This is a genomic window from Rhodococcus sp. ACT016 (genome assembly GCF_050477185.1).
GTDB lineage: Bacteria > Actinomycetota > Actinomycetes > Mycobacteriales > Mycobacteriaceae > Prescottella.
Window position 1 is genome coordinate 112,237 of sequence record NZ_JBEAET010000001.1, and the last position, 455,277, is coordinate 567,513.

418 protein-coding genes, 7 tRNA genes, 6 pseudogenes and 6 riboswitches (2 of these 437 cut by a window edge) are annotated in these 455,277 nt (G+C 68.2%); of the genes and pseudogenes, 205 read left to right on the forward strand and 226 right to left on the reverse strand.

Translation table 11 applies throughout. The features are described from left to right. Positions 1–948, reverse strand: partial view of a 4-aminobutyrate--2-oxoglutarate transaminase gene (gene gabT / locus ACQ5DX_RS00565; protein ID WP_430330757.1) — the 5' portion only. Its footprint begins 414 nt before the window's first position; the window shows 948 of its 1,362 coding nt (coding positions 1–948); its start codon is at positions 946–948; its stop codon lies beyond the left edge, outside the window. Positions 949–1,090: 142 nt separating this feature from the next. Here gabT and ACQ5DX_RS00570 point away from each other — a divergent pair, with 142 nt between their 5' ends. Next, positions 1,091–2,617 carry a PucR family transcriptional regulator gene (locus tag ACQ5DX_RS00570; RefSeq protein ID WP_430330758.1) on the forward strand — a complete coding sequence of 509 codons (1,527 nt, stop codon included), beginning with the start codon at positions 1,091–1,093 and terminating at the stop codon, positions 2,615–2,617. Between the two features lie 44 nt (positions 2,618–2,661). On the opposite strand, the gene ACQ5DX_RS00575 is transcribed toward ACQ5DX_RS00570, so the two are convergent. The 9 genes from ACQ5DX_RS00575 to ACQ5DX_RS00615 all read right to left on the reverse strand — a co-directional run bounded on the left by ACQ5DX_RS00575 (position 2,662) and on the right by ACQ5DX_RS00615 (position 15,330). Next, positions 2,662–5,811, reverse strand: coding sequence for an NAD-glutamate dehydrogenase domain-containing protein (locus tag ACQ5DX_RS00575; protein WP_430330759.1), 3,150 nt, complete (start codon positions 5,809–5,811; stop codon positions 2,662–2,664). Between the two features lie 449 nt (positions 5,812–6,260). Then, the gene (locus ACQ5DX_RS00580; protein WP_430330760.1) at positions 6,261–7,175 is read right to left on the reverse strand and encodes a TauD/TfdA dioxygenase family protein; all 915 of its coding nucleotides are present in this window, start codon (positions 7,173–7,175) and stop codon (positions 6,261–6,263) included. 160 nt (positions 7,176–7,335) lie between these two features. Further along, the gene (locus ACQ5DX_RS00585) at positions 7,336–8,163 is read right to left on the reverse strand and encodes an IclR family transcriptional regulator (protein ID WP_430330761.1); all 828 of its coding nucleotides are present in this window, start codon (positions 8,161–8,163) and stop codon (positions 7,336–7,338) included. Between the two features lie 148 nt (positions 8,164–8,311). Then, entirely contained in the window at positions 8,312–9,916 is a 1,605-nt protein-coding gene (locus tag ACQ5DX_RS00590; protein WP_430330762.1) for an ABC transporter substrate-binding protein, read from the reverse strand. A 136-nt stretch (positions 9,917–10,052) separates the two neighbouring features. Continuing rightward, positions 10,053–11,042: an ABC transporter ATP-binding protein gene (locus ACQ5DX_RS00595; protein ID WP_430330763.1), complete on the reverse strand. Its 990-nt coding sequence runs from the start codon at positions 11,040–11,042 to the stop codon at positions 10,053–10,055. After that, entirely contained in the window at positions 11,042–12,109 is a 1,068-nt protein-coding gene (locus tag ACQ5DX_RS00600; RefSeq protein WP_430330764.1) for an ABC transporter ATP-binding protein, read from the reverse strand. The genes ACQ5DX_RS00595 and ACQ5DX_RS00600 overlap by 1 nt, the downstream gene beginning before the upstream one ends. Continuing rightward, positions 12,106–13,212, reverse strand: coding sequence for an ABC transporter permease (locus ACQ5DX_RS00605; RefSeq protein ID WP_430330765.1), 1,107 nt, complete (start codon positions 13,210–13,212; stop codon positions 12,106–12,108). Before ACQ5DX_RS00605 ends, ACQ5DX_RS00600 begins: the two co-directional genes overlap by 4 nt. Beyond that, the gene (locus tag ACQ5DX_RS00610) at positions 13,205–14,158 is read right to left on the reverse strand and encodes an ABC transporter permease (RefSeq protein ID WP_430330766.1); all 954 of its coding nucleotides are present in this window, start codon (positions 14,156–14,158) and stop codon (positions 13,205–13,207) included. Before ACQ5DX_RS00610 ends, ACQ5DX_RS00605 begins: the two co-directional genes overlap by 8 nt. A 209-nt stretch (positions 14,159–14,367) precedes the next feature. After that, positions 14,368–15,330 carry a TauD/TfdA dioxygenase family protein gene (locus ACQ5DX_RS00615; protein WP_430330767.1) on the reverse strand — a complete coding sequence of 321 codons (963 nt, stop codon included), beginning with the start codon at positions 15,328–15,330 and terminating at the stop codon, positions 14,368–14,370. A 73-nt stretch (positions 15,331–15,403) separates the two neighbouring features. Between ACQ5DX_RS00615 and ACQ5DX_RS00620 the strand changes: the two genes are divergently transcribed. The 3 genes from ACQ5DX_RS00620 (at position 15,404) to ACQ5DX_RS00630 (ending at position 17,195) form a co-directional block, all read left to right on the forward strand. After that, on the forward strand, positions 15,404–15,973 hold the full coding sequence (locus tag ACQ5DX_RS00620) for a helix-turn-helix domain-containing protein (RefSeq protein WP_430330768.1): 570 nt from the start codon (positions 15,404–15,406) through the stop codon (positions 15,971–15,973). Positions 15,974–16,229: 256 nt separating this feature from the next. Next, positions 16,230–16,553 carry a hypothetical protein gene (locus tag ACQ5DX_RS00625; protein WP_430330769.1) on the forward strand — a complete coding sequence of 108 codons (324 nt, stop codon included), beginning with the start codon at positions 16,230–16,232 and terminating at the stop codon, positions 16,551–16,553. Between the two features lie 501 nt (positions 16,554–17,054). Then, positions 17,055–17,195 (forward strand): hypothetical protein, encoded by a 141-nt coding sequence (locus ACQ5DX_RS00630; protein ID WP_430330770.1) that lies wholly within the window; start codon positions 17,055–17,057, stop codon positions 17,193–17,195. Positions 17,196–17,490: 295 nt separating this feature from the next. On the opposite strand, the gene ACQ5DX_RS00635 is transcribed toward ACQ5DX_RS00630, so the two are convergent. Continuing rightward, complete coding sequence (locus ACQ5DX_RS00635; protein ID WP_430330771.1) at positions 17,491–18,012, reverse strand: nucleoside deaminase; 522 nt, start codon at positions 18,010–18,012, stop codon at positions 17,491–17,493. Positions 18,013–18,120: 108 nt separating this feature from the next. On the opposite strand from ACQ5DX_RS00635, the gene cynR reads away from it, so the two are divergent. The 5 genes from cynR (at position 18,121) to ACQ5DX_RS00660 (ending at position 22,611) form a co-directional block, all read left to right on the forward strand. Beyond that, positions 18,121–19,005 carry a transcriptional regulator CynR gene (gene cynR, locus ACQ5DX_RS00640; RefSeq protein ID WP_430330772.1) on the forward strand — a complete coding sequence of 295 codons (885 nt, stop codon included), beginning with the start codon at positions 18,121–18,123 and terminating at the stop codon, positions 19,003–19,005. A 123-nt stretch (positions 19,006–19,128) separates the two neighbouring features. After that, positions 19,129–19,731, forward strand: a complete 603-nt coding sequence (locus tag ACQ5DX_RS00645; RefSeq protein WP_430330773.1) for a carbonic anhydrase — start codon at positions 19,129–19,131, stop codon at positions 19,729–19,731. Positions 19,732–19,796: 65 nt separating this feature from the next. Continuing rightward, positions 19,797–20,267 (forward strand): cyanase, encoded by a 471-nt coding sequence (cynS, locus tag ACQ5DX_RS00650; RefSeq protein WP_430330774.1) that lies wholly within the window; start codon positions 19,797–19,799, stop codon positions 20,265–20,267. A gap of 27 nt (positions 20,268–20,294) precedes the next feature. Continuing rightward, complete coding sequence (locus ACQ5DX_RS00655) at positions 20,295–20,795, forward strand: nucleoside deaminase (protein WP_430330775.1); 501 nt, start codon at positions 20,295–20,297, stop codon at positions 20,793–20,795. A 211-nt stretch (positions 20,796–21,006) separates the two neighbouring features. Continuing rightward, entirely contained in the window at positions 21,007–22,611 is a 1,605-nt protein-coding gene (locus tag ACQ5DX_RS00660; RefSeq protein WP_430330776.1) for a class I adenylate-forming enzyme family protein, read from the forward strand. A gap of 2 nt (positions 22,612–22,613) precedes the next feature. Here ACQ5DX_RS00660 and ACQ5DX_RS00665 read toward each other — a convergent pair whose 3' ends face one another. From ACQ5DX_RS00665 to ACQ5DX_RS00685, 5 genes are read right to left on the reverse strand one after another with little or no spacing between them, the layout of a single operon-like run. Next, the gene (locus tag ACQ5DX_RS00665; RefSeq protein WP_430330777.1) at positions 22,614–23,219 is read right to left on the reverse strand and encodes a 5-oxoprolinase subunit B family protein; all 606 of its coding nucleotides are present in this window, start codon (positions 23,217–23,219) and stop codon (positions 22,614–22,616) included. Beyond that, on the reverse strand, positions 23,219–23,977 hold the full coding sequence (locus tag ACQ5DX_RS00670) for a LamB/YcsF family protein (protein ID WP_430330778.1): 759 nt from the start codon (positions 23,975–23,977) through the stop codon (positions 23,219–23,221). The genes ACQ5DX_RS00665 and ACQ5DX_RS00670 overlap by 1 nt, the downstream gene beginning before the upstream one ends. Before the next feature lie 21 nt (positions 23,978–23,998). After that, entirely contained in the window at positions 23,999–24,898 is a 900-nt protein-coding gene (locus ACQ5DX_RS00675; RefSeq protein ID WP_430330779.1) for a metal ABC transporter permease, read from the reverse strand. Continuing rightward, positions 24,895–25,758 carry a metal ABC transporter ATP-binding protein gene (locus ACQ5DX_RS00680; RefSeq protein WP_430330780.1) on the reverse strand — a complete coding sequence of 288 codons (864 nt, stop codon included), beginning with the start codon at positions 25,756–25,758 and terminating at the stop codon, positions 24,895–24,897. Before ACQ5DX_RS00680 ends, ACQ5DX_RS00675 begins: the two co-directional genes overlap by 4 nt. Beyond that, complete coding sequence (locus ACQ5DX_RS00685) at positions 25,755–26,726, reverse strand: metal ABC transporter solute-binding protein, Zn/Mn family (RefSeq protein WP_430330781.1); 972 nt, start codon at positions 26,724–26,726, stop codon at positions 25,755–25,757. Before ACQ5DX_RS00685 ends, ACQ5DX_RS00680 begins: the two co-directional genes overlap by 4 nt. A 182-nt stretch (positions 26,727–26,908) precedes the next feature. Here ACQ5DX_RS00685 and ACQ5DX_RS00690 point away from each other — a divergent pair, with 182 nt between their 5' ends. After that, entirely contained in the window at positions 26,909–28,000 is a 1,092-nt protein-coding gene (locus ACQ5DX_RS00690) for a LacI family DNA-binding transcriptional regulator (protein ID WP_430330782.1), read from the forward strand. Positions 28,001–28,027: 27 nt separating this feature from the next. On the opposite strand, the gene otsB is transcribed toward ACQ5DX_RS00690, so the two are convergent. Then, positions 28,028–30,589 carry a trehalose-phosphatase gene (gene otsB, locus ACQ5DX_RS00695; RefSeq protein WP_430330783.1) on the reverse strand — a complete coding sequence of 854 codons (2,562 nt, stop codon included), beginning with the start codon at positions 30,587–30,589 and terminating at the stop codon, positions 28,028–28,030. A gap of 68 nt (positions 30,590–30,657) precedes the next feature. Next, positions 30,658–31,296 carry a cholesterol catabolism transcriptional regulator KstR gene (gene kstR, locus ACQ5DX_RS00700; protein WP_430330784.1) on the reverse strand — a complete coding sequence of 213 codons (639 nt, stop codon included), beginning with the start codon at positions 31,294–31,296 and terminating at the stop codon, positions 30,658–30,660. A 93-nt stretch (positions 31,297–31,389) separates the two neighbouring features. Between kstR and ACQ5DX_RS00705 the strand changes: the two genes are divergently transcribed. Next, on the forward strand, positions 31,390–33,591 hold the full coding sequence (locus ACQ5DX_RS00705) for an acyl-CoA dehydrogenase (RefSeq protein ID WP_430330785.1): 2,202 nt from the start codon (positions 31,390–31,392) through the stop codon (positions 33,589–33,591). 75 nt (positions 33,592–33,666) lie between these two features. On the opposite strand, the gene ACQ5DX_RS00710 is transcribed toward ACQ5DX_RS00705, so the two are convergent. Next, a complete protein-coding gene (locus ACQ5DX_RS00710) occupies positions 33,667–34,452 on the reverse strand; it encodes a hypothetical protein (protein WP_430330786.1) in 786 nt (261 codons plus the stop codon). Between the two features lie 84 nt (positions 34,453–34,536). On the opposite strand from ACQ5DX_RS00710, the gene ACQ5DX_RS00715 reads away from it, so the two are divergent. Genes ACQ5DX_RS00715 through ACQ5DX_RS00735 form a run of 5 tightly spaced genes read left to right on the forward strand, consistent with a single transcriptional unit; the run spans position 34,537 to position 39,312 of the window. Beyond that, a complete protein-coding gene (locus tag ACQ5DX_RS00715; protein WP_430330787.1) occupies positions 34,537–35,610 on the forward strand; it encodes an acyl-CoA dehydrogenase family protein in 1,074 nt (357 codons plus the stop codon). Beyond that, the gene (locus ACQ5DX_RS00720) at positions 35,595–36,743 is read left to right on the forward strand and encodes an acyl-CoA dehydrogenase family protein (protein WP_430330788.1); all 1,149 of its coding nucleotides are present in this window, start codon (positions 35,595–35,597) and stop codon (positions 36,741–36,743) included. The genes ACQ5DX_RS00715 and ACQ5DX_RS00720 overlap by 16 nt, the downstream gene beginning before the upstream one ends. Then, the gene (locus ACQ5DX_RS00725; protein ID WP_430330789.1) at positions 36,740–37,735 is read left to right on the forward strand and encodes a bifunctional MaoC family dehydratase N-terminal/OB-fold nucleic acid binding domain-containing protein; all 996 of its coding nucleotides are present in this window, start codon (positions 36,740–36,742) and stop codon (positions 37,733–37,735) included. The genes ACQ5DX_RS00720 and ACQ5DX_RS00725 overlap by 4 nt, the downstream gene beginning before the upstream one ends. Continuing rightward, on the forward strand, positions 37,736–38,146 hold the full coding sequence (locus ACQ5DX_RS00730) for a MaoC family dehydratase (protein WP_430330790.1): 411 nt from the start codon (positions 37,736–37,738) through the stop codon (positions 38,144–38,146). Further along, positions 38,143–39,312, forward strand: coding sequence for a lipid-transfer protein (locus ACQ5DX_RS00735; protein WP_430330791.1), 1,170 nt, complete (start codon positions 38,143–38,145; stop codon positions 39,310–39,312). The genes ACQ5DX_RS00730 and ACQ5DX_RS00735 overlap by 4 nt, the downstream gene beginning before the upstream one ends. Positions 39,313–39,398: 86 nt before the next feature. Here the strand turns inward: ACQ5DX_RS00735 and ACQ5DX_RS00740 are convergent, their stop codons facing one another. After that, positions 39,399–40,178 carry an SDR family NAD(P)-dependent oxidoreductase gene (locus ACQ5DX_RS00740; RefSeq protein WP_430330792.1) on the reverse strand — a complete coding sequence of 260 codons (780 nt, stop codon included), beginning with the start codon at positions 40,176–40,178 and terminating at the stop codon, positions 39,399–39,401. 39 nt (positions 40,179–40,217) lie between these two features. Next, positions 40,218–41,105, reverse strand: a complete 888-nt coding sequence (locus ACQ5DX_RS00745) for an SDR family NAD(P)-dependent oxidoreductase (protein WP_430330793.1) — start codon at positions 41,103–41,105, stop codon at positions 40,218–40,220. A 294-nt stretch (positions 41,106–41,399) separates the two neighbouring features. Between ACQ5DX_RS00745 and ACQ5DX_RS00750 the strand changes: the two genes are divergently transcribed. Next, entirely contained in the window at positions 41,400–42,356 is a 957-nt protein-coding gene (locus ACQ5DX_RS00750) for an alpha/beta hydrolase (RefSeq protein ID WP_430335509.1), read from the forward strand. Between the two features lie 68 nt (positions 42,357–42,424). On the opposite strand, the gene ACQ5DX_RS00755 is transcribed toward ACQ5DX_RS00750, so the two are convergent. After that, positions 42,425–44,767 (reverse strand): arylsulfatase, encoded by a 2,343-nt coding sequence (locus ACQ5DX_RS00755; protein WP_430330794.1) that lies wholly within the window; start codon positions 44,765–44,767, stop codon positions 42,425–42,427. A gap of 86 nt (positions 44,768–44,853) precedes the next feature. On the opposite strand from ACQ5DX_RS00755, the gene ACQ5DX_RS00760 reads away from it, so the two are divergent. Then, positions 44,854–45,486, forward strand: a complete 633-nt coding sequence (locus ACQ5DX_RS00760) for a TetR/AcrR family transcriptional regulator (RefSeq protein ID WP_430330795.1) — start codon at positions 44,854–44,856, stop codon at positions 45,484–45,486. Here the strand turns inward: ACQ5DX_RS00760 and ACQ5DX_RS00765 are convergent. Further along, the gene (locus ACQ5DX_RS00765) at positions 45,429–46,946 is read right to left on the reverse strand and encodes an MFS transporter (protein ID WP_430330796.1); all 1,518 of its coding nucleotides are present in this window, start codon (positions 46,944–46,946) and stop codon (positions 45,429–45,431) included. The genes ACQ5DX_RS00760 and ACQ5DX_RS00765 overlap by 58 nt on opposite strands. A gap of 401 nt (positions 46,947–47,347) precedes the next feature. Here ACQ5DX_RS00765 and ACQ5DX_RS00770 point away from each other — a divergent pair, with 401 nt between their 5' ends. The 6 genes from ACQ5DX_RS00770 (at position 47,348) to ACQ5DX_RS00795 (ending at position 52,758) form a co-directional block, all read left to right on the forward strand. Then, positions 47,348–48,265: a TauD/TfdA dioxygenase family protein gene (locus tag ACQ5DX_RS00770; RefSeq protein ID WP_430330797.1), complete on the forward strand. Its 918-nt coding sequence runs from the start codon at positions 47,348–47,350 to the stop codon at positions 48,263–48,265. 34 nt (positions 48,266–48,299) lie between these two features. Then, the gene (locus ACQ5DX_RS00775) at positions 48,300–49,568 is read left to right on the forward strand and encodes a DUF1214 domain-containing protein (protein WP_430330798.1); all 1,269 of its coding nucleotides are present in this window, start codon (positions 48,300–48,302) and stop codon (positions 49,566–49,568) included. Between the two features lie 32 nt (positions 49,569–49,600). Then, positions 49,601–49,963 carry a YidH family protein gene (locus ACQ5DX_RS00780; RefSeq protein WP_430330799.1) on the forward strand — a complete coding sequence of 121 codons (363 nt, stop codon included), beginning with the start codon at positions 49,601–49,603 and terminating at the stop codon, positions 49,961–49,963. Between the two features lie 2 nt (positions 49,964–49,965). Then, on the forward strand, positions 49,966–50,295 hold the full coding sequence (locus tag ACQ5DX_RS00785; protein ID WP_430330800.1) for a DUF202 domain-containing protein: 330 nt from the start codon (positions 49,966–49,968) through the stop codon (positions 50,293–50,295). 166 nt (positions 50,296–50,461) lie between these two features. Beyond that, positions 50,462–51,298 carry a mycofactocin-coupled SDR family oxidoreductase gene (locus ACQ5DX_RS00790; protein WP_430330801.1) on the forward strand — a complete coding sequence of 279 codons (837 nt, stop codon included), beginning with the start codon at positions 50,462–50,464 and terminating at the stop codon, positions 51,296–51,298. Continuing rightward, on the forward strand, positions 51,295–52,758 hold the full coding sequence (locus ACQ5DX_RS00795) for an MFS transporter (RefSeq protein WP_430330802.1): 1,464 nt from the start codon (positions 51,295–51,297) through the stop codon (positions 52,756–52,758). The genes ACQ5DX_RS00790 and ACQ5DX_RS00795 overlap by 4 nt, the downstream gene beginning before the upstream one ends. A gap of 4 nt (positions 52,759–52,762) precedes the next feature. Here the strand turns inward: ACQ5DX_RS00795 and ACQ5DX_RS00800 are convergent, their stop codons facing one another. The 4 genes from ACQ5DX_RS00800 to kstD all read right to left on the reverse strand — a co-directional run bounded on the left by ACQ5DX_RS00800 (position 52,763) and on the right by kstD (position 57,836). Then, positions 52,763–53,164 (reverse strand): CD225/dispanin family protein, encoded by a 402-nt coding sequence (locus tag ACQ5DX_RS00800; RefSeq protein ID WP_430330803.1) that lies wholly within the window; start codon positions 53,162–53,164, stop codon positions 52,763–52,765. 143 nt (positions 53,165–53,307) lie between these two features. Then, positions 53,308–55,158 (reverse strand): cholesterol oxidase substrate-binding domain-containing protein, encoded by a 1,851-nt coding sequence (locus tag ACQ5DX_RS00805; protein WP_430330804.1) that lies wholly within the window; start codon positions 55,156–55,158, stop codon positions 53,308–53,310. Between the two features lie 102 nt (positions 55,159–55,260). After that, positions 55,261–56,121, reverse strand: coding sequence for a MaoC/PaaZ C-terminal domain-containing protein (locus tag ACQ5DX_RS00810; RefSeq protein ID WP_430330805.1), 861 nt, complete (start codon positions 56,119–56,121; stop codon positions 55,261–55,263). Positions 56,122–56,135: 14 nt separating this feature from the next. Continuing rightward, positions 56,136–57,836 (reverse strand): 3-oxosteroid 1-dehydrogenase, encoded by a 1,701-nt coding sequence (gene kstD / locus ACQ5DX_RS00815; protein WP_430330806.1) that lies wholly within the window; start codon positions 57,834–57,836, stop codon positions 56,136–56,138. Between the two features lie 164 nt (positions 57,837–58,000). Between kstD and ACQ5DX_RS00820 the strand changes: the two genes are divergently transcribed. Together ACQ5DX_RS00820 and dmpG are read left to right on the forward strand one after the other, a co-directional pair. Further along, the gene (locus tag ACQ5DX_RS00820; RefSeq protein ID WP_430330807.1) at positions 58,001–58,903 is read left to right on the forward strand and encodes an acetaldehyde dehydrogenase (acetylating); all 903 of its coding nucleotides are present in this window, start codon (positions 58,001–58,003) and stop codon (positions 58,901–58,903) included. Positions 58,904–58,956: 53 nt separating this feature from the next. Further along, complete coding sequence (dmpG, locus tag ACQ5DX_RS00825) at positions 58,957–59,982, forward strand: 4-hydroxy-2-oxovalerate aldolase (protein ID WP_430335510.1); 1,026 nt, start codon at positions 58,957–58,959, stop codon at positions 59,980–59,982. A gap of 82 nt (positions 59,983–60,064) precedes the next feature. On the opposite strand, the gene ACQ5DX_RS00830 is transcribed toward dmpG, so the two are convergent. Together ACQ5DX_RS00830 and ACQ5DX_RS00835 are read right to left on the reverse strand one after the other, a co-directional pair. Further along, positions 60,065–60,397, reverse strand: a complete 333-nt coding sequence (locus ACQ5DX_RS00830; protein ID WP_430330808.1) for a hypothetical protein — start codon at positions 60,395–60,397, stop codon at positions 60,065–60,067. A gap of 1 nt (position 60,398) precedes the next feature. Next, entirely contained in the window at positions 60,399–61,556 is a 1,158-nt protein-coding gene (locus tag ACQ5DX_RS00835) for a Rieske 2Fe-2S domain-containing protein (protein WP_430330809.1), read from the reverse strand. Between the two features lie 189 nt (positions 61,557–61,745). Here ACQ5DX_RS00835 and hsaA (ACQ5DX_RS00840) point away from each other — a divergent pair, with 189 nt between their 5' ends. The 5 genes from hsaA (ACQ5DX_RS00840) to ACQ5DX_RS00860 all read left to right on the forward strand — a co-directional run bounded on the left by hsaA (ACQ5DX_RS00840) (position 61,746) and on the right by ACQ5DX_RS00860 (position 66,048). Continuing rightward, positions 61,746–62,921 (forward strand): 3-hydroxy-9,10-secoandrosta-1,3,5(10)-triene-9,17-dione monooxygenase oxygenase subunit, encoded by a 1,176-nt coding sequence (gene hsaA / locus ACQ5DX_RS00840; RefSeq protein WP_430330810.1) that lies wholly within the window; start codon positions 61,746–61,748, stop codon positions 62,919–62,921. A 10-nt stretch (positions 62,922–62,931) separates the two neighbouring features. After that, positions 62,932–63,810, forward strand: coding sequence for a 4,5:9,10-diseco-3-hydroxy-5,9,17-trioxoandrosta-1(10),2-diene-4-oate hydrolase (gene hsaD / locus ACQ5DX_RS00845; protein WP_430330811.1), 879 nt, complete (start codon positions 62,932–62,934; stop codon positions 63,808–63,810). After that, a complete protein-coding gene (gene hsaC / locus ACQ5DX_RS00850) occupies positions 63,807–64,706 on the forward strand; it encodes an iron-dependent extradiol dioxygenase HsaC (RefSeq protein ID WP_430330812.1) in 900 nt (299 codons plus the stop codon). Before hsaD ends, hsaC begins: the two co-directional genes overlap by 4 nt. Next, the gene (gene hsaB, locus ACQ5DX_RS00855; RefSeq protein WP_430330813.1) at positions 64,706–65,293 is read left to right on the forward strand and encodes a 3-hydroxy-9,10-secoandrosta-1,3,5(10)-triene-9,17-dione monooxygenase reductase subunit; all 588 of its coding nucleotides are present in this window, start codon (positions 64,706–64,708) and stop codon (positions 65,291–65,293) included. The genes hsaC and hsaB overlap by 1 nt, the downstream gene beginning before the upstream one ends. A gap of 260 nt (positions 65,294–65,553) precedes the next feature. Beyond that, positions 65,554–66,048: an SRPBCC family protein gene (locus ACQ5DX_RS00860; RefSeq protein ID WP_430330814.1), complete on the forward strand. Its 495-nt coding sequence runs from the start codon at positions 65,554–65,556 to the stop codon at positions 66,046–66,048. A 52-nt stretch (positions 66,049–66,100) separates the two neighbouring features. On the opposite strand, the gene ACQ5DX_RS00865 is transcribed toward ACQ5DX_RS00860, so the two are convergent. The 3 genes from ACQ5DX_RS00865 to ACQ5DX_RS00875 all read right to left on the reverse strand — a co-directional run bounded on the left by ACQ5DX_RS00865 (position 66,101) and on the right by ACQ5DX_RS00875 (position 69,870). After that, a complete protein-coding gene (locus ACQ5DX_RS00865) occupies positions 66,101–68,167 on the reverse strand; it encodes a neutral/alkaline ceramidase (RefSeq protein WP_430330815.1) in 2,067 nt (688 codons plus the stop codon). Positions 68,168–68,281: 114 nt separating this feature from the next. Further along, positions 68,282–69,013 carry an acetoacetate decarboxylase family protein gene (locus ACQ5DX_RS00870; RefSeq protein WP_430330816.1) on the reverse strand — a complete coding sequence of 244 codons (732 nt, stop codon included), beginning with the start codon at positions 69,011–69,013 and terminating at the stop codon, positions 68,282–68,284. Then, the gene (locus tag ACQ5DX_RS00875; RefSeq protein WP_430330817.1) at positions 69,010–69,870 is read right to left on the reverse strand and encodes an SDR family oxidoreductase; all 861 of its coding nucleotides are present in this window, start codon (positions 69,868–69,870) and stop codon (positions 69,010–69,012) included. Before ACQ5DX_RS00875 ends, ACQ5DX_RS00870 begins: the two co-directional genes overlap by 4 nt. A gap of 122 nt (positions 69,871–69,992) precedes the next feature. Between ACQ5DX_RS00875 and ACQ5DX_RS00880 the strand changes: the two genes are divergently transcribed. Beyond that, on the forward strand, positions 69,993–71,213 hold the full coding sequence (locus ACQ5DX_RS00880) for a cytochrome P450 (protein ID WP_430330818.1): 1,221 nt from the start codon (positions 69,993–69,995) through the stop codon (positions 71,211–71,213). Here the strand turns inward: ACQ5DX_RS00880 and ACQ5DX_RS00885 are convergent. The 5 genes from ACQ5DX_RS00885 to ACQ5DX_RS00905 all read right to left on the reverse strand — a co-directional run bounded on the left by ACQ5DX_RS00885 (position 71,167) and on the right by ACQ5DX_RS00905 (position 74,380). Continuing rightward, complete coding sequence (locus ACQ5DX_RS00885; RefSeq protein ID WP_430330819.1) at positions 71,167–71,745, reverse strand: hypothetical protein; 579 nt, start codon at positions 71,743–71,745, stop codon at positions 71,167–71,169. The two genes, ACQ5DX_RS00880 and ACQ5DX_RS00885, sit on opposite strands and share 47 nt — an antisense overlap. Before the next feature lie 55 nt (positions 71,746–71,800). Then, a complete protein-coding gene (locus tag ACQ5DX_RS00890; RefSeq protein ID WP_430330820.1) occupies positions 71,801–72,343 on the reverse strand; it encodes a hypothetical protein in 543 nt (180 codons plus the stop codon). Between the two features lie 56 nt (positions 72,344–72,399). After that, on the reverse strand, positions 72,400–72,828 hold the full coding sequence (locus ACQ5DX_RS00895; RefSeq protein ID WP_430330821.1) for a cupin domain-containing protein: 429 nt from the start codon (positions 72,826–72,828) through the stop codon (positions 72,400–72,402). A 129-nt stretch (positions 72,829–72,957) separates the two neighbouring features. Further along, entirely contained in the window at positions 72,958–73,833 is an 876-nt protein-coding gene (locus ACQ5DX_RS00900) for an aldo/keto reductase (RefSeq protein WP_430330822.1), read from the reverse strand. 40 nt (positions 73,834–73,873) lie between these two features. Further along, entirely contained in the window at positions 73,874–74,380 is a 507-nt protein-coding gene (locus ACQ5DX_RS00905; protein WP_430330823.1) for a nuclear transport factor 2 family protein, read from the reverse strand. Between the two features lie 150 nt (positions 74,381–74,530). Between ACQ5DX_RS00905 and ACQ5DX_RS00910 the strand changes: the two genes are divergently transcribed. From ACQ5DX_RS00910 to ACQ5DX_RS00920, 3 genes are all read left to right on the forward strand, one after another. Continuing rightward, positions 74,531–75,304, forward strand: coding sequence for an SDR family NAD(P)-dependent oxidoreductase (locus ACQ5DX_RS00910; RefSeq protein ID WP_430330824.1), 774 nt, complete (start codon positions 74,531–74,533; stop codon positions 75,302–75,304). A 46-nt stretch (positions 75,305–75,350) separates the two neighbouring features. After that, positions 75,351–76,163, forward strand: coding sequence for an HAD family hydrolase (locus tag ACQ5DX_RS00915; protein ID WP_430330825.1), 813 nt, complete (start codon positions 75,351–75,353; stop codon positions 76,161–76,163). A gap of 81 nt (positions 76,164–76,244) precedes the next feature. Continuing rightward, positions 76,245–76,889, forward strand: a complete 645-nt coding sequence (locus ACQ5DX_RS00920) for a ScbR family autoregulator-binding transcription factor (RefSeq protein ID WP_430330826.1) — start codon at positions 76,245–76,247, stop codon at positions 76,887–76,889. A gap of 64 nt (positions 76,890–76,953) precedes the next feature. Here ACQ5DX_RS00920 and ACQ5DX_RS00925 read toward each other — a convergent pair whose 3' ends face one another. Genes ACQ5DX_RS00925 through ACQ5DX_RS00945 form a run of 5 tightly spaced genes read right to left on the reverse strand, consistent with a single transcriptional unit; the run spans position 76,954 to position 82,646 of the window. Next, positions 76,954–78,081, reverse strand: a complete 1,128-nt coding sequence (locus tag ACQ5DX_RS00925) for an acyl-CoA dehydrogenase family protein (protein WP_430330827.1) — start codon at positions 78,079–78,081, stop codon at positions 76,954–76,956. Next, on the reverse strand, positions 78,078–79,073 hold the full coding sequence (locus ACQ5DX_RS00930) for an acyl-CoA dehydrogenase family protein (RefSeq protein WP_430330828.1): 996 nt from the start codon (positions 79,071–79,073) through the stop codon (positions 78,078–78,080). Before ACQ5DX_RS00930 ends, ACQ5DX_RS00925 begins: the two co-directional genes overlap by 4 nt. Further along, positions 79,070–80,209: an acyl-CoA dehydrogenase family protein gene (locus tag ACQ5DX_RS00935; RefSeq protein ID WP_430330829.1), complete on the reverse strand. Its 1,140-nt coding sequence runs from the start codon at positions 80,207–80,209 to the stop codon at positions 79,070–79,072. The genes ACQ5DX_RS00930 and ACQ5DX_RS00935 overlap by 4 nt, the downstream gene beginning before the upstream one ends. After that, positions 80,209–81,072 (reverse strand): enoyl-CoA hydratase, encoded by an 864-nt coding sequence (locus ACQ5DX_RS00940; RefSeq protein ID WP_430330830.1) that lies wholly within the window; start codon positions 81,070–81,072, stop codon positions 80,209–80,211. The genes ACQ5DX_RS00935 and ACQ5DX_RS00940 overlap by 1 nt, the downstream gene beginning before the upstream one ends. Then, positions 81,069–82,646, reverse strand: a complete 1,578-nt coding sequence (locus ACQ5DX_RS00945) for a FadD3 family acyl-CoA ligase (RefSeq protein WP_430335511.1) — start codon at positions 82,644–82,646, stop codon at positions 81,069–81,071. Before ACQ5DX_RS00945 ends, ACQ5DX_RS00940 begins: the two co-directional genes overlap by 4 nt. A gap of 76 nt (positions 82,647–82,722) precedes the next feature. Between ACQ5DX_RS00945 and ACQ5DX_RS00950 the strand changes: the two genes are divergently transcribed. From ACQ5DX_RS00950 to ACQ5DX_RS00965, 4 genes are all read left to right on the forward strand, one after another. Beyond that, positions 82,723–83,934 carry an acyl-CoA dehydrogenase family protein gene (locus tag ACQ5DX_RS00950; protein WP_430330831.1) on the forward strand — a complete coding sequence of 404 codons (1,212 nt, stop codon included), beginning with the start codon at positions 82,723–82,725 and terminating at the stop codon, positions 83,932–83,934. Beyond that, complete coding sequence (locus tag ACQ5DX_RS00955; RefSeq protein ID WP_430330832.1) at positions 83,931–84,740, forward strand: SDR family oxidoreductase; 810 nt, start codon at positions 83,931–83,933, stop codon at positions 84,738–84,740. Before ACQ5DX_RS00950 ends, ACQ5DX_RS00955 begins: the two co-directional genes overlap by 4 nt. Positions 84,741–84,881: 141 nt before the next feature. After that, positions 84,882–85,505, forward strand: a complete 624-nt coding sequence (locus tag ACQ5DX_RS00960) for a TetR/AcrR family transcriptional regulator (RefSeq protein ID WP_430330833.1) — start codon at positions 84,882–84,884, stop codon at positions 85,503–85,505. 20 nt (positions 85,506–85,525) lie between these two features. After that, entirely contained in the window at positions 85,526–86,680 is a 1,155-nt protein-coding gene (locus tag ACQ5DX_RS00965; protein WP_430330834.1) for an acetyl-CoA C-acetyltransferase, read from the forward strand. An 81-nt stretch (positions 86,681–86,761) separates the two neighbouring features. Here ACQ5DX_RS00965 and ACQ5DX_RS00970 read toward each other — a convergent pair whose 3' ends face one another. From ACQ5DX_RS00970 to ACQ5DX_RS00980, 3 genes are all read right to left on the reverse strand, one after another. Next, positions 86,762–87,460: a class I SAM-dependent methyltransferase gene (locus ACQ5DX_RS00970; RefSeq protein WP_430330835.1), complete on the reverse strand. Its 699-nt coding sequence runs from the start codon at positions 87,458–87,460 to the stop codon at positions 86,762–86,764. Positions 87,461–87,559: 99 nt separating this feature from the next. Then, entirely contained in the window at positions 87,560–88,660 is a 1,101-nt protein-coding gene (locus ACQ5DX_RS00975) for an alpha/beta fold hydrolase (RefSeq protein WP_430330836.1), read from the reverse strand. 77 nt (positions 88,661–88,737) lie between these two features. Further along, positions 88,738–90,144, reverse strand: a complete 1,407-nt coding sequence (locus ACQ5DX_RS00980; RefSeq protein WP_430330837.1) for a cytochrome P450 — start codon at positions 90,142–90,144, stop codon at positions 88,738–88,740. A gap of 100 nt (positions 90,145–90,244) precedes the next feature. Here ACQ5DX_RS00980 and ACQ5DX_RS00985 point away from each other — a divergent pair, with 100 nt between their 5' ends. From ACQ5DX_RS00985 to ACQ5DX_RS01005, 5 genes are all read left to right on the forward strand, one after another. Continuing rightward, positions 90,245–90,529, forward strand: a complete 285-nt coding sequence (locus ACQ5DX_RS00985) for a DUF2277 domain-containing protein (RefSeq protein WP_430330838.1) — start codon at positions 90,245–90,247, stop codon at positions 90,527–90,529. Between the two features lie 302 nt (positions 90,530–90,831). After that, the gene (locus ACQ5DX_RS00990) at positions 90,832–91,980 is read left to right on the forward strand and encodes a hypothetical protein (protein ID WP_430330839.1); all 1,149 of its coding nucleotides are present in this window, start codon (positions 90,832–90,834) and stop codon (positions 91,978–91,980) included. A gap of 53 nt (positions 91,981–92,033) precedes the next feature. Next, complete coding sequence (locus tag ACQ5DX_RS00995) at positions 92,034–92,987, forward strand: hypothetical protein (RefSeq protein WP_430330840.1); 954 nt, start codon at positions 92,034–92,036, stop codon at positions 92,985–92,987. Beyond that, entirely contained in the window at positions 92,984–93,757 is a 774-nt protein-coding gene (locus tag ACQ5DX_RS01000) for a hypothetical protein (protein WP_430330841.1), read from the forward strand. The genes ACQ5DX_RS00995 and ACQ5DX_RS01000 overlap by 4 nt, the downstream gene beginning before the upstream one ends. A gap of 99 nt (positions 93,758–93,856) precedes the next feature. Further along, positions 93,857–96,163: an ATP-binding protein gene (locus ACQ5DX_RS01005; protein WP_430330842.1), complete on the forward strand. Its 2,307-nt coding sequence runs from the start codon at positions 93,857–93,859 to the stop codon at positions 96,161–96,163. Between the two features lie 78 nt (positions 96,164–96,241). On the opposite strand, the gene ACQ5DX_RS01010 is transcribed toward ACQ5DX_RS01005, so the two are convergent. Genes ACQ5DX_RS01010 through echA20 form a run of 4 tightly spaced genes read right to left on the reverse strand, consistent with a single transcriptional unit; the run spans position 96,242 to position 99,724 of the window. After that, complete coding sequence (locus ACQ5DX_RS01010) at positions 96,242–97,306, reverse strand: NAD(P)H-dependent flavin oxidoreductase (protein ID WP_430330843.1); 1,065 nt, start codon at positions 97,304–97,306, stop codon at positions 96,242–96,244. After that, positions 97,303–98,052, reverse strand: coding sequence for a CoA-transferase subunit beta (locus tag ACQ5DX_RS01015; RefSeq protein ID WP_430330844.1), 750 nt, complete (start codon positions 98,050–98,052; stop codon positions 97,303–97,305). Before ACQ5DX_RS01015 ends, ACQ5DX_RS01010 begins: the two co-directional genes overlap by 4 nt. After that, positions 98,049–98,939, reverse strand: coding sequence for a CoA transferase subunit A (locus tag ACQ5DX_RS01020; RefSeq protein ID WP_430330845.1), 891 nt, complete (start codon positions 98,937–98,939; stop codon positions 98,049–98,051). The genes ACQ5DX_RS01015 and ACQ5DX_RS01020 overlap by 4 nt, the downstream gene beginning before the upstream one ends. Further along, the gene (gene echA20, locus ACQ5DX_RS01025) at positions 98,939–99,724 is read right to left on the reverse strand and encodes a (7aS)-7a-methyl-1,5-dioxo-2,3,5,6,7,7a-hexahydro-1H-indene-carboxyl-CoA hydrolase (RefSeq protein ID WP_430330846.1); all 786 of its coding nucleotides are present in this window, start codon (positions 99,722–99,724) and stop codon (positions 98,939–98,941) included. The genes ACQ5DX_RS01020 and echA20 overlap by 1 nt, the downstream gene beginning before the upstream one ends. Positions 99,725–99,821: 97 nt before the next feature. On the opposite strand from echA20, the gene ACQ5DX_RS01030 reads away from it, so the two are divergent. Continuing rightward, a complete protein-coding gene (locus ACQ5DX_RS01030; RefSeq protein ID WP_430330847.1) occupies positions 99,822–100,598 on the forward strand; it encodes an SDR family oxidoreductase in 777 nt (258 codons plus the stop codon). Next, positions 100,595–101,509, forward strand: a complete 915-nt coding sequence (locus ACQ5DX_RS01035) for an SDR family oxidoreductase (RefSeq protein ID WP_430330848.1) — start codon at positions 100,595–100,597, stop codon at positions 101,507–101,509. Before ACQ5DX_RS01030 ends, ACQ5DX_RS01035 begins: the two co-directional genes overlap by 4 nt. Before the next feature lie 64 nt (positions 101,510–101,573). Here ACQ5DX_RS01035 and ACQ5DX_RS01040 read toward each other — a convergent pair whose 3' ends face one another. From ACQ5DX_RS01040 to ACQ5DX_RS01050, 3 genes are all read right to left on the reverse strand, one after another. Further along, positions 101,574–102,245 (reverse strand): GNAT family N-acetyltransferase, encoded by a 672-nt coding sequence (locus tag ACQ5DX_RS01040; RefSeq protein ID WP_430330849.1) that lies wholly within the window; start codon positions 102,243–102,245, stop codon positions 101,574–101,576. A gap of 102 nt (positions 102,246–102,347) precedes the next feature. Next, entirely contained in the window at positions 102,348–102,818 is a 471-nt protein-coding gene (locus tag ACQ5DX_RS01045) for a nitroreductase family deazaflavin-dependent oxidoreductase (protein ID WP_430330850.1), read from the reverse strand. A gap of 7 nt (positions 102,819–102,825) precedes the next feature. Continuing rightward, positions 102,826–103,989 carry a steroid 3-ketoacyl-CoA thiolase gene (locus ACQ5DX_RS01050; protein WP_430330851.1) on the reverse strand — a complete coding sequence of 388 codons (1,164 nt, stop codon included), beginning with the start codon at positions 103,987–103,989 and terminating at the stop codon, positions 102,826–102,828. 173 nt (positions 103,990–104,162) lie between these two features. On the opposite strand from ACQ5DX_RS01050, the gene ACQ5DX_RS01055 reads away from it, so the two are divergent. Further along, positions 104,163–105,416: a cytochrome P450 gene (locus tag ACQ5DX_RS01055; protein WP_430330852.1), complete on the forward strand. Its 1,254-nt coding sequence runs from the start codon at positions 104,163–104,165 to the stop codon at positions 105,414–105,416. A gap of 177 nt (positions 105,417–105,593) precedes the next feature. Here ACQ5DX_RS01055 and ACQ5DX_RS01060 read toward each other — a convergent pair whose 3' ends face one another. From ACQ5DX_RS01060 to ACQ5DX_RS01080, 5 genes are read right to left on the reverse strand one after another with little or no spacing between them, the layout of a single operon-like run. After that, positions 105,594–106,013 carry a nuclear transport factor 2 family protein gene (locus ACQ5DX_RS01060; RefSeq protein ID WP_430330853.1) on the reverse strand — a complete coding sequence of 140 codons (420 nt, stop codon included), beginning with the start codon at positions 106,011–106,013 and terminating at the stop codon, positions 105,594–105,596. A gap of 10 nt (positions 106,014–106,023) precedes the next feature. Next, the gene (locus ACQ5DX_RS01065) at positions 106,024–106,887 is read right to left on the reverse strand and encodes a TIGR03619 family F420-dependent LLM class oxidoreductase (protein ID WP_430330854.1); all 864 of its coding nucleotides are present in this window, start codon (positions 106,885–106,887) and stop codon (positions 106,024–106,026) included. 11 nt (positions 106,888–106,898) lie between these two features. Further along, positions 106,899–108,074 carry a thiolase domain-containing protein gene (locus tag ACQ5DX_RS01070; RefSeq protein ID WP_430330855.1) on the reverse strand — a complete coding sequence of 392 codons (1,176 nt, stop codon included), beginning with the start codon at positions 108,072–108,074 and terminating at the stop codon, positions 106,899–106,901. A 1-nt stretch (position 108,075) separates the two neighbouring features. Further along, positions 108,076–109,140 (reverse strand): thiolase domain-containing protein, encoded by a 1,065-nt coding sequence (locus ACQ5DX_RS01075; RefSeq protein ID WP_430330856.1) that lies wholly within the window; start codon positions 109,138–109,140, stop codon positions 108,076–108,078. Positions 109,141–109,153: 13 nt separating this feature from the next. Beyond that, positions 109,154–110,131: a Zn-ribbon domain-containing OB-fold protein gene (locus ACQ5DX_RS01080; RefSeq protein WP_430330857.1), complete on the reverse strand. Its 978-nt coding sequence runs from the start codon at positions 110,129–110,131 to the stop codon at positions 109,154–109,156. Positions 110,132–110,204: 73 nt separating this feature from the next. Between ACQ5DX_RS01080 and ACQ5DX_RS01085 the strand changes: the two genes are divergently transcribed. Further along, complete coding sequence (locus tag ACQ5DX_RS01085) at positions 110,205–111,245, forward strand: LLM class F420-dependent oxidoreductase (protein WP_430330858.1); 1,041 nt, start codon at positions 110,205–110,207, stop codon at positions 111,243–111,245. Positions 111,246–111,320: 75 nt separating this feature from the next. Here the strand turns inward: ACQ5DX_RS01085 and ACQ5DX_RS01090 are convergent, their stop codons facing one another. Both ACQ5DX_RS01090 and ACQ5DX_RS01095 read right to left on the reverse strand, forming a co-directional pair. Next, complete coding sequence (locus ACQ5DX_RS01090) at positions 111,321–112,082, reverse strand: 3-hydroxyacyl-CoA dehydrogenase (RefSeq protein ID WP_430330859.1); 762 nt, start codon at positions 112,080–112,082, stop codon at positions 111,321–111,323. 149 nt (positions 112,083–112,231) lie between these two features. Then, on the reverse strand, positions 112,232–113,053 hold the full coding sequence (locus ACQ5DX_RS01095; protein ID WP_430330860.1) for a crotonase/enoyl-CoA hydratase family protein: 822 nt from the start codon (positions 113,051–113,053) through the stop codon (positions 112,232–112,234). Between the two features lie 79 nt (positions 113,054–113,132). Between ACQ5DX_RS01095 and ACQ5DX_RS01100 the strand changes: the two genes are divergently transcribed. Further along, positions 113,133–114,782: an acyl-CoA synthetase gene (locus ACQ5DX_RS01100; RefSeq protein ID WP_430330861.1), complete on the forward strand. Its 1,650-nt coding sequence runs from the start codon at positions 113,133–113,135 to the stop codon at positions 114,780–114,782. Next, positions 114,782–115,894, forward strand: a complete 1,113-nt coding sequence (locus tag ACQ5DX_RS01105) for an NAD(P)H-dependent flavin oxidoreductase (RefSeq protein WP_430330862.1) — start codon at positions 114,782–114,784, stop codon at positions 115,892–115,894. The genes ACQ5DX_RS01100 and ACQ5DX_RS01105 overlap by 1 nt, the downstream gene beginning before the upstream one ends. Positions 115,895–115,960: 66 nt before the next feature. Here the strand turns inward: ACQ5DX_RS01105 and ACQ5DX_RS01110 are convergent, their stop codons facing one another. From ACQ5DX_RS01110 to ACQ5DX_RS01120, 3 genes are all read right to left on the reverse strand, one after another. Further along, positions 115,961–117,592 carry a long-chain-fatty-acid--CoA ligase gene (locus ACQ5DX_RS01110; protein WP_430330863.1) on the reverse strand — a complete coding sequence of 544 codons (1,632 nt, stop codon included), beginning with the start codon at positions 117,590–117,592 and terminating at the stop codon, positions 115,961–115,963. A 99-nt stretch (positions 117,593–117,691) separates the two neighbouring features. Next, the gene (locus tag ACQ5DX_RS01115) at positions 117,692–118,813 is read right to left on the reverse strand and encodes an acyl-CoA dehydrogenase family protein (RefSeq protein ID WP_430330864.1); all 1,122 of its coding nucleotides are present in this window, start codon (positions 118,811–118,813) and stop codon (positions 117,692–117,694) included. A 15-nt stretch (positions 118,814–118,828) separates the two neighbouring features. Beyond that, a complete protein-coding gene (locus ACQ5DX_RS01120; protein ID WP_430330865.1) occupies positions 118,829–120,010 on the reverse strand; it encodes an acyl-CoA dehydrogenase family protein in 1,182 nt (393 codons plus the stop codon). Positions 120,011–120,291: 281 nt separating this feature from the next. Here ACQ5DX_RS01120 and ACQ5DX_RS01125 point away from each other — a divergent pair, with 281 nt between their 5' ends. The 12 genes from ACQ5DX_RS01125 (at position 120,292) to ACQ5DX_RS01180 (ending at position 132,313) form a co-directional block, all read left to right on the forward strand. Then, positions 120,292–120,480, forward strand: coding sequence for a ferredoxin (locus ACQ5DX_RS01125; RefSeq protein WP_005515523.1), 189 nt, complete (start codon positions 120,292–120,294; stop codon positions 120,478–120,480). A 120-nt stretch (positions 120,481–120,600) separates the two neighbouring features. Beyond that, positions 120,601–121,515 (forward strand): 3-oxoacyl-ACP reductase, encoded by a 915-nt coding sequence (locus ACQ5DX_RS01130; protein WP_430330866.1) that lies wholly within the window; start codon positions 120,601–120,603, stop codon positions 121,513–121,515. A gap of 628 nt (positions 121,516–122,143) precedes the next feature. Continuing rightward, positions 122,144–122,908, forward strand: coding sequence for an MlaE family ABC transporter permease (locus ACQ5DX_RS01135; RefSeq protein ID WP_430330867.1), 765 nt, complete (start codon positions 122,144–122,146; stop codon positions 122,906–122,908). Positions 122,909–122,928: 20 nt separating this feature from the next. Then, entirely contained in the window at positions 122,929–123,780 is an 852-nt protein-coding gene (locus tag ACQ5DX_RS01140) for an MlaE family ABC transporter permease (protein ID WP_430330868.1), read from the forward strand. A gap of 12 nt (positions 123,781–123,792) precedes the next feature. Continuing rightward, entirely contained in the window at positions 123,793–124,968 is a 1,176-nt protein-coding gene (locus tag ACQ5DX_RS01145) for an MCE family protein (RefSeq protein ID WP_430330869.1), read from the forward strand. Then, positions 124,968–126,002, forward strand: coding sequence for an MCE family protein (locus tag ACQ5DX_RS01150; protein ID WP_430330870.1), 1,035 nt, complete (start codon positions 124,968–124,970; stop codon positions 126,000–126,002). Before ACQ5DX_RS01145 ends, ACQ5DX_RS01150 begins: the two co-directional genes overlap by 1 nt. Then, a complete protein-coding gene (locus ACQ5DX_RS01155; RefSeq protein ID WP_430330871.1) occupies positions 125,989–127,038 on the forward strand; it encodes an MCE family protein in 1,050 nt (349 codons plus the stop codon). Before ACQ5DX_RS01150 ends, ACQ5DX_RS01155 begins: the two co-directional genes overlap by 14 nt. Continuing rightward, the gene (locus ACQ5DX_RS01160; protein WP_430330872.1) at positions 127,038–128,333 is read left to right on the forward strand and encodes an MCE family protein; all 1,296 of its coding nucleotides are present in this window, start codon (positions 127,038–127,040) and stop codon (positions 128,331–128,333) included. Before ACQ5DX_RS01155 ends, ACQ5DX_RS01160 begins: the two co-directional genes overlap by 1 nt. After that, positions 128,330–129,553 carry an MCE family protein gene (locus ACQ5DX_RS01165; protein ID WP_430330873.1) on the forward strand — a complete coding sequence of 408 codons (1,224 nt, stop codon included), beginning with the start codon at positions 128,330–128,332 and terminating at the stop codon, positions 129,551–129,553. The genes ACQ5DX_RS01160 and ACQ5DX_RS01165 overlap by 4 nt, the downstream gene beginning before the upstream one ends. Then, positions 129,550–130,968, forward strand: a complete 1,419-nt coding sequence (locus tag ACQ5DX_RS01170) for an MCE family protein (RefSeq protein WP_430330874.1) — start codon at positions 129,550–129,552, stop codon at positions 130,966–130,968. The genes ACQ5DX_RS01165 and ACQ5DX_RS01170 overlap by 4 nt, the downstream gene beginning before the upstream one ends. Then, positions 130,935–131,741, forward strand: a complete 807-nt coding sequence (locus tag ACQ5DX_RS01175) for a hypothetical protein (protein WP_430330875.1) — start codon at positions 130,935–130,937, stop codon at positions 131,739–131,741. The genes ACQ5DX_RS01170 and ACQ5DX_RS01175 overlap by 34 nt, the downstream gene beginning before the upstream one ends. A 32-nt stretch (positions 131,742–131,773) precedes the next feature. Then, positions 131,774–132,313: a h domain protein gene (locus ACQ5DX_RS01180; RefSeq protein ID WP_430330876.1), complete on the forward strand. Its 540-nt coding sequence runs from the start codon at positions 131,774–131,776 to the stop codon at positions 132,311–132,313. An 82-nt stretch (positions 132,314–132,395) separates the two neighbouring features. On the opposite strand, the gene ACQ5DX_RS01185 is transcribed toward ACQ5DX_RS01180, so the two are convergent. Beyond that, a complete protein-coding gene (locus tag ACQ5DX_RS01185) occupies positions 132,396–133,925 on the reverse strand; it encodes an alpha,alpha-trehalose-phosphate synthase (UDP-forming) (RefSeq protein WP_430330877.1) in 1,530 nt (509 codons plus the stop codon). A gap of 31 nt (positions 133,926–133,956) precedes the next feature. Beyond that, a complete protein-coding gene (locus ACQ5DX_RS01190) occupies positions 133,957–134,130 on the reverse strand; it encodes a hypothetical protein (protein ID WP_430330878.1) in 174 nt (57 codons plus the stop codon). A gap of 136 nt (positions 134,131–134,266) precedes the next feature. Between ACQ5DX_RS01190 and ACQ5DX_RS01195 the strand changes: the two genes are divergently transcribed. Next, positions 134,267–135,964: an ABC transporter ATP-binding protein gene (locus ACQ5DX_RS01195; protein ID WP_430330879.1), complete on the forward strand. Its 1,698-nt coding sequence runs from the start codon at positions 134,267–134,269 to the stop codon at positions 135,962–135,964. Next, positions 135,961–137,709 (forward strand): annotated as a pseudogene (locus ACQ5DX_RS01200) (ABC transporter ATP-binding protein); the annotation flags it as partial. The gene ACQ5DX_RS01195 and the pseudogene ACQ5DX_RS01200, both read left to right, overlap by 4 nt. 45 nt (positions 137,710–137,754) lie before the next feature. On the opposite strand, the gene ACQ5DX_RS01205 reads toward ACQ5DX_RS01200, so the two are convergent. The 5 genes from ACQ5DX_RS01205 to ACQ5DX_RS01225 all read right to left on the reverse strand — a co-directional run bounded on the left by ACQ5DX_RS01205 (position 137,755) and on the right by ACQ5DX_RS01225 (position 142,179). Then, on the reverse strand, positions 137,755–138,159 hold the full coding sequence (locus ACQ5DX_RS01205) for a DUF4240 domain-containing protein (RefSeq protein WP_430330880.1): 405 nt from the start codon (positions 138,157–138,159) through the stop codon (positions 137,755–137,757). 65 nt (positions 138,160–138,224) lie between these two features. Next, complete coding sequence (locus tag ACQ5DX_RS01210; protein ID WP_430330881.1) at positions 138,225–138,764, reverse strand: cytochrome C5; 540 nt, start codon at positions 138,762–138,764, stop codon at positions 138,225–138,227. Between the two features lie 31 nt (positions 138,765–138,795). Then, entirely contained in the window at positions 138,796–139,635 is an 840-nt protein-coding gene (locus ACQ5DX_RS01215) for a tyrosine-protein phosphatase (RefSeq protein WP_430330882.1), read from the reverse strand. Positions 139,636–140,019: 384 nt separating this feature from the next. Continuing rightward, on the reverse strand, positions 140,020–141,204 hold the full coding sequence (locus ACQ5DX_RS01220) for a hypothetical protein (protein WP_430330883.1): 1,185 nt from the start codon (positions 141,202–141,204) through the stop codon (positions 140,020–140,022). A gap of 36 nt (positions 141,205–141,240) precedes the next feature. Beyond that, positions 141,241–142,179, reverse strand: coding sequence for a methionyl-tRNA formyltransferase (locus ACQ5DX_RS01225; RefSeq protein WP_430330884.1), 939 nt, complete (start codon positions 142,177–142,179; stop codon positions 141,241–141,243). A gap of 112 nt (positions 142,180–142,291) precedes the next feature. Between ACQ5DX_RS01225 and ACQ5DX_RS01230 the strand changes: the two genes are divergently transcribed. The 4 genes from ACQ5DX_RS01230 to ACQ5DX_RS01245 all read left to right on the forward strand — a co-directional run bounded on the left by ACQ5DX_RS01230 (position 142,292) and on the right by ACQ5DX_RS01245 (position 161,710). Beyond that, a complete protein-coding gene (locus tag ACQ5DX_RS01230; protein ID WP_430330885.1) occupies positions 142,292–143,092 on the forward strand; it encodes an alpha/beta fold hydrolase in 801 nt (266 codons plus the stop codon). 123 nt (positions 143,093–143,215) lie between these two features. After that, complete coding sequence (locus ACQ5DX_RS01235; protein ID WP_430330886.1) at positions 143,216–160,006, forward strand: amino acid adenylation domain-containing protein; 16,791 nt, start codon at positions 143,216–143,218, stop codon at positions 160,004–160,006. Between the two features lie 136 nt (positions 160,007–160,142). Next, the gene (locus ACQ5DX_RS01240) at positions 160,143–161,480 is read left to right on the forward strand and encodes a lysine N(6)-hydroxylase/L-ornithine N(5)-oxygenase family protein (protein WP_430330887.1); all 1,338 of its coding nucleotides are present in this window, start codon (positions 160,143–160,145) and stop codon (positions 161,478–161,480) included. After that, the gene (locus ACQ5DX_RS01245) at positions 161,477–161,710 is read left to right on the forward strand and encodes an MbtH family protein (RefSeq protein WP_127917713.1); all 234 of its coding nucleotides are present in this window, start codon (positions 161,477–161,479) and stop codon (positions 161,708–161,710) included. The genes ACQ5DX_RS01240 and ACQ5DX_RS01245 overlap by 4 nt, the downstream gene beginning before the upstream one ends. Positions 161,711–161,724: 14 nt before the next feature. Here the strand turns inward: ACQ5DX_RS01245 and ACQ5DX_RS01250 are convergent, their stop codons facing one another. Together ACQ5DX_RS01250 and ACQ5DX_RS01255 are read right to left on the reverse strand one after the other, a co-directional pair. Further along, positions 161,725–163,215 (reverse strand): threonine/serine ThrE exporter family protein, encoded by a 1,491-nt coding sequence (locus ACQ5DX_RS01250; protein WP_430335512.1) that lies wholly within the window; start codon positions 163,213–163,215, stop codon positions 161,725–161,727. Continuing rightward, complete coding sequence (locus tag ACQ5DX_RS01255; RefSeq protein WP_430330888.1) at positions 163,196–163,576, reverse strand: nuclear transport factor 2 family protein; 381 nt, start codon at positions 163,574–163,576, stop codon at positions 163,196–163,198. The genes ACQ5DX_RS01250 and ACQ5DX_RS01255 overlap by 20 nt, the downstream gene beginning before the upstream one ends. A gap of 83 nt (positions 163,577–163,659) precedes the next feature. Between ACQ5DX_RS01255 and ACQ5DX_RS01260 the strand changes: the two genes are divergently transcribed. Then, positions 163,660–163,734, forward strand: a tRNA-Thr gene (locus ACQ5DX_RS01260). Positions 163,735–164,018: 284 nt separating this feature from the next. Here ACQ5DX_RS01260 and ACQ5DX_RS01265 read toward each other — a convergent pair. After that, positions 164,019–164,675, reverse strand: coding sequence for a hypothetical protein (locus ACQ5DX_RS01265; protein WP_430330889.1), 657 nt, complete (start codon positions 164,673–164,675; stop codon positions 164,019–164,021). A gap of 497 nt (positions 164,676–165,172) precedes the next feature. Here ACQ5DX_RS01265 and ACQ5DX_RS01270 point away from each other — a divergent pair, with 497 nt between their 5' ends. Further along, on the forward strand, positions 165,173–165,328 hold the full coding sequence (locus ACQ5DX_RS01270) for a hypothetical protein (RefSeq protein WP_430330890.1): 156 nt from the start codon (positions 165,173–165,175) through the stop codon (positions 165,326–165,328). A 3-nt stretch (positions 165,329–165,331) separates the two neighbouring features. On the opposite strand, the gene ACQ5DX_RS01275 is transcribed toward ACQ5DX_RS01270, so the two are convergent. The 5 genes from ACQ5DX_RS01275 to ACQ5DX_RS01295 form a co-directional block, all read right to left on the reverse strand. After that, positions 165,332–165,886 carry a group II truncated hemoglobin gene (locus ACQ5DX_RS01275; RefSeq protein ID WP_430330891.1) on the reverse strand — a complete coding sequence of 185 codons (555 nt, stop codon included), beginning with the start codon at positions 165,884–165,886 and terminating at the stop codon, positions 165,332–165,334. A gap of 214 nt (positions 165,887–166,100) precedes the next feature. Continuing rightward, positions 166,101–166,454, reverse strand: a complete 354-nt coding sequence (locus ACQ5DX_RS01280) for a hypothetical protein (RefSeq protein WP_430330892.1) — start codon at positions 166,452–166,454, stop codon at positions 166,101–166,103. A 1,500-nt stretch (positions 166,455–167,954) separates the two neighbouring features. After that, positions 167,955–168,143, reverse strand: coding sequence for a hypothetical protein (locus ACQ5DX_RS01285; RefSeq protein WP_430330893.1), 189 nt, complete (start codon positions 168,141–168,143; stop codon positions 167,955–167,957). A gap of 13 nt (positions 168,144–168,156) precedes the next feature. Further along, complete coding sequence (locus ACQ5DX_RS01290) at positions 168,157–168,627, reverse strand: hypothetical protein (protein WP_430330894.1); 471 nt, start codon at positions 168,625–168,627, stop codon at positions 168,157–168,159. Positions 168,628–168,793: 166 nt separating this feature from the next. Then, positions 168,794–169,489 carry a helix-turn-helix transcriptional regulator gene (locus tag ACQ5DX_RS01295; RefSeq protein WP_430330895.1) on the reverse strand — a complete coding sequence of 232 codons (696 nt, stop codon included), beginning with the start codon at positions 169,487–169,489 and terminating at the stop codon, positions 168,794–168,796. A gap of 72 nt (positions 169,490–169,561) precedes the next feature. On the opposite strand from ACQ5DX_RS01295, the gene ACQ5DX_RS01300 reads away from it, so the two are divergent. Both ACQ5DX_RS01300 and ACQ5DX_RS01305 read left to right on the forward strand, forming a co-directional pair. After that, on the forward strand, positions 169,562–170,305 hold the full coding sequence (locus ACQ5DX_RS01300; RefSeq protein WP_430330896.1) for an alpha/beta fold hydrolase: 744 nt from the start codon (positions 169,562–169,564) through the stop codon (positions 170,303–170,305). A 64-nt stretch (positions 170,306–170,369) separates the two neighbouring features. Then, a pseudogene (locus ACQ5DX_RS01305) lies at positions 170,370–171,274 on the forward strand (integrase core domain-containing protein). 27 nt (positions 171,275–171,301) lie between these two features. On the opposite strand, the gene ACQ5DX_RS01310 reads toward ACQ5DX_RS01305, so the two are convergent. The 5 genes from ACQ5DX_RS01310 to ACQ5DX_RS01330 form a co-directional block, all read right to left on the reverse strand. Further along, positions 171,302–171,667, reverse strand: coding sequence for a hypothetical protein (locus ACQ5DX_RS01310; protein WP_430330897.1), 366 nt, complete (start codon positions 171,665–171,667; stop codon positions 171,302–171,304). Positions 171,668–172,569: 902 nt separating this feature from the next. Next, complete coding sequence (locus tag ACQ5DX_RS01315) at positions 172,570–172,794, reverse strand: hypothetical protein (RefSeq protein ID WP_430330898.1); 225 nt, start codon at positions 172,792–172,794, stop codon at positions 172,570–172,572. A gap of 216 nt (positions 172,795–173,010) precedes the next feature. Then, the gene (locus ACQ5DX_RS01320) at positions 173,011–173,196 is read right to left on the reverse strand and encodes an enoyl-CoA hydratase (RefSeq protein ID WP_430330899.1); all 186 of its coding nucleotides are present in this window, start codon (positions 173,194–173,196) and stop codon (positions 173,011–173,013) included. Between the two features lie 155 nt (positions 173,197–173,351). After that, complete coding sequence (locus tag ACQ5DX_RS01325) at positions 173,352–173,990, reverse strand: class I SAM-dependent methyltransferase (protein WP_430330900.1); 639 nt, start codon at positions 173,988–173,990, stop codon at positions 173,352–173,354. Positions 173,991–173,992: 2 nt separating this feature from the next. Next, positions 173,993–174,952: an NAD(P)/FAD-dependent oxidoreductase gene (locus ACQ5DX_RS01330; protein WP_430335513.1), complete on the reverse strand. Its 960-nt coding sequence runs from the start codon at positions 174,950–174,952 to the stop codon at positions 173,993–173,995. 102 nt (positions 174,953–175,054) lie between these two features. On the opposite strand from ACQ5DX_RS01330, the gene ACQ5DX_RS01335 reads away from it, so the two are divergent. Next, positions 175,055–175,651: a helix-turn-helix domain-containing protein gene (locus ACQ5DX_RS01335; RefSeq protein ID WP_430330901.1), complete on the forward strand. Its 597-nt coding sequence runs from the start codon at positions 175,055–175,057 to the stop codon at positions 175,649–175,651. 26 nt (positions 175,652–175,677) lie between these two features. On the opposite strand, the gene ACQ5DX_RS01340 is transcribed toward ACQ5DX_RS01335, so the two are convergent. Further along, positions 175,678–175,809, reverse strand: coding sequence for a hypothetical protein (locus ACQ5DX_RS01340; RefSeq protein ID WP_430330902.1), 132 nt, complete (start codon positions 175,807–175,809; stop codon positions 175,678–175,680). Positions 175,810–176,049: 240 nt separating this feature from the next. Here ACQ5DX_RS01340 and ACQ5DX_RS01345 point away from each other — a divergent pair, with 240 nt between their 5' ends. Continuing rightward, positions 176,050–176,772, forward strand: coding sequence for a dienelactone hydrolase family protein (locus tag ACQ5DX_RS01345; RefSeq protein WP_430330903.1), 723 nt, complete (start codon positions 176,050–176,052; stop codon positions 176,770–176,772). Here ACQ5DX_RS01345 and ACQ5DX_RS01350 read toward each other — a convergent pair. The 3 genes from ACQ5DX_RS01350 to ACQ5DX_RS01360 all read right to left on the reverse strand — a co-directional run bounded on the left by ACQ5DX_RS01350 (position 176,752) and on the right by ACQ5DX_RS01360 (position 178,649). Further along, entirely contained in the window at positions 176,752–177,588 is an 837-nt protein-coding gene (locus ACQ5DX_RS01350) for an ABC transporter (protein ID WP_430330904.1), read from the reverse strand. The genes ACQ5DX_RS01345 and ACQ5DX_RS01350 overlap by 21 nt on opposite strands. 59 nt (positions 177,589–177,647) lie before the next feature. Beyond that, positions 177,648–177,962, reverse strand: a complete 315-nt coding sequence (locus ACQ5DX_RS01355) for a DMT family transporter (RefSeq protein WP_430330905.1) — start codon at positions 177,960–177,962, stop codon at positions 177,648–177,650. Between the two features lie 15 nt (positions 177,963–177,977). Then, a riboswitch (guanidine-III (ykkC-III) riboswitch) is annotated at positions 177,978–178,038 on the reverse strand. Between the two features lie 23 nt (positions 178,039–178,061). Continuing rightward, positions 178,062–178,649 (reverse strand): TetR-like C-terminal domain-containing protein, encoded by a 588-nt coding sequence (locus ACQ5DX_RS01360; protein ID WP_430330906.1) that lies wholly within the window; start codon positions 178,647–178,649, stop codon positions 178,062–178,064. A gap of 192 nt (positions 178,650–178,841) precedes the next feature. Here ACQ5DX_RS01360 and ACQ5DX_RS01365 point away from each other — a divergent pair, with 192 nt between their 5' ends. The 6 genes and pseudogenes from ACQ5DX_RS01365 (at position 178,842) to ACQ5DX_RS01390 (ending at position 184,786) form a co-directional block, all read left to right on the forward strand. Next, positions 178,842–180,089 carry an NAD(P)/FAD-dependent oxidoreductase gene (locus ACQ5DX_RS01365; protein WP_430330907.1) on the forward strand — a complete coding sequence of 416 codons (1,248 nt, stop codon included), beginning with the start codon at positions 178,842–178,844 and terminating at the stop codon, positions 180,087–180,089. Between the two features lie 40 nt (positions 180,090–180,129). Next, positions 180,130–180,543 (forward strand): RidA family protein, encoded by a 414-nt coding sequence (locus ACQ5DX_RS01370; RefSeq protein WP_430330908.1) that lies wholly within the window; start codon positions 180,130–180,132, stop codon positions 180,541–180,543. 369 nt (positions 180,544–180,912) lie between these two features. Beyond that, positions 180,913–182,291: pseudogene (locus tag ACQ5DX_RS01375) on the forward strand (MFS transporter). A 113-nt stretch (positions 182,292–182,404) separates the two neighbouring features. After that, entirely contained in the window at positions 182,405–182,542 is a 138-nt protein-coding gene (locus ACQ5DX_RS01380) for a hypothetical protein (protein ID WP_430330909.1), read from the forward strand. A gap of 141 nt (positions 182,543–182,683) precedes the next feature. After that, positions 182,684–183,385, forward strand: a complete 702-nt coding sequence (locus ACQ5DX_RS01385; RefSeq protein WP_430330910.1) for a response regulator transcription factor — start codon at positions 182,684–182,686, stop codon at positions 183,383–183,385. Positions 183,386–183,391: 6 nt separating this feature from the next. Beyond that, complete coding sequence (locus tag ACQ5DX_RS01390) at positions 183,392–184,786, forward strand: sensor histidine kinase (protein ID WP_430330911.1); 1,395 nt, start codon at positions 183,392–183,394, stop codon at positions 184,784–184,786. Between the two features lie 6 nt (positions 184,787–184,792). Here the strand turns inward: ACQ5DX_RS01390 and ACQ5DX_RS01395 are convergent, their stop codons facing one another. Then, a complete protein-coding gene (locus tag ACQ5DX_RS01395; protein WP_430330912.1) occupies positions 184,793–185,218 on the reverse strand; it encodes an HIT family protein in 426 nt (141 codons plus the stop codon). Between the two features lie 182 nt (positions 185,219–185,400). Between ACQ5DX_RS01395 and ACQ5DX_RS01400 the strand changes: the two genes are divergently transcribed. The 8 genes from ACQ5DX_RS01400 to ACQ5DX_RS01435 all read left to right on the forward strand — a co-directional run bounded on the left by ACQ5DX_RS01400 (position 185,401) and on the right by ACQ5DX_RS01435 (position 195,172). Further along, the gene (locus ACQ5DX_RS01400) at positions 185,401–186,060 is read left to right on the forward strand and encodes a YdcF family protein (protein ID WP_430330913.1); all 660 of its coding nucleotides are present in this window, start codon (positions 185,401–185,403) and stop codon (positions 186,058–186,060) included. 129 nt (positions 186,061–186,189) lie between these two features. Then, positions 186,190–187,428, forward strand: coding sequence for a glycosyltransferase (locus tag ACQ5DX_RS01405; RefSeq protein WP_430330914.1), 1,239 nt, complete (start codon positions 186,190–186,192; stop codon positions 187,426–187,428). Beyond that, on the forward strand, positions 187,425–189,584 hold the full coding sequence (locus ACQ5DX_RS01410; RefSeq protein WP_430330915.1) for a glycosyltransferase family 39 protein: 2,160 nt from the start codon (positions 187,425–187,427) through the stop codon (positions 189,582–189,584). Before ACQ5DX_RS01405 ends, ACQ5DX_RS01410 begins: the two co-directional genes overlap by 4 nt. 193 nt (positions 189,585–189,777) lie before the next feature. Then, on the forward strand, positions 189,778–191,031 hold the full coding sequence (gene purD, locus ACQ5DX_RS01415) for a phosphoribosylamine--glycine ligase (protein ID WP_430330916.1): 1,254 nt from the start codon (positions 189,778–189,780) through the stop codon (positions 191,029–191,031). Between the two features lie 111 nt (positions 191,032–191,142). Next, the gene (locus ACQ5DX_RS01420) at positions 191,143–192,309 is read left to right on the forward strand and encodes a pyridoxal phosphate-dependent aminotransferase (RefSeq protein WP_430330917.1); all 1,167 of its coding nucleotides are present in this window, start codon (positions 191,143–191,145) and stop codon (positions 192,307–192,309) included. A 65-nt stretch (positions 192,310–192,374) separates the two neighbouring features. After that, positions 192,375–192,986, forward strand: coding sequence for a TetR/AcrR family transcriptional regulator (locus ACQ5DX_RS01425; protein WP_430330918.1), 612 nt, complete (start codon positions 192,375–192,377; stop codon positions 192,984–192,986). 36 nt (positions 192,987–193,022) lie between these two features. After that, positions 193,023–194,453 carry an adenylosuccinate lyase gene (gene purB / locus ACQ5DX_RS01430; RefSeq protein ID WP_430330919.1) on the forward strand — a complete coding sequence of 477 codons (1,431 nt, stop codon included), beginning with the start codon at positions 193,023–193,025 and terminating at the stop codon, positions 194,451–194,453. Between the two features lie 2 nt (positions 194,454–194,455). Next, on the forward strand, positions 194,456–195,172 hold the full coding sequence (locus tag ACQ5DX_RS01435; RefSeq protein WP_430330920.1) for a dienelactone hydrolase family protein: 717 nt from the start codon (positions 194,456–194,458) through the stop codon (positions 195,170–195,172). Here the strand turns inward: ACQ5DX_RS01435 and ACQ5DX_RS01440 are convergent. Beyond that, positions 195,150–196,670, reverse strand: coding sequence for an MFS transporter (locus ACQ5DX_RS01440; protein ID WP_430330921.1), 1,521 nt, complete (start codon positions 196,668–196,670; stop codon positions 195,150–195,152). The genes ACQ5DX_RS01435 and ACQ5DX_RS01440 overlap by 23 nt on opposite strands. Before the next feature lie 295 nt (positions 196,671–196,965). Beyond that, complete coding sequence (locus ACQ5DX_RS01445; RefSeq protein ID WP_430330922.1) at positions 196,966–197,646, reverse strand: TetR/AcrR family transcriptional regulator; 681 nt, start codon at positions 197,644–197,646, stop codon at positions 196,966–196,968. A gap of 211 nt (positions 197,647–197,857) precedes the next feature. Here ACQ5DX_RS01445 and ACQ5DX_RS01450 point away from each other — a divergent pair, with 211 nt between their 5' ends. Beyond that, entirely contained in the window at positions 197,858–199,021 is a 1,164-nt protein-coding gene (locus tag ACQ5DX_RS01450; RefSeq protein WP_430330923.1) for a saccharopine dehydrogenase family protein, read from the forward strand. Positions 199,022–199,207: 186 nt separating this feature from the next. On the opposite strand, the gene ACQ5DX_RS01455 is transcribed toward ACQ5DX_RS01450, so the two are convergent. Continuing rightward, complete coding sequence (locus tag ACQ5DX_RS01455) at positions 199,208–199,639, reverse strand: MarR family winged helix-turn-helix transcriptional regulator (RefSeq protein ID WP_430330924.1); 432 nt, start codon at positions 199,637–199,639, stop codon at positions 199,208–199,210. A gap of 127 nt (positions 199,640–199,766) precedes the next feature. On the opposite strand from ACQ5DX_RS01455, the gene ACQ5DX_RS01460 reads away from it, so the two are divergent. After that, complete coding sequence (locus ACQ5DX_RS01460; protein ID WP_430330925.1) at positions 199,767–201,677, forward strand: ABC transporter ATP-binding protein; 1,911 nt, start codon at positions 199,767–199,769, stop codon at positions 201,675–201,677. Here the strand turns inward: ACQ5DX_RS01460 and ACQ5DX_RS01465 are convergent. Further along, a pseudogene (locus ACQ5DX_RS01465) lies at positions 201,597–203,006 on the reverse strand (FAD-dependent oxidoreductase); the annotation flags it as partial. The gene ACQ5DX_RS01460 and the pseudogene ACQ5DX_RS01465 overlap by 81 nt on opposite strands. A gap of 86 nt (positions 203,007–203,092) precedes the next feature. After that, complete coding sequence (locus tag ACQ5DX_RS01470; protein ID WP_430330926.1) at positions 203,093–204,391, reverse strand: cytochrome P450; 1,299 nt, start codon at positions 204,389–204,391, stop codon at positions 203,093–203,095. A 248-nt stretch (positions 204,392–204,639) separates the two neighbouring features. On the opposite strand from ACQ5DX_RS01470, the gene ACQ5DX_RS01475 reads away from it, so the two are divergent. From ACQ5DX_RS01475 to ACQ5DX_RS01485, 3 genes are read left to right on the forward strand one after another with little or no spacing between them, the layout of a single operon-like run. Next, entirely contained in the window at positions 204,640–205,194 is a 555-nt protein-coding gene (locus ACQ5DX_RS01475) for a TetR/AcrR family transcriptional regulator (RefSeq protein WP_430330927.1), read from the forward strand. An 11-nt stretch (positions 205,195–205,205) separates the two neighbouring features. Further along, positions 205,206–205,634, forward strand: coding sequence for an HIT family protein (locus tag ACQ5DX_RS01480; protein ID WP_430330928.1), 429 nt, complete (start codon positions 205,206–205,208; stop codon positions 205,632–205,634). Beyond that, positions 205,627–206,643, forward strand: coding sequence for a 1-aminocyclopropane-1-carboxylate deaminase/D-cysteine desulfhydrase (locus tag ACQ5DX_RS01485; protein WP_430330929.1), 1,017 nt, complete (start codon positions 205,627–205,629; stop codon positions 206,641–206,643). Before ACQ5DX_RS01480 ends, ACQ5DX_RS01485 begins: the two co-directional genes overlap by 8 nt. 11 nt (positions 206,644–206,654) lie before the next feature. Here the strand turns inward: ACQ5DX_RS01485 and ACQ5DX_RS01490 are convergent, their stop codons facing one another. The 11 genes from ACQ5DX_RS01490 to ACQ5DX_RS01540 all read right to left on the reverse strand — a co-directional run bounded on the left by ACQ5DX_RS01490 (position 206,655) and on the right by ACQ5DX_RS01540 (position 215,774). Then, positions 206,655–208,013 carry an FAD-binding oxidoreductase gene (locus ACQ5DX_RS01490; RefSeq protein WP_430330930.1) on the reverse strand — a complete coding sequence of 453 codons (1,359 nt, stop codon included), beginning with the start codon at positions 208,011–208,013 and terminating at the stop codon, positions 206,655–206,657. A 13-nt stretch (positions 208,014–208,026) separates the two neighbouring features. Beyond that, on the reverse strand, positions 208,027–208,218 hold the full coding sequence (locus ACQ5DX_RS01495) for a hypothetical protein (RefSeq protein WP_430330931.1): 192 nt from the start codon (positions 208,216–208,218) through the stop codon (positions 208,027–208,029). A 9-nt stretch (positions 208,219–208,227) separates the two neighbouring features. Next, positions 208,228–208,545, reverse strand: a complete 318-nt coding sequence (locus ACQ5DX_RS01500) for a WhiB family transcriptional regulator (RefSeq protein ID WP_430330932.1) — start codon at positions 208,543–208,545, stop codon at positions 208,228–208,230. Positions 208,546–208,649: 104 nt separating this feature from the next. Beyond that, positions 208,650–209,492, reverse strand: coding sequence for a mycofactocin-coupled SDR family oxidoreductase (locus ACQ5DX_RS01505; RefSeq protein ID WP_430330933.1), 843 nt, complete (start codon positions 209,490–209,492; stop codon positions 208,650–208,652). Between the two features lie 29 nt (positions 209,493–209,521). After that, entirely contained in the window at positions 209,522–209,848 is a 327-nt protein-coding gene (locus tag ACQ5DX_RS01510; protein ID WP_430330934.1) for a putative quinol monooxygenase, read from the reverse strand. Positions 209,849–209,998: 150 nt separating this feature from the next. Continuing rightward, positions 209,999–210,499, reverse strand: a complete 501-nt coding sequence (locus ACQ5DX_RS01515; RefSeq protein ID WP_430335514.1) for an Lrp/AsnC family transcriptional regulator — start codon at positions 210,497–210,499, stop codon at positions 209,999–210,001. A gap of 74 nt (positions 210,500–210,573) precedes the next feature. Beyond that, on the reverse strand, positions 210,574–211,623 hold the full coding sequence (locus tag ACQ5DX_RS01520) for an NAD(P)-dependent alcohol dehydrogenase (protein WP_430330935.1): 1,050 nt from the start codon (positions 211,621–211,623) through the stop codon (positions 210,574–210,576). 1 nt (position 211,624) lies between these two features. Next, entirely contained in the window at positions 211,625–213,124 is a 1,500-nt protein-coding gene (locus ACQ5DX_RS01525) for an APC family permease (RefSeq protein ID WP_430330936.1), read from the reverse strand. A 142-nt stretch (positions 213,125–213,266) separates the two neighbouring features. Then, a complete protein-coding gene (locus ACQ5DX_RS01530) occupies positions 213,267–214,451 on the reverse strand; it encodes an NAD(P)/FAD-dependent oxidoreductase (protein WP_430330937.1) in 1,185 nt (394 codons plus the stop codon). Positions 214,452–214,456: 5 nt separating this feature from the next. After that, a complete protein-coding gene (locus tag ACQ5DX_RS01535) occupies positions 214,457–214,651 on the reverse strand; it encodes a ferredoxin (RefSeq protein ID WP_430330938.1) in 195 nt (64 codons plus the stop codon). A 22-nt stretch (positions 214,652–214,673) separates the two neighbouring features. Further along, a complete protein-coding gene (locus ACQ5DX_RS01540; protein ID WP_430330939.1) occupies positions 214,674–215,774 on the reverse strand; it encodes an aromatic ring-hydroxylating oxygenase subunit alpha in 1,101 nt (366 codons plus the stop codon). A gap of 204 nt (positions 215,775–215,978) precedes the next feature. Between ACQ5DX_RS01540 and ACQ5DX_RS01545 the strand changes: the two genes are divergently transcribed. From ACQ5DX_RS01545 to ACQ5DX_RS01555, 3 genes are all read left to right on the forward strand, one after another. After that, positions 215,979–216,350, forward strand: a complete 372-nt coding sequence (locus tag ACQ5DX_RS01545; protein WP_430330940.1) for a DMT family transporter — start codon at positions 215,979–215,981, stop codon at positions 216,348–216,350. Beyond that, positions 216,347–216,676, forward strand: a complete 330-nt coding sequence (locus ACQ5DX_RS01550) for a DMT family transporter (protein WP_430330941.1) — start codon at positions 216,347–216,349, stop codon at positions 216,674–216,676. The genes ACQ5DX_RS01545 and ACQ5DX_RS01550 overlap by 4 nt, the downstream gene beginning before the upstream one ends. Before the next feature lie 170 nt (positions 216,677–216,846). Then, the gene (locus tag ACQ5DX_RS01555) at positions 216,847–217,638 is read left to right on the forward strand and encodes a 3-oxo-5-alpha-steroid 4-dehydrogenase (RefSeq protein WP_430330942.1); all 792 of its coding nucleotides are present in this window, start codon (positions 216,847–216,849) and stop codon (positions 217,636–217,638) included. Positions 217,639–217,652: 14 nt separating this feature from the next. Here the strand turns inward: ACQ5DX_RS01555 and ACQ5DX_RS01560 are convergent, their stop codons facing one another. Then, positions 217,653–218,015 carry a hypothetical protein gene (locus ACQ5DX_RS01560; RefSeq protein ID WP_430330943.1) on the reverse strand — a complete coding sequence of 121 codons (363 nt, stop codon included), beginning with the start codon at positions 218,013–218,015 and terminating at the stop codon, positions 217,653–217,655. Positions 218,016–218,222: 207 nt separating this feature from the next. Here ACQ5DX_RS01560 and ACQ5DX_RS01565 point away from each other — a divergent pair, with 207 nt between their 5' ends. Then, positions 218,223–219,176, forward strand: coding sequence for a helix-turn-helix domain-containing protein (locus ACQ5DX_RS01565; RefSeq protein ID WP_430330944.1), 954 nt, complete (start codon positions 218,223–218,225; stop codon positions 219,174–219,176). 11 nt (positions 219,177–219,187) lie between these two features. On the opposite strand, the gene ACQ5DX_RS01570 is transcribed toward ACQ5DX_RS01565, so the two are convergent. Genes ACQ5DX_RS01570 through ACQ5DX_RS01580 form a run of 3 tightly spaced genes read right to left on the reverse strand, consistent with a single transcriptional unit; the run spans position 219,188 to position 220,664 of the window. Beyond that, entirely contained in the window at positions 219,188–219,475 is a 288-nt protein-coding gene (locus ACQ5DX_RS01570) for a SelT/SelW/SelH family protein (protein ID WP_430330945.1), read from the reverse strand. Further along, a complete protein-coding gene (locus ACQ5DX_RS01575; RefSeq protein WP_430330946.1) occupies positions 219,472–220,104 on the reverse strand; it encodes a TetR/AcrR family transcriptional regulator in 633 nt (210 codons plus the stop codon). The genes ACQ5DX_RS01570 and ACQ5DX_RS01575 overlap by 4 nt, the downstream gene beginning before the upstream one ends. Continuing rightward, positions 220,101–220,664: a TetR/AcrR family transcriptional regulator gene (locus tag ACQ5DX_RS01580; RefSeq protein ID WP_430330947.1), complete on the reverse strand. Its 564-nt coding sequence runs from the start codon at positions 220,662–220,664 to the stop codon at positions 220,101–220,103. Before ACQ5DX_RS01580 ends, ACQ5DX_RS01575 begins: the two co-directional genes overlap by 4 nt. Positions 220,665–221,046: 382 nt before the next feature. Here ACQ5DX_RS01580 and ACQ5DX_RS01585 point away from each other — a divergent pair, with 382 nt between their 5' ends. From ACQ5DX_RS01585 to ACQ5DX_RS01620, 8 genes are all read left to right on the forward strand, one after another. After that, positions 221,047–221,904: an SDR family NAD(P)-dependent oxidoreductase gene (locus ACQ5DX_RS01585; RefSeq protein WP_430330948.1), complete on the forward strand. Its 858-nt coding sequence runs from the start codon at positions 221,047–221,049 to the stop codon at positions 221,902–221,904. A gap of 9 nt (positions 221,905–221,913) precedes the next feature. Continuing rightward, positions 221,914–222,747 (forward strand): mycofactocin-coupled SDR family oxidoreductase, encoded by an 834-nt coding sequence (locus ACQ5DX_RS01590; protein WP_430330949.1) that lies wholly within the window; start codon positions 221,914–221,916, stop codon positions 222,745–222,747. Between the two features lie 58 nt (positions 222,748–222,805). After that, positions 222,806–224,068 carry a PLP-dependent aminotransferase family protein gene (locus ACQ5DX_RS01595; RefSeq protein ID WP_430330950.1) on the forward strand — a complete coding sequence of 421 codons (1,263 nt, stop codon included), beginning with the start codon at positions 222,806–222,808 and terminating at the stop codon, positions 224,066–224,068. Between the two features lie 70 nt (positions 224,069–224,138). Beyond that, complete coding sequence (locus ACQ5DX_RS01600; protein ID WP_430330951.1) at positions 224,139–225,302, forward strand: sugar ABC transporter substrate-binding protein; 1,164 nt, start codon at positions 224,139–224,141, stop codon at positions 225,300–225,302. Between the two features lie 32 nt (positions 225,303–225,334). Beyond that, positions 225,335–226,846 carry a sugar ABC transporter ATP-binding protein gene (locus ACQ5DX_RS01605; protein ID WP_430330952.1) on the forward strand — a complete coding sequence of 504 codons (1,512 nt, stop codon included), beginning with the start codon at positions 225,335–225,337 and terminating at the stop codon, positions 226,844–226,846. After that, positions 226,809–227,840: an ABC transporter permease gene (locus ACQ5DX_RS01610; RefSeq protein WP_430330953.1), complete on the forward strand. Its 1,032-nt coding sequence runs from the start codon at positions 226,809–226,811 to the stop codon at positions 227,838–227,840. Before ACQ5DX_RS01605 ends, ACQ5DX_RS01610 begins: the two co-directional genes overlap by 38 nt. A gap of 33 nt (positions 227,841–227,873) precedes the next feature. Next, the gene (locus tag ACQ5DX_RS01615) at positions 227,874–228,707 is read left to right on the forward strand and encodes a mycofactocin-coupled SDR family oxidoreductase (protein WP_430330954.1); all 834 of its coding nucleotides are present in this window, start codon (positions 227,874–227,876) and stop codon (positions 228,705–228,707) included. Next, positions 228,707–229,123 (forward strand): RidA family protein, encoded by a 417-nt coding sequence (locus tag ACQ5DX_RS01620; protein ID WP_430330955.1) that lies wholly within the window; start codon positions 228,707–228,709, stop codon positions 229,121–229,123. The genes ACQ5DX_RS01615 and ACQ5DX_RS01620 overlap by 1 nt, the downstream gene beginning before the upstream one ends. 34 nt (positions 229,124–229,157) lie before the next feature. Here ACQ5DX_RS01620 and ACQ5DX_RS01625 read toward each other — a convergent pair whose 3' ends face one another. The 5 genes from ACQ5DX_RS01625 to ACQ5DX_RS01645 form a co-directional block, all read right to left on the reverse strand. Further along, positions 229,158–229,901 carry a (2Fe-2S) ferredoxin domain-containing protein gene (locus ACQ5DX_RS01625; protein WP_430330956.1) on the reverse strand — a complete coding sequence of 248 codons (744 nt, stop codon included), beginning with the start codon at positions 229,899–229,901 and terminating at the stop codon, positions 229,158–229,160. Further along, the gene (locus ACQ5DX_RS01630; RefSeq protein WP_430330957.1) at positions 229,898–230,710 is read right to left on the reverse strand and encodes an ABC transporter ATP-binding protein; all 813 of its coding nucleotides are present in this window, start codon (positions 230,708–230,710) and stop codon (positions 229,898–229,900) included. The genes ACQ5DX_RS01625 and ACQ5DX_RS01630 overlap by 4 nt, the downstream gene beginning before the upstream one ends. Further along, entirely contained in the window at positions 230,707–231,765 is a 1,059-nt protein-coding gene (locus tag ACQ5DX_RS01635) for a FecCD family ABC transporter permease (protein WP_430330958.1), read from the reverse strand. Before ACQ5DX_RS01635 ends, ACQ5DX_RS01630 begins: the two co-directional genes overlap by 4 nt. Continuing rightward, positions 231,762–232,721: an ABC transporter substrate-binding protein gene (locus tag ACQ5DX_RS01640; protein WP_430335515.1), complete on the reverse strand. Its 960-nt coding sequence runs from the start codon at positions 232,719–232,721 to the stop codon at positions 231,762–231,764. The genes ACQ5DX_RS01635 and ACQ5DX_RS01640 overlap by 4 nt, the downstream gene beginning before the upstream one ends. Positions 232,722–232,803: 82 nt before the next feature. Next, positions 232,804–232,988: riboswitch (cobalamin riboswitch) on the reverse strand. Positions 232,989–232,999: 11 nt separating this feature from the next. Further along, entirely contained in the window at positions 233,000–234,427 is a 1,428-nt protein-coding gene (locus ACQ5DX_RS01645; RefSeq protein WP_430330959.1) for an MDR family MFS transporter, read from the reverse strand. A gap of 125 nt (positions 234,428–234,552) precedes the next feature. Here ACQ5DX_RS01645 and ACQ5DX_RS01650 point away from each other — a divergent pair, with 125 nt between their 5' ends. After that, positions 234,553–235,437: a phosphoribosylaminoimidazolesuccinocarboxamide synthase gene (locus ACQ5DX_RS01650; RefSeq protein WP_430330960.1), complete on the forward strand. Its 885-nt coding sequence runs from the start codon at positions 234,553–234,555 to the stop codon at positions 235,435–235,437. 1 nt (position 235,438) lies between these two features. Next, positions 235,439–237,556, forward strand: coding sequence for a S9 family peptidase (locus ACQ5DX_RS01655; protein WP_430330961.1), 2,118 nt, complete (start codon positions 235,439–235,441; stop codon positions 237,554–237,556). Positions 237,557–237,611: 55 nt separating this feature from the next. Here the strand turns inward: ACQ5DX_RS01655 and ACQ5DX_RS01660 are convergent. The 3 genes and pseudogenes from ACQ5DX_RS01660 to ACQ5DX_RS01670 all read right to left on the reverse strand — a co-directional run. Beyond that, positions 237,612–237,938 (reverse strand): annotated as a pseudogene (locus tag ACQ5DX_RS01660) (isochorismatase family protein); the annotation flags it as partial. A gap of 54 nt (positions 237,939–237,992) precedes the next feature. Continuing rightward, the gene (locus tag ACQ5DX_RS01665; protein ID WP_430330962.1) at positions 237,993–238,694 is read right to left on the reverse strand and encodes a response regulator; all 702 of its coding nucleotides are present in this window, start codon (positions 238,692–238,694) and stop codon (positions 237,993–237,995) included. Then, complete coding sequence (locus tag ACQ5DX_RS01670) at positions 238,691–240,301, reverse strand: sensor histidine kinase (RefSeq protein ID WP_430330963.1); 1,611 nt, start codon at positions 240,299–240,301, stop codon at positions 238,691–238,693. The genes ACQ5DX_RS01665 and ACQ5DX_RS01670 overlap by 4 nt, the downstream gene beginning before the upstream one ends. 174 nt (positions 240,302–240,475) lie before the next feature. On the opposite strand from ACQ5DX_RS01670, the gene ACQ5DX_RS01675 reads away from it, so the two are divergent. From ACQ5DX_RS01675 to ACQ5DX_RS01685, 3 genes are all read left to right on the forward strand, one after another. Further along, positions 240,476–241,900, forward strand: a complete 1,425-nt coding sequence (locus ACQ5DX_RS01675; RefSeq protein WP_430330964.1) for a cation:dicarboxylate symporter family transporter — start codon at positions 240,476–240,478, stop codon at positions 241,898–241,900. 86 nt (positions 241,901–241,986) lie between these two features. Next, a complete protein-coding gene (locus ACQ5DX_RS01680) occupies positions 241,987–242,481 on the forward strand; it encodes a glutathione peroxidase (RefSeq protein WP_430330965.1) in 495 nt (164 codons plus the stop codon). A 93-nt stretch (positions 242,482–242,574) separates the two neighbouring features. Next, positions 242,575–243,279, forward strand: coding sequence for a DUF2334 domain-containing protein (locus tag ACQ5DX_RS01685; protein WP_430330966.1), 705 nt, complete (start codon positions 242,575–242,577; stop codon positions 243,277–243,279). A gap of 30 nt (positions 243,280–243,309) precedes the next feature. Here ACQ5DX_RS01685 and ACQ5DX_RS01690 read toward each other — a convergent pair whose 3' ends face one another. Next, on the reverse strand, positions 243,310–244,032 hold the full coding sequence (locus tag ACQ5DX_RS01690) for a TetR/AcrR family transcriptional regulator (protein WP_430330967.1): 723 nt from the start codon (positions 244,030–244,032) through the stop codon (positions 243,310–243,312). 83 nt (positions 244,033–244,115) lie between these two features. Between ACQ5DX_RS01690 and ACQ5DX_RS01695 the strand changes: the two genes are divergently transcribed. Then, on the forward strand, positions 244,116–244,493 hold the full coding sequence (locus tag ACQ5DX_RS01695) for a VOC family protein (RefSeq protein WP_430330968.1): 378 nt from the start codon (positions 244,116–244,118) through the stop codon (positions 244,491–244,493). Positions 244,494–244,505: 12 nt separating this feature from the next. Here ACQ5DX_RS01695 and ACQ5DX_RS01700 read toward each other — a convergent pair whose 3' ends face one another. Beyond that, positions 244,506–245,153 (reverse strand): MBL fold metallo-hydrolase, encoded by a 648-nt coding sequence (locus tag ACQ5DX_RS01700; RefSeq protein ID WP_430330969.1) that lies wholly within the window; start codon positions 245,151–245,153, stop codon positions 244,506–244,508. 142 nt (positions 245,154–245,295) lie between these two features. On the opposite strand from ACQ5DX_RS01700, the gene purS reads away from it, so the two are divergent. From purS to ACQ5DX_RS01735, 7 genes are all read left to right on the forward strand, one after another. Next, positions 245,296–245,532: a phosphoribosylformylglycinamidine synthase subunit PurS gene (purS, locus tag ACQ5DX_RS01705; RefSeq protein ID WP_430330970.1), complete on the forward strand. Its 237-nt coding sequence runs from the start codon at positions 245,296–245,298 to the stop codon at positions 245,530–245,532. Further along, positions 245,529–246,206, forward strand: a complete 678-nt coding sequence (gene purQ / locus ACQ5DX_RS01710; RefSeq protein ID WP_430330971.1) for a phosphoribosylformylglycinamidine synthase subunit PurQ — start codon at positions 245,529–245,531, stop codon at positions 246,204–246,206. Before purS ends, purQ begins: the two co-directional genes overlap by 4 nt. Positions 246,207–246,325: 119 nt before the next feature. After that, the gene (locus tag ACQ5DX_RS01715; protein WP_430330972.1) at positions 246,326–247,453 is read left to right on the forward strand and encodes an NAD(P)H-dependent amine dehydrogenase family protein; all 1,128 of its coding nucleotides are present in this window, start codon (positions 246,326–246,328) and stop codon (positions 247,451–247,453) included. After that, positions 247,450–247,938, forward strand: a complete 489-nt coding sequence (locus ACQ5DX_RS01720; RefSeq protein ID WP_430330973.1) for a carboxymuconolactone decarboxylase family protein — start codon at positions 247,450–247,452, stop codon at positions 247,936–247,938. Before ACQ5DX_RS01715 ends, ACQ5DX_RS01720 begins: the two co-directional genes overlap by 4 nt. Before the next feature lie 32 nt (positions 247,939–247,970). Beyond that, complete coding sequence (locus tag ACQ5DX_RS01725; RefSeq protein WP_430330974.1) at positions 247,971–248,321, forward strand: VOC family protein; 351 nt, start codon at positions 247,971–247,973, stop codon at positions 248,319–248,321. A 24-nt stretch (positions 248,322–248,345) separates the two neighbouring features. After that, complete coding sequence (locus ACQ5DX_RS01730; protein ID WP_430330975.1) at positions 248,346–249,638, forward strand: M18 family aminopeptidase; 1,293 nt, start codon at positions 248,346–248,348, stop codon at positions 249,636–249,638. Positions 249,639–249,811: 173 nt separating this feature from the next. Next, positions 249,812–250,531 carry a hypothetical protein gene (locus ACQ5DX_RS01735; RefSeq protein WP_430330976.1) on the forward strand — a complete coding sequence of 240 codons (720 nt, stop codon included), beginning with the start codon at positions 249,812–249,814 and terminating at the stop codon, positions 250,529–250,531. Positions 250,532–250,679: 148 nt separating this feature from the next. Here the strand turns inward: ACQ5DX_RS01735 and ACQ5DX_RS01740 are convergent, their stop codons facing one another. Continuing rightward, on the reverse strand, positions 250,680–252,314 hold the full coding sequence (locus tag ACQ5DX_RS01740; protein WP_430330977.1) for a class I adenylate-forming enzyme family protein: 1,635 nt from the start codon (positions 252,312–252,314) through the stop codon (positions 250,680–250,682). Between the two features lie 120 nt (positions 252,315–252,434). Here ACQ5DX_RS01740 and ACQ5DX_RS01745 point away from each other — a divergent pair, with 120 nt between their 5' ends. Next, positions 252,435–253,277: a TetR family transcriptional regulator gene (locus ACQ5DX_RS01745; RefSeq protein WP_430330978.1), complete on the forward strand. Its 843-nt coding sequence runs from the start codon at positions 252,435–252,437 to the stop codon at positions 253,275–253,277. 21 nt (positions 253,278–253,298) lie between these two features. Here the strand turns inward: ACQ5DX_RS01745 and ACQ5DX_RS01750 are convergent, their stop codons facing one another. The 3 genes from ACQ5DX_RS01750 to ACQ5DX_RS01760 are packed head-to-tail and all read right to left on the reverse strand — an operon-like array spanning position 253,299 to position 256,764. Next, a complete protein-coding gene (locus ACQ5DX_RS01750; RefSeq protein WP_430330979.1) occupies positions 253,299–254,126 on the reverse strand; it encodes an SDR family oxidoreductase in 828 nt (275 codons plus the stop codon). Then, positions 254,126–255,802, reverse strand: a complete 1,677-nt coding sequence (locus ACQ5DX_RS01755; protein WP_430330980.1) for a class I adenylate-forming enzyme family protein — start codon at positions 255,800–255,802, stop codon at positions 254,126–254,128. Before ACQ5DX_RS01755 ends, ACQ5DX_RS01750 begins: the two co-directional genes overlap by 1 nt. After that, positions 255,799–256,764: a cyclase family protein gene (locus ACQ5DX_RS01760; RefSeq protein WP_430330981.1), complete on the reverse strand. Its 966-nt coding sequence runs from the start codon at positions 256,762–256,764 to the stop codon at positions 255,799–255,801. Before ACQ5DX_RS01760 ends, ACQ5DX_RS01755 begins: the two co-directional genes overlap by 4 nt. 183 nt (positions 256,765–256,947) lie before the next feature. Here ACQ5DX_RS01760 and ACQ5DX_RS01765 point away from each other — a divergent pair, with 183 nt between their 5' ends. The 4 genes from ACQ5DX_RS01765 to ACQ5DX_RS01780 all read left to right on the forward strand — a co-directional run bounded on the left by ACQ5DX_RS01765 (position 256,948) and on the right by ACQ5DX_RS01780 (position 262,174). After that, on the forward strand, positions 256,948–257,358 hold the full coding sequence (locus tag ACQ5DX_RS01765; RefSeq protein WP_430330982.1) for a hypothetical protein: 411 nt from the start codon (positions 256,948–256,950) through the stop codon (positions 257,356–257,358). A 77-nt stretch (positions 257,359–257,435) separates the two neighbouring features. Further along, positions 257,436–259,715 (forward strand): phosphoribosylformylglycinamidine synthase subunit PurL, encoded by a 2,280-nt coding sequence (gene purL / locus ACQ5DX_RS01770; RefSeq protein WP_430330983.1) that lies wholly within the window; start codon positions 257,436–257,438, stop codon positions 259,713–259,715. A 3-nt stretch (positions 259,716–259,718) separates the two neighbouring features. Beyond that, a complete protein-coding gene (locus ACQ5DX_RS01775) occupies positions 259,719–261,503 on the forward strand; it encodes an alpha/beta hydrolase (RefSeq protein ID WP_430330984.1) in 1,785 nt (594 codons plus the stop codon). Then, positions 261,500–262,174 carry a CPBP family intramembrane glutamic endopeptidase gene (locus ACQ5DX_RS01780; RefSeq protein ID WP_430330985.1) on the forward strand — a complete coding sequence of 225 codons (675 nt, stop codon included), beginning with the start codon at positions 261,500–261,502 and terminating at the stop codon, positions 262,172–262,174. Before ACQ5DX_RS01775 ends, ACQ5DX_RS01780 begins: the two co-directional genes overlap by 4 nt. A gap of 97 nt (positions 262,175–262,271) precedes the next feature. Here the strand turns inward: ACQ5DX_RS01780 and ACQ5DX_RS01785 are convergent, their stop codons facing one another. The 8 genes from ACQ5DX_RS01785 to ACQ5DX_RS01820 all read right to left on the reverse strand — a co-directional run bounded on the left by ACQ5DX_RS01785 (position 262,272) and on the right by ACQ5DX_RS01820 (position 270,514). Then, complete coding sequence (locus tag ACQ5DX_RS01785; protein ID WP_430330986.1) at positions 262,272–263,435, reverse strand: thiolase family protein; 1,164 nt, start codon at positions 263,433–263,435, stop codon at positions 262,272–262,274. Positions 263,436–263,466: 31 nt separating this feature from the next. Then, positions 263,467–264,243 carry a crotonase/enoyl-CoA hydratase family protein gene (locus ACQ5DX_RS01790; protein WP_430330987.1) on the reverse strand — a complete coding sequence of 259 codons (777 nt, stop codon included), beginning with the start codon at positions 264,241–264,243 and terminating at the stop codon, positions 263,467–263,469. Next, positions 264,240–265,004 carry an SDR family NAD(P)-dependent oxidoreductase gene (locus ACQ5DX_RS01795; protein ID WP_430330988.1) on the reverse strand — a complete coding sequence of 255 codons (765 nt, stop codon included), beginning with the start codon at positions 265,002–265,004 and terminating at the stop codon, positions 264,240–264,242. Before ACQ5DX_RS01795 ends, ACQ5DX_RS01790 begins: the two co-directional genes overlap by 4 nt. 85 nt (positions 265,005–265,089) lie before the next feature. After that, on the reverse strand, positions 265,090–266,238 hold the full coding sequence (locus tag ACQ5DX_RS01800) for an acyl-CoA dehydrogenase family protein (protein ID WP_430330989.1): 1,149 nt from the start codon (positions 266,236–266,238) through the stop codon (positions 265,090–265,092). 45 nt (positions 266,239–266,283) lie between these two features. Beyond that, the gene (locus ACQ5DX_RS01805; RefSeq protein ID WP_430330990.1) at positions 266,284–267,474 is read right to left on the reverse strand and encodes a CaiB/BaiF CoA transferase family protein; all 1,191 of its coding nucleotides are present in this window, start codon (positions 267,472–267,474) and stop codon (positions 266,284–266,286) included. Further along, positions 267,471–268,784, reverse strand: a complete 1,314-nt coding sequence (locus ACQ5DX_RS01810; RefSeq protein WP_430330991.1) for an MFS transporter — start codon at positions 268,782–268,784, stop codon at positions 267,471–267,473. Before ACQ5DX_RS01810 ends, ACQ5DX_RS01805 begins: the two co-directional genes overlap by 4 nt. Before the next feature lie 171 nt (positions 268,785–268,955). Further along, positions 268,956–269,975, reverse strand: coding sequence for a LysR family transcriptional regulator (locus ACQ5DX_RS01815; protein ID WP_430330992.1), 1,020 nt, complete (start codon positions 269,973–269,975; stop codon positions 268,956–268,958). Positions 269,976–270,067: 92 nt separating this feature from the next. Further along, the gene (locus tag ACQ5DX_RS01820) at positions 270,068–270,514 is read right to left on the reverse strand and encodes a PPOX class F420-dependent oxidoreductase (protein WP_430330993.1); all 447 of its coding nucleotides are present in this window, start codon (positions 270,512–270,514) and stop codon (positions 270,068–270,070) included. A gap of 69 nt (positions 270,515–270,583) precedes the next feature. Between ACQ5DX_RS01820 and ACQ5DX_RS01825 the strand changes: the two genes are divergently transcribed. The 3 genes from ACQ5DX_RS01825 to purM all read left to right on the forward strand — a co-directional run bounded on the left by ACQ5DX_RS01825 (position 270,584) and on the right by purM (position 273,892). Next, positions 270,584–270,970 carry a sterol carrier family protein gene (locus ACQ5DX_RS01825; RefSeq protein WP_430330994.1) on the forward strand — a complete coding sequence of 129 codons (387 nt, stop codon included), beginning with the start codon at positions 270,584–270,586 and terminating at the stop codon, positions 270,968–270,970. A 119-nt stretch (positions 270,971–271,089) separates the two neighbouring features. Then, entirely contained in the window at positions 271,090–272,670 is a 1,581-nt protein-coding gene (gene purF, locus ACQ5DX_RS01830) for an amidophosphoribosyltransferase (RefSeq protein WP_430330995.1), read from the forward strand. A 142-nt stretch (positions 272,671–272,812) separates the two neighbouring features. After that, a complete protein-coding gene (gene purM, locus ACQ5DX_RS01835) occupies positions 272,813–273,892 on the forward strand; it encodes a phosphoribosylformylglycinamidine cyclo-ligase (RefSeq protein ID WP_430330996.1) in 1,080 nt (359 codons plus the stop codon). A gap of 184 nt (positions 273,893–274,076) precedes the next feature. Here purM and ACQ5DX_RS01840 read toward each other — a convergent pair whose 3' ends face one another. The 4 genes from ACQ5DX_RS01840 to ACQ5DX_RS01855 all read right to left on the reverse strand — a co-directional run bounded on the left by ACQ5DX_RS01840 (position 274,077) and on the right by ACQ5DX_RS01855 (position 277,205). Further along, positions 274,077–274,292 (reverse strand): DUF3073 domain-containing protein, encoded by a 216-nt coding sequence (locus ACQ5DX_RS01840; RefSeq protein ID WP_420164835.1) that lies wholly within the window; start codon positions 274,290–274,292, stop codon positions 274,077–274,079. Positions 274,293–274,477: 185 nt separating this feature from the next. Next, a complete protein-coding gene (locus ACQ5DX_RS01845; protein WP_430330997.1) occupies positions 274,478–275,431 on the reverse strand; it encodes an asparaginase in 954 nt (317 codons plus the stop codon). Next, a complete protein-coding gene (locus tag ACQ5DX_RS01850; protein ID WP_430330998.1) occupies positions 275,428–276,078 on the reverse strand; it encodes an MOSC domain-containing protein in 651 nt (216 codons plus the stop codon). Before ACQ5DX_RS01850 ends, ACQ5DX_RS01845 begins: the two co-directional genes overlap by 4 nt. Continuing rightward, complete coding sequence (locus ACQ5DX_RS01855) at positions 276,075–277,205, reverse strand: YgfZ/GcvT domain-containing protein (protein WP_430330999.1); 1,131 nt, start codon at positions 277,203–277,205, stop codon at positions 276,075–276,077. Before ACQ5DX_RS01855 ends, ACQ5DX_RS01850 begins: the two co-directional genes overlap by 4 nt. A gap of 88 nt (positions 277,206–277,293) precedes the next feature. Between ACQ5DX_RS01855 and ACQ5DX_RS01860 the strand changes: the two genes are divergently transcribed. From ACQ5DX_RS01860 to ACQ5DX_RS01885, 6 genes are all read left to right on the forward strand, one after another. Then, the gene (locus ACQ5DX_RS01860) at positions 277,294–278,154 is read left to right on the forward strand and encodes an aminodeoxychorismate lyase (protein WP_430331000.1); all 861 of its coding nucleotides are present in this window, start codon (positions 277,294–277,296) and stop codon (positions 278,152–278,154) included. A 156-nt stretch (positions 278,155–278,310) separates the two neighbouring features. Next, positions 278,311–279,819 carry a cytochrome ubiquinol oxidase subunit I gene (locus ACQ5DX_RS01865; RefSeq protein WP_430331001.1) on the forward strand — a complete coding sequence of 503 codons (1,509 nt, stop codon included), beginning with the start codon at positions 278,311–278,313 and terminating at the stop codon, positions 279,817–279,819. A gap of 9 nt (positions 279,820–279,828) precedes the next feature. Then, positions 279,829–280,866 (forward strand): cytochrome d ubiquinol oxidase subunit II, encoded by a 1,038-nt coding sequence (gene cydB / locus ACQ5DX_RS01870; protein WP_430331002.1) that lies wholly within the window; start codon positions 279,829–279,831, stop codon positions 280,864–280,866. Then, positions 280,863–282,599: a thiol reductant ABC exporter subunit CydD gene (gene cydD / locus ACQ5DX_RS01875; protein WP_430331003.1), complete on the forward strand. Its 1,737-nt coding sequence runs from the start codon at positions 280,863–280,865 to the stop codon at positions 282,597–282,599. The genes cydB and cydD overlap by 4 nt, the downstream gene beginning before the upstream one ends. Further along, the gene (gene cydC / locus ACQ5DX_RS01880; protein ID WP_430331004.1) at positions 282,589–284,316 is read left to right on the forward strand and encodes a thiol reductant ABC exporter subunit CydC; all 1,728 of its coding nucleotides are present in this window, start codon (positions 282,589–282,591) and stop codon (positions 284,314–284,316) included. Before cydD ends, cydC begins: the two co-directional genes overlap by 11 nt. 284 nt (positions 284,317–284,600) lie before the next feature. After that, complete coding sequence (locus ACQ5DX_RS01885) at positions 284,601–285,359, forward strand: hypothetical protein (protein ID WP_430331005.1); 759 nt, start codon at positions 284,601–284,603, stop codon at positions 285,357–285,359. A 445-nt stretch (positions 285,360–285,804) separates the two neighbouring features. Here ACQ5DX_RS01885 and ACQ5DX_RS01890 read toward each other — a convergent pair whose 3' ends face one another. Next, on the reverse strand, positions 285,805–286,512 hold the full coding sequence (locus tag ACQ5DX_RS01890; protein WP_430331006.1) for an FABP family protein: 708 nt from the start codon (positions 286,510–286,512) through the stop codon (positions 285,805–285,807). A gap of 259 nt (positions 286,513–286,771) precedes the next feature. Between ACQ5DX_RS01890 and ACQ5DX_RS01895 the strand changes: the two genes are divergently transcribed. Next, complete coding sequence (locus ACQ5DX_RS01895) at positions 286,772–288,082, forward strand: cutinase family protein (protein WP_430331007.1); 1,311 nt, start codon at positions 286,772–286,774, stop codon at positions 288,080–288,082. 60 nt (positions 288,083–288,142) lie between these two features. On the opposite strand, the gene ACQ5DX_RS01900 is transcribed toward ACQ5DX_RS01895, so the two are convergent. The 5 genes from ACQ5DX_RS01900 to ACQ5DX_RS01920 all read right to left on the reverse strand — a co-directional run bounded on the left by ACQ5DX_RS01900 (position 288,143) and on the right by ACQ5DX_RS01920 (position 291,362). Next, positions 288,143–288,448, reverse strand: a complete 306-nt coding sequence (locus tag ACQ5DX_RS01900; RefSeq protein WP_430331008.1) for a DUF1416 domain-containing protein — start codon at positions 288,446–288,448, stop codon at positions 288,143–288,145. A gap of 6 nt (positions 288,449–288,454) precedes the next feature. Next, a complete protein-coding gene (locus ACQ5DX_RS01905; RefSeq protein WP_430331009.1) occupies positions 288,455–289,288 on the reverse strand; it encodes a sulfurtransferase in 834 nt (277 codons plus the stop codon). 93 nt (positions 289,289–289,381) lie between these two features. Next, the gene (locus tag ACQ5DX_RS01910) at positions 289,382–289,855 is read right to left on the reverse strand and encodes a DUF4395 domain-containing protein (protein ID WP_430331010.1); all 474 of its coding nucleotides are present in this window, start codon (positions 289,853–289,855) and stop codon (positions 289,382–289,384) included. Between the two features lie 254 nt (positions 289,856–290,109). After that, positions 290,110–290,583, reverse strand: a complete 474-nt coding sequence (locus ACQ5DX_RS01915) for a thioredoxin family protein (RefSeq protein WP_430331011.1) — start codon at positions 290,581–290,583, stop codon at positions 290,110–290,112. Further along, positions 290,580–291,362, reverse strand: coding sequence for an LmeA family phospholipid-binding protein (locus ACQ5DX_RS01920; RefSeq protein WP_430331012.1), 783 nt, complete (start codon positions 291,360–291,362; stop codon positions 290,580–290,582). The genes ACQ5DX_RS01915 and ACQ5DX_RS01920 overlap by 4 nt, the downstream gene beginning before the upstream one ends. Before the next feature lie 140 nt (positions 291,363–291,502). On the opposite strand from ACQ5DX_RS01920, the gene ACQ5DX_RS01925 reads away from it, so the two are divergent. The 6 genes from ACQ5DX_RS01925 to pstB all read left to right on the forward strand — a co-directional run bounded on the left by ACQ5DX_RS01925 (position 291,503) and on the right by pstB (position 297,404). Further along, on the forward strand, positions 291,503–292,261 hold the full coding sequence (locus tag ACQ5DX_RS01925; protein ID WP_430331013.1) for a winged helix-turn-helix domain-containing protein: 759 nt from the start codon (positions 291,503–291,505) through the stop codon (positions 292,259–292,261). Next, complete coding sequence (mshD, locus tag ACQ5DX_RS01930; protein ID WP_430331014.1) at positions 292,262–293,176, forward strand: mycothiol synthase; 915 nt, start codon at positions 292,262–292,264, stop codon at positions 293,174–293,176. A 209-nt stretch (positions 293,177–293,385) separates the two neighbouring features. Further along, positions 293,386–294,513: a phosphate ABC transporter substrate-binding protein PstS gene (gene pstS, locus ACQ5DX_RS01935; protein ID WP_430331015.1), complete on the forward strand. Its 1,128-nt coding sequence runs from the start codon at positions 293,386–293,388 to the stop codon at positions 294,511–294,513. Positions 294,514–294,570: 57 nt separating this feature from the next. Further along, complete coding sequence (pstC, locus tag ACQ5DX_RS01940; protein WP_430331016.1) at positions 294,571–295,623, forward strand: phosphate ABC transporter permease subunit PstC; 1,053 nt, start codon at positions 294,571–294,573, stop codon at positions 295,621–295,623. Positions 295,624–295,626: 3 nt separating this feature from the next. Continuing rightward, on the forward strand, positions 295,627–296,532 hold the full coding sequence (pstA, locus tag ACQ5DX_RS01945) for a phosphate ABC transporter permease PstA (protein ID WP_430331017.1): 906 nt from the start codon (positions 295,627–295,629) through the stop codon (positions 296,530–296,532). Between the two features lie 95 nt (positions 296,533–296,627). Continuing rightward, positions 296,628–297,404 carry a phosphate ABC transporter ATP-binding protein PstB gene (pstB, locus tag ACQ5DX_RS01950; protein WP_430331018.1) on the forward strand — a complete coding sequence of 259 codons (777 nt, stop codon included), beginning with the start codon at positions 296,628–296,630 and terminating at the stop codon, positions 297,402–297,404. A gap of 46 nt (positions 297,405–297,450) precedes the next feature. Here pstB and ACQ5DX_RS01955 read toward each other — a convergent pair whose 3' ends face one another. Beyond that, positions 297,451–298,452 (reverse strand): endonuclease/exonuclease/phosphatase family protein, encoded by a 1,002-nt coding sequence (locus tag ACQ5DX_RS01955; RefSeq protein WP_430331019.1) that lies wholly within the window; start codon positions 298,450–298,452, stop codon positions 297,451–297,453. A gap of 277 nt (positions 298,453–298,729) precedes the next feature. Here ACQ5DX_RS01955 and ACQ5DX_RS01960 point away from each other — a divergent pair, with 277 nt between their 5' ends. The 3 genes from ACQ5DX_RS01960 (at position 298,730) to ACQ5DX_RS01970 (ending at position 303,501) form a co-directional block, all read left to right on the forward strand. Further along, positions 298,730–299,953, forward strand: a complete 1,224-nt coding sequence (locus ACQ5DX_RS01960) for an ABC transporter substrate-binding protein (RefSeq protein ID WP_430331020.1) — start codon at positions 298,730–298,732, stop codon at positions 299,951–299,953. A 66-nt stretch (positions 299,954–300,019) separates the two neighbouring features. Beyond that, entirely contained in the window at positions 300,020–302,767 is a 2,748-nt protein-coding gene (locus ACQ5DX_RS01965; protein ID WP_430331021.1) for an ABC transporter permease subunit, read from the forward strand. Further along, positions 302,764–303,501, forward strand: a complete 738-nt coding sequence (locus ACQ5DX_RS01970) for an ABC transporter ATP-binding protein (protein WP_430331022.1) — start codon at positions 302,764–302,766, stop codon at positions 303,499–303,501. The genes ACQ5DX_RS01965 and ACQ5DX_RS01970 overlap by 4 nt, the downstream gene beginning before the upstream one ends. Before the next feature lie 45 nt (positions 303,502–303,546). Here ACQ5DX_RS01970 and phoU read toward each other — a convergent pair whose 3' ends face one another. The 6 genes from phoU to ACQ5DX_RS02000 form a co-directional block, all read right to left on the reverse strand. Further along, on the reverse strand, positions 303,547–304,236 hold the full coding sequence (phoU, locus tag ACQ5DX_RS01975; RefSeq protein WP_430331023.1) for a phosphate signaling complex protein PhoU: 690 nt from the start codon (positions 304,234–304,236) through the stop codon (positions 303,547–303,549). A gap of 75 nt (positions 304,237–304,311) precedes the next feature. Further along, a complete protein-coding gene (locus ACQ5DX_RS01980) occupies positions 304,312–306,300 on the reverse strand; it encodes an LCP family protein (protein WP_430331024.1) in 1,989 nt (662 codons plus the stop codon). 137 nt (positions 306,301–306,437) lie between these two features. Beyond that, positions 306,438–307,298, reverse strand: coding sequence for a DUF5996 family protein (locus ACQ5DX_RS01985; protein WP_430335516.1), 861 nt, complete (start codon positions 307,296–307,298; stop codon positions 306,438–306,440). A 158-nt stretch (positions 307,299–307,456) separates the two neighbouring features. Next, positions 307,457–308,599 (reverse strand): tRNA dihydrouridine synthase DusB, encoded by a 1,143-nt coding sequence (gene dusB / locus ACQ5DX_RS01990; protein ID WP_430331025.1) that lies wholly within the window; start codon positions 308,597–308,599, stop codon positions 307,457–307,459. 97 nt (positions 308,600–308,696) lie between these two features. After that, on the reverse strand, positions 308,697–309,650 hold the full coding sequence (locus ACQ5DX_RS01995) for an acyl-ACP desaturase (protein ID WP_430331026.1): 954 nt from the start codon (positions 309,648–309,650) through the stop codon (positions 308,697–308,699). 195 nt (positions 309,651–309,845) lie between these two features. Then, positions 309,846–310,763, reverse strand: coding sequence for a LysR family transcriptional regulator (locus tag ACQ5DX_RS02000; RefSeq protein WP_430331027.1), 918 nt, complete (start codon positions 310,761–310,763; stop codon positions 309,846–309,848). 143 nt (positions 310,764–310,906) lie between these two features. Between ACQ5DX_RS02000 and ACQ5DX_RS02005 the strand changes: the two genes are divergently transcribed. After that, positions 310,907–312,172, forward strand: a complete 1,266-nt coding sequence (locus ACQ5DX_RS02005) for an MFS transporter (protein WP_430331028.1) — start codon at positions 310,907–310,909, stop codon at positions 312,170–312,172. On the opposite strand, the gene ACQ5DX_RS02010 is transcribed toward ACQ5DX_RS02005, so the two are convergent. Continuing rightward, positions 312,092–312,673, reverse strand: coding sequence for a hypothetical protein (locus ACQ5DX_RS02010; RefSeq protein ID WP_430331029.1), 582 nt, complete (start codon positions 312,671–312,673; stop codon positions 312,092–312,094). The genes ACQ5DX_RS02005 and ACQ5DX_RS02010 overlap by 81 nt on opposite strands. An 81-nt stretch (positions 312,674–312,754) precedes the next feature. Here ACQ5DX_RS02010 and ACQ5DX_RS02015 point away from each other — a divergent pair, with 81 nt between their 5' ends. From ACQ5DX_RS02015 to ACQ5DX_RS02030, 4 genes are all read left to right on the forward strand, one after another. Then, the gene (locus ACQ5DX_RS02015) at positions 312,755–313,147 is read left to right on the forward strand and encodes an MmcQ/YjbR family DNA-binding protein (RefSeq protein ID WP_430331030.1); all 393 of its coding nucleotides are present in this window, start codon (positions 312,755–312,757) and stop codon (positions 313,145–313,147) included. 53 nt (positions 313,148–313,200) lie between these two features. Then, complete coding sequence (locus ACQ5DX_RS02020) at positions 313,201–313,743, forward strand: hypothetical protein (RefSeq protein ID WP_430335517.1); 543 nt, start codon at positions 313,201–313,203, stop codon at positions 313,741–313,743. Positions 313,744–314,105: 362 nt separating this feature from the next. Continuing rightward, a tRNA-Lys gene (locus tag ACQ5DX_RS02025) sits at positions 314,106–314,178 on the forward strand. A gap of 283 nt (positions 314,179–314,461) precedes the next feature. Then, on the forward strand, positions 314,462–314,923 hold the full coding sequence (locus tag ACQ5DX_RS02030) for an AraC family transcriptional regulator (protein WP_430331031.1): 462 nt from the start codon (positions 314,462–314,464) through the stop codon (positions 314,921–314,923). Positions 314,924–315,008: 85 nt separating this feature from the next. On the opposite strand, the gene ACQ5DX_RS02035 is transcribed toward ACQ5DX_RS02030, so the two are convergent. Beyond that, the gene (locus tag ACQ5DX_RS02035) at positions 315,009–316,478 is read right to left on the reverse strand and encodes an alkaline phosphatase PhoX (RefSeq protein ID WP_430331032.1); all 1,470 of its coding nucleotides are present in this window, start codon (positions 316,476–316,478) and stop codon (positions 315,009–315,011) included. A gap of 226 nt (positions 316,479–316,704) precedes the next feature. Between ACQ5DX_RS02035 and ACQ5DX_RS02040 the strand changes: the two genes are divergently transcribed. From ACQ5DX_RS02040 to ACQ5DX_RS02070, 7 genes are all read left to right on the forward strand, one after another. Continuing rightward, entirely contained in the window at positions 316,705–317,757 is a 1,053-nt protein-coding gene (locus ACQ5DX_RS02040; RefSeq protein ID WP_430331033.1) for a magnesium transporter CorA family protein, read from the forward strand. A 224-nt stretch (positions 317,758–317,981) separates the two neighbouring features. Next, positions 317,982–318,638 carry a TetR family transcriptional regulator gene (locus ACQ5DX_RS02045; RefSeq protein ID WP_430331034.1) on the forward strand — a complete coding sequence of 219 codons (657 nt, stop codon included), beginning with the start codon at positions 317,982–317,984 and terminating at the stop codon, positions 318,636–318,638. Between the two features lie 112 nt (positions 318,639–318,750). Continuing rightward, positions 318,751–318,823, forward strand: a tRNA-Glu gene (locus ACQ5DX_RS02050). A gap of 48 nt (positions 318,824–318,871) precedes the next feature. Further along, a tRNA-Asp gene (locus tag ACQ5DX_RS02055) sits at positions 318,872–318,945 on the forward strand. 55 nt (positions 318,946–319,000) lie between these two features. Next, positions 319,001–319,077, forward strand: a tRNA-Phe gene (locus tag ACQ5DX_RS02060). Positions 319,078–319,136: 59 nt separating this feature from the next. After that, positions 319,137–319,210, forward strand: a tRNA-Asp gene (locus tag ACQ5DX_RS02065). Positions 319,211–319,265: 55 nt separating this feature from the next. Next, a tRNA-Phe gene (locus ACQ5DX_RS02070) sits at positions 319,266–319,342 on the forward strand. Between the two features lie 76 nt (positions 319,343–319,418). On the opposite strand, the gene ACQ5DX_RS02075 is transcribed toward ACQ5DX_RS02070, so the two are convergent. Then, entirely contained in the window at positions 319,419–320,174 is a 756-nt protein-coding gene (locus tag ACQ5DX_RS02075; RefSeq protein WP_430331035.1) for an IclR family transcriptional regulator, read from the reverse strand. 267 nt (positions 320,175–320,441) lie between these two features. On the opposite strand from ACQ5DX_RS02075, the gene ACQ5DX_RS02080 reads away from it, so the two are divergent. From ACQ5DX_RS02080 to ACQ5DX_RS02095, 4 genes are all read left to right on the forward strand, one after another. Continuing rightward, a complete protein-coding gene (locus ACQ5DX_RS02080) occupies positions 320,442–321,029 on the forward strand; it encodes a TetR family transcriptional regulator (RefSeq protein WP_430335518.1) in 588 nt (195 codons plus the stop codon). 287 nt (positions 321,030–321,316) lie between these two features. Next, complete coding sequence (gene hsaA / locus ACQ5DX_RS02085) at positions 321,317–322,492, forward strand: 3-hydroxy-9,10-secoandrosta-1,3,5(10)-triene-9,17-dione monooxygenase oxygenase subunit (protein WP_430331036.1); 1,176 nt, start codon at positions 321,317–321,319, stop codon at positions 322,490–322,492. Positions 322,493–322,533: 41 nt separating this feature from the next. Then, positions 322,534–324,156 (forward strand): FAD-binding protein, encoded by a 1,623-nt coding sequence (locus tag ACQ5DX_RS02090; RefSeq protein ID WP_430331037.1) that lies wholly within the window; start codon positions 322,534–322,536, stop codon positions 324,154–324,156. Positions 324,157–324,167: 11 nt separating this feature from the next. Beyond that, positions 324,168–324,737: a TetR/AcrR family transcriptional regulator gene (locus tag ACQ5DX_RS02095; protein ID WP_430331038.1), complete on the forward strand. Its 570-nt coding sequence runs from the start codon at positions 324,168–324,170 to the stop codon at positions 324,735–324,737. 18 nt (positions 324,738–324,755) lie between these two features. Here ACQ5DX_RS02095 and ACQ5DX_RS02100 read toward each other — a convergent pair whose 3' ends face one another. Both ACQ5DX_RS02100 and ACQ5DX_RS02105 read right to left on the reverse strand, forming a co-directional pair. Next, entirely contained in the window at positions 324,756–325,532 is a 777-nt protein-coding gene (locus ACQ5DX_RS02100) for an SDR family NAD(P)-dependent oxidoreductase (RefSeq protein WP_430331039.1), read from the reverse strand. 109 nt (positions 325,533–325,641) lie between these two features. Further along, on the reverse strand, positions 325,642–326,535 hold the full coding sequence (locus tag ACQ5DX_RS02105) for an RluA family pseudouridine synthase (protein ID WP_430331040.1): 894 nt from the start codon (positions 326,533–326,535) through the stop codon (positions 325,642–325,644). A gap of 521 nt (positions 326,536–327,056) precedes the next feature. Between ACQ5DX_RS02105 and ACQ5DX_RS02110 the strand changes: the two genes are divergently transcribed. Genes ACQ5DX_RS02110 through ACQ5DX_RS02120 form a run of 3 tightly spaced genes read left to right on the forward strand, consistent with a single transcriptional unit; the run spans position 327,057 to position 329,528 of the window. Beyond that, a complete protein-coding gene (locus ACQ5DX_RS02110; RefSeq protein WP_430331041.1) occupies positions 327,057–328,049 on the forward strand; it encodes an alpha/beta hydrolase in 993 nt (330 codons plus the stop codon). Positions 328,050–328,101: 52 nt separating this feature from the next. After that, the gene (locus ACQ5DX_RS02115; protein WP_430331042.1) at positions 328,102–328,983 is read left to right on the forward strand and encodes an oxidoreductase; all 882 of its coding nucleotides are present in this window, start codon (positions 328,102–328,104) and stop codon (positions 328,981–328,983) included. A gap of 5 nt (positions 328,984–328,988) precedes the next feature. Continuing rightward, positions 328,989–329,528: a VOC family protein gene (locus ACQ5DX_RS02120; protein ID WP_430331043.1), complete on the forward strand. Its 540-nt coding sequence runs from the start codon at positions 328,989–328,991 to the stop codon at positions 329,526–329,528. A 1-nt stretch (position 329,529) separates the two neighbouring features. On the opposite strand, the gene ACQ5DX_RS02125 is transcribed toward ACQ5DX_RS02120, so the two are convergent. Further along, complete coding sequence (locus ACQ5DX_RS02125; RefSeq protein WP_430335519.1) at positions 329,530–330,957, reverse strand: MFS transporter; 1,428 nt, start codon at positions 330,955–330,957, stop codon at positions 329,530–329,532. 256 nt (positions 330,958–331,213) lie between these two features. Between ACQ5DX_RS02125 and ACQ5DX_RS02130 the strand changes: the two genes are divergently transcribed. Beyond that, entirely contained in the window at positions 331,214–333,646 is a 2,433-nt protein-coding gene (locus ACQ5DX_RS02130) for an ATP-dependent Clp protease ATP-binding subunit (protein ID WP_430331044.1), read from the forward strand. 71 nt (positions 333,647–333,717) lie between these two features. On the opposite strand, the gene ACQ5DX_RS02135 is transcribed toward ACQ5DX_RS02130, so the two are convergent. Next, complete coding sequence (locus ACQ5DX_RS02135; protein WP_430331045.1) at positions 333,718–334,299, reverse strand: TetR/AcrR family transcriptional regulator; 582 nt, start codon at positions 334,297–334,299, stop codon at positions 333,718–333,720. A gap of 177 nt (positions 334,300–334,476) precedes the next feature. Between ACQ5DX_RS02135 and ACQ5DX_RS02140 the strand changes: the two genes are divergently transcribed. From ACQ5DX_RS02140 to ACQ5DX_RS02150, 3 genes are all read left to right on the forward strand, one after another. Beyond that, positions 334,477–335,232: an SDR family NAD(P)-dependent oxidoreductase gene (locus ACQ5DX_RS02140; RefSeq protein ID WP_430331046.1), complete on the forward strand. Its 756-nt coding sequence runs from the start codon at positions 334,477–334,479 to the stop codon at positions 335,230–335,232. Between the two features lie 100 nt (positions 335,233–335,332). Next, positions 335,333–335,605, forward strand: a complete 273-nt coding sequence (locus ACQ5DX_RS02145) for a hypothetical protein (protein WP_430331047.1) — start codon at positions 335,333–335,335, stop codon at positions 335,603–335,605. A gap of 87 nt (positions 335,606–335,692) precedes the next feature. After that, a complete protein-coding gene (locus ACQ5DX_RS02150; protein WP_430331048.1) occupies positions 335,693–336,853 on the forward strand; it encodes a Rieske 2Fe-2S domain-containing protein in 1,161 nt (386 codons plus the stop codon). A 140-nt stretch (positions 336,854–336,993) separates the two neighbouring features. On the opposite strand, the gene ACQ5DX_RS02155 is transcribed toward ACQ5DX_RS02150, so the two are convergent. Further along, positions 336,994–337,764 (reverse strand): IclR family transcriptional regulator, encoded by a 771-nt coding sequence (locus ACQ5DX_RS02155; protein ID WP_430331049.1) that lies wholly within the window; start codon positions 337,762–337,764, stop codon positions 336,994–336,996. A 571-nt stretch (positions 337,765–338,335) separates the two neighbouring features. On the opposite strand from ACQ5DX_RS02155, the gene ACQ5DX_RS02160 reads away from it, so the two are divergent. Both ACQ5DX_RS02160 and ACQ5DX_RS02165 read left to right on the forward strand, forming a co-directional pair. Then, complete coding sequence (locus ACQ5DX_RS02160; protein ID WP_430331050.1) at positions 338,336–339,781, forward strand: MFS transporter; 1,446 nt, start codon at positions 338,336–338,338, stop codon at positions 339,779–339,781. 795 nt (positions 339,782–340,576) lie between these two features. Further along, complete coding sequence (locus ACQ5DX_RS02165; protein ID WP_430331051.1) at positions 340,577–341,149, forward strand: histidine phosphatase family protein; 573 nt, start codon at positions 340,577–340,579, stop codon at positions 341,147–341,149. 77 nt (positions 341,150–341,226) lie between these two features. Here ACQ5DX_RS02165 and ACQ5DX_RS02170 read toward each other — a convergent pair whose 3' ends face one another. Then, on the reverse strand, positions 341,227–341,376 hold the full coding sequence (locus ACQ5DX_RS02170; RefSeq protein WP_430331052.1) for a hypothetical protein: 150 nt from the start codon (positions 341,374–341,376) through the stop codon (positions 341,227–341,229). Between the two features lie 286 nt (positions 341,377–341,662). Next, positions 341,663–341,889: riboswitch (cobalamin riboswitch) on the forward strand. 147 nt (positions 341,890–342,036) lie between these two features. On the opposite strand from ACQ5DX_RS02170, the gene glyA reads away from it, so the two are divergent. The 3 genes from glyA (at position 342,037) to ACQ5DX_RS02185 (ending at position 345,430) form a co-directional block, all read left to right on the forward strand. Next, complete coding sequence (gene glyA, locus ACQ5DX_RS02175) at positions 342,037–343,365, forward strand: serine hydroxymethyltransferase (RefSeq protein WP_430331053.1); 1,329 nt, start codon at positions 342,037–342,039, stop codon at positions 343,363–343,365. A 149-nt stretch (positions 343,366–343,514) separates the two neighbouring features. Next, positions 343,515–344,441: a methylenetetrahydrofolate reductase [NAD(P)H] gene (metF, locus tag ACQ5DX_RS02180; RefSeq protein WP_430331054.1), complete on the forward strand. Its 927-nt coding sequence runs from the start codon at positions 343,515–343,517 to the stop codon at positions 344,439–344,441. Between the two features lie 26 nt (positions 344,442–344,467). Continuing rightward, entirely contained in the window at positions 344,468–345,430 is a 963-nt protein-coding gene (locus ACQ5DX_RS02185) for an LLM class flavin-dependent oxidoreductase (protein WP_430331055.1), read from the forward strand. On the opposite strand, the gene ACQ5DX_RS02190 is transcribed toward ACQ5DX_RS02185, so the two are convergent. The 8 genes from ACQ5DX_RS02190 to prpD all read right to left on the reverse strand — a co-directional run bounded on the left by ACQ5DX_RS02190 (position 345,395) and on the right by prpD (position 357,507). Continuing rightward, the gene (locus ACQ5DX_RS02190) at positions 345,395–346,816 is read right to left on the reverse strand and encodes an ABC transporter ATP-binding protein (RefSeq protein ID WP_430331056.1); all 1,422 of its coding nucleotides are present in this window, start codon (positions 346,814–346,816) and stop codon (positions 345,395–345,397) included. The genes ACQ5DX_RS02185 and ACQ5DX_RS02190 overlap by 36 nt on opposite strands. Then, positions 346,813–347,646, reverse strand: a complete 834-nt coding sequence (locus ACQ5DX_RS02195) for an ABC transporter permease (RefSeq protein ID WP_430331057.1) — start codon at positions 347,644–347,646, stop codon at positions 346,813–346,815. The genes ACQ5DX_RS02190 and ACQ5DX_RS02195 overlap by 4 nt, the downstream gene beginning before the upstream one ends. Then, positions 347,646–348,605: an ABC transporter permease gene (locus ACQ5DX_RS02200; protein WP_430331058.1), complete on the reverse strand. Its 960-nt coding sequence runs from the start codon at positions 348,603–348,605 to the stop codon at positions 347,646–347,648. Before ACQ5DX_RS02200 ends, ACQ5DX_RS02195 begins: the two co-directional genes overlap by 1 nt. Then, entirely contained in the window at positions 348,602–350,197 is a 1,596-nt protein-coding gene (locus tag ACQ5DX_RS02205) for an ABC transporter substrate-binding protein (protein ID WP_430331059.1), read from the reverse strand. The genes ACQ5DX_RS02200 and ACQ5DX_RS02205 overlap by 4 nt, the downstream gene beginning before the upstream one ends. Positions 350,198–350,202: 5 nt before the next feature. After that, positions 350,203–350,385: riboswitch (cobalamin riboswitch) on the reverse strand. A gap of 29 nt (positions 350,386–350,414) precedes the next feature. Further along, positions 350,415–353,801, reverse strand: a complete 3,387-nt coding sequence (locus ACQ5DX_RS02210) for a pyruvate carboxylase (protein WP_430331060.1) — start codon at positions 353,799–353,801, stop codon at positions 350,415–350,417. A gap of 169 nt (positions 353,802–353,970) precedes the next feature. Next, positions 353,971–355,092, reverse strand: coding sequence for a bifunctional 2-methylcitrate synthase/citrate synthase (locus ACQ5DX_RS02215; protein WP_430331061.1), 1,122 nt, complete (start codon positions 355,090–355,092; stop codon positions 353,971–353,973). Then, positions 355,089–356,003 (reverse strand): methylisocitrate lyase, encoded by a 915-nt coding sequence (gene prpB, locus ACQ5DX_RS02220; RefSeq protein WP_430331062.1) that lies wholly within the window; start codon positions 356,001–356,003, stop codon positions 355,089–355,091. The genes ACQ5DX_RS02215 and prpB overlap by 4 nt, the downstream gene beginning before the upstream one ends. A 1-nt stretch (position 356,004) precedes the next feature. After that, positions 356,005–357,507, reverse strand: coding sequence for a 2-methylcitrate dehydratase PrpD (gene prpD / locus ACQ5DX_RS02225; protein ID WP_430331063.1), 1,503 nt, complete (start codon positions 357,505–357,507; stop codon positions 356,005–356,007). Between the two features lie 237 nt (positions 357,508–357,744). Between prpD and ACQ5DX_RS02230 the strand changes: the two genes are divergently transcribed. Then, complete coding sequence (locus tag ACQ5DX_RS02230) at positions 357,745–359,169, forward strand: short-chain fatty acyl-CoA regulator family protein (RefSeq protein ID WP_430331064.1); 1,425 nt, start codon at positions 357,745–357,747, stop codon at positions 359,167–359,169. A 73-nt stretch (positions 359,170–359,242) separates the two neighbouring features. On the opposite strand, the gene ACQ5DX_RS02235 is transcribed toward ACQ5DX_RS02230, so the two are convergent. After that, complete coding sequence (locus tag ACQ5DX_RS02235; RefSeq protein ID WP_430331065.1) at positions 359,243–359,440, reverse strand: hypothetical protein; 198 nt, start codon at positions 359,438–359,440, stop codon at positions 359,243–359,245. A gap of 72 nt (positions 359,441–359,512) precedes the next feature. Then, positions 359,513–359,854 (reverse strand): hypothetical protein, encoded by a 342-nt coding sequence (locus ACQ5DX_RS02240; RefSeq protein ID WP_430331066.1) that lies wholly within the window; start codon positions 359,852–359,854, stop codon positions 359,513–359,515. A gap of 374 nt (positions 359,855–360,228) precedes the next feature. Here ACQ5DX_RS02240 and ACQ5DX_RS02245 point away from each other — a divergent pair, with 374 nt between their 5' ends. Beyond that, positions 360,229–361,239, forward strand: a complete 1,011-nt coding sequence (locus ACQ5DX_RS02245) for an NAD(P)-dependent oxidoreductase (protein ID WP_430331067.1) — start codon at positions 360,229–360,231, stop codon at positions 361,237–361,239. 14 nt (positions 361,240–361,253) lie between these two features. On the opposite strand, the gene ACQ5DX_RS02250 is transcribed toward ACQ5DX_RS02245, so the two are convergent. Continuing rightward, a complete protein-coding gene (locus tag ACQ5DX_RS02250) occupies positions 361,254–362,306 on the reverse strand; it encodes a YeiH family protein (RefSeq protein WP_430331068.1) in 1,053 nt (350 codons plus the stop codon). A gap of 101 nt (positions 362,307–362,407) precedes the next feature. Here ACQ5DX_RS02250 and ACQ5DX_RS02255 point away from each other — a divergent pair, with 101 nt between their 5' ends. Next, complete coding sequence (locus tag ACQ5DX_RS02255; RefSeq protein ID WP_430331069.1) at positions 362,408–363,316, forward strand: LysR family transcriptional regulator; 909 nt, start codon at positions 362,408–362,410, stop codon at positions 363,314–363,316. Here ACQ5DX_RS02255 and metE read toward each other — a convergent pair. The 5 genes from metE to ACQ5DX_RS02280 all read right to left on the reverse strand — a co-directional run bounded on the left by metE (position 363,313) and on the right by ACQ5DX_RS02280 (position 371,221). Next, on the reverse strand, positions 363,313–365,574 hold the full coding sequence (metE, locus tag ACQ5DX_RS02260; RefSeq protein WP_430331070.1) for a 5-methyltetrahydropteroyltriglutamate--homocysteine S-methyltransferase: 2,262 nt from the start codon (positions 365,572–365,574) through the stop codon (positions 363,313–363,315). The two genes, ACQ5DX_RS02255 and metE, sit on opposite strands and share 4 nt — an antisense overlap. Before the next feature lie 169 nt (positions 365,575–365,743). Then, positions 365,744–365,892, reverse strand: a riboswitch (cobalamin riboswitch). A 185-nt stretch (positions 365,893–366,077) separates the two neighbouring features. After that, positions 366,078–367,688, reverse strand: a complete 1,611-nt coding sequence (locus tag ACQ5DX_RS02265; RefSeq protein ID WP_430331071.1) for an ABC transporter substrate-binding protein — start codon at positions 367,686–367,688, stop codon at positions 366,078–366,080. 44 nt (positions 367,689–367,732) lie between these two features. Then, on the reverse strand, positions 367,733–368,782 hold the full coding sequence (locus ACQ5DX_RS02270; RefSeq protein WP_430335520.1) for a hypothetical protein: 1,050 nt from the start codon (positions 368,780–368,782) through the stop codon (positions 367,733–367,735). A 47-nt stretch (positions 368,783–368,829) separates the two neighbouring features. Then, the gene (locus tag ACQ5DX_RS02275; protein WP_430331072.1) at positions 368,830–369,975 is read right to left on the reverse strand and encodes a phosphotransferase family protein; all 1,146 of its coding nucleotides are present in this window, start codon (positions 369,973–369,975) and stop codon (positions 368,830–368,832) included. 10 nt (positions 369,976–369,985) lie between these two features. Then, complete coding sequence (locus tag ACQ5DX_RS02280; RefSeq protein ID WP_430331073.1) at positions 369,986–371,221, reverse strand: cytochrome P450; 1,236 nt, start codon at positions 371,219–371,221, stop codon at positions 369,986–369,988. Between the two features lie 165 nt (positions 371,222–371,386). Here ACQ5DX_RS02280 and ACQ5DX_RS02285 point away from each other — a divergent pair, with 165 nt between their 5' ends. After that, positions 371,387–372,025, forward strand: coding sequence for a TetR/AcrR family transcriptional regulator (locus ACQ5DX_RS02285; RefSeq protein WP_430331074.1), 639 nt, complete (start codon positions 371,387–371,389; stop codon positions 372,023–372,025). On the opposite strand, the gene ACQ5DX_RS02290 is transcribed toward ACQ5DX_RS02285, so the two are convergent. Genes ACQ5DX_RS02290 through ACQ5DX_RS02305 form a run of 4 tightly spaced genes read right to left on the reverse strand, consistent with a single transcriptional unit; the run spans position 372,022 to position 375,467 of the window. Next, positions 372,022–372,630, reverse strand: coding sequence for a response regulator (locus tag ACQ5DX_RS02290; RefSeq protein ID WP_430331075.1), 609 nt, complete (start codon positions 372,628–372,630; stop codon positions 372,022–372,024). The genes ACQ5DX_RS02285 and ACQ5DX_RS02290 overlap by 4 nt on opposite strands. After that, entirely contained in the window at positions 372,627–373,739 is a 1,113-nt protein-coding gene (locus ACQ5DX_RS02295) for a sensor histidine kinase (protein ID WP_430331076.1), read from the reverse strand. Before ACQ5DX_RS02295 ends, ACQ5DX_RS02290 begins: the two co-directional genes overlap by 4 nt. Before the next feature lie 10 nt (positions 373,740–373,749). Continuing rightward, positions 373,750–374,526, reverse strand: coding sequence for an ABC transporter permease (locus ACQ5DX_RS02300; RefSeq protein ID WP_430331077.1), 777 nt, complete (start codon positions 374,524–374,526; stop codon positions 373,750–373,752). Beyond that, positions 374,523–375,467: an ABC transporter ATP-binding protein gene (locus ACQ5DX_RS02305; protein WP_430331078.1), complete on the reverse strand. Its 945-nt coding sequence runs from the start codon at positions 375,465–375,467 to the stop codon at positions 374,523–374,525. The genes ACQ5DX_RS02300 and ACQ5DX_RS02305 overlap by 4 nt, the downstream gene beginning before the upstream one ends. Positions 375,468–375,787: 320 nt before the next feature. Here ACQ5DX_RS02305 and ACQ5DX_RS02310 point away from each other — a divergent pair, with 320 nt between their 5' ends. The 3 genes from ACQ5DX_RS02310 (at position 375,788) to ACQ5DX_RS02320 (ending at position 378,518) form a co-directional block, all read left to right on the forward strand. Beyond that, positions 375,788–376,870, forward strand: a complete 1,083-nt coding sequence (locus tag ACQ5DX_RS02310; protein ID WP_430331079.1) for a 3-deoxy-7-phosphoheptulonate synthase — start codon at positions 375,788–375,790, stop codon at positions 376,868–376,870. A 127-nt stretch (positions 376,871–376,997) separates the two neighbouring features. Next, positions 376,998–378,041 carry a zinc-binding dehydrogenase gene (locus ACQ5DX_RS02315; RefSeq protein ID WP_430331080.1) on the forward strand — a complete coding sequence of 348 codons (1,044 nt, stop codon included), beginning with the start codon at positions 376,998–377,000 and terminating at the stop codon, positions 378,039–378,041. 51 nt (positions 378,042–378,092) lie between these two features. Then, entirely contained in the window at positions 378,093–378,518 is a 426-nt protein-coding gene (locus ACQ5DX_RS02320) for a VOC family protein (protein ID WP_430331081.1), read from the forward strand. A gap of 6 nt (positions 378,519–378,524) precedes the next feature. On the opposite strand, the gene ACQ5DX_RS02325 is transcribed toward ACQ5DX_RS02320, so the two are convergent. Beyond that, the gene (locus ACQ5DX_RS02325) at positions 378,525–379,601 is read right to left on the reverse strand and encodes an alpha/beta hydrolase (RefSeq protein WP_430331082.1); all 1,077 of its coding nucleotides are present in this window, start codon (positions 379,599–379,601) and stop codon (positions 378,525–378,527) included. Between the two features lie 180 nt (positions 379,602–379,781). Here ACQ5DX_RS02325 and ACQ5DX_RS02330 point away from each other — a divergent pair, with 180 nt between their 5' ends. Both ACQ5DX_RS02330 and ACQ5DX_RS02335 read left to right on the forward strand, forming a co-directional pair. Beyond that, positions 379,782–380,393, forward strand: a complete 612-nt coding sequence (locus tag ACQ5DX_RS02330) for a TetR/AcrR family transcriptional regulator (RefSeq protein ID WP_430331083.1) — start codon at positions 379,782–379,784, stop codon at positions 380,391–380,393. A gap of 194 nt (positions 380,394–380,587) precedes the next feature. Continuing rightward, on the forward strand, positions 380,588–380,869 hold the full coding sequence (locus ACQ5DX_RS02335) for a WhiB family transcriptional regulator (protein ID WP_430335521.1): 282 nt from the start codon (positions 380,588–380,590) through the stop codon (positions 380,867–380,869). On the opposite strand, the gene ACQ5DX_RS02340 is transcribed toward ACQ5DX_RS02335, so the two are convergent. Next, positions 380,866–381,882, reverse strand: coding sequence for an AraC family transcriptional regulator (locus ACQ5DX_RS02340; protein WP_430331084.1), 1,017 nt, complete (start codon positions 381,880–381,882; stop codon positions 380,866–380,868). The genes ACQ5DX_RS02335 and ACQ5DX_RS02340 overlap by 4 nt on opposite strands. Further along, positions 381,879–383,063, reverse strand: a complete 1,185-nt coding sequence (locus ACQ5DX_RS02345) for a pyridoxal phosphate-dependent aminotransferase (RefSeq protein WP_430331085.1) — start codon at positions 383,061–383,063, stop codon at positions 381,879–381,881. The genes ACQ5DX_RS02340 and ACQ5DX_RS02345 overlap by 4 nt, the downstream gene beginning before the upstream one ends. Positions 383,064–383,186: 123 nt before the next feature. On the opposite strand from ACQ5DX_RS02345, the gene ACQ5DX_RS02350 reads away from it, so the two are divergent. Then, a complete protein-coding gene (locus ACQ5DX_RS02350; RefSeq protein WP_430331086.1) occupies positions 383,187–383,786 on the forward strand; it encodes a carboxymuconolactone decarboxylase family protein in 600 nt (199 codons plus the stop codon). Here the strand turns inward: ACQ5DX_RS02350 and ACQ5DX_RS02355 are convergent. From ACQ5DX_RS02355 to ACQ5DX_RS02365, 3 genes are all read right to left on the reverse strand, one after another. Continuing rightward, positions 383,764–384,681 carry a sigma-70 family RNA polymerase sigma factor gene (locus tag ACQ5DX_RS02355; RefSeq protein ID WP_430331087.1) on the reverse strand — a complete coding sequence of 306 codons (918 nt, stop codon included), beginning with the start codon at positions 384,679–384,681 and terminating at the stop codon, positions 383,764–383,766. The genes ACQ5DX_RS02350 and ACQ5DX_RS02355 overlap by 23 nt on opposite strands. A 54-nt stretch (positions 384,682–384,735) precedes the next feature. After that, complete coding sequence (locus ACQ5DX_RS02360) at positions 384,736–385,503, reverse strand: thioesterase family protein (protein ID WP_430331088.1); 768 nt, start codon at positions 385,501–385,503, stop codon at positions 384,736–384,738. Between the two features lie 185 nt (positions 385,504–385,688). Further along, positions 385,689–386,348: a TetR/AcrR family transcriptional regulator gene (locus ACQ5DX_RS02365; protein ID WP_430331089.1), complete on the reverse strand. Its 660-nt coding sequence runs from the start codon at positions 386,346–386,348 to the stop codon at positions 385,689–385,691. Positions 386,349–386,609: 261 nt separating this feature from the next. On the opposite strand from ACQ5DX_RS02365, the gene ACQ5DX_RS02370 reads away from it, so the two are divergent. Beyond that, positions 386,610–387,866, forward strand: a complete 1,257-nt coding sequence (locus ACQ5DX_RS02370; protein ID WP_430331090.1) for an MCE family protein — start codon at positions 386,610–386,612, stop codon at positions 387,864–387,866. A gap of 351 nt (positions 387,867–388,217) precedes the next feature. Next, the gene (locus ACQ5DX_RS02375; protein WP_430331091.1) at positions 388,218–388,394 is read left to right on the forward strand and encodes a hypothetical protein; all 177 of its coding nucleotides are present in this window, start codon (positions 388,218–388,220) and stop codon (positions 388,392–388,394) included. Positions 388,395–388,433: 39 nt separating this feature from the next. Here ACQ5DX_RS02375 and ACQ5DX_RS02380 read toward each other — a convergent pair whose 3' ends face one another. The 6 genes from ACQ5DX_RS02380 to ACQ5DX_RS02405 form a co-directional block, all read right to left on the reverse strand. Then, positions 388,434–389,102 carry a DUF3239 domain-containing protein gene (locus ACQ5DX_RS02380; protein WP_430331092.1) on the reverse strand — a complete coding sequence of 223 codons (669 nt, stop codon included), beginning with the start codon at positions 389,100–389,102 and terminating at the stop codon, positions 388,434–388,436. 12 nt (positions 389,103–389,114) lie between these two features. Beyond that, entirely contained in the window at positions 389,115–390,773 is a 1,659-nt protein-coding gene (locus ACQ5DX_RS02385) for a DNA repair helicase XPB (RefSeq protein WP_430331093.1), read from the reverse strand. Positions 390,774–390,903: 130 nt separating this feature from the next. Then, positions 390,904–391,065: a hypothetical protein gene (locus tag ACQ5DX_RS02390; RefSeq protein ID WP_430331094.1), complete on the reverse strand. Its 162-nt coding sequence runs from the start codon at positions 391,063–391,065 to the stop codon at positions 390,904–390,906. Then, complete coding sequence (locus ACQ5DX_RS02395) at positions 391,062–391,298, reverse strand: hypothetical protein (RefSeq protein WP_430331095.1); 237 nt, start codon at positions 391,296–391,298, stop codon at positions 391,062–391,064. The genes ACQ5DX_RS02390 and ACQ5DX_RS02395 overlap by 4 nt, the downstream gene beginning before the upstream one ends. Before the next feature lie 11 nt (positions 391,299–391,309). Continuing rightward, positions 391,310–391,435 carry a hypothetical protein gene (locus tag ACQ5DX_RS02400; protein WP_430331096.1) on the reverse strand — a complete coding sequence of 42 codons (126 nt, stop codon included), beginning with the start codon at positions 391,433–391,435 and terminating at the stop codon, positions 391,310–391,312. Between the two features lie 91 nt (positions 391,436–391,526). Continuing rightward, positions 391,527–393,827, reverse strand: a complete 2,301-nt coding sequence (locus ACQ5DX_RS02405; RefSeq protein ID WP_430331097.1) for a helicase-associated domain-containing protein — start codon at positions 393,825–393,827, stop codon at positions 391,527–391,529. 60 nt (positions 393,828–393,887) lie between these two features. Between ACQ5DX_RS02405 and ACQ5DX_RS02410 the strand changes: the two genes are divergently transcribed. Continuing rightward, positions 393,888–394,076: a hypothetical protein gene (locus ACQ5DX_RS02410; protein ID WP_430331098.1), complete on the forward strand. Its 189-nt coding sequence runs from the start codon at positions 393,888–393,890 to the stop codon at positions 394,074–394,076. Between the two features lie 71 nt (positions 394,077–394,147). Here the strand turns inward: ACQ5DX_RS02410 and ACQ5DX_RS02415 are convergent, their stop codons facing one another. The 3 genes from ACQ5DX_RS02415 to ACQ5DX_RS02425 form a co-directional block, all read right to left on the reverse strand. Beyond that, entirely contained in the window at positions 394,148–394,792 is a 645-nt protein-coding gene (locus tag ACQ5DX_RS02415; RefSeq protein WP_430331099.1) for a transglycosylase family protein, read from the reverse strand. 7 nt (positions 394,793–394,799) lie between these two features. Beyond that, positions 394,800–394,951, reverse strand: a riboswitch (cyclic di-AMP (ydaO/yuaA leader). Positions 394,952–395,278: 327 nt separating this feature from the next. Continuing rightward, positions 395,279–395,683, reverse strand: a complete 405-nt coding sequence (locus ACQ5DX_RS02420) for a YccF domain-containing protein (protein ID WP_430331100.1) — start codon at positions 395,681–395,683, stop codon at positions 395,279–395,281. A 14-nt stretch (positions 395,684–395,697) separates the two neighbouring features. Then, complete coding sequence (locus ACQ5DX_RS02425; RefSeq protein ID WP_430331101.1) at positions 395,698–395,937, reverse strand: hypothetical protein; 240 nt, start codon at positions 395,935–395,937, stop codon at positions 395,698–395,700. Positions 395,938–396,051: 114 nt separating this feature from the next. Between ACQ5DX_RS02425 and ACQ5DX_RS02430 the strand changes: the two genes are divergently transcribed. Continuing rightward, entirely contained in the window at positions 396,052–396,681 is a 630-nt protein-coding gene (locus ACQ5DX_RS02430) for a hypothetical protein (protein ID WP_430331102.1), read from the forward strand. 282 nt (positions 396,682–396,963) lie between these two features. On the opposite strand, the gene ACQ5DX_RS02435 is transcribed toward ACQ5DX_RS02430, so the two are convergent. The 8 genes from ACQ5DX_RS02435 to ACQ5DX_RS02470 all read right to left on the reverse strand — a co-directional run bounded on the left by ACQ5DX_RS02435 (position 396,964) and on the right by ACQ5DX_RS02470 (position 404,385). Continuing rightward, complete coding sequence (locus tag ACQ5DX_RS02435) at positions 396,964–397,560, reverse strand: alternate-type signal peptide domain-containing protein (RefSeq protein ID WP_430331103.1); 597 nt, start codon at positions 397,558–397,560, stop codon at positions 396,964–396,966. 88 nt (positions 397,561–397,648) lie between these two features. After that, positions 397,649–399,349 carry a signal peptidase I gene (locus ACQ5DX_RS02440; RefSeq protein WP_430331104.1) on the reverse strand — a complete coding sequence of 567 codons (1,701 nt, stop codon included), beginning with the start codon at positions 399,347–399,349 and terminating at the stop codon, positions 397,649–397,651. Between the two features lie 7 nt (positions 399,350–399,356). Further along, positions 399,357–399,953: a SipW-dependent-type signal peptide-containing protein gene (locus ACQ5DX_RS02445; RefSeq protein WP_430331105.1), complete on the reverse strand. Its 597-nt coding sequence runs from the start codon at positions 399,951–399,953 to the stop codon at positions 399,357–399,359. Positions 399,954–399,966: 13 nt separating this feature from the next. After that, a complete protein-coding gene (locus ACQ5DX_RS02450) occupies positions 399,967–400,605 on the reverse strand; it encodes a signal peptidase I (RefSeq protein WP_430331106.1) in 639 nt (212 codons plus the stop codon). A gap of 1 nt (position 400,606) precedes the next feature. Next, complete coding sequence (locus ACQ5DX_RS02455; protein WP_430331107.1) at positions 400,607–401,152, reverse strand: hypothetical protein; 546 nt, start codon at positions 401,150–401,152, stop codon at positions 400,607–400,609. A gap of 4 nt (positions 401,153–401,156) precedes the next feature. Beyond that, the gene (locus ACQ5DX_RS02460) at positions 401,157–401,678 is read right to left on the reverse strand and encodes an alternate-type signal peptide domain-containing protein (protein ID WP_430331108.1); all 522 of its coding nucleotides are present in this window, start codon (positions 401,676–401,678) and stop codon (positions 401,157–401,159) included. A 290-nt stretch (positions 401,679–401,968) separates the two neighbouring features. After that, positions 401,969–403,612, reverse strand: coding sequence for a thiamine pyrophosphate-binding protein (locus ACQ5DX_RS02465; RefSeq protein WP_430331109.1), 1,644 nt, complete (start codon positions 403,610–403,612; stop codon positions 401,969–401,971). Continuing rightward, complete coding sequence (locus tag ACQ5DX_RS02470) at positions 403,609–404,385, reverse strand: cyclase family protein (RefSeq protein ID WP_430331110.1); 777 nt, start codon at positions 404,383–404,385, stop codon at positions 403,609–403,611. Before ACQ5DX_RS02470 ends, ACQ5DX_RS02465 begins: the two co-directional genes overlap by 4 nt. A gap of 251 nt (positions 404,386–404,636) precedes the next feature. Here ACQ5DX_RS02470 and ACQ5DX_RS02475 point away from each other — a divergent pair, with 251 nt between their 5' ends. Next, a complete protein-coding gene (locus ACQ5DX_RS02475) occupies positions 404,637–405,050 on the forward strand; it encodes a cold-shock protein (RefSeq protein WP_430331111.1) in 414 nt (137 codons plus the stop codon). Positions 405,051–405,127: 77 nt separating this feature from the next. Here ACQ5DX_RS02475 and ACQ5DX_RS02480 read toward each other — a convergent pair whose 3' ends face one another. From ACQ5DX_RS02480 to ACQ5DX_RS02490, 3 genes are all read right to left on the reverse strand, one after another. Then, positions 405,128–405,628, reverse strand: a complete 501-nt coding sequence (locus tag ACQ5DX_RS02480; protein WP_430331112.1) for a DUF2771 family protein — start codon at positions 405,626–405,628, stop codon at positions 405,128–405,130. Between the two features lie 24 nt (positions 405,629–405,652). Continuing rightward, the gene (locus tag ACQ5DX_RS02485) at positions 405,653–407,443 is read right to left on the reverse strand and encodes an MFS transporter (protein ID WP_430331113.1); all 1,791 of its coding nucleotides are present in this window, start codon (positions 407,441–407,443) and stop codon (positions 405,653–405,655) included. A gap of 90 nt (positions 407,444–407,533) precedes the next feature. Further along, a complete protein-coding gene (locus ACQ5DX_RS02490; RefSeq protein WP_430331114.1) occupies positions 407,534–408,352 on the reverse strand; it encodes a glutaminyl-peptide cyclotransferase in 819 nt (272 codons plus the stop codon). Between the two features lie 51 nt (positions 408,353–408,403). Here ACQ5DX_RS02490 and ACQ5DX_RS02495 point away from each other — a divergent pair, with 51 nt between their 5' ends. Genes ACQ5DX_RS02495 through ACQ5DX_RS02505 form a run of 3 tightly spaced genes read left to right on the forward strand, consistent with a single transcriptional unit; the run spans position 408,404 to position 412,604 of the window. Beyond that, positions 408,404–409,291, forward strand: coding sequence for a DUF3027 domain-containing protein (locus tag ACQ5DX_RS02495; RefSeq protein ID WP_430335522.1), 888 nt, complete (start codon positions 408,404–408,406; stop codon positions 409,289–409,291). After that, positions 409,288–412,044 carry a sacsin N-terminal ATP-binding-like domain-containing protein gene (locus ACQ5DX_RS02500; protein WP_430335523.1) on the forward strand — a complete coding sequence of 919 codons (2,757 nt, stop codon included), beginning with the start codon at positions 409,288–409,290 and terminating at the stop codon, positions 412,042–412,044. Before ACQ5DX_RS02495 ends, ACQ5DX_RS02500 begins: the two co-directional genes overlap by 4 nt. A gap of 5 nt (positions 412,045–412,049) precedes the next feature. Then, positions 412,050–412,604: a phosphatase PAP2 family protein gene (locus tag ACQ5DX_RS02505; protein ID WP_430335524.1), complete on the forward strand. Its 555-nt coding sequence runs from the start codon at positions 412,050–412,052 to the stop codon at positions 412,602–412,604. A gap of 45 nt (positions 412,605–412,649) precedes the next feature. Here the strand turns inward: ACQ5DX_RS02505 and ACQ5DX_RS02510 are convergent, their stop codons facing one another. Beyond that, on the reverse strand, positions 412,650–412,898 hold the full coding sequence (locus tag ACQ5DX_RS02510; protein WP_430331115.1) for a DUF2530 domain-containing protein: 249 nt from the start codon (positions 412,896–412,898) through the stop codon (positions 412,650–412,652). An 80-nt stretch (positions 412,899–412,978) separates the two neighbouring features. Here ACQ5DX_RS02510 and ACQ5DX_RS02515 point away from each other — a divergent pair, with 80 nt between their 5' ends. After that, positions 412,979–414,469: an NCS2 family permease gene (locus ACQ5DX_RS02515; RefSeq protein WP_430331116.1), complete on the forward strand. Its 1,491-nt coding sequence runs from the start codon at positions 412,979–412,981 to the stop codon at positions 414,467–414,469. Between the two features lie 35 nt (positions 414,470–414,504). Then, positions 414,505–414,933, forward strand: coding sequence for a MarR family winged helix-turn-helix transcriptional regulator (locus ACQ5DX_RS02520; protein WP_430331117.1), 429 nt, complete (start codon positions 414,505–414,507; stop codon positions 414,931–414,933). 66 nt (positions 414,934–414,999) lie between these two features. On the opposite strand, the gene ACQ5DX_RS02525 is transcribed toward ACQ5DX_RS02520, so the two are convergent. The 3 genes from ACQ5DX_RS02525 to ACQ5DX_RS02535 are packed head-to-tail and all read right to left on the reverse strand — an operon-like array spanning position 415,000 to position 418,782. Further along, the gene (locus ACQ5DX_RS02525) at positions 415,000–416,004 is read right to left on the reverse strand and encodes a winged helix-turn-helix transcriptional regulator (RefSeq protein ID WP_430331118.1); all 1,005 of its coding nucleotides are present in this window, start codon (positions 416,002–416,004) and stop codon (positions 415,000–415,002) included. Positions 416,005–416,012: 8 nt separating this feature from the next. Further along, a complete protein-coding gene (locus ACQ5DX_RS02530) occupies positions 416,013–417,545 on the reverse strand; it encodes a carotenoid oxygenase family protein (RefSeq protein WP_430331119.1) in 1,533 nt (510 codons plus the stop codon). Positions 417,546–417,564: 19 nt separating this feature from the next. Further along, entirely contained in the window at positions 417,565–418,782 is a 1,218-nt protein-coding gene (locus ACQ5DX_RS02535; protein WP_430331120.1) for an acetyl-CoA acetyltransferase, read from the reverse strand. Positions 418,783–418,882: 100 nt separating this feature from the next. On the opposite strand from ACQ5DX_RS02535, the gene ACQ5DX_RS02540 reads away from it, so the two are divergent. After that, positions 418,883–420,073, forward strand: coding sequence for an acetyl-CoA C-acyltransferase (locus tag ACQ5DX_RS02540; protein WP_430331121.1), 1,191 nt, complete (start codon positions 418,883–418,885; stop codon positions 420,071–420,073). A 56-nt stretch (positions 420,074–420,129) separates the two neighbouring features. Then, positions 420,130–421,884 carry a class I adenylate-forming enzyme family protein gene (locus ACQ5DX_RS02545; protein WP_430331122.1) on the forward strand — a complete coding sequence of 585 codons (1,755 nt, stop codon included), beginning with the start codon at positions 420,130–420,132 and terminating at the stop codon, positions 421,882–421,884. 59 nt (positions 421,885–421,943) lie between these two features. Here the strand turns inward: ACQ5DX_RS02545 and ACQ5DX_RS02550 are convergent, their stop codons facing one another. Further along, positions 421,944–422,486 (reverse strand): hypothetical protein, encoded by a 543-nt coding sequence (locus ACQ5DX_RS02550; RefSeq protein ID WP_430331123.1) that lies wholly within the window; start codon positions 422,484–422,486, stop codon positions 421,944–421,946. A 68-nt stretch (positions 422,487–422,554) separates the two neighbouring features. On the opposite strand from ACQ5DX_RS02550, the gene ACQ5DX_RS02555 reads away from it, so the two are divergent. Genes ACQ5DX_RS02555 through ACQ5DX_RS02565 form a run of 3 tightly spaced genes read left to right on the forward strand, consistent with a single transcriptional unit; the run spans position 422,555 to position 424,276 of the window. Then, positions 422,555–423,163 (forward strand): TetR/AcrR family transcriptional regulator, encoded by a 609-nt coding sequence (locus tag ACQ5DX_RS02555; RefSeq protein WP_430331124.1) that lies wholly within the window; start codon positions 422,555–422,557, stop codon positions 423,161–423,163. 31 nt (positions 423,164–423,194) lie between these two features. Beyond that, positions 423,195–424,001 carry a TrmH family RNA methyltransferase gene (locus tag ACQ5DX_RS02560; protein WP_430331125.1) on the forward strand — a complete coding sequence of 269 codons (807 nt, stop codon included), beginning with the start codon at positions 423,195–423,197 and terminating at the stop codon, positions 423,999–424,001. Continuing rightward, positions 423,998–424,276: a DUF2537 domain-containing protein gene (locus ACQ5DX_RS02565; RefSeq protein ID WP_430331126.1), complete on the forward strand. Its 279-nt coding sequence runs from the start codon at positions 423,998–424,000 to the stop codon at positions 424,274–424,276. Before ACQ5DX_RS02560 ends, ACQ5DX_RS02565 begins: the two co-directional genes overlap by 4 nt. A gap of 6 nt (positions 424,277–424,282) precedes the next feature. Here ACQ5DX_RS02565 and ACQ5DX_RS02570 read toward each other — a convergent pair whose 3' ends face one another. The 4 genes from ACQ5DX_RS02570 to ACQ5DX_RS02585 form a co-directional block, all read right to left on the reverse strand. Further along, the gene (locus ACQ5DX_RS02570; protein WP_430331127.1) at positions 424,283–425,059 is read right to left on the reverse strand and encodes a DUF6928 family protein; all 777 of its coding nucleotides are present in this window, start codon (positions 425,057–425,059) and stop codon (positions 424,283–424,285) included. A gap of 5 nt (positions 425,060–425,064) precedes the next feature. Beyond that, the gene (gene sepH / locus ACQ5DX_RS02575) at positions 425,065–425,970 is read right to left on the reverse strand and encodes a septation protein SepH (RefSeq protein ID WP_430331128.1); all 906 of its coding nucleotides are present in this window, start codon (positions 425,968–425,970) and stop codon (positions 425,065–425,067) included. Positions 425,971–426,209: 239 nt separating this feature from the next. After that, the gene (gene serC, locus ACQ5DX_RS02580) at positions 426,210–427,328 is read right to left on the reverse strand and encodes a phosphoserine transaminase (protein WP_430331129.1); all 1,119 of its coding nucleotides are present in this window, start codon (positions 427,326–427,328) and stop codon (positions 426,210–426,212) included. Between the two features lie 58 nt (positions 427,329–427,386). Next, the gene (locus ACQ5DX_RS02585; RefSeq protein ID WP_430331130.1) at positions 427,387–428,514 is read right to left on the reverse strand and encodes a citrate synthase 2; all 1,128 of its coding nucleotides are present in this window, start codon (positions 428,512–428,514) and stop codon (positions 427,387–427,389) included. A 272-nt stretch (positions 428,515–428,786) separates the two neighbouring features. Here ACQ5DX_RS02585 and pdxH point away from each other — a divergent pair, with 272 nt between their 5' ends. From pdxH to ACQ5DX_RS02615, 6 genes and pseudogenes are all read left to right on the forward strand, one after another. Further along, positions 428,787–429,437, forward strand: a complete 651-nt coding sequence (pdxH, locus tag ACQ5DX_RS02590) for a pyridoxamine 5'-phosphate oxidase (RefSeq protein ID WP_430335525.1) — start codon at positions 428,787–428,789, stop codon at positions 429,435–429,437. Beyond that, entirely contained in the window at positions 429,437–430,717 is a 1,281-nt protein-coding gene (locus ACQ5DX_RS02595) for an MFS transporter (protein ID WP_430331131.1), read from the forward strand. The genes pdxH and ACQ5DX_RS02595 overlap by 1 nt, the downstream gene beginning before the upstream one ends. Further along, positions 430,710–431,630, forward strand: coding sequence for a carbohydrate kinase family protein (locus tag ACQ5DX_RS02600; RefSeq protein WP_430331132.1), 921 nt, complete (start codon positions 430,710–430,712; stop codon positions 431,628–431,630). Before ACQ5DX_RS02595 ends, ACQ5DX_RS02600 begins: the two co-directional genes overlap by 8 nt. A gap of 57 nt (positions 431,631–431,687) precedes the next feature. Then, on the forward strand, positions 431,688–432,986 hold the full coding sequence (locus ACQ5DX_RS02605) for a citrate synthase (RefSeq protein ID WP_430331133.1): 1,299 nt from the start codon (positions 431,688–431,690) through the stop codon (positions 432,984–432,986). 39 nt (positions 432,987–433,025) lie between these two features. Next, positions 433,026–433,376, forward strand: a pseudogene (locus tag ACQ5DX_RS02610) (FKBP-type peptidyl-prolyl cis-trans isomerase); the annotation flags it as partial. Next, entirely contained in the window at positions 433,371–433,751 is a 381-nt protein-coding gene (locus ACQ5DX_RS02615; protein WP_430335526.1) for an FKBP-type peptidyl-prolyl cis-trans isomerase, read from the forward strand. The pseudogene ACQ5DX_RS02610 and the gene ACQ5DX_RS02615, both read left to right, overlap by 6 nt. Before the next feature lie 60 nt (positions 433,752–433,811). Here the strand turns inward: ACQ5DX_RS02615 and ACQ5DX_RS02620 are convergent, their stop codons facing one another. From ACQ5DX_RS02620 to ACQ5DX_RS02650, 7 genes are all read right to left on the reverse strand, one after another. Next, positions 433,812–434,204, reverse strand: a complete 393-nt coding sequence (locus ACQ5DX_RS02620) for a nitroreductase family deazaflavin-dependent oxidoreductase (RefSeq protein ID WP_430331134.1) — start codon at positions 434,202–434,204, stop codon at positions 433,812–433,814. A 202-nt stretch (positions 434,205–434,406) separates the two neighbouring features. Beyond that, positions 434,407–435,492, reverse strand: coding sequence for an alpha/beta hydrolase (locus tag ACQ5DX_RS02625; RefSeq protein WP_430331135.1), 1,086 nt, complete (start codon positions 435,490–435,492; stop codon positions 434,407–434,409). Between the two features lie 155 nt (positions 435,493–435,647). After that, positions 435,648–438,038 (reverse strand): flippase-like domain-containing protein, encoded by a 2,391-nt coding sequence (locus tag ACQ5DX_RS02630; RefSeq protein WP_430331136.1) that lies wholly within the window; start codon positions 438,036–438,038, stop codon positions 435,648–435,650. Beyond that, a complete protein-coding gene (locus ACQ5DX_RS02635; RefSeq protein ID WP_430331137.1) occupies positions 438,028–439,335 on the reverse strand; it encodes a sensor histidine kinase in 1,308 nt (435 codons plus the stop codon). Before ACQ5DX_RS02635 ends, ACQ5DX_RS02630 begins: the two co-directional genes overlap by 11 nt. Then, positions 439,332–440,072 (reverse strand): response regulator transcription factor, encoded by a 741-nt coding sequence (locus ACQ5DX_RS02640; protein WP_430335527.1) that lies wholly within the window; start codon positions 440,070–440,072, stop codon positions 439,332–439,334. Before ACQ5DX_RS02640 ends, ACQ5DX_RS02635 begins: the two co-directional genes overlap by 4 nt. After that, positions 440,072–440,533, reverse strand: a complete 462-nt coding sequence (locus ACQ5DX_RS02645) for a MarR family winged helix-turn-helix transcriptional regulator (protein WP_430331138.1) — start codon at positions 440,531–440,533, stop codon at positions 440,072–440,074. Before ACQ5DX_RS02645 ends, ACQ5DX_RS02640 begins: the two co-directional genes overlap by 1 nt. Positions 440,534–440,589: 56 nt before the next feature. Then, positions 440,590–441,429: a fumarylacetoacetate hydrolase family protein gene (locus ACQ5DX_RS02650; protein WP_430331139.1), complete on the reverse strand. Its 840-nt coding sequence runs from the start codon at positions 441,427–441,429 to the stop codon at positions 440,590–440,592. Positions 441,430–441,554: 125 nt separating this feature from the next. Here ACQ5DX_RS02650 and ACQ5DX_RS02655 point away from each other — a divergent pair, with 125 nt between their 5' ends. The 3 genes from ACQ5DX_RS02655 (at position 441,555) to ACQ5DX_RS02665 (ending at position 444,934) form a co-directional block, all read left to right on the forward strand. Next, complete coding sequence (locus ACQ5DX_RS02655; protein WP_430331140.1) at positions 441,555–442,229, forward strand: GntR family transcriptional regulator; 675 nt, start codon at positions 441,555–441,557, stop codon at positions 442,227–442,229. Continuing rightward, positions 442,222–443,553: a cryptochrome/photolyase family protein gene (locus ACQ5DX_RS02660; protein WP_430331141.1), complete on the forward strand. Its 1,332-nt coding sequence runs from the start codon at positions 442,222–442,224 to the stop codon at positions 443,551–443,553. The genes ACQ5DX_RS02655 and ACQ5DX_RS02660 overlap by 8 nt, the downstream gene beginning before the upstream one ends. Positions 443,554–443,719: 166 nt before the next feature. Next, positions 443,720–444,934: an NADH:flavin oxidoreductase gene (locus ACQ5DX_RS02665; RefSeq protein ID WP_430331142.1), complete on the forward strand. Its 1,215-nt coding sequence runs from the start codon at positions 443,720–443,722 to the stop codon at positions 444,932–444,934. 10 nt (positions 444,935–444,944) lie between these two features. On the opposite strand, the gene ACQ5DX_RS02670 is transcribed toward ACQ5DX_RS02665, so the two are convergent. The 5 genes from ACQ5DX_RS02670 to ACQ5DX_RS02690 all read right to left on the reverse strand — a co-directional run bounded on the left by ACQ5DX_RS02670 (position 444,945) and on the right by ACQ5DX_RS02690 (position 450,148). Next, on the reverse strand, positions 444,945–445,757 hold the full coding sequence (locus ACQ5DX_RS02670) for a hypothetical protein (RefSeq protein WP_430331143.1): 813 nt from the start codon (positions 445,755–445,757) through the stop codon (positions 444,945–444,947). Between the two features lie 286 nt (positions 445,758–446,043). Further along, complete coding sequence (locus tag ACQ5DX_RS02675; protein ID WP_430331144.1) at positions 446,044–446,487, reverse strand: hypothetical protein; 444 nt, start codon at positions 446,485–446,487, stop codon at positions 446,044–446,046. Positions 446,488–446,525: 38 nt separating this feature from the next. Next, on the reverse strand, positions 446,526–447,068 hold the full coding sequence (locus ACQ5DX_RS02680) for a DUF2231 domain-containing protein (protein WP_430331145.1): 543 nt from the start codon (positions 447,066–447,068) through the stop codon (positions 446,526–446,528). Positions 447,069–447,329: 261 nt separating this feature from the next. Beyond that, complete coding sequence (locus tag ACQ5DX_RS02685) at positions 447,330–449,243, reverse strand: propionyl-CoA synthetase (protein ID WP_430331146.1); 1,914 nt, start codon at positions 449,241–449,243, stop codon at positions 447,330–447,332. Positions 449,244–449,410: 167 nt separating this feature from the next. Next, the gene (locus ACQ5DX_RS02690; protein WP_430331147.1) at positions 449,411–450,148 is read right to left on the reverse strand and encodes a DNA alkylation repair protein; all 738 of its coding nucleotides are present in this window, start codon (positions 450,146–450,148) and stop codon (positions 449,411–449,413) included. A gap of 41 nt (positions 450,149–450,189) precedes the next feature. On the opposite strand from ACQ5DX_RS02690, the gene ACQ5DX_RS02695 reads away from it, so the two are divergent. Beyond that, a complete protein-coding gene (locus ACQ5DX_RS02695) occupies positions 450,190–450,870 on the forward strand; it encodes a GOLPH3/VPS74 family protein (RefSeq protein WP_430331148.1) in 681 nt (226 codons plus the stop codon). 72 nt (positions 450,871–450,942) lie between these two features. On the opposite strand, the gene ACQ5DX_RS02700 is transcribed toward ACQ5DX_RS02695, so the two are convergent. The 4 genes from ACQ5DX_RS02700 to ACQ5DX_RS02715 all read right to left on the reverse strand — a co-directional run. Further along, positions 450,943–451,989 (reverse strand): beta-propeller fold lactonase family protein, encoded by a 1,047-nt coding sequence (locus ACQ5DX_RS02700; protein WP_430331149.1) that lies wholly within the window; start codon positions 451,987–451,989, stop codon positions 450,943–450,945. A gap of 260 nt (positions 451,990–452,249) precedes the next feature. Continuing rightward, positions 452,250–452,684, reverse strand: coding sequence for a MerR family transcriptional regulator (locus ACQ5DX_RS02705; protein WP_430331150.1), 435 nt, complete (start codon positions 452,682–452,684; stop codon positions 452,250–452,252). A gap of 109 nt (positions 452,685–452,793) precedes the next feature. Continuing rightward, the gene (locus ACQ5DX_RS02710) at positions 452,794–454,302 is read right to left on the reverse strand and encodes a carboxyl transferase domain-containing protein (RefSeq protein WP_430331151.1); all 1,509 of its coding nucleotides are present in this window, start codon (positions 454,300–454,302) and stop codon (positions 452,794–452,796) included. A gap of 76 nt (positions 454,303–454,378) precedes the next feature. Beyond that, a protein-coding gene (locus tag ACQ5DX_RS02715) for an ABC transporter permease (RefSeq protein WP_430331152.1) crosses the window boundary here: on the reverse strand, positions 454,379–455,277 show its 3' portion. It continues 304 nt past the right edge of the window; only the last 899 of its 1,203 coding nucleotides appear in the window; its start codon lies off the right edge, out of view — the gene reads right to left on this strand; it ends in the stop codon at positions 454,379–454,381.

The window sequence follows — 455,277 nt, forward strand, 5'->3', positions numbered from 1 at the left end:
GGAGTGCACCTTGTCGAGCAGGTCGGCGCGCCCGGTGATCGCCGACAGGGGGAGTCCGCCGGCGATGCCCTTTGCCATGGTGATGATGTCCGGCACGACCTGCTCGTGGTCGCACGCGAACCACGCGCCGGTGCGGGCGAAGCCGGTCTGGACCTCGTCCGCGATGAACACGACGCCGTTGGTCTTCGCCCACGTGGCGAGCGTCTGGAGGAAGCCCGGTGCGGGAACGATGAACCCGCCCTCGCCCTGGATCGGTTCGATGATGATCGCGGCGAGCGAGTCGGCGCCGATCTGCTTCTCGATCTGGGTGATCGCGCGCTGTGCTGCCTCCGGGCCGGTCAGTTCGTTGTCGTCGCGGAACGGGTACGACATCGGCATCCGGTACACCTCGGGGGCGAACGGGCCGAAGTGCGCCTTGTACGGCATGGACTTGGCGGTCAGCGCCATCGTCAGGTTGGTGCGGCCGTGGTAGGCGTGGTCGAACGCGACGACGGCGGTGCGCCCGGTCGCCAGTCGCGCGACCTTGATCGCGTTCTCCACAGCCTCGGCGCCGGAGTTGAACAGCACGGTGCGCTTCTCGTGGTCGCCGGGCGTGAGCGCCGAGAGCTCCTCGGCGACCTGCACGTAGCCCTCGTAGGGGGTGACCATGAAGCACGTGTGGGTGAAGCGTCCGGCCTGCTCGCGGACCGCGTCGACGACGGCGGGATTCGACGCGCCCACGCTGGTGACCGCGATGCCCGAGCCCAGGTCGACCAGCGTGTTCCCGTCGACGTCGACGATCACACCGCCGTCGGCGTCGGCGGTGTACACCGGGACGCTGGACCCGACACCGGCCGCGACGCTGGCGCGGCGGCGTTCGGTGAGTGCCCGCGAGTTGGGGCCGGGCAGTTCGGTGACCAGGTTGCGCTTCTGCGGAAGCCTGTAGTCGATATTTTCGCTGGTGTTCATATCGTGGAGGACCCCTGTCGTGAAGATCTGAGTGGTTCTAGTGTGGATCGCCGTGGAGTGCAGAACACCTGCCAGAATGGAGTGGCAAGCTGCACACGATTCGCCATTTCGGACCGCAGTCGGGCCGGGCCAGGAGTTGAGAATGAGCGTGACCGTCCGGTGGGTGCTGGCGCAGCCGGATCTGTTCCTACGTCTGTGCGGAGGTGCGTCCGGACTCGACCGTGACATCGAGTTCGCCATCACGACCGAGCTGTCGGACCCGTCGCCGTGGCTGTCCGGCGGGGAGCTGCTGCTGACGACGGGTCTGGGGGCGCCCTCCGGCGCGGACGGATACGAGGACTATGTGCGCCGTCTGTTCGACGCCGGTGTCGCGGCGGTGGGTTTCGGCGTCGGCCTGACGCACGCGGAGCTGCCCGAGGAGCTGATCGCGGCGGCCGACCGGATCGGCCTTCCCCTCCTGGAGGTTCCGCTGCCCACCCCGTTCGCGGCGGTCACGAAGCGGGTCATGGACAGCCTGGCCGAGCAGCGGTACGACGCGCTCCTGCGCGCGTCGCGAGCGCAGCCCCGAATGACACGTGCCGTGGTGCAGGGCGGCGCTCGCGCGACCGTGCGCGAGCTGGCGGTGGCGACCGGTGCGACGGTCTTGTTGCTCGACCGTCGCGGGCGACTCCTCGAACATCACCCGGCCAAGGTCGACACCGGCACCGTCGCCCAGGTGTCCGATCTGATCGACTCGGTGTCCGAGGCGGCGTCGAGCATTGTCGCCCAGGCGCATTCGGGTCAGTCGATGACGGTGCAGCGAATCGGCCTGGGCAGCAGTCTCCATGGTTGCCTCGCGGTGGTCAGTACCAAGCCGCTCGGTTCGGTCGACCAGGTTCTGCTGGGCCACGCCACTTCGCTGCTGGCACTCGACTTCGAGAAGCCGGTGCGGTTGCGCGCCGCGCAGAACCAGCTGAACTCGCAGATCCTCGGGCTTCTGCTCTCGGAGGAGATCGATCTCGAGCCGGCCCGGGAACAACTCGCTCCGGCCGCGGACGACCGCGGTGCCATCCGCGCTCTCGTCGTGGACTGCGGGTCACCGGACGATGCGGTGGCGGTCGCGGCGTCGATCGAGTCGGCCGAGAACGCGGCGGGCCGGCCGCTCTTCCTGCGTCGGGCCGACGGGCGGGTGACGGTCCTGCTCCGCGGAACCGACGACGTGACGTTCGCGCGGACACTGCTCGCCGGTGCCGGGGAATCCGAGCGGCGTTCCGCCCGCATCGGTCTGAGCGGACCGCTGCCCGTCGAGCGCTTCGCCGAGGCGATCGACCAGGCGCAGTTGGCGGCGTCCGCGGCCGGAGCGGGAGCGGCGCCCCTCGAGTTCGCCGCGCTGACGGGCAGCGCGCTCCTGACCTTCGACGCGACCCGTCAGGTGTTGCGTTCGGTCGCCGAGACCACGATCGCACCGCTCGCCGAGCACGATCGTGATCACGGAACCGACCTGGTCGCCTCGCTCCGTGCGTTCCTCGAGGCGAACGGGCACTGGGAGTCGGCCGCGAACGCCCTTGGCGTGCACCGGCACACGCTCCGTAGCCGGATCGCGAAGATCGAATCCCTGCTCGACTGCAGACTCGGCGTCGCTCGGGTACGTGCGGAACTGCTGCTGGCGATCATCGCCTCCCAGGCGTAGCGCCCGGGGTTCCGGGCGCCACGCCTGGCGGGTTTCCCGTCGACCTACTTCGCGAGCGCGGCGAGGGCGGTGGCCAGTTCCGCACTGATCGTGCCGGCACGTGCCAGGTCGATGTCGCCGTCCGCCTGGGCGTCGACGACGATCCGGTGCAGCCGGGCGAGTGCGGGCTCGTGGCGTGCGCGCCACCGTGCCGGCCGATGCTCGGGGGAGTCGTCGTCCGGGCCGTGCGTCACGACGCGGCCGGCCAGCACGTGCAGTCGTCCCGAGATCTCGTCCCGCAGCGCCGCCGCCGCGAGCGTGTCCCAGTACGACCGGCGCGGCCAGTGCTCCAACCGATCGACGACGCGGAACAAGCCCAGGTCGTCGCCGAGCGTCAGGTAGGCGTCGGCCACCCTGTCGATCGGAACCCCCAGCGCGAGGGAACTGTCCGCGAACGGAAGCGCCTCGGCGAACAGCGGCAGGGAAGTCCCCGCGATCGTGCCGTCGGTGACGCTCGTGGTCGGGTACTTCTCGAGCAGGTGCCGAACCGCGTCGCGGTAACGCTGCACCTCCGCCTGCGGGTCGAGCGGCACCGGCCGGTGCCGCAACAGCCACGAGCAGGCGCGCTCGATGAGGGCCTGCACCGCGTGCAGCGGCCCCCACGAGTCGCGGTCCGCGGGGTCGACGACGGCAACCGCCCGATTCCACATCGCGTCCACGTCGAACAGTTCGGCCACCACCGCATACGCCAGCGCGACCTGTGGAGTACTCACCCCGAGTCGTTCCTCGAGCCGGTAGATCAGCCCCGGCCCGACATGGTTGATCAGCTGGTCCGCGATCTGGGTGGCAATGATCTCGCGGCGCAACCGGTGGGCGCGGATGTGGTCCGGAATCAGGTTGCAGAACGACGGCGGGAAGTAGTCGACCAGAAGGTGCGCGAAGATCGGCTCGTCCGGGACGTCGGAGCCGAGCAGGTCGTCGCGCACCACGTTCTTCGAATGTGCCAGCAGCGTGGCAATTTCGGGCCGAGTCAATCCCAGGCCGGCCTCGGTGCGCAGACGGAGTTCCTGCTTGCTCGGCAGGACCGCGCGACTGCGGTCCAGTCCGCCGACCGTCTCGAGATTGACGATCAGGCGCTCGTGCCGGCCGAGCAACGACACCGCCTGCGACTCGGCAATGCTGATCGCCAATGTCTGGCTCGCGCAGTCGTCGAGGACGGCGTCGGCGACATCGTCGGTGCATGCCGCCAACAGCGCGTTGCGCTCGTTCCGGCTCAGCTCGCCCGCCCCGACAGCGCCGTCCAGGGCGATCTTGAGGTTCACTTCGCGGTCCGACGTGGCCACCCCGGCGGCATTGTCGATGAAGTCCGCGTTGATCCGTCCGCCGCGCACGGCGAACTCGATCCGGGCGCGCTGGGTGAAGCCCAGGTTGCCGCCCTCGCCCACCACGCGGCATCGCATGTCGGCGGCATCGACGCGGACGGCGTCGTTCGCGGGGTCGGCTGCATCCGTGTCGGTTTCGGTCGAGGCCTTGACGTACGTCCCGACCCCGCCGTTCCACAGCAGATCCACCGGGGAGAGGAGGATTGCGCGGATCAGTTCGTTCGGTGGGACCGCCTCGGCGTCGATGCCGAGGCGGGCGCGGACGGCGGGCGACAGTGGCACCTGCTTGGCGGACCGTGGCCAGACACCGCCGCCCTCGGAGATGGCGTCGCGTGGGTAGTCGTCCCAACTCGACCCGGGTGTCTCGAACAGGACGCGTCGCCGCTCGAACGAGGTGTCCGGATCGGGATCGGGATCCAAGAAGATGTGCCGATGGTCGAATGCCGCGACGAGTCCGATGGCGCGGGAGAGCATCATCCCGTTGCCGAACACGTCGCCGGACATGTCGCCGATGCCCACGACGCTGACCGGATCGGACTGGACGTCCACGCCCAGTTCGGCGAAGTGCCTGCGCACCGACAGCCAGGCACCCCGGGCGGTGATGCCCATCGCCTTGTGGTCGTACCCCTGGGAGCCGCCGGAGGCGAACGCATCGCCCAGCCAGTAGCCGTACTCGGCGGCAACCGAATTCGCGACGTCCGAGAACCGTGCCGTGCCCTTGTCGGCCGCGACCACCAGGTAGGCGTCGGCGTCGTCGTAGACGACCGTGTCGGTGGGTGGGACGACGCGACCGTCGACCAGGTTGTCCGTCACGTCCAGCAGTCCGCGGATGAACGCGGAGTAGCCGTCGGCGGGGGCGACATCGCCGAGGAGCACGTACGAGCCCTTTGCTCCGGTCGGAACGATCGGCGAGTTCTTCACGGTCTGGGTGGTCATCAACCCCAGCACCTCGGTGCGGTAGCTCTCGGGCCGATCCGACCAGCGCAACCCGCCGCGCGCGACCGCGCCCGCTCGGACGTGGACGCCCTCCACACCGCCTCCGCGAACGAAGATCTCGCGGTGGGGAACGATCGGGCCGGGCTGCGCCAGCATCGACGGGTCGAGCTTGAACGACGCGTGGTCCTTCACCTGTCCGTCCGTGGTGCGCTGGTACCAGTTGGTGCGCAGCACGGCGGCCACGAAGCCCGTCAGCGCGCGCAGGATCCGATCCTCGTCGAGGGTCGCCGCATCCTCGACGAGCGTGCCCAGTCGAGCCTCCAACTCGGTGATCGTGCGGTCGTGATCGTCGAGCGCCGGGTCGAAGCGGGCGTGGAACAGCGCCACCACACTGTTCGTGAAGGTGTTGTGGCGCAGCAGGGTATCGACGACGAAGGCGTCCGAGAACCCGAGCCCCACCTGCTGCAGGTAGCGGACCATGCAGCGGACCAGGACGACGTCGCGCCAGCCGAGGCCGGCGACCGGGGTGAGCATGCAGAACCGATCGATCTCGAGGCCTTCAGCGGTGACGGTCTCGAACGCGTCGACGAGCAGCGTGGTGGCATGGTCCGTCCAGCCCCGCGCGGGCGGGCTGAAGCGGAATCGATCTGCGGTCGCGGCATCCCCCGACGATCGGGGCGCGGGGACCGGTTCGTGTTCTTCGATGCGCAGGCCGAAGCATTCGAAGTCCCGCGCGACATCGGCCAGCGGCGGTCGGGTGCCCGGCCACACCACGACCGCGTCCATCGCGGCGGCACCGTGGTCGCCGCGGGAGCCGAACTCCATTCGGGGTCGAGGCCGGAAGTCGGCATCGTCGGTGGTCGAGGGGAGCGTCATCGATCCCTTGCTGTTGGTCATCAAACACCTTCGCTGGGCGGCTGTTGGATTCGTCGGATCCGACCGGTCTGAGTGTTCCTTGCCCACTGGGTGTTTCGACTGGACACTTCGGCGCATCCGCCGTGGCGGAAGTGCCGAAATGCACATTGGGCTCGCCCTCCGATCGCGGCTATGCCGGTCGTGGCGGCCGGTCCCGCCGCGTCGGTGTCCCATTTCGTTCCGGGCCGTGTAGAGTCCGCCTCGTCGTCGCGAGACGGAGCCCTTCGGAATGCTTGCACGTGTCGCCTGGGAAGCGGTTCAGACATGGGAGAGGTGCCGCCCCCGCGTCGGGGGAGACGCGAGGGGCGGCGATGCCGAGCCCGCGAAGGGGATCAAGGGTCGGCACAAATATGGACGGCCCTAGTGGGCCGCGCGGTGATGGAATTCGAGCTCGGCAACTACTGCACCGTGCCGGCAGTTTTCGGGACAGCTCAGGCGGGGACGTCGCCGAGGATGGCTACTCGTTCCATGACGCGGCGGTGCGGGAAGTAGTCGCTGGCGGCGTAGTGCTGCGTGGCACGGTTGTCCCAGAACGCGATCGAGTTCGGCTGCCACCGGAATCGACACTGGAAGTCCGGAACCTTGGCCTGGTCGACGAGCTGCCGGAGCAGTGCTGCACCCTCGACCGGGTCGATGTCCGGGATGTGGGTGGTGAACAGGCTGTTGACGAACAGCGTCTTGCGCCCGGTCTCCGGGTGGGTGCGGACGATCGGATGCTCGACCGGCGGGAACATCTCCTGCATCTGCTCGAGCTTCTCGGGACTCATCGCGCGACCGAACGATGGCACGAAGTCATGGACCGCGACCTTCCCCTCGATCCTCTCCTTGATCGCGTCGGGGAGGCAGTCGTAGGCGTTGCCCATGTCGGCCCACAGCGTGTCACCGCCGGCGGGTGGAACTTCGAGTGCGCGCAGGACCGATCCGAGCGGCGGACGCTTCTGCCACGTCACATCGATGTGCCAGATGTTCTCGGTTCCGGGGTTGTCCTCGCCGCGCTCGAAGTGGACCACCTCGGGCACCTCGCCCTGGGGCAGCAGCGGATGGATCTCGAGTTCGCCCCAGTGCCGGGCGAAGTCGCGGTGTTGAGCACCGGTGATCTGCTGGTCCCGGAAGAACACGACCTTCCATTCGAGCAGCGCGCGGCGTAGCTCGTCGATGACCTCGGCGCTCGGATCGCGCAGATCGACGCCGTGGATCTCGACGCCGATGTAGGGGGTTACCGGGCGCAGCTCGAACTGCGTGTACGGACGGGACTCGAATCCGTCAGCGCACCTGCGCATTCCGCGAGGCCCGAACTCGATCGAATGCCCACCGATCTCTACTGTTTGACTGCGGGAAAGCAGCATGGGAAGACTCCTGCCATTTGGGATTTCGTTCTGAACGTGTCGCTGCGGGGCGGTGCCTGTTCGTTCCACTCGGAGGGATATCCGAGCGCGGCCAGCCTGCGACCGCGGCGGTCGGGTGCCGACTTGGATGGATGTGATGACTGAATTGCTCAGCAGTGATTCATGTTTCGTATGACGAATCTCCATTCCAGGGTTGACTAGGCGCGGAGGACAGCGCTTGTGAGACCTGTTTCGCTGCATCGACGACGAGCGGAGCAACGCGCTCCAGCCACACTGTGCGGGCGTCGCCACACAGTGAGATGCCTGCGATCGGACCGGACTGTCCTCGGACCGCTGCGCCGACGCATGCGACGCCGCGAACGGACTCACCGTGGTCGAATGCGAGGCCACGACGCTGGCGGATGCGGTGGAGTTCCTGATGCAGCGTCGAGATGTCGGTGATCGTCTGTTCGGTGCGTCGACCCAATCGACCGTTGTAGAGGTTGTCGACCCGCTCGGGGTCGAGCCACGCGAGCATGGATTTGCCGCCCGCAGTGGAGTGCGCCGGGCGACGTCCGCCGACCATCGACGGCAGGGTCGTTGCGAATCGTCCACCGATCTTGTCGAGATAGACGCTCTCGCTCCCGCTGAGAACCGTGAGGTGGACTACCATGCCTGTCTGCAGGTGCAGCTCGTGCAGCAAAGGGGCTGCTGCGGTGCGGATCTCGTCGTGACTGGCTTCGCCGCTGCCCAGGCCGAGTGCGCGTCGGCCCAGGCAGTACCCAGATCGGGTGTGCTCAACCCAGTTCAGTTGCATGAGCTGATCGAGGATACGGTGCACGGTCGAGCGGGGCAGCTGCGCTCGGCGTGCAACTTCCTCCACGGTGAGCCGCGAGTCACCGTCGTCGAAGGCGTCCAGGATCAAAGTGATCCGTCCGACCATCGACGGTGGCGGTTCGTGGCTCGGGGCCGGGGAAGCGATCAATCCGACAGGGTGTACTGCTGTCATCAACATCTCCAACCAGAATCAGCGCTTCCGACCCGCTGGTTTCGCCGCGCACCGATCTGCGGGCGAGTAGTTGCCAGGTCTCTGCAGGTGACGATCGAAGAGGACGTCCCGAGACGGGTTATCGCAGGTCCTACCTCGTCGCGGAGTACTACGACTTCTTGAATGCCTTGTCGAAGAGGATGATTCCGTCGACGGTCGGGTTGGCCCGGTACACGTTGTCGGACCACGCGACGTAGTTGGTTCCGGCGCCCCACGCGAGGAGCGGCTGGTCGGTGTTGACGAGCTCCTGGATGTCGACGATCGCAGCGCGCTTGGCGGTGTCGTCCGGCGCCGAGAGCACCTTGCTGAGCAACTCGTCCATCTGCGGGCTCTTGTAGCCCAGGATGTTGTTCGCCGAGGTGCTGGACAGCGAGCTGAACAGCCGGATCTCGGGCGCAACGTCCGAGATGCTGGAAGCGCCGTAGCTCATGTCGTAGTTGCGGTCGATGTAGAGCCGCTTGACCATGTCCGTGATGCTGCTGGTGGTCTCGAGCGAGACGTCGAAGCCGATGGCGTTCATCTGGGCCTGGACGGCGAGCGCCAGCTGCTGCGCGTCGGGGTCGTTGACGCCGACGTAGGTGATCTTGCCGTTGTAGCCGTCGGCCTTGGCCTGATCGAGCAGTTCCTTGGCCTTGGCGGCGTCGGGGGTGATGCCGGTGGTGCCGCCGAACCACTCGGACCAGGGCTGGAAGATGTCGGTGCCGGGCATGCCCTCGCCGCGATGCACGCGCTGGTTCAGCACCTCGGGATCGACCGCGTAGGCGATCGCCTGGCGGACACGGGGATCGGCGGCCGGGCGACCGGGTGCCTCGTTGAGCTGGCCGACCATCGACATGCTCGTGGTTTCGATGTAGCCGGGGAACTCTGCCTTGGCGGTGTTCACGGTCTCGGCGTTGCGGAGGTAGATCATGTCGATGCCGTTGGTCTTCAAGGCATCGATCTTGGGCTGTTCGCCGGCGATGGCGACGAACTTCAGTCCGTCGAGGTTCGGGGCGCCGCCCCAGTAGTCGGGGCGAGCCTTCAGCTGGAGTTCCTGCTGCGGCTGCAGGCTGGTCACCGTGAACGGGCCGGCTCCGATCGGGGTGAACTTGTCACCCTGCTGGGAGGCCGGCGCGACGATCATGCCGTGCCCGTAGGCCAGCATGGCGGGGAACGTCCGCCACGGTTGCTTCAGGGTGAAGACGACCGTGGAGGGATCCTGGGCGACCGTGCTCTGGACCATCTGGGTGTAGAGCTGTGAGTTGGCACCGCGACGCTGGTTGTACCGGTTGATGCTCGCCACCACGGCGTCCGCGTCGAGCGGGGAGCCGTCGCTGAACGTCACACCGTCCCGGAGTTTCAGGGTCCACGTCAGGTGATCGGCGCTCTCCTCGAACGACTTTGCCAGCTGCGGCTGGAAGCTTTGGGACTCGGTGTCGTAGCGCATCAGGACGTCGTAGACCGCCGCCAGCTCCGTGCCGCCAGTTGGTCCCGTGGGTTGCGTCACCGCCGGGTCCAGACTGGTGACTGGAGCGTACGACGCGAAGCTCAGCGTCCCGCCCTTGACCGGGGTGCCGCCGTCGCCCTGGTCACCGACAATGCCGTAGGCCGTCGTCGTTGTGCCCGACGACCCGTCCTCGCTGTCGCCTTCGGCACTGGCACAGCCGGCGAGGGCCACGGCGCCAACGGCAACCATCGCCAGCATCCGGCTGACTCTTCTCGAATACTTAATCATGAAGCAACCTCCGTAGTGTCGAACTGATGCCGCGATCGTGGGCCGGTCGCGTGTGGAAGTGAGCACTTTGACGATGCGAGCCCGGCTGTGTCCTGATCGTCGAGTAGACAGATTTGCCGGGGACGCGGTACTTCGGTCAGACGTTGTGGCAAGCCACGAAATACTCGGGGGCGACCTCGCGCAGCAGTGGTTCCTCGGCGGCGCAGCGGTCGGTCGCCAGTGGGCAGCGGGTGCGGAATCGGCAACCGGACGGCGGGTCGAGTGGGGAGGGTAGGTCGCCCTCGATCTGCGGGGTCTCGTCCGCTTCCCCGCGGTGCACGTCGGGGTCGGGGATCGAGGCCAGCAGCAGCCGCGAATACGGGTGCCGGGCTTGGCGTTCCATGTCGTCGCTGGGCGCGATCTCGCACACCTTGCCCAGGTACATCACCATCACCCGGTCGCTGATGTTCTTGACCACCGCCATGTTGTGGGCGATGAAGATCATCGTGAGCTCGAACTCGGTCTTGGTCTGCTCGAGCAGGTTCAGGATCTGGGCCTGCACCGACACGTCGAGACTCGAGACGGGTTCGTCGCAGATGAGGACCTTCGGCTTGAGCATCATCGCCCGCGCGATGCAGACTCGCTGACACTGGCCGCCGGAGAGCTCTCCCGGCAGCCGCTCCCACACCATGTCCGGGTCCAGGCCGACGGCCTGCAGCAACTCCCGCCCCATCTGATCGAGGCGTTCGGTGTTCCGCTGGCCCCACATGCGCGGGCCCTCGGTGACCAGGTGCTTGACCTTGCGTCGCGGATTGAGCGACGAGATCGGGTCCTGCATGATCATCTGCATCTGTGCCCGAATCTTCCGCAGCGCAGACGGACTCAACGTCGTCAGTTCGACACCGTCGATCGCCACGCTGCCCGACTTCGGCGCCGGCAACTGCAGCACGGCCCGCCCGGCGGTGGACTTGCCGCAGCCGGATTCACCGACGATGCCGAGGGTTTCACCGGGCAGCAGGTCGAAGCTGATGTCCGACACAGCATGCACCGTCTGGCCGCGCCCGGCCGGGAACTCGACGACGAGGTTCTCGACCGCGAGCACGGGCCCCTCGTCCCTGCGCAGGTGCGCAACTCCACTTCCGGCCATCAGATGCTCTCCACTTCCAGCTCACGATCATCGGCCCCCGCAGCGACCGGCATTCCGAGGTCGGCGACGCCGTCCAACGGGAAATGGCAGGCCACCTCGTGCGGGTGGCGAGCGCCGACGGTGTCCGCGGACGCCGTCAGGGTCGGCACGACCTCCCGGCACGTGGGCTGCGCATACTTGCAGCGGGACGCGAACGCACACCCCCGCGGTGGCTTCGTCATGTCCGGCAGACCACCGTCGATGGACTCGAGCCGGGTGTGCGGCGGCTGCTCGAGCCGCGGCACCGCCGCCAGCAGCGCCTCGGTATAGGGGTGGCGGGGGCTGGCGAACAGCTGCCGGGTCGGCGCGGTCTCCACGATCCGGCCCGCATACATCACGGCGACCCGATCGGTCTGTCCGGCAACGACTCCGAGGTCGTGGCTGACGAGGATGCCGGCCATGCCCATCTCGGTGCGCAGCGAGTCGAGGAGCTCGAGGATCTGCTTCTGCACCGTCACGTCCAGGGCGGTGGTGGGCTCGTCCGCGATGGTCAGCTTGGGATCGCACGCGAGTGCCATCGCGATCACCACCCGCTGACGCATACCACCGGACAGCTCGTGCGGGTACTGGTCGATCCGCCGCGTCGGCTCCGGGATGCGGACCTTGCGCAGTAGTTCGATCGCGCGTTCGCGGGCCGCGGTCTTGTCCAACCCCAGATGCGCGCGCAGCGATTCGGTGAGGTGGGTGCCGATCCGCTTGAACGGGTTCAGTGCCGACATCGGGTCCTGGAACACCATCGCGATGTCCTTGCCCCACACCTGCTGCTGCTCCTTGCGGGTCAGCGCCTGCATGTCCCGGCCCATGAACCGGATCTCCCCGGTCACCGTGGTGCCGCCACCGCCCGACACCAGACCCATGATCGTCTGTCCCAGAACCGATTTACCGGACCCGGACTCACCGACCAGACCCAGGGTTTCGCCGGCGTCGAGCTCGAGCGACACCTGCTCGACCGCGCGGAGTTGCCCCCGCTTGGTGCGGAACCTCGTGGACACGCCGTCCACCGTCAGGAGTGGATTGTTGCTGCTCACAGTTTCACCTCCCGGGTGCCGCCGGTGCGCTTCTGGGCCTTCTCGCCGACCATGTTGAACGAGAACACCGTCAGGAACAGGAACAGGCCGGGTACCAGCACGATGTACGGGTGCTGCTCGAAGACGTTGCCCTGGCCCTCGGAGATCATGTTTCCCCACGTCGGGGACGGCTGTTGGATACCCAGTCCGAGGAAGCTCAGCGACGCCTCCGCGACGATCATCACCGAGATCATCACCATGCCCAGCGATGCCAGTGGCAGCGCGACGTTGGGCGCGATCTCCCGCAGCATCACCCGCCACTTGGTGGCACCCATAGCCCGTGCGGCAAGGACGAATTCACGTTGCGAGAACACGAGCGTGTTGGCCCTGGCGATGCGGACCATACTGGGTATCGCCAGGATGGCCAGTGCGAGTGAAATGTTGCGGAGGTTCGGCTCGAGCACCGAGGCCAGCGCGATCAGCAGGATCAACGCGGGCACGGCGAGCAGCGAGTTGGTCAGCACGCCGATGACCCGATCGATCTTGCCGCCGAAGTAGCCGGCCAGGATGCCGATCGCGCCACCCACGATCATGCCGATCAGCACGGCCGCCACCGCCACGATCAGCGAGGACCGCGCACCGTAGATCGACCGCGCGAGCATGTCGAGACCGAAGTTGTTGGTGCCCAGCGGGTGCGACGAGAACAGGCTCGGCGACGCGTAGCTCTTCGCGCTGAGGGTTTTCGTGGTGTCCTCGTGCTCGGCCAGCGGCAGCAACGGCGCGAGGATCGCCGCCGCGATCAACACCGTCAACCACACACAGGACAGGATGAACGTCAGGTCGAAATCGGATCCGAACCGCGCCAACCCGATTCGCCGCACACCCATGTAGAGCGCGATCAGGCCGATCAGGAAGATCACGACCCGCGCCCCCATCACCAGCATCGGCGCCAGCCCGATACCGGCCGCGATCACACCCACCACGGTGAGGATCGCGCCCACGCGGTACAGGTTTCGACGCTCGGCCGCATCGGTGGGATCGACAATGGTCTCCGGATCCGACTCGTCCAGCACCCGGCCCGTGATGGCCGGCATCTCGATGTCGTCGGTAGTGGTCTCAGACATGGGCTCGTCGGCTCCTTGGGTCGAGGTATCCGTAGGAGATGTCGATGACACCGTTGGCGACGACGTAGATCACGGCGATCACCAGCACCGCACCCTGCACCATCGGCATGTCACCCTGCTGCGCCGCCCGCACGACCAACGAACCCATCCCCGGCAGCGAGAACAACGTCTCGACGATCACGGTGCTACCGATCATCGAACCGAGCACGATGCCCAGCATCGTGATCAACGAGAACGACGACGGCCGCAACGCATCACTGAACAGCAACCGCCCGTTCGACATGCCCTTCGCCTTCGCGACCAGGATGAAGTTCTCCTTCAGCGTCATCACCAGATCACTGCGCAGGATCCGCGTGAACATCGCCATCTCCAACAAACTGATCGCGATCGCCGGCAGGATCGCGTGATACAGGTTCTGCCCCAAGCTGTCCGAGATCCGCACCCACTGCGAACGCGGGAACCACCCCAGATAGTTGACCATCACCATGATCAGCAGCAGACCCGACAGAAAACTCGGGATCGACAGCACCGCGAACGTGCCCGCCCCGATCGTGCGATCGATCCAACCACCCTGGTGCCGAGCCGAGTACATCGCCAACGGCACCGCGACGACGATCGCGATGAACAAGCCCATCACCGCCAACTGCAGACTCACCGGAAGCGCCGCGCTGATGCTGTCGGTCACCGGCCCCTGCGGCGGAACCATCGAGTTACCCAGATCGCCGTGCAACGCACCCGACAACCAGTGCCAGTACCGCGTCAGGAAGGGATCGTCGAGCCCCATCTCGGCGCGCACCCGCGCATAATCCTCGGGCGCATGCCCCTCACCGAGTATCGCAACCGACGGATCGCCCGGAATGAACGATACGAGGGCGAAAGTGCCGAGACTGACGATGAAGAGCACGACGACCAGCTCGATCAACTTGTCGATCACTGTTCGCGTCATCGCATCATCGCCTCCTTCCTGTATTCGTGAGCGTCCCAATCGAGTTGCGACGAAGGGTGATCAAGGACGCTGAATCGGAAGCAGGCCAGCGATTTCCGAACAGCATGAGCGTGACGTCTTGTGCGTCAAGTCTGTTCCCGGTCAATGCCCATCAGGGCCACCTCATTTGGTCGGGCGCAAGTTTCAGGCCCTGCACCCGACCGTGCGGGTCAGCGTGCCGGGCGAGGTCCGACGATCGAGGCGCGTTCCATGACGCGGGTGTTGGGCCAGTAGTCACTGGCGGCGTAGTGCTGCACCGCGCGGTTGTCCCAGAACGCGATGGTGTCCGGCTCCCACTGAAGCCGCACCTGGTGCTCCGGGGCATCGGCCGCGCGGCACAGCTGGTCGATCAACGCCCGCGCCTCGTCGGTGTCCATGCCGTCGATGCCGTCGACGAACACACGGTTGACGTAGAGGTGCTTGCGGCCGGTGGCCGGGTGGGTGCACACGAGCGGGTGGCGTACGGCAGGGTGCTTGGCGCGCATGTCGGCGAGCTGTTCTTCGGAGAGCATGTGACCGAACGCGCGAGTGAAATCGTGGACCGCGTCGAGAGTCTCGATGTGCGCCTTGGTCTCGGGGTCGAGGCTGGCGTAGGCGGCGTACATGTCTGAGAACAGGGTGTCGCCGCCGAGTGGGGGAACTTCGATTGCGTGCAGAATCGCACCCATCGACGGATGTTCGCGCCAGGTGACGTCGTGGTGCCAGGCGTTCTCGAACCCAGCAACCTGCGCGGTCTTCTCGAACCGCACCAATTCAGGCTCGCTGGTGTTGGACGGAATGAAGGGGTGCACCTCCAGGTCGCCGAAGCGGCGCGCGAACGACACGTGCTGGGCTGGAGTAATCGGCTGGTTGCGGAAGAACAGCACCTTGTACTCGTGCAGCGCCTGCCGTAGTTCGGCGACTACCGGGTCGGGCAGGTGCGTTGTGAGGTCGACACCATCGATCTCCGCGCCGAGGGTAGCGCCGAGTTGGCGGGCCGAGAAGTGCTGCCAGCGCAGCCCGGCCAACCGGTCGCGTTCTGCAGCCAAATGCGTGAAGGGCCCGCTGATTACCGGGTAGCCGGGCAACTGCACCGCCTGTACGCCGATATCGGCAGTCGGATCCCTGTCGACCAGCACCTTTGCATCGGACATCACTTTCCTCCTAGCGCTCGGACGACCGCTGTAGTCGATCGACTACAGCGGAGCGTGGTGGTACTGTAGCCGTGTGACTACACCTTCGGCAAGGAGTGAAAATCGGGGCAGTGCTCCGGCGGGGCGCGACGCTGTCGTGGCGGCAGTCCTCGGCAGTGCGGCGGAGCTCTTCGCTGAACGGGGGCCGACCGCAACCTCGATCCGCGATATAGCCGAGCGTGCCGGCGTCAACCACGGACTCGTGTTTCGCCACTTCGGCGCGAAGGAGAACCTGGTCGGTGCCGTGCTGGACCATCTGGGGATCGCGTCGGCGGACACTGGAGTGCTGACTCGGCAGTCGATTCACGATCCGCAGTTGCGGCTGCACTGGATGGTGCTGGCCAGATGTATTCTCGACGGGTATCCGGTAGGGCAGCTGCAGGAGCGATTTCCAGTGATGTCGCAGCTATTGGATATCGCTCGGGAGCATCACGACGACGACCGTGCTGCAGAGCTGGCGGTGGCGCATCTGGCTGCGTTCGAACTCGGCTGGCAGCTGTTCGGGCCATTCCTGCGAACCGCCTCTGGGCTGCAGGACATCTCGGATGCCGATCTGCATCGAGACATCGACCGGGAATCCCGTCGCATCCTGAATCTCGACTAGCCGTACATACGCGCGGCTTTCGGGCCCCGAGTGCACCTGTCGCACCGGAGACGACGGACGGTGGCCTCCACTGCATCGACCGACCCCTTCCCGACACCAGCGGAGGCCGATACACATGAAAGATCCGGTCGTGCAACCTATTCCGAGTGGGGAAGCAACCAGCGTCGGGTTGTGGATCCGGTACTCGGTCGCAGGCGGGCTGGTGGGCCTGGCGTGGGGCTCGCAGACAGGGCCGCTGTGGGAACATGCTGTTCGGATGGCGGTTCTGTTGCTGGTCGGGCCCGCCGTGGTGCACCTGATCAGAAACCGAGTGAGCACTCGTGGACGCCATGTGAAGCCCAGGTTGTCCATGCCGCGCTTGGCGCTCGCGAAAGCGATTCTGGTCGCGCTGGCGATCGTGCAGACGCTGCTGCTCGAAACGACCGTGCCTGGCACCCGCTACCTGATCGGAGTCGAGATCGCACTCGCGATCGCGATCGCAGGCCCGGCGCTGCACCGACGGATGCTCGTCGGTCCGCCTGCCGCACCGGTCGACACTGCAGACAGTTCACGCCGGTCGAACACGGACAAATCTCGCTGACAAGGGAACTCAGGCGACCTATCGCTTATCGTGCGATTCGCACAGTCAGCCCTCGAATGGGGTGAGGTCGTGTCGAGCGGATGCGGACTGCTGGACATCACGACGAGCCGCATACGGATGTACTGGTATCGCGTCGAGGACCGACGCCAATTCGGATGCCGCCTGGATGAATTCGTGGTCTGTCGACGCGGGCACGCTGAACCTCCGAACCTCGGAAGCTCGGTAGCCGCACTCCAGACCTCCGATCGGCGCTTGCGTTGGTGATGGCCGCGGTGAACCCGGCCCGTGCTCATTGCCGGAGCTGTACCTGGCTCCGCGAGCCGTCAGGCTGACCTGCGTCGGGCGTAGGGACGACGCGTGGTGTGCAACGCGGGTGTCGATCGAGCGGGGCGGCATCTCACTCAACGGGAAACGTAATTTCTGCGTCGTCAGGCCAACGAGCTATCAATGGGACGGCACGAGAGTAGGTGCCACACCACGCTATTCGGCAGGAGGAAATCGATGGGCTCTTCGAATGATGTTCTGGGCACCCTCAAGCTGGTGCAGCCGTTCCTCGGGATTGCGGCTGGGCTTGCGAGTGGTGCCGCCGCGCTGGTTGGACTCACCCTCGTGGTGGCGCCAATGGTCGCCGCTGGGTCCTGATATGTGTGGTCGGTTCCGCTGAAATGCGGAACCGGCCACGGACCGATGCGGTGACAGTGTGCGGGTGGCGACCCAAGGCTCGCTGTTCTGTTGGTCGGCTTCGGTTTCCTACGCTGGATGCGTGCGGAGGTGGCGATGCGTAAGGCAAGCAGTCTGCCGGTACCCGCGATCGCGGCAATGCCGGCGTGCATGATCGCCGGTGCCGGCATCACATTGCTCCTCCTGGAGGTGACTCGAGTCGTACGAGTGTGAGTTCGTCGACTGACACCCGTGCAGAATGCGGCCGGGAGTCGGGTCAGTGGTCGTGCGGACGGTCCGCCGCGGTGGTGTCGGCGCCGTCTCGGGCAGTGCGGTAGCGGCGAAACGGTTCGAGCGCCTCGTCGCCCAGGTGCGGACCCGAGACGGTGACGGCGGCGTCGCTGGAGCCGATCACGTCGGCGCAGCGGAGGGTGAAGCGCGGATGACCACCGATGACAGGGGTGAAATCGGGTTCCGCCGCGGCGAACACGACCCGAGTGATCCCGGCCCACACGATCGCGGCGCTGCACATGGGGCACGGCTCGCCGCTAGCGTAGATCGTCGCGTCGGCCAGATCGGCCGAGCGTCCGGCCTCGATCGCGGCAGTGATGGCCGCGAGTTCGGCATGAGCGGTGACCATCCCGGTGTCGGCGACCGCGTTGCGGCCCTCGGCGATCACCGAGCCGTCGGCGGTCGTGATCACCGCGCCGAACGGGCGATTGCCCCGGAGCCTGGCCTCGTCGGCGAGTGAGATCGCCTGCCGAAGAAAAGTTTCCGCGTTCCGGGCGGTGTCCGTCATGAGTCGGGGTCTCCTGTCTGTGCGGTTCCACCCAGGATGCCGAACGGCGGCGATAGCGTCCAAGACGCGTTTTCCATCGCGGCAATCGATGAGGCCTATTGTGAGTCGATGGAACTACGGCACATCCGGTACCTGCTCGCGGTGGCCGATCACGGGAACTTCACCCGCGCGGCCGAGTCGCTGCACATCTCGCAGCCGACGTTGTCGCAGCAGATCAAGCAACTCGAACGCGCACTGGGAGTGGAGTTGCTCGACCGCTCGGGTCGGACGGTCCGATTGACCGACGCCGGCGAGGCGTACGCGCACCACGCACGGCTGGCGCTGCGGGATCTCGATGCCGGCCGGCGCGCGGTGCACGACGTGCAGGACCTGTCGCGCGGGCACCTGCGGGTGGCGATGACCCCGACATTCACCGCGTACCTCGTGGGCCCGCTCGTCCACCGGTTCCGTTCCGCGCATCCGGACATCACGCTCACCGTTCGGGAGACCACCCAGGATCACATCGAGGCCGACCTGATCGCCGACCGCCTCGACCTCGGTATCGCCTTCGCCGGCACGCACGCCGCAGGAATCGACCACACCCCGCTGTTCACCGAGTCGCTCAGTCTGGTGGTCGGCGAGGGACACCCGTTGGCGGAGACTGCGGGTCCGCTGCCGGTCCGGCGACTCGCTCGCGAACCGCTGGGACTGCTCAGCGGAGACTTCGCGACACGGCTGTACATCGACAGCTACTTCACCGAAAGCGGCGTCGCGCCGCACATCGCGGTCGAGGCCAATTCGATCAGCGCGCTGCTCGAGTTCGCCCGCCGTGGGTCGCTCGCCACCGTTCTTCCCGACGCGATCGCACGCGTGCATTCCGACCTGCATCCGGTCCCGCTGGACCCGCCGCTGCCCGGTCGGACCGTGGAACTGCTGCGGCGCAACACCGCGTACCACTCGGCCGCGGCGCGGGCGTTCGCCGCAGTCCTCAACGAGGTCGCGCAGGAGCACTGACCCTCGTCATTGCTGGGACCAATAGTGATCATGCAATACAAGTATTGGACGCTATAGCTGCTGGTCGTGCACCCTGGATTTCGTCAGGCCAACGAGGCTGACACGCATCGAAGGGAGCGATTCATGCAGGACCTCGACGCGGGCATTGTGCACTTCCACGACACCGTGTTCCCGGCGAAGGCGGGTCTGTTCGCTCGTCTGGCGACGACGCACACCCCCGGCACGCTGTTCATCGGTTGCTCCGACGCGCGAGTGGTGCCCGAGCTGATCACCAGCTGCGAACCGGGCGAGCTGTTCGTCATCCGCACGGCCGGCAACCTGGTTCCCGCCTACACCGCGGACGGCGACGGCGTGGCGGCAAGCATCGAGTACGCGGTCGCGGTACTGGGTGTGCGCCGCATCGTGGTGTGCGGGCACTCGGGCTGCGGGGCGATGACCGCGCTGGCCGAGCGGCACGACCTGAGCGCGATGCCCACAATCGCCGACTGGCTTCGCCACGCCGACGCCGCCGTGGCCCGGTCCGCCGGACCCTCGGGCTCCGTTTCGACACCGGCCCTGGTTCGGGCGAACGTCGTTGCGCAGCAGGCCAACCTGGCGACGCATCCGGCGGTGGCCCGTGCGATGGCGGCCGGCGAGATCACCGTCGAGGGCTGGGTGTTCGACATCGCAACCGGCACGGTCTCGGTGCTCGACGCCTCCGGATCCGACCGAACCGTCGCGGCCTGAATCACTTACGCCCCCAACCTCATGCCGCTGTGGACACGGCGGCGACACGAAAGGAATCACGCATCATGGTGCACGCACAGTTCGATCCCACCGCCCGTCAGGCCCTCGCGGCTGCCGCCGTCGAGGCCAAGACGGCGAAGGACCTCACCTGGCAGGAGATTGCCGACGCGGCCGGTTACGCGCCCGCGTTCGTGACCGCTGCGGTACTCGGTCAGCATGCGCTTCCGGAGCAGGCCGCCACCGCCGTGGCCGACCTGCTCGGACTCGGTGACGACGCGGCGAAACTGCTGCAGACCATTCCGACTCGCGGATCGATCCCGGGTGGGGTCCCGACGGATCCGACGATCTACCGCTTCTACGAAATGCTGCAGGTGTACGGGACCACGCTCAAGGCGCTCGTGCACGAGCAGTTCGGCGACGGCATCATCAGCGCCATCAATTTCAAGCTCGACGTGAAGAAGGTTGCCGACCCCGAGGGCGGCGAGCGCGCGGTGATCACGCTGGACGGCAAGTACCTGCCCACCAAGCCGTTCTGACCGCACAGTCAATTATCGAGGAATGTAATGGATTTCGCACAACACACCATCGAGCTCGCCCGTCGCAACGTCGAGGAGGGCGGGCGACCCTTCGCCACCGTGATCGTCAAGGACGGCGAGATTCTGGCCGAGAGTCCGAACCTGGTTGCCCAGACGAACGACCCCACGGCGCACGCCGAGATCCTCGCGATCCGCGAGGCCTGCACCAAGCTCGGCACCGAGCACCTGAGCGGGGCCACGATCTACATCCTGGCCTTGCCCTGCCCGATGTGTCTGGGTGCGCTCTACTACTGCTCGCCGGACGAGGTTGTCTTCCTGACCACCCGTGAGGCCTACGAGCCGCACTACGTCGACGACCGAAAGTACTTCGAGCTGAACACCTTCTACGACGAGTTCGCCAAGCCCTGGGATCGGCGCCGCCTGCCCATGCGGCACGAGTACCGCGACAACGCGATCGACGTCTACCGCCGGTGGCAGGAACGCAACAACGGCGAGCGGCGGGTCGCCGGCGCACCCACCGCCCACTGAGGCGCAGCCCGGCGCCGTCTCGTTCGACGCGAGCGTCGCGGTTCTGCAGGCGTCGGAAGTGAACACCGGCCCCCAATTAACAAGCATGCATGCTTGCTTTATTTGGGGGCCGGTGACATGCTGGGCCCCGTCTCGAGTGATGCGCATCACGTTTGGGGGCGGCGTCCGCGGACGCCGCCCGGTCCGTTGCTGCAGAAGGAGGGTCATGCCCATGAAGGCCGATCTGTCCGGGGTCGATTCGCTGGAGTTCAACCTGGCGACGCGCGTGAGTGTCGGGGATGTGCTGACCCGGGTCGCGCGGTCGTTCGGCGATCGGGAAGCGATCGTCGACCGTGGCACGTCGATCACGTACGGTCGGCTCGACCGGGCAGCGGAATCGCTGGCCCGAGCCTTCCTCGACGAGGGAATCGAGCGGCAACGGCCGGTCGCGATGCTGATGGTCGACGGATGGCGGCTACTGGCCACGTATTTCGCGTGCGCCAAATCTGCACTGGTCGCGATGCCGGTGAACATCGCACTCACGGCCGAAGACATCGAGTGGATTCTGCGTGACGCCGGCGCCGCGGTAGTCGTCGCCGATGCGCCGTTCGTGCCGCTGCTCGAGTCGGTTCTGCCGCGGCTGGATTCGGTCGAGATGGTCGTGACTGTCGACGCCGAGACGGGTGAGATCGCGGGGCGTGCGGTGGAATCCTGGGCCGCGCTCGCCGAGCGCACGACCGCCGGGCGGGTGGAAGTGGCCCTCGACGACCGGGACATCGTGCAGTGCCTGTACACGTCGGGCACCACGGCGAACCCGAAAGGTGTGGTCACGAGCCATGTCTCGGTCCTGATCGCCGGCATGGCGAACGCGCTGATGCAGGGTTCGTCGTGGGGTAGCCGTCCCGCGACGCTGCTCAACGTGTTACCGCTGTTCCACACGACCGGACTCAACGCCCTCGTCCTCCCGACCCTCATCGCCGGCGGCCGGGTGGTATTGCCCGGGCGCTTCGATCCTGTCGAGATGCTCGACGCGGTCGAACGTCACGGGGTCACCCACGCGATGCTGCTGCCGATCATGTGGAAAGCGCTCGTCGACGTCAACGACCGTGCGCCGCGAGACCTCGGATCGGTCCGACTGTGCATCTACGCGATGGCGCAGATGCCTCAGGACGTTCTGAACCGAGTCGACGCCGCGTTCCCCAACGCCGCAGTGGTTCTCGGGTCCGGGCAGACCGAGGTGGTGCCCGCAACGGTGCTGCAGTGGCCCGAACACCGGCACACGAAGCCCGCCTCTTGGGGCCCGCCGGTCCCCACCGTCGAGGTCGCCATCATGGATCCGGAGGGCACCCTCGTGCCGCCGGGGGAGACGGGGGAGATCGTCTACCGGGGCCCGCACGTGTGCGGCGGCTACTGGAACAACCCCGACGCCAACGCGAAGGCCTTCGCCCACGGGTGGTTCCACAGCGGGGACATCGGCCACATCGACGACGAAGGGGTCGTATGGTTCACCGACCGACTCAAGGACATCATCAAGTCCGGCGGCGAGAACGTCTCCTCGATCGAGGTCGAGCGTGTGGTGGCCAATGTCCCGGGGGTCCTCGAGTGCTCGGCGATCGGAGTCCCGGACGAGCGGTGGGGTGAGGCCGTGTGCGTCGCGGTCGTGCCGGCACCGAATGCGGAGGACGGGCTCGAGGACCGGATCATCGAACACGCCCGCGCGAACCTGGCGGGCTTCCGGGTTCCGAAGCGCGTGGTTCTCGTCGATGCGCTCCCCAAGACCGCGACCGGAAAGACCCGCAAGCACGAACTGCGGTCCGCGGTGCAGCCCCGGGTGTGACGTCAGAGCGCGACGAATCGAACCTCGGTGCCCGGCTGCAGCAGCGCCGGCGGATCACGGTCGACGTCCCACATGCGCTCGGTGGTGGAGCCGATCAGCTGCCAGCCGCCGGGTGAGCGGCGCGGGTAGATCCCCGAGAACTCGCCCGCCAACCCGACGGCGCCGGCGGGAACGCTCGTGCGCGGCGACGACCGGCGGGGGACGTGCAGGCCGGTGTCGCCGCCGACGAGGTACCCGAAGCCGGGGCTGAAACCGACGAAGGCGACGGTCCACGTCCGGCCGGTGTGGGCCGCGACGACACCCTCGACGCCGAGTCCGGTGATCTCGCCGACCTCGGCCAGGTCCGGACCGTCGTAGCGGACCGGTATTTCGACCGGCTCGCTGCCGGACAACTCGTCGACGGTGAGCGGTGCAGTCGACCGCACCCATGCGGCGACACTGTCGGGGCGGGCTCCGCGGAACCGCACGAGGACCGTGCGGGCAGCGGGTACCAGGTCGGTGACAGCGGGGTGCCGCTCGGCGGCGAGACCGCGATAGTGGGCGAGTGTGTCTGCGAGCCCGTCGAATTCGACGAGCAGTGCTCGGTCGCCCATGTCGAGGATGCGCATCACACGAACGGTTTCACGTGGATCTGCTCGTCGTCCAGAAGCTTGCGGATGGCCGTGGCCATCGCGACCGCTGCCGGGGTGTCGCCGTGCACGCAGACGGTCTCGGCCGGCACGGTGATCCGGGTGCCGTCGATCGCATCGATCGTTCCGGTGGTGACCAGTTGCAGTACCCGCGCCGCGACGGTGCCGGGGTCGTGCACGAGGGCGCCCGGTCGGGTGCGCGGGACCAGTGTGCCCTCGGGCGTGTAGCCGCGGTCGGCGAACGCCTCGGGGACGGTGCGCAGTCCGGCCGCGGCGGCCTCTTCGAGGAAGACCGATCCGGGGAGCCCGAGCACCGGCAGCGTCGGGTTCACCGCACGCACCGCCGCCACCACGGCGCGCGCCTGGTCGCGGTGGTGCACGATCGCGTTGTACAGCGCGCCGTGCGGTTTGACGTACGTGACGGACGAACCGGCGGTGCGCGCGAGCGCGTCGAGTGCGCCGATCTGATAGATGACGTCCGCGGTCAGATCGTCCGCGGCGACGTCGATGAAGCGGCGTCCGAACCCGGCGAGGTCGCGGTAGCCGACCTGCGCGCCGATCCGCACGCCGCGCGCGGCCGCGTCACGGCAGGTGCGCAGCAGCGTGGCCGGGTCCCCGGCGTGGAACCCGGCCGCGACGTTCGCACTGGTGACGAGGTCGAGCATCGCCGCGTCGTCGCCGAGGGTCCACGCGCCGAAGCTCTCGCCGAGGTCGCTGTTGAGATCGATCACCGCCACGGGGTCGATCCTAGGCCGCGGTCAGGCGTGGATGTGTTCGCCGGCGGGAACGAAGATGCGGCCGGCGGACCGCCGCCGCGCCGTCCCGATCACGCGGCACACCAGGTAGATCACGAACGAGATCGTGGTGACGAACGTCGACACCGGGACGCCCGGCGCGAGGGAGAGCAGGATGCCGCCGACGGCGGCGACCTCCGCGAACACGATCGCCAGCACCGTCGCCCGCAGCGGGCTCGCGGTGACCTGTGCGGCCGCGGCGGCCGGAGTGATCAGCAGCGCCATCACGAGCAGCGCGCCGACGATCTGGACGCCCATCGCGGCGGTGATGCCGACCAGGACCGCGAACACGATCGACAGGCCCCGTACCGGCACACCGCGGGCCGCGGCCACCTCGGGATCGGTGCTCGCGAACAGCAACGGCCGGTAGATCATGGCCAGGGTGCCGAGCACCACGACAGCGCACAGCAGCAGCAGCGCCAGGCCGGCGTTGCCGGGCGCCACGATCTGACCCACCAGCAGCGAGAAACTGGTGCCCGCGCGGCCGTCGTACGCCCACAGGAACAGCACCGACAGGCCCAGACCGAACGCCATGATCACGCCGATCACCGAATCGCGTTCGCGTGCTTTGGTTCCCAGCAGGCCGAACAGCACCGCCGCGACGACGGATCCGACGACGGCACCGACGCCGACACCGACGCCGATCAGCAGCGCCGCCGACGCGCCGGTCAGCGACAGCTCCGACGTTCCGTGGACCGAGAACGACATCTGCCGGCTCACGATCAGCGGGCCGATCACGCCGGCGAGCAATCCGAGGATCGCGCCGGCGATCAGGGCCTGCTGGACGAAGTCGTACCGCAGCAGATCGGCGGTCGCGGAGAGGTCGAACAGGTGCGACATCGCGTCGGTGAACTTGTTGCTCATACGTGGTCCTCGGTGTGGTGGACGCCCTCGCCGGGGCGTGGGCCGCCGCCGCTGCCGAGCGCGTCGATGGCATCGCCGGTGCCGACGACGACGAGCCGGCCGCGCACGTGCAGCACCTCGACGTCGGTGCGGTACAGCTCGGACAGCACCTCGGAGGTCATGACCTCCTCGGGCGTGCCGATCTTGAACTGGCCGTCCACGAGGTACAGCACGCGGTCGACGAGCGGGAGGATCGGGTTGATCTCGTGGGTCACGAACAGCACCGCGGTGTCGTGCTCGCGGCGGCGCCGATCGATCAGCTCCGAGACCCGGTGCTGGTTCGCGAGGTCGAGGCTGAGCAGCGGTTCGTCGCACAGCAGCACCTTGGGGTCGCCGACAAGCGCCTGCGCGATCCGCAGCCGCTGCTGCTCGCCGCCGGACATCGACCCGATCGGCGCGTCGGCGTAGGCCTGCGCGCCCACCTGGGCGATGGCGGAATCGACGATCGCGCGTCTCTTGGCGCGACCCCGCAGCCCGGTGCCCCAGTGGTGTCCGTCGACGCCGAGGCCGACGAGGTCGCGTCCGCGCAGCGGCAGGCCGTCGTCGAGCGACTTCTGCTGCGGCACGTACCCGACGTGCGCGTTCCCGGCCTTGGCGGGCGTGCCGGCGATCCGGACGGTGCCCGACGTCGGCGCGAGCTGCCCGAGCAGCACCTTGAGCAGCGACGTCTTGCCCGACCCGTTGGGGCCGAGGACGGCGATGAACTCGCCCTGCCGCACGGCCAGGTTCAGGTTCGACCACAGGGTGCGGTCGCCGAAGGACAGGCTGGCGTCGACCAGGTCGATGGCCGGTGGGGCTCCCGCGGTGACGACGGTGGTCATGACGCCGAGTTCAGCGCGTCGGCGAGCGACTGCGCGGTCCGGGTCTGCCATTCGACGAAGTCCATTCCCTCGGGGAGGGTTTCGGTGACCTCGACGACCGGGATACCGGCGTCCTCGGCGGCCTTGCGGATGCTCCTGGTGACCTTGTCCTCGGTCTGTACGTTGTAGACAAGCGTCCGGACCTTCTTGTCCGTGAAGAGTTGTCGGGTCTCGGCGATCGACGCGGGCGACGGGTCGGTGCCGTTCTCGACGGCGTTGGTGAACGCCGGGGGTGTGAGGTCGTTCAGTGACGCGGCCTGGACGAGGTAGTGCGCGATCGGCTCGGTCTGCGCGACAGGGGCGTCGCGATGCGCCGACGCGATCGCGGCCGTCGTCTCCGACGCACCGCGCAGTTGGGTGCGGAAGGCCTCGGCGTTGCGGGTGTAGGTGTCGGCGCCCTCGGGGTCGAGCTTGCCGAGCTGCTCGGCGATGGCGTTGGCCGCGGCGTCGACGGTGGGCATGTCGTACCAGACGTGCTCGTTCACCGACCCGTGATCGTGGCCGTCGTGGTCGTGGGAGTCCGCGGTGTCGCCGGGTGCCCCGGTTCGCGTCTCGTACAGCTCGAACGCGTCGACGGTGGGCTTGGCGCGCAGTGCGGCCGAGGAGTCCAGGACGTCCTCGACGAACTGGTCGTAGCCGCCGCCGTTGAGGATCACGAGCGACGCATCGGTGATCTTCGCGGCGTCGGTGGGGCTGGCCTCGTACGAGTGCGGGTCGGCGGACGGCTCGGCGATGATCGATGTCACCTCGACGCGGTCGCCCGCCACGGCCTGGGCCACGCTGCCCCACACGTTGGTGGAGGCGACGACGCGGATCTGGCCGTCCGCATCGGGCGACCTACCGCATGCGGTCAGCGCCACGGCGGCGAGGGCAACCCCGATGGCCGCCGCGACCGAACGTAAAGCAGAGGACTCGCGGGACGTGCGCACAACTCTCTCCTGATCACGACTTCTATACAGATGGGCCGGATCGGCCCCTAAACGCTATTGGTAACCGTTTCCGTTTACACCTTAGCGGAAGTTTGCAGGTCGCGAACGCGCAGGTCTGGTCTGTTCCCGCCCAGGGGGCGTGCCAGTTCGCCCAGCGGCCCCCGAACCGCTACCGTCCCGTTATGCCAAGGTCTCGTCAGCCACGCCGCCAGGCCACTCTGGCGTCGCTCGCCGCCGAACTCAAGGTTTCGCGGACGACCGTCTCCAACGCCTACAACCGGCCCGACCAGCTGTCGGCCGAATTGCGCGAACGCGTGCTGCTCGCCGCCAAGCGACGCGGCTATCCCGGCCCCGACCCGGTGGCCCGATCGCTGCGCACCCGTCGCGCCGGCGCCGTCGGCCTGCTGCTGACCGAGGCGCTGAGCTACTCGTTCCGTGATCCGGCCGCGATGAGCTTTCTCGCCGGACTCGCCGAGTCGTGTGAGGCGGCGGGGCAGGGGCTGCTCCTCATCCCCGCCGGGCCCGGCCGGGACGAGGTCGAGGCGGCCGCGGTGGTCCAACAGGCCGGTGTCGACGGCTTCGTCGTGTACTCCGTCGCTGACGACGACCCCTACCTCGCCGCGGTGCGCGAGCGGCACCTGCCGACCGTGATCTGCGACCAGCCGCGCGGAATGCCGGGCGCGTCGCTCGTGGGTATCGACGACCGCGGCGCGATGCGCAAGGTCGCGGACTATCTGATCTCGCTGGGGCACAAGGAGATCGGCGTGCTGTGCATGCGGCTCGGTCGGGACCGCGCCGACGGTGTGGTCGAGGGCGAGCGCCTGCACGCACCGAACTTCCATGTCCAGCGCGAGCGCATCGCCGGCGTCCGGGATGCCATGGCGGATGCCAGCCTCGACCCGTCGTCGCTCACCGTCGTCGAACGCTACGAGCACACCGCGCAGGCCGGGCACGCCGCGGCGGCGCAGGCGCTCGCGGCCAATCCGCGCATCACCGCGCTCATGTGCACCACCGACGTTCTGGCACTCGGGGCCCTGGACTGGGCGCGGTGCGAGGGCGTCGACGTCCCGGGCCGACTGTCGATCACCGGCTTCGACGGCGTCGAGGAGGCGTTGCGCGAGGGCCTGACCACGGTGCGTCAGCCCCAGGAGGACAAGGGCCGCCGAGCCGGCGCGCTGCTGATGTCGGGCTCGGATTCCGGTGTCACGACCGTCGAGATGCTCGAGACCGAACTGGTGCGCGGCCACACCGCCGCCTCCCCGCCCGAGCCGTAGCACCGGGGCGGGGCCTCGCTTCCCGTCCTACCGCTTTGCGTCGGCGCTCAGCAGCTGCGCGCAGCGCAGCAGACCGAGGTGGCTGTAGGCCTGTGGGTGATTGCCCAGCGAGCGCTCGGCGACCGGGTCGTACTCCTCAGCCAGCAGACCGGTGGGGCCGGCGGCGCTCACCAGCTGCTTGAACAGTGCCTCGGCGTCGGATCGCTGACCGATCAACAGGTACGCCTCCACCAGCCAGGCGGCGCACAGGTGGAAGCCGCCCTCCGTGCCGGGCAGGCCGTCGTCGTGGTGGTACCGGTACACCGTCGACCCGCTGCGCAACTCGGCCTCCGTCGCGACGACCGTCGCGGCGAACCGCTCGTCCTTCGGATCGATCAACCCGGACAGCCCGATGTGCAGCGTCGCGGCGTCGAGATCGGTGCCGTCGTAGGCGGCCGTGTACGACTCGACGTCCGCGTTCCAGCCCTTCTCGGTCACCTCCTCGGCGATCTCGCTGCGCAGCGCTACCCACTCCGCCCCGGCCTCGCGGCCGAAGTTCTCGGCCAGGGTCAGCGCCCGGTCGATGGTGAGCCAGCCCATCACCTTCGAGTACACGTGGTGACGCGGATTGTCGCGGATCTCCCAGATGCCGTGGTCCGGTTCGCTCCAGCGTCGCTCGACCGCCTCGACCATCGCGGACACGAGTTCCCAGTCGCGGTCGGTGAGTGCGTCCGATCCGGTGATGCCCTTCTTCTGCCGGGCCAGGGCCAGGTTCGAGATCAGGTCGACGATGGGGCCGAACACGTCCAACTGCACCTGCTGGTTCGCGGCGTTGCCGACGCGCACCGGACGGGATCCCGCATATCCGGGCAGCGAATCGATCACGGCCTCCGGCGGCAGGCCGGTGCCGTACAGCGTGTAGAGCGGGTGCAGCCGCTCCGGGCCGTGCAGCGTCTCGAGGACGCGGTGCACCCACTCCAGGTAGTCCTCGGCCTCCCCGAGGGAACCGAGGCTCACCAGTGCCGACGCCGTCAGCGCCGCGTCCCGCAACCAGCAGTAGCGGTAGTCCCAGTTGCGGACGCCGCCGATCTCCTCCGGCAGCGACGTCGTGGCCGCCGCCAGGATCGAGCCGCTCGGCGCGTGGACCAGTCCGCGCAGCGTCAGCGCCGAGCGCTTCATCAGGTCCGGCTTGAGTGGCGGCAGGTCGAGGGTCTTCACCCAGTCTCGCCAGTACGATTCGGCGATCTCCCGACGTTCCGGCTCCGAAATCTGCGAAGGTCCCAGATCCTCGGTGCCGCAACGTAGTTCGAGAACCACCGGACCCTGCGACGGGTCGACGACCGCGAACGCCGTCTGCTGGGTGCCGTCGGTGGTGATGTTCCATCGGACACCGGGGGAGCGCAGCACCATCGGCTCACTCGTGCCGGAGACTCGGAGCCCGTCGGTGTCGGGCTCGAGCTGGACCGGAACCTGACCGAACTCCGGCCGTGGTGCGAAACTGACGACCGCCTTCGCGCGGCCCGTGATGACCCGCGTGAGGTCGGTCCGGCTCGGCTGGACGTCGTGCGGCAGGTAGTCGGTGACGGTGAGGCTGGCCCACCGGGTCTGCACCGTCATGGTGCCGTCGATGTACTGCTGGCTCAGTGGCAGCGCCGCGCGCTGCGGGCCGACGCTGAAGTGGCCGGCCTCGGTGCCGCCGAGGAGGTGCGCGAACACGGCCGCCGAATCCGGTTCCGGATGGCACAGCCACGTCATGTTCGCGTCCGGCGTGATGAGCGCGACGGAGCGCGGACTGGCAAGCATCGTCAACCGCTCGATGGGCGGCGCGTCGGCGCCCGAGAGCCAGGTGCGGCGCTCCTCGAGCAGGAACGCCAACGCGGCCGCGACGTCTTCGGTGGAGTCGACGTGGTACTCGGCGAGCGTGTTGCCCTCGCCGACCTTGATGCCGACGTCGGGGCCCTGGAGGCGGCTGAACGCCTTCTCGTCGGTGACGTCGTCGCCGAAGAAGACCGCGGCGGTGGAGGCCTCTTGATGCCGCAGGATGTCGAGCGCGTTGCCCTTGTCGGTGGCGATGACGGCGAGCTCGATGACGGCCTTGCCCTCGGTGACCTGCACGCCGGTCCACAGCGCGGCCTCGGCGTGCACCGCGGCGAGCGCCTTCGCGCCGACCTCCGGGCTGGCGTTGCGCACGTGCAGCGCCGCGCTCGCCGGCTTGGTCTCGACCGACGTGCCGGGGTGCAGGTCCGCGATCCGGGACAGCTCCGAGGTGACCTCGCGCAGCAGCTTGCGCGCGTTCGCGTCGATCGCATGGATGAATCCGACGTCGAACTCCGAGCCGTGGCTACCGACCAGCTGCACCTCGACCGGTAGTCGCGACAGCGTTGCGAGGTCCTTGAGGGCGCGTCCGGAGATCACCGCCGCGGTCGTCGCCGCGAGTCCGGCGAGGGCACGCAGCGCCCGCACGGACTCGGCGTGCGGATAGGCCTTCTCGGGGTCCGAGACGATGGGCGCCATCGTGCCGTCGTAGTCGGACGCCACCAGCAGACGCGGGGTCCGGGCCACGGTGGACAGGGCCCGGCGGAGTTCGATCGGCAGATCCAGAGCGCTCACAGTTTCAAACCTAAGCGATCAGGGCCGCGCTGGCGCGCCGCGTTTGGTCACGGGGTGCCGACGATGGCTTACACAGGCGTCTTGGATCCGTCACCGAGCAGCAGTTCGACGGTCAGTTCCAGGCGCTTGGCGACATCGGTCGCCGAGGAGCGGCGGGTGAGCCAGGCCACGAGATTCGAGAGCCACACATCGCTGATGACGCGCGCGATCGCGAGTTCTTCCTCGGTGGGGACGCCGTCGGTCATGGCGCGCGCGAACAGCGTGTCCATGAGCTTGCCGACCTGGTCGACCTCCGCCGCCGCCGACGCGTCGGCGAACATGAACGCGCGGGTCATGGCCTCGGTGAGGAGCGGATCGCGCTGCATCGCCTTGGTGATCTGGCCCAGGATCAGCTGCATCCGCTCGAGCGGGCTGTGGCCCGGGGGGATCTTGCCCTTCGACTCGATCCGCTCGAACTCGCGCGCCAGCGCCGACACCAGCAGGTGCACCTTCGACGGGAAGTAGCGGTACAGCGTGCCGACGGCGACGTCCGCACGCTCGGCCACGGCACGCATCTGCACGGCCTCGTAGCCGCCCTTGGATGCGAGCGCGAGGGTGGCGTCGAGGATCCTCTTGCGACGCTCGCGCTGAGCGTTGGAGCTGAGATCGTCGTCGCTGAGGGTCGAGACCGGGCCCCCTGCGGAACGGGATCGAGATGAGGTGGTCATCGACAGTTTCCTTCACGCCTTGACTCTTGACGGCCGAACATATTAGAACACGTTCTAGATGAAAATGTCATCCACGAGAGGCGGGTAGCCGTTGTGACAATCGCCACGACCGACGAACAGAAGGCCGTCCAGGAGTCGATTCAGGCATGGGCCCGCTCGGCGACCCCGGTTGCCATTTTACGTGAGGGACCTGCTGATTTCTGGCGTCAGTCGTGGTCCTCGATGGCCGAACTGGGGCTGTTCGCGGTGGGTGTTCCGGACTCGGTCGGCGGTGTCGGCGGTCAGATCGTCGACCTTGCCGCAATGTTGGAGCAGGCCGCAACCGAACTTGTGGGCGGCCCGATTCTGCCGACCGCGCTCGCCGGCCTGGTGCTGGGACGCAGCGCGGGTGCCACCGCGAAGCAGTGGGCCGGACAGATCGCGGAAGGCGACCTGCCGATCTCCGTCGTGCTCGACGCGGACGCGCTGTCCGCCGTCTCGGACGCCGACGGTGGACTGGTGCTGCGCGGCGACGCGGGCAACGCGCTCGGCGGGGAGCCGGGCGTCGCGGTGCTGGTGCCGGTGCGCGTCGGCGACTCCGCCGCCGACACCGTGTGGTGCCTCGTCGACGGCGACGCCCCGGGACTGACCGTCGAGCCGCTGGACATCCTCGACAAGAGCCGGGGCACCGCGCGCGTGCGCTGCGAGGACGTCGTGGTGTCCGCGGACCGCATCGTCGCCGGGGTCGCACCGGGACTCGTGCGTGACCTCGCGGCGACGCTGGCGGCGGCGGAAGCGGCGGGCGTCGCGGGCTGGAGCCTGCGCGTCGTGGTCGAGTACGCCAAGATCCGCGAGCAGTTCGGGAAGCCGATCGGCTCGTTCCAGGCGATCAAGCACCTGTGCGCGGAGATGCTGTGCCGCGTCGAGCAGGCCCGCGCCGTGGCGTGGGACGCGGCGGTCGCCGCCGAGGACGCGCTGCCGGATCCCGACACCGGACATTCAGGCGACTCGGAGCTCCCCATCGCGGCGGCCGTGGCCGCGGCGGTCGCGCTCGACGCGGCGGTCTCGAATGCCAAGGACTGCATCCAGATCCTCGGCGGCATCGGCTTCACCTGGGAGCACGACGCGCACTTCTACCTGCGTCGCGCGGTCTCGCTCAGGCAGTTCCTCGGCGGCAGCAACATCTGGCGCGCGCGGGTCACCGAGCTGACCCGGTCCGGTGCCCGCCGGCACCTGACGATCGACCTGTCGGAGCTGGATCCGAAGGCCGAGGCGGGGCGGGCCGCGATCCGCGACGAGGTCGCCGCCCTCGCGGCGGTGCCGGAGGCCGAGCGTCGCGTCGCCGTCGCCGAGTCGGGCTACGCGGCCCCGCACTGGCCGCGCCCGTACGGCCGCGGTGCCAGTGCCGCCGAGCAGATCCTGATCGCCGAGGAGATGGCGTCGGCCGGTGTCGACCGTCCGGACCTCGTCATCGGCTGGTGGGCGGTCCCGACCGTCCTCGAACACGGCAGCCCCGAACAGATCGAGCGCTTCGCGCTGCCGACGCTGCGCGGCGAGATCACCTGGTGTCAGCTGTTCAGCGAGCCGGGCGCGGGATCGGACCTGGCATCGCTGCGCACCACCGCCGAGAAGGTCGACGGCGGCTGGAAGCTCAACGGGCAGAAGGTGTGGACGTCGCTCGCCCGCGAGGCCGACTGGGGCATCTGCCTGGCCCGCACCGACAAGGACGCGCCGAAGCACAAGGGCATCACGTACTTCCTGCTCGACATGCGCACGGCCGGGATCCGGATCTCGCCGCTGCGGGAGATCACCGGCGACGCACTGTTCAACGAGGTGTTCCTCGACGACGTGTTCATCCCCGACGAGTGCGTCGTGGGGCAGGTGAACGGCGGCTGGAAGCTCGCCCGCACGACCCTGGCGAACGAGCGCGTCGCGATGAGCGGCGGCTCGTCGCTCGGCAAGGCCGTCGAGGAACTGCTCGAACTGGCGGGTGACCCGGATCCGGTGACCGCCGACCATCTCGGCGCGCTGATCTCCGAGGCGCTCGTCGGGTCGCTGCTCGAGCTGCGCACCACGCTGCGCCAGCTCGACGGCCAGGACCCCGGGCCGGCGTCGAGCGTGCGCAAGCTCGTCGGCGTGCGCAACCGTCAGGGTGTCGCCGAGTTCGCCGTCGAACTCGCCGGCGAGGCCGGTTGGGTCGAGGGTCCGCTCACCCGGGAGTTCCTCAACACCCGCTGCCTGTCGATCGCGGGTGGCACCACGCAGATCCTGCTCACCGTGGCCGCCGAGCACCTGCTGGGGCTGCCGCGCGGCTGACGCCGGCAAACGAGTCGAATCGAGTCGCTCGCCTGAGGAGATCCTCAGGCGAGCGACTCGCTTTCGGTGACCGGGTCAGTGTCGACGCGACGGCGTGAACAGCGCATCGTCGACGGGCTGGTCGACTGCGACGATCTCCACGTCGAGGGCGAGGTGTCCCTGGCATTCGATCCGCACGCACACGCCGGTCTCTTCGTCGAGGCGAACAACGGACGGCGGTCCGGGGTTCCACGCGGCGAGTTCGTGGTCGAACTCGCCGCTGAGCAGCGGGCAGCAGTCGCAACGGGGGTCGTACCGAGGCGTGGGCTGCGCGGTCGCCTGCCACGCCGGGCGCCCGTGGTGCTCGACGATCGTCAGGTCCCGCAGCTCGACGGGCAGGGGCGCCGGGGTGTCGTGGTCGTGGACGGGGTCGGCGAACTCGATCGGGTTGAGCATCGCCACCCAGTGGTAGTTCTCGAAGAATGGCCGGTCGTAGTCGACATCGATCTCGTACGGCACGGTGTCGACCAGTCCGTCGTCGGCGTAGACGGGTTCGATCTGTGAGGGCCAGCGTCCCGGCATCGGCTCCCACCCATTCCCGGAGTTGTACTGCGCGCCCGGAAAGGGTTTCGGGGCGACGGATGCCTCGACGAGTCGGCCGTCCGCGTCCTCGACGCGCAGGCTGCCGGGGCGCCGGATCCAGGCGTGGCGCACCGCCTCGTCGTAGAAGTTCCAGCGGAACTCGAGCGTCCGCCACCGCCATGGCGACGAACGGGCGAGGCGACGAAACCGTTCGGCGGTGAGCGACGACGACATCGGCCGATCCTCGCATCCCGCCCCTGCGGCGTACTCCAACACGACGCGCGAGGGCAAGGTGAACATGTTCTCGATCTTGTAGGACTTTCTTCGTTATCCTGCAGGTGATACAACAGGAACACGTTCTAAATCGTAGGCGGGATCGGCAACGTGGATTTCTCTCTGGATCAGACTCAAGAAACGGTGGCGGAGATCGTCGTGGGCCTGCTGGCCCGCGAGCAAACCGATCCCGCCGACACCGGTGGCTTCAGCCCCGAGCTGTGGCAGGCGCTCGCGAAGGCGGACCTGCTCTCGCTCGCCGTGCCGGAGCGGCTCGGCGGCGACGGGCTGGGGGTGCTCGAGGTGGCGACGATGCTCACCGAGATCGGGCGCGGAGCCGCGCCGGTCCCGGCGCTCGCAACGCTCGGCTTCGGCGTGCTCCCGGTGCTCGCGCTCGGCTCCACCGAGCAGCAGGACGCGCTGCTCGACGGTGTGGCCGCCGGCCGGGTGCTCACTGCGGCACTCGCCGAGCAGGGCGCCGCGTTCCCGGCGCAGCCGTCGACGACCGCGGTCGCGGACGGCGACCACGTCGTGGTGACCGGACACAAGATCGCGGTGCCGTTCGCGGACATCGCGCACCGCATCCTGGTGCCCACCGATGCCGGCGTGGTTCCGGTGGCCCCGGACGCGCCCGGCGTCACGATCACCAAGAGTGCAACTTCCGCTGGGGGACCGGAGTTCTCGGTCCATCTGGACGCGGTCCGCGTCCCGGCCGCCGAAGTCCTCGCCGGTGGGCTCGACGGTGTCGCGACGCTCTACCGGATCGCGCTCGCGAGCATCGGCGCATACGCCGACGGCCTGCTGGCCGGCGCCACCGGACTGGCCGCCGACCACCTCACCACGCGTGAGCAGTTCGGCAAGCCCCTCGCGTCGTTCCAGGCGGTGGCCCAGCAGATCGCCGACGTCTACGTCACGTCCCGGACGCTGCACGTCTCGGCGCTCGCGTCGGCGTGGCGGGTGTCCGAGGGCCTGGACGCCGCGGACGATCTCGACGTGCTGGCGTACTGGATCGCAACCGAGATCCCGGCCGCGATGCGGACACTGCACCACCTGCACGGCGGTATCGGTGTCGACGTCACGTACCCGATGCACCGCTACTTCTCCATTGCCAAAGACCTGGCTCGCCTCGTCGGCGGTGCCTCGTACCGACTCGACCTCGTGGGGGCCCGGTGTTCATCGATCTGACACCCGAGCAGCGTGAGCTGCAGGCGGAACTGCGCCGCTACTTCTCCGGCCTGATCTCCTCGGCCGAAGCCGAGGTCATGCTGACCGAACGGCACGGCCCCACCTACCGCGAGGTCATCCGGCGGATGGGCAAGGACGGCTGGCTCGGCGTCGGCTGGCCGGTCGAGTTCGGCGGCCGTGGATTCGGTGAGATCGAGCAGCAGATCTTCGTCAACGAGGCTGTGCGAGCGGATGTTCCGCTGCCGTCGGTGACGCTGCAGACCGTCGGACCGACGCTGCAGGTATACGGAACCGAGGAGCAGAAGCGCAAGTTCCTGCCCGCGATCCTCGCGGGCGAGGTGCACTTCGCGATCGGCTACTCCGAGCCCGACGCCGGCACCGACCTGGCGGCCCTGCGCACCACGGCCGTCCGCGACGGTGACGAGTACATCGTCAACGGCCAGAAGATCTTCACCACCGGCGGCCACGACGCCGACTACATCTGGCTCGCCGTCCGCACCGGCGACGCCGAGTCGCGGCACCGCGGCATCTCGATCCTGATCGTCGACACCAAGGATCCGGGCTTCACCTGGACCCCGATCATCACGGCCGACGGCGCGCACCACGTCAACGCCACGTACTACACCGACGTCCGCGTGCCCGCGAGCATGCTCGTCGGCGAGGAGAACAAGGGCTGGAAGCTCATCACGACGCAGCTCAACCACGAGCGCGTCATGCTGGGCCCAGCCGGTCGCGTCGCGGGCCTGTACGAGAAGGTCTACGACTGGGCGGCGAGGCGGGACCTGCTGGACCTGCCCGACGTCCGCCGCGGCCTCGGTGAGATCCACGCCACCTACCGCCTCAACGAGTTGCTCAACTGGCAGGTCGCGGCGGCTACCGGTGATGTCGACATCGCCGACGCGTCGGCCACCAAGGTCTTTGCGACCGAACGTATTCAGCGGGTGGGCCGGATCGCGGACGAGATCGTCGGCGCCCACGGCGACCCGGGCGATCCCGAGACCGCCGCGCTCATGCGGTGGCTCGACGTCCAGGTGAAGCGAAACGTGGTCATCACCTTCGGTGGTGGCGTCAACGAGGTCATGCGTGAGCTCATCGCCGTGGCCGGACTGGGATTGCCGAGGGTGCCGCGATGACCGAAAAGGACACGACCGCAGAGATTCTCGCCGGAGCCGAGCAGGTCAAGACCGACGGTCCGAGCAAGCCGCGGGCGGGTCGCGACCCGATCAACATGCCGATGATCCGCAACTGGCTCGAGGCGATCGGCGACGAGAACCCGATCTACGTGGACGAAGACGCCGCGATCGCGGCGGGCCACGGCGGCCTCGTCGCGCCGCCCGCGATGGCGCAGGTGTGGACCATGCGCGGTCTCGGTGCAGTCCGCGAGGAGGACGATCCGCTGGGCCGGATGACCCAGATCCTCGACGACGCCGGCTACACGTCGGTGGTCGCGACCAACTGCGACCAGATCTATCACCGCTACCTGCGCCCCGGGGAAGAGGTGACGATCGAGTCGACCCTCGAGGAGGTCGTCGGCCCCAAGAAGACCGGGCTCGGCGAGGGCTGGTTCTTCACCACCCGCAACTTCTGGAAAGTCGGCGACGAGACCGTCGCCGAGATGATGTTCCGGATCCTCAAGTTCATGCCGCCGGCGAAGACGGAGCAGGCTCCGACCGAAACCGGCTCGGTCCCCGAGGATCTCGATCCGACTCGGATGCTGCGGCCGACGCCGTCGCGGGACACGCAGTTCTTCTGGGACGGTGTGGCCGCGCACGAGCTGCGGATCCAGCAGCGCCCCGACGGCTCGCTGCAACACCCGCCGGTGCCGGCGCTGTGGAAGGACAAGACCGAGACCACCGACTACGTCGTCGCATCCGGTCGCGGCACCGTCTTCAGCTTCGTCGTCCACCACGCCCCCAAGGTTCCCGGCCGGTCGCTGCCGTTCGTGGTGGCACTCGTCGAACTCGAAGAGGGCGTGCGCATGCTCGGCGAGCTGCGCGACATCGACCCGTCCGAGGTCTCGGTGGGCATGCCGGTGGAGGCCCAGTTCCTGGACTTCCCGGGCGATGACGAGACCGGTAACGAGCCCTGGACGCTGTACGCCTGGCGTCCGGTGAAGGAGTCGTAGATGACCAGCGCACTCGACATCTCGGTCGGCGACAAGCTGCCGGGCCTCTCCATCTACGGAGATCCCACGTTCATCGTCTCGACGGCGTTGGCCACCAGGGACTTCCAGGACGTGCACCACGACCGGGACAAGGCGCAGCAGCGCGGGTCGAAGGACATCTTCGTCAACATCCTCACCGATACCGGGCTGGTGCAGCGGTTCGTCACCGACTGGGCCGGACCGCGGGCGCGGATCACCTCGATCAAGCTGCGGCTGGGCGTGCCGTGGTACGCGTACGACACGCTGAACCTGTCCGGTGAGGTCGTCGCCGCCGACGACGGTCTGGTCACCGTCAAGGTGGTCGGCACGGACAGCCTCGGCGACCACATCACCTCCACGGTAACTCTCGTCATGAACGGAGGCGGCGCATGAGCGGGCTGTCCGGCAAGGCCGCGATCGTCGGCATCGGTGCCACCGACTTCTCGAAGGACTCGGGACGCAGCGAACTGCGCCTGGCCGCCGAGGCGGTCCAGGCCGCGCTCGACGACGCAGGTCTGAAGCCGTCGGACGTCGACGGCCTGACGTCGTTCACGATGGACACCAACACCGAAGCGGCCGTTGCCCGTTCGGTGGGGATCCCGAACCTCAAGTTCTTCAGCCGCATCCACTATGGCGGCGGCGCGGCCTGTGCCACCATCCAGCAGGCCGCGATGGCCGTCGCGACGGGTGTCGCCGACGTCGTGGTGGCGTACCGGGCGTTCAACGAGCGCTCGGGTGCCCGGTTCGGTCAGGTCAACGCGGGGCTGGTGCAGCAGGTCAACTCGTCGGGCACCGACAACGCGTTCTCGTACCCGCACGGCCTGGGCACCCCGGCGTCGTTCGTGGCGATGATCGCGCAGCGGTACATGCACGTGTACGGCGCCACCAGTGAGGATTTCGGCCGCGTCGCGGTGGCCGACCGCAAGCACGCCGCCACCAACCCGAAGGCGTTCTTCTACGGCAAGCCGATCACCCTCGAGGACCACCAGAACTCGCGGTACATCGCGGAGCCGTTGCACCTGCTGGACTGCTGCCAGGAGTCCGACGGCGGCATCGCGATCGTCGTGACGTCGCCGGAGCGGGCCAAGGATCTGCCGAACAAGCCGGCGATCATCGCCGCGGCGGCCCAGGGCAGTGGTGCGGACCAGTACATCATGACCAGCTACTACCGCGACGGTCTGACGGGCCTGCCGGAGATGGGTCTGGTCGGCGACCAGCTGTGGGAGCAGTCCGGGCTGCGGCCGTCGGACATGCAGACCGCCGTGCTGTACGACCACTTCACTCCGTACGTGCTGATGCAGCTCGAGGAACTCGGCTTCTGCGGTCGCGGCGAAGCCCGCGACTTCATCGCCGACGGCGCGATCGAGTTGGGTGGCCGACTGCCGATCAACACCCACGGCGGCCAGCTCGGCGAGGCGTACATCCACGGCATGAACGGCATCGCCGAGGGCGTGCGGCAGATCCGCGGCACCTCGGTCAACCAGGTGTCGGGCGTCGAGAACGTGCTCGTGACCGCCGGAACCGGTGTTCCCACTTCGGGGCTGGTACTGACGGCCTAGTGCGCGAGTAACCCGGATCCGTGGGAGCCCTGACCGTTCCGGTCAGGGCTCCCACGGGTTCAGGTAGGTCTGCGGCGCAGCTGTTCTCAGCGGCCTGCGTAGGCGCCGCCATTGAGGTGGATCGTCTGCCCGGTGACGAACTCGCCGGCGTCGGAGCACAACCACGCGCATGCTGCACCGACGTCCTCGCCCGTCCCGATCCGCGCCATGATGTTGTCTGCCCAAAGCGAATCGAGGAGCGGTGAGGACTTGGACTCGATAGGTTCGCGCAGTTTCTCCATCAGCCCGAGGGCGAGGGTGTTGACTGTGATCCCTGCGGGTCCGACCTCTGTGGCGATGTGGCGCACGGCGCCTTCGATGCCGGCCTTGCTCGCACCGTAGAAGGTTCCGCCCAGTCCACGGTGTGCGGCCGATCCCGCACTCGAGGATATTTGAATCACACGTCCCCAGCCCTGATCGACCATTCCGGGAAGCAGGGCGTGCATCATGTTCAGCGACCCGTACAGGTTGACGTCGATGTACGGGCTCCAATCGTGGCGGGGAGTGTCGAGGAACGGCAGCATCTGGCTGCCGGACGGCAACCCCGCGTTGTTGACCAGGATGTCGACCGTGCCGATCTCACGTCGAACGCGCTCCATCGCGGCGACCACATCCTCGTGTGAGGTGATGTCGAATTGGAGGGCTGACGCGGAACCGCCCGCGTCCCTGATCGACGCAGCGCCCGCCTCTGCCCGGTCGAGGACGAGGTCGTTGACGATTACGTGGGCGCCGGTCGCGGCCAGTGTGTGGGCGATACCGAGTCCGGTGTTCCGTCCCCCACCTGTGACGACGGCAGTTCGTTTTCTCGGCGAGTGGTTGGTAGGCATGGTTCCCCTCGGAAGGTCGGCGGCAGTCGATCGAGCGCGTCAGAGCCCGGCGGGCAGAATGTTGGGGTTCGCCCACTCGGGTGGCTGTCGCCTGGGCAACTCCGTCCCCCCGTCCAGTGTCATCACCGGCAGCCCGGTGCTCCACGGGTAGTGGAGACTGAACGCGACATGCCCCGTTCGATCCGCGGCGGGCAGTTGGCACATCGCCAGAACCGTTTCGGCCAGATACTCCACCGGCTCGGTCTCGTAGCCGTCGGGGATGAGCGCGGCGGCTCCGGGCGTCAGGATCGCCGTGGACGGTCCCACGGCGTTGACCGCGATGTCGTCGTCGAGGGTCTCGGCGGCGAGACCTTGCGTGAAGCGGTGCAGCGCCGCCTTCATCGACGCGTACACGACGTCGCCGGAGGTCTTGTTGTACTCACGGAAGGGTCGAATGGGGGCCAGCCCCGTCGACGAACCGATGTTGACGATCCATCCGCACCCCTGTTTGCGCATGTGCGGAATTGCCAGTTGTGACAGCAGGAACGGCACTCGGAGATAGTGGTTGACCGTGCGATCGAAGGTCTCGGCCGTCATCCGTTCGACCGAGGCGTAGTCGGCGAAGCCCGCATTGTTGACCAGAATGTCGAGGTGTCCGGTGCGGTCGACAACCTGAGCGACAAGTCTCGCCAGATCGTGGGGGTCGTCGATATCGGCAGGGACTGCGATCGCGTGCCCACCGGCAGCCTCGATCAGTTCGACGGTCTCGTCGAGACTTCCTGGAACGGTCGATACCCGCCCGGCGCGCATCGACTCGGATTCCTGCCGGGAGCGTGCGGTCACGACGACTGTCGCGCCCTCCGCCGCCAACCGTTGCGCTACCGCGCGGCCGATTCCCCGGCTGCTGCCCGTCACCAGTGCGGTTTTGCCGATCAATTTGTGCGCCATTGTCCTCTGTCCTCCCGAATGATCGGCTGAGATGATTCGATATCGAAATTCCTTGTCCCGCAGTCTTCCTGCCGGATTCTTCGAAATCATCCAGGCCGCCCGCTGAGTGGACGGAGGTCCCGCAGCTCGAGGTTGGGCATCCGAGAAAGTCTCCCGCACGCTGGGACGCCGGTCTTGCGGCGGTGAACGGCCTCCTGCAAGGTCGCGTCGCGACGTATCGGCTCAGCCGGGGGCCCGTGTGGTTGCTGCCGGGCTGGACCGAATCCAGTACGAGAGAGGAACTGTGACGTGGCAATGGATCGCCGAGCTGATTTGCACCCGGACGTGGAGTCGATGCTCGCTGTGCTCGAGGAAGGATTTCCGGACGTCACGAAGTTCCCCGCGGCGGAGCTTCGCGAGATCATCGCCTCTCGGCGGGCACCGCTCGCACACGAGCCCGACATGGAGATCGCTCGCGACATCGTCATCGACGGTCCGGGCGGGGACCTGGCGTTGCGTGTATACGTTCCGCACTCGGAATCGAATGATCCGTTGCCGGTGATCGTGTTCGCTCACGGTGGGGGTTTCGTATTCTGCGATCTGGATTCCCATGACGAGTTCTGCCGCTCGATGGCGGATGCGGTCGACTCCGTGATCGTCTCGGTCGACTACAGGCTGGCGCCGGAGCACCAGGCGCCCGCCGCGATGGAGGACGTCTACGCGGCTCTGCTGTGGACCTCGGACAACGCCGACCAGTACCGCGGAGACCCGGCCCGGATCGCTGTCGCCGGCGACAGCGCCGGTGGGAACCTCGCGGCCACGGTGGCGTTGGCCGCGCGGGACCGGGGCGCTCCGCGGATCGCGGCGCAGATCCTCATCTATCCGGTCATCGACGACGACTTCACGACCGAGTCGTACACGAAGTACGGAGTGGGCTACTACAACACCACTGATGCGATGCGCTGGTACTGGGACCAGTACGCGCCCGGAGACCGGACGAGCGGGTTCGTGGTCCCCACCCGCGCGACTACGCTCACGGGCCTGCCGCCCGCGCTCGTCGTGACAGCCGAACTCGACCCGCCGTGCTCGGCAGGCGAGTACTACGCCGAGCGCCTGGCAGGTGACGGCGTGCCGGTCGTCGCGCACCGCTTCGACGGCCTCTTCCACGGCTTCCTCACCTTCCCCAAGCTGTCGCTCACCGGCCCGGCACGTCTCGAACTGTGGCAGCTGATCAGAGACGTTCTGAAGGTCGCTGAGCCGCCTGCACGTTGAGGTGACGCAGTCGCTTCGACGGCCCCCACTCCGGTAGGTGTGGGGGCCGTCCTGTGCGTGCGGTGCTGCTAGTGCGTCGCCAACGCGACCCGCCGCCGCTCGTCCGCCGTCTCCGGACGGTCGTCGCCCGGCAGATCCACGCGGATGTGGTGCAGGCGTCCGGTGAAGGCGAAGCGGCCCGCGATGTCGTCGCAGACGGGGCTGCCGCGGTTGACGCCGATGTCGAGCTGCTCGTTCATGCTGAAGATCGCACGCGTCGTCTGCTCGATGCGGGCGCTACCCACCTCGACCCCGTCCACGGACAGCCGTGCGGTGCCGCCGAGGCCGATTCCGCCTCCGTCGTAGTCGAATTCGAGGCGCACCTCGCGGGTGTCCGCGGTCAGTTCGACGTCGGGCCGGACGAACGTGAGCCCGCCGCCGCTGAAGTTGTAGCAGAACACCGGCCTGGACTCGGCGACATACAGCGCGAGACCGCCGAAGCGTCCGCCGACGCTCGCCAGCACGCCCTCGCACGGCTTGCCGCCGGTCTCGAGCGACGCCGTTATGGCGTACGACCGGTTGAAGAACGGTGGGGCCGCCTTCTCCGGCAGACCGTTCATGTGCGGGTACAGCGTGATGCCGGTCCGACCGCGCAGCGGGTGCGGCGGACGGTCCTTGGGCGCCGCGTTCCGCGTCACCGTGCGGTCGTCGAGCGGCAGCACCTGGTACCGGGCCGCCTCGACCAGGAACTTCTGCTTGAGCTCCTCGAGCTTCTCCGGGTACTCGGCCGCCAGATCGCGGGCCTGCGACCAGTCGACGCTCGTGTCGTACAGTTCCCACCGATCCTCGTCGAACGTCGGCAGTTTCAGCCCGAACGTCGCCATCAGCCACGGTGCCCGGTGCAGCGTCACCGCCGTCCAGCCGTGGTCGTAGATGCCACGGTTGCCGTAGATCTCGAAGTACTGCGTGGTGTGCCGGTCCGCCGCGTCCGCGTCGGTGAACGTGTAGTTCATCGCCACACCCTCCATCGGCTTCTGTGGCACGCCGTCGACGCTGTCCGGCGCCGGGACGCCGACGGCCTCGAGGATCGTCGGGGTGATGTCCACACAGTGATGCCACTGGTGCCGCAGATTGCCGGCGTCGGTGATTCCCTTGGGCCAGTGTGCGATCAGGCCGTTGCGGGTGCCGCCGTAGTGGGACGCCGCCTGCTTGGTCCACTGGTACGGGGTGTCGAGGGCCATCGCCCATGACGCCGGGTAGTGCGGGTAGCTGGTCGGCGTGCCCAGCTCGTCGAACCTGTCGAGCACCTCGGCGGTGGTCTGCTTGTAGCCGTTGAGTCCGGCGAGGTAGTTGAACGAGCCCTCCATGCCGCCCTCGGCGGACGCGCCGTTGTCGCCCAACATGTACAGCACCAGCGTGTTGTCCAGCGCGCCCAGCTCCTGCAGCCGGTCGACGAGCCGGCCCACCTGGTCGTCGGTGTGCTCGAGGAACGCCGCGTACAGCTCCATCAGGCGGGCGGAGACCTTCTTCTGGTCGTCGTCCAACTCGTCCCAGTGCGGCAGGTCCGGCGCCCACGGCGCGAGTTCGGTCTCCGGCGGGACCACCCCGAGCTGCTTCTGCCGCTCGAGCGTGATCTCCCGCTGGCGGTCCCAGCCGTGGTCGAACTCGCCCCGGTACTTGTCGAGGTAGCTGTCGGGCACCTGCAGCGGCGCGTGGCAGGCACCGAACGGCAGGTAGCAGAACCACGGCTTGTCCGGGTCCATGGTGCCCACCGACTCGATCCACTCCACCGCGCGATCGACCAGGTCCTCGGACATGTGGTAACCCTCTTCGGGCCTGCACGGGGGATCGACGACGGTGAAGTCCCGGTACAGCACCGGCGCGAACTGGTCCGACTCCGCGCCGAGGAAGCCGTAGAAGCGGTCGAAGCCCTCCCGGGTGGGCCAGCGGTCGAACGGCCCGGCCTCGCTGATCTCCCACGTCGGGGTCTGGTGCATCTTGCCGAACGCGCCCGTCGCGTAGCCGTTGCCCTGCAGGATCCGGGCCACCGTCGCCGCCGACTCCGGGCGGGTGCCGTTGTAACCCGGTGCCGCCGTGGCCTGTTCGGCGATCACTCCGAAGCCGACGCTGTGGTGGTTGCGCCCGGTCAGGGTCGCCGCCCGCGTCGGCGAACACAACGCGGTGGTGTGGAAACGCGTGTACTTGACGCCGTCGGCGGCCAGGCGCTCGGCCGTGGGGGTGCGGCACGGGCCGCCGAACGCGGACGGTGCGCCGAAGCCGACGTCGTCGAGCATGACCAGCAGGACGTTGGGGGCGCCGGCCGGGGGCCGCACGGGCTGCGGCCGCGTGAACGGCTCCTTCTGGTTGCGGTAGTCGACCGCGGTGGGGACCGGTGCGTCGGTGCGGACGATGGGAATCGAGTGACGGTTCATGATTCTGCACCTCTCTGGGCAGGGGAACAGGGGAGGGGACCGGTCTTGCCTTGACCCTTAAATCGCTGACTTACTACTCTCTCGGCGTGTCGAACCCTGGAAACGCGAAGACCGCAATGATCGAGGCCGCCGAGCGCATGTTCGCCGAACGCGGCATCGACGGCGTGTCCATGCGCGACGTCGCGGCCGCCGCCGGTCAGAAGAACAACTCGGCCGTGCAGTACCACTTCGGGGGGCGCGACGGCCTCGTGCTCGAGGTCTTCCGGCGCCGCATGAGCGAGATCAATCGCAGCCGCGCGGCGTTCCTCGCGAAGCTGGACGAGGAGGGCCGCGGACACGACGTGCGCGGTCTCGTCGAGGCCGTCGTGGTGCCGCTCGCGGACTACCTCCGGACCTCCGGAACCGACTCCTACTACGCGCAGTTCATTGCTCGCGTCTCCCCGTCGGTCGACATTCTGAACCCCGATCTGTCCGAGGTCACCGAGGCCAGTCGCGAGGTGTCCGGCCGGTTGATGCGGGCCCTCGACCACCTGCCGCGACGCGTTGCGGTGATCCGGGTGGACCTGATGCTGAACATGGCGGTGTCGGCGCTCGCGGTGTTCGAACAGCGGCGCAACAGCGGGAATCCGGTCGTGGACACGGACTTCGACGAGACCGTGCGTCATCTGGTGGACATGTCGGTGGGGGCGCTGGCGGCGCCCGCGTCGGCCGAGGGCTGATCGAGCGTCGACGGTGACTCCAGTCCGCCGGTGGCGGGCTTGCGCCCGTGCTTCATCACGAGTGCGACGGCGATGCCGACGAGTCCGACGGCTCCCGCGTAGAGGAATCCGCGCGTCAGCGCGTCGTCGGCGTACAGCACCGCGTGGGTCTTCGGGTTGACCGTCAGGACGTGATGCGACATCACCACGCCGGTGACCGTCACGGCGATCGCCGAGCACAACTGCATCGTGACGCCCGCGATCGCGGTGCCCACGCCGCTGGCCTCCGCCGGCAGCGCGTCCTGCACCAGGTTGGCGTTGGACGAGTGGAGAAAGCCGACGGCGAAGCCGGCGATCATGCTCAGCACCGCCACCTGCCACTGCAGCGTGAGCAGCCGACTGCCCAGGAACATCACGATGAGGAAGCAGACGCCCGATCCGAGCAGGACCTGGCGCGCTCCGATCTTCTTCGCGAGGAAGCCACCCAGGGGTCCGGCGAACATTGCGGTGATGCCGAGCGGGCACGTCCACAGGGCGTACTGCGTGGCGGAAAGTCCTGCACCGTAGGAGATCCCGGGAATTCCGGACGGAGTCTGCAGGAGCGTCGGCATCAGCATCGAGTGTGCGTTCATCATGTAGGCGAGTCCGGTCACCGCCAGGATCGTCGGGCCGAACTTGGGGCCGAACAGGATCTTCAGGTCGATGAGCGGGTGCGGCGCAACACGCTGCCAGGCAACGAAGGCCGTCAGCATCACGACGCCGAGCGCGAGAAGTCCGAGGGTGCTGGCGGCGGACCAGCCCCAGGAGTTGCCCTTGGTGATTGCCAGGAGCAACACCGCGACACCTGGGCCGAGCAGCACGGTGCCGAGGTAGTCCACCGGGCGATCGGTGCGCACGGAACTCTCGGGGACCACGACCCAGTAGAGGGGGATCAGCACGGTCAGGTAGATCGCCATGAACCAGAAGATGCCGTGGAATCCGAACCCGTCGATCAGCCAGCCGGCGATGAACGGTCCTGCGACCGCCGACATTCCGATGCCGGTCGCGACCATGCCCAGGGCGACCGGGACGAAATCGCGCGGCATGATGTCGCGCACCAGGCTGTACGAGAGCGCGACGATGCCGACGAGCACGCCCTGCATCGCGCGACCCGCAAGCAGAACCGCGAACGACGTGGCCGTCGCGCAGACCGCACTGCCGAGCACGAAGACGACGGCCAGGCCCATGATGACCCGCTTCTTGCCGAGCTTGTCGGAGGCCTTGCCGATGAGCGGCATGAGCGTCGCGCCGGTGAGCGTGACGATCGAGACGACCCAGGCGATGTTCAGGGTCTGGAATGCCGCCGCCATGGACGGCATCGCCGGGTAGACCATCAGGATCTCGAAGGTTGCGATCTCCGAGAAGAAGATGATCACGGCGAGTACCGCGAAGATGCGGGCTCGAGGAACCTTGCCTCGAATCGGGGTGAGGGCGAGCGCCATCGTTGTCCTTTGTGTCGTGGGACGTTCGACGAGGAAGCTGCAGGTGCTGTGCCGCAGCGGGATACGTCGGTGTTGGGGAAGTGCCTGTGAGGCGGCGCGTTCGATGAAAACCGGGGCGGGCGGGAGGTCGCCCCGACGACGAGACGGTAGTCACCATCCCTGGACGGCTGTGACGCGGGTCCCACTCAGTGGAAGCGGTTCCGGTGGCGGAGCGTACCCGCAGTCGCGTCGCCGGGTGTCCAATTGCTCGCACAGCCAGCTGTTTTCAAAAGTTAAGTCAGTGTCTTGACGGTTTAAGTCACTGACTGATACTTTCCCGGGGACGGAGTCGGCGCCGATTGCGACGACGTCGTCGGCGGTGGTGTGTTCGGAGCGGGATCCCTCGAGAGCAGGAGACTTCCATGGCAACGCTGACCAGCAGTAGAACGGTCGAGATCGGTGGGCATTCGATCGAGTTCGGGCCTCGCGGAATGCGCAGGTGCGCAGACGGATTCGAGTCCCGTCCGTACACGCAGTTCGAGCTGCGCCCGGTGACCCCCTACATCGGTGCGGAGATCCACGGCGTCGATCTGCGTGATCCGAGCGCCGAGGTCGTCGACGAGTTGCGCCGCGCGCTGCTCGAATGGAAGGTGGTGTTCTTCCGGGATCAGCGGATCACCGGTGCTCAACACCGCGACTTCGCCCGGCACTGGGGCGAACTCGAGGTCCATCCGTTGCTGCCGCAGGGCGAGGTGCCCGAGGTGGTCCACTTCGAGCGCGGCGAGGACAATCCCGGCACCGAGAACATCTGGCACGTCGACGTGACGTGGCAGAAGCGTCCGCCGCTCGGGTCCGTGCTGCGTGCGCTGGAGGTTCCGCCGGCCGGCGGTGACACCCTGTGGGCCGACATGGGCAACGCCTACGACTGCCTATCCGACGAGGTCAAGGAGAAGATCGAGGGTCGCGTTGCGATTCACGACTTCGTGCCGTCCTTCGGCCGCTCGATGGGTCCCGAGAAGCTCGCGGCGATGAAGGAGCAGTATCCGCCCGTGGAGCACCCGATCGTCCGGATCCATCCGGAGACCGGCCGTCGGACCCTGTTCGTCAACAGCCTGTTCACCACTCACATCCCGGACATGGACCCGGTCGAGGCCGAGCCGCTGCTGCGCCACCTCTTCGACCAGGCCAAGGTTCCCGACTTCCAGTGTCGATTCCGGTGGCAGCCGAACTCGATCGCATTCTGGGACAACCGCGCCACGCAGCACTACGCCGCCAGCGACTACTTTCCGCACCGCCGCGTCATGGAGCGGGTAGCGATCCTCGGTGACATCCCGGCCTGATTCGGCATCGCACATCGAAGGGGATGAGGTATTCATGGTCGAGTTCCACGACGACGACCGTCAGCGGCGAAACGACGCACTCGATGCGTCGTGGCAGAGCCTGTGCGACAACCTGTCTCGGGCATCGAAGGTGGTCTCCGGTGATCCGCGATCCGACGACCCCGCGATGCGGGCGGCCGGCTACCGGTACCTGCTCAACCTCCTCAACGCCGGTCTCGAGCAGGTGGTCTTCAGCGCCGATCCGGACTATCCCGAGGTGGGGCACCTGCAGGACAACACGAAGCGGTACGCCACCGAATCGCCGGACTGCCTGTTCGGACACGCCGTACTGGATCCCGCCGGTACCTATCGGCTCATCGGAACCGGTGGACGAGCCCGCTACATCGGGCTGACGCTCTACGACACTCTGAGCCTGTACGAGAAGACTCGGTCCGAAGGTGATCGGCCGACGGACTTTCGGGCCGCGTTCAAGGCGGCCACCGGGTCGACCCTCGGGGCGATCTCGAATCCTGGCGGAATCACGTTGCAGGACAACGGCGATTTCGAGGTGATAATCAGCGCTAGGCCGCACGAGGGCATTTGGTTGCCGATGCCCGCGAACACGGCGGAGATCATCACTCGTCAGTACTTCTACGACTGGGACGGCGAGGACCCGTATCACGTCTCGATTCAACGGATCGACGTCGACGGTCCCGGCCCGGTCGCGGAACCGGTGACGGTGAGCACGCAGGTCGAGTCCGTCGGACGCTTCGTCGACGGCTTCGCCGAGTACTGGGCAACGATGTACAGCCTGCGCGAGGGCGAGCCCAACACACTGCGGACGCAGCCGACGTCGAGTTCGTCGTACGCGAGCGACGGTGGGCACATCGCATACGGCGGTGGCACTTTCGAGATCGCCCCCGACGAGGCGCTGATCCTCGAGGTGACACCTCCGGAGTGTCACTTCTGGAACATCCACCTGGGTGACTACTGGGGGCAGTCTCTCGACTACACCTACCGGCAGACGTCGCTCAACGGCCACCAGGCGGTGCTCGACGACGACGGCGTGTTCCGGGCGGTCGTCGCGCACCGTGACCCGGGGGTCGCGAACTGGCTCGACACGGCCGGGAACACCTTCACCCGGTGCGTCTACCGCTGGTGGCTCACGACGTCCATCGATCTGCCCACCCCCACCGTGCGTAAGGTGATGTTCGACGACGTACTCGCCGAACTGCCGTCCACCACGACGCGGATCGACGAGTCCGGCCGGCGCGCGGTACTGGCCCGCAGGCGCGCCGCGGTGTTGAAGCGTTACATGAGGTGAAGCGGGCCGACGAGCGAGGAAGGACCGTTTCGGTGACTGTGCGAGGGTGGCGACCGAAAGCGTTTCGCGAAGGCGACGACCCGGACCCGCGCTTCACACTTGCGAACGAGCGGACCTTCCTCGCCTGGGTCCGAACCGGTCTCGGGTTGATCGCGGCCGCCGTCGGTCTCGAGGCATTCGGATCCAGCGTGGTCGATCCCGACCTTCACACCGTGCTCGTGGTGGGCCTGCTCGTCGGTGCGGTTCTGTTGGTCCTCTTCGCGTTCGCGCGGTGGATGGCGGTCGAAGCGGCGATGCGCAAGGGACGGAGCCTCCCGGTGCCCGCCATCGCGGCACTGCTCGCGTGCATGATCGCGGGCGCCGGCGTCACGCTGCTCGTCGTGGTGGTGCGCTGACCGTGGCGGTGCCGGCCCACCGAGATCCGGGTCTGCAACCCGAGCGGACGACCCTCGCGTGGGTGCGCACGGCGGCGAGTCTGGCCGCGGTCGCCCTGCTGTGTCTGCGGTACGTGCCCGGTTCGTCGGTCGTGGTGCAGGTGATCGGGGTGTGGGCGGTCGCGTCGGCATCGGTGGTGGTCGTGACCGCCCGCCGTCGGTACGAACGGGCGAGCGAGGCGTTCGGGGCGGGGCGCGTCGCGTATCCGTTCGCGCTGATGCTCGGTCTGGCGGCCACGGTCGTCGCGCTGGGGGCGACGTCCGCGGTCGTCATTCTCGCCGTCGGTCGGTGACGATCGCGTCGCATTCCCCATCGCACGGGACGACTGTGATTCGGTGGAAGGGTGCGCGTACTTCCCGCTGGCCGGGACTTGTGGCCGGTGTCACAACCCGAGCGGGTAGTGATAGTTCCGGACCCCGTGTGTCTTCACGGTCCCCGATCTCGAGGAGAGCAGCAGCATGGAGGAGTTCGAAGGCAAGGTCGCACTGGTCACCGGCGCAGCCCGGGGACAGGGGCGATCGCACGCCGTTGCATTCGCCGAACGTGGCGCCGACATCGTCATCTGTGACCGGTGCGAGAACAGCGACTCGGTGTTCTACCCGCTCGGCACCGAGGAGGACATGGCCGAGACGGTCCGCCTCGTCGAGGCCACCGGGCGCAAGTGCATCGCCGTCAAGACCGACACCGCGGACCGGGCGGCGATGGACGATCTCGTCAAGCGTGCCGAGTCCGAGTTCGGACGCGTCGACATCGCGGTCGCGAACGCGGGCGTCTCGGTCGCCGCGCCCGTCCAGTCGATGACGACCGCGCAGTGGAACGAGGCGATCAACTCGAACCTCACCGGCGTCTTCAACACGATCGGCGCCGTCTCGCCCGGCATGATCGAGCGCGGCTACGGCCGGATCGTCACGATCTCGTCGATGCTGGGCCGCGCCGGCAACACCAACATGGTCGCGTACGCGGCGTCCAAGTGGGGTGTCATCGGCATGACCAAGAGCGCGGCACTCGACCTCGCCCAGAACGGCATCACCGTCAACGCGATTGCGCCGGGCAACATTTCGACCGGAATGATCCACAACAAGGCGCTCTACTCGATGATGCGCCCCGACCTGGACGAGCCGACGATGGACGACGTCGCCCCGGTCTTCCAGTCCCTGCACGCGCAGCCGGTTCCGTGGCTCGATCCCTTCGAGATCACCCGCGCCGTGCTCTTCTTCGCCGCCGAGGCCAGTGCGCACATCAGTGGCACCGTGCTGCCGATCGACGCAGGTAACGCCGCCCGCGTGACCGGGTGACAGCCGCCCCTCCGCCCGCTCCGCGCACTGCCCGGAGCGGGCTCGTCATCGGCGTCCTGAGCCTGAGCGGAGTCCTCGTCGCGCTCCTGCAGACCCTCGTGGTGCCGGTCCTGCCGGCGTTCGCCGTCGACCTAGGCGTCCCACCCACGAGTGCGTCGTGGCTGGTGACCATCACGTTGCTCACCGGTGCCGTCGGGACGCCGCTCGTCGGCCGCCTCGCCGACATGTTCGGCAAACGCCTGATGATGCTGGTGTGCCTCGGGCTGATGGTGGCGGGTTCGGTGCTCGCCGCCGTCGGGCCGGGATTCGCGACGGTCGTCGCCGGCCGCGGACTACAGGGTTTCGCAATGGCGTTGATGCCCGTCGGGATCAGCATGATGCGCGACGTCCTGCCTCCCGCACGACTCGGCAGCGGCGTCGCGTTGATGAGCGCGACCATCGGCATCGGCAGCGTGCTGGGCATGCCGCTCTCGGGCGTCCTCTACGACCACCTCGGGTGGCAGGCGCTGTTCTGGCTGCCGGCAGGGTTTGCGGTGGCGATGGCGGCGCTGCTGCCGTTCGTGGTGCCGGAGTCGACCACCCGTGCACCGGGGCGGTTCGACTACCGGGGCGCGGTGCTGCTGACCGCCGCGCTGACCGCGGTGCTGCTCGCGATCTCCAAGGGCGGATCGTGGGGATGGGCGAGCGCGCCGACCGTCGGTCTCGCCGTCGCCGCTGCACTCGGTCTGGCGCTGTGGATTCCGTTGGAACTGAGAACACTCCAGCCTCTGGTCGACCTGCGCACGTCGATGCGGCGCCCGGTGCTGGTGTCGAACCTGTCCGCACTGCTGCTCGGATTCGCGATGTTCCTCAGTTCGTACGCCTCCACGCAGGAACTGCAGGTGCCGACGTCGGTCGACCACGGCCTCGGCCTGAGCGCCGCGGCGGCGGGCCTGGTGATGCTGCCGGGCGGCCTGGTCATGATCCTGCTGGCCCCGGTGTCGGCGGCGATGATCCGCGGTTGGGGCGCCCGGGCGACGCTCGGAGTCGGCGCCGGTGCGATCGCCCTCGGATTCGCCGAACGCGGCGTGTTCGGCACCAGCGTGCTCGTCATCGGCGTCAGCGCCTTCGTCGTGTCGATCGGGGTGGCGTTCGCGCTGGCCGCGATGCCGGTGCTCATCACGACGGCGGTACCCCTCGACCAGACCGCGTCGGCGAACAGCGTCAACAGCCTGATCCGGGCCGTCGGAACCTCGGCGGCAAGTGCAGTGGGTGCAGCGGTGCTCGCCGCGTCGACCGTGATGGCCGGCGCCGTCGCGGTGCCGACGCAGATCGGGCTCGACCGACTGTTCTGGCTCGGCGCGGCGGTGGCGACCGTGTCGCTGCTCGTCGTCGCGTGTGTGCCGATCCGGCCCGAACACACAGTGCCGCAGATGGATCCGTCCGTCGAACCGGACGACGACGTGGTCCGCGTGCGCTGAGCCGCTACCAGTCCATCCGGTCGTGGTAGTGGTGCCAGTTGTCGTGGTATCCGCCGTGCGAAATCCACACCGCGGCCATGACGATGTACGCGATCGCGATCAGCACGAGGATGCCGCCGAGGATCCACAGCGACAGCTGGCCGAGCTTGCGAACCCGATCGGACGCGTACTGGGCCCCGGAGTAGTCGCCGCGGGCCCACCGTGGGTACACCTCGAACGCGTTGCTGAAAGCGGCGAACGCGAGCGGCCAGAACGCGACCAGCGCCGCGACAGCCCATCCGGCGTTGCTCGGCGGGGGCGCCGGGACCTGTTGCGGGGCGGCCGGAGGCGGCGGAGGGGGCGGTGCGGGCTCCGACGGGCCGGAAGAAGGCGGGGGAGGAACCGGATCAGGATTCGTCGATGTCATGACAGCACTCCCTCGTTCGCGTCTGTCACCGATCACTGTCGACGGTACGCCCACAAGTAGTGCCGGTGCCGGACATACGACGACGCCGGCGGCGCCTGCGCTTGTTGCGCGGCACCACCGGCGTCGGTGTGGACCTGCCCGGGTTACGGGAGCAGCTGGTCCATGAAGGAGTTGGTGAAGATACGGTGCGGGTCGATCTCGTTGTACCGTGCGTGGGCGGTATCCCAGTTCGGCACGTTCGCGACACCCTCCATGTAGGTGGCCCGCATCTTGTTGGTGACGATGTCGGTGTCGGTGTACGGGTCAGGACCGAACGCCCAGCCCTTCGACCACTCGGGACGGAACGTGGCGGCGTTGTTGTTGAAGTGCCCGCGCATCCACTGCTCCATCTCCTGGTAGAACTCGAACATGCCGGGGGTGCCCGGAACGCCGAGAACGTTCAGCCAGATGGCGACGTCCCAGTCGGGGTGATCGGGACGCGGACGGGTCGCCGCGATGGTCGGCGAGCCGGCCGACTGCACCTTGACGTCCGCGGGCTGATCGAGGCCGCAGCAGCGGATCTCGACCGGGCCGTTCAGCGGGTACTGGCCCTTGGCGCGGTAGTACTCGATGCGGCCGTTGAACCACTGCGTGAAGTCGTGGATGACGGTCGCGATGTTGTCACGGCTGGTGACGACGGCACCGCCACCCTCGGTGAGGCGCAGCGTGGTCGCCTTGATGTAGAACTGGACGTCCTTCGACCAGCCCCAGATGTCACTCGAGTTGGTGGCGGCCAGGCCGAGCTTGGTGATCTCGTACATTGCCGGGCCGAACTGCTGTGCGATCGCCGGGTTCCCGGAGATCATCGCGCCGATCATGTCGGTGATCGGCTCCGGCAGGTTGTCGGAGAACACGTAGTTGTACGGGCCGGTGACCTCGCGAGACTGCGCCGGCTTACCCGAGAGCGAGCCCAGCGAACCCAGCGAGCCGAGGCTTCCGGTCCCGCCCTCCGGCTGATCCGCCGTGACCGTCCACACCTTCATCCACGGCTTGTCGGTGAAGGGGTACCAGATCGCCTCGGCGCGACCGGACTCGGCGACATACTTCTCGAACGTCCGACCCGAGGTGCCCTTCGCCGCGAACAGCTCCTGCCACGGGATGTCGGTGAAGCTCTCGCACCGCATGCGCACGTTCGGGGCGGCCTGCATCGTGACCGAGGTCAGGAAGCAGCGACCCAGGTTGGTGAGCATCGGCAGGATGTCGGGGTCGTTGCGCCGGTAGGTCTTCAGCGCGTACTTGTTCCCGTCCCACACGACGGCGGTGAGCTCGGTGACCAGGTTGCTCAGCGAGCCGAAAGTCGCGCCCGGCAGCGTCTCCTCACCCTCGGCGGGCAGCGCCGCACCGTGGGCGTTGACGGCCAGCGCGCCGCCGATCGACAGCACACCCGGAGCGGGCAGGTTGGCCCAACCCAGGTCGTGCTTCTGCAGCTCGGTGACGATCGCATCGAGGGTCGCACCGACACCCGCCGTGACGGTGGCCGGCGACCCCTGGTTCACCGTGACGCTGTTCAGGTGCGTCATGGTGTCGGCGAGGATCACCTTCTCGACGTTGGAGCCCTTGACGACGGTCAGCGGGGTCCAGCCGTGCATCGCGCCACGGGGACGGATCTTGTAGCCGTGCTCGTCGGCCCAGTTGACCAGGCGCACGACGTCGTCCGCCGTCTTCGGCGAACAGACCCACGTGGCGTCCAGCATGATCTCCTTGGACCAGTTCTGGTACGCCTGCTGGAACAGGGAGATGTCCGACGGGAAGTCCGGCGGCGTAGGCAGCTGGGCGGCCGGACCGAGGGATCCGAGCGAGCCCGAGGACCCTGCGCCGACAGAACCGAGGGAACCGGCCGGCACCGCGAACGCGGGGGTCCAACCGCCGACCACCGCGCCGGCGGCCAGTGCACCGGCGCCGGCGGCGAGGAACCCGCGCCGCGACAGCCGAGGCTGATCGTCGAGTGACGTCATTCGTGTACTCCAAGGGGTGTAGAGGGGGAATGAAAATCGGGTGCAGTTATGCCCGGTCGGGTCGACCTGCAGGTCGACCCGACCGGAAGTTGTAGGCGTTCGCTACGCGACGGTGAGCACGACGTCCGCCAGGGCCGGCGAATCCTCGCGCTCGGGAACCGTTGCCGAGAGCAGCAGCCGGTCGCCCTCGCGCCAGATCCGCGTCCGCAGCGTCTCGCCGGGATATACCACGCCGGCGAACCGGGCACGAAATCCCTTGACACGATCGGCGTCACCGTCGAGAACGGTATCGGTCGCTGCCTTGCACACGATTCCGTATGTGCACAGCCCATGCAGAATAGGCGCCGGGAACCCTGCCGCGGAGGCGAATTCCGGATCCGAATGGAGAGGATTGCGATCTCCGCACATCCGGTAGAGCAGCGCCTGCTGCGGGAGGACGGGCGACAGCACCTCCGCGTCGGGCCGGCGATCGGGGAGGACGACGGAATCCGACGGCCCACGTTCACCCCCGAAACCGCCTTCTCCGCGCGCGAAGATCGACGACCGGGCCGTCCACAGTGGAGACCCGTCGAGTGCGACCGTCGACGACTCCTGCACGATCACCGCGGCCTTGCCCTTGTCCCACACCTCGGCGATCCGGGTGGTGGTCCGCGCCGACCCACTGGCCGGAATCGGCTGGTGCACGGTCACTTCCTGGCTGCCGTGCACGACCTTGGCCAGGTCGATCTCGACACCCGGGAACGACACCCGCGGGGCCTCGGTCGCGTGGATGTTCGCGACCACGGTCGCGAACGTCGGCAGCACCTGCGGCTTGGAGTCGTCGAGGTACCGAAGTTCACGGGGATCGAGCGGGCGAGCTCCCGCCCCGATCCCGAGGTGGTAGAGCTGCACGTCGGAGGGCGTCCAGGAGAACTCCTGGGCGGGGAGCTCGGCTCCGATCGCGATCGACGGATCGATGGGCACTGGTGTGTCTCCTGTCAGTTCGTCACGGATTCCGCACCGGCACGGGCGCGATCGGCGATGTCGAGCACGGCGAGGTACGCGAACGTCATCGCGGGGCCGATGGTCGCGCCGGGGCCGGCGTAGGTGTGGCCCATGACGGGGGAGCTGCAGTTGCCGGCGGCGTAGAGGCCCTCGATCACCGAGCCGTCCTCGCGGAGCGCACGGCCGTCGACGTCGGTGACGATGCCGCCCTTGGTGCCCAGGTCGCCCGGAACCATCTTGATCGCGTAGAACGGCGCCTTGCTGATCTCGGCGAGGCTGGGGTTCTTCAGACGCGGATCGCCGTAGTAGTGGTCGTATCCGCTGTCGCCGCGGCCGAAGTCCTCGTCCTTGCCGTTACGGGCGAAGCCGTTGAACCGCTCCACCGTTTCGGTGAGGGCGTCGACCGGCAGCCCCGTCTTCTCCGCCAGCTCGGCGATGGTGCCGGCCTTGACGATGATTCCCGCCTTGAGCCAGCGGCCAGGGAACGGCGAGCGCGGGGTGATGCCGGCGAAGGTGTACCGGTTGCGGTACCGCTGATCGAGGACCATCCAGGTGGGAGTGTTCTCGCCGGGACCCTCGCCCTGGCCGTACTCGCCGCCGTACATCGTGTGGACGGCCTCGACGTACGGGGCGGCCTCGTTGCCGAAGCGCTTGCCGCGGGTGTTGACCATGATGCAGCCCGGCAGTGTGCGCTCGGACAGTGCGAACCACGGTCCGCCGGTGAGCGGGATCGACGGACCCCACCATGCGTCGTCCATGAAGTCGACTGCGGCGCCGAGCTTCTGGCCGGCGACGATGCCTTCGCCGGTGTTGGCCTTGGCGCCGACGGTCCACTCGGTCCCGATCGGGGCGCGCTGGTACTTCTTGCGCATCTCGTCGTTGTGCTCGAAGCCGCCCGAGCCCAGCACGACGCCGTGGCGGGCGTGGATGATCTGCTCCTCGCCGTCGACGAGCACCTTCACGCCGCGGACGGCGTCACCCTCGGTGTAGAGCTCGGTGAGCGGCGTGTTCAGCAGGATCGGGACACCGGCGTCGCGCAGGCCGATGCGCAGACCGGCCATCAGGGCCTGGCCACGCACGAGCAGGTCCTTGCCGCGGGCCTTCGCGGCCAGGAAGCGCATGCCGACCTTCATCGCGCGCAGCGGCCCGCGGCGGTTGCGCATCAGCAGATTGAGCCAGCGGTAGTCGGCCTGCGTGATGACGAAGTTCTTGGGCGCCTTCACGTAGTCCGGCTCGAGGTTCTTGCGGTCGTCGCCGAGGCGGTTGCCGTCGAACGGGGTCGGTTCGACGGAGCGTCCACCGAGACGTCCACCGGGTGCCTCCGGGTAGTAGTCCGAGTAGTTCGGCACCCACTGCAGTTCCAGCGCACTGTTCTTCAGCACGAACGACAGCATCTCGGGGCCGCGGTCGATGTAGGTGTCGATCTTCTCGGGGGCGACGACGTCGCCGATGATGCTGTGCAGATAGGTGCGGGCCGCGTCGGTGGTGTCGGTGACGCCGTCACGCTGGAGCACCTCGTTGTTCGGGATCCAGACACCTCCGCCCGACCGTGCGGACGAACCGCCGTAGTGGGCTGCCTTCTCGACGACGACCACACTCAGCCCCTGGTGTGCGGCGGTCAGGGCGGCGGTCATGCCGGCAGCACCGCTGCCGACGACGACGATGTCGTATTCCTGCTTGCTCATGTAGAACACGTTATAGAATGGGGTGGCTGCCAGTCCATGCTTTCTGCCAGTAAGTATGGCTGGAGGCATCCGACCGTGGCGTTCACAAACGAACACGCGTTGCAGTCTTCTCGGTGGTGCCTGTGTTCGTCTGTACTCGGCGCGGTGATCCTGCGGTTCGAGTAGGAGTTCACATGACCAAAGCAAGTGTCGCGATCGTGGGTTCCGGCAACATCAGCACGGACCTGCTCTACAAGTTGCAGCGATCCCCGTGGCTCGAGCCGCGGTGGATGATCGGCATCGACCCGGCCAGCGAAGGACTCGCGCGCGCTCGGGGGATGGGGCTCGAGACGTCGGCCGAGGGTGTCGACTGGCTGCTGAGCCGGCCCGACAAGCCCGACATGGTCTTCGAGGCGACATCCGCGTATGTGCACCGCGATTCAGCCCCCAAATACGCGGAGCACGGGATCCGCGCCATCGACCTCACCCCGGCCGCGGTCGGCCCGCCCGTCGTGCCGCCGGCGAATCTCCGCGAGCACCTCGACGCCCCGAACGTCAACATGATCACCTGCGGCGGGCAGGCCACGATCCCGATCGTGTACGCGGTCTCCCGTGTCGTCGACGTGCCCTACGCGGAGATCGTCGCGTCCGTCGCGTCGGTGTCGGCCGGCCCCGGGACGCGCGCGAACATCGACGAGTTCACCAAGACCACCAGTCGCGGTGTCGAGGTGATCGGTGGGGCCCGCCGGGGCAAGGCCATCATCATCCTGAATCCGGCCGACCCGCCGATGATCATGCGCGACACCATCTTCTGTGCCATCCCGGAGGATGCCGACCATGATGCGATCACCGAGTCGATCCACCGGGTGGTCGCCGACATCCAGCAGTACGTGCCCGGCTACCGGTTGCTCAACGAACCGCAATTCAGTGACCCCACGGTCGTGTCGGGCGGGCACGCCACGGTCACCACATTCGTCGAGGTCGAGGGTGCGGGTGACTTCCTGCCTACGTACGCCGGGAACCTCGACATCATGACGGCGGCGGCAACCAAGGTGGGCGAGGAGATCGCCCGGCAGTTTCTGAGCGTGGAGGCGTGAGCGACATGAGCGACAGCGGCGGCAAGACCGCGAACCGGAACGACGACATCCACTTGGACGGCGCGTGGGACATCCGGATCACCGATACCTCGCTCCGGGACGGATCGCACCATAAGCGGCACCAGTTCACCGGGACGGAGGTGCGCGACATCGTCGCTGCCCTCGACGGCGCCGGTGTACCGGTCATCGAGGTCACCCACGGCGACGGTCTCGGCGGCTCGTCGTTCAACTACGGGTTCTCGAAAACCCCCGAGCAGGAACTGATCAGGATCGCCGTCGACACGGCGAAACGGGCGAGGATCGCGTTCCTCATGCTGCCCGGCGTCGGCGTCAAGGAGGACATCGTCGAGGCGCAGGACAACGGCGCGTCGATCTGTCGTATCGCCACACACTGCACCGAGGCGGACGTCTCGATCCAGCACTTCGGGCTCGCCCGCGACCGCGGCCTCGAGACCGTCGGCTTCCTGATGATGGCGCACACCGTCTCGCCCGAGAAACTGGCGGAGCAGGGCCGCATCATGGTGGACGCCGGGTGCCAGTGTGTGTACGTGGTCGACTCGGCGGGAGCGCTCGTGCTCGAGCAGGTCTCCGAGCGGGTGGAGGCGCTGGTCCAGGAACTCGGCAAGGACGCGCAGGTCGGCTTCCACGGGCACGAGAACATGGGTCTGGGCGTCGCGAACTCGATCGCGGCCGTCCGGGCGGGCGCCAAGCAGATCGACGGCAGCACTCGGCGTTTCGGCGCCGGCGCCGGCAACGCGCCGGTGGAGGCGCTCGTCGCCGTGTTCGACAAGATCGGCGTCAAGACCGGAATCGACTTCTTCGCGATCGCCGAGGCCGCGGAGGAGGTCGTGCGTCCCGCGATGCCGGCCGAGTGCCTGCTCGATCGGCAGGCGCTGATGATGGGGTACGCGGGCGTGTACTCGAGCTTCCTCAAGCACGCCGAACGGCAGGCCGAGCGCTACGGCGTCTCCGCCGCGGAGATGCTCGTGCGTGCCGGGAAGCGCAAGCTCGTCGGCGGCCAGGAGGACCAACTGATCGACATCGCGCTCGAACTGCAGCGAGAGGCTGCCACCGGCTAGTCCCGCACCGGCAGCAACGAAGAAGGGGCGCGCATCCCGTCGGATGCGCGCCCCGTCCGGTCGACGATCTACCGGTCACCGACTACGCCTGGGTGTCGCGCACCTCGATGATGCCCTCCATCACGGCGTGGTTGATGCTGTTGAGCAGCCGCGGGCAGGTCTGTCGCGACCCGGTCCCGCCGCCGGATCCGGTGAACTCCGGACACACCTTCGTCGGGTCGTCCAGCCACTGGATGCTGGTGTGCTTGTAGCTGTTCTTGCGAACGAGCACACAGGTTCCGCACGCGCGGCACTGCACCTCGTGGAGCCCCTCCTCGAGGTACGAGTGCAGATCGGCGGCGGTCTGAGCGCGGACGGCCTCGACCCGGGCCGGGCTGTCCGCGTAGCTTGGGGCCTTGGCCCAGGTCGAGGTCATGTCACACCCCCGTCTTGTGCTCGGTGGCAGCCTTCGCTGCTTTTTCTTCGGCCTGGCGGGCCAGGTTCGCGTCGACCTCACGCTGCCAGGCCTCGACGGCCTTGGTCGTGTCGATCTCGAACTCGAACCGCTGGGTGGCCTTCGGGTCGATGTCGGCGACGTCGACGTAGAACTGGTCGTACCAGCGACGCAGCTGGTAGACGGGGCCGTCCTCCTCGCACAGGAGCGGGTTCTCGATCTTGGTCTTGTTCTTCCAGATCGCGACGTCCTGCTCGAAGCCCATCGCCACGCCCTCGGTGAACTTGGTCGCCAGCTTGTCGCTGGTGGCGTCGTCCAGACCCTTGGGCTTCTCCACGCTCACGCCGTACATCAGCATGAACGAGTCCTGCGTGATCGGGTAGTGGCAGTTGATCAGGAGGCTCTCGACCTTGTACCCGCTGTAGTTGTTGTGCAGCCAGTTGACCATGTACGACGGTCCGAAGTACGACGCCTCGGAGTCGAGAACGGATTCGCCGTACTGGGTGCCCATGTTCCCGACGTCGGGCCGGCCGTGGTTCTGCAGGTACTGCGACGCGACATGGCCCTCGAAGACGTTCTTGAAGTACTTCGGGAAACCGAAGTGGACGTAGAAGAAGTGCGCCATGTCGACCACGTTGTCGACGATCTCGCGGCAGTTCGAACCCTCGACGAGGACGCGGTTCCACTTCCAGTCGGTCCACTCGTCGGTGAAGACCTGCGGCAGGTGCGGGATCGTGATGTCGTCCGGCGGCGGGTTACCCTCCGGGTCGTTCCACACGAACAGCTGCTTGTTCTCCTGCAGCGTGATCCACGAGCGGGTGCGCGCAATCGGCGGCACACGGCGGGCGTAGGGGATGTCGGTGCACTTGCCGTTGCCACCCCAACGCCAGTCGTGGAACGGGCAAGCGACCGAGTCGCCCTTGATCTCGCCCTGGCTGAGGTCCCCACCCATGTGTCGGCAGTACGCGTCGAGTACGTGGAGCTTGTTCTGGCTGTCGGCGAAGACGACCAACTTGGTGCCGAACGCTTCGACGGCGTGCGGCTTGCCGTCCAAGAACTCGCTCTCGAGCCCGATGCAGTGCCAACCGCGTGCGTATCGCGTCTGCGGGGCTCCCACATCGATCTCACGAATCTGCGCCATCAGTACCTCACATCCCTTCTAGCTGTTGCTAGAACACGTTATAGAACTTCGCTGGATTCCGCTAGATTTCGCACGCTTGGGATCGGCAACGACTACGGATTACCAGTGGAATTCCCGTTTCCTCGACATGGAAGAGAACGTGTTCTAGTCTCAGGACAAGTGAACATCGATTACAGACGGGAGCGTCCAGTGGGTGACCAGGACAGCCGTGACGTGATGCAGCGGATCGACGCGCTACTGCCGGTGCTGCGTGAGCGCGCGCAGGAGACAGAGGATCTGCGCCGAATCCCCGACGATTCCATCAAGGCGCTGCAGGAGGCGGGTTTCTTCCGTCTGCTCCAGCCGAAGCAGTGGGGCGGCATCGAAGCCGATCCCGTCACCTTCTACACCGCTGTCCGCAACATCGCGAGCGCGTGCGGATCCACCGGCTGGGTCGCCGGCATCCTCGGTGTCCACAACTGGCACCTGGCCCTGTTCGACCAGCAGGCGCAGGAAGACGTGTGGGGCGAGGACACTGATGTGCGGATCTCGTCGTCGTACGCGCCGATGGGCGCCGGTGAGGTCGTCGAGGGCGGTTACAAGGTCAACGGTGCGTGGGCCTGGTCGTCGGGCTGCGACCACGCGTCGTGGGTCGTCGTCGGCGGTCCGGTCATCAAGGACGGACGCCCGGTCGACTTCGGTAGCTTCCTGATTCCGCGCTCGGACTACGAGATCGACGACGTGTGGAACGTGGTGGGCCTGCGTGGCACCGGTAGCAACACCGTCGTCGTCAAGGACGCGTTCGTGCCGCGGCACCGCTTCCTGAGCTTCAAGGCGATGAGCGAGCTGACCGCTCCGGGTCTGCAGCAGAACACCGCTCCGGTCTACAAGATGCCGTGGGGCACTATCCATCCCACCACGATCTCGACCCCGATCGTCGGCATGGCATACGGCGCCTACGACGCGCACGTCGAGCACCAGGGCAAGCGCGTGCGCGCGGCGTACGCCGGCGAGAAGGCCAAGGACGACCCGTTCGCCAAGATCCGCATCGCCCAGGCGTCGAGCGACATCGACGCCGCATGGCGTCAGCTCTCCGGCAACGTCGCCGACGAGTACGCGCATCTGATTGCGGGCGAAGAGATTCCGATGGAGCTGCGCCTGCGCGCGCGTCGTGACCAGGTTCGTGCGACCGGTCGCGCCATCGCGTCGATCGACCTGCTGTTCGAGAACTCGGGCGCCACGGCCCTCGCGAACGGCACCCCGATCCAGCGTTTCTGGCGCGACGCGCACGCCGGCCGCGTGCACGCCGCGAACGACGCCGAGCGCGCCTACGTGATGTTCGGTGGTGCCGAGTTCGGTCTGCCGCTCACCGACACGATGGTCTAGGGGGCGGCACATGACGGCTACCGAAGAACTCACGTACGAGTCGACGTCGCGCTTCGCGCAGGTCCGACCGGACCTCAGGCTGCACTACCACGAGGCTGGTGTCGGCAACGGTCCGACCATCGTGCTGCTGCACGGCGGTGGACCGGGCGCGTCGTCGTGGTCGAACTTCGCCAAGAACATTCCGGTTCTGGCGCAGCAGTTCCACGTGATCGCGGTCGACCAGCCCGGCTACGGGCAGTCCGACAAGCCCACCGAGCACCCGCAGTACTTCCGCCACAGCGCGTCGGCACTGAAGGATCTGCTCGACACCATCGGCATCACCGAACGCGTTCACCTGCTGGGCAATTCGCTCGGCGGCGGTGCGGCGGTGCGGTTCGCGCTGGACTACCCGGACCGGGCCGGCCGGCTCGTGCTCATGGGCCCCGGCGGCCTGAGTGTCAACCTGTTCGCGCCGGACCCCACCGAGGGCGTGCGGAACCTCGGCAAGTTCGCGTACCAGCCGACGCGGGAGAACCTCGAGGCGTTCCTGCGCATCATGGTGTTCGACCAGAAGCTCATCACCGACGAGCTGATCGACGAGCGCTTCGCCGCGGCCAGTTCGCCGGAGTCGCTCGCCGCGGCCAAGGCGATGGGCAAGTCGTTCTCGAGCTCGGAGTTCGAACTCGGCATGCTGTGGCGCGACGCCTACAAGCTGCGTCAGCGGGTGCTGCTGATCTGGGGCCGCGAGGACCGGGTCAACCCGATCGACGGTGCACTGGTGGCGCTCAAGATGATTCCGCGCGTCCAACTGCATGTGTTCGGCGGCTGCGGGCACTGGGCACAGCTCGAGAAGTTCGACGAGTTCAACCGGCTTGCAAGCGACTTCCTGCTCGATGGAGGTAACCGATGAGTATCCGTTCGCTGGCCTACCTGCGCATCGAGGCGACCGACATGGCCGCCTGGCGCGAGTACGGGCTCAAGGTGCTCGGCATGATCGAGGGCAAGGGCGCGAACCCCGAGAATCTGTACCTGCGCATGGACGACTACCCGGCGCGCCTCGTCATCGTTCCCGGTGAGCGCGACGGTCTCTACGCCGCCGGCTGGGAGTGCGCGAACGCCGAAGGCCTGCAGGAGATTCGTGAGCGCCTGGTCAAGGCCGACTGGGAGTTCGAGGAGGGCACCAAGGAGGAGGCGGCCGAGCGCAACGTCGTCGAGTTCATCAAGTGCCGCGACGCCTCCGGATCCCGTCTGGAGATCTTCCACACGATCGCCCTGCAGCACCGCCGCATCGTCAGCCCGTACGGGCACAAGTTCGTCACCGGCGAGCAGGGTCTCGGGCACGTCGTTCTCGCGACCAAGGACGACGAGGCGGACCTCGAGTTCTACCGCGACGTGCTCGGATTCAAGTTGCGCGACTCGATGCGCCTGCCTCCGCAGGTAGTCGGACGCCCGGCGGACGGTGACCCGGCGTGGCTGCGCTTCCTCGGGTGCAACCCGCGGCACCACAGCCTCGCGTTCGCGCCGCTGCCGAACCCGACCGGAATCGTGCACCTCATGGTCGAGGTCGAGAACTCCGACGACGTCGGCCTGTGCCTCGACCGCGCGCTCCGCAAGAACGTGAAGATGTCGGCGACGCTGGGTCGGCACGTCAACGACCTGATGCTGTCTTTCTACATGAAGACCCCGGGCGGGTTCGACGTCGAATTCGGCTGCGAGGGACTCGAGGTCGAGGACGACAAGTGGATCGCGAAGGAGAGCACCGCGGTGAGTTTGTGGGGACACGACTTCACGGTGGGGTTCAAGTAATGTCCGCGCACGAGACGTCCGAGGTGGACACTGGCACGGGGATCGACCCGCGCCAGTTCCGTAACGTCCTCGGACAGTTCTGCACCGGCGTCACGATCATCACGACGATCGACGACGGTGCCCCGGTCGGATTCGCGTGTCAGTCGTTCGCGGCGCTGTCGCTCGAGCCGCCACTCGTGCTGTTCTGCCCCACGAAGGCCTCGCGGTCGTGGGCGGCGATCGAGCGGTCGGGTCGGTTCTGCGTCAACGTCCTCGCCGAGGAACAGCAGGACACCTGTGCGCGGTTCGGCTCTCGCGAGCCGGACAAGTTCGGCGGAATCGACTGGGCACCGTCCCCTTTGGGATCGCCGATCCTGACGGGTTCACTCGCGCACATCGATTGCACGGTCGAGACCGTCCACGACGGCGGCGATCACTTCGTGGTGTTCGGTCGGGTCCACTCGATGAGTGAGATCAAGTCCGAGCGGCCGCTGTTGTTCTACCGCGGCCAGTACACCGCGATCGAACCGGAGAAGACGGTGCCGGCGAAGTGGCGGGACGATCTCGAGGCGTTCCTCACCACGGCCAGCGAGGACACCTGGCTGTAGAAGACCTGCCCCGGGGGAGGGAAAAGGCTGAAGGGTCCCTTCACGCGCTACCAGCGTGTGAAGGGGCCCTTCAACTCTTTGGGCGTCGGCTCGAGCCTTCAATTGTGGACGCGGCCGGGCTACGCTGGTCAGTGGCATGTGTCGGGCCCGCGGCTTCTCAGCGCGCATCGGGCGTGTGGCCGAATCGGTTGCCCGAGTGTCGGGTTGGTGCCCTTTTCTTTCTTCGATCCCGTATCAGGTTGTGGTGGAACGGGAGTGGTGTGGCGCCGCCCTACCTTCCAGCTGAGGATGTGAGATCCATGGCCAAGACAATCCGGACGAACGAGTCCATCGTCATCGAGTGTCCGGTTGCCGAGGTGTTCGCCTATTTCACTGACCCCGAAAACGTTTCCGATTGGGGAAGCAGCATCGACGAGTACAAGATGGTATCGGGATCGCCGGAGGAGGTCGGGTCCCTGGCATCGGTGATCACCAAGGTTGCCGGTGTACGTCTTCAAGCGACCGAGGAAGTCACTGCATACGAGAAGAACAAGCGGATCGGCTTCGAATCCAGGGAGACGCGGATCGGGTACGAGCGTGAACTCGACTTCGACACCGACGGTGACGGGGCCACCAGGGTGACGTACCGACTCGATGCCGAGGGCGGTACCGGGCTGTTCAAGTTCGGTGACACCATCGTCCAGAAGCTGTACGCCCGCGACGTGCGCGGGAACCTCGAGAACGCCAAGACGATTCTCGAGTCGTCGAACGGCTGAAGGGCCCCTTCGCGCGCGGACGGCGCGCGAAGGGACCCTTCAGCTCTCGCGGCTAACGGACCGTGAACTCCGCCGATGTGCCGGTGAGGGCGAACACCTCGCCGTCGGGATTCTTCCAGTTGCCGAAGTGCTGGATCCGGTACGTGCCGGACGGAGTGCCGGCGGGCACGTCCCAGGTGATCCGGGCGATGGACGCATTGAGGCCCTCGCGGCGCCAGCGGTACTTGGTGGCCCAGTCGCCGTCGTCGGCGTGCCGTACCCAACGATCGCCGTCGCGCCGCTGCACCTCGAAATAGGTTCCGCGGCGGTGCAGGTCGTTCTTCGGGTGACCGCTGACGAACTCGACCGCGATCTGTTCGCCGGAGCCGGTGCTGCCCGCCGGCTGGACGACCACGTCGCCGAAGTTGCGTCCGGGTAGTGGTGCGTCGAAGGGGAATTCGCGTCCGAAGCCGGGCTGGAAGCCGGACAGGTCGCGCGGCGCGGGTCCGCGCGGGACGTCGGCGCCGGCCTTCATCGCGGCCGCCAGTGCCGCGAAGCCCTGCTGGTACGCGGGAAGGGTGTTGCGGCCGAACAGCGTCGAACCGCCCTCGTACTGCTGGGCGTCGTACTCCTCGGGCGTGGCGCAGTAGCTCGAGTACGCGTTGGCGTAGCCCTGGAAGATGACGTTCTCGAGGGGCACACCCAGTTCCTCGGCGACGTTGCGCCGGATGCGCAGGCCGGAGACGATGGTGAACTCGGCCGGACCGCCGACGACGTAGATGTCGCCGATGCGGATGATCTGGATCTTGAGCACGTGCGGAACCCAGCCGTCCGGGGGCAGCAGGCCGACGGGCACGAGTACGAGCTTGGGTGCCTGTGCGTCGGCGAGCCACTGCGGTGTGGGGGTGTCGACGCCGCCGAGGGCGTCGATCATCGGGTTGTGCATGCCCTCGGTGAAGAGCTCGATCGCGGGGCCGTCCTCGGTGCTGCCGGCCGCCATTCCGGCGCCGACGCACGCCGGTGCGGTCTGACGCTGCTGCCCGTCCGAGGTGTACTTCCCGTCGACGACCTGGTTTGCCATGTCCAGGTACATGATCCGGCTGTCGACGGTGGTCGACTTCAGTGGCGTCGCCTGCTTGTACGCCTCCCGGGCCGCGGCGACCTGGCGTTCGCCGATGATCCGGGTGTTCTCGAACTCGTCGGCGGTGGGGCCGTGGCCGGGCTGCAGGTCGAGGTTGGGCGACATGTCGCCGGTGTTGGTCTGCGGGAAGCAGGCGACGAATCCGGGCTTGCCGTCGAGGTAGCGCACCCCGGCTACGTCGTGCTCCCAGAAGTACGCGGCGGCACCCTTGTTGTCACCGGAGATCAGGTGGTTCTTGTTGGTGAGCGACGCGCCGTGGGTGGGGAACCAGCCGATGCCGCCGACGTTGTCGCTGCCCTGGCTGATCTTGAGCACCCGCATCGAGGTGTCGATGCCCAGCGGGTAGTAGTCCTTGTCGCGCTGCGGGTTCCGATCGAACGCAACCTGGGAGCGATTGACGCTGGCGTCCTTCAGTTCGCTGCGCCCGTACGAGACGGTGCCCGCTGCGAGGTTCTCGTGTGCCGCGACGATTGCCTCGACCACGCCGTCGACCTCGGCGTCGAACACCTGGGGTTGGAAGCCCAGCGTCGCAAGGCTGTACGCGTAGTCCTGCGACGCGCCGCCGCACGCCGCGTGCGAGTGCACGGCCGTGAGCATCACGTTCTTCTCGGTGTACAGGTTGCCGAACTGAGCGGCGAGTCGGGCGAGGACGGCGTCGTGGACGGCCTGGAATACCATGCAGGTGTCGGCGCACGTGTAGACGACGCGGTTGTCGTCGGCGTCGGCGAAGATGTAGGCGCGCACGCGGGTCCGCTGGTGCAGGCCCTCGGCCCGCTGGTCGAACTGCGAGTAGCCCATCATGCCGTTCTCGGCGACCGGGCCGGTCATGTCCGACAGGCCGACGCCGACGCGGAACCCCTGGTCGGGGGCGGCGCGATAGGCGGGGGTGGAGGCGGAGCGCGGCTGAGCGGAAGCGGTGGAACCGGCTGCGTTGGCTATGGCTGCGAGCGCCGGTGCGGCCGCGGCCCCGGCCAGCACACTGCGTCGACTGATCGTCACGACGTAATCCTTTGCGCGAGGTCGAGAATCGAAGTTGATCAAATGTCCAAGTCTTCAGCACACACCAGTCGGTCTCGATTCGCAAGGGGCGGCGGCGTCGAATTCGTGGACCGATCAGACGCCGGCCGCGTCGCCGAACGTCATCCGCAGTTCGGGGATCGTGGTAGTCATCAGGGCCCGGCGGGGCAGCCCCAGCGAGCGCAACTCGTCGGCGATCGGATGGTTGCCGAGGCGCAGTTCGGCGCCGCCGATCCGGGAGCGGACCCCGGTGGGTTTCATGTCCCACGCGGTGTGGCGGGTGACGCCGTCGAGGTGCGAATACGCCTTGAGGGAGGTGTTGGCACCGCCACCGGGAGTCGGGAGGCCCTGCTTGACGCTGAGTTCCGCGATGAGGCGGCCGTCCTGGCTGACCCTGCCGCGCCGGACCTTGCTGATGTGGTCGGCTTCGAAGTCGGCCAGGATCTTGGGGAAGCCCCAGATGCCGCGACCGGCGGCGAGGGTGAACTCGCCGTCGACGGGGAGTTGGTGGATGAGCGCTCCCGCGGTGCCCTTGGTCAGCGACCGCAGGTCGCCGAGCACCGACCACGGTCCGCGCTCACGGTGGTTGCGGACCATGAAGGTCACGCCGAACTCGTTGTACGGGCCGAGGTCGCCGTCGACGTAGTCGACGAACACCAGTCCGCACAGTCCCCGGCCGGGCCGGTACTGCAGGATCTCGAGCCCGGTGTAGTCGATCAGGCGTTGGGCCGCGGCCGTCGGGACGGAGTACATGGCCATGAAGGCCGACGCGGTCCGGATCTCGACCGGCATGTCGACCTGCTTGCCGAGGATCTGGTGCGACGTCACTGGGACACCACCCCGCGCAGGCCGTCGGCACCGTAGACCTGCTCGAGCATGGACCGGAAGTTCGGCCCTCTGCGGAGCATCTGACCGCCGTCGACGTTGATGACCTGCCCGGTGATCCATGCGGACTGTGGACCGAGGAGGAACGCGGCGAGCCCGGCGATGTCCTCGACCTCGCCGACGCGGCCCAGGGGAGTGCACTCGAGGTAATCGTCGAGGATCGGTCCGCCGTCGGTGATGAGCGCGACCAGGTCGGTGCGGGTGAGCCCGGGGCGGATGCCGTTGACGCGAACGTTGCTGGCGCCCAATTCGTCTGCGGCGAGCTGCACCAGGTGGTCGACGCCGGCCTTCGAGACCCCGTACGCGCCGAACCAACGGTGGGTGTTGCTGGCCGCGATCGAGGAGATCGCGACGATGGAGCCGCCGCCGGCCGCGACGAGGGCCCGCGCGCCGTGCTTGATCGTGAGCATCGTGCCGGTGACGTTGAGATCCACGGTGCGGCGCCACGCGTCGGTGTCGAGTTGCGTGACGGGCGCGATGGTCTCGTTGCCGCCGGCGCACGCGACGACGCCGTCGAGGCGTCCGGTGGTCTCGATCGCCCGGGCGACGGCGCGTTCGACGTCGGACTCGTCGGTGACGTCGGCGGCGACTGTGGTGACCGATCCGCCGGATGCGAACGCGCCCGCGGCGGCGATCTTCTCGGCCGCCGCGGACAGCCTGTCGGCGCTGCGGCCGCAGATCGCGACGTGGGCGCCCTCGGCGACGAGGGTTTGCGCGATACCGAGTCCGATGCCGCTGCCGCCGCCCGTGACCAGGATCGATCTGCCCGCAAACGCTCCGGAGTTCGCATCCGAAGTCATCACGTCTCCCCTCGTGGATCCGATACCCCGCCGATAGTAGGAACAAGTCCTACTATCGGGGAGGGTTTGGGAGATTCTCGAGGCTTTCGGATGTGTTCGGTGCGGACCGAGGAGCATGCGGAATGACGAGTTGGGACGAGACCGATCTGCTCGACGGGCGCTTCTATGCGGGCGCGTTCGGCGACCCGCGCGAGGCGTACGCGTGGATGCGGGCGCAGCGACCGGTGTTCCGGGACCGCAACGGCGTGGCCGGGGCGTCGACGTACGAGGCGGTGATCGCCGCCGAGCGCGACCCCGGAGTGTTCTCCAATGCCGGTGGCATCCGCCCCGAGACCGGCCCGCTGCCGCAGATGATCGACATGGACGATCCGGCGCACCTGCAGCGACGACGCCTCGTCAACACCGGCTTCACCCGCAAGAAGGTGGAGTCGAAGATCGGGCGGATCCGTGAGATCTGCGAGCAGTTGATCGACGTGGTGTGCGCGGAGGGGGAATGCGACTTCGTCGCCGACCTCGCCGCCCCGCTGCCGATGGCCGTGATCGGCGACATGCTCGGCGTGCGCCCCGAGGAGCGGGAGATCTTCCTGCGGTGGTCGGACGATCTGGTGAAGGCGTTGGGCAGCAATGCAACCGAGGAGCAGTTGAAGGCGATGATGGACGCCTACGTCGCGTTCAACGAGTTCACGTTCCGCACCATCGCCGAGCGGCGGAAGAACCCGTCGGACGACCTGATCAGCGTCCTCGTGCACGCTGAGATCGACGGACAGCGCCTCGACGACCAGGAGATCGTCAACGAGTCGCTGCTGATCCTCATCGGTGGCGACGAGACCACCCGACACGTGCTCAGCGGCGGCATGGAACAGCTGATGCGCCACGAGGATCAGCGGGATCGGCTGGTGGCCGAGCCGTCGGGCATTCCGCTCGCAGTCGAGGAGATGCTGCGGTGGGTCTCGCCCATCAAGAACATGGCCCGCACCGTCACCCGCGACACCACGTTCTTCGGCACCGACCTGCGCCAGGGCGAGAAGATGCTGCTGCTGTTCGAGTCGGCGAACTTCGACGAGACGGTGTTCGACGACTCCGAGCGCTTCGACATCGGTCGTTCGCCGAACCCGCACGTGGCCTTCGGCTTCGGTACCCACTTCTGCCTCGGCAACCAGCTCGCGCGATTGGAGGGCGCGATGATGTTCGAGCGACTGCTGGCACGCCTGCCGGACATGACGCTGGCCACGAGTGAGCCGCTGCCGCGGCGGCCGGCGAACTTCGTGTCCGGGCTCGATGAGATGCCCGTGAAGTTCACCGCGGCGGCGCCGCGGGAATCTGGTGGACGATCGTCGTCGTGACCGGCAGCGCGCGGATTGCGGTGATCGCGTCCCACTTGGACTCTCCGCACTCGCCGGTGGGCAGCACAGGACGCATGGCCGACCCCTGCGCGTCGACGAGCCAGACGACCGGCGGAATCGCTTGGTCCACGAGGCAGATCCGTTGGTCGACGCCGTTGATTCGTGTCGTCTTCACCGGATCTGTGGGTAGGGCGTAGCCGGCGAGGACCGCGCTCACGTCACCCTGTCGGTGTTCCTCGACCCATGAGACGGTGTGGTCGTCGGCGACACCGGTACTCCAGTCGCCTTCGCAGGTGACGACGCTGACCGGGACGAAGTCGTCGGGGATCGGCATCGGGTCGGGGACCGGCGGCGCGTCCTGGGGTAGCCCGGAGAACGCGAGGAGGTTGCCGGCCAGGCATGTCGGCTCCACCAGTCCCGGCGTCGTGGGTTGTGGTGCGGGTGCGGCAGTGTCGTCGGCGTCGCCCGACGTGCCGCACCCGGCCGCCAGTCCGAGCGCGATCAACCCCACGATGACTCTCGAAGCCCCCACAACGGGCACCCTACGGAGTGAGTGGCGGGGGTGCGGGCGAACGCCCGATTCGACGTCAGGCGGCGGGAGCCAGGCGCATCGCCGGCAACGGCGGGAGGTTCGCCGGATCGAGACCGAACTGCTCGTCGATGCCCTTGCGGGACTTGGATGCGGACTCGGCGAGCGCTTCGTACAGCGCCGGTCCGTCGAGTCCGCGGGCCCGGTAGCGGTCGGTGATCTGGTCCCACGTCATGTTGGGTTCGGTGCGATCGAGCCCGACGGCCGTCACCCGGTCGGCCATGATCTCGCGGGTGTAGGTCCGCAGCGCGTTGCGCATCTCGAACCCGACGCGGGCGCGCACCTCCACCGGGACGCCGAGTGCCTTCTGGGTCTCGTTGGCGCGGGCGATCTCTCGCTCACCGTAGAGGTAGACGATGCGGGCGTCGCGGGAGTCGAGGGTGCCCGGCAGGTAGACCGGGATTCCGGGGACTTCGATCGCCGACGAGCCGACCACCGAGGGGGCAGGCGCCGACACCGCATCCGCGAACGCGGTGCCCGGCACGAGCAGCGCAAGCATGGTCAGTACCGCGGCGACGGCCGCGCGGCCGAACGACTCCACGTTGTCCTCCCGAATCGACCGACTGTTCGGTCGCAGTCGGTGAGCTGACGGGAAGACTACGCGCAGTCCGGTGCCGGAGCGTCCTCGGACAGCGGGCTACCGGCAGGATTGGAGTACAGCACGTACAGCACCATCGGGCCTGCGTCGATGTTGCGCCCCATATGGACGTAGCCGTGGCCGCTGGGCTCGACGATGGTGCCGCCGGCGTTGTAGACGCCGTCGATCGTGCAGTCCGACTTGTAGTGCGTCAGTGTGCCTTCGGTGACCATGCCGTAGAGCATGCCGTCGTGGAAGTGCCAGCCCGTGGTGCCGCCCGGCGCGATGGTGACCTTGCGGATGACGTAATCGCGGGCGCCGACCGTGGCCTGCGCCAGGATCTCCCCGGTGACGCCCTCGCTCGGCGTCGCCGCGGCGGTCCCCGGCGTCAGCCCGGCCGCGATGGCGACCGCTGTTGCGGCGAGTGCAAGACGGTACCGGCGGCGCATGGTGCTCCCTTCCCGAACCTGTCGAGGTGCGAGATCATAGTGCGCGTGAAGCGGCCGTCGCCGTGGGCTTTTCGCGGGTAGTCACTCGAGCGGGAACACACCGTTCGTGCTGATTCGTCGGTCGGAAGACTATTGCGGCGCGCCGAGATTCATCTCGTCCGGGTGGATGCCGACCCGGACACCGTCGTCGAGCGTGGCTATGTCGGTGAGGTCCTGGTCGGTGAGCGCGAAGTCGAAAACGTCGATGTTCTGCGCGATCCGGTTGTCGTGTACGGACTTCGGGATCACGATCAGGCCGTTCTGCAGGTGCCAGCGGATGAGGACCTGTGCCGGGGACTTGCCGTGTGCTTCGCCGATGCGGGTGATGACGGGATCGTCCAGCAGGGTGTTGGGTTTGGACGCGTCGCCCCAGCCGGAGTTGCTGGTGCCGCCGAGCGGGCTCCACGACTCCACCGCGATGCCGTGCAGCGCCGCGAAGTCGCGGATCGCGTGCTGGGGGAGATGCGGGTGGAGTTCGACCTGGTCGACGGCCGGCAGCATGCCGCCGCGATCGACGAGTTCCTGCAGATGATGCGGCTCGAAGTTGCACACGCCGATCGCCTTGGCGCGCCCGGATTCGGCGATCTTCTCGAGTGCCTCCCACGTACCCAGGCGAGTGTCCCGGTTCTGCAGCGGCCAGTGGATCAGGTACAGGTCGACGTAGTCGAGTCCCAGCCGGGCCAGGCCGGCGTCGAACGCGGCGAGCGCGGGCTCGTAGCCCTGATCGGAGTTCCACAGTTTGGTGGTGACGAAGATGTCCTCACGCGGCACCGACGAGTTCGTGATGCCGCGACCGACACCCTCCTCGTTGCCGTACGCGGCGGCGGTGTCGATGTGGCGGTACCCGGCCTCGTCGAGTGCGAATCGGACGGCGTGCTCGGTCTCGTCGTTGGTGGCCTGCCACACGCCCAGGCCGAGCTGCGGGATGACTGTTCCGGAATTCAGGGCGATCTCTGGAGTGGTCATGGATCCAGGCTAGAAGGGTTGATGTGCCACCGCTGAGTGGTCACGCACCCTTCGCCGGCGGCTGCGACCACATGTGCGACAGGAACTCGAAGCTCGGGACGTCGTCGAGCGAGATCATCGACTCGTAAATCCGCTCGTACGACGTGCCGGTGATCCGCCACCTTCCGTCGTCGTCGCGCAGGTAACGGTCCCGGTAGTAGCCGGCGCCCCGGATCACCCGCCTGGCTTCGGGAACGATGACGGTGTCCTCGAACGCCCACGAACCCTCGGCGGTGGACCCGGCCACCGCGATCTCGGGGTGGTGGGCGAAGTGCACCGACGTGACCGCGGTGCCCAGCGCCTTCCGCATGAATCCGACCAGGGCGTCGCGGCCCTCGAACACCAGCGGGTTGCTCAGTGCGTGGGTCCCGTACTCGGCGACGACATCGGTGGCCAGGGTGTCGGCGAACTCGTCCCACCGCTTGAGGTCCAGGGTTCGGAAGTAGCGGTACTTGAGCTGACGAATGTCTTCGAGATCGCCGAGTTCTTCCAGGGATCGGTCGTCCATTCGCGGAGCATCACACAGCGGGGCGACCGGCGGGACGACTTCTACGGATTTCCTCGGGCCGCGTGGATCCCGCTCTGCGAGAACGCGCCGGTATCCGGCGAACCCTCGGCGCCACCATGGGCGGACGGTCGGCACGGGCGGGAGGACACGATGGATCTCGGTGTGGAGCAGTTCAGGTTGGAGGGCCGTACAGCCCTCGTCACGGGGGCGGGCCGGGGCGTGGGCGCCGGTATCGCACAGGTACTGGCCGCGGCCGGAGCGGCGGTGGTCGTCAACGATCTGCACGTCGATCGCGCCCGGGCCGTGGCGGACGCCATCGTCGACGGCGGGCACGCCGCGGTGGCCTGTCCGTTCGACGTCACCGACACCGACGCCGCGAAGGCGGCCCTCGGCGCCGTGGGCGAGGGGCGCGCGATCGACATCCTTGTCCACAACGCCGGTGTCCCCGACGGCGGTGGTCGCCCCAATCGATTCGTCGACATGCCGCGCGCCGACTGGCAACTGCAGATCGACCTGAACCTGGCCGCGATGATGAGGATGGTCCAGGTCGTGCTCCCGCGTCTGCTCGAGAACGGGTGGGGCCGCATCATTCAGATCTCCTCTGGGGCGTCGTCCCGAGGACTTCCGATCGGTGTCGCCGCATACGGCGCCGCCAAGGCGGGATCGGAGGCACTGGTGCGACACCTCGGTGTCGAGTGCGGCCCGCACGGCGTGACCGCGAACGCGTTGGCCTTGGGGCTGATGGAGGGCCTCGGTCGTGCCGACGACCCCAAGGTGGAGAAGATGATTCGGCAGGTGCCGATCGGCCGGCTCGGCCGGGGTACCGACGTCGGGGCGGCGATCGTGTGGCTCTGCAGTGAAGCGGGTGGATTGGTGAACGGGCAGGTGATCCACCTCAACGGTGGGACGGTGTTCGGTCGCTGACCAGGCTGCGGAAGGGGTACGGGGCTGGAGCTGGGATCATCGACAGGTGACGCGAATCAGACTTGTGGCCTCCGACCTCGACGGGACCCTGCTGCGGTCCGACCGGACCGTCGCACCGCGCACCGCGCGGGCGATGGCCGCCGCGCGTGACGCCGGGATCGAGGTCGTGTGGGCGACGGCCCGCGCCCGGCACTCGGTGGACACGCTGGCACGGTCGTGCGGGTTCCGTGGCGAGGCGATCTGCGCCAACGGTGCCGTCACCCTGGACCTGGCGGACGGCACTCCCGAGATCACCGGAACCGTCTCGATCGAGGTCGCCGAGGCGCTCGCCGCGATGGAACGTGTCCGCACGCTCGTGCCGGGCGTGGTGTTCGCGAACGTCGGGCCGACGACGTTCGTGGCCGAACCCGAGTACGCGGCGCTGTGCGACTACGCCGACCACCACCGGACGCTGGACGAGATGATCCTCGAGGAGCAGTTGCCGCGGATGGGGGAGCCGATGGTCAAGATCGTCGCCCGGCATCCCGAGGTGCCCAGCCACGAGCTGTACCGACTGGCGGTCGCGGCCGGGATCGACGGCGTCGAGCTGACCCACTCGGGCGCGCCCTACGTCGAGATGGCGGCGTCGGGGGTGTCGAAGGCCAGCGCGCTCGCGCGACTGTGCGCGGCGAGAGGCATTGCGGTCGAGGAGGTCGCGGTGATCGGCGACGCCGTGAACGACATCCCGATGCTGATGTGGGCCGGTACGGCGCTGTGCCCGCAGAACGCGTTGCCGGAGGTCCTCGCGCTGGCCGACCGGGTGCTGCCGAGCAACGACGACGACGGAGTCGCACGGTATCTCGAGGAACTCGTCGCCTGAAGTAGAGACCGTCTCTGGCCCCATTTGCTGTCGTCGGCAATGATGCTTTTCGTCGGAAAATCAAGACGGAGGGTGCGCTGGATGCTCAAGCAGGAGCGGGCGGTGATCACGCGGAACCAGATCGTCAAGGGTGCCGCCGAGATGTTCGACCGCGCGGGTTACGAGCGGGCGAGTCTCGCCGAGATCGTCGATCTGTCCGGAATCACCAAAGGGGCGCTGTACTTCCACTTCAAGTCGAAGGACGACCTGGCGAGCGTCGTCATCGAGGAGCAGCACGCGATCTCGATGACCGCGGTGCAGGCCATCGCCGATAGCGGTGCTCCAGCGCTCGAGCAGCTGGTCATGTTCTGCTACGAGATGGGCCGGCAGATTGTGGAGGATCCGGTCGTGCGGGCGGGCATCCGCCTCACGTTGGAGATGAGTGCCGAAGGGAGCCCCGAGAAGCCGTACGCCGAATGGATCGACAGCTGCGAGCGCGTCGCGCACGCCGCGGTCGAGGAAGGCGATGTGCTCGACACGATCGATCCTGCGGAACTGGGGCGGTTCATCGTCTCGTCCTTCACCGGCCTGCAACTGGTTTCGAACGTGCTCACTGGACGGCAGGATCTGTACGAGCGCATCGACCAGATGCTCAAACTGTTGTTACCCGGGATCGTGCCGCCGCGCCGCCGCCACAAGATCGAGCAGATCCGCGCGGCACGCTGGACACGATCGACCGCTGACTGAACCACCGAGATACGTCGAGGGCCGGCCCGGAGATCCGGGCCGGCCCTCGACGTCGGGGACGAGATCAGGCGGGCAGACCCGCGAGCGTCTCCATCTCCTTGAAGAACTCTTCCGGCTGGCCGAGCAGCTGCGCGCTGCCGTGGGCCCGCTTGAAGAACAGGTGCGCGTCGTGCTCCCACGTGATCGCGATGCCGCCGTGCAGCTGGATCGAGTCACCGGTGACCGCGAGCAGCGCCTCGGAGCAGTACGCCTTCGCGACCGCGGCGTCGGCGGCGGCCGTCGGCAGGCCCTCGCTCAGCGAGTACACGGCCGCGTAGGACGCCGAGCGGGCCGTCTCCACCAGGAAGTACAGGTCGGCCATGCGGTGCTTGAGTGCCTGGAAGCTGCCGATTGCGCGACCGAACTGGACGCGGTCCTTGCTGTAGTCCACGGTCATCTGCAGGCAGCGCTCGGCGGCGCCGACCTGCTCGGCCGACAGCGCGACGATCGCGATGGTGCGGACCTTCTCGAGCGCCGCGGTCGCGTCGTCGGCGGTGAGCCGCACGGCCGGCGCGGAAGCGAACTCCACCAACGACATCGGACGGGTGAGGTCCATCGTCGGCAGCTGACGGCGGGCGACGCCGTCGGCAGACGGGTCGACCTCGAACAGCGCGATAGCACCGTCCACGGAAGCCGCCACGATCAGCACGTCGGCGTGCGCGCCGTCGAGCACGTAGTGCGCGGTGCCCGAGACGGTGTAGCCGGCGGCGTCGTCACCGGCCGCGGTGCAGGCGACCTCGTTGCTGCGCCAGTGGCCCTCGGGGCCCACCCAGCACAGCGCGGCGATGGACGAGCCCTCGGCGATGCCGGGCAGCAGGCGCTCGCACGCCTCGTCGTTGCCCGTTGCCAGGATCGCCTGCGCGGCCAGGACCGCGGAGCCGAACATGGGCGACGGCGTCAGCGCGGCGCCGAGCTCCTCGAGCACCAGATGCTGCTCGACGAGCGTGGCACCGAAACCGCCGAACTCCTCCGGGATCGCCAACGCCGCGACACCGACCTGCTGGCACAGCACGTCCCACAGGCCGCGGTCGAACGCCTCGCCCGACTCGAGCGTCTTGCGCAGCGCGGCCGCATCGGCGCGCTTGGTCAGCAGCTGGGCAACCGTCTTGCGGAGCTCGATCTGCTCCTCCGCGAACACTCCGACCCCACTCACAGCGCGCTCGCAATCCGTGCGCGGTGTGCGGAGGCGGTGCCCCACGCGGACTGCAGTGCCCGCGTCTTGGTCAGCCACAGCGACAGGTCGCACTCGAGGGTGTAACCGATCGCGCCGTGGACCTGCAGTGCCTTGCGCGACGCCACGTAGGCGGCGTTCGCGGCAGCGACCTTGGCGGCGGAAATGCTGCGCGAGACGGTGGCAGAGTCCTCGCGGCCCTCGGCGAGTGAGATCGCCGCGCCGTACACCAGCGGGGTCGCCATCTCGACGGCCACGAGGGCGTCGGACATGTGGTGCTTGACGGCCTGGAAGCTGCCGATGACGCGGCCGAACTGCGAACGGTTCTTGGCGTACTCGGTGGCCGTCTCGATCATCGCGTGGCCGGCACCGATCAGCTGTGCCGAAGCGGCCAGGACAGCGAGGTCGTAGGCCTTCTCCGCGGCCGCGGCGACGTCCGCGCCCTGCGCGAGCGTCTCGACCGACTCGACCTCGAACAGGCGGCGGGCCGGGTCGACCGACTCGAGCTGTGTGGTCGGGCGGACCAGCTCGAGGGTGTCGCCCGAGACCCGCAGGACCGGCTCGGCGACATCGGCGTCGAGCGCGCGCGGCGTGGACGGCTCGAGCACCAGCGACGCGAGGGTGCCCTCGGCGATCGCGGGCAGGAAGCGCTTGGCCAGCTGCTGGTCGTTCAGCGCGGACAGCAGTGCGGGGACGGCCGCGGCCGTTTCCAAGATCGGGCCGGGGACCGCGGCGCGGCCCAGCTCGATGAAGGCGACGGCGAGGTCGGCCGGATGCGCGCCGATGCCGTCGAACTCCTCGGGCACGGCGAGCGCGGTCACGCCGGTCTCGGCGAGCTGCTGCAGCAGGGCCAGACCCGGGGCGGTGTCGTTCTCACCCCACGACCGGACGACGGCCGGGGTGTTGGCGTTGGCGAGCAGGCCGCGGAGGCTCTCCGCGAAATCGCGCTGCTCGGTGGACAGGGAGAATTTCATCGATCCGCCTTCGGGAGTCCGAGCATCCGCTCGGCAACGATGTTGCGCTGAATTTCGTTGGTGCCGGCGTAGATCGGGCCGGACAGCGAGAACAGGTAGCCGTCCTGCCACTTGCCGGCGAGCTCGCCGTCGGCGCCCATCAGATCGAGCGCCGTCTCGTGGATGCGGACGTCGAGCTCGGACCAGAAGATCTTGTTGATCGAGCCCTCGACGCCGAGGGGCACGCCCTCGAGCATGCGGGTGACGGTGCCCCAGGTGTGCAGGCGGTATGCCTCGGCACCGATCCATGCGTCGACCACGCGGTCACGGGCGGCGGTGTCGGTGTCGTCGGCGTTCGTCTTCCACACCTCGATCAGGCGGTTCACCGCGGAGATGAAGCGGCCCGGGCTGCGCAGCGACAGGCCACGCTCGTTGGACGCGGTGCTCATCGCGACGCGCCAGCCGTTGTTGACCTCGCCGACGACGTCGGTGTCCGGGACGAAGACGTCCTCGAAGAAGATCTCGGCGAACCCGGGCTCACCGTCGAGCTGCGGGATCGGGCGCACCGTGACGCCGTCCTGGTTCAGCGGGAACATGAAGTACGTCAGGCCCTTGTGGCGCTGCGCCTCCGGGTCGGTGCGGAACATGCCGAAGCCCCAGTCGGCGTACACCGCGCGCGAGCTCCACGTCTTCTGCCCGTTGAGGATCCAGCCGCCTTCGGTGCGACGCGCGGTCGAGCGGATGCCCGCCAGATCGCTGCCGGCCTCGGGCTCGGACCAGGCCTGGGCCCAGATGTCGTCGGCGCGGGACATGCGCGGCATGATGCGCGCGAGCTGCTCCTCGGTGCCGTGCTCGAAGAGGGTCGGCGCGAAGAGGAAGATGCCGTTCTGGCTGACGCGGCCGGGGGCGCCGGCCTTGTAGTACTCCTCCTCGAAGAGGACCCACTCGATCATCGACGCGTCGCGGCCGCCGAACTCTTCGGGCCACGCGACCGTGGACAGGCGGGCGTCGGCGAGCTTGTGCTCCCACTCGCGGTGGGCCTCGAAACCCTCCGCGGTGTCCATCGACGGCAGCGGCTCCGCCGGGACGTTGGCAGCGAGCCATTCGCGCACTTCCAGCTGGAAGGCGCGGGCCTTCTCATCCAGTTCGAGATCCACTATTTCGCCTTCGCTTTCATACTGTTGACGTCCATTCCACCCAGCGAGTCCCTGCCCACCTCGGCATTGTGTGCGTGGGCAAAGTGGTGCAGGCCGAACACCGAATCCATACCGGCGCGCTGACCCATGAGGTCCTCGCACTGGTTGACAGCCTTCTTGGTGAGCGCCAGACCGAACCGCGGCATCTCCGCGACCCGCGCGGCCAGCGCGAGGGTCTCGGTCTCGAGTTCGGCGCGCGGCACCACCCGGTTGACCATCCCCACCTCGTACGCGCGCTGCGCCGAGAAGCGGTCGCCGGTGAAGAGGATCTCCTTCGCGAACCGCGAGCCCAGCACCCACGGGTGGGCGAAGTACTCGACGCCCGGAATGCCCATCCGGACAACGGGATCCGCGAAGAACGCGTCCTCCGAGGCGACGATCAGGTCGCAGCACCACGCGAGCATCAGCCCGCCGGCGATGCACGCGCCGTGGATCTGGGCGATCATCGGCTTCGGGATCTCGCGCCAGCGGCGGCACATCCCCAGGTACACCTCGGTCTCGCGGGCGAAACGCTGGTCACCGCCCGGCTTGCCGAGGTGGTCCCACCACAGGGCGGCCTTGTTCTCGTAGTGCACGTGATGGTCACGGCCCGGGGTGCCGATGTCGTGGCCGCCGCTGAAGTGCTCGCCGTTGCCGGCCAGCACGATCACCTTCACGTCGTCGTCCTCGACGGCCCGCTCGAACGCGGCGTCGAGGGCGTAGGTCATCACAGAGTTCTGCGCGTTGCGGTAGTCGGGACGATTCAGCGTCACGAACGCAACGTGGTCGCGCACCTCGTAGGTGACGACTTCCCCCTCGTCAGGAACACCGACGGGGACGGTCATGCCTTGCCCTCCCGCAGATCGTTCTTGAGCACCTTGCCCGAGGGGTTGCGCGGCAGCGAGCCGACGATCGTGACCTCGCGCGGGATCTTGAAGTTCGCCAGACGCTCCTTGCAGAAGGCGACCACTTCCTCCTCCGTCACGACGGTGCCCGGCTTCGGCACGACGTACGCGCGGCCGACCTCACCCATCCGCTCGTCGGGGATGCCGATGACGGCGGCCTCGGCCAGGGACTCCATGCGGGCGAGGGCGTTCTCGATCTCCGCGGGGTACACGTTGAAGCCGCCGGAGATGTACATGTCCTTGAGGCGGTCGGTGATGTCGAGGTAGCCGCGCTCGTCGAGCACGCCAACGTCGCCGGTGTGCAGCCAGCCGTCCGCGTCGATCGTCTTCCGCGTCGACTCGGGGTCGTCGAGGTAGCCGAGCATGACGTTCTCGCCGCGCACCAGGATCTCGCCGTGCTCGCCGATCTTGACCTCCATGCCGGGGATCGCGCGGCCGGAGGACGTCGACACCGTGACCGGGTCGTCGTCGGTGCGGCACATCGTCACCACGACCGCCTCGGTCTGGCCGTACGCGGTGATGACGGCGTCGTAGCCCAGTTCGGACTGCAGGCGCTCGACGAGGACGACGGGGACTGCAGCCGCACCGGTGACCGCGACGCGCAGACTCGACGAGTCGAGCCCGTCGCGCTTGGCGTGGTCGAGGATCGACTGGTGGATCGTCGGCGCACCGGGAAGGACGCTGATGCGCTCCTTGGCGATGATGTCGACGACCGCAGGGACGTCGAAGACGGCCATCGGCACGACGGTCGCGCCGTGGAGCAGGCAGACCAGGATGCCGGCCTTGTAGCCGAACGTGTGGAAGAACGGGTTGATGAGCAGTTCGCGGTCGGCGCCGGTGACCTCCGCGCAGTCGGCCCAGGCCGCCGCGATTCCGAGCGACTGCCTTTGCGCGCTCAGCACACCCTTGCTCTTACCCGTCGTGCCCGACGTGAACAGGATGTCGGCGATGTCTTCGGGGGAGACGGCGCGAGCACGCGCGTCGGCCTCCTCCACCGTGACGGACGCGGCCGCCGCGGGGAGCTGATCCCACTCGAGGATCTCGCCACCGGGGAACTCGGTGGTCGGCGCTCCGGACGTCGGATCGTCCGACGGCGTGCGCACCACCAGCTGCAGGCTCGGAAGGCCCTCGGGGCCGGCGGCATCGAGAACCGCGGCGAGGCGATCGGACTTCAGGAAGCGATCCGGCACGACCAGGGCCTTGGCGTGGGTGCGCTCGAGGAGATCGAGGGCCTCGTGGCCGGTGTAGCGGGTGCTGATCGGCACGATGGTGGCGCCCGCGTAATGGATGGCCAACAGCGCTTCGACCCAGTGGTAGGTGTTCGGCGCCCAGACCGCGACACGGTCGCCCGCCTCGATTCCCTTGGCCATCAGCGCGCGAGCACCGGTGCGCACCCGGTCGAGCAGCTCGGTATACGTGATGCGCTCAGACCCGTCCGCAACAGCCTCGTTCGATCCGAATTGCTCAGCGGCGCGCCACAGCGCAGCCGGGGTCGTCCGGGGCTCGGTGGTCACATCAGTGCTCACAATCTCTCCTCAACGAGGCAGAACCTCTATACAAAGCAAGTGCTTGGTAGGGTACCGTATCGCTGTGGACGTTAGCCAGGGTATTGAGACCAGCGAGCAGGCAGCTGCTGACGAGGCCTTTGCGCGGGAAATTCGCGAATGGCTCGAAGAGAACCTCTCCGGGAAGTTTGCCGAGCTGAAGGGCCTGGGCGGGCCGGGGCGTGAACACGAGGCGTTCGAGGAACGCCTCGAGTGGGATCGTCACCTGGCTGCCGCCGGCTGGACCTGCCTCGGATGGCCGAAGGAGTACGGCGGCCGCGAGGCGACGCTGAGCCAGCAGATCATCTTCCATCAGGAGTACGCACGCGCGAATGCGCCTGCGCGCGTGAGCCATATCGGTGAGGAGTTGCTCGGCCCGACGCTCATCGCGTTCGGCACCGAGGAGCAGAAGCAGCGCTTCCTCCCCGGCATCAAGACGGTCACCGAGCTGTGGTGCCAGGGCTACTCCGAGCCGGGCGCCGGCTCCGACCTCGCGAACGTGTCGACCACCGCGCGCCTCGACGGCGACCAGTGGTCGGTCAACGGCCAGAAGGTGTGGACCTCGCTCGCGCACCTGGCCGACTGGTGCTTCGTCGTCGCCCGCACCGAGCCGGGCTCGTCGCGCCACAAGGGCCTGTCGTACCTGCTGGTTCCGATGAACCAGGAGGGTGTCGAGGTCCGCCCGATCATCCAGCTCACCGGCACCTCCGAGTTCAACGAGGTGTTCTTCGACAACGCGCGCACCGACGCCGACCTCGTCGTCGGCGGTGAGGGCAACGGCTGGGGCGTCGCGATGGGCACGCTCACCTTCGAGCGCGGCGTCTCCACCCTGGGCCAGCAGATCGGTTTTGCCCGTGAGCTCGAGTCCATCGTCGAACTGGCCGAGCGCAACGGTGCGGCCGAGGATCCCGCGATCCGCAACAAGATCTCCCGCGCCTGGATGAGCCTGCAGGTCATCCGCGCTCACGCGCTGCGCACGCTCGCGAGCGTCGACGCCAGCGCCAACGGCGGCGAGGCGTCCGTCGCGAAGCTGCTGTGGGCCAACTGGCACCGGGGTCTCGGCGAGCTCGCCATGGAGGTCCAGGGAGCGGCCTCGCTGGTGGGCGTCGAGAACACCGAGCCGGGCGAGGAGTTGAACGACCTACAGCGCCTGTGGCTGTTCACGCGCGCCGACACCATCTACGGCGGATCCAACGAGATCCAGCGCAACATCATCGCCGAGCGTGTGCTCGGCCTTCCCCGAGAGGCACGCCCGTGACCGCCACCATCAAGTCCCCGCTCGCCGTCGCGCCCGAAGAGGTCGCGGGCCACGACCTGCTCAAGGGTAAGAAGGTCGTCGTGACCGCCGCGGCCGGCACCGGCATCGGCTTCTCGACCGCGCGCCGCGCGCTGCTCGAGGGCGCCGACGTCCTGGTCTCGGACTTCCACGAGCGTCGCCTCGGCGAGACCGTCGAGAAGCTGTCGGCCGAGTTCGGTAGCCAGCAGGTCGAGTCGTTCGTGTGCGACGTCTCGAGCACCGAGCAGGTCGACGCGCTGATCGTCGGCGCCGCCGAGAAGCTGGGCCGCATCGACGTCCTGGTCAACAACGCCGGCCTGGGCGGCGAGACCCCGATCGTCGACATGACCGACGAGCAGTGGGACCGCGTCGTCGACATCACGCTGACGAGCACCTTCCGCGCCACCCGCGCCGCGATGCGCTACTTCAAGAGCGTCGAGCACGGCGGCGTCATCGTCAACAACGCCTCCGTCCTGGGCTGGCGTGCGCAGCACTCGCAGTCGCACTACGCGGCGGCCAAGGCCGGCGTCATGGCGCTGACCCGCTGCTCCGCGATCGAGGCCGCCGAGTTCGGTGTCCGCATCAACGCGGTGTCGCCGTCCATCGCCAAGCACCCGTTCCTGGCGAAGGTCACCAGCGACGAGCTGCTCGACAACCTGGCGTCGCGTGAGGCCTACGGCCGCGCCGCCGAGGTGTGGGAGATCGCCTCGGTCATCGCGATGCTCGCGAGCGACTACACCACCTACATGACCGGCGAGATCGTCTCGGTCTCCAGCCAGCGCGCGTAGGTAGCCGACCGTGTCCGTGGCCGAATGTCACATCGGTTCAGTTCAACTGCACCGATGTGACATTCGGCCACCCGGGAAAGCCACCCACTGGACGAAACGCACCGATGCCCTAGCAATCGCTTGGTTGGTAAGATGTCCGGCATGACTCCACCCCGAGACGCCGACGAGTCTTCGAACAAGTCCGGGCGTCGCGCCGAGCTCCTCGAACTCGCCGCGGGCCTGTTCGCCGAACGTGGTCTGCGGGCCACCACCGTGCGCGACATCGCCGACGCGGCGGGCATCCTGTCCGGCAGCCTCTACCACCACTTCGACTCCAAGGAGTCCATGGTGGACGAGATCCTGCGCGGCTTCCAGGACGACCTGTTCGGTCGCTACCGCGAGATCGTCGACGCGGGTATGGGCTCGCGCGAGACCTTCGAAGCCCTCGTGGTCGCGTCGTTCGAGGCGATCGACGCCTCGCACAGCGCGGTCGCGATCTACCAGGACGAGGTCAAGCATCTCGCCTCGAACGAGCGGTTCGCGTACCTTGCCGAGCGTAACCAGGAGTTCCGCGACCTGTGGGTCGGGGTGCTCGAGGCCGGTGTCGCCGACGGCAGCTTCCGCCAAGACCTCGACATCGAACTGGTCTTCCGCTTCATGCGCGACACGGTCTGGGTGGCCGTTCGCTGGTACCGGCCGGGTGGCCCGTTGACCGCCCAGGCCGTCGCCAAGCAGTACCTCTCCATCGTTCTCGACGGGCTCGCCAGCCCCGACTCCCACAAGTAATCCGACCCCAGGAGCTGTCCATGCCCGAGGTTTACATCGTCGACGCCATCCGCACCCCGATCGGCAAGAAGAACGGCGGCCTGGCCCCCGTTCACCCGATCGACCTGGGCGCGCACATCATCAAGGCTCTCGTCGAGCGCACCGGCATCGACCCGGCGAACGTCGACGACGTCGTCTTCGGCTGCGTCGACGCCATCGGCGGCCAGGCCGGCAACATCGCGCGTATGTCGTGGCTGGCCGCGGGCCTGCCGCAGCACGTGCCCGGCGTGACGGTCGACCGCCAGTGCGGTTCGAGCCAGCAGGCGATCCAGTTCGGCGCGCAGGCGATCCTGGCCGGCACGGCGGACCTGATCATCGCCGGCGGCGTCCAGAACATGAGCCAGATCCCGATCTCGGCCGCCATGCTCGTGGGGCAGCAGTACGGCTTCAGCACGCCCACCGCCGAGTCCAAGGGCTGGACCGAGCGCTACGGCGACGAGGAGGTGTCGCAGTTCCGCGGCGCCGAGATGATCGCCGACAAGTGGGACATCAGCCGCGAGGAGCTCGAGAAGTGGGCTCTGCAGAGCCACGAGCGTGCCAAGGCCGCGATCGCCGAGGGTCGCTTCGAGAACGAGATCGTGCCGTTCGGTGACGTCACCACCGACGAGGGCCCGCGCGAGACCAGCCTCGAGAAGATGGCGGGCCTCAACGTGCTGGTCGAGGGTGGCCGCATCACCGCCGCCGTCGCCAGCCAGATCTCCGACGGCTCGAGCGCGCTGCTGCTCGCGTCGGAGGAGGCCGTGAAGAAGTACGGCCTGAAGCCGCGCGCCCGCATCCACCACATGAGCGCCCGTGGCGACGACCCGATCTTCATGCTGAGCGCGCCGATCCCGGCCACCCAGCACGCGCTGGAGAAGACGGGCCTGACCCTCGACGACATCGACCTGGTCGAGATCAACGAGGCCTTCGCGCCCGTCGTGCTGGCGTGGATCAAGGAGCTGGGCGCCGACCCGGCCAAGGTCAACGTCAACGGTGGCGCGATCGCGCTCGGCCACCCGCTGGGTGCGACCGGCACCAAGCTGATGGCGACGCTGCTCAACGAGCTCGAGCGCACCAACGGTCGCTACGGCCTGCTCACCATCTGCGAGGGTGGCGGCACCGCCAACGTCACGATCATCGAGCGCGTCCAGAGCTGACGCTCCCGGAACTGACCGTCGAAGCCCTCCCGATCCTCGATCGGGAGGGCTTCGACGTTTGCGCCGCTGTCGAGGTGTCCGTCAGCTGCGTTTGCGGGCGATGCCGGCGATCTGGGGGTTGACCGGCAGGAAGGGGGAGCGCAGCCGGTAGGCCTCGATGGTCGTCTCGGCGAATCCCGCAGCCTCGATGACTGCCTGCAGGTCCCGCTCGCAGGAGCAACCTTCGAACGTCCAACTCCATGGCCGCCGTGCGGTCCGCTGCAGGCAGCGGAGCGCTGTGCCGTCCGGAGCTGCGACGTGTTCCAGGAAGGCGTAGTGCCCGCCGGGGCGCAGGACGCGGTGGACCTCGGTGAGGACGGCGACGGGGTCGGTCACCGTGCAGAGCACGAGACTGGATATCACCGCGTCCACCGACTCGTCTGTGAGATCGAGTCGTTCGGCGCCGGTGGTGTGCAGTTCGAGATCGATGTGGGCGCGGTCGGCTCGCGCGCGGAGACGATCATGCAAGGCCGGGTTCGGCTCGACGGCGATCAGCCGGGTGCCGGCGCGGAGGTAGCGCAGGTTGGCTCCCACACCGGGCCCCAGCTCGACGACTGTGGCGGGAAGGTTGTCGAACAGAGCTTGTTTGTGCGGCCGCAGCACGTGATCCAGGTACCGGTTGAGTGCGGTGAAGAACAGGGCGTTGAACGGCCCGCGGATCGGGTGGGGCCGAAATGCTTCCGCCGTGGTCGGCGCAGGCTCCTTCGGCTCGAAGGACAACACATCGGGGTTGGTGTCCATCGCTGGCGCTCCTTTCCGGGTTCGCGGTCAGTCGATGTGACTACGAGCCTCCTCGAGTAGCGCACCAACGGATAGGCGGGAATCACCCCTGCCGGTACCTCAATCCGGTACCTCGATGTCGTTTGCCGAGTCGGGCGAGACGCGTCGGCCCCACCAGGCGGCCACCTCGGCGCGGGAGTTGACGCCGAGCCGGAGGCGGATGCGCTCGACGTGCCCCTCGGCCGAGCGCTCCTCGATGCCGAGCCGCTGCGCGATCTGCCGGTTGGTCATGCCCTCGGCGATGAGCGCGGCCACCTGCAGCTGTCGCGGTGTCAACTCGCTGGAGGGCGGCCCCGGCCGCTCCGATGGGGGCGTGGCGGGACCGTCCCCCAGGAATTCCAGGATCGCCCGGACGATGGGGGCAGCGTCGCCCACGAACGGGAAATGGCTGCTGCCAGGCAGTGAGATCAGCCGCGCGCCGGGGATCCTCGCGGCCAGCTCCCGGCCCGCGTGGTAGGGGATCGCCCGGTCTCCGCGGCGGTGCACCACCAGGGTCGGGGCGGCGACTCGGTCGAGTAGATCGATCACGTCGATCTCATAGCACTGTGCGAGCAGGTCGACGGCGAGGAGCGGCGATGCCGCCTCCCGCTGGAGCCGGGCGAAGAGCGCCTTGGTCTCGGCACCACCGTCCGGCAGGAAGATGTCGGCCAGCAGCTCGGACCCCAATCCCCAGTGGGCTCGGATCAAACCCAGCATGGCGGTGCGGGTCTCCGGCGCGGCGATTTGCGAGCCGTCGGCGTAACCGCCGTACAGGATCAGCCGGTCGACCCGCTGCGGGAACCGCGCCGCAAAGGCGACCGACACCGGCGCGCCCAGGGATATACCCAGCAGATCGAAGCACTCCAGGTCCAGGTGATCGGCAAGGGCCTGAAGCAGCACCACATCGTTGTCCAGCCCCTGCGCCCCCGGCCAGGGGTCGGAAAGCCCGAAGCCGGGCCGGTCGTACTGCACCACGGTGCGGACTGCCGACAGCGGAGTGAAGAAGGCGCGGTAGGCCGGGTCCTGCCACAGCAGTTCCAGATGACTGATCCACGCCGCGGGAACCAGTAGCGCTTTCCCTCGTCCCATGCAGGCGTAAGCGATCCGCGCGCCGGTCGGCGCCGTGCAGAAGCGGACCGGGCGGCGCGGCTCGAGTGCCTCCCGCGAGGGCGGTTGGCCCATGTGGGCCTCCAGCCTTTGATGCCTAGTTCAATCCATCATGCCCGAAGAGATGGCAGCGTGGCTTGCCGTGGCGTCGTTCATCCGTGATTGCGCGGTCGTAGCGTCAATGTGTAGCCGTCCGGCATGAGCGTCAACCGCTCCTGGATGCGTAGCTGGTAGTCGGGGTCTGCGGAAAAGTCGTAGCGCCGCAGAATCGTGCCCAGCACCAACAGTGCTTCGTGGATGGCGAATTGCCTTCCGATGCAGGCTCTTTCTCCGGTTCCGAACGGCTTGTAGATGTGCGGAGCCCGCCCGCGGACGTGCTCGGGGGAGAAGCGTTCGGGATCGAAGCGTTCGGGATCGCCACCCCACTCCGGGTCGCGGTGCAGCGCCGGGATGAGCACCAGCATCCAGTCGCCGGCCTGCATCGGGTAACGGCCCGCCAGGACGGTGTCCTCACGAGCCTCTCTCGCGTAGGCGGGCGCCGTCGGCCACAAGCGCAGGGTTTCGTCGAGAACCCGACGGACATAGCGCAGCTTCGCGACCTTCTCGAACGGCGGCACCCCGTCGCCCCACACCTCGTCCACCTCGGCTCGGGCCTTCGCGAGTACCTCCGGGTTCCGGGCGAGGTAGTACAACGCGAACGACAATGCGCCCGAGGTGGTTTCGTGACCCGCGACGAGGAACGTGACCACCTGGTTGCGGATGTTGACCTCGTCCAGGCGATTCGGGTCGTCCTCGCGGGCCGCGCGCAGCATGAGCTCGAGCAGGTCTTCGGGCCCCTCGGCGGCGCTGTCGCGGCGGTGGCGGATCACCTCGTCGACCACCTGCGCCATGTACGCGGTGTCTGCCGCGTTCTGCTGATCGGACTTGCGGTACAAGAACTTCGACACGAGCGGCACTTTGCGGAACGTCCGACGCTGCGCGTGTGTGAGTGCGCGGACCATCGCCTCGACGAACGGGTGAGGCTGGTCCCTCCGGAAGGAGTCGAACGAATAGCTGAAGCCGGTGCGCCCGATCGTCTCGAGGGTCAGCTTCGTCATGTCCGACGACACGTCCACCGGATCCCCGCCGACGTGGGCGTCCCAGTACTCGGTCAGCTCACCGGCCACCTGCACCATGGTGTCGTGGTACGACCGCATCGCCGCCTGCGTGAACGCCGGACGCAGCAGATTGTGGGCCCGGGCCCAGTTCGGTTCCTCGTTGTACGCGGTGAACAGGCCGTCGCCGCCGATGCCGCGCAACTCCGCGATGCCGGGAGCGACATTCTTCGCGAAGCGGGACTCGTCGGACAGCTCCGCGACCATGTCGGCCCCCGAGACGAACACGAACCGGTTGCCGAGGGCCTTGCGCTCGAAGATCGGTCCCAGCTGCCGTCCGAGGCGCATCGAGTCCTGCACCGGCGTGTGCAGCGAGACGCCGAGGACGTGGCCGAGCAGCGGTAGACGTCGGGGTGGGTGGGGAATCGGCGTCGTGGCCGTGGTCAGGTTCTCTACGACGTGCATCGCGCCCCCGCTCTGTCCGGTGTCTGGTACCGAAAGTACGCGGTAACTGGATGTCGGAACAGCCTTTCGCATCGGCGGCCGCGGGATTACCGTTCGACGCATGTGCCGAAACATCACCGAGCTGCGCGGGCTCGAACCGGCAGCCACACCCGAGGAGATCGAGGCCGCCGCCCGCCAGTACGTGCGCAAGGTCAGCGGCATCCAGAAGCTGTCCGACGCCAACCGCGAGGCCTTCGAGAAGGCGGTCGAGGAGGTCACGGCGACCACCGCGGAACTGCTCGCGGCCCTGCCGCCGCGGAAGCAGCCGCCGAAGTCCGTTCCGCCGTTGCGCAGGCCGGAGGTGCGCGCACGGGTGGAGGCGCGGGCCGCGGCAGTCGGCTCCTGACCCCCCACCCACCCCCCGGCCTCGGCGAGGGGGTGCCTGGCTTCAGCCCGCAATCCCGGTATATATTCCCCGGTGCAATAGTCTGACCTGGGGGCATCGGGTCGGCGGGGGAGACCATCGTGATTGGGGCGGCTTTGTTGCCGAGGGGGATTGGCGGGCGTTCGCGTGCCCGAGTGGGGGCGCTTGGTTCGTTCGCCACGGTGTCCCACTCTCCGAAATCTCCGGACACCACTTTCTTCGCACGCCCCTCCCAGGTCGGACCGAACGTCATTTCGTTCCAGGCCTCGAGGGGGATTTCATAGATGGGTAAGCACCACAAGACGCGTGTGGGGGCGGTTGCGCGCGCGGCGATCGTTCCGTCCGCCGCGGCCGCCGTTCTGGTAGCCGCCTCGGGCGCAGCGCAGGCGGCACCGAACCAGCTGCCCTCGCAGGGTGGTGTCACGTCGGCTCCCTCGACGCAGGGCGGCGTGACATCGGCGCCGTCGACGCAGGGTGGCGTCACCTCGGGTCCCGAACAGCCCGAGCCCGTGTACTGGGTGGAGCCGCCGGCGCAGTACCAGAACATCGAGTACCAGCCGCTCGAGAACTACGACTACGACACCAACACCTACAACGCGCCGGACGACTACTACGTCACGCCGCTCCAGGTCCAGGATCTGCACCTGCCCACCTACGTCGAGCCGACTGCGCCGATCATCGCGCCGCGGGAAACCTTGCGCCTCGGCACTTATCACACGCCGCAGCCGAACTGGATCACCGACGGAGACCTCGCTCGCACCAACAACACGTCCGCCGTCGTCGAGGCCGAGGTGTCGACGTTCTGGCGGTCGCTCGGCATCGAGACCACCCGCGCCAACCGGCTCGCGGCGGCGCAGATCGGCATGGGTGCGGCGAACGCGGTCGGAGCAGGCATTGCGGGCGCGCTGATCGGCGGAACGTTCGGCGGTCTCGCAGGCGCGAGCATGTGGGGCGGGACGGAACTGGCGCTTCCCGGCGGAGAGATCATCTTCGTCACCAACGGCGTTGCCGGTACCGCGATCGGTGCTGCCATCGGAGGTGTGGTTGGCGCGGTGCCGGCTGCTGCCCTAGGGGTCATGGCTGGCACCATGGTTGGAGCCGGCGATCTCGGTGAGCCACAGGAGCTCCCGGACGGCGTCCGTGAGTTGTTCAACGACGTCGAAAAGCCGGAGATCAAGGCCTGGACAGAGGAGACCCTCGCGCAGTGGGAGTCCAACCCGGCCGGTGGCGCTGCTGCGTCTGCGGTGCGTGACGCGGTCGCTGCCGCGCCCGGAATCGACCGTCAGGCACGTGATTTCGTCGCATCTCAGCCCGGCGGCGACCAGGCGCTCGAGCAGGTCGACGCGCACCTGGCGTCGTTCTTCAAGGACTCGTCCATCGGTGTCGCGTCGAACATGATCAGCGACGCCGTCGGGACCGGCATCCAGGCATGAGGCAGGGGTGGGGTGGGCCCGGTCGCGGGCCCACCCCACCTGCAGGAGGACACATGGCGACGGACAACCGGATCGAGGATTCGCTGTTCCCGGACGTGACCGAGCACTACGACAGGGAACCGGCGACCGCGGAGTCCGCGCCGCAAGCTCCACCAGGGTCACCTCCCGAGCCGGAGCAGGCGTCGGTTCTGAATCCTGCACCGGTACAGGATGTTCCGGTCGACGCCCCGTCCGCCGACGCCGTGCCCCCCGAAACCGTACCGTCGGTGGATCCGGCTCTGCCTGACGAGTTCGACCAGATGCCGACCTGGTTGGTGGCCCCGGAATCAGCTGCGCCCGAACAAAAGAAACGCGAGAAGCGGGAGAAGAGCGCGAAGGGCGAGAAGCGGAAGAAGCCCGAGAAACAGGAGACACCGGAGAAGCCCGAGAAGCGCGAGACGACGACGCCCGGCGGCAGGAAACCCCTCCTCATCGGCGGTGTCGCGGTCTTGCTCCTCGCGATCGCGTCGGCCGCGACCGCCGTCGTCGTCCGCGGTGGCGATACCGCGACCGAAGGCACTCCGAAACCGGTTGCGGTCGCTTCGCCCTCGACGTCAGTAACGTCCTCGGCCTCCGCGGCGCCGCAACCGTCGGCCCCCGTCCCCGTCTGGTGCGCGGACTCGACCGTGGACGGTCGCAGTGTCGGGCGTGGGCCTGGCAGTACGTCCGACGGCCCCGGCGTCATCCGGGCGTTCGACCACGCCTACTACGTCGAACGCAGCGGTGCCCGCGTCGCCTCGCTGATGGTTGCCCCCAACGCCGTTCCGGAGATCCAGAAGTGGATCGACGAGGTCCCCGTCGGCTCCGACCACTGCGTCACCATCACGTCCACGCCGGACCCGAACGTCTACAACGTCGAACTCGGACTGCGCATGCCCGGCGCCGCGGAAGGCGTCATCCGTCAACGGATCACCGTCGCGCCTTCACCGGCGGGGTTCAAGATCGCGAAGGTGGAGGACACGCAATGAACAATGTGGTGGAGCTTCGCCGGGTGCCGAACGTGCCCGAGCCCGAACGGGTGTCCGCCGCGGTTGTCGCCGGTTCGGGCGGTGCGTCCACCACCACGACGGCCTACGGCCTCGCGACCGCGTTGCGGCTGGGCACGGGCAGGGAGGTCTCGGCCGTCGACGCCACCAGTGACGGCGGAAACCTGCTGTCCCGAACGGGTTTCGAGGGCGTCGACCCGGCAAGATCGATCCGGCAGTTCGAGTCTCGTATGGCGTTGACGTCGGCCGGCGTCGTGGTGGTCGGCGGCAGTGACGGCCGGCCCAGCGATCCCGCGATCGTCGACGAGCTCCTATCGGCCCGGCACAGCGCCCGCATTCACGACGTCGGCACCGCGCTCCGTTCGCCGCGGCTGGCCCCGCTGATCCGGTCGGGGGCGGCGCTGGTCATGGTGGCGCCCGCCCGATCCGAGCCCCTCAGCCGCATGCGCGACGCGCTCACCTGGATCATGTCCACGTACGGTGCGCAGACCCTCGGTGACGCGATCATCGTCGTCTCGCACCAGTTGCCCGACGCCCCGGTCGACCTGGGTCCGATCCGGGATGCGCTGTCGCCCCGCGTCGCCGGGTTCGTCGAAGTCCCGTTCGACCCCACGCTCGCGCAGCCCGGCGTGCTCGACCACCGCAGACTCGCGCCGGCAACCCTCGACGCCTGGGCCGGTGCCCTCGACGTGCTGGGCGGGCTCCTCTCGCGTTCGGAGCCCGGAGCGAACGTCGGCAGCGAGCTCGCCTGATACCGAACGGTCGAAATCGAGATCAGGCGATGAGCGAGGTCAGCCGTGGCGGAAGCGTAGAATTTTCCGGGTAGAGGCGACGGTGCGGGACGGTCCGACATGACGGTCAAGGTGGGAAACCTGCCGTTCGAACTGACCAGTTTCGTCGGTCGACGGTCAGAGGCTTCGGAGGCGCGGCGACTCGTCGCGGAGTCGCGTCTGGTGACACTGGCCGGTCTCGGTGGTGTCGGAAAGACCCGTCTTGCGCTTCGGGTCGCCGAGGAGTCGTACCGGGTGTTCACCGACGGGATCTGGCTCGTCGAACTGGGTGAACTGCAGGACCCGGCACTCCTCGAACAAACGGTGCTCGGGGCACTCGGGATCCAGGACCGGTCGACCCGGTCGCCGCGGCTCATCCTGATCGATTACCTGAGCGACAGTCGAGCCCTGCTGGTGCTGGACAACTGTGAGCATCTGGTGGCCGCCGTCGCGGATCTGACGGTGGAGTTGCTCCGGAACTGTCCGGGGCTGTCGGTGCTGGCCACGAGCCGTGAGCCACTCGGTGTTCCTGGCGAGACCGTGATCCGGGTTCCACCGTTGGCGCTACCCGGCCAACCCGGATCCGCCTTGTCCTCGGCCGAATCTGCGGACGGTGACGCCGTCGCCCTGTTCGAGCAACGTGCCCAGGCCGTGCTGCCCGACTTCCGGGTCACGGAGGAGAACCGGGACGCGGTCGCACAGATCTGTCGACGGTTGGAGGGCTTGCCACTGCCGATCGAATTGGCTGCGGCTCGGCTGCGCGCGATGTCGGTGGACGACGTCCTGCGACGACTGAACGATCGCTTCCAATTGCTCACACGCGGCAGCCGGAACGCTCCGAGCCGGCAACAGACGCTGCGGTACAGCGTCGACTGGAGCTACGACCTGTGCACACCGCAGGAGCAGTGGCTGTGGACATGTCTGACGGTGTTCGCCGGTAGCTTCGAGATGGACGCGGTCGAGGGCGTGCTCGCCGTCGAGTCGGCCCACGGGGATCTGCTGGACCTGGTGACGTCACTCGTCGACAAGTCCATCCTCATCCGCGACGAAGTCGATTCGACGGTCCGGTATCGCATGCTGGACACACTCCGTGACTACGGCCGGGACCAGCTCGACGATCCCGTCGAGCGCGCGGATCTTCAACGCCGACACCGGGACTGGTACGAGGACCTCGTATTGCGCGCGAGATCCGACTGGATCGGCCCCCGACAGGTCGAGTGGACGGGCAGGCTGGATCGCGAGCAGCCGAACCTGCGGGACGCGTTCGAGTTCAGCGTCACGGACCCCGGTTCGGGCGACGCAGCACTGCGCATCGCGAGCGCATTGCACGACTATTTCCTTCTGCGGGGCAGGCTGAGTGAAGGGCGCTACTGGCTGGAGCGGGCCCTCGCGGGGGAGGGCACGTCGCAGGCTGCCCGGGTCGAGGCGATCGTCGCGGGCAGCATGCTGGCCTCCCTGCAGCGGGACATTCCGGCGGCGACAGCGCTCGCGGAGGAAGCCCGTCGGCTGGCCCACGGTCTGTCGGACGCCGACGCGAGCGCATTGGCGGACTACGCCCTCGGCCTCGTCGCGGTCGCGGAAGGCGACATTCCACGTGGTGCCGTAGACCTCGAAAGCGCGATCGCGAGGTTCCGGGACGTCGGCGACGTGGTCCAGCTGGTTCCGGCGCTGTATTGGTTGGGGTGTGCGTGGTACACCGAGGGAGACCTCGAGCACGCATCGGCCGACTACCGAGAGCAGCTGGCGCTTTCCGAACCTCGCGGCGAGATCATGTGGCGTGCCCTGGCGTTGTCGGACTACGGCTCCTCGTTGTGGCGCAGAGGAATTCACGCGAGAGGCATTGCGCTGCTCGAGGACGCTCTCCGCCTGCTCCGCATGCTGGACAATATGTTCGGCTGCGCGTGGTGCTTCGAGGAACTCGCCTGGACGGCCGCCGACCGGGACCCGGAGCTGGCGGCGGTCCTGCTGGGTGCCGCCGACGCGTTGTTCACCGGGACCGGAAGCCCGCTGGAGACCTTCGCGAGCCTGGTCGTGTATCACGATGCCTGCACGCAGACTGCTCGTAAGGCACTCGGCGACAAGGGATTCGACAAGGCATTCGAGCATGGTAGGGCGCTGAACCTCGACGAGGCGATCGCCCGTGCACTCGGAGAACAGTCGTGGGAGGAACCGCCGGCGCCGGTGGCCGAGGATGCCGAGACGCTCACGCGGCGAGAGGTGGAGATCGCCGAACTCGTCGCGACCGGCATGACCAACAAGGCGATCGCCGAGCAGCTCGTGATCTCCCAGCGGACGGTCGAGGGGCACGTCGAGCACATCCGCGAAAAGCTGGGCTTCAGCTCGCGCACCCAGATCGCCACCTGGATCCTGCAACGTGAGGAGTCGTGACCGCCCCGACGAAGGAAGGGACCCGGCCCGCGCTGATGGCACGGGCCGGGTCCCTTCAACAGAGAACCGGGAAGCCGGTCAGGCCTTGAGGTCTCCAAGTGCATCGATGCGCGCCACGGCCTCGGCCATGATGCGGTCGATCAGTTCCTGGCAGCTCGGCAGGTCTTCGATCATGCCGACGACCTGACCGGACGCGAGCACACCGGCCTCGGTGTTGCCCTCGACCAGGCCGGCCTTGAGCAGCATCGGGGTGTTGGCGGCCATGATGATCTGCTGCCACGTGCGATCGCCCGACTTCTTCATGGCGAGCCCGTCCTTGGCGAGGGTGGACCACTTCATGCCCGTCATCGCCTTGAACTTCATGGCATTCTTGGTGGCCGCGACGAGTCCCTTTGCATAGCTGGACTTCTCGAGCGCGTTCACCAGATCGGTGTTGAGCACGCGGTGCGGCATGCCGTCGACCTTCACGGACACCGTGGTGTCGGTGAGGCTGCGCTTGAGGTACTCCTGCTTGACCGAGTCCGGCACCGCCGAATCGCTCGTGAGCAGGAAGCGGGTGCCCATCGCGACACCCGCGGCACCGTACGACAGCGCCGCGGCCAGGCCGCGGCCGTCGAAGAAGCCGCCGCCGGCGACGACCGGGATGTCGACCGCGTCGAGCACGGACGGCAGCAGCAGCGTCGTCGCGACACCGCCGGTGTGGCCACCGCCCTCACCGCCCTGCACGACCACCGCGTCGGCGCCCCACGAGGCCACCTTCACAGCGTGCTTGGCGGCACCGATCGACGGGATCACGACGATCCCGTTGTCCTTGAGCTTGGCGATCAGGTCCTTCTTGGGCGCCAGTGCGAACGAGGCAACCTTCACGCCCTCGCGGATCAGGAGGTCGCAGCGCTTCGAGGCGTCCGACGCGTCGGCGCGCATGTTGACACCGAACGGCTTGCTCGTGAGCTGCTTGGTCTTCTTGATCGCAGCTTCGAGCTCCTCGTACGTCATCGTCGCCGAGGCGAGGATGCCGAGGCCGCCCGCGTTGGCGGTGGCCGCGGTCAGGCGCGGGCCGGAGACCCAGCCCATGCCCGTCTGCACGATCGGATGCTCGACGCCCACCAGCTCGGTGAACGGCGTCTTCAGCACCTGGGTCACAGCGAGACCTCGCGGTCACGCAGGTTCTTCGGGTCGATGACCTCGCGGATCAGGCGCAGCTCCTCGGCGGTGGGCTCACGGGTGATGCCCGCCGAGTCCAGGCCGGCGATCTCGAAGGAGGTGTTGGCCTTGACGTCCTCGGCGGTGACGCCGGGGTGCAGGGTGACCGCGCGCATCGTCTGACCGGGGCCCTGGAAGTCGAAGACACCCAGGTTGGTGACCACCTGGTGGTTCTTCAGGAAGCGGAAAGCCGGGTTCTCCGGGTCGACCTTGTCGTAGCCGACACCGCACACCACATCGACCTTCTCCGCGAACACGCGCGAGGAGTGCTTGCCCACCCAGTAGCTGGTGGCGTGATTGATGGTGTTGCCCGGAGCGCCGCGCAGGCCGAACATCTGGCGGGTCGGCTTGTCCAGCGGGCCGAACGCCGAGAGGTTCTGGTTGCCGAACTTGTCGATCTGGTTCGCGCCCATCACCACGTGGCGTCGGCCGGAGGCGACCACGTCGAACACCTTGGAGAACGGGATGTAGCCCTCGATCGGCGCGCTGGCACCGATGGCCGGGGCGTCGGCCAGGATCAGGGCCTCGCCGTCGGTGATGATCAGGTCAGGCTCGGTGGTGAGCTTGGCCAGGCGCGCGCCGATCAGCGGCAGCGTCGCCATTGGGGAGGCGAAGATCTCGCCGGCGTCGGCGAACAGCTCGGCGCAAGCGACGGCGCAGTACTCCGCGCGGGTTACCTCGGTCATGACTTCTGCTCCTCTGCGAACTTGCGCACGGCTGCCTGGTAGTCGTCCTCGCTGCCGGACAGGTAGGTGTCGGCGAAGGCCTGCCATGCCTCGGGGGTCTTGGCGGACTCGGCGTAGTGGCGCTGGAACTTCTCGTCGCGCTTGTAGCTGCCGGCGAAGGTGAAGTGGGCGCCGTTCGGGGCCTCGGTGACGGTGTCGACCATCGAGCGGTTCAGGATGAGGGCCTGATTCGGGACCGACTTGACGAGCTCCTCGGTCGAGACGATCTTGTCGACACTGAGGATGCGCTGCTCGGCCGCGAGGCAGAACAGGTCGTCGAAGTACGGGTCGACGCCGGTGTAGGCGGCGTTGCCGCGCTCGTCGGCCAGGTCCAGGTGGACCAGGGCGGCGTCGAGCTTCAGCGCGGGCATCGCGATGAGGGTCTCGGTGCGGCCGTCGGCGTCCGGGTACGGCGACGCGACGGTCTTGAGCTCGTCGCCCCACACGGTCTGCGCATCCGAACCGAGGCCGGCGCGGATCGGCATGAACGGCAGGCGCGCGGCGGCAGCCTGCAGGCCGGCCTTGACCATGCCCTCGTCCATCTCGCGGGACTCGATGGTCCCGGCGACGCGGGCCTGCGCGAACCAGGGGTCGTAGAACGGCGCCGAGTCCAGGGACACGAAGCCGTAGTAGGCGCGCTTGACCTTGCCCGCGGAGATCAGCAGGCCGAGGTCCGGGCCGAGGTACCCGACGACGGTCAGGTCCTTGACGTCGCTGCGCAGCAGCGCGCGCACGAGAGCCATCGGCTTGCGCCGCGAGCCCCAGCCGCCGATGCCGATGGTCATCCCGCTCTGGATGCCGGCGACGGCCTCATCCAGTGAGCGGCGCTTGTCGCGCTTCTCAGCCATTACTTGCTGTCTCCCTTGGGTGCGGTGGTGTTCGACTTCGGCTTGCCGGTGGCGACGAACTCGTCGCGGTGCTCGTCGGCGACGCCGGCGAGGTTGAGCTCGAACGTGAAGCCCTGCTCGATCCGGTAGCTGGTGTGCACGTCCTGCACGTCGATGCGGTTGATGGCTTCCTTGGCGCGGCGGATGACCCGGGTGTCCTTGGCGGCGATCTCGCCGGCGATCTTCAGCGCGCATGCGTCGAGCTCGGCGCGGGGGACCACGTCGTACACGGAACCGAAGTGCTTGAGCGTCTGGGCGTCGACGTTCTTGGCCGTGTAGTACAGCGTGCGCATCATGTGCTGCGGGACCAGGCGCGCGAGGTGCGTGGCCGCACCGAGTGCGCCGCGGTCCACCTCGGGCAGGCCGAAGATGGCGTCGTCGGACGCGACGATGACGTCCGCGTTGCCGACCAGGCCGATGCCGCCGCCGACACAGAAGCCGTTGACGGCGACCACGACGGGAACCTCGCAGTCGTAGACCGCGGAGAAGGCCGCTGCGCAGCCGCGGTTGGCGTCGATCAGGGCGCCGTGACCCTCGGTGGCCTGCATCTCCTTGATGTCGACGCCGGCGTTGAAGCCGCGTCCCTCGGCGCGCAGGATCACCACGTGGGTCTCCGGATCCTTGCCCGCCGCGAGGATGGCGTCGGCCAACTCGAACCAGCCCTTGGAGGGGATGGCGTTCACCGGCGGGTAGTCGACGGTGACCGTGGTGATCCCGGCACCGTCCGAGGTCGAAGTGATGCCCATGGCATGTTCCTTACGTCTGTTGACCGAACCAAGCGATTGCTTGGTAAGTTATCACAGACGGGTGCGAATGACCCGTGCCGCTTCAGGGAGGAACAAGGTGGATCTCGGTCTCGAAGGCAAGGTCGTACTGGTGACCGGCGGGGTGCGCGGAATCGGGGCCGGAATCAGCCGGTCCTTCCTGCGTGCGGGGGCGACGGTCGTGACGTGTGCGCGACGTCCGGCCGACGAGCCCATCGAGGTCGACGGGCGCGGAATCGACTTCATCGCATGCGACGTCCGGGACGCCGAGCAGGTGCAGTCGATGGTCGACCAGATCGTCGCGAAGTACGGCTGGCTGGACTCCGTCGTCAACAACGCCGGCGGCGCCCCGTTCGCGATGGCGGCGGACGCGAGCCCCAAGTTCCACTCCAAGATCGTCGAGCTGAACCTGCTCGCGCCCCTGCTGATCTCGCAGATCGCCAACGCGGTCATGCAGAAGCAGGAGGACGGCGGATCGATCGTCATGATCTCCAGCGTCAGCGGCAGCCGACCGTCCCCGGGCACCGCCGCGTACGGCGCGGCGAAGGCCGGCATCGACTCCCTCGCGGCCAGTCTGTCCGTCGAGTGGGCCCCCAAGGTGCGGGTCAACTCGATCGTCGTCGGCCTGGTGCAGACCGAGCTGAGCCATCTGCACTACGGCGACGAGGCCGGTATCGACGCCGTCGGCGCCACCGTCCCGCTGGGTCGGATGGCACGCCCCGAGGACATCGGCAACTGTGCGACATTCCTGGCATCACCGTTGGCGGCCTACGTCAGCGGTTCGACACTTACCGTCCACGGCGGCGGCGAGCGCCCGGCCTTCCTGGCCGCGGCTACTACAGAGGAGAACAAGTGAGCGGTTTGCTTGACGGCCGAGTCGTCATCATCACCGGCGCCGGCCGTGGAATCGGTCGCGCCCACGCGCTGGCCTTCGCGGCTGAGGGTGCCAAGGTCGTCGTCAACGACATCGGTGTCGGCGGCGACGGCTCCAACACTGGCGAGACCCCTGCCGAGCAGGTTGTCGCGGAGATCAAGGCCGCCGGCGGCGAGGCCGTCGTCAACGGCGACGACGTCGCGTCGTGGGAGGGTGCCCAGAACCTGATCCAGACCGCGATCGACACGTTCGGTGGCCTGGACATCCTGGTCAACAACGCGGGCTTCCTGCGTGACCGCATGCTGGTCGGCATGAGCGAGGAAGAGTGGGACGCGGTCATCCGCGTGCACCTCAAGGGCCACTTCGCCCCGCTGCGCCACGCCGCCGCGTACTGGCGTGCCGAGTCCAAGGCCGGACGCCCGGTGGATGCCCGCATCATCAACACCAGCTCGGGCGCGGGCCTGCAGGGCTCCATCGGTCAGGGCAACTACGCCGCCGCCAAGGCCGGCATCGCCGAGATGACCATCCAGGCCGCCGCCGAGCTGAAGAACTACGGCGTCTCCGTCAACGCGATCGCCCCCGCGGCCCGCACCCGCATGACCGTCGGTGCCGGTGGCGCGATGGCCGAGGCGATGGCCGCTCCGGAGGAGGGCTTCGACGCGATGGCGCCGGAGAACATCTCGCCGCTCGTCGTGTGGCTGGGCTCCGCCGAGTCGAAGGACGTCACCGGACGCGTCTTCGAGGTCGAGGGCGGCAAGATCACGGTCGCCGAGGGCTGGCGCCACGGCCCCGCCCAGGACAAGGGTGACCGCTGGGATCCCAAGGAGCTGGGTCCGGTCGTCGCCGACCTGCTGGCCAAGGCCGAGACCCCGACCCCGGTCTACGGCGCGTAAGTCACGCATACCGAGAACGCCCGTGCGCATCGTCCGCACGGGCGTTCTCCGTTTCGAGGTCTTCTTACGCGGGCGTGCGGACGATCAGCACGGTGCCGGGGAAGTAGGCGGCCAGTTCGCTGCGGGCCTGCTTGAGCGCCGCGGTGCCGTAGCCCTGCTTGCGCGACTCGGGGGCCACCCAGATCGCGACGTCCACCTCGTTGCCGGTCAGCTCGCCGAACACGAGTCCGATGCTGCTCGGTTCGTCACCGGTGGTGCACTCGGCGACGAACCAGGCCGCCGACTCGTCGTCGATGCGCTTCAGGCCGTCCTGGCGCTCCTGCTCGACACGGTCCGGGCCCCACGGGCTGCCGGCGTCGTCGAGACGCTCGGCGGAGCGCTTGCGGAACAATTCGGTGTCGGAGTCCGAATCGCTGAACGGGCGCAGGCGAACTCCCGCGCCGGTGCTGTAGGGACGCTGCTCGGGCAGCCACTGGAGGGTCGCGTCGAGATCCTCGAGTTCGGTGCGGATGCGGTCGCGTTCCTTGACCGTGAGACGGTCGAAACGCAGATTCAGCACCGCGTCAGCGCAGAACTCGGTGGTGTCGAGGAGTTCGCGTACGGCCGCGACGGCCGCCTCGCGGTCCTTGCTCTCGACGACGGCGTCCAGGACCTCGTGTCGACGGTCGAGCGCCTTCAGCAGGGCCGAAGCGATCTCGCGCCGGTCGATCACCTGGTCGTGGTTCTTCACTGTCATGTCGCGACATTCCTCCTCGCGAGGCGGTGCGCCCGGCGCCGGTATGCCGGGCATCACCCACCATTATTCCCGCCAGGCGCCCGCGCAGGGGAGTAGCGCGCGCTATTCGCAGATGACGACGGGAATCTCCCGGTCGGTCCACGACTGGTAGTTGTCGAAGTCGGCGTAGAGGTCGACCAGACGCGGCCACAGAGCGGCCCGCTCCTCACCCGTCGCCACGCGTGCCCGCATCTTCCGGACATCGGACCTGATCTGGACGGTCACGTCCGGGTTGGCGCGAATGTTCAGGTACCACATCGGATTCTTGGGCAGCCCGCCCTGCGAGGCGACCAGCACGACGCGGTCGCCGTCCTCGAGGAACAGCAGCGGGCTGATCCGGGGTTGCCCGCTCTTGCGGCCGGTGGTGGTGAGCAGGCAGACGGGAATTCCCCAGGGGAAGGCGCTGCCCACGCGCCACTTGCCACCGAGGCGCCCGCCGGTGGCCCGATACAGCTTCACGTTGATCCTCGACATCCACTTGATGATGTCGACCGTGTACTTCGAATCGAGCCCCGACGGGCGCTGCGTGGTCATCTCCGGATCAGATCCGCTCGATGATGGTGCCGGTGGCCAGCGCACCGCCCGCGCACATCGTGATCAGCGCGGTCGAGCCGTCGCGGCGCTCGAGCTCGTGCAGTGCGGTCGTGATGAGGCGAGAACCGGTGCTGCCCACGGGATGTCCGAGCGCGAGGGCGCCGCCGTTGACGTTGACCTTGTCCATGTCGGGGCCGTGGACCTGAGCCCACGACAGCGCGACGGACGCGAAGGCCTCGTTGACCTCGAACAGGTCCAGGTCGCCGATCTTCATGCCGGCCTTCGCGAGCACCCGCGACGTCGCCTGCACCGGGCCGTCGAGGTGGAACTCGGGCTCGGCGCCGACGAGCGCCTGGCTGACGATGCGGGCGCGCGGCTTCAGGCCCAGCGCGCGGGCGCGGTCCTCGTCCATGAGCATGACGGCGGCGGCACCGTCGGAGATCTGCGACGACGTGCCGGCGGTGTGGGTGCCGCCCTCGAGGACCGGCTTGAGCTTGGCGAGCGACTCGGCGGTGGTGTCGCGCAGGCCCTGGTCGCGGCTGACGACGTTCATCTCCGACGTGGGCTGCTTGTCCTCGCCGATGACCGGCGCGGTGACCGGGACGATCTCGCGGTCGAAGCGGCCCTCCGCCCACGCCTGCTTCGCGCGGGCCTGCGACTGCACGCCGAGCACCTCGAGGTCCTCACGGGTGAGCCCGCGGCGCTTGGCGATGCGCTCGGCGGCCTCGAACTGGTTGGGCAGGTCGATGTCCCACGAGGCGGGGCGACGCGGGCCAGCCTCGGTACCGACGTTGGCGCCCAGTGGCACCTGGCTCATGGCCTCGACACCGCACGCGATGCCGATGTCGATCGCGCCGGTCGCGATCAGGCCCGCGATGAGGTGGTTGGCCTGCTGCGCGGAACCGCACTGGCAGTCGATGGTGGTGGCGCCGACCTGCCACGGCAGGCCCGCCGCGAGCCACGCGGTGCGGGTGACGTTGTTGGACTGGGCGCCGGCCTGCGTGACACACCCGCCGATGACCTGCTCGACCAGAGTCGGATCGATGCCCGCCCGGTCTACGATCCCCTTCTGTGCGGCACCGAGGATCTCGGCCGCGTGCAGGCCGGACAGCCAGCCACCGCGCTTTCCGATCGGGGTACGAACTGCCTCGACGATTACTGGTGTGCCCACGGCGGGCTCCTTTCACTCTCTTCTTCGAAAAGTAGAACAGGTTCGCCCGGTCAGGCAAGGACCGGGAGTGCGGATTTCCGCCTAGTCTTTCGCCGATCGAAGCTCTGTGCTTCAATGCATGTAGAACGTGTTCCACATCACTTCGCGCCTGGTCGCGAGGGCAGGAGACAGCAGTGGCGCAGCCCAACATTCCCGCAGGGTTCGACTTTACGGACCCCGACATCTACGCGCACCGGCTCCCGGTCGAGGAGCTTGCCGAGGTTCGCAAGACGCAACCCGTCTACTGGGTCGAGCAGCCCGACGGTGTCGGCGGGTTCAACGACGGTGGCTATTGGCTGGTCACCCGCCATGAGGACATTCGCGACGTCTCGATGCGCAGCGACGTGTTCTCCACGTGGGAGAACACCGCGATCCCGCGCTTCAACGACGACATGGAGCGTGCGCAGATCGAGCTTCAGCGTTTCGTGCTCCTGAACAAGGACGCACCGGAGCACACCAAGCTGCGCAAGCTCGTCGCCCGCGGCTTTACGCCCCGCGCCATCAACGGGCTCAAGGCGGAACTGAAGTCTCGCGCCGAGTCCATCGTCCAGGCCGCCGCTGCGGAGGGTAGTGGCGACTTCGTCACCCAGGTCGCGGCGGAGCTGCCGCTGCAGGCCATCGCCGAACTCATCGGCGTGCCGCAGGAGGATCGCGGCAAGGTCTTCGAGTGGTCCAACCAGATGACCTCGTACGACGACCCCGAGTTCGCCGACATCGATCCGGCGGCGGCGTCGATGGAGATCCTCGGCTACGCGTACCAGATGGCGGAGGCACGCAAGGCGAACCCGGCCAACGACCTCGTCACCACGCTCATCGAGGCGGACGTCGACGGCGACGTACTCAGCCCGGAGGAGTTCGGCTTCTTCGTGATCGTGCTCGCGGTGGCCGGCAACGAGACCACCCGCAATGCCACCACGCACGGCATGAAGGCGTTCATGGACAACCCCGAGCAGTGGGAGCTGTTCAAGAAGGAACGCCCGAAGACCATGGCCGACGAGGTCATCCGCTGGGCCACCCCGGTCGCTTCCTTCCAGCGCACCGCGCTGCAGGACACCGAGATCGGCGGCGTGCAGATCAAGAAGGGCCAGCGCGTGGTGATGAGCTACGTCTCGGCGAACTTCGACGAGGACGTGTTCGAGAACCCTCACACCTTCGACATCACGCGTGACCCCAACCCGCACCTGTCGTTCGGCGGCACCGGCGCTCACTACTGCCTGGGTGCGAACCTGGCCCGCATGGAGATCGAGCTGATCTTCAACGCGATCGCCGACTTCCTCCCGGACATCACCGAGGCCGGCGACACCCGCCGCCTGCGGTCCGGCTGGCTCAACGGCATCAAGGAATACCAGGTCGACTACAAGACCTCGGGCTGCCCGGTCAAGCACTAGGCTCGAATCGCACACACAGACGCGGTAGCGTCAGCGAGATCCCTCATCCCTCGCTGGCGCTATCGCTTTGTCCGGGCTCGTTCGTGGGGTGCACGGATGCAAGCGAGAGAGCCACGGACGCAACGAAAGTGGGGCGGTCACCGGATTCGGTGACCGCCCCACTCTCGTATGTCGGACTCAGACCTTCTTCAGCGTCTTCATTGCACGCTCGACCTCCCAGAAGGCCCGCAGCGACTGCAGCTTGCCGTCGGCGTTGACGCGGTAGATGAACACACCCTCGGCGTCGACCTGGTTGCCGGCGATGACCGTGCGGATCGTGCCGATGTTGACGTTCTCGTCACCGCACACCAGCGAGTCGTTCACGATGAACTCGAGCGAGTCGGTGTTGGCGATCGTCATGTCGTAGAACTTCGAGATCGCCTCGCGCCCATGGTGACCCTTGCCCTCGGGATCGAAGCCCGACGGGCCCACCGGATCCTCGACCCAGCCGTCCTCGGCGAACAGATCCAGCCACTCCTCCTTGCGCTTTCCGCTCGCGGCGGACTGCGACGCCTTCGCGGCGACGCGTGCCGGGTGCTCGGTGCCTGTTGTCGTCATGCTTCGCTCCCTAGCGGATGTACTTATCGGCGAACTTGCGCAGCGAGTCCTGCTTGGCCTCGAGCGGGGCGTCGAATCCGAGCCCGTCGAAGATCCACGGCACGACGATGTTGTCGGTGATGCCGGCCTCGGCCATCTGGTCGTACCCGTCCTTGCCGAACCGGTCGATGCACACCGCCTGAATCTCGAAAGGTTCGTCAGCTCGGCCATATTCGGCGCGCAGTTCCTGCAGGCGGGCCATCGTGGTGACCAGGTCGTCGAACTTCATCATCGCCGACGTCCAGCCGTCACCGACGCGCGCCGCACGACGCAGCGCGACGTCGGTGTGCCCGCCCACGTAGAACGGCACCGGCTTGCTGGGGGCGGGGCTGATCTGCAGGCGGTCGAAGTCGAAGAACTCGCCGTGGTACTCGACCATGCCGCCGTCGAGCACGAGCTTGATGATCTCGATCATCTCGTCGACACGGGCGCCGCGCTTCTTGTAGGGAACGCCGCACCACTCGAACTCCTCGGGAGCCCAACCGATTCCGACGCCGAACCCGAACCGGTTGCCGGTCAGGTTCGCCACCGAACCCACCTGCCGTGCCAACAGCAGCGGATTACGGGAGCCGAGCTTGAGGACGTTGGTGTAGAAGCCGATGGTGCTCGTGACGGCGCCCATCGCGGCCGCCGCGATCAACGGGTCCACCCACGGCGTCTCGGCATTCCACATGCGCGAGCCGTCGGGGGTGTACGGGTAGTCCGCGGCGGCCGTCTCCATGAAGAACAGGGAGTCGGGCAGCGCGATGTTCGCGAAACCAACCTCCTCTGCGGTCTGTGCCAGGGCGGTCAGTTGGTCCAGCGGGCTCATTGCGATGCCGACTGTGAACTTCATGGGTGAGCCTCCTAGTTGGTCGGACGGTCGGCGCCGACCACCCACATGGCGAAATACTGCGAGCCGCCACCGTACGCGTGGCCGAAGGCCTTGCGGACGCTGTCGACCTGGTGGTCACCGGCACGCTCCATGACCTGCATCGCCGACTCGGCGTAGCGGATCATCCCGGACGCGCCGATCGGGTTGGACGAGAGCACGCCGCCCGACGCGTTGACCGGCAGTCGCCCGCCGATCGCGGTCTCGCCGGCCTCGGTGAACTTCCAGCCCTCGCCCTCCGGCACGAACCCGAGGTTCTCGAGCCACATCGGCTCGAACCACGAGAACGGCACGTAGATCTCGGCCTCGTCGATCTCGGTGAGCGGGTCGCTGATGCCCGCGGCCTTCCACAGCGCGGCCGAGGCGTCCCGGCCGGCCTGCGGGTTGGCGACGTTGCGGCCGGCGTACGACAGCGGCTCGGTGCGCATCGCGGTCGCGTGGATCCACGCAACCTTGCGGCCTCCCGAGACGACTTCCTCTGCCGCGTCCTCGTTGCCGATGACGATCGCGCACGCGCCGTCCGACGACGGGCAGGTCTCGTCGAAACGGATGGGGTCCCACAGCATCTGGGACGCCTGTACCGACTCGACGGTGATGTCGGGCTGCTTGAGGTGCGCGTAGGGGTTCAGTGCACCGTTGCGACGGTCCTTGACGGCCACCAACGCGCCGATGTGATCGGGCGCGCCCGAGCGGCGGATGTACGAGCGCACGTGCGGCGCGAAGAAGCCGCCCGCGCCCGCGCCGACCGGCATCGTGAACGGGACCGGGGAGGACAGGGCCCACATCGCGTTGGACTCGGACTGCTTCTCCCACGACACTGCGAGCACGCGCTTGTGCACGCCGGCCTGCACCAGGCTGGCGGCGACGTTGCCCGTCGAGGCGCCGACCGATCCGGCGGTGTGGACGCGCAGCAGTGGCTTGCCGTGGGCGCCCAGCGCATCCGACATCGCGAGTTCCGGCATCATCGAGCCCTCGAACAGGTCGGGGGCCTTGCCGATGACGATGGCGTCGATGTCGTCCCAGCCGACGTGGGCATCGGCCATCGCGCGGTCGATCGCCTCGCGGACCATGCCGGCCATCGTGACGTCGTGACGCTTGGCGACGTAGTAGGTCTGGCCGGTGCCGAGGACGGCGGCGAGTTGCTTGGCCATATCAGTTGCGTCCTTCCATGACGGCGACCAGGTTCTGCTGCAGCACAGGGCCACTGGTGGCGTGGGCGAGGACGCGCTGCGCGTCGCCGCTCATGATCGAGCGGGCCGCGTGGCCGATGCGCTCGAGACCGCCGGAGAACATCGGGTTGCCGGTGAGGGGGCCACCCGACGGGTTGATCGTGGTGGCATCGGTGAGGCCGATCGCCTCGCGCAGGATGATCTCCTGGTGGGTGAACGGCGCATGCAGTTCGGCGACGTCGATGTTCGACACGTCGCCACCCGTGGCGGCGCGTGCGGCGGCGGCGGTGGACGGGGACGTCGTCAGGTCCCGTGAACCGATGGCGGAGGAGTCGATGCGGTGCTCGATGCCGGTGATCCATGCCGGACGCTCACGCAGCTCGCGGGCACGGTCGCCGCGGGCCAGGATGATCGCGGCCGCGCCGTCGGTGATCGGAGCACAGTCGTGGGCCCGCAGAGGATCCGCGACGTATTCGGACGCCAGCAGCGTCTCGATGTCGACGTCACCGGAGATCTGGGCGTCGGGGTTGGACTTCGCGGCAGCGCGGCTGCGCTGGGCGATCGCCGCCATCTCCTCTGCCGTCCACTTGCCGGCGTCCAGGCCGAGTCGGGCCTGCAGGCCCGCGACCGAGACCGAGTCCGGCCACAACGGGGACACGAGGTACGGATCCATCTGCATCGCGAGGATCTGACGGAGGTTGCCGGCGGACGACTTACCGAAGCCGTACACGAGGGCGGTGTCGACCTCGCCGGTCATGAGCTTGACCCACGCCTCGTACAGCGCCCACGCGGCGTCCATCTCGACGTGCGACTCGTTGATCGGCGGCACGGCGCCGATCGAGTCGATCGCGGAAATGAACGAGAAGGAGCGTCCGGCCAGGTAGTCGGACGATCCGGAGCACCAGAATCCGATGTCGGACTTGGTGATTCCGAGGTCGGAGTACAGCTCCTGGAAACAGGGGACCAGCATCTCGACACCGTTGGTGGTGCCGGTGGTCTCGCGCACATGAGGGGCCTGTGCGAAGCCGACGACTGCAATGTCTGTCATGTTCTCGAGGCTCCTAGAGATGGTGCTTGTAGCTGTCGTAGTCCGCGTCGGGCTCACCGCTCGGGCGGAAATGGGAGATGTTGCGGAGCGAGTACTCCCACTCCTCCTTCGGCCGCCACACGGCCTCGACGCGCATGCCCATCCGGACCTCGGACGCGTCGACGTCGAGGATCAGGTGCAGGAAGGGGATGTCGGCGCCGTCGAGCAGCACGTAGGCCGCGACGTACGGCGGCTTGATCTGCTGGCCCATGAATGGCACGTTGACGATGCAGAACGTGGTGATGGTGCCCTTGTCGGAGACCTCGACCTGTTCCTTGGTGGGGACGCCGTCGGTCGGGTTGGCGCCGCGCGGCGGCACGTACACCTTGCCGTTCGCGTCGGTGCGGCCGCCGATGATCTTGCCCTCCATCAGACCGCGCAGGTAGTACGTTTCCTCGAACGACGCGGTGTGCGTGTAGTGCAGGTCGATCGGGGTGACGATGCCGGTGACCGGATCTCCACCGGAAACGGTTGCCGTGGAATCGGAATCGCTCTCACCGGGCTCGAAGCACGCGATGTCCTGGATGCGTCCGGTGCGCTCGTCGGCCCAACGGACCCGCACCCGCATCCCGGTGCTCATCGCGTCCGGGGAACCGGCGTCGACGGCGTGCAGGATCGAGGTGTCCGCGCCGTCGAGCTTGACCAGTGCCCACGCGAACGGGTGCGTCAGCGGCTGGCCTTCGATGGGCTCGGCCATCCACGACCAGCTGACGACCGTGCCGGTGTCCGCGACGTCCACGAAGTCGGTCATCGGTTCGTGGGTCGCCGGGTCGAATTCCGGTGGGGGAACGTGGACTCGACCGTCGGATCCGCGGGCGCCGATGACCTTTCGGTCACGCAGGCCGGTCACGAATGCGCCGATGGTCGGACCCACCGATCGGGTGTAGTCGAATTTCAGATTAAGAGGTGCTCTCAGTGGCTGCTCGGCCACTCCGCTCTTTCCAGGGGTCACAGAATCGAGTAGAACAGGTTCTTATTACTGTGGCAAGAGTCACTGCGGATATGGGAAAACACGGAGGCACGCAATGAAGCTGGGGTTACAACTCGGGTACTGGGGTGCGCAGCCTCCGTTCAATGCGCAGGAGTTGGTCGACGAGGCCGACGCTTCCGGATTCGACGCCGTCTTCTCCGCGGAGTCGTGGGGCAACGACGCCTTCACGCCGCTCGCCTGGTGGGGTTCGAGCACCGAGCGCATCCGGCTGGGCACGTCGGTGGCGCAGATGTCGGCGCGGACGCCCACGAACTGTGCGATGCACGCGCTGACCCTCGATCACCTGTCCGGCGGACGCGCGATTCTCGGCCTCGGGGTGTCCGGACCGCAGGTCGTCGAGGGCTGGTACGGGCAGCCGTTCCAGAAGCCGCTCGCCCGCACCCGTGAGTACGTCTCGGTGGTGCGCCAGGTTCTCGCCCGCGAGGGTGCGGTACGCAACGACGGCCCGCACTACCCGCTGCCGTACACCGGCCCGGGTTCGATGGGACTCGGGAAGCCGCTCAAGCCGATCACGCATCCGCTGCGTGCCGATCTGCCGATCTGGCTCGGTGCCGAGGGGCCCAAGAACGTCGCGTTGACGGCGGAGATCGCGGACGGCTGGCTCGCGATCTACTACACCCCGCGCCTGGCGCCGATGTACAACGAGTGGCTCGACGAGGGGTTCGCGCGCCCCGGTGCACGACGTAGCCGCGAGGACTTCGAGATCGCCGCCACGTGCCAGGTGGTCGTCACCGACGATCGGCAGGGCGAGATCGACAAGTTGCGCCCGATCACCGCGCTGTACGTCGGCGGCATGGGCGCCGCCGAGATGAACTTCCACGCCCAGGTGTACACGCGAATGGGCTACGGCGAGGAGGTCAAGGAGATCCAGCGGCTGTTCCTGTCCGGTCGCAAGGAGGAGGCCGCCGCGGTCGTTCCGGACCAGATGGTCACGGACACGATGATCATCGGAAACGTCGAGGAAGTTCGCACCCAGGTCAAGCAGTGGGAGGACGCCGGCGTCACGATGCTGCTGGTGACGTGCCGCAGCGTCGAGCACATGCGTCAGCTCGCGGCTGCGGTCGGTACCGCCTGACCACGTCGGACAAGCTGAAGGCACGGCCCGTGACGGAAATCCGTCGCGGGCCGCGCCTTTCGGTGCGCGCTGCGATCAGCGCGGTGCCATGCGGATGGCGCCGTCGAGGCGGATGACCTCGCCGTTGAGCATGGGGTTGGAGACGATGTGGGCGGCGAGGGAGCCGTACTCGGCGGGGTCGCCCAGTCGCGACGGGTGCGGGATCTGCTGGCCGAGTGCGGCCTGGGCGGCCTCGGGCAGTGTGCCGAGGAGTGGAGTCTTGAACAGGCCCGGCGCGATGGTGACGACGCGGATGAGCAGCGACGCGAGGTCGCGTGCGATCGGGAGCGTCATGCCGACGATGCCGCCCTTGGAGGCGGAGTAGGCGGCCTGGCCGATCTGGCCGTCGAACGCGGCCACGGAGGCCGTGTTGACGATGACGCCGCGCTCGCCGTCGATCGGGTCGGTCTTCGCGATCCGCTCGGCCGCCAGGCGAATCACGTTGAACGTGCCGACGAGGTTGACGTTGATGATCTTCGTGAAGTCGGCGAGCGGGAACGCGCCGCTGCGGCCGACGGTCTTGATGGCGTTGCCGATGCCGGCGCAGTTGACGGCGACGCGCAGCGGGCCGAGCGATTCGGCCAGGTCGAGGGCTGCGGTGACCGAGGCCTCGTCGGTGACGTCGGCGGCGGCGAAGCGGACACGGTCACCGAGTTCCTTCGCGATGGCCTCGCCGTTCGACGACGGCAGGTCGAGGATGACCACGCGGGCGCCCTGCTCGTGGAGGGCCTTGACGGTGGCCAGGCCGAGGCCCGAGGCGCCGCCGGTGACGAGGGCAACGCTGTCGTTGACGTTCATGCGGTGTTCCTTCCGGATGTGCTTGTGTTTCAGAGTCGTTCGACGATGGTGGTTCCGGTGGGCTCAACAGGCCCTTCCCGAAAGTACGGAAGGGTCCCTCCATGCGCACGGGGCGCACGAAGGGACCCTTGGAATCCGTCTTGTGGCTGCTACTTGCCGGTGAACTTGGGGGCGCGCTTCTCGGCGAACGAACGGGGGCCCTCCTTGGCGTCGTCGCTCTTGAACACCGCCATCCCGATCTCGGCCTCGAGTGCGAACGCCTCCTCCTCGTGCAGACCCTCGGTGACGCGGATGGTCTTCAGGATCGCCTGCACCGCGATCGGGCCGTTGGCGGCGATCTGCTCGGCGATCTCGAGAGCCTTGTCGAGGGCCTGGCCGTCGGGGACGACGTGGCCGATGAGGCCGAGTTCCTTGGCTTCGGGGGCGGGCACCGTGCGGCCGGTGAGCAGGATCTCCGCGGCGACGGTGTACGGAATCTGGCGCACCAGCCGGACCGCGGATCCGCCGAGCGGGAACAGTCCGAGTCGTGCCTCGGAAACACCGAAGCGGGCGCTCTCGCCGGCGACACGGATGTCGGTGCCCTGGAGGATCTCGGTGCCACCGGCAATGGCGGGACCCTCGACCGCCGCGATGAGCGGCTTGGTGAGGCGGCGGCCCTTGAGGAGCGCGGGCAGTCGGGTCACGTCCATCCCGCCCGAGAACTTGTCACCCGGTGCGTTGCGGTTCATCTCCTTGAGATCCATTCCGGCGCAGAACGTGCCACCGGCGCCCGTGAGGATCGCGACCCGGATGTCGGGATCGGAGTCGATCCGGTCCCAGGCCTCGACCATGATCTCCATCATCTCGCCGGAGAGCGCGTTGCGGGCCTCGGGACGGTTCATCGTCACGATCAGGACGTGGCCGCGCTTCTCGACCAGGCAGTGGGGCGATTTCGCCGAAACGTCTGATTTTCCGGTGGTTTCGGTGGACACTGGGAACTCCCGCGATGTGTGTGAGTTGAGTCTCAGATTGGGTCTTGTCAGCGACAGTAACACGTTCTACTTTGTTGACGTGGCCATTAATATCGCAGACCTTATCGAGCATTCGATCGACCTCAACCCGGATCGCGTCGCACTGGTGGACGCGGAGCGTGAGATCACGTTCGCACAACTGGAGGAGCGGGCCAACCGACTGGCCAACTACCTGCGGGATCAGGGCGTCAAGCCGGGCGACAAGGTGGGCATCTACAGCCGCAACACCATCGAGGCGATCGAGTCGATGGTCGCGGTGTTCAAGGCTCGCGCCATCATGGTCAACGTCAACTTCCGCTATGTCGAGAACGAGTTGCAGTACATCTTCGAAAACTCGGACATGGTCGCGCTGATCCACGAGCGCCGCTACTCGGACAAGGTCGCGGGCGTCCTGCCGAACACCCCGCACGTGAAGACCACCATCGTCGTCGAGGACGGCACGGATCTCGACTACTCGTCGTACGGCGGTGTCGAGTACGAGAAGGCGCTGTCGCAGGGCTCGCCCGAGCGGAACTTCGGTGAGCGCAGCCCCGACGACATCTTCATCCTGTACACCGGCGGCACCACCGGTATGCCCAAGGGCGTCATGTGGCGGCACGAGGACTGGTGGCGTGTGCTCGGCGGCGGCGTCAACTTCGTCACCGGCGAGTACGTCCAGGACGAGTGGGAGATGGCGAAGGTCGGCGCGGCCAATCCGGCGATGGTCCGCTTCCCGATCCCGCCGATGATCCACGGCGGCTCGCAGTCCGCGGTGTTCCACAGCCTCTTCGGCGGCGGCACTCTGGTGATGCACCCCGAGTTCGACGGTCACGCGGTGTGGCAGGTCATCGACCGTCACAAGGTCAACCTCATCTTCATCACCGGTGACGCCATGGCGCGCCCGATGATCGACGCGCTGATTGCCGGCAACCCGGAGACCGGTGAGCCGTACGACCTTTCGTCGCTGTACGTGATCGCCAGCAGTGCGGCACTGTTCTCGCCGACGCTCAAGGAGCAGTTCCTGGACCTGCTGCCCAACCGTCTGCTCACCGACTCCATCGGATCGTCCGAGACCGGATTCGGCGGCCTGGCCACCATCACCAAGGGCTTCGAGCACACCGGTGGCCCGCGCGTGAAGATCGACGCCGCGACCGTCGTCCTCGACGACGAGGGCAACCCGATCGAGCCCGGCTCGGGCAAGGTCGGCATGATCGCGCGCAGCGGTCACATCCCGATCGGGTACTACAAGGACGAAGAGAAGACCAAGGCTACGTTCAAGGTCTTCAACGGAATTCGCTACTCGATCCCGGGCGACTACGCCTCGGTCGAGGAGGACGGCACCGTCACGATGCTCGGCCGCGGTTCGGTCTCGATCAACAGCGGTGGCGAGAAGATCTACCCCGAAGAGGTCGAGGGCGCCATCAAGCTGCACCCCGATGTCTTCGACGTCCTCGTGGTCGGTGTGCCCGACGACCGCTGGGGCAACCGTGTCGCCGCCGTCGTCGCACCGCGTGCCGGCACCCGTCCGAGCCTGACGGACATCGTCGAGGCGGCCCGCAAGGAGATCGCCGGCTACAAGGTGCCGCGCAGCCTGTGGCTGGTCGACGAGATCAAGCGCTCGCCGGCGGGTAAGCCCGACTACAAGTGGGCCACCGCGCAGACCCAGTCCCGCGACGCCGACGACCATCTCACCAACGGCAAGGACTCCTGATGCGCACGGATCTCGCCGAGAAGTTCGGTATCCAGTACCCGATCTTCGGGTTCACGCCGTCGGAGCACGTGGCCGCGGCGATCTCGCGGGCCGGCGGACTCGGCGTGCTCGGGTGCGTCCGGTTCAACGACCCGGACGAGCTCGAGGCCACCCTCACGTGGATGGACGAGAACACCGACGGCAAGCCGTACGGCGTCGACATCGTGATGCCCGCCAAGGTGCCCACCGAGGGTGCTGCCGTCGATCTCGACAAGCTCATCCCGGCCGAGCACCGCGCGTTCGTCAACCGCACGCTCGACGAGCTCGGGGTACCGCCGCTGTCCGACGACGTCGAGCACGCGACCGGTGTCCTGGGATGGCTCCACTCGGTGGCGCGCTCGCACGTCGACGTCGCGCTGAATCACCGGATCGCGTTGATCGCCAACGCCCTCGGATCGCCGCCGAAGGACGTCATCGACCTGGCGCACGAGAAGGGGGTGCCGGTCGCGGCCCTGGCGGGTGCGGTCGAGCATGCGCGCAGCCATGTCGAGAACGGCGTCGACATCGTCATCGCACAGGGCTACGAGGCGGGCGGGCACACCGGTGAGATCGCCTCGATGGTGCTGGTGCCCGAGATCGTGGACGCCATCGGCGATTCCGCGGGTGTCCTGGCCGCGGGTGGTATCGGCAGCGGCCGCCAGGTCGCCGCGGCGCTCGCGCTCGGTGCCTCCGGCGTGTGGATGGGCTCGTACTGGCTCACCACCAGCGAGTACAAGCTCGGCAGCGCGGCCGACGGTCCGTCGTCGATCCAGCGGGCTCTGCTCGGTGCGACGTCGGCCGACACGGTTCGCTCGCGGATCTACTCCGGAAAACCGGCGCGGCTGCTCAAGACCAAGTGGACCGACGCGTGGGCCAAGCCGGACGCGCCCGAGCCGCTTCCGATGCCGCTGCAGAACATCCTCGTCAGCGAGGCGCACCAGCGCATCTCCGCGGGTAACGACCCCGAGGTCGTGGCGATGCCGGTCGGTCAGATCGTGGGTCGGATGAACGAGATTCGCCCGGTCGCCGAGATCATGGCCGAGTTGGTGGCGGAATTCGAGTCCACCGTCTCGCGCCTCGACGGACTGAAGTAGGGCATAGCGAAAGAGCTCGCGCCCGGAACGAATCGTTCCAGGCGCGAGCTCTTTTCGTGTGATCGATCAGGCGTTTGCCGTCTGCCGCTCCAGCGTGAGCGCCAGTTCCGGTGTGAGCCTATGGAACTCGTCCTGGCCGCGTTCGCGCAGCCACACCGGATCGGAGCAGTACCAACGCTCGGCGCTGAGCGTGCGGGTGACGACCTTGAACGTCGCGGTCCGCGGAAACTCGGAGCACACGCGTACCAGCGTCGGCCGCTGCTTCGGTCCGAGGTCGGGCTGCGCGTCGAGGAACTCTGCGAACGCGACCGGGTCGAAGTCGTCCACGTCGTCGGTCGGGATGACCGCTGCCATCACCCGGTCGCCGATCTCGCGGTCCGGAACTCCGTACACGGACACCTGTGCAAAGCCCGGGTAGCGGAGCAGGATGCGCTCGATCGGTGCCGCACCGAGGTTCTCGCCGTCGACGCGCAGCCAGCCCGAGCTACGGCCTGCGAAGTACACGAATCCGTCTGTGTCCCGGTAGGCCTGGTCGCCGCTCCAGTACATGCCGTCGCGCAGGCGTTCGGCGTCGGCTTCGGGATTCTTGTAGTAGCCGGCGAACGCTCCGGCGCCCGCAACGTTGACCATCTCGCCGGTCGCTTCCTCGGCATTGACGAGACGACCGTGGGCGTCGAACTCGGCCGGCGGGCACACGGCGCCGGTCTCCGGGTTACGGATCTCGATGTTGGCCGGGAGCAACCCCAGAGCACCGGCCGGGGCATCGGGGTGCGCCGAGATGGACACGCCGCCCTCGGTCGAGCCGAAGCCGTCGATCACGCGGGTACCGAATCGGCGGGCGAACTCGCGAGCCACCGGCGCCGAGCCCTCGTTGCCGTACATGATCCGCAGCGTGTTGTCGGCGTCGTCGGGCTGCTCCGGCGTGGCCAGGATGAACGACAGCGGCTTACCGACGTAGTTGGCGTAGGTGACGCCATAGCGGCGCACGTCGGGCAGGAAGCCGGAGGCGGAGAACTTGCGCCGCAGGACGATTCCGCACTGCCCGTGCAGTGCCACCGCCCATGCCGCCATCATGGCGTTCGAGTGGAACATCGGCATTGCCATGTACACCACGTCGTCGGGGGAGAGGCCGAATCGCTCGGCCAGCATGACACCGGGTTCGGTGAACTTCCGGTGCGTACAGCGCACCGCCTTCGGGTCCCCACTGGTTCCCGAGGTGAAGATCAGCATCAACAGGTCGTCGAGTTGCGCCGTCTCGGGCACGGCGGGAGTGCCCGCATGCGGCGCCAGAAGATCGGTCCACTCGGGCGAATCGACATTGATCACCCGCACGCCGCCGAGATCGAGCCCGTCGAGCAGATGGGCCTGGGTGTTCTCGGTGAACACGATCTGGCAGTCGGACAGCGCGATGTCCCGTGCGAGCGCGTCCCCGCGGCGAGTGGTGTTGAGTCCGGCGAGGACGGTGCCGGAGAACGCCGCGGCCCCGAGGAGTGACGAGAACTCCGGGATGTTGTCGAACAGCACGCCGAAGTGCCGCGGACGGTCCGAGTCCAGCAGGTCGTTCAGAAGTGCCGCACGGTCGTACATTCCGTGGACGTGGTCCGTCCACGGAATGTACGCGTCTTCGAAACGGATTCCGTGCGTGTCGACGTCGCGAAGCCGCTCGAGCAGTTCGGCGACGGTGGGAGTCACTGTCATACCCCCATCATGGCGGGTGTGATGCCCGTCATGCTTCTTCGTTTCACTGTATGGGACTGCTCGAGCGCGCGCGGCCGGGACTGCTTGTGCCCGAGTCGCTTACGCGGGCGTCGCAGCCAGTTCGGCGCCGAGGCGGCGAAGCTGATCGGTCGCGGAACCCAGCAGGAACTCCTGGCGCTTCGCAGCGAGGAAGTACCGGTGCACGGGGTGATCCTCGTCGAGTCCGACGCCGCCGTGGACGTGTACCACGGTGTGCGCGACCCGGTGACCGGCGTCCGCCGCCCAGAACTTGGCGGTCTCGATCTCACCCTCGATCGGCAGGCCCTCGGCCAGGCGGAAAGCCGCCTGCCACAGCGTCAGTCGAACGCCCTTGACGTCGATGTAGCCGTCGGCCAGGCGCTGCGCCACGGCCTGGAAGCTGCCGATCGGTCGTTCGAACTGGATCCGCTCGCGTGCGTAGTCGGCGGTCATCTTCAGTGCCTGGTCGAGCACGCCGAACTGGAAGGCGCTGGACCCGACGGCTCCGCGGTCGAGGATCCATTCGACGATCTCCCCGCCGCGCTCGATCGAACCGAGCACGCGGTCGGCGCCGACGTGCACATCGGTGAACTCGACGATGCCGGTGCAACCGAAGTCCGTCGTCTGCTGCCGGGTCACCGCGACGCCGGTGTCGCCGGCCTCGACCAGGAACACAGCGGTGCCGTTGTCGGTGGCGGCCGGAACGAGGAACAGGTCCGCGATCGGGGCGCCGTCGACGACGATCTTGGTGCCGCGGATGGTCCACCCGTCCGCGGTCCGCTCGGCCCGGGTGACCGGCGCCGCGGGATTGTCGTTGAGCTCCTCGGCGAGCGCGGCGGCGAGAATCTTCGTACCGGCGCCTGCGGGCGCGGCCCACTCCGAACGCTGTGCGTCCGAGCCGAACTCGGCGATCGCGCCGGTCGCCATGACGATCGACGTCAGGTACGGGACGGGCGCCACGCCGCGGCCCAGCTCGATCAAGATGCTCGCCTGCTCGAGGACGCCGAAACCGTCGCCGCCGACCGACTCGGGCAGCGCCGCGTTCAGCACACCCGAGGTGGCGAGCGCGTCCCACAGCTTGCGATCGAAGCGGTCCTCCGCGGCGTCGAGCTCACGCAGACGCTCGTTCGTCACGATGTCGGAGACGATGCCGTTGGTGAGGCCGGCCAGATCGTTCTGGGCCTCGGTGAGAGTGAAGTCCATGTCGTCGTCCTTCTCTTATCGCTTCGCGGCGGGCTGGCCGAGGGCGGTCATCGCGATGATGTCGCGCTGGACCTCGTTGGTGCCGCCGCCGAAGGTGAGGATCAGTGCGGAGCGGTGCATCCGCTCGAGTCGTCCGCGGAGCTGGACGCCGGCCGAGTTCTGGCGAATCGTGGCGGACGGTCCCAGGATCTCCATGAGCAGGCGGTAGGCCTCGGTGGCGAACTCGGTGCCGAAGACCTTGTTCGCGGACGCGGCCTCGGGGCCCGGCGCGTGGTCCTCCGCGGAGGCGATCTCCCAGTTCATCAGCTTGAGGTACTCGGTCTTGGCGTGCACGCGAGCGAGGTTGATCTGCACCCATTCCTGGTCGATCACCCGGCGGCCGTCGGCCAGCTTGGTGTTCTGCGCCCACTCACGGACTTCCTGCAGGGCCGTCATGATCGGGCCCGCCGACGTGAGGGCGACACGCTCGTGGTTGAGCTGGTTGGTGACGAGCTTCCAGCCGCCGTTCTCCTCGCCCACGAGCGAGCTCTGCGGGACGCGGACGTCCTGGTAGTAGGTGGCGCTGGTGTCGGGGCCGGCCATCGTGTGGACCGGGGTGTACGAGAAGCCCTCGGCCGTGGTCGGCACGATGAGCATGCTGATGCCGCGGTGCTTCCGGGCATTCGGATCGGTGCGGCACGCGAGCCATACATAGTCGGCGTACTGGATGAGGCTGGTCCACATCTTCTGGCCGTTGATGACGTAGTCGTCACCGTCCTTGACCGCGGAGGTGCGCAGCGACGCGAGGTCGGTGCCGGCTCCCGGCTCGGAGTAGCCGATCGAGAAGTGCAGCTCGCCTGCCGAGATCTTGGGCAGGAAGAACGCCTTCTGCTCGGGGGTACCGAAATGCATGATGGTCGGCGCGACCGAGTTGATCGTCAGGAACGGCACCGGAGCGCCCGCGATCGCGGCCTCGTCGGTGAAGATGAGCTGCTCCATCGGGGAGCGCTCCTGGCCGCCGTACTCCTTGGGCCAGCCGAGGGTGAGCCAGCCGTCCTGGCCCATCTGCTGGACGACCTCACGGTAGACGTTGCCCTCGCCGTACTCGCCGGTCGTCGCGGCGAGCGCCTCGCGGCGTTCGGGGGTCATCAATTTCGCGAAGTAGCTTCGCAATTCCTCCCGCAGCTGCTGCTGCTGCGGGGTGTAGGTGATATCCACGTGCGTTTCTCCATTCCGGGACTATCGTCGGCGTCGATTTCGACCGATACGACCCGGATTTCTGGAATGATCGCGGACACTGCTGATCGTGTACGAGGCTGTGACAGCGGCCTTTCCGTGACCGGTGCGGACCGTGCGGTCGGCGCCTACAGGAGGGTTGTCCGAATCATTGCACAGCAGTGAAACGGGTTCTAGTCTTATGGCGAAGTCTCGGTGCGCCACAGCCCGGTGCGTCGGGCTTCGGTCCGGTCTTTCGAACAAACGTGAAATGAGGAACCGTCATGGAGGTAAGGGTCGACAGGGACCGCTGCGAGGCAAACGGTGTCTGCGTCGGAATCGCTCCCGACATCTTCGATCTGGATGACGACGAGGAGTTGATCATCTCGGCCGCCGTTCCTCCGGCCGATCGGGAAGCGGACGTGCGTTCGGCGATCGCGCAGTGCCCGCGCGCCGCGCTCACCGAGCACTAGTAGTCACCCTTGCGGCCAATGTAGAACACGTTCTACATTGGCCGCTGTCGTCGGCAGCCGCGGCGACGAGGCACCGACCGGCGCGAGGCCGGTCGACGTCACGGTTACGGGAGTGCGTACATGAGTGCAGACAGCAGTCGCGAGGTCAGCTTGGAGGGCAAGGTCGGGATCGTGACCGGGTCGGGATCCGGTCTCGGCCGTGCGGAGGCGATCGGTCTCGCGCAGTCGGGGGCTGCCGTGGTCGTCAACGACCTCGCGGTGAACGACGCGGTCGAGTCGACGCTCGACGAGATCCGCACTCTCGGAGGCAAGGTCGAATTCGTCGCGGGTGACGTCGGCGAGCGGTCCACGGCGGACGCCCTCATGGCGGCGGCCCAGGGACTCGGCGGTGTCGACATCGTCGTCAACAACGCCGGCATCGTCCGTGACCGCATGCTGTTCGGCATGTCCGACGAGGAGTGGGACCTGGTCCTCAAGGTGCACCTGCGCGGTCACTTCCTCCTCTCTCGCAATGCCGCCACGTTCTGGCGCGACAAGTCCAAGGCGGATGGTGCTCCGGTTTACGGCCGCCTGATCAATACGTCGTCCGAGGCGGGTCTGCTCGGTCCCGCCGGGCAGCCGAACTACGGCGCCGCAAAAGCCGGCATCACGGCCCTGACGCTGTCGGCGGCGCGCGGCCTGTCTCGCTACGGTGTGCGGGCCAACGCGATCTGCCCGCGGGCGCGGACCTCCATGACGGAGTCCGTGTTCGGCGACGCGCCTACCGGCGAGGTCGATCCGCTGTCGCCCGAGCACGTGGCCGCACTGGTCTCGTACCTGGCATCGCCCGCGGCCGACAACGTCAACGGACAGGTCTTCGTCGTCTACGGCCCGATGGTCGCGCTGATGGCCGCTCCGGTCGTCGAGCAGCGCTTCGATGCGTCCGCCGCGCAGTGGACGCCGTCGGCGCTCGCCGACGAGATGGGCACCTACTTTGACGGGCGCGATCCCGAGCGCATGTTCTCTGCGTCGGAGGCACTGAAGAGCCTCGGCTGACGCCGACGTCTCGACGCCTGTCACAATCGGACCAATCCCGCAATCTGCCTGTGTAACGGCAGATTGCGGGATTTTCGATACATGTAGGACGAAACCCGACGATGATGGGTCGAACGTGCTACGTGTCCGGATTGTGGCGGGGCGACCACGGCTGGCCGCAAATTTCTGTACTGGTGTCTAGAACGCGTTTCAGTTTCCTGTCTTGGAGGCCTGGGTCCCGGCGGTGGCTGGAGGGCGCGTCGGGGTCTGCGGGTGGATACCACCCGCAATCGTGGGTGCCTGCCGGCCGGTCAGGTTCTGTGTCGATCCGCTCTTGTTGATCGTTGTTGAAAATCGCAGTTCAGAAGAGCCTACGAGGCCTCGACCGTGCCTTCGGGCGTGGCACGATCGGCCGCTCCGATCGCGCGATTCGCTGCCCGTCGACGGGCGGCGAGTGGAGCCGGACGCAGCCTTGCGGAGGGGGTGTCGGAGGCAGCGAACAGAAGTCTTTGACAGGTGAACACGTTCTAGTTAATATGACCTGGGTCACAGGCTGTTTGTGCTGTTTGGACGGCCTGGGGGACGCGTTGTGTCGCGCGAGCGGCGCGCGCACGGTGATCAACCATGACGAGTTTGGTGAGGAGGAAACGTGGTCGACCTCCTCGAGGTACCGATGCGGGCCGCCGGCGGCTTCTTCGCGATGTCGGCAGACACCCTCAGGGCTGTCTTCTCGCGCCCGTTCCAGCGGCGTGAATTCATCGATCAGGCGTGGTTCGTTGCTCGGGTGTCGATGATCCCGACCGTGCTCGTCGCGATCCCGTTCACCGTGCTGGTGAGCTTCACGATCAACATCCTGCTGCGGGAGATCGGCGCAGCCGACCTCAGTGGCGCGGGTGCCGCCCTGGGCGCGGTGACGCAGGTCGGACCCATCGTCACGGTGCTCATCGTGGCCGGTGCCGGCGCGACCGCCATTTGCGCCGACCTCGCTGCGCGGACGATCCGCGAGGAGATCGACGCGATGCGCGTGCTCGGCATCAATCCGATCCACCGGCTCGTCGTACCGCGTGTGCTGGCGTCCACCGCCGTCGCGCTACTGCTCAACGGTCTGGTCTGCACCATCGGCATCCTCGGCGGCTTCTTCTTCTCGGTGTACGTGCAGGACGTCAACCCGGGCGCGTTCGTCAACGGCATCACGTTGCTCACCGGCTTCGGCGAGCTGATGATCTCGATGCTCAAGGCCGGTCTGTTCGGCATGATCGCCGGACTGATGGCCTCCTACCTCGGTCTCAACGTCAGGGGCGGTGCCAAGAGCGTCGGCGACGCCGTCAACCAGACCGTCGTCTTCTCCTTCATGGCGCTCTTCGTGGTCAACGTGCTCGTCACCGCCATCGGCATCAAGCTGACGTCCGGGTGAGTGGCAGGGGGGTGAACTAGATGGCTTTGGTCGCATCAGGGCGATTCGTCCGCACACGTCGGCGCGTCGCACGCGCATCACGCTCGATCGACGGCGTCGGTGAGCAGGCACTGTTCTACTGGCGCGCGCTTGTGTGGGCACCGCGTGCGCTCATTCATTACAGGAAAGAAGTGATCCGGCTGATCGCCGAGATCGGCATGGGTACCGGTGCGCTCGCCGTCATCGGTGGCACCGTCGTCATCGTCGGGTTCCTGACGCTGTTCACGGGCGGCGTCATCGCCGTCCAGGGCTACAGTTCGCTCGGCAACATCGGCGTCGAGGCCCTTACGGGATTCTTCGCGGCCTTCATCAACGTGCGCATTGCCGCCCCGGTGATCGCCGGCATCGGTCTGGCCGCCACCATCGGCGCCGGCTCGACCGCACAGCTCGGTGCCATGCGTGTCTCCGAGGAGGTCGACGCGCTCGAGTGCATGGCGATCCCGTCGATCCCTTACCTCGTCTCGACCCGCGTGATGGCGGGCATGATCGCGATCGTTCCGCTGTACTCACTGGCCGTGATCGCGTCGTTCGTGGCCAGCCGGTTCGCGACCGTCGTCATCAACGGGCAGTCTCCGGGTGTCTACGACCACTACTTCTCGACGTTCCTGATACCGACGGACATCCTCTGGTCGTTCGTGCAGGCGATCGTCATGGGTATCGCGGTAATGCTCATCCACACCTACTACGGCTTCAACGCCAGCGGCGGCCCCGTCGGCGTCGGTGTTGCGGTGGGTAACGCGGTCCGCGCCTCGCTCATCGCGGTCGTGACCGTGACCCTGTTGATCTCGCTGGCTATCTACGGCCAGTCCGGCAACTTCAACCTTTCCGGATAGGGCGGGGGAACGATGCCCGAAGCAAGGTGGAAGACGAAACTCGCTGCGGCCGTGATGGTGTTCGGCTTGGTGGCGATCGTCGTCGTGGCGTTGACGATGTTCGTCGGCGGCTTCACGAAGAGTGAGCCGGTGACGATCACTGTTGCGCGCGCAGGCCTCGTCATGGAGCCCGACGCCAAGGTCAAGCTCCGCGGTGTCGAAGTTGGCCGGGTGGCCTCCATCGACGAGGACAACGGTCAGGCGCGGATCGAGCTGAACATGGATCCGTCGCAGATGCACATGATCCCGTCCAACTCGACCGTCGAGATCAAGTCGACCACCGTGTTCGGTGCCAAGTACGTCAACTTCGTTGTGCCCGAGAACCCGTCGCCGAACTCGCTGCAGCCTGGCGCGGAGATCAGCGCCGACAGCGTGACAGTCGAGTTCAATACCCTCTTCCAGCACCTGTCCACGCTCCTGCAGCAGATCGAACCCGAGAAGCTGAACGCGACCCTCGGTGCGATCTCGTCGGCGCTGAACGGACGCGGCGACGAACTCGGCCAGCTGCTCGAGGACACTGACACGTACCTCAAGGCCGTCAATCCGGTGCTGCCGCAGCTACGGCAGGACCTCGACTCGGCCGCGACGGTGACCAACACGTACGCCGACGTCACGCCGGACCTGATGACGTTGCTCGGCAACCTGACCGCGACCAGCGGCAGCATCGTCGACGAGCGTGAGAACCTGCGGATGACGTTGGAGAACGTCACGGCGCTGGCGAACACCGGTAACCAGTTGCTCACCGACAACGAGGCGAACCTGACACGGGCACTCGAGCTCCTGGAGCCCACGACGGCCCTGCTCGCCGGGTACTCCCCGAGCATCTCCTGCCTGATCGTCGGGCTCAACAAGGCCCGTCCCATGGCGGAGCAGATCGAGGGCGGTGGCCAGGCCGGCTTCGCGATGAGCACGAACTTCCTGCCCGGACTCGAGCCGTACACGTACCCGAAGGATCTACCCAAGGTCAACGCCACCGGCGGACCGAACTGTTGGGGTCTGCCCAACTTCGACCCGAAGGTCAACGGCAACGCGCCGTTCGTGGTGGCCGACACCGGAAACGTGCCGTACGTGCCGGCGACAAAGACGGAGTTGAGCGTGCCGACCCTGTTCCAGTGGCTCTACGGCGTGCCGGCGGAGGGGCAGAAGTGATGCGTGCGACCACAGTCAAGTTCCTCGCATTCACCACCGTGATGGTGCTGATCTTCGCCGGTCTGGCGATCGTGTTCAGCCAGGCCCGATTCAGCAGTACCGACGGCTATCGCGCAGAGTTCACCAACGCGTCCGGCTTGAAGTCGGGAGAGAAGGTTCGAATCGCGGGTGTGCCCGTCGGCACGGTCAAGGGCGTCGAGGTCGGTTCCGACAACCTCGCGTACGTCAGCTTCAACGTGGACACGAAGTACCCTCTGCTGCAGAGCACCCGCGCAACCGTCCGCTACGAGAACCTCGTCGGCGACCGGTACCTCGAGCTTCTGGAAGGGGAAGGGTCGGCCGAGCCTCTCCCTGCCGGCAGCACGATTCCCGAATCGCAGACCGCGCCGGCTCTCGACCTGGACCTGCTGCTCGGCGGATTCAAACCGCTGCTCCGTGGGCTGAGTGCGGAACAGGTCAACGACCTGAGTAGTGCTCTGTTGCAGGTGTTCCAGGGGCAGGGCGATACCTTGGTGTCGTTGCTCGGCAGCACCAGCTCGTTCACGTCGACCCTCGCGGACCGGGACAAGCTGATCGGCGACGTCATCAACAACCTGAACACCACGCTGAAGACGATCAACGATAAGGGCGATCAGTTCTCGTCCACCATCGACAATCTCCAGCAGTTGGTCAGCGGACTGGCTCAGGACAAAGACCCGATCGGTGCGTCGATTCCGAAGATCGCCACGGCCACCGACGATCTCACGCATTTGTTGCAGGGCGTGCGCCCGGATCTGCAGTCGACGATTGCCGCAGCAGGCCAGCTTGCGACGAACCTGGACAACGGTCAGGACGACATCAACTGGGTCCTCGAGCGCCTACCGGAGGCTTACCAGAAACTGATCCGAACCGGCTCGTACGGCGCGTTCTTCCAGTTCTACACGTGCTCGGTGAAGTTCAAGTTCTCCGGCCCGGACGGGCAGGAGTTGCGAGTGGACCTGCCGACCACTCCGACACAGACGACGGGGAGGTGCGCGTTCAATGGCCAAGGGTGAGCGGAATCTTGTACGGATCGGCATCATCGGTGTGGCGGTCTCGGCATGCCTCGTCCTTGCCGGCCTGCAGTACGACCGGTTGCCGTTCCTGTTCGGCAACGTCCGTTACGAGGCGTTGTTCGAGGACGCCGGCGGCCTGATGCCGGGCGACTACGTCACCCTCGCGGGCGTGAACGTGGGCAAGGTCGAGAACATCGAACTCGACGGTGCCGATGTGCGGGTCACCTTCTCGGTGGGCGAGGACATCCGCCTCGGCGACAGCACGGGTGCCGATATCAAGACGAACACGATCCTCGGCCGCAAGTCACTGCAGGTGACATCGGAGGGGACCGACGTCATGAAGGTCGGCAGCACGATTCCGTTGGACCGCACCAACTCTCCGTACTCGCTCAACGATGCTCTCGGTGATCTGACGTCCACTGTCGCCGATCTCGACACGAACCAGCTCAACGACTCGCTCAATGCGGTGTCAGAGTCGCTGTCTGGCACTCCGCCCGAGTTGCGCGCGGCGCTCGACGGAGTCACCCGGCTGTCGCGGAGCATCAACTCGCGGGACGAGTCGCTCAAGGATCTGCTGGGCCGGGCCGAGGACGTGACGAAGATCCTCGCGGACCGCAGCGATCAGATCAACGCGCTGATCCTCGACGGCAATCAGCTGCTCGGCGAGCTCGATCGCCGCCGCAACGCGATCAGTGAACTGATCACGAACGTCTCCGCCGTCTCGCAACAGCTCACCGGCCTGGTTCGGGACAACGAGCAGCAGATGAAGCCGACGCTCGACAAGCTGAACTCGGTGGTGGCCAACCTGCAGAACAACAAGGACAACATCGGCAGGGCCCTCGAAGGGCTGGCGCCGTATGCGCGCTCGCTCGGCGAGGCCGTCGGCAGCGGCCCGTTCTTCATGGCGTACGTCGCGAACTTCAGCGTCGGTGCCATGACCCAGACGTTGGTCGACCAGTTGGTGTGGCCCGAGCACGTCCCGCAGGACCTCGCCCAGTTCCCGCCGTTGAAGACCGAGCTCAAGGATCCGAACTGATGAGCGACGAGCAGAAGCAGACGAACCCGAGGAAGCGGTGGATGCTCGTAGGCGGTGCCGTCGTCATTGCCCTCGCTGTCATTGCTGCAGGTGTGGTCTTCCTGTTCCCAGGACTGGGGAAGACCACCATCACCGCCCAGTTCCCGTCCACCACGGGCCTGTACGCCGGCGATGACGTTCGAGTGCTCGGTGTGAAGGTCGGCACGATCCAGAGCATCGACCCGAACGGTGCTGGTGCCACGGTGGTCATGAATGTCGACCGCTCCGTCGACATTCCGGCCGACGCGAAGGCCGTGATCATGGCTCCCAGCCTGGTCGCGGCACGGTTCGTCCAGCTGACCCCGGTGTATACGGGCGGCGACACGATGTCCGACGGCGCCGAGATTCCGTCCGAGCGCACAGCGGTTCCGGTGGAGTGGGACGAGATCAAGACCGAGCTGACGAAGCTGTCGGATGCGCTCGGCCCGCAGGGCGGCGCTGACCAGGGTTCGTTGGGTAACTTCATCGACACCGTCGGTGACAACCTCGACGGCAACGGCGATGCACTACGCAAGACCCTGCGCGAACTGTCGGACACGATGAAGACGTTGTCGGACGGCCGAACCGACCTGTTCGGGACCGTCCGCAACCTGCAGGTGTTCGTCTCCGCATTGTCCGCCAGCAACCAGCAGATCGTGCAGTTCGGCGGTCGACTCCATTCGGTGTCATCGCTACTCGCGGACACCAGCGACGAACTCGGCACGGCTCTGCAGGATCTCGACGTTGCGGTCGGTGACGTGAACCGGTTCGTCACCGAGAACAGCTCGGCGCTCACCGAACAGGTCGGCAGGCTCGCGGACGCGACGTCCGTACTGGTCGACAAGCGTCCGCAGCTCGAGCAGGTGCTCCATGTCGCGCCGACCGCGTTGGCGAACTTCAACAACATCTACAGCCCCAAACAGGGCTCGCTGAACGGTGTGCTCGCCGCGAGTAACGCGAGGAACCCGATCAACATGGTGTGTGGACTGATCGAGGGCCTCGACACCAACGATTCGGACCGATCGGCAGACCTCTGTGCCCAGTTCCTCGGACCGGTCCTGAACTCGATCACCACGAACTACCCGGGTATCCTGACCCGCCCGGCGACCACCCAGAGCGCTACGCCGGACCAGATCGTGTACAGCCCGCCGAGTCTGGCCGGCGAGGTGCCTGCTCGGACGGCACCGCAAACCGTCTCCGCGCCGCTCTTGATGATGCCGAACGTGTCGGTGCCGAAGGACCTCGGGGCGTTGCTCAATCCCGGAGGTGGACGATGATCCAGCGTCGTAAGCGCACCCGAGTGTTGGCTGCGTCCGCCGTTGCCGTGACGCTGTCGCTGACCGTGACCGGCTGCGAGTGGAACGGGCTGAACTCGGTTCCGTTGCCCGGCACCGAGGGCAAGGGTGAGGGCGCCTACACCGTCGAGATCGCGATGCCCAATGTGACTACGCTGTCGCAGAATTCGCCCGTGCGGGTCAACGACGTCACGGTCGGCGCAGTCACCGGTATCGAGGTCGAGGATTGGCATGCCCTCGTGACAGTGTCGCTGAACGGCGACGTGCATCTGCCCGCGAACGCGACCGCGAAGATCGGGCAGACCAGCCTGCTCGGTTCCCAGCATCTCGAACTGGCACCACCAGTCGGGGTGGCCCCAGTGGGCACCCTGAAGGATGGCGACGTGATCCCGCTCGAGCGGGCGGGAGCCTATCCGACCACCGAGCAGACGCTGTCGTCGCTGTCTGTGGTGCTCAACGGCGGCGGTCTGGCCCAGATCAACGACATCACGCGAGAGCTGAACGCTGCCCTCGGTGGACGTGAGGACTCGATCCGAGACCTGCTGCCGCAGCTCGACCAGTTGGTCGGCAGCCTCGACGAGCAACGCGGCGAGATCATCTCCGCGATGGAGGGCATCGACCGGCTCGCCGGAACCGTGAACAAGCAGACCGACACGCTGACCCAGGCGCTGGACAGCATTCCTCCAGCGCTCGAGGTATTGGTGGGGCAGCGCCAGAACCTGACCAATGCCCTGGTGGCGCTGGGCAATTTCAGCGAGACCGCGACCCGGGTGATCAACGAGACCGGCGACGCACTCGAGGCGAATCTGGCCTCACTGTCGCCGCTGTTGGCTCAGCTGGCCAGCACCGGTAACAACCTGACCCAGGTGCTGTCGCTGATGCTGACCTTCCCGTTCACGATGAAATACATGGACCAGGTGTTCCAGGGCGACTATGCGAACCTGAACATGATGATCGACCTGACCAACGAGCGTCTGACCAGCAATTTCATCGACAAGACGGGCCTTGGTCCGACGCTCGGCGGCGTCGAGGGTGCGCTGGGAACCTTGGCCGGCACGGCCGGTCAGGCCCACGATCCGCTCCAGATTCCCGACCCGAAGAAGCCCGACCTGATTCAGCCCGTTCCGAAGCCTGCAACGAGCAATAACGCTCCGCCGCTGCAGATTCCTGGCCTTCCGCAACTAGGAGTGCCGACGCCATGATGCTCTCGAAGTTCGTCCGCGTCCAGTTGGTGATCTTCTCGATCCTGACTGTCATCGGACTGGTCGTGATGGCCACCCAGTACGTGCGTCTGCCCGCGCTGTTCGGAATCGGGCAGTATCGGGTGACCGTGGAGCTACCGTCGACCGGCGGCCTGTACACCAACGCCAACGTCGCGTTCCGTGGCACCAACGTCGGCAAGGTCCAGGACGTCGTCCTCACCGAGAACGGCGTCGACGCGACGCTGTCGATCAGCAAGGACTACGACATCCCTGCGGACGTGGACGCGGCGGTCAAGAGCGTGTCGGCGATCGGTGAGCAGTACGTGGATCTGATCCCGCGCACCGACTCCGCGCCGTATCTCGCGAACGGGGACGTGATCCCGGAGGACCGCACGAGCGTGCCGCAGGACGTCGGCGCGATGCTCGACCAGGCTGACTCGTTGGTCAAGAGCATCTCGAACACCAAGCTGCGTATGGTCGTCGACGAGTCGTTCAAGGCGTTCAACGGTGCCGGCCCGGACCTGCAACGGCTGATCGACTCGGCGCGCCTGTTCATCCAGGAGGCCAACAACAACGTCGACGCCACCAAGACACTCATCGAACAGGCCGAGGGACTCCTCGACACCCAGGTCGTCACGAGTGACGACATTCGTTCCTGGACGAAGGATCTGGTGACGTTCTCGAACCAGTTGCGCGCCAGCGACCCTCAGATTCGCGATCTGCTCGAGAAGTCGCCCGACGCGGCGGCCCAGGCCAACACGCTGTTCCAGCAGCTTCAGCCGACTCTGCCGCTGCTGCTTGCGAACCTCGTGAGCGTCGGCGAGGTCACCACGATCTACCACAAGAGCATCGAGCAGGTGCTGGTGATCTATCCGCCCCTGGTCGCGGGTCTATTGACTACCGCCATGCTCGGGCCGATCGAGGATGGTGCGATTGTGAACTTCGCTCTCCAGGTGAACGATCCGCCGCCGTGCACCACCGGCTTCCTTCCGGCAGACGAGTGGCGCTCGCCCAACGAGACGTCGATTCCGCCCACCCCGTCGGATCTCTTCTGCAAAGTGGCTCAGGACGACCCCACCACCGTTCGAGGCGCGCGCAACTACCCGTGCATGGAGTTCCCGGGCAAGCGGGCAGCCTCTCCCGCGGAGTGCCGTAGCCCTGAGGGTTACGTTCCGCTCGGCAACAACCCGCCCAGTGGGCCGCCGCAGGATCCGTCTGTACCCTCGTACACGACAGCCCCGGCGAGCTTCGACGGGAACGCGAATGTGCCTGCCACAGCGCGTCCCTACGACCCGACGACGGGCAAGTACACCGGCCCCGACGGCAAGTTGTACTCGCAGCCCGGGCTGGCGTCGGGTGGAACACCGAGGGAGGACACGACGTGGCAGACGATGATGACACGTCAGCAGGGCTGACGCTCGACGCGCCGAAGCGTTCGGTTCGTCGGCGGGCCAGCCGCAGTGCCGGGCCGGCGAGCGGGCCGATCCCGTCGAAGCCGGTTGACGATGCCGGCAAGGCGGACTCGCACGACGTGACGCAGACGGTGATAGCGACCGCCGCACCGACACCGACCGCCGCGTCGACGTCGGCGAAGCAACCGTCCGCGGCGGTCGCGACCGCCGAGCCGATTGCGGTGGAGCCGCGGGCGGCCGATCAGCCGCCCGCCGAGTCGGACTCGGCCGCTCCGGATTCGGTTGCACCGCGCGGACGCCGCGGGCTGCTCGCCGTCATCGCGGCGGGGATTGTCGTCGTCGCTCTCGTGGCCACCGGCGGGTGGCTGTTGTACGAGAAGAACGCGGCCAGTGAGCGCGATGCCCAGCGAAATGCCTTCGAGCAGACCGCTCGTCAAACCGTGCTGAACTTGACGACGATCAAGCCGGACACCGCGAAGGAAGACGTGGAAAGGATCCTCGCCGGGGCGAGTGGCGAGTTCAAGTCCGAGTTCGACGGCCGCGAGGACCCCTTCGTCAGTGTGGTGAAGGAGGCCGGTGTGACCACCGTCGGAAAGATCCTCGAGTCGGGGATCGAGAGCGAGAACGGCAACACCGCCAAGGTGCTCGTCGCCGCACGCGCGGACGTCAGTACGCCCGACGGAACACAGAACGGCCCGAGGGATTTCCGCATGCGGGTGACGGTCACCGACGACGGTGGCTCCATGTCGGCGTCGAAGGTGGAGTTCGTGCCGTGACCGAGAATCGTGCTGACAGTGAGGGTCGTGACATGAGCGTCGAAACCGACGCGACGGAGAAGCCGGCACCGACTGCGGCTTCCACGGGTGCACGGCAGACGAAGATGCTCGCCGCAGTCGCCGGTGTGCTGGTGCTCGCGCTGGTGATCGGCGTCGGATGGCTCGGCTGGGGATACCTCCAGGACCGTGCTACGGAACAGGCCCGGACCGACGCGGTGCAGGCGGCGAGCGCGCAGGCGGCCACGATGTTGTCCTACAACTACAACGACGTGGACCAGCAGCTGGCCGCCGCGGCGGACGGCCTGACTGGGGAGTTCAAGGCGGACTACGACAAACTGGTGCAGGAGACCATCGCGCCGGGCGCGAAGGAGAAGAAGCTCACCGTCGAGGCCACCGTGCAGGCCGGGTCGATCGTCTCCGCGACCCCGGACGACGCGGTGGTGCTGCTGTTCGTCAACCAGGTCACGACCAGCGCCGACATGCCGGACGCCGCGACCACCGGCAGCCGGGTACGGATGGAGATGCACAAGGACGGCGATCGCTGGCTGACCGGGCGACTGACTCCCGTGTAGCGGTCGGCGACCGTCGGCTGAGCGACCGAGACGAAATGGGCTCCCGCGCAATGCGGGAGCCCATTTCGTCGTTCGGCTGTGGTTACTCGGCGAACTCGCTGTCGGGCGGCAGGAGTGCCGATCCCGCGACACCCTGCTGGTCGAGCGCGTCGAGGAAGGAGCGGGCCCAGCGGTCGACGTCGTGCGCGAGTACCTGACGGCGCAGGGCGCGCATGTGGCGTCGGCCGTCCTCGCGATCCTGCTCGAGCGCCGCCTCCATCTTGTCCTTGACGTCGTCGAGGTCGTGCGGGTTGCACAGGAAGGCTTGACGGAGTTCGGCTGCCGCGCCGGTGAATTCGCTCAGCAGCAGCGCGCCGCCGAGATCGCTGCGGCAGGCCACGTACTCCTTGGCGACGAGGTTCATGCCGTCGCGCAGCGGAGTCACGAGCATGACGTCGGAGGCGACGAAGAACGCGATCAGTTCGTCTCGTCCGATGGGGCGGTGGATGTAGTGCACCACCGGCCGGCCAACCTCGGCGTACTCGCCGTTGATGCGGCTGACGGTCTGCTCGATGGCGCCGCGCATCTGGACGTAGCTCTCGACGCGCTCCCGGCTCGGGGTGGCCAGCTGGACCATCACGGTGTCGGCGGGATCGACGCGGCCCTCCTCGAGGAGCTCGTAAAGCGCGTCGAGGCGGACGTCGATGCCCTTGGTGTAGTCGAGGCGGTCGACGCCCAGCATGATGCGTTTGGGGTTGCCGAGTTCCTTGCGAATCTGCTTGGCGCGGTCGCGGATCGACTTGCGGCGCGACATCTCGTCGAGCTTGCCGGAGTCGATGGAGATGGGGAACGCGCCGACTCGGACGGTGCGGAACCCGACCTGCACGACACCGAGCTTGGAGCGGACGCCGACGGTGCCGCGGGAGGTCTGCTGTCCGGCGAGGCGGCGGGCGAGGTACATGAAGTTCTGTGCGCCGCCGGGCAGGTGGAAGCCGATGAGGTCGGCGCCAAGGAGCCCCTCGACGATCTCGCGCCGCCACGGCATCTGCATGAACAGCTCGACCGGCGGGAACGGGATGTGCAGGAAGAAGCCGATGGTGAGATCGGGGCGCAGCATCCGCAGCATCTTCGGTACCAGCTGCAGCTGGTAGTCCTGGATCCAGACGGTGGCGCCCTCGGCGGCGGCCTTGGATGTGGCTTCGGCGAATCGACGATTCACCTCGACGTACGCATTCCACCACTCGCGCCGGTACTCCGGCTTGACGATCACGTCGTGGTAGAGCGGCCACAGGGTGGCGTTGGAGAAGCCCTCGTAGTAGTCGGCGACCTCCTGCGCGCTCAGCGGCACGGGGTAGAGGTCGAGGCCGTCCTCGACGATCGGGTCGAGGTCGACGTCGGGGACTCCGGGCCAGCCCACCCATGCGCCCTTGTTGTTGCGCAGGATCGGCTCGAGAGCGGTGACGAGCCCGCCGGGGCTACGCTTCCAGCGGGTCGTGCCGTCCGGCAACTTCTCGAGATCGACAGGTAATCGGTTCGCGACGACGACGAAGTTGGAGCCGGGCTGAAGGGCGGCGTCGGATTCCGCGCCCGCCGCGCCCTCGGAACTCGTCGATGATCCCGAGCGCGCAGCCACGGATCGCCTTACCTTTCCCTGTTGTCGTTCGTCAGTCGAGCTTGGTGGCAGGGCCGATGCCGAGCATCGAGAGCAGCATCCGGCATTCGTCGGCGTCGGTGGCGTACGCGGCGACGACACGCTGAGCCTGCCGGGCGGTCTCGTCGGCTACGGGCTCGAGGTCCTCGTCCGCGATGTCGTTCTCGGTGGTCGTCTTCGCGGCCATCTTGTTCCTTCCAGGCTTGCTCTACTACAGGCGCAGGTAGTTCTTACTGCGACTCTATGAGAACCGCCCCGGTGAGCGCCACTCACCTTCCAGTTAGGGTCTACTTACCTAACTGGATTCGAGGGCTGGAGGATCGATGACCGGTGGTATCGCGGTTCTGCGGCGGACACTCGCACGCAATCGCGCGCGTCTGTTCGCGGGCACCGTCCTGGTGAGCCTGCACCAGGTCGCGGAGACCGCGGTACCGATCGCGATCGGCGTCATCGTCGACCGGGCGATCGAGACCGGCGACGTCACGGCGCTCGTGGTGTGGATGGCGGCGTTGGCCGTTCTGTTCGTGGCGCTGACGTCGTCGTGGCGGATCGGCGCGCGGTTCATCGTGGCCGCGGTCCAGCAGGAGGCGCACCGCCTCCGCGTCGAGGTCGCTGGCCGGATCCTCGATCCGCGCGGCGTCCGCACCGAACTGCGCGCGGGTGAGCTGCTGACGGTCTCGACGTCGGACGCCGACAAGGAGGCATGGATCCTCGACGTCGTGCCGCGGGTCGCCGCCGCGCTGACCGCGATGATCGCGTCGGCGATCGCGCTGCTGTGGATCGACGTCCCGCTTGGCCTGGCGGTGCTGATCGGTACGCCCGTCATGCTCGGGCTCCTGCAACTCGCCGCTCCGCTGATCACCCGTCGGGCGACGGCCCAGCAGGAGACGTCGGCGCGGGCTTCGGGGATGGCGACCGATTTGGTGAGCGGGTTGCGTCCGCTGCGCGGCATCGGCGCGGAGGAGGCGGCGGCACAGCGCTACCGCGACGTCAGCCGCGAGGCGCTCGCCGCGACGATGCGGGCCGCGAAGGCGACGGGCGTGTTCGTCGGGGTGTCGATGACGGTGAGCGCGCTGCTCGCGGTCTCGGTCGCCGGGTTCGCGGGCTGGTTCGCGCTCGACGGCCGGATCTCGGTGGGCGAGCTCATCACGGTCGTGGGTCTGTCGCAGTTCATCGTGGAACCGCTCGGCATGCTCGCGCGGGTCCCGGGCTTCTACGCGAACGCGCGCGCGTCGGCGGACCGGCTCGCGCTCGTGCTCGACGCGGAGCCGCTGTTGCCGGAGGGGACGGCGGCGCCGTCGGGCACGCACGACGTGGAGCTGCGCGCGGTCGCGTACCGGTCGCTCGACGACGTCAGTCTCACCGTGGCGCCGGGCGAGTTGCTGGGGGTCGTCGCCTACCGGCCGGAGGACGCCGAGGCGCTGGCCGAGGCGCTGTCCGGACAGGTGCCGCCCGATCGGTATGGGGGAGAGGTCCGGATCGGCGGGGTCGATGCGGCCGCGCTGGGGCTCACGCACGCGCGTCGCACGGTCCTGGTGGAGCCGCACCACACCGATCTGTTCGCCGGGACCGTCCACTCCAACGTCACCGCCGGTGCCCCCGACGCGGACCATGGGGCGGTGCAACGGGTGCTGACGGCGTCGGCCGCCGTGGACGTCGTCGATGCGCACCCGGCGGGTCTCGACCACGAGGTGACCGACCGCGGGGCGAGCCTGTCCGGCGGGCAGCGTCAGCGCGTCGCGCTCGCCCGCGCGCTGGCCGCGCAGGCACCCGTGATGGTGCTGCACGACCCGACCACGGCCGTCGACGCGGTCACCGAGCACGCGATCGCCGAGGGCATCGCCTCGGCGCGCCACGGTGACGGGCGCGCCCATTCGACCGTGCTCATCACCAGCAGCCCGGCGCTGCTGGCCGCGACGGATCGCGTCGTCGTCCTCGCCGACGGCCGGGTCGTCGCCGAGGGCACCCACGCCGCGCTGTCCGCCGCCGACGCGGCCTACCGGAAGGCGGTGCTGCGATGAGCGCGCCCCAGGAACGCCTGCTTCCCATCGCGTCGGCGTCGGAGAGTTGGCGCTGGCTCGGAAGGGAACTGGGGCAGCGCAAGGGGCTGACCGCGTCGACGCTCGTCGTCGGGACGGTCGCGGCCGCGGCCGCGGTGGTCCCGGTGTACGTCTTCGGGGTGCTCGTCGACCGGGTGCGCGCGGGCGCACCCGCGTCGACGATCGTCGGTGTCGTCGCGGTCATCACGGTCGCCGCGCTCGTCGCCGGCGCGCTGACGGGACTCGGTTCGTACCTCATCGCGCGACTGGGTGAGGGCACGCTCGCCGGGCTGCGCGAGCGGGTGGTGGCGCGGGCGCTGCGGCTGCCGATCCCGACGATCGAACGAGTCGGCAAGGGAGACTTGCTCTCCCGCGTAGGCGACGACGTCTCGGTGATCGGCAAGGCCGTCGCCGACGTCGTTCCGAGCCTGATCTCCGCGCTGTTGCTCGTGGTGCTGAGCATGGCGGCGATGGTCGGCATCGACTGGCGCCTGGGCCTGGCCGGGATGGTCGCGCTGCCGATGTACGCGCTCGCGTTGAAGTGGTACCTGCCGCGGTCGGGCCCGGTGTACGCGCAGGAGCGGGTTGCGATGGGGCGCCGGTCGCAGGCCCTGATCAGCAGCATGCAAGGGGTGCGGACGGTCCGTGCGTACGGACTCGAGGACCGGCACCTCGCCGACATCGACCGGGCGTCGGCGGACGCACGAGGTCTCGCGGTCGGGGTGTTCGGGTTGTTCACGCGGTTCGCCGGACGCGGGAACCGGGCCGAATTCGTCGGTCTCGCCGTGATTCTCGCCGTCGGTTTCGCGCTCGTGGACGCCGACGCGGTGACCGTCGGTCAGACGACCGCCGCCGCGCTGCTGTTCCACCGCCTCTTCAATCCGATCGGCACGCTGCTGTACACGTTCGACGAGGTGCAGTCCGCGGGTGCGAGCCTCGCCCGGTTGGTGGGTGTGCTCGACATCCCCGAGACCGGCGACACCGGCACGCGCCGCGAACCTGCCGACGGGTCGCTCGAGCTGGAGGACCTGCGGCACAGCTACGACGGCGGTCACGAGGTGCTGCACGGCGTGAGCCTGCACCTCGAGCCCGGGGAGCGGGTGGCGCTCGTCGGATCGACGGGCGCCGGCAAGTCGACGCTGGCGGCGCTCACGGCGGGGTCGCTGCCGCCGACGTCCGGGACGGTCCGCATCGGCGGTGTGCCGCTCGCCGAGCTGGGCGCGCACGAGCTGCGCCGGCACGTCGCAATCGTCAGCCAGGAGGTCCACGTGTTCGCCGGACCGCTCGTCGAGGATCTGCGGTTGGCGCGCCCGGATGCCACGGTCGACGAGATCACCTCGGCGCTCGACACGGTCGGCGCGCTGTCGTGGGCGCGGAGCCTCGACCACGGACTCGACACCGTCGTCGGCGAGGGTGGTCACGCGCTGACGGCCGCGCAGGCGCAGGAACTGGCGCTGGCTCGACTCGTCCTGGCGGACCCGACCGTCGCGATCCTCGACGAGGCCACCGCGGAGGCCGGCAGTGCCGGTGCCCGCGAACTCGAGCGGGCCGCGGACGCCGCCACCCGGGGCCGGACAACACTGGTCGTCGCGCACCGGCTCACGCAGGCCGCGGCCACCGATCGGGTCGTAGTGCTCGAGCACGGGCGGATCGTCGAGCAGGGCACGCCCGCCGAGTTGGTCGCCGCGGGTGGGCGCTTCGCCCAGCTGTGGGCGGCGTGGGAGGGGCCGACCACCGGTCACCCGGCTGACCGACCTTCCCGGACATCACATCTAGATCAGGTCCAGCGGCTCCCCGAACCGGTGATGGTAGACCTCGTAAGCGAGCCCGCCGAGGTTGGCGGGATCACCGACGTCGATGTGTGATGGCATCCGGCTCGGGTCCGCCAGAACCGCTTCATATCTCAAGCGCCCCTGGCTGACGACCCAGTGCGCCGCGTCTTCCAAGCCGTCTTCGGACTCGTCGGGCCCGAGATGGGACCGATATGGCTCGTCCTGCAGCTCGGCGGCGAAGTCCAAGAACAGATCTTGGAACTTGTAGACGGCGTCCTTCGGCAGTCGTCCAAGAATTTCACGGAGGTGATCACGGCTCCGTGAGGACTCCTCGATGACGTCCCAGAACCAGTCGACGTCCGGACTCCCGTCGTGACGAACAGCGTCAGCCAAAGCCTCTTCCAATCTTCGACACGAGCGGGCCTACCGGCATCCCGGGATAGACGGAGACCACGCGTGTCGGACATGCCCTAGCGGTCGTCGGCCGAGCTCAGGTGGTCCAGCAGACCGTCGAGCGACTCGAACTCGACGACCTCGACGTCGTCGTCCTTCTCGTCGTCGTCCTTCTCGTCGACGGCGACACCTTCGACGCCGAGATCCTCGTCGAGTTGGACGCGGATCCAGCTGTCGGGGAACTGCTTCGGTGCGGCGAAGGAGAGCAGTACCGCGTCGTGAAAGACGACCACGGACCGGAGGGCCAGGTCATCGCGCAAGTCGGTCGCTTCGCTCACGCTCTGATCGCCGACCGCCTCCTCGATCTCCTCGGCGACCGAATCGACGATCCGCTCCCATCGCGCATCGGTGATCGTGAGCACTCGTTCGACAGCGGCAAGGAGCGCCCTGGTGTCCACGTCGGAGCGGTCGTCGATTTCGGGGTCGACGTTCACGTTGACGTCGGTTCCGGTGGCACGCATCCGAGCGGTTCCGAAGACGAATCCGTCGTCGGCCTGGGGCGCCGTCAGCAGCCCCGTCCGAGCAATCTCGTCCCTGAGTCGGTCGATCGTGTCCATCGGGACTGTGCCCCTCCGCGGTTGATGTGGGTCAGACCAGCAGACGTGTGCGCAGGGTGTCGATGGTCTGCTGGTCGACTCCCAGGCCCTTGCGGACGTAGTTGTCGACGCTACCGTACAGCCGATTTACCTGGGCGAAAGAGGCGTCGAGCCAAGACTTCTCGACGGCCTTGTCGCGGCCGAGATACGTGTTGCTGGCGAGGAAGTCCTGGTACACCGTCTCCTTCGGCACGCCCAGCAGCGTGAGCAGGACAGCGGTGCTCCAGCCGGTGCGGTCCTTGCCGGCGCTGCAGTGGTAGACGGTGGCGCCGGTGGTGTTGTCGGCGATCGCCTCGAGCAGGTCGCGGAACGCGACGTCGGAGCCGCGGTAGGTGACCATGAACGGGTAGCCGATGGACTGGCCGATGTCGGACGACCCGTTCACCGCGGCATCGATCAGTGCGCGGCCCAACGTGATCGGCACGAACTCGTGGAAGGCGATCCCGTGCTCGAGCGAGACGACGTCGGCCACCTGATAGCGGGTACCTGCGGGGATCCGATCCGGATCGTCCTTGCGCTCCCACATGTTCCGCAGGTCCACGTCGAGCGTGACGTTCGCGGCGGTGAGCTTCGCGAGATCGGCATCGGTGAGCGAGCTGAGCTTGTTGGAGCGGTACACCAGCCCGGTGCGGACGTGCTTGCCGTCGGACGTCTCGTAGCCGCCGATGTCGCGGAAGTTCTTCGCCCCCTCGAGACGGATCTCGGGGGTGGCCGTCGTGTCGGTGGCCGGTTCGGCGCTCGCGAGTGGAGCGGCGACCACCGGCGCGACCAGCGCGAGCAGGCCCACGATCATCAGGAGCAGTCGATTGAACGCGGTACGTGTCGATCCCATGGGTCCTCGCGAGTGACGGCGGGTGCGAGCGGCCCGGTGCCGCCGCGGATTCGCAGGGAGGGTAGCCGTTCGCGGGCGGCTGTGTCCGGCGAATGGGCAGGTCGTCGCTATCGGTCGACGTGGACCAACCGGATCCCGGCTGCCGAGAGCAGCGCCGCCGCGGCCAGCCCGACGACGACGCCGAGCGCGGGAAGACCAGCCACGGTGGTCCGAGGTCGGCGGGGTAGAGGCCTTCACCGATGCCGGTGTAGGGGTTCTTCGGATCGCGGGGTTGGTCGCCGACGACGTGGGTGATGGCCGGAGGCCAGATGTGTTCGGCGCCTGCGACGGCCAGACCTGCAAGACCGCCGAGGATCACCAGCGCTGTGGGTCAGGACGCCGGTGTCAGGCATCCGGTATCGCGAACGCGGCGCGGATGCCGGCGAAGAGATCCCCGGTATCGGCGCTGTAGGTCGCCGCGGCGTCCGTGAGTGCGCCCATGGCGGCGTCGAGCGCGTCCGGGTGCTGCGCGCTGAAGATCGCGTTGATCGCGAAGGACGGCCGATGGACAGGTCCCCTGTCGAAGGGGTTGTGCGCGACGTCGTGCGATCGGTCTGCGATCGATGTGTCCCACGTCAGGCTCACGCCACCGGGAAACTCCTCATCGCGTAGGTGAGCGTGTGCGGCTTGCAGGTCGTGGAACGGTTCGGGTAGGTCGTCGCCGAATTCGAGTGCGGTGAGCGCCGGTGCGACCCAATCAAGTCCGGCGAGACCGGCGTACTCGTAGCAGGAGACGACGCACCACCGTGCGAGCCGGCGTAGATCGGCCTCGCTCATGGCGGCGATCGACTCCGCGAGTGCACGGTCCACCCGCGCGATGTCTTTGCCGTGGAAGAAGCGTTGGAGTTCCGGAATCGGTTCGCCGCCCCATGCGTCCCGTTCGGCGGCCTGTGCTTCGATGCGCAGTTCGTCGACGTGGACCGTTCTCGACGGCTCGCCGTCGGCGCCGAAGACCGTGATCCATTGTGGCTCTTCGTGTTCGATCGGGGTGGAGTTCGTCTCGGAGAGCGGCACGTTCTCGGGCACGCCGTAGCCGGGCATGTGCCACTGGGCCGGTGGCCGCAGCGAGCTGCCGTCGTTGGGCCACAGGCGGAATCGCCACTCGTCGCCGGGAGTGGTGGTTCCCGGCCAGCCGTAGTTGACGAACCCCCTGCCGGATACCTCGATCACGTAGTTGCCCTCGGGCACCGGGATCGGGTCGAAATCGGTACCGGGCGGCGAGTCGTAGTACAGCGTGGCGTTCGGCCCGACCCGCAGCGGGGATTCGCTGACCTGCTGCCAGTCGTCGCGGTCGTCGTCGGGGCGCGCGCTCCACACCTCGACCCGGACCGGCATCTCGAAGTTGTTCTGGTGCGGGCACAGGACGACCACGGTGTTGCCGTCGCCGGCGGTCGGATGATCCGCCATCGCCAGTTCGGCGAGTTCGAAGGCATCCTCGAAGTCTCCGAGGCCGCCGTAGATATAGAACTGCCCGTAGTCCATCCCCAGTGTCAACGACTGTGCGCTGACCATTTCCGCCCCTGAAGTCACCGCCCGATCGTGACACGGCGTACCGACAGGTGGCGATCAGCGCCCCAGGTACCCGCCCCCGTGCGGGAAGAACTCCTTGCCCGACATCTCGGTGCCGTCGTCGAGGCGGACACGCTCGATCACCAGGCCCTTGTTCTGCCCGGTGCGGGCGTCGGGACCGGCGACGATGACCATGCCGTCGCCCTCGTGGATGAAGACGCGACCGGGGGTGCCGCCGTAGTTGCCCGTCGACACCGACGACCGCAGCACGCGGATGCGTCGGCCCTTGAACGTGGTGAACGCGTTGGGGTACGGGTCGGACTGGGCGCGCACCAGACGCTCGATCGCGTCGGCCGGCCAGGTCCAGTCGATGCGGCTGTCCTCCGCGGAGCGCTTGTGGAAGAACGTGGCCTGCGTGCGGTCCTGCGGCGTCCAGTCGGTGCGGCCGGACTCGATGAGCGCGAGCGCGTCGAGGGTGATGGGGCCGATCATGTCGACGGTGCGGTGGAACAGGTCGGTGACGGTGTCCTTCGGTCCGACCGGCGTGGAGCGCTGCAGGACGATGTCGCCGGCGTCGAGTTCCTCGTCCATCAGGTGCGCGGTGAGGCCCACCTCCTGCTCGCCGTTGATGAGCGCCCAGATCAGCGGGGAGAAGCCGGTGTACTTGGGCAGCAGCGAGTCGTGGATGTTGAGGGTGCCGTAGCGCGGCGCGGCGAACACGTCGCGCGGCAGCCACGTCCGCCAGTTGTTGGCGACGATGATGTCCGGTTCGGCGGCCTCGAGCGCGGCCTTGAAGTCCTCGTCGGGCCGGTTCGCGATGTGGACGGGAACCCCGTGCTCGGCGGCAAGGTCGGCGACCGAGTCGGCCCACATCTTCTCGTAGGCGTGCTCACTCTTCGGGTGCGTGATGGCGAGCACGACCTCGTGATCCGAATCGAGGACGGACTGCAGGGTACGGTGGCCCCAGGTTTGGTAGCCCAGTGTGGCGACTCTCAACGCGATCCTCCTGGTCGGGTTGTGCCGGAACAGCCGCCACTCGCGACGACCACAGCAAATTAGGTTACCCAACCCTATTCGACGTAGTGAACGCAGCACGAGGAAGGCCGACATGCCCATCGCCACCATCAACGGGATTCCTCTGAACTACCAGGTCAAGGGCGAGGGCGACCTCGTCGTGATGATCATGGGCACGGGAAGCCCGGGCCGCGTGTGGGACCTGCATCAGGTGCCGGCGCTGCAGGCCGCCGGTTACCGGGTGTGCACGTTCGACAATCGCGGCATCGCGCCGTCGGGGGAGAGTGTCGACGGCATCACGATCGAGGACATGGTGGCCGACACCGCGGGGCTGATCGAGCTGCTCGGCGGCCCGGCCCACCTCGTCGGCACGTCGATGGGCGCGCGCGTCGCGCAGGAGTTGGCGCTGGTGCGCCCGGACCTGGTCCGCAAGGCGGTGTTCCTCGCCGGCCATGCCCGCATGGACCAGTTCCAGCGCACTCTCAACGAGGGTGAGCGCGAACTCGGGGAGTCCGGGGTGACCCTGCCCGCGAAGTACCGCGCCGCGGTCACCGCGGTGATGAACCTGTCGCCGGCCACGCTGGCCGACCAGCACGCGGCTCGCGACTGGCTCGACGTCTTCGAGTTCTCCACCGGTAAGGCCTCGCCGGGCGTTCGCGCACAGCTCGCGATGGACCGCGACTTCGACCGGGTTCACGCCTACCGCGGCATCACCCGACCGTGCCTGTCCGTCGGGTTCGCCGACGACCGCATGATCCCGGCCTACCTGTCGAAGGAGGTGGCCGACGTCATCCCGGGTGCCGTCTACCAGGAGATCCCCGACACCGGGCACTACGGCTACCTCGAGCGTCCCGAGGCTGTGAACAAGGTCGTGCTCGACTTCCTGGCCGGCTGACCCGTCACCTCGCGGACGGGGAGGTGACCGGATGACGACGGATCGCTGGGTTAGCCTATCCTAAATTCGGAGAACCCTGCGTCCGTCTCGTGCGGCCGCGTCACGACGGACGATCGGATCTGTATGTCTGCGGACCACTTCCCGGCTGCCCCCACTCATGACGAGTCCGTCGCCGGCCTACCGGTCACCGCGGCGCAGTCCGAGATCCTCGTTGCGCAGCAACTCGATCCGCAGAGCACGGTCTACAACCTGTCCCTCGTCGTCGAGGCCACCGGGCCGATCGACGTGGACCGCGCCGCCCAGGCGATCCGCCGGACGGTGGCCCACGCCGAGGCGCTGCACGTCCGGTTCCGGGTGGATGAGGATCGCACGGTCCGGCAGGTGCCGGCGCCGTCGGACACGTGGACGCTCGACGTGGTCGACGTGCGCGACGCCGCCGATCCGGAGGCCGCCGCGCAGGAGTGGATGGACCGGGACATGGCGACGGTCGTCGACGTCACCGGCGACGACGCCCTCTTCGCGCACGCGCTGCTCCGCCTCGCCGACGACCACACCGTCTGGTACCAGCGCTACCACCACAGCATCATCGACGGCTTCGGGATCTCGCTGATCGTCGCCGACATGGTCGCCCGCTACGACGATCCGAACCTGGAGTCGACGGCGGGGGAGTGGGCGCTGCGCGACCTGGTCGACGCCGATCTCGACTACCGCGGATCGGCCCGCTTCGAATCGGATCGGGACTACTGGCTCGGCGAGATCCTCGACGCGCCCGAGCCGCCGCAGATCTGTGCGGCCGGCGCCGACTCGTCCGCCACCCCTGAGTCGACGACGGTGACGATCGACGGTGCCATCGCGGACGCGCTGTACGCGTTCGCGGCCGCGGCGGGCATCCGTCGCACCCGGCTGCCCATGGCGCTGATCGTCGCCTACCTCCACCGCGTCACGGGGCTGCGGGACCTCACGGTCTCGGTGCCGATGGCGGCCCGGGTCGGGCGCGCGATGCGCCGCACGCCCGGTATGGCGTCGACGATCCTGCCGGTGACGTTCCACGTGGATCCGGCCGCCACCGTCGGCGACCTCGCGCGTGCGATCGACGCCCAACTGGTTGCCACGCTGCGCCACGGCCGTTTCCGCGGCGAGGACCTCGCCCGCGAGGTGCGCGCGATCGACCCCGACCGCCGCGTGTTCGGTCCCGGCATCAACTCGATGATGTTCGAGCACGTGCTCGAGTTCGACGGCAATCCCGCGCACATCCGCGGATCGGTCACCGGGCCGGTCAGCGACCTCGACTTCTCGATCCAGGGCGGCGAGGACGGCGAACCGATCCGGATCGACCTGCGAGCCCCGGCCGGGCAGCGCGAGGAGCTGTTGCGACACGAGGAACGCCTGGCGCACTTCGTGTCCCAGTTCCTGCGGGATCCGATGGCCGCGGTCGGCGAACTGGAGCCGATGACCGAAGAGGAGCGCCACCGGGTCCTGCTCGACTGGAACGACACAGCCGAGCCGCAGCCGTCGCACACCGTCCCGGAACTGTTCGCCGCCGCCGTTCGTCGCGACCCCGACGCCGAGGCGCTCGTGGCCGGTGGTCGTCGGCTGACCTACCGCGAGTTGTCGGAGCGCGTCGCCCAGCTGGCGCACCACCTGCGCGGGCGTGGGCTGGCGCCGGAAGAGGTTGTGGCCGCGGGTCTGCCGCGATCGGCGGAGATGGTCGTCGGACTGCTGGCGGTGCTGTGCGCGGGCGGTGCGTTTGTGCCGCTCGATCCGTCGTGGCCGCAGGAGCGACGAGATTCCGTGCGCGCGGATGCTGGGGCCCGTCTCGTGCTCACCGGTCCGGGCGGGGTGGACGCCGGTGCGGACGCGGTGGACGTCGACCTCGACGCCTGGGCGCACGACGATCAGCCGACGGATCTGCCGGACAGGCGGTTCGACGGTCGGCGCCTCGCCTACGTGATCTTCACGTCCGGGTCCACCGGCCGGCCCAAGGGGGCGATGATCCGTCACGAGGCGATCTGCGCACGCCTGCTGTGGCAGCGCGACCGGATCCTCGGCTTCGGGGCCGACGACGCGTCACTGTTCAAGGCGCCGCTGTCCTTCGACATCTCCGTCAACGAGATCTTGCTGCCGCTGGTGTCGGGAGGCCGCCTGATCGTCACCGAGCCCGGCGGCGAGCGCGATCCGCAGTACCTTCTCGATCTCATTGCGCGCGAACGGGTCACGTTCGTGTACCTGGTGTCGTCGATGCTCGACATCCTGCTCGACCTCGCCCGCGGCACCGACCTGCTGTCGGGTCTGCGGCACGTGTGGTGCGGCGGCGAGGTGCTCACCCCGGACCTGTTCGACCGGTTCCGGCGCCAACTGTCGACGACGCTGTACCACGGGTACGGTCCGGCCGAGGCCACGATCGGCGTCTCGCACGTGATCTACCGCGACGACGCCACCCGCATCGCGACGTCCATCGGCCGCCCCAACCCGAACACCCAGCTGTACGTGCTGGATTCGCAGCTGCGACCGGTGCCCGAGGGTATCGGCGGCGAACTGTACGCGGGCGGCTTCCTGCTGGGCCGCGGCTACGTCGGCGCACCGGGCCTGACGGCGTCGCGCTTCGTCGCGAACCCCTTCGCGGACGACGGGTCCCGCCTGTACCGCACCGGCGACCTGGCGCGCTGGAGCGCCGACGGCACCCTCGACTTCCTCGGCCGCGCCGACAACCAGGTCAAGATCCGCGGCATGCGCCTCGAACTCGAGGACGTCGAGGCGGCGCTCGCATCCAACCCGGATGTGCGGCACAGTGCCGTCCTCGTCCGCAAGACCCCGGCCGGGGCTAATTACCTTGCCGGGTATGTCGTTCCGGACGGCGACCGTGTGCCCTCCGCCGACGGCCTGCGGGCGTGGGCGTCGGACAAACTGCCGGAGTACATGGTGCCGTCGGCGTTCGTCGTGCTCGACGAGTTCCCGCTCACCCCGAACGGCAAGCTGGACCGGCGCGCGCTGCCGGAGCCCGATCGGAGCACCGCGAGCGAGCACGTCGCGCCGCGGACCGACCTCGAGTCGCGGCTGTGCGCATTGATCGCTGGTGTGCTGGGACTCGATCGGGTGGGCGTCACCGACGACTTCTTCGCCCTCGGCGGCGACAGCATCGTCGCGATCCAGCTCGTCAATCAGGCTCGCCGCGAAGGCTTCTCGATCAGTGCGCGCGAGATCTTCCAGCTGCGGACCGCGGGCGCGCTCGCGGCGGCGCTCGACGGGCGGGTGGCCGACGCGGCCGACTCCGACGACGTCGCGGTGGGCGAGGTCGCGGCGACCCCCGTCGTCGCCCGCGTGTGCGCCGCCGGCACCGACGTGCGCACCTTCCATCAGTGGGTGCTGATCCAGACTCCGGCCGGTCTGGACGAGCGGACCGCGACGGCGGCCCTGCAGGCGGTCGTCGACCGGCACGATGCCCTCCGCGGACGGTGGGACCGGGAGACCGGCACGCTCACGGTCTCGGATGCCGGCGCACCGATGACCGTCCACGTGTCGGACCTGCCCGACGGCCACGACATCGACGCCGCCGTGGCCGCCGACCGCGAGGCCGTCGTCGACCTGCTCGATCCCGAGTCCGGAATCATGCTGCAGGCGGCGCTGTTCCGCCCCGCCGACGGACCCGGACGGCTCCTGCTCGTCGCACACCACCTCGTCGTCGACGGCGTGTCGTGGCGGATCCTGCTGGAGGACTTCGCGCGGGCCGCCGCCACGATCCTCGCCGGCGCCGAACCCCTGACCGGCTCGGCCGGTGCCGACCTGCCGCCGGTCGGGACGTCGATGCGCCGGTGGGCGCAACTGCTGGACGAGCGTGCCCGCGCCGGCGCATTCGACGCCGACCTCGGCTACTGGCGCTCGGTCACGGCCCCCGGCACGCTCGAGATCGGCACGCGTGCCCTCGATCCCGACACCGACACGTGGGCCACCGCCGCGACCACGACGGTCGAGACGACGCCCGACGTCGCCGCGCCGCTCCTCACCGATGTGCCCGCCGCCTACCACTCCGGCGTGAGCGACATCCTCGTCACCGCACTGGCGCTCGCACTGCGACGCTGGCGGGGCGGTGACGGCGGTGAGCTCGGCGTGCTGGTGGACCTCGAGGGCCACGGCCGCGAGGAACACCTCGTCCGGCGACTCGGCACCGCGCTCGACCTCTCCCGCACGGTCGGCTGGTTCACCACCGTCTACCCGGTGCGCCTCGACGTTCGGGGCGAGGACGTCCCGTCCGCGCTCAAGTCGGTCAAGGAACAGCTCCGCCGGATCCCGGACACCGGATTCGGTTACGGCGCACTGCGATACCTGAGCGATGCCGGTGACGGGCTCGCGTCGGGCGCCACGCCGCCGGTGCTGTTCAACTACCTCGGCCGTGTCGCATCCGGTGTCGGTGTGGACTGGCTGCCCGTCGCGACCGGCGGCGCCAGCGATCCCGCGATGCCGATCGGACATGCCCTCACCGTCGACGTGATCGCTACCGACGGCCCCGACGGTCCGACGCTGCGCACCACCCTCACCCGGGCCGGGGCGGTGCTGTCGCAGACCGAGGTCGACGAGTTCGCCGCCCACTGGGCCACCGCGCTGAGCGAGATCGCCGCCGCGGCCGCGGACGGCGGCCACACCCCGTCGGACTTCCCACTGGTCTCGGTGGCGCAGGCCGACGTCGACCAGCTCGTGGAGTCGACGCCCGCGCTCGCCGACATCCTGCCGACCACGCCGCTGCAGGACGGTATCTACTTCCACAGCGTCTACGAGCGCGACGGCGTCGCCGACACCGAACCGGACCCCTACGTGGTCCAGCAGGTCGTCGAACTGACCGGTGCGGTGGACGCGGTTGCCCTGCACCGGGCCTTGCAGGGCGTCGTCGACCGCCACGACGTTCTGCGGGCCGCACTGGGACCGCTGTCCGACGGCCGAGTGGTGCAGGTGATCTCGGCGCGGGCGGACGTCCCGATGACCGTGCTCGACCTGTCCGGCGACCCCGAGTGGTCCGCCACCGTCGACCGCTTGCTCGCGGCGGACCGGTTGCGCGGCTTCGACTTCGAACGCCCGCCGCTGGTGCGCTACACGCTGGTGCGGATCGAACCGTCGAAGTTCCTGCTACTGCAGTCGATCCACCACGTCGTCGCCGACGGCTGGTCGGTGCCGGTGATGCTGCGGGAGCTGATGGCGCTCTACAGCCCGGCCGGGACGCCGCTCGCGCTGCCCGCGCCGGCACCGTACCGGAACTACCTGGGGTGGCTCGGGTCCCGCGACCGCGACGCGTCGCTCGAGGTGTGGCGCCAGGCGCTCGCCGGCGCCGACGAGCCGCCCGCGCTGCCCGGTGCCCCGGCCGCGGGCGCGGAGGGCGTCCGCAGCGTGGAGGTCGGGCTGTCGGTGGACGCGACCGAGGCACTGGACCGGCTGGGCCGGGAGCGGGGCCTGACCACCAGCACCCTGGTCCACGGTGCGTGGGGGCTGCTGCTGGCCCGCCTGACCGGGCGCCGGGACGTGCTCTTCGGCTCGACGGTGTCGGGCCGCGGCGGCGACCTGCCCGGCATCGAGACGATGGTCGGACTGTTCATCAACACCGTGCCCGCCCGACTGCGGGTCCGTCCCGACGAGACGGCCGCCGACGTCCTGGCGCGCTGGCAGGCCGGGCAGTCGTCGCTGCTCGACCACCAGTACATCGGCCTCGGCGAGCTGCGGCGCCTGACCGGGCTGCAGGAACTCTTCGAGACGCTCGTCGTGGTGGAAAACTACCCGATCGGGAACACCGCGATCACGGATCCGTCCGGCGCCGTGCGGCTCACGGGCATCCGGTTCGACGAGCACCCGCCGTACCCGCTCACGCTCATCGCGGTGCCCGGCGACCGGCTTCGGTTCGAGGTCAAGTACGACGCCGCCCGCGTCGGTGACGCGACGGCGGCGCAGATGGCCGACGGCCTGCGCGCGCTGCTGACGGTGCTGCCGGAGTCGATCGACCGCCCGGTCGCGGCGCTCGCGCTCGCCGAGAACCCGACGCCGGCCCCGTACGCCGCGTTCCCCGACACGACGGTGACCGCGCTGCTCGACGAGCAGGCCCAACGCACCCCCGACGCCGTCGCGGTGGTCTTCGAGGGCACGTCGCTGACGTACGCGCAGCTGCACGAGCGTGCGAACCGCTTGGCACACATGCTGATCGAGCGTGGCGTCCGCCCGGAGGCGAAGGTGGCCGTCGCGCTGCCGCGGTCGCTCGAGCTGATGGTGGCGTTGCTCGCGGTCGGCAAGGCCGGCGGCGCGTACGTGCCCCTCGACACCGGCTATCCGGCCGAGCGCCTCGAGTACATGCTCGAGGACTCGGCACCGGTGTGCGTGCTGACGGCGGCGGACATGGCGGCGGACCTGCCGCACGGCGTCGCCGAAACGATCCTCGTCGACCGGATCGACCTGGAGGCCTGTCCCGCTGCGCGGCCCGAGGTTGCGCTGTGCCCGGGACACGCGGCGTACGTGATCTACACGTCCGGCTCCACAGGGCGTCCCAAGGGCGTCGTCGTCCCGCACGCCGGCGTGGTGAACCGACTGCTGTGGATGCAGACGTTCCGGCCGATCCTCACGACGGATCGGGTGCTGCAGAAGACGCCGTCGAGCTTCGACGTCTCGGTGCCCGAGTTCTTCGGTCCGCTCGTTGTCGGCGCGACACTCGTGCTCGCGCGTCCGGACGGGCACCGCGACCCCGAGTACCTGGCCGAGCTGATCGTCGCCGAGCAGATCACCCGCGCCCACTTCGTGCCGTCGATGCTCGAACTGTTCCTCGCCGAGCCCAAGGCACGGGCCTGCGACGTCCTGCGGGTGGTCGCGGCGAGCGGCGAGGCATTGCCGCTGCCGGTGGCGCGCCGGTTCGCCGACGTGTTGCCCGGGGCGGTGCTCGACAACCTGTACGGACCCACCGAGGCGTCGGTGGAGGTCAGCTTCGCCGCGTCCGTGCAGGAGCTTCCGGCCTCCGCGGCCGCGGTCCCGATCGGCCTCCCGGTCTCGAACACCGGCCTGTACGTTCTGGATCCGTACCTGCAGCCGGTCACCTGCGGCGGTACGGGGGAGCTGTATCTCGCCGGCTCTCAGCTGGCCCGCGGCTACCTAGGCCGGCCGGCCGTCACCGCCGACCGCTTCGTCGCCGACCCGTTCGGAGCCCCCGGCGAACGCATGTACCGCACCGGTGACGTCGTGCGCCGGAACGCCGACGGCGCGATCGAATACCTGGGCCGCGCCGACGATCAGGTGAAGCTGCGCGGATTCCGTATCGAGCTGGGCGAGATCGAGGCCCAGCTCGCCTCGCACCCCGACGTCGCCCATGCGGCGGCGGTGATCCGGGAGGACATCCCCGGTCACCAGCAGCTCGTCGGCTACCTCGTCGCCGACCCTGGGATCGACACCGAGACGGTCCGTCGCCACCTCGCCCGGTCGCTGCCGGAGTTCATGGTGCCGACCGCGCTGGTCGTGGTCGAGGCGCTGCCGCTGAGCCCGAGCGGCAAGCTCGACCGCCGCGCCCTCCCCGCGCCGGTTGTCGAAACACGCACGAGCACTGCCCTTTCGGCTCCGGCCGGTCGGGCATCCGTGGTGGCCGGCCTGGTCGCCGAGGTGCTCGGCCGCGCCACCGTCGGCGAGGACGACGACTTCTTCGCGCTCGGCGGCGACAGCATCCTCGCGATCCGTCTGGTGAACCTCGCCCGCCGCGAGGGCATCTCCATCACCCCACGCCAGATCTTCGAGCAGCGCACGCCGCGGGCCCTCGCGCGCCTGATCGGTGACGGCGACGCTCCGGACGCCGAGGACGCGCCCACCCGGACACCGGTGGTCACCACCGGCGACGTGCTGCCGATGCCCGTCGTGCACCGCCTCTCGGAGTGGAGCGGGGGCACCGACCGGTTCAACCAGGCGGTCCTGCTGCGTACCCCCGTCGGAGCAACCGTCGAAAACCTCACGGCCGCACTGCAGTCCGTTCTCGACCACCACGACGGCCTGCGTCAGCGCCTGACCCGGCACGCGCCGGGTGTGTGGTCGCTGCACATCGCCGAGCACGGCGCCGTCGCGCCGTCGCTGCGCCGCGTCGACGTCGCCGGCCACGACACCGCGCAGTTGCGCGCGGTGATTGCGACCGAATCATCCGCCGCGGCCGACCGTCTCGACCCGGAAGCGGGCGCGATGGTCGAGGCCGTCTGGTTCGACGCGGGCGACGCCGACCTCGGACGCCTGCTCCTGGTCGCCCATCACCTCGTCGTGGACGGTGTGTCGTGGCGGGTGCTGCTCGAGGACCTGCCGATGTCGTGGGTGGCGGCGCAGTCCGGACAGTCCGCCGCGCTCGACCCCGTCGGTACCTCGCTCGAGGAGTACGCGGAACTCGTCACGGTGCAGGCCCAGCAGCCCGCGAGGCTTCGTGAGCTGGCCGGCTGGACCGAGACCACGGCTCCCGGAGCCGAACTGGTGCCGTCCGCGCAGGGCGATGCCACCATCGGCACCGGATCCAGCCGGACCGTCCGGCTGTCGGTCGCCGACACCGAGGCCGTGCTCACCGCCGTGCCCGCGCTCGCGCACGCCGACGTCACCGATGTTCTGGTGACCGCGCTGCGCATCGCGGTCACCCGCTGGTTCGCCGCGCAGGGCCGTGAGTCGGACCTGCTGATCGACCTCGAGCGGCACGGCCGCGAGGAACTGGCGCCGGGTGTCGACCTGTCCCGCACCGTCGGCTGGTTCACCAACATCACCCCGGTGCGGCTGCCCGGCGGCACCGACGGTCTCGACGCGCTCAAGTCGGTCAAGGAGGCGCTGCGCGCGGCGCCGGATGGCGGCATCGGCTTCGGCATGCTGCGCTACGCCAACGCCCGCACCGCTGGGCTGCTGTCCGCGGGATCGCCCGCACAGGTGCTGTTCAACTACCTGGGCCGGATGCCCGCCGGGCTCGTCGGACCGTGGACCACGGCTACCGAAACAGATTCGCTGGCAACCGATCCCGATATCGACATGGGTGGTCCGTACCGGCTGCTCGTCAACGCGCTGTGCGAGGACACCCCCGACGGCCCGGTGCTCGGTGCCGTGTTCGGGTGGTCAGAGCCGGACCTGTCCGCCGCCGACGCCGAGGCGATCGGTGACGGCTGGGCGGCCGCGCTGCGCGAACTCGTCGCGGTCGCCGAGGGCCACACCGGTCCGGGTGCGTTCACCCCGTCCGACGTGCCGCTGGCGGCGCTCACCCAGGCCGAGATCGACGCCGTCGTCGCGGCCGCACCCGAGGGCGTCGAGACCGTCTGGCCGCTGTCGCCGCTGCAGGAGGGCCTGTACTTCCAGGCCGGCATCGCCGACGGCGCCGACATCTACACCGCCCAGTTCTCGCTGGACTTCGACCGACACCTGGACGTGGAGCGGTTGGCCGCCGCGATCCGCACGCTGCAGCGCCGTAACCCCACGCTGCGCGCCGGATTCGTCAGCGCGGGCCTCACCGCGCCGGTGCAGTTCGTCAGCGCCGGACTCGACGTCCCGATCACGGAGGTCGACCTGCGCGGCCTCGACGACGCGGCGCGCGAGGAACGGGCCGCGCAGTCGATGCTCGAAGACCGGCTCACCCCGTTCGATCTGGCGGCACCGCCGCTGTGGCGGGCGATGGTCCTGCGCCTCGGCGAGGACCGCGACCGCCTGGTGATCAACCGTCAGTTCCTGCTGTGGGACGGCTGGTCCAACGGCCTGGTCGTCAGCCAACTGCTCGCGCTGTACCAGACCGGCGGCGACGACACCGGATTCGTCACGCCCGACGGCGGATTCGACGACTACCTGGCCTGGCTCGCCGACCGCGACGACGAGGCCGCGCGCGCCGTGTGGACGCGGACGCTGTCCGGACTCGCCGAGCCGACGCTGCTCGCGCGCCGCACGGGTGACCCGGCGGGCCTGCCCGCCCGCCGCGACGCGGTGCTGTCGCGGGAACTCGGCGAGCGCCTGCGCGCGCAGGCCGCGCGGGCCGGTGTGACGTTCAACGCGATCCTGAACGCGGCTCTCGGACTGGTGCTCTCGGCGGCGACCGGCCGGGGCGACGTCGTGTTCGGCACCACCGTCGCGGGCCGGCCGCCGGAGGTGCCGGGCATCGACTCCGTGGTCGGCATGTTCCTCAACACCGTGCCGGTGCGGATGGCGCTGCGGCCCGACGAGTCGGTCGCCGATCTCGTGCGGCGCACCCAGGCCGATCGGCTCGAGCTGATGCCGTACGACTACCTCGGACTGGCCGCGATCCAGCGGACGAGCGAGCACCGCGAACTGTTCGACGTGCTCTACGTGCTGCAGAACTTCGTCGACGAGAACCAGGTGTCGGCGCTGCACGCCGCGCACGACATCAGCGGCGGCGACAGCATCGACCACACGCACTACCCGCTCACCGTGGTCGTCACCCCCGGCGCCGAGACCAAGGTGAAGTTCGAGTTCCACCCCGACAAGGTGTCGGCGCCGGACACCGAGCGGATGCTCGCCGGCTTCGTTCGCCTGCTCGAAGGGTTCGCGGACGACGTGGAACTGCCGGTCGGCAGGACCGACGCGCTCGCTCTCGAGGACCGGGTCCGCCTCGATGCGCGCCTGACCGCGACCGCACACCCGGTGCCGGAGCGGACGATCGCCGACCTGTTCGCCGAGACCGCGGGACGGATTCCGGACGCGACCGCGCTGGTGTTCGGTGCCGACACCGTCAGCTACGCCGATCTCGACGCCCTGGTCAACCGGATGGCACGGGTGCTGCTCGCGCACGGCGCCGGCCCGGAGCGGATCGTCGCGCTCGCGCTGCCGCGCTCCGTGGAGACCGTCGTCGCGCTGTTCGCGGTGCTGCGGACCGGCGCCGCGTACCTGCCGCTGGAGCTGGATCACCCGGCGGAGCGCCTGGTCGCGATGCTCGACGACGCGCGCCCGGTCACCATGGTGACCACGACGGCGGTCGCTGAAACCCTCTCGGCGGCAACGGTCGACACGATCGTGATCGATGATCCGGCGGTGCGCGCGCACCTCGACGGCGCCGACGGCGCGGCACTCACCGACGCGGAACTCGGCGGGTTCGCGCCCGGCACTCCGGGACGGATGGATCATCCCGCGTACGTGATCTACACGTCCGGATCCACCGGTCGGCCGAAGGGCGTCGTGACGCCGTACCGCGGTCTGACGAACATGCAGTACAACCACCGCGAGGCGATCTTCGACCCGGTCGTGCGCGGCGAGGGCGGACGCACGCTGCGCATCGCGCACACCGTGTCGTTCGCGTTCGACATGTCGTGGGAGGAACTGCTGTGGCTCGTGGAGGGTCACGAGGTGCACATCTGCGACGAGACCCTGCGCCGTGACGCGCAGGCGCTGGTCGCATACGGCGACGAGCACGAGATCGACGTCGTCAACGTGACTCCCACGTATGCGCGGCACCTCATCGAGGAGGGGTTGCTCGACGACGGGCAGGGACGGCACCGGCCGCCGCTGGTCCTGCTCGGTGGCGAGGCGGTCTCCGATCAGGTGTGGGACGCGTTGCGCGACATCGAGGGGACCTGCGGCTACAACCTGTACGGCCCCACCGAGTACACGATCAACACCCTCGGTGGCGGCACCGCGGACAGCGCGACCCCGACGGTGGGCCGGCCGATCTGGAACACCGTCGCCCACATCCTCGACGGCTGGTTGCGTCCGGTCGCCGACGGCGTGCCGGGCGAGTTGTACATCTCCGGTGTCGGGCTCGCGCGCGGCTACCTCGACCGGTTCGGCCTCACCGCAGAGCGGTTCGTCGCCGACCCGATCGTCGGCGGCGGCGCACGCATGTACCGCACGGGCGACCTCGTCCGGCGCGGTCCGGACGGCAACATCGACTTCCTCGGCCGCACCGACGACCAGGTGAAGATCCGCGGGCACCGCGTCGAGTTGGGCGAGGTTGAATCCGTGCTTGCCGCGCACGACGCGGTGCGGCAGGCCGCGGTGATCGCGGACGCCGGTCCGGGCGGGATCAAGCGGCTGGTGGCCTACGTTGTAGGCGGCGAGCCGCCCGTGAGCACTTTCGGTAGCCAGGAGCTCGCAAAGTACGCACGGGCAGTGTTGCCTGAGTACATGGTTCCGGTCGCGTTCATCGCAGTCGACACACTGCCGATGACGGTCAACGGCAAGCTCGACGTGCGGGCGCTGCCGGCCGCGGAGACGGTACTCGGCCGGGCTACCGGTGAATCCCGTGCGCCGCGGGGCGCTGTGGAGGAGACCCTGTGCCGACTCTTCGGCGAGGTCCTCGAACTGGACGGCGATCTGGGCATCGACGACAACTTCTTCGACCTCGGCGGCCACTCGCTGCTCGCCACCCGGCTGATCAGCCGGGCCCGCGCGGAACTGGCCGCCGACCTGACGATGCGCGACCTGTTCGAGGCGCCCACGGTTGCCGAACTCGCAGAACGAATTGCGGTCCGCGACGGGTCGACGCGACCGGTGCTGGTCGCGGGGGAGCGGCCCGAACACCTGCCGCTCTCGCCGGCGCAGCAGCGGCTGTGGGTGATCCAGCAGATGGAGAAGGGCACCGCCGGCTCGTCGAATGCGTATAACTTCCCGCTGGTGCTGCGCCTGCGCGGCGACCTCGATCCGGACGCGTTCACCGAGGCCCTCGCCGACGTCGTCGCCCGCCACGAGGTGCTGCGCACGGTATTCGGTGAGCACGATGGTGAGGCGATCCAGGTGATCCTGGAGGGCGTGCGGCCCGAGGTGTCCGTCGTGGACGCCGAACCCGGCGAGGCACCGGCACTGGTGGCCGCTGCGGTGGCGCGCCCGTTCGACCTCGCCACCGAGATCCCCGTGCGCGCCACGGTGATCCGGGTGCGCGAGGGGGAGCACGTGCTCGCGCTCGTGCTGCACCACATCGCGACCGACGAGTGGTCGGACCGGCCGTTCCTGCGGGACCTGATGATCGCCTACACCGCGCGCACACAGGGTGCCGCACCCGCGTGGACGCCGTTGCCGGTGCAGTACGCGGACTTCACGCTGTGGCAGCGCGCGCTGCTCGGCGATCCGTCCGACGCGGATGCACTGATCAGCCGCCAGCTCGACTACTGGGCCGGTGTTCTCGACGGCGCGCCGGAGGAACTGGCGCTGCCCGCCGACCGCACCCGCCCCGCGCGGCCCAGCTTCGTCGGCGGCGCAATCGAACTCGACCTCGCCGCCGACACGACCGTGGCGCTGCGGGCGCTGGCCCGCGCGCACGGCGCCAGCATGTTCATGGTGCTGCACGCCGCGTCCGCGACCCTGCTGCAGCGGCTCGGTGCCGGCGACGACCTACCCCTCGGTGCGCCGGTCGCCGGTCGCGCCGAACAGGGACTCGACGAGTTGGTCGGCTTCTTCGTGAACACGGTGGTGCTCCGCACCGACGTGTCGGGCGACCCGACGTTCACGGACCTGCTGGCGCGGGTCAAGGAACTCGACCTCGCGGCGTTCTCGCACGCCGACGTGCCGTTCGAGTCCGTCGTCGAACGCGTGAACCCGGCGCGCACACTGGCCCGGAACCCGCTGTTCCAGGTGATGGTCGGCTACCACAGCCGCACTGCCGAGCCGGCGGCGTCGGCGGACCTGGCGCTCGCGCCGGTGTCGATCGAGGAGCGCACCGCGAAGTTCGACCTGGTGTTCAACTGGACGGAGTTCCTCGACGAGGACCGCGTGCAGTTGCGCCTCGAGTACAGCGCCGACCTGTTCGACCACGACACCGTCCACCGCATGGCCCGGCGCCAGGTGGCGGTCCTCGGGACCGTCGCCGCGGAGCCCGCGACGCGGGTGTCCGAGGTCGAGGTGTTCCTGGCCGGCGAACACGACGCGGTGCTGCGCGAGTTCAACGACACCGCACGCCCGGTCGAGGAGCTGACGCTGCCGCAGGCCTTCGATCGATGGGTCCGTCGGACCCCCGACGCGGTGGCCATCGCGGACCGGGACGGCGAGGCGACGTTCGCGCAGCTCGACGAGCGGTCCCGACGCATCGCGGCCGTCCTGGCCGGACGCGGTGTCGGACCCGAAAGCGTGGTGGGACTCGCGGTTCCGCGGTCGGTGGACATGGTGGCCGCGGTGCTCGGCGTGCTCCGCCTGGGTGCGGCGTACCTGCCGCTCGATCTCACGCATCCGGCCGACCGCATCACGTACATGCTCGCGGATTCCGGTGCCGACGTGCTGCTCTCGACCGCGTCGGAGTCGGCGCGCGTCACGGCCGATCTGACGCGGGTGGTGCTGGACGATCCGGCCGTGCGCGACGAACTCGCGGCTCCGATGCCGGGCGATCTGCCCGCACCGCCACCGGGCCTCGACCACGCGGCCTACGTGATCTACACGTCCGGTTCGACCGGACGACCCAAGGGCGCCGTGCTGCCGCACGAGGGCATCATGAGCCTGGTCGCGACGGCGGAGGACCGGATGAAGCTGACCACCGGGTCGGTGGTCATGCAGTTCGCTTCGGTCGGATTCGACGTGGCGGTGTTCGAGCTGTCGATGGCGCTGTGCACCGGTTCGACGCTGGTGATCATCCCGGAGGAGGCGCGCGTCGCCGGGCCGGAGCTCACCGACTTCATGCATGAGCGCGGTGTCACGCATGCAATCCTGCCGCCGTCGCTCATGGCCGCGCTGCCGCCGGTATGCCTGGTGCCCGAGGGCTGCACGGTCCTCGTCGGCACCGAAACGGTGCCGCCGGACCTGATCGGGCGGTGGGCCGAGCGGCTGAACCTGTTGGCCGCCTACGGCCTCACCGAGGCGACTGTGAACAACACGCTGTGGCAGGCGCAGCCCGGTTGGACGCAGTCGGTGCCGATCGGCATCCCCGACCCCAACGAGCAGGCCTTCGTGCTCGACGACCTGCTGCGTCCGGTGCCGCCGGGTGTCGCGGGCGAGTTGTACATCGCCGGACGCGGTCTCGCCCGCGGCTACCTCGGCCGGCAGGCGCTCACCGCGGGCCGGTTCGTCGCGAATCCGTTCGGCCCGGGCCGCATGTACCGCACCGGCGACCGGGCCCGGTGGCGCGTGGACGGGAACCTCGACTTCCTGGGGCGCGTTGACGACCAGGTGAAGATCCGTGGTTTCCGGATCGAACTCGGCGAGATCATCGCGGCGCTGGCAAGCCACCCGGCGGTCAGCCAGGCCGCGGTGGTCGCCGACCGCGACGGCGGCATCACCCGACTGGTCGGCTACGTGTCGCCCGAGTCGGTCGACGGCTCCGATGCCGTTCAGGCCGTGGACGCCGCTGAGGTTCGCGCGCACGCCGCGCAGAAGCTCCCGGACTACATGGTGCCGACGATGGTGGTCGTGCTGCCCGGCGCGCTGCCGCTCACCCCGAACGGCAAGCTCGACCGCAAGGCGCTGCCCGTGCCGGACTGGGCGACGCTCGCCGGCGACGGCAGCCCCCGCGACGACGTCGAAATCGAACTGTGCGAACTCTTCTCGCAGATCCTGCATCTCCCCGCGGTGGGCATCCACGACGGATTCTTCGACCTCGGCGGACACTCGATGGCGTCGATGAAGCTCGTCGGCCGGGTCCGGGCCGTGTTCGGGTGCGAGATCACCATCCGGGACGTCTTCGACGCGCCCACGGTGGCCGAACTGGCCGAGATCGTCCGCCGCGCCGCCACACCGGCGCGGCCGGCGCTGGTCGCGTCCGGGGCCGCCGATCCCGTGCCGCTGGCGCCGGTGCAGCGACTGCACTGGCTGCGGCACCGCGCCGCGGGCACCTCCGCGCGAGCCGATCACGCACTCGCGCTGCAACTGCGCGAGCGTATCGACGCCGAGGTGCTGGTGCGGGCGCTCGACGACGTCGTCGACCGGCACATCCCGCTGCGGACGGTGTTCGCGCCCGACGGCACCGAGGTATTCGCGTCCGACGGCCCGCGTCCGGGTGTGGACGTGATCGAGGTGGGCGACGACGACCTGCACCGCCGCGCCTACGAACTGGCACAGCTGCGGATCGACCTCACCGGGGAGGCGCCGCTGCGCGTGCACCTGGTGAGCAACGACGCCGGGCGCCAGGTGCTGCTGCTGACCATGCACTACCTCGCGGTGGACGAGTGGTCGGTGGTGGCGCTGCTCGGTGACCTGTTGTCGGCCTACGCATTGCGCGCCGGGGGAGCCGAGCCGCAGTGGGAGCCGCTCGCGGTGGAGTACCCAGACTACGTGCGCTGGCAGCACCAGTTGCTCGGTGATCCGGCCGATCCGTCGAGCCGGCACGCCGTTCAGCTGGCGTACTGGCGGAACAGGCTGTCGGGCATGCCCTTCCGGCTGCATCTCCCCGCCGCGGCGGGGGTGCGCGAGCCGCGCCGCGAGATGGTGCCGATCGAGATCGACGCCGATCTGCACGACGGCATCGACCGGCTTGCGGGCCGCACCGGAACGAGCATGTTCATGGTGCTGCAGGCGGCGTTGGCGACACTGCTGACGAGGAGCGGTGCCGGCAGCGACATCCCGATCGGCTCGCTCGTCGCGGGCCGGACCGAGGACGGTCTCGCGCCGATGATCGGGTGTTTCTTCAACGTCGTGGTGATGCGGACCGATACGAGCGGATCCCCGGAGTTCGAGGAACTGCTCGCTCGCATCCGTGTCTCGAACCTCGAGGCCTTCGACCACCAGGACGTCGGATTCGCCGATGTCGCAGCCGAACTCGATGGTGAGGCGGTCGGCGTCCGGTATCCGCAGGTGATGCTGGTCCACCACGAGCAGGCCCGTTTCGATGCGCTCGAGGGCGTTCTCGACGGCTTCCTGCCGGTGCCGGTCGGGATGCCGTCGGCGGAGTTGACTCTCAGCTTCTACGAGCCGGTGGGGCCGGGCCCGGTCCATGCGCACTTCGAGTTCTCCACCGGTGCGCTCGACCGCGACGCGGTTGTGGGCTGGGCGCGCGAGCTGTCGTCGTTGCTGGCATCGGTCGTCCACGCGGAAGGTACGGACTGAATCGAGTTGCTGTGATGAGTCACACGCGGCCGCTGATATCGGTAGCCTCCCCTAATGAGGGTAGCCTTTGCTACCTTCTGCAACGAAGGATTGCGGAGACCACCAGCGGTCGGGGCGACGAGGACGGACATGAGCGATGAGTGACAGTCAACGAGTCGGCAATGTGGAAACGCTGGACGTGGTCGGGATCGGGTTCGGTCCCTCGAACCTCGCCCTCGCGATCGCGATCGAGGAGCACAACGCGGACTGTCACCCCGATGAGCGGATCGCCGCTCGCTTCTTCGAGAAGCAGTCGGAGTTCGGTTGGCACCGGGGCATGCTCCTCGACGGCGCGACCATGCAGATCGCGTTCCCCAAGGATCTCGTCACGTTCCGCAATCCGCGCAGCGGCTACAGCTTCTTCTCGTACCTGCACGATCGGGGGCGGCTGGTCGACTTCGTGAACCACCAGACGTTCTTCCCCACGCGGGTCGAGTTCCAGGACTACCTGCAGTGGGCGGCTGCCCGCGTCGATGCCGACATCCGGTACGGCACCGCGGTCGCCGCGGTCGAAGGGATCGACGAGGAGGGAGTGGTCGACCGGTTCGCGATCTCGCTGTCCGACGGCACCGTCGTCCATGCCCGAAATGTCGTGGTGGGTGCGGGATTACGGGAGCGGATGCCGGAGTGGGCGACGGCGTCGGCGCGCTGCTTCCACAACCATCAGTTCCTCTTCCGGATCGTGGCGATGCCGGAACCGGTGCACCAGCGGTTCGTCGTCCTCGGCGCCGGTCAGAGCGCGGCCGAGGTGGTGCAGTACCTGCACAGCAACTACCCCGAGGCCGAGGTCCACAGCGTGTTCTCGCGGTTCGGGTTCAGCCCGGCCGACGACAGCCCCTATGCGAACAGGATCTTCGATCCGCACACCGTGGACGAGCTGCACGCCGCACCCACCGCCGAGCGGGAGCGCCTCCTCGAATTGCACCGCGGCACCAACTACTCGGTGGTCGACATCGAGTTGATCAACGCGCTCTACGCCACCGAGTACCAGGAGCGGGTGCAGGGGCAGCGACGACTGTTCATGCGACGCGCGTCCGAGGTCAGCGCGGTGACCGAGACCCCCGACGGCATCGAGGTGTCGGTGCGCAGCACGCTCGACGGCCTCACCGACACCCTCGTCTGCGACGCGCTGGTGCTGGCCACCGGCTTCTCGGCGACGCCACTGCACTCGCTCTTCGGAGAGTCGTTTCCCGGTGTCGCACTGGAGCGTGGCGTCGGCCGCGACTACCGTCTCGACACCGGACCGGGCGTCCGTGCCGGCGTCTACCTGCAGGGCGGAACGGAAAAAACGCACGGTTTGACCGCATCGCTTCTGTCCAACGTCGCGGTGCGCTCGGGGGAGATCCTCAATTCGATTCTCGCTCATCGAAATATCAGTGGGGGCCTTGCTAGGCTGAGCGAAGACAACCCGTACGCGACAAGCGAGGTTAGATGAGCACCAATCCGTTCGACGACGAAGACGGCCGCTTCTACGTGCTGGTCAACGACGAAGACCAGCATTCCCTGTGGCCCACGTTCTCCGAGGTCCCGCAGGGCTGGAGGATCGTTTTCGGCGAGGATTCGCGTCAGGCGTGCGTCGAATACGTCGAGAAGAACTGGACCGACATGCGGCCGAAGAGCCTGCGTGAGGCCATGGAGCAGGATCAGAAGAACGCCGAGAAGTAGTCCGCTCCATTCGGCTACGTGATGTCCCGCGTCACGGAGTCGGAGGCGGAACCGCTCATCACGACACTGCGTCGCCCGAACCTCGGGCGGCGCAGTGTCGTGTTTCGGCGCAACGTCGTATTCCGCCGCCGTGGTGGGCGACGCAGCGTCCGTGCGCCCCATTCCCCGAGTGTGACGCCCGCCGCCAGCGCGCATCCGATACCGAATGCGCCCAGCAGGGCGGTGAGGCCCACGATCACCTCGTCGTTCAACATCGCGTACAGCCCGCGATACAGAGACAGGCCGGGCAGCAGCGGCGTGATGCCGGCCACGGCGACGACGAGCGGCGGGGTCAGCGCCCGTCGTGCCATCAGGCCACCGGCGAAACCGATCACCGTCGCCGCGATCGCCGACGAGATCACCGGGCCGATCCCCATGCTCTGGGCGATCACGAAGAAGAGCAGACCGGCGGCGCCGCCCAGGCCGGCCGCCGTCAGCGCCCGTCGCTCGGCGTAACAGGCGAGCGCGTAGAACATCGACGCCAGCGCGCCCGCGATCACCTTGACCGGAAGCTGCGTGATGTCCGGCGGAGCGGCGTTGCTGATCAGCGGCAGGTCCGCACCGAGCGCGCCCGCGACCCGTAGCGACAGCGCGACGCCGGCGATGATTCCACCGGTCATCATCACGACCTCGAAGAACCGGGCGGACGCGGTGATCGGCGCACCGGTGATCGCGTCCTGCACCGAACCGACCAGCGACAGCCCCGACAGCAGCACCACGACCCCCGCCGCGATGATCAGCGACGGTCTGACCACGACGCCGAGATGATCCTGGACCGTGTACAGCGCCGTCGCCGGCGCGGCTGCGATCAGCCCGCCCATCATCTGCTGGAAGAAGTACGGCAGCCCGAACTGGTTGAGGACCCGGTTGACGCGGTCGATCACCACGGTGGTGAGGAACGCGACGACCGTGATGAACGGCCCAGCACCGAGCAGGACGGCGACCGCGGCGGCCAGGCCGGCCCAGCCGAGCGTCGCGACCCAGCGGTTGTACGGGTGCGGTGCGGAGACGATCGAGTCGAGGGCGGCGTGCGCCTGTGCCGGGGTGATCGCCTCGAGTCGGATCCTGCGGGTGAGACGGTCGGCGGCGGCGAGGCGGGTGAAGTCCATCGACCGGTAGTGCACGATGCGCATCGTGCTCGCCGGAGGGATCAGCGGCCCGCGGTGCGCGGAGACCACGATCGAGTTGTAGGTGACGTCGACGTCACACTGCGCCAACCCGTACGTCGCGGCGACGAACCGGACCTGCGTGGCCGTGTCCACCGCGGAGGTGCCCGACGCCAGCAGCAGGTCGCCGATGCGGACCGCGAGGTCGAGTACCTCGGCGACGCGTGCATCGTCGGTGAGGTCGATCGGCTGCAGCGGTGTAGGGGCCGCCGTGACCGTGTCGACCGTCGCCCGACGGTCCTTGACGAGACTTCCGACCGACGCCGCGAACCGGCGGACGTCAGATGTCGGTGACGAGATCCTTCTCGGTGAGATCGGTGGCCTCCAGTGCGGATTCGAGCGTGTCGTGCCGGAAGACGGCGGTCACCTGATCGTTCACGACGCGGAAGGCGGTGCCCACGGTCCGAGACACGTCCGGCTTGTCCGCCCGGGTGGCCTGCTCCTCGACCACGACGACGCCGTCGTGCATGAACATCCGGCCGGGGACCAGTGTAAGGCCCGACGATTCGGCCCATTCCCGCAGCGCGGTCAGGCCCTGCGCGGCGCCCTCCGAACCTCCCAGTTCGATGTCGTCGCTCGAGACGGCGAGGAGCGTGTCGATGTCGGACGAGTTGAGAGCGTCGTGCCACGCGAGAATCGTGGCGATCTCCGAGATGCGCATGCGACAACGCTAACCAAAACGGGCGGTCGAGGCACGGTTACGCGCACCACCGGTGGGTATGGATATGATGGGCGCGCTCGACTGCCTCCTTAGCTCAGTGGTAGAGCACTCGCCTTGTAAGCGAGCGGTCGTCAGTTCAATCCTGACAGGGGGCTCCACCGAGACAGCTCCTCACCAGCTAGTTGGCCGGTGAGGAGCCTTTTTCGTTGCTCACGAGTTCCCGAAATTGTCACGAGTTGTCACAAGCGACTGCAATCTCGCGCAGCGAGCTTCGTATGTGCCCGGTCCTGTAGGCCTCGCCGAGCGCCAGTCTCTTCTCGGCCTGACGCTTCAGTGCGGACTCGAGCGACTTATTCAGCGCCGGCGTGAGCGGAAGTGTGCGCCGATCTGTCGGTCTTGGGTCCTCCTCGACGACACCATCGACTTCGACCGAGTACACGAACTATGGGGTCGAGAACTCAGCGGCGAAATCGCCCGACCACAACAAGCGACCCTCCCAACGAGGAGTGATGGTCGCGGGCGACATCTCAGGCAGCGTCACGCCATATGCACTACTCACAGTCACCACACCGCCAGGAGGAATCAGTCCACTGCCCTTCCATAAATCCGGCTTGATGCCATTCACGGTGCCGGCAACGGAGATCTCCTCGGCGATAAGGCCTCGCGGACCGTAGTTCAGATACGGAGCCCACCAGTCAGCAGCATCGAACGTCTTCGTGCCAGCGTTGCGAAGCTCGAACTGGATGACAGTGATGGGGCCGTCGTGGTCGAACCGGTTAGTTGAGGTGCCCGTGGTCACGCTGCTGACCGTTGCGGTTAGACCGCCCTCGAAGGTGAGCGTTTCCCGCGGACCCGCTACCGATTGCTTTGGTGCTCGCTCAACCGTTGTCGCCGAATCGGGACTGATCCTCGTCCGAGAGCTGGCTGATGAGTTGGACCCGCCGGAATCGTCACAGGCTCCGAGGATGATGAAGAGCACAGTGATGACGCCAATCGCCGCAAAGATCGACGGCAGCACGTTGTTCTTCTTTTTGGGCGGCTGCGGTGGTGGCCACTGCTGCGGCGGGTAATAGTTCGGCGGTGGCGGCGTGTAGGTCAACGATCTTCCTTATTCCAGCTGGCGGATGCCCCATCTGTCATGCCGGTTCATATCAGACCGGTAGGTCACATTTGTCTGAAATGGCAGAGAGTGTGGCGTTCCCCGCAGCTACGCCTCGCCCGCCTAGCCCCATCGCTGAGATCGCCCGGATACTGAAACGCCAAACGCGCCGGCTTCCGGCTTGTATGGCGTGGCGGCAGGTGTTCGAACTGACGGGTTCGTAGCGTGTGTACAAATCGATGGTGCGCCGAGCTACGAACGCGCACCCAGGTTCTGTCCGAACGGCGATTCACTCGGCGCGCGGACTGCGTCGTCGGCTGGATGGCGTTTGGATGCTCCGACACAGGCGGCCACCGCACCTGCGAATGCAGGACGTGCGGCGAGATCCTGTACGTGCCAGCGCATGACGGGCCGCTCGGCTTCGAGGAGCGCTGGCGACGGATGTAGTGCAGGCTCGATCCGATTCTTTGCCAGTCGAGTTCTCGAGAGGTTCGACAGTGCAGATCGGCGACTGCGTGCATCCGCCCCGAGGGGGATCCCAGTTCACCATCGTCGCCGAGAATGACGACCGGTTCGTGATCGAAGCTGTGGAGGACGCGCTGGACCGCTACGCGTTCCCGATGAAGCCCGAGGACTTGGTCCCCGCTGAGTAACTGTCACTCCGGGTGGGAGAAGTCCGTCAGGAGACGACAGTCCCAGGAGCAGGCCGGCACCTTCAGACCCGCCGGGACGTCCTGAGCGCTGTGCGGATAACGGGTCATCTCAGCGGTGGCCCAGACGAAATAGTCGTGGAGTGTACTGCGCAAGCGCTCGTCGGCATCCAGGCCCGCGTCTTCCGGAGCGCCGTCGAAGCAGGCGATCGCGCGCCGGTTCATCTCCTCGTGTTCCCCGTTACCGCTGTGCATCCGGATCACTGAACTCCCGTCGCCCACCGATTCCGAGTAGAGCCGGGGGCCTCCCAACGACTCCGCCCAGTAGGCCGCCAGCCTGCGGGTGTGCTCGGGATGTACTCCTTTGCGGAAGGCGTGGCCGACCACCTCATCAGTCACTACGCGCCGGTGCCAGGCTTCGGCCAGGGTTAGGAACGCCTCGAATCCTCCGGTGGCCTGGTAGACGGTCTGCGCAGCGGGAACCCTAGGGTTGCCGCCAGGCCGGGGCAAGGATGTACATCCGATCAACGTACTGGTCGGAATCAGTCGGCTGAGGTTCATGTGAACCGATACGTGATGCCGCGCAAGGGCGGTCCGGGCGCGGGTCGCCGAGAAGCCTGGATGCCGCGGCCCCGCCCGGCTGCGCTGGATAGGCGAGGCCGTGGGTGCACCGACTGGGGTGGTGCGAGCGGGACACTACCGGCGAACGACGCCAATGGATCGCCCGAGCAATCGACGAAGCCCCGACCCGGATCTCTTTCCAGGTCAGGGCTTTTCACGTTTCTTTGGTAGCCCTATTGAGGTGTGGCGTGCGCAGGAGTTGGAGTTCCCCCGCGTCTTGCCTGATCAGAGTGAATATCGGGTACTTCTCGCCTGCAGGGCGGCCGAAGATCCTGGCTCGGGCACCCAACTCGGCGTGTCCGCCGATGAGCCAGGCGAAGCACCACTGCCCATTGTCGAGAGCTATGACCACCATCTGCCGCGGGCTGTGTTCCAGGCTGTGTAGGCCCTGCGATATCGGGCGGACGGCAATGACCGATCCGGCCAGCTGCTTCCCATCGATCAACCCGGATCGAACCGACCGGATCGCACCGTCTTCGGCGACGGGCTTCAGGCTGAACCACATCATCGAACGACTCCTGCATTGGGCTGCCTACTAGAGCGCGAACCCGATCCCGCTGTCGCGTGCGGCTACCTCGAATACGGGCATACCACCACGGGACCTGTGCGGCAGCGGCCGAACGCGGACGCCCGATTCCTTGCACTGCGGCCCAACGATCCGAGCAGGGCACCACACGCCATTATCGAGCGAGACGAACGTCTTGCGTTGCCGGCGGACCATCATCGGGTTTACTCCTGAGTTCGCGGGGTTTGACAACCTCAGGATCCCGCCGGGCAAGCACGTAAGCATCCGCTGAACTACCTACTTCAGTACCCATTCCGGGTGGGCTACACGGAGGTGCCAGGCACGCCGACCCATCAACGCCTCTGCCACTACAGGGAGTATCAGCGCGTTACTGCTGGTCAGAAGCGGTTCGACTTCGGGCGCAACCATCTCAGTCACGACAGGCAAATTCGGAACGGCACCGAGGAGGCTCAGCCTGACAGACGGTGCCGCTCGTCCCCCACAACTCCACCGCGCACGATGTGTTTGGCGTTGCGCAGGTCGTCGCTCACGGAGGATGCGTTATCGGTGGGCGCCAACACCGACGCTTCCCGCACCGTTGGCGAGGGTGACACTCACAGATCGTTCGACTACGGAACGCGGAAGCGGCACCGATTGAAACCCGACACGGTGCCGCCCCATTGAAGCCCGCACACGCCGCCCTGCACCGCGACGTCGCGAGCGCGGCCCAAATTCGAAAGCACCGTGCCGCGTGCGTTGTGGCTGGGCCGCAAGGGTGACGCTACTCGCGTCCAATCGTGCCTGGAATAGCGAAAGACCCCGCACCAAGGGGTAGTGCGGGGTCTTCAATGCGCTGTGGCACAGTCGCATATCGACCATATCGGGCCGTATGGATCAACGTGAAGCGGACGAACTTCCAACATGCGAAGACGGCACCACGCGCGGGGTCTAGGGCGCAGTGCCGTCTACGCCCGCAGGCTCCACCAGTAGGCAACATCGGTGTTGCCGCGGACCGCGGCCGTATGCGAATCGCAGCGGCGATGTGGCCGGGCCGCATCTCGAAGACTATGGCGGACAGCGTCAGCGCGGTTGAGAACTGAGGTAACCGTTACCTTCCCTGAACCGCGAGCGCCCCGAGGATCACTCGGGGCGCTCGGGTGGCTCGAAGGACAAGCGAGTCACGAGGCGCAACGTACGCGCGGGGTCCGACAGTCAGCTTCCCGGCCGATGCTGCCCGTACAGGCCCGAGCCGTCGCCATCGAGATCGAGATCGTTCTGCACGTCCGTCCGCGCGGCGATCTCCGCGGCCGCTGCGGAAGCTCAGTGACGACGGGCGCCGGCGATGAGGTCGGCGGCCCTGCCTTGATTCCTCATTCCTCACCGTCCAGGTCCGTACGCGTGCCTCGGCCGGGCCGGTTGGCATACCACGCGTCCATCGTCCCGGGCAGCCACCCGAAGTTGCGGCCGACCTTCGCGTCCGGCTCTGGTAGGTAGCCGCGTCTGTCATAGCTCTTGCTCGTGTCGGGCGCCCGGGCGCTTGAGCTCGTGGCGCAGGATCGCGGCGGCTGTGATCGCCCACGCGGTGCCCCACACCGCGGCGCGCTTCGGTGTGAAATCGTTCGCGAGCAGCGCGGCAGCTAGGTCGGTGAACACGATCAGGACCGCGATGGGCGGGGTCATCAGTCGCTTCATCTGGACTCCTCGGCTACACGGAGAGCGCGATCGCGATGATGACGATGGCAATCACCGCACACGTGGCCACAGTCACCAGAGCCAGGCGCACCTCGGAGGCGCTACTCCACGCCCACAGCCTCCTTGAAGACGGTCCATCGGAGCGCTTGGCTGGCGCGCTCATCGCTGGCGGTTCAGTAGGAGTTGCCGGCGTCTTGTCTGATAGCGCGGCGCGTGCGGCGGGCGGGTTCGCCGCCCTCTTGACGACGTTGTGTGCAACAGACACGCTCACAAGCCCAAGAACTGTCACCACTATGAGGCCTCCCCCAAATGCGGTCGGCGTGCTCGTGTAGCACGTTTCGCTTGCATACGTGCTCAACGGGTTTGAAGTGCAGATCTCCGGGGCGTTCGCAAACTCGAAGAGCTGGACTGCCAGCCCCAAGCCGCAGAGGAGCCATAGCCACGTGAACAGGCCTTTGAAGATCGCTTGCTGGTTGACGGTCATGTCCGAATTCAACAAATCAGAACGGTCGGATAAGTCTGATTTATGCAGGTTGAGCTCTTGGCGCTATCCACCGACTGCCGAAAGTGCCGGTTTCGCGTAAGCCCACTCGGTCCTGAGTGGATCGCGACCGCTAGTTGTACTGACCGGAGACGTTTGATCGAGTGCGTCACTCACCTTGGCCATTCACCGGTCGTGCTGTCGCTGGGGGGATGCCGATCTCGTCAATTTCGTGGCCGGTGCAGGCAATCTTGGTTGCACTGGCGTGCTCGATACGGGACACGAGGAACCACCGCATATCGCTGCGTAGCCTGCACCAGCCGATCAGGTACCAATGGCCGTTCCTGGAGGCGAACATCACCGGTTCTACGTCGCGGGCGGTCTTGTTGCCGTCACGCGAGGTGTAGCGGATACGCACCACCCGCTGCTCGGCCATCGCTTCCTCCAGCGCTGACTTGATCGTGCGCGGAGTAGGAGGCGCGTTGACCCAGACGCGACTGGCCAGCTCATCGGCCTTCGCCCGAGTCCGTGGATCAAGTACGTCCATGATCTTCCGAACGCCCGCCGAGGCGAGATCGGCGTAGGGGGCATCGGGTGCAGCAGAGACTGCCGTGAGCAGCGCCACTGCCTGCGCGGGGGTCAGGCTGACCGGTGGCAGGGTGCTTCGGGCGACTAGCCCGTAGCCGCCGCCGGGGCCCGGACGCGACCAGAGCAGCGCGCCACTGTTCTCGAGCGCGGTGAGGTCTCTCTTGACCGTCCGTACGGACACGCCGAACTCATTTGCCAGTCGCTCAGCAGTGCATCCACGCGGTCCGCTGCGTCGCAGCATCTCGGACAGGGCGTGGAGCCGTTCCGTTCTCTTCACTTCTCATCCCGGCAAAAAATCATGCCAAAATGGTGACATGCCCTTGTCCTGGAGGCTTGAGAGCATCGTGGTGTGACGACAAACGCGAGTAACCCGACCATCATCCTGATCGCCGGCCATTGGCTGGGGGCTTGGGCATGGGACGAGGTGCTGGAACACTTGACCGCTGACGGCTGGCGAACCATCCCGATGACGCTTCCCGGCCTCGATGAGCGGGACCCCGAGCGGGCGTCCAGGACGCTCGATGACCAGGCGACGGCGATCGAGCAGACTATGACCCAGGCTGAGGCCTCCGAGGCCCAGCCGGTAGTCATCGTGGCGCACAGCGGAGCCAATGCGCCGGTAAGCCTTGTGCTCGATCAGCATCCTGAACGCGTCCGCCGAGTGGTGTGGGTCGATAGTGGGCCCGTCGCGTCCGGCAGTGTCTTCGCCCCGGATGCGCCCGAGGATCTGGACGAGTTTCCCCTGCCGCCCTTCGACGCGCTCGGGCAGCAGGCCAGCCTCGAGGGCCTGAGCACTGAGGCTCTCGAGCGCTTTCGAGCCAGGGCCGTTCCGGAACCCGGTCCCGTGCTGCGCCAGCAAGTGAAGCTCACCAACGATGCGCGTCTGGCGGTCCCGACCACTCTGGTGTGCTGCTCGATCCCGAGCGCGCAGATAATGGAGTTGGCCAACGCGGGTCATCCCATGTTCGCCGAGGTGTCAAACCTCGACCATGTTGACCTCATCGACCTCCCGACCGGGCATTGGCCCATGTGGAGCCGCCCCGGCGACCTCGCCCACATCCTCGCCGCAGCAGCGACTTCCCCAGCTAACTGAACCGCAGACAGACCTGAAGAGGGCCAGCCGAAGTGGCTGGCCCTCTTCCATTCCGAAAGATCTCATGACACACCCCCATGGCGCGTTCACGCCAAGACACCGCCTCAAGGTCGCCCGTCTCGTCGTAGAGGAGGGGTGGCCGATCAGCGAGGTCACCGCCCGTTTCCAGGTGTCCTGGCCGACCGTGAAGCGCTGGGTCGATCGCTACCTCGCCGGTGAGCCGATGCACGATCGCTCCTCGCGGCCGAGAACATCGCCGAACAAGACGGGCAAGGCCGTGACGGAGCTTTGTGTGAGCCTGCGATGCGGCTGCGCGAAGGCCCGGTTCAACTCGCGAGCAGGCTGGGCGTCGCCCCGTCTACGGTGCAGCGCATCCTGTGCTCGGCGCGTCTGAATCGGCTGTCCTAGATGGACCGCGCGACCGGCGAGCCAATTCGCCGGTACGAGCACGACCACCCGGGATCGCTCGTCCATGTGGACGTGAAGAAGCTCGGGAACATCTCAGACGGCGGCGGCTGGCGCTACGTCGGCCGCCCCCAAAGCAACCGCAACCGCGCAGCCACCCCTGGCAAGCCGAAGAACAAATGGCGCAACCCGAAGCTCGGGTACGCCTTCGTGCACACAGTTCTCGATGATCACTCCCGGGTGGCATACACCGAGGTCCACGATGATGAGACAGCCGTCACCGCCGTCGCCGTTCTGCGCCGGGCAGTTGAATGGTTCGCCGACCGCGGCGTCACGATCGAGCGGGTTCTGCCGTATCGGCCACAGGCAAATGGAAAGGTGGAGCGCTTTCACCGCACTATGGCCGACGGATGGGTCTACGCCCGCTGCTACACCTCAGAACAAGAGCGGCGGGGAGCGCTTGGGGCGTGGTTGCACCAGTACAACCAGCATCGCCCGCACACGGCGTGCGGCAACCAGCCGCCGTTCTCACGATTGATCAACGTCTCCGGGCAGTACAGCTAGTGCCGATCATCCGATATGGGATCACCGCTAGCGCCGGAACCGGCGCGCGAGAGCGCGCGCACGGTCATCGCGCCGATCCTGCTTCTCCTGGCGGTCATGGCCGCCATCGATGCTGTGCATGGACTGCACGACGATTCTGCGGACAACGAAGAGTGCCGCAATCACCACAAACAGCACCGCCAGCCACATCTGCCGAGTGCTGACAGCGTCGGTGCACATGCGGAGCTCAAGCCCCGGGTCCAAGTTGCGAGTGGTAGCTGCCCCGGGGCCACAGTTGAACGGCCCGGCATGGACGTCGGCGAACAGCAGGAATACAAACACGGCGGAGACGGCGAGCGCTACCGCCAGGATCGACTTGCTGATTGTCTCGTACGCACGCTTCGACGCATTCATGACCGGGATTCAATCAGACCGATCGGTCGATTTATTCCGGGCGATGGTGTCTGCGACAGCAGCGGATAGGGCCAGACCGAGCTTCCGTCCCCTCCCTGGTTTTGCCCACGCTTTGCCCACACTTACGTTGGTCGCCTGCGGAATCCCCAGGAAGTTGTCACACGGTTGTCGCAACTTCCGCATCGCTGGGCTGTCGTTGGCTTCGCCCAGCTTCCTGAAAGACCAGGTCAGCATGTTGCGCTCCGCTGTGCTTCACCTATCTGGGCGCCTTGTAAGCGAGCGGTAGTCAGTTCAATCCTGACAGCGGGCTTCGAATAGAAGACCCTTCACCAGTGGCAATGCTGGTGAAGGGTCTTTTCGTATCATCACTCCGGTCGTGAACCGAGACCGAGAAACCTCTTGCGATCCCGTGTTCGAGGGATCCGCGGCTTCCGCGGAAAGGCGATCGCCGCCACGGCCACGCCACCCGTTGCAACGATGAGAGCCACCATGATCGCAACGGTTGTGAGCATTCCGTCTCGCCCTTCGTGAGGAGATGTCGTGCGTCGGGGCGGGTGCGCCGACCCCCGGTGTAGGGCCGGCGCACCCACGTGGCTTCACGCTGGGGGAAACGAAGCCACGAACGTCACCCAAGGGGGCGGGCGACGTGGAGACGATAGGCATAGCAATCCAGGAAAGTCACTCCTACTGACAGGTACATTCGGCGCGTCGTCGCAGGTCAGAAGGAATTTCAAACAAACACCCGACCATTTGGCCGAGCGGGCGCAACGCTCCGACTAGAAAGACGCACGACAACCGGGCATTGAGGAGGCCTAAGGAAACTGGAATTTCAGAAACGTGCCATCCCAACATGCGGGAAGGAACGGCGCGTCGGAACGCGCCCGGCACCGCTGCCCGGCGAGCTACCGGCGCCCGCCATCGCGGTCGAGGTCGAGCAGGTTCTTACCCTCGGCGCGGGCAGCAACTTGGGCGGCAGCGGCAGATGCGCGGCGACGTCGAGCGCCGAGCAGGTGGCCTCCGGCGACGAGCCCGGCGATCCCCCACGGGGCCGCATCGCTGCCTCGGTGGAATTCGATGCTTCCGAGGACGCCGAAGGTGCCCATCGCAACCAAGGTCCACGCCGTCACAGTGGTGACACCGGTCCGGCTACGTGACCGTCTGTCCTGGACGTGGGGCATCCGTGCCGCCTCCCTTTCGCAACGGAACAACATTACCGTCGCCGCCGTGACGGACGTCGTTCCACTCCTCGCCGGGGCCTGCACGGGGAAGGCCCTCGCCGGCAATACGCAGGCGAGGGCCCTTTTCACATCATTGGCATGCGCCTGGGGAAAGGCGCATTTATTTCACAGGGCGAAACCGTCCCCTGCTTTCGCGTCGGCGATGGTGAACGTCGGGTACTTCTCCCCGGCGCCGCCTTCGAGGAGCTGGACGCGGACGCCGGACCCGCCGTGGCGGCGCCCCACGATCCTGCCGAAGCACCAGTCGCCGCTGTCGAGCGCGATCAGTGTCTTGCGTCCCCGCCGCATCATGAGCCGTTCTCCTCGTGTCGATCCGAACAACTCCAGATTGCCGCGGCTGGGCACGCTTGGGCACCGTCAGAACTACCTGTTCGCCCCGGGGTCACTACCTGTTTTCGGTCGGTGCCGAGCCCTGGGCGCGGGCCCGGCACGAAACCGATCCCGGATCAGCCCGCCCGGTGCGCCCGCACGACCGTGTCGTGGATGGTCACGTCGTGGTCGCCGTGGCGGACGGTGCGCGACGACGCGGCCGCGGTGTCGACTGTCCATTCCTTCGGATCGAGCAGTGCCACAACCTCTTCCGGGGTGAAGAACAGCTCCGGCCGGGGCGGGCGCGGGATGCTGGTCTCCAGGTCCGACGGGTGGTGGCCCACGATCAGCAGCGTGCCGCCCGGGGCGACCAGGTCCGCGAGGTGCCGGAACAGCACCTCCCGCTGGCCGGACGGCAGGTGGACGTACTGCGAGGTCACCAGGTCGTACCCCATCGCGCCCGGATTCCACTCGAGCAGGTCCGCCTGCTGCCACGTGATCCGCTCCGCGATGTCGCTGCCGGCGTCGGCCGCGTGACCGGCGGCGCGCTCGATCGCGACGATGGACAGATCGATCGCGGTCACCGTCCAACCCCGTCCGGCGAGCCAGATGGCGTCGGCGCCCTCACCGCAGCCGACGTCCAGTGCGGTCGTCGTGGTGAGGTCCGAAACCTCGTTCACCAGATTGGGATTCGGGTTTCCGCTCCACAGGCGGTGGCTCGAACGGTAGCGCTCGTTCCAGAACCCCTCGTCGAACACCTCGGTCATATCGGTCATTCTCAGGCTCCCTTCTGCTGCCGTGCTCGAAGCTCGGCGACGGCACGGTTCGTGTCCTCGACGATGAGGTCGTTGTTGAGTGCGGTGGTGGCTAGGGCTGCACCCGCGGCCGCCCCCAGTACCTGTGCCTTGATGTCGGTGACGTTGCCCGCGACCCACACTCCCGGCACCTTCGTCAGTCCGGACCAGTCGGCCGGCACGAACTGTCCGCCGGACATAGGTTCGATTTCGGTCTCGAGGCCCAGCGAGGCCAGCGCGTCGACGCGGGCCACGAAGCGGGGCGCCACCACCAGCGCGGCGCGCTCCACGACCGTGCCGTCCGCGAGCCGAACACCGGTGAGGCGGTCGTCGTCGATCACCAGCGAGTCCACGACGCCCTCGACGACGGGGACACCGCGTGCCTCGAGCTGTTCGAGCTGCTCGGCGGTCGGCTCGGGGCCGGTGTGCCGGAACAGGACGACGTCGTCGGTCCACTGCCGGAACATCAGCGCCTGGTGCACGGACATCGGTCCGGTGGCGAGCACGCCGACCGGTTGGTCGGCGATCTCCCAGCCGTGGCAGTACGGGCAGTGCAGCACGTCGCGTCCCCAGCGTTCCCGAACCCCCGGAACGTCCGGCAGTTCGTCGACCAGGCCGGTGGTGACGAGCAGGCGCCGGGCACGCACCACCCGGTCGCCGGTGATCGTCACCGTGAATCCGTCCTCGACCCGGCGGGCGTCGGCGACCGTGCCCTCGACGATCCGGCCGCCGTAGCGGCGCACCTCGTTGCGCCCGATGCCCGTCAGCTCGGTGGGCGGGACGCCGTCACGGGACAGGAACCCGTGCACCCCGGCGGCCGGGGCGTTGCGCGGGTCACCCGCGTCGATCACCAGCACGCTGCGGCGCGCGCGGGCCAGCATCAGCGCGCCCTCCAGCCCGGCGGCCCCGCCGCCGATCACCACCACGTCGTACTCGTCGGACATCCGATCGCTCACTTCGTCCTCCCTGCTCTCGTCCAGGCCACCACCATGCCGACCTTCGACCAAAACTGGCAAGCAGATTTGCCGAAGTGGCAATCTGTAGGCATGGCAGACGAGATGGATCGGATCCTCGACGCCGTCGGTCCCCGGCTGCGGACCCTCCGGCAGTTGCGGGGAGTGACGCTGGCAGAGCTGTCCACGGACACCGGGATCTCGGTCAGCACGCTCTCGCGGCTCGAATCGGGGCAGCGAAAGCCGAATCTGGAACTGTTGTTGCCCCTGGCCAAGGCGTACGGGGTGCCGCTCGACGAACTGGTCGGGGCGCCGCCGACGGGGGATCCGCGGATCCACATGCGGCCGATCCGGCGAGGCGACCTGACGATCGTGCCGCTGACGCGCCGGCCCGGGGGCATCCAGGCGTACAAGCACGTGATTCCGGGTGGCGTGGAAACCCGGGAACCCGACCCGCGTGTGCACGACGGCTACGAGTGGCTGTACGTGCTCAACGGGCGCCTGCGGTTGGTGCTCGGCGACCAGGACCTGGTGCTGCTACCGGGCGAGGCCGCCGAGTTCGACACCCGCGTCCCGCACTGGTTCGGTGCCGCCGGCGCGGAACCGGTCGAGTTCCTCGGATTGTTCGGCCGCCAGGGCGAGCGCGCACACATCCGAGCACGTCCGGCGGGGGACGAAACGGGCGAGTGAATCGAAAAGAAGGGGAGGTGCCGGCCCTACTTGTCCTGGGGGGCGGCGGGTGCGTCTCCGAACATTGCCGCGATGCGGGACTTGATCTCCTCGGTGGTGATCGATCCGGTGCGGACGCCGCTCGCGGTGGTCTGACGGGGGTTCGAGATGGGGCTCATTCGACTTCTTCCGTGCCTTCCAGGTACGTCGGCTGCCGTCCGGCGTCGTCGACACCGGTGTAACCGGCGGCGCGGCATCCGGGACGGAGCAATCGCGCCAAGGGCCAGGCTAGCGACGCGAAGGACTCGAGGACGTTTCTCGAGGAAGTGGTTACACAACCGGAATCTAAGCACCCGAATAATGGTGCAATCGTTACGATTTCCCGGTCCGATCGGGACCGAGGTCCCTAGTCTCGGGTGATGCCGGTCATCACTGTGCCCGCTCCCGACGGTCCGATCGACGCGGTCCTCGACACCCCGGACGACACAGGAACGGGCCCGTGGCCGGGTGTGGTCGTGGTGCACGACGCGCTCGGCGTCGGCCGCGACATCCGCGACATCACCGCGCGCGTCGCGTCGAACGGGTACCTGGCGCTCACGCCCGATCTGTACGCGCGTGGCGGGCGCACCCGCTGCGTCGTGCGGGTCTTTCGCGAACTGATCGGTGGGCACGGCCGAGCGGTGGACGATCTGCTCGCCGCCCGCGATCTGCTCGCCGCGCGCCCCGACTGCACCGGTCGTGTCGGAGTGGTCGGTTTCTGCATGGGCGGCGGGTTCGCGCTGGTCCTCGCGCCCAAAGGGTTTGCGGCAGCGGCGCCGTTCTACGGTGCGCTGCCGCGCCACGTCGACGACGCACTGCGCGGCGCGTGTCCGATCGTCGGCAGCTACGGGTCACGGGATCCGATGCTGTGGAACGCCGGCCGACGGTTGGACGCCGCGCTGAGCCGGATCGGTGTCGAGCGCGACGTCCGAACGTATCCCGGTGTGGGACACAGCTTTGCGAACCGACTGGTCACCGGCGGGGCGTCGGGCGCCCTGCTGCGGATCGCCGGCATGGGCTTCGACCACGAGACTGCGGAGGACGCGTGGCGTCGGGTGTTCGCGTTCTTCGACGCGCACCTGTCAGGTGGGGCCGAGGGTTAGATCGCCGCCGCGGCCGCCCTTGAGCCAGCGTCCGGGGAGGCGTCCGGCCAGGTCGCCGAGCGGTCCGACGGCCGCGCTGAGGATGCCGACGGTCTCCTGTAGCAGGTCGATGCTCGCGCTCATCCGCTGCAGGTTCGGCGCCAGCGCCGTCAGCGTCTCGGACAGCGCGACGATCTGATCGAGCGGGCCCCCCTGGGCGATGAGTCGCTCGAATGCGCCGTCCTCCGCGAGCAGTGTCTCGAGGATTCCGTTCTCGGCGAGCGCCTTGTCGACGATGCCGTCCTTCTTGGTCAGCCGCTCCACGGCGCCGTCCGCGGCGGTGAGCCGCTCGAGCGGTCCGTCCTCGGCGGTGAGGCGATCGAGCAGGCCGCCCGGCGCGAGCAGTCGCTCGAGGGGGCCGTCCTCCGACAGGATCCGGTCCAGTGGTCCGTTTTCGGCCAGCACCCTGTCGAGAGGGCCACCCGGCGACAGCACCCGCTCGAGTGGTCCACCGGGCTCGAACAGGCGCTCGAGGGTGCCGCCGTCGGAGGTGAGGCGGTCCACGACGCCGCCCGGCGCCAGCAGTCGGTCGAGCGGGCCGCCGGGGCGCAGCGCCTGACCGAGCGGGCGGTCGTCGGACGCGAGCGCCGCGAGCTGCTGCACCAACTGCAGCGGTCCGCGCGGGTTGGCGAGAGTCGCGGCGCTCACGCCGGTCATCGTCGGGCTGGTCAGCGCCATGCGCGTCGTCGCCAACGCCGTCGCGGTGAGCTCGAGCGCCGAATCCGCGATGGTGAGCCCCGCCCGGAGCGGAAACGTGAAGGCTGACACCAGGTTCATTCGTTTACTGTAACCTCCGCCACACAGCCAAACGCGCCGTTCGGTTCGTGGCGTGGACGTCAGTGGAGGGCCCTGAGGCCGATGACGCAGCCGACGATGCCGAGGATCAACAGGATCTTCACGATCGACGCGCTCTCGGTGCCGGTGATCATCGCGTACCCGACCGTCAGTGCCGCGCCGATGCCGACCCACACCGCGTACGACGTGCCGATCGGTAGCGTGCGCATCGCATAGGCGAGTCCGGCCATGCTGAGCACGATGCCGATGCCGAAGATGATCGACGGTCCGAGGCGGGTGAAGCCCTCCGACTTACCGAGGGCGGTGGCCCACACCGCCTCCAGGACGCCGGAGATCACGAGCACTATCCAAGCCATGGTGTTTCAACTCTCCAAACACCGTCTTGTCGCTGGCCGGGTACGGTGTGCTCGTCCGGATGTCTATCGACTGGTACCAGGGTACCGAATTCGGTGCGGTCAGGACGCGGGGTGCGGGCGGGTGGCGGCCAGCACGATTCCGACGACCTGCTCCAATTCTTCGGCGGACGATCGGCGACCGAGCATCATCGGCGCCATGAACAGGGGCGCGGTCAGGGCGTTCACCATAGCCTCCGGTGTGTGGTCCGCGTTGGCATCGCCACGGTCGATCGCGTGCTGCGCCATCTGCTGCCACGCGTCGATCACGGGGCGGTACTGCCCGAGCACGAGTTTGTTGAAATCGGGGTAGCGGTGGCTCGCCATGAGGGCCGCCGAGGCGACTTCGACTGGGCTGGAGGCGTATTCGGCGATCTGTTCGGCGAAAGCGCGGACGTCGGATTCCCACGAACCCGTGTCCGGCGGGGTGACCTGGCGAAAGTGCATCGACAGCGCCTCGACGAGTAGGTCGGTGTGGGTGGGCCACCACCGGTAGATCGTCTTGCGGCTGACGCCGGCGCGAGTGGCGACCTCGACGGTGGTGAAGTCGAGGCGACCTTCGGCGAGGAATCCCAGACACGCCTCGCCGACGGCGACGCGAACCTTCTCGCTCCGACCCCCGGTCCGAACCCGCTCGGGCTTGTCGCTCAACGCCATCTCCTCCTCCGCAACCAAACCTTAACGACACATGCTGTTGACTTAGAGGCGTCGGCGTTGGATGATTTCCGTCACACGCTGCCGAACGCACCGCTCCAGCCTGTCAGAGCCTGGCGGTCGCGTGGCATCGCGCTCGAGCCTTCCGGGTGCCGAACTCTGTCCCGGGTCAGTCGATGAGGAGAATTCATGCAGGACGAAGGTCGTTTCGACGTCATCGTCGTCGGGGCGGGGCCCATCGGTGCCGCCACCGCCCGGCATCTGAGTGAACGCGGCGCCTCGGTGCTGGTCGTCGGACCGGACGAGCCCTCGGGGTTCGCGGACCACGACGGAGTGTGGGCCGGCTACTACGACCAGGGGCGGCTGGCGCACGTCCTCGAGGTTCCGCTGATGACCTCGATGCTGGCGATGAGGTCGATTCGGCGCTTCCCTGACCTGCAGGAACGTACCGGTGTGGAGTTCGCGATTCCGCGGCAATCGCTCACGGTCATGCCCGACGACTCCGAGGGCGGCGGGCTCGCCGACTGGTTCAACCGGGCGCTGCTCGCCGGCAACGCCGCCGATCTCAACGTCGCGGTCGAGCAATTCAGTGCCGAAGAGCTGCGGCGGGAGTATCCCGACCTGGGGTTCGCGCCCGGTCACGTCGGCATCGTGCAGCGGGACGCCTTCATCGTGAATCCGCGCGGGCTGGTGCAGGCCGAGCTGGCCGCCGCCGTCGCGCAGGGCGCCGTGCTGGTCCGCGACGTGGTCGACAGCGTGGAACGGTCCCCTCAGGGGGTCCGAGTCGCCTCCCGCGGGGGCGAAACCTGGCGTGCCGGAAAGGTTGTCGTCGCGACGGGCGCCGCGACCAATGTCGGCGGTCTCCTCTCGAGGCCGCTGGACATGCGCACCTACGGCGCGACGGTCGTCCTCGTCGAGGTCCCGGACCCGTCCGAGTTCGACATTCCGGCCATGATGTACATGAAGGCCTCCGGCGAGGAAGTGACCTTCGGCGGGATCGTCATGTCGCCGCTGCAGTACCCCGACGGCCGGTGGTATCTGAAGTGTTCCGGCCGAAGCCTTCTCGACAACCCGCTGGATTCCGCGGAGGCGATCGCGCGTTGGGTTCGCACGGGAGGCCGGCAGGAGGACATCCGCGAATCGCTCGACCTACTGGCCGAACTCCTTCCCGGAAAGACCCTCGGTCCCGCGCACACCCGCCCCTGCATGGTGTGCGAGACCCCGACGGCGTTGCCCTACATCGATTGGGCGGACGAGCACACGATCGTGGCGGTCGAGGGTGAGCGCGGCGCGATGGCGGCCGACGAAATCGGCAGGCTCGCTGCGGGACTCGTGATCGACGGGGTGTGGACCGACGGGATCCCGCACGCGGCCTTCCAAGCGCGCTGGGCGGAAACGGAAGTCTCGCCCCCGCTGCACTCTGTCGCGACCGCCTGACCTCCGCGTGAACGTCCCACGAGTAGAAACGGATCACCCGATGTTGTGTTCGAACGGCGTCGTCGTCCCCGCAGAGTTGGACCATGTCTACCGGCATTGGCATATCGCTCCCGCCGTTCGGGCAGGGAACTTCATCATCTGCTCCGGTGTGCTCGGCCAGCATCCCGACGGCACCGTTCCGGACGATCCGGCGACACAGTTCACCCTCGCGTTCGAGAACCTCGAGCGCGTCGTCATGGCTGCCGGGGCCGTGCTGGCCCATGTCGTCGAACTGGTCACCTTCCACACGGATCTCGAGGGCGATCTCGGCGCCTTCACGACGGTCAAGGAACGATTCATCCGCGCGCCCTACCCGGCGTGGACCGCGGTGGGAGTGGCCCATCTCGGCGCCGGATCGGCGGTGACGCCGCGCGTCGAGATGAAGGCAACCGCTTATCTCACCGACGCCTCCTGATCCCCGAGCTTCTCGCGCCCCGACAACGCTCCACCATCCCTCTGCGCCCGCGCGCGCCCGTGCGCGGAAAGGGAACGGCGCTGTCCGCCCGTGTGCGGCAGTGCGAATCCAGCGCGCCATTCATGCCTTCGCGATCGGAGCTACACGCGCCGATCGACTTCTGATCGGCAGCACTACCGCTCTGCCCCGCTCGCTCATGCCTCCCCGCACGAGCGATGCCGCATCGATCCCTCGTACAGGTTCCCGACCTGAAAGGCCCCGCATATGGATCTCGCGTCCAACGGTGGCGACACTCTCGTCGCCACGGGAGACCCCGTAGCTTCCGGAACCGGAAGCTGGACACCACGACTGGTGCTCTCGTTCGTCTCCATGGTGCTCGTGCTGGAGATGCTCGCCTGTAGCTATCTGATGATTTCTGTTGCACTGCCGCAGATTTCGTCACACTTTCACACCACACATGGCGTCTGGATGCTCGCGGCGTTCCTGCTGATCGGTGCCGTCGCCTCGCCCCTCCTCGGAAAGCTGGCCGACACGCACGGCAAGCGGAAGATGCTGCTCGCGTGCGTCGTGCTCTCGGCGGTCGGCGCGCTGATCGCGGCCATCGCCCCGACATTTCCGATCCTGTGCTGGGCTGGGCGCTGACCGGGCTCCTCAGCCCCTGCCTGTTCCTGGTGTACGCATTGATCCGCGACGTGTACCCGCCCCGAACGGTGACGATGGCGGTGAGCATCTCCACCACCGGCATGGGCCTGATCGCCGTGCCGTCCCCCTTCTTCACCGGTTGGATCGTCGACAATTTCGGGTTCCGTGGAATCTTCTGGTTCTTCGTCTTCGGCCTGTCGCTGCTGGCCGTGATCATCCGCGTCACCACGGCGGAGTCCCCGATCCGGCTACCGGCGCGGATCGACCTCGTCGGCGCAGCCCTCCTCGGGATCGGGCTCGCCGGGCTGTTGCTCGGCATCAGCTTCGGACCGGACTGGGGATGGGCCGAACCGTCGACGGTGGCCTGTCTGGCCGGCGGGCTGCTGTTCATGCTCGCCTGGTTCGTGTCCGCCCGTATGCTGCGGGATCCCATCATCGACCTCTCGATCCTGTCGCAGCGTCCCGTCGCGCTGACGTCGGTGAGTTCGGGTCTGTGCTGGGCCGCGATCGCCGCGTTCGTCATGTTGCTGCCGATGATGGTCATGACGCCAGGCGATCTCGGTCTCGGATACGGATTCGGGGCCGACGCGGGCGAGTACGCCTGGTTCCACGCGCCCGATGGGGCGATGACCCTGGTGGGCGGATTCATCGTCGGCGCCTTGTGCCCGCGCGTCCGGCCGAAGCTGATGATGGTCACCGGCCTCTCCATCGTCGCAGTCGGGAGCCTGCTCCTCGCGATGACGCACGACTCCAGGGCGGTCGTCATCCTGCTTGCCGCGGTTGTGGGCCTGGGCGGGGGAATTGGCTACGCCGCCACGCCGAACCTGCTTATCGAGGCCGTCCCACCGCAGCTCCTGGCCACAGCGGGCGCCATCTCGTCCACCGCAGGCAACGTGCTTCCCGCAATCCTGCCGGTCCTCGTCTTCGCGATGTTGAACTCACACATCGCGTTTGTCGCCGAAGGCAGCGCGCTGTACTCGAACGCCGGTATCTCTATCGGCTTCGCGATGGTCGCCGGTGCGGCGCTGCTCGGCGCGCTGGCCGCGATCGCAATTCCCCGGTCGATCCGGCAGGCAGACGTGCCGTCTGCGGCCGTGGCCGACTGACCGATTCGTGTGCTCGTCCGTGCGCGCCGCGCGCGGCGAGACACGCTCGCCGTCGACCGACGGGAGCAAACCACTCTGCACCGACGAATGTGCAGACGAACAGGAGGAAGACAATGGGCTTGACAGCTTCGGATCTGCAGTTGATGGGCAACATCGCCACGGTCGTCGGCGCGGCCGCCGGCATCCTGGGCGGAATCGGTGCAGCGGTCGGTCTCGCCGCGTTCTTCGGTGGCGGCGCCATGCTCAGCTGACCATGTCGCGCACGTAGCGCGCCCGGAGGTGCTCTGCCGGTGGACGGGGTCGGCGGAGCACCCCCGTGGCGTCGTGGCATTCACAGGAACTTCCCAGCGAACGCCCAGGAGGGATATAGCTCGGTGGGAGAATCTGGTGGTGTGAACGAAACGCCGCAGGTCCGGGTGCTGATCGTCGACGACGAGCCGACGCTCGTCGAACTGCTGTCGGTCAGTCTCCGGTTCCAAGGATTCGAGGTGGAGACCGCGACGAACGGCGCTGAGGGGCTGGACCGCGCGCGAACCTTCCGGCCCGACGCGCTCATCCTCGACGTCATGATGCCGGGCATGGACGGGTTCGGGATGTTGCGGCGTCTGCGCGCCGACGGAATCGATGCGCCGGTCCTGTTCCTCACGGCTCGGGATGCGCTGGAGGACAAGGTGACCGGCCTGACGATCGGCGCCGACGACTATGTCACCAAGCCGTTCAGTCTCGAGGAGGTGGTCGCGCGGCTGCGGGTGATCCTGCGTCGAGCCGGCCGCGGCAACCAGGACAAGCAGTCGCCGCGTATCAGCTTCGCGGACATCGAACTCGACGACGACACCCGTGAGGTGTGGAAGGCCGGCGATCTGGTCTCGTTGTCGCCCACCGAGTTCACGCTGCTGCGGTACTTCATGGTCAATGCCGGCACCGTGCTCAGCAAGCCGCGAATCCTCGACCACGTGTGGAACTACGACTTCGGCGGTGAGGTCGGCGTGGTCGAGTCGTACGTCTCCTATCTGCGCCGCAAGATCGACACCACCGAGCCGCGTCTGATCCACACCCTGCGGGGTGTGGGCTACGTGATGCGCGAACCGCGGTAGGTGTCCATGCGTCGACTGCGTGCGTTGCCGCTGCGGATCACACTGGTCGCGGCGCTGCTCGTGCTCGCTGCGGCAGGTCTGCTCGCGTCCGGAGTCGCGGTGACCTCCGCGATGGAGCACTCGCTGCTGGACCGGACCGACCGGCAGTTGTTCGATGCCGCTCACGGGTGGGCGAAGCCGCGGGATCCGCACGTCGGGCCGCCGTTGGCCGAGCCCGGCCCCAATCGGCCGCCCAGCCCGTTCTTCGTCCGGACCACCGAACCCGACGGCTCGGTGCGGATGGAGGTCAACGACGAAAGTACCAATGCGGTACCGGAACTCGTCAGCGATCCTGGTCCGGTGACCGTCGGATCGGCCCGCGGTGGCGACATCAGGTGGCGCGAGATGACGGTGTCCAGCCCAGCCGGCACGACGACCGTGGCGATGAAACTCACCGACATCGACGAGACGGTGGACCGACTGGTGGTACTGCAGGTCGGGATCGGCGCGGTGGTCCTCGTCGTTCTCGGAATCGCGGCCACCTTCGTGGTGCGGCGCAGCCTGCGTCCGTTGCGCGAGGTCGAGGAGACCGCCGCGCGCATCGCCGCCGGTGATCTGCACCGACGCGTGCCCGAGTGGGACCAGCGGACGGAGGTCGGCAGGCTGTCGTCGGCACTGAACGGGATGCTCGCGCAGATCCAGTCGGCCTTCTCGTCCACAGCCGCGTCGGAGGAATCGGCCCGGCGGTCGGAGGAACGGATGCGCCGCTTCGTCGCCGATGCCAGTCACGAGCTCCGCACCCCGCTTGCGGCGATTCGAGGGTTCGCCGAGCTGTACCGGCAGGGGGCCGCGACGGACACCGGAATGGTGATGAGTCGCATCGAGGACCAGGCCACGCGCATGGGGTTGCTGGTCGAGGACCTGCTGATGCTCGCGCGGATGGACGCGCAGCGGCCGTTCGAACGGCACCCCGTCGACCTGCTCGGTGTCGCTGCCGATGCCGTCCACGACGCACGGGCGATCGCCCCACACCGGCGGATCAGTCTGGAGTTTCTGCCCGACTCAGGTCCGGCCGAGGTGATGGGCGATGTCGCGCGGCTGCGGCAGGTGGCGGGCAATCTGGTCAACAATGCCCTCCAGCACACCCCCGATGCTGCGAAGGTGACGGTGCGCGTGGGCACGTCGGGCGACGACGCGATCCTCGAGGTGGCCGACGCCGGGCCGGGGCTGAGTGAGGAGGACACGACGCGTGTCTTCGAACGGTTCTACCGTGCCGACGAATCCCGGACGAGGGCGAGCGGCGGGAGTGGACTGGGTCTGTCGATCGTCGCGGCCATCGTCAAGGCGCACGGCGGCGCCGTCACCGTCGACAGCGCACCCGGGAAGGGAGCAACCTTCCGGGTGCTGCTGCCGCGCGGATGAGTCGGGTCAGGCGGGGACGAACTCGTCGTGGCCCAGTTCGCGGAGCGCCGCCTTGATCTTCGCCGCGGCCTCGTCCATGGACTCCGCCGACGGGTTCGGGTCGGCGCCGCTGATGTCGAAGTTGCCCATCGTGTAGGCGGGAAACACGTGCATGTGCAGGTGGGGCACCTCGAGACCGGCGATCAGGAACCCGGCGCGCGGCGCGTCGAACGCCTGCCGGACGGCCTGGGCGATCTTGCGGGAGACCGCGATGCACTTGTCGAACAGTGCACTGTCGACGTCCTGCCACTGGTCGACCTCCTTGCGGGGGACGACGAGCGTGTGACCCTGGGTCACCGGGGCGATGGTGAGGAACGCGACGACGTCCTCGTCCTCCCACACGAAACGTCCGGGCAGGTCTCCGGCGATGATGGCGCTGAACACTGAAGGCATACCGCGAGGATAGGTGGCGCCGGCTGCGGCTGGTACTCCACCCGAGGTGGCGCGGCGCGGAAGCATCGTGACCGTGGAATTCCCGGAACGCGGCGCGAGATCACGGGCGGTGGTCCACACTGATCTGACGATTGCCACATTCGGTCGGGGGACCGTTGCTCGTGTACTCGAGGGGGAGTTGTATGTCCGCGTTCTCGTTACCCCGCCGGATCCTTTTCTCGTCCGTCCTGGCCGCCGCGGCCGTGGGACTGGCGATACCGGGCCAGGCCGCCGCCGAATCCTCGGCCGACCTCGTCGACGCGCTGTCGCCGACGACCCTGGTCAACGGCGTGCTCTCCGTGGTCGGCGGATGCCAGAGCCCGAACCGGGACCAGATCACGACCTGCACGCGGGCCGAGACCCTGACCACCCAGGTTCCGGTGATGTTGGCCCTCAACCCCTTCACCACCAACATCGTCGTGCTCGGTGCCGGCCTGTACCCGGACGGGACCATGCGGCCGCTTCTCGTCTCGCGGCTGCAAGCGGCTCTCCAACTGGCACAGCGCTTTCCGGTCTCCCCGATCATCGTCAGCGGCGGCGTCCCGCAGTCCGGGGTGACGGAGGCGCAGGCGATGCGGGAGTGGCTCGTCGCGAACGGGATCCCACCGATTCGTATCACGGAGGAGAACACGTCGCGGTCGACGGTCGAGAACGCCCACAACACCGACGCGATCCTCGCGCAGCGCGGTGCGGCCGGCGCGGTCGTGGTCACCAGCCCCGACCACCTCCAGCGCGCGATGATCGACTTCCGGGTCGCGGTCGGCGGTCGGATCCCGATCGCCGGTGTCGTCGCGCCGTTCTGACCGCGAAACCGTTCGGATCCAACACTTTCCCCCGTAACCGGACATTTCCGGTGACGGGTGGTCACTCTGACAGGAACCTCACAGCCGGGCTGCAGCCGGTTCGAAGCCGCGCGCCACACGCTGGGGTACATGACGACCGGACCCCAGCCCTCGGTTGACGCTCTGCGGCACGAGACGGTGACCGCTACCCCGGCCCTCGACATCGTCGTGCCCGTGTACAACGAGCAGGCTGCACTCGAGGGATGCGTGCGACGCCTGCGGACCTATCTGTCCGAAGAGGTGCCCTACACCGCGCAGATCACGATCGCGGACAACGCCAGTACCGATCGCACGCTCGACGTCGCGCGGGCGCTCGCCGACGAGTTCGACGACGTCCGCGTGCTTCACCTCGACCAGAAGGGGCGGGGCCGGGCCCTGCGCACCGCCTGGAGTCGCTCGGACGCGCGGGTGCTCGTCTACATGGACGTCGACCTGTCCACGGGACTCGAGGCGCTGATGCCGCTCGTCGCTCCGCTGCTGTCGGGGCATTCGGACATCGCGATCGGGTCGCGGCTGGCTCGCTCGTCCCGTGTGGTGCGGGGACCGAAACGTGAATTCATCTCGCGCAGTTACAACCTGATCCTGCGGGGCGCGCTGCACGCGCACTTCTCCGACGCCCAGTGCGGTTTCAAGGCCGTGCGCGCCGACGTGGCTCGGGCGCTGCTGCCGCTGGTCGAGGACGGCGGGTGGTTCTTCGACACCGAACTGCTGGTGCTCGCCGAACGCGCCGGAATGCGCATCCACGAGGTACCCGTCGACTGGGTCGACGATCCGGACAGCCGGGTCGACATCGTCGCGACCGCCCTCGCCGACCTCCAGGGGGTGGCGCGAGTGGGACGGGCGCTCGCGACCGGTGCGCTGCCGCTCGCGGCGCTGCGGGAGAGTCTCGGCCGGGGCGCGCTGGTCCCCGGGGCGACGCCCGCGATGCTGGGGCAGTTGGTGCGGTTCGCCGTCGTCGGCGTCGCCAGCACCGTCGCGTACGCGCTGCTGTACCTCGCCCTGCAGGGTCCCCTGGGTGCGCAGTGGGCCAACGCCGTCGCGCTGCTGGTCACCGCGGTCGCCAACACCGCGGCCAACCGCGCGTTCACGTTCGGGGTCCGCGGGCGCCGGGACGCGGCCCGGCACCAACTGCAGGGGCTGTTGGTCTTCGGGATCGGGCTCGCCCTCACGAGCGGGTCGCTCGCGGCGCTGCACCGCTTCGCGCCGGGCGTCTCCCCGCATCTCGAACTCGCCGTCCTGGTGATAGCGAATCTTGTTGCCACACTGACCCGTTTCATCGGTCTGCGCTGGGTGTTCCGGCGCGGTGCCACGGAAGGAGCTGCCCGGTGAGCCTCACCATCGATCGCCACGTGGAGGCGCCCCCACCGGCTGCCACCCCATCCCGGAAGCGCGAGTACTGGGCGCTCGCGGCGCTGCTCGTCGGGACCGCCGTCGCGTACCTGTGGAACCTCGGCGCGTCCGGCTGGGCCAACGCCTTCTATTCGGCTGCGGTGCAGGCAGGTTCGGTGTCGTGGAAGGCGTTCTTCTTCGGCTCGTCCGACGCGGCCAACTCGATCACCGTCGACAAGCCGCCGGCGTCGCTGTGGGTGATGGCGTTGTCGGTGCGGGTGTTCGGGCTGAACTCGTGGAGCATCCTGATCCCGCAGGTGCTGATCGGCGTGGCGGCCGTCGCGTTGCTGTGGGCGACGGTGCGGCGGTACTTCGGCCCAGCGGCCGGTCTGCTCGCGGGTCTGGTCCTGGCGTTGACCCCCGTCGCGGCGCTGATGTTCCGATTCAACAATCCGGACGCGCTGTTGGTGCTGCTGATGATCGCCGCGGTGTGGGCGACGCTGCGCGGCGTCGAGGACGGCCGCACCCGGTGGATGGTGCTGACCGGCGTCTTCGTGGGCTTCGGCTTCCTCACCAAACAGTTGCAGGTGATGCTGGTGGTTCCGCCGGTGGCGCTGACGTACCTGCTCGTCGGGCCGCCGAAGCTCGGCAAGCGGATCGTCCAGCTGTTCGCCGCGCTCGCTGCGCTCATCGTCTCCGCCGGCTGGTGGCTGCTCACGGTCGAGCTGTGGCCCGCCGAATCGCGGCCGTGGATCGGCGGATCGCAGAACAACTCGATCCTCGAACTGACATTGGGCTACAACGGGTTCGGCCGACTCAGCGGCAACGAGCGCGGCAGCGTCGTCCCGGGCGGGGGAGGGGCGCGGGGTGGATTCCCGGGCGCCGACGCCATGCCCGGTGGCGCCGCCGGTGGCGCTCCCGACGGCTTCCCCGGCGCCGGCGGCCCCGGCGGGGGCATGTGGGGCAGCACCGGCATCACCCGGCTGTTCGAACCGGCCCAGGGCGGTCAGATCGCGTGGTTGCTGCCGGCCGCCCTGATCCTGGCGGTCGCCGGGATCGTGCTGTGCGGGCGTGCCGCCCGGACCGATCTGCGCCGCGCGTCGTTCGTGGTGTGGGGGCTGTGGCTGCTCGTGACCGGCCTGGTGTTCAGCTTCATGGCGGGAATCTTCCACGCCTACTACACGGTGGCGTTGGCGCCCGCAGTTGCTGCGCTCGTCGGCGCCGGCGCGGTGACCCTGTGGCGCCACCGCGAACTGCTGGGCGTCCGGATCGTTGCGGCCGTGACGATCGCCGCGACGGCACTGACGGCCTGGATGTTGTTGGGCCGCAGCCCCGATTTCGTGCCGTGGCTCCGCTGGGCGGTCGTCGTGGTGGGCGCACTCGCGGCGGTCGCGATGTTCGCATCGACCTCGCTGGGGCGGCGCGGCGCCGTGCCGCTGATCGTGGCGGTGCTGTTCACCGCGCTCGCCGGTCCCACGGCGTACGCCGCCGACACCATCGCGACGGGGCACACCGGTTCGATGCCGTCGGCGGGCCCGCGAGTGGAAGGCGAGATGGGGCGCGGCGGGCCGGGCGGCATGCACGGCCAGTGGGCACCCGGCGACGGGATGCCACAGCCGGGCGGTGCGATGCCGGGCGACGGTGGCACCGCGTCCGGCGGCATGCCGGCGCAGGACGGCCGCGGCGGCCGAACGGGTGCGGCACAGGCCCCGGGTGCGCAGGGCTCCGGCAACCCCGGCAACCAGCCGGGCAGGTTCGGCGGCGCGGCAGACGGCCCCGGTGGTGGCGCCGGCGGCGGGTTGCTGTCCGCCAGCACTCCCGGTGACGAACTGACGGCTCTGCTGCGCACCCGTGCCGACGACTTCACGTGGGCGGCCGCCGCGATCGGCTCGAACACCGCGTCCGGCTATCAGCTCGCGACCGAACGTCCGGTGATGCCGATCGGCGGATTCAACGGCAGCGACCCGTCGCCGACGCTCGAGCAGTTCCAGCAGTACGTCGCAGGCGGGCAGATCCACTACTTCATCGCCGGCGGCATGGGCGGTGGTCGCGGAGGCGAGGGCACCGCGTCGCAGATCTCCGAGTGGGTGCAGGCGAACTTCACCTCCACCACCGTCGACGGGATCACGATCTACGACCTCACCGCCCAGCACTGACCGTGTCGGGGCCGATGCGTCGGCCCCGACACCGGTCTACGGCGGAGACGTGGGCGGGGATCTCCCTCGTGACGCTGTTCGCTCACGACAGCCGACGCCAGGGAAGAAGGCCCGGGGACATCGGTGAACGGTGGGGCGACGGTGTCGGAGGCGGTGGTCGAGGACGCTGACACCGGGCCGTAGGCTGACACCTGTGCGCGTACTCGTGATCGGCTCCGGAGCCCGTGAACATGCCCTTCTGTTGGCCCTCGCCCGTGACCCGGGCGTCGACAAGCTGATGTGTGCCCCCGGCAACGCCGGTATCGCCCGCATCGCCGAGACCCACGCGGTCGACGTCGCGTCGGGTGACGCGGTGGTCGCGCTCGCGCAGTCGGAGGCCGCCGACCTGGTCGTCATCGGCCCCGAGGTGCCGCTGGTGCTCGGTGTCGCCGACGCCGTCCGCGCAGCGGGCATCGCGTGCTTCGGTCCGTCCGCCGAGGCGGCCCGCATCGAGGGCTCCAAGGCGTTCGCAAAGGACGTCATGGCGGCCGCCGGTGTCAGCACCGCGCACAGTGAGGTTGTCGACAACCCGGCGGACCTCGACGCAGCCCTCGACCGCTTCGGCCCCAACTGGGTCGTCAAGGACGACGGACTCGCCGCCGGTAAGGGCGTCGTCGTCACCACCGATCGCAGCGCCGCGCGCGACCACGCCGCCGAGTGCCTCGAGATCGGGCACCCCGTGCTGCTCGAGTCGTTCCTCGACGGCCCCGAGGTGTCGCTGTTCTGCCTGGTCGACGGCGAGACCGTCGTCCCGCTGCTGCCCGCGCAGGACCACAAGCGCGTCGGCGACGGCGACACCGGCCCCAACACCGGTGGCATGGGCGCGTACACGCCGCTGCCGTGGCTGCCGGCGGACGCCGTCACCCAGATCGTCGACGAGGTCGTCAAGCCCGTCGCCGTCGAGATGGCCAAGCGTGGTTGCCCCTTCACCGGTCTGCTGTACGCGGGCCTGGCAATGGGCAAGAACGGTCCGGCTGTCGTCGAGTTCAACTGTCGCTTCGGCGATCCGGAGACGCAGGCCGTTCTGGCGCTACTCGAGAGCCCGCTCGGCGAGGTTCTGAACGCCGCCGCCACCGGCACCCTCGCGTCGATCCCGCCGCTGCAGTGGCGCGACGGCTCGGCGGTCACCGTCGTCCTGGCGGCCGAGAACTATCCGGCCACCCCGCGCTCCGGTGACGTCATCACCGGTTCCGAGGCCGAGGGCGTCCTGCACGCCGGCACCAAGGCCCGCGAGGACGGCGCGATCGTCTCCGCCGGCGGCCGCGTCCTGAGCGTCGTCGGCGTCGGCGCCGACCTCACCGAGGCCCGCGAGGACGCGTATGCGCGTCTGGCCGAGATCAAGCTGCCGGGTGGACACTTCCGCAGCGACATCGGCCTGGCCGCCGTCGAGGGCCGGATCTCGATCTGACCTGCCGCTCCACTCTTCGCGACGCCGCGTCCCCGATCGGGGCGCGGCGTCGCTGTTTCCGGCGCGGCACCGGATTCGGATGGTGGTGTTCTGCGCGCTAACGTCGAAGTCGTGCGTACCGATTCCCAGCGATCCTCCATACCCGCCTTCCACGTCATGGACGTGTGGAAGGCGGCCAACGAGCGGCAGCGCACCCACGGCGACGTTCTGTCCCTCGCGGCCGGTCAGCCGTCCACGCCGGCGCCGGCCCCGGTGCTGCGCACGGCTCGGGAATCGCTGGACAACCACCTGCTCGGCTACACCGAGACGTTCGGCATCGAATCGCTGCGCGAGGCCATCGCCGACTACCACAGCACGCGGTCGGGGATCTCGGTGCACGCCGACGAGGTTGTCGTCACGACGGGATCGTCGGGTGCGTTCACGTTGCTGTTCCTGGCTGCGTTCGACGCCGGTGACACCGTCGTCGTCGCCCGTCCGGGCTACCCCGCCTACCGGAACACGCTAACCGCGCTGGGCTGCAACGTCGTCGAGATCGACTGCGGCCCCGAGACCCGCTTCCAGCCGACCGTCGCGATGCTCGAAGCCATGGACACGCCGCCGGCCGGGCTCATCGTCGCGAGCCCCGCCAATCCCACCGGCACCGTCATCGACCCCGCCGAGCTCGCCGCGCTGGCCCGCTGGTGCGAGGCGCACGACACGCTGCTGATCTCGGACGAGATCTACCACGGCATCGAGTTCGGCGGCGGCCAGGTGACGGCGTGCGCGTGGGAGACGTCGCGGTCGGCCGTCGTGGTCGGATCGGTGTCGAAGTACTTCTCGATGACCGGTTGGCGCATGGGCTGGATGCTGGTGCCCGAGTATCTGCGCCGCGCGCTGCAGCGGCTCGCGTCGAACATGACGGTGTGCCCGCCGGCGATCTCGCAGTACGCGGCCGTCGCGGCGTTCTGCGACGAGTCCCGCGCCGAGCTCGACGGCCACGTCCAGCGCTACGCCGTGAACCGTGAGCTGCTGCTGACCGGCCTGCCGCAGCTGGGCCTGACCGAGCTGGCGCCCGCAGACGGCGCGTTCTACGTCTACGCCGACATCGCGCACCTGACCGACGACTCGACGGCATGGTGCGCGAAGCTGCTCGCCGACACCGGGCTCGCGCTGGCGCCGGGCATCGACTTCGACACCGCCCACGGCGACCACACGGTGCGGCTGTCGTTCGCGGGTTCGACGGCGGAGATCCAGGACGCGCTGGTCCGGCTCGAGCGCTGGCTGCCCACGCCGCGGTAGCCGGGTATGCGCGTTCTTCGGCGAATCCGCCCTGGCACCGGGCTTTCGGCTGGCACGATGGGGGAATGACTTCCGCCGCGACCCCCAAGGGCGAGAGGCGACGGCAGGCTCTGGTCACCGCCGCGGCGGATCTACTGCTCGAGGGCGGGTTCGACGCCGTCCGGCACCGGGCAGTGGCGTCCCGCGCGGGTCTTCCGCTTGCTTCCACCACGTACTACTTCGGGTCGCTCGACGAGCTGGTGGCGCTGGCCGTCGAGCACAACGGCAACCGGGAGCTGGACGCGATGCGCGACCGCATCGACGACGTCAGCCAGCGGCGCCGCGGGGTCGAGGCGACCGTCGACCTGATCGTGGACCTGCTGGTGGGACCGGACGAGGAGGGCGACGGCGGCCGCGAGCGGCTCATCGCCCGGTACGAGCGGTTCGTCGCTTCCGCCCGGCATCCCGAGCTGCGCGACGTCCAGCTGCGGTTGCGTGCCCAGCTCGACGACCTGCTCGTCGAGGTGCTGCGTCGGTCCGGCCGCGCGGTGCGCGAGCAGCAGCTGCGCCGACTGGTCGCCGTCGTCGACGGGGTGGTCGTGGGGGCGCTCAGCGAGGTCGACCCCGATCCGAGGGCCATGGCGCGGGCGATGCTGCTCGACCTGATCGACGACCTGGCGCCGCCGACGATGCGCTGACGAGGGTGTTCGGGTCCGGCCGTAAACTGGGGCCTCGTGAGCCGCATCCCGAATGTCCTTGCCAACCGTTACGCCAGCCCCGAGCTGAAGGCGCTGTGGTCGCCGGAGTACAAGATCGTGCTCGAGCGTCAGCTGTGGTTGGCGGTGCTGCGCGCCCAGATAGAGCTCGGCGCTGGGAACACTGCGGTCCCGTCCGAGGTTCTTTCCGACTACGAGCGGGTCCTCGAGCAGGTCGACCTGGACTCGATCGCCGAGCGGGAGCGGGTCACCCGCCATGACGTGAAGGCCCGCATCGAGGAGTTCAACGCCCTCGCCGGTCACGAGCACGTCCACAAGGGCATGACCAGCCGCGACCTCACTGAGAACGTCGAGCAGCTGCAGGTGCTCCGCTCGCTCGAGCACGTCTACAACCACGGCGTTGCGATCGCCGCCCGCCTGGGCGAGCGGGCCGCCGAATACACCGGCATCGTGATGGCCGGACGGTCCCACAACGTCGCCGCGCAGGCCACGACGCTCGGCAAGCGCTTCGCGTCGGCCGCCGACGAGCTGCTGGTCGCGCTCACCCGCGTGCGTGAGCTCATCGACCGCTACCCGCTGCGCGGCATCAAGGGCCCGATGGGCACCTCGCAGGACATGCTGGACCTGCTCGACGGCGACGCCGTCAAGCTCGAGCAGCTCGAGGCGAAGGTTGCCGAGCACCTCGGCTTCGCACACGTGTTCACCAGCGTCGGCCAGGTGTACCCGCGCTCGCTCGACCACGACGTTCTGTCCGCGCTGGTCCAGGTCGGCGCCGCGTCGTCGTCGATGGCGCACACCATCCGTCTGATGGCCGGCCACGAGCTGGTCACCGAGGGCTTCCAGCCCGGCCAGGTGGGCTCGTCGGCGATGCCGCACAAGATGAACACCCGCTCGTGCGAGCGCGTCAACGGCCTGCAGGTGGTGCTGCGGGGCTACGCGTCGATGGCCGCCGAGCTGGCCGGTGCGCAGTGGAACGAGGGCGACGTGTTCTGCTCGGTCGTCCGCCGCGTCGCGCTGCCCGACGCGTTCTTCGCGATCGACGGTCAGATGGAGACGTTCCTGACGGTGCTCGCCGAGTTCGGCGCCTACCCGGCCGTGATCGAGAACGAGCTGAACCGCTACCTGCCGTTCCTCGCCACCACCAAGGTCCTCATGGCCGCCGTCCGTGCCGGCGTCGGCCGCGAGACCGCGCACGAGGCCATCAAGGAGCACGCCGTCGCCGTCGCGCTCGCGATGCGCGAGGAGGGCAAGGAGCCCGACCTGCTCGACCGCCTCGCCGCCGACGAGCGTCTGCCGCTCGACCGTGCCGCGCTCGACGAGGCCCTCGCCGACCGCACCGCGTTCGTCGGAGCCGCGGGCGCTCAGGTCGACTCGGTGGTCGCCGAGGTGCAGAAGCTCGTCGACGCCAACCCCGACGCCGCTCGCTACACCCCCGGTTCGATTCTGTAGCAATGGGTTTCACAATCGAGGCTCGGACCGTACACGTCGGTGACCTGACCGCGCACCTCGCGCGGCCGGAGGGCGGCAGCGACACCGTCATGCTGTTGCTGCCGATGATCAACGGCATCGACCAGCAGGTGCGGGACTACGCCGCCGACGTCGCCGCGTCCGGAATCACTGCGCTGGTGTGGGATCCGTGGCACGGCCCGAGCCTCGACGACACCTCGAAGGAGCGCCTGTTCGAGCTGATGGGTCAGCTCGACGACGAGGCGTGCCTGTCGGAGATGCGCGCCCTGCTCGCCTACGCGCGCGGTGAACTGGGCGCCCGCCGGGTCGGCGTCATCGGCTGGTGTCTGGGCGGGCGGTTCGCGCTGCTGCTCGGCGCGCGCGACCGCGAACTCGCGAATGTCGTTGCGTACCATCCGTCGATCTGGGATCCGGCGGCGGCGAACCACACGCTCGACGCGGTCGCGCTGGCCCCGGCGATCGCCGCACCGGTGATGGTGCTGCACGCCGGCGCCGACACGATCCTGTCGACCGGAACGTTCGTGGCCTTGCAGGCGGCACTGCAGTCGCGGGAGACCGGCGCGACCATCGTGCACGCGTACCCGGGTGCCGCGCACGGCTTCAGTGCCCGTGCGCGCCACGACGATCCGGTGAACAAGGCGGCATGGGAGATCTCCTGGCCGCAGGTGCTGGCCTTCGCTACGGCGACGCTGGCACTGTAGCGGCGGGAGCACCGGCGCCGGCATCCGCCGCGACTGCCTGCAGGTCCGCCTGCTGCTCGGCCTTGCGAGGCAGCGCCAGGGCGGTGACGATGGCGACCGCGGCTGTTGCGGCAGCGATGAAGAAGCCGATCGTGATGCCGGTGTCCGAGTAGAACGCCTGTCCGTCCAGCACCATCGCGATGTGCGAGTTGAGCACCGAGAACGCGATCACCGGCAGCACCGCGGGCAGGATGTTCTGCGAGACCGACGCGAGTGCGCCCGCGGTCGCCTGCAGCGGTTGCGGAACGGTGGCCAGCAGCAGGTTCGGTGTGCTCGCGTAGCCGAGACCGGTGCCGAGGCCGGCGATCAATCCGAAGACGACGATCGATGCCTTGGAGTCGTGCGACAGCGCCGTTGCGGCTGTGCCGACGGTCATGAGGGCGAGGCCGGTGATCATCGTGACGCGTGGTCCGACGCGACCGACGACCCAGCCGACGACGACACCGCCGAGGACGGTGGCGGCACCGAACGGCGCCTGGAAGAGCGCAAACCCCTCCGCATCGACGCCGAAGCCGTAGCCCAGGCCGAGTTCGGCCGGAGTCATGGCCATGAACGGCAGGATGATGGTGAACACGGCGCTGACGCCGTAAACCAGACCGCTGGTGAGCGTGGTCAGCGCCACCGGGCGGTTGGTCAGCAGGCGCAGATCGATCAGCGGCTGCTCGATTCGGCGAGCCGAGACGATCCACGCCGCCAGCAGCACCGCGCCACCGATGAGGTAGGCGAGGGTGTTGGGTGCGGTCCAGCCCCAATCCGGTCCGAAGCTGACGCCGACGAGCACGCCGCCGATTCCGGTGCCGAGCAGGATCGCGCCGAACACGTCGAGGCGCGAGCGCAGCCGCATGTTCGACTCGCTGGTCGTGAGCAGGATCATCGGGGCGAGCACTGCGAGGCAGATCAGCGTGAACCAGAACATGCTGCGGAACCCGAAGTTGTCGATGAGCCAGCCGGCAAGAAACGGAGCCGGGATCGCGACCAGGCCCATGCCGCTGATGACGACACTGACCGACATCGCGACGGTGCGCTTGGGGAACACGTCACGGATGAGGGTGTAGACGAGGAACAGGCACGGGTTGAGCATGCCGGTGAGGGCACGGCCGACCACCAGGACGCCGAAAGTCGGGGCAATCGCCGAGATGAACGCGCCGACGGCAGCCAGCGCGATACACACCATCAGCAGCTTGCGCTTGCCGTAGGTGTCGGCGAGCTTGCCGATCAGGGGTGAGGCGACGGCGCCGAGCAACAGGAACGCCGTGAGCAGCCACGCGCCCTGCGTGGTCTGGTAGTGCGCCGAGATGTCGGGCAACGCGATCGAGATCAGCATGTAGCTGATCGAGAGGAGTTCGAGCAGGAGGCCCATCGAGAGCAGGGACAGCAGCACTCTGGGGGTCCAGCCGGTATCGGCCGGCTCGTCGGGTCCTGTGGTGCGGGTGTCGAGGGTGGAGTCGGGGGAGTTCATGTGGGGTCCTTCCGGGACGGGTGCGAAACCACGGGAAACGCCTCAGGAACACGTCAGACGATTAAGGGGTGCTGGAATAGCGTGGGGCAAAACAGTATTGGTCTGCGTCGACCAAGCCCCTGTGCCGGCGTCACGCCGGGAATGCGAATGCTATGCCAGCCGATCCGGATGGAAGGCCTGTATCCCGCCCAGCGGGAGATTCTTCCGTGCGCCCCAGCATACGGTCGGCCCAATTTCCGCTCAGGACGACGAAATATGTCTCATTACAACCGATTACGGAGAGGACTTCGGGTGTTCAGTGGTTGGGCGCGGACCCGAAGCGTGCCGCGACTCCGGCGATGAAGGCTTCCAGCGCCGCCGCGAACAGGTCGTACCCGGTGTGGTCGTTCAGTTCGGTGACGAAACGTGCGGCGCGCCGGTGCTCTGCCGCGACCTGCAGGTTCAGGTTCGCACCGACCTGGCGTCGCCACGCCTCCAGGTCGGTCCCCGACTTGAGTTCTTCACCGGGATCGTCGATGGTCAGCGCCGCCATGCCCAGGGTCAGGCCGGCGACGCCGTAAATCACTGTGTAGCCCGAGGATCGGTCGATCCCGGCCTGCTCGAGGCGGTCGAGGACCAGTTCCAGTTGGTGCAGGGACGCGGTGTCCACCCGGCGCCGCGGAGTCGACCAGACACTGATCAGCCAAGGGTGTCGGGCGAATGCCTGCCAGTCGGCGATCGCCATCTCTCGGAGCAGGTCGGGCCAGGTCACGGCGGGATCGCGGGGTAGCGGACTCCGTCCGGTGATGATGTCGACCATCGCAACCATGAGGTCGTCGCGGTCCTCGACGTGCCGGTACGACGACATCGTGGACACGCCCAGTGCCGCTGCCACCCGACGCATGGAAACCGCGTCGATCCCCTCGGCATCGGCAATGGTGATCCCGGCCAGCGCAATCCGCTCGCGGGTCAACGGGACTCTCGTGGCTTCCTTCATGTTCGAAGATTCTTGTCGTTCGGGTAGTGACACCGCGACGCGGCCGTGTGTACAGTGTACGCACGACGATGTGATCGATGCCATAACTGGCTGCCGCACGCCGTGGCCGGGCTCGGTGACGAGCTCGACGATGAGCGAATATCGCAAGTCCCGCAGCCGATTCCGGGACAAGCACCCTTTCGCCCCACGTAGACAGAGGTGCAACACTTCCATGAAACTTGTCATCCTCAGCGCCGGTTCCATCGCAAGCTCCGTGGCGCGGATCCTCGCACCCACCGGAAGCTACGACGAGTTGGTCATCGCCGACATCGACCTCGACAAGGCCAGTGCCGTCGCGAACGAACTCGGTGGAAAGGCCGTGCGGTTCGACGCGACGGATCCGGTCGGCATCAAGTCGGTGATCACCGGAGCCGACGTCGTGTTCAATGCGGTCGGGCCGTTCTACAAGTTCGGCATGCCGATCATCCGCGCCGCGATCGAGTGTGGCGTCAACTACGTCGACGTGTGCGACGAGTACGACGTCGCCGAGCAGCTCGTGCAGGCGACCGACCTGGACGAGGCGGCCCGGGCTGCCGGCGTGACCGTCATGTTCGGTATGGGCTTCGCACCAGGCATCACCAGCCTGATCGGCCGCTGGGCCGTCGAGTCGTTGGATTCGGCGCACAGCGTCGACGTCGCGATGGCGATCCCGTACATGGTCAACATGGGTGCCACGATCAACGAGCACATGCTGCACTCGATGTCGGGAGATGTCCGGCAGTTCATCGATGGCGCCGTGAAAGCTGTTCCGGCATGGGGTGATCCGAAGCCGTTCACGTTCGGGGCCCCGTTCGATGTCACCGCCTACGCCGGCTACATGGGGCACCCCGAGGGCATCACCCTGGGCACCTACGTGCCGGGGCTGCGCAACGCGACCGTGCGCTACACGTGGTTCGAAGAGGCCGGCAACAACCTGTGGAAGCTGTTCCAGGACCTCGGCATCACCAACCCGGACCGACTCGACGGGCTGCCGATGTCGCCTCGTGAGTTCCTCGCCCGTTACATGGCCACCGCGGAGGGCGAGCGTGACCTCGCCGTCGAGTACGGCGGTCAGCCCGGTACGGCCATGCAGATCATCGCGGACGGTGAGATCGGCGGCGAGCCGGCCCGAGCCCTGTTCGAGGCGCAGGTGGTGTACTCCGGCAATGTCGGTTCGGACCCGACGCCACATGCCGCCGCCACCGCGGTGCGCGAGATGCTCGAGGGCCGGATCACCCGCACCGGTGTGGTCTCACCCGAGGCGTGCATCGATCCGGAACCGTTCGTCACCTCGGTGCTCGACGCGACGGGTGTCAAGCTCGTCAAGCGGATCACAACCACCACCACGATCCGCTGACCGCGCCCGCGACTGTTCCGTAAGCGGAGGGAACCCTCGGGCTGATGGCAGCGTCGTATGGGGAGGGGATGTCCGAGGGGTAGTGGGCCGGGCGCGGCTTCGTTTCGGGACACAGCGACGAAGCCGCGCTCGCCCGGTTCCGGGAAGGCGTGGGCGTCCCCGCGGGCCGCCCCAACTCTGGGTCGGTCAGCGGCCGTCGGCGCCGAGCTTGTCGAGGATGCGGTGCAGGTCGGCGCGGTCGTGGGCGTCGAGCGGGGCGAAGAAGTCGGCGGCCTGGGCGTCGCGTGCGGCGGACATCTCCGCGATCAGCTCGCGCCCGGTGTCGGTGAGCTGCACGCACACCGCGCGCCGGTCGGCGCCGTCGGCGACGCGCTCGACCAGGCCGCGCTTCTGCAGCCGGTCGACCACCTCGGTCACCGAGCGGGGTGCGATACGCAGGGCCTTCGCGACGTCGCCGAGCCGGGGGCGGCCGTCGCACTCGCGGTGGATGACGCGCAACGCGCGGAACTCGTGCGGCGACAGCTCCCACGGCTCGAGGGCGGTGAACCAGCGTCGGCGCAGTGCCCGCGAGGAAGACATCACCAGGTCGCGCAGCTGCTCGGCCGATACCTCCGTCATGTGTCGGAGCCTACCTCACTTGACAGTTACCTCATGGTGAGGGAGCCTCAGTAATAGGCTTGCCCCGACATCTGAGAGGGGTGGATACATGACAAGCCCTCATTTCGGTGGACCCGGAGGCGGTCCGATGCGTACCCGAAAGGTCGATCCCGCCGACCGTGCTCAACTCGCCGAGTCGCCCGTGAGCCTGCGCCGGATCGGTGCGCTGTTCGCGCCGTACCGCTGGCAGATCGCCGTGGTCGTGGCGCTCATCGTGGCGTCGTCGACGATCTCCCTGGCCAACCCGTTCCTGGTGCGCGAGGTGATCGACCGGGCGATCCCCGAGCAGAACGTGACGCTGCTCGTGTGGGCGGTGGTCGGCATGCTCGCGATCACCGTCGCCAGTTCGGTGTTCGGCGTGCTCCAGACCTGGATCTCGACCACGGTCGGGCAGCGGATTATGCACAACCTGCGCACCCGGGTCTTCACGCACCTACAGCGCCAGTCACTCGGGTTCTTCACCCGCACCCGCGGCGGCGAGATCCAATCTCGGCTCACCAACGACATCGGCGGCATGCAGTCGGTCGTGACGTCCACGGCCACTTCCATCGCCTCGAATCTGACCACCGTGGTCGGCACCGCAATCGCGATGGCGGTGCTGAGCTGGCGGCTGTCGCTGCTGTCGCTCGTGGTGCTGCCCCCGGCGATCTGGCTCACCCGCAAGGTCGCGCTGATGCGCCGGGCGATCACGTCCCAGCAGCAGCGCGCGCTCGCGGACATGCAGACTCAGATCGAGGAAGGGCTCTCGATCAGCGGAGTGCAACTCGGAAAGACCCTCGGTGCCGGCCCTGCGATGTCGGAGCGATTCGCCGAAACCTCCAGGCACCTGGTCGATCTCGAGGTCAGGTCGCAGCTGTCCGGTCGGTGGCGCATGGCGACGATGAGCATCATCTTCTCGGCCATCCCGGCGCTGCTGTACCTCGCGGCGGGGTTGCCTGCGACCTCTGGCGGCATGACGATCGGCACCCTGGTCGCGTTCACCGGCCTGCAGACCACGCTGTTCCGTCCGCTGATGGGCCTGCTGGACGTCGGCGTATCCGTGACGAGTTCGCTGGCACTGTTCAGTCGGATCTTCGAGTATCTCGACCTGCCCGTGGAAATCGACGACCCCGAGCGTCCGGTCCCGATGCCGCGCGAGAAGGTCTCCGGTGCTGTGGAATTCGAGCGTGTCGGGTTCCGGTACGACGGGGCCGACCGTGACGCGCTGACCGGCGTCGCCATCGACGTGCCGGCCGGGGCGTCGCTCGCGCTGGTCGGCGAAACCGGTTCCGGCAAGACCACTCTCGCGTCGCTGGTGGCCCGCCTGCACGACCCGACGTCGGGTCGGTTGACGATCGACGGCGTGGACCTGCGCGACATCCGTCTCGCGGAGTTGTCCGAACTGGTCGGTGTGGTCTCGCAGGAGACGTACCTGCTGCACGCGACCATCCGGGAGAACCTGCGGCACGCGCGCCCGGAGGCGACCGACGCCGAGATCGAGGCCGCGGCCCGCGCCGCGCAGGTGCACGAGCTGATCGAGTCGCTGCCCGACGGCTACGACACCGTCGTCGGCGCCCGCGGACACCGGTTCTCGGGCGGCGAGAAGCAGCGCATCGCGATTGCGCGAACCCTGTTGCGCGATCCGAGGATTCTGGTGCTCGACGAGGCCACCAGCGCCCTCGACAACGAGACCGAGCGGGCCGTGCAGACCGCGCTCGACGTCGTCAGCCGCGGACGGACCACGATCACGATCGCGCACCGGCTCTCGACGATCCGGGACGCCGATCAGATCGTGGTCCTCGACCACGGGCGGGTCGCCGAGCGCGGCACCCACGAGGAGTTGCGCGCGCTCGGCGGTCGTTACGCCGCGCTACTCGCCCGAGGCGGCGACACCCGCGCGACGGCCGAAGAAGGTGCCGTCGCCGAGCGAGGTGCCGCTGATGTAGCCCCACGAGTGCAGTCCCGACGTCGCGCGTCCGGCCGCGAAGAGCCCGGGGATCGCGTTCCCGTCGAGGTCTAGGACACGGCCGTCGACGGTGGTGCGCAGCCCGCCGATGGTGAAGACCTCGGCGCCGCCACCGCCGGTGCCGCCGTCGCCGTACTCCGGCGGGGCCATGCCGCGCTGGACGTCGATGGCCGCGAACGGGGACTGCAGCGGCCGCAGCCAGCGCGACGACTTGCGGAAGTACGGGTCCTCACCGTGCTCGGCGAACCGGTTGTACTCGCCGACGGTGTTCTGCAGCGCGCCCTCGGGCATCCCGATGTCGCGCTCGAGCTCTTCGAGGGTCTCGGCGACGAAATGCGGCTGCACGCCCCAGCGTTCGTCGACCGGAACCTCCTCGTAGGCCTGCTCGTCGAGGATCACCCACACCTGCAGGTTGTGCTTGAACAGTGCCGCCTGCCCGACCAGTCCGGGGTAGACGTCCTCGTTGATGAAGCGCTGGCCCACGCTGTTGACGATCATGCCGCGCACCATCATTCCCGGTACGAGCGAGATGCCGACCTGGCCCGCGGACATGTGCTTGACGGCCGCGCCGACGGCCTGCGCCATCACGATGCCACGTCCGTCGTCGCCGCCGTCGCTGTTGACGCCCCGGCCGACCAACTGCGGCGCGTGCTGCGCGAGCATCTCCTTGTTGTCGGCGAAGCCGCCGGTCGTGATGATCACGCCGCGCCGGGCGCGGTACGTGACGGTGTCGTTGAAGTTCCGGGCGACGACGCCGACGACACGATCGTCCTCGACGATCAGCCGCAGCGCGGTGGTGTCGGTGTGGATCGCGATGTCAGTCTTGTCGACGGCCTCGCTGAGCACCGCCATGAGCACCTTGCCGCCGAAGCCGTCGGAGGTGACCCGGTGCCCGCGCGGGGCCGGCTCGGCGATCTCGTAGAACGGATAGGCGTTCTCGCCCATCCACATCAGGCCGTCGTCGGTCGGCGGCACCCACGTCGGCGAATCCCACAGCGACGGCTTGAACGGCACCCCATGGTCGACGAGCCACTGGTAGTGCGCGACGCTCTCGCGGCTGTAGAGGCCCACCTTCTCCTGGTCGGCGTCCGGGCCGAGCGCCGCGAGCAGGAACTTCTCCATGTCCTCGGCGGTGTCGGTGAACCCGCACGCCTCCTGGATCGGGGTGCCGCCGCCGAGATACATCTCGCCGCCGGACAGCGCCGACGACCCGCCACCGCCGCTCTGCCGTTCGAGCAGGATCACCTCGGCGCCCGCGGCGTTCGCCTCCAGCGCGGCGGACGCACCGGCGCAGCCGTAGCCGATGACGAGGACATCGGTCTCGTGGTCGTAGGTGGCTATCTCGGCGGCGTCGATCGGGGTGACCGGTACGCGTGCGCTCATCCGGAACTCCTGTCCTCGGGCTTGACCTGATTGTGGTGCTCGTCACAATAGGGTGGACGCCCGGAGGCGGGTAGGTGGTTTTCCGGTCAGCGGGACGGCGGGCGTCGAGTTCCAATTACCCTGGGCCGCTGAAGGTCTCCACTCATGCGCGCCGGTCGGGCCCGTGTCTCGATCCGCAGGGGGAGCGACTGGTGTCGTCGCACGAACAGGCTCGGCACCCACCGCGCGCCGCCGTCCCAGATCGTGAACGATGTCGTGCGCTCGAGCAGCGTCGTGATCGCGGCCTGGGCCTCCATCCGCGCGAGCGCCGATCCCACACAGAAATGCACGCCCTTGCCGAACGCCAGGTGGCCCTTCAGGTTCGGTCGGTCCAGGACGACGGCACCCGGACGGTCGAAGGTCGACGGGTCGCGATTGGCCGCTCCCCACAGCAGCAGGGCGTGGCTGCCGGCGGGGAGGTGCACGCCGCCGAGGGTGGTGTCGGTGACGACGTGCCGGTGATGCCCGCGGAACGGGGACTCGAGCCGGAGCGCCTCGTCGAGGAAGGGGTCGACCAGGGCGGGATCGCGGCGCAACCGGTCCTGCAACTCCGGTCGGGTGGCGAGGATCCGGGCGGCGTTGGCGATGAGGCCGGCCGTCGACTCGCCGCCCGCGCCGACCAACTGCACGAGGACGAGCACCGCGACGTCGTCGGTGAGAGCGCCCTCGTTGCAGGCGTGGGCCAACACGCCCAGCAGGTCGGATTGCGGATCCCGCTTGGCCGCGGCGAATTCGGTGTGGAGGTGGCCGGCCAACTCGGCCGCCGACGCCACGAGTTCGCCGAGCCGGTCCCCGGTCACGATGCCGCCGAGCAGTTCCGTGCTGTCGTACGCCCACGACAACAGTTGTGGGACGTCGTCCTGCTGCAGGCCGACCAGACTCGCGACGAGTGCGAGCGGCAGCCTGTCGGCCATGTCGCCGGCCCACTCGAACGATCCGTCCGGGCGCAGTCCGGCATTCCACAGGTCGTCGACGAGCGTACGGACGGTGGGGCCGAGCGTGCGGATGCGCTTGGTGAGTGCGGCCAGCACGAGCTTGCGGTGCAGCGCGTGTGCCGGGTCGTCGGCGGTGGCGAGGACGTGGACGGCCCGGCCGCCGCCGTCCATGTCGAAGGTGACGGGCGGTCCGTCGGGTTGCTGCACCATGACACCGGTCAGGTTCGACGAGAAGTCTTCCGGCCTCGCCAGCGCCTCCGTCACCAGTGCCCACGACGACACCAGGTGGAAGTCGGTGCCCGGCACCCGGTACACGGGAGCGTGCTCGCGCAGTGCCGCGTAGAGCGGGTACGGGTCGTCGAGATGCGCGGGATCGAAGATGTCGATGCCGTCCAGTGGCGACGCGGTCACGGGCCATCCCTTCGCTGTGGTGAAACGTGTTGCAGTGCCCTCAACCGTTCCTGTCGTCGGCGATGCGTGTCAAGGGTTCGGGACGAGGTGAGAAATGCGGTTTCACCAGGTAATTTCGCGTGTCTCGGCGCCCCGGGCGGCGGCCGTGTCCGTGCAGGTGAGCGCCGAGGTTTCCAGATCGGCGGTGTAGACGGATCGGTATCTCTGTCTCAGAGTGAGACAGAGACGTGGAAGTGATCGGAGGGCGGATGAGCGGAGTGCCGGACGACTGGCTGGCGGGCGGGAGCCGTCGCGCGCTCGCGGTCGAGCGGATCACGGCCGCCGCGACGGAGCTGTTCGTGGAGCGCGGGTTCGACCGGGTGAGCGCGGCCGACGTCGCGGAGCGCGCGGGGTGTTCGCGGGCGACGCTGTACCGCTACGTCGGCGGCAAGCCGGCGTTGGTGTCGGCGGTCGTCTCGGCGGCCGCAGCGGGCGTGGCCGACCGTGTTCGGCGGGCCGTCGACGGGCTCGACGGTGCCGACCGGGTCGTCGAGGCCATCCTCACGGCGGTCGCCGCGGTCCGCGCCGACCCGACGCTGTCCCACTGGTTCGTGCACACCCGCACCGGCGCCGCCGACGAATACCTCGCAGCCTCGCCTGATCTCACCAGGGTCGCAACGGCGCTTGCCGGGATCGATGCCGGCGAAGCGGCGGGGCAGTGGATCGTCCGAGTGGTGCTGGCACTGCTGGCGTGGCCCGCCTCCGACACGGAGGTGGAACGAAACATGGTACGAAGCTACGTCGCGCCGGCGTTTGCCGCATAACATCGTCAATCATGAGTCACTGCGTGTTCTGCGCCATCATCGCGGGTGAGGCCGAGGCGAGCATCGTGTACGACGACGAGCACACGATTGCGTTCATGGACATCCGGCCCTTCACGCCCGGTCACCTGCTGGTGGTGCCCAAGACGCACGCCGCGGACCTGTCCGAGCTCGATCCCGCCGACGGCGGCCGGCTCTTCCAGGTGGGCCAGCAGATGGCCGGTGCGGTGCGGGCGAGCACGGTGGCCGCGGACGGGATCAACTTCTTCCTGGCCGACGGCGTGGCCGCCGGTCAGGAGGTGTTCCACGTGCATCTCCACGTGGTGCCCCGCACGGTCGGTGACGGATTCGGTCTGCGCGGCCGACCCACCACAGCACTACGACCCGACCTCGACTACCTGGCGGGCTCGATCCGCGGACGGCTCGGTGCACACGATGCGTGACGTGACGACGACGCCACCCCATCTGTATCGACGCTTCCCGGAGCTCGCCGACTCGCTTCCGTTCGTCCGCCTCGGGGAATCGCCCACCCCGGTCCGCAAGCTCGAGGGTCTCGGAACCCGAAACCGGATCTGGCTCAAGGACGACAGCGTGTACGGCTCCGGCGGCTGGGGCGGCAACAAGGTACGCAAGCTCGAGTGGATCATCCCGGACGTGATCGCCCGCAAGTCCAAGCGGATCATCACCGTCGGCGGCCTCGGCACCAACTGGGGGCTGGCCACGGCGTTGTACGCCAAGCAGTTCGGTATCGACACCGCCGTCGCCCTGATCGATCAGCCCGTCGACGACCACGTCCGTGCCCAGCTCGGCCGGCTGGAGCGGTCGGGTGCCGCGCTGCACTTCACCCGGAACAAGCTCCGCACCTTCGCGGCGGCACCGTTTCTCATGCTCCGTAACGTCCGTGGTGGTCGGCTGCCGTACTACCTGCCTCCGGGCGGTTCCTCCCCGCTCGGGGCGCTGGGCTACGTCGAGGTGGGCCTCGAGTTGGGCGCACAGGTGGAGTCCGGTGAGATCCCCGAACCCGCGCACGTCGTCGCCGCGCTCGGGTCCGGCGGAACCGTCGCCGGCCTGCTGCTGGGGCTGCGACTGGCGGGGCTGCGCACGGGTGTCGTCGCGGTCGTCGTCAACGACACCCTGCCCCTCGGTCCGCGCGAGATCCGCGACCTGGCCCGTCGCGCCGAGTCGTTGCTGCGTCGACGGGGAGCGAAGTTCGACGACGTCGACCTCGACGCGGCCGAGCTCACCGTGACCCGCGAATACCTCGGCCCCGGATACGGGTACGCCACCGCGGAGGGCCGGGCCGCGCAGCGCGTCGGCACTGAGTACGACGTCCCGCTCGACCCCGTCTACACCGCGAAGGCGTTCGCGGGACTTCTCGAGATCGACGCGAAGTCGCGGGGCGACGACCGGCCCATCGTCATGCTCGACACCTTCGGGCCGCGGCCGGACTGACCGCGGGCGGGTCAGTACCCGCGGCCCGGATTGAGGATTCCTCGCGGATCGAACACCGCCTTGATGCCCGCCATCAGTTCGCGCTGGGTGGCGCCGACCATGTCCTCGAGGTGGCCCACCTTGAGGGAGCCGATTCCGTGTTCCCCCGAGATGGTTCCGCCGAGCGACAGACACGCGGCCACCAGATCGTCGAACGCCGCCCGGGCCCGTGCGACGGCGGCCGGATCCGCGGCGTCGAAGATGACGGTGGGATGGAGGTTTCCGTCGGCGGCGTGGCCGAAGGTTCCGATGAGGACGCCGTGCATCGAGCCGACCCGATCGATCTCGGAGAGCATCCGGGGCAGCAACGGCACGGGGACGGCGAGGTCGTCGAGGAGTGTGCTGCCCTGCCGCTCCAGTGCGGTCAAGGCGAGGCGGCGCGCCTGCATGAACTCGTCGCCCTCCCGAGGGTCGGTCGTCTCGTAGATCTCGGTGGCACCCGCCCGGCGGCAGACGTCCGCGCACTGTGCCGCCTCGCCGCCGGCGTCGCGTCCGTCGCACTGGACGAGCAGGAGCGCGCCCGCACCGACGTCGAGACCCATCCTCGTCATGTGCTCGACGGCGGACACGGTTGTGCGGTCCATGAATTCGAGCAGGCAGGGATCGGCGACCTGCCGGATGTCCAGCACGGCGTCGATGGCCGCGGCGGCGTCGGGGAACATCGCTACCACGGTGGACGCCGAGGAGGGCAGGCTGCGCAGGCGCACGGTCGCCTCCACGATGACGGCCAGCGTGCCTTCGGACCCCACGAGTAGCTGGGTCAGGTTGAGCCCGGCCACGTTCTTGCGTGTGTCGGATCCGGTATGGATGATCCGGCCGTCCGCGAGCACGGCCTTGATGCGGGATACGTGGTCGGCGGTGACTCCGTACTTGGCGCAGCATGTTCCGCCGGCGTTGGTGGCCAGGTTGCCGCCGATCGACGAGATCGCCCGACTGCCGGGATCGGGCACGTACCACAGACCGTGCCTGGCGACCGCGGCCGCGAGGTCGCCGTTGATCACGCCGGGTTCGACCGTGGCCGTGCGTGATTCCGGATCGATATCCAGAACGGTGTTCATGCGCTCGAGGCTCAGCACGATGCACCCGTCGAGGGCATTGGCGCCACCGGCGAGCCCGGTCCCCGCGCCTCGGGTGACGACCGGGACGCCGTTCCGGTTCGCGATCGTCAGGGTCACGACGACGTCGTCGACGGTGCGGGCACGCACGACCGCGAGAGGTTCGCCGTCGGCGGCGAGAAGGCATTGGTCGCGCCGGTACGCCATCATCCGGTCGACATCCGTGACCGCGGCGTCTCCGACGGCCGTGCTCAGTTCGAGGAGTAGTCGGTCCACGAGGTGTTCGGCCCTATCCGTGGCTGCCGGTCATCGAGCGCGGAATCGATGCGCGTCCGAATCGGCGCAGGCAGACCTTGCGCAGGCGCTCGTCGAACTCCTGGAGCGAGATTCCGAAGGTCACGAAGACGTCCTCCCGTGCGGGCCCGCCGTAGGGCTGCCACCGCTGTGCGAACACGATGATCTGGTCGTCGTAGGAGTGCATGGTCTTTCCTTACGGATCGGAGGCCGATGACCGGTGCGTCGTCGCGGACGGACGGCCAGGGGTGAGGCGCTTGCGGCGCTCGGCTTCGGTGAGACCGCCCCACACGCCGAAACGTTCCTCGAATTCGAGTGCGTACGAACGGCACTCGAGCAGCACGGCGCATCCCGCGCAGACGTTCTTCGCGGCCTGCTCCAGTCGGACCCGCTCGCCCCAACTGCGAGTGTGTCGCGGGAAGAACATGTTGGTCGTGGTTGCGCGGCACCGCGCCGAGGCCTGCCACGAGAAGTCGGGCGTGCGCGACGGGGCGGGAGACGGGGGTGTGTTCACGCGCCGGAATGAGGCCTTCCTGGAAGGGAATCGGTCCGCAAGACTGATCCGCGATCGGGATGGGGCGCACCGAGGTTGCCCGGCGATGCGCCCCCACCCGAGCGTCAGATTGCTGCGGATCCGCCGTCCACCGGCAGGTTCACACCGGTGATGAAGCGTGCCTCGTCGGATGCGAGGAACAGCACGGCGTTCGACACGTCCAGCGGTTCGACCCACGGCGCGGGCAGTGCCAGCAGGGTCGACGATGCCTCCGCGAACTCCTCGGCCGTCGGATTCTCGCGGTCCGGGCGGAACAGACGCCACACCGCGTCGTTCTGGATCATGTCGGTGTTGCAGTTGGTGGGGGAGACGACATTGACCCGGATCGAGTGCGGCGCAAGCTCCATCGTCAGCGACTTCATGAGACCGATGACGCCGTGCTTCGAGGTCACGTAGTGCCCGAAGCGTGCGAAGCCCTTGGTACCGGCGTCCGACGAGGTGATCACGACCGTGCCGCCACGCCCGCCCTGGATCAGGTGCGGCACAGCGGCTTTGCACGTGTTGAACACGCCGGTGATATTGACGTCGATGACGTCCGCCCAGTCGCCGACGGGGATGTCCTGGACGTCGTCGCCGAACTGGAAGATGCCGGCGTTCGCGGCGACGATGTCGAGGCGCCCCAGCTCCGCCACCGCCGCGGCGAGTCCGGCCTCGAGCGCGTCGTAGTCCCGAACGTCCGCCTTGTAGGCGACTATGCGACGGCCCTCCGCTTCGACGAGCCGCACGGTCTCGGCGAGATCCTCGGCTGTGGCGGGTGCGTAGAAGTCCGCCGTCCGTCCTACGTCGCCGCAGACGTCGACGGCGATGATGTCGGCGCCCTCCTGCGCGAGCCGGACCGCGTGACTGCGGCCCTGCCCCCGGGCCGCTCCCGTGATGAATGCAACCTTGCCGGCAACCCGACCTGTCATGTCCTGCTCCAATTCTCGTGCTGCGGTGGTCACTGCGCGATTTCCAGCTCGCCCATGCGCGACCATTCGGTTCCGGGAACCTCGGTGTTGATGATTCGGGGGGTCTCGCTCAGCGCCGGACGCATGGAATCGAGGCCACGGCGGAAGTGGTCCGCGGCGACGTGCTCCGCGCCGGCCTCGGCGTCGCGGAAGGCCTCCACGAGCACGTACTCGGACGGGTCGGCGACGCTGCGCGACCACTCGTACCAGAGGTTGCCTGGCTCGGCGCGGGTGGCGTCGGTGAACTCCTTCGTGATCGCGAGCCAGTTGTCCTGATGCTCGGGGAGGACCTTGAACTTGACGACGATGAAGATCATCGGGGTTACCTCGTTCTGATGGTTCGGGTGTGGGACCGGTGCGCGCGCACGGCGGTGCGGACCGGTGTGGAGGTATGGCGAACGGAGCCGAGGTCCGGAAAGGGACCCCGACCTACTCGCGGGTCATGAGGGGAGAGGAACGGCCGATCGTCAGGCCGGCGAGTACTCGTACGAGACCTTGTGCATCTTCAGCTCCATGAAGGTCTCGAACTCGCGCACGCCGCCGATCTCCGGAATCCGCTGGTGCAGTAGATCGTTCAAGTGATCGTTGTCCCGACACACCAGCTGCACATACACATCCGCATGCCCGATGCACGTGGACACGTAGGTGGCTTCTTCCCAGGCGGTCAACTCGGCGACCACGTGATCGTGGTGGCCCGGTTCGACGCGCACGAGCAGGAACGCGAGGACGCGGTAACCGAGTCGGAACGGGTCAGCGATGGCGACGATGTTGAGTACCCCGGATTCCTGCATCCGGCCCGTCCTGATCCGCACGGTGCCTTCCGAGACGCCGAGTTCGCGCGCGATCTGGCGATACGGCATGCGGCCGTCGCCCTGCAGCAGACGCAGGATGCCACGGTCGATGTCGTCGAGGCCCTCGACCGAGATCTCGGATCCGTTCATCGACTCCGCACTCCCCGTGATCGTCATCTTGCGCACCGGATCAGTCTATGTGTTACGCAATCATCATGGTCGGCGACTCGCGTCGACACGTTCCGCAATCCTCACGCGGTCGGCGTGAAGTCCTCGTCGGGAACCAGGACCGCACGTCCCCGCACCCGGCCGTGGTGCAGGTCGTCGAGCGCCTTCCGGAAGTCCGAGAACGGATACTTCACGGTGTGCAGGTGCACGCGGCCGTCGGCGGCGAGGGCCATGAGCTCCACCAGGTCGTTGTAGGTGCCGACCAGGTTGCCGATGAAGTTGATCTCGGTACTGATCACGTCGATCGTCGGGATGTCGAGATTGCCGCCGTAGCCGATCACGTAGTACGAGCCGGCCCGGCGCAGCATCGCCACCCCGGCGGCGATGGCGGTGCCTTCGCCGACGAAGTCCAGTACCGCCTCGGCGCCTGCGCCGTCCGTCAGTTCGAGGACGCGCTCGGCCTCGGTGCCGTCCGCGACCACGGTGACATCGGCCCCGATGTCCGCGGCCAGCTGCAGCGCCGCGGCCGACTGGTCGACGACGACGATCCGGGCCGCGGTCAGGGCCTTCAGCACCTGGATCCCGATGTGACCGAGCCCGCCGGCGCCGATGACGGCGACGGTCTGGCCGGGCCGGAGGATTTCGGCGGCCTTGCGGGCGGCGTGGTACGCGGTCAGCCCGGCATCGGCCAGTGCCGCGACGTCGGCGGGAGCGAGCGACGGGTCGAGCTTGACCACACTCCGGGCGGACGTCCGCAGGTACTCCGCCATGCCGCCCTCGGTGTCGATTCCGGGGAAGTCGGAGGCCGTGCAGTGCACGTCGTCGCCGCTGCGGCAGGCGTGGCACAGACCGCAGGTGGCCAGCGGATGGAGGATGACCTTGTCACCGACCACGACGTTCGTGACCGCGGATCCGATCTCGGTGACCGTACCGGCATTCTCGTGGCCGATCGTGTACGGCAACCGGACCCCACTCTTGTCCTGCCACTGGCCCTCGATGATGTGCAGATCGGTTCGGCACACGCCGGCGCCCTCGACCCGGACGATCACGTCGTGCGGGCCCTGCAGGGTGGGGGTGGGCACCTCGTCGAGCGTCGGCTGCTGGTCGTATTCGTGTACGCGGACTGCCTTCATGTCAGCTCCTGGTCTCGGTGGGTAGTTCGGTGCATTCGGTGGTGACTGTCGCGTCGCCGGTTGCGCCGTGGGAGGGATCCGGAAGCGGATCGGTGGGGTCTGGGTGGTCGTCGTCGCGGACGCGCCACTCGATGGTCGTCCTGTCCTGCACGCGCTGGCGGTAGTACCAGAGCACGCAGGCGAACATGAGAATGCCTATGCCGGTGACGGTTTCGCTGAGTCCGCCGTAGCCGGTGAGGCCGGGGTTGAGGATGCCGACACCGATTGCGAACGTGTTGATCGCGAAGAGGGTGCATGCGATCGCGATCCACGGCCGCGCCAGCCGGATCGGCCTGGGGATGTCGGGACGGTCCCTGCGCAGCAGCACGAAGGCACCTACCGCGAGCGTCACCGCGGTGAGATAGCCGAGGTTGCTCGCCAGCAGGATCGCGATCGGCTCGCCGAGCACGATCAGCACGAAGACGTTGATCAGCATGTCGGTGGTGAGAGCGCGACCGGGCACGCCGTACCTGTTGAGGACGCCGAGCTGTCTGATCGTCCCGCCGGACCGCGAGATCCCGTACAGCGAACGTCCGCCGTCGGCGGTTGCCGTCATCATCGCGATGATGAACGCGGCCATGACCGGCAGCTGTCCGAGCCATGAGTAGCTACCCAGGATCTTGTCGAACGCCAGACCGATGTAGTTCACCGGGTTGGCGCCGATGGTCTCTTCGCCGAGTGCGCCCACGACCACGTAGGGGACCACGAAGTAGATGCCCAGGATCATCGCCGCCGACGCGCGCAGCGCCCGTGAGGTGTCCTTGACGGGATCCTTGTACTCGGCAGCGAAACTCGCGCAGACCTCGGTGCCGTACGTCGTCCATGCCGTGATGTAGAACCAGACGACGATGATCTTCCAGTCGAGCGGCGAACTGGTGCCGGTCCAGGTGATTCGACTCATGTCGAAGTCGACGCCGGAGGACACGAACGGGCCGACGACCAGAACGAGCAGTCCGATGACGAGCAGCGCGCCGGTGACCCGAGCGACGCCGGCTGCGATCTTGACGCCGAAGTAGTTGAGCGCCCAGGCCGTCACGATCGAGCCGATCGCGATCAGGTAGGGAAGGCCGAGTTCGTGGCCGATCGGTAGCCGGACGGCGATGTGATTGTCGGGGAAGAAGGCCTGTTCGACGAGTGTGCCGAGCACGACGCCCTCGACGGAGAGGGACAGGGACCAGCCCATCCAGTACCCGAACGCGGCAATCGCGCCGAGCGGGGCGAAGTGGCGCTTCCAGCCCTCGTAGGCGTAGACGGAGATGCCCCCCGATTTGTTGGGGAACATCGCGGCCATCTCCGCGAAGAGGTGACTCTGGAGGAACGCCAGGGTGCAGGCGACTCCCCAGATCGCGATGGCAGTCCATCCGCCGATCGCGCCGACGGTGTAGCCGAGCGTGAGGAACAGGCCGATCGGCATGTTCAGTGCGAAGACCATTCCGTCACGCCAGGTGAGCGTGCGGACCATGGACTCACTGTGGGCTGCCGCATGGGCAGATGCTTGGCCGCGCTGTGGTGGCCGTGGTGAATCAGCTGAACTCACTGGATTTCCCTCCAGAGTTGCTGTTGCCGTGTCAGTCGGGTCAGGGGGCGGACGCCGCGCCGGGTCCTCAGGCGGTGGCGTCCTGCCATTCGGGAATGCTCCCTAGTTCGGTTCGATCTGCAATCCATTTGCGGCACTTGATCATCAGGCGGGGCTGGCTGACGATGCAGGCGCCGACGAGTCGGTTGTCGCGCGAGTAGAGGGCGGCGAGGTCGTCGGTCGCTCGGGAGAGGAATCGCACGTCGGCGTCACCCGTGGTGTCACCGACGATGTCGATTCGACGCCCGAACTGGTCCGACCACACGTAGCCGGCGGAATCGAGGGTCCGCTTCTCGTCCGCGATGAGGTTGTGAGCCACGATCCTGGCCTGCTCCGTCGCCGATGTCCAGTGTTCGTGGCGGTGCAGAACTCCGGCCGCGTCCGCCCAGCAGGCGGCGTCGCCGACGGCCCACACCCGGTGGCCCGCGCGTCCGGTCGCATCGCAGTGCACGCCGGCCGCGGAGGTGTCCAGGCCGGACCCGTCCAACCATTCGACGTTCGGCACCGCGCCGACGCCGACGACGACGAGATCGCAGTCGATGCCGTGTCCGTCGTCGAGGACGACACGGTCGATCCGGTCGGTTCCTTCGAGGGCCGCCACCGACCGTCCGCAGATGAGGCGGACCCCGCGGTCTCGGGCGAGATCGCCGAGGATCGGCGCGACCGAGGCGCCGAGGTTCCGGGAGAGGGGGATCTCGGCGACCTCGACGACGGTGACGTCGACGCCCGACGTGCGCGCCGATGCCGCGACCTCGAGTCCGATGAACCCGCCACCGATCACGACCAGGTGGCGGCACGACTGCAGTCGGTCCCGCAGGAGGTGGGCGTCGGCGAGGGTGCGCAGGGTGAAGACCCCGTCGGGAGCCTGCGGGAACGGGTTCCGGGGACGGGCGCCGGTCGCGATCACGAGGTCGTCGAACTCGATGTCGCCCAGCGTCGTCCGGAGGGATCCGCGCTGCGGGTCGAGGTGCAATGCCCGCTCGCCGAGGCGGAGTTCGATCCCGTTGTCGGAATACCAGGAGGCGGGGTGGAACGCCAGGCTCTCGGCGGACTCGCCCGCCGTCAGTGCCGACTTGGACAGCGGGGGACGGTCGTAGGGGAGGTCGGCCTCGTCGCCGACAATGGTGATTGCGCCGTCGAATCCCTTGTTGCGCAATCCTTCTGCTGTGCGTACACCGGCGAGGGATGCGCCGGCGATCACGATGCTCGTCATTCGACTCACATCTCCAAGCGGAGCGCTGCGGCCGGACAGGACCGCACGCCCTCCTCGACCTCGGCGAGCGCCTCGGCCGAGACTTCCTGGATCAGAAGCGCGACCTTGCCGTCGTCCCCGAGGTCGAACGCGTCGGGGGAGGTCACCACGCAGTTCGCGTACCCCTGGCACTTGTTCAGATCAACCTTGATTGTGGCCATCTCGAGTCCTTCGAATGTCGGGTCAGGACGACAGCGCGGTCACCGCGGTGCGCATGAAGCTCTGCAGCGGGCTCTCGCTGTCGAGCAGGAGGCGACCGGCGGGCACGCGGCCGGAGTTGTAGCCGATCTGCTGGATGTCGGTGGCGCGCTTGTCCTCGATCAACGTGCGGTCCCACATGTCCAGCCACTCCTTGACCACCAGGGGGTCGGCGCCAGGCTTGGCGTACATGTCCACGAAGGCCCAGCACTTCTCGGGAGAGACCGGCTGGACGCTGCCGACGAATCCGACGTAGTCGTCGAGCGCGAAGAACGACGAGGGGAAGGTGAACGCGAACCGGAAGCCCTTCAGCCCCGTGGGGTCGACGCTGGACGGCAGCCACTTGATGGGCCCCTGGTGCCAGATCGTGTTCGCGTCCGAATCGATCGCGTAGTCGTCGGGATTGGTGTGGTAGGTCTTGCCGAAGCTGGTGTTGTGCAGCGTCGGGCAGTGGTAGCACTCGACGGCGTTCTCCGCCCAGAGCTTCCAGTTGCACTCCATGTCGTACTCGTAGCGCACCTGGAACTCGTACTCGCGCAGATCCGTGTTGATCTCCGCGGCTCGCTCCTGGATGCCCGCGGTCACCGACGACAGCGGGGCGGCGGCGGGGTCGGGGTTCACAAACACCCACTGGTCCCAGCGCTCGACCGCGACGGGCTCGAGCGAGATGGTCGAGCAGTCGAAGTTGGGCTCACGCTGCGAGCGCGGTGCGGTCTTGAGCTGCCCGTCGAGGCCGTAGGTCCAACCGTGGTACGGGCACTGCAGGAGAGGCTTGTTGCCGTTCTCCTCCGCGATCGCGTGCAGTCGGTGCCTGCACACGTTGACGAATCCGCGCAGCTGCCCGTCCTTGCCGTGCGTGACGATGATCGGGACCGAGCCTGCGCGAGTGACGGCGTAGTCGCCGGGCTTCGCCACCGCGGATTCGTGGCAGGCGTACTGCCACGACTTCGCGAAGATCTTCTCCTGTTCGAGTCGATGAATCTCGGGTGCGAAGTAGAAGGGCGCCGGGAGGGTCTCTCCCGCGTCGAGTCGGGCGAGGATCTCGTCGGTCGACGGCAGCTCGTACTTGATCCGAACGTCTTCCATCTGAACCACCACTGGTCACAAGTCCTTTCGCTGTTGTTCAGCCGGGCATGTAATGCAGCTCACAGCCCGTTGCGTAACAGCATGCGGGCTTGGATACGCAAAGTCAACAGAAGGTGCGCGATTGCCTACGCAATGCGTTGCTGCCTTCGGATTCGTATGCGGGATGCGTTCCGCGGATGGCGGAACTCGATGTACTTTGTCGCCATGAGGTGGTGGCTGCTGGTGGGTGCGATCGTGAGCGAGGTCGTTGCGACGTTGTCGCTACGTGCGGCCACCGACCACCCGGCGTGGTACGTGCTGGTGGTGACGGGTTACGTCGCGTCGTTCGGGTTCCTGTCCGCAGTGCTGCGGCGCATGCCCGTCGGTGTTGCGTACGGAATCTGGGGTGCGTGTGGGATCACGATCACCGCGGTCGCGGCCGCGCTGATCTTCGGTGATCCGCTGACCGTCCTGATGGGCATCGGAATCGCCCTCGTCATCGCGGGCGTCCTGGTCGTCGAGTTGGGCGCCCAGGCGGCGGAGAAGTCGCAGGCCGACGTCGATGCCGCTGCGACGGTTCGGGAGTCGGTGCAGTGACCTGGCTTCTGCTCATCGCCGCCATCGCTGTCGAGGTGGCGGGAACCTTGTGCCTCAAGGCTTCCGACGGCGGTCGGCAACGGTGGTGGCTGCTGCCGACCGCGGTCTGCTACGTCGCCGCGTTCGGGCTCATCGCGGTCGTCCTGGGCCGCGGCGTGCCCGTCGGTGTCGTCTACGGGATCTGGGTCGCGTGCGGTGTCGCGCTGACGGCGATCCTGGGCCGGGTGATCTTCCGTGACCCCCTCACCTTGCGGATGGGTCTCGGCATCGCGCTCATCATCGCCGGCGTTCTCGCGATCGAACTCGGCGCCACGTCGGCTGCGTAGTCGAGCGGGCATCTGTTTCGGTCAAGCTCTGCATTGATGGACTGATGTCCAGAAAGCTGTCGACCTCGGCCGTCGCACCGTGGTAGAACATGTTCCAGTTTGCTGCTGGTTCGTGGCAGGTGTGGCCGAGATGGGCGTGCTGTGCCGACCACGCTCACCGAAGGATTTCGATGCATTGGTATACCGGTAACACCGTCTACGACACCGTCCTGACCTGCGCGTTCGCCTTCGCGGCGTTCGTGATCATCGGCGGGTTCTTTGCGCAGAGTTCGTACGGGCGCTTCTCGTCCACCAACCTCGGTTTCAACCTGAACCCGAAGCTCGGCTGGTGGCTCATGGAGATCCCCGCGACCGTCGTGTTCGCGATCTTCTATCTCACCGGCCCGAACCGGTTCGAGCCCACGTCGATGGTGCTGGCCGCGGTCTGGCTGCTGCACTACGCAAACCGGGGCTGGTTCTTCCCGCTGTCGATCCGGCAGGTCCCGGGCAAGCGCAGCACGTTCAACGTCTCCGTCATCGGTATGGGCATGCTGGTGACGTGCATGCACGGCTACCTCAACGGCGCCTTCTTCAGCCACGACTACATGCACCAGTACGACACCGAGTGGCTCACCGACCCGCGGTTCCTCGTCGGCCTGGTGATCTACCTTTGCGGCTTCGCGCTGCTCGTCAGCTCCGAGTCGATCGTCCGCAACCTCCGCGACAAGAACAACCCCGGCGCCACCGAGTACCGCATCCCGATGGGCGGCGGTTTCCGATTCGTCTCCAGCCCTGCATATCTCGGTGAGCTGATCGCCTGGGCCGGGTTCGCGCTGCTGACCTGGTCGCTCGCCGGTGTCGTCATCTTCCTCATCACCGCCGGCAACCTCATCCCGCGGGCGCTGGCGACGCACACGTGGTACCGGGAGAAGTTCGACGAGTATCCGACCGACCGGAAGGCGCTGATCCCCGGCGTGGTCTGAATCGGATCGGTGGCTCAGCGGAGGCGGAAGACCGGCAGGCCGTCCCGGTTCTGGGACGGTTCGGCCGCCACCCGCGTGGCCGGGGCGCACGCGTCGAAGGTGCAACCGGTGATCCACGCGCAGATCCAGGTGCCGCCCTCGAGTTCCACCACGGCAATCACTTCCGGAAACGATTCGTCGACCTGTCGACGGGGTGACGTCGGGAGTGTCGGCCGCGCCGAGACGATCGTTCCGGTGTCGAACGCGTAGGCCTCGACGAGGCGGGAGGCGTCCAGGTCGGGGTGGATCGGGTTGATCGGCGGCAGCAGCCTCCCCCCAGGCGCGTCGTAGCGGCAGTCAAACCCGATACGGCTGTGCGACGTGTGAGTCTCGAGCATCGAACTACTTCCCGTGACGGTCCGTTGTGCTTGCAACAACAATCATGGGGCAGGAACGGCTGCGGGATTTGCTTGTGAGTGCCACGTGGTTGTGTTTGAGTGTCAGAAGCACCTGAACGGCGCAGAACAGACCGGTTGTCTCGTTGTGGTGGAGCGACTCTCGATCTGTGGACACCGACAGCCACCGAGAAGTGTGAAGCAGTAGCGATGGAGGAGAACGAACTCAACCTCCGTCCGCCGACCGACACGCGCAGTGCGTCGGCGGAATCTGCGATCGCTTGGACCGATCTACTGCGCGAATGGTTCGTGTCCGTCGACATCCTGCCCGCCGAGCGCGACTCATGCCGCGGCCAGGTCGAACTGAAGAACCTCGGCCAACTCTCCGCCGCCGAGTTGACAGCCAGTGGACAGTCGGTGCTGCGGACGGGCCGCATGGCTTCAGCCGAGTCGACCCAACTGTTCCATGTCGGCCTGATCACGGAGGGCACTGGACAGTTGACCCAGGACGGTCGGACCTGTCGGCTCACGAAGGGCGACTTCGCGGTGTACGAGACCGCGCGTCCGTTCCGTTGGGATTTCCCGGGGAACTGGAACGTCACGGTGTTCACCTGGAACCGCGACCGTATCGAGTTGGCGGACGGCGAATCCGCGCGGCTCACCGCGCGGACGATGCGCGGCGACTCGGGACTGACCGGTCTCTTGTCGAGAATGCTGTCCGGGGTCGTCGAGCAGGACGTCGACGTCTCCGCGCAGAACGCGATGCGATTCGCCGACGAACTCGCGGCGCTCACCGTCACGGTCGGTCTCGAGCAATGCGCCGGTAATGCGGAGCAGCCGCAACCGGACCAACTGCTGCGGATCCTCGAGTTCATCGAGGACAACCTGTCGGATCCGCAGCTGGGCCCCCAGACCATCGCCTCCGAGTTCTACATCTCGACGCGCACCCTGCACCGCCTGTTCGCGGGCGAAGGTCACACCGTCGCACAGTGGATCCGTGGTCGCCGGCTGGACCGGTGCCGGCAGGCGTTGATCGCGCGTCCGACGGCCACGATCTCGGAGATCATCTCGCGTTTCGGGATCGCCGACCTGGCGGCGTTCAGTCGCGCCTTCACCGCCCGCTACGGCATGAGTCCCACCGCGTTCCGCGCCGTCGCCGCATGACTCCGGTCGGGCTATCCCCGGCGGTCGGCGTGGCCGAGGTCGCGGCCCGGGACGACAGCGTCGCGCACCAGCTTCTTGAGTGTCACGATGTCGGGAAAACCGCCGTCGCGCTTGCGATCCCAGACGAGCTCGTCACCGGCGGTGACCTGGAAGACGCCGCCGGTGCCGGGGATCAGAGCCACCTCGCCGAGGTCGGTGCCGAAGGTGCTGAGCAACTCCTGCGCCATCCACCCCGCCCGCAGCAGCCAGTTGCACTGGGTGCAGTACGTGATGGTGAGGCGGGCGGAGGAGGTTGTCATGAGTCCATGTTCGCAGACGCCGCGGAGTCGCTGATTCCGATCGCGTTCAGCCACAGAGTGGTCAGGTCTTCCGCGGCCTCGCTCAGGTCCGGTGCGTCGCCGAACACGAACCAGATATAGGCGCATCGCTCGGTCATCGCGCCGAGCATGGACGCCGTGGCGTCGATGTCGAGATCCTGGGCAATGAGCCCCTCGTCCTGCCAGCGGGCGAAGGCTCGTCGGGTCCGGCCGTGGTAGTACCGGCGTCTGTCGGTCAGTGCGCGACGGGCCTCCGGGCTGGACAGGGCGGCCTCACCGAGCACCTTCCAGAAGTCGGCGTTGCGTTGAAACGCTTCGAGATACAGGAGGTTGGTCTCCGCGATGCGGGCCCGCGGCTGGTCAGCTCCGCCGACCGGGGAGGACAACTCGCCGTAGACCTCGTCCTCGACCTCGACGATCAGATCCTTGAACAGTTCGTTCTTGTCCGTGAAATAGCGGTAGAACGTGCCCACGGAGACGCCGGCTTCGGTGGTGACATCCGCGACGCGGGTCTGGTGGAAGCCGCGATCAGAGAAGACGCGGCGGGCTGCGCGGAGGAGTGCACGGCGGGTTCGCATGCCTTGGCGGGTCATCGTCGTCTTGTCGCTCACTGTGCCTGGCCTTCGGTGCGAGAGGTGCGGAGCACGCGGCACCACAGGTCGGTGAGCTGGTCCACCGCGGAGTCGATCGCGGGCGTGCCCTCCTCGAGTACGAACCATTGGAAAGCACACTGCTCGGTCGTCGCAACGAGTGCGAGCGCGGCGACGTCGGCCGAGACGTGGGGAGCGACCAGGCCGGCGTCGACCCAGGTGCTGACGGTGTCCCGCACCTGCGCGGTGTAGACCTCTCGGCGTGCAGCGAGCATCCGGCTGATGCCGCGATTGCCGAGAGCCGCCTGCTCGACGCGCCGCCAGAAGGCCGCGTGGCTTCCGAACTGTTCGAGGTAGTGACGCGCATTCGCGCGCACCCATTCGTGGACGCCGTCGTGCGGGGACCACGGCGCGGGCATGATCGCGGCGTCCAGTTCGTCGAGCATTGCCTCGAAGACGAGTTCCTTCGAATCGAAGTACGTGTAGAAGCTTCCCGACGCGACCCCCGCGGCGTCCGTGATGTCGGTGATCCGCGTGTCGAAGAAGCCGCGCTCGATGAAGACGTCGCGAGCAGCCGTCACGATGAGAGTTCTCGTCGGCGTCGATCCTGTGGATTCGGCCGCACGGGAGCTGCGCTTGTTTTCCATTCCCCGCCCTGATTCTGCGCCCCGTATCGGGGCGTCGTCGGTTGCCGGAGCCCGATATTACTCGGCAGTCGCAGACTGGGCGCCGAGCCGGGTCGGGTGGACATGAGCGAGTATTCAGTGCCGATAGGGCCTCCGTTCGCCTGTCTCCAGGATGGGATAGTCCTCGAAGTTCGATGTTTAGCACAGTATTTCGAGGATCTGCGCACGATCCACTCGAATCGATCTGATCGTTGACAAGAGCTACGTCGAGGTGGATAGTCGCCTCACCTGAATGGTTCTTCAATCTGTTGAGTAGCTGGATGTGAGGGCGGTTCAATTGAGAGATCTAGAAGGCTCCATCGCGGTGGTGACGGGCGGCGCCCGCGGCATCGGCGCGGCAATCGCGAAGCGCCTGGCTGCGGCGGGCGCGGATATCGCAATCTGGGATGCGCCCGAGTGGACCGATCCACCACTCGGTTACCCACTGTCGGACCGCGGCGATCTCCGCGAGATCGAAGGCGAGATCCGCGGCCAGGGTCGCCGCGCACATGCAATCGCAGTCGATGTCCGTGATCCGGCGGCGGTCGATGCGGCGGTTGCCGAGACCGTGTCCGAACTGGGTGCGATCGACATCCTCGTGTGTGCCGCGGGGGTCCGAAGTGCGGTGCCGGCGTCCCGAATGACCGACGAGCAGTGGGACTCGGTGGTCGATGTCAATCTGCACGGCACCTATCACTGCGTTCGCTCCGCCCTCGCGCATCTGGAGTCGTCCGGTGCGGGCCGAGTGGTGATCGTGGCTTCCGAGGAAGGCCGGCGGGGCGCCGTAGGTCTGTCCCACTACGCGGCCGCGTCGTGGGGATTGATCGGACTTGCGAAGTCCCTGGCCCTCGAGTCGGCACAGTACGGACTCGCGGTCAACGTCATCACCCCCGGTCCGGTCGATACCGCGATGTCGCGCAGCATCGACTACTGGGCGTTGGTCCAGGCGGGTCGGACCGGTGCCGATCCCGTGGACGACGTGAGTGAAACCTCCGCACGGCGAGCGCTCGAGGCGGCCCACCCGAGTGGGGTCGCATACGTCGGAGTCGAGTCCGTTTGTGATGCAGCAATGTTCGCGATCGGAGCCGAGGGTCTCGACCTGACGGGTTCGGTTCTGGATGTCTCGGCCGGTCTGGCCGCGACGAATACGGCGTGAGGAGTGGTGATGAGGAGCTTCGAAGGACGGGTCGTGGTCGTGACCGGAGCCGGCAAAGGCCAGGGGCGATCGCATGCACTCTCGTTCGCGCAGCAGGGCGCGTCACTCGTGCTGTGCGACCTCGGACGCCAGATCCCGTGTGCGTCTCCGATGTCGACCCCGGAGCAGCTGGCCGAGACCGCGCGCATGGTCGAGTCGGTGGGAGCCCCGTGCATCACGATGCAGGCCGACACGCGTTCGAGTGCCGACATGAACAAGCTGGTCGGAGCTGCCCTCGAGCGGTTCGGAAAGGTCGACGTCTTCGTCGCCAACGCCGGGCTGGCCTCGTTCGGACCGCTCCGGGACATGCCGTATGACGTCTGGCGCGACGTCGTCGACGTCAATCTCACCGGCGTCGCCACCAGTATTCGCGCTGTCGTGCCGCACATGATCGAACGGGGCGCTGGGCGGATCATCGCCACGTCCTCGTCGGTCGCGCGGGAAGGTGGACCGAACAATGCCAACTACGCGGCGTCCAAGTGGGGAGTCATCGGATTCGTCAAGTCGCTGGCGATCGAACTGGCGCCGCACAACATCACGGTCAACGCTTTCTCCCCGATGTCGGTCTCGACGGACATGTGCCACAACCAGTTGACCTACCGGCTGTTCCGGCCCGACCTCTCCGAACCGACGACTGACGATGTGCGCGACGTGTTCGCCGGGCTCAACCCGATGGGGGTCCCGTGGCTCGAGGTGGCCGACGCGAGCGCGGCGGTCCTCTTCCTCGCCTCGGACGACGCGCGATACGTCACCGGCAACGCCTTCGACGTCGCGGCCGGGTGGAACGCCTTCCACGTTGCCTGATCGGCATCCGGATCAATCATCTCCCCAACTTCACTCTCACGACGCAGGAGTTTCTTCGATGACCATCGACCCGACGCATCTCCTTTCGGACCTGGCTCAGGACGGTCCGGCGCTGTTCTTCCCGGACCCACCGGCCGCGGTCACGTTCAATTTCGATCAGGGCATCGCGGCCGAGGAGACATTTCCGATCGAGGACTTCAAACAGATGATGAGCGATGTCCTCGACCGGGACGGCGGCCTCGCACTGGAGTACATCTCGTTCGACTACGACAAGTCGACCGACCAGATCGTCTACCTCCCCTCGTACATCGAGCTGATGCTCGGTCACACGGGACTGCGGGACGAGCTCGCCTCCTGGTTGGGAAGGACGCAGGGCATCACCGGCCTGGGAGCCGACAACTTCATCCTGACCTCCGGATCCGTTCAAGCGATTGCGCTGGCGGTCAACGCGTTCGTCAATCCGGGTGACGGTGTCCTCGTGGAAGCCGCGACCTTCCCGTATGCGATGCGCTTCATGCAGATGCGTGGTGCCGACATTCGCACCGTGGACATCGACCAGCACGGCCTCGTCGTCGAATCGCTGGAAGCGCGACTCGAGGAGTTCCACCGCGACGGCGTGAAACCCAATCTGCTGTATGTCATTCCGACGTTCCAGCTTCCGACGTGCGTCGTGATGCCGGAGGAACGCCGCCGCCGTCTGCTCGAAATCGCGGAGAAGTGGGAACTGATCGTCCTCGAGGATTCCATCTACGCCGACCTTCGTTACAGCGGGGATCCTGTGCCCTCCCTGCGAAGCATGGACACGTCAGGGCTGGTCATCCAGTCTCACGGGTTCTCGAAGGTTCTGGCGCCCGCGTTGCGTCTCGGCTGGATGTGCGCTTCCGAGAAGATGATCCACGCGCTGGCGTCGGTGCGCCAGGATCTCGGTGTCAGCCAGTGGATGTGTCGGATGATGGCCGACTACCTTGCCCAGGGCAAGCTCGATCCGCACATCGAGAGGGCCAATGCGGTCTACCGCCGCAAGCGTGACATCGCGGTGGCCGCAGTTCGCGCGCACTGCGGTGGTCTCGTCGACTTCGAGGTGCCCGACGGTGGCTTCTACCTCTGGCTGCGGATCGACGACTCGGTCGACTGGGACCGAGCTCAGAACGCGGCCGCAATGAGCGGTGTCTTCTGCCGGCCCGGGGAGAAGTTCCTCGGCAAGGAAGCAGGGCAGGGATATCTGCGTCTCGCTTACAGCCATGCCCCGGACCACGAGATCGAGCGCGGAATCAAGGCGCTCGGTGACGCCATCACATCCAACGTCCGGGTGACCACCTAGACCGTAGACAGTCGACGGTCCGCCCGGTGCGCTTCGGGCGCTGTTCGAAAACCGAGAGGAAGGGGATGACATGACGATATCGGCAATTCGTGGATCCGCGCGGCGTCGCCTGTCGAAGGTGGGTCTGGGCTTCATCGGTGCGATCGCCGCGAGTCTCGTGGTGGTCGGCTGCTCCGGCGCCACAGACGATTCCGCGACCGCGGCTGGCACCGATCCGGCGGGGAGCGCGTGGTTGGCGGACGCGGAAAGTGTCGCGCAGGCCGCGACCACGGTGCCTACCGTGATGCGCGCGGCGCAACTCGGGCCGGTGACGCCGCCGGCGAAGCACACGATCTTTTTCGTCGGCTGCGACCAGTCCATCCCGGGTTGCGTTGCGCAGGTGACGGGTGTCCAGGAGGCGGCTGCCGCCCTGGGATACACCGTGAAGATCTGTGATGCGAAGGCCGACGTCGCCTCGTTCCAGAACTGTATGAGCCAGGCGGTCAATGCCAAGCCCGACGTGATCGTCAACAACGCGCGACCCGCCGCGGACGCTGCCGAGGCATATGCGGATGCACATGCCGCCGGAATTCCGGTGATCGGTCAGTTCACCTCGGAGCTGCCGGATCCGGCCAAGGGGAACACCGTCGAGGTCGGCAACGTCTGTCGACAGGAAGGCGAGATGCTCGGCAACTTCATCGTCGCCGAGAGTGGAGGCAAGGCGGACGTCGCGGTGTTCGCCGACACCGTGTACGGGTGCAACGGGCAGCGGGCGGAGGGAATCCAGTCAGCACTCGACAAATGCGACACGTGCAAGTCGACGATCAAGCGGTTCTCCGCCGCCACAGCGCAGACGGACCTGCCTCCGGCACTCCAGGCGACCATCCAGTCGAATCCGAAGCTGAACTGGATCGTGGGGACCCCCGGATTCTCCGGGCTGATGGCATCGGACGCCGTCCGGCAGGCCGGCAGGGCGGACTCCATCTCGGTCGGCACGTTCGACGGCGACGAGCCGTCCCTCGCGCTGGTGCGCAAGGGCGACATCATCAAGGCCGACGTCGCGTCGGGTGTCTACGAGAACGGCTGGACCGTGGTCGATGCGGCGGCGCGCCTCGCAGCCGGCCAGAGCATCCCCGACGGGATCTCCAACCCGACCCAGCTGCTGATGACCGAACAGAGCGTCCCTCAGAGCGGAACCTACGAGGGTGCAACAGGTTTCCGTGAGCAGTTCAAGCAGCTGTGGGGTGTCGCATGAGAGTCGCTGTGATCGACGCGGGTGTGTGAGTGATGACCGCACTCGAACTGTCCGCCATTACCAAGACCTACCCGGGTCAACGTGCGCTCGACGACGTCGACTTCGTGGTCGCCGCCGGGGAGATCCACGCGCTACTGGGGCACAACGGCTCGGGCAAGTCGACCCTCATCAAGGTCATGTCGGGTTACCACACGCCCGACTCGGGATCGGGGAGCTTCTCCGTGGCGGAGAACGCGATCAAGTTCGGTGACGTGGCCGGGATCAGAAACGCTGGAATGAGATTCATCCACCAGGACATCGGGATGATCGAGGGGCTGACGGTCCTCGAGAACCTGAGGCTCGGCGTCGGGAACTACGACGCCCGCCGCCTCGGGCGCATCAGGTGGGGGCGCGAGCGGGAACTGGCTCGGCGCAGCCTCGAGGAACTGGGGCTGGACCACATCGACCTCGACGCCCCGCTCGCGGACCTGTCCGCGGTGGAACGAACCGAGGTGGCGGTCGCCCGTGCACTCGGGGACCAGAGTGCGGTGACGGTTCTCGTCCTGGACGAGGCGACCGCCGCGATGCCCGCGGAACAGGTCGGCAATCTGTTCCGCCTGATTCGACGGCTCGTCGAACGCGGAGTCGGCGTCGTCTACGTGACCCACAGGCTCGAGGAAGTTCTGGAGATCGCAGACCGGGTCACCGTGCTGCGGGACGGCCAGGTGGTGCTGCGGTCGAGAGTCGCCGATCTGACCGGAGCGGAACTCGCGCGAGTCATCGCGGGAACCGAGCTGTCGCCGGTGCGAACTCGCACCGGGGCGAGCAAGAACATCGGCGAGACCCGTCTCGAGTTCGACGACGTCGTCGCGGGCCGGGAACTCAGGGGCGCCAGCTTCACGTTGCGGGCCGGCGAGGTGGTCGGGCTGGCCGGCCTCGCCGGATCCGGTGTGCACGAGGTGGTCCGATTGTTGCAGGGGAGCGTGCCCGTGTCGTCGGGCGAGGTCCGGGTCGAGGGGCGGGTGGTGCTGCGGTTCGGTCCGCGCCCGATGCGTGAGCGCGGGGTCGCGGTTCTGCCCGGAGAGCGACGTCTGAAGGCGATCTTCACGATGTCGGTGTCCGAGAATATGACGATCTCGAGGCTTACCCCGCTCTGGCGGCGCGGGATCCTCAGTCGGCGCGTCGAGACGAGAGAGGTGCTCGACGGGATCGATCGCTTCGACATCCGACCCCGGGACCCCAACCGCCCGATCGAACTCCTCAGTGGTGGCAACGCACAGAAGGTGTTCGTGCTCAGGGGCCTGCGGATCGAGCCGCGCGTGCTCGTTCTCGAGGAGCCCACTCATGGAGTCGACGTCGGAGGATCCGCCGAAATCCTTCGTGTCATAGCCGAATCGGCTGCACGTGACGGTGTTGCGGTTTTGCTCTGCTCGTCGGACACCGACGATCTCGCCGCAGCGTGTGACCGCGTACTCGTATTCCGGGACGGATGCGTCCGAGCCGAGCTACAGGAGGAGGAGATCACCCGTGAAAGAATCGTTGGACTCTGCTACGCCGCATCCTGATCTGACTGCGCCCGACATCGGCACGTCACGTGCCGGCCGTGTTTCCGTCAACTCGCTGGCATCGAAGTGGGCGGGCCCGCTGCTGCTACTCGTGATGATCGTCGGGTTCATGATCGCCTTGCCTGGCGTGTTCCTGACGAGCAGCAACCTCGTCGCGGTGGTGAACAACCAGGCGATAGCCGCGATCGTTGCCCTGGGCCTGCTGTTTCCCCTCGCGGCCGGCGTCTTCGACATCTCGATCGGTGGAGTGATCACGTTGTCGGTCATCTCTTCCGCGTCCATGTTCCAGGCGACCTCCGGCCGGATGCCGGTCGTCGCCGTCATTGTCGTCACGCTGCTGGTCGGGTCCCTCGCGGGCTTCGCCAACGGACTTCTCGTCGTCCGACTCCAGATCGACCCGTTCATCGTGACTCTCGGAACCGGCTCGGTCTTCGTGGGGATCTCCCAGCTCATCGCCAACGGTAAGGCGGTGTCGGAGAACATTCCGACGGAGTTCACCGACCTCGGACGCGGCGAGGTGCTCGGAATACCCAACCCCATCGTGGTCGTCGTAGTCCTGGCAGTCGTCGTCTACTACGTGCTCGAGCACACTCCGCTCGGTCGGATGATCTACGCGACCGGCGCCGGGAGAGAGGCTTCGCGGTTGGCGGGAGTCCCGACGGATCGCATTCTCTACCTCGCGTTCTGGGTCTCGGCCTTCTGTGCTGCGCTCGCAGGCCTGGTCTACACGGCACGCATCGGGACAGGGCAACCTGATGTCGGTGGTCAATACCTCTTGCCCTGTTATGCAGCGGCCTTCCTCGGTTCGACCATGATCAAGCCGGGGCGTTTCAACGTCGCGGGCCTGCTCGTCGGACTCGCGATCATCGCGGTCGGAATCAACGGCCTGCAACTCTGGGGAATCCCGTTCTGGGTGATCTCGACATTCCAGGGCGGAGCACTCGTCCTGGCCGTGGTCCTCACCAAGATCCGCAAGACCTCCAAGTCGGTGTGACTCGGAGGGCGGAACGCAGACAAGGAGAACGCCATGCTCGATCTGGCTGGCAAGGTTGCATTCGTTACGGGAGCCGCACGCGGGCAAGGACGTTCGCATGCGCTCGCCCTCGCGCAAGCAGGCGTGGACGTCGTGGTGACGGACATCTGCGGCGATGTGTCCTCTATCCGATACCCTCTCGCCACCCCCGACGACCTCCAGGAGACCGCCCGTTTGGTCAAGGACCTCGGCCGTGAGTGCCTGCCGTTCGTCGTCGACGTGCGGGACGGCGATGCGCTCGACGCCACCGTCGCCGAAGCGGTGGACCGCCTCGGCTCACTCGATATCTGCATCGCGAACGCGGGCGTTTGTGGGCACGGGAAGTTCTGGGAGATAACAGATTCGATGTGGGACGACATGATCGGCATCGATCTGACCGGGGTGTTCAAAACCCTGCGGGCCGTGACGCCCACGATGGTGGCGCAGGGAAGTGGCCGGATCGTTGCGACTGCGTCGATGGGCGGCCGTATGGGCAACCCCAACCTTGCTCATTACGTCGCCGCGAAATGGGGTGTGATCGGATTGGTCAAAACGCTCGCGCTCGAGGTGGCGTCGTACGGAATCACCGTGAACGCAGTCTGCCCCGCGACAGTGGACACGCAGATGGTGCACAACGATTCGATGTACGAATTGTTCTGTCCCGGAATGGGTTCCCCGAGTCGTGGTGACGTCGAACCGATCTACGCCCAGTTGAGTCCGATGCGTGTTCCCTGGGTCGATCCCCAGGACGTCACGGACGCGGTTCTGTATCTGGTGTCGGAGCGGGCGCGCTACGTCACGGGATCGACCTTGGACGTCTGCACGGGTGCGACGGCAGGAATGCCCTGATGGCAATTCCGGCTGATGCTCAGCGAGCGGTCTACCGCGGATTCAACCCACCGCACCTCACCTTTCCGGGAATGTCGCAGGTCGTGCGATCGGGAGAACTCGTCGTGGTGTCCGGTCAAGTTGCACTCGGCGATGACGGTCACGTGGTCTCGGACGAACCACACGAGCAGGCCGAGCAGTGCTTCGCCAACCTCGAGGCGGCCCTGTGCCTCGCCGGCGCGACCGTGAGCGACGTCGTCAAACTGGTCTGCTATCTCACCGACGCCTCGCACTTCGGCGCCTACAGCTCCGCGCGGGCACGACGATTCGGTGACCTTGCACCCACGGGCACGACGGTCGTCGTGGCAGGCCTGCTGGACCCGGCGATGTTGATGGAAGTGGAGGCGTGGGCGGTGGTGCGGCCGTCCGAGCGATAGCAGACTACGGCTGTGATCGTGAACGGGCCGACGGTCAATGTGCGTGCAGACGCCGCGCCCCGGCCCACTCGACGACCGGCCGGCCCTCGACGAGGTGCTCGTCCACGAACCGCCCGACGCGGTCGGCGCGCAGTTCGGCGTACCAGGTGTTGTCCGGGTACACCGCGACGACCGGTGCCTGCGAGCACGGGAACATGCATCCGGTCTGGGTGACGAGGACGTCGTCGTCACCCAGTCCGCGCGCCTCGAGCGCGGCGTCCAGGGCCGCTGCGGTTTCCGGGCCGCCCCGGGCGGAGCAGCGCGGGCCCCGGCACACCAGCACGTGGCGGGCGAAGCCCGGCACCTCGTCCCAAGCGGGGGAGGTGAGCGGTGCAGTGGTGGTGCGGGCGGGCGCGGTCGGGCCCGTCAGCGCCGCGTCCAGCAGATCGGTGTAGGTCGCGGTGTCGGACAGCGGTGCCGCCAGCCGAACGTCCGGGGCGCCGGTTCCGTACTCGCGCAACCAGTGTCCGATCACACGGCGGAACCACGCGTCGATCTTGCGGTCGAGCACGGTCTGCGCGCTGACCACGACGACCTCGGTTGCGCCGGCGGCGGCCGCCTCGTCGAGGACGACCGCGATCGTCGGTCCGGATCCGCCGAGCACCGCGGTGCGGAAGACGGTGTCCGGGTGGCGCTTCCGCAGCGCGTCGAGTGCGCCGCCGAGTTGGTCGCGGGGGTCGTCACCGCGGTCGGTGGGCGCGGTGAGGATCACCCATCGACCAGATCGGATCGTGTTCATGACAAAGACCTTTCGGCGTCCTCGGCAGCGGCGCTGCACAGCACCACCATCGGACGCCCGGTTCGGGGATGTGGCTGCACGATCGCGTCGAGCCCGTAGACGTCGGCGAGCAGTTGCTCGGTGAGGACGGCCTCGGGTGCGCCCTCGGTGACGACGCGGCCGCGGTGAAGGACCACCAGGTGGTCGCAGTACATCGCCGCCAGGTTCAGGTCGTGCATCGCGGCCACGGTGGTGAGGCCGCGTCGGCGGATCAGGTCGAGGAGCTCGATCGACGCGGAGACGTCGAGGTGGTTGGTGGGCTCGTCGAGCAACAACACGCAGGGACGCTGCGCGAAGGCCCGTGCGAGTTGCGTCTTCTGCTTCTCGCCGCCGGACAGGCTCTGCCACAATCGGTGTCGTAGCTCGGTGATGCCCGCCATGGTGAGGCTCTCAGTGACCACGTCGGCGGTGCCGACGGCGGCCGGGCGGGCCCACCCGCCCCGGTGCGGGATCACCCCGAGTTCGACGATCTGCTCCACCGTCAGTTCCAGTTCGGTGGCCGAATGCTGTTCCACCAGTGCCACGGTCCGCGCGAACTCGCGCCGACGCATCTCCGCGGCGGGCTGGTCGTCGATCACCACGCGCCCACTGTCGGGGCGCGTGAGACGGGCGACCGCCGACAGCAGCGACGTCTTGCCGGAGCCGTTCGGGCCGATCAGCCCGGTGAACCGCCTCGACGGCGCACGGCAGGACACGGCGTCGAGGATCGTGGCGCCGCCCACCGACCAGGTGAGGTCCTCGACGCGGACCTCGGGGGAGTGGTGGCTCATCCGCGGGCTCCTCGGCGCCGGAGCAGCAGCACGAACACCGGCACCCCGACGACCGCGGTGACGATGCTGATCGGCAGCTCGCGACCCGGCATGATGGTGCGCGCCGCGATGTCGGCCCACACCAGCAACACGGCCCCCACGAGCGCGACAACCGGAAGTAGGCGAGCGTGCAACGGGCCGACGAGCATTCGCGCGGCGTGCGGCACCACGAGGCCGACGAATCCGATCACGCCGGCCTGCGCGACGAGGGCCGCGGTGCACAACGACGCCACTCCGTACAGCACCCAGCGGGATCGCTCGACGTGGGTGCCCAGGCTCGTGGCCGCACGCTCGCCGAACGCGAACGAGTCAAGTACCCGGCTGTGCGCGAGCATCACGGCGGTGGTCACCGCCACGACGGCGGCGATCATGACGAGACCGGACCACCGCACCCCCGCGACCGATCCGAGCGTCCACTGCAGGACGCGGTGTGCGGCGTCCCGGTCACCCAGCAGAACCAGCGCCGACGTCACGGCCGCCGCGAACTGGCCGACCGCGATCCCGGCGAGGACGAGACGTCCGGGCATGAGGGTTCCGGAACGGGACGTCGAGATGAGGAACACCAGCAGCAGGCTCGCCAGCGCGGCGAGGAACGCCGCCGCCGACACCGCACTCATGCCGAACAGACCGACCGTCCCGACCCCGGCGGTCAGCGCGAGGACCGCGCCGAGCGACGCGCCGCCCGACATGCCCAGCAGATACGGATCGGCGAGCGCATTGCCGGTCAGGGACTGCAGCACGGCACCGCACAGCGCCAGGCCGGCCCCGACGAGCGCCGCTGCGAGCACCCGCGGCATCCGCAGGTCGACCACGATGTGCGTGGTCAGCAGATCGGTGCCGGGGCCGATGCCGAGCCGTCCGGCGATCGATTCGACCACGGTGCCGATCGACAGGTCGGCCGCACCGATCGCGACGCCGGCCGCGCAGCTCACCACGAGCAGCGCGGCCAGCGCCACCGACCACCCGGTGGCGGTCGTCGCGGCCACCCGGGTGGGAACCCGGGTCGTCACGCTCATCCCCGGCCGCCGCCCAACTGATCATTGACCAGTGCCGCGCCCTCGATCAGGCGCGGGCCCGGGGTGCTCGCCGAGAACGGCACCACGACGAAGGCGTTGTCACGCACGGCCTTCAGATCCTTCAGCGCCGGATCGTTGCGGAGGTACTCCTTCTTGGCCTCGGCCGTGTCCCACGACGCGTCGGCCAGGACGATCACGTCCGGGTTCGCCTTCAGCACCGTCTCCCAGCTGCCGTCGGCCCACGCGCCGTCGAGCCCGGCGAAGACGTTGGTGCCGCCGACCGCGTCGATGATCAGCTGCGGGCCGCCGGCATTGCCTCCGACGTACGGGGTGTCGGTGTTGCTGTCGTACCAGAAGATGCTCTTGCCCTTCGCCAGCGCGGCCGACTCGATGCCGGCGAGCGTCTCGCGCATCTGCGAGACCACACCGTCGGCCTCGGATTCCCGGCCGAACAGGGTGCCGTAGTCGGTGATCTCCGTGGCGATCGAATCCCACGCGACCGGCGGACGCTTCGACTTGTCCTTGCAGCCGAAGGGCGAGACGTAGGTGGCGATGCCGAGTTCGTCGAACGACTCCTGCGAGCCGACGGCCTTCTCGTCGAACGCGCTCGAGTACGACGCGAACACCAGGTCCGGCTTGGTCTCGAGCAGTGCCTCGCGGCTGGGGTAGTCCTTCTCGTCCAGCGCCGGAACCTGCGCGTACGCCGCCTGCCACTGCGGGGCGACGGTGTCGTCGAGGTAGGCCGTACCGACCATCTGGCCCTGTGCACCGATCGACAGCGCCGACTCGGTGGCGCCCTGGTTGAGGGTGACGGCTCGCTCGGCCGGACCGTCGAGCGTGACGGTGCGGCCGCAGTTCTGCAGGGAGATCGACGCGGTGCCGTCCCCGGAATTCGACGACCCGCCACACGCGGTGAGGGTCAGTGCGGCAGCGACGGATAGCGCCGCGGAGGAGATGACTCGGCGAGAAACACGCGAACGAACTCGCGATGAAACAGGGGTGCGCAAAGCAACCCGCCTTCCATGACTCGTGGAAAACGTGCAGGTCTGCGTCACGGCCGGTCTCCTGGCTCGGCAGGGATAGCCGCCGACTACGCCTTCCCGGATGCGGATGCATCCAGTGGCTGGGGTCGAACCCCGAGTAGTCGACGTACCTGCCCACAGTGGCGAGTACCGCGCCGGTTTCCACCGGACTTCCCGTTCGCCGTGACGACAACGTGAGGATAGACGACGGACTACGCCGCGCTGTCCGCCTTGTCCGCTTCCCGGCCGCGCGGCATCAGGGCCGACGACACGGTCAGCAGCACCGCGACACCGACGATGCCGACGAAGACGAGGTGGATCGCCCCGGCGAGGTCGGTCGGATCGGGTTCGGCGGCGTCGCCGACGCGCGCGTTGACGAGCGCGCCGAACACGGCGACGCCGACGGCGCTGCCGATCGAGCGGGCGAACATGTTGGTCGATGTCACGACGCCGCGCTCGCTCCAATCGACACTGGACTGCGCCGCGATGAGCGTCGGGGTGGCGATCAGGCCCATGCCCGAGCCGATCACGAAGCACGTCGCGCCCACCTGCCACACCGGTGAGCTCTCCGCGAGCAGCAACAGCAGCGCCGACCCGGCCAGCACGAGCAGGCTGCCGAGCAGCGCGGTCGAGCGGAACCCGATCCGCAGATAAAGCCGACCCGCCTGCGACGCGGCGATGGGCCAGCCGATCGTGAGCACCGCGAGCGCGAAGCCCGCGACGAGGGCGCCGGTGCCGAGGACACCCTGGACGAACGTCGGGACGTACGACGTCAGGCCCATCAGGATCGCGCCGACCGACAGCGACGCGAGGCTGCTCGCGACGAGCACCCGGCGCGTCAACATGTGCAGCGGCAGGATCGGATCGGCGGCCCGCCGTTCGACGAGGAGGAACCCGAGCAGCAGCAGCGCGCCGACCACGAAGACACCGATTCCGGCGGGGGACGCCCAGGCCCACGCCTGCCCGCCCTCGAGCAGCCCGAGGATCATCAGTGCGGCGCCGCCGGTGAGCAGGACCGCGCCGGCGTAGTCGATCCGTTGCCGCCGGACGGTGGCCTGCTCCGCGAACTTGCGGTGCAGCATCCACGCGGCGAGCGCGCACAGGGGCAGGTTCACCAGGAAGATCCACCGCCACGACAGGTACTCGGAGAACAAGCCGCCGAGGGTCGGGCCCAGCACCGCCGAGACGCCCCACACGCTGGCGATGTAGCCCTGCACCTTGGCGCGCTCGGCGACGGTATAGATGTCGCCGGCGATCGTCAGGCTCATCGGCTGGACCGCGCCGGCGCCCAGGCCCTGGACCGCCCGGAACACGATCAGCGCCGGCATGCTCCACGCGATGCCGCACAGCAGCGATCCGACCGCGAACAGCGCGATGCCCAGCATCATGATCGGCTTGCGCCCGAACGTGTCGGCGAGCTTGCCGTAGATCGGCACCGAGACAGCCTGCGCCAGCAGGTAGATCGAGAACAGCCAGGGGAACTGGGTGAAACCGCCCAGGTCGCCGACGATCGTGAGCACCGCGGTCGCGATGATCGTGCTGTCGAGCGCGACCAGCGACGTGCTGAGCATCAGTGACAACAGGATCGGGCCGCGTTCGGACCGCAGTCCCACCGAATTCGTGACCGTGTCGGTCGTCATCCACCCTCCAGCCGATCGATCGTCGAGTCCGAAACAAAGCTAACGATCTTCGGTGGGGGCGTATTCCCGGCGATCGTGCACGTGCTGTGGGGTGCGCCGATTCGCCGGACCGATAGGGTAGCCACGTGCGTCCTTCACTCGACTCCTACACCCATCTGGCCGGCGGCAAGGTCCGCGATCTCTACACGATCGACGACGAGCACCTGCTGCTGGTCGCGAGTGACCGGATCTCGGCCTACGACCACGTGCTGTCCACCCCGATCCCGGACAAGGGTCGGGTGCTCACCGCGATGAGCGTGTTCTTCTTCGAGAAGCTCGGCGGTAACCACCACCTCGCCGGCGACCCGCTCGACGAGCGCATCCCCGAGGAGGTGCTCGGTCGCGCGCTGGTCGTCCGCAAGCTGAACATGGTGCCGGTCGAGTGCGTGGCCCGCGGCTACCTCACCGGATCCGGGCTGGCGGACTACCAGCGCACCGGCGCGGTGTGCGGCGTCGCGCTGCCGGAGGGGCTCGTCGAGGCCAGCCAGCTGCCCGATCCGATCTTCACCCCGGCCAGCAAGGCGGAGCTCGGCGACCACGACGAGAACATCGACTTCCAGGCCGTCGTCGACAAGGTCGGTCAGGACCTCGCAGTCAAGCTGCGGGACGACACCCTCGACATCTACTTCCGTGCCGCGAGCTTCGCCCGGGAACGCGGAATCATCCTCGCAGACACCAAGTTCGAGTTCGGGCTGGACTCCGAGAACAACCTGGTCCTCGCGGACGAGGTGCTGACGCCGGACTCGTCGCGGTACTGGCCGGCCGACGGCTACGAGCCCGGCAAGGTGCAGCCGAGCTTCGACAAGCAGTTCGTGCGCAACTGGCTCACCAGCCCGGCGTCCGGTTGGGACCGCGCGTCGGACACCCCGCCGCCGCCGCTGCCGCAGGACATCGTGGACGCGACCCGTGCCCGCTACATCGAGGCGTACGAGCGCATCTCGGGCCTGTCGTTCGAGGATTGGGTGGGCTGAGATGAAAGCGCTGACTCCGCCTGTCGCCAAGCGGGTGCCGTTCGAGCGCATCCATCACGGGGAGACGTTCGTCGACCACTACGAGTGGCTGCGGGACAAGGAGGATCCCGAGGTCATCGAGTACCTCGAGGCGGAGAACGCGTACACCGCTCAGCAGCTCGAGCACCTGGATTCGTTGCGCGAGAAGCTCTTCCAGGAGATCAAGACGCGCACGCAGGAAACCGACATGTCGGTGCCGACGCGGCTCGGGGACTGGTGGTACTACTCCCGCACGGTCGAGGGCAAGCAGTACGGGGTCCACTGCCGGTGCCCGATCGCCGGGCCCGACGACTGGACCCCGCCGGAGTTGTCCGCGGACGTCGCGATCGAGGGCGAGCAGGTTCTGCTCGACGGCAACGCGGAGGCCGAGGGACACGAGTTCTTCTCGCTCGGGGCGTTCTCGGTGAGCCGCGACGGGACGCTGCTGGCGTACTCGGTGGACGTGATCGGCGACGAGCGGTACACGATGCGGTTCAAGGACCTCGGCACCGGCGACCTGCTGGTCGACGAGATCCCCAACACCGCGCCCGGCGCGACGTGGGCGATCGACCACCGGCACGTCTTCTACCTGACGGTGGACGAGTCGTGGCGGCCGGACACAGTGTGGCGGCACAAGCTCGGGACCGCCCAGACCGAGGACGTTCAGGTCTTCCACGAGCCCGACGAACGCTACTGGGTGTCGGTCGGGTCCACGCGCAGCGAGAAGTACCTGATGATCTGGCTCGGCTCCAAGGTCACCACCGAGGGCTGGATCCTCGAGTCGGCGGATCCCGAGGGCGACTTCCGGGTGATCCTGCCGCGCCGTGAGGGCGTCGAGTACGCGGCCGAGCACGCCGTGATCGCGGGCCAGGACCGGTTCCTCATCCTGCACAACGACGTCGTCGACGGCGAGAAGGCCGAGAACTTCGTCCTGGCGCAGGCGCCGGTGGCGGATCCGAGCGCGATGGAGATCCTGATCCCGCACCGCCACGACGTGCGGCTCGAGGACATCGACACCTTCGCCGACCACGTGGTGCTCAGCTACCGGCGCGATGTGCTGACGCGGGTGGCGATCTGGCCGCTCACGGCGGACGGGTACGGCGAACTGACCGAGATCGAGTTCGACGAGGAACTGTTCTCGGTGGGCCTCGGATCCAACCCCGAATGGGAGCAGCCCACGCTGCGCATCGGGTACGGATCGTTCATCACGCCGTCGCGGGTCTACGACTACCAACTCGGCACCGGTGAACTGGTGCTGCGCAAGGCGCAACCCGTCCTGGGTGGATTCGACCCCGCCGACTACGAGCAGCATCGCGAGTGGGCGGTGGCCGACGACGGCACCCGCATCCCGCTGTCGGTGGTGCGGCGCAAGGGAATCGGCGGCGACCCGGCACCCACGCTGCTCTACGGGTACGGCTCGTACGAGGCCAGCATGGATCCGGCGTTCTCGGTGGCCCGGCTGTCGCTGCTCGACCGCGGCATGGTGTTCGCGGTCGCGCATGTGCGCGGCGGCGGTGAGATGGGCCGGCACTGGTACGAGAACGGCAAGACGCTCACCAAGAAGAACACCTTCACCGACTTCGTCGCGTGCGCGCGGCATCTGGTCGCCGAGGGCCGTACGACCCCGGAACAGTTGGTCGCCGACGGCGGCAGCGCGGGTGGCCTGTTGATGGGTGCGGTAGCGAACCTCGCGCCCGAACTCTTCGCCGGCATCCTCGCGAACGTGCCGTTCGTCGACCCGCTGACCTCGATCCTGGATCCGTCGCTGCCGCTCACCGTGATCGAGTGGGACGAGTGGGGCAACCCGCTCGAGGATCCGACCGTGTACGAGTACATGCGGTCGTACAGCCCGTACGAGAACGTCGAGGCCAAGAACTACCCGGCGATCCTCGCGATCACGAGCATCAACGACACCCGGGTGCTCTACGTCGAACCCGCGAAATGGGTTGCGGCGCTTCGAGCGACGAAGATCGGTGACTCCCCGCTGCTGCTCAAGACCGAGATGAGCGCCGGCCACGGCGGTGTGAGCGGTCGCTACGAGAAGTGGAAGGAAGTCGCGTTCGAGTACGCGTGGGTCCTGGACACCGCGGGCGCGGCGTAACCATCGAGTGCCGTCAGTGGGGCGGGCGCCGGAAGGTGCCCGCCCCACTCACGTCTCACACCGGAACAGGCATGGCCAGTGCCGACAACACGTGTGCCGTGGGTGCCACCACCGCGCACCTTGCGGCGGCGTAGTCGAGGACCTGCCGGTGCTCGGCCGCCGAGAAGTCGGCCAGCCCGTCCGACACCAGGAACATCTCGACGTCCTGCATGAACCCGTCGAGCGCCGTGGTGAGGCACCCGATGTGGGCGTACACGCCGGTGACGATCAACTGATCTCGCCCGAGGTTCGCGAGGCGCTGTCGCAGATCGGTTCTCGCGAAGGCGCTGTAGCGCCATTTGTTGAGCAACACGTCGCCGGGCTCGGGGGCGAGTTGGGTCACTCGGATGGGGATCCACGATCGTCGAGTTCGCCGGCACGTGCTGACCGGCGGCTCTCACCGCTGGGCGCCTGCCCAGGTGTAGCGCACCTGTGGTCGCCCGGCGCGGCCGTACTCGGTGTGCCGGGCGAGCACGCCGTCGTCGGCGAGCCGCTCGAGGTAGCGCCACGCCGTCACTCGGGACACCCCGACGGCGGCGGCGACCTCGGCGGCCGTCAGCGGGCCGTCGGCGTCCCGCACGCAGACCCCGATCAGGTCTGCTGTCTGTGGGGCAACACCTTTCGGTGTGGTGGCGCGCGCGTCGGCGCTGCGCAGCACCGCCATCGCACGGTCGATGTCGCGTTGACTCGCCGCGGTCCCGCCCGCGGGCAGCGCGGCCCGGAACTCGCGGTAGTGCTCGAGCTTGTCGCGCAGCGCCGCGAACGTGAACGGCTTGAGCAGATACAGCACCACCCCGCGGGTCACCGCCGTCCGCACGACGTCGAGGTCACGGGCCGACGTGACCGCGATGATGTCGGGACTCGGGCGCAGGCCGCCGAGCGCGCCCGCGAGATCGAGCCCGCTCGCGTCGGGCAGGCCGATGTCGAGCAGCACCAGGTCGATCGGTTCCTCCGACGTGGCGGCCTCGGCGACGGCACGCATCGCGTCCTTCGCGGTGTGCGCCACCGCGTGCACCGAGAACCCTTCGATGCGTTCGACATACGAGCGGTGCGCCTCGGCGATCAACGGTTCGTCCTCGACGACCAGCACGCGGATCATCGGTCCCCACCCTCCGTGTCGCCGGTCCGTGGCGACCGCCTGGGTAACGGAATTTCGACCACCAGCATGCCTGCCAGTGACGGCTCGGTGCGCAACCGTCCGCCGTGCCGCGTGACGATCTGCGCGACGAGGGCCAGTCCCAGTCCCCGTTGCCGCGCCGGTCGTCCGTCCACGGGTTTGGTCGAGTATCCGCGGGTGGTCGCCCGCGCGAGGGCGTCCGGATCCATGCCGGGCCCGCTGTCGGCCACCCGGACGACGAGCATCGAATCTTCCTCCACCACGGTCACTTCCACCCACGCGCCCTCGTCCTCGCCGGCCCGGGCGGCGTCGATCGCGTTGTCGACCAGGTTGCCGACCACGGTGACCAGCTCGAGCGGGCTGAGCGCGGTCACCGGGCCGAGCGCGGTGTCCTCGGTGACCGTCAGTTCGACGCCGTGCTGCGCCGCCTCGGTCACCTTGCCCAACAGCAGCGCGGCCAGCGCCGGCTCGTGCACCGCCGCCATCAGACGGTCGATCAGCTGCTGGGAGGTCGCCAGTTCGGCCGTCGTGAAGGCGACCGCCTCGTCGTGGTGGCCCAGTTCGACCATCGTCACGATCGTGTGCAGGCGGTTGGCGTACTCGTGCGCCTGCGCGCGCAGCGACTCCGCGACGCTGCGCGCCGAATCGAGTTCGCCCAGGGCACTCTGCAACTCGGTGTGGTCACGCAACGTCACCACGGTCCCGATCCGCCGCCCCTCCCACAGGACGGGTGCTCGACCGACGACCAGGATCCGGTCGGCCGTCACGTGCACCTCGTCCTGTTCGCCGTCGGCGTCGGGCCCGATGCGCCGCAGCGTCTCGGGCAGCTGGTCCGGCGTGATCGGACCCTCCGGCAGCCACAGCAGCCGGCGGGCCTCGTCGTTGACGACGTCCACGCGGACCCGGCCGTCGCGATCGCGGCCGAACACGATCAGTCCCTCGCCGATCGACCGCAGCACCGCGTCGTGGTGTTCGTAGAGCCGGCGCAGTTGGTCGGGGTCCAGTCCGAGGGTCTGCCGGCGGATCCGTCGGCTCACCAGCGCCGCGCCGACCGCCGCGATCACGACCGCGATCGCGGCGATGCCCAGCAGCGACGGCAACCCCTGCGCGAACTGTTCGCCGACCCGTTCCCGGGTCACGCCCACCGACACCAGACCCACCAATTGCCCGTCCGACTCCACCGGGGTGACCGCGCGGATCGACGGCCCGAGCGATCCCGAGTACGTCTCGGTGAACGTCTCGCCGGCCAGCGCCCGCTCGATGTGGCCCTCGAAGCGCTGCCCGATGAGCGTCGGGTCCGGGTGGGTGTAGCGCGTGCGGTCCGGTGCCATGACGACGATGAAGTCCGTCCCGGTCGCTGCGCGGATGCGCTCGACCTCGGGCTGCAGCACGGCGGTGGGATCGGGCCCACGCAGCGCGGCGACCGTCGAATCCGACAGCGCCAGCGTCTGCGCGATGCTCGTCACCTCGCGTCGTGTCGCGTCGTCGGAGTCCCGGCGCTCGTCGACGACGGCGAACGCCGACACGGCAGCGATGACCAGCGTCAAGACCACCAGCTGCAGTATCAGCAGTTGACGAGCGACGCTCATCGGTGGGCGGGAGGTGCCGCGGGGCACGTCGATCCTCTCGTGAAACTAATGAACACAAACTTCACCGGCGCCTCGTCGGGGACCAGCATTCACAGACGAGTCGGCGTGACCCCGATCACTCGAAGATCAACCGAGCCGGCTCCTCGAGTATCCATCCGATCAAGAGGACACCGCATGAGCACGAGTGCAGCAGGGACGCTGGGGCCGGCGCAACCCGTCGAGAGCAAGAAGACGCGTGACCGCACGCACTGGCTCTACGTCGGCGTCGTCGTCGCCGTCGTGGCCGGTGTGCTCGTCGGGTGGCTCGCGCCCGACGTCGGCAAGTCGCTCGGCGTGCTCGGCACGATGTTCGTGGACCTGATCAAGATGATGATCAGCCCCGTCATCTTCTGCACCATCGTGCTCGGCATCGGCTCGGTGCGCGCGGCCGCGAGCGTGGGCAAGGTCGGCGGACTCGCGCTCGCGTACTTCATCGGCATGTCCACCGTTGCCCTCGGCATCGGTCTGGTCGTCGGTAACCTGCTCAACCCGGGCAGCGGCCTCCACATCACGCCGGACACCGCGAACACCGGTGCGGCACTTGCCGAGAAGGCGCACGCCGCGGGCGGCACCATGGACTTCATCGCGTCGATCATCCCGACGTCGATGCTGTCGTCGCTGACCTCCGGCAGCGTCCTGCAGACCCTGTTCATCGCGCTGCTGGTCGGCTTCGGTCTGCAGGCGATGGGCAAGCAGGGCGAGCCGGTTCTCCGGGGCGTCGGGCACGTGCAGAAGCTCGTGTTCAAGGTCCTGTCGATGATCCTGTGGCTCGCGCCGATCGGTGCGTTCGGCGCGATCGCCAACGTCGTCGGGCAGACCGGTCTGGGCGCCGTCGTCCAGCTGGGCGCGCTCATGCTCGGCTTCTACCTCACGTGCCTGATCTTCGTGTTCGGTGTGCTCGGCAGCATCCTGCGGGCGGTCGCCGGCATCTCGATCTTCAAGCTCGTCCGCTACCTCGCCCGCGAATACCTGCTGATCTTCGCGACGTCGTCGTCCGAGTCGGCCCTGCCGCGGCTCATCGCCAAGATGGAGCACATCGGCGTCGAACGCACCACCGTCGGTGTCGTCGTGCCCACCGGCTACTCGTTCAACCTCGACGGCACCGCGATCTACCTGACGATGGCGTCGATCTTCATCGCCGACGCGATGGGGCAGCCGCTGTCGCTGCCCGAGCAGGCGTCGCTGCTGGTCTTCATGATCATCGCGTCGAAGGGCGCGGCCGGCGTCAGCGGCGCCGGGCTCGCGACCCTCGCGGGCGGCCTGCAGAGCCACCGGCCCGAGCTGCTCGACGGCGTCGGCTTGATCGTCGGCATCGACCGGTTCATGTCCGAGGCGCGTGCGGTCACCAACTTCAGCGGTAACGCCGTCGCGACGCTGCTGGTCGGCACCTGGACCAAGTCCGTGGACAACGAGCGCGTCCGCGCCGTTCTCGCGGGTGAACTCCCGTTCGACGAGTCGACCATGGTCGACGACCAAGAGGCCGAGGCAGCGGACGAGTCCCCGGAGCGCGCGAGGGCGGTGCGCGCGACCACCGCCGGGCGGGAGTTGGTGGACGCCTGATGTTCGTGGGGCGGATGGCTTTTCCGACGCACGGTGCCCGCGCGTGGGACAAGCACGAGTCCGAGGCTTTGGCTAGGTTGGTGCGCATGACGACTCCGCTGCAAGACATCACGATCGACACCCTCGGCGGTGTGCCGACCAGCCTGGGCGAGTACGGCGGCCGCGCCGTCCTCGTGGTGAACGTGGCCTCCAAGTGCGGCCTGACCCCGCAGTACACGGCGCTCGAGAAGCTGGCCTCGGAGTACGCCGAGCGCGGCCTGACCGTCATCGGCATTCCGTGCAATCAGTTCATGGGTCAGGAGCCGGGCACGCCCGAGGAGATCCAGACCTTCTGCTCCACCACGTACGGCGTCACCTTCCCGCTGATGGAGAAGATCGAGGTCAACGGCGAGAACCGGCACCCGCTCTACGCCGAACTCACCAAGATCGCCGACGCAGACGGCGAGGCCGGAGACATCCAGTGGAACTTCGAGAAGTTCCTGATCGCCCCCGACGGAACGGTCGCGAACCGGTTCCGTCCGCGCACCGAACCCGATGCCCCCGAGGTGATCGCGGCCATCGAGGCCGTGCTGCCCCGCTAGGGCACGCATCCGACGGCGCCCGCTCGCATTCCTCCACCGAATGTGTGCACGGGCGCCGTCTGTCGTTCACCTGCGGCTGCAACGCTCGAAGCCATGACCGGACAGGTGATCGTGTCGGTGTCGGGGATCAGGGACGAGACGCGCGACCTCGTCGCCGAGTTCGCCGCGGAGATGGATCGCAGATCCGTCCCGCTGTCGCTGCTCGTCGCACCGCGGCTCAAGGACAAGTACCGACTGGTCTCGGATCAGGCCACACAGGAATGGCTGCGCGAGCGCCGCGATCGCGGCGACGCGATCGTCCTGCACGGCTACGACCAGGCCGCCACCAAACGCCGCCGCGCCGAGTTCGCGGTGCTGCCCGAACACGAGGCCCGGCTGCGACTGCTGGCCGCCGATCGCGTCCTCGAGGATGCGGGCCTGCGGACCCGGCTGTTCGCGGCGCCGCGGTGGATCGCCTCGCCCGGCGCCGTCTCGGTGCTGCCGAGCACCGGGTTCCGACTTCTGGCCGGCATGACCGCGATCCGCGACCTCGCCCACGGGACCAGTGTCCGCAGCCACGTCATCGGACTCGGTGACGGCTTCCGTGCAGAGCCGTGGCGATGCCGCACGATGGTGCTGAACGCGTCCCGCGGAGCCCGGCGCGGGCGTCTGGTGCGGCTGGCGATCTCGGCCAAGCAACTCGGCAAGCCCGGGCCGCGGCAGGCGTTGCTCGACGCCGTCGACCTCACGCTGCACCACGGGGCGGAGCCCGCGGTGTACCGCTGGCCGCTGCGGGAGGGCGTGCGCGAGGTGGCCTGAGCCGCCACGCTTTTCGTCAGGCGGGCGTCTCTAGGTGCGGATGAGGGACTCGAGCGCGTCCAGCACCCGGTTCAGGCCGAAGTCCCACGCGTGTTCGGGGCTGTAGGCCGCATTCATGGCCTCGCCGGCGGCGGCGCCGACGCGCTGCGCGAGGGGGAAACCGTCGCCGAGATATCCGGCCAAACGTTCACTCGCGGTCGTCCAGAGCTCCGCCATGTCGGCGGCGTGGGGGTCGGGGCGGCGTGCCCGCGCAGAGGCGCGGACGAAGTCCGTGACGAACGTGAGTGCGGCATCGCGCTCCACGTCGTCGATGCCCGTCTCGTCGAAGGCGTGCAGTTCGTGGTCGTACTTCGCGATCGTCCCGGGGCCGAAGGCTGCACGCTGGTCGGCCACGTCCAGTAACCACCAATGCTCCGTGCAGAGCGCCATCTCCGCCTCGGCGACCTGCCGGACACGGTCCCGCCAATCGTCACTGGTGTACGCCGCGCGAGTCCGGCCGGCGTGTACCGCGTCGACCATGAGGACCAGCAGATCGTCGCGCGAGCCGACGTGCGTGTACAGCGCCATCGCGGAGATGCCCAGATCGGCGGCAAGCCGCCGTACGGTCACGGCCTCCAAGCCCTCGCGGTCGGCCATCGCGACGGCGGAGTCGACCGCCTGCGTCGTGGTGACCTTCGCGCGGGGCCCGCGGGTGCCGCCCCGTGGGGCGTCGGGATGGTCGCGCCACAGCAGGTCGATCAGTTCGCGAGCCACAACACGCCTCCGAGGGCGGGAACAAACGGAAGATTGCTGTACTTTATACAGTGCATAAGGTTTCTCTCGTCGTGGAGGTTCACATGAAGGTCACTGGTACAGCCCTGTCTCTGAACGTCGCAGACACGCACGCGTCGGCCGAGTTCGCGAAGACCCATTTCGGGTTCACCGAGGCGATGTCGGACGACGGCTTCGTGTCCCTCGCCCATCCGGATGCGGGGATCAACGTGATCTTCCTGCGCACCGGTCTCGGGACGTTCAAGCCGGCCGCCATCGCCGGTCCCGCCGGTCAGGGTCTGCTGATCGCGTTCGTCGTCGAGGACATCGACCGCGAGTTCGCGCGTATCGCGGCCGAGGGGGCCACGGTCGTCACCGCACCCGAGACCGAGCCGTGGGGTGAGCGCTACTGCCAGTTCGTCGACCCCAACGGGATCGTCTGGCAGTTGGTGCAGTGGGTCTGAACCGCGCGTCGGTCAGGACACCTCGACGTCGGACTCCTCGGGAAGGACGCGGAATTCCGTTCCGCCTGGTCCCATTTCGGTGAGGCGTCCGTAGTAGATGCCACGCGCCTCCTTGGCCACCACGGCCTGGTGGATCGGCACCGCGACCCGCGGGTGCACCGCGCGGAGGTAGTCGACGGCCTCGGAGATCTTGAGCCACGGCGCAGCGGCCGGGATCGCGAGGACGTCGACCTTCTGCTCCGGCACGAACAGCGAGTCGCCCGGGTGCATGAGCTTGGCCGGGTTCTGAGCGTCGCCGAGGAGGTAGGCGGTGTTGTCGATCAGCGGGATCTCCGGGTGGATCACCGCATGGGTGCCGCCGGTGCCGGTCACCTGGACCTCGCCGACGTTGAAGACGTCGCCCGGGTACACCGCGGTCCACGCCTCGCCCAGCAGCGCCGACGTCTGCGGGTCGGCGTACAACCCGGCTCCGGGGTTCGCATCGACCAGCGCGGGCAGTCGCTCGGGATCGGCGTGATCGGGATGCTGATGCGTGATCAGGATGGCGTCGAGTCCGGTGATCCCCTCGAATCCGTGGGAGAAATTGCCCGGGTCGAACAGGATCTTTGCGCCGTCGAGTTCCACCAGGACACAGGAATGGCCGAAGTGCGTGAGTCGCATGAGACGAGTATGCGGGATCACATCGGTGGGCGGGGGTGGCGTCGGAGGTTCACTCGGTTCGGGAGCGGACCGGGCTGCCCGGTAAACTCCTGCATGCCCGGTGCGATCCCGGGCGGAAACCAGCCATAGCGAGGAGCAGCACGTGGCCCGTGTCGTTGTCGATGTCATGCCCAAGGCCGAAATTCTCGACCCGCAGGGGCAGGCCATTGTCGGGGCGCTGTCCCGACTCGGTCATGCCGGTGTGTCGGATGTTCGCCAGGGTAAGCGATTCGAGCTCGAGGTCGACGACAGCGTCAGCGACGACGAGCTCGCCACGATCGCCGAGTCGCTTCTGGCGAACACGGTGATCGAGGACTGGAAGGTCACGCGAGTCCAGTGAGTGCGCGTATCGGAGTCATCACGTTCCCGGGCACGCTCGACGACGTCGACGCCGCCCGCGCCGTCCGTCTCGCCGGTGGCGAGGCCGTGAGCCTGTGGCACGGCGACGCCGACCTCAAGGGCGTCGACGCAGTCGTCGTCCCCGGTGGCTTCTCCTACGGCGACTACCTGCGCTGCGGTGCCATCGCGCGCTTCGCGCCGGTCATGGGTGAGGTCGTCAAGGCCGCCGAGGGCGGCATGCCGGTGCTCGGTATCTGCAACGGCTTCCAGGTGCTGTGCGAGGCCGGTCTGCTGCCGGGCGCACTGACCCGCAACGCCGGGCTGCACTTCGTCTGCCGCGACCAGTGGCTGAAGGTCGAGACCAGCTCGACGGCCTGGACGTCGCGCTACGAGGCGGGCGCCGAGATCCTGGTCCCGCTCAAGTCCGGTGAGGGCCGCTACCAGGCCTCCGAGCAGGTGCTCGACGAGCTCGAGGGCGAAGGCCGCGTGGTGTTCCGCTACGCCGGCGACAACCCGAACGGCTCGCAGCGCGGCATCGCCGGCGTCGCGTCGGCCAACGGACGCGTCGTCGGCCTCATGCCGCACCCCGAGCACGCCACCGAGCCGCTCACCGGCCCGAGCGACGACGGACTCGGCATGTTCTACTCCGTCCTCGAGAGCGTCCTGACGGCCTGAGCCGTCGGCGCCCAGCCGAGACCTGAAGGGACCCTCCGGTCGCTGTGAGCGACCGGAGGGTCCCTTCGTCTGCGCGGAACCGCACCTACGGTGCGGGCGTATTCGCTAGCGTGCCGCGCATGATCACCACCGTCGTCTGGGGCACCGGCAACGTCGGGCGTGCGGCGATCCGCGCGGTGCACGCGAACCCCCGCCTCGAACTGTCCGCCGTCGTCGTGCACGACCCCGCGAAGGTCGGCCGGGACGCCGGCGCCCTGGGCGACGTCGGCGCCGACGTCGGGGTCGCCGCGACCGACGACATCGACGCGGTCCTCGTCGCCCGCCCCGACGCGGTCGTCTACGCGGCGTCCGGCGACATCCGGCCCGACGACGCCCTCGCCGACCTGGTGCGGATCCTGCGCACCGGGGCCGTCGTGGTGACGCCGTCGGTGTACGCGCTGTACGACCACCGCAGCGCCCCGCCCGAGATCCGGGATCCGATCGTCGACGCGATCGCGGCCGCGGGCGGCTCGCTCTTCGTGTCCGGCGTCGACCCCGGCTGGGGGAACGACGTGCTGCCGCTCCTGATGAGTGGGCTCGGCTCGACCGTCGACGTGATCCGGTGCCAGGAGATCTTCGACTACTCCACGTACGACCAGCCGGACTCGGTGCGGTACCTGGTCGGAATGGGGCAGCCGATGGACTACGAGCCGCCGATGATCGCGCCGACCGTGCCGACGATGGTGTGGGGCGGGCAGATTCGGCTGATGGCGCGGGCGCTCGGCGTCGACCTCGACGAGATCCGCGAGACCGTGCAGCGACGTCCGCTCGAATCGGACGTCGCGACCGCGACGATGGGCGAGTTCGCCTCCGGGACGCAGGGTGCGCTGCGGTTCGAGGTGCAGGGCATCGTCGGCGGCGTGCCCCGGATCGTCGTCGAACACGTCACCCGCATCCACCCGTCGTGCGCGACGGACTGGCCGACGCCGCCCGACGGCGGTGCCGGGGCGCACCGTGTGATCGTCGAGGGCCGGCCGCGGATCGAGGTCACGGTCGAGGCCACCGACGAGGACGGCAGCCGTGCCGCCGGCGGCAACGCCACAGCCGTCGGACGGCTCGTGGGCGCCATCGACTGGCTCGTCGACGCCGAACCCGGACTGTACGACGCGCTCGACGTCCCGCTGCGTCCCTCGCCGGCACTGGGATTTTCGCCGACAGGCGCCGTCGCGGCGGGCACACTGGGGGAAACCGGAAGGATCCAGCAATGAGAATCGACATCCCCGAGGGCAAGGACCCCGTCGGCTACGTGTGGGGCGAACTGGTGCCCGCCATCGGCATCCCCGCGTCCAAGCTGTCGCTCGCGGTCTACTCGGAGTCCACGCTGGGGCTGCGCGAGTTCGAGGCCGCGCGGTTGCGCATCGCCCAGATCAACGGCTGCATCGTCTGCATGGACTGGCGCACCGAGCGCGACGGCGAGAAGGTCGAGGACGCCTTCTTCGAGTCCGTCGAGAACTGGCGCACCACAGACGCTTTCGACGACCGGACGCGGCTCGCCGCCGAGTACGCCGAGCGGTACGCGCTCGACCACCACAACCTCGACGACGAGTTCTGGGCGCGGATGGCCGAGCACTACAGCCAGCGCGAGATCGTCGAGCTGAGCATGTGCATCGGGTCGTGGATCGCCTCGGGACGCCTCAATCACGTGCTCGGTCTCGATTCCGTGTGCGCGCTGCCCGTGCTGCCGGAACGCTGACGCCTGTCGTACCCCCGCGTTAGCGTCCGGTCATGGCACTCACACTCGGCATGATCACGATCGACTCGACCGACCCGGGCGCACTTGCGAAGTGGTGGTCCGAACAGATGGGCGGCGTCATCGAGCAGGAGAACGAAGGCTGGTTCTACATCGTCGGTATCCCCGGCTGGGGGCAGAAGCTCGGCTTCCAGAAGGTCGCCGACCCGACGCCCGGCAAGAACCGGCAGCACATGGACCTGGTGTCGCCCGATCTCGACGCCGAGGTTCAGCGCCTGGTCGCCGCGGGGGCCGGCGAGGTGCATCGGGAGAACATGGACGGCTTCCGCTGGGTGGTGCTCGCCGATCCGCAGGGCAACCAGTTCTGCGTCTCCGGAGCACACTGAGTTCGGTACTGCATGATTGTCGGTATGCCATCGACTACGCAGGCCGACGCCCAGGGATTGTGTGCTTTCGTCGACGCGTCGCCGTCACCGTTCCACGTGTGCGCGACCGTGGCGGCCGAACTCGCCGAGAACGGATTCACCGAGCTGCGGGAGACCGACGCCTGGCCCGCCGCGCCCGGTCGGTACTACCTGATCCGGGGCGGATCACTGATCGCATGGAGCACCGAGGGGCCGGCGGGGGACGGGCCGGCCGGGCCGTTCAGGATCGTCGGCGGGCACACCGACAGCCCGAACCTGCGCGTCAAGCAGCATCCCGACCTGGTGTCGGCCGGATGGCAGCTCGTCGGCCTCGAGCCGTACGGCGGGGCGTGGCTCAATTCGTGGCTCGACCGTGATCTCGGCATCTCCGGACGGCTCAGCGTCCGGTCCAGTGACGCGGTCGAGGAGGTGCTGGTCCGCGTCGATGAGCCCATCCTGCGGGTGCCGCAGCTGGCGATCCACCTGTCCGAGGACCGCAAGGGCGTCCAACTCGACCCGCAGCGGCACGTCAACGCGGTGTGGGGGAGCGGCGGCGGGCCGCGGTCGTTCATCGGGTTCCTCGCCGGCGAGGCGGGAGTGGACGCGGACGCGGTGCTCGGCTGGGAACTGATGACCCACGACCTGGCGCCGTCCGCGGTGGTCGGTGCGGACTCGTCGCTGGTGAGCGCCCCCCGCCTGGACAACCAGGGCACCTGCTACGCCGGCGTCCGGGCGCTGCTCGCGGCCGTCGCCGACCCCGGCGACTGCACGCCGGTGCTCGCGCTCTTCGATCACGAGGAGGTCGGCAGCATGTCCGACCGCGGCGCCTTCTCGGACCTGCTCAACTCCGTGCTCGAGCGCATCGTCCTGCTGCGCGGCGGCGGACGCGAGGACTTCCTGCGGGCGATGTCGGGTTCGGTGTGCGCGTCCGGCGACATGGCGCACGCGACGCACCCGAACTACCCCGACCGGCACGAGCCCGCCCACCGCATCGAGATCAACGGCGGACCGGTGCTCAAGGTCAACCAGAATCTGCGCTACGCCACCGACGCCAGCGGGACCGCCGAATTCGCGCTCGCCTGCGACCGTGCCGGCGTTCCGCTGCAGCGGTACGTCCATCGCGCCGACCTGCCGTGCGGGACGACGATCGGGCCGATCACCGCGTCACGGACCGGGTTGTCGACGGTCGACGTCGGAGCCCCGCAATTGGCGATGCACTCGGCGCGAGAGCTGATGGGCGCGAAGGATGTCCGAATGTACGCCGATGCGCTCGCAGCCTTCCTGACGCCGGTGCGATAGGCGGGGCGCGAGTTTTTCCCGTTCTCCTGCGGAACTGGACGAAAGTCCAGTAAAAAGAGTCACGGCTGTATTCGTGTCGACTCGGACGGGTCGACCAGGGCGGTGCCTGCGCTGACTGCGGGGATGTTCGGCATATGGCGACGGCCCTTCACGGACCGAATGGAGAACTCTGCATGTCTCGTACTTCCCTGCGCCGCGTTGCGGCCGCAACCGCCTCGGCCGCTCTCGTCGCGGCGGGCATCACGGTCGGACTCGGTGTCGGAGCCGGAACCGCGGCCGCCGCACCCGTCTGCCAGCAGTCGTCGAACACGACCAAGCAGGACTTTTGGACGGTGGGTGTCACGCACACCTACAGCAAGACCGTGAACGTCACGGAGGCAGCCGCCGGTAACGAGGTCACCTACAAGACGGTCGTCGGCACCACCGGCATCGGCAACCCGTACGTCAGCCGCATCACCGACTACCCGCCGGCCGGGTTCGGTGCCCCTGTCGCTGCCAAGTTGACGGCGTACCACCTGCCGCTCGGCCAGGTGTCCGAGCCGGTCACGCCGAACAAGAACGGCGCCGGGTGGGACGTGACCAGCACCGGTTGGTTCGTCAACTCCGGTAATCCGGTCACCCTCGAGATCACTTACAAGGTCCCGGACAACGTCAAGGCTGGTGACCTCGTGACCAGTGGTGGCATCTCCACGGACGGCACCGTCGGTGTCGGCGCCAACTTCCCGAACCTGACGTCCTGCTTCACCGTCCGCGGCAAGAACGCCGGTGAGACGGTCAGTGGCAGCCTCGACGGCGCCGGCCTCGGGTCGGCCGACGGTCAGCTGTCCTCGACCGGATCGATCAGCGACGTCCTCGGCGACACGATCACCCGGATCCTGCAGAACGGCAGCTAGCAAGTCCGCCGAGCGCGCCCGAGTGTGGCGCGTCGGCGCGTGACGACGATGACCTCCGGTTCGATGGTCGTGTCCAGTACACGGCCATCGGCCGGAGGTCGTTTGGTTTACGCGCGAACCTCGATCTCGAAGCCGGCGCGCCGACGGCTCACAGCTGGCTGCGAATCAGCTTGCCCGTGAGGGTTCTCGGCAGCGCGGCCACGAACTGAACCTCGCGGGGGTACTTGAAGGCAGCCATCGAACGACGACCGTGCTCGATGAGATCGAGCTCGCTGACGTCGGCGCCCTCGCGGACGACGACGAAGGCCTTCACCGACTCGCCTCGGTAGTCGTCCGGAATGCACACCACCGCAGCTTCTTTCACGTCGGGATGGTTCAGCAGGACCTCTTCGACCTCACGCGGCCAGATCTTGTATCCCGACGCGTTGATGACGTCGTTCTTGCGGTCCAGGACGTAGAACCAGCCGTCACGGTCCATGAATCCGACGTCGCCGGTCAGAACGGTGTTCGTGTCGGTGTTGCCAACCTCGGTGTTCGGCCAGTATCCGGGGACGACCTGTGGCCCGGTGGTCACGAGTTCGCCCACGTCGCCGGCCGGAACGTCCCGGCCCGCTTCGTCGACCACCCGAACATCCGTGTTGTACACCGGTATTCCCACCGAGAGCACCCCGGTCTCGGGGTCCACCGGTGCTCGTCGGCCGAGTGGTACGGCGTGCGACGGCGAACTCGTCTCGGTCAGGCCGTACATGTTGTGGACGTACTTGCCGAACGCGGATTCGAGTCGAGTCAGAATGGCGGGGGAGACCGGTGCACCGCCCGAGTAGAGCGCGGACAGCGAGCAGAGATCGTCGGCGTCCGCCCCGGCGTCGGCCAGGGCGATGTATGCGGTGATCGCGGCCATCGCGAACGTCGGCCGGTGCTCACGAATGGAGTCGAGCATCGCCTCCGGGTGGAAGCGGTGTGACAGCACCAGCGGCGATCCCAGGAGGAAGCTCACCATCACGTGTCCGACCAGCCCCGAGATGTGGAAAAGCGGCGACAGTCCGAGCACGCGGTCGCCCGGATCCAGTTGCGCCCAGTCCCGGTACACCTGCGCGCTGAAGACGAGGTTGCGATGAGACAGCATGGCGCCCTTCGGAACACCCGTGGTTCCGGAGGTATACATGATCATCGCCAGGTCGTCAGGGGCCGGGCTGTCGGCAATCGTCGGGCGGCCGGTGGGGTCGTGGGCGGCCACCAGCTCGTACAGGTCCGTGGCGCCCATCGGGATCCGGCGGCTCGCGGCGAACAGGCGGGGATCGTTACGACGCTGGCCGTCAAGCGCGGACACGGTGACGACGTTCTCGACGGGGCATTCGCGAAGCCATGCCGCCGCGACGGTCTCGAACACGTCCTCGAGGATGAGCAGCGCCCGGGGGCGGCAGTCGTCGACGAAATGGGCGAACTCCCGTTCCTTGCACATGGGGCTGAGCGCGACGGAAGTGCCGCCCGCTCGCCAGGCCGCGACGACACCGATCAGGAAGGCGGGGTTGTTCTGCGTGCACAGCGCCAGTCGGTCGCCGCGGCCGAATCCCAGTTCCTGGAGGTGGCAGGCGAGGGCGTCGGCCGCCGAGCTCAGTTCGCCGTAGGTGACGGTGCCGTCGAAGTAGTGGATTGCGACTGCCTCCGGCATTCGCTGCACCGCGGCATCGAACATCGCCAACGCGTTGTCGAAGTCGGGCGTGATCGAATCGGGGTGGTCGGCGGGGAAGCTGGCCAGCCACGGCCTCGTCGGGGACGTCATCTACTCACCTCTCTCGATCCCGCGCCGCTGGTCGCCCCGGAGGGCGCTCGGCGAGATGCACTGAACCCTACGACACGCAACATGATCGGACCTGGGGATCCGATCGCTACCATGTTCAGCATGGCTGAACAAGCTGCTGTCGCTGTGGGCCCGAACGTGCGCCGCGAGCGAAACCTCGTGGGCCTGACCCTCCGCGAGCTGGCGACGCGTATCGGGGTGAGCGTGGGAACGATGAGCGCGATCGAGAACGACAAGGTCTCGCCCACGTTGGCGCGCCTCCAGGAGATCGCCGACGAACTCCGCATCCCGGTCAAACAGTTGCTCGACGGGCCGGTCGCTGAGCCGTCGATCGCGGATCCGGTCGCCGGCGCGGTGGGGACGTGGCGTGAGTTCGCGCCGTTGTCGGTCGATCCGGTGTTGGGTTCGGCGATAGACGTGTTCACGGAGACCGGCTACCACGCGGCGACCATGCGCATGATCGCCGACGGTGCCGGCATCAGTGTGGCGGGCGTCTACCACCACTACCGCAGCAAGCAGAGCCTGCTGGTCGCCATCGTGGACATGATCATCGAGGAACTGCGGCTCCGGCTGATCCGGGCCCGTGACGACGGCGGATCGGATCCGGTCGAGCGCTACTCGAACATGGTGGAGGCATTGTCGCTCTACTACGTGGTGCGCAGCGACATAGCGGTGGTCGGCACCAGTGAGACCCGCAGCCTGGAGGAACCCGCGGCGGCGCGTATCGCCGCGGAGCGTCGCGCGCTGCAGGGACTGATGGACGCCGAACTCGACCGGGCGGCCGCTTCGGGTGCAGTGACCCACCCTCGGCCGTATACGACCGCGCGGGCCATCACCACGATGTGCACCGCGTTGCCGCAGTGGTTCGACCCGACCGGGCCGCTCTCCCCGGAGCAGGTTGCGCAGGAGTACGCCGGTCATGCCCGCGCGATGCTCGGCATGTGACCGGCGTACTCCCAGCCCCGGTCAGTCGACAGCGGCGTCGGTGACGCGCCTGTGCCGCTGCATTCCCGAGATCCAACGGTCGATGTCGGCGGCCTTCCGGGCGCGGAAATCTGCCACCTCGGCGTGCGGAAGGACGAGGAACTGATTGCGGGCGACACCGTCGATCGCGTGGCGGGCAACATCTTCCGGCGTCATCACGTCGCCCGCGCGGGTGATCGTGGCGGCCGCCGATCGCATCTGTCGGTCCGCCGATCCGGAGGCGTCGCCGATCATCGCGGTCGCGATGCCCATCGGACATACGCACGTCACCGATACACCCAGGTCGCCGTACGTGACCGCGAGCCACTCGGCGAACCCCACGGTGGCGTGCTTGGTCACCGAGTACGTCGGCGAACCCAACTGGGTCAGCAATCCCGCCGCCGACGCGATGGACACGAACCGACCACCGCCGCGCTGGAGCCACGATGGGACGAGAAGGCGGGCGGCGCGTACGTGGGCCTGTACGTTCACTTCCCACGAGGTGGTCCACTGCTCGTCCGAGGCGTCCAGGCTGAAGCCCTGGAAGACGCCGGCGTTCGCGACGTACAGGTCCACCGGACCGAAGGCCGACTCGGCGAGCGCCACCGATCGTTCGATGTCGTGTGCGTCCGAGGCGTCACCGGCAATCCACCTGACCTGGTCGCCGTGTTCCCGACGCAGCGTCTCGCCGGCCTCCTGCACGCCGCCCTCGTCCCTGTCGGCCAAGACCACGCGGCATCCGCGGCCGAGCAACTCGCGCCCGAGGGCGAACCCGAGGCCGTGGGCAGCGCCGGTCACGATGGCGACCGATCCACTCACTTCGGATCCCATCACTGTGCTCCCGCCGCCGGAATTCCGTTGTCGCGCATCGCTCGACGCAGGATCTTCCCGGTCGCGGTCTTCGGCAGATCGGAGACCACCACGATCGAGCGAGGGTACTTGTATGCCGCCATCCGCTCGCGGCAGAACTCGATCAACTCCTCCTCCGTCGCCGATGTGCCCGGGGCCAGCGACACGAAAGCCTTGACGGTCTCGCCCCGGTACTCGTCGGGGATGCCCACGACCGCGGCCTCCCGGACGGCGGGGTGACCGTACAGCACGTCCTCGACCTCGCGCGGCCACACCTTGTAGCCGGAAGCGTTGATCATGTCCTTCTTGCGGTCGACCAGGTAGAACCAGCCGTCCGCGTCCATGAATCCGACATCGCCGGTGCGCAATTCGCCGCCCGGGATGGACGCGGCGGTCGCCTCCGGATTGTTCCAGTAGCCGGGAGCCACCTGCGGTCCGGACGTGGCGAACTCGCCGACCTGCCCGGCGGGAACCTCATTGCCCTGCTCGTCGAGCACCCGTACGACGGTGTTAAAGACGGGCACGCCGACCGAGAGGGCACCGGACTCGGGATCGACCGGCGCGCGCATCCCAGCGGGCACCGCGTGCGAGGGGGAACTCGTCTCGGTGAGCCCGTAGATGTTGTGGATGTACGTCCCGAACATCGATTCCAGGCGGTCCGCGACCGCCGGCGCCACGGGTGCGCCGCCCGAGTAGACCGCTCGCAGCGACGAGAAGTCGGCCGGACAGGCGCCGTCCGCGCCGGCGAGCGCGATGAAGGCCGTGATCGCGCCGATGGTGAACACCGGGCGATGCTCTCGTATCGAGTCGAGCATGACCTCCGGGTGGAAGCGGTGCGAGAGGACGACCGGAGACGCCGTGAGGAACGCCACCATGATGTGTCCGACCAGTCCGGAGATGTGGAAGAGCGGGGCGATTCCGAGCACCGGATCGCCGTCACGCAGGTAGGCCCAGTCGCGGTACGTCTGGGCGTTGAACGCGAAGTTCGCGTGAGTGTTGATGGCGCCCTTCGGCTTACCGGTCGTCCCCGACGTGTAGGTGAGGATCGCGAGGTCGTCGTCCTGGACGGTCACTGGGTCCGGACGGCGTCCGTCGTGGTCGGCGACGATGGTGTACAGGTCATCGGTGGTCAGGCTCCGTCGGGCCAGTCCACCGAACAGGCGATCGTCGTTGCGTTGCTGCCCGTCGAGCGCCGACGTCGTCACGACCAGTCGGACCGACGTCTCCTCCTGCCCGAGTACGGGTTCCGCCACCGACTCGTACAGGTCGTCGAGGACCAGCAACGCTCGCGCGCCCGAGTCCTGCAGCAGGTAGGTGACCTCGCGTTGCTTGTTCATCGGATTGACGGCGACGCCGGCACCGCCGCACTTCCATGCAGCCAGCAATCCGATCACGAACGCCGGGTTGTTCTGAACGAAGAGCGCCAGGCGGTCGCCGCGGCCGAAGCCGTGACGCTGCAGATGGTTCGCCAGGGCGTCCGACGCGGCATCGAGCTCGCTGTAGGTCACCGACCCGTCGAAGTACTTGATGGCGGGCATGTCCGGGGCACGTCGCACGGCCGATCGGAACATGTCGAGGCCGTCGCGGAACTCCGGGGTGATGTCGGGGCTCAGTCCCTCCGGATAGAGGGACAGCCAGGGGCGGTCGCGATAGGTCACTTGATCACCACCGGGTTCACCGGCGCACCGGTGGCCTGATGGATCTTGAGTGGGGCCGCGACGTAGAAGAACTCGTAGGTTCCGTCCTCGGCGCAGTCGGCGGCGAGCTTCTCGAGATCGCAGATCTCGGTGAAGGCCACGCCCAGGTTGCGCATCAGGGCGTTGTGCAGGACCAGCGCCATCCCGTTGTCGGGGTCGGTGGTCACCTCGTTGGCGATGGTGTCGGTGACGAGGTTGGGAATCTCCTTGTCCTGGAACCACTTGACCAATTCGGGGGAGTAGACCAGGCCCGGCTCGCAGAAATCCGCGTAGAAGGCGTCCCGGTCGCGGAAGAACATCTCGAGATGGTTTGTGCGGATGATGATGATGTCGCGGTTGCGGATCTCGATTCCCTGGCGCTTCGCGCAGGCCTCGAGGTCGTTGTGGTCGAAGGTCTCGCGCTGGCCGAGGTACTCCTTGTCGAAGTGTCGTGCCATGTCGAGCAGAATCGCGCGGCCGACGACACCGCGCTGGGCGATCGGTTCCACGCCGGCCTTGTCCATGCCGCCGACGGTGGTGCGGGCGTCGTAGCCGTTCCAGATCTTGCCGTCGTACCAGACGTGACCGAGGGCGTCGTACTGCGTCGAGCCCTGCAGGAAGGCCTCGATCTTGTCGTCGGCGTAGTGGAGACCGCCCGGGAAGCAGGGGCCCGAACCGCCTTCGTCCCAATCGGATTCGTCGTAGATCATCTCGCGCGTGGCCGGTGAACGACCGGGCCACACCGGATCGCCCTTCGGATCCCCGATCAGTCGCTGGAGTGTGAATACCGACCCTCGTCGGATCAGCGCTGCGCCGGCGATGACCTGCTGGGCGGTCAGGTAGTTGAGGCTTCCGACTTCGTCGTCGGCCCCCCACTTGCCCCAGTTGCTGGGCGATGCATCCAGCAGATTCGTGAGATCTGACAGTTCGATATCGGTGGACATGCGCTTCCCTTCCTCCCAGTGAACTGAACCGAGCGAGCGTTCAGGCGGTTCAGTGAGAGGGTGGCAGGCGAAAGGCTGCGTAGTCAACCCCCACTTGATGATTGGTGTCCGGGGTCCGAGGCTTTTTCAGTCAGGGTGAACAAGGAGTCCTCGTCGCCCCGTGCTCTGGGTTACGTTCCGGTCATGAGGACACTTGCCGCCGCCTCTGCGGTATCGGTGCTGTGCACCGTGCCGGTGTGGCTGTTCGTGGTGCCTCAGTTGGTGAGTTCGGGGATGGTCGAGCCGGGCCCGTTGTTCGAGTTGATGGTGCTGCTACCGACGCCGATCGGGCTGATTGCCGCACTCGTGGGGGCTGTGGCCCGCCTGTGCGCACTCGTGCGCCGAGGCGTCCCGGTGGACGTTGCTCGCCGGATGGTGACGTTCGGACAGATTGCGACGGTGTCACTGGCCGTCGCGATCGCCGTGGCGGCGGGTCTGTTCACGGCGCCGTGGTTCGGTGTCGACGAGATCGAGAGGCGGGACTTTTCCGCCGTGCGCGCGAAACGGGGCCAGGTTAACCGACCGGCGAGCACTGGGTGCACGGCGCGTCGGTGACCCCGGCTAGACTTTGCCCTGGCAGTGCGCCGCCCGCCCTGCCGATTCGATCCCAGAGGGAAGGGACCACACGCCCCGTGTCTCCGCAGGTAGATACCGTCACTCACGCTTCCGCGACTCCCGACGTCGCTCAGCCGTTCAAGGAACTGGGCCTCAAGGACGACGAGTACGCCCGCATCAAGGAGATTCTCGGCCGCCGTCCCACCGACGCCGAGCTCGCGATGTACTCGGTGATGTGGAGCGAGCACTGCTCCTACAAGTCCTCGAAGGTCCACCTCAAGTACTTCGGTGAGACCACGACCGACGAGATGCGCTCCTCGATGCTCGCCGGTATCGGCGAGAACGCGGGCGTCGTCGACATCGGCGACGGCTGGGCGGTCACCTTCAAGGTCGAGTCGCACAACCACCCGTCGTACATCGAGCCCTACCAGGGCGCGGCCACCGGCGTCGGCGGCATCGTCCGCGACATCATGGCGATGGGCGCGCGTCCGATCGCGGTCATGGACCAGCTGCGCTTCGGTGCCGCGGACCACGCCGACACCCGTCGCGTCGTCGACGGCGTCGTGCGCGGCGTCGGCGGCTACGGCAACTCCCTCGGCCTGCCCAACGTCGGCGGCGAGACCGTGTTCGACGCCTCCTACCAGGGCAACCCGCTCGTGAACGCGCTGTGTGCGGGCGCGATGCGCGTCGAGGACCTGCACCTGGCGTTCGCGTCCGGCGCCGGCAACAAGATCATCCTGTTCGGTGCGCGCACCGGCCTCGACGGCATCGGCGGCGTGTCCGTCCTCGCGTCGGAGACCTTCGACGACAGCGCCGGCGGCCGCCCCAAGAAGCTCCCCGCCGTCCAGGTGGGCGACCCGTTCACCGAGAAGGTGCTCATCGAGTGCTGTCTCGACCTGTACCGCGAGAAGCTCGTCGTCGGTATCCAGGACCTCGGCGGCGCCGGTCTGTCCTGCGCCACGTCGGAGCTCGCGGCGGCTGGTGACGGCGGCATGCACATCGACCTCGACCTGGTTCCGACGCGTGCCACCGGCATGACCCCCGCCGAGGTGCTCTCCAGTGAGTCGCAGGAGCGCATGTGCGCGGTCGTCACCCCCGAGAACGTCGACGCGTTCATGGCGGTCTGCAAGAAGTGGGACGTCCTCGCCACCGTGATCGGTGAGGTCACCGACGGCGAGCACCTCGTCATCGACTGGCACGGCGAGACCGTCGTCGACGCCCCGGCCAACACCATCGCGCACGAGGGTCCGGTGTACGAGCGCCCCGTCGCTCGCCCCGACACGCAGGACGCGCTGATCGCGGACACCACCGCGAACCTGAAGCGTCCCGAGAGCGCGGACGAGCTGAAGGCGACGCTGCTGAAGATGATCGCCTCGCCGGCGCTGTGCAGCCGCAAGTGGATCACCGAGCAGTACGACCGCTACGTGCGAGGCAACACCGTGCTGGCGGAAAACGCCGACGGCGGCGTCGTGCGCATCGACGAGGAGACCGGACGCGGCATCGCGCTGGCCACCGACGCATCGGGCCGCTACACGATGCTCGACCCGTACGCCGGTGCGCAGCTGGCGCTGGCCGAGGCGTACCGCAACGTCGCCGTCACCGGCGCCACCCCGAAGGCCGTCTCCAACTGCCTCAACTTCGGTTCGCCCGAGGATCCGGGTGTCATGTGGCAGTTCCAGCAGGCCGTGCGCGGCCTGGCCGACGGCTGCGCGCAGCTCGGCATCCCGGTCACCGGCGGCAACGTCAGCTTCTACAACCAGACGGGCTCCACCGCGATCCTGCCGACGCCGGTCGTCGCCGTCCTCGGCGTGATCGACGACGTGCACCGCCGCATCCCGACCGGTCTCGGCCTCGAGCCCGGCGAGACCCTCATCCTCCTGGGCGAGACCCGCGACGAGTTCGACGGCTCCATCTGGGCCCAGGTCGAGCACGGCCACCTCGGCGGCGTGCCGCCGAAGGTCGACCTCGAGCGTGAGCGCCTGCTCGCCGACATCCTGCTCGCCGGTTCGCGCGACGGCCTGATCTCGGCCGCGCACGACCTGTCCGAGGGTGGCCTGGCGCAGGCCGTCGTCGAGGCCGCACTGGCCGGCGAGACCGGCTGCCGGATCCTGCTCCCGGAGGATGCCGACCCGTTCGTGACGCTGTTCTCCGAGTCGGCCGGGCGTGTGCTGGTCGCGGTGCCGCGCACCGAGGAGACCCGCTTCACCGGCATGTGCACTGCCCGCAACCTGCCGTGGGTGCGGATCGGTGTGGTCGACGAGGGCTCCGACTCCGTCGAGGTCCAGGGCCAGTTCTCGGTCACCATGGCCGATCTGCGCCAGACTTTCGAGGCGACCCTCCCGGCACTGTTCGGGTGATGCGTGACGGACTCGGGGGTCGAACGGAAGGCACTCGCTGAGCTGCGGGACACCCCGCAGCCGGCGACACCTGCCGTCACCCCCGGGTTCGACGTGCGACATCCGCTCGTGGTGTGGGCGTGGGGTCTGCTGCACCTCGACTTCACAGGCATCGCGTTCGGCGCGCTGTTCTTCTGCTGGTCGCTGACGCCGTCGCTGCTGCCGCGCGACTGGCTCTTCCAGGGCCTGATCGGCGGCATCAACGCGGCGATCGGCTACGCGGTCGGCACCGCGATCGGCTGGCTGGTCTGGGAGTTCGGACTCGCCCGCCGATCGTGGTGGCCGCTGCCCGACAAGATCATGCTCGGCCTCAAGGTCGCGGTTCCGGTGCTGTCCATCCTGGCGGCGCTGATCATGCTGACCTACTCGGCAGGCTGGCAGCGGGAACTGTCGGCGCTCATGAACGCCGAGGGCACCACCACCACCGGTTACTTCCGCACGCTCGGCCTGAGCGCCCTGGTCGCCGCCGCGATCATCTCGCTGTGGCGGGTGCTGCGGGACCTCGTCCGGTGGGTGGCGCGCCAACTCAACCGTCTGCTCAAGATCCCTCCACCGGCCGCGTCGGCGGCCGGGCTGGCGGTCGTGCTGGTGCTGGTGTTCATGCTGGTCGACGGCATCCTGCTGCGTGTCGGCTACGCGGCCGTCAACTCGGCCTTCAGTCTCCAGAACAACGAGACCCGCCCCGGCGCCGTGCAGCCGATAATGCCCGAGAAGTCGGGCAGCCCGATGTCTGCGGCACCGTGGGACACCCTCGGCTTCGAGGGCCGCAACTTCGTCTCCGGCGGCATCCACGCAGACGAACTGACCGCCGCCAGCGGCAAGCCGGCGAAGGAACCCATCCGCGTGTATGCGGGCCTGGAGACCGCGGACGACACCGCCGCCCGGATGAACGTCGTGCTCGACGAGCTCGAGCGGACCAAGGCCTTCGAACGCAAAGCGCTCGTGATCATCCCGACCACGGGCACCGGCTGGGTCAACCCCACCGCCGCGCAGGCGATCGAACTCGTCGAGAACGGCGACAGCGCACTGGTTGCCGCGCAGTACTCCTACCTGCCCAGCTGGATCTCGTTCATAGCCGACCGCGGCAAGGCGACGGTCGCCGGCAACGCGTTGATCCACGCCGTGCACGACCGGTGGCTCACCAAACCCGAGGCCACCCGGCCCAAGCTGTACGTGTACGGCGAGAGCCTCGGCACGCAGGCCGGTGAAGGCGCGTTCGACGGCCTCGCCGACATCCGCGAAACCGTCGACGGCGTGCTGTGGGTCGGGCCCCCCAACGCGAACCCGTTGTGGCAGGCACTCACTCAGCGTCGTGACCCCGGCACACCCGAGGTGCAGCCGGTGTACGCCGACGGTCTCGTCGTGCGGTTCGCGGACGACACCGCCTCCATCCCGGGAGGTTCCGGACCGTGGCTCGAACCGCGTGTCCTCTACATCCAGCACCCGTCCGACCCGGTCGTGTGGTGGTCCACCGATCTGATCTTCAAACGGCCCGACTGGCTGTCCGAGCCGCCGGGATTCGATCGGCTTCCGTCGATGAAGTGGTTCCCGTTCGTGACGTTCTGGCAGGTCAGTGCCGACCTCGCGAACGCGGCCGGGGTCCCGGACGGGCACGGCCACAACTACGGCACCACGATCCTCGACGGCTGGGTGGCCGTCACCCAGCCCGACGGCTGGACGCCCGCCGACACCGAACACGCGCGCGCGGTGCTCGAGGCGCTACGCGGCCACGACGGGCCCGAGAAGTGAGACGCGCGCCGGCGGTCACCGCGACGGTGTCGTCGGTGGCGCTTGTGGCGTGGAACAACGCGGTACAGCCCGCGCTCCGACTGTCGTCGCGCGGTCGCGCGACCGCGGGAACTCTGCTGGCGGTCGGTGTGACCGGTGTCGGGTTGGCGAGCGGGCTGCGTCGAGAAGAGCTGGGACTCGCGAACTTCCGGGCGGGATTGGTGTGGGGGAGTGCCGCCGCCGCGGTCCCCGTCGTCGGGTATGCGGTCGCGTCGGCGACGCCGTCGCTGCACCGCAGATTCTCCGTCCCGGACGAGGTGCGCCACGACTTCGCCGAGTGGGTCGCCGCGCACATCCCGTTCGGCACCGTCGTCACCGAGGAGCTGCTGTTCCGCGGGAGTCTCACCGCGCTGACCGACCGAGCCTTCGCACCCGCATCCGCGCGGTCCGTCCGCGCGGCCGCGTTCGGTCTCTGGCACGTGCACCCGGCGCACGTCGCGAACGACTCGGTGCCCGGCACCGTCGCGTTCACGGCCGCCGCGTCACTCGTCTTCGACTGGCTGCGCGCCCGCAGCGGCAGCGTGCTCGCGCCGGCCCTGCTGCACCTGGCCGTCAATGTCGGTGGCGCGCTGCTGCTTCGCCGCATCCAGGTCGCCACCGGCGCCGACGAGGTGCCGCTGCCGCCGGTGTGAGTGCGGCCAGGGAAACAGGGAAACAACCGACGCGGCGGCCCCGCACCGATCAAGTCGGTGCGGGGCCGCCGCGTCGCCCTGACGAACGCGCCCGAAACTACAGGCGACCGCTCAGATTCTCGAAGATCGTGGCGTTCGCCATGCCGCCGCCCTCGCACATCGTCTGCAGGCCGTAGCGGAGTCCGTTGGCGCTCATGTGGTGCAGGAGCGTCGTGGCCAGGCGGGCGCCGGAGCCGCCCAAGGGGTGGCCGATCGCGATGGCACCGCCGTTGACGTTCACCCGGTCCGCCGGTGCTCCGGTCGCCCGCTGCCAGGCGCCGACGACGCTCGCGAACGCCTCGTTGACCTCGAAGGCGTCGATGTCGTCGAGGCGGAGTCCGGCGCGCTGCAGGACCCGCGCCGTGGCGGGGATGGGGCCGGCGAGCATGGTGACCGGGTCGTCGCCGACGACGGTCGCCGTGTGGATGCGCGCCATCGGGCGCAGCCCGAGCGCCCGTGCGCGCTCGCTGGTCATCACCAGCAGCGCCGCGGCGCCGTCCGAGATCTGCGAGGCGTTGCCGGCGGTGACGCGGCCGTCCTCGGCGAACGGTGTCGACAGCTGACCGAGCTTCTCGACGGTCGAGTCCCGCCGGACGCCCTCGTCGGTGGTGAACTTGGTACCGTCGCCGAGGGGGACGGGAACGATCTCGGCGTGGAAGCGTCCCTCGTCGATCGCCTGCGCGGCGCGGCGGTGGGATTCGAGGCTGTACTCGTCCAACCAGGTTCGGCTGAGGTCGTATCGATCGGCGAGGATCTCCGCCCCGCGCCCCTGGTTGAACTCGTGGCCGTCGTAGCGGGTCTTGATCGCATCACTGTTGGGGTCGCCGAGTCCGACGCGGCGCGCGGAGCCCATCGGGATACGGGTCATCGACTCGACACCGCCCGCGACGACGACGTCGTACTGGCCCGCGATCACGCCGGCCGCAGCGAAATGCAGTGCCTGCTGGCTGGATCCGCACTGGCGCTCGATCGTGGTGCCCGGCACCTGCTCCGGCCAGCCCGCGGCAAGCACCGCATTCCGGGCGATGTTGCCGGCCTGCTCACCGACCTGGCCGACACAGCCCCAGATGACGTCGTCGAGGATCTCAGGTGCCAGACCGACCCTTTCGGTCAGTGCGTTCAACACCGTCGCGGACAGGTCGACGGGGTGAACGTCTGCGAGGCTTCCCTTCCGGCGCCCGATCGGCGTACGGACGGCCTCCACCACTACTGCGTCACGCATGGTCTTCTCCTTCTGAAAACAGTCCGGGTGGTCACGACGCAGTCCACACGGGAGTGCGTCGCTCGGCGAACGCGGCGGCGCCTTCGCGGGCGTCGTTCGTGGCGAATATCGGCATCACGATTTCGCGTGTGCGGGTGAATATCTCGTCCGCATTCCAGGACGGGGATTCGTCGATGACGCGCTTGCTGGCGCGGACGGCGAGCGGGCCGTTGGCAGCGATCCGCTCGGCCAACTCGAGTGCAGCCTCGAGCGCGTATCCCTCCCGCGCGAGTTGGTTGACGAGTCCGTGGTGATGCAGTTCCGTCGCCGTCGCGTTCCGTCCGGTCAGCGCCAACTCCAGGGCGATCGCCCGTGGCATGCGTGCCGGTAGTCGGGTGAGACCGCCTGCGGCGGCGACGAGTCCGCGGCGGACCTCGGGGAGCCCGAAGGTCGCTGTCTCCGACGCCACGATCAGGTCTGCGGCGAGGGCGATCTCGAATCCGCCGGCCAGTGCGGGCCCGTCGACCGCGGCGATCAGCGGCTTGCTGGGCGGGGCCTCGGTGAGCCCCGCGAAACCGCGGCCCTCGATCCGGGGGCTCTCGCTGCGCAGGAACGCCTTGAGATCCATCCCGGCGCAGAAATAGCCGCCAGCCCCGGTGATGATCCCGACGCTCAGAGCGGGATCGGCCTCGAGTTGGTCGATCGATGCGGCAATTTCCTGGGACACAGCCTGGTTCACGGCGTTGCGTGCAGCCGGACGATTCAGGGTGATGACGAGGACCGCGCCGCGGCGCTCGGTGTGGACCCCTGACCGGTCGTCGGTGGTCATCGGGGTGCCATCCGGATCGCGCCGTCGAGGCGGATCGTCTCGCCGTTGAGCATCCCGTTCTCGATGATGTGGGCTGCAAGTGAGGCAAATTCGGTCGGCTCGCCGAGTCGCTGCGGATGCGGGACCGATGCCGCCAGTGCCTCGCGGATGTCGTCACGCGCGTTCAGCAGCAGTGGCGTGGCGAACACACCGGGCGCGATGGTGCAGACCCGAATGCCGACGCTCGCGAGGTCGCGTGCGGCGGGGAGGGTCATGCCCACCACGCCGGCCTTGGAGGTTGCGTAGTTGATCTGTCCGATCTGGCCCTCGTAGGCGGCAACCGAGGCGGTCAGGACGCACACACCACGATCGCCGTCGTGGACGTCGTTGGCGGCCATCGTCTCCGCCGCGAAGCGGAGCACGTTGAACGTGCCGATGACGTTGAGGCGAACGACGGACTCGAACGGCTCGAGGTCCGCGGCCTTGCCCTCCTTTGTGAGGATACGCATCGGCCGCCCGCGCCCGGCGCAGTGGATGACGGCCCGCACGGGGCCGCGTTCGGCGGCGGTCGCGAAAGCCGCTGCCACGGCCTCCGAGTCGGTCACGTCGGTCGGCAAGAACCGCGCGGCGGGCCCGAGTGCCTCCGCCTGTTCGGCTCCGGCCGAGTTCGGAAGGTCGAGGAGGGTGACGGTTGCACCGGATTCGACCAGCCTGGCTGCGGTGGCCAGTCCGAGACCCGATGCGCCGCCGGTGACGACGGCGTTGATGTCCTTGATCTGCACGAGATGATCCTTCTGACTGGGGTGAGGGGGGTGCGGTTCCCGGCGGGGGCACGTCCGCCGGGAACCGACGTCGGGGGAAGTGGGGTCAGAGGCCCATCGACTTCGAGATGACGCTCTTCATGACCTCGCTTGTGCCACCGAAGATTCGGGTGACGCGGGCGTCGGCGTACAGGCGGGCGATCGGGTACTCGGTCATGTAGCCGTAGCCGCCGTGCAGCTGCAGGCACTTGTCGATCACCCGGGCCTGCAGTTCGGTGCAGAACAGCTTCACCTTCGCCGCGTCGGCGGGGGTGAGGGTGCCGTTGTCGAGGGCGATCAGTGCCTGGTCGACCATCGACTGGCCGGCCTGCAGATCCGTCGCGCACTCGGCGAGCACGAACTTGGTGTTCTGGAAGTCGGCGAGGGGCTTGCCGAACACCTGGCGCTCGTGGGCGTACTCGACCGCGAGGTTCACGGCGGCGGTGGCGGTCGCCAGGCCGGTGATCGCGATCGACAGCCGCTCCTGCGGCAGGTTGTTCCCGAGCATCCCGAACGCCGCGCCTTCCTCGCCGAGCAGGTTCGACGCCGGCACCCGCACGTTGTCGAACGTCAATTCGGCAGTGTCGGAAGACTTCATGCCGATCTTGTGCAGGTTGCGGCCGCGGATGAAGCCGGGCATGCCGGCCTCGACGACGAGTAGGGACAGCCCCTTGCGGCGGTTCTCCGGGTCCTTGGAGGTGCGCGCCACGACGATCACCAGGTCGGCGTTGATGCCGCCGGTGATGAACGTCTTGTTGCCGTTGAGGATGAAGTCGTCGCCGTCCCGCACCGCGGTGGTGGCGACGCCGGCCAGGTCTGAGCCGATGCCGGGTTCGGTCATAGCGATCGCGCTGACGAGGTTGCCGTCGGCGAAGCCCGGGAACCAGCGCTCGCGCTGCTCCTCGTTCGCGTATTCCAGGAAGTACGGCAGCACGGTGTTCAGGTGCACCTGGAACCCGCCGAGCGAGGCCGCGGCGTAGCCGATCTCCTCGTAGACGACGGTGTTGAACAGGAAGCTGTCGATCCCGCCGCCGCCGTACTCTTCGGGCACCTGCAGGCCGTTGATCCCGATCTCCGCGGTCTTCTTGTAGAAATCGCGGGGAATGAATCCTTCGGCCTCCCAGTCGGGGAGGTTCGGCGTGATCTCCTTGGCGATGAACTGGCGGACCGAGTCGCGGAACGCGTCGTGATCCTCGGTGAAGATGGTGCGCTGCATGATGTTTCCTTCGAACGGAATGAGGGGGAAGAGAGCGGCGAGACGTCAGGACGCGATGCCGACGACACGGTCGGTTGCGAGCGCGCCGATCGTCTCGCGGGAGTAGTCGAGTTCACGCAGGATCTCGGTGGTGTGCTGGCCCAGGGCGGGCGCGCCCGCCGACGACGTCTTCGGGATACTCGCCAGGTGCCAGGGCGTGCCGAGTGCCTTGGCACCGACCCCGTCCGGCTGGGTGACGTCGACGAAGATGCCCGAGGCCTCGACGTCGGGGCTGCGCATCGCCTCCGGGTACGTGTTGATCCGTCCGGCGACGACCCCGTTGGTGGACAGCAGGTCCATCGCCTCGGCACTGGTCATCGTCGCGAACGCGCCGCGCAGTTCGGCCAGCAGAGCGGGCCGATTCTGCACTCGCGCAGGGTTGTCCACGAATCGTGCGTCGTCGGCGAGTTCCGGACGGCCGAGCAAGCCGCACAGTCGGCGGAAGTGGACCTCCGAGTAGGCGGACACCACGATGTTGCCGTCGCTGGTCGGCATGACGTCCGCCGCAGGAGCCACGGTGGGCTGACCGTTGCCCATCCGGATGGGTTCGATGCCCGTGGACAGGTAGGCGCCCCAGTTCGGGGCCTGCATGTGAATCGCGACGTCCAGCAGGGACACCTCGATGGTGTCTCCTTCACCGGTGCGCAGCATCCGGATGTATGCCGCGAGAATTGCCTGGGCGCATACGTATGCCGTTGCGGAATCGACGATTTGGGCCCCGATCTTCTGCGGTTCGCCGGCCGCCTCTCCCGTCACCCACATCAGGCCACTCTCCGCCTGCGCGGCGATGTCGAGTCCGGCTCGGGTGCGGGAGGGGCCGTGCAGGCCGAACCCGCTGACGGTGGCGTACACGAGATGGGGGTGTTCGCTGCGGACCCGTTCGGCGCCGAGGCCGAGCGCGTCCATGACGCCCGGTCGCAGGTTCTGGACGACGATGTCGGCGCGGGCCATCAGTTCGCGGGCGATCCGCTGGCCGCGCGGGTCCTTCAGGTCGAGTGCGATCGCGCGCTTGCCGCGGTTGTAGTTCTGGACCATCGCCTCACCGTGCGGGCCGATGCCGCGCGCGGATTCACCGTGCAGCGGTTCGATCTTGACGACGTCGGCGCCGAGGTCCACGAGTACCTGGGCCGCGGCCGGCGCCGCTATGAACTGTCCGAAGTCGACGACGCGGACACCGTCGAGCGGCTTGTCGATCATGCTGTCTCCTCGGCTCGACGGCGGATGAGGGCGATGTCGCGCTCGGGGTTGACCAGGAAGACCGCGATGATCGCGCCGACGATCATCAGGGCGCCGCTGGACTCGAAGCCGATCGCGTAGCCGGTGATCTTGTCGACCGAGGAGCCGACGGCGAAGCCGAGGACGAGCGGGGCGACCATCCCGGAGATGCTCGCGATCGCCGAGAGGATGCCGAGCACCATGCCGCGCTTCTTCGCCTGGACGACGTCGGCGATCGCCGAGAGCGCCACGCCGAAGGCCGCGGTGTTCAGCGAGAAGGCGAGGGCGATCAGGACCAGCTGCAGTCCGCCCTGCGGGAGCAGGGTGAACCCGGCCATCGCGATTCCGGCGCCGGCGACGAGCGCCGCGCTGAAGTAGCCACGGGCGACCCTGCGGGAGACGCCCCGCGAGATCAGCCGGCCGGAGACCCAGCCCGCGCCGATGGCGCCGACTGCGGCGAGCCCGTACGGCAGCATCATGAGCCGGCCGGTGGTGGCCGTGTCGTAGCCCAGGCCTTCCTGGAGATAGACGGGCAGCCAGGCGATCTTCAACGTGGTGGACCAGTACGAGCTGAACATCAGCACCGCGATGCCGACGACGGTGCCGGTCTTCAGGATCGTCATGTACGGCGCGTCGACCGTCTCGACCACGACCGTGGACACCGGTGCCGCGCCGTCGTCGCCGGCGCTGCGGCCGAGGATCAGCCACGCCACCGCCCACAGGACGCCCATCGCGATGAGCACATAGAACGCTGCGTGCCAGTTCCACTGGGAGATGATCAAGGTGAGCGCAGGCGCCGCGATCAGGGCGCCGATCGAGGCGCCCGCGGAGACGAAACCGCCCGCCATCGCCCGCTTCTCCGGCGGGAACCAGGAGTGCGCGGCGTGGTTGGCCAGTGCGAACGCGGGACCCTCGGCGAACCCGAGGATCACGCGGCAGGCGATGAGGACACCGAAGCTGACCGTGCCGAGAAGCGGGATCATCGTTGCGACCCAGATCAGCATCAGGCCGGCGAGCAGCCAGCGGAGGCTCACCCGCGAGGAGAGCCAGCCGAAGAACAGTGCGCCCGCCGCGAACAGCCAGAAGAAGCTGCTCTGCAAGAGCCCGAACTGCTGCGAGCTCAGCCCGAGATCCTTCTGGATCTGCACGCCCGCGAAGGCGATGACGGACTTGTCCGCATGGTTGATGAGCATGAAGAGAACGAGCAGGCCGACGATGATCCAGGCTCGCCTCATGGTGGTCGACCCTGAGGGTGCGGCCGACGGTGTCGTCGGCAGTGTGGTCTCTGACATGTGGCCCCTTCCGGGGACGATCGGAACGTCTCACCGCGAACGCGAGTTGGGCCGTGCCGGGGGCGGTCACCCCGGAAGGTGGTGGCTGCAACTCGCGATGTGGCATGTGACTTGCTGCACACGATTCAAGGCGTCCGAATCGATTGGGTCAAAGACGAAAAGGCACGGAATCTACTGCAATTTCCTATGGGTCATGGTGCCTCCGCGGAGGGTCTCCACACGCATCACGTCGTCGCTCTCGGCGCGGGCCAACTTCGCGGCTTCGATCAGGGACATCCCCTCCGACATGCGCACGGCGACCGTCCGGGCGAACTCCTCGAAAGATGCTCGGGCGCAAGCGAGGAACTCGATCGCCGCCGGCGTCGTTCGACCTGGTCGGCGGATCACGCCCATCTGCCGGGTCAGTTTCGGCGACAGTTCGCGTACCACGCCGCCGCGCAGCAGCGCGTCGAGTCCGGTGCGCAGCGGGACGATCGACACCCCGCCGCCCGCGAGGACGATCGGCAGCACGGCGCCGCGCTGGCGCACTTCCACCGCGACGTCGGGTTCGACGCCGTTCTCCCGCAGGGACCGCTCGATGAAGTCGCGAGTCGCGGTTCCGCGCTCGCCCATCACGAACGGGACGCGGGAGAGTTGCTCGATGGGAACGCACTCGGGCCACTGCGCGTCGGTTCCCGGCGGGCAAACCAGTACCAGTCGCTGATCGATCAGCGCATCGCCCTCGACGTCTTCGGTGGGGAGTGGGAGCGAGAGGATGCCGAGTTCGCAGGCTCCCGATTTGACGAGTGCCACCACGTCGGCGGTCTCGTCGCGTTCCTCGATGTGGAAACGGACGCCCGGATACAGGCGGCGGAACTTGGCCACCCATACCGACAGCGGGTCCGACGACAGGTCCGAAAGCGACGCGATGTCGATCCGGCCGCCGCGCATGGCGGCCACGTCGCGCACGGCGTCCTCGGCGGCCTTGACGTCGCGCAGAATAGAGCGCGCCGGGCCGACCAGGGCCTCCCCGGCGGGGGAGAGGACCAGTCCGCGGCCGACGCGGTGGAAGAGTTCGGTGTCGAGGTCTTTCTCGAGCTTGCGTACCGCTTGTGACAGCGAGGGCTGCGCGACGCGCAGTCGCTCCGCCGCTCGGGTCACCCCGCCGCAGTCGACGACGGCGAGGAAGTACTCCAACTGGCGCAGGTCCATGCGACGAATGTAGGCCGCTTCGTCTCCGTGTGGCACACGGTCCGTGGTCGTCGTGGATTGGCTTGTCGCGGAGCGTTCTTCGCCGCGGACCGTCAGGGAAGACCGGCTATGCCGTAAGCGCGGTCGGCGCGGACGCGCAGCACCTGGCGTCGCTCCACGACCATCGCGCGTCGGAACTCGTCCCAGTCCTCGTGCTCGCGTCCGGTGGCGGCACGGTAGGTCTCGGCGAGTTCGTCGACGGCCGCGTCGTGCGGATCGGCCGCGACCGCGGACAGTTCGGCGTCGCCCTCGACGACGGCGTAAGTCCAGAAGTCCGGTGCGCTCACGTGCAGGGACACCCGCGGGTCGCGGGCGGCGTTGCGGGTCTTGGCCCGGTCCGCGGTGACCGAGACTCGGGCGGTGCGCGTCTCCGGATCCCATGCGTACAGGACATTCGACAGTTGAGGGCGCCCGTCGCGCTTGAGGGTCGCGAGAATCGCTTTGTTCTGCGATGCAACGACATCGAGAAGCGGGCGCTGGGCGTCGACGTCGGTGCTCATGGCTGGTGCAACCGCGGTGTGCGCGGGCTTGTTCCGATGGTGCGCGACCGGCTCGATAGATTGGCGCGCATGCCTGCCCGTCGCGCCGTCGATCCCGCCGAGCTCCGCAGTGCACTCCTCGTGGTCGGGCCGTGGCTGCGCGGCGAGGTCGAGGACAGGCCCGCCCGCACCGACCTGGCGGCCGCGGTGCGGCTCAGCGCCCGCACCCTCGAGCAGGTCGCTCCCGGTTCGAGTGTCGAGGTGCGGGTGCCGCCGTTCGTCGCGGTGCAGTGCATCGAGGGGCCGCGACACACGCGCGGCACGCCGCCGAACGTCGTCGAGACCGATCCCTTCACCTGGCTGCTGATGGTGACCGGGCTGCTCGGATTCGACGACGCCGTCACCGCCGGTTCGCTCGACGCGTCGGGCAGTCGGGCGGGGGAGATCGGTCACTGGTTGCCGTTGTTGCGGCTGTGAACGGGCTGTGATCCATGTCGCTTCGACGTGATCCAGTGCACCGACCGTCGAAACAGTTCGCATCGGTCGTTAGAATGGGGCACGCCCCCCGCACCGAATCCCCTAAGGGAGCGCCTGCCGTGACTCGTGCCGAATTGTCGGTCAACAGTCGGAACCTCCTCGCTACGACCGCCCCGGACGAGGACGAGAACGAACCTCGCGAAGAGTGTGGCGTCTTCGGCGTCTGGGCGCCGGGCGAGGACGTCGCCAAACTCACGTACTACGGGCTCTACGCCCTCCAGCACCGTGGCCAGGAGGCCGCCGGCATCGCCGTCGCGGACGGCTCGCAGGTGCTGGTCTTCAAGGACCTCGGCCTGGTCAGTCAGGTGTTCGACGAACAGACCCTCGGCGCAATGCCGGGGCACGTCGCCGTCGGCCACTGCCGCTACTCGACCACCGGTTCCACCACGTGGGAGAACGCGCAGCCGATCTTCCGCACCACCGCCGCCGGCACCGGTGTCGCGCTGGGCCACAACGGCAACCTCGTCAACACCGCCGAGCTCGCGCAGCGCGCCCGAGAGGCGGGACTGATCAACGAGAAGCGCCCCGGCGCGGCGACGTCGGACTCCGACATCGTCGGCGCGCTGCTGGCGCACGCCGCCGCCGACAGCACGCTCGAGCAGGCCGCGATGACGCTGCTGCCGACGCTGCGCGGCGCCTTCTGCCTGACGTTCATGGACGAGCACACGCTGTACGCGGCGCGCGATCCGCACGGCATCCGACCGCTGTGCCTGGGCCGGCTCGACCGCGGCTGGGTCGTCGCCAGCGAGACCGCCGCACTCGACATCGTCGGCGCGTCGTTCGTGCGTGAGATCGAGCCCGGCGAGCTGCTCGCGATCGACGCCGACGGCGTCCGGTCGTCCCGCTTCGCGAACCCGGAGCCGAAGGGCTGCGTGTTCGAGTACGTGTACCTGGCGCGCCCCGACAGCGTCATCTCCGGGCGTTCGGTGCACTCGACCCGCGTCGAGATCGGCCGCCGCCTCGCCAAGGAGCACCCCGCCGAGGGCGACCTGGTGATCCCGGTGCCGGAGTCCGGCACCCCTGCCGCGGTGGGTTACGCGCAGGGCTCGGGTATCCCGTACGGCCAGGGTCTGATGAAGAACGCCTACGTCGGCCGCACCTTCATCCAGCCGTCCCAGACGATCCGTCAGCTCGGTATCCGCCTCAAGCTGAACCCGCTCAAGGAAGTCATCCGCGGCAAGCGCCTCGTCGTCGTCGACGACTCGATCGTGCGGGGCAACACGCAGCGCGCCCTGATCCGGATGCTCCGCGAGGCCGGGGCGCTCGAGATCCACGTCCGTATCGCGTCCCCGCCGGTCAAGTGGCCCTGCTTCTACGGCATCGACTTCGCCTCGCCCGCCGAGCTGATCGCGAACGGCGCCGAGGGCAGCGGTGTGAACGACACGTTCGAGGAGATGCTCGAGGGGGTGCGCCGCTCGATCGGTGCCGACTCGCTCGGCTACATCTCGATCGACGGGATGGTCGCCGCCACCGAGCAGCCCCGCTCGCGGCTGTGCGCGGCCTGCTTCGACGGCACCTACCCGATCGCGCTGCCCAACGAGGGCATCGGCAAGAACGTCCTCGAGGGGATGTTGGAGTCCGCCGCGGGCGCCGCGATCAGGCACGACAACGACAACGCCGACGCGCTGTCCCGTCCCTAGTTCGCAGGACGCTACCGGTGTGCTCTGTGCACTCCGGTAGCGTAAGGGCGCAATCGAGGTGATTGCGCGTGTACACGTATGCGCGACGACGGCTGGCGCCGAAGTCGACATTCACCGAAATCAAGGCTGGAGCCAGAAACCGATGACCGAGGACAGTACCCGCACGCAGGGCGCTTCGTACGCCGCCGCCGGAGTGGACATCGAAGCGGGCGACCGGGCAGTCGAGCTGTTCGCCCCGCTGGCGAAGAAGGCCAGCCGCCCCGAGGTCATGGGCGGTCTCGGCGGCTTCGCCGGGCTGTTCTCGCTCAAGGGCGGCTACAAGGAGCCGCTGCTCGCGGCGTCCACCGATGGCGTCGGCACCAAGCTCGCGGTCGCGCAGGCGATGGACAAGCACGACACGGTCGGTCTCGACCTCGTCGCGATGGTGGTCGACGACCTCGTCGTGTGTGGTGCCGAGCCGCTGTTCCTGCAGGACTACATCGCGGTCGGCCGCGTCGTGCCGGAGCGGGTCGCGGAGATCGTCGGCGGCATCGCCGAGGGTTGCATCCAGGCCGGCTGCGCGCTGCTCGGTGGCGAGACGGCCGAGCACCCCGGCGTGATGGCGGACGGCGACTACGACCTGTCTGCGACCGGCGTCGGCGTCGTCGAGGCTGACCAGGTGCTGGGGCCGGACCGGGTCCGTCCGGGCGACGTCGTGATCGGTATGGGCGCGTCGGGTCTGCACTCCAACGGCTACTCGCTGGCCCGCAAGGTGCTGCTCGAGATCGACCGCATGTCGCTCACCGGCCACGTCGACGAGTTCGGCCGCACCCTCGGTGAGGAGCTGCTCGAGCCCACCAAGATCTACGCCAAGGACTGCCTCGCCCTCGCGGCCGAGACCGATGTCCGCACCTTCTGCCACGTCACCGGCGGTGGCCTCGCGAACAACCTCGCGCGCGTGATGCCCAAGGGCCTCGTCGCGGAACTCGACCGTGGCACCTGGAGCCCGGCACCGGTGTTCACGATGATCGCGCAGCGCGGCCGCGTCGAGCGCGCCGAGATGGAGCAGACGTTCAACATGGGCGTCGGCATGGTCGCGATCGTCGCGCCCGAGGACGTGGACCGCGCGCTGGCCGTTCTCACGGCCCGCCACATCGACTGCTGGACGCTCGGCAGCATCAAGAAGGCGTCCGACGCCGACGCTGCTCGCGCCATCCTGCTGGGCGATCACCCGCGCTTCTGACACGCACCCACACGACGTCCCCGGAGCCTCGAGCAGAGGTTCCGGGGACGTCGTGTTTTGGCGGCAGGTTCGAACGCGGACGTGCTCGCCGACTGCTACGGAGAACGCCGAATACCACGAAATGAGGGGGAGCCCTCGGGCTCCCCCTCATCTCGAGGTATGTCAGGTGACGTCAGTACGACAGTCAACGACGCCAGTCGTCGTAGTCGTCCTCGTCCCAGCGCGAGCGAGAATCCTCGTCGGCGCGCTTGTCCGCGATCACTCCGCCGTTGCGGGGCGAGCTCGGTGCTCCGCCGTTCGAGAGCTCTCGTTGCAAGCTGTCGAAATCCGTGGACGGCGAGCTGTACTTGAGCTCCCGTGCAACCTTGGTCTGCTTTGCCTTAGCCCGGCCGCGGCCCATGGCTGACCCCCTCGCGCTTTCGCGGGGCGGCCTGGGGAATTTGGCGGCCCCGCGTGAGTGTTGAATGTTTTCCTGCCCAACACTCTAGCGTGGAAAAGTCGCTTCCGCCTCCAGGTCCCATCTCCCGTGGTGTCTGATTTGTCTCACGGGCCCCTTGAGCTGGTGTGATGCCGAATCTGTGCAGGCTAGAACACACCGGGAACGGCGCGGATGGTGCCGACCCTGGCCCCGCCGCCGAGGACGGGTTGCGAGGCCAACGCGGCGTGATCCTCCGACCACGTCACGCCGAGCCGGTGCAGCAGCGCGGCCGTCAACGGCAGACGCGCCCGCTCGTGCCCGTCGTCGATCTTGAACGCGAACGCGGTGCCGTCGGGAAGGGCGCCGGCATGGACGCCGTCGGCGCCGGCCTTGCACAGCAGTCCCGGCACCGCGGGCATCAGCCGCGCGTCGTCGCGTCCGGTCCCGGAGATCACGTGCGGGTGTGCGCGGATCGCGTCGGCCACGGATCGCTCCGGGGAGCCGGGCGCGGCGGTGACGAGGCGCGAGAACGCGCGCGCCAGGTTGGTGAGCGACACCGGGATGATCGGCAGCCCACAGCCGTCGATGCCGAGTTCGGTCTCCGGCTCGCCGCTGATCTCGGTGACGGTCTCGACAACGATCCGCTGCAGCGGGTGGCGAGGGTCGAGGTACGAGTCGGTGGGCCAGTCGTTGGCCGCGCACGCGGCCAGCATGGCGGCATGCTTGCCCGAACAGTTCATGTAGACCGTGCGCGGGGGCGTGCCGGACACGAGGACCCGCGCCCGGGCCAGCTCGTTCGCGGGCAGATCCGGCGGGCACTGCAGGTACGTCTCGTCGAGCCCCGTGCGTCTGAGGAGCTGCTCGACCAGCTCGACCTGGTCGGCCTCGCCTTCGTGTGACGCCGACGCGATCGCCAGTTCCTCGGTCGAGTGCGGGACGAACCCGCTGCGCAGCAGCGCCACGGCCTGCATCGGCTTGTTCGACGACCGCGGATAGATCGGGGTGTGCACCTCGCCGAGCGAGATCGTGGGCGTGCCGTCCGGCGCCAGCACCACCAGCGATCCCCGGTGCACGCATTCGCGGAACCCCGATCGGACCACCTCGACCAGTTCGACGCTCACGACGGCACCTGCTCTCCCAGACGGTTCAGGAACTTCCGGACGCGGGTCTCGGCCCCGTCCGCGAGATCGGGTTGCTCGGCCAGGAGGGCGCGCAGCCGATCGGGGTCGGCGCCGGCGAACACGTCGCGGACGGTCACCCCGTGCGACGGGACCGACAGGACCTCCACCGGGTCGCCGGCCTGCAGGTGTCCGGGCACCAGCACCCGCAGGTACGTGCCGACGTCGGCGCGCTCGGTGAAGCGCTTGGCCCACTGCGGTTCGCCGCTCCAGTGTGCGAAGGTGCCGCACGGCACCCGGGGTTCGGTGACCTCGAGTTCGGTGGTGCCGATCCGCCAGCGGGTACCGACCACCGCGTCGGTGGTCGCGATCCCAGCCACCCGGAGGTTCTCCCCGAACCAGCCCGCGGGCAGCGCCCGGCCGAGCTCGTCACCCCACCGGTCCGCTTCCTCCGCGGAGTACGCGTAGACGGCCTTGTCGCGGCCGCCGTGGAACTTGGTGTCGCACACGTGGTCGCCGGTGACCCCGCCCGCCTCGACACGCACCGGACCGTCGACGGGCCGCTTGTCGATGGCCGTGCGGGGCGATCGCCTGCTGGGCGCGTCGCGTTCGGCGAACACGACGCACACTGCCTCGACGCGCGCCGTCACCGGCGGCCGCGCAACCGGTCGACGGCTTCCCGACCCGCCTGGACCTCGTCGTGCCGGGGCACGGAGTCCTCGTCGATGGACGCGGCGCAGGGGCCGGCCACGAGCGCGGTGTCCACCGGCACGGTCCGCTTCACGAGCGCGAGCGCGATCGGGCCCCACTCGAAGTGGTCGACGACGGTGCCGAGCCGTCCGACGGCGCGGCCGTCCGCGGTCACCGCCTCACCCACCTCGGGGCGGCCCTCGGCGGAGCCGTCGAGTTGCAGCAGCACCAGGTGCCGCGGCGGCTTGCCGAGGTTGTGCACGCGCGCCACGGTCTCCTGGCCGCGGTAGCAGCCCTTGTCGAGGTGCACGGCGCCGTGCTCGGCCGGGCCGCCGATCCAGCCGGCCTCGTGGGGGATGGTGCGCTCGTCGGTGTCGATGCCGACGCGCGGTCGGTAGGCGGCCACGCGCAGCGCCTCGAACGCCCACGACCCGGCCGGGCGGGCGCCGGCCTCGGTGAGCGTGGCCCACCAGCGGGTCAGGTCGGCGCGCGGCACCAGCAGGTCGAACGAGTCGTCGGTGGGCCACGGCATCCGGCGCAGGAACCCGCCGCCCTCCAGCGACACCGCCTCGTAGACGCCCGGCAGTTCGGTGATCCCGAGGGCCGCGAGCATCGCAGGCGAGTTCGTGTCGGGGCCGATCAGGCTCAGCACGGACATGTCGTTGCCGTCCCGGGGATCGGCCTTGGACCAGAACACCATCTTCTGCAGGAAGCTCAGCAGCTCGGGGCCGCGGTCGGTCTCGGTGTCGATCCACGTGACGCCGTCGACGTCCGTTTGTACCCAGTGGTGTTCGATCCGGCCGTTGATGTCGAGGCTCAGGTTCTCGGCGCTCGTGCGGTCGGCCAGCGCCGCGACGTGCTGGCTGGAGATCGTGTGCAGCCACGTCAGGCGCTCGTCGCCGGCGAGCGCGATCACGAACCGGTGCGAGCGGTCGACGACGGCGACCGCTCGGGTCGCGGCGCGCTGCTCGGCGAAGGGGTCTCCGTAGTGCCAGGCGACGCCGGTGTCGGGTGATCCTTCGGGCGGAGGCACGGCGCCGGGTGTGGAGAGAATTGGGCTGGATGCAACGAACGGGGTGTCGACCACGGTCCCATTGTATGAGCGGCAATCGGGCATGCGTCGCGAAGCGGAGTCGGAACTGCAGGTAGCACCGGGTTTTGGCTATGGTGGGCGCATGGTTGAGCAGGTGCTGGTGACGCTGGACGGGCAGGTGCGCGACGCGGAAACGCCGCTCCTGTACGTGGACGACCTCGCCGTGGTGCGCGGCGACGGCGTGTTCGAGACGTTGCTGGTGCGCGAGGGCAGAGCGTGCAAGGTCGCGCTGCACCTGGATCGGCTGGAGGCGTCGGCGCGGGCTCTCGAGTTGCCGTGGCCCGGACGCGGGATGTGGTCCCGGGCCGTGGACGCCGCGGCCCGGGAGTGGGGCAGCGAGCGCGAGGGGTGGATGCGTCTGGTGCTCAGTCGCGGGCGTGAGGCCGGCGGCCCGCCGACCGCGTTCGTCACGGTGGGGCCGTTGGCCGAGCGAGTGCGGCAGGCCCGACGTGAAGGCGTCTCGGCGATGACCCTGCGCCGCGGATTCTCGGTCGACCTGTCGGCCACCGCGCCGTGGCAACTGTTGGGCGCGAAGACACTGTCGTACGCGACGAACATGGCAGCCCTGCGGCACGCGCAGGCGCGCGGCGCGGACGACGTTGTCTTCACGAGCAGCGAAGGCCGGATCCTGGAGGGGCCGCGCTCGACAGTCGTGATCGCCCGGGGTAAGACGTTGATCACTCCGCCGCGGGACCAGAGCATCCTTCCCGGCACCACTCAGAAGGCTCTGTTCGAGGTGGCGCCGGACAAGGGCTACACGTGCGAGTACGCCCCCTTGTTTCCCTCGGATCTCATTGCCGCGGAAGGTGTTTGGCTGATCTCGAGTGTCACGCTGGCGGCCCGCGTCCACACCTTGGACGGGCTGGCCTTGCCGATCTCGCCCGAGGCCGACGACGTGGCCTCATTGGTCGATCTGGCGGTGGAGACGGTCGGCTGCAGCTGACCCCGGCTAGGTTTGAACCGGATGGTCTACTACATTCCGTAGTAACAAACGGCTGCGGGGACGTTGGCCCCGCAGTAGCTTTGTGAACAGGGATCGAGCGGACGCCCACGTCTCGACCCCGAAGCCTGTCCTACGGGCCGAGTTTTCGGAGTAGCCATGGATGTCTTGGATGTCTCCCGGTGGCAGTTCGGAATCACCACCGTCTACCACTTCATCTTCGTTCCGCTCACGATCGGACTGGCGCCACTGGTCGCGATCATGCAGACCATGTGGGTGGTGACCAAGAAGGACCACTGGTATCGCCTCACCAAGTTCTTCGGCAAGTTCTTCCTCATCAACTTCGCGATCGGTGTCGCGACAGGCATCGTGCAGGAATTCCAGTTCGGCATGAACTGGAGCGAGTACTCCCGCTTCGTCGGTGACGTATTCGGTGCGCCGCTCGCGCTCGAGGGCCTCGTCGCGTTCTTCCTGGAATCGACGTTCCTCGGTCTGTGGATCTTCGGATGGACCCGCCTGCCCAAGGGCGTCCATCTCGCGACCATCTGGCTGGCCGCGATCGGCGTGAATGCGTCGGCGTACTTCATCATCGTCGCCAACTCGTTCATGCAGCATCCGGTGGGCGCGAAGTTCAATCCGGAGACGGGACGAGCCGAGCTCGAGAGCATCTGGGCGCTGCTGAGCAACAACACCGCGATCGCCGCGTACTTCCACGCGGTGGCCGGCGGATTCCTGACCGCGTCGACGTTCGTCGTCGGCATCGCCGGTTGGTGGATGGTGCGCAACATGCGCAAGTCCAAGACCACTGCGCCGGAGGAGGCCGAGACCCTCGTCCGGGACGCGCGTGAAATGTTCCGGCCCGGTGCGCGGCTCGGCATGCTCGTCATGATCATCGCCGGCATCGGCCTGATCTACACCGGTGACGTCCAGGGCAAGCTCATGTTCCAGCAACAGCCCATGAAGATGGCATCGGCGGAGTCGTTGTGCCACACGGAGACCGACCCGGACTTCTCGGTTCTCACGGTCGGCACCCACAACAACTGCGACAGCGTCACCCACGTGATCAAGGTGCCGTACGTGCTGCCGTGGCTCGCGGAGGGCAAGTTCAGCGGGGTGACGCTGCAGGGTGTCGAGGACCTGCAGGCGCAGTACGTCGACAAGTTCGGCCCCGGCAACTACCGTCCCAACCTGTTCGTCACGTACTGGTCCTTCCGCGCGATGATCGGCCTGGCGGCCGGCTCGTTGGCGCTGGCTCTCGCCGGACTGTGGGCCACCCGCGGTGGCCGTGTCCCGGACCAGAAGTGGTTCAAGTGGCTGTGCCTCATCGCGATTCCGACACCATTCCTGGCGAACAGTGCGGGCTGGATCTTCACCGAGATGGGTCGCCAGCCGTGGGTGGTGGCACCGAACCCGACCGGCGTCGACCTGATCCGTCTCACCGTCGACCAGGGCGTGTCGGATCATTCGGCCGGACTCGTCCTGACGTCGCTGATCGTGTTCACGCTGCTGTACGGCGCTCTGGGTGTCGTGTGGTTCTACCTGATCCGCCGGTACGCGATCGAAGGCCCGTCGCCGCACGATCTGCATCCGCCGGTCGAGGGCCCGAAACCGAGGGCCGGTGGTCCGGGCGAACCGGAACCCGAAGAGCAACTGTCGTTCGCGTACTAGGAGACCGTCATGGGACTGCAGGAATTCTGGTTCATCCTCATCGCGGTGCTCTTCACGGGCTACTTCGTGTTGGAGGGCTTCGACTTCGGTGTCGGCATGCTGATGCCGGTGCTCGGCAAGACGGACAACCGTCGTCGTGTTCTCCTCAACACGATCGGGCCGGTCTGGGACGGGAACGAGGTCTGGCTGATCGTCGGTGGCGGCGCATTGTTCGCGGCCTTCCCCGACTGGTACGCAACGCTGTTCTCCGGGTTCTACCTACCGTTGCTGCTCATTCTGGTGGCGCTGATCCTGCGGATCGTCGCGATCGAATGGCGCGGCAAGATCGATGACGACAGGTGGCGCTGGCGGGCCGACCTGGGCATCATGATCGGATCCTGGGTGCCGGCCGTGCTGTGGGGCATCGCGTTCGCAAACATCGTTCGCGGTGTGGCGATCAACGCCGACAAGCAGGTCACGTCGAACTTCTTCGAGTTGCTCAACCCGTACGCGCTGCTCGGCGGCATCACGACCGCGCTCGTGTTCGCCTTGCACGGTGCGGTGTTCATCGCACTGAAGACCGCCGACGACGTCCGCATCGACGCCGCCGACATCGCGAAGAAGCTCGCCATTCCGACCGTGCCCATCGCGGGCGGATTCGTGCTGTGGACCCAGCTGGCCTACGGCAAGGGCTGGACGTGGATCCTGGTGGCAATCGCGGCAATCGCCGTGATCGCGGTGGTGGTCCTCACCCGGGCGGAGCGTGAGGGCTGGGCGTTCGCGTTCACCACGGTCGCGGTGATCGCCACGACGGTGCTGCTGTTCGCGTCGCTGTACCCGAACGTGATGCCGTCGACGACCGATCCCGCGTACAGCCTCACGATCGAGAACGCGTCGTCGAGCCACTACACGCTGACGGTGATGAGTTGGGCGGCAGTGATTCTCACCCCGATCGTGCTGATCTACCAGGGCTGGACGTACTGGGTGTTCCGGAAGCGGATCTCCACCAAGCACATTCCGCCGTCGATCGGTCTGCCGCGCAAGGCCGGATCCTCGAAGGTCGGATGAGTACTGCGACCGATCGCCCCGCCCGAGCGCGACGACGGGCGGGGCGACGAGCAGAACGAGCCGGCGGGCCGGTCGATCCGCGGCTGTGGAAGTACTCGGCGTCGGCGCGCGGATATCTGATCTTCACGGTGGTGCTGTCCGCGGTCAACGTCGCGATGGTGATCGTCTCGGCGGTGCTGATCGGCACGATCCTGGCCGGTGTCATCACCTCGGATCGGCGCAGCATCGCGGACTGGCGGACCGACCTGATGTGGCTGGCGGTGGCGGTGGCGGTGCGCGCGCTCGCGTCGTGGCTGCACGCGCGCTACGCCCACCGGGCTGCCAATCGTGTCGTCTCGGAACTCGAGGTGGAGGTGCTGCAGGCCGCGGTGCGGATGCCGCCGCGGGCGCTCGATCCGCGCCGCGACGAGATCGCGACGGTGCTCACGCGCGGCGTGCGGGCGATCGCGCCCTACCTCACCGGCTACCTGCCCGCGCTGATCCTGGCGGCCACCCTCACGCCCGCGACGTTCGTGGTCATCCTCTTCCAGGACCTGACCGCGGCGATGATCGTCGTGATCACGCTCCCGCTCATCCCGGTGTTCATGATCCTGATCGGGTTGCTCACCAAGGGGAAGTCCGAGCAGACACTTGCCGCGCTCACTCGACTGTCGGCGCAACTGCTCGACCTGATCGCCGGCCTGCCGACGCTACGGGCCCTGGGGCGCGAGCACGGTCCGGCCGCGCGGGTGCGCGAACTCGGTGACGCGCACCGCAAGACCACGATGTCGTCGCTGCGCGTGGCGTTCCTGTCGTCGATGGTGCTCGAGTTGCTCGCGACGCTGTCGGTGGCGCTGATCGCCGTCAGCATCGGCCTGCGCCTCGTGTTCGGCAACATGGAACTCGAGCCCGGCATCGTCGCGCTCATCCTCGCGCCCGAGGTGTACCTGCCGCTGCGGATGGTCGGCACCCAGTTCCACGCCGCCGAGGATGGACTTGCGGCCGCCGGCAAGGCCTTCGGCGTCCTCGACGAGGCACCACGCCGTGAGGTGTCCGGCACCGCGGTGGTCGTGGCGGACGGTGCCGTCGTCGAACTCGCCGGGGTGAGTGTGAGATCCCGGTCCGGGACGGCACCGCACCGGCTCGACGCGCGCTGCGTCCCCGGGGAGGTAACGGTACTCACCGGCGCCAACGGTTCCGGGAAATCGACTGCGTTGCAGACGATCCTGGGCCTGACTTCCCCCGACGAGGGGGCGGTACGGGTGGCCGGGGTCGATGTCGCGGACCTCGAGCCGTCCGGCTGGTGGTCGCAGATCGCGTGGCTCCCGCAGCACCCTGTGATCGTCCCCGGAACCTTGGTGGAGAACCTCGCACTCGTGGGGGACGTCGACGTCGATGCGGACGACGTCCGGCAGGCATGCCGGGCAACCGGATTCGACGCCGTGCTGCAGGAGTTGCCGCGCGGCTGGGACACCGTCGTCGGTGCCGGCGGACTGGGGCTGTCGCTCGGCCAGCGGCAGCGGCTGGCATTAACCCGCGTGCTCGTGTCGCCGCGCCCGGTGCTGCTACTCGACGAGCCGACCGCACACCTCGACGACGACACCGAGCGGACGGTGCTGTCGTCGCTGCGGGACCTCGCCCGGACCGGACGCACGGTCGTCGTGGTCGGGCACCGGCCGAGCGTGCTCGCCGCAGGCGATCGCGTGATCGAGGTCGCGGCCCGTCAGGAAGTCGGTGCGGACCATGAATCGTGATCTGTTGCGGGCGATTCGCCTGCTGGATCTGCAACCGCGCCGCGTGCTGGCCGCGATCGCGGCGGGTGTCGCGACGCTCGGGAGTGCGCTCGCGCTGGCGGCGTTGTCGGCGTGGCTGATCACCCGCGCGTGGCAGATGCCGCCGGTCCTCGACCTGTCTGTCGCGGTGGTCGCGGTGCGCGCCCTCGGCATCTCCCGCGGCGTCTTCCGCTACCTCGAACGCCTCGCGACGCACGACGCCGCGCTGCGCGGCACCACGTCGGCGCGAACGATGATCTACCGGCGTCTCGCCGACGGCGATCCCGCCGCCGCTGCCGGGCTGCGCCGCGGAGACCTGTTGGCGCGCACCGGCGCCGATGTCGATGCGCTCGGTGACGTCGTGGTGCGCGCACTGATCCCGATCGCCGTCTCGGTGATTCTGGCGTTGTCCGCGGTGGTCCTGCTCGGGTTGATCTCACCGGCTGCCGCGGTGGTCCTGGCGGTGGCGCTCGCGGTGTCGGGGGTGCTGGCGCCGTGGCTGTCGGCGCGGGCCGCACACCTGGCCGAGTCGGAGAGTGCCGCGGCGACTGCGCTGTTCAGCGAGACCGCGGTGACCGCGCTCGACCACGCCGCCGAGCTGCGCGTGGCCGGGCGGTTGGACGACGTCCTCGTCGGCGCCGAGAACGCGAACCGGGACGCCGTCCGCGCCACCGACCGGGCCGCGATGCCGGCGGCGTTCGCCGCGGCCGCGACGCCGCTCGCGATCGGGGCGAGCGTCCTGGGGTCGCTGCTGATCGGCATCACCCTCTACGGACCGGACGGCGGGACCCCCGGCGCGATGACGCCGATGTCGCTCGCGATCCTCGTCCTCGTTCCGCTCGCGGCGTTCGAGGCGACAGGGGCGCTGCCCGCGGCGGCCATCGCATTGACCCGGGCCCGGATCGCGTCGGGGCGGATCCTCGCCCTCGTCGACCGGGCGGGGGAGCCGCAGCCCGACGGAACCGAGGTCCCCGCCGGGCCCGGCCGCATCCGGGCGGGGAAGCTCCGGTGTGGCTGGCCAGGCAGTGAACGCGCGACGACGGCGCTCGACCTGGACATCGCGCCGGGTGGTCGCATCGCGGTCGTCGGCGCCAGCGGCGCCGGGAAGACGACGTTGTTGATGACGCTTGCCGGGCTGTTGCCGCCGGTCGCCGGGACCGTGTCGGCCGACGGTGTGCCGATCGACCAGTTCCGGCGGGACGACCTGCGTCGACGGTTCGGGTTCTTTGCCGAGGACGCCCACGTGTTCGACACCTCGGTGCTCGAGAACCTCCGTGTCGCCCGCGGCGACCTCACCGAGGACGCGGCGCTCGAGGTGCTGGCGACGGTGGGACTGGGGGAGTGGGTCTCGCAACTCCCACGCGGGGTGCACACGTCCCTCGGCGGTGGCGCGCGGGCCCTGTCGGGCGGCCAGCGCCGACGGCTGCTGCTGGCGCGTGCCTTGGTGTCGCCGGCGCGGGTGCTCCTGCTGGACGAACCGACCGAGCACATGGACGCCGTCGACGGCGCCGCGATGCTGCGGGCGCTGCTCGACCGGGACTCCACGCTCGTCGACACCGACCGCACGGTGGTGCTGGTAACGCATCAATTGCCGCCGGATACCGGCGCGGATCGGATCGTGACGGTCGGCGGCGAGCGGGGCGCTACGACGGAGTGTGTCAGCGAACGAGTCGAGTTCGACTCGTCGCACCGCGCCTGACCACGAAGAACGGCGCATCCTCTGCAGTGGACGCCGTACTGAAACGCGTTCTACTCAGTGGAGGTCATCGCCCGCCTGCCACCTGGTGTTACACACAATGTTGGCTGGAAATGTAGCGCTACCTGCTGTGCAGTGACTTTGGACGAACGTCCGGAATGGTGGCATCATGTGATTGCATTCACCGAAATGTGCGCGGTATGCGCAGTTTGGCGAGTCGATACTGGAACGTGTTCTACCCGATCCTGATTTCCCCCTCGTCAGGACGAACGAAGGAGATTGGTTACATGTCTCGACCTGTGTCTCGCCGCATCGCGGCCTCCATTGCCGCTGCGGCCGTCGTCGTCGGTGGTGTCGGACTCGGTGCCGGCACGGCCATCGCCGCGCCGGGCTCCATCGGATCCGCGGGCGCCGCCGCCACCACCGGGACTACGCCGCAGCAGGGTACCGAGTACCCGAAGTCGGCGACCGTGTCCTCCGACAACATCCAGTTCACCCGTGAGGTGGTGGGCGACGGAACGGTGGCGCCGGGCCAGAACGTCACCTACCGGACGACCTTCTCCGTCACGAACGGTCTCGACCGGTTCCTCGCGAAGTTTGTCGACGTTCCGCCCGGTGCCGACTTCACCTACGTTGCCGGGAGTGCCAAGGCCCATGGCAAGTCCGTGGACGTGGCTGTCGACGCGCCGACCGGAACCGTCACGATGACCTCGGCGGGCTGGAGGCTGTCGAAGAACACCGGGGATACCGTCGTGTTCGAGGTCACCTACAAGGCGCCGAGCAACCTGACCATCGGAAACGTCTACAACAGCGGCGTCGTCTTCAAGCCCACGACGTGGCTCACCGACCAGAACTTCCCGAACGTCGGTGCTTGGGTCAAGGCTCGCGGCTCCAACGCCGGTGAGGCCGTGACCGGCAGCCTCGACGCGTCGGGCTTCGGCTCGTCCGGCCCGATCTTTTCGGGCTCGGCCGGCTCGGCGATCATCAACGACCCCTCCAGCTTCATCGGCGACATCATCAGCCGCGTCCTCTCGAACGGCAGCTAGTACCACCGAAACGGAGAACCACGGCCGACCGCGAAAACGTGCCGTGAGCTCCCGTTCCGGGGATGGAACAGAGCAGTGAGCCCCGTCCTGGCAGCGTCCAGGGCGGGGCTCACTCGTTCGGTGAGTCATTTCGCGGGAAAAATCCGTTGCCGAGTGTTCGGGCCGGGCGTAGCTTCGTGCTTACACGAGGAAGGAGGTGGTCTGAAGTTGATTGACAGACGGACACGTGAGGTGGCTGTCAGCTAGCCACGACGCTCTCGGAATTCGCGCGAGCGGAGCCCGCGGAACGAGCCATCGGCTCGACCGCGCCGCGGCTGGCGAATCCCAGGCAGCTACCCGACCCCCGAGCCCTCCGGTCACGTCCAGACCGGAACCCTACGAAAACGAAGCCCCCGGGCCTCGTCAGTGGAGGGCCCGGGGGTCGCTGCTGTGTATGGGGTGATTCTCAGCCGATGTAGCGCTGCAAGCGCGCCGAGAAACGCGGCTCGAGGGGGCCGTCGGCGACGACGCGCTCCTCGACGTAGGCCAGATCGCCACCGTCGACGATGCCGTAGAGGCGCTTGGCTCCGCCGATCAGCTCACCGGACTGGCTGCGGATGACGACGTCCGTCCCGAGCTCCCACGACGACTGCGTCAGGGCCTGCCCGTAGAACAGTTCGACGACGCCGGACGCGTGCGTGAGCAGGAGTTCGATGACCTCTTCGTTCGTGCTGCCGGGGATGCCGTCGCCGGCGACGCGCCAGAAGCCGCTCTCGCGCTGATCGGGACCGACATACGCGCCGTCGGCGTCGAGACGCCACGAGCGCGATTCCCACGACAGGTAGTTGCCACCGTCGTGCGAGACGACGATCTGCTGGCCGAACGGGTAATCGCCGGTCTCCGGATCGTGCCCTTCACCCTCGCCGCGCCACACGCCGACGAGCGGCAGCAGCGCGAGCATGCCGGGGTGCAGATCGGGGCCGGAACGCAGATTCGCGGTGTCGTCGGGCAGCGGCAGATCGGGCAGGTTCGCGATGTTGCGACCCGCCGTCTCCTTCGCGCGCTCTTCGGCAGCCGCGACCGCCCGGTCGCCACTGCCTCGGACAACGTTCGATTCGGCGTCGTCAGGCTGAGCAGGCGTCGACTCGGGGCCCGCGTCCGGATCCTGGCTCACGGCTTGTCGGTGACCAGCCGGTACACGACGTACAGCGAGAACCAGGTGATCAGGATGGCGGCAAGGACAAGGAGAACCTCGAAGAAAATGACCACGGCGCCCATCTTAGACCGGACCCCTGGATCGTCCGAAATCGGTGCTTCGCCGGGCGATCTCGACGAATCCCGATCGCCCGCCCGATCGCGGGGTACGGTGCTCCCGAATCACGAACGAATCGCGAACTGTCGCGCCTGCGGGGGTGCGCACGACGGAGGTGTCGATGGGTCGTCGAGTGATGGTGTCCGTCCTCGCAGGGGTGGCTGCGGCAGCGACGCTGTTCGCGTCGGTCGCGCCGTCCGTGGCCGAGAGCCCCGGTTCGTCGGGTTCGGGTTCGTCGGGTTCGGGTTCGCAGCTCGGCCCGGTGAAGAACCCCGACAATTACGGCGACGGCTGCCCCGACGTCCTGGTGGTCGCAGTGTCCGGGGCCACCGACTCGACCGTCGACCGCGACCCGTTCGACGACAAGGATCGGGTGCCGTGGGCCAACTGGCTCTCGAACGTCACCGTTCCGCTCGGCGAGGCCAACCGGGATCAGCCGGGCACCGTCGGCTGGATGTACGTGCCGTACCCGTCGACGTACGGCGTGGGCGTGCTCGAGAACGTGCCGACCTATCAGGATTCGGTCGCCGCCGGCGTGGCGTCGACCAACCGCATCCTCGACGAGAAGAAGACGCAGTGCGGCGCCGCCACCCGGTTCGTCCTGCTGGGGTACAGCGTCGGCGCCGAGGTCACCGAGCGGGTGGCACGCGAACTCGGTCACCGGGACGCCTCGGCGACCGTCACCGCCGACGACATCGCCGGTGTCGCCCTCGTCGGCGACCCCTACCGGCCCGCGGGCACCCCGTCGCTCGGGGAGCCGGGCCCGCGCGGCGGCGGGTTCATGTCGTCGGAGCCGGCCGACTACGGCGCCCTCGAGGGCAAGGTCCTCTACGACTGCCGGCCCTACGACATCGCCTGCGACGCACCGCCGGACATCGCCGTCCTGGAACTCGCGCTCGGAATCCTCGGACAGATGCGATTCACGCTCCTGAACCCGGTGCAGACCTTCGCCGACTTCGGCCGCGTCGTGTCGGACATGTCGGCGCGCGCGATCGCGCACATCGTCACGCGGGAGGACTGGTTCACGTCGGACGAGTCGCTGCTCGACGTGCTGCGGATGGTCGCGGATCAGACCTACCGCGACGACGCGGCGACGGCGGCGGCCACCCCGGAGCGGATCGCGGCGCTCGATGCCTGGGCGCGCGGACCGGGCGCCGACGTCGTGCGCGCGAAACTGGCCGCCGAGGGTGCGGGGTTCGTCGAGGACAACCGTGGAGTCGTCGACCTGATCCTGGAGCCGTACATCTTCCTGGGCGTGGTTCAGCACCTGCTGTACTGGCTCCCCGGCCCGGCCCCGTTGCTCGGGGACAGCGAGAAGCTCGTCGACTGGATCGGCGGTCTGGCACGCGACGACGCGCCGCACACGCCGACGCCCGCCGGTTCGGCGGGATCGTTCGGTTCGGCGGGATCGGCCGGGTCGTCCGGCTCCTGACGAAACGACGTGGGGCCCACTCCGTTTCGGAGTGGGCCCCACGCTGTCCTGTACGTCGGACTACTTGGCGACCGACACGTCGACGTTGTAGACGCCGGCGCTGTCCGGGTTGATCGTCACGTCGCCGTTGCCGGTGCTCGACAGGGCGCGGACCTTCCAGGTGCCGGGCGCCGCGAAGAAGCGGAAGTCGCCGGTCGCGGACGCGACGACCTCGGCGGTGAACTCGTCGGTGCCGTCGAGGAGGCGGACGAACGCGCCGCCGACCGGCTGACCGTCAGCGGTCAGCACGCGGCCGGTGATGACGGTCTCCTTCTCGACGTCGATGCCGGCAGGCAGGGTCTGGGTCTGAACAGGTGCTCCGCACATAACTCTTTATGCTCCCAACTCGATCGGTGCGCCGACCAGCGAGCCGTACTCGACCCAGCTGCCGTCGTAGTTCTTCACGTTCTGCTTGCCGAGGATCTCCTGCAGCACGAACCAGGTGTGGCTCGAGCGCTCGCCGATGCGGCAGTAGGCGATCGTCTCCTTGGCGTCGTCGAATCCCTTGTCCGCGTACAGCTTCGCCAGGTCCTCGTCGGACTTGAAGGTACCGTCCTCGTTCGCGGTGGTGCTCCACGGGATGTTGATCGCACCGGGGACGTGGCCGCGCTGCTGCGCCTGCTCCTGCGGCAGATGCGCCGGCGCCAGGATCTTGCCCGAGTACTCGTCGGGGGAGCGCACGTCGACCAGGTTCGCGCTGCCGATCGCGGCGATGACGTCGTCGCGGAACGCGCGGATCGAGGTGTCGGGCGCGGCGGCCTTGTACTCGGTGGCCGGGCGGGTGACGGTCTCCTTCGACAGCGGACGGCCGTCGAGCTCCCACTTCTTGCGGCCGCCGTCGATCAGCTTGATGTCCTTGTGGCCGTACAGCTTGAAGTACCAGTAGGCGTAGGCCGCGAACCAGTTGTTGTTGCCGCCGTAGAGCACCACGGTGTCGTCGTTGGCGACGCCCTTCGCGGACAGCAGGGCGGAGAACTGCTCCTGGTTGAGGAAGTCGCGGCGGACGCCGTCCTGCAGATCCTTGCGCCAGTCGAGCTTGATCGCGCCCTCGATGTGGCTGCCGTCGTACGCAGCGGTGTCCTCGTCGACCTCGATGAAGACGGTCTTCGGGGCGTTGAGGTTCTGCTCGGCCCAGTCTGCGGAGACCAGGACGTCGGAGCGAGCCATGGAGTGTCCTTTCGTATGTGAACGGCGTGTCGAGCATGGGAGAGCTGTGCGGTCGAGAACCCGCACGGGTGGAGCGAAGAGAAGAAGTGGCGGTCAGGCCGCGCCGGCGGCGGCGCCGCCCCGCAGGCGAGCGACCAGCGGGTAGATCTGGCAGCCGAGGCAGATCCCGAACGCGGCGTTGAGCAGGGCCGCGAACAAGGCGAACCCGGTCGCGATGCCGCCGAGCAGGCCGGCACCGGCAAGGAAGGCGACGGTGCCGGCAACCGCGAAGACCAGGCCGACGAGCTGCGCGAATCGCAGCGGCGCGACGGGTTCGCGTTCGACGGTCGGGCCCAGGCGCGGTGCCACCAGCGTCGCGAAGATCTGGCCGTACGGGCTGCGCCGCGGGCCGGCGACGGCGCCGACGGCGAACACGACGGCCTGGACGGCCAGCAAGAGCCCGGCCGCGAGGGTCGAGACGGTGGACAGGACCAGCACGACGACGAGGACGGCAGTGGTGATCCACGCGGCGAACCGCGGGCCGCGGACATCGACCTGCTGCTGGGTCTCGAGTGTGGATGTGGACATCGGAAGTGCTCCTGCGGGTTACCGAGTGCTGTGACATGCCGGTGCAGAGACGCGGCAAGAACCGGATTTCGGGATTTCACCGATCACGGACGGGGAACCGTCAGCGGAGACGCTGGGGCGAAGAGGAATCGACCGTCTGCGTGATCAACAGCAGGGACAGCAACAACCACCGAGGCGGCACAGGTCGACTGCGCGGCGACGGGTGAGCATCAGCTCGTGGTTGGCGTACACGTGGTGCAGCGTACCTGGTTTTTTCAGGATTTGGGATGCCGAGATTCGAGAAGGGGTGTGAGGGCCGATTCGAGGTCGGCGGCGGATGGCACCCCGGAGATGCGGAAGCGTTCGGTCAGGGAACCGTCGAGGATGAACGTCGTCGGCAGCGACAGGACGCCGAGAGTCTTTGCCAGCGCGGGATTTTCGTCGATGTCGAGTTCCACCTCGGTGGCCGCGGTGCCGTCGGGGGCGTCCGCGTCGAGCCGAGTGAGGACCTGTCCGACCACGCGCCGGACGGCGGCGCAGGGACCGCACCAGTCGGCGGAGAAATGCAGGACGATCGGTCGCCCGGTCGGGGTGACGCCGGCCTCCGCGAGGCGCGTCAGACGCTCGTCGTCCACCGCGGGGCTCGGGGCCGGGGCGGACGCGCGGACCTTGCCAGCACGGCTGCGCACCGCGAATCCGACCACGAGGGTGGCCGCGAGCGCGACAACCAGGATGAGGAGAGCGGTCACAGCTTCGCCTGCAATTCGTCCAGATTGATGATCAGGTTGTCGCCCGATCCTTCGATCACGATCTGCGAGCCCTCGGCGTACACATCGGTGGGCGTGACACCGAACGGGAGTGCCTGCGGGTCGATCGTCTTGGTGAACAGGTCGAGCACACCCTGTCGCAGCGGCGTGGGCACCGTGAAGTTGGCCTCGCCCTCGGGCCCGAAGTAGAAATCGGTCGCGACGATCATCAGCTGCTCGCCGCGCAGTACCAGGTCTGCCTGCACGCTGACCGACTTCTGCAGCGGACCCACCGGAACCGTGCCGGTGAACACGATGCCGCCGGTGGTGGGGGAGCCGGATCCGCCGGATCCGCCGGTGCCGTCGGACTTGTCCGCCGGGGGTGCGGAAACCTGCAGGTCCGGAATGCCGAGGAACTTGCCCAGATCGGTGGCGTCGATCATCATTCGGCCGTCGAGGTGGTCCACCGGAACCTCGCGGACGGAGCCGTCGAGAATCGCCGACGCCGGAACCGACACCCCGTTCAGCGTCGCCTCGATGGTCACCTCACCGATCATGTCCTGGGGCACCTGGCGGGCACGGACCTCGACGTTGTCGTACTTGCCGTTCCACGCCTGGGTCAGGAACGGGAAGCCGTGGATGGTGACCTCGGGATCGGCGGGCAGCGAGCCTCCCTCGCGCAGGGCTCGCGAGACGCGGTACTCGGAGTAGGCGGCGGCGCCGAAGTCGACGACGACGGCGAGTCCGACGAGGAACACCAGCCCGATGATGAGTTTCCGCACCACCCCATTCTTACCGGCCCTGCCAGGTACCGGTTCGGCGGTAGGCTCCGATCTCGCGCTAATCTGTGCGCGAACGAGAACGTCGGTCCACTCGGTGTCGGCCCTTCGCCGGCATTCGCGGCGCAAGAGAGGGAGGTTGAGTGGAGCTGCTGCTTCTGACCTCCGACCCCAACCCGGAGACGGTGCTGCCGTCATTGGCGCTGTTGGCGCATTCCGTGCGCCCCGCTCCCACGGAAGTGTCCTCCCTGCTCGAGGCAGGTTCCGCAGATGTGGCGCTCGTCGACGCGCGCGCCGATCTCGCGGCCGCCCGTGGCCTGTGCCGACTGCTCGGCAGCACCGGGTCCGCGGTACCGGTCGTCGCGGTGCTCACCGAGGGCGGGCTGGTTGCGGTCAACTCCGATTGGGGTCTCGACGACATCCTGCTCCCGACGACGGGTCCGGCCGAACTCGATGCGCGACTGCGCTTGCTGGTCGGACGAAACGGCGGTGTGGCCAGTCCGGAATCGGCGGGCAAGATCACACTCGGTGAGCTGGTGATCGACGAGGGGACGTACACCGCACGACTGCGGGGTCGTCCCCTCGATCTGACTTACAAGGAGTTCGAACTCCTCAAGTACCTGGCGCAGCATGCCGGACGGGTGTTCACCCGCGCGCAGCTGCTGCAGGAGGTGTGGGGCTACGACTTCTTCGGCGGCACCCGCACCGTCGACGTCCACGTGCGACGGCTGCGCGCCAAGCTCGGCTCGGAGTACGAATCCCTCATCGGGACGGTTCGCAACGTCGGATACAAGGCGGTGCGCCCGGCCCGCCCGACGGGCCGCTCCGGCGGTTCGCCGGAGTCCGACGAGACGGACTCGGACGACCCTGACCTGACCCCCACCAACGGATCGGCGTATTAGATGGACACCCAGCAACTCGACTGGATCGATTCACCTCCGGTCGACGCCGTTCGCGGCGTCATCGAGCGGGCCGCGTCGGCCGACGGCACCGCCCCGGTGTCCGAGCAGGCCGTGCACGCGCTCGCCGGGACCGGCGCGGCGCGACACCTCGTGTGCACCGCCGGCGGTTCCGTCGTCGGCTACGCGCAGCTCGAGCCCGGCCACGGTGACCATCCGTCGATGGCGGAGGTCGTCGTGGACCCGGCGGCGCGCGGGGCCGGGATCGGAACGCAGCTGGTGGCGGAGGTGCTGCGCGCAGGTGGCCCCGGGACCCGCGTGTGGGCCCACGGCAATCTGCCGGCAGCGGTCGCGGTCGCCGGTCGGCTGGGCCTCGTCGGGGCTCGCGAGTTGTTGCAGCTGCGTCGGTCGCTGACGACCCCCGAGCTGCCCGAGATCGTGGTGCCCGACGGTGTCACGCTCCGGACCTATCGGGGCTCGGAGGACGACGCGGAACTGTTGCGGGTCAACGCCGCCGCGTTCGAGTGGCACCCGGAGCAGGGCTCGTGGACGGAGCGCGAGATCGCCGAGCGCCGCGCCGAGCCGTGGTTCGACCCGGAGGGGCTCTTCCTGGCGTTCCCGACCGACGGCGCCGACGCGGATCGTCTGCTCGGCTTCCACTGGACCAAGGTGCATGCCCCGGAGAACGGCAACCCGGCCCTCGGCGAGGTCTACGTCGTGGGGATCGACCCCGACGCGCAGGGTCGCGGACTCGGCCGCGTGCTCACCCTCGCGGGCCTCCACCATCTGCGCGACCGCGGTCTCGCAACCGTGCTGCTGTACGTCGAGGGCGACAACACCGCGGCGCTGCACACCTACGAGCGCCTCGGGTTCGAGCGGTTCCACGTCGACGTCGCGTACGCCGCCGGCGCCCGATAGACCCCGATTGCGGACGGTGTGATCCACGACTCGGCAGAATTCTGCTGGGAGTTCATCTTCCGTTCACCGAACGACGTCCAGTTGGCTACCGCGTACCCCTACCTTTCTGGCCTGGGTGGCAGAAGGCCACTCGGCGCGAACCTGTACTGGAGCCGCGCCTCCCATGCCGCCCGACCACGGGCGAGACGCTAGAACAGCGGAGGACAAGGGTGAATCTCGAGCGTAAGGGCGCACTGCTCGGAGTAGTGGCCATCGGTGCCGTGACTGCCATGTCCCTGACGGCATGCGGCAGCGACAACAATGCTGCGTCCGCGACCGTCGACACGTCGGCTTCCACCGCGTCGTGCGAGGGCAAGGACAAGCTCTCGGGCGCGGGTTCGTCCGCCCAGAAGAACGCGATGGACGAGTTCACCTCGACCTACATTGCCGCGTGCCAGCAGAAGAGCAAGTCGGTCAACGTCGCGTACAACCCCAGCGGCTCGGGCGACGGCCGCACGCAGTTCATCGCGAACCAGATCGACTTCGCCGGCTCCGACTCGGCGATCAAGGGCGACCAGGCCGAGCAGGCCAAGCAGCGCTGCGCCGGCAACGACGCGTGGAACCTGCCGCTCGTCTTCGGTCCGGTCGCGATCGCGTACAACGTCGACGGCGTCGACAACCTGGTGCTGAACGGCGAGACCACCGCCAAGATCTTCAACGGCGGCATCACCAAGTGGAACGATCCGGCCATCGTCGCTCTCAACCCGAGCGCCAAGCTGCCGGACGAGAAGATCAGCCCGATCGTCCGTTCGGACTCGTCCGGTACGAGCGACAACTTCCAGCAGTACCTCGAGGCCTCGTCCAACGGTGCGTGGACCCAGGGTGCCGGTTCGGACTTCAAGGGCGGCGTCGGTGAGGGCGCCAAGGGCTCGGCCGGCGTCGCGCAGGCCGTCAAGTCCGCGCCCGGTTCGATCACCTACGTCGAGAAGTCGTTCGCCGATCAGCAGAAGCTGCCGGCCGCGCAGATCGACACCGGTTCCGGCCCGGTCGAGCTGACGCAGGCGACGGCGTCCAAGGCCATCGCGAACGCGTCGTTCAAGGGTTCGGGCACGGGCGATCTGACGCTCGACCTGAAGTCGATCTACGGCACCAAGGAGCCCGGCGCCTACCCGCTCGTCCTGGCGACCTACGAGATCGTCTGCTCCAAGGGCTACGACGCGGCCACCTCGGCTGCGGTGAAGTCGTTCCTGACCAGCGCCGCGAACGAGGGCCAGCAGACGCTCGCCGCCCAGGGTTACGTGCCGCTGCCGGAGTCGTTCCGCGCCAAGATCAACGAGTCGATCTCGGCGATCGCCTGATCGGCCCCATAGCTCTCGGACCGCCCATCTATATTCAGACAGAGAATGTGAGCGCAGATGACTGACGCGAGCACACGGTCGACACCACGCGCCTCCGGCCCCGCGGACGGCGGGGCCGGGGTGGGCGGTCCGAATGGCATTCCGGAGGCCCCGATCACTTCCCCAGAGGCAACGAAGAGCAAGACGGTCACTCGACCCGCGGACCGAATCTTCGGTTCGCTGGCGTCGGGGTCCGCGGTCTTCATCACGCTGCTCGTCGCGGCCGTCGGCATCTTCCTGATCTGGCGCGCGGTTCCCGCGCTGCAACGCAACGAGGCCAACTTCCTCACCAGCCGGGTGTGGGACACCACCGACATCAACGCGATGGCGTTCGGTGTGCTGGACCTGTTCATCACGACGGTGAAGGTCTCGGTGTTCGCGCTGATCCTCGCGATGCCGGTCGCGCTGGGCATCGCGATCTTCCTCACCGAGTACGCGCCCAAGCGACTGGCCCGCCCGCTCGCGTACGTCATCGACCTGCTGGCGGCGGTGCCGTCGATCGTCTACGGCCTGTGGGGTCTGCTGGTGTTCGCGCCGGCCGCCGCGCCGGTCGCGATGTGGCTCAACGAGCACTTCGGCTGGATCCCGTTCTTCGCGGACGGCACCGGTTCGATCCGCGGCGGCGGCACGGTCTTCACCGCCGGCATCGTGCTGGCCGTGATGATCCTGCCGGTCATCACCGCGGTCACCCGCGAAGTGTTCGCGCAGACGCCCAAGGCGCACATCGAGGCGGCCCTCGCGCTCGGTGCGACCCGCTGGGAAGTGGTGCGCACCACGGTCATTCCGTTCGGTAAGTCCGGGTACATCAGCGGTTCCATGCTCGGTCTCGGCCGTGCGCTCGGCGAGACGATGGCGCTCTATATGATCCTGCGCACCACCTCGGCGTCGGCCTCGTGGCTCTCGCTCAACGACTCCGGTTCGACGATCGCGTCGAAGATCGCACTCGGATACGCCGAGTTCAACAACAACATCCAGGCGGGCGCCTACATTGCCGCCGGTCTGGTCCTCTTCGTGCTCACCTTCGTGGTCAACGCGGCGGCACGTGCCGCGATCGCCGGAAAGCGGGACTGACCGATGACCAGCGTTCTCGACAAGCCGATCAAGGCGCCCGCCTTCCAGGGCGTCGGATTCCGCCGCCGCTTCACCGACCTCGCCGCGACGGTGCTCGTGACGTTGTCGGTGCTCGTCGCGCTCGTGCCGTTGGTGTGGGTGCTGTGGACGGTGATCAGGAAGGGTCTGCCGGCCATCACGTCGCAGACGTGGTTCACGCACTCGCTCAGCGGACTGTCCGCGTCGGCGGAGGGCGGCGGCATCTACCACGCCCTCATCGGCACCCTCATGCAGGGACTGGTGTGTGCGGTCCTGGCGGTTCCGCTCGGGCTCTTCGTCGCGGTCTACCTCGTCGAGTACGCGGGCAACTCGCGACTGGGCAAGCTCACGACGTTCATGGTCGACATCCTCTCCGGCGTCCCGTCGATCGTCGCCGCCCTGTTCATCTACGCGCTGTGGATCGCGACGTTCGGATTCCCCAAGTCGGCGTTCGCGGTGTCGCTCGCCCTGGTGCTGCTGATGGTCCCGGTCGTGGTCCGCAGTACCGAGGAGATGCTGCGGATCGTGCCGAACGATCTGCGCGAGGCGTCGTACGCGCTGGGTGTGCCCAAGTGGAAGACCATCGCCCGCATCGTCGTTCCGACCGCGCTGCCCGGCATCATCACCGGCGTCATGCTGGCCCTGGCCCGCGTGCTCGGTGAGACCGCGCCGCTGCTGATCCTGGTGGGCTACGCCCCGTTCATCAACTTCAACCTGTTCGGCGGAGAGATGGGCACGCTGCCCGGCGTCATGGTCGCGGAGATGAACAACCCCACCGACGCCGGATCCAACCGGATCTGGGGCGCGGCGCTGACCCTCATCCTCCTGATCGCGATCCTCAACATCGTCGCGAAGGTGATCGGTCACTTGACCTCGGTGCGCAACAAGTGAGCACCGAACCCGTGGCGATCGACGCAATCACCCCACACCCCGAACCTCGCAAGCACATACTCGAGCTGACGCTCACATCAGTAGGGAGCCGATGAATGGCCAAGCGTCTGGACCTCAAGGACGTCAACATCTACTACGGCAAGTTCCACGCCGTCGCCGATGTCGGGCTGTCGGTGCCCCCGCGTAGCGTCACCGCGTTCATCGGCCCGTCGGGCTGCGGCAAGTCCACCGTGCTGCGTTCGCTCAATCGCATGCACGAGGTCACGCCGGGCGCCCGCGTCGAGGGCTCGGTCCTCCTCGACGGCGAGGACATCTACGGCTCCAGCGTCGACCCGGTCGGCGTCCGCAAGACCATCGGCATGGTGTTCCAGCGCCCCAACCCGTTCCCCACGATGTCCATCCGCGACAACGTGGTTGCCGGTCTCAAGCTTCAGGGCGTGCGCGACAGGAAGAAGCTCGACTCGATCGCCGAGCAGTCGCTGCGCGGCGCGAACCTGTGGAACGAGGTCAAGGATCGCCTCGACAAGCCGGGCGGCGGCCTGTCGGGTGGTCAGCAGCAGCGTCTGTGCATCGCCCGCGCCATCGCGGTCTCGCCCGACGTGCTGCTGATGGACGAGCCGTGTTCGGCGCTGGACCCGATCTCCACGCTGGCGATCGAGGACCTCATCACCGAACTCAAGCAGGACTTCACGATCGTCATCGTCACGCACAACATGCAGCAGGCGGCGCGCGTGAGCGACCAGACGGCGTTCTTCAACCTCGAGGCCACCGGCAAGCCGGGCCGGCTCATCGAGATCGACGACACCGAGAAGATCTTCTCCAACCCCACCCAGAAGGCCACCGAGGACTACATCTCCGGCCGGTTCGGCTGAGCCGAAAACGCCCGAGGACGCTCCGGTTACGTTCCGAAGACCGGCGCTACGGGGTGCGCTGAGCGGCAACCGGATTCGTCAGACGGACGTCGACCACCAGCCCGTGGTGGTCCGATCCGACGATGTCGATGCGGTCGAGGCTCGTCGCGACGGCGCCCTTGGTGACCACGCGGTCGATGCCGATCAGCGCGGGTAGGCGCCGTCCGGCCGGCATCGTGGGCACCAGCCCGGCGCCGACCTGGTCGGCGGCGTCGGCGTAGCCGTCGGTGAGCAGCGCACGATACTGGCGCTGGGTGTAGGTCGCGTTGAAGTCACCGCTCACGACGACGTTGTCGGGCAAGGAGTTCGACGCCATCTCGGCGTGCAGTCTGCGCAACTCCGCCGCCCACACCTCGGCGGGGAACAGGTAGGCGGGGGCGGGATGGACGGCGAACAGCGCCAAGGGTTCTCGCAGCCCGACATCGAGGTCGGCGGACAGGTTGGCGGACAGGAATCCGTCGAGGATGCGGGTGTTCGACAGCGGGAAGCGACTGTAGATTCCGCCACCCTGTCCGCCGGGGCCGTACGACACCACGAACCGGTGCGGCAGGAGGGCGTCGAGTCCTGCGGAGTGCAGGCCCGCGATGGATGCGTCGGTGAGTTCCTGGACGGTCAGGACGTCGACGTCCCGATCGCGGACGGTTCGCACCAGGGCGGCCGGATCGGCTTGTCCCACTTTGATGTTGGCCTGCATGATGCGCACGGTCGGGCCGGTCGCGCTGTCGGGTGACGCGCCGTCCGCGCCCGGGATGTAGAGCGGGGCGAGCATCCAGACACCCAGCGCGCAGACGGCCAGGCACGCCGCCTCGACCGCCCACCGTCGAGCGAATGCGGCGACGATCGCGCCGAACAGCGCGATCGCGAGCAGCGCCGGTGTCTGGGAGGCGAGGAGGACGACGACGCGGCTCTCGAGGTTCGTCCACGACGCCGCCAGTCCCGCCGCACCCAGTGCGCAGCAGACGGCGGCGAACACCGCGGCCGTCGTTCGAGCGGTCCGTCGATCGAGCACCACTCGATCATGCCCGCTTCCGGATCGCGTGGAGCGTTCGTTGGTCAACTGACTGTTTGGTAGTTAGCCACGGGTAGGCGAATTGTCTTAATTGACATCCGTCAGGGCTTCGACCCGGATATTCGTGTGCATGTCTGAATCGCCCAAACATTGCTCAAAGTTTGATTACGCTCCTGCAGCAAGTCGGATGGGGAGCCGGGGGATGCCGAGGGGTGGCGTACCTGCACGGATGGCGACTCCGTCCGGAATGTGCAGCGCCTACCGAGAAGGACATCACGTGAAACTGAAGACCCTTGCTCCGGCCATCGCAGCTCTCGCCGCTGTCGGCCTGGTGGCCACGGCGTGTAGCGACGACACGTCCGCGGATCCGGCCCAGAACCCAGCGACCGGGGAGCCGATCAAGGTCGGCCAGATCCTCCCGATCCAGGCCGGTGGCCTGTCGGTGGCGAACATGGGTGCCGGCATGACCGCGTCGATCGAGGCGTTCAACAACCACGGTGGTGTCAACGGGCGCCCGCTCGAGCTGATCCAGTGCGACACGATGGGTGACCCCAACAAAGAGGTCGACTGCGCCAACAAGATGGTCAGCGAGGGCGTGACCGCCACGCTCGCGGACTTCACCGTCGCCTCACCCGAGTCGGTGTCGCAGATCCTCGCGACGGCCGGCATCCCGCGGATCGGCATGAACCCGATGAACATCGCCGACTTCACCTCGCCCAACGTGTTCACCCCGTTCGCAGGTTCGCTGCTCACGCTGTTCGCCAACGTCGACGCACTGGTCGCCGAAGGCAAGACCAAGCTGTCGGTGATGCGCCCCGACGTCCCGGTCACCGCGATGCTGACCCAGATGCTCACCCCGGCCGTGCAGGCGAAGGGTGCCGAGATCGTCAACGAGGTGGCGGTCGGACCCGGCGCCACCGACTACACCCAGTTCGTCGCCGCGGCCGAACGCAACGGTGCGCAGGGTGTGTTGATGGCGTTGACGGCCACCGAGTCCAACCAGATCGCGGACGCATTCGAACAGCTCGGCTCGAAACTGGCCTTCGCCATGCCCGCCACCAACTTCACGCAGGCCGACCTGCAGAACCTGGGCACCTTCGCGACCTCGTCGATCTACACCAGCCCGGTCCCGGCACCGTCGTCGAGCACCGACCAGTTCCCGGGTCTGGTTCCTTTCCTCGACGACATGTCCGCGTCGGGTCAGGAGGATCTGGAAAGCAAGAATCTCAACGGCACCGAGATCTTCTCGTGGCTGTCGGTCCGGGCTTTCGGTGAGGTGGCCAAGACCCTCGGCGACACCGTCGACGCACCGTCTGTCATGCAGGGCTTCCAGAACGCCAAGGACATCGACATGGCCGGCCTGGTGCCCGCATGGACGCCGAACGCCGTGCAGCCGCTGGGCATGTTCCAGCGCGTGTCGAACTCGATGATGTACAAGATGACGTTCGACGGCGACGTTGTCGTGACCGACCCCAACATGTTCGATCTGCGCACCCAGTAGTAGTCCTGTCGGTGCGGGGTCCGGCTCCGTCAGCCGGACCCCGCTTCCGTCTCCCCGGAGGTTCGTATGACGGAACTACTGCAGTTCGCCATCCTCGGTCTCGGCGCCGGATCGGCGTACGCGCTGCTCGCGCAGGGCGTCGTCCTGGTCTATCGCGGCTCGGGCGTGGTCAACTTCGCGCAGGGTGCGATCGCAATGGTCGCAGCCTACGTCTGCCTGGAAACCCTTCAGCGCAAGCAACATTGGTCGCTATTGCCCGCGTTCGTGGTGGCGGTTCTGGTGGCCGCCGCCATCGGATTCCTGTTCCAGCAGCTCGTGCTGCGCTGGTTGGCGACGGCGGCGCCGATCGTCCGGCTCGCTGCCACCCTGGGTCTCCTCGTGATCCTGCAGGCCGGTGTCCAGCAATACTACGGATCGAAATCCATTCGGGTGCGCGCCTTCCTGCCCAACAGTGCCTACCACTGGGGTGACATCGTGGTGCAGCAGGACCGGTTGATCCTGCTCGGCATCGCGGTGGTGACGACGGCCGCGCTGTGGGCGGCCACCCGGTTCACGCGGGTCGGCCTGGCGATCACCGCCACCGCCGAGAACGAACGTGCCACCGCCGCTCTGGGCTGGTCGCCGCAGCGACTGGCGTCGCTGACGTGGACGGTCGGAGGCGGCCTCGCGGGTGCCGCGGGCGTTCTCGTCGCGCCGCTCACGGGCCTGACGCCCAACGCGTTCGTCGTCATCGTCACCGTCTCGTCGCTCGCGGCGGCGCTGCTCGGCGGCTTCCGCTCCTTCCCGCTCACCCTGCTCGGTGGCCTCCTCCTGGGCGTGGGGGAGAGCGTGGTGGCGCTCTACCAGGACGACATTCGAAACCTGTTGGGGATGGAGACGCTCACCGGAGTCAACCGAGCGGTGCCCTTCCTGGTGATCCTGGTGGTGCTCGTCGTGCGCGGCAAGGGCCTGCCGCTGCGGAGCCACGTCGCCGACCGGCTTCCGCGGCTGGGTACCGGCCGGATCGACTGGCGGCTGGTCGTTGTCGCGGTGGTTGTGGCGACCGTCGTCGTCATGGTCTCGAATGGGGACTGGTTGCGGTCCCTGACATCCACGCTCGCGGCGGCCGTCTTCCTGCTCTCGATCGTGGTCCTGACCGGGTTCGCGGGTCAGCTGTCGCTGGCGCAGTACACCGTCGGCGGGCTCGGCGCCCTGGTCGCCGCGAGGTTGGTCGGGCAGGCCGGTTGGCCGCTGATCCCGGCTGCCCTTGTGAGCGTCGTCGGCGTCACGCTGTTGGGTGTGCTGTTGGCCCTGCCTGCGCTGCGAACCCGGGGGGTGAACCTGGCCGTCGTCACGCTCGGACTCGGATTCACGGTGCAGGAGATGGTGTTCAACAACCCGACCTTCACCGGTGACAAGTTGCAGGGAGCGGTGCGGATCGACGACGTGAGCCTGCTCGGCCTCGACGTCTCGGCCACCCGCCACCCGGAACGGTGGGCACTGGTGTGCCTCGCCGTGCTCGTGGTGTGTGCGCTCATGGTGGCGAACCTCCGCCGCTCGCGCACCGGCCGACGTCTGATCGCGGTGCGCACCAACGAGCGGGCGGCCGCGTCACTGGGTATCAGCGTGTTCGCCGTGAAACTCTATGCTTTCGCGTTCGCTGCCGGACTCGCGGCCGTGGCCGGAATCCTGTTGGGACTGCGCAATATTGCGGTCACCTACTTCGAGTTCAACGTCTTCGCGTCGATCAACGCCGTCGTTCAGGCCGTCACAGGTGGTCTGGGATTCGTGATCGGTGCGGTCATCGGAGCGGTGTTGGCGCCCGGCGCGTTGCTCAGCCGCTTGGTGGAGAGCGGCACGGCGACCGGAATGATCTCCACGCTGATCGGTGGCGTCGTGCTGATTCTGATTCTGCTGACGAACCAGAATGGCATCGCGGACATGCTCTCTCGTCTGCGCGACGTACTGCGACGCCGCCTGCGACCGGAACGACAGCACCGTCACCGCCGGGCACACGAGTTGTCACCGGTGCGGGACTTCGACCTCGAACCGGTGCCCGCGCTCGGTCTGTCGGTGCGCGACCTCACCGTGCGGTTCGGTGGGGTGACGGCGGTCGACGGCGTGAGCCTGGACGTCGAGCCGGGACAGGTGGTGGGCCTCATCGGACCCAACGGTGCCGGCAAGACGACGGTGATCGACGCGGTGACCGGCTTCGTCACCCCGACCGGCGGCCAGGTGTTGCTCGGCGACGAAGACGTCGTCAAGTGGAGCGCGGCGCGACGGTCCAGGGCGGGCCTGCGACGGTCGTTCCAGTCGCTCGAGCTGTTCGAGGACATCACCGTCGCGGAGAACATCCACGCCGGCGCCGACGATGCGGGCTGGCGGACGTGGGTGACCGACCTGATCCGGCCCGGCCGGCATCCGTTCTCGCCGACCGCGTCCGCTGCGGTCGCCGACTTCGAGCTCTCGTCCGACCTCGACGCGTTTCCTGGTGAACTGTCCTACGGCCGAAGACGACTCGTCGGAATTGCTCGGACGGTCGCGTCCGGACCGTCGGTGGTGCTGCTCGACGAGCCCGCGGCGGGGCTCGACGAGGTGGAGAGTCGGGAACTCGCCGACGGCATCCGGATGCTCGCGGATCGACGTCGTGCGGCGGTGCTGCTGATCGAGCACGACATGGACCTGGTGATGTCGGCATGTGATCGCCTCGTGGTCCTCGAGGCGGGACGCGTCATCGCGGACGGCACTCCGCAAGAGGTGGCCGCCGACGAGCGGGTGCGGGTGGCGTACCTGGGAACGCAGGACGACAGCGCAAAGACGGAGGCGGCGACGTGACGACAACTGTGCAGACCTCGAGCGAGAACCGGACGGCGGTCCTCGAATACAACGGTGTGAGTGCAGGATACGGCGGCGTCGCGGTGTGCCGGGATCTCGATCTCACGGTCCGCGCGGGCGAGGTGGTGGCCCTGATCGGCGCCAACGGAGCCGGAAAGTCGACGACCATGCTCACCGCGGCGGGCGAACTGCCCCCGATCTCGGGGACTGTCCGGGTGCTCGATCAGCCGAAGCGGATGTCGTTGGCACAGTTGGCGAAATGCGGGCTGAGCTACGTCACCGAGGAGCGTTCGGTGATCATGGGGCTGACGACTGCGGAGAACCTGCGACTGGCGGGGGTCTCCGCGGCCGACGCGTGTGCGATCTTTCCGGAACTGAAGGCTCTGTTGCGCAGGCCGGCGGGACTGCTCTCGGGAGGCGAGCAGCAGATGCTCACTCTCGCTCGGGCGTTGGCGCGCAAGCCGAAACTGTTGCTGGCCGACGAGTTGTCGCTCGGCCTGGCACCGCAGATCGTCAGCCGCCTGCTCGCCGTGGTGCGGGAGGCCGCCACCACCGAGGGCGTCGGAGTGTTGTTGGTGGAACAGCACGTTCGCCAGGTGCTCGAGGTGGCCGACCGCGTCTACGTGATGCGGCGTGGGCGAGTCATCCTGGAGGGGCCGGCGGCCGACATCGCGGCCGACCTCGACGCCGTGCAGCGCGCCTACCTCTCCAGCGAGGGCACACCTGAGACGTAACGGGGAAGTGGTGGTGCCGGGGGCGTGACCGCCCCCGGCACCGGCTCACAGCTCGGGGTAGGACGCGAGGTCGTCGGCGTCGTTGCGCGGGTCCTCGGGCATCTTTCCGGTGACGAGGAAGATGACTCGGCGCGCGACCTCGACGGCGTGGTCGGCGAAGCGCTCGTAGAAGCGGCCCAGCAGGGTCACGTCGACGGCTGCGGCCACGCCGTGCTGCCACTCCCGGTCCATGAGGACGCTGAACAGGTGCCGGTGCAGGTCGTCCATCGCGTCGTCCTCCTCGCGGAGCATCGCGGCTCGCTCGGGGTCGCGGGTTTCGAGGACTTCCTTGGCGCCGGCGCCGAGCGAGACGGCGATGCGGCCCATTTCCGCGAAGTAGCCGTTGACCTCTTCGGGGAGGACGTGGTTGGGGTGACGACGACGGGTGATCTTGGCGACATGCAGCGCCAGCGCGCCCATGCGGTCGATGTCGGAGACGATCTGGATGCCACTGACAACGGAACGCAGGTCACCGGCGACCGGGGCCTGCAGGGCGAGCAGCGCGAACGCGCGCTCCTCGGAGATGACGCTGAGCTCGGTGATTTTCTCGTGCTCGCCGATCACCTGCTCGGCCAACCCGAGATCCGCATGCAGGAGCGATTGGGTGGCCTTCTCCATGGCCGCACCGGCCAAGCCTGCCATCTCGCCCAAGATATTCGCGAGCTCGGTCATCTGTTCGTTGTAAGCGACGCGCATGACGTCACAGCCTACGGCGTGGCGGAAACCAAGTCACCACGGTCAGGTGAACGCCGGGTGAATCCCCGGCGCAGGTCAGGGCTGGGCGCAGGGGTTGTCGGTCGCGTTGGTCACGGCGAGGTCCGCGGGCAACTCCACGTCGGCGTCGGACGCGATCTGGGCGGCGGCCATGTCGACCGGCGAACCGGCCGCGGCGGGCGCCGTCAGGGTGCGGTCGAATTCGCTGCCGAGGACCACCTCGACGATGTTGCCGAGCCCCGATGCCTCTTCGAGCACCGCCCCGGGGATCGACGACGCCACGGTCGCGGCCTCGGCCTCGAGCCCGGGGGAGAAGCGCACGACGGTCTTGCTGCTGGTGCCGCTGTAGTTGCCGACGCTGTAGATCTGGAACCCGTACGCCGCGAACCGGTCGGCGGTGGTGGCGGCCAGCCCCGAGACGCCGGAGCCGTTGGATACCTGCAGGCTCACCTCCTCCGGGCTCACCGCGACCTCGCGCGGCTCCGGGCGGACGGTGGGCGTCGCCGACGTCGTATTCTCGTCGTCGGTCCGCTTCTCGCCCGGCAGCGGCTCGTCGTCGATGATCGCCGTGAAGATGTCCTTGATGTCGTCGAGACGCGGGATCTCGTTGCCCCAGTCGTTGGTGCCGGCCGTCGGGACGGTGATGAACGTGACCGCCCCGGCGTCCACGTTGCGGAGCGACTGTCCGAGGGTCAGCAGCGACTTGGTGTCGATGTTCTCGACGAATGTGGACTTGGTGAAGGCATTGATGAAGCCGTTGAGCTTGCCCGGGTCGAACAACACCTTGCTCGACATCGCCTCGCGCAGCAGGGCCGACAGGAACAGCTGCTGTCGCTTGATCCGGCCGTAGTCGCCGTTGCCCTCGGCCTCGACGTGGCGGGCGCGCACGTAGTCGAGGGCCGTTCGGCCGTCGAGGGTCTGGGTACCGGCATTAGGGAGAACCGTGCCGAGCTCACCGTCGATCAGCGGCTGCGGGACACACACCTGGACCCCGCCCACCTCGTTGACCATGCTCTCGAAGCCGGCGAAGTCCATGCCGACGAAGTGCCGGATCTTCACGCCCGACAGCTTCTGGATGACCTTCACCAGACACTTCGGTCCGCCGAGCGCGTAGGTGGCGTTGAGCTTGTCGCCTTCCGCTGCGGGATAGGTCTCGTCGGTGTACTTACCGGTCTCGTTGTCCCACCCCTGGCACTGGGGGCGCTCCACGTCGAGATCGCGGGGAAAGGAGACCGCGACGACGCGGCTGCGATCGGCCGGGATGTGGACGAGCATCACGGTGTCCGAGCGGGCGCCTTCGGCGTCTTCGACGGTGCCCGCGCCGACCGCACCGGCTGCACCGGCACGTGTGTCGGTGCCGACGATCAGGTACGTCTCGTCACCGGTCTGGCCACCGGGATCGATGATGTCGCTGGAGTTGGTGTCGAGCGCCGCGATCTGTGAGAAGCGGCCCTCCGTCGAGCGGAGGTAGCCCCACACACCGCCGGTCACGACCAGCGCCATCACCGCGACGAACGCGACGGCGGACCGGCCGAAAACCAGAAGCTTGCGGCGCTTGCGGTCCTTGCTCGCGGCCAGCCGCGACCGGTTGGGGGCGCCCACGGCCTGCGGAGACGCGCTCACCGCGTCCTCCACCCAACTCGGGTCGTCGGATCCCGGACCGTCGTCGTGCTCGTCGTACTCGAGGTAACCGTCGTCGGTGACGACCGGGATGATCTCGGTGGCGTCCGGGTCGTCCGGAGTGGCCTCGACCTGCTCGAATCCGAACTCGCGCTCGCCCGGGTGGGCGTGGTTCTCGACGGCGGGCGGGACGGGCCTGCCCATCTTCTGCATCAGTTCGGCGACGGACAGGCGCTCACTGGGCTCGTCGGGGAGAGCGCGGCGACCGGTGGAATCGGGGGTGTCGGCGGTGTCGAACGCGTCGGGGTCGGATTCGTGGCGGCCACGTCGGGCCTGCTCCTCGCGGTATCGGCGATCGGCTAGGGGGCGTTCCCAGGGCGCTCGACCGTCCGGCGCGGAGTGACCGGGATTGTGCTCATCACCCACCGATTCGCCCTGACCTCTCCGCCTCCAAACAAGTACCGTCGCTCGACGACGTCGCAATGATACTGATCGATGCCCCTGGCGGCATCAGTCCGCGCGGAGGAGAAGTGTTGTCGCACTTCAGGGAGACGTGTCCGGTGTCACCGTGAAGTACGCCACCGCTGCGGATCGCACTCGAGCGCCGCGCGGTCCCAGTGCGCGTTGTCGGCCGCGGCCTCGTACGTGGACTGCAGGAAGCGCTGCAGGGTCGCGTCCGGGTCGGCAGCGGTGCGGACCGCCTCGTAGGGGAGCAGGAACTGCCTGAACTCGGGGCTGTAGAACGCCTGCTCGGGCTCGACGGGATGGCTGGAGAAGCCGTCCGGCTCGGGGTATGCGTACGCGTAGAACGCGCCCTCCTCGCCGCCTCCCGGCCAGAACCCGCAACTCGACAGCTCGTGCGAGTAGCCCTCGACCATCACCCAGTCGCCGCAGTTGGGGGCGCCGCCCGGGTGTTTCGGTGCCTGCCGCCCCGAGAAGCGCGTGCATGCCAGGTCGAACGAACCCCAGAAGAAGTGGACCGGGCTGACCTTGCCGAGGAATTGGGACCGGAAGCTGTGCAGGCCGCGGTCGGCCTGAATGAGCTGCTTCCAGAACAGGCTCGCCGCCGACGGGTCGTACGACGCGTGGACGGTGTCCTCGGCGAACGGGATCGCGGTGGGGACCTCGTTGGGTGTCGGCTGGATGCGCGTCTCGATGCCGAGTTCGTCGAGCGACTGCATCACCCGCGCGTGGAAGTCGGCTACCGGCATCGGCTCGAGCGGGAACTCACGATGGGCGCCGTTGCTGTCGCGGATCGCCAGCTGGTGGCCCGACAGGTCGAACTCGATGTCGAAGACACGCGTGCGATACGGGATCGCCGACGTCGTCAGCCCGCGCGCGCTCACGTAGAACGGCACCTGCCACCAGTGGTTCACCAGGGGCGAATGGGCCAGTCGCACCTTCCCGACGACCTGCGACCACATGTGCAGGGTGTCGCGAGTGGGTTCCCAATCAGCGACCCGCAGCGCGGGCCAGGCGTCCGAATCGGCTGGTGAGGCGGCCACGACGTCTCCCTCCGGAAGAATCCTCGAGGAATTGCAGGCTTTTTCGGAGTCTAGGCGTGGGGCGGGGTCGGCCGGGGCTATCCGCCGGAATGCATGATGTCGGCGCCCGCCGGGACGAGGGTGTCCTCGGGGTCGTCGAGCCAGCCGTCGGGCAGCGCGACGGTGCCGGGCGAGCCCTGGCGGCCGCGCGGACCCTCCGCGTCCTTGGGGAAGGGCACCGTCGGGTCGAGCTGTCCGAGCAGGTCCTCGAGTTCGGCCAGTGACGACACCCGCGCCATGCCGTTGCGCAGTTCGGAACCGGCCGGGAAGCCCCGCATGTACCAGGCGATGTGCTTGCGCATCTCCCGCATGCCCTTGTCCTCGCCGTGGTGGTCGGCGAGCAGACGCCCGTGCCGCATCATGATCGCGGCGACCTCGCCGAGATTCGGTGGGACCGGCATCTCGGTGCCGTTGAGGGCGGCGCTGAGCTCGGCGAACAGCCACGGCCGGCCCAGGCAACCACGTCCGACGACGACGCCGTCGCAGCCGGTCTCGGACATCATCTTCTCGGCGTCCTCGGCGGCGAAGATGTCGCCGTTGCCGAGCACCGGGACGTCGGTGACGTGCTCCTTGAGCCGGGCGATCTCGGACCAGTCCGCGGTGCCCGAGTAGCGCTGGGCGGCGGTGCGGCCGTGCAGCGCGACCGCGGCGGCACCCTCGGCCGCGGCGATGCGCCCGGCGTCGAGGTGGGTGTGGTGCTCGGCGTCGATGCCGATCCGCATCTTCACGGTGACCGGGATGTCCGTGCCCTCGGTCGCCTTCACCGCGGCGGCGACGATCTGCCCGAACAGCCGACGCTTGTACGGCAGGGCGGATCCGCCGCCCTTGCGGGTGACCTTCGGGACCGGACAGCCGAAGTTCATGTCGATGTGGTCGGCGAGGTCCTCGTCGACGATCATCTTCGCCGCGGCGTACGTGACCTCCGGGTCCACCGTGTACAGCTGCAGCGAGCGCGGCGTCTCGGTGGGGCCGAACGTCGTCATGTGCATCGTCACCGGATGCCGCTCGACGAGCGCGCGGGCAGTCACCATCTCGCACACGTACAGGCCGGAGGTGCTGCCGGCGCGTTCGAGCTCGAGTTCGCGGCACAGGGTGCGGAACGCGACGTTCGTGATGCCCGCCATGGGGGCCAGCACGACGGGGCTGCCCAGTTCGAGCGAACCGATGCGAAGGGGTGACATGAAGACCTCGGGATAATGCTTCGGGAGAAAAGACTGTGCCCGGTACCGAATCCGGTACCGGGCACAGGATAGCCGCCTCGCGGCAGGTCGTGACCCGTCAGGAGGCCTTCTCGGCCCGCGCGGCCTCGCGCGCGAGGGAGCGGTCGCGCATCTCCTCGAACCTGGTGGCCTGCTGCCCGAGGTCTTCGATGAAGGCGGCGAGTTCCTCGCGGATGTCCTCGCCGCGTGCGGTGAAGTCGGTGCGGTCGAAGACGTTCCACTTCCGCAGCACGGGCATCACGACCTCGTCGAGGTGCTGGCGCAGGTCGTAGATGCCGTGCTTGGCCATCAGGACGCCGTTGCGACGGAAGTTCGGCATGCCCGCGCCCGGCATCTGGAAGTTCTTGATCACATCGGTGACGGCGCGCAGGGTCTGGTCGGGTGCCAGGTCCATCCCCGCACCGCAGATGTTGCGGTAGAAGATCATGTGCAGGTTCTCGTCGGCGGCGATGCGCTGGAGCATCCGGTCGGCGACCGGGTCCTTGCAGGCCTTGCCGGTGTTGCGGTGCGAGACGCGGGTCGCGAGTTCCTGGAAGGTGACGTACGCGACCGACGTGAGCAGGCCCGAGTGCGGGCCACCGGGAGCGGCGTAGCCGTTCGTCATGTGGATCATGCGCGCGTTCTCGAGTTCCACCGGGTCGACGCCGCGGGTGACGACCAGGTAGTCGCGCATCACGATGCCGTGGCGGTTCTCCTCGGCGGTCCAGCGACCGACCCACGTGCCCCACGCGCCGTCCTGGGAGAAGTTCTCGGCGATCTCGCGGTGGTACGACGGCAGGTTGTCCTCGGTGAGGAGGTTGGTGATCATCGCGGCCTTCGCGACGTCGTCGAGCCGCGACTGCTCGGGATCCCAGTCCTCTCCACCCATCGCGGCGAAGTTCCGGCCCTCGTCCCACGGAACGTAATCGTGCGGATGCCAAGCCTTGGCCATGGAGAGATGCCGGTTGACGTTCTCTTCGGCAACAGGCTGCAGCTCCTGCAGCAGCTCGAGCTGAGTGAGATCCCTCGACATCGGTTTCTGCCTCCATGAAAGTCGGTGACGCTGAAAGACGTTGGACGTGCTCTTCAGGATGTGCTGCAAACCTACGCTACCGTAGGTTTGTGGGTCGACAGGAGGCTTCGACCGACGATGTAGCCGGGCGGCCCCCGTCCCCGCTGTCCGCGGACTCGTCCGCTGTGATGTGCACCGCGCCGAGTGTGGCGGACGTTACACCTCGGTGACCTCCGGGGGAGTCGTTTCTCCGGCTTCGTCCGGCTGTGAATCGGTTGTGAATTTCAGGAACCGCTCCGCGGCCGCCGGCAGTGCCCGGCCGCTCGCCCACACCAGGCCGATGTCGCGCCCGGCGCCGCGCAGCGGGACGAGCGTCACGCCGTCGGGCCAGGCGTGCGGTTCCTGCCACGGCATCACGGCGACACCCAGCGACGCGGACACCAAGCCGCCGATGGTCGCCAATTCGCTGGACTCGAAGACCACGTTCGGTACGAAGCCCGCCTCGGCGCACAACTCGTCGAAGATCCGACGCATCCCGTAGTCCTCGTGCATGACGATGAACGAATCGTCCGCCGCGGCGGCGAGATCGAGCGACGACGCGGCGCCGAGGTGGTGTCCGGTCGGGACGGCCAGGGCCAGTCGCTGGTGCGTGATCGGCGCCCAGCGGACCAGCGGGGTGCGTGGACGCGGTGAGACGAAGGCGAGGTCGTCGCGGCCGTCGACGACGCGATCGACGAGCGCCTGCGCGGCGTCCTGGTACAGCGTGAACGTCACCCGCGGCCGCTGCTCCCGATAGGCGCGCAGGACGCGCGGGATCAGCCACGTCCCGAAGGAGTGCAGGAAGCTGAGCCGCACGGTCCCGCGATCGGGGCTGTCGAACGCCGCGATCTCCCGCTGCGCGGCCGACAGTTCGGCCGACGCGCGTCGCGCGTGCTCGAGGAGCACCCGGCCCCGGTCGTTGAGTTCCAGGCGCCGACCATGCCGGTCGAACAGCTCGACGCCCAGGTCGCGCTCGAGCCGGGCCAGCCGGCGCGACAGCGTCGGCTGGGAGATGCGCAGCATCTCCGACGCGGCGGTGACCTGCTCGGTCTCGGCGAGCGCGATGAACCAGCGCAGGCCGTCGATCAATTCCACAGGGACAAGCTTATGCACAGGATGCATCAACAGCTGTGCAGAAATGCATTTCCTTTGTGTGGAGCTGATCGCGAAGATGGGTCGAGGAGCAGAGAAGGCACTGCGGTAGTGCGAGGAATCGAATGGTCGGGGAGCGGGGCAGGATGTCGGTGATTTCGGCGACAGACGCGCTCGACACCCGGATCACCCGGGGTTCGCGCGGGTACCGCGCCATCACCGTCGCGTTGTTCGCCGCCGGGCTCACGACGTTCGTCTCCATGTACTCGGCGCAGGCCCTGCTGCCGGCGCTCACCGAGAGTTTCGGAGTGGCGCCAGCGGTCGCCGCGCTCGCGGTGTCGGTGACGACCGGTCTGGTGGCGATCGCGATCATCCCGGCGAGTGTGCTGTCCGAGCGGTTCGGGCGCACCCGCGTGATGGTGACGTCCGCGGCGGTGTCGAGCGTGCTCGGGGTCCTGCTGCCGCTGAGCCCGAACATCGGCGTGCTGCTGGTCGGCAGGGCGCTGCAAGGCGTCGCGCTCGCCGGCATCCCGGCCGTCGCGATGGCGTATCTCGCCGAGGAGATCCACTCCCGCGACCTCGGATCCGCGATGGGTCGTTACATCGCGGGCACCACGATCGGTGGACTGGTCGGCAGGCTCGTCCCGTCGGCGGTCCTCGACGTCGCCTCGTGGCGCTGGGCGATGGAGGCCGCGTCGGTGCTGGCGCTGGTGCTGGCGGTGGTGATGACCCGCACGCTTCCGCCGTCGCGCCACTTCCGGCCGCAACGGGTGCATCCGCGCATCGTCGGCGCGAACCTCGTCGGGCACCTGCGCAACCCGGCGCTCGCGATCCTCTTCGGGTTGGGGTTCCTGCTGATGGGCGGATTCGTCTCGGCCTACAACTTTCTCGGCTTCCGGCTTCTCGACGCCCCGTTCTCGCTCCCCGAGGCGCTGGTGGGCCTGGTCTTCCTGATGTACCTCGCCGGCACGTACACGTCGGCCGCCGCGGGGTCCGCCGCCGACCGCGTCGGTCGCCCGGTGGTGCTGCTCGGCGCCGTCGTGACGATGGCGCTCGGGTTGGCGATCACGCTGTCGTCCGTGCTGGCGCTGGTGCTGCTCGGCATGCTGCTGTTCACCGGGGGGTTCTTCGCGGCCCACTCCGTCGCCAGCGGCTGGGTCGGCCGGCTCGCGACCGAGCACCGGGCCGAGGCGTCGTCGATGTATCTGTTCGCGTACTACCTCGGGTCGAGTGTCGCGGGCGCATCCGCCGGCGTCGCCTACGCCTCCGGCGGATGGCCCGCCACGGTCGCGTTCATCGGAGTCCTGCTGTCCGTCGCGCTGGTGTCGGCGTCATGGCTGTTCGGCCAGTCCCGCAATCGAATCCGGACTCCGGTCCGCACCGACGAGGCTCGCGACCGCCGCGAGCAGTAGGCACAGCCCCGCACCCACGCCGGTGACGGTGCTCGGGGCTGTGTCCGTGGTGAGCCCGACGATCAGTGCTACACCCGCAACGGTGGTGACCGCGGCCGCAAGCGGCACCAGCCACAGATCGGTGAACAGCCTCGCGAGCGGCACGAAGTGCAGTCCGACGCCGGCGCAGATCCACACGGCGGTCCAGTCCGACAGTCCGGCAACCGACAGGGTCAGGGCACCCGCCCCCAGGATCGCGAATTCGGCGAACACGATCATGTTGTAGCGTCCGCGCACGGCCGGGTCGGCCATCGGGGTGCGCTGGCCCCGGCTCCGGACGACGGTCACGATGCCGCCGAGGACGACGAGTACCGCGACGATCTGTCCGACCGACAGGAGCGGCACGAGTGACTGCGGCGCGTCGGCCGTGCCCCAGCCGAACCACCCCGCCGCGAAGAACCCTTCGATGATCGCGGTGATCCCTCGAGTGCGACTGTTGGTGGGTGCGGCCGTCCGGGTCATCGGGCAATTCAAACATCGATCTTCACCCGCGGCCGTCCGAAAGCCTTGCGGCCGTGGACGGCAGGTGCACACAATCGCGCCATGGTGGCCAACATGAGTCGACTCGAGCGAATCGTCGGCGAACTACCGGAGGCACAGCGCGTCGACATCGAGGAATGGGGCGGGCATCCCAGCTTTCGGGTGCGCGGCAAGAACTTCGTGTTCTCCGACGCCGACGCAACCAGTCTGTCCTTCAAGCTGACCAAGGACGAGGCCGCGGCCGTCGTCGCGACCGAACCGGGCGCCCAACCGGTCGGTTACGGGCTGGGACGACACGGATGGGTGTCGGTCGCCGTTCCACAGGACAGAACCGACGAATGGTGGGAACAATTGCGGGAGTGGGTGCGGACCTCGTACACGTTGATCGCGCCGAAGACACTCGCGCGTCTCGTTCTCGCCGAGGACGGCGCGTCCACGACGGGAGGACGACCTTGAGCGATACCTCGACGCCGGCACCGCAGAACGCATCCACCGCGCAGAAGGCGGGAATGCCGGCCTGGGCGAAGAAGGCGATCTGGGCGGGCGTGATCCTCGTGGCGCTCGTCGTCGCGTACTTCGTGCTCGCAGCGTTCCTGCCGCGTTGGTGGTCGCAACGGGTCGGTTCGTTGTCCTCGGGCAGTTTCTCGCGCGGCATCACGTGGGGCCTGCTGTACGGGCTGGTGTGCACCGTGGTTCCGTTGCTGCTGTTCTACTTTGCGTGGCGGTCGCGTACGCGCAAGCACGCCAAGGTCTGGGTGATCGGAAGTCTGGTCCTCGGACTGCTCGTCGCGATTCCGAACCTGCTGACGCTGTCGGTGGTGCTCGGCGGCAGCAGCGCGGCGCACGCGGGGGAGCGCACGATGGACGTCGACGCGCCCGGCTTCCGCGGGGCGTCGCTGTGGGGCGCAATCATCGGTGTGCTCGTGTTCATCGCCGCCGTCTACCTCCAGCGGAAGTACCGCAAGCGCGGCGAGGAGGTAACCCGCCTTCGCAACAATCTGCATCAGCGCGAACCGCAGGGGCCGGGGGAGTCACCCGCGCCCGAACTCTGACCGGCGCGTGGGCCGTTCGTCCCTTGTTCGTGGGTCCTTGATCCTGTTCTCGCGCCGAACCCTTCCGCGCGCAGTTGCGTTGTGGTGATCTGTTCATGCCTCCGTTGCGCGGAGGCCGGCTGTCGGCTCCGGGTGCTGTCGACGGTTTCGCTGGACGCCCCGTCAGTCTGGAGGCGGGGCGTCCGACAGCGTTGCCGCCCCTTTCGGGGAGGGAGACGGTCGGCGCACCGGCGTGACTCACACCCCACGCCGGTGCGCCGCCGGGGCGGACGCTCCGTCCAGCCGAATCCTCGTCCGCGACCGGTGTTGTCGGGGTCGCAGTTTCCACGATCGTGTCGATCCCACTAGACTGCTGCCCGCACGCCCCTATAGCTCAGTTGGTAGAGCTACGGACTTTTAATCCGCAGGTCGTAGGTTCGAGCCCTACTGGGGGCACGTGCAGGCGGTTGATTCCGCCGCTGGTCGACGGCCCGTTCCATTCGTTGGAGCGGGCCGTCGGTCGTTTCTGCCCCATCTCGCCCATCCATTCGCCGGGACCCAGCTCGGCGTCGGGCAGGTCGATGTCGAGCGACCTGCGGGCCCGTACGTCCGTGTCGGCGATGCAGTTTCCGTACCCGCGGTTTGTAAGCGAGTTTTGAAAGTTCAACTTCAATTTAATTGATGATAGTTTCGTCGCTCGCCGAGATCGTGGAATGGTTGAATGGGGAATTGAATGCGCGTGACAATCGAGAACAGTTCGACCTATCGTATTGCCTATGTGCGCGTAACCGGTCCTTTCGGGAGCCGCAACGCGCAAGCCGTATCGGAGATAAAGAGGTGGGCGTCGGCTCGAGGGCTACTCGCCGAAGGGGCAATTCTGTGCGGGATTCCCCGCGACGACCCGTCGGCGGTGCCCCCTGACGAGTGCCGCTACGACGCCGGGATCGTCGTGGGTGACGACGTCGAACTCGACGGTGGGGTGCAGGCGGGGACGCTCCAGGGTGGACCCCACGCTGTTTTCGATGTGCCGCATACAGCGGAGGGCGTGAGTGCGGCATGGTCCGGCATTTTCGGGGAAATCGAGTCCCGCGGGCTCGAATTGGGTGCGCAACCGATATTCGAAATGTACACGCCCGAACTTCTGCAACGTCACCTGTGTCAAATTTGGGTGCCGCTCCGTGAGCACCGGATCGCTCCGTGAGTTTCTTTCTTCCACGCGCACGCCCCAGCCATCCGAACGATGACCGGGGCGTGCGTCGGCAGTGGAGGGGCCGTCGGTTCCTTGCCTAGGAGCCGAAGGGCAGGCTCGCCGAACCGAAGGAGAAGCCGGACGAGCCGGCGGACGAGCCCGTCGACCGTCGCCACGGCCCCCGGATCGCGACGGTGATGCCCGGGGTCTGGATGTTGGCGTAGAGCGTCCGGCCGTCGTGGCTGAAGGCCGGACCGCAGAACTCGCTCTCGTTCAACTCGTTCCGTGCGACGGAGAACGGCTCACCGTTCTCGGTCACACCGATCAAGTGGCTGATGCCATCGCCGTCCTCGGCGAGGATCAGGCCGCCGTGCGGCGACACCGTGATGTTGTCGGGCCCGTCGTAGTTGCCGGTGTCGACGGACGGATCCGGGTTCACACCGAACAGGGTCTTCAGTTCGATGGTCTGGGTGGCCGGGTCGTAGAACCACACCTGCCCGTCGTGTTCGGCGACGCTGCCGTCGCTGGTTCGGGCGAAGCTGGCGACGAAGTACACGCCACCGTCGCCCCACCACTGCCCCTCGAGCTTGCGGCTGCGGGTGACCTGGTCACCCGTGAACTGCTTGCGAACCGAGGTGGTCTTCGCGTCGCGGTCGGGGACGTCGACCCACTGAACGGTGTAGCGGACGCCCGGTGCGGTCGCCTGAGCCAGGTCCGGCACGTGAGTGCCGTCGAGAAAGCACTTCATCGCCTGCAGGGTGCCGGCGGTGTCCCCGCCGGGCGACTGTGCGAGCGCGTGGAACGCGCCGGGGCCGCCCTTGAACCCCTGCGGCGGTGTCCACCGGTAGTACAGGCCGTTGGGGCTCCCGGCGTCCTCGGTGAGGTAGACGGCGCTCGTCGACGGGTCGACTGCAACCGCCTCGTGCGCGTACCGGCCGAGGAACTTCAGCGGAATCGGGCTCTTGCCGACGTTCGCGGCCTGGCCGGCGGGGTCGACCTCGAAGACGTAGCCGTGGGGGAGGGTGAAGCCGTTCGATCCGGCGCGGGCCTCGGTCTCCTCGCAGGTGAGCCAGGTGCCCCACGGGGTGATTCCGCCGGCGCAGTTGTTCACGGTGCCGGCGACGCTGACGTACTGGCCCCGGCGTGCCCCATTCGGGTCGATCGTGGTCGTGGTGGTGCCGCCGCGCGCACCCGGGTCGTAGGTGAGGCCGTCGACGGCCGGGACACCGAACGGCTCGTTGCTGCCGATCTCGTGGTTGGTGACGATCGTGGTGCCGTTCCCGTTCGCGAACACACCGTTCGCGTCCGGGTCGCTCGGGAACGGGACTCCGCCGTCGAGCAGCGTCTCACCCGAACGGGAGACGATCGTGTAGGAGAAGCCCTTGGGGAGGGCGAGGATCCCGTTGGGGTCGGGGACCAGGGGGCCGTAGCCGACCGCCGTGCCGGGTGCGGCGCCCGCGAGTGCGGGACGGAACAGGGTGCCGACACTGCCTGCGAGGGTCAGCCCGATTCCGGTCAGGGCGGTGCGTCCGAGGAACGTGCGGCGATTGAGCGGTGACGTGGTCACTGTGCGGTACCTCCGTTGGTGAGCAAGGACGCGAGGAGGCTAGGACGGAAACCGCAACACCAGTCTGCCGCTGGATGGCCTACCGGTGAATCGGGTGGGAATTCGTTTGTGCGGGACCGAGATCTGGCGCTGGAAATCGCCCCGGGGATCTTGGAACTCGTCCCCGGAACGCGACTACCTTCGGCGCTCCGAGCCGCCGCGGCCGATGTGGGCCATCATCGAAGGCGTGAGTGACACGATGCAGCAGGAAGGCGACGACGTCGAGCGGCCGGGCCGGGACGTGCAGGTGGGTTGTGCACACCACAGCCGGCTCTATCGGGACGGGGTTCTCGTCGCGTCCGATCTGCCGTTGACCGAACTCGCGAAACACCGCGGCGAGCCCGACACGCTGTTCTGGGTGGACCTGCTGGCTCCCACGGCGGCCGATCTGAGGACGCTCGTCCCGCTCGCCGACGGCGAGGTGGAACTGCACCCGCTGGCGATCGAGAATGCCGCCGCGGGGAGCCAGCGACCGCGGCTGGTGCGTTACCGCGACCACAGCCTGTTGCATGCCCGCGCCGTCCGGGTCGATGACCGGACCGGATCGCTCGCGTCGACCCGGGTGGCCGTGTTCATCCTCGACCGGGTCCTGATCACGATCCGATCGGACGACGGGTTCCCGCTCGCGCCGCTCCTCGAGGCATGGGACGACATCGGTGCCCTCACCAAGCGCGGCGTCGGGTTCCTCCTCCATGCGCTGCTGGACCAGCTCGTGGACGGCTACTTCGAGGTGCTCGACGATCTCGACGACCGGATCCAGTCGGTGGAGGACGAGCTGTTGGAGGGAACCGGGCCGACCCGGGAGATCCAGCTGCAGAGCTTCGCGCTGCGCAAGGACGTGGTGAAGCTGTCGCGCGTGGTGCTGCCGATGAACGAGGCGCTCAGCGCGCTGCTCCGGCCGGGTTCACACGCGGCGTACGACGAGATCGTGCCGTACTACCAGGACGTCTACGATCACGCGCTCCGGGCGACGGAGCGGATCGACGGACTGCGGGACACGATCGAGTCGATCCTGTCGACGAGTCTGGCCATGCAGGGCAATTCGCTGAACGAGATCATGAAGAAGCTCACCGCCTGGGCCGCCATCATCGCCATCCCGACGGGCGTCACGGGGTACTTCGGGCAGAACATCCCTTTTCCGGGCTACGACGAGCCGTGGGGCTTCTGGCTCAGCGCGGTGATGCTCGTGGGGCTCGCGTCGGGCCTGTGGGTGAGCTTCAAACGTCGCGGCTGGCTGTGACGGCCCAGTGGAGAACGCGTAGGGCTCGGGTGCGCACCCCCTGCAGCACACCCGAGCCGCACAAATATACCACTTGGTGTGTTTTTGTCCTCCTGAGGTGAAGGCCCAGGTCAGGACGTTGACGTTTCGGGACACTCGACAAGGGGACTAGTCTGGTTTTCGGGCGGGTGGCAACTTGCCGAGTCAATCGGCGAGGGTTACGGCTTTCGGAGGCGACTAGCGCAATGGCACGTCAACAGGAACGTGCGCGCCGGACCCGCGCTGCGATCGTGGAAGCGGCCGCAGTCGAGTTCGGTAAGCGCGGATATGCGGCAGCGTCGGTGAACGCGATCCTCGAGGGGTCGCATGCGACCAAGGGCGCGATGTACTTCCACTTCGAGTCGAAGGAGGAACTCGGGCGCGCGGTGCTCGCGGCTGCGCTCGAGAAATTCAAAGAGGTGACGGACCGCTGGATGGCCCGGACCGACCTCGATCCGTTTCAGATCCTGCACGGACTCATCGACGATGTGGCCAAGATGTTCCTGGCGGACGCCATCGTCCAGGCGGAGTTCCGTCTGATCATCGAGCCGGAGTTCTACTCGGACGTCCAGAACGGCGGAGCCCGCGTGTGGGGCGGTTCCGCGCGTGAGCTGATCCAGCGGGCGAGCCGTCAGGGGCTGGTGCGCGACGGCGTCGACACGGACAAGTTCACCAGGGTCTTGGCGGCCAGCCTCGCCGGCCAGCGGTACATGGCCGACCTGACCGCGCAGCAGGTCGATCTCCGGGCCCGGTTCGAGGAGTCGCTCGAGGTGCTCCTCGCGGGGATGGCGTCGGACGAGTGGCTGGCGAAGTGGCGGCGCGAGGGGTGGCCGGCCGCGCCCCCTGTCGTCGAACCCGAGTGATCGGCGTTTATGCACTTTGATCAGGCGATTTGTGGTTTGTGAAATCGGTGCCCTAAGCTATCCAAGCTCCCAACGGAACGCCGTTGAGGGTACGGCCGGAGTGATCCGGCGGGCCCCCTTCGTCTAGCGGCCTAGGACGCCGCCCTTTCAAGGCGGTAGCGCGGGTTCGAATCCCGTAGGGGGTACGCTTCACTCGTTGAAGCAGCAGTACAGTTTAATAGCAGTAACAGCAAGGCCCTGTGGCGCAGTTGGTTAGCGCGCCGCCCTGTCACGGCGGAGGTCGCGGGTTCGAGTCCCGTCAGGGTCGCTCTGCTTCACCGGAAACGGTGGGGCGCGATAGGCATTCGGTTCGGGTGCCGCCCGGCCAGGTAGCTCAGTTGGTACGAGCGTCCGCCTGAAAAGCGGAAGGTCGCCGGTTCGATCCCGGCCCTGGCCACCACATGAAGTCGATTTCGACTTCTGTGAAAAGTAGTACGGTTCCACATGCAGTAACAGCAAGGCCCTGTGGCGCAGTTGGTTAGCGCGCCGCCCTGTCACGGCGGAGGTCGCGGGTTCGAGTCCCGTCAGGGTCGCTCTATCGAGTCGGAAACGTCTCGATGCGATAGGCATTCGGTTCGGGTGCCTTCCGGCCAGGTAGCTCAGTTGGTACGAGCGTCCGCCTGAAAAGCGGAAGGTCGCCGGTTCGATCCCGGCCCTGGCCACCACGGCCTTCGGGTCTTGCTTGTTTCGCCGCCGCGGGTTGTTCCCGTCGGCGGCTTTTCTCTTTCCTGTCGGAGCCGTCTATTCGAGCCGCTCCGAGATCATTCGGGTGACACCGGCCAGCAGCGGCAGCACCCTGCGCAACTGATCGGTCGGCACGCGGCCGCGCAGCGATACGCAGCTCACTTGAACCTGATCGCCTTCGTCCCCCGAACGGACCGCGGCGGCGGCCGACGAGACCCCTCGCGCATCCGTCTCCCAGGTTCGGCCGCTCAGTGTGCGAATCTGCCCGAGCTGCCCGTGCAGGTGCGCCAAAGCCTCCGGGACGAGCACGTCGCCGTACAGCACGTCGACGTGCTCCGGGGGCAGGAATGCGAGCATCGCCTTGCCCTCCGTCGTCAGATCGGCCCGGCTGCGTCCACCGACGCGGGTCGCGATCGTGTCGGCGCACCGACCGCCGACCTTGTCGAGCCACACGATGTCGCGCCCGTCGAGGACGGCCAGGTGGGCGATGAGGCGGGTGTGGAGATGGAGTTGGTGCAGGTGCGGGGCGGCCACCGCGCGCAGTTCGTCGCGTTCAGTGCTCCGGCCGAGGGCGATCGCGCGCCATCCGAGCCGATACCCGAACCTGTTGTGGCGAAGCCAGTTCAGCTGGGTGAGCTGTTCGAGGATCCGGTGGGTGGTGGACCGCGGGATCCGGGTCAGCTGCACGAGGTCTTCCGCGGTGAGCCGGGTGCCGGCGCCGTCGAACTGGTCGAGGATCAGCGTGATCCGCTCGGCCATGGTCGGCGGCACGGCGGCGGCCGCGACGTCCAGGTCGTTGTCGATGACGGTCACCGGCCCTCCAATCCCCGGCAGAGTCGCTACCGGTCCACTTCGGTTATACCCACAGCACGGCCATGACAACAACCCCACGCGCTGACGTTCGGAGTTACTCGTCGGTACCACTCGGTCTTGAAAAATGCTTCGACAAAGCGCCTTTCAGAGGGAATGAGAACGTTGTTTCCATTCCTGTCGACGGGATGCCGGGCTTGGCGAACGGCCCGCGCGGGTATCGTGGGCGCCGTGCGAGCCGGTTGCGACACCCCGAAGGCAATCGCGGAGATGACCGCGAGCCAGCGGGAACGCCGTGCCGCGCTCACCGACGCCGTGATCGAGATGCTGCACGAGATGGAGCCCGACCGGATCCAGATGCGCGAGGTGTCGGAGCGGTCCCGCGTCGCGCTCGGCACCCTGTACCGATACTTCCCGACCAAGCCGCACCTGCTCGCGGCGTCGATGGTCGCGTGGAACGATCGCCTGTCGCGGACGCTCGAGGCGGAACGGCGCCGCGCCGAGGAGAGCGGCGTGGTGGACGACCGGAGCGTCCGGGACCGGGTGCAGGCGTTGTATCGGCGGCAGCTGCGGGCCTTCCAGCGCGGCCCGAACTTCGCGCGCCTCGATCTCGAACTCACCGCATCGTCGGACCCCTACGTCCGGGAATCGTTGCAGTGCCGCGCGCAGGCCAATCACTCCGCCACGCTCGCGTTGATGGACGGTGTGCCGGACGACGTTGCCCGGGTTGCGTTGCTGGCGATCGACGGAACGATGCTCGCGGCGCTCGCGCACTGGACCGCGGGACGCGTCAGCTACGCGCAGGCCGTGCGCAACGTCGAGGACGTCGTCGGTCTCGTGCTGGCCGACCACGCCTGACCGGACCGCCCGCCTGGCGCACAAATAGAACAGATTCCACTCGTCGCTACGTGGCTTCGGGGACTCTGGTCCCGAGCCGTCGCGCACGTCGATCTGCGGGCAGTGTTCCGATGTCAGATCACATATTTCGGTCCCATTGGCGCGGTCTCGTCCGGCGCCTCGGCGAGGTGGAGGACGCCTCGATCATCGACAAAATCTGCACCCTGTTCTAATCTCTGCTCGTTCGGGATCGGTGGTGTACGAAGTCGGCCGTGAGAGTTGCTCCTGGCTGGGATGGGGGCGTTTCGATGGGCGACCGACAAGTAACGGACGTGCTCGACGACGTCGCCGCCCTGCTGCTGGATGTGCGGGACCGGGCACGCGATGCCGAGGACGCGCGGCAGGTGCCGGCCGAGACGATGCGCGCGCTCACCGACGCCGGTCATTTCCGCCTGCTGCAGCCGCGACGTTTCGGCGGACTCGAGGCCGATCCCGCCGATTTCTACTTCTCGGTGCGTCTGCTCGCGAGCGCCTGCGGGTCCACCGGGTGGGTCTCGTCGGTGGTGGGCGTGCACCCGTGGCACCTGGCGCTGTTCGACGTCCGTGCCCAGGAAGACGTCTGGGGCGACGACCCGGACACGCTGATCTCGTCGGCGTACGCACCGATGGGCCGCGCGATCGCGTCGGACGGCGGCTACTTCTTTTCCGGTCGGTGGAGCTACTCGTCGGGCAGTGCGCACGCGGAGTGGGTGTTCGTCGGTGGGTTCGTCGTCGACGACGCGGGAGATCCGATCGACTTCCGGACCTTCCTGGTGCCGGCGCGCGACTATCGGGTCGAGGACGTGTGGGACACCGTGGGTCTTCGCGGTACCGGCAGCAACGACATCGTGGTCGAGGATGCGTTCGTGCCGGAGCATCGGACGCTGAGCTTCGCCGCGACCGTGCAGTGCCGCGCCCCGGGGCAGGACGTCAATACCGCCCCGCTGTACCGGCTTCCGTTCTCGGCGGTGTTCTCGACGGCGATCTCGTCGCCGCTGGTCGGCATGGCGGACGGTGCGTACGCGGCGTTCACCGCGCACCAGACGGAACGGGTGGAATCGGTGAGTGCGCTGCGGATCCCGGACGATCCGTTCATGCACGTCGCGATGGCCGAGTCGGCGCGCGACATCGAACTGGCCTGGACCCAGTTGAGCCGCAACCTGGCCGAGTTGCTGGACTTGGCGGCGCACAATCGGCGCATACCGGTGTCGCTGCGAGTCAAGACGCGCCGTGACCAGGTGAGCGCCTCCGGAATGGCGGTCGCGGCCATCGACCGTCTCTTCGACCATGGTGGCGGCGGTGCGCTGCGGAGCAGCGACCCGATCCAGCGGTTCTGGCGTGACGCCCATGCCGGGCGCGCGCACGTCATCAACGATCCGAACCAGACGCTCGCGCTGTTCGGACGCAACGAATTGGGACACGACATCCGGGACGCCTGGGTGTAATGCGTCCGCACGAAAATCTGTCCAAACGAGGAGGCGAACACGTGAAGGTGCACAACGGATCCGAGCGGTGGGACGGTGAGGCCGACGTCGTGATCGTCGGATTCGGCGCGGCGGGCGCCAGCGCCGCGATCGAGGCCGCGGACAACGGTGCGCAGGTGCTGGTGGTCGAGCGTTTCGACGGCGGCGGCGCCACCGCGATCAGTGGCGGCATCTACTACGCCGGCGGCGGGACGACCCAGCAGAAGGAAGCCGGCGTCGACTACGACACCCCGTCGGCGATGTTCGACTACCTGAAGCACGAGACGTCCGGTGTGGTGTCGGACGAGCTGCTCGAGGACTTCTGCGACCGCAGTGTCGAGAACCTGCAGTGGCTCGAGGCGCTCGGAGTGCCGTTCGAGGGCAGCATGGCACCGCGCAAGACGTCGTACCCGACGAACGACTACTACCTCTATTACTCCGGCAACGAACTCGCCCCGCCCTACAAGGACGCGGCCGAGCCTGCCCCGCGCGGGCACCGCACGAAGGGGCGCGGCACGTCGGGCAAGGTGTTCTTCAAGGCGCTCGAGAAGGCAGCCCGCAAGCGTCGGATCGACGTGCGTCGGCAGACGATCGTGTCGTCGCTGATCACCGACGACTCCGGCACCGTGATCGGAATCGAGTGCCGCGAGGTGGATCCGCGGGCGAAGGTGCTGCGGCACCTGCATCGGGTGCTCGGGTCGTCGAACCGGAAGTGGAACCTCTACTACCGGCCGATCGGCCGGCTCATGGACGCGCCGATCCGCCGGATCGAGGCCGCGCACTCGGTGGTGCGGCGGTACCGGGCCCGCAAGGGTGTGATCCTCGCGGCCGGCGGTTTCGTGTTCAACCGGGAGATGCTGAAGCAGCACGCGCCGCGCTACCTCAACGGCACCGGCCTCGGCACGATCGGCGACGACGGCAGCGGCATCCGGTTGGGGCAGTCGGTCGGCGGCTCGACCGACCGGATGGACCGGGTGTCGGCGTGGCGGTTCTTCAATCCGCCGATCGTGATGACCGAGGGTGTGCTCGTCAACAAAGAGGGCGAGCGCATCTGCAACGAAACCCTGTACGGCGCCAAGATCGGTGAACACATCGCCGATCAGACGGACGTGTCGGCGTACCTGGTCATCGATTCCCGGATGCTCGCCGACGCCAAGCGGCAGGTGCCCGAGCAGACCCTGTGGTTCCAGCGCCTGCAGACCACCTACCTGTTCAGTGTCGGACACAAGAAGGGCGCCACCGCCGAGGAACTGGCCCGGCGCACCGGGATCGACCCCGCGGGCCTCGCCCGCACGCTCGAGCAGTACAACGACGACCGGCGGGCCGGCCGCCCGGACGCGATGGGCAAGGACCCCGCCCACGTGACCCCGCTGGTGGACGGTCCGTTCTACGCCATCGACTGCTCGATCCGCATCCAGGCCGGCTTTCCGTGCCCGGTGCTCACGCTGGGCGGGCTGACGGTCGACGAGTGGACCGGCGCGGTGACCGGCGACGACGGTGTCCCGATCCCGGGCCTCTACGCGGCCGGTCGCAACGCGGTGGGCATCTGTTCGGAGTCGTACGTCAGCGGCCTGTCGATCGCGGACTGCGTGTACTCGGGCCGTCGGGCCGGGGCCGTCGTATCGCGGGATCCGGGCGTCGCGTAGCCTCCGGACATGTGTCTGGCAACTACGAATCGACTCGCCGCCGTCTGACGAGCAAGCAGGCCGAGACGGTGTCCCGGCTCACCCAGTGCGCCGTCGAGGTGTTACGTGAGAAGGGGTTCGCCGGGCTGACCGTTCGCTTGGTCGCCGCGCAGGCCGGGGTGGCCCCGGCGACGGCGTACACGTACTTCTCCTCGAAGGAGCATCTCGTCGCCGAGGTGTTCTGGCGTCGGCTGTCGGCGATGCCCCAGGACGAGGACCCGTCGGAGGACCGGACGTCCCGCGTGGTCGGGGTCCTGCGCAGCGTCGCGCTGCTGGTGTCCGACGAGCCGGAGCTGGCGGGCGCGGTCACGACCGCCCTCCTCGGCCGTGATCCCGACGTCGCGCATCTGCGCGGGCGGATCGGTCTCGAGATCCGACGGCGTCTGGTGGCGGCGCTCGGTTCCGAATCCGAGGACCAGGACCTGCTCGAGGGCCTCGAGATGCTGTACGCGGGCGCGCTGCTGCGTGCCGGGATGGGCTACGACTCGTACGTCCACATCGCGGACCGGCTCGAGAGCTCGGCGCGGATGCTCCTGCCGTGATCTCGAGCCGGTGTCGGCTCAGACGGTGTAGCCGCCGTCGACGTTGAGCTTCTGGCCGGTGACGAAACCGGCCTTGTCGCTCGCCAGGAAGCAGACGGCCTCGGCGATGTCGACCGCGGTACCGAACTTCTGCAACGGGATTCGGCTCATCGTGACGTCGAGCGCGCGCTGGTCGAGGTTCTCCGAGCTGATCAGCCGCTCGGCCATCCCGTCGGTGAGCATCCCCGGCCCGACGGCGTTGAAGCGGACGCCGTAGCGACCCTCCTCGGCGGCGAATCCGCGGACGAGTGCTTCCACCGCCCCCTTGGTCCCCGCGGACAGGCCGTCGCGCACCGGGTAGCGGTCGGTGGCCGCGGTGGTGACCGCGACGACGGAGCCCTTCGCGGTCCGCAGCGCCGGCAGGCACGCCTGCACGACGGTGAAGAATGCGGTGGCTTCGTCGTTCAGATGCTGTGCGTAGGTGGACGGTTCGACCCGCGACAGGTGCACCATCGGGATGTGCGGGCCCGCGGCGTGCACCAGGATCGACAGATCGCCGAAGTCCCGGGTGGTCGCCGCGACCAGCGCGGCGAGCCGGTCGGCGTCGCACAGGTCGGCGGAGTGGGCGGCGCCGCGCACCCCTAGCTCCTCCACTTCGGCGACCAGTTTCGCGGCCGCCTCCGCGTTCGAGCGGTAGGTCAGAACCACGTTGTGGCCCTGCGCGGCGAGCTGGCGGACGATTGCCGCGCCGATGCCGCCGGTCCCACCGGTGACGAGGGCGGTGGTGCGGGGCGGATTCTCGGGTGTGTTGCTCACGACGTGCTCCCTTGGGGTCGGTCCGGACGTGGATGTGAGCCAACCTAGCACTTGCTTGGTTCGGCCAGCTGTGGTTCGGCCCACGCAGCGGGAAGAACGGTCGGATCGTTCAGATGGCGAGTGTGCGGCAGCTCTCGAAGCGCCGGTGCACGCCCGTGAGGGGGTCGTCGAACTCGATGCTGCGGGCCAGCAGCTGCAGGGGCGTCGAATAGTCGTCGGGTGCGACGTCGTAGAACTCGGGATAGAAGTTGTCGCCGAGAATCGGGATGCCGAGCGAACTCATGTGCAGGCGCAGTTGGTGGGTCTTGCCGGTGCGGGGGCGGAGTCGATACCGGCCGACCTCGCCGTGCACCTCGAGGAGCTCGATGTGGCTCTCCGCATTCGACTCGCCAGGGACTTCGCGAGCCTGTAAAACGCCGCGCTCCTTGATGATTCGGCTGCGAACTGTGCGGGGGAGCGGCAGTGTCGGGTCGTAGGGGGCGAGTGCCTCGTACTCCTTGGTGACCCGGCGTTCGTCGAACAGGGACTGGTACGCGCGGCGTACGGGCTGCCGGACGGTGAACACGAGGATGCCGGCGGTGATCCGGTCCAGGCGGTGCGCGGGCGTCAGTTCCGGCAGGTCGAGATCGCGGCGCAACCGCACCAGCGCCGACTCGACGACGTACGCGCCGCGCGGCGTGCTGGCCAAGAAGTGCGGCTTGTCGACCACCAGGAGGTCCTCGTCCCGATGGAGGATGTCGATCTCGAACGGCACGCGCGGTTCCATCGGTGGATCGCGATACAGGTACAGGAAGCCGTTGGGTCGGTACGCGGTGGTGGCGGTGATCGGAGTGCCGTGTTCGTCCACCACCTCGCCTGCTCCCACCTTCTCGCGCAGACGCGCGGCGTCGGTCGGAAATCGTTCGAGGAGGTAGTCGAGCGCGGTTGGCCATGTGCCCGCGTTCGGGAGTCGAAGACGCGTCGGGTTGAGACCGTCGCGGACCGGTAGTGGGGCGGGGGGCACGCTCCGACGGTACCCGGCGCACTCCGCTCCCGGGTCGGCCGCGAGGCGTTGACGTGCGAACACGCTTACCTTACCCTTCGGTAAGTTACAGCGTCCACCGCCTTCGAGGGGTGGGTGGTGGACGCTGTCCTGACTTCGGGCAAATCGGCCGTGCCGCGTCAAGCTTTTGCGATCGGGCGTGTCGTCGAGGCGGCCCTTCTCGATCGGTGTCGTGTGCCGTTCTGCGCTTCGATGAGACGCCGAGTCGAGGTCGAACGCGATTCCCGCCCGCCGTTGCTGCTGGTCCTGTCGCTGTTCGATCGACTTCGTCGAGCTAGCACGAAAATGGCGCATCGGGTGAAACTCTCAGAGAACGCTCATAATTGACGATTTCGAGATATTCGACACACCTTTGTCTTGTTAACGGTTCGCCGGGATTGTGTGATGACATCGATGATCGATTTGACCGCTGAGTCGACCCGAATTCGATGAAGGAATTCTTCTGCCCTGGTGCGGTGGCTCGTGTGAAGAAAGAAGTCTCGATGTATTTGACTGGAGGGCGACAGGGAATTCGCCGGAACCCGGCGGCGATGGTGCTGGTGGTGGTGATCGCGGCGCTGATCGCATTGCTGGCCGCCCCTGTCGCGTCCGCCGAGGCGGGAAGCTCGCGCGCCGTTCCGCGGGGCGGTTACGACGAACTGTGGGTCCCCTCGTCGATGGGAAACATCAAGGTTCAGGTTCAGTGGGCAGCGCGGGGCGGGAGTGCATCGCTCTACCTGCTCGACGGATTGCGCGCTCGGAACGATCGCAACGCGTGGAGTTTCGAGACGAATGCGATGGAGCAGTTCGCCCTGGACAATGTCACCGTGGTGATGCCGGTCGGTGGCGAGGCGAGCTTCTATTCGGACTGGTACAACCCCAGCAACTTCAATGCGCAGCCCATCACGTACAAATGGGAGACTTTCCTGACCCGGGAGCTTCCGGACTTTCTCTCGCAATTCGGAGTCGATCGGACGAATACCGGAGTGGTGGGCCTGTCCATGGGCGGAACGGCGGCAATGACGCTCGCCGCCTATCATCGAGACCAATTCCGTTTTGCGGGCTCCCTTTCCGGATACCTCAACACGACGGCTCCCGGAATGCGTGAGGCGATCCGTGTCGCCATGTACGACGCCGGACGCTACAACGCGGATTCGATGTGGGGCTTCCCGTGGGATCCGGCCTGGCTGCGCAACGATCCGTTCGTGTCGGCTCCGCAACTTCGCGGCCTGTCGCTGTATGTCTCGGCCGGCAACGGAATTCCCGGTGTGTACGACCGACCGTCGGATCCGATCGGGTACTGGAATACCGCGATGGGTATGGGACTCGAGTTCCTGTCGATGGTGACCACGCGAGCGTTCCAGGTGCGGCTCAACACCCTCGGTGTGCCGGCGAACTTCCAGTTTCATACCACCGGGACGCATTCGTGGCCGTACTGGTCGGCTGAACTGTGGCAGGCGCGCCCGCAGATCCTCAATGCGCTCAATGCGTGGTGACGGCGACTGCAAGGCCCGGCGAGATTCGTTCCGCCTTCCGTACGCTGTGACCATGACCACATGGACGGCAGGGGACATCGTCGATCAGAAGGGCCGGACGTTCATCGTCACCGGCGCGAACAGTGGCCTGGGGGCCGAAGCCGCCAAGGCGTTGGTGAACGCGGGCGCGCACGTGATCCTCGCGTGCCGGAACGTCGACAAGGGGCGCGCGGTGGCCGCCCAGCTGGGGGAGCGAGCCGAGGTCCGGAGGCTCGATCTCGCCGATCTCGCGTCGGTGCGTGAGTTTGCGGACTCCATCGAGTCCGTCGACGTGCTGGTGAACAATGCCGGTGTCATGGCGGTGCCGCTGAGCCGCACCGCGGACGGTTTCGAGATGCAGATCGGTACCAACCACCTGGGGCACTTCGCGCTGACCGGGCAGCTGCTCGACAAGGTCACCGACCGTGTGGTGACGATGTCGAGCACGATGCACAAGCTGGGCTCGGTCGACCTGGACGACCTGAACTGGGAACGGCGCCGGTACGGGCGCTGGCTCGCATACGGGCAATCGAAGCTGGCCAACCTGTTGTTCACGTACGAGCTGCAGCGGCAGCTCGCAGCGTCGGGCTCCACGGTGAAGGCGCTCGCGTCGCACCCCGGGTACGCGGCCACCAATCTGCAATCGCACACGGAGTCGATCTCGAGTCGGATCATGGCGCTCGCCGGTCCGTTCATTGCGCAGTCGGCGGAGATGGGCGCCCTGCCGATGCTCTACGCGGCAACCGTGCCCGACACGGCCGGCGGTAGTTATCTGGGGCCGTCGTCGATGCTCGAGACGCGCGGTTACCCGGAGGTGGTGCAGTCGAACCGGAAGTCGCACGACGAAAGCGTTGCGCGACAATTGTGGTCGTTGTCGGAACGACTCACCGGCATCAACTACGACTTCGGAGGCTGACCGCGTTGGCGATCGAGCGACTCAACCACGCCGTCTTGTTCGTGTCCGACCTGCAGCGCAGCCTGGCCTTCTACCAGGATGTGCTCGGGTTCAAGGCGCTGCCGGGTGGATTTCCGGGTGCCGCGTTCCTGCAGGCACCGGACTCGGCGAACGACCACGACCTGGGCCTGTTCCAGAGCCCGAATCCCAGCAGCGGGGTGACACCGGGCAACGTCGGGCTCTATCACCTGGCGTGGGAGGTCGACACCCTCACGGGACTGGCCGAGATGCGCGATCGCCTGCTCGCGGCCGGAGCGCTCACCGGCGCGAGCAACCACTGCTCCACCAAGGCCCTGTACGCGTGCGACCCCGACGGCATCGAGTTCGAGGTGTGCTGGCTGGTGCCCGACGCGCTCGCGATCGACGAGTTGGTTCCGGCCCAGCCGCCGACCCGGCCGCTCGACATCGCCGCCGAGATCGCCCGTTACGGTGCCGACACCCACGGGGGCCCGCGCACCGACCGTCACCTGTGGGAACGGGTGCACGCCGCGCGCGCCCGCGGCTGAGCTAGTTCGTCGTCGCGGGCGCGGCGCTGATCGTCCCTGATCTCCGGGCGGTTCGCGCCGTCGCCCGCCAGGCGAGCACGGCGCCGGCGAGTGCCGCGGCGGCGAAGACGAACACCAGGCGCTGCGCCGAGCGGAGTTCGGATCCACCGAGATTCACGAGGACGCCGGCCAGCGCCGTCCCGAACGCGTTCGCGATGAGCTGGACGGTGTTGACGCCGGCCGCGGCGCGGGGACCTTCGCCCGGTGACGCAGAAGTCATCGCCGCCACCGACAGGTGCGGCCAGGCGATCCCGATGCCCGCACCCGCCAGCCCGAGCCCGACTGCCCAGGCCGCGATGCGGGCGCTGCCGGCGTCGCCCGACAACAGGAGCGTCGTCGACGCCAGCCCGACACCGACCAGGAGTGGGCCGCCGAGCAGAATGCGTCGGACCGTCGCCGGTGCGGCGGCCGAGGCGCTCGAGATCTCGCCGAGTGTCCATCCGAGAGCCAGTGCGGCACCGAGGAATCCGGCCGCGAGTGGTGCGAGCCCGGCCAGTTGTTGCCCGAACAGCGGCACGAATGCCTCGACGGTCGACACCGCGGCGAGCACCGCGATGGTGAGATAGATCCACCGCAGCGGCGAGGGGCCGAACGTCGAGCGCGGCAGCACACTGGACGGACCGCGCCGGTCGACCGCGACGAACCACACCACCAGCGCGACGGCCGCAGCCACGGCCAGCGCACTCACCGTGGGCGCCTCCACGATTCCGCCGACCGCGACGACGAGCGTGGCGGTGGTCAGCAGCACGAGCGACCGAACGGGCATCGGTTCCGGCGTGGTGGCCGACCCTGATTGCCGCGGCAGCGCGATCGGGACGAGTGCCGCGACCACCGCGGTGCACCCGAGCAACGTCACGAATGCGCCTCGCCACGAGCCGAATTGGGCGAACAGTCCGCCCACGGCCGGTCCGACGAACGTGCCGACACCCCACATCGTCGACACCAGCGCCGAGGCGCGGGTCCAGAGTCGGCTGGGCAGGGCGGTGTTGATCACCGCGTAGCCCAGTCCGGCCAGCAGCCCGCCGCCGAGTCCCTGCATTCCGCGTCCGACGAGCATCACCGCCATCGTCGGACCGACCGCGCACACCGCGGTGCCGCCGGCGAACACGGTGAGCCCGATCAGGTAGGCCCCCCGCGGTCCACGGGAATCCAGCACGCGACCGACCGTCATCGACGAGATCACCGACCCGATCAGGAAGACCGTCGACGCCCACGCGTAGTAGCGCAGCCCGCCGATGTCCTCGATCGCGCTCGGTAGCAGGCTGCTCGTGAGATAGACGTTGGTCGCGTACAGCGCCTCCCCGCCGGCTAGCACGGTGACGACACCGAGATGACGCCCGCTGAGGAGATCGCGCCACGTGCCGGTATTCGTCCGTTCGGGGCTCTGAATGTGGTCGAACGTAGAAGCTCGAGCGCACTCGAGGTCAAGGCTAGGGCGCCGTGACTGTGCTCGTTGTCACAGTGGGTGGTGTTGCGAGTGGCGGTGAGCGGCGAAAGCCGAGGTCGGCGCGTCGGGCGGTCCGCGCGGGATGGTCCGCGGGCGCGGCGGCGAAGCGCATCGGAAGAGAATCCTGGACGGTCGGGAATTGAATCGATCCCAGGCATGTTCCATGAGCCAGTAAGACTCAACTTTGAAGGAGCTGCGAATGCCGGCATTCTTCGGGCCCGAGGGGCCCGGGCGCATCGATATCACCCGTCTCATGAGCAACGACACTCAACAGCTCATGGCGGAGGCCGCACAGTTCGCGGCCGGCCGGGGTGACACGGGCCTGGACGCACTGCACATCCTGCACGTGGCCGCGGTCAAGGACCCGGTGCGCGACATGGTCAAGCGAGTGGGTGGGGACCCGGAGGCGATCTCGAGGGACGCGGAGGCGCACCTGCCCCGCGGTCGGGAAGCCGTCTCGATCTCTCCGACGGTCACGGCCGCCGGTCGACGGGCGTTGCTCGACGCGCACCAGATCGCACGCGCACTCGGGTCGACGTACATCGATCCCGAGCACATCTTCCTGTCGCTGGTCTCCAACGGCGAATCGACCACGGGACGCATCCTCGCGTCCGCGGGTGTCACCCCCGAGTCGATGCAGTCCGCGGTGAACGCGAGTTCTGCGGAACCGCAGCAGGAATCGGCCACCCCGACGCTCGATAAGTACGGCACCGACCTGACCGAACGCGCTCGCTCCGGCGGCGTCGACCCGGTCATCGGCCGCAGCGTCGAGATCGAGCAAGCCATCGAGATCCTCGCCCGCCGGACGAAGAACAACCCGGTGCTGGTGGGTGAGGCCGGCGTCGGCAAGACCGCCGTCGTCGAGGGTCTGGCGCAGCGCATCGTGGACGGCGACGTCCCGGAGGTTTTGGCGGACAAGAAGATCGTCCAGCTGGACCTGGCCGGAATGCTGTCCGGAACCCGTTACCGCGGCGACTTCGAGGAGCGCCTGACCAAGGCGGTCGACGAGATCGTCGCACAGAACGGTCGATTGATCGTTTTCATCGACGAGCTCCACACGATCGTCGGTGCGGGCGCCGGCGGCGAGGGCGCGATGGATGCCGGAAACATCCTCAAGCCCAAGCTGGCCCGCGGTGATCTGCGGATCGTCGGCGCGACCACGCTCGACGAGTACCGCAAGCACATCGAGAAGGACCCGGCGCTCGAGCGGCGGTTCCAGCCGGTGACGGTCGACGAGCCGAGCCAGGACGACGCCAAGGAGATTCTGTCGGGCCTGCGCGAGCGGTACGAGGACCATCACCGCGTCCGGTACACCGACGAGGCGATCTCGGCGGCGGTCGAACTGTCGTCGCGTTACATCGCCGACCGGTACCTGCCGGACAAGGCGATCGACCTGATCGACCAGGCCGGCGCGCGAAAGCGCCTGCAGCTCGGCGCATCCACCCCGGATGCCAAGGCGCTGCAGCAGCGGATCGCGCGGCTCGAGAAGTCCAAGGAAGACGCTGTGTCCGCGGAGCAGTACGAGCGCGCGTCGCAGCTGCGAGACGAGATCACCGGCGTCGAGCAGCGGCTCGCGGAGGTCCGCGACGGTGAACCCGCGGCGGTGGAGACACCGTCGGTGACCGCCGAGGACATCGCCGAGGTGGTCGCCCGGGCGACCGGCATCCCGGCCAGCCAGATGACGCAGAAGGAGAAGGAGCGCCTGCGTCGATTGGAGGACGAACTGCACCAGCGGGTCGTCGGCCAGGAGGATGCGGTCAAGGCGATCGCACGGGCGGTGCGCCGCAGCCGGACCGGCATGGGCGATCCACGTCGGCCCGTCGGCAGCTTCCTGTTCCTCGGACCGACCGGTGTCGGCAAGACCGAGCTGGCGAAGGCGTTGGCACAGTCGCTGTTCGGTGACGAGAGCAAGATGCTGCGGCTCGACATGAGCGAGTTCGGTGAGCGGCACACCGCGAGCCGGCTGGTCGGGGCGCCTCCGGGCTACGTCGGCTACGGCGAGGCCGGTCAGCTCACCGAGCAGGTGCGACGCCACCCGTACTCGGTGATCCTGCTCGACGAGATCGAGAAGGCGCACCCGGACGTGTTCAACGTGCTGCTGCAGGTGCTCGACGACGGACGGCTGACCGACGGTCAGGGCCGGACGGTGGACTTCAAGAACACCGTGCTGATCATGACCAGCAACCTCGGCTCGGACATCATCTCGAGCAAGGGCGGTGCGCTGGGCTTCAACACCGGTGACGCCGCGGCGGCCGAGAAGCCGTTGCGCGACAGGGTGATGGGCCGACTGCGGGAGTCGTTCCGGCCGGAGTTCCTCAACCGGATCGACGAGATCGTGATCTTCCGCAAGCTCGAGGCCGACCAGCTGCACCGGATCGCCGATCTGTTGCTGAGCGAGAGCCGGGACCGGCTGCGGGCCAAGGACATCGATATCGAGTTCACTCCCGATGCGGTGGACTGGATCGCCGAGCACGGGCACCAGCCCGAGTTCGGGGCGCGACCGCTGCGCAGGACCATCGCTCGTGAGGTCGACGACCGGATCGCCGATCTGTTGCTGGACGACGTCCTCGACGCCGGCGGACGGATCACCGTCCAGGTGACCGACGACGAGCTGGACCTCGTCGTCAGCTGACCCCGCTGATACGAAGGGCGGGGCAGGCGAAAGTGATTCGCCTGCCCCGCCCTTCGTCGTATCCGTGTGTGTCAGCGCACCCGGAGCCCGTCGATGAAGATCGACGTGATCTCTCGCGCGAAGTCGGCGTTGGACCTCGTCTGCGAGGCGCGGAACCACCTGCTCGTCAGCCACACCGAATCGCGCATCAGCTGGTAGAAGGTGGTGGCGTCGACGTCCGAGCGAAGATCGCCGGCCTCTTGTGCTTCGGTGATGCACTGCATCCATAAACCTGCCGCGAAGTCACCCTTGTCGTCGAGGCTCGCCTCGAGCATCTTGTCGCGCATGTAGTCCGTCTCCACCTGCCAGATCGCGGTGGCGTGGCGATGGTTCTCGGCGGCGTCGATCGCGACGAGCACGAGGGCCTCGAGTCGCTCGATGGGCGGCAGCTTCTCGGTGATCACCTGGGAGCAGCGTTCGTACAGTTCGTCGACGTAGACCCGGATGATCTCGGTGACGATGGCGTCCTTGGACGGGAAGTAGTGGTAGAGCGTGCCTGAGTAGACGCCGCACGCGTCGGCGATCTCGCGGACGGTGGTCGCCGAGATCCCCTTGGTCGCGAATATCTCGCCGGAACGATCGAGAATCTGGCGCCGTCGTTCCTGCGGATCCATTTCGGACTTCCCCCTGTACCTGGGTCGATTCGGTGGCGCCTCATGCTACCCGCGCCTGTTCGGCGGCCGCGGGCCCTGGCAAGGCAATCCTACATTGATTGAGCGTTTGCTCAATCTGGTGTCTTGGATCACAATGGTCCGCGACTTGTGGCCGAGACAGCAGAAGCAGGAGCAGGAATGGGTGTACTCGAGTGCGACGTCGCGCTGGTGACGGGCGCCGGCCAGGGGATCGGGCGGGGAATCGCCTTGGCCCTGGCGGCCGAGGGGGCGCGCGTCGCGGTGGTCGGACGGACCTTGTCGAAGGTCGTCGATACCGCCGACGAGATCGTCCGCCGGGGCGGCGAGGCTGTCGCGCTCCAGTGTGATGTGACCGATCCCGAGCAGATCGACACGGTGGTCGCGGATGTCGTGGCGAAGTGCGGAAGCCTGTCGATCCTGGTGAACAATGCGCAGACGCCCGCGCACGGGACTCTCCTCTCCGTCAGCGAGGAGGACTACCAAGGCAGTATGAACTCGGGCCCGCTCGCGACACTGCGGCTCATGCGGGCCTGCCATCCGCATCTGAAGGGGCGCGGGTCGATCGTCAACCTCGGCTCCGCAGCCGGCATGAAGTGGGACCCGACGGGAACCGGTGCGTACGCGGCCGCCAAGGAGGCTGTGCGGGTGCTGACACGCACGGCGGCATGCGAGTGGGGTGCGGACGGGATCCGCGTCAACGCGATCCTGCCGTTGGCGTCCTCCCCGCTGATGGACGGGTGGGCCGAGCTGAATCCCGAGGCGTACGAGGAGTACCTGAGGACCGTGCCGCTGGGCCGCCTGGGGGACGCGGAGACGGACATCGGCCCGACCGTGGTGTTCCTCTGCAGCCCCGCGGCGCGGTACATCACCGGCCATTCGCTTCCGGTCGACGGAGGCCAGGCTTTCCTGAGGTAATCCTCGTCCGAATACTTTACCGCTCAACGGAAATGGGGCAGGAATAGCACCAGGCCTACTCGTAGGCTCGGCGAAACAGTTTCAACGGAAGGATCGCGCAATGCAGCCGGTCGAATGTGGATCGTGCGGTAACCGGGTTCTGGTCGAGAAGTACAGCCCGACGCACACCAGCACTCAGTGGCTCGAGGACGCGGAAACCTCGTGCGCCGAGTTCCGGGAACAGGCCACCAACGGGGTGCACAGCATGTACGTGCGCACGTGCGGCGCGCTGACCAAGAGCATCGACGAGGCCGTCGCCGACGGGGATATCGCGGAGTCGCACCGCACCGTGCCCGTGTCGGGCTCCACCGAGGAAGTGCGCTCGTACGCCTAGTCACCGGAACGAAACGCTGTGTAGTTCCCGATTTTTCATGCTGCCCGCACAAAGCGGGCAGGCACACACATCACTGGAGGAGGCAAGATGACCGAGATCGCCGACGACGTCGAGGTCCGGGAGATCGAGGCGGGTAGCAACCCCGACCGCTTCGCGCGTGGCTGGCACTGCATCGGCCGTGCGGAGGACTTCCGTGACGGAAAGCCGCACCAGGTCAAGATCTTCGGCACCGACCTGGTCGTGTTCGAGGACAGCAAGGGCGAGCTCCAGGTGCTCGACGCGTTCTGCCGTCACATGGGTGGCAACCTCGCGATGGGCGAGATCAAGGGCGACACCATCGCCTGCCCGTTCCACGACTGGCGCTGGAACGGCAAGGGCAAGTGCACCGACATCCCCTACGCTCGCCGCGTTCCCCCGGTCGCCAAGACCAAGGCGTGGATCAAGCTCGAGCGCAACGGCTTGTTCTTCGTCTACAACGACCCGCAGGGCAACCCGCCGCCGGCCGAGGTCACGATCCCGCAGATCGAGGGCTACGACGAGGGTGGCTGGAGCGACTGGAGCTGGAACACCTACGTCGTCGAGGGCTCGCACTGCCGCGAGATCGTCGACAACGTGGTGGACATGGCGCACTTCTTCTACGTGCACTTCCAGATCCCGACCTACTTCAAGAACGTCTTCGAGGGTCACGTCGCGACCCAGGTGATGCGCTCGGGCGGTCGTGACGACATCCAGACCGGCGTCCAGCTGGGTATGGCCGAGGCCGAGACGATCTCGGACGCGTCGTACTTCGGTCCGTCCTTCATGCTCGACACCGTCTACACGGTTGCGGGCGACGTGAAGGTCGAGACCAAGCTGGCGAACTGCCACTACCCGATCACGAACAACTCGTTCGTGCTGCAGTGGGGCACCATCGTCAAGCGGACCGAGGGTCTGTCGGACGAGGACGCCAAGGCGATGGCAGAGCAGTTCACCGAGGGTGTCGAACACCAGTTCAAGCAGGACATCGCGATCTGGAACCACAAGAGCCGGATCGAGAACCCGCTGCTGACGGAAGAGGACGGCCCGGTCTACCAGCTGCGTCGCTGGTACCAGCAGTTCTACGTGGACGTCGAGGATGTCACCGAGGACATGACCAAGCGCTTCGAGTTCGAGGTCGACACGACCCGCGCTCAGCAGAACTGGCGTGACGTCGTCGCGGACAATGTCGCAAATGGCGTCAAGCCCGTCGAGCTGGTCGCGGACGTCTAAGTCCTTCGGCTGCAACGACTGTGCCCCCTGTCAACCTGATCGGCAGGGGGCGCAGTCGTTTTCGTGTGATGCTGGGGAGGGGAGCAGAAGAGGGTGGGCCCGCCGGTCGGCGGGCCCACCCTCTTCTCGGTATCGGGGTGTCAGGCCGGAATCGGACGCCGAGCGCGGCTGCTGGTCATGTGCCGCCACGTCGCCAGCGCGGCCATCCGCACCGGGGCGACGAGAGCCGAGCTGTTCATGCCCTTGGTCGGTCCGCACACGGAGATCGCGCCGACGGTGTTCTTGCCGTCACCGATCGCGGCGGCGACACACGAGACACCCACCGTCGTCTCGTCCCGGTCGTGGGCGATGCTCTGCTCGCGGATACGGGCGAGCTCGACACGCAGCCGGGCCGGGTCGCAGATCGAGTTCTGGGTCGGGCCGACGACGGGTTCGGGAAGAATGGTCTCGGCATCCACGCGTGAGTTCGCGAGCAGCGCCTTGCCGATGGCGGTGCGGTATGCGGGTTGGCGCCCACCCACCCGGGAGGGGACCGACATCGTGAACCGGCCACCGAGCTTTTCGAGGTAGAGCACGTCGGTGCCGTCGAGCACCGCGAGGTGCACGACCAGGCCGGTGGCGTTGTGGAGCTCGTGCAGAACTGGGAGGGCCGCCTGGTGCACACGATCGTGGTGCTGGGCCAGGGATCCGAGCTCGAGCATCTTCATGCCGAGTTCGTAGGCGTGCCCGTGGCGACGGATCCAGCCGATCCGGACCAACTGCAGCAGCATTCGGTGAGTGGACGACCGGGGGAACCCGGTCCGGCGTGACAGCTCCGACAGCGTCAGTCGCTCGGCCTCCCTGAACGCGTCCAGCAGGATCGCGACGCGGTCGATGACTGCGATCGGTGAGCTTGCTTCTGTCGTCGTCATGACCTTTCGAACCTCCGTTGAGTGCGTCGTTTGCGATCCTATTGAGCAAGCGTTCAATCAAGTGGTGAGACTGTATCAGTGTGAGCAGCGTCGCTCCACTGCCCCCGACGATTCGTCGCAGCGCGAGTGTCAGGTCAGGGAAGCGACGAGATCGGGGACTGCGGCACCCGAGCCATCGACGACGTCGACGGCGTTCGCCGATGGGGGTGAGGACGTGCCCGTCGTATGCCTCTTGGCCGTCTGTCTGCGATGAGAAAAGTCGCGGACGCGGTCCGTGTGGCGGCCGTTACATGGCGGTGTCGGGGGAACCGTGCAAGAGGGTTGAGTTCAGATGAGCAATGCGGACCGATCGACGAATGGTCCGTGGCAGCGGCCATTTTGCGATCGAGATCGCCGACTCGACGTCGCGGCGGCGCGGCGGCGCGGCCGATTCGTGAGGCTCGTCGGACCTGCGTCTTTCGATTCGGAGTGACCTTTCCGCTCATCGGGAAGCGATGAGGGTGAGTCGCGTCTCACCTCCTAATGTGCTTCCGGTCACTGTTGGACATGCGACTGGAATGTAGGTAGGGAAATGTCAGTCTCCGTCTCTCAGGGCGACGCAGCTCCGGTTCGGGGCGCCGGTGATTCCGGCGGTTCGACCGGGTACTGGATCCGGGTCCTGTTGATCCTCGTTCTGCTCACCGAGCAGGCGGCACTGGCGTTCGCTCTCTTCACCCCGGCTTTGCCGAAGATCGCCGCGAAGTACGAGACGACGCAGGTCGTCTGGGTCATGACGGCCCTCGTGCTCGCCGCCGCGATCGCATCGCCGATCCTCGGCAAGCTGGCCGACGTCTACGGTAAGAAGCGGATCCTGGTGATCACCGCGGCCATCGCGAGCCTGGGTGCGCTCATCTCCGCGGTCGCGCCGACGTTCCCGATCCTGCTGGTGGGCCGGTTCCTGTCGGGTGTCGGCTTCGCCTTCACCGCGCTCGGGTACTCGCTGATCCGGGACATCTTCCCGGCGCGCCTGCAGCCGATGTCGATTTCCATCGCGAACACGGGCGTCGGTGTGGTCACCGTGCTGGCGCCGCTGATCTCGGGATACATGCTCGACCACACGGGCGTCTCGTCGGTGTTCTGGTTCTCCTTCGCGCTGTGCGCAGTGGGTGGCCTGCTCACTCAGTTCTTCGTTCCCGAGACACCGGTTCGTGCAAAGGTTTCCGTCGACTGGCTGGGCGCCTTCCTGCTCACCGTCGCGCTGTTCACGGTGATGCTCGCACTGTCGCTCGGCGCCGGCTGGGGCTGGTTGAGCGGCAAGACCGTCGGCACGCTGGCCGTCACCGTGATCTTCGCGGTCGCGTGGGTCGTGTGGGAGCGCCGCTGCCCCGAACCGCTGATCAGCATCGATGTGCTGGCCAGCCGCAAGGTCGGTATCACGCTGCTCGCCGGCGGTATCGCCTACGGCGCAACGACGCTCACCGCAACGCTGATCCCGATGCTGCTGCAGACGCCCAAGGAGGCCGCCGAATACGGCTTCGGTCTGTCGGTGACCGACATGGCGCTGTGGATGCTGCCCGGCGGCATGCTGATCGTTCTGGGTGGCGTGTTCGTCGGCGCCACGTCGAAGCGAATCGGCTTCCGTCAGCACCTGATCGGTGGCTCCGTCCTGATCGCCGCGGGCGCCGCGATTCTGGCGACGACTCCCGACCAGGCATGGCAGGTCATCTTCGCGTACGGCCTGATCGGCTTCGGCTCGATGATCTATGCCGCCATCCCGAACCTGGTCATGATGGCGCTGCCCGAGGATCAGCGCGCGATCGGCGCCAACTTCACTGGACTGTCGCAGTCGATGTTCGGCGGCATGCTGTCCTCGGTGGGCTTCGCGCTGCTGGCGCAGCACGTTCTCGCGGTCGGCCCGGCCGGCCCGGTCTACTCCTCGGACGGATTCTTCGTCGCCTTCATGGTGGCCGCCGGCGCCGCTCTGCTCGGCGCGATCCTGGCCTTCGGCATCACCGTCGGACGCCGCCGCGAGGGCTAGTCACACAATCACATTCGACGCCTCGGGCCTGCACCGTGATCACGGTGCAGGCCCGAGGCGTCGAGGACCGATCGGCAACGATCCGCAGTTGCTCCCTACTCCGGACCGTGGTCGTGGGCGTGGTCGTCCTCCAAGCCACGTTGGTGCACATGGGGATGCGTGTGCGTGTGTCCGTCATGGGTGTGCTCATGTTCGTGCTCGGTGTGTTCGTGCACGTGGTCGGTATGCCCGTGCGTATGAGTGACGCCGCCGTGACTGTGTTCGTGGGTGTGTCGTTCGGGGTGCGCGTGTGGTGTGCCCGTCATGACAGGTCCTACTCGTCGGCTTACATGCGGAAGCGGAACACGATAACGGTAGCCGCCGCCGCACCGGGATCCTGCCGAATCGGCCGACTCGTTTGACGATCCCATCGCAACAGCGTTGCCGCGATCGCATTCATGGGACGAGGATCCACCCGGCAATCTCGACATTCGTCGACGGGGTGACCTCTGCACCCGCCCGCGAAAGAGGTGTTTGACCTGTGCGTTTGCTGTCTCGTATCGTTGCGCGAGCGGTGATCCGTGGAATCCGGTGAAAGTCCGGAACGGTCGCGCCACTGTGAGCATTCTCTGTGAGTGTGAGTCAGGGCTCGGACGCCGCTGCTTTCCGTCGGTCGAGGGGCGCGCAATCCCCTCCTGGGTAAGGAGTGCTCGTGGCTACGTGGACGGTCGTCGGTGTCGGATTCGCCGGGCGCGCGCCAGGGTTGCTCGGTGACCGTGCGATCGCACCGGGTGCCCAGAAGTCGGTCGTGGCGGCATGAGCGCGGTCACTCGGCTCACCCTGATCACACACGCGTTCACGGATGCCATGCAGGCCGCCCGATTCCCGACCGACGAACCTCTCAACCTGCTCGGGTCGAGGGCCGTCGCGAAGGTCGACGGACTGCCCGGCATCGAACCGAGTTGCGTCTACCAGGCGCCGGAGGCACGAACCGTGCAGACTGCCCGTGCGCTGGGGCTGACCGGCGTCACCGAGCCCGCGCTGCGCGACCTGGACTGCGGCGCCTGGGCCGGCCAAGCGATGGACGCGGTCGCCCCCGACCAACTCATGGCGTGGCTGACCGACCCCGGCGAACGCTCGCACGGCGGCGAGGCGGTCACCGATCTCGTCGACCGTGTCGGCACGTGGATGGCTGCCCTACGCGGCCGCGGCGAGCGAATCGCCGCCGTCACCCACCCCGCTGTCGTGCGCGCAGTCGTGTTGTGCACATTGAACGCTCCTGCCGAAGCGTTCTGGCGCATCGACATTCCTCCGTTGACGGCCACCACCGTGCATCACCGCGCCCCGGGTTGGACACTGCGCACCACTGCACACAGCCTCATCGCCTGAGGGTCCATCTCGTCGTGCACGGGTCACGTGTGGCGGGTGCCGTCGACCTACCCGCCACACGTGGTGGGGGCTTCCTGTCAGGCAGACAGACCTGCAACCGAGCCCGCAACTTGTGCAACCGAGCCGCCGAATGCGACCACGCCTGCGAGCATGGTGCCGACGCCGGAGAGCAGGTTGCCGAAATCGCCCATTGCGGTGAAGACGGCGACGATCTGATCGAATTCCATGTGGTGTCCTTCGTTTCGAGTGCCACTGGTGCTGTACGAGCCGTCGGCGATACATCCACTTCGCGTTCGCCAGACTGCACCATAGAAGGGGTGGGACCGGCACCTCTCAGCATTCAAACGTGAGGTTCGCCACATCGCGGCGGGGCGGGTGCCGATCGAGCTGTCCGTGGCCATTCGCGGTCCAAAAGCCTTGTGGCATCAAAACTCCACTGACGGCTTCGCATATCGGTGACTAGCGTCGCAGAATCTCTATTAGACTGGCGGGCGCAGTTGGTTCGCCGGCTCGACCATTTGGAGCCCCGAAGGTCGTCGGTCGGCGTCGAAGTGCCGCGAGGCACGAAGAGGGAACCCGGTGAAAGTCCGGGACTGTCCCGCAGCGGTTAGCAGGAACGACCGTCGTCACCAGCGCTGGGCCAGAACCAGTTCGAGCCCGGAAGCGACGGCCAGTAGGTTCCACGTCGGACGACGTGGGCGCTTGCGAGTCCGAAGACCTGCCCACTGTGCCGGATGCGCCGCATCCGGCGGTGTGCCGCCTCGAGGATTGGGTGTGCGTACCCTCGTGGCATCACGATGCGCGGTCAGCGCGCGATTCAGGGGCTTCGGGGGTGGGCGCAGCCGTGGGCGGCCTCTCGGATCGATCGGAAAGACCCACGAATCACCATGAGTACCAATCACATGCGCACTCCCGACGCCGGCGCCCGGGTGAACACCGCGTCCCTCGCCGAACTGGACCCCGAGGTCGCTACCGCGATGGCGGGTGAGTTGTCGCGTCAGCGTGACACCCTGGAGATGATCGCGTCGGAGAACTTCGTTCCCCGCGCGGTGCTCGAGGCCCAGGGCAGCGTGCTGACCAACAAGTACGCCGAGGGTTACCCGGGTCGCCGCTACTACGGCGGCTGCGAGTACGTCGACGTGGTCGAGGATCTGGCCCGTAACCGCGCGAAGGAGGTCTTCGGCGCCGAGTTCGCGAACGTGCAGCCGCACGCGGGTGCGCAGGCCAACGCCGCGGTGCTGATGGCGCTGATGAACCCGGGCGAGAAGCTGATGGGCATGGACCTCGCCCACGGCGGGCACCTCACGCACGGGATGAAGCTGAACTTCTCGGGCAAGCTGTACGAGGTCGCCTCGTACGGTGTCCGGGAGGACACCCATGTGGTCGACATGGACCAGGTGCGTGAGACCGCGCTGCGGGAGCGCCCGCAGGTGCTGATCGCCGGCTGGTCGGCGTACCCGCGTCACCTCGATTTCGCGGCGTTCCGGTCGATCGCCGACGAGATCGGCGCGAAGTTGTGGGTCGACATGGCGCACTTCGCCGGTCTGGTGGCCGCGGGTCTGCACCCGTCGCCGGTGCCGCACGCGGACGTTGTCTCCACCACGGTCCACAAGACGCTCGGTGGCCCGCGTTCGGGCATGATCCTGGCGAAGCAGGAGTGGGCGAAGAAGCTGAACTCGTCGGTGTTCCCGGGCCAGCAGGGTGGGCCGCTGATGCACGCGATCGCCGCGAAGGCCGTGGCGATGAAGATCGCCGGTACCGCGGAGTTCAAGGCCCGTCAGGAACGCACGCTCGCCGGGGCGCGGATCCTGGCCGAGCGGCTCGGCGGCGCGGACGTCGCCGGCAACGGCATCTCCGTGCTCACCGGTGGCACGGACGTGCATCTGGTGTTGGTGGATCTGCGGCATTCGCAGCTCGACGGTCAGCAGGGTGAGGATCTGCTGCACGAGATCGGGATCACGGTCAACCGCAATGCGGTGCCGTTCGATCCGCGTCCGCCGATGAACCCGTCGGGTCTGCGGATCGGTACGCCGGCGCTGGCCACGCGTGGTTTCGGGGACGCGGAGTTCACCGAGGTCGCGGACATCATCGCGACCGCCCTCGCCCAGGGTGCCGGCGCGGACGTGCCGGCGTTGCGTGCGCGGGTGTCGAAGCTGGCGCAGGACTTCCCGCTGTACGACGGGCTGGAGAACTGGGGCCTGCTGCCCAAGGCCTGACCCTGGCCCGGCCCCACACGACGGCCCGCACCCCTCGGGGTGCTGGCCGTCGGCCGGGGCCCGGCCCCGAATCACTCACCAAGGGAACTGAATTGATCAGAGAGAAGACGACTCCCGATGCCGTTCGGGGACGCAGTAGCGCGGGTTGGGTGACCCGGACCCCTTCGATCGTGGACCGTATCCGTTCGTCCGGCAGTGGTCGGATTCCGTTCTCGGTCGAGTTCTCGCCGCCCCGCGACGAGGCCGCCGAGGCGCGGCTGTGGCGCGCCGTCCGAGCGTTCGAGCGGCTGGATCCGGCGTTCGTGTCGATGACGTACGGCGCGGGCGGGTCGACGCGGGATCGGACGGTTCGGGTGACCGGTCAGATTGCGGAGGAGACCACGCTGCTGCCGGTCGCGCATCTCACGGCCGTCGGCCACAGCATCGACGAACTCCGTGCGATGTGCGGTGCCTACGCGGACCGCGGGATCTCCAACGTCCTGGTGTTGCGTGGAGATCCGCCCGGGGACCCGTTGGGGGAGTGGGTCAAGCATCCCGACGGCGTCGAATACGCGGAAGAGCTCGTGCGGCTCGTGCGCGATATGGGCGACTTCCACGTCGGTGTCGCGTCATTCCCGGAGGGGCACTACCGGGCGCCGGATCTCGAGCACGACACCAAGTACCTGGTGCAGAAGCTGCGTGCGGGCGCCGAGTACTCCATCACCCAGATGTTCTTCGATGTCGAGGACTATCTGCGGTTGCGGGATCGGGTGGTGGCGTACGACTCGGAGCAGGGTGCGAAGCCGATCATTCCGGAGGTCATGCCGATCACGTCGTTGCGGTCGGCGCGGCGCAGTCTCGAGTTGTCGGGTTCGCGTCTGCCGGTCGAGCTCGAGGAGCGGTTGCGTCGTGCCGCGGGTGACGGTCCGGAGGAGGATCGGGCGGCGGTGCGCGAGATCGGGATCGAGGTCGCGACGGAGATGGCGGAGCGGCTGATTGCCGAGGGTGCGCCGTGCCTGCATTTCATCACCCTGAACTTCGCGCGCGCGACCAGTGAGGTCCTCACCAACCTGGGCTACGTCACCCGAGCGGCGTAGCCGCACCGTCCCGGGAAGGATTTCGCATGACCCGCATCGGAGTGATCAGCCACTGCGCCGGACCGCGCAGCTCGCGCGAGGAACTGCGTGACACCATCGAACTGGCCTGCCGCGCCGAAGAACTGGGGTTCGACTCGTTCTGGATCGCCCAGCATCATTTCGGAGTGCAACGGGGGCACTCGCCGTCCCCTCTCGTGCTGCTCGCTGCGGTCGCCGAGCGGACCGAGCGCATCCGACTGGGCACTGCCGTCGTGGTGGCCTCGCTCGAGGATCCGATCCGGCTGGCCGAGGACGCGACGACGGTGGACGCGCTCAGCGGCGGACGGCTCGAACTGGGGCTCGGCGCCGGCGCCGACCCGGCGACCGCCCGCCGCTTCGGCAGGGACCACGACACGCGCCGCGACGATCTGCGGCGGACGGTCGAGACCCTGATCGAACTGTTCGAGGGTGGGCGGATCGTGCCCGACGGGTGTGGACTTCGCGACCGGATCTGGCTCGGGACCGCGTCGAGATCCGGGATGGAGCTGGCCGCCGAACTGGGGGCGGGGGTGCTCTCCGGCCGCAGTTCGTCGCCCCAGGGTCCCGACGACGCGGTCTCGGCGCGAATGCTGGCCGAATACACGCGGCGTGCCACGAATCCGCGGGTCGGGCTGTCCCGCCCGGTGGTCTGCACCGACGACACCGCATCTGCGCGGGTGCTGCTCGAGGGGGGAGTGACCGACTGGGTGGACAGGGGTGTCCGGACCGGACGCTTCCCCGAAGGGTTCAGTGCCACCGACTATCTGGACCGCGGTCACGTCTATCACGGATCGGCCGAGACGATTGCCGCCGGCCTCCGGGACGACGCCGGCCTTCCGTTCGCCACCGATCTGCTGTGCCATGTCCAACCGGTCCACCTCACAGCGGCACAGTGGGAACCGATCCTCGAGCGGGTGGCCACGCGGTTGCGTCCGCTACTGGCCCAGCGTCAGGATGCGGTCACACACTGATTCCAGCGCGCGGTCGTCGTGACTGACCATCACGACGGCCGTGCCGGAGTCGGCGAGATCTCGCAGCGCCTCCAGGACCTGCCGGCCCACCGTCGGGTCGAGTGCCGCGGTGGGCTCGTCGGCCAGCACCAGCCGGGCGCCGGACACGAGTGCCCGGGCGAGCGCGACCCGTTGGCACTGGCCACCGGACAGGGCGGACGGCCGGGCCTGCAGGGGCACCGTTTCGAGCCCGAGTCGGTGCAGCGCCGACGTCGCGGCGGCGCGGCCTCGCGCGCCCCGCAACCGGACCGGCTCCACGACCGATTTCCAGATGGGCCAGCGTGGATCGAGGCTGCCCACCGCGTCCTGAAACACCAACTGGACCGACCCGGATGCGGGGGCGGGCGCACCCGACCACGTGACGGTGCCGCTGCCGGCCCTCTCCAGTCCCGCCAGGATCCGGAGCAGGGTGCTCTTGCCCGATCCGGAAGGTCCGCGGATACCGAGGATCTCGCCGCGACGAACCTGCAGCGAGGTCGTCGGCACCACCTGCCTGGTGCCGTAACGGTGGCCGACGGCTTCGACGTCCAGGACGACCTCGCCGACGGGTGCCGTCCCCGGCGCGTCGACGAGCGGATCGTGGGCGCGGATCAGCGCGAGCGTGTACGGATCGCGAGGCGCCGTGAGAATGCGCTCCGCGTCGCCGTGCTCGACGATTCTGCCGTCCTGCAGGACGTAGATGCGGTCGGCGAACTTCGCCACGAGCGGTAGGTCGTGGCTGACGATCAACAGGCTCCGGGACTCCGCGACCAGTCGGGTCAGCACCGTCTCGGCGGTGCCGGTGTCCAGCGCGGACGTGGGTTCGTCGGCCACCACGAGCGCCGGCCCGAGCGCCGTCGCCGCGGCGATGCCCGCGCGCTGCTGCATTCCACCGGACCACGTGTGGGGCCAATCCCGAACCCGCCGTGCGCTGTCCGCGACGTCGAGTGCCGCGAGCCGCTGCGCTGCCGCGCCGCGCGGGACCGGGCGCGACTTCGACCGCCAGGCCTCCTCGATGTTCGCACCGATTCTCATGAGCGGATCGAGCCCGCCGTAGGCGTCCTGCGCGACGTATCCCACTCGGCTGCCGCGGATCTCGCGCAGTTGCGCCTCGGATGCGGTGGTGACGTCGCACCCGTCGATGCGAATCGAGCCGTCCACCGACGCGTCCGCCGGAAGCAATCCGAGCAGGGCCTTGATCAGGGTGCTCTTGCCGCACCCGCTCTCCCCGATGACGGCGACGGTCTCGCCGGGGTTGACCGCGAGAGACACCGAGCGAAGCGCGCGGCGGCCGTCGGAGTACGTGACCGTGAGATCGGATACCGCCGTCACCGCCTCTTCCGACAGCACTGTGGTCTGGGCGGTCATCGTCGTCCCTTCACTGCGCGGAGCCGATGGAGTCCGTCGGCGATCAGGTTGGCCGCGGTCGTCGTCATCAGGATTGCGGTGGCCGGAACCAGCAGCAACCACGGCGCGGCCGTGAGGAACTTGCGGGCGTCGCCGAGCATCGCGCCGAGTTCGGCGTCGGGTTGCTGGACACCCAACCCGAGGAAGGACAATCCCGCCAGCGAGACCACGATCCCGCCGAGGCGGAGGGTCGCCACGACGGACAGTCGGGGGACCACCGCGGGCACGATGTGGCGCAACGCAATTCCCATCGTGCCGATCCCCGACAGTCGGGCCGCGGTGATGTAGGGGCGGTGCGCGAGGTCCATCGTGAGCGAGCGGGACAGTCGCGCATCGGCAGCCCACGACGACACGATCAGTGCGAGTAGGAGATTCGTGTATCCCGGACCGAGGAGGCCGACGATCGCCAGCGCGAGCACGAGGCTGGGAACGGCGAGGAGAACGTCGATCATGCGTCCGAGTAGCGAATCGACCCAGCGTGGCGACAATCCCGCGAGCACCCCCACCACGAGGCTCACCGTCATCGAACCGGCGAGCACGAGCAGCGCGGAGAGCAGCGACCGTCGCAGCCCGACGACCAGTCGCGCCGCCTGATCCCGGCCGTACTGGTCTGTGCCCAGCCAGTGTTCGGCGCTGGGTGGGCGCAACTTGGCGGCATAGTCGGGCAGGTTCGGGTCCGTGCCGATCACGAACGGTCCCGCCGCCGCGATCACCGTCACGGCCGCTGCGAGAACGATCCCGATGAGCAGGGCCCGGTCCCGCGACCAGGAGACCCGTGCTCGCGCGCGCATCAGCATTCCGATCGGTTTCCCGTCGATCGAAGTCGCGGATCGATCAACGCTGCGGCGCCGTCCGCGGCCAGATTGACACCGACGTAGACAACGGTTGCGAGCATCGCGAACGCCTGGACGACGGGAAGATCCCGGGTGGCGACCGACGACACGACATAGGCGCCGACACCTGGCCACGTGAAGACGGTTTCGACGATCGCGGCGCCACCGAGGACCGCGCCGGCGCCGACTGCCACCGCGTGCAGGTAGGTCGGCATGCTGTGCGGCAGGGCGTGCCGCAGCAGTGCGCGCCGCGTGGTGGCGCCGCGGCTGCGTGCGACGTCGACGACGGAACTGTCCATCACCTCGACCAGGCTCGATCGCAGCAGCCGTGACCACGTGTCGAACAGTCCGAAGGCCAGGCACAGTGCCGGCATCGCGACCATCGACCAGGATCCGTCGAGCACAACCTTGCCGATGCCCATGTCGATGACCACCACCTGGATCAGCACCAGTCCGACGACGAAACCGGGCGTCGACGCCGAGATCAGCGCGATTGCCCGGGCCACGGAATCCGGCCAGCGATCGCGGTACCGGGCCGCCACGAGACCGAGAGCGAGCGAGAGCGCGACGGCCAGGACCAGTGCGGCGGTCGCGAGGCGCAGTGTCGGACCGAGCCTTTCGGCGAACTCGGTGGTGACCGGCCGGCCGGTGACGTACGACAGCCCGAAATCGAGGCGCACGACGCCGGCCAGCCAGTGGAGATACTGCTGCGGCAGTGACAGATCCAGACCCAACTGCTCGCGCATCGCGGACAGCTGTTCGTCGGTGGGCTCCGGGATGCCCTGCGCGCCCAGAGTCAGTCGCGCAGGGTCACCCGGGGCCAGCGGAAGCAGCATCCAGATGAGGAGGCTCGCTCCCCACGCCGCCGCGGCGGCCTGGATCAGTCGTCTGCCGGCCGCTCGGGACGTGGCCTTCACGCCCCGGTGTCGTACCGGATGTGTCGGCGCACGTTGGACACGTCGTACCCGGACCACTCGTCCGACGTCACCACCGTGAAGTACTTGAACGTGCCCGCGACCACGTACGCCTGCTCGGCGACGAGGATCTCCTGCGCGCGCTCGAGCAGTGCGTTTCGCTCGTCCTCGTCGAAAGTGCTGCGCAGCTTCTCGCCGATCGCATCGATCTCGGGGTTGGACAGACCCTGCGCGTTCGACGATCCGCCGGTGGTCCACCGGACCAGGTACGGCTGGATGGGGTCCGCGGTCCCGGACAGCGAACCGCTCAGGGCGATCGACGAATCCCAGCCGGCCGGATTCTCCTTGACCGCAGCGGAATCCTCGGCCACGTCGATCTTCAGCTCGAACCCGGCCTTGGCGACCTGGTCCTGGATGCCGATCGCGACGTCCGTGGTCTCCGGACCCTGTGCCTGCGTGACGAATCGCACGGTGAGTCGCTGCCCGTCCTTGGTGCGGATGCCGTCGGAACCGACGACCCAGCCCGCCTTGTCGAGGGTCGACTTGGCGGCCTCGAGGTCGAACTTCTGATTGTCGAGCGCGTACGGAAGACCCTCGGGGTACAGGCCCTCGGCGGCGTCGAACGAGCCGTTGCCGATGTTGTCGGCCACGCCCTGGTAGTCGATCGCCTGGGTGAAGGCCTTGCGCACGTCGAGATCGGTGAAGACGCCCTCCTTCAGGTTCATCTCGATCAGCAACGACTGCAGCGCCTTCGGCGAATTCTTCACCGCGACACCCGGGCGTCCCTCGAGCGCGAGTCGCGCGCCCGTGGACGGATAGAACGCCATGTCGGCTTCGCCGCTCTCCACGCCGGCGATGCGCGCCTGCTCGTCGGGCACGACATCGACGCTGATTCCGCTCAGCGCGGGGGTGCCCTGCCAGTACGCGTCGTAGCGGACGAGCTCGAGATCCGTGGGCGTCCACTGAGTGATGGCGTACGGCCCGGTGTAGGCACCCGATCCGACGATCTTCGCGGAATCGCCGGCCGCGGCGTCGATCGCCTCGACGTCGTAGATCTGCAGCGAGTTGTCGCGCGCCGCCAGACCCGCCGGAACCATCGCGTTGGGCTTCGGTGTGCGCAGCACCACCCTGTCGCCTTCGACGACGGCCTGGGTGCCCGACTCCAGGTACACCCGTGCGGCCTTGGACTTCTCGATCTGGCGGGTCAGCGCGGCGGCCACCGCCTGCGCGGTGACCGGCTTGCCGTTCTGGAAGGTCTGTCCGTCGCGAAGGGTGATCACCCACGTCAGGTCATCGCGCCGTTCGACGTTCTCGGCGAGCCAGGGCGTGATTTGCCCGTCCTCCTCGACCTGCAGCAGGTTCTCGGCGACACCCCAGTCGAACAACCAGTTGGTCCCGGTCGCGGCCGGATCGAGCCCGGCGATCTTGTACGAGTTGTAGATCGTCAGATGGTCGTCCGAGATGCCGTCGCTGGTGCCCGATGCACCCGACGAGCATCCCGTGACTGCGAGGGCCGCAGCGACGGTGAGGACACCGGCACGCAGCAGTGAACGCCGCCCCTGAAGGGCGGTAGATATCGAACTATTCATTTCCATCCTCGTGGCTGTCTTGGCTCGACGCAGGTGTCCTGGCTCCCGGATCGGCACTCGCCCCCGGCCTTCCAACCCGGTGGGGTCGTGGCCGAGCGTTGGGGGTTCGCTCCTCGGTGACAGTTGCGGGACAGCCCCGGATTCTCACCGGTGTTCCCTGCGTCGAGTGGCACAGTACAAGACGAATCCGGACAACCAGGACCCGACGACACGAGGTTGGGGATCAGGATTCGACGACGACCAGGAGATCTCCACCTTCGACCTGCTGCGGACCGCGCAGGGCGACCCGAGTAACCCGTCCGCTGGTCGGCGCGGTGATCGAGGCTTCCATCTTCATCGCCTCGATCGTCGCGACGGTGTCGCCGGCTTCGACCCTGTCGCCCTCGGACACCGAGATCGACACCGTTCCCGCAAACGGGGCGGCGACATGACCGGGGTTGTTCTTGTCGGCCTTCTCGGCTGCCGGGACCTCGCTCGCGATGGAGCGGTCGCGCACCGACACCGGCCGCAGTTGGCCGTTGAGGATGCACATGACGGTGCGGTAGCCGCGCTCGTCGGACTCGGAGATGGCCTCGAGGCCGATGAGCAGTTCGACACCCTTGCCGATCTGGACGCGGTGTTCCTCGCCGCGGCGCAGGCCGTAGAAGAACTGGTTGGCCGACAGTCGCGAAAGATCGCCGTAGCGCTCGCGGCTCTCCTCGAACTCTCGGGTGGGGCCGGGGAACAGAAGTCGGCTCAGGGTTGCACGACGTTCCGTGGACGCCCCGTCGAGCAGTTTTTCGTCCGCGTCCGAGAGGCCGACTTCGGCGCTAGCGGCGTCTCGACCCTGGAGTGCCTTGCTGCGGAACGGCTCCGGCCAACCGCCGGCCGGGGTACCGAGTTCGCCGCGCAGGAAGCCGATGACGGAGTCGGGGATGTCGAATCGCCCCGGATCCGCGGCGAACTCGTCGACCGACACTCCGGCCCCGACGAGATGCAGTGCGAGGTCGCCGACGACCTTGGACGACGGGGTGACCTTGATGAGTCGGCCCAGGAGACGATCCGCTCCCGCGTAGGCTGCCTCGACCTCCTCGAAGCGGTCACCGAGGCCGAGGGCGATGGCCTGCTGGCGCAGGTTCGACAACTGGCCGCCGGGGATCTCGTGCGAGTAGACGCGTCCGGTCGGGGCCGGGATGCCGGATTCGAACGGGGCGTACACCTTTCGCAGTGCCTCCCAGTACGGTTCGAGGTCGCACACGGCCTGCAGGTCGATGCCGGTGTCGTATTCGCTGTGCGCAGCGGCGGCGACGATGGCCGAGAGCGCGGGCTGACTGGTGGTGCCCGCGAGTGGTGCGGCGGCGCCGTCGACGGCGTCGGCGCCGGCGTGCCAGGCGGCGAGGTAGGTGGCGAGCTGGCCACCGGGGGTGTCGTGGGTGTGCACGTGCACCGGCAGGTCGAAGTTGCTGCGCAGCGCGGACACCAGCTTGGCGGCGGCGGGGGCGCGGAGCAGTCCGGCCATGTCCTTGATCGCGAGGATGTGCGCGCCGGCGTCGACGATCTCCTCGGCCAGGCGCAGGTAGTAGTCGAGGGTGTAGAGGGTTTCGTTCGGGTTCGCGAGGTCGCCGGTGTAGGACAGCGCGACCTCGGCGATGGTGGTGCCGGTCTCGCGGACGGCCTCGATCGCGGGGCGCATCTGGTCGACGTTGTTGAGGGCGTCGAAGATCCGGAAGATATCAACACCAGTTGCCGTGGCTTCATCTATGAACGCGCGGGTCACCTTCTCGGGGTACGGGGTGTAGCCGACGGTGTTGCGGCCGCGCAGCAGCATCTGCAGGTTGATGTTCGGCACGGCCTCACGCAGCGCCGCCAGGCGCTCCCACGGGTCTTCCTTGAGGAAGCGCAGTGCGACATCGTAGGTCGCGCCACCCCACGCCTCGATCGAGAGCAGCTCGGGGGTCATCCGGGCGACATAGGGTGCCACGGTGACGAGTCCGGAGGTTCGGACACGGGTGGCCAGCAGCGACTGGTGGGCGTCGCGGAAGGTGGTGTCGGTGACCGCCAACGCCTTCTGCTCGCGCAGCGCCTTCGCGAACCCGTCCGGTCCCAGTTCGAGGAGGCGGTCGCGCGAGCCCTTGGGCGGCGCCACGGACAGATCGATCTTCGGCAGCTTGTCGTGCGGATAGACCTTCGAGCGACGTTCTCCGTGCGGCTTGTTCACGGTGACATCGGCCAAGTACTCGAGGATGCGGGTACCCCGGTCCGCGGACCGTCGTGCGGTGAGCAGGTCCGGACGTTCTTCGATGAAGGAGGTGGTCACCTCGCCGGCGCGGAAGTCGGGGTCGTCCAGGACCGCTTGCAGGAACGGGATGTTCGTGGAGACGCCACGGATGCGGAACTCGGTCACCGCGCGGCGGGCACGCGCGACGGCGGCCTCGAGGTCGCGGCCACGGCAGGTGAGCTTGACGAGCATCGAGTCGAAATGGGCGCCGACCTCGGCGCCGAGGTTCGCGCCGCCGTCCAAGCGGACGCCCGCGCCGCCCGGGGTGCGGTAGGCGGTGATCCGGCCGGTGTCCGGGCGGAACCCGTTGGCCGGGTCCTCGGTGGTGATCCGGCACTGCAACGCCGCACCACGGATCGTGATCGCATCCTGCGACAGCCCGAGATCGGCCAGCGTCTCGCCGGAGGCGATCCGCAGCTGCGCCTGCACCAGGTCGACATCGGTGATCTCCTCGGTGACGGTGTGCTCCACCTGGATACGCGGGTTCATCTCGATGAACACGTGGTTACCGCGGGTGTCGAGGAGGAACTCGACCGTGCCCGCACACCGGTAGCCGATCTGCTTCGCGAACGCCACCGCGTCCGCGCAGATCCGATCCCGCAGCGCCGGATCGAGATTCGGGGCCGGCGCCAACTCGATCACCTTCTGGTGCCGACGCTGCACCGAGCAGTCCCGCTCGAACAGATGGATCACATTGCCCTCGCCGTCCGCGAGGATCTGCACCTCGATGTGCCGCGGATCGACCACCGCCTGCTCGAGGAACACCGTCGGATCACCGAACGCCGACTCCGCCTCCCGCGACGCCGCCTCGATCGACTCCCGCAACTGGCCGCGCTCGGCGACCCGCCGCATGCCGCGGCCACCACCACCGGCCACGGCCTTGACGAAGATCGGGAACTCCATGTCCTCGGCCGCCGCAAGCAACGCGTCGACGTCCGCGGACGGCTCCGACGACGCCAGCACCGGCAGCCCCGCCGCCTTCGCCGCCGCGATCGCCCGCGCCTTGTTCCCCGTCAACTCCAACACCTCGGCCGACGGGCCGACGAACGTGATGCCCCGCGCCTCGCACGCCGCCGCCAGATCCGGATTCTCCGACAGGAACCCGTACCCGGGGTAGATCGCGTCCGCACCGGCACGCTCGGCCGCCGAGACGATCTCCTCGACCGACAGATACGCGCGCACCGGATGACCGACCTCACCGATCTGGTAGGACTCGTCGGCCTTCAACCGGTGCACCGAGTTGCGGTCTTCGTACGGGAACACCGCAACCGTTCCGGCGCCCAGTTCGTAGGCGGCACGGAAGGCGCGGATCGCGATTTCGCCGCGGTTGGCGACGAGAACTTTGGTGAACATGACTGTGAACCTCACTGTCGGGTGATGCCGATTCGGCTTCGGCGCCAAGGCAACACAGCGACCCGCACCGAGATCTCGGCGCGGGTCGGGGTGATTCAGAAAGGGGAGCGCCCCGGGGTACAGGAGACGGTGATGCCAACGACCGAACCCCGGGGCGCAGTTCGTGGGCTCAGGCCACCACCGAGCGCTGCGGAACGCCGGTGTATTCGCTGAGCGGGCGGATCAGGGCGTTCGACTCACCCTGTTCGATGATGTGCGCCGTCCATCCGGTGATGCGGCTCATCACGAAGATCGGGGTGAAGACCTCGATGTCGAAGCCCATGAGGTAGTACGCAGGGCCGGTGGGGAAGTCGAGATTGGGCTTGATGCCGGTGGCCTCGCCCATGGTGCGCTCGAGGATCTCGTACATCTGGACCCACTTGTCGCCACCGGTCTTCGCGGCGACGTCGAAGAACGCCTTGCGCATCGTGGGGACGCGCGAGTCGCCGTTCTTGTAGACCCGGTGCCCGAAGCCCATCACCTTCTCCTTGCGGGACAGCTTGTCCCGCATCCAAGCCTCGGCACGCTCGGGTTCGCCGATCTCGATCATGTCGTGCATGACGGCCTCGTTGGCGCCACCGTGCAGCGGGCCCTTGAGGGTTCCGATCGCAGCGGTGACGGCGCTGTAGATGTCCGACAGCGTGGAGGTCACCACGCGGGCCGCGAACGTCGAGGCGTTGAAACTGTGCTCCGCGTACAGGATCAGCGACACCTCGAACGCCTTGACGATCTCCGCATCCGGGATCTCGCCGAAGCACATGTTGAGGAAGTTCTCGGCGAACCCGAGGTGGCTGTGCGGTGCGATGGGGTCGAGGCCGTGCCGGCGGCGGTGATCGGCGGCGACGATGGTCGGCAGCACCGCCATCATGCGGAGCGCCTTCTCCCGGTTGGCGGCGGGCGAGTTGTCCGACTCTTGAGGGTCTTCCGCGCCGAGGTAGCTGATCGCGGTGCGCACCACGTCCATCGGGTGGCAGTTGTCGGGCATCTTCGCCACCAGCGACAGCAGCGACCGGTCGGCGCGGCGGCTCGCTCGTTCGCGCTGGCAGAACAGCTCCAGCTGGGCGTCGGTGGGCAGGTCGCCGTTCCACAGGAGGTAGGCGACCTGCTCGAAGCTGCAGTGCTCGGCGAGGTCCTGGACCGCGTAGCCGCGGTAGGTCAGCGAGTTCGTCTCGGGCACCACTTTGGAGATCGCGGTGGTGTCGACGACGACACCTGCGAGCCCTTTGTAGATCGTCGGGACTGCGTTCGTCATTGGTTCCCTCCGAGCGTGAAGTTGAAGATTCCGGAATCGAACTCGTTGTAGCGCTCGTACTCGAGCAGTTCGTACAGCCGCGAGCGGGTCTGCATCTGATCGAGCTGCCCCTCTTGGGTGCCCGTCTCGTGGATCTCGCGCAGCCCGCGCTCGATGGCGCCCATCGCCAAACGCAGGGTGGTGACCGGGTAGATCACCGCGTTGTAACCGATGTCCTCGAGGGTCTGCGCCGGGATGAGCTTGGACTTGCCGAACTCGGTCATGTTCGCCAGCAGCGGGATGTCCACGGCGGCACGGAACTTCGCGAAGTCCTCCTCGGTGTGCAGGGCCTCGGTGAAGATCATGTCGGCGCCGGCGTCCGCGTAGGCCTTGGCCCGCTCGATTGCGGCGTCGATGCCGTCGATCCCGGCGGCGTCGGTGCGGGCGCAGATCACGAAGTTCGGATCCCGCCGTGCGGCGACGGCGGCGCGCAGTCGACGAACCATCTCGTCGGTGGGGACGATGGCCTTGCCGTCGAGGTGCCCGCAGCGCTTGGGGTTGACCTGGTCCTCGAGATGCAGGCCGGCGATGCCGGCGTCCTCGGCGGCGAGGACGGTCCGGGCCGCCGACATCGGTTCACCGAAGCCGGTGTCGGCATCGATGAGCACCGGCAGGTCGGTGACGCCGGCGATCTGCCCGCTGTGCGCGACGACCTCGGTGAGCGTGGTCAGTCCGATGTCGGGCAGCCCGAGTCCGGCGGAGAACGCTCCGCCGGAGACGTAGACGCCCTCGAACCCGATCTCCTGGATCAGCTTGGCGGTCAACGGGTTGATCGCACCGGGCAGGCGCTGGATCTTGCCCGACGACAGGCCCGCGCGCAGCGCCTTGCGCTTGTCGGCGGCCGGGGTGGTGGCGGCGATGAGACCCGACATGTCAGAACAGTCCCTTCGGCGACTTAGGGGCGCGGGCGAGGACGTCGTCCGAGACGGTGAATGTGAGCTGGCCCAGCTCACCGGCCTTCAGCTCCGGGGTGCGCTGCGCGGCGTCGAGGAAGCGGTCCTGCTCGGCCGGGTCGACGACACCTTCGGCGAGGGTGCGGAACTTCGCGATGTACTGGTCGCGGGCGAACGGCCGGGCGCCGAGCGGGTGCGCGTCGGCGATCGCGAGCTCGTCGACGATCACCTCGCCGTTCTTCAACGTGACCTCGGCGCGGGCGCCGAACGCCTTCTCGTCCGGGTCGGTCGAGTGGTAGCGGCGGGTCCACTCCGGATCCTCGGCGGTGGAGATCTTCTTCCACAGCTCGATCGTGTCCGGGCGCTGCGCACGCTCGGGGGCGTAGGAGCGCTCGTGGTGCCACGTGCCGTCCTGCAGCGCGACCGCGAAGATGTACATCACCGAGTGGTCGAGCGTCTCGCGGCTCGCGTACGGATCGAACTTCTGCGGATCGTTCGAGCCGGTGCCGATCACGACGTGGGTGTGGTGGCTGGTGTGCAGCACGATCGACGCGATCTGGTCCAGGTCGCCGATCCGCTCACGCATGCGGCGGGCCAGGTCGATCGGCGCCTGGCTCTGGTACTCCGCGGAGTGCTCCTTGGTGTAGGTGTCGAGGATCGCGCGCTTGGCCTCGCCCGGACCCGGCAGCGGCACAGCGTATTCCGCGTTCGGGCCGCCGAGCAGCCACGCGATGACGCCGTCCTCGCCCTCCCAGATCGGCGACGGTGCGCCCTCGCCCCGCATCGCGCGGTCGACGGCCTCGACGGCCATCTTCCCGGCGAACGCCGGCGCGTACGCCTTCCAGCTCGAGATCTCGCCCTTGCGGGACTGGCGGGTCGCGGTGGTGGTGTGCAGCGCCTGCCCGATCGCCTGGTAGACGGTCTCGGTGTCGAGCCCCAGCAGGGTGCCGATGCCGGCGGCCGCGGACGGGCCGAGGTGCGCGACGTGGTCGATCTTGTGCTCGTGCAGGCAGATTGCGCGCACCAGGTCCACCTGGATCTCGTAGCCGGTGGCCAGACCACGGATCAGGTCCTTGCCGTCGCGGCCGGTGTGCTGCGCGACCGCCAGGATCGACGGGATGTTGTCACCCGGATGCGAGTACTCCGCCGCCAGGAACGTGTCGTGGAAGTCGAGCTCACGCACCGCGACACCGTTGGCCCACGCGGCCCACTCGGGCGAGTAGGTGCCACCGACACCGAAGACCGTCGATCCCGGGTTGTACGGGTGCGACAGAGCCTGGGCGCGCGCGTTCGCCACCGGGCGGCGGGTCACCGACGCCGCCGCGACGGCAGCGTTGTCGATGATCCGGTTGATGATCATCTCCGCGGTGTCGGCGGGCACCTCGACCGGATCGGTAGCGACCTCGGCGATCTTCCACGCCAGGTGCTCGCTCTTGGGGAACTCTTCGGCGGAGCGGCGGGTGCGAACGGAATGCGTCTTCAACTTGGTGTGTCCTTCGATGGAAGCTGCTGGATCTGCTGAATCTGCTGCGCCGCGGGAAATGCGGCGGGCGACGTGTCTGTAGTTGCAGCATATGCACGCTGCGGCAGCCGGAGAAGCGACTGAATATGCGTATTTTCGTGGTGTGAATCTGCCAGATTTGCGAATGGTGCGAATCTCGGTGATCGTGTTTGAGTGGACAGCGGACGGAGGGGGAGTACGAGTCGAAGGGACGCGAAGATGCAGAAGATCTACGGCGGTCCCCGACTGCGGAGATTGCGGGAGGAGCGCGGGCTCACCCAGCTCGAGTTGGCGCGGGTCCTGGACCTGTCGGCGAGCTATGTGAACCAGCTCGAGAACGACCAGCGACCGTTGACGGTTCCGGTCTTGCTCAAGCTCAACGCGACGTTCAATCTCGACGCGCAGTTCTTCGCTGCCGAGGAGGACGCCCGGCTGGCGGCGGACCTGCACGACGTGCTCACGGCGGTCGGAGCGACGTCGCCGAGTCCGGCGGTCGTCGAGGAGTTCGTCGCGCGGATGCCGGAGATCGGCAACGCTCTGGTCAACGTGCACCGCCGGTTGCTCGCCGCGACGGAACAGCTCGAGCAGTACAGCGCGCATCTCGCGGCGCCGGCGGACGCGGGAACCGACTCGGCGGTCCCGATGCCGTTCGAGGAGGTGCGGGACTTCTTCTACGACCGGCACAATCACATCGCGGAACTGGACGATGCCGCCGAGCGACTGTTCGTCGAGAGCGGGCTGCGGATCGGCTCGCTCGACACGCAGTTGACGGCGCTGCTCGAGTCCGAGCACGACATCGTCGTCCGTCTGCGCACCGATCCGCCCGATCGTCCCGGTCCCAAGCGGGTGTACGACGCGACCAACCGCATCCTCACGCTGTCCCGGCACCTGTCGCCAGGACAGCGTGCGTTCCAGATCGCCACGCAGCTGGCATTTCTCACGCAGACTGCGGTGATCGAACAGCAGGTGGAAGCGGCGACGGGCCTCAGCGAGAACGCGCGCGAGCTTGCGAAGATCGGCCTTGCCAACTACTTCGCCGGTGCATTGTTGTTGCCGTACAGCCAGTTTCTCGACGCGGCGGAGCGGTTGCACTACGACATCGAGATGCTCGCCCTGCAGTTCGAGGTGGGGTTCGAGACGGTCTGTCACCGCCTGTCGACGATGCAACGTCCCACCCGCCGGGGAGTGCCCTTCTTCTTCGTCCGGACTGATCGGGCAGGAAACATCTCGAAGCGACAGTCCGCCACCGCATTCCACTTCTCGCGAGTCGGCGGCAGCTGTCCGCTGTGGGTGGTGCACGACGCGTTCAGCACCCCAGGTCGCATCCTCACCCAGGTGTCGCAGATGCCGGACGGGCGCACGTACCTGTGGATCGCGCGCACCACCGACGACGGTGCCCGCCCGTACGGGACACCCGAACGAAGCTTCGCCGTCGGCCTCGGCTGCGACATCACGCACGCCGATCGACTCGTCTACTCGCGCGGGCTGCGGCTCGACGAGCAGATGTCACCGGTCCCGATCGGGGCCGGATGCAAGATCTGCGAACGGACGGACTGCGCGCAGAGGGCGTTTCCCCAGATCGGGCGACCTGTTCGTGTCGATGTCGACTTCAGCAGTCGGCTGCCGTACCCGCCTGCGTCCTGACCAGTACGCGTTCTGCCACGGGGTCTGCCACAGTTGGCGATCCGATCCCTGCGCCGCCGGGAGACACAAAGGACTACTTCTTGTCTCTCTGGCGATCGAGATTGCTCAGCTGAAGGAGGCAAGCGGCAATTAGAAGCATCAACGGCCACGTCAGGTCCCAATCGGCCGGTGCGTCGGAGAAGAGGGTATGGAACGCGACGCCAAGCTGGGCGCACGAGAGCAGACCGAGAATCACGCGAATGGCCATCCGTGACTTGAAAGGGTTGGTCATGCCGCTCCTACCGAGTTGGCCGCCCTCGAACGAGTTGGCCTGGCGACTGCACCTTGTCGCCGTATGTATTGGTCAGAAGGTTGCTGGATCCCACACGTAGAAACCCAGGGGTGGGTTGATGCTGCCCAGGTTCACACTGGCCATAGTGATGTGGTGCTTGTTGCCCCGCGGATCAACCTGATAGGTATCGGTGAAGCCATGATTTGACGCGCAATAGATATCCGTCGTGCCGAACGGGCTGAGAACAACGTTGGTCGTGAGCGAAGCAGGTTCCCACGGTAAGCGGTACATGTTGCTGCAAGGCTGATACGGCCCGAAGTTGCTGCCGAGGTCCTGTGCGCTCGCTGTCGGAGCCAACATGACCCCTATGCCGATAGCCAGCAGACCAGACACAACGAGCTTTGACCGCTTCATTCGGACACCCCCCCGGAACAGTCTCAGTTGGTCCTTCTATAGGAACTGGAGCCGCCGACGTTACGAGTTGGGCAGACCCGCACATTGTTTCGGCCGGTCAACGGTTGTAGAAGTGTGACTTTCAGCGACCAACGGCCGCCCACCCCGGCGAGGGGATGGGCGGCCGTTGCGCCTGTGCGGCGAAGCTGGTGGGTCAGGGCGCGCAGCAGCCACAGGGAAGCAGCCACCGCAGCAGAACACAACGGACATTCGTCCAGGAACTCGGGCCGTACCCAGAGGAAGCCTGGACAGCCAACCACTCGACCCGACGCACAGCGCGACCCCGAACGCCACGAGCTACCAGTGTTCCTTCGGGCGAAACCCCATCCCCATCAATGGACCGTATCCGACGAATCGGGACTATCCGGCAAGGAATCACGGCTCGGCGGCTACTGGGACCCCGGGCGTTACAGTGGACCGAACCGGATGATCGCGCTTTCCCTGCGGAGGCTGCTGTGGATATCGGATTTCTGGGCATGGGCACGATGGGGCGCCCGATGGCGCGCAATCTGGCCCGCGCCGGCTACGACGTGACGGTGTGGAATCGCAGTCCGGGCAAGGCCGCGAGCGTCGTCGACTACGGGGCGTCCGAGGCGCCGAATCTCTCCGATGTGCTGCACAAGTCCGTTGTGTTCAGTTCGCTGGCCGACGATCGGGCCTTTGCGGATTCGGTGCTGTCGATGTCGTCGCTGGAAGCCGCGAAACCCGGCTCGGTGCATGTCAATCTGGCCACCGTCAGCCCCGGGATGTCCGCCGTGGCGGAGGCCAGGTTGAGCGAGAAGGGCATCTTCTATGTGGCCGCGCCGGTGTTCGGCCGCGCCGAGGTGGCGGAGGTGGGGCAACTGACCGTCCTCGCTGCGGGGGACTCGGGCGCGATCGACGAGGTGACGCCCCTCCTCGACGTGATCGGTCGGCGGACCTGGCGTGTCGGAGACGATCCGAAACAGGCGAACGTCGTGAAGATTCTCGGAAACTATCTGATCGCAAACGCGATCCAGGCGATGGCAGAGGCGACCACCGTCGCCGAGAAGACCGGTGGTTCGCCCTCGCTGCTCATGGAGATCATGAACGACAGTCTCTTCCCCGGAGGTGTCTACCAGGGCTACGGCACGATGATCGCCCGGCGGGAATACGAGCCCGCGGGATTTCGGCTCCCGTTGGGGCTCAAGGACGTCCGGCTGGCGCTGGCGCAGGCCCACGAGGTGAACATGGGTCTGCCCTTCGGCAGTGTCCTCGAGGATCTCTTCCTCGACGCACTCGCCCACGGCCAGGCCGACCAGGACTGGTCCGCGATCACCGAGGCCACCCGCCGTCGGGCCGGACTGGGTGAGCAACCCGGCCGGTGACGTCGACTCCGACGTCAGACCAGCAGGACCCCGACGAGGGCGATTGTCGCCACCCAGACCGTCGATGCCGCGGCGAGGATGAAGGGCCTGATGCCGACCTTCTTGATCGTCGCGACACGAACGCCGGCACCCAGAGCGAACATCGCGGCCGTCAACAGGGCCGTCTGCATCCAACTCGCGACCGAAAGCACGCCCGCCGGAACGACTCCCGTTGAACGGATCGCGACGAACACCAGGAACGCGACGACGAAGAACGGCACCAGCGGCGGGCGCTTGGAAGTGGTGCTCTGCTCGACGGTGCGGCGGCGCTGCTTCACGCTCAGGACGGCCATCACCGGGGCGAGCATGAGAACGCGGGCCAGCTTGACGATCGTCGCGACGGTGAGTGCGGTACCACCGATGATTCCGCCGGCGGCGACCACCTGGGCAACCTCGTGGATCGATCCTCCGGCCCACAGCCCCGCTTCGGTTTCGTCGAACCCGAGTGCGTTCGAGATCAGCGGGATGGCCGGGATCATCAAGGTACCGAAGATCACGACCAGCGCCACGGCGGTGAGGACCTCTTCCTCCTCCGCCTCGACGACACCGTCCGCGGCGGCGACCGCGGCGGCGCCGCAGATCGAGAATCCGCAGGCGATGAGGACTCGTTGGGTCCAGGAGAGCCCCAGCAGGCTGCCCACGAACATGGTTCCGACGATACCGAGAACGACGATGGCCACGACCATGGCGATCACGCCCCACCCGAGTCCCAGGATGTCGCTCAGGACGAGTTGCAAACCGAGCAGCGCGATTCCGACGCGGAGGAGCTTCTTGGAGGTGAAGGTGATTCCGGGGCCGAAGCTGGAGGGCAGCACGACCAGGTTGGCGACCAGCGCACCCACCACGATCGCGACCAGGAGCGGGCTCAGTGTCGGGACGAAGTGCCTGATGCCCATCGCGACGGCGGCGACACCGGCCGACAGCGCGACACCCGGCAGGTAGGCGCCGATGCCGTCCAGTCGCGCCGCCGCGGACGGGGGCGTGGGTGCAGCTGTCAGTTCGTCTTGTGCGACGGGTCCGGATTTCACACGACAACGATCCTCGAACGATTGTTTGGTCGGTAGGGGCCGTTTGAGCAATGCCTCATATCGAATTGATATGTCCGTTGTGTCCGCCTTACACTCGGTGCATGTCACCACGGTCGCTCGACTACGCCGCCCTCGAGTTGTTGGTCAATGTCGGCGATTGCGGAAGTCTCAGCGCTGCGAGCCGCCTCGTGGGAATGGCTCAGCCCAACGCGAGTCGCTGCATCAAACAACTGGAGCGCCGGTTCGGGATGACGCTGCTGCGTCGCAGCACCACCGGATCGGTCCTCACGCCGAGTGGAACCGTGGTGGCCTACTGGGCTCGAAAGATCCTGGACGACACCGACAAACTGCTCGAGATCGTCGACGGGCTGCGGGAGGAGCGGGTGCGTGGGCTCCGGGTGAGCGCCAGCATGACGGTCGCGGAGCATCTGATGCCTTTGTGGTTGGGGCGTTTTCGTCAGTCGCACCCGGGATTGACGATCCACCTGGAGGTGCAGAACTCGCTGCGCGTGTTCGAGCAGATCGCCGACGGCTCGTGCGAGCTGGGGTTCGTCGAGTCGCCGACGATTCCGAAGCAGCTCGAGAGCGTTCCCGTGGCACGGGATCGTCTGGTGGTCGTCGTCCATCCCGGCCATCCGTGGGTGACGCGCGCCCGACCGGTCACCGCGTCCGAGCTGGCCATGACACCGTTGGTCGTGCGCGAGCCGGGTTCGGGCACGCGGACGACGCTTGATCTCGCGCTCGAACCCTATCCGCGTTCCGCCCCGCTCCTGGAACTCGGCAGTTCCGGTGCGATCCGGACCAGCGTCCTGGCGGGGGTGGGACCGGCCGTGCTGAGCACGCTCGCCGTTGCGGACAGCGTCGCCTCCGGTGCCCTCGTCGTGGTCGAAGTGGCCGGGCTCGAACTGGAACGGACCCTGCGCGCCGTGTGGAGCGCCCAGGGTCCGCTGCATCCTGCCGCGGACGAGTTGGTCCGGCTGGCACGCGATTTCGGAAGATCCGACTCCTAGATCTCGGCGCGCACCACCTGCGCGGCCTCGACGAGGTTGCGCAGCGACGCCTCGACCTCGACCGGGCCACGGGTCTTGAGACCGCAGTCGGGATTGACCCACAGGCGCTCGGAGGGGACGGCCTTCAGTGCTGCCCGCAGCGACGCGGCGATCTCGTCGACCGACGGCACCCGGGGCGAGTGGATGTCGTAGACGCCGGGGCCGACACCGAGGTCGAAGCCGACGGCATTGAGGTCGTCGAGCACCTCCATGTGCGAGCGCGCAGCCTCGATGGAGGTCACGTCCGCGTCCAGTCCGGCGATGGCTCCGATGACCTCGCCGAACTCCGAGTAGCACAGGTGGGTGTGGATCGACGTCGTGTCCGCGATGCCCGCCGTCGCCAGCCGGAAGGCGCCCACCGCCCAGTCCAGGTAGGCGGCCTGGTCGGCCTTGCGGAGCGGCAGCAACTCGCGCAACGCAGGCTCGTCCACCTGGATCACCTTGGTGCCGGCCGCTTCCAGGTCGAGGGTCTCGTCACGAATCGCGAGGGCGACCTGGTCGGCGGATTCCGCGAGTGGCTGGTCGTCGCGCACGAACGACCATGCCAGGATCGTGACGGGCCCGGTGAGCATGCCCTTGACCGGCTTGTCGGTCAGAGACTGTGCGTACGAGATCCAATCGACCGTCATCGGCGTGCGGCGGCGCACATCGCCGAAGAGGATCGGCGGGCGGACGCAGCGGCTGCCGTACGACTGCACCCAGCCGTTCGCGGTCGCGAAGAACCCGTCGAGCTGCTCCGCGAAGTACTGGACCATGTCGTTGCGTTCCGGCTCGCCGTGTACCAGCACGTCCAGGCCCAACTTCTCCTGCAGTGCAACGACGTCGGCGATCTCGCCACGCATGCGTCGCTCGTACTCGGCCTGATCGATCTCGCCCTTGCGCAGGGCGGCGCGTGCCACGCGGATGGCCGTGGTCTGCGGGTACGAACCGATCGTCGTGGTCGGCAACTGCGGCAGGGACAGTTCGGCCGCCTGTACGACGCGACGGTCCGCCGCCGGGATGCGCTCGCGGTCGGTCGCAGTGAGGGCCGCGAGGCGGCCCCGGATGGCGTCGTCGTGCAGGCGCGGGTCGGCGGCGCGGGTTGCCGCCGCGGCACCGGCCTCGGTGAGTTCGTCGGCGATCGCGTCGCGCCCCGCTCGCAGCGCCGTGGCGAGTGTGGCGACCTCGCGGATCTTCTCGGAACCGAACGCCAGCCACGAGCCCAGCGCGCGGTCGAGTCCGTCCTCGCCCTCGAGCGTGTAGGGAACGTGCAGCAACGAGCACGACGTGGACACGGCCACCGATCCCGTTCGTTCCCTGAGGGTTTCGAGATCATCCAAGGACCCGTCGAGGTCGTTGCGCCAGATGTTCCGGCCGTCGACGACACCCGCGACGATGTGCTTGCGCTCGATTCCCGGTGTCGCGACGACCGAATCGAGCGAGCCCGCGACCAGGTCGACGGCGATGCCCTCGACCCCGGTCTCCACGAGCATCGGCAGTGCCGGGCCGAGATCACCGAAGTACGACGCGACGAGGATCGCGGGGCGATGCGTCAGAGCGGCGAGTCGGTCGTACACCGAGCGGGCGGCGGCCAGTTCGGTGGAGGTGCGGTCGGCGACCAGCGCCGGTTCGTCGATCTGGACCCAGTCGACGCCCTTGTCGGCCAGACGACCCAGCAGGTCCGCGTACAGCGGAACCAGCTCGTCGAGTCGATCCAGCGGGGATCCGTTCTCGAACTTCGACAGCAGCAGGAAGGTCACGGGTCCGATGACGACCGGGCGCGCCGGGACGTCGAGCGCGCGTGCCTCGTCGATCTCGCCGAGCACCTTCGCCGGGTGCAGCGTGAACGCGGTCGCCGAGGTGATCTCGGGGACCAGGTAGTGGTAGTTGGTGTCGAACCACTTCGTCATCTCGAGCGGTGTCACCTGGGCGGTGCCGCGGGCCGCCGCGAAGTACCGATCCAGGTCGTTCTCGATTCCGGCGACCCGCTCGGGCAGCGCGCCGAGCATGACGGCGGTGTCGAGCATCTGGTCGTAGTACGAGAAGGTGTTGACCGGGACCGAGTCGATACCGGCGTCGACCAGTTCGGTCCACGTCTGCCGACGCAGATCCTTCCCGACCGACTCGAGTGCGGCGGCGTCGACGTTCCCGGCCCAATAGGACTCGACGGCCTTCTTCAGTTCGCGACGGGGCCCGATGCGCGGGGAGCCCAACACGGTTGCGGTGAAAGCGGATGTCACGGTGTTCTCCAGTTGCTCACAGCGTGGATGGTCACCGCCGGCAGACGAGAACAGAACGAGCCCCTGGTGTGCGCCCGCCAGCGGGCAGCACGAAATACCGAGCATCGCCCATCTCGCCTTTTCCACGAGGCGGTGGACCGTCGGACACGGCGTGCCCGACACAGTCGGCAGGTCTTCGGACTCGTGGGCGCTCGGGCGGGCTCGCACCCGCCGGAACCTACTGGCCGTCGCTTCCCAGACCTGTCGGTCCAGTGCGTGTGACGGTGGTCGTTCCCACTCACCGCTGCGGGACAGTCCCGGATTTCCACCGGGTTCCCTCTCACACCCGGCGGCCTCACGACCACGGGTGCTTCGACGCCGGGCGGCGGTCTTCGGGGCTCCTCACGACCGCGCCAGGCGAACCAGCTGCACCGTCCAGCATAAGCCCTCGGGAAAGCACAATCGGGCGGGCCCGACCGGGCCCGCCCGATCGAAGACGGAGCGGTTGGTTCGAATGCTGGATCTTACGGATTCGAATCCGAAGTGAGCCAAGCATTTCCGAACAGCATGATGCCGTCCGCGCTCGGCGTGATGCCGTGTGCGGTCTTGCTCCACGGGATGAAGTACTTGCCCGCGCCCATCACCATCATCGGGTTGGTCGCGTTCACGAGGGTCTGGATCTCCTCGAGAACCTTGCTGCGGTCGTCGTCGCTCGACGCGGTCTGCAGCTTGCCGAGCAGGGCATCCATCTCCGGGTTCTGGTACCCGAGGACGTTGGACGTCGACGTGCTGGCGAGGTTGCCGTACATGCGCATGAACGGGGACTCGTCGAGGACGTTGAATCCGGACTCGCCCAGATCGAAATCGTGCTTGACGTACATCATCTTGACCAGATCGTTGATGCCGGTGTTGTAGACGATGTCGACGGTGAAGCCGACCGCCTGCAGCATCGACTGGATCGCCAGCGCCCGACGCTGTGCGCCGGGTTCGTTGAGACCGGCGTAGGTGAGCTTGCCGTCGTAGCCGTCGGCCTTCGCCTCGGCGACCAACTTCTCGGCCTTCGCTGGATCGAACGTCTGTCCCGCCACGTCGCCGTGCCACTGCGACCACGACTGGAACATGTCGGTGCCGGGCATGCCGAATCCGCCCTCACCGCGCTCGTCGAACGTCTCCGGGTTCAGTGCCGCGACGATGGCGTCGCGGACCCGGGGATCGGACGCCGCCCGGCCCTCACGCTGGTTCAGGGCCTGCACGCTGCCCATGCTGACCGTGTAGACGTAGCCGACGTCGCCGGCTTCCAGTGCGTTGTGGACGATGTCGGCGGCACGCAGGTAAGCGGCCTGGATGCCGCCGGTGTGCAGGGCGTCGAGCTTGGCCTGCTCGCCCACGATGGCCGGGAACCGGAGCTTGTCGAGGTGCGGCTTGCCGTTCCAGTAGCCGGGGTTGGCTGCGAGGACGAGTTCGTCCTGCGACGCGAACTTCTCGACGGTGAACGGGCCCGCACCGATCGGGGTGAAGGTGCCCGACGCCGTCGACGACGGGGCCACGATCATGCCCGGGCCGGTGGTGAACAGGATCGGGAACTCGTTCCACGGCTGCTTCAGCGTGAACACGACCGTCGACGGATCCGGCGAGGCGACGTCGGCAACCGACACCGTCCACACCTGGGTGTGGGTGCCCTTCTTCTCGAGGTAGTGGTTGATGCTCCACTGCACCGCCGCGGCGTCCACCGGCGTGCCGTCGCTGAACTTCGCCCCGTCCCGCAGTTTCAGCGTCCAGACGGTGTTGTCCGCGTTCGGGGTCAGTGACTGGGCCAGTTGCGGTTGGTACGCCTTCGAGGCCGTGTCGTAGCGCATCAGCAGGTCGTAGATTGCCGCCATCTCGCTGCCACCGGTCGCACCGCCGTCCTGCCGATCCGCCGGATCGAGGCTGCTCACACCGTTGTACGTCGCATAGGACAGCGTGCCGCCCGAGGTCGGCTCGCCCCCATCGGACTGGTCACCGACCAGACCCGTCGTGACCTCGGAGGCGTCGGTCGCCGAACCCGAGCTTTCCGCACACGCGGCCAGGAGCGTCGTGACGGTGGCCAGCGCGGTCAACACGGTGCCGGCCCGCACCAGGGACGATCGCTTCATTCGAACCTTCTTCCGTTCAGAGACAGTCGAATCCGGAGTGAGAACTAGGGCGCCATCGCCCGCCCGTCGCGGAATCCCGACGGATCGTGGCGGCCGGCGACGCCGTGCTCGAACATTCCCCAACCCTCGTCGCCGCCACACGTCGCGCGGGCGATGTGTTCGACGGTCCCGTGCGGAATCCTCGGGGCGAGAGCGGGATCGGTGAGGTCGTAGAGGCTCGACGCGCTCCAGCCTCGGCCTCGCCACTGCCCGTGGTTCCATTCCGGGTCGCTGCCGTAGCCGGATCCGATCTGCAGTACGACGAAGCCGCGTGGCTCGATGTCGACCACCAGCGGCTCGCCTGCCGGCGTCGTGAGGTGGATTCGCACCGACTCCGGGGTGCGGGTTCCGCTGCGGTAGGCGATCTCGAATCGCGGCCAGCCGAGCTGTTCGACGCGGCCGTCGGCGAAGGTTCGTGTGGCGTGGTTGAGGGTGCGATGCCCGTCCGGGCCCTCCTGCGCGATGATCATCAGGGCGTAGTCGTCGAAGCGCAGCGGCACGTACGCCCACCAGAATCCGCCGACGGGTTCGTCGGCCATCCGGCCGAGGGGTTCGCGCTCACCGACGGGCCGGATGCCCCACGACCGGTCGCGGCTGCCCGTCCAGACGGCGGGGTCCACGACGACATCCGTGCCGTCCACGGACAGGGTGCCGGACCAGCTGCCGACCTGGGCGAACCGAGTGGCGTCGAGTGAGGGGCGCGGGCCGGCCATGAGCACGTGATGTTCCTCGAGCACGGCCGGGAACGAGCCTTCCCACACCAGGTCTGCCGACAGGTCGGGGTGGTCGCAGATCACCCGGATCGTCTGCAGCGGTTTGATCACCTCGATGCGGTACCCGCCGACCTGCGGCTCGATCGACCGGGCGTCGATCGCGTCGGAGAATCGGACCGAGCGCTGCGTGTCGCCACGACGGACACTGACGAATGCGTCGCGGACACCGAGGTTCGGGTACACGCCGAAGCCGCTGACGACGAAGATGTCGCCGGTGCGGTCGTGGCCGTTGAAGTAGTAGCGGTCGTAGAAGTTTCGGTCGCTGGTATCGACCCGTGCCATCGACAGGGGAGACTGATGAATCGGGTATTCGTCGAGCGGATCGGGGTTCACTTGGCCTCCCAGTCGTAGTTGCCGTCGAGCAGACGGCTGAGCATCCGGTGGTGCAGTACGTACTCGTCGGGGTTCTGTGGTGCAGGGGTGTCTCCGAAGTGGACGGATCGCTGCTTGATGCGGGCGAAGATGATCCCGTTCCGGAGGGCGGCGTAGACGAGGTAGAAGTCGAGGTCCCGCAGATCGACGCCGGAGGCCGCTTCGTACAGATCGACGACGTCCGACCGGCGTGCGAAGCCGGGTAAGCCGGGACGATCGAACTGCTCTGCCATGTCCTGGAACATGCGGTGGAAGAAGACGAACCACGCGACATCCAGTTCCCGCGGCGCGAACGTCGCCATCTCCCAGTCGAGTACGGCCGCCGGCTCGTAGTCGCGGTAGATGATGTTTCCGATTCGCGAGTCGCCCCAGCACAGCACGGGTGTGGAGGGGGACTTCGGCCAGTTGTCCGCGAGCCACTCGAAGCCTCGATCGAGCAGCGGGATCCGGAGGCCGCCCTCGTTGCGCGTCCACTCGTAGTACGCGCGCTCGGATTCGACATGCCGCCGCAGTGAATCGTTCGCCGATCCCGGTGCAGGCTCGGGAAGCAGCACGGCGGGAACGGGGACCGAGTGGATCTCAGCCAGGGCCTCGACAGATTTGCGCTGCAGTAGATTTCGCTGTGCATTGGTCGCGTCCAGCAGCCAGCCGCCGAAGACATACGGGGGGTTGTCGGGCGGAACGAGGCCGTCGACGCGGTCCATGACGACGAACGGTCGACCGAGGACCTCGGGAGAAGATTCGATCCACCGGACACGGGGGACCGGCACCGTGCTGTGAGCCGCGACCGTACGCATTACCGCGGCCTGACGTTCGAGGTCGTATCCCGGGAAGACGGGGAGGGCAGTGGCCTCGGGGACGAGCCGGGCGACCAGGTCGGCCCGCTGCGGCACTCCGTCCTCGTCCCAGTCGACGGCGAAGAGCACCGAGATGCTCGACATCCCGGACTCGGACGGCTTGCGCAGGTGGGACACCCGGGCGGTCGGCGTCCCGAGCCGGATCCGGATCCACCGCTCGAGATTGCGCTGGAGGGCGGCGACGTCGGTCGCGGTCGTCGTGACCTCGGTGTTCACTCCCCGCGGCACTGTCGAACGAGTAGTCATCGGCTTCCTTTCAGTGCGCCACCGGACAGGTTCCGTAGTCGACGGGCAGTGCCTTGATGCTGTTGAGCCAGGCCGAGCGCATCCGGACGGGTGGCCCGAGGATCGTGATGTCGGGCAGGTGATCGGCGATGGCGTCGAACATCAATTCGATCTGGAGGCGCGCGAGGTTGGCGCCGAGGCAGTAGTGCACGCCGGTTCCGCCGAATGCCAGGTGCGGGTTGGGGGATCGGGTGATGTCGAACCGGTGCGGGTCGGTGAAGACGTTCTCGTCGTAGTTCGCCGATGCGTAGAGCATCACGACGCGATCGCCCGTGCGGATCGCCTGGCCGCCGAGTTCGGTGTCGCAGAGCGCGGTCCGCTGGAATGACATGACCGGGCTTGCCCAGCGGATGATCTCGTCGACCGCCGTCGTGGGTCGTTCGCGCTTGTACAGGGTCCACTGGTCGGGGTTGTCGTGGAACGCGATCAGGCCGTGGGTGATGGAGTTCCGGGTGGTCTCGCTGCCCGCCACGACCAGCAGGATCACGAAGTACGCGAATTCCTCGGGGGTGAGTGCGCCGTCCTCCATCTGTGCCTGAACGAGTTTGGTGACGATGTCGTCGGCCGGACGTGCGCGACGTTCGGTGGCCATGGCGTACGCGTACGCCATGATCTCCCCGATCGCGACGAGCGGATCGTCGCCGGCGTCGAGTTCGTCGCCGCTGGTCATCCGGTTGGACCAGTCGAAGAGTTTGAGCCGATCCTCCTGCGGGACACCGAGAAGATCGGCGATCGCCTGCAGGGGCAGCTCGCACGCGGCCTGTTCGACGAAGTTTCCGTGGCCCAGGGAGGCCGCGGTCTGGGCGATTTCTCGGGCGCGCGCAGCCAGTGCCGAGCGCAGTCCGCCTATCGCTCGCGGGGTGAATCCGCGTGTGACGATGCGTCGAAGGACGGTGTGTTCGGGTTCGTCCTTGTTGAGCATGATCGCTCGTTGGACCTCGATCTGCTCGCGGGGTGCATCGTCCGCGTGGCGGACCATGGCGGTGTTCTGCCACGAGGAGAAGACATCGTTGCGACGGGAGACTTCCTGCACCAGTTCGTGCGTCGAGAAGACCCAGAATCCGTCGTCGTCGTAGCCGGCGGCGCCCCGGCGCTGCGGGTTCCACCAGATCGGCGCCGAGCGGCGCAATTCGGCGAACAGATCGTGCGGGATTCCGCTCTCGAACGTCGAAGCATCGGTGAAGTCGATTCCCTCGGGTAGCTCCACGTTGGGTCCTCCGTCTTTCCGAACGGCTGTTTGTTGGATCTGGGCAGTGTGAAGCACGGGTATCGGCCCGCTGACCAGGGCTTTGACCCGATGAAGCGCTTTGTTAACGAGATTCATTAACAGTGATGCGGAACACATTAACCATGTTTGTTAGGCTGTCAAGCTATGGCGGCGGACATTCCCGCGAGAGAGCGATTGTTGCGGGCGGGGGAGCATCTGTTTGCCCGCGAAGGAATCGCGAGGGTGCGGCTCCGCGATCTCAACGCGATGGCGGATGTCCGCAACGATTCGGCTGTCCACTACTACTTCGGTTCGCGTGAGGGCCTTCTCGAGGCGATCGTCGTGCGCCACATGACGGACGTCAGCACGCGCATGGATGTTCTCGTGGAGCGGCTGTGCGTGGGACGGGAGCCGTCGCGGGAAGCCCTGCGCGATGCGATCGCCGCGATGACGATTCCCTTGGCGGAGAAGCTGCTCGACGAACGGGGACGGGACTTCGTGCAGATCATGGCCGAGGTGTACGACCGGCGGGGCGGTCTCGCGGACGCCCAGTACGCTCCCGCGAGCGCGGTGGCGAGGGACCTGGTCCGCCGGTGCATGGTCGACATGAGCGAGGCGCTGCGCGAGGAGCGGATCGTGCTGACGACCAACTTCATCGTCTCCGCGATGGCGGCGCGGGCCCGTGCGCACGACAGCGGACGCGAATTACCGCTCGATCACGACACTTTCGTCATCAACCTGATCGAGATGGGCACCTGGGGCATCGTGGCCGAGCTACCGGACCGGCCCCTGAGCTCGTTCTAGAGCCAACCGTTCGAGTCTGCGATCCGCACGGCCTCGGCGCGGTTTCCCGCGCCGGTCTTGCCGATTGCCGCGGACAGGTGGTTGCGGACGGTGCCTGCCGACAGGAACAGCGTGCCGGCGATCGACGCGACGGACGCGCCGTCCCGCGCCGCCCGCAGCACGTCGGTCTCGCGTTCGGTCAGCGGCGATTCGCCGCTGACGAGGCTGTCGGCGGCCAGCGCCGGGTCGACCACTCGTAGTCCCGCGTGCACGCGCCGGACCGCGTCGGCCAGTTGCTTTGCCGGAGTGTCCTTGACGACGAATCCGGCTGCGCCGGCCTGCAGGGCGCGCCTCAGATACCCGGGCCGACCGAACGTCGTCACGATGAGTACCCGCGTGTCGGGCATCGCCTGCCGCAGCGCGGCGGTCGCCGAGATACCGTCCAGGCCGGGCATTTCCACATCCAACAGGGCCACATCGGGGAGGTGCCGGGCGGCCGCCGCTACCACCTCGTCACCGCGACCCACCTCGGCCACCACGTCGAGATCGGGTTCGAGGTCGAGCAGTGCCGCGAGTGCCCCGCGCACCAGCGCCTGATCGTCAGCCAGCAGCAGTCGAATCGTCACTTCGCCTCCTCGGCAACGACTTGGACGGAGAAGCCGCGGGGTCGCGGATGCGTGACGATGACCCGAGCGCCCGCGGCGGCCGCGCGCTCGCGGAGCCCGGTGAGTCCGTTGCCCGCGAGCAGTCCGTCGGTGCCGACGCCGTCGTCGACGACGGACACGTGACGCTCGTCGATCGTCACGGTGCAGCGGCCGGCGTCGCTGTGCCGCACCACGTTGGTCACGGCCTCGCGCACCACCCAGGCGAACAGCTCGCGCAACCGGGTGGGGACGGCGTCCGTGCTGTTCGGCAGGTCGGCCGCGATCCCGGCGGCGCGCAATGCCTCACGGGCGCGCGCGATCTCGACCGGAAGCGAGACCCCGCGAAATCCTTCGACGGCCGAGCGGACGTCGGAGAGTGCGTCTCGCGACAGCCGCTCGAGGTCGTCGAGTTCGGAGCGCGCCCTTTCGATGTCGACGTCGAGCAGGCGGTTCGCGAGCTGCGCCTTCACGGTGATGACGGTGAGCGAGTGGCCCAGGATGTCGTGAAGGTCCCGGGCCATGCGGGCGCGTTCCTCCTGCACTGCGCGCAGCTCGTCCTCGTCGCGGCGGTTCAACAGGTCGATGTTGCGATTCATCAGGGCGGTGACGCCGGCCATCGCCATCGCGGCCGCACAGATTGCGAGCGGCAGACTCGACACGTTCCAGCCGGCGCGTGTCGCCAGCAGTTCGACCACCCCGGCGACAGCGAGGGCCACCGCGCCGCCGGCGATCATGGGCAGGGACATCACCGCGGTCACCGCGATGAACACCGTGGATGCCAGTCCGGCTTCGCCGAGAGTGATCGTCATGATCACCGCGAGACCGATGAGTATCACGACGTCGACGATCGCCCGTCGGAGCGGGGGCCGCAGTTCGCGCCGTATCCGGCCCTGCCGGGCGGCGGAGAAGACCCGCAGGAAGTACACCGCGAAGATCAGGGTGGCGGTTGTCCCGATCCAACCGTTCACCTGGTCGCGCCGGTCCCATCCGGCCGCCAGAGGTTCGGCCAGGAACACCAGCCACACGGCGGCGAAGACGATGCCGAAACGGCCCCACCGCTGTGCGGTGTCGGGGCGTTCGGTGCTGGTCACGTCGGACACGCTATACGCGGGCGGTGTCGCGCTGGAACCGCCACACGGCGCCGCCGACGAAGATCGCCAGCCACACGATGACGTTGACGATCCATGTCCACTGGACGGCGTCGCCGGTGAGCGGGGCGTGCACGAGATTCCCGATGCCGTACATCGGCGTGAAGCGTGCGATGGCGGCCCACACCGAGCCGTCCTGCAACGGCATGAACAGGCCGCCGCCGAACGCCAACAGGGCCAGACCGGGTCCGAGGATCTGCATGACGTTCTCGCTCGGCAGCAGGTAACCCATGAAGAGGCCGAAGGCCGCGAAGATCGACGACCCGAGCCATGCGACGACGGCCGTGGTCAGCCACAGCGAGGCGTCCATGTGCGCGGACGTCACCGCGCCGACGACGTACACGACCACCAGCGCGACCAGGCCGAGGGTCATCGCGACCACGAGCTTCACGGCGACGTATGCGACCGGCGAGAGGGGCGTGAGCCGCAACTGGCGGCTCCAGCCCGAGGCCCGTTCCACCGACACCATCGCCCCGCCGCTCGTGGTGGCGATCATCGCGCCGTACAGCGCCATGCTGATCATGATGTAGGCGGTGACGTTGCCGCGGCCCGCGCTCTCGTCCGTGTAGCCCTGACTCAGACCGAAGATCAGGAAGAACACGACCGGCATCACGAGCGTGAAGATGGCGGTGCGACGGTTCCGGAACAGGCGACGCAACTCGAGTCGCAGCAGCGTGGCGTTGAACCCGCCCCAGCGGACGGTCTGGCGTTCGGGAGCGCGAGTGGTCATCGGGTCTGTCCTTCGGGGTGGTCGGTGGTGAGGGCGATGAAGGCGTCTTCCAGCCCGCGCGAGACGATCTCGAGATCGCGCGCGGCGGTGCAGGTGAGCAGGTGGCGGGCGACGGCGTCGGTGTCCGACGAGTGCACGACCAGGGTCTCGCCGCGCAGTTCGACGGCGTCGGCGGCCGGAATGGACTGCAACAGTTCGGCGTCCGCGCCGGGCACCGTTGCACGCAGGACTCGTCCGGTGGCCATCGCCTTGACCTCGGCGGCGGTTCCGTCGGCGACGATCTGTCCCCGGCGCACCAGCACGATGCGGTCGGCGTAGGCGTCGGCTTCCTCGAGGTAGTGCGTCGCGAACACGACGGTGCGGCCCGCGTCGGCGTCGGTGCGGATCGCCGACCAGAACTCGCGCCGCCCCTCCACGTCCATCCCGGCGGTCGGCTCGTCGAGCAGGAGCAGCGCGGGATCGGGCAGCAGCGCCATCGCGAACCGCAGTCGTTGCTGCTGGCCGCCCGAGCACTTGCGGACCGGGCGGCTCGCGATGTCGAGGATGCCGGCGCGGCGCAGCACCTCGTCGACCGGACGCGAGAACGGGTACAGGCTGGCGGTGAGCTGGATGGTCTCGCCCACCGTCAGTTCCGGCAGCAGCCCGCCCGTCTGCATCACCGCGGACACCAACCCTCGGGAGATCGCGTCGCGCGGCGTCGTCCCGAACACCTCGACGGTGCCCGAACTCGGCTGAGCGAGTCCGAGAATCATGTCCACCGTGGTGGTCTTGCCGGCGCCGTTGGGGCCCAGGAAGGCCACCACCTCGCCGGGGTGGACCGTCAGATCCAGGCCGCGAACGGCATGCACCTGACCGAAACTCTTGTGGACGCCGGCCAGGCGCACCGCGGGGCTGCCGTGCGGGTCGGGGTGCGTCGAGGAAACGCGCTGAGCTGTGGTCATGCCTCGAATCTGCCCGCTCGCGGGCCCGCGTGCCTCACCCGTACGTCACGACCTGGCCATGACATTTGTCAGGAGCGGCGTCGGAGCGATCGGTGTGATCGTCGTCTCGATTCCGGGGGTGCTCGTGCCAGTGGGGAAGAGACCCGTTACCCTGGACCGCGTGTCAGCGACCTATTTCTGGTTTAGCAGGCCGGCCCTGGGTGGGTCGGTCGGCGTAACCACGCGCTGACAATCTTCCACCCGAGAGCCGGATGACAGACCGGCTCGCTGGGATTCTTCAGTCTTCGAGGGTCGGCCTGAGAACAGGAAACCGAACCCCCATGACCGTTATCGCAAACGACCAGCGCCTCGACGATCAGCGCACTGTCAGCATCAGTCCGCTGGTGGCACCGTCCGTCGTGCGCGCCGAGCACACCCCCGACGAGGTGGCTGCCGCCACCGTGCGCTCGGGTCGCGCCGACACCGTCAACATCCTCAACGGCGACGACGACCGCCTGGTCGTCGTGGTCGGACCGTGCTCGGTGCACGATCCCGAGGCCGCGATGGACTACGCCCACCGCCTGGCTGCGAAGGCCGACGAACTGCGCGACAACCTGCAGATCGTCATGCGCGTCTACTTCGAGAAGCCGCGCACCACGCTGGGCTGGAAGGGTCTGCTCAACGATCCGCACCTGGACGGCACGTACGACATCAACACCGGCCTGCGGATGGGCCGCAAGCTGCTGCTCGACATCTCCCGCCTGGGCCTGCCGGTGGGCTGCGAGTTCCTCGATCCGATCATCCCGCAGTACATCGCCGACCTGGTCACCTACGGCGCCATCGGTGCCCGCACCGCCGCCAGCCAGGTGCACCGCCAGCTGTGCAGCGCGCTGTCCATGCCGGTCGGCATCAAGAACTCCACCGAGGGCGACATCCAGGTGGCCGTCGACGGCACCCGCGCGGCGGCCGCGAGCCACGTGTTCCCCGGCACCGACCTCGAGGGCCAGGCGGCGCTGATCCACACGGTCGGCAACCCGGACTGCCACGTCATCCTGCGCGGCGGCACCGACGGGCCGAACTACGACGCCGAGACCGTCGCCGACACCATGGCGCGGCTGCACAAGTCCGGGCTGCCCGAGCGCGTCGTGATCGACGCCAGCCACGGCAACAGCCGCAAGGACCACAACAAGCAGGTCGACGTCGCCGCCGACATCGCCGAGCGCATCGCGGCCGGTGACAAGAACGTCGTCGGCATCATGCTCGAGAGCTTCATCGAGGCCGGACGTCAGGACCTGACGCTGGGTCACGCCGACGAGCTCACCTACGGCCAGTCGATCACCGACGCGTGCATCGACTGGAACACCACCGCGGCGACGCTGGATCGTCTCGCCGCAGCCGTCGCCACCCGACGCGCAGGCGCGTGATTCGCGGGGTACGCCCCCGCTTGTGACGCTGACCGCTCTTTCGCGCTGCTCCGCGGCAAACGCCGCGGAGCAGCGCTGTGTCGGCGGTAGGGTCGCGAAGGGGGCCCGTCGGCGAAAGGGACACACGGTGGCAGACACGATGCGCGCGGCACGATTCCATGCGGATACGAAAACCAATGTGGTGGAGGATGTTCCGATCCCCGAGCCCGGACCGGGCGAGGTGCTGGTCAAGGTCGCGTACTGCGGGATCTGCCACTCCGACCTGAGCCTGCTCGACGGCACCTTCCCGGCAATGCTGCCAGTCGTGACGCAGGGCCACGAGTCGTCCGGCACCATCGCGAAGCTCGGCCCGGGTGTCGGCGGCTGGCAGGTGGGCGATCGGGTGATCCCCTCCGCCGGGCGACCGGACATGAAGTGCCGCAATTGTCGTCGCGGTGACTTCGTGAACTGCCTGAACATCCAGCTGATGGCGTTCGCCTACGACGGTGCGTGGGCCGAGTACACCGTCGCGCAGGCCGGTGGTCTCACGAAGGTGCCCGACAACGTCCCGCTCGACCAGGCAGCGCTGCTCGCGGACGCGGTGTCCACCCCCTTCGGTGCAGTGGTGAGCACCGGAAAGGTACAGGTGGGCGAGTCCGTCGGTGTGTGGGGAGTCGGCGGAATCGGCACCCACATCGTCCAATTGGCGCGCGTCGTCGGCGCGTCCCCGATCCTCGCGTTCGACATCAATCCGGTGGTGCGTGAGCGTGCGCTCGAACTCGGCGCGGACTACGCGTTCGACTCGCGCGACGAGAACCTGCAGGAGAAGGTGACCGAAGCGCTCGGCGGTCGCCGTCTCGACGTCGCGTTCGACGCCGCCGGGCTGAAGGTGACGTCCGAGCAGGCACTGAGCTGCCTCGACGTCGGTGGCCGACTGATCGTCGTCGGGATGAGCGGCCAGGACGTCTCGGTCGGCACCACGACCTCGCTGGTGCTGTCGAAGAAGCACGTGATGGGCCATCTCGGCTACAAGAACGCGGACATCGAGATCCTCGCCGACCTCGTCTCGCGCGGCCGGCTGGACCTGTCCCGCTCGGTCAGCGAGATCATCCCGCTCGAGGACGTCGCCAGGGGTATCGAGAAGCTGCACAACCACGAAGGCGATCCGATTCGCATCCTCGTGCAGCCCTGATCCGCGACGCTGCTGCCGGGACCTGTCGGTGCCCGGCAGTAGCGTCGGCGCATGGGATACGAAATTCAAGTCACCGTCGATTCGAAGGACCCGCACCTGCAGGCCAAGTGGTGGGCGAACACGCTCGGCTGGCAGGTCGAACCCAGCGACGAGGAGTTCATCCGCCGCATGGTCGCGGCCGGACATGCGCAGGAATCGGACACGACCGTGTTCGAAGGCGTTCTCGTCTGGAGGGAGGGGGCGGCCATCCGGGACCCCGAGCAGCCGCAGCGACCACGGGTGCTGTTCCAGCTCGTGCCCGAGGGCAAGTCGGCCAAGAACCGACTGCACTTCGATATCCGGGTGGGGGATCGGCGCGAGGACGTTGCCGCCGAACTCGTCGCCGCCGGGGCGTCGATCCTCCACCGCGGGCAGGCGGGACCGAGCATCTGGATCACGATGAGCGATCCGGAGGGCAACGAATTCTGCGTCAGCTGACCGGCGTCAGCCCACGGCGCGACCGGCGAACGAGAGCCCTACGCGCAGTGCGCCCGCGGCCTCGAGCAGCGCATCGACGCCGGCGTGGCCGTAACCGGTGAGGTTGACGAAGGCGTGGACGAGTCCGCGGTGCACCCGCAGGGTGGTCGGTACGCCGGCGGCGCGCAGTCGCTCGGCGTACTCGACGCCCTCGTCGCGCAGCACATCGAACCCCGCGAGCGCGATGTAGGCGGGCGGCAAGCCGCTGAGATCCTCGGCGAGAACCGGTGATGCCCGCGGATCGGTGCGATCACTCTCGGACGGTACGTAGTGCCGTGTGTACCAGTCCATCTGGGCCTCGGTGAGAAAGAAGCCGTCGCTGAACAGTTGGTACGACCGGCGTTTGGTGGTCATGTCCAGCCACGGGAAGAACAGCACCTGGAAGGCCGGGCGCACGGCGTCGTCCCGCGTGAGCTGGCAGACCACCGCCGCGAGATTGCCGCCCGCGCTGTCGCCGGCGACTGCGACCCGGTTCGGGTCGATGCCGAGTGCGGCCGCGTTGTCGACCGCGAACCGGAACGCGGCGACCGCGTCGTCCACGGCCGCCGGGAAGACGTGCTCCGGGGCGAGTCGGTAGTCGACCGCGAGCACAGCGACTTCCGCGTGCTGGGCGAGGAAGCGGCACAGGCAGTCATGGCTGTCGAGGCTGCCGAGCACGAACCCGCCGCCGTGGAAGTAGACGACCAGCGGCGCGTCGGACGCCAGCCCCTCCGGTCGAAAGAGGCGGGCCGGGACCGGACCCGCCGGACCCGGAATAAAGAGCGTCTCGACCGACCCCATCGGGATGGGGCGACCGCTGACGAGTCGCGACTCCATGTCGATCTGCGCGCGGGACTGCTCGAGCGGAAGCTGCTCGAAGTCGGAATCCGGCAGCAGCGCAAGCATCCTGAGCATCACCTGGATCTCGGCGTCCAACACCTGACCGTCGCTGCGAATCGGTCTGCCCGCAAGGATGCGTAGGAGGGGCGCGGGAAGCGATCCGACCACGGTGGCGGCGGTTCGCACGACCGACTCCACAGCCGCGTCCAGTCCTGTATTCCCCATCGGAGTCCGTCCTCTCACCGTCGAGCCTGGCGACTCAGTGTGTCAACCGACCGACTCGGAAACAAGGGTGAAACTGCCGGTCCGTGCACATTCACCGGGCACAACCCTTCTTTACCGGTGATCCGGGAACTACGCTGCCGACAAACTCGTCCACTCGGGGAATGTTCGGGAAAGGTTGCGATGCCCTACGTCTCGGCTGAACAACGGCGCAGAGATCTCATCGACGCAGCAATCAGAGTGACCGCCGATGTCGGGCTGGCCGCGGCCAGCACCCGCGCGATCTGCGCGGAGGCGGGCGTCCAGCAGAGCGTGTTCCACTACTGCTTCAGTTCCAAGGAGGAATTACTCCGGGAACTCACCCGCGAGGTGGTCGCAGAGATCGTCGGGACCGCGGTGGAGAACCTGACGCCGGGGGTGGACGTCGAGGAATCACTCCTCCAGGGACTGACGGGTCTGTGGGAGACCGTCACGGCCCAGCCCGAGAAGCAGTTGGTGTTCTACGAACTCACGGTCGGGGCCCTGCGGGCACCCGACCGCAGCGACATCGCGCAATGGCAGTACCGCGAGTACTACGCCTCGACGGGCACGTTCCTCACCCGGCTCGCCGAGACGGCCGGAATCGAATGGACTGCCCCGATTCCGGTACTCAGCCGCATGGTCACCACCGCGATCGACGGCCTGATCCTCGGCTGGCTGGCCGACGGTCGGGCGGACGAGGTGGAGGCGTCGCTCGCGCCCTTCGCGAAGATGTTCGCCGGTATGGCCATCGTCGTGCCCGCGGCAGTCGCCTAGCGACGGGTGCTCCCGCCGGATCCGGCGATGGCCGATGAGTTTTCCGGCAGCCGGAGGTCGGTACCTATGGCGCGGGAGATTCCCGGGCCGTAGGACGGTAGGAGCACGCCGGCATGTCGATCAGCGCGAGTCGCACGGAAGTCGGGCGCAGTGGTCCCGCGGCGTCGGGTCGGCCACGCCACGGGAATTGTTCACTGCCCTCGGGGCGGTCGTCGGCACGGGCCGACAGGGGGACGACGCCGTGCCGGACCGGCGATCTCGATCTCTGGTTCTCCCTGGTGCCCGCCGACCTCGACCGCGCCAAGCAACTGTGCGGAGGGTGCGCGATCCGCGTGCGGTGTCTGAGCGAGGCGCTGGATCGGGCCGAGCCGTGGGGTGTGTGGGGCGGCGAAATCCTGCACCGGGGTGTCGTCGTCGCCCGCAAGCGCGCGCGAGGACGTCCGCGGACGACCGCGGCGGTCTGCGGGGCGTCCTAGCGGTACGCGCCCGGGGTGGCGCCGGTCCAGCGTTTGAACGCGCGACGGAACGCGCTCGGTTCGGAGAAACCCAACCGGGCCGACAGTTCGTCGACCGGCTCGCCCCGACGCAGTGCGGCGATCGCCGCGTCGCGCAGCACCTCCTCGCGCAAATGGTTGAGCGACGTCCCCTCCTGCCGCAGCAGTCGGCGCAGGTGCGGCACGCTGATCGACAACATCTCCGCGATCTCGTCCGCCGTGCTGGTCCGCCCCCGGACTCCCATCTCCAGTACGCGGCGTACCTGGGCCGTCGCGGTGCTGTCGTAGTCACGTTCGGAGAGAAGAAGATTCGGGGACTCCCGCAGGTACTCGGCGAGGGTCCGCTCGTCCTGGATGATCGGTGCGCGCAGGATCGCGTTGTCGAACTCGAGCGACGCCACCTGCGCGCCGAACGTCACCGGAACGCCGAAGATCGAGTCGTAGTGCTTCGCGAATCGGGGTTCCGGTTCCGGGTAGGGAATCAGCACCGAGCGCAGCTTCACCCGTCGGCCCACCAGCCACGCGGCGAACCGATGCAGCAGGATCAACTCGAAGTCGGTGACGAGGCGGAACGCCTCGTCGACGAACTCGGGCGCGTACTCGTCGTCGCGCACGTCCACCCGGACCTCGAGGCGCGTCGAGTCCGGGCCGTGGATCAGGGTGAGTGGCGGGACCGACAGCGCCCGAGTCACGTCCGCCATCCGCTCGAGCGCGCTGCCGAGATCGGGACGGTGGATGAGCGTCAAGCAGATCAGCCGGAATGTTCCACGTGGTACGGGTGCCGCACCGATCCCGAACAGTTCGTCGTCGGTGAGCTGCCACGCCGCCTGGGTGAAGGCGGTGACCTGTTCCGGGGTCAGCCGGGCTCGGGGATTGTCGAGGGTGGCGACGTCGATGCCCGAGGCTTCGAGGATTGTCGACAGGTCGGCGCCGGCCGCCTCGGCCAGGTGGAAGGCGCGACGAAGGAAGTCCGACGGAACCGTCGCCAGGCTCACCCGGACACCTCCAGCCGGCGGAGCCGCTCCGCCGCCTCCGTCAAAACCTCGTCGCGCTTGCAGAATGCGAAGCGCACCAGATGATTCCACTGGTCTGGGTGGTCGGTGAACACGCTGACCGGGACCGCGGCCACCCCGATGCGCCCGGGCAGGGTCCGGCAGAACTCGACACCGTCCCGGGTGCCGAGCGCGGTGATGTCGGCGCACAGGAAGTACGTGCCGCCACCGGAGTGCACGCCGAAGCCGGCGTCGCGCAGGGCGCCCGCCAGCAGGTCGCGCTTGCGCTGCAACCCGTTACGCATCTCGACCACCCAGGCCTGCTCGTGCTCGAGCGCGTGCGCGACCGCCGGTTGGAACGGCCCGCCCGCCACGAACGACATGAACTGCTTGGCCGCACGGACCGCATCGACCAGATCGGCCGGGCCGCAGGCCCATCCGGTCTTCCAGCCGGTGACGTTGAACGTCTTCGCGGCGCTCGACACGGTGACCGTGCGTTCGTACATGCCGGGCAGCGACGCCATCGGGGTGTGGGTACGGCCGTCGAACACCAGATGCTCGTACACCTCGTCGCTGAGCACCAGCAGGTCGCGCTCGCAGGCCAACTCCGCCACCGCCGTCAACTCCGCGTCGGTGAGCACGGTACCGGTGGGGTTGTGCGGCGAATTGACCACGAGCATCCGGGTCTTCGGCGTGATCGCAGCTCGCAGGGCGTCGAGGTCGAGCGCGAAGCGGCCGTCGTCACGCACCATCGGCACCGACCGTCGGGTCGCCCCCGCCAGCGCGACCGCCGCGGCGTACGAGTCGTAGTACGGCTCGACGAGCACCACCTCGTCGCCCGGTTCGACGAGCCCGAGGATCGCGGCACTGATCGCCTCGGTCGCCCCGACGGTGACGAGCACCTCGCGGTCCGGGTCGTGCACGATCCCGTATCGCGCGGCCCGGTCCGCCGCGATGGCGCGGCGGAGCACCGGCATCCCGGGCCCCGGCGGGTACTGGTTGAGGCCGTCGGCGATGGCCCGCTGCGCCGTCTCGAGCATCGATGCCGGACCGTCGGTGTCGGGGTATCCCTGACCCAGGTTGATCGCGTCGTGCTCGGTGGCGAGCGCCGTCATCTCGGCGAAGATCGTGGACGCGAACGGTTGCAGTCGCGAGACAGTGCGGGAATGTGGCGCTGCGGGCATTTGTCCAGCGTAGCGGGGGCGTCGACGCCTCACGAACTCGGCCGTGTCACGTTCTCGGGCGCTGCGTCGTCCAACGGGTAGGCGGCGCGCGAACCGTCGCGCCGACGGAGAACGGAGGAAATCATGGCTCGAATTCGTGCGGTGAGCCCGCAGGAGGCCGGCCCGCTGGTGAAGGCTGCGTACTGGTACACCGGCCGGAGGTTCGGCGAGGTTCCCGAACCCTTCGCGGTGCTCGCCAACCATCACAAGCTGTTCACCGTCTCCGCACGACACGAGATGGGGGCACAGAAGGCGTCGACGGTGCTGCCGCCCAACGTCCGGGAGATCGCGGTCTACCGCGTCGCGTGGACCGTCGGCTGCTCGTGGTGCGTCGACTTCGGCACCATGCTGACGCGTCTCGAGGGGCTCGACGTGGACCGGCTGCAGCACATCGGGGAGTACGAGACGTCGCCGCACTACAGCGACGACGAGCGGTCCGCGATCGCCTACGCCGACGCGATGACCGAGACCCCCACCACCGCGACCGACGAGCAGGTGGCCGATCTCGAGCGGCGCTTCGGGCGCGACGGCGTCGTCGAGCTGACCTACCAGATCGCGCTCGAGAACATGCGCTCACGGATGTACTCGGCGCTCGGTATCCACGAACAAGGTTTCAGCTCCGGCGAGGCGTGCCGGGTGCCGTGGGAAACCACGGCGGAGCCTACGGGGGAGCGGAAAGCCTGATCCCGCCGAGCTTTTCGGGGTTCGCGATGTCGTAGGCCGCGCAGACGTGACCGTCGCGGACCGTGAACGCGGTGACCCGCCCCGGGAATCCGGGGTGGGTCGCGTCGCCGGGGGAGCCCTGGCTGAGGAAACCGAGCTGGCCGTTGACCAGCACCGGGGTGGCCGCCAGGAACGCCTCCACGCCGTACCGGTGGGCGAGCCCGAGGAAGAAGCGGGCCGTGTGATCGGCGCCGGTGATGACGTTGACGGCGGTGCGGGTGGTGCCGTTGGCATCGCCGATGGTGATCGCCTGCGGGTGCAGCGCCGCGAGGACCGCGTCGAGGTCGCCGCTCGCCAGTGCCGTGACCAGCCGGGTGACGGCCTCCGCATGTTCGGCGTCCGGGACCGGCGGCGGCGCGTCGGCCACCGCGCGACGGGCCCGCGAGGCGAGCTGTCGGGCCGCCGGGACACTGACCGCCAGGACGTCCGCGATCTCGCCGAACGGGACCGCGAAGCCGTCGTGCAACACGAAGGCGACGCGTTGGTCGGGCGAGAGGGTGTCGAGGACGACCATCGCTGCCATGCGGTTTTCCTCTTGCCGGACAACCGATTCCAGCGGGTCGGGCGTCCGCGACGGAGTCACGTCCGTGACGATCGGCTCGGGCAGCCACTGTCCGATGTAGCGCTCGCGTCGGGACGTCGCCGACCGCAATCGGTCGAGGCAGATGCGACCGACGACCGTCGTCAGCCATGCCCGTAGGTCGCGGATGGCGTCGGCGTCGGTGTCGGCCAGCCGCAGCCACGCCTCCTGTACGGCGTCCTCGGCATCGCTCACGCTGCCGGTGAGTCGGTACGCCGCGGACAGCAGATGGCTCCGATGCTCCTCGAACGAGTCCGTCAAGGTCGCGACACCCATGATCGCGATACTACGGCGGTTAGCGACCGGTGTGCCCGTTCGACGGCGGCGTGGTCAGGGACGCACGGTGAGGATCTGGTTGAGGGTGCCCACCGGTCCGTGCTGGTCGTGGATGACGCTGCTGGTGAGCCCGAGCCCGGTGGGGCCGAACGAGACGCTCGTGTCGAAGCCGACCCACTCGCCGCGCGGTCGGGTGAACAGGTGTGCGGTCAGGTCCACGTTGGGGAACGCGACGTCCTCGGGTCGCGCCCGCACGGCCATCCCGTTGGCGATGTCGAACACGGTGGCCGCCCGCGCGACCGCGCTGATCTCCTCGCCCTCGACCAGGTCGTGGGGTGTGCGCACCCAGTAGGTGGCGCGTCCCGGTTCGGACTCGACCCGGCGGACGTCGGCGGTGGCGATGAACCCGCCGCCCCAGACGGTGGTGGGGTCCCACGCGGGCATCTCGTCGGGCGCCGGAATCCGGGGGAATGCCGATCCGGCGAGTGCCGCGGTGTCGCCCTCGCCCATCAGCCACGCACGCATCCGCACGGCCGGCCGGCCGTCGTGCACGAGTGTGGCTTCGACCAGCTCGATCGTGCGCCCCGGCCGCAGGACCGTCACCGACGTCTCGACCCGGTCGAGGGGGAGCGTGCCGAGGATGTCGTAGGACAGGCGCGCGATCACAAGGCCGTCGTCGCGTCGTCGGTCGCGGTCGCGTTCGACGACGTGTGTCAGCAGCCCGATGGTCGGGGCGATGTGCTGTTCGTCCAGGTTCCAGGCGCCGCTGACGTGCTGCGTCGGGTGGAAGACGTGCTCGCTCTCCCGCTTGAAGTAGGCCACGGCGCCTCCTGCTCGATTCCCGGGACGTCAGTGGACGTCCCGTTCGGACGGTAACACGGAAATTGGACTCAGAGGACGTGTGATCGACTATTGAAACGATTATTCGACCAGTGGGTCGAAGTTTTGGGGCATGGCGCATCGTCGGGGCGTCCAGGGGGCGACGGGCTGGGTCTGGAGGACTGGGGCTAGACGAACAGGCGCAGCACGCACGCGACGACGGCGGCGCGCGCGGCGGCCTTGTCCTCGGTGTCCGGGCGGATCCACACCGCGGACTGGTTGAGGATGCCGTGCAGGCACTGCATCGCGACGTCGATGTCGGGGCACGTGAACTCCCCGTTGGTGACGCCGCGCTCGACCACCTCGCGGAAGACGGCGTCGTGCCGGCGGCGCATCTTCTTCATCGAGTCCTGGATGTCCTGCGGCCAGGGTCGGGGCCAGGAGAAGACGGTGGCCACCTCGGGCGCGGCCTCCGTCAGGATGCGGACCTGCTCGTCGACGAGCGCGCCGAGGAGCGCGGTGGGCGTCGAGTCGTCGACCTCCGCGGCGCGCTCGGCGAGTCGAGCCATGACCTCCTCGGTCAGGACGTCGAGGGCAGCGGCGACGAGTTCGTCCTTGGATCGGAAGTAGTGGTACAGGGTGGCTTTGGCGATGTCGGTCTGTTCGGCGACGTCCTCGAGGTTCATCCCCTGGTAGCCGTTGGTGGACAGGATGCCGATCGCGGTTCGGACGATCTCGGACTTGCGGCGGTCCCGGCGCCGGGCCACCCGGCTCGACCGCGCCGGTGATTCCGATGTGCCGTCCGGGGTGATGACGTCGGAGGTGCGGTCCTGCCTCGGGGCGTTCATCCATCCTCCGTGCACGCCGGTGCGTTTCGCACTCGGCGCCGTCGTGGTCGATCGGTGGTTGTTGCGGAGTCAGCATAGTCAGCGGGCCTACGCGCCGCGGAGCGCCTGCGCGACCGGACATTTGTCCAGTTTGTAAGCCCCGTCACATGCATGTGACCGTCAGTTACATACAGAGGTAGCGTGTTACCTGGGTAACAGCAGGGCGGTTCACGTGATCTCGCCGACATGCGTTTTACGGCGAGCGGTGGAGGGCTGTCGGGGATGAACAAGGTGTCGAAGCTGGCCAAATGGCAGCTCGGTTCGTTCGTGCTGCTGGCGATCCTGAGCATCGTGTTCGTCGGCGGACGCTACGCGCGCCTCGACAACCTCATGGGGTACGGCCAGTTCTCGGTGTTCGTAGACCTGCCGTCGTCGGGCGGCATCTTCACCAACGCGGAGGTCACCTACCGAGGCGTGCCGGTCGGACGGGTGGGAGACCTGGAACTGACCGCCGATGGCGTCCGGGTGGAACTGCTCCTCGACGACGGATCGCCGTCGGTGCCGGCGTCGGCCGCGGCCGTCGTGGCGAACCGGTCGGCGATCGGCGAGCAGTACGTGGACCTGCAGCCGACCACGGACGGCGCCCCGTACCTGGTCGAGGGGTCGGTGATCGCACGGGCGAACACGACCGTCCCGACCCCGGTGGAGGATCTTGTCGCGTCGGTCGACACCTTCGCCCGATCGGTTCCGGCCGACAGCCTGCACATCGCCGCCACCGAACTCGGCAAGGCGTTCGACGGCCAGGGCGACAACCTGCGCACGGTGGTCGACTCGCTGAACGCCTTCGCCCGCGACGCCGCCGAGGCGCTACCGCAGACGCTCGATCTGATCACCGACGGCCGCACCGTGCTCGACACTCAGGCCGACCAGTCGTCGGCGATCCGCTCGTTCAGCAACGACGTCGACGTCCTGGCCGCGCAACTGCGCTCGAGCGACCCCGACATCAGGAAGCTGATCGGAACCGGCACCGCCGCGAGCGACCAGGTGGGTGCGTTGGTGCGGGGCAGCGGGGCGGATCTGACGACGGTGCTGTCGAACACGCGGCAGGTCACCTCGCTGGCGCCGGGACGGGAGCCGTACCTGCAGGCGGCGCTGCAGCTGCTGCCGGCGCTGCCGGTGGCCGCGCGTGCCGTCGCTCCCGGCGACGGCACGATCCACTTCGGCCTCGTCCTCGAGACGAACAACCCCGCCCCGTGCACGCTCGGCTACGAGAGCACGTACCGGACCCTCGGCGAGATGAAGCAGCGCAATCCGGACTTCGACGACAGTCGCGACGACTTCCCGTTCTCCTCCGACGTCCGCTGTCTCGTCCCGCAGGGCAACCCCACCGGCGTCCGCAGCGCCGAGCGCGCCGTGCTCGCCGACCCTGCCGTGCCGCAGCCGTGGGACGACAAGCCAAAGCAGGCCCCGGACGCGGTGAACTTCAATCCGATCGCGAGCCAACTCGCGACGGTCATGGGCGTCGTGCCGTCGAAGTGACGAAGTCGGAGGGCGCGGTGGTCGTGTCGTCCGAAAGTTCGGTGGGCGTCGCGACCGGACGTCCGACAGACCAGGAGCTATGCCGGTTCGTGGAAGATTCTGGGCTGCATGGACTTTCCGTGCATTCTCGCGTCGTGTGCGCCGAAGCCTATACGCTCCAGGTCAATTGACGTTCGCCGCGGAATCGTTCAGGGCAATGTGGATTCGCTCGGAATCGGTGCTGCGAAATCCGCCGAAGTACGAGAGACTGAGGTGACCCCCTGACAGGAGGTCACCTGTATGGAACTCCGATCGAACGGGTCGATGACCGGGCCGATGTCTACCGGTGTCCGGTCAAGCATGTTGCAGGACTTGGAACTTGACAGATCGAATTCTGTCGGCACCGCGCTGTGGTGGGTCGCCCTGATGCTTCTGGTGACCGCGGTGCCGGCATTTGCCTCACTGGTACTGATGGGCTCGGTGACCCTCGCGGTGACGACCGCCCTCCTCACCGTCGGTGGCGTCGGCCTTGCCGCGCTGATGATCTGAGCAGATTCGCCCCCCGCGGTCTGCGGGCGGCGAATCCCATCAATGCAATTCGTCCGGCAACTCGGCCGGATCGAGCAGCACGTACTGCTTGTCCGACGTGCGTACCTTTTCCGCCATCGAGAGGTTCTTGCGCAGCAGGCCCCACTCCACGTCACCGATCTTCGCAGTGGCCTGGGTGAGCACCTTGCTGTCGCGAGTACCCCACGCGATCGGCATGACGCTGACCATCTGCCACGTCTCGCCGTCGTCGCGAGACGTGCGGTCGCCCAGCACCGACACCGAGGGAATCTTGGCGCCCACCGCGTACTCCTTGCCGGGCAGCGCCCGAACGGTGCGCGTCGCGAGGGCGTAGTGCGGCTTCGACGCGTGCGGTTTCGCGATGTCCAGCAGTGCAAGCAGCGTGTAGCCGCGGGGATGGACCTCCGCGACCACCGCGGGGACCAGGTTGCCCTTCGCGTACAGGTCCTCGATGCTGCCGACCTTCCGGGGCGTCCACACGACCATGAACAGCGACATCAACGCGCACAGCGCCAGCACCACACCGAGGATGTACGACCACGGCTGGGCGAGGTAGAACAGCCCCGCCGCGCCGGCGCCCAGGAGGACGGCCATCAGCACCGCCGACCACTGAAGCCGGCGGATGTCGGAGAGCGTCTCGTTGACGGCCTTGGCGTGAGGCTTGTCGACCGGGAACTCGAAGGGTCGCACGGGTGTGAAGTCCTATCCGATGGTCGGGCCGAGCAGGTCGTCGGCGTCGGTGATCCGGTATGCGTAGCCCTGCTCCGCGAGGAAGCGTTGGCGGTGGGCGGCGTACTCGGCGTCGAGCGTGTCCCGAGCGACCACCGAGTAGAAGTGTGCCTGACCGCCGTCGTGCTTGGGACGCAGGAGTCGGCCCAGCCGCTGCGCCTCCTCCTGGCGCGAGCCGAACGTGCCCGACACCTGCACCGCCACCGACGCCTCCGGCAGGTCGATCGAGAAGTTCGCGACCTTGCTCACCACGAGGGTCTGGATCTCGCCGGCCCGGAACTTGTCGAACAGGGCTTCGCGCTCCTTGTTCCGCGTGGAACCCTGGATGACGGGGGCGTCGAGGGCGGCGCCCAACTCCTCGAGCTGATCCAGGTACGCGCCGATGATGAGGGTCGGCGCGTCCGGGTGCCTGTCCAGGATCGACTTCACGACCGCGATCTTGGTGTGCGCCGTCGAGCACAGCTTGTAGCGCTCGTCCGGTTCGGCCGTCGCGTACGCCATCCGCTCGGCGTCGGTCAGCGTCACCCGCACCTCGATGCACTCGGCCGGTGCGATCCAGCCCTGCGCCTCGATGTCCTTCCACGGCGCGTCGTAGCGCTTGGGGCCGATCAGCGAGAACACATCGCCCTCGCGACCGTCCTCGCGGACCAGCGTCGCGGTAAGCCCGAGCCGGCGGCGGGACTGCAGATCCGCGGTCATCCGGAACACCGGCGCGGGCAGCAGGTGCACCTCGTCGTAGATCACCAGGCCCCAGTCGCGGGAGTCGAACAGCTCGAGGTGCTTGTACTCGCCCTTCGACTTGCGGGTGATGACCTGGTACGTCGCGATCGTGACCGGGCGGATCTCCTTCTTCTCACCCGAGTACTCGCCGATCTCGTCCTCGGTGAGCGACGTGCGCGCGATCAGTTCGCGCTTCCACTGCCGGCCCGCGACGGTGTTGGTGACCAGGATCAGCGTCGTCGCCTTCGCCTTGGCCATCGCCGCCGCTCCCACCATCGTCTTACCCGCGCCGCAGGGCAGCACCACGACACCCGAACCGCCGGCCCAGAACGAGTCGGCCGCCATCTCCTGGTAGTCGCGCAGCTGCCAGTGCCCCTCCTCGAACGCGAGGTCGATGGGGTGCGCCTCGCCGTCGATGTAGCCGGCGAGATCCTCGGCCGGCCAGCCGACCTTGAGCAGCAGCTGCTTGAGATGCCCGCGCTCGCTGGGGTGCACGATCACGGTGTCGTCGTCGATCTTCGCGCCGAGCATGGGGGCGATCTTCTTGTGCCGCATCACCTCGGTGAGCACCGCGCGGTCGAGGCTGACCAGCGTGAGGCCGTGCGCCGGGCTCTTCACCAGTTGCAGGCGGCCGTAGCGGGCCATGGTGTCGACGATGTCGACGAGCAGCGGTTGCGGCACCGCGAACCGGGAGAACGAGACCAGGGCGTCGACGACCTGTTCGGCATCGTGCCCGGCCGCGCGGGCGTTCCACAACGCCAGCGGTGTGATCCGGTAGGTGTGGACGTGCTCGGGGGCGCGTTCGAGCTCGGCGAACGGCGCGATCGCCTGCCGCGCCTCGTCGGCACGCTCATGCTCGACCTCGAGCAGCAGGGTTTTGTCGGACTGGACGATCAGCGGGCCGTCGGTCACGTGTGCCTCCTCGCAACGGTAACCAGACCATTGTCCAGACGACGGCGACGTCCCGCCATGCCGAGTGCCTCCCGACACGGCGATCGTGGAGGATTTCCGCCGGGATCGACGGAAATCCTCCACGATCGGGTCAACGCGTGGTGAGTGACTTCTTGGTTTCCATCACGTGCATCAGCGCCTCGGAAATTCCGGCGCGATACCCGACCTCCCTCTCGGTGAGTCCGGCGGTGGTGTCGAGTTCGTTTTCCAGTCTCGCCTGAATTCGGTCCAGTGCGAGCAGGGTCCGCTTCACAGTCGGGTCCTTGTCGTTTTCTGCGCGGTTTTTGTCGTGATGTCGGCATCGATCGTAATTCCGGAATGCTGCGCGCGTTCGTCGAGAACGAATATCTTCGCCGACGTGATTCCGGATCGGTAGCCGGCCGACCGGGGTTCCGGTAGGCCGGCCCCCGGCAGCAGGCGATCGAGTTTGCGGTGCAGGCGGTCCAGGACGTCCGGGGTCGCGGGTGCGACCGGCTCGCGGGTCACGGTGCGTCCGCTCAGTGGCGCTTGCGCTTCTTGATCAACTCGCCCGCGTCGGCGGCGCGCTCCCTTTTTTCCGCACGCTTTTCCTTGATCGACTGTGCGGATTTTTTCAGACTCTTGCCGGGTTTTCGTTCGGCCATTGTCGCTCCTGAATTCGAAGTGGCAATCACTCTTTCGAGACCATAGCCCATTCCCAGGAAAAAGCCAGTCGTGCAGTTAGGAGGGTTTTTGTCAGTCCACCAGCGCGACCGATGTGATCCGATGCAGCGTGAACCGCTTGACCTCGCCGGTCGCCGGGTCCAGCGCGTCGAGCTGCCCGCCGCCGACGCTGATCGGCTCGACGATGCGGTGCGAGGCGATGCCCTGGGCGTCGACGTAGCCGATCGTGACGGCGCGCCGCACCTGGGCCGCGGTCTGCAGCAGCGTCATCGTCGCCGCGGTGGACGCGCGGGTGCCGTCGCTGCGCAGGCCGACCCCGCTCGACGCGGCCGCCCGGTCCCCGGCGCGCAGCGACCGCACCAGCGTCGTGAGCTGCTCGTCGGTGGGCACCGCCGGCACCCGCAGGCGCGGCATCCGGGCGGCGGGCACCCGGGCCCCGCGCGGGCGCAGGTCGACGATCGTGCCGCTCGAGTCCTCGCCGGCCGGGGCGAACCCGGCGGCGCGCAGTTCGGTGAGCACCTCCTTGAGCGGCGCCTGCGAGATCACGACCGTGGGGGCGAGGGCGCGCAGCGCCAGCTGTTCGGCGACCGGGGAGGACAGCACCTCGGCGAGTAGCGCCGGATCTTCGCAGCGGATGAACGACGCCGCGACCCCGGCGCGCAGTCGGCCGTGGCGGCGGGCGACGTCGTCGATGAGGTAGCTCAGCGACTGGGGGACCGGGGTGCGGGACCGGGTCGCGAACAACGTCTGCAGCTCGGACGCGGTGAGCCCCGCGTCGAGCGCCCGCCGGATGCTGGCCTCGCTGATCCGGTACATCGACGCGGCGCCCGCGGACTCGATGTCGGCGACCAGCGTGATCCGCTCGAGCAGTTCGGGGATCAGCGGGCCGGGCGCGACGACGGTGAGATCGGCCTGCACCAGCACGTAGTCGATCGGCTCCGGCAGCGCGGCGTCCATCTCGGCCTCGGGGTCGCCGCCGTGCAGCAGCGCCTTGCCGGGGGAGCTGAGGACGCCGTGGGCCACCAGTCCGAGCGCGCGGGCCTCGTCGAGCGTTCGTTGGACGACGTGCGGCGCCAGCCGACCCGCCCAGCGGGGCCGCCGCCACGCCAGGAGTCGGCCGGCCTCCGTCGCCGACACCTCCCGGCCGCCGGTCTCGGCGAGCAGTTCCAGTAGCAGCCGGCGCTCCTGCAGGGCGCCGGGGGCGCGCACCTCCTCGGACAGCGCGGAGATCGGCTTGTCGGCGGCGTCGCGGCTGCCGACGATCCAGGGGCGCCGCGGCAGCCTCAGCCAGGCGCCGGCGAGCGTCGCCCAGCGGCGGGCGGTTCCGGAGTTGAGCCAGCCGTCGACCGCGACCGTCGGCGCCCAGTAGTCGTCGATGTCGGTCAGCGGCGCCGGATCGGGCGTGCCGCTCGCGATCAGCCCCGCACCGGCGAGCAGTTCGAGCAGCAGCGCGATCCGGGCCTCGTCGACGCCGACGCTCTTCGCCAGCCGCCGCAGTTCGCGGACGCCGAGACCACCGGCCTTGAGCGCGGGCGCCGGGCCGTCGCCGAGAGCGGCCACGAGGTCCTCGCAGTGCCGGACCAGTTCCAGCGTCTCGCCCGCCGCGGTGGCGTTGACGTCCGCGAGCTTCTGCTTGCGCCCGGTCAGCGCCGGCGGCGTCGGGGACGCCGGGTCGAACACGGCCTCGCCGCGCAGCACCTGACCCACCTGCGCCGGCAGCTCGACGGTCTCGGCGTCGATCCAGTGCAGCAGCCCGCGCGCGAGCAAACGTTGGACCGGGCGATCGGGGGAGGTGCCGGGCGCGGCGTCCCGCGTGCGTCCGATCGGGGACGACCGGGCCAGCGTCGTCAGCAGGTCCCGCTCGCTCGGTTCGATCCCGTCGAGCGCCGACCGGATCTCCTCCTCGGTCAACGCGTCGGACTCGGCGTGGAGGCGGCCGATGCGCCACGGGATCGCCTCGGCCGCCGCGCGGGCGAGGCGGAGGCGCTCGTCGTCGCCCCACACCAGCGCGAGGGCACGCAGCCGGGCCAGGGCCTTGTCGATCGTCTTCGTGGGGACGCGGTCGGCGAAGGCGTCGTCGAGGTGGCGGCGGGACACCGGCATCTGGTCGGCCTGTTCCAGCGCCAGCACCTCGAGCAGGCCGAACTCCAGGGTGTTCAGGGTGTCGGCGGCGCGCATCACCGAGGCGCGCTGTTCGGCCCGTCCGGCCAGCACCGCGCACGTCGCGGGCGGGGGAACGGCCAGGTCTGGGCGCAACCGCAGCAGCTCGGTGAGCTCGACGTCCTTGCGGTCGGCCAGCCAGCCGGTCAGGGTCGGTGTCACCACGGTGTCGGCGGTTTCGCGGGCGCCCTCGGAGCCATGAGTGGAGGTCATCCCTTATGAGATTAGTGACCTGGGCTGTACCGCGGCGTCCGCTCCTGCCAAGATGGGCGCGTGGCTAACAATTCGAAGAAGCGCTATGTCGATCCAGGGTGGCCGGAAGTCGCGGACGGAGATCACGCGGTGACCGAGCTGTCGTCCAGCCGTGCGGGCAACCTCTCGCCGTTCGGCGAGGAGACGGAGTTCCCGCTTCCGGTGGATTCTCTGCCCTACGTGCACCCGCACACCGTGATCAACCGCTGACGCACATACGACGAAGAGGGCCCCTCGCCATCGGCGAGGGGCCCTCTTTCTTGTTCGGGGTGCGAGCGTGATCAGCTCTGCGCGAGGCTGCCGCTCGGAAGCAGCGCGGGGGCCGCGATGTCCTGCAGGTTCAGCTTGGTGAAGTCGTAGGACTTGGCGGCGTGGTAGGCGTCGAGGACGCCCTGGTCGATGACGACGCCGTTGGCCTGTGCATGGGCGATCAGCGCGTCGACGCCACCGACGACGGCCTGGACCTCCGCCGGGAGCGCGGGGGTGGCCGGGGCAGCGGGTGCCGGGGCGGGCGCGGGAGCCGGCGCCGGGGTGGACGGAGCGGTGCGCTGCGTGGCGCCGCTGCTCAGGCCCAGCTGGGAGGAGCAGGACGGCCATGCGCCCCAGCCCTGCGCGGCGAGCACGCGCTCGGCGACGACGATCTGCTGCTCACGGGTGGCCTGGTTCGCGGTGGGGGCGAACTCGCCGCCGCCGAAGCCGTTCCACGTGGAGGCCGAGAACTGCAGGCCGCCGTGGTAGCCGTTGCCGGTGTTGATGCCCCAGTTGCCGCCGGCCTCGCACTGCGCCAGGCGGTCCCAGTCGGAATCGGGGGCCGCGTTGGCGGTGCCTGCGAAGGCAACGCCGCCCACGCCCATGATGGCGCCGGTGACGGCGACCTTGGCGACGGTGCGGCCGGTGGTAGTCGGCTTGCGATGGCGTCCGCTCATGTCGGTCGGTTCCTCTCCACACGCGCCTGCGAGGTCAGCTGTCGGGTTCGGGCTGAGAGGTCGCCCGGCCTCGCCGCTCATGGCTGGAGCGGGTCTGGCTTCACCCCCAGGGAGATTGCTCTCCCGATGCCTGCGGGGCGTCCCTGGCGGGACTTGCTTCCCCGGAGGACCTTGGGTCCCCCGTCCCCGTCCATGGATGGTTCGTGGGTGCGTCCGGATCCACTGGACGGGGTTTGGCGCGGTGGGTCCGGATGTGGCCGAGGTGCCGGCCGGGAATGACCGTACGACGATCGGGCGTGGAACGTCACTAGTTGATAACGCGGCGCGTCTTGTGTTGTTCGAGAGCCGAATTCGATCGGGGCGACGTCGCCCCAGCTAGCCGCCCTGTGCGACTTTCGGTCACGGGTCGACATCGGCCCGTTATCGGCGCGTTATGTGAGAGAGATCACATTCGTACAAACCGCCCTGTCTCACTTTTCGGGACGGTCAGGGGGTGGTCCACTGCGCCTGATTGCGGCTGCCGACATCCACGATCTCCTTGCCGAGCGGCATCAGCGTGACCGGGATGATCTTGAGGTTCGCGATAGCGAGCGGGATGCCGATGATGGTGATCGCCATCGCGATCGCCGACACGATGTGGCCGATGGCGAGCCAGATGCCGGCCAGGAGCAGCCAGATGATGTTGCCGATCAGCGATCCCACGCCCGCGGTGGGCTTGTCGACGACGGTCTTGCCGAACGGCCACAGCGCGTAGAGGCCGATGCGGAAGGAGGCTATGCCGAACGGGATGGTGATGATCAGGATGCACATCACCACGCCCGCGATGAAGTATCCGAGTGCGAGCCACAGGCCACCGAAGATCAGCCAGATGATGTTCAGCAGAATCCGCATGATCGCTCCTTTTGTCAGCGGCTCCGGCGGCCGGATCGCAGAGCGTATGCGATGGCGAGGACGAAACCGAGCGGGCACGCCAGGGTGAGGAGATAGAGGACCAGACCGGGATCGCCCTCGGACAGTGAGTGTACGAAGAAGATGGCGACGATCGCCGCGATTCCGATCAGGAAGCTGACGACTGCCGCGTAGAACAGTCCCTTGCCGGGCTGGTTGGAAGCGCCGGTGTCGTTGCGGTTCGATTCATTCGTCACAGGACAACGGTAGGCCACCGGACTCGGCGTGGTTCACGGCAGTTCTGAGCAGGGATCGGTCCAATATTTCCAAATTGGACGCTTGGTCGGTATCGCTCCTCTAGGCTCCGCGCCATGACCGCTATCACCGCCGTGGCCAGGGGGCTCTCCTTGCCGGGCAAGATCCTGGGCGCAGTGCTGCTCGCCCTCTTCCTCGCGGCCGCAGCCGTGATTGCCGTCCCCGGCCTGGCGCGCGCCGACACGCCCGCGTCGACCGTCCAGTACTCGTCCGACGGCGGCGCCACGTGGGGTGGGCCGGAGAAGATTGACTGGAACGAGGGCGAGCTCGTCCCCGGTCAGACGTTGAAGACCACCTTCAAGGTGCGCAACGCGTCCGGTGGGGAGGGCTTCGTCGGCTTCGCGGTGGGCGAGTACACGCTGACGCAGGGGATGATCGCGACCGCGCGCGTGGACATCGACGGCAAGGCCGGAACCCCGGTGACGCTCTCCGAGGCTCGTACGGTGGCACCCGGCACGTCGGTCGGGTCCGTGCACCTCGCGGCCGACGGCGTCGCGACGATCGACCTCGTCGTGGGCATGCCGGCCGACGCCAACAACGGCACCCAGAACGGTCATGTCAACCCGATGTGGGCCGTGGGCTTCACGCCGGGTGCAGTGCCCGAAACCGGTTGCACCGCTACCGGTTCGCTCGGTTCTCTCGGTTGCATGTTCGGCTCGCTCGGCACGGGAAGCCTCGCTTCCTGATCGCGTTGCCCCCTGACCCACGAACGGGCGGTTATCGGGCTCGGCTCTCGGCCGATGCTTCGATAACCGCCCGTTCGTCGTTGTGTGGCAGAAGCAACGCGGCGCCGGCAGTTCTCGGTAGAGAACATCCGGCGCCGCGGCGGCGTGCGACTCAGTTGCGCACGAGTCCGTTCCCCGTGCAACGTCGTGCGCCCAACAATTCGGTGCACGATCGGAGGGAGAACGGGGTGAGGCCACCGGTCGGGAGGGGGGACCGCCGGTGACCCCAGGTCTGTTGGGGCGTCAGGAAAGCGTCTGCTCGAGGCGTACGCGGAAGTCGGCGAAGTTCGCCGAGCCGGACTGTCCCACAAGGCCTGAGGTCTGCGGATCGAACGTGAACTTCGCGGCCACGTCCACGATCGCGTTGTTCTGGGCGGGGGAGACGACGATTCCGGCGGGTCCGCCCGGGACGACGTTGCCGCCGATGGTGGCAGTCACCTGAGGCTGGAGCTGACCTTTGAGTTGGCCGCCCCCAGTGAAGCTGATGTTGTCGACGGTGAGCCGAGCCGTCAGATCGCTTCCCGTGAGGGTGATTCGGTAGCTGCCCTTGTACGTGAGGACGTCGCCCGGGACGATGCGGAACGTCGAGATGTCGATCGGCCCATTCTTGTCGCTCCACGTCGGCGCCGTCACCTCGGTGAGCGCGAGGGATCCGGAACTGTTTCCGCCGCCTCCGATGGTCGTCGGTGGGGCCGTCGTGGTGGGCGCGGTCGGCGTGGTGGTACTACCGCCTGCGCTGCCGCTGCCGAGGCTGCCGAAGTCGCAGGCGGTCAGCGTCAGCGTCGAGCCGAGCGCTGCCGCGGCGAGTGCGACCTTGAAGCCCTTGGTCTGTGTCTTCATCGGACTGTCTTCCATTCCCCTCGCGCGAGATCCCTCGGCCCCGACGGTGATTGGGCTGCACCCGCGTGAACGCGGTTGCAGCGTGGCGTTATTCAACCAGTGCCGCGATGTCGGCCGGCACATCGCTGGACGACGGGTCGACAGCGGTCTTGGTCCAGCTTCCGCCGGTGGCCTTGTAGATCTGGCCGCCATCCACAATCCACAGGGCGTCTGTGGATGAATCCCATTCGTACCGGGCTGATGATGATGCCGGAATCCGCTTCAGTTCTTCGTTCTTCGCGTCTTCGACCACAATCGCGGTCTCTGCCGTCGCGGACGATGACTGCAGAGTTGCGGTGTAGCCGCTGGGGGACGTCTGGGTGACGCCGAGCGGTGTGTCGGCCTCAGTGGTGGTGATGGTGGTGGTCGTCGTTGTCGTCGACGTAGCAGTGGGTGAGGTTGTAGTGCTCGGCGTTGTCGAGGTCGTTGTGGGTGTGGTGCTGGTGCTGGACTGCGACGGTGCAGTCGTTGTGGTGGCGGCGGACGTCGACGTGCTGCCGGTCGACGGGGTCGAGGCTATGGTTGTCGGCGCCGTGGTTGTGGTGGTCTCACTAGGTGCTGCCACTCGCGCATTCAGTGAATCCGGATCGAGGGTGAGGCTCGCCCCACTGATGCTCTGCCTATCGCCGTTGCACGTGCCTTCGTAGAAGATTCCACGGCGCTTGATTTCCTGCCCGCGCCAATCGAGCGACTTCTCGCCGGTTACGCGATTAACTGTGTAAATGCGAGTGGTGAAGTATCGGGTGCTGCCGCTGTATTCGGTTTCAGACGAGCCCACGCTGACTGTGACGTTAGTACCTGCGGCTGCGGAAGCTCCGGGATCTCGGGTGGTTTCCCAAACCGGATTGCCGGTGTTGTTGAGATAGACACCGATGTAGTAGGTGAAGCCGTATCCGACGTGTGGCCAGTTCATGACACACCACTGGGTGCCGCCTGCGCCGGCGTTGGATGCACTCATCGATGAGATGGCAGGCAGTACCTTTGCCGCCGATGACAGGGCGCCACTTTGCGCCTTGGCAGTACCTGTGAAGGCAGCTGATGTTCCGGCGGCCTGGGCGAGACCCAAAGCTGTCAGTACTGCGGCCGTGAGGGCCAACAACGATCGGGCGGACGGGACCGAAAAACGCTGCGTGGGAGAAATGGGTTCGACCTTCGACTCGATGACGGGCACGGATTCGGTGGTTGCAGATTCTCCGACAGTGGAGCCTGTGCAGGACCCCTGATCGTCGTTGCTGTCGTCGTCCCGCCTCTTGGGCGGACGGATGACGATCATCAGCAGGACGCCGGCGAACGCGCCGCCCAGGAAGATAGCGATGGGGCTGGATAGCCAAGCGGCGACGTACCCGAGGCCACCGACGCTCGCAAAGACTCGGTCGGCCTCCGTGATCGAGTAGGGCTCGATGTCCGGATCCTTGTTGGCGTCGCCCTTGAGCGTCACCACCACGGTGTCGCCGGTCGGTGGTTGGATCTCATAGACGCGGTGCGTGATCCTGGTTCCCTGCGCGTTCTCGACACTGATGACGTCGCCGACCTTCAAATCGATGGCGGGCACGTTGCGGGACAGTGCAAGCGAACCTGTGGTTATCTCCGGTGACATCGAACCGGATCGAAAGATGAGCGGCTTGATTCCGAACAACATCGCCGCGACAGTCGCGACGATGCAGACCAAACCAGCGATCGCACCGATAGTTAAGGCGCTTTCACGCCACACCCGTCCGGGCGTTGCGGTAGTTATCTTGTGATCGGACATCGCTACCTCATGCCGTGGTTGCTGCGAAGGCGAACGAGACGTTCAGCGTCTTGTTTTGCATGGCCATTGAGACCGCCGGATCGAGAGTGACGCGCAGACAGAGCATCTCGACTCCTGTCGATGCCGCAAGCTCGCGACCAGTCGTGATGATCGGCGTGGAGGCGGTGGTTGACAGCCCCAATGGGCCGGCGATCGCCGTGGTGCACGTGGATTCCAGTACGGTCACTTTCATCAACGGCGCCAGACCGGAATCACCCGCTGCAGTCGCAGACATCGTGTACTTGAACACCGTGGCGCCCTTGTTCTGGACGGGCAGTGTCGCCTGGGCGAACTCGCCGGGCATCATGCCGCTCTTCGTCAGGTTGGTGAAGGCATACGCGGTGGGGTTGCCGGGATTGTCGTTCAGTTGGAGATCGACGGTGGCGGTGCTGAACATCCCGGAGGTGGCGGTGGCGGTATCGCTCCACGCGGCCAGAGTTCCAACCGACCCGAGGCCGAGCACGATGCCGAGAGAGAGGGCGGCTCGCACCCGGCCGCCACCAAGTGCCTTGCGCATTCGTGCGCCCACGGTGGGGGTCGAGTTCGAGATCTCGTCGCGAGACATGAAGAGGCCCTTCTTACTTCGTTGCGGTAGACGCATCGGCGTCGACCACAGGGATGACGGCGGTGACGGCATCGTTGTCACCGGCCGCTGCGGCTGCCGCCGGTGCGCGTCGCTTGTCGCGGCTCGAACTGACGAACATGGACACCGAATAGATCAGGAGGCCGCCCACAACGACCACGAGTAGTACTGAGCGTTGCTTACCGGTGATGAAGTTGTTGATGTACCCGATGTACGGCACGGAATACCAAACCTTGCCGCGTACCTGTTCGGGCACAACGGGTCTCTCGTCGGGCACCGGGTTCGCGTCGCCCTGCGTGGTGAACCGCAACTCACCCTTCGCTGAGTACTGCACCGAAACAATGCGGTGAGTGACGACGTCGGTCTTGCCGGACTCCCATTGGTAGGTGATCGCGTCACCGACCGCTAGAGAACCAGCGTTCGTTGGCTTGACCACGACCAGCGTGCCTGGCGGATAGGTCGGCTCCATCGAACCGGTTAGCACCGTGAACGGCGTCGAGCCCGTGATCCGGGGAATGACAATCGTGAGGGCCAGGATCCCGACCATCGCGATGAGCAGCAGCCAGGACACGACCGACTTGACCCACCACCAGATAGTGGTCGGCTGATCGTCGGGTTCAGCTGTTGTGCTCACGTCAGACTTGGCTCGCGTCGAACTTGAATTGGGTCGTCGAACTCACGCCCGGACCGGCTCCTGCGGCGACCGTGCCGCGCAGGCACAGCACCTCGGTGGCGTTCGGCGGTACCGTCTGCCACGCCGCGATGCTCGCGCCGTTCATGTTGCCGGAATACAGCGACGTGCCTGCAGGCGTTCCGGTTGCGGCGCACGCTGCCTCGTTCGCGACTCGCCACACGTCCAGCGTCAGTGGAAGTGTGGTGTTCGATTGAGTGACTCCAGAAAGTCGATACTTCATCGGCACGTTGCCAGAGTTCTTGACCGTCAACGGAGTCTGCGAGAAGCCACCCTCGACCAACCCGGCCTTGCCGAAATTGCTGAGGGTGTACGCGGAACTGGTTGTGCCGCCGGCACCGACGCCGATGTCCAAGGTTCCGGCGGTGATGGTTCCGCCGGCGAGATTCTCGGTGTCACTCCACAGGGCGCCGGTCTGTTGGGTCGAGAAGAAGATCAGCCCAACGACCGGCACCGCTGCGAGTGCCCACCAACGGTGGTTCTTGGACAAGGCTCTACTGCTGCTGGAGCTTCAGCTGGACGCCGTTGAGCGCAGCGGTGGCGCCCTGGGAGGTGATCCCGTCGGTGTCGGCGTCGAACGTGACCGTGGTCTCGACGGTCGCGGAACGTGCACCTGCCTGCGAGGAGATGACGCCGGTGGTGGAGTTGACGCCCGACGCAGTCACGGTCGGCGTGCCCCAGGTCAGGCCCTCGAACGTACCCGCGGTGCCCGGGACGAGTGTCAGCTTCGCGTTGAGATTGGTGCCCTCAGCGATGAACTGCGTAGTCGCCTTGTAGACGAGCATGTCGCCGGGAACAATCTTGAAGGTCGACAGGTCGATCTCATTGCCAGCAGCGGCGGTGCCCTTGTACCAGGTGCCGCTCGTGCTGCCGTCGACGAACTGGAGCTTGCCCGCGGTGATGGTTCCACCGGTGAGGTTCTCGCTGTCGCTCCACGCGGCAAACGTGCCGGCACCACCGGCAAGGAGCAGAGCCGCTGCGCCGGCGGCGATTGCGCCCTTGGTCTTCTTGTTCATGGCGGGTGTTCTCGTTTCTTCTGGCCCCGCTTGCGGGGTCGTTGCAAGAGTGGTGCGTCGGCACGAGACACCTCGACCAGTCAAAACTTTGTTTCACGCGAGCATCTGGTCAGCGCTGTCCGGCGCAGTAAAGCTGGTGGAAACGTGTCGCAGCCCCGAGCTGCGCCGGATAATTTGTAGCACTTTCGTGACCTGATTGAACGCGAAACTGGTCAATCGTCCAATAGGAAGTTTGTCCCGGATCGATTCAGTCGCGGAACCGCACCGAAACAAGATCGAAAACGTGCACGTCAGTGCCCCTTGAACGCCTCCGCCAGCCACCACGCGCCGCCGTCGGAACTCACCTTCGCGTCGACCAACAACGGCCGAATCCGCGGGCCCGCCACCCACTCCCGGACCGCGTCCAGATCGCGCACCGACCGTACCGTGACGGCCTCGGCGCCGTAACCGCGGGCAATCGCAGCGATGTCGGTGTCGGGGAAGGTGACCGCGGAGTGGTCGGTGCCGGGTGCATCGAAGTGGTGGACCTCCGCGCCGTAGGCGCTGTCGTTGTAGACCACCAGCACCATCGGCAGCCCCAACCGGACGACGGTCTCCAGCTCGGAGATCCCCATGAGGAATCCGCCGTCGCCCAGCGCGGCGACCGGTAGCCGGCCCGGCTGTGCCAGCGCGGTTCCGATCGCGGTGGCCAGGCCCAGCCCGATGGATTGGAACGCCTGCGTGAAGCAGAAGCCGAACTCGTCCGGCACCGACAGGTACGCGCTCGGGTAGCCCATGAAGTTGCCGGAGTCCACCGACACCGTCCGCTCGCGCGGCAGGATCGCGTCCAGCTCCCGCGACAGCGGCCGAGGGTCGATCGCCCGGTCGGTCGACAGGTCGTCGACGGCGACGTCGTTCCAACGCCCCTGCGCGGCAATGCGAGTCCGGACCTCGTCGGTGCGGTAACCGACCCGCGCCGTCGCGTCCACCGCGTCGAGCGCGGCGACCGCAGTTTCGCGGCAGTCGCCGAGCACGCCCAGGTCGATCGGACGGTTCGCGCCCAGCGCCGAGTCGTCGACGTCCACCTGCACCACCGTGGCGTCGGCGCCGATCAGCGAACCGTGCCGCGTCGTCCACATGTTCAGAGCACAGCCCCAGCCGACGATCAGGTCGGCGCTGGAGATCAGCTCCGCGGTGAGCGGGGACGAGAAGCCGCCGGAGATGCCCAGCGAGAACGGATTTCCCTCGAACAAGCCGTTGGCCACCGCGGACGTCGCGACCAGTGCGCCGGTCCGCTGCGCCAGCGCGGCGAGTTGCGGTCCCGCGTCCCGCGCGCCACGCCCGGCGACGAACACCGGCCGCTCGGCCCGGTCGAGCAGCGCCACCAGCGACGCCTGGGCACTCGCGTCCGGGCGCACCCGCTGCGCCGGCGGCAGCAGCGGCATCGCCCACGAGTCCGGGACCGCCTGCTCTTGGACGTCCAGCGGCAGGCTCAGCACCACCGTGCGGCGCTCGCCGACCGCGGTGCGGTACGCGCGGACGGTGTCGGCCACCGCCGACGCCGCCGAATGCACCCGCTCGGCCACCGCGCCGACGCTGCGCGCCAACGCATCCTGGTCGATCCGGAAGTTCGAGCGCACCGCCGCGCCCGCGGTGTCGGCGGTCAGCACGATCAGCGGGGTGCGGCTCTTGGCCGCCTCCGCGATGCCCGTCACCGCGTTGGTCAGCCCGCACCCCTGGTGGGTGGACACGACCGCCGGCAGGTGCGACATGCGCGAGTAGGCGTCGGCCATCGTCGCGGCCCCGCCCTCGTGCCGGGCCGCGACGAACGGCACCCCCGCCGCGATCAGGGCGTTGGTGACCGCGAAGTTGCCGCTGCCCACCACGCCGAACGCGTGACCCACACCGAGGTCGGCGAGCGTGCGGCCCACCACCTGCGCGACGGTGGTACTCATGGGCGCTCGACCAGAGCGAACACGCGGGCCGGGCTGCCGGTCCCGCCGACGATCGGCAGCGGCGACGCCACCAGCACCGCCCCGAGGGTCGGCAGCTTGTTGACATTGCGCAGCTGCGTCAGGCCGTACTTGTCGTGGCCCAGCAGGTAGTAGTGCGCCGGGAACATCGGGTCGAAACCGCCCGCGATGCCCGCGTCGATGCCGACCGTCTCCACGCCGAGACCGGTGATGGGGCTCGACTCGGCCAGCCACTTGGCCGCGGCCACCGAGATGCCGGGGGTGTGCGGGCCGTCGGCGTCGGCGTTCGCGAAGCGCACCGGATCCGAGCCCCGCTCGGCCCACCCGGTGCGCAGGATCAGCCACGCGCCGTCCGGCAGCGGGCCGTTCTCGGCCTCCCACTTCTCGATGTGCTCGACCTCGAGCACGAAGTCGGGATTGCGCTCCACCTCGGCGGTCACGTCGATCACCGCGACCGGTCCGATCAGCCGGGTCGGCGGGATCTGGTCGACGCTCGCGCCGTCGCGGCCGGTGATCCAGTGCGTCGGCGCATCCAGGTGGGTGCCGGTGTGCTCGCCGGTGTGCAGGTTGTTCCACGCCCACATCGGGCCGTCGTCGTCGAAGTTGCTGACCGTCTCGAGCTGCGCCGGGATGGTGTTCGCGAACGGTTCCGGCAGGTGCAGCACCGGGGTGTCCGTGCTCAGCGGGGCGGTGAGGTCGAGCACCTCGATGCTCTTGGAGCTGATCTTGGTGAGCAGGTCGGTCAGCGTCGTCACGGTGTGGTCCTCCTGTCGTCGGGATGGTCCAGCACCGGATCGCTGACCATTGCGATCAGTATCGGGCACGGACCGACCGACCGCCTGGTCCGGAGGCCTGCGCCGGTGGGAATCGAGGATGCCGGGCACCGGCCCTGACGGGTACACTCGGGCATTCACGCGTCCCGCACTCCACGTGGGGCGCGTTGTTTTGCATTATCCACGCGCGCGCTCAATGGGGAGTGCGGCAGGCAGATGAGCAGGTGAACACGGTGCCTACCGGCAAGGTGAAGTGGTACGACGTCGAGAAGGGGTTCGGCTTCCTGTCCCAGGAAGAGGGGGAGGACGTGTACGTCCGCGCGGCCGCGCTGCCCGACGGTGTCGAGGGCCTCAAGGCCGGCCAGCGCGTCGAGTTCGGCATGGCTGCAGGCCGCCGTGGACCGCAGGCACTGAGCGTCAAGGTGCTCGACCCGGCGCCGTCGGTTCGCCAGGGCGGTGCCCGCCGCGAGGCCGCCGTGACCCGCAAGCACTCGCCCGACGAGCTGCACGGCATGGTCGAGGACATGATCACGCTGCTCGAGGCGAAGATCCAGCCGGACCTGCGCAAGGGCAAGTACCCGGACCGCAAGACCGCCCAGCGGATCTCCGAGGTGGTGCGCGCCGTCGCACGCGAACTCGACAGCTGAGTCGCCGACCGCACGAACGACGAAAGGGAGCCCTCCGGTGATCACCGGAGGGCTCCCTGCGTTCGTGGGGTCGCTGGTTACGACGCCGGTGCGACCACGCCGCCGCCCGGCAGCGGCATCGTCTGGAGCGCCCAGATCGGGGCCAGGCCGCCCTTGGCCGGCAGCTGGATGATCGCGCTGATCAGCTGCTCGCCCTTGTTGCCGGGGACCGTCACCGCGTAGGCCTCGCCGGGCTTGTAGTCGCGGTAGCCCTCGAAGATCTCGCCGGTCTTCGGGTTGCCGATCTGGACGTTGAGGCGCCAGTCCGAGTCGGCGACCTCCTTCGGCAGCGACAGCTGCAGCGGGTAGCCCTCCGGCACGTGGAGTTCGACGATCTCGAGCCCCTCGCATTGCAGCGACGGATCGCAGAAGCCGGGATGGGCGGAGACGGACTCCTGGTGCGCGTACGCGGTGATGGTCGGCAACTTCTCCCCGGACTCACCGACCAGGTAGGCGACGACCCCGGCGAGACCGGCCGCGACGACCACCACAACCGCTGCGATCAGCGCAAGAATCTGTTTCGTCCGGGCTTGCATCATCGATTCCGTTTCTCGTTCGGTGGATCAGTCGGCACGGGGGCTGTGGCCGACGGTGGTCTCGGGGTTCACGTGCTCGGGACGCTTGCCACCCAGACCGGGGAGCAGGGTGCCCCCGCGGTACGTCAGGATCGTCTGAACCAGCCCGATCGTAAGCACCACCGACACCACAGTGAAACCGATCCACAAGTCGGTGGGGAGCAGAACGCCCAGGGCGCCGCCGATGACCCAGCTGAGCTGCAGGACGGTCTCGGAGCGGCCGAAACCGGACGCGATGGACTCCTCGGGCAGGTCCTGCTGCAGCGAGGCGTCCAGCGACACCTTCGCCAGCGCGCTCGCCCCGGACGCCACCAGCGCCGCCAGCGCCGCCGCCAGCAGGTTACCGGTGATCGCGACGAGGATCGCCACGACCGTCACCGCGATGGTGCATCGCAGCACCATCACCGCCGGGCGACCCAGCTCGAGGCGGGCGCCGGCCGCGTTGCCGGCGAAGTTGCCGATGCCCGCGGCGGCGCCGACCAGACCGAGGGTCGCCGCCTGCATCAGCGCCTCGTGCTCGGTGTTGGATTTCGCGACGAACGCGATGTACAGCGTCAGGAAGCCGGTCAGGACTCGGATGGTGCCGTTGCCCCACAGCCCGGTGACCACCGCGCGCCCCAGCGGTTGGCGCTTGGTTGCGTCACCGCCGGCGCTGCGGCCCTTGCCGCTGACGTCGATCAGTTCGGTGGGGGAGTCGTCGCCGTGGAAGGTCAGCGTCGCCGGGACCTCGCCCTCGGTGACCTCGACCCACGCCGGGATCCGCATGCTCAGGTAGGCGCCCAGCGCGGTGATCACCCCGGCGAGCCACAGCGCGCCGACCGATCCGGTCACGAGCGCCAGCGCGCCGGCCAGCGCACCGGCCCCGATCGTGCCGCCGATCAGGCCGAACACCGTCAGCCGCGAATTGACCCGGACCAGGTCGATCTCGGGTGGCAGCACCCGTGGTGTCACGGCGCTCTTGAGCACCGAGAACGATTTACTGAGCACCATCATGCCCAGCGCGCACGGGTACAGCGCCCAGCTGTCGAAGTTGAAGACCAGCACGATCGCGATCACCGTCCGCAGCGCGAACGACGACGCCAGCGCGATCCGGCGGCCCCGCTGCAGCCGGTCCAGGGCCGGCCCGATCAGGGGCGCGATCACCGCGAACGGCGCGATCGTGATGAGCAGGTACAGCGCGACCTTCGTCTTGTCCTCGCCGGTCGCCGCCGAGAAGAACAGCGTGTTGGCGAGTGCGACGGCGATCGTCGCGTCGGTCGCGAAGTTCGCCATCACCGCGTACGTCAGCGCGGTCAGCCCGGACTTGTCGGCGCCGTCGGCGGTCGCGGCCCGGCGGAAGGTGGCGATGCCCTTGTTCGTCAGTTCCCGACTGCGCATCGCCGCGACCCGTGTGACGGTCAGCTTGCGGGGCATCGGCCGCGGCTTCGGCGCACCTGTGTCGGTGTCGCGGGTGCCGTCGTCCGCGCCGAGGCTCTGCTCGGGCATGGGCCGCGTCGGCTGGGGTTCGGACTGCGGCGGGGGTCCCGGCTGCGACCGCGGTGCGGACGGTGGCGCGGACTGCGGCGGCGCCGACTGCGGCGGTGGCGCGGACTGCGGCGGCGTGATCCGTTCGGTGCGTGCCGACCGGTCCACCGGGTGCAGCGGGGGCAGCGGGGATCGTCGCCCGGCGACGCGCCGGGTCGGCGGGTAGTTGTCGTAGCCGGGGTGCCGCGGAGGCGCGGGATCACGCGGTTGCTGCCCACGCCGAGTGGCGTCGTGGGGGTCGCGGGGTCCGGTCACCCCTCAATTCTGTCCTAGTCGTCGGACAATGCACGACACGGGCGGTCCGTTCCTGCTCGCCCCGACGTGTCGGACGCAGGTGAGGAGCGCTCAGGAGACGAAGCGGACCTCGAACATCCGCGGCCACAGCTTCCCGGTGACGAGGAACCGGTCGGTGCCGGGGATCTGCGCGATTCCGTTGAGGACGTCGATGCCGGCGCGCTCGTCCGCGGGCAGCGCGTCCTTCAGGTTGTCGGCGTCGATTCGGCCCACCACGACACCCGTCGCCGGGTCGATCTTCACGATCCGATCGGTGGTCCACACGTTGGCGTACACGAAACCGTCGCTGCTGCACTCGAGTTCGTTGAGCCGGTCGAGCGGTCGGCCGTCGAGCGTGACGTCGACCGAGCCGGTCGCGTCGAACGTCACCGGATCCCGGAAGGTCAGGGTGTCCGAGCCGTTGCTCATCACCAACCGATCGGGCTGCGTGCACAGGCCCCAGCCCTGGCCGTCGTACGAGACCTGCCGCTGCTGGGCGAGGGTGTTGCGGTCGCGGGCGATCGCGACCCCGTCCTTCCACGTGATCTGCCACACGGTGTCACCGGCGACGGTAATGCCCTCGCCGAACATCGGCCGTGCCAGATCGACGTGCGCCAGTTCGGCGCCGGAGTCGAGTGCGGTGGCCCGCACCCACGAGTGGCCGACCCGGCCGGTGCTCTCGAAGAGGGTGCCGTCGGAGATCTCGAGGCCCTGGGTGAACGCGCCGGTGTCGTGCGGCAGCTCGCGGACGATCTCCGGATGCAGCTCGGCGGCGATCACCGCGCCCTCCGGCGGCGTGGCGGAGCTGTTCGTGGAGCAGCCCGCGACCAGCGCGGCGGCGAGTAGGAACACTCCGATTGCGGTGGGTTGCGGGGTGTGACGCCGATTCACGGGACAAGCATGACAGCCCACACGAGCGCACACGGGAGCGAGTGCGGCAAGATGGGCAACGTGAGTGTTTCGTCGTCTCCAGAGAGCGCCGTCGTGCGCCCGGTCCTCGCTCGAGCCGTCGAACGCGCCCGAGAGGCGCTCGTCGAGCTCAATGAGGGTGGCGTGGGTAAACACCTGGGCGTCACCGCGGAGGACGACTGCTCCGCGACGCACCGGTTCGCCGCCGACCTACCCGGCTACCACGGCTGGCAGTGGGCCGTCGTCGTGGCGGCCGCCCCCGACTCCGATCACGTGACGGTCAGCGAGCTCGCGTTGCTGCCGGGCCCGGACGCGCTCGTCGCGCCCGAGTGGCTGCCGTGGGATCAGCGCATCCGGCCCGGGGACCTCTCGCCGGGCGATCTGCTCGCCCCCGCGCCGAACGACCCGCGACTGGTGCCGGGATACGTCGCGACCGGTGACCCCGAGATCGACGAGGTCGCCTTCGAGGTCGGCCTGGGACGCAAGCAGGTCATGAGCCGCGAGGGTCGGCAGGACTGCGCCGGGCGCTGGCACGACGGCGAGTACGGGCCCGACTCCGACATGGCCAAGGCCGCGCCGTCGACGTGCGCGCTGTGCGGCTTCTACCTTCCGCTCGCCGGATCGCTGCACGCCGAGTTCGGCGTATGCGGCAACGAGATGGCCGCCGACGGGCACGTGGTGACCGCAACCTACGGGTGCGGCGCGCACTCCGACACGACGCTGCCGACCGGTGCGGGCACGCCGCGCTACGACGCCTACGACGACGCCGCGGTCGAGGTCGTCGAGCGGCCCGAGTCCCACAGGACCCCGGCAGCCCCCGTCGAGACCCCGGAGACCCCGGCAGCCACCGCCGAGACGCCGAAGACCCCCGAGGCCCCCGCCGACCCCGAGCCCCCGTTGGACCAGGAATCGGACAGCTGACGGATCCCTTCGACACCGCCGCGCTCCGCGAGGGGACGCTCCTCGCGTGGCGCAGCTCGCCCACGCGCCTGCGGGAGGACGCCGCCGCCGAGGCGGACCTGGTTCGGGCCGGCTACCGAGACCGGCTCCTGACCGAACTGGCCCAGAACGCGGCCGACGCCGCCGCGAGGGCCGGGGTGCCGGGCGCGCTGCGGGTGCACCTGCACGGCAACGTGCTGCACGTCGCGAACACCGGCGCCCCGCTCGACCGCGACGGGGTGCACGCGCTCACCGCGCTGCGGGCATCCGGAAAGTCCACCGGGGTGGGCAGATTCGGTGTGGGTTTCACGGCCGTGCTGGCCGTGAGCGACGACGTCGAACTGCGCTCCACCACCGGTTCGCTGCTGTTCTCGGCCGACCATACCCGCGCCGAGATCGAGTCGGCGGGGCTCGAGGTGCCGGCCGTCGGCGCGCCGGCGCTGCGGCTGGCGTGGGCCACCGACGAACGACCCAGTGCGGGGTTCGACACCGAGGTGGTGCTGCGCCTGCGCCCCGACCTGCACGGCCCCGGCGTCGCCGCACTGCTGGCCCGGTTCGCCGCCGAGGCCGTCGACCTGCTGCTGGAACTGCCCGCGCTCGAGTCCATCGAGATCGACGGGACGGTGCTGCGCCGCACCGCGCGTGACCTCGGCGACGGGCTGGTCGAGCTCACCGTCGGCCACACCACGTGGTGGCAGTACGAGACCGGGTCGGTGCGCTGGCTGGTGCCCGTGGTGGACGGGCGGGTGCTGCCGGTGACCGGTGACGTGCTGCGGGCGCCCACCCGCTCCGACGAGGAACTGTCGCTCCCGGCGCTGCTGATCGCGGACGTGCCGATGCAGCCGGACCGCCGGCGCATCCTGCCCGGGGCGTCGCTCGCCGACATCGTTCGCGGCTACGCGGGGTTCGTCGCGTCCCTGCCGCGCGACCAGCGTCTCGATCTGGTGCCGCTGCCCGGTTTCGCGCGCGGCGAGGTGGACGCGGCGCTGCGCGAGGCACTGGTGCAGGAACTGCGCACCCAGCCGTGGGTGCCCGCCGCCGACCCCGACGCCGACGACCTCGTCCCGACCCGGGCCACCGTCGTCTCGGAGCTCACCGGGGAACTGGCCGACGCCCTCGCCGACGTCGTACCCGGCCTGGTGGATCCGCAGCTATCGGGGCCGCGGTTCGCGTCGGCGCTCGCGGCCGTGGACGTGCACCGGATCGGGTTGGCGCGCATCGCCGAACTGCTCGGCGGACACGAACGCGAACCGTCGTGGTGGCACACGCTGTACGGCGCGCTCGAGCCGCTGGTCGTCGACGCGTTGACCGTCGAAGAGCTTGCCGCCGTTCCTGTTCCGCTCGCCGACGGTCGCACGGTCACCGGTCCGCGGACCACCGTCACCGGCACCGACCTGGGGCACACGCTCGACGGCGCCACCGCAGCCTTGGACTGGGTGCGGCTGGTCCATCCCGACGCCGCGCATCCGCTGCTGAACCGGCTCGGCGCCGAGCGTGCGACGGCCGGCGACCTGCTGACCGATCCGGCACTACGGGCGCGGATCGAGGACATCGACTACGACGACCCCACCGCGGCAACCGAATTGGTGTCCGTCGTGCTCGCACTGGTCGGCCTGGCCACGCCCGACGCGCGGCCCGCGTGGCTCGGGGAGCTGCCGCTGCCCGACGCCGACGGCGACCTGGTGCCCGCCGACGAGCTGCTGCTGCCGGGTGCACCGCTCGCCGACGTCCTGGTGGAGGACTCGCCGTTCGGCACCGTCGACCCCGCCCTCGTCGACCGCGTGGGGGAGGAGCCGCTGCGTGCGCTCGGTGTCGGCTGGGGTTTCGCACTGCTGCGCGCCGAGCTGCCCACCGGCCCCGAACACGACCTCGACGACGAGCACACCTGGTGGGACACCCTCGCCGACGACCCGGAGACCCTGATCGCGGTCCGCGACCTGGACCTGGTCGATCCCGCGCGCTGGCCACGGGCGCTGACCTTGCTGGCGGACGACCCCGACACCGCCGCCGCGCTGTCCGACCGTGACGGCTACACCGCGTGGTGGCTGCGTCGGCACGCCGAGGTCGACGGCCGCCCGCTGGGTCTGCTGCGTGCCCCCGACGACGACACTTTCGCGGGGCTGCTCGACGTGCTCGATCACCCGGCGGCGCCCGCGCTCGCCCCCGCCCTGGCCCCGGCGTCGGTCGACGACACCGAGCTGGCCGCCGTCCTGCTGGACCGGCTGGCCGATCCCGAGCGCACCGCGACCCCCGACGTCGTCACCCGCACGCACCGGTTGCTCGCCGCGGCCGCCGCCCGCGGTGTCCTCGACCTCGACGAACTCGGACTGCCCGCCCGCGTCCGCAGCCTCGCCGGCACCGTCACGGAACCCGACGTCGCGCTGGTCCTCGACCGGCCACACCTCGGCGCGGTCGTCCCGTCCGAGCGGATCGTGCTCGGCGCGTTCGACACCGCGTCCGCGCTCGCCGACCTGCTCGACCTGCCGCTCGCGTCCGCCGCGATCCATGCCGAGGTCCTCGGCGACGGCGACGTCAGCGCATGGGACCGGGAACCCGATGCGGTGCTCGCGTGCGCGGCGCTCGGTCTGCCGCTGCCGAACGGTCCGGTCGTCGTGCACGACGACCTCGTCGTCCGACTCACCGGCGCCGGTGAAGGGGACGTCGCGGTCCCGTGGTGGGTGGACGACGCGGGACGCACGCACTTCCGGCGGTGGCGGGTCGGGGGAGACGCGTGACGAGTGTGACGGTCGATCAGTCGGTGCTCGACTGGATGCTCGACCGGCGCACCGCGTGCCTCACCGACACGTTCACGGCGATCACGCACAGCGGCGGCACCGTCGCGGTGTTCCTGATCTCCGCCGTGGCGACGATCGCGCTGCTGACCCGCCACCGGACCGCGGAAGCCGTGATGATCGCCGGGGCGATGCTGTCCGGATGGACGGCGATGAGCCTGCTCAAACATTTGTTCGCTCGCGAGCGTCCGCCGCTGCCGGACCGGCTCGTCGACCTGGACTCGTACTCGTTCCCGTCGGGGCACGCCATGATGTCCGCGATCCTGGCGTGCGTGCTGGGGGCGGTGGTGGTGCGGGCCGTCGCTCCCGGGATCCGCCGGATCGGGTTGCTCGTGCTGCTCGGTTGCTACACGCTCGCGGTCGGGATTTCGCGGGTGTACCTGGCGGCCCACTGGCTCACCGACGTCCTCGCCGGCTGGGCGTTCGGGGTGGCGTGGGCCGGGCTGTGGATCTGGGCGGTCAGCCGCGGAAGTGCACGTTCGACACGCACCGAAAGCGTGTGAAATCCATCACCGGACGGAACCATCCTGTCCGACCGGTCGTTTCCCTCAGTCGAGCCCGCGCTGTGCGCCGCGCTTGCCGCGCCGGGCCGCGCTCCGCTGGACCAGGAACAATCCGAAACCCACGACGCCCAGGGCGGTTCCGGCATAACAGACCGGTAGCGCGGCGCTCCACCGATCGCCCGCGAGCAGGACGACAACGGTCGCCACAATCCAGGCGGCGGTACCGATTGCGACCACCGGACGCGGGTCGGACAGGCGTTGCACGAGCGTCGGGGTGCTGTGGATTTCGGTCACACGATTAAGTTACCCGCGCGTCGGTGCCCTAATCTGCCAGGTGCGACCCCCACATCCCGGCGATTGGACCGAAATACGACATGGCGGTTACCGAGAAAACCCCCGAGCCCACAAGGCAGTCGGCGCCCTCACGGTTGCTCGACACCTACTTCAAGATCACCGAGCGGGGCTCGACCGTCAGCCGGGAGGTCCGCGGTGGCCTGGTCACGTTCGTGGCCATGGCGTACATCGTCGTCCTCAACCCGCTGATCCTCGGTAGCTTCTCCGCCGACGACGCGGCCGCCAAGACCGACGTGCTGGGCAACATCCTGCCGGTCAACCAGGTGGCCGCCGTCACCGCGCTCGTCGCAGGCCTGATGAGCATCCTCTTCGGCATCATCGCCAACTATCCGTTCGGCATCGCCGCGGGTCTCGGCATCAACAGCCTGCTGGCCGTGTCGATCGCGCCGCAGGTGACATGGCCCGAGGCCATGGGCCTGGTCGTCATCGACGGCCTCATCATCGTCGCGCTGGCCGTCAGCGGCTTCCGCACCGCCGTCTTCAACGCGATTCCTCGGGAACTCAAGGCCGCCATCGCGGCCGGCATCGGCATGTTCATCGCGTTCATCGGCCTCGTCGACGCCGGCTTCGTGCGCCGCATCCCCGATGCCGCCGGCACCTCCGTCCCGGTCGGTCTCGGCATCAACGGTTCGATCGCCGCGTGGCCGACGGTCGTGTTCATCTTCGGCGTCCTACTCATGGGTGTCCTCGTCGTGCGCAAGGTTCGCGGTGGTCTGCTGATCGGCATCATCGTCACGACCGTGCTGGCCGCGATCCTCGAGGCGGTCTTCCACATCGGCGCCTCGAAGGGCGTCGACCCCAAGGGGTGGAACCTCAGCGTGCCCGCCGTGCCCGACATCATCGCGCAGCTGCCGGATCTGAGCCTGGTCGGCAACTTCAGTCTGTTCGGCGCGTTCACCCGCATCGGTGTCCTCGCCGCCAGCCTGCTCGTCTTCACGCTGGTGCTCGCCAACTTCTTCGACGCGATGGGCACCATGACCGGTCTCGGTAAGGAAGCCGGCCTCGCAGACAAGGACGGCAACCTGCCGGGCATGGGCAAGGCGCTGGTCGTCGAGGGCGCCGGCGCGGTCGTCGGCGGCGGCGCGTCCGCGTCGTCGAACACCGTCTTCATCGATTCCGCAGCCGGTATAGCCGACGGTGCCCGCACCGGCCTCGCGAACGTCGTCACCGGTCTGCTGTTCCTCGCCGCGATGTTCCTCACCCCGCTCTACTCGGTGGTGCCGATCGAGGCGGCCGCCCCGGCTCTGGTCGTGGTGGGCGCGTTGATGATCGGTCAGGTGCGCGACATCGACTTCAGCAAGTTCTCGATCGCGCTGCCCGCGTTCCTGACGATCGCCGTCATGCCGTTCACGTACTCGATCGCCAACGGCATCGGCGTCGGCTTCATCTCCTACGTGGTCCTCGCGGCCGCGGGCGGCAACGCCAAGAAGGTGCACCCGCTGCTGTGGTTCGTTGCGGCGCTGTTCGTCGCGTTCTTCACCGTCGGCCCGATCACTGACGCCGTTACGTGATTGACAGGGCGCGAGTTCCCGTATTGTTTGGATCTGTGACATCGGATACTCGCGCCCTGGCCAGCGATCTCTCCCTCGCGGTGGTGCGGCTGACACGCCACCTGCGGGGGCGGCGAAGCGAGGCCCAGGTGTCGCTGACGCAGCTGTCGGCGCTCGCCACGCTGAGCGCCGAGGGCTCCATGACGCCGGGTGCGCTCGCCGCCCGTGAGAAGGTCCAGCCGCCGTCGATGACCCGGGTCATCGCCTCGCTCGCGGATCTCGGACTCGTCGATCGCACACCGCATCCCACCGACGGGCGGCAGATCATCGTCTCGCTGTCCGACGCCGGTCACGCCCTCATCGAGGGCGAGACCCAGGCCCGCGAGGCGTGGATGACCGACAAGCTGTCGCATCTCGACGACAAGCAGCTCGAGACGCTGAACGACGCCGTCGCGATCATTACCTCCCTCGTCGAGAACGACTGAACTGAAGCGAAAGAACCTGGGCCCGAACATGTTCGGGCCCAGGTTCTTTCGTTCGTGGTGGTGAAGTCAGAAGGTGCTCGGAAGACCGGGGCGGTGGACATCCGCAGCGCGTGCCTCCACCAAGACCGTGCGGGGTTCCAGGACCTGGCCGCACTCGCTGCATGCGAATCGTGGGCTGAATTCGTCACCACACGTGGTGTGCGCGAAGGTGATCGCGCTCCCCTCGGGGGACGGGAACCATCGCTTGCCCCACGCGATCATCGACACCACGACCGGGAAGAATGCCCGGCCCTTCTCGGTCAGGTGATAGGTCACCCGGTCGACCCGTTCGGTGCTCGGAGATTCGCGTAGGACACCGAGTTCGGTGAAGGTGCGCAGTCGATCCGCCACGATCGTCGGTGACGCCTGCATCCGTTCGGCGAAGTCGCTGTAGCGTCGGGCGCCGAAGAATGCGGCACCCAGCATCGAGGCCGACCACCGGTTGCCGAGGAGTTCCATGGTCTGCGGAAGCACTCGTGGGGGGCGCGCGGCGCCGCTCGATCGACGTCGGCTCGAGGCCGCGGGAACGCAGCGCGACCAATCGCCGCTCGGGCCCATCTCGGCGACGACGTCACGTGCGCCGGCCGGATGCCCACACGCGACGCACTCGAGGCGCGGCGCGAAGTGCCGATCACACGTGGCGTGCCGCATGAGGGGGAGTACGCCTCGATCAGGAGCCCACTGCAGCTCCCAGGACCACACCGACAGCAGGATCGACCACAATTCCTGACCGCAGGTGGTCCGCCGGTACTCGTACCGGGGCGGCTTCTCCTGATAGCAGAGCCGGTCGAACACCCCCGCGTCGGTGAGTGCCGCCAGTCGTGAGGACAACACGGCGTGCGAGATAGCACCTGCACGCATCCAGTCGCTGTATCGCTTGGCTCCCTCGAAGGAGTGGCGCAGGATCCACAGGTTCCACTCGTCTCCCAGGAGTCCGACGGCCACTGCAATGGAGTTGTCGCCGCCCGGGGCGAGCATGCGCCCAGCGGTCGGAGTCGCGGACTCCGCGTCGGGTGCATGCTCGTCGGACATCCCAAGAACTATAGTCCGGGGCGATCGAGCCCCATCGCCTCCGCCGGGTCATCGCTCGTGCGCCATCGGGGCAGTGCCGAACCCGGCGCCCACGTGGAATGTGTTCCGCTGGAGATGCGCTCCGGCAACCGGATCCGCGCCACCGGGCCGTCCGCGACGCGAGCGGCGTCGAACACCAGACACTCCGACAGATCCTCCTCGATGTTCGAGACGATCGTGACCAGATAGCCGTCGTCCTCGTCGGTGGCACCGATACGCGGTGCCATCGCCGTCTCGCTGCCGAACACGCCGTCGCCGAACGCGTAGCGTTCTTCGTTCCCGGTGACGGTGTCGTGCTTGACCAGGCCGTCGAACAGGAACCAACCGGGGAGGCCGGTCGCGGCGTAGGTGTAGCGGTGGGGGCGACCGGCGTGACGGGAATTGATCATCCCGAACTCGGTCACGGTCTCCGAGAGTCGTTCCTCCCGAACCTCTCCCGTGCGCAGGTTCAACCGCCACCGATGCAGGTGCGTGCCCATCCGGTCGAGGGCCAGGAAGCGGAACATCCGCTGGTAGATCCCGCCGTCGCCGGTGTCCTCGGGTTCCGGGTTCTCCTGATGGAACCCCTCGAGCACGATCTCGTCGCCGACCTCGTAGGCGTTGGTCCAGTGCAGGACGTACGTGGGCGAGGCCTCGAACCAGCGGATCTGTTCGGAGGTTCCCCGCCGCGGGATCACCCCCAGCCGCAGCGGGATGTCGGGATGGAAGCGTGAGACGTAGCGACCGGCCTCGAGCGCCTCGGGCAGCCAGAACAGCGGGCAGTCGTTGAGGATCGCGTAGTTCTCGGTGAACGCCATGTCGTGGGGGAGACGTGGCCCGGGCAGTTCGATGTCCACGTAGTGGGCGAGTCGGTCCTCGGAGTCGACGACGCCGTAGTGCATGTACGGGGCGTCGGTGCTGTAGTTGAAGAACAGCAGTTCCCCGGTGTGGTCGTCGACCTTCGGGTGTGCCGAAACTCCGACGCTCGTCGGGAACTGGCCGTTCCACGTCGCCTTGCCCACCGTCTCGAGCGTCGTCGGGTCGAGACTGTAGAGGTCGCCGCACTGCCAGAAACTGGTGAGCGCCATACCGTTGTGCACGACGACATCGGTGCTGGACGCGTCCTTCATCCGGCCGCGAGCGCCCCAGCCGTCCTGACGGACCGAGCTTTCGGGATGCTCGGCGATGCCGGCCCACAGCGGTCCGGCGGCCGCCTGCTCGGCCAGGAAGCCGTCGGTCTTGACGAAGCGGTTGCGGTAGAACGCCTTTCCGTCGCGGAAGCCGACCGCGTGGATCATGCCGTCGCCGTCGAACGGGTGGTAGCGGCCCTCGAGGGCCGGGTGTACCGGATTCTCGGTGTTGCGCAGGTAGACCCCGTCGAGGTCGGCGGGCAGTTCGCCGACGACGTCGAGATCGTCGGCGCTGCGCTCGACGGTCTGCGGGCGCCACGCGCCAGTGCGGTACGGGTGGTCGTCGTCTGCGGGCAGCGTCGTCAGGGCGCGCCCGAGCACCTCGATCTCCATGTGTTTCTCCTCTTCGCGATCAGTGTCCGACGACGAAACTTGCTGTGGTCGAGGTGCTTCCGCCGAAATTCAACATCGCGGCTCGGCGTGCACCGTCGACCTGGTTCGCTCCCGCTCGGCCGGTGACCTGGCGGTGGCAGTCCAGCAGCATCCGCACACCGGTCGCGCCGACGGGGTGCCCGACGCCGAGAAGACCGCCACTCGGGTTCATCGGGATCCGGCCATCGATCTCGAGGTCGCCCGCCTCGACGGCGCGCCAACTCTCCCCGGGTGGCGTGATGCCGAAGTGGTCGATGGCGAGATATTCGCTGACCGTGAAGCAGTCGTGCGTCTCGATGAGGTCGAGGTCGTCGACCCCCGATATCCCGGCGCGGGTGAAGGCGTCGCCGATCGTGTCGCGGACGTGCGGGAACACGTACTTGTCGCCCGCGCTCCGCGAGAACTTCTCCGCCAGGGGAAGCCCCACGGTCCGGTGGCCCCAGCCGAGAATGCTCGACTGGTGTGCGGTGTCGCGCTGCGCGGCCGGGTGGTCGGCGCGGACCAGGACCACGCCGGCGGCGCCGTCGGTGAGCGGTCCGCAATCGGCCTTCCGGAGTCGGCCCTCGACCGGGGGATTGGCCACCGGGTCGACACTGAACGACGCCGCGTTCCGATCCCAATCCCGGGTCTGGGCAAGGGGGTTGCGGGCCGCGTTGCGCGCGTTCAGTTCCGCGATGGCCCACAGGTGCCGGTCGTCGAGGCCGTAGCGTCGGTCGTACTCGTCGGCGACCTTGCCGAACATGTACGGCCACATGAACTTTGCGTCGGTCCCTTCGCGGCCGGCCCAGGCGGCCGTGCCCATGTGCCGGGCTCCGAGGTCGCCCGGGACGGTCTTCTCGAGTTCGGCGCCCAACACCAGGGCGCAGTCGTAGCGGCCGGACTCGAGATCCGCCATGGCAGCGAGCAGCGCGAGCGATCCCGATGCGCAGGCCCCCTCGTGCCGGGTGGCGGGGACGCCCCACAGGCCGGGGACTACCGAGGGCGGCATGGCTCCCAGGTGGCCCTGCCCCGTGAAGAGCTGACCGAAGGCATTGCCGACGTGGACGACGCCGATGTCGCCGGCCTCGAGTCCGGCTTCGGCGAGAGTGCCCTCGACGACCTCGCGAACCAGGTCGGCCACATCGAGGCCCTCCCGCGTGAGGTTTCGTGCGAAATCTGTTTGGTAGCCACCGATTATTCGAATCGTGTCAGTAGTCATGAACGCCGCTCTCTCCTGAGGTCTTGCGGTTCCGTGGGGTCCAGACTACAACTAACAGAGTGATGCATACCACTCAACTGTTGGAAAGGCCGGTGGTGACATGACGCGGGCGTTGGTCTTCGACGCGGTCCGGCTGCCCCGGGGGCGGGTGCGCCGCGGCGGCGGCACCCTCGCGCAAATTCCGCCTCACGCGCTGTTCGCGCAGCTCCTCGCCGCCCTCGAGCAGCGCGGTCTCCACCCCGACGCCGTCGACGACATCGTGGTGGGGATCGGCACGGTCACCGGGGAGCAGGCGGGCAATCTCGCCCGTGCCGCCGCGCTGTCCGCCGGCTGGCCCGATGCCGTCGGCGGCGCCGTGGTGTCCCGACTCTGCTGCTCGGGCATCGAAGCGATCGGCACCGCGGCGGCGAAGGTCGTTGCGGGACAGGCCGACATCGTCGTCGCCGGTGGCGTCGAGTCGATGTCGCGCGTGCCGATGCTCTCCGACACCCCCGCGATCGCCACCGACGACGAGCTGGGTGAGCGCACCGGATTCGTGACCATCGGGGTGTCCGCCGACGCGACGGCCGCCGCGCACGGGTTCACCCGTGACGAGCTCGACGAGTTCGCGGCGCAGTCGCATCGGCGAGCGGCCGCCGCGCCGCCGTCGGATGCGGTGGTGCCGGTGACGCGATCGGGCGAGGTGGTCCTCGCGGCCGACGAGGGCGCTCGCCCCGACGCCACCGCCCAGCAGTTCGCGGAGCTCCCGGCCCTCTTCGGTGACGACCCGGCGTGGGAACGCGTGCTCCGACGCCTCCCGGAGCTGACCGCGCCCGAGCATGGCCTGCACTCGATCGCGACGGCCCCGCAGCTCGCCGACGGCGCGTCGGCCGCCGTGATCGCCGCCCCCGACGCGGCGAACGGCCGGCTGCGCGGGCGGGCACCGGTCGCGGAGATCGTCGCGGTCACGAACCGGTCGGTCCGTTCTCCGCTGCTGAGTGCACCGGTCGACGCGGCGCGAGATGCGCTGTGTCGCGCGGGGATCGGCGCCGACGACCTCGACGTCGTCGAGGCCAACGAGTCCTTTGCCGTCAGCCCGCTGCTGCTGACCCGCGAGCTCGGCCTCGACCCGGACCGGGTCAACCCGACCGGCGGCGCCCTCGCCGTCGGCCACCCGCTGGGCGCAACCGGCGGCAACCTCCTCGTCTCCGCCCTCGACGGCCTCCGCCGCGTCGACGGCGAGCACGCCCTCGTCACGATCCCGGCCGCACTGGGCCTCGGCTCCGCGCTGGTCCTGCGCCGGTTGAGCTGACGTCCTCCCTGCTTCGTCCCCTCTCCAGACACCCGTCCGCCGCCAGGAAGGTAGCCATGTCCGAACTGTTCACCGCGCCCGGGGTTTCCGACCCGAACCAGCGTCGCGTCGTGCTCTGCCACCCGGAAGAGAAGATCCGTGACTACGTGGCCAGGGGGTGGTGGCGGGAAACCACCCTGCTGGACGTCTTCGACGACCGGGTCCGCGCCCGACCCGATCGCGACGCGGTGTCCGATCCGACGAACCTGCCGGACCTGACGGGCATCGAGGCCGAGACGCTGACGTGGAAGGCGATGGCCGACCGCGTCGAACAGCTCGCGGCCCGGTACTACGAGGGCGGGATCCGGCAAGGCGACGTGGTCGTGGTCCAGTTACCGAACTCGGTGGCACTGGTCGCGACGTACCTCGCGCTGTGGCGCCTGGGCGCGGTCGTCAGCCCCGTACCGGTCGCCTACCGGCAGCACGAGTTGTCGAACATCTGCCGCGTCACCGGGGCGAAGGCGATCGCGACGGTGACGCGCCTGCTCGATCGCGAGTTGGCCGCCGAGGCACTCGCTCTCGCCGAACCGGCGGACGGCATCGAGAGCGTGTTCGCCTTCGGTCCCGATCCGGACCCGCGCGCGGTGCCGATGGGCCTGCCGGCGTCGTCCGTCGCCACGGAGGAGTCGCGGCGTTACGTCGACGAACTGGTCCTCACGATCGGTGACCGGATCACGATCTGCTGGACGAGCGGGACGGAGGCCGCTCCCAAGGGCGTACCGCGCTGCCATGCAGACTGGTTCTCGAGTGCGCAGGCGGCGCAGGACGGGCTCGAGACCGACGAGTCGTCCGTGATCCTGAACCCGTTCCCCATGGTGAACATGGCGGGATTTGCGGCGGCGTTCCTGCCCTGGCTGGTCGGTGGCGGGCACCTCGTTCAACACCAGCCCCTCGATCTGCCCGTCTTCCTCGCGCAGATCGAGCGCCACCGGGTCACGCACACCTCGATGCCGCCCGCCATCCTGGCGATGCTGCTCCAGCAGGATGCGCTGCGGGACTCGGTGGACCTGTCGTCGCTACAGCGGGTCGGCTCGGGCGGTGCGCCGTTGCCGCCCAGCGTCGTTCGTCGTTGGCAGGACGAATTCGGCATCGAGGTCCTCAACTTCTTCGGCTCCAACGAGGGAGTGTGTCTGCTCGGCGCGCCGGCCGACATTCCCGACCCTGCTGTCCGTGCCGGGCACCTGCCGAACTACGGCGCCCCGGATCGGGAGTGGGCGACGCGGGTGGCGAAGATGACCTCCGTGCGACTGGTCGACCCCGTCACCGGAGCCGACGTCCACGCCGTCGGTGAGCGGGGTGAGCTACGCCTGAAGGGGCCGAGCGTGTTCGGCGGCTACCTCGAGGGCACCGCGGCGTCGAGTCCGTTCGACGACCAGGGCTACCTGTGTAGCGGCGACGTGTTCGAACTCGGTGGCGAGCGCGGCGAGTACCTCATCTTCGTCGACCGGATCAAGGAGATCATCATCCGCGGCGGCATGAACATCGCGCCCGCCGAGATCGAGGGCCTCCTCATGGGCCACTCCGCCGTGAGCGACGTCGCGGTGATCGGCTACCCGGACGAGGTGCTGGGGGAGAAGTGCTGTGCCGTGGTGGTTCCGGCTCCGGGCGCCTCGGTCGAGCTCGCCGACCTCGTGAACCATCTGCGGGAGCGGCAGGTCGCGTCGTTCAAGCTCCCTGAACGGCTCGAGATCGTCGACAGCATTCCCCGCAACCCGGTGGGCAAGATCGTGCGCCGCGACCTGCGCGAGGCACTGGCGTCACCGTCCGCCTGAGCGCGGTCCATCGGGCCGGACCAGGCGTCGACCACGCCTGGTCCGGACCAACGCCGTCGCTACCTGTCCGACTTGGCTCGCGCCGGAAACACCGTGTAGCTGAGGGTGATCAGGCCCCAGACCCCGAGCGCAACGCTGAGCGTCCGGATCCAGTCGGCGAGCGCCTCGGTGCGGGACGGGTCGTCGACGAGGGCGATCGCGGCCACCAGCAGGCCGCACGCGATACCCCACGCGATCACGGCCTTGCCGAACTCGCGCCACTCCCGCGTCGCACGGGCCATGCCGTACCGAGGCGGCCTCACCGGCGCCGGGCCATCCGCGAAGCGATGGGCGAATCGAGCGTCGGCCCAGCGAATGATGCTGTGCCCGAATGCCACCGAGAACCCGATGTAGGCCGCGGCGAGGCCGTGGCTCCACGACGCCACGCTGCCGCTGTGGAGGTCGATCGTGGTCGCGACCAGCAACACGAGATCGACGAGTGGAGCGCCCACGAGCAGGACGGCGCCGACCCTGGGGCGACGCAGCACGTAGCGGGCGACCAGGCCGGCCGCGAGGAACACCCAGAACAGGACCTCGCACGCGACGATCAACTGCACGATCATGGTCGCCTCTTTCTAGTACGACTGTGTTAGCAATGAAGAAACTAGCACAACTGTGTTAGTTTTGGCGTGTGGTGAAACGACCCGACCCCGCAGAACGACGGGAGGAGATCGCCGACGCCGTGCTGCGGGTGATCCGGCGCGACGGCGTCGGCGCAGCGAGCGTGCGGACGGTCGCCGACGAGGCCGGCATGTCGACCGGCTCGCTCCGACACTTCTTCGGCACCCAGTCCGAGTTGCTGCTGTTCGCGATGGAACTGGTGACCCGGCGGGTGTACGAACGGATCGGGCGCATCGAGTTCACGGGGGATCCGCGGACCGACGTCCGCATCCTCGCCGAACAGTTCGTCCCGCTCGACGACGACCGTCGCGGAGAGATGGACGTCTGGCAGGCGTTCGTAGTCGCCGCGCAGACCGACCCCGCCCTCGGCGAGGTCCGCGACCGTACCGACCGGGAGATGTACGAGGGGTTCCTGCGGGCCACGACCGCACTGGACGCTGCGGGACTGCTCACGGCGGGAGCGTCGGCGGAGGTCGAGGCGATGCGGCTGCACGCCCTCGTCGACGGCCTCGCGGCGCACGGCGTCAACCATCCCCATCGGATGGGCGCCGACCGGATCCATGCGGTGCTCGACGCGCATCTCGATGCCCTCCTCGTCGGCGGCGGGAGCGCTCGCTAGCCCCCGAACCGGCATACGGCACGATGGACCCGTGGTTCACGTCATCGACATCGCAGACCCCGCCGACCCCAGGCTCGACGACTACCGCGACCTCAACTCGTCGGATCGTCGGCCCGACCTGCCCGGCGGCAAGGGGCTCGTGATCGCGGAGGGCGTGCTGGTGGCCCAGCGCATGCTCGCCTCCCGATTCACGCCGAACAGCCTGCTCGGAGTGGACCGCAGGTTCGGGGCGCTGTCGGACGATCTCGCGGATGTCGACGTGCCGTTCTACCGAACCAGCGCCGATGTCATGGCCGAGGTCGTCGGATTCCATCTCAACCGGGGCGTGCTGGCTGCGGCCCACCGCCCGCCCGCGCTGGATCTCGAGGACGTCCTCCGCGACGCGCGGACCGTCGCGGTGCTCGAGGGCGTCAACGACCACGAGAACATCGGCTCGATGTTCCGCAACGCCGCCGGCCTCGGTGTGGACGCGATCCTGTTCGGCGCCGCGTGTGCCGACCCGCTCTATCGTCGCGCGGTCCGGGTGTCGATGGGGCATGCGCTGCGGGTGCCGTTCGCGGAGGTGCCGGACTGGCCTCGTGGGCTGAACATTCTGCGTGACAGGGGCTTCCAGCTCATCTCGCTGACCCCGAATCCGTCGGCGGCGCCCCTCGCGCAGGCCATGACGGGGGAGAAGGTCGCGGTCCTGCTGGGCGCGGAAGGGCCCGGACTGACCGAACACGCCATGCGTGCCACCGACGTTCGCGCGCGGATCCCCATGGCGCCGGGCACCGATTCGCTCAACGTCGCCACCGCGGCGGCGATGGCGTTCTACGAGCGCATCCGGACGATGTCGTGACCACGGCTTCCGGACCCGAGCCGACGCCGTGGTCCACGGGCCTGCTCGTCAGCGGATTCGCGGCGGTCTTCACGCTCGTCGCGGTGGTCGCGTTCGGGTCGGCCCTGGCCGGCATCCACCCGTTGCTCGCGGTGGGTTTCAACCTCGTCGTGGTCGGCGGTGCCGCGCCCACCGTGTGGCGCTGGCGGCACGTACCGGTGTGGCGTTGGGCGGTCTACGGGGCGACTGCGGGCGTTGTATCGGGTTGGGCTGCATTGCTTTTCGGGGCCTTCTGAGGACCGTCAGCTCTCTCGACGAAACAGGCGCGAGAACAGCGACCGCCGTTGCGGGCGTTCCTGCTCCAGCTCCTGTGCCTGTGCCTGTGCCTGTTCCTGCTCCTGCTGGCGTTCCGCTTCGGCGCGGCGCTGCTCCTCGATCCGCTGCACCGATTCGGGGACCTGCCCGGCGGGGTAGACGGCGAATCGCGACACCGTGATCGACGAGGGATCGAGATCCTCGCCCAGCCACGCGTAGGGCGCGGCCTCGGCGAACTCGGCCGGGCTGAACGGCAGCGTCTGGGGGTCGGGCAACACGTCCAGCGATGGTTGCGCGGGGTGCTCGCCCGCCCAGAAGGGGCGCTCCCACACCTGGGGTAGCCCGAGGTCCTCCACGATGTGGACCGGCGTTGCGCTGAACGAGCGCTTCAGTTCCGCACCGTCCCAGTGCGCGAAGGCGCCCCACGAACCGGCCTTGGTCACCGGACTGGACGAGGACAGGTAGGTGTGGCGGTATCCGGTCGGGTGGATCCAGTGCTCTACGAGCGACGAGGGGACCGGCGGCAGCGACTCCCCGGTGCGGACCATCGCGACCCCGGGGCAGCATCCGACGACGATCTCTCCTTCGTCGAGATTAGTTGCCTCGGAAAGTAATTCGTCACCCAGGTGTGTCGCGACGAGGCTCGGGTGCAACTGGTCGACGAGTGCCTGCGCGGCCTCGTGGTCGGGCGCCGCGTCCCGCAGTACCGCAGCGGGATCGCCGACGTCGACGTACCAGAGTGTGGAAGCGTTGACCCCCGGCACCGATGTCAGCCGCGCCCGTTGCTCCGAACACCCAGCAGGACGTCGTCCCACGACGGCAGGGCAGGCTTGCCGCGCTTGTCCTTACCGGGGGTGTGCTGCGGTGCGATCTTGGGCTCGGGCTCGGCCTCGTCGACGACGTCCACCTCGATCGCGTCGACCTCGATGATTGCGTCGACCTCGATGATCTCGTCGAACTCGTCGATCTCGTTGGCCGTCAACAGGATCGAAGAATCTTCGGGGCTTGCGTACTCGTGCTCGTGGTCCTGCTCGACGTCCGCCGGACCGTATACGCCCTCGCTCGGGACGGGGGCCAGGCCGCGCAGCGGGCGACCGTAGTCGGGGTCGACGAGCTGGGTCGCGGTGTCGTCCAAGGCGGTGATGGTGCCGCCGTGCGCGTCCGGCTGGTAGCGCCAGTGCGCGGCGTTGGTGGTGCGTCCCGCCTGCCACTGCAACTGGGCCACCCAGTGGCCGTCGTCGTCCTTCCACGCGTCCCACGTCACCGCGTCCATGTCGTGGCCGCGGGCTCGGAATGCCTGCGTGACGATCTCGGCAAGGGTGTGGACGGTGGGGCCGTCGGGGCGGACCGGGTGGCCGGCCTGTGCCATCTCGGCGGCCCGGGAGCGTTCGAGGAGAACCGGATACGCGAAGCGTTCCACTTTGGACAGCGGGACCCCCGCCTCCTCGGCGACCTGCTCGACGGACGCGCCGGCGCGGATCCTTGCCTGGATCTCGCGGGGGCGCATCTGGCTGTCCGTCTCGATCTCGATCTGGCCCAGACGCGCGATGTCGCCGCGGGAGGCGGCGCGGAGCTTGTCGTCGGCCGGGATCCGGAACTTCTCTCCGGTATCGGGATCCGAACACACCACGTGCGCGCCGCCAGGTTCGAGACCGATCACTCGCAGCTCTCGCACGTTTGTCCTCCTCGTCGCGCCGACTCGCGATCACGCCAAGATCGACTGTAATTCATCCGTGACACTCGCGCCGGGAAAGACACGCGCGCCCAATATCATCTTCGTTGCGTGTTCTGCGTACTAATCGGCGTGCGGCGAGTGTGATGAGGACGACACGCGCGTCCGGGTGTGCGGTCGATACAGACCGAGGGGCGGGCACGCAGTGCGTGCCCGCCCCTCGACCGTGTGACCGGGAAGAACTAGCCGAGCTGGGAGACGACCCAGTCGATGCTCTTGGTGAGCTGGCTGATGTCCTCGGGATCGATCGCCGGGAACATGCCGATGCGCAGCTGGTTGCGGCCCAGCTTGCGGTACGGCTCGGTGTCGACGATGCCGTTGGCACGCAGGATCTTCGCAACCTGTGCGGCGTCCACCGAGTCGGCGAAGTCGATGGTGCCGACGACCTGCGAACGCAGCGCCGGATCGGTGACGAACGGCGTCGCGTACTCGGAGGCCTCGGCCCACTCGTACAGGCGCGACGACGAATCCTTGGTGCGGGCGGTGGTCCACGCCAGGCCGCCGTTGGAGTTCATCCACGCGATCTGGTTCTCGAGCAGCAGCAGCGTCGCGAGCGCCGGGGTGTTGTAGGTCTGGTCCTTGGTCGAGTTGTCGACCGCGATGGGCAGCGACAGGAACTCCGGCGTCCAGCGGCCCGACGCCTTGATCTCGGCGACACGCTCGAGCGCGGCCGGGCTCATCAGCGCGATCCACAGGCCACCGTCGGCGGCGAAGGACTTCTGCGGCGCGAAGTAGTAGACGTCGGCGTCGGCAACGTCGACCGGCAGGCCGCCGGCGCCCGACGTGGCGTCGATCGCGATGAGGGCGTTCTCCGAGCCGGCGGGACGGGTCACCGGCACGGCGACACCCGTCGAGGTCTCGTTGTGCGCCCAGCCGATGAGGTCGACCGAACCGTCGGCGACGATCTCCGGCGCGGTGCCGGGATCGCTCGACACCACGATCGGGTCGCCGATGAACGGGTTGCCCTTCGCGACCGACGCGAACTTCGACGAGAACTCGCCGTACGTGAAGTGCTGCGAGCGCTCACGGATCAGACCGAACGCGGCCGCATCCCAGAACGCGGTGGAACCGCCGTTGCCGAGGACGACCTCATAGCCCTCGGGCAGCGAGAACAGGTCGCGCAGACCCGAACGCACGCGGGCGACGACGTCCTTGACGGGCTTCTGCCGGTGGCTGGTGCCGAACACCGAAGCGCCGACGTCGACCAGGGACTGCAGCTGCTCGGGGCGGACCTTCGACGGTCCGCAACCGAAGCGGCCGTCAACGGGCTTGAGGTCGGCGGGGATGATCGGGTTGCTCATCGGTGCGAGTTTGTCCTTTATCTGTTGTGCTCGGATGTGGTCGGACGTCCAGCTGTTTCTAGCTGTGCGAGATCTGGTCCCAGCCCTCGACGGACTCGGGGGAGCGGGGGTCCGGGCCGGTGTAGATCGCGGCCGGGCGGACGAGCTTGCCCAGGCGCTTCTGTTCCATGATGTGCGCGCACCAACCTGCGGTGCGACCGCACGTGAACATCGCGGGCATCATGTGCGCCGGGACCTCGGCGAAGTCGAGGATCACCGCCGCCCAGAACTCGACGTTGGTCTCGATCGCGCGGTCGGGGCGCCGCTCCCGCAACTCGGCGAGCGCGGCCTGCTCGAGGGCGGCGGCCGCCTCGAAGCGGGGGGCGTTGAGGCGCTTGGCGGTGGCGCGGAGCACGCGGGCGCGGGGATCCTCGGCCCGGTACACCCGGTGGCCGAAGCCCATGAGCTTCTCCTTGCGATCGAGGATTCCCTTGACCAGCGCGCGGGCGTCGCCGGTGCGCTCGGTCTCCTCGATCATCGGCAGCACGCGGGCCGGTGCGCCGCCGTGCAGCGGGCCGGACATCGCGCCGATCGCGCCGGACAGCGAGGCCGCGACGTCGGCGCCGGTCGAGGCGATGACGCGTGCGGTGAAGGTGGAGGCATTCATGCCGTGTTCGGCGGCCGACACCCAGTACGCGTCGATGGCCTCGATGTGCCGCGGATCCGGATCGCCCTTCCAGCGCGTCATGAAACGTGCTGTGACGGTGGGACACTCGTCGATGATCTTCTGCGGGACGGCGGGCTGGTAGATGCCGCGAGCGGACTGCGCGACGTACGACAGCGCCATCACCGAAGCGCGGGCGAGGTTCTCGCGCGCGGTCTCGTCGTCGATGTCGAGCAGCGGCTGGTAACCCCAGATCGGGGCGAGCATCGCGAGACCGGCCTGCACGTCGACGCGGACGTCGCCGGTGTGGATGGGGAGCGGGAACGGCTCTGCCGGCGGCAGACCCTGACCGAACTTACCGTCGACCAGCAGCGCCCAGACGTTGCCGAACGTGACCCGACGGCCCACCAGATCCTCGATGTCGACGCCGCGGTAGCGGAGTGCGCCGCCGTCCTTGTCCGGCTCGGCGATATCAGTGGTGAAGGCGACGACGCCCTCGAGCCCGCTGACGAAATCCTCGGGTACTACAGCGCTGGGTGCCATGCTCCTGGACTCTCCTCATCCGCGTGCTGCCTGTCAGAGCCGCACTGCCTTGCACTGATTCGGTCTTCTACTCGATCCTTCGATGCGTCCGACTTCGTCTGCGCGCTCGGGCGCTTCGTCCGTGCTGGACCCGGGGAACTGCCGACGGGTCTGCTCTCCAAACTCTAGCCGGTCGCACCGGTCGCCTGGTCAGCGCATACCCGGTAGTAGCGTCTGGACCTGTGTCGTCAGATTCCCGCCGCCAGGGACCCCGGAAGTCCGATCTCTCCGCGATGCGCGTGAGCTACGGCGAAATCGGGCCGCAGCGGCCTGTCGTCGAACCGGACCTGGAACCGTCCTGGCTGGACGGTGGTTGGGCGACGCTGGCGCGGCAGTGGGTCGAGGAGGCCGTCGAGGCTGGACTGCCCGAACCCAACGCCATGGTGCTCGGCACCGTCGACGCCGACGGGCACCCGTGCACGCGGACCGTCCTGTGCAAGGGACTCGGCGAGGACGGCGTGTTGTTCTTCACCAATTACGAGTCCGACAAAGGGCGGCAGCTCACGGCCACGCCCTACGCGTCGGTGACGTTCACGTGGATTCCGCTGGCACACCAGCTCACCATCCGCGGCCCTGCGGAACGAACCAGCGAGAGCGCGACATCGGAGTACTGGAAGAGTCGGCCCCGCGGTTCGCGGTTGGGGGCGTGGGCGTCGCACCAGTCCCGTCCGATCGCCTCGCGCGTCGACCTCGAGGCGCAGCTCGTGGACGCGGGCCGGCGCTTCTCCGTCGACGATGACGTCCCAGTCCCCGGGCACTGGGGTGGTTTCCGGATCCGACCGGAATCGGTCGAGTTCTGGCAGGGCCGACCCAACCGCATGCACAACCGGATCCGCACCCGCCTCGTCGACGGCGCGTGGACCGTCGAACGTCTCCAGCCGTGATGCGCGGACTACTCGCCGACGTCACCCCGCTACGAAACCCCGACTACCGGCGGCTGTGGACGAGCGGCATCGTCACCGTCATCGGCGGTCAGTTGACGGTCGTCGCGGTGCCGTTGCAGATCTTCGCGATTACCCAGAACTCCGCCTACGTCGGGCTCGCGGGCCTCTTCGGGCTCGTTCCGCTCGTCGTGTTCGGCCTGTGGGGTGGCGCGCTGGCCGACGTGATGGATCGCCGCAAACTGATCATCATCACCACGCTGGGGCTGATCGGTACGTCGCTGCTGCTGTGGCTCCAGGCCGCCGCGAATGTGAACAACGTCTGGCTGTTGCTGTGCTTGTTCTCGTTGCAGCAGGTGTTCTTCGCGATCAATTCGCCCACGCGCAGCGCGATCATCCCGAGACTGCTGCCGATGAAGGACCTGCCGGCCGCGAACTCGTTGAACATGACGGTCATGCAGTTCGGCGCGATCGCCGGGCCGCTGCTCGCGGGTGTCCTCATCCCGGTGGCCGGGCTGTCGACGGTGTATCTGCTCGACTCGATCGCGCTGCTCGCGACCCTGTGGGCGGTGATCAAGCTGCCGGCGCTGCCGCCCACCGGTCCCGCCCGACGCGCCGGACTGCGCGTCGTGGGGGAGGGCTTCACCTATCTCGCCACCCAGAAGGTGCTGCTGGCGTCATTCGTGGTCGACATCATCGCGATGGTGTTCGGCATGCCGCGGGCGCTGTTCCCGGAGATCGCCCACGACTCGTTCGGCGACCCGCTGGACGGCGGCGTCGCGCTCGGCCTGCTGTTCGCCGCGATGTCGGCCGGCGCGGTGCTGGGCGGCGTGTTCTCCGGATGGCTGCCGCGGATCCGCTACCAGGGACGCGCGGTGGTGATCTGCATCGTGCTGTGGGGCCTGGCGATGGTCGGCTTCGGTGTCGCCGTCGGCTTCGCGAATCCCGACAGCTCGCCGGTTCTCCTGTGGTTCGCGCTCGCCTGCCTCGCGTTCGGTGGCGCCGTCGACATGGTCTCGGCCGCGCTGCGCAGCACCATGCTGCAGCAGGTGGCCACCGACGACATGCGCGGTCGGCTGCAGGGTGTGTTCACGGTCGTCGTGGCCGGTGGGCCGCGCATCGGCGACGTCCTGCACGGCGCCGCGGCCTTCGCCTTCGGCACGGCCGTCGCATCCGCCGGTGGCGGCATCCTGGTCGTGATCGGTGTCGTGGTCTCCGTGCTGGCCTTCCCGGCATTCGTGCGGTACCGCGTGGCCCGGACGGGGACACCCGAACGTGTCTGAACCGCGGATCCTGGTGTGCGGCGAGGCGCTCGTAGACCTCGTCCCGGCCGGCGACACGACCTACGACGCGCGCCTCGGCGGCGGCCCGTACAACGTCGCCGTGACGCTCGGCCGTCTCGGCAGCGCGGTGGGATTCTGCTCCCGGATCTCCACCGATCCGTTCGGGGAGCGTCTGCTCGGGGCGCTGAGCGCGTCGGGCGTCGATGTCGGACTGCTCCAGCGCGGGCCCGAGCCCACCACGCTCGCGGTCGCGGGAATCGGGTCCGACGGCGGTGCCCGCTACACCTTCTACTCCGACGGCACCGCCGATCGACTCGTCGCCGACCCCGGCCCGCTCCCGGCGTCCGTGGCCGCGGTGTCGTTCGGGACGCTGTCGCTGGTGTTCGAGCCCGGCGCGAGCGTGTACGCAGATCTGCTGCGCCGCAGCCACGATGAGGGGAGGCTGACGGTCGTCGACCCCAACGTCCGCCCGGCGGTCTTCCCCGACGACTATCGACGCCGTTTCGCAGACCTGCTGCCGTCGATGGATGTCGTCAAGGTCTCCGACGACGACGTCCACTGGTTGGGACAGGGGGTCGACGGATCGACGCCCGAGCAATGGCTCGAGCGCGGTGTCACCGCCGTCGTCACGACGCACGGCGCCGACGGACTGAGCGTGCGGACCCGTCGCGTCCACGTGCAGGTACCGGGTCGCCGAGTGCCGGTTGCGGACACCATCGGCGCAGGTGACACCGTCCACGGCGCGTTGCTGCACCACCTCGCCGAGCGGGGACTCCTAGGTCGGAATTCTGTTGCGGCGCTCGACGGGGGACAATGGCGAGACGCCCTGGAATTCGCTGCTCGCGCAGCGACGATCACCGTTTCCAGGCCCGGGGCGGACCCTCCGTGGGCAACCCAGCTCACGGGCGACTAGTTTCTACTTGAATGTTACGAAGTTACTCACTGGTCTGAGTTTGAGAGGGATCCTTCCGTGCCCGCTGAGAATGACAACAAGCCCACACTCAGCTACCCCGGTGGCGAGCACACGATGTCCATCGCCAAGGCGACTGAAGGCAACGACGGCATCGAGCTGGGAAAGCTTCTTGCCAACACGGGTTACACGACGCTCGACCCGGGCTTCGTGAACACCGCGTCCACCAGTTCGGCTATCACCTACATCGACGGCGACAAGGGCATCCTGCGTTACCGCGGGTACCCGATCGAAGAGCTCGCCGCGCGCTCGACGTTCATCGAGGTCAGCTACCTGCTGATCTATGGGGAGCTGCCTACCCAGGCCCAGCTCGATGTGTTCACGGACAAGATCCGTCGTCACACCCTGCTGCACGAGGACCTCAAGCGGTTCTTCGACGGCTTCCCGCGTAACGCGCATCCGATGCCGGTGCTGTCGAGCGCCGTCAACGCGCTGTCCGCCTACTACCAGGACTCGCTGGATCCTGACGATCCGGAGCAGGTCGAGCTGTCGACCATCCGTCTCCTCGCGAAGCTGCCGACGATCGCGGCGTACGCGTACAAGAAGTCGGTCGGCCAGCCGTTCCTCTACCCGGACAACTCGCTGAGCCTGGTCGAGAACTTCCTGCGCATGACGTTCGGCTTCCCGGCCGAGCCGTACGAGGTCGACCCCGAGGTCGCAAAGGCCCTCGACATGCTGCTGATCCTGCACGCCGACCACGAGCAGAACTGCTCGACGTCGACCGTCCGCATGGTCGGCTCGTCGGACGCGAACCTGTTCACGTCGGTCTCCGCCGGCATCAACGCTCTGTGGGGCCCGCTGCACGGTGGCGCCAACCAGGCCGTGCTCGAGATGCTCGACGAGATCAACGCGAACGGCGGCGACGTCAAGGAGTTCGTGCGCAAGGTCAAGAACAAGGAAGACGGCGTGAAGCTCATGGGCTTCGGTCACCGCGTCTACCGCAACTACGACCCGCGTGCCGCCCTCGTCAAGCAGACCGCGCACTCGGTGCTCGGCAAGCTCGGCGGCGACGACAAGATGCTCGAGATCGCCATGGCGCTCGAGGAGACCGCGCTCACCGACGAGTACTTCATCGAGCGCAAGCTGTACCCGAACGTCGACTTCTACACGGGCCTGATCTACCGCGCCATGGGCTTCCCGACGCGCATGTTCACGGTGCTGTTCGCGCTCGGCCGCCTGCCCGGCTGGATCGCGCACTGGCGTGAGATGCACGAGGATCCGGCCACCAAGATCGGCCGCCCGCGGCAGATCTACACCGGCTACACCCAGCGCGGTTACGTGGACCTGTCGGCCCGCTGACCTGTCCCTGCCCGACTACTACAGATCGGACGAAAAACCATGAGCACCAAGCCCGAGATCGAGTTCCAGGAAGGCCCCGCGCCCACTGAGCTCGTCATCAAGGACATCGTCGTCGGTGACGGCCCCGAGGCCACCCCCGGCGCCAAGGTCGAGGTCCACTACGTCGGCGTCGAGTTCGACTCCGGCGAGGAGTTCGACTCCTCGTGGGGCCGTGGCGAGTCCATCAACTTCCCGCTGCAGGGCCTCATCGCCGGCTGGCAGGAGGGCATCCCGGGCATGCGCGTGGGCGGTCGGCGTCAGCTGACCATCCCGCCGGAGCTCGCGTACGGTCCCGCCGGTGGTGGACACCAGCTGTCGGGCAAGACGCTTGTGTTCGTCATCGACCTGCTCGACGTCGTCGTCCCGCCGGCGCCCCCGGTCATCGAGCCCGCCGAGGGCCCGGCCCCGGCCGAGCTCGTGATCGAGGACATCACCATCGGCGACGGCCCGGAGGCACAGCCGGGTTCGGTCGTGGATGTGCACTACCACGGCGTCGAGTACGACACGAACCAGGTGTTCGATTCGTCGTTCCTGCGCGGTGATTCGGTTGCGTTCCCGCTGAACCGGCTCATCCCCGGCTGGCAGGAAGGCATCCCGGGCATGAAGGTCGGCGGTCGCCGCAAGCTCACGGTTCCGCCGGAGCTCGCGTACGGTCCGGCCGGTGCCGGCCACCAGCTGTCGGGCAAGACGCTGGTGTTCGTCATCGACCTGCTCGGCACCAAGTAGTCCGCAGCGAAAGCAGCGCTCAGGCCCCGCACCGATCGTCGGTGCGGGGCCTGAGTTGTCTCAGGACCGCCGGGTCAGCTCGATGATCGGCAATTGCCGGTCGGTCTTCTGCTCGTACTGCGCGAACCGCGGCACCGCCGCCTTGATCGTCGCCCACTGCCCGTCGCGCTCCGAGCCGTGCAGTTCGCGTGCGGATACCGGAATCGACTGGCCCGCAATCTCGATCGTCGCCCGGTCGGGATGCGCGGCCAGGTTGAGATACCAGGCCGGGTTGGCGCGGGCGCCGGCCGCCGACGCGACCACGAACCAGCTGTCGTCGCCGGCGGGGAACCACCCGACCGGAGTGGAGCGCGGTTCCCCGGTCTTGCGGCCGACGGTGGTCAGGATCAGCGTGTCCATGCCCATGAACTTCCCGCTCGTGCGCCGGATCCGGCTCATGGCGAACTTGTTCACCCAACGCACCATGCGTCCGTGCGGCGGCCGTGGGCCACGGGTTCCTCGGGGGGTGCTGAAGGTCATGACCGGTTCCCCTCGTCGGTTCGGTACAGGACACGAACAGTATGAGCCGAATCGCTACGCACGGGGACGAGAAAGGGCGCCCCGACTGGAAGTCGGGGCGCCCTCTGCTCAGCGTGGTGTGACTACCGCCGGATGACTACCGCGGGGTGCCCATCGAGTCGGCCAGCATCGGCCACGAGTTGTTCAGGTCGTCCTTCCAGTAGCCCCACGAGTGGGTGCCGGCCGGCTTGAAGTCGAACGTCGCCTGACCGCCCATGCCGTTCCGGTTGACCGCGTCGAACAGGCGGTGGGTGCACTCGTTGGTCGCAGCCTCGATGATGCCGCCGACGACAACCTGGTTGGCGAGGGTCTTCACGTCACCGTTGATGCCCTGGCTGTCGAGGGTGTCGTGCGGGCCCGGCAGACCGGACGCGTTGGAGACGTACAGCTTCGGGCCGCCCTTGAGCTGACCGATGTTCAGGATCGGGTCGTGCGCGATCCAGTCGGGGCTGCCGACCGGGCCCCACATGTTCTCGGCGTCCGCGCTACCGCGGGCGGCGATCACGATCTGGATGTAGGTCTGGCCGATCGGGGTCGCGGTGTCCGCGCAGCCGCTGTACGCGCCGACGGCCTTGTACAGGTCGGGCTTCTTCAGCGCGAGGTTGAACACCGAGGTGCCCGACGTCGAGATGCCGGCGAGGGAGTTGACGCCGGTGGTGCCGAGCGCGGAGTCGATGACCGGCGGCAGCTCCTTCGTCAGGAAGGTCTCCCACTTGTTGACGCCGTGCAGCGACTCGTCCGGCTTCTGCCAGTCGGTGTAGTAGGTGAACGCACCCTGCATCGGGGTGACGACGTTGACCTGCTTGCCCTGGAAGAACGTGCCGATGTCGGCCTGCTTCTGCCACGACGCGGAGTCCTCGCCGCCGCCGGCACCGTTGAGCAGGTACAGCGTGGGGGCGGGCTTGGAGGTGTCGGCCGGGCGGATCACGTCGAGCGGGATCTCACGGCCCATGGACTCCGAGTAGACCCGCAGCGACATCTTGTTCCCGACACCAGCCTTCGCCGAGACCAGGTGGGTACCGCCGTTGCTCTTGGCGGCCGACTCGATCTTCGCGGCATCGCTCTGGCCGGGCGTCGCCGCCGTGGCGGTTCCGACGCCGACGAAGACGGGCAGTGCGGCCATCGTCGCCGTCGTGGCGCCGATCAACGCTTTGAGTCGGCGGGACTTCTTGGTAACACGCATGCTTACTCGCCTTCGTGGTCGGCCGCGGAGCGAGGTCTCGACTCCGCGGTGTTGATCGTGTGTATATCACTTGCGCTATCGGAGATACGTATCGGTTTGCTACCGCTTGCTCGAAAATAATCTCGCGACGTACCAGGATTATCGGGCATAAACCGTCAGACCATGTCGTTTTTCTGCAACCAGCGCAAGGTCGGCCAGCCGCAGAACACCGGCAGCCAGCAGGTCAGGACGCGGTAGAGCAGCACTGACGGTACCGCGATGCCCACCGGAAGCCCGAAGGCGGTCAGGCCACCGATCAGGGCGGCCTCGACGGCGCCGACGCCACCGGGGGTGGGTGCCGCCGATGCCAGGGTGCCGCCGATCATCGTCACGATCGTGACGGTGACGAACGTCGTCCCGCCGCCGAACGCCTCGACGCTGGCCCACAGCGCCAGCGCGGCACCGAGCGTGGTGCCCGCGCTGCCGAGCACGATCAGCAGGAATCGGCTCGGGCTGCGCGCCAGCTGGGCGAGCGAACCCAGCACCTCGGTCAGCTGCGGCCGGACCTCGTTGCGTAGCCAGCGCCGCGCCTTCGGGATGAACATGAACGTGCCGATCGCGCCGAGCGCGACACCCGCGATGAGGTAGAGGATCGTGCCCCGCGGAACGAAGTGGGACAGGTCGGCATCGCGCCCGGCCGCGACGCTGAAGAAGATCAGCAGCGCCACGTGCGTGACCACCTGGACCGTCTGTTGCAGGGCCACCGCGGCCGTCGCGCGGACGGCTCCTAGGCCGCCCTTCTGGAGGAATCGCACGCTCAGCGCGAGTCCGCCGACACCGGCCGGCGTCGTGGTGGCGGCGAAGGTATTGGCCACCTGCATGACCAACAGGTGCCGGTACCGCACCAGTTCGGACGCGCACGCCCACAGCGCGGCCGCGGCCCCGACGTACGTGAGCGCCGAGACGATCAGCCCGGCCAGCGCCCACCACCAGTTCGCGGTCTTCAGTTCGGTGAGGAAGGTGGGGACCTGACTGATGAAGGGGTACGCGACGTAGACCAGGCCGATCAGCAGCACCAGCTGGATGATCTGGTTGCGGGTGAAGCGGGTGACCTGCTCGGGGGCGATCTTGTCGATGTCGGTCTGGTTGCTCACCTCGTCCCGGATCGCCGCGAGCAGCTTCGCCGACTCGGGGGCCTGCTTCCGCAGCCGCGCCGGCATCGCGGAGCGGCTGAGCCGGCCGGACGCGGCCAGGATCCGGTCCCGCCCCTGTGAGTCGAGTGCGGCGCGAACCGCGGGGGTCACGCCGAACAGCGATGCGGTGGTCACCAGCATCTGCGCGGTGTCGGACTGCAGTTGCGCCTCGGAGGGGCCGAGTTCGGCGTATGCGAACCCGTCGAACAGCGCCCGGCCGTCCTCGACCCGGATCTCGGACGCGCGTAGGTCGCCGTGCGTGATCTGGCTGTCGTGCAGCCGGCTGAGCGAGGTCCACACCATCTCGAGCAGGGTGTCGCGCGGGACCGGGTTGTCGGTGGCGAGGGTGGCGATCGGTGCGCCGTCCGAGGCGGGCCGGGCGTACAGCTTCCATCCGCGGTCCAGCGCGGTGACGGCCAACGGCTTGGACGCCGCGAGTCCCAGATCGGCGACGGCGATACCCATGAGGGCCCGGTGTTCGACGGCGCGGGCCAGCGACGCGTGCACCGCCGGGCTCTCGCTGCTGCGCAACGCCAGCCACTGCGAGATCTGCCGGATGGCGCCGCGGCTGCGCTGATTCTGTCCGTACAGTTCGACGATCATCTCGGGCTGTCCGTCGCGGGAGGCACCCAGGATCAGCGGGCCGCTGCCGGCCGGGGCGATCACCCGGAACGCGGTGATGCGGTGGCCCAGCCGCTGCAGCGCCTCGACGGCCGATTCGAGCGGCACCTCGAGTGCGGGCGTGCCGACGACGAGCACGATGATCGCGCCGACCAGGTATCCGACGGCCAGGCCGAGCATCGAGCGGGCCGGGACGATCGAACTGACCACCAGATGGATCGGCGCGAACAGCAGCAGCAGCGCCCACCACAGCCGTCGCCACCGTTTGGGCAGCCACGGCCCCGACACCGTGAGGACCGCGGCGAGCATCGCGATCCAGCGGGGGTCGTCGAGGAACTGGGAGAGGAACGTGTTGAGGCGGTCGGAGACGTCGAGGTGCCACTGCGGGGCGGCGAGACCGGTGCCGGTGAACGACAGTGCGACGCCCGCGATCAGCCCGGCCGCGGCGTAGCCGGCGAGCAGCTTCCAGCGCCGGCCGATGATGAGCTGGATCAGGATCGCGAACGGCAGCGCGAGGATCGCGATGCCGTAGAGCAGGTAGACCGTGTCCGACACCCCCGGTGACAGGATCCCGACGATGTCGGACACCGAGGTCTCCAGCGCGTCCCACTCGCTGCGGGTGATCAACGATCCCGCGATCACCGCACCCAGGAAGACCAGCGCGAAGACCACCCGCAGGATGTCGCTGGTGCGTCGAGTCAGCGGCTGCAGCAGGCTGCCGGTGACCGGGATGTCCCGTCCGTCAACTCGCAAGGGTCACCACCAGTCGGGCGCCGCCGAGCGGGCTGTCCTCGAAGGCGGCGATCCCTCCGTGGAGCTGGGCCTGCTGCGCGACGAGCGCCAGCCCCAGCCCCGAACCGCCCTTGGCCGCGCCGCTGCCGCGCCGGAAGCGCTCGAACACGGCCGACCGCTCCGTCTCCGGGACACCGGCGCCGTCGTCGTCGACGGTGATCGTGACGGTGCCGTCCGCGGTGCGGTCCGCGCCGATCGCGACGTGCCGCGCGCCGCCGTGCCGGACAGCGTTGGTGATCGCGTTGTCGAGCGCGAGCCGCAGGCCGACCGGGAGTCCGCGCACGACGAGTCCGGGCGGTGCGTCGACGGTGACCGAGAGTCCCGGATGGTGGCGCCCGGCGTCCTGCGCGACCAGGTCGCACAGGTCCGTGAGATCGAGATCGATGTGGTCCTTCTCGCTGGACAGCTCGCCGGAAGCGAGGCGCTCGAGCGCTGTCAGCGTCGCCTCGAGCCGGCCCTGGGTGCGCGCGAGGTCGGCGAGGACCTCGGTGCGCTGCTCGCCGGACAGGTCGAGCGTGGTGAGGACCTCGAGGTCGGTGCGCATCGCGGTCAGCGGGGTGCGCAGTTCGTGCGCGGACGCCGCCGCGAAGTCGCGGGCCGTGTCGAGGGCGGCGGTGGTGCGCGCCTGGGCGTCGGAGACGTCCTGCAGCATGGCGCCCGCGGCCGCGGCCAGTTCGTCGGCCTCGCGGACCCCGGACGAGGCGGGTGCGAGGTCGCGGTCGCGCCGGCTCACGCGCTGGGTCAGTTCGACGAGCGGTCGGACGGCGCGGCCGCCGAAGATCCAGCCGAGGCCGCCCGCGGCGACTACCGCGAGCACGGCGACGAGCGCCACCTGCTGTTGCTGGTCGGTGGTGGGGTCCTTCGCCTCGGCGAGGGGGACGGCCACCGACAGCAGCGATGCGGAGCCGGGTGCGAGCGGGGCGGTGAAGGTTCGGAACGGGGTGCCCGCGACGTCGACGGTGTGCGACCCGGGATCGAGTTCGGGCAGTCGGCTCGAGGTGCTCGCGAGGACCTTGTCTCCGGAGCGGATGGTGACCGCGAACGCGCCGCCGTCACCGAGGATGTTCAGGAACGGTGCTGCGGCACCGGCATTGACGATCAGCACCCGGGACGCCGTCTCGAGTCGACGGTCGAGTTGCTGAAGGTTGTTGCGGGCGATCGCGAGCGCCAGGTACACGCCCACCGCGGCGACGATGATCGTCGCCCCCAGCGCGGTAGCCGCGGCGACGCGCGCCCGCAGTGTGTGCGGCCGGCTCATGTCGGTTCTCGCAGAACGAATCCCACACCACGGACGGTGTGGACGAGCCGGGGTGTGCCGTCGGACTCGAACTTGCGGCGGAGGTAGCCGACGAACACATCGACCACGTTGGTGTCGGCGACGAAGTCGTATCCCCAGACCAGGTCCAGCAGCCGTTCCCGGCTCAGCACCACGCCGGCGTTGCGGGCCAACACCTCGATGAGCTCGAACTCCCGCTTGGTGAGCGGTATCTCGTTGTCGTTCAGCCAGACACGACGACCGGCGACGTCCACGGACAGCGGCCCGACGACGACGGGCGGATCGGTCACGGGCCCGACGGCGGCGGTCGATCGGCGGCGCAGCATCGCGCGGATGCGGGCGACCAGTTCGGCGAGGACGAACGGCTTGACGAGGTAGTCGTCGGCGCCCGACTCGAGGCCGGCGATGCGGTCGTCGACCGAACTGCGAGCGCTCAGCACGCAGATCGGGACGTCGTTGCCGGACGCGCGGAGCGACGTGACCACCCCGGTCCCGTCGAGGACGGGCATGTTCATGTCCAGCACGACGGCGTCGGGTTGGGCGTCGGCCACCACTCGCAGCGCGACCGCGCCGTCGGAGGCGGTGAGGACGGTGAACCCGGACAGTCGCAACCCGCGTTCGAGCGACGCGAGCACATCCGGGTCGTCGTCCACGACCAGAACGGTTGCGGTTGCGGTCACGTGAGCATTGTGCCCGGAGAGCACTTCGGATCCGCGCATCATCGCTTCCGGTCCGAGTCGGGCGACGCCTGCTGTCCTCGGCGGGTGATCAGGACGTCGGCGACCCGGACGAAGGCGTCGAGGTCCGCCTCGGGAACCCCGTCGAACAGTTCCCGAGCGGTCTGCTGTCGGAGTTGCTGGATGTGTCCCGCGTCGGTTCGGCCTCGGTCGGTGAGGGCCACGATGTGCGCCCGGCGGTCGCTGGGATGCGCCTCGCGGCGCAGGTGACCGGACTGCTCCAGCGCGTCGACCAGGGCGGTGACCTGACGGGTGCTGCATCGCAGGGTCTTCGCCAGGTCACGCTGGGTCATCGGCGGGTTCTCGAGCACGCAGAGCAGCGCGCGGGTGCGCGCCGTCGTCAGGCCGAAGGTGCGGGTTCCCGCCGCCAGCGACGTCGACAGATGCTCGGCCAGGAGATAGGCGCGGCCGAGGGCTTCACGGACGTCGGGACTGTCGGGCACGGCAGTGATGCTAATTCATTGTGAATAGTGTTCACGAACCGTGCTCGACGGTCGGGCTACTTCACACAGCGCTGCACCAGGGCGCCGATGCCCTCGATTCGGCTGGTCACGACGTTGCCCGAAACGAGGAACCGCTGCGGGTCGCGGCCGACGCCCACACCCGCCGGGGTTCCGGTGAACACGAGGTCGCCGGGGCGCAGGGTGCACACCGCCGACAGGTGCGCGATCAGTTCGGCGACCGGGAACATCATCTGCGCGGTGCGGCCGGACTGGACCGACTCGCCGTCGATCTCGCACTCGATCGCGAGGTCGTCACGGTTTGCGAACTCGTCCGGGGTCACCAGCCAGGGTCCGGTCGCGCCGAAGCCCGGGAACGACTTGGCGAGGGAGAACTGCGGTGCCGGACCGGCCAGCTGGGACGTCCGCTCCGAGAAGTCCTGTCCGACGGTGAGCCCCGCGACGTGGTCCCAGGCGTCAGCGGCGGACACGTTGGTGGCTTCGCGGCCGATCACGGCCACCAGTTCCACCTCCCAGTCGACGGTGTCGGTGGGCAGCATCAGATCGGTTTCGGGGCCGGTGAGGCAGCTCGCGAACTTGGTGAACGTGGGCGGCGCGTCCGGTGCGTCGAGCCCGGTCTCGGCCGCGTGGTCGCGGTAGTTGAGCCCGATCGCGAAGACCTGACTCGGCGTCGGGGAGGGCGCCTCGAGGTCGCGCGTGTCGAACGATTCGCCGGCTCCGGCGCCGAGGGCGGTCCCGGCCCAGGCGCTGAACGCCTCCCACTCGGTGTAGACCGAGGCGAGGTCGGGGCCGAAGCGCCCGCAGCTCGCGGCGTGGACGTCGATCGCCCGGTCGTCGTCGACGAGGACGGCTCGTCCGGAGAGATTGGCGATGCGCATGGTCGTCGGGTCCTGTCTGTCGATGAGGTCTATGGGAAGTGACGATCAGTAGACCCGATGAATATCGGAAAAGCAATACAATTTCGAAACTTGACTCTCGATTCGGAACAGCCTGTACTGGCGGCATGGCACGAGCGACCGGCACCCGCGCAGACGAGATCCATGCGCGGCTGCGCGCCGACATCCTCGGCGGGGTGCTCACCCCGGGCGAGAAGCTCGCTTTCGGGCAGTTGCAGGCGCGCTACGACGTCAGCACCGGCGTGCTGCGGGAGGTGCTGCCGCGACTGGTCGAGCAGGGACTGGCGGTCTCCGAGGCCCAGCTCGGGTTCCGCGTGGTTCCCGTGTCGGTGCGGGATCTGCTGGAGCTCACCGAGACTCGCGTGTTCATCGAGTCCGAGGCGCTGCGTCGCTCGATCGCACACGGCGACGTCGAATGGGAGTCCGCGGTTCTCGCCGCGCGGCACCTGTTGTCGCGGACACCGCCGGCGGACGAGGACGGCCGGGTCTCGGAGGCCTGGCTCGCCGCCCACAGCGGCTTCCACGGGGTGCTGCTCCGGGCCTGTCCCAACACCCGACTCGTGCGGATCGCGGAGTCGCTGCGGGACGTCTCGGAGGTGTATCGCTGCTGGAGCGGGCGCACGGCGGAGTCGTCGGCGCGCGACGTCGACGCCGAGCACGGACGGATCGCGGCTGCCGCGGTGGACCGGGACGCCGATCGCGCGGTCGAGGAACTGCGTCGGCACATCGAGCTCACCACCGAGTTGCTGATCGCGGGACAGCAAGCGGCGCAGGATGGCTGACTCGATCGTCTGGTTTCGTCGCGACCTGCGGCTGACCGACCTGCCGACGCTGACCGCGGCGGGGGAGCGGGCGCTGGGACTCTTCGTCCTCGACGACCGGCTGCTCGGGCCGTCGGGCAGCCCCCGCCGGGACTTCCTGTACCGCAGCCTCGCCGCGCTGGACGAGCAATTGTCGGGTCGGCTCCTGGTGGTACGCGGGGACCCGTTGGACGTGGTGCCGTCGGTCGCGAAAGCGGTTGGTGCCGAAGAAGTTCATGTGAGCGCCGACTTCGGGCCGTACGGTCGGGAGCGGGACGCCGCGGTCGCCGAACGCGTCGAACTGGTGGCGACGGGCTCACCGTATGCGGTCGCACCGGGCCGGGTGACCAAGGACGACGGCACGCCGTACAAGGTGTTCACGCCGTGGTTCCGTCGGTGGCTCGACCACGGCTGGCGTGCCCCCGCTCGCACGGGCGCGGACACCCTGGAGTGGATCGACCCCGACGGCATCGCCGGAGTGCGGGGGCGCGTCCCGATTCCGGCGCCCGACGCGCCGGGCGTCGAGGCGGGGGAGGCCGCGGCGCTCGCGCGGTGGCGCGAGTTCTGCCACGACGACCTGCTCCGCTACGACGACGATCGCGACCGCCCCGACCTCGACACCACCAGCCGGATGTCGGTGTACCTGAAGTTCGGCAACATCCACCCGCGGACGATGCTCGCCGACCTCGCGGGCGGTCGTGGGCGCGGCGCGGAGCAGTACCGCCGACAGCTGGCGTGGCGAGACTTCTACGCCGACATCCTGTTCCAGCGTCCCGACAGTGCGCGTCGGAACTACGACGCCAAGTTCGACGCGATGCGGCACGACAGCGGGCGCGACGCCGACGCGCTGTTCGAGGCGTGGTGTGCGGGCCGCACCGGGTTCCCGATCGTCGACGCCGGCATGCGGCAGTTGGCCGCGGAGAACTGGATGCACAACCGGGTGCGGATGATCGTCGCCTCGTTCCTCGTCAAGGATCTGCACCTGCCGTGGTGGCGGGGCGCACGGCACTTCATGCGGTGCCTGGTCGACGGCGATGTCGCGTCGAACCAGCACGGGTGGCAGTGGACCGCGGGTTCGGGCACCGACGCGGCCCCGTACTTCCGGGTGTTCAATCCGATCCGTCAGGGCGAGAAGTTCGATCCGACCGGCGATTACGTCCGGCGTTGGGTGCCGGAACTGCGCGGCGTGCGGGGCAAGGCCGTCCACGCGCTGAAGGGCGGTCGTCCGGAGGGGTATCCGGATCCGGTCGTCGACCACGCCGAGGAGCGGCGCGAGGCGCTCGCGCGGTACGACGCGCTGGGCTGAGGCGCCAAGTCCTGGGATAGGCCTCGGCGGCACCGATTTCCTCGCCCCAATCCCGAGTGCGGCCCGATCGGTGGAGACACGGCGTCGGTGACGGCCGCTTTCCCACTGAGTGGACGGCCGGACTTTCGGTACCGCTGGCTCCGGTATAGCCTCGTGCGGCCCCTCGATGGAAGGATTTTCAGTGTCCCAGATCACTCCTCCTGATGTGTTCGCGCCGGCCAAACTGGGCCCGATTACGTTGCGCAACCGCATCATCAAGTCGGCGACGTTCGAGGGGCGGACCCCGCAGGCGCTGGTCACCGACGAACTGATCGAGTTCCACCGTCAGCCCGCCGCCGGTGGTGTCGGCATGACCACCGTGGCGTACTGCGCCGTGCAGCCCGAGGGCCGCACTGAGCGCGGACAGCTGTGGATGCGGCCCGAGGTGGTGCCGGGACTGCGCAAGCTCACCGACGCGATCCACGCCGAGGGTGCTGCCGCATCCGCCCAGATCGGTCACGCCGGGCCCGTCGCGAACGAGAAGTCCAACCGGCTGCCGGCGCTGGCGCCGTCGACGTCCTTCAGCCCGCTGAGCATGAAGAAGATTCACGCGGCGACGGCGTCCGACATCGCGCGGATCACGCAGGCGCATGCCGACGCGGCCCGGTTCGCGATCGAGGGCGGCTTCGACGCCGTCGAGATCCACTTCGGCCACAACTACTTCGCGAGCTCGTTCCTGAGCCCCAAGCTGAACAAGCGCAAGGACAACTACGGCGGCTCGCTCGAGAACCGGGCGCGGATCGTGCTGGAGACGGCGCGCGCCGTCCGCGAGGCGGTCGGCGACCGGATCGCGATTCTCGCGAAGCTCAACATGGACGACGGTGTGCCGGGCGGCTTCTGGGTGGACGAGGCGATCCAGGTTGCGCAGTGGCTCGAGGCGGACGGCAGCCTCGACGCACTCGAGCTCACGATGGGTAGCTCGCTGCTGAACCCGATGTACCTGTTCAAGGGCGACGCCCCGGTCCGGGAGTTCGCGAACGCGATGCCGCAGCCGATCAAGCTGGGCGTGCAGATGGTGGGCAAGGCGTTCATCAAGACCTACCCGTACGAGCCGCTGTTCATGCTCGAGGAGGCGCGTCAGATCAGGGCCGCGGTCAAGATGCCGCTGGTGCTGCTCGGCGGCGTCACCGACCGGGCCGGCATGGACACCGCGATGGCCGAGGGCTTCGAGTTCGTCGCGATGGCCCGCGCCCTGCTGCGCGAACCCGACCTGCTCAACCGCATCCAGGCCGAGTCGGCGACGCAGTCGCTGTGCATCCACTGCAACAAGTGCATGCCGACGATCTTCTCCGGTGCCCGCTGCGTCCTGGTCGATCGCGTCCCGCCCCGCGTGCGGGGCTGAGTTCGGCGCTCTACACGCAGTCCCACGCGAACTCGACCGCCGCGCGGACGTCGTCGGCCCACTCGGCCCAGACGTCCGCGGCGGTGGTCGGGGCGGCGACGGCGCACAGGGAATCCGTTGCAGCGCGGATGATCTCGAGTACGAGGTGTAGCTGGTGGCCGCCGACCATGGCCAAGTGGTCGTAGTCGGTCCCGGGCGACGTGCCCAGCGTTGCGAGTTCGTTCACCGCTCCGCCGTCCCGTCCGGTGGCGGCGCCCAGGTCGATGAGTTCGATCAGGCTCGCGATCGCGGGTGTCGGCGCCGGCGCCACCGGAATCGGCATTGTTGCGAGGCCTGCGGGGAGAAGGAACTCGGCGTCGTCCGCCGCGGCGGTGAACCGGGCGCGGGCGCGGGCCGACGACTCTGTGAGTTGTCGCGCGACGTGTTCTCCGTCGGGCGATTCGAGTGCGGTGAGCACGCGCAGTCGATCGGTCGCGGAGCCGAGCAGCGTCCAAGCAGTGCTCATCCGTCCCGTCTCGATCAGGGGAGCGGCGTCGAGCAACGTGCGGAGGATCTCGTCGTATTGGGCAATGGATGCGATGACTCGAATCCCGGGCCCGGCGGCCCGGTCCGGGTCCGCAGGCATGAAGTAGTCATCGGACTCGCGCAGTGCGCGGAGATCCGGTTCGAGGCAAGCCTGGACGGTGGTCACGACCTCGCGCACGAGCGCGGCCTGGTTCGAGAGTTCGATGCCCTCGATGTCGTGCAGGAAACCTCGTCGAGGGCTGTTCGCGACGAGATCGCGCAGGAGAGCGTGGACGGACGGCGTGGCTACGACGGACAAATTCTTCTCCCTCGAACGAGCAAGGCGAGCAAGGCGAGCAAGGACGAGCACGTGCAAGCGCGGATGGTCGCGGTGACCCGCGTCCATCCCGAATGGTCTTCGCCGATTTCGGACAATTCGAATCTTTAGACTTCGAAATGCGAGTCGGGACCTATACGTAAACTTACCGTGATCTTACTGTGATCGTCAAGCCTGGAGTTTGCCCTGACCTGGGGATTCTGGGAATCGACTTAAAGGTAGTTTGGCGAGTTATTTGCGAATTATCCGATTGGTGAGGATTTACAGGTCAGCTACTGCCCACCCCGAGTGCGGTCAGCAGCACCAACACTACGGTCACGACGGCGAATACTCCGTGTCCGGCGACGACCGCGACCGGGAAGTGTTTCTCCGCAGGCCCCGACTCCCCCGGAGTGGGTAGGTCGCTACCCGCGCCCACTGCCGCGTTTGCGCGATAGGTCGGAATCCACCGCGCGAGCATGGTAAATCCCAAGAGGGCGACCGGAACGAGCAGGACGAACGCAATCCAGGCGAGCGCATCCTTGTCCGCGAAGAGATAGACGATCCACACGATCAGGCCGATCACGGCGAGTGCAAAGTGGCCGAAGATCAGTGCCGGCGGAAACTTGCTGTTGCGTGGTTGCTGTGACCCGCCTTTGGCGATCCAGGTGGCCAGCATGTAGAAACCACCGACCGCCGTGAGTAACCAGGTCACCAGCGCTGCGACACCCATGTCTTCTTCTCCTAACACGTGGTGGGCGAGAGGGGCGACTACGACTGCACCGGCCGCTCGTGTCCGGCAGTAGGAACGAAGCCGTCGGCCTGAATCTCCTCGCGAACCACCCGGACGCCGTATCGGAATGCGAGCTTGCCGCCGAGGTATCCGGACACGGCCAGAACGACCACACTCACCACCGACAGCGCGATCTGCCCGGCACTGACCGGATGCGGCTCCCCGTATCCCGATCGGCGCCACAGAAAGTTCACCGCAAACCCTGCTGTCACAGCGAGATTGAGTGCCATGTGCACCAGGCCGGTGCGAAACGCCGGTGTCCCCGTCGGCATCGCGAACAGATCGAGGAAGCCGACCATCGCCGCGGCCAAGGCGCCGAGTACCCCGATCGCGATCAGCCACACCGAACCCTGGGCGAGGAACCCGGGCTGGTCGACGATCCGCGAGGCAATGTCGAATACCAGGCTCGCCACCCACGCCCCGATCGGCACCGTCACCAGGATCGGGTGGAACGGGTGACCGTACGGACCGGCCAACCCCGCGCTGACTGGACGCTTTCCGTGGTCCGCTTCGTCAGACACACCGACCACCCACTTCACCCGCGAGCTTCGTATCAAGCCTGACCCTGTTGTCGAATCTGGTCAAGACCGCCCGTGGCGGCCGTGAAAGGGTCCTCGTCCAGCGTGGTCACGGACTGGACAAAGTGCCCAATCCGTATGCAGCCCAGCCTGAAACGGCATCGGTGAACACCCGCGAACCGCGCGACCGACTGATCGATCGGCGGAATCGCCGCGCGGCCCGCCCGACCCGCAGGTCGGACGGGCCGCGCGCGTCCGCGACGGCTATCCGCGCAGCAGTTTCTCCAGGTCATCGAGGACCGACGGGTCCTCGATGGTCGACGGCACGGTGTACTCGGCGTTGTCGGCGATCTGGCGCATCGTCTTGCGCAGGATCTTGCCCGAGCGGGTCTTGGGCAGCGCCTGGACGACGGTGACGTCGCGGAACGTGGCGACGGCGCCGATCTGTTCACGGACCATCGCGACGAGTTCCTTGCGGAGGACGTCATCCTCGATCTCGACGCCCGCCTTGAGCACGACGTAGCCGCTCGGGCGCTGACCCTTGAGTGCATCGTGGATGCCGATCACCGCGCACTCGGCGACGGCGGGATGCGATGCGACGACCGCCTCCATGCTGCCCGTCGAAAGGCGGTGTCCGGCAACATTGATGACGTCGTCGCTGCGGCCCAGGACGAACACGTAGCCGTCCTCGTCGACGTAGCCGGAGTCGCCCGTGAGGTAGTAGCCGTCGAACGTCGACAGGTACGACTTCACGTAGCGGTCCTCGTCGCGCCACAACCCGGCGAGCGTGCCCGGCGGCAGCGGCAGCGCGATGACGATGTTGCCCTCGGTCCCGGCGGGGACGGGGGAGCCCTCGCCGTCGACGATGTCCACGCGGTAGCCGGGCACCGGGACGGTGGGGGAGCCGGCCTTGATCGGCATTGGTTCCAGCCCACGCAGATTCGCGCAGATCGCCCACCCGGTCTCGGTCTGCCACCAGTGGTCGATCACCGGGACGCCCAGCTTCTCCGTGGCCCACACGTAGGTGTCCGGATCCAGGCGCTCGCCGGCGGCGAACAGCGTCGTCATCGACGAGATGTCGTACTTGGCGAGCTCGGCCGCCTCGGGGTCGGCCTTACGGATCGCGCGGATCGCCGTCGGCGCGGTGAACAGCGCGGAGACGTTGTGCTCCTGGATCACTCGCCAGAATGCACCGGCGTCCGGGGTGCCGACGGGCTTGCCCTCGTACATGACGGTGGTGGCACCGGCGAGCAGCGGTGCGTAGACGATGTAGGAGTGGCCGACGACCCAGCCCACGTCCGACGCCGTCCACATGACCTGGCCCGGGCCGATGTCGTAGATGTTGCGCATCGACCACGTCAGGGCCACGGCGTGTCCGCCGTTGTCGCGGACGACGCCCTTGGGCTTTCCGGTGGTGCCCGACGTGTAGAGGATGTACAGCGGATCGGTCGCCGCGACCGAGACCGGCGCGGCATCGGTGGCGTCGGCGGCCAGCTCGTCCCAGTCGAACCAGGCGGCGCCGCGATCGCGGTAGTCGGCGGCGGAACCGGGGATGGTCTCGCGGTTCTTGACGATCACCGTGTGCGGTGGGTGCGCCGACATCCCCAGCGCCTGGTCGACCATCGGCAGGTACTCGATGGTGCGGCCGGGCTCGAGGCCGCCGGAGGCCGTGACCAGCACCACCGGCTGGGCGTCGTCGATGCGGGTGGCCAGCTCCTTGGCGGCGAAGCCGCCGAACACGACCGAGTGCACGGCGCCGATGCGGGCGCACGCGAGCATCGCGATGGCGGCCTCCGGGATCATCGGCATGTAGATCACGACGCGGTCGCCCGCCACGACGCCCTGCTCGGCCAGCACGCCGGCGAACCGGGCGACCTCGGCGAGCAGCTCGGAGTACGTGTATGTCCGCTGGGTGGGCACCATCGCCGAGTCGTAGATCAGCGCGGCCTGGTCGCCGCGGCCGTCACGCACGTGCCGGTCGAGCGCGTTGAAGCACGTGTTGAGGGCGGCGTCCGGGAACCAGCGGTAGATCGGGGCGTTCGAGTCGTCGAGCGCGCGCGTCGGTGCGGTGTCCCACTCCACGGACTCGGCGGCCGCGAGCCAGAAGCTGTCCGGCTGCTCCACGCTCTCGCGGAAGGCCTCGTCGTACGTGCTGGTGGCGTGCTCGGCGGTGCTCATCGATTCGGGTCCTCTCGGGTCCTGACACTGCGTCGGGGACGCACACGTCACTGCATCTGTGATGCAGACAACACCTTATTCGACGGGTAGCCGGTCGCCGTGTCGGGCGACCGGTCGCCGCGCGTCTCTGCGACGGGCGGCGTGCAACAGTCGATGAACGGCGAGGATCAGGAACTGCGCATCCTCCGGTAGTGCGCGCGGGCGTCCGCGTCGAGGTGTTCGGTGGCGTAGCTCAGTGCGGTCGTGCCCATCTCGGCGGCGTGGTCGTCGAGGAACCCGAGCAGCAGGCCACGGTCCACACGCTTGCCGACCTCCCGCAGCATCCAACCGGTCGCCTTCTGTGTCAGGTCACGCCGGTCGTCGAGCACCCGGGCCGCCAGGTCGAGCGTCGTGGACGCGTCGCCGCGCCGGATGAACCCGAACGTGGTGAGCAGCGCGACGCGTCGCCGCCACAGGTCGTCGTCGGCCCCGAGTTTGAACACCGGATCGCGGGGCCGGTCGTAGAGCCAGTCGCCAAGGACGTACAGCGCCGACAGGTCCACCAGGTCCCAGTTGTTCACCCGGCCCCGGAGGACGGCGGCCAGGTAGTGCTCGGCGATGCGCTCGCGGGCGTCGTCGTCACGGCCCCGGGCGCGACTCGCCCGGGCGAACTGCTCGACGAGGATCAGGAGCCCGGCCAGTCGGTGCTCGTGCACCGGACTGTCGAGCAGGGCGTCGACGTCGCCGAGCGGCAACGCCGCGAACCGCTTGGCCACCGCGCGGACGGCCGGCACCCGGACGCCGACGAACACGTCGCCCTCGCCGTACTCGCCGGGCCCGGTCTTGAAGAACCGCTGGAGTTGTCGCGCGTCGTCCGCGTCGGCGGCCTCGGTCAGGGCGGCGATCACGTCTGCGGCGTCGGACATGGACCGACGATCCCACACCGCGCATCCGTACGGTGGGGGACATGACGTCGCTCATCGCCGAAGATCTGTTGCTGCTCCTGCTCGACGACGAATCGGGTGGATCGATCGTCGACGGCACCCGGCTGCCCCGCGTCCTGGCCGGCGCGGTGCTGCTCGAACTAGCGCTCGACGGATACGTCACGCCCGCGGAACCCGGGGAGGACGTCAAGAAGGGGCGGTTGGCCGTTCGGCTCGACGGAGCGCCTGACGATCCGATCCTGGCACGCACCCTCGCGGTGATCCGCGAGGCACGGCGGCCGATGACACCCGAGGCCGTGATCGAGAAGCTCGACACCGAGATGCGGGCCGCCGTCTTCGAGCGCGTGATCGACCGCGGCTGGGTGCGCGAGAGCCGACGCAAGATCCTCGGCATCTTCCCGAGCAAGACGTGGCCGGCGGTCGACGAGAGTCACGAGCGTGAGGTTCGGCGCGAGCTCGAGCAGGTGCTCGTCGAGGGCCTCGATCCGAATCCGCGCACCGCGGCGCTCGTGTCGCTGCTGTCCGCGGTGGATGCGGTGGCCAAGGCCTTCCCGGACGCCGACCGTAAGGCGATCCGCAAGCGCGCCAAGGAGATCGCCGAAGGGGAGTGGGCCGCTGCCGCCGTCCGCAAGGCGGTGGACGCGATCAATGCCGCGGTCTTCGTGGCCGTCATGGTGCCGGCCATGACCGCCGGCTCGGCCTGAGCGCCCAATCCTGGCCCCGGTGGGCGGGGATCCGCGCGGAACCGGAAGGAATGGGCGCTCAGGCCGACGGGGTCAGCTACCGAAGAGGGTTCCGAGCGAGCCCAGCGAGCCGAGCGACCCGGCGGGCGTCGGCTGCTCGATGCGCACGACGGACACCGACGAACCGGTGTTGTTCGCGACGTACGCCTGCGTGCCGTCGGGGGTGATCGCCAATCCCGCCGGCGCGAGTCCGACCGCGGCGGCGGTGCTCACCGCGTTGTCGCTGGTATCGATCGCGGCCAGGGCGGCCTCACCGCTGATCGTCACGTAGACGCGGCGTCCGTCCGGGGTGATTGCGACGCCGCTCGGTGCATCGCCGACCGGAATCGTCGCGTGGACGGTGTCGTCGGTCGTGTCGATCACCGACACCGTGTCGTCGTCGACGTTGGCGACGTAGACGTGCTTGCCGTCGGGGGTGACGGCGGCACCGGACGGCGAGTTGCCGACCGTGATCGTGTCGACGACCGTCCCGCTCGTCGTGTCGATCACGGAGACACTCGACCCGAAGAGGTTGCTCACGTAGGCGCGGGAGCCGTTCGGAGCCAGGGCCGCCCACACCGGTCCGTCTCCGACAGCGATCGTCGACACCACTGTGCCGGTCGCGGTGTCGACGACGGACACGTCGTTGCTGCCACGATTGGTCACGTAGGCGCGGGTGCCGTCCGGAGCGATCGCCACCGATGTCGGTTGGTCTCCGACCGCGACGGTTCCGGTGACCGTGTGGGTTGCGGTATCGACCACCGACACGGTGCCGTCCGTCAACTGCGCGACGTAGGCGCGTGAACCGTCGGGGGTGAACGCCACGCCGCCCGGCGTCTGGCCGACGCCGAAACCTGTGGTCGCGCCGGTCGTCGTGTCGATTGTCGTGACGTTGTTGCTGAGGAGATTGGTGACGTAGGCCTGCGAGCCGTCGGGCGATATGGTCACGCCGAACGGTCCGTCTCCGGCGACGACCGTGCGGATCACGGTGTCGGCGCCGGACGCCGGCGCGCTGACGAAGGTGGCGGCGAGTGCCGTCAGGAATACCGCTCCGGCCCGGGTGGCGACCGTGCGGGTGGTGGTGCGTGGTGTGGCGTGCATGTGAGGGTCCTTTGTCCGAGTGGACGAGCCATGTTCGAAGACAAGGCGATTCGTCCGGCCGCACCAGTGGCGGCGAACCGGACAACCCCGACATCGCGACGATCCGAGTGGTCACTGCGGTGGGTCGGCCACCGGCACCTCCGGTCGATTCCCCTGAGCGCCAGGGAGTTCGACGTTCGCATCGCAGGTGCGGCGACGTGACAGGGAGGTTAACAGGAAGCAGTTAGGCGAATGAGCGAAACTCGCACGCCGACCGAATGTCACACCGTGCGTACTTGTTGCTCGAGGACGTCGGTGTCGGTGATGGCGGTGTCATCGCAGTCGAGTCCGTGGGCGATGAGCCCGCGGTAGTGGTCGATCTTGTCGTCGATGGCGGTGAGGTCCTGGCGCAACTCGGCGAGCCTGGCCGCAACCCGTGCCCGGTGTTCCTCGAGCAGGGCCATGCGTCGGCCGTGACTCGCGGCCCCCTCCTCGTACAACTCCAGGAACCGACGGATCTCGGCCACGGGCATACCTGTCCGCTTCAATCGCACTATGAGCTGGATGATGCGGACCGATGCGTCGTCGTATCGGCGGCGCCCGTCGCTGCCGCGCACGACACGCGGAATGAGGCCCTCGCGCTCGTACCAGCGAAGGGTGTCCTGCGTGAGCCCGGTGACCTCGGCGACCGATGCGATTCCCAGTGAAGCGGTCATACCTACGACGCTAGGCGCTGGAGTGCACTCCAACGCAAGCGCGGAGCCGAATGTCACATGCGTTCGGTTGGAGTGAACGCATGTGACATTCGGCCTCCGGGGTGTGACGTCACCGCCCCTGGGGTAGCCCCAGCGTCCGGTAGCGCCCGAGACGGGCCGCCATGCGGTCGTCGTCGGACAGGTCCCGCAACGCGACGAGTTCGTGGGCGATGGCCGCGCCGACCCGCTTCGAGAACTCGACCGGTTCGAGGGCGGCGTCGGGTCGCTCCGGGATGACGGCGTCGACGACGCCGTCGCGCAGCAGATCGAGTGACCGGATGCCCTGCGCCGCAGCCATCTGCGGGGCGTGGGTGGTGTCGCGGTGCACGATGGCGCTGGCGCCCTCCGGGGGAAGCGGTGCGAGCCAGCCGTTCTGGGCCGCGAGGACGCGGTCGGCCGGCAGCAGCGCCAGCGCGCCGCCGCCCGTGCCCTGGCCGAGCAGCACCGACACGGTCGGGGTGCGCAACGTGACGAGATCGGAGATGCAGCGGGCGATCTCGGGGGCCAGGCCGCGTTCCTCGGCCTCCTTCGACAGCGCCGCGCCGAGCGTGTCGATCACCAGTACGAGTGGGAGCCGCAGCTCGGCGGCCATCCGCATGCCGCGGCGGGCTTCGCGCAGCGCTGCCGGCCCCATCGTGTTGAGGGGCGACTGGCCCGCCCGGTCCTGGCCGAACAGCACGCACGGCTGCCCCGCGAACCGCGTGAGCGAGAGCAGCACCGTCGAGTCCACCTCGCCCTGGCCGGTGCCGCTGAGCGGCACTCGCGTGGAGGCGGCGTGCCGGACCAGTTCCCGGACACCCGGCCGGTCGGCACGGCGCGACGCCATCACCGACTGCCACGCCGGAACGTCCGGAATGTCATGTGGATCGCAATGATCCGGAATCGGGACCGTGTCGTCGGCCGGGTCGCTCACCACATGCAGCGCCTGATCGACCAGGTCGCGCAACTGCTCGACGGATGCGACACCGTCGATGACGCCTCGGCTGTACAGGTTCTCCGACGTCTGCACGCCCTCGGGGAATTTCTCGCCGTACAGCGCCTGGTAGACGCGGGGGCCGAGGAAGCCGACGAGCGCGCCCGGCTCGGCGATCGTCACGTGCCCGAGGGAGCCCCACGACGCGAAGACGCCGCCCGTGGTGGGGTCGCGCAGGTACACGAGATAGGGCAGGTGCGCCGACTTGTGCGCGGCCACGGCTGCGGCGATCTTGACCATCTGCACGAAGGCGACCGTGCCCTCCTGCATCCGCGTGCCGCCCGACGTCGGGGACGCGAGCAGCGGCAGGCCCTCGGCGGTGGCTCGCTCGATCGCGGTGACGATCCGCTCGGCGGCGGCGACGCCGATCGAGCCGGCGAGGAAGGAGAACTCGCACGCGATGACGGCGACCCGACGCCCGCCGAGCAGCGCCGTGCCGGTGACCACGGACTCGTCGACACCGGACTTCGTGGCGGCCGCGTCGAGTTCGGCGCGGTACTTCGCGTCGGGTGCGACGTCGACGGGAGCGGTGTCCCACGAGACGAAGCTGTCGGCGTCGAACACCCGACCGATCAGTTCCCGAGCAGAGATCCTGGTGCGGGACATGGTCTTTCCTCCCTCTGGTGCACTACCCACGGCGACCGCGCCCGACGTCGGGTGCGGTCGCCGTGGTCCAGCCTAGTTACCGGGCGAGGGCCTCGCGCCACGAGACCGTCTTGCCCATCCGCAGGATCGAGCGCTGGTAGATGCGGGCGGCCAGGGCGGACATCGCCACGGTGACCACGAGCATCAGCACGATGGTGCCGACGATCTGCACACCGCTCGCGACGCCGGCGGCGATCCGCAGCGGCATGAGGATCGCCGAGAACGGCGGAATCCAGCTCAGCACGTTCGACAGGGTGCCGTCCGGGCTCTGCACGGCGCTGAACGCGGCGAAGAACATCGCCATGATCAGGATGGTCAGGGGCATCGCGGTGGAGTTGACGTCCTCCTGGCGCGACACCATCGAGCCGGTCGCGGCGTAGAGGACCGCGAAGAACGAGAAGCCGAGGATGAACCAGCCGAGCGTGCCCACGAGCGTGCCCCATGCGGTGCCGCCGAGGGTGAGGACGCCGGTCGCGACGCCGGCGCCGACACCGACAATGCCGTACACCGCCAGCTGCGCGAGGCCGACCGCGCCGATACCGATCACCTTGCCCCACAGCAGCTGCAGCGGACGCAGCGTCGACAGCAGCAGCTCCACCACGCGGGACGACTTCTCCTCGACCACGCCCATCGCGACGTACATGCCGAACGCGAGGATCTGCATGTAGAGCAGGACCACGACGGCCGTCGAGAGCGCGATGCGCTGTCCGCGTTCGGGATCCGGCGGATCGATAGCGTCGACGGTGACGACCGCCGAGCTGGTGGTCTCGGCCAGCTGGGCGGGATCGACGCCCTGCGCGGCGAGTGCCGCGCTCTGCGCCTGGGCGGCGACGGCGCCGTCGAGCACCACCCGCAGCGGTGCGTCGATCTCCGACTTCGTGATCGCGGTGACGCTGCCGCCGGCTCCGGGGATCACCGCGACGTCGAGGTCGCCGT

Bases quoted from the DNA above. Each gene is read 5' to 3' on its own strand.
- ACQ5DX_RS00570 (WP_430330758.1), top strand. From the start codon at position 1,091: ATGAGCGTGACCGTCCGGTGGGTGCTGGCGCAGCCGGATCTGTTCCTA.
- ACQ5DX_RS00575 (WP_430330759.1), bottom strand. From the start codon at position 5,811: ATGACCAACAGCAAGGGATCGATGACGCTCCCCTCGACCACCGACGAT.
- ACQ5DX_RS00580 (WP_430330760.1), bottom strand. From the start codon at position 7,175: ATGCTGCTTTCCCGCAGTCAAACAGTAGAGATCGGTGGGCATTCGATC.
- ACQ5DX_RS00585 (WP_430330761.1), bottom strand. From the start codon at position 8,163: ATGACAGCAGTACACCCTGTCGGATTGATCGCTTCCCCGGCCCCGAGC.
- ACQ5DX_RS00590 (WP_430330762.1), bottom strand. From the start codon at position 9,916: ATGATTAAGTATTCGAGAAGAGTCAGCCGGATGCTGGCGATGGTTGCC.
- ACQ5DX_RS00595 (WP_430330763.1), bottom strand. From the start codon at position 11,042: ATGGCCGGAAGTGGAGTTGCGCACCTGCGCAGGGACGAGGGGCCCGTG.
- ACQ5DX_RS00605 (WP_430330765.1), bottom strand. From the start codon at position 13,212: ATGTCTGAGACCACTACCGACGACATCGAGATGCCGGCCATCACGGGC.
- ACQ5DX_RS00610 (WP_430330766.1), bottom strand. From the start codon at position 14,158: ATGACGCGAACAGTGATCGACAAGTTGATCGAGCTGGTCGTCGTGCTC.
- ACQ5DX_RS00615 (WP_430330767.1), bottom strand. From the start codon at position 15,330: ATGTCCGATGCAAAGGTGCTGGTCGACAGGGATCCGACTGCCGATATC.
- ACQ5DX_RS00625 (WP_430330769.1), top strand. From the start codon at position 16,230: ATGGCGGTTCTGTTGCTGGTCGGGCCCGCCGTGGTGCACCTGATCAGA.
- ACQ5DX_RS00630 (WP_430330770.1), top strand. From the start codon at position 17,055: ATGGGCTCTTCGAATGATGTTCTGGGCACCCTCAAGCTGGTGCAGCCG.
- ACQ5DX_RS00635 (WP_430330771.1), bottom strand. From the start codon at position 18,012: ATGACGGACACCGCCCGGAACGCGGAAACTTTTCTTCGGCAGGCGATC.
- cynR (WP_430330772.1), top strand. From the start codon at position 18,121: ATGGAACTACGGCACATCCGGTACCTGCTCGCGGTGGCCGATCACGGG.
- ACQ5DX_RS00645 (WP_430330773.1), top strand. From the start codon at position 19,129: ATGCAGGACCTCGACGCGGGCATTGTGCACTTCCACGACACCGTGTTC.
- cynS (WP_430330774.1), top strand. From the start codon at position 19,797: ATGGTGCACGCACAGTTCGATCCCACCGCCCGTCAGGCCCTCGCGGCT.
- ACQ5DX_RS00655 (WP_430330775.1), top strand. From the start codon at position 20,295: ATGGATTTCGCACAACACACCATCGAGCTCGCCCGTCGCAACGTCGAG.
- ACQ5DX_RS00660 (WP_430330776.1), top strand. From the start codon at position 21,007: ATGAAGGCCGATCTGTCCGGGGTCGATTCGCTGGAGTTCAACCTGGCG.
- ACQ5DX_RS00665 (WP_430330777.1), bottom strand. From the start codon at position 23,219: ATGCGCATCCTCGACATGGGCGACCGAGCACTGCTCGTCGAATTCGAC.
- ACQ5DX_RS00675 (WP_430330779.1), bottom strand. From the start codon at position 24,898: ATGAGCAACAAGTTCACCGACGCGATGTCGCACCTGTTCGACCTCTCC.
- ACQ5DX_RS00680 (WP_430330780.1), bottom strand. From the start codon at position 25,758: ATGACCACCGTCGTCACCGCGGGAGCCCCACCGGCCATCGACCTGGTC.
- ACQ5DX_RS00690 (WP_430330782.1), top strand. From the start codon at position 26,909: ATGCCAAGGTCTCGTCAGCCACGCCGCCAGGCCACTCTGGCGTCGCTC.
- kstR (WP_430330784.1), bottom strand. From the start codon at position 31,296: ATGACCACCTCATCTCGATCCCGTTCCGCAGGGGGCCCGGTCTCGACC.
- ACQ5DX_RS00710 (WP_430330786.1), bottom strand. From the start codon at position 34,452: ATGTTCACCTTGCCCTCGCGCGTCGTGTTGGAGTACGCCGCAGGGGCG.
- ACQ5DX_RS00725 (WP_430330789.1), top strand. From the start codon at position 36,740: ATGACCGAAAAGGACACGACCGCAGAGATTCTCGCCGGAGCCGAGCAG.
- ACQ5DX_RS00730 (WP_430330790.1), top strand. From the start codon at position 37,736: ATGACCAGCGCACTCGACATCTCGGTCGGCGACAAGCTGCCGGGCCTC.
- ACQ5DX_RS00735 (WP_430330791.1), top strand. From the start codon at position 38,143: ATGAGCGGGCTGTCCGGCAAGGCCGCGATCGTCGGCATCGGTGCCACC.
- ACQ5DX_RS00740 (WP_430330792.1), bottom strand. From the start codon at position 40,178: ATGCCTACCAACCACTCGCCGAGAAAACGAACTGCCGTCGTCACAGGT.
- ACQ5DX_RS00745 (WP_430330793.1), bottom strand. From the start codon at position 41,105: ATGGCGCACAAATTGATCGGCAAAACCGCACTGGTGACGGGCAGCAGC.
- ACQ5DX_RS00750 (WP_430335509.1), top strand. From the start codon at position 41,400: ATGGATCGCCGAGCTGATTTGCACCCGGACGTGGAGTCGATGCTCGCT.
- ACQ5DX_RS00755 (WP_430330794.1), bottom strand. From the start codon at position 44,767: ATGAACCGTCACTCGATTCCCATCGTCCGCACCGACGCACCGGTCCCC.
- ACQ5DX_RS00765 (WP_430330796.1), bottom strand. From the start codon at position 46,946: ATGGCGCTCGCCCTCACCCCGATTCGAGGCAAGGTTCCTCGAGCCCGC.
- ACQ5DX_RS00770 (WP_430330797.1), top strand. From the start codon at position 47,348: ATGGCAACGCTGACCAGCAGTAGAACGGTCGAGATCGGTGGGCATTCG.
- ACQ5DX_RS00775 (WP_430330798.1), top strand. From the start codon at position 48,300: ATGGTCGAGTTCCACGACGACGACCGTCAGCGGCGAAACGACGCACTC.
- ACQ5DX_RS00790 (WP_430330801.1), top strand. From the start codon at position 50,462: ATGGAGGAGTTCGAAGGCAAGGTCGCACTGGTCACCGGCGCAGCCCGG.
- ACQ5DX_RS00800 (WP_430330803.1), bottom strand. From the start codon at position 53,164: ATGACATCGACGAATCCTGATCCGGTTCCTCCCCCGCCTTCTTCCGGC.
- ACQ5DX_RS00805 (WP_430330804.1), bottom strand. From the start codon at position 55,158: ATGACGTCACTCGACGATCAGCCTCGGCTGTCGCGGCGCGGGTTCCTC.
- ACQ5DX_RS00820 (WP_430330807.1), top strand. From the start codon at position 58,001: ATGACCAAAGCAAGTGTCGCGATCGTGGGTTCCGGCAACATCAGCACG.
- ACQ5DX_RS00830 (WP_430330808.1), bottom strand. From the start codon at position 60,397: ATGACCTCGACCTGGGCCAAGGCCCCAAGCTACGCGGACAGCCCGGCC.
- ACQ5DX_RS00835 (WP_430330809.1), bottom strand. From the start codon at position 61,556: ATGGCGCAGATTCGTGAGATCGATGTGGGAGCCCCGCAGACGCGATAC.
- hsaD (WP_430330811.1), top strand. From the start codon at position 62,932: ATGACGGCTACCGAAGAACTCACGTACGAGTCGACGTCGCGCTTCGCG.
- hsaC (WP_430330812.1), top strand. From the start codon at position 63,807: ATGAGTATCCGTTCGCTGGCCTACCTGCGCATCGAGGCGACCGACATG.
- hsaB (WP_430330813.1), top strand. From the start codon at position 64,706: ATGTCCGCGCACGAGACGTCCGAGGTGGACACTGGCACGGGGATCGAC.
- ACQ5DX_RS00875 (WP_430330817.1), bottom strand. From the start codon at position 69,870: ATGACTTCGGATGCGAACTCCGGAGCGTTTGCGGGCAGATCGATCCTG.
- ACQ5DX_RS00880 (WP_430330818.1), top strand. From the start codon at position 69,993: ATGACGAGTTGGGACGAGACCGATCTGCTCGACGGGCGCTTCTATGCG.
- ACQ5DX_RS00895 (WP_430330821.1), bottom strand. From the start codon at position 72,828: ATGCGCCGCCGGTACCGTCTTGCACTCGCCGCAACAGCGGTCGCCATC.
- ACQ5DX_RS00900 (WP_430330822.1), bottom strand. From the start codon at position 73,833: ATGACCACTCCAGAGATCGCCCTGAATTCCGGAACAGTCATCCCGCAG.
- ACQ5DX_RS00905 (WP_430330823.1), bottom strand. From the start codon at position 74,380: ATGGACGACCGATCCCTGGAAGAACTCGGCGATCTCGAAGACATTCGT.
- ACQ5DX_RS00910 (WP_430330824.1), top strand. From the start codon at position 74,531: ATGGATCTCGGTGTGGAGCAGTTCAGGTTGGAGGGCCGTACAGCCCTC.
- ACQ5DX_RS00920 (WP_430330826.1), top strand. From the start codon at position 76,245: ATGCTCAAGCAGGAGCGGGCGGTGATCACGCGGAACCAGATCGTCAAG.
- ACQ5DX_RS00930 (WP_430330828.1), bottom strand. From the start codon at position 79,073: ATGAAATTCTCCCTGTCCACCGAGCAGCGCGATTTCGCGGAGAGCCTC.
- ACQ5DX_RS00940 (WP_430330830.1), bottom strand. From the start codon at position 81,072: ATGACCGTCCCCGTCGGTGTTCCTGACGAGGGGGAAGTCGTCACCTAC.
- ACQ5DX_RS00960 (WP_430330833.1), top strand. From the start codon at position 84,882: ATGACTCCACCCCGAGACGCCGACGAGTCTTCGAACAAGTCCGGGCGT.
- ACQ5DX_RS00965 (WP_430330834.1), top strand. From the start codon at position 85,526: ATGCCCGAGGTTTACATCGTCGACGCCATCCGCACCCCGATCGGCAAG.
- ACQ5DX_RS00970 (WP_430330835.1), bottom strand. From the start codon at position 87,460: ATGGACACCAACCCCGATGTGTTGTCCTTCGAGCCGAAGGAGCCTGCG.
- ACQ5DX_RS00975 (WP_430330836.1), bottom strand. From the start codon at position 88,660: ATGGGCCAACCGCCCTCGCGGGAGGCACTCGAGCCGCGCCGCCCGGTC.
- ACQ5DX_RS00980 (WP_430330837.1), bottom strand. From the start codon at position 90,144: ATGCACGTCGTAGAGAACCTGACCACGGCCACGACGCCGATTCCCCAC.
- ACQ5DX_RS00985 (WP_430330838.1), top strand. From the start codon at position 90,245: ATGTGCCGAAACATCACCGAGCTGCGCGGGCTCGAACCGGCAGCCACA.
- ACQ5DX_RS00990 (WP_430330839.1), top strand. From the start codon at position 90,832: ATGGGTAAGCACCACAAGACGCGTGTGGGGGCGGTTGCGCGCGCGGCG.
- ACQ5DX_RS00995 (WP_430330840.1), top strand. From the start codon at position 92,034: ATGGCGACGGACAACCGGATCGAGGATTCGCTGTTCCCGGACGTGACC.
- ACQ5DX_RS01000 (WP_430330841.1), top strand. From the start codon at position 92,984: ATGAACAATGTGGTGGAGCTTCGCCGGGTGCCGAACGTGCCCGAGCCC.
- ACQ5DX_RS01005 (WP_430330842.1), top strand. From the start codon at position 93,857: ATGACGGTCAAGGTGGGAAACCTGCCGTTCGAACTGACCAGTTTCGTC.
- ACQ5DX_RS01015 (WP_430330844.1), bottom strand. From the start codon at position 98,052: ATGACCGAGGTAACCCGCGCGGAGTACTGCGCCGTCGCTTGCGCCGAG.
- ACQ5DX_RS01020 (WP_430330845.1), bottom strand. From the start codon at position 98,939: ATGGCTGAGAAGCGCGACAAGCGCCGCTCACTGGATGAGGCCGTCGCC.
- echA20 (WP_430330846.1), bottom strand. From the start codon at position 99,724: ATGGGCATCACTTCGACCTCGGACGGTGCCGGGATCACCACGGTCACC.
- ACQ5DX_RS01040 (WP_430330849.1), bottom strand. From the start codon at position 102,245: ATGACAGTGAAGAACCACGACCAGGTGATCGACCGGCGCGAGATCGCT.
- ACQ5DX_RS01045 (WP_430330850.1), bottom strand. From the start codon at position 102,818: ATGACCACGCAGCGCCCGTCGGGGCTCGATTCGAAGTACACGGTCGAC.
- ACQ5DX_RS01060 (WP_430330853.1), bottom strand. From the start codon at position 106,013: ATGACGACAACAGGCACCGAGCACCCGGCACGCGTCGCCGCGAAGGCG.
- ACQ5DX_RS01065 (WP_430330854.1), bottom strand. From the start codon at position 106,887: ATGAAGTTCACAGTCGGCATCGCAATGAGCCCGCTGGACCAACTGACC.
- ACQ5DX_RS01070 (WP_430330855.1), bottom strand. From the start codon at position 108,074: ATGGCCAAGCAACTCGCCGCCGTCCTCGGCACCGGCCAGACCTACTAC.
- ACQ5DX_RS01075 (WP_430330856.1), bottom strand. From the start codon at position 109,140: ATGACAGACATTGCAGTCGTCGGCTTCGCACAGGCCCCTCATGTGCGC.
- ACQ5DX_RS01085 (WP_430330858.1), top strand. From the start codon at position 110,205: ATGAAGCTGGGGTTACAACTCGGGTACTGGGGTGCGCAGCCTCCGTTC.
- ACQ5DX_RS01090 (WP_430330859.1), bottom strand. From the start codon at position 112,082: ATGAACGTCAACGACAGCGTTGCCCTCGTCACCGGCGGCGCCTCGGGC.
- ACQ5DX_RS01105 (WP_430330862.1), top strand. From the start codon at position 114,782: ATGCGCACGGATCTCGCCGAGAAGTTCGGTATCCAGTACCCGATCTTC.
- ACQ5DX_RS01110 (WP_430330863.1), bottom strand. From the start codon at position 117,592: ATGACAGTGACTCCCACCGTCGCCGAACTGCTCGAGCGGCTTCGCGAC.
- ACQ5DX_RS01115 (WP_430330864.1), bottom strand. From the start codon at position 118,813: ATGGACTTCACTCTCACCGAGGCCCAGAACGATCTGGCCGGCCTCACC.
- ACQ5DX_RS01125 (WP_005515523.1), top strand. From the start codon at position 120,292: ATGGAGGTAAGGGTCGACAGGGACCGCTGCGAGGCAAACGGTGTCTGC.
- ACQ5DX_RS01130 (WP_430330866.1), top strand. From the start codon at position 120,601: ATGAGTGCAGACAGCAGTCGCGAGGTCAGCTTGGAGGGCAAGGTCGGG.
- ACQ5DX_RS01140 (WP_430330868.1), top strand. From the start codon at position 122,929: ATGGCTTTGGTCGCATCAGGGCGATTCGTCCGCACACGTCGGCGCGTC.
- ACQ5DX_RS01145 (WP_430330869.1), top strand. From the start codon at position 123,793: ATGCCCGAAGCAAGGTGGAAGACGAAACTCGCTGCGGCCGTGATGGTG.
- ACQ5DX_RS01150 (WP_430330870.1), top strand. From the start codon at position 124,968: ATGCGTGCGACCACAGTCAAGTTCCTCGCATTCACCACCGTGATGGTG.
- ACQ5DX_RS01155 (WP_430330871.1), top strand. From the start codon at position 125,989: ATGGCCAAGGGTGAGCGGAATCTTGTACGGATCGGCATCATCGGTGTG.
- ACQ5DX_RS01160 (WP_430330872.1), top strand. From the start codon at position 127,038: ATGAGCGACGAGCAGAAGCAGACGAACCCGAGGAAGCGGTGGATGCTC.
- ACQ5DX_RS01165 (WP_430330873.1), top strand. From the start codon at position 128,330: ATGATCCAGCGTCGTAAGCGCACCCGAGTGTTGGCTGCGTCCGCCGTT.
- ACQ5DX_RS01170 (WP_430330874.1), top strand. From the start codon at position 129,550: ATGATGCTCTCGAAGTTCGTCCGCGTCCAGTTGGTGATCTTCTCGATC.
- ACQ5DX_RS01180 (WP_430330876.1), top strand. From the start codon at position 131,774: ATGAGCGTCGAAACCGACGCGACGGAGAAGCCGGCACCGACTGCGGCT.
- ACQ5DX_RS01190 (WP_430330878.1), bottom strand. From the start codon at position 134,130: ATGGCCGCGAAGACGACCACCGAGAACGACATCGCGGACGAGGACCTC.
- ACQ5DX_RS01195 (WP_430330879.1), top strand. From the start codon at position 134,267: ATGACCGGTGGTATCGCGGTTCTGCGGCGGACACTCGCACGCAATCGC.
- ACQ5DX_RS01210 (WP_430330881.1), bottom strand. From the start codon at position 138,764: ATGGACACGATCGACCGACTCAGGGACGAGATTGCTCGGACGGGGCTG.
- ACQ5DX_RS01215 (WP_430330882.1), bottom strand. From the start codon at position 139,635: ATGGGATCGACACGTACCGCGTTCAATCGACTGCTCCTGATGATCGTG.
- ACQ5DX_RS01230 (WP_430330885.1), top strand. From the start codon at position 142,292: ATGCCCATCGCCACCATCAACGGGATTCCTCTGAACTACCAGGTCAAG.
- ACQ5DX_RS01235 (WP_430330886.1), top strand. From the start codon at position 143,216: ATGTCTGCGGACCACTTCCCGGCTGCCCCCACTCATGACGAGTCCGTC.
- ACQ5DX_RS01240 (WP_430330887.1), top strand. From the start codon at position 160,143: ATGAGTGACAGTCAACGAGTCGGCAATGTGGAAACGCTGGACGTGGTC.
- ACQ5DX_RS01245 (WP_127917713.1), top strand. From the start codon at position 161,477: ATGAGCACCAATCCGTTCGACGACGAAGACGGCCGCTTCTACGTGCTG.
- ACQ5DX_RS01255 (WP_430330888.1), bottom strand. From the start codon at position 163,576: ATGCGCATCTCGGAGATCGCCACGATTCTCGCGTGGCACGACGCTCTC.
- ACQ5DX_RS01275 (WP_430330891.1), bottom strand. From the start codon at position 165,886: ATGAACCTCAGCCGACTGATTCCGACCAGTACGTTGATCGGATGTACA.
- ACQ5DX_RS01280 (WP_430330892.1), bottom strand. From the start codon at position 166,454: ATGATGTGGTTCAGCCTGAAGCCCGTCGCCGAAGACGGTGCGATCCGG.
- ACQ5DX_RS01285 (WP_430330893.1), bottom strand. From the start codon at position 168,143: ATGAAGCGACTGATGACCCCGCCCATCGCGGTCCTGATCGTGTTCACC.
- ACQ5DX_RS01290 (WP_430330894.1), bottom strand. From the start codon at position 168,627: ATGACCGTCAACCAGCAAGCGATCTTCAAAGGCCTGTTCACGTGGCTA.
- ACQ5DX_RS01310 (WP_430330897.1), bottom strand. From the start codon at position 171,667: ATGAATGCGTCGAAGCGTGCGTACGAGACAATCAGCAAGTCGATCCTG.
- ACQ5DX_RS01320 (WP_430330899.1), bottom strand. From the start codon at position 173,196: ATGATGCGGCGGGGACGCAAGACACTGATCGCGCTCGACAGCGGCGAC.
- ACQ5DX_RS01325 (WP_430330900.1), bottom strand. From the start codon at position 173,990: ATGACCGATATGACCGAGGTGTTCGACGAGGGGTTCTGGAACGAGCGC.
- ACQ5DX_RS01330 (WP_430335513.1), bottom strand. From the start codon at position 174,952: ATGTCCGACGAGTACGACGTGGTGGTGATCGGCGGCGGGGCCGCCGGG.
- ACQ5DX_RS01335 (WP_430330901.1), top strand. From the start codon at position 175,055: ATGGCAGACGAGATGGATCGGATCCTCGACGCCGTCGGTCCCCGGCTG.
- ACQ5DX_RS01340 (WP_430330902.1), bottom strand. From the start codon at position 175,809: ATGAGCCCCATCTCGAACCCCCGTCAGACCACCGCGAGCGGCGTCCGC.
- ACQ5DX_RS01345 (WP_430330903.1), top strand. From the start codon at position 176,050: ATGCCGGTCATCACTGTGCCCGCTCCCGACGGTCCGATCGACGCGGTC.
- ACQ5DX_RS01350 (WP_430330904.1), bottom strand. From the start codon at position 177,588: ATGAACCTGGTGTCAGCCTTCACGTTTCCGCTCCGGGCGGGGCTCACC.
- ACQ5DX_RS01355 (WP_430330905.1), bottom strand. From the start codon at position 177,962: ATGGCTTGGATAGTGCTCGTGATCTCCGGCGTCCTGGAGGCGGTGTGG.
- ACQ5DX_RS01365 (WP_430330907.1), top strand. From the start codon at position 178,842: ATGCAGGACGAAGGTCGTTTCGACGTCATCGTCGTCGGGGCGGGGCCC.
- ACQ5DX_RS01370 (WP_430330908.1), top strand. From the start codon at position 180,130: ATGTTGTGTTCGAACGGCGTCGTCGTCCCCGCAGAGTTGGACCATGTC.
- ACQ5DX_RS01380 (WP_430330909.1), top strand. From the start codon at position 182,405: ATGGGCTTGACAGCTTCGGATCTGCAGTTGATGGGCAACATCGCCACG.
- ACQ5DX_RS01390 (WP_430330911.1), top strand. From the start codon at position 183,392: ATGCGTCGACTGCGTGCGTTGCCGCTGCGGATCACACTGGTCGCGGCG.
- ACQ5DX_RS01395 (WP_430330912.1), bottom strand. From the start codon at position 185,218: ATGCCTTCAGTGTTCAGCGCCATCATCGCCGGAGACCTGCCCGGACGT.
- ACQ5DX_RS01400 (WP_430330913.1), top strand. From the start codon at position 185,401: ATGTCCGCGTTCTCGTTACCCCGCCGGATCCTTTTCTCGTCCGTCCTG.
- ACQ5DX_RS01405 (WP_430330914.1), top strand. From the start codon at position 186,190: ATGACGACCGGACCCCAGCCCTCGGTTGACGCTCTGCGGCACGAGACG.
- ACQ5DX_RS01425 (WP_430330918.1), top strand. From the start codon at position 192,375: ATGACTTCCGCCGCGACCCCCAAGGGCGAGAGGCGACGGCAGGCTCTG.
- ACQ5DX_RS01435 (WP_430330920.1), top strand. From the start codon at position 194,456: ATGGGTTTCACAATCGAGGCTCGGACCGTACACGTCGGTGACCTGACC.
- ACQ5DX_RS01440 (WP_430330921.1), bottom strand. From the start codon at position 196,670: ATGAACTCCCCCGACTCCACCCTCGACACCCGCACCACAGGACCCGAC.
- ACQ5DX_RS01445 (WP_430330922.1), bottom strand. From the start codon at position 197,646: ATGAAGGAAGCCACGAGAGTCCCGTTGACCCGCGAGCGGATTGCGCTG.
- ACQ5DX_RS01450 (WP_430330923.1), top strand. From the start codon at position 197,858: ATGAAACTTGTCATCCTCAGCGCCGGTTCCATCGCAAGCTCCGTGGCG.
- ACQ5DX_RS01455 (WP_430330924.1), bottom strand. From the start codon at position 199,639: ATGACGGAGGTATCGGCCGAGCAGCTGCGCGACCTGGTGATGTCTTCC.
- ACQ5DX_RS01460 (WP_430330925.1), top strand. From the start codon at position 199,767: ATGCGTACCCGAAAGGTCGATCCCGCCGACCGTGCTCAACTCGCCGAG.
- ACQ5DX_RS01475 (WP_430330927.1), top strand. From the start codon at position 204,640: ATGAGCGGAGTGCCGGACGACTGGCTGGCGGGCGGGAGCCGTCGCGCG.
- ACQ5DX_RS01480 (WP_430330928.1), top strand. From the start codon at position 205,206: ATGAGTCACTGCGTGTTCTGCGCCATCATCGCGGGTGAGGCCGAGGCG.
- ACQ5DX_RS01485 (WP_430330929.1), top strand. From the start codon at position 205,627: ATGCGTGACGTGACGACGACGCCACCCCATCTGTATCGACGCTTCCCG.
- ACQ5DX_RS01495 (WP_430330931.1), bottom strand. From the start codon at position 208,218: ATGCACTCCTACGACGACCAGATCATCGTGTTCGCACAGCGGTGGCAG.
- ACQ5DX_RS01505 (WP_430330933.1), bottom strand. From the start codon at position 209,492: ATGACAGGTCGGGTTGCCGGCAAGGTTGCATTCATCACGGGAGCGGCC.
- ACQ5DX_RS01510 (WP_430330934.1), bottom strand. From the start codon at position 209,848: ATGATCTTCATCGTCGTCAAGTTCAAGGTCCTCCCCGAGCATCAGGAC.
- ACQ5DX_RS01515 (WP_430335514.1), bottom strand. From the start codon at position 210,499: ATGACGATCACGGGGAGTGCGGAGTCGATGAACGGATCCGAGATCTCG.
- ACQ5DX_RS01520 (WP_430330935.1), bottom strand. From the start codon at position 211,623: ATGAAGGCAGTCCGCGTACACGAATACGACCAGCAGCCGACGCTCGAC.
- ACQ5DX_RS01525 (WP_430330936.1), bottom strand. From the start codon at position 213,124: ATGGTCCGCACGCTCACCTGGCGTGACGGAATGGTCTTCGCACTGAAC.
- ACQ5DX_RS01530 (WP_430330937.1), bottom strand. From the start codon at position 214,451: ATGACGAGCATCGTGATCGCCGGCGCATCCCTCGCCGGTGTACGCACA.
- ACQ5DX_RS01535 (WP_430330938.1), bottom strand. From the start codon at position 214,651: ATGGCCACAATCAAGGTTGATCTGAACAAGTGCCAGGGGTACGCGAAC.
- ACQ5DX_RS01540 (WP_430330939.1), bottom strand. From the start codon at position 215,774: ATGGAAGACGTTCGGATCAAGTACGAGCTGCCGTCGACCGACGAGATC.
- ACQ5DX_RS01545 (WP_430330940.1), top strand. From the start codon at position 215,979: ATGAGGTGGTGGCTGCTGGTGGGTGCGATCGTGAGCGAGGTCGTTGCG.
- ACQ5DX_RS01555 (WP_430330942.1), top strand. From the start codon at position 216,847: ATGCATTGGTATACCGGTAACACCGTCTACGACACCGTCCTGACCTGC.
- ACQ5DX_RS01560 (WP_430330943.1), bottom strand. From the start codon at position 218,015: ATGCTCGAGACTCACACGTCGCACAGCCGTATCGGGTTTGACTGCCGC.
- ACQ5DX_RS01565 (WP_430330944.1), top strand. From the start codon at position 218,223: ATGGAGGAGAACGAACTCAACCTCCGTCCGCCGACCGACACGCGCAGT.
- ACQ5DX_RS01570 (WP_430330945.1), bottom strand. From the start codon at position 219,475: ATGACAACCTCCTCCGCCCGCCTCACCATCACGTACTGCACCCAGTGC.
- ACQ5DX_RS01590 (WP_430330949.1), top strand. From the start codon at position 221,914: ATGAGGAGCTTCGAAGGACGGGTCGTGGTCGTGACCGGAGCCGGCAAA.
- ACQ5DX_RS01595 (WP_430330950.1), top strand. From the start codon at position 222,806: ATGACCATCGACCCGACGCATCTCCTTTCGGACCTGGCTCAGGACGGT.
- ACQ5DX_RS01600 (WP_430330951.1), top strand. From the start codon at position 224,139: ATGACGATATCGGCAATTCGTGGATCCGCGCGGCGTCGCCTGTCGAAG.
- ACQ5DX_RS01605 (WP_430330952.1), top strand. From the start codon at position 225,335: ATGACCGCACTCGAACTGTCCGCCATTACCAAGACCTACCCGGGTCAA.
- ACQ5DX_RS01615 (WP_430330954.1), top strand. From the start codon at position 227,874: ATGCTCGATCTGGCTGGCAAGGTTGCATTCGTTACGGGAGCCGCACGC.
- ACQ5DX_RS01620 (WP_430330955.1), top strand. From the start codon at position 228,707: ATGGCAATTCCGGCTGATGCTCAGCGAGCGGTCTACCGCGGATTCAAC.
- ACQ5DX_RS01625 (WP_430330956.1), bottom strand. From the start codon at position 229,901: ATGAACACGATCCGATCTGGTCGATGGGTGATCCTCACCGCGCCCACC.
- ACQ5DX_RS01630 (WP_430330957.1), bottom strand. From the start codon at position 230,710: ATGAGCCACCACTCCCCCGAGGTCCGCGTCGAGGACCTCACCTGGTCG.
- ACQ5DX_RS01635 (WP_430330958.1), bottom strand. From the start codon at position 231,765: ATGAGCGTGACGACCCGGGTTCCCACCCGGGTGGCCGCGACGACCGCC.
- ACQ5DX_RS01645 (WP_430330959.1), bottom strand. From the start codon at position 234,427: ATGACGACCGACACGGTCACGAATTCGGTGGGACTGCGGTCCGAACGC.
- ACQ5DX_RS01655 (WP_430330961.1), top strand. From the start codon at position 235,439: ATGAAAGCGCTGACTCCGCCTGTCGCCAAGCGGGTGCCGTTCGAGCGC.
- ACQ5DX_RS01665 (WP_430330962.1), bottom strand. From the start codon at position 238,694: ATGATCCGCGTGCTGGTCGTCGAGGACGAACCGTTGATCGCCGAGGCG.
- ACQ5DX_RS01670 (WP_430330963.1), bottom strand. From the start codon at position 240,301: ATGAGCGTCGCTCGTCAACTGCTGATACTGCAGCTGGTGGTCTTGACG.
- ACQ5DX_RS01675 (WP_430330964.1), top strand. From the start codon at position 240,476: ATGAGCACGAGTGCAGCAGGGACGCTGGGGCCGGCGCAACCCGTCGAG.
- ACQ5DX_RS01680 (WP_430330965.1), top strand. From the start codon at position 241,987: ATGACGACTCCGCTGCAAGACATCACGATCGACACCCTCGGCGGTGTG.
- ACQ5DX_RS01685 (WP_430330966.1), top strand. From the start codon at position 242,575: ATGACCGGACAGGTGATCGTGTCGGTGTCGGGGATCAGGGACGAGACG.
- ACQ5DX_RS01695 (WP_430330968.1), top strand. From the start codon at position 244,116: ATGAAGGTCACTGGTACAGCCCTGTCTCTGAACGTCGCAGACACGCAC.
- ACQ5DX_RS01700 (WP_430330969.1), bottom strand. From the start codon at position 245,153: ATGCGACTCACGCACTTCGGCCATTCCTGTGTCCTGGTGGAACTCGAC.
- ACQ5DX_RS01715 (WP_430330972.1), top strand. From the start codon at position 246,326: ATGATCACCACCGTCGTCTGGGGCACCGGCAACGTCGGGCGTGCGGCG.
- ACQ5DX_RS01720 (WP_430330973.1), top strand. From the start codon at position 247,450: ATGAGAATCGACATCCCCGAGGGCAAGGACCCCGTCGGCTACGTGTGG.
- ACQ5DX_RS01725 (WP_430330974.1), top strand. From the start codon at position 247,971: ATGGCACTCACACTCGGCATGATCACGATCGACTCGACCGACCCGGGC.
- ACQ5DX_RS01730 (WP_430330975.1), top strand. From the start codon at position 248,346: ATGCCATCGACTACGCAGGCCGACGCCCAGGGATTGTGTGCTTTCGTC.
- ACQ5DX_RS01735 (WP_430330976.1), top strand. From the start codon at position 249,812: ATGTCTCGTACTTCCCTGCGCCGCGTTGCGGCCGCAACCGCCTCGGCC.
- ACQ5DX_RS01740 (WP_430330977.1), bottom strand. From the start codon at position 252,314: ATGACGTCCCCGACGAGGCCGTGGCTGGCCAGCTTCCCCGCCGACCAC.
- ACQ5DX_RS01745 (WP_430330978.1), top strand. From the start codon at position 252,435: ATGGCTGAACAAGCTGCTGTCGCTGTGGGCCCGAACGTGCGCCGCGAG.
- ACQ5DX_RS01750 (WP_430330979.1), bottom strand. From the start codon at position 254,126: ATGGGATCCGAAGTGAGTGGATCGGTCGCCATCGTGACCGGCGCTGCC.
- ACQ5DX_RS01760 (WP_430330981.1), bottom strand. From the start codon at position 256,764: ATGTCCACCGATATCGAACTGTCAGATCTCACGAATCTGCTGGATGCA.
- ACQ5DX_RS01765 (WP_430330982.1), top strand. From the start codon at position 256,948: ATGAGGACACTTGCCGCCGCCTCTGCGGTATCGGTGCTGTGCACCGTG.
- ACQ5DX_RS01785 (WP_430330986.1), bottom strand. From the start codon at position 263,435: ATGCGTGACGCAGTAGTGGTGGAGGCCGTCCGTACGCCGATCGGGCGC.
- ACQ5DX_RS01790 (WP_430330987.1), bottom strand. From the start codon at position 264,243: ATGACCACCGACGACCGGTCAGGGGTCCACACCGAGCGCCGCGGCGCG.
- ACQ5DX_RS01800 (WP_430330989.1), bottom strand. From the start codon at position 266,238: ATGCAGCGCACCATCTTCACCGAGGATCACGACGCGTTCCGCGACTCG.
- ACQ5DX_RS01805 (WP_430330990.1), bottom strand. From the start codon at position 267,474: ATGATCGACAAGCCGCTCGACGGTGTCCGCGTCGTCGACTTCGGACAG.
- ACQ5DX_RS01810 (WP_430330991.1), bottom strand. From the start codon at position 268,784: ATGTCAGAGACCACACTGCCGACGACACCGTCGGCCGCACCCTCAGGG.
- ACQ5DX_RS01815 (WP_430330992.1), bottom strand. From the start codon at position 269,975: ATGGACCTGCGCCAGTTGGAGTACTTCCTCGCCGTCGTCGACTGCGGC.
- ACQ5DX_RS01820 (WP_430330993.1), bottom strand. From the start codon at position 270,514: ATGAGCACCGACGTCGACGCCCAGCGCCCGCTTCTCGATGTCGTTGCA.
- ACQ5DX_RS01825 (WP_430330994.1), top strand. From the start codon at position 270,584: ATGCCTGCCCGTCGCGCCGTCGATCCCGCCGAGCTCCGCAGTGCACTC.
- purM (WP_430330996.1), top strand. From the start codon at position 272,813: ATGACCGAGGACAGTACCCGCACGCAGGGCGCTTCGTACGCCGCCGCC.
- ACQ5DX_RS01840 (WP_420164835.1), bottom strand. From the start codon at position 274,292: ATGGGCCGCGGCCGGGCTAAGGCAAAGCAGACCAAGGTTGCACGGGAG.
- ACQ5DX_RS01860 (WP_430331000.1), top strand. From the start codon at position 277,294: ATGGTTGAGCAGGTGCTGGTGACGCTGGACGGGCAGGTGCGCGACGCG.
- ACQ5DX_RS01865 (WP_430331001.1), top strand. From the start codon at position 278,311: ATGGATGTCTTGGATGTCTCCCGGTGGCAGTTCGGAATCACCACCGTC.
- cydB (WP_430331002.1), top strand. From the start codon at position 279,829: ATGGGACTGCAGGAATTCTGGTTCATCCTCATCGCGGTGCTCTTCACG.
- cydD (WP_430331003.1), top strand. From the start codon at position 280,863: ATGAGTACTGCGACCGATCGCCCCGCCCGAGCGCGACGACGGGCGGGG.
- cydC (WP_430331004.1), top strand. From the start codon at position 282,589: ATGAATCGTGATCTGTTGCGGGCGATTCGCCTGCTGGATCTGCAACCG.
- ACQ5DX_RS01885 (WP_430331005.1), top strand. From the start codon at position 284,601: ATGTCTCGACCTGTGTCTCGCCGCATCGCGGCCTCCATTGCCGCTGCG.
- ACQ5DX_RS01895 (WP_430331007.1), top strand. From the start codon at position 286,772: ATGGGTCGTCGAGTGATGGTGTCCGTCCTCGCAGGGGTGGCTGCGGCA.
- ACQ5DX_RS01900 (WP_430331008.1), bottom strand. From the start codon at position 288,448: ATGTGCGGAGCACCTGTTCAGACCCAGACCCTGCCTGCCGGCATCGAC.
- ACQ5DX_RS01905 (WP_430331009.1), bottom strand. From the start codon at position 289,288: ATGGCTCGCTCCGACGTCCTGGTCTCCGCAGACTGGGCCGAGCAGAAC.
- ACQ5DX_RS01910 (WP_430331010.1), bottom strand. From the start codon at position 289,855: ATGTCCACATCCACACTCGAGACCCAGCAGCAGGTCGATGTCCGCGGC.
- mshD (WP_430331014.1), top strand. From the start codon at position 292,262: ATGGACACCCAGCAACTCGACTGGATCGATTCACCTCCGGTCGACGCC.
- pstC (WP_430331016.1), top strand. From the start codon at position 294,571: ATGACTGACGCGAGCACACGGTCGACACCACGCGCCTCCGGCCCCGCG.
- pstA (WP_430331017.1), top strand. From the start codon at position 295,627: ATGACCAGCGTTCTCGACAAGCCGATCAAGGCGCCCGCCTTCCAGGGC.
- pstB (WP_430331018.1), top strand. From the start codon at position 296,628: ATGGCCAAGCGTCTGGACCTCAAGGACGTCAACATCTACTACGGCAAG.
- ACQ5DX_RS01965 (WP_430331021.1), top strand. From the start codon at position 300,020: ATGACGGAACTACTGCAGTTCGCCATCCTCGGTCTCGGCGCCGGATCG.
- phoU (WP_430331023.1), bottom strand. From the start codon at position 304,236: ATGCGCGTCGCTTACAACGAACAGATGACCGAGCTCGCGAATATCTTG.
- ACQ5DX_RS01985 (WP_430335516.1), bottom strand. From the start codon at position 307,298: ATGTGGTCGCAGGTCGTCGGGAAGGTGCGACTGGCCCATTCGCCCCTG.
- dusB (WP_430331025.1), bottom strand. From the start codon at position 308,599: ATGTCACCCCTTCGCATCGGTTCGCTCGAACTGGGCAGCCCCGTCGTG.
- ACQ5DX_RS01995 (WP_430331026.1), bottom strand. From the start codon at position 309,650: ATGTCGAGGGATCTCACTCAGCTCGAGCTGCTGCAGGAGCTGCAGCCT.
- ACQ5DX_RS02005 (WP_430331028.1), top strand. From the start codon at position 310,907: ATGTCGGTGATTTCGGCGACAGACGCGCTCGACACCCGGATCACCCGG.
- ACQ5DX_RS02010 (WP_430331029.1), bottom strand. From the start codon at position 312,673: ATGACCCGGACGGCCGCACCCACCAACAGTCGCACTCGAGGGATCACC.
- ACQ5DX_RS02015 (WP_430331030.1), top strand. From the start codon at position 312,755: ATGGTGGCCAACATGAGTCGACTCGAGCGAATCGTCGGCGAACTACCG.
- ACQ5DX_RS02020 (WP_430335517.1), top strand. From the start codon at position 313,201: ATGCCGGCCTGGGCGAAGAAGGCGATCTGGGCGGGCGTGATCCTCGTG.
- ACQ5DX_RS02045 (WP_430331034.1), top strand. From the start codon at position 317,982: ATGGCACGTCAACAGGAACGTGCGCGCCGGACCCGCGCTGCGATCGTG.
- ACQ5DX_RS02080 (WP_430335518.1), top strand. From the start codon at position 320,442: ATGACCGCGAGCCAGCGGGAACGCCGTGCCGCGCTCACCGACGCCGTG.
- hsaA (WP_430331036.1), top strand. From the start codon at position 321,317: ATGGGCGACCGACAAGTAACGGACGTGCTCGACGACGTCGCCGCCCTG.
- ACQ5DX_RS02110 (WP_430331041.1), top strand. From the start codon at position 327,057: ATGTATTTGACTGGAGGGCGACAGGGAATTCGCCGGAACCCGGCGGCG.
- ACQ5DX_RS02115 (WP_430331042.1), top strand. From the start codon at position 328,102: ATGACCACATGGACGGCAGGGGACATCGTCGATCAGAAGGGCCGGACG.
- ACQ5DX_RS02130 (WP_430331044.1), top strand. From the start codon at position 331,214: ATGCCGGCATTCTTCGGGCCCGAGGGGCCCGGGCGCATCGATATCACC.
- ACQ5DX_RS02135 (WP_430331045.1), bottom strand. From the start codon at position 334,299: ATGGATCCGCAGGAACGACGGCGCCAGATTCTCGATCGTTCCGGCGAG.
- ACQ5DX_RS02140 (WP_430331046.1), top strand. From the start codon at position 334,477: ATGGGTGTACTCGAGTGCGACGTCGCGCTGGTGACGGGCGCCGGCCAG.
- ACQ5DX_RS02145 (WP_430331047.1), top strand. From the start codon at position 335,333: ATGCAGCCGGTCGAATGTGGATCGTGCGGTAACCGGGTTCTGGTCGAG.
- ACQ5DX_RS02150 (WP_430331048.1), top strand. From the start codon at position 335,693: ATGACCGAGATCGCCGACGACGTCGAGGTCCGGGAGATCGAGGCGGGT.
- ACQ5DX_RS02155 (WP_430331049.1), bottom strand. From the start codon at position 337,764: ATGACGACGACAGAAGCAAGCTCACCGATCGCAGTCATCGACCGCGTC.
- ACQ5DX_RS02160 (WP_430331050.1), top strand. From the start codon at position 338,336: ATGTCAGTCTCCGTCTCTCAGGGCGACGCAGCTCCGGTTCGGGGCGCC.
- ACQ5DX_RS02165 (WP_430331051.1), top strand. From the start codon at position 340,577: ATGAGCGCGGTCACTCGGCTCACCCTGATCACACACGCGTTCACGGAT.
- ACQ5DX_RS02170 (WP_430331052.1), bottom strand. From the start codon at position 341,376: ATGGAATTCGATCAGATCGTCGCCGTCTTCACCGCAATGGGCGATTTC.
- glyA (WP_430331053.1), top strand. From the start codon at position 342,037: ATGAGTACCAATCACATGCGCACTCCCGACGCCGGCGCCCGGGTGAAC.
- ACQ5DX_RS02185 (WP_430331055.1), top strand. From the start codon at position 344,468: ATGACCCGCATCGGAGTGATCAGCCACTGCGCCGGACCGCGCAGCTCG.
- ACQ5DX_RS02190 (WP_430331056.1), bottom strand. From the start codon at position 346,816: ATGACCGCCCAGACCACAGTGCTGTCGGAAGAGGCGGTGACGGCGGTA.
- ACQ5DX_RS02195 (WP_430331057.1), bottom strand. From the start codon at position 347,646: ATGCGCGCGCGAGCACGGGTCTCCTGGTCGCGGGACCGGGCCCTGCTC.
- ACQ5DX_RS02205 (WP_430331059.1), bottom strand. From the start codon at position 350,197: ATGGAAATGAATAGTTCGATATCTACCGCCCTTCAGGGGCGGCGTTCA.
- ACQ5DX_RS02210 (WP_430331060.1), bottom strand. From the start codon at position 353,801: ATGTTCACCAAAGTTCTCGTCGCCAACCGCGGCGAAATCGCGATCCGC.
- ACQ5DX_RS02215 (WP_430331061.1), bottom strand. From the start codon at position 355,092: ATGACGAACGCAGTCCCGACGATCTACAAAGGGCTCGCAGGTGTCGTC.
- prpB (WP_430331062.1), bottom strand. From the start codon at position 356,003: ATGTCGGGTCTCATCGCCGCCACCACCCCGGCCGCCGACAAGCGCAAG.
- ACQ5DX_RS02230 (WP_430331064.1), top strand. From the start codon at position 357,745: ATGCAGAAGATCTACGGCGGTCCCCGACTGCGGAGATTGCGGGAGGAG.
- ACQ5DX_RS02235 (WP_430331065.1), bottom strand. From the start codon at position 359,440: ATGACCAACCCTTTCAAGTCACGGATGGCCATTCGCGTGATTCTCGGT.
- ACQ5DX_RS02240 (WP_430331066.1), bottom strand. From the start codon at position 359,854: ATGAAGCGGTCAAAGCTCGTTGTGTCTGGTCTGCTGGCTATCGGCATA.
- ACQ5DX_RS02245 (WP_430331067.1), top strand. From the start codon at position 360,229: ATGGACCGTATCCGACGAATCGGGACTATCCGGCAAGGAATCACGGCT.
- ACQ5DX_RS02255 (WP_430331069.1), top strand. From the start codon at position 362,408: ATGTCACCACGGTCGCTCGACTACGCCGCCCTCGAGTTGTTGGTCAAT.
- ACQ5DX_RS02265 (WP_430331071.1), bottom strand. From the start codon at position 367,688: ATGAAGCGATCGTCCCTGGTGCGGGCCGGCACCGTGTTGACCGCGCTG.
- ACQ5DX_RS02270 (WP_430335520.1), bottom strand. From the start codon at position 368,782: ATGGCACGGGTCGATACCAGCGACCGAAACTTCTACGACCGCTACTAC.
- ACQ5DX_RS02275 (WP_430331072.1), bottom strand. From the start codon at position 369,975: ATGACTACTCGTTCGACAGTGCCGCGGGGAGTGAACACCGAGGTCACG.
- ACQ5DX_RS02285 (WP_430331074.1), top strand. From the start codon at position 371,387: ATGGCGGCGGACATTCCCGCGAGAGAGCGATTGTTGCGGGCGGGGGAG.
- ACQ5DX_RS02300 (WP_430331077.1), bottom strand. From the start codon at position 374,526: ATGACCACTCGCGCTCCCGAACGCCAGACCGTCCGCTGGGGCGGGTTC.
- ACQ5DX_RS02305 (WP_430331078.1), bottom strand. From the start codon at position 375,467: ATGACCACAGCTCAGCGCGTTTCCTCGACGCACCCCGACCCGCACGGC.
- ACQ5DX_RS02310 (WP_430331079.1), top strand. From the start codon at position 375,788: ATGACCGTTATCGCAAACGACCAGCGCCTCGACGATCAGCGCACTGTC.
- ACQ5DX_RS02320 (WP_430331081.1), top strand. From the start codon at position 378,093: ATGGGATACGAAATTCAAGTCACCGTCGATTCGAAGGACCCGCACCTG.
- ACQ5DX_RS02325 (WP_430331082.1), bottom strand. From the start codon at position 379,601: ATGGGGAATACAGGACTGGACGCGGCTGTGGAGTCGGTCGTGCGAACC.
- ACQ5DX_RS02330 (WP_430331083.1), top strand. From the start codon at position 379,782: ATGCCCTACGTCTCGGCTGAACAACGGCGCAGAGATCTCATCGACGCA.
- ACQ5DX_RS02345 (WP_430331085.1), bottom strand. From the start codon at position 383,063: ATGCCCGCAGCGCCACATTCCCGCACTGTCTCGCGACTGCAACCGTTC.
- ACQ5DX_RS02350 (WP_430331086.1), top strand. From the start codon at position 383,187: ATGGCTCGAATTCGTGCGGTGAGCCCGCAGGAGGCCGGCCCGCTGGTG.
- ACQ5DX_RS02355 (WP_430331087.1), bottom strand. From the start codon at position 384,681: ATGGGTGTCGCGACCTTGACGGACTCGTTCGAGGAGCATCGGAGCCAT.
- ACQ5DX_RS02365 (WP_430331089.1), bottom strand. From the start codon at position 386,348: ATGAACGCCCCGAGGCAGGACCGCACCTCCGACGTCATCACCCCGGAC.
- ACQ5DX_RS02370 (WP_430331090.1), top strand. From the start codon at position 386,610: ATGAACAAGGTGTCGAAGCTGGCCAAATGGCAGCTCGGTTCGTTCGTG.
- ACQ5DX_RS02400 (WP_430331096.1), bottom strand. From the start codon at position 391,435: ATGGCCGAACGAAAACCCGGCAAGAGTCTGAAAAAATCCGCACAGTCG.
- ACQ5DX_RS02405 (WP_430331097.1), bottom strand. From the start codon at position 393,827: ATGACCTCCACTCATGGCTCCGAGGGCGCCCGCGAAACCGCCGACACC.
- ACQ5DX_RS02415 (WP_430331099.1), bottom strand. From the start codon at position 394,792: ATGAGCGGACGCCATCGCAAGCCGACTACCACCGGCCGCACCGTCGCC.
- ACQ5DX_RS02420 (WP_430331100.1), bottom strand. From the start codon at position 395,683: ATGCGGATTCTGCTGAACATCATCTGGCTGATCTTCGGTGGCCTGTGG.
- ACQ5DX_RS02430 (WP_430331102.1), top strand. From the start codon at position 396,052: ATGACCGCTATCACCGCCGTGGCCAGGGGGCTCTCCTTGCCGGGCAAG.
- ACQ5DX_RS02435 (WP_430331103.1), bottom strand. From the start codon at position 397,560: ATGAAGACACAGACCAAGGGCTTCAAGGTCGCACTCGCCGCGGCAGCG.
- ACQ5DX_RS02440 (WP_430331104.1), bottom strand. From the start codon at position 399,349: ATGTCCGATCACAAGATAACTACCGCAACGCCCGGACGGGTGTGGCGT.
- ACQ5DX_RS02445 (WP_430331105.1), bottom strand. From the start codon at position 399,953: ATGTCTCGCGACGAGATCTCGAACTCGACCCCCACCGTGGGCGCACGA.
- ACQ5DX_RS02460 (WP_430331108.1), bottom strand. From the start codon at position 401,678: ATGAACAAGAAGACCAAGGGCGCAATCGCCGCCGGCGCAGCGGCTCTG.
- ACQ5DX_RS02465 (WP_430331109.1), bottom strand. From the start codon at position 403,612: ATGAGTACCACCGTCGCGCAGGTGGTGGGCCGCACGCTCGCCGACCTC.
- ACQ5DX_RS02480 (WP_430331112.1), bottom strand. From the start codon at position 405,628: ATGATGCAAGCCCGGACGAAACAGATTCTTGCGCTGATCGCAGCGGTT.
- ACQ5DX_RS02495 (WP_430335522.1), top strand. From the start codon at position 408,404: ATGGGCAACGTGAGTGTTTCGTCGTCTCCAGAGAGCGCCGTCGTGCGC.
- ACQ5DX_RS02515 (WP_430331116.1), top strand. From the start codon at position 412,979: ATGGCGGTTACCGAGAAAACCCCCGAGCCCACAAGGCAGTCGGCGCCC.
- ACQ5DX_RS02525 (WP_430331118.1), bottom strand. From the start codon at position 416,004: ATGTCCGACGAGCATGCACCCGACGCGGAGTCCGCGACTCCGACCGCT.
- ACQ5DX_RS02530 (WP_430331119.1), bottom strand. From the start codon at position 417,545: ATGGAGATCGAGGTGCTCGGGCGCGCCCTGACGACGCTGCCCGCAGAC.
- ACQ5DX_RS02535 (WP_430331120.1), bottom strand. From the start codon at position 418,782: ATGACTACTGACACGATTCGAATAATCGGTGGCTACCAAACAGATTTC.
- ACQ5DX_RS02540 (WP_430331121.1), top strand. From the start codon at position 418,883: ATGACGCGGGCGTTGGTCTTCGACGCGGTCCGGCTGCCCCGGGGGCGG.
- ACQ5DX_RS02545 (WP_430331122.1), top strand. From the start codon at position 420,130: ATGTCCGAACTGTTCACCGCGCCCGGGGTTTCCGACCCGAACCAGCGT.
- ACQ5DX_RS02550 (WP_430331123.1), bottom strand. From the start codon at position 422,486: ATGATCGTGCAGTTGATCGTCGCGTGCGAGGTCCTGTTCTGGGTGTTC.
- serC (WP_430331129.1), bottom strand. From the start codon at position 427,328: ATGAGCAACCCGATCATCCCCGCCGACCTCAAGCCCGTTGACGGCCGC.
- ACQ5DX_RS02585 (WP_430331130.1), bottom strand. From the start codon at position 428,514: ATGGCACCCAGCGCTGTAGTACCCGAGGATTTCGTCAGCGGGCTCGAG.
- pdxH (WP_430335525.1), top strand. From the start codon at position 428,787: ATGCGCGTGAGCTACGGCGAAATCGGGCCGCAGCGGCCTGTCGTCGAA.
- ACQ5DX_RS02595 (WP_430331131.1), top strand. From the start codon at position 429,437: ATGCGCGGACTACTCGCCGACGTCACCCCGCTACGAAACCCCGACTAC.
- ACQ5DX_RS02625 (WP_430331135.1), bottom strand. From the start codon at position 435,492: ATGCGTGTTACCAAGAAGTCCCGCCGACTCAAAGCGTTGATCGGCGCC.
- ACQ5DX_RS02635 (WP_430331137.1), bottom strand. From the start codon at position 439,335: ATGAGCCGGCCGCACACACTGCGGGCGCGCGTCGCCGCGGCTACCGCG.
- ACQ5DX_RS02640 (WP_430335527.1), bottom strand. From the start codon at position 440,072: ATGCGCGGATCCGAAGTGCTCTCCGGGCACAATGCTCACGTGACCGCA.
- ACQ5DX_RS02650 (WP_430331139.1), bottom strand. From the start codon at position 441,429: ATGCGCATCGCCAATCTCTCCGGACGAGCCGTCCTCGTCGACGACGAC.
- ACQ5DX_RS02655 (WP_430331140.1), top strand. From the start codon at position 441,555: ATGGCACGAGCGACCGGCACCCGCGCAGACGAGATCCATGCGCGGCTG.
- ACQ5DX_RS02660 (WP_430331141.1), top strand. From the start codon at position 442,222: ATGGCTGACTCGATCGTCTGGTTTCGTCGCGACCTGCGGCTGACCGAC.
- ACQ5DX_RS02665 (WP_430331142.1), top strand. From the start codon at position 443,720: ATGGAAGGATTTTCAGTGTCCCAGATCACTCCTCCTGATGTGTTCGCG.
- ACQ5DX_RS02675 (WP_430331144.1), bottom strand. From the start codon at position 446,487: ATGGGTGTCGCAGCGCTGGTGACCTGGTTACTCACGGCGGTCGGTGGT.
- ACQ5DX_RS02685 (WP_430331146.1), bottom strand. From the start codon at position 449,243: ATGAGCACCGCCGAGCACGCCACCAGCACGTACGACGAGGCCTTCCGC.
- ACQ5DX_RS02690 (WP_430331147.1), bottom strand. From the start codon at position 450,148: ATGTCCGACGCCGCAGACGTGATCGCCGCCCTGACCGAGGCCGCCGAC.
- ACQ5DX_RS02695 (WP_430331148.1), top strand. From the start codon at position 450,190: ATGACGTCGCTCATCGCCGAAGATCTGTTGCTGCTCCTGCTCGACGAC.
- ACQ5DX_RS02700 (WP_430331149.1), bottom strand. From the start codon at position 451,989: ATGCACGCCACACCACGCACCACCACCCGCACGGTCGCCACCCGGGCC.
- ACQ5DX_RS02705 (WP_430331150.1), bottom strand. From the start codon at position 452,684: ATGACCGCTTCACTGGGAATCGCATCGGTCGCCGAGGTCACCGGGCTC.
- ACQ5DX_RS02710 (WP_430331151.1), bottom strand. From the start codon at position 454,302: ATGTCCCGCACCAGGATCTCTGCTCGGGAACTGATCGGTCGGGTGTTC.